We start from the raw sequence: 461,373 nt of genomic DNA, 5'->3' as shown, positions 1-461,373 counted from the left end.
CAGCATAAGGTTCGGCTGGAAGTGGTCTAACCCTTCAATATCGCTGGCGCCTGTACCGCCGCCATCGCGGGCAAGCCCGGCTCCCACAATTGATTGCATTCCAAATGTGGGAGCCAGGCTTGCCCGCGATGGCGATGGAACGGGCACGCCACGCCTTTCATGTTCACAAATTTTCTTTTCTCGCCTCTTCGATGAGTTTTTTCAATCGAAGTAGGGTGGCTGTGCGCGCGTTTATCAGCTACCATTTTCGTAAATGAACATTAATGTTCGAATTCCAAGACGAATAAATCGCGAGGCCAGCCGATGAACCCTTCCACCTTGCCTGCTCCACCGCTTGCCGAAGTCTATGACGTTGCCGTAATCGGTGGCGGGATCAATGGCGTCGGCATTGCAGCAGACGCAGCCGGTCGCGGTTTGTCGGTATTCCTTTGCGAAAAGGACGACTTGGCGAGCCACACCTCTTCCGCCAGCAGCAAGCTGATCCACGGCGGCCTGCGTTATCTCGAACATTACGAATTCCGCCTGGTGCGCGAAGCCCTGGCCGAACGTGAAGTGCTGCTGGCCAAAGCGCCACACATCGTCAAGCAGATGCGCTTCGTGCTGCCGCACCGCCCGCACTTGCGTCCAGCGTGGATGATCCGTGCCGGCCTGTTCCTATATGACCACTTGGGCAAGCGCGAAAAACTCGCCGGGTCCAAAAGCCTCAAGTTCGGCCCCGACAGCCCGCTGAAAAGCGAGATTACCAAAGGCTTCGAATACTCCGACTGCTGGGTCGACGACGCCCGTTTGGTAGTCCTCAATGCCATGGCCGCCCGCGAAAAAGGCGCGCATATCCACACCCAGACTCGTTGCGTCAGCGCACACCGCAGCAACGGCATGTGGGAAATGAACATGGAACGCGCCGATGGCAGCCTGTTCTCGATCCGCGCTCGCGCGCTGGTGAACGCCGCCGGCCCATGGGTTGCCAAATTCATCAAGGAAGACCTGAAGCTGGATTCGCCTTACGGCATCCGCCTGATCCAGGGCAGCCACCTGATCGTGCCGAAGCTGTACGAAGGCGCCCACGCGCACATCCTGCAGAACGAAGACCAGCGCATCGTCTTCACCATTCCGTACCTGAACCACCTGACCATCATCGGCACCACCGACCGTGAATACACCGGTGACCCGGCGAAAGTAGCGATCACTGAAGGTGAAACCGACTACATGCTCAACGTAGTGAATGCCCACTTCAAGAAGCAGCTCAGCCGCGACGACATCGTCCACACCTACTCCGGCGTGCGCCCACTGTGCAACGACGAGTCGGATAACCCGTCGGCCATCACCCGCGACTACACGCTGTCGCTGTCTGGCGGCACGGGCGAAGCACCGATTTTGTCGGTGTTCGGCGGCAAGCTCACCACCTACCGCAAACTCGCTGAGTCGGCGATGGCACAACTGGCGCCTTACTTCACGCAGATGCGCCCAAGCTGGACGGCCACCGCCAGCCTGCCTGGCGGCGAAAACATGACCACGCCAGAAGCCCTGGCCGAGGCTATCCGCGCCAAGTTCGACTGGGTGCCAAACGAGATCGCGCGCCGCTGGGCCACCACCTATGGCAGCCGCACCTGGCGCCTGCTGGAAGGCGTGCAATCCTTGGCTGACCTGGGCGACCACCTTGGTGGCGGCCTGTACACCCGCGAAGTCGATTACCTGTGTGCTGAAGAATGGGCGACTCAACCTCAGGACGTCCTGTGGCGCCGTACCAAGCTTGGCCTGTTCACCACTGCGCAAGAACAGGAAAACGTACAGCGTTACCTGTCGAAGGTTGAGCAGAACCGCACGAAGATTGAAGCGGCCTGATCAGCAAGTCGTAAAAAAGCCCCTGCGCCGTATGGCCCAGGGGCTTTTTTATGCCCGCAATGGCATTCGGTTTTCCGAACAGCACACCCCGCACCATTCGGTTTGCCGGACCTTATAGTTACGAATTACTAGTAACACAAAGTTAATCTCCTTATAAATCAATCAGATAACCTTTTGTTTCAGGTATGGCACGACTCATGCTCTACACTCCCTGACGATTGCCTGAGACGCTTCAGGAGCCGTTACGGGCATTCGCTGTACAAGAGAGCCGTTTAGCCGGCTTCATAAAAAAAACAAATGTCGAGGAAGTATTGATGCGCATCGTTCCCCATATCCTGGGCGCAGCTATCGCTGCTGCTCTGATCAGCACTCCAGTTTTCGCCGCCGAACTCACCGGCACACTGAAGAAAATCAACGACTCCGGCACCATCACTCTCGCTCACCGCGACAGCTCCATTCCGTTCTCCTACATCGCAGATGGTTCGGGCAAACCAGTGGGCTACTCCCACGACATTCAGTTGGCTATCGTCGAACAACTGAAAAAAGACCTGAACAAACCCGATCTGAAAACCAAGTACAACCTGGTGACCTCGCAAACCCGTATCCCGTTGATCCAGAACGGCACTGCGGACGTTGAGTGCGGCTCTACCACCAACAACGCCGAACGCGCCCAGCAGGTCGACTTCACCGTCAACATCTTCGAAATCGGCACCCGTCTGCTGGTCAAGAAAGACAAGGACGGCAAGCCGTCCTACGCTGACTTTGCCGACCTCAAAGGCAAAAACGTCGTGACCACCGCCGGCACCACGTCCGAGCGCATCATCAAAGCGATGAACGCCGACAAGCAGATGGGCATGAACGTCATCTCCGCCAAAGACCACGGCGAATCCTTCCAGATGCTGGAAAGCGGCCGCGCCGTAGCCTTCATGATGGACGACGCCCTGCTGGCCGGTGAAGAAGCCAAGGCCAAGAAGCCGGACGACTGGGTCATCACCGGTACGCCACAGTCCTTTGAAGCCTACGCTTGCATGGTGCGTAAAGACGACCCGGCCTTCAAGAAAGCCGTGGATGATGCGATTGTCGCCCTGTACAAATCCGGCGAAATCAACAAGATCTACAGCAAGTGGTTCGAAAGCCCGATCCCACCTAAAGGCCTGAACCTGAACTTCCCGATGAGTGAGAAGGTTAAGGAGCTGATCGCTAACCCAAGCGACAAACCAGCGCCTGACGTAAAAATCTGATTTCTGACTAACCTTATCTCCTGAGGGAGCCAACCCTCCCTCAGGCGTCTGTTACTACCTGCTGGCTTTAATTTGGAACACTCGACCTGGCGGTTTTCGAGCCGATCGCGTGTGCCTGACGTTCAACGTCGGGCGGGAAAGGATCTTCCCCAAGCGGGTGCTTGTACATCGATCGATTTCGAGGGGAGACCCTAATGAATTACAACTGGGACTGGGGCGTGTTCTTCAAGTCCACCGGCGTGGGCAGCGAGACCTATCTCGACTGGTACATCTCCGGTTTGGGCTGGACCATTGCCATCGCCGTCGTGGCGTGGATTATCGCCTTGTTGCTGGGCTCCGTTCTGGGGGTCATGCGCACTGTGCCAAACCGCATCGTATCGGGCATCGCGACCTGCTACGTGGAACTGTTTCGTAACGTGCCGCTGCTGGTTCAGCTGTTTATCTGGTACTTCCTGATACCCGATATGCTGCCGCAAAACCTGCAGGACTGGTACAAACAAGACCTCAACCCGACCACCTCGGCTTACCTGAGCGTTGTCGTGTGCCTGGGCCTGTTCACCGCCGCCCGTGTGTGCGAACAGGTGCGTACCGGCATCCAGGCGCTGCCACGTGGCCAGGAAGCCGCCGCGCGTGCCATGGGCTTCAAGCTGCCGCAGATCTACTGGAACGTGCTGCTGCCACAGGCCTACCGCATCATCATTCCGCCGCTTACCTCGGAATTCCTCAACGTGTTCAAGAACTCCTCCGTGGCGTCCTTGATCGGCCTGATGGAATTGCTGGCGCAAACCAAACAGACCGCCGAGTTCTCGGCCAACCTGTTTGAGGCCTTCACCCTGGCCACGCTGATCTACTTCACCTTGAACATGAGCCTGATGTTGCTGATGCGCCTGGTTGAGAAGAAAGTCGCCGTGCCCGGCCTGATCTCCGTGGGGGGTAAATAATGGACTTTGATTTCAGCGGCATCATCCCCGCTATCCCTGGCCTGTGGAACGGCATGATCATGACCTTGCAGTTGATGGTCATGGGCGTAGTCGGCGGCATCGCATTGGGCACGGTCCTCGCGCTGATGCGCCTGTCGTCCAACAAACTGGCGTCGCGTCTGGCCGGCGCCTATGTGAACTACTTCCGCTCGATCCCGCTGCTGTTGGTCATTACCTGGTTCTACCTGGCAGTGCCGTTCGTGCTGCGCTGGATCACCGGCGAAGACACCCCGATCGGTGCGTTCACCTCCTGCGTCGTGGCCTTCATGATGTTCGAAGCCGCGTACTTCTGTGAAATCGTACGGGCCGGCGTACAGTCGATTCCCAAGGGCCAGATGGGCGCAGCCCAGGCGATGGGCATGACCTACGGCCAGACCATGCGTCTGATCATCCTGCCCCAGGCTTTCCGCAAGATGACGCCGCTGCTGCTGCAACAGTCGATCATTCTGTTCCAGGACACCTCGCTGGTTTACACCGTGGGCCTGGTGGACTTCCTCAACTCCGCCCGCTCCAACGGCGACATCATCGGCCGCTCCAACGAGTTCCTGATCTTCGCCGGTGTCGTCTACTTCATCATCAGCTTTTCCGCCTCGCTGCTGGTCAAGCGTCTGCAAAAAAGGTTTGCCGTATGATCTCTATCAAGAACATCAACAAGTGGTATGGCGACTTCCAGGTGCTGACCGATTGCAGCACCGAGGTTAAAAAAGGCGAAGTGATCGTGGTGTGCGGGCCATCGGGCTCGGGCAAATCCACCCTGATCAAGTGCGTCAACGCACTGGAACCGTTCCAGAAAGGCGACATCGTGGTCGACGGCACCTCTATCGCCGACCCGAAGACCAACCTGCCGAAACTGCGCTCACGCGTCGGCATGGTGTTCCAGCACTTCGAACTGTTCCCGCACCTGACCATCACCGAAAACCTGACCATCGCGCAGATCAAGGTGCTCGGCCGCAGCAAGGAAGAAGCCACCAAGAAAGGCCTGCAACTGCTTGAGCGCGTCGGCCTGTCGGCACACGCCCACAAGCACCCGGGCCAACTGTCCGGCGGCCAGCAACAGCGCGTTGCGATTGCCCGCGCACTGGCCATGGACCCGATCGTCATGCTGTTTGACGAACCGACCTCCGCCCTCGACCCGGAAATGGTCAACGAAGTGCTCGACGTGATGGTGCAACTGGCTCACGAAGGCATGACCATGATGTGCGTGACCCACGAAATGGGCTTCGCCCGCAAAGTGGCCGACCGCGTGATCTTCATGGACGCCGGCAAGATCATCGAAGACTGCCCGAAAGAGGAATTCTTCGGCGACATCAGCGCCCGCTCCGAACGTGCGCAGCACTTCCTTGAGAAAATCCTGCAGCACTAAGCCCTACATAGCTCCCACTGCTGAAACAAGGCCCATGTGGGAGCGGGCTTGCTCGCGAATGTGGTGGATCAGTCGATACATTCAGCGACTGACACACCGCATTCGCGAGCAAGCCCGCTCCCACACTGGACCGAGCAGACCGGCAAGCTCTGGTTGACCCAAGGCATCTGTGATGAAATGCGACCCCAACCAATTTCGCGCCGCACCGCCATCACTTGCCGTGAAACCACGCCTGATCCGCCAACTGTTCCTGCCGCCGTTGATCATCGCCCTGATGATCGGCCTGGGTTATATCGGCTTCTGGGTCAGTGAGTACTATGGCATCCGCACCCTCAGCGACAACGGCGAACGCCAGTTGGAGCTGCACGCCCGCACCGTCGAAAGCGAGCTGAGCAAATACACCTACCTGCCCAGCCTTCTGGAATTGGAGTCCAGCGTCTCCAAGCTGCTGGCCGATCCGAACCAGGAAACCCGCAAAACCGTCAACGATTACCTCGAAGGCCTGAACCGACGCAGTCGCAGTCGGGCCATCTACGTGATGGACACCACCGGCCGCGTATTGGCCACCAGTAACTGGCGCGATGCCGACAGCTACCAAGGTGAAGACCTGTCCTTCCGTGCTTATTTCCAGAATGCCGTTCGCGGCCAGCCCGGCCGTTTCTATGGCATTGGCAGCACGAACGGCGAACCCGGCTACTACCTGGCCCATGGCCTGGAAGAGCACGGCAAGATCATCGGCGTCGCGGTGGTCAAAGTGCGCCTCGAAGCCCTGGAGGAACGCTGGCAGCGCGCGCGCCTCGAAGCGTTTGTGAGCGACGAGAACGGCATCATCATCCTGTCCAGCGACCCGGCCCGCCGCCTCAAGGCCGTGCGACCGCTGAGCGATGACACCAAAGAACGCCTGGCCCACAGCCTGCAATATTACTGGGCGACACTGAACGAGCTGGAGCCCCTGGCCCGCGAGCGCCTTAACGAAGGCACCGAGAAGCTGACCTTCCCCGCCAACAGCGAAGTGGTCAACGACGAGCACGAAGTCAGCTACCTGGCCCAGACCCGTCCGCTGAGTGATACACCGTGGAATTTCACCCTGCTGACCCCGCTCAACGACCTGCGGCGGGCCGCGATCAACCAGGGCATTCTGGTGGCCGTCGCGTTTGGCCTGGTCGCGTTCTTGCTGATTGCCTGGAACGAGCGCCGCAAGGTTATTGCCACCCGCCTCGCCGCGCGGGAAGCCTTGCAGGAAGCCAACAGCCAGCTGGAACGTCGGATTGCCGAACGCACTGCCGACCTGCGCGCCAGCAACGAACGGCTCAAGGGCCAGATTCGCGAACGACGCCAGGCCGAGGAAACCCTGCGCCACGCCCAGGATGAACTGGTGCAGGCCGGTAAACTCGCGGCCATCGGCCAGATGTCGACCAGCATTGCCCATGAGTTGAACCAGCCCCTGGCGGCGCTGCGCACGTTATCGGGCAACACCGTGCGGTTCCTCGAGCGTGGCGCTCTGGATACCGCCAGCGCCAACCTCAAGACCATCAACGAACTGATCGACCGCATGGGCCGCATCACCGCCAGCCTGCGCTCCTTTGCCCGGCGCGGTGATGACCAGGGCGAGGCCAACCTCGGCAAAGCGGTGGACGCCGCGTTCCAGGTGCTGGGCGCCCGCCTGGATGGCCTGCCGTTGACCCTGCACCGCGATTTCAGCAACGCCCAACTGCAGATCGACCAGACGCGCCTGGAACAAATCCTGGTGAACCTGATCGGTAATGCCCTCGATGCGATGCAAGCGCAGCCAACGCCCGAACTGTGGCTGGACGGCCACAGCGCCGACGGCAAGTACCGCTTGCATGTGCGCGACAATGGCCATGGCATCGACCCCGAAACACGTAAACACTTATTCGAACCGTTCTTCACCACCAAACCCGGTGAACAAGGCCTGGGGCTGGGCCTGACGCTTTCCGCCAGCCTCGCGGCGGCCACTGGCGGCACCCTTGCCGTGGAACACCCGGCCACTGGTGGTACGGCCTTTGTCTTGTGCCTGCCGCTGGCAGGCACCCAAAAAGCTGAGTCGACATGAATACAGACGCTACCGCCTCTAAAGACGACCTCACCGTTCTGATCGTCGAAGACGACCCCCATGTGCTGCTCGGCTGCCAGCAAGCCCTGGCGCTGGAGGACATTCCCAGTGTGGGCGTAGGCAGTGCCGAAGAAGCCCTCAAGCGCATCGGCGAAAACTTTGCCGGTATCGTCATCAGCGATATTCGCCTGCCGGGCATCGACGGCCTGGAGCTGTTGACCCGGCTCAAGGCCCTGGACAAAAGCCTGCCGGTGGTACTGATCACCGGCCACGGCGATATCTCTATGGCCGTCGGCGCCATGCGCAATGGCGCCTACGACTTCATGGAGAAACCCTTCTCGCCCGAGCGCCTGGTCGACGTGGCCCGCCGCGCCCTGGAACAACGCGGGCTGGCGCGCGAGGTGTGGTCGCTGCGCCGCCAACTGGCTGAGCGCGACTCCCTGGAAGGTCGCATCATCGGTCGCTCCCCGGCCATGCAGACCCTGCGCGAGCTGATCGCCAACGTCGCCGACACCTCCGCCAACGTGCTGATCGAAGGCGAGACCGGCACCGGCAAGGAATTGGTCGCACGCTGCCTGCATGATTTCAGCCGACGCCATTCCCACCAGTTCGTCGCCTTGAACTGCGGCGGCCTGCCGGAAAACCTGTTCGAAAGCGAGATTTTCGGCCACGAAGCCAATGCTTTTACCGGCGCTGGCAAACGGCGCATCGGCAAGATCGAGCACGCCCACGAAGGCACGCTGTTCCTCGATGAAGTGGAAAGCATGCCGATCAACCTGCAGATCAAATTGCTGCGGGTGTTGCAGGAACGCACCCTGGAACGCCTGGGTTCGAACCAGAGCGTGGCGGTGGATTGTCGGGTGATCGCCGCAACCAAGTCCGACCTCGACGAGCTGAGCCGGGCCAGTCAGTTCCGCAGTGACCTTTACTACCGCCTCAACGTAGTGACCCTGGAGCTGCCGCCGCTGCGCGAACGCCGGGAAGACATCCTGCAATTGTTTGAACACTTCCTGCAGCAGTCGTCGCTGCGCTTTGACCGCAGCGTGCCGGAACTGGATAACCAGACCGTGTCGAGCCTGATGAGCCACGACTGGCCAGGCAACGTGCGTGAACTGCGCAACGTCGCCGAACGCTTCGCCTTGGGCTTGCCTGCCTTCAAGAAAAGCGGCAACGGCAACAGCAACCATGGCCTGGCCTTTACCGAGGCGGTCGAAGCCTTCGAACGCAACTTGCTCAACGACGCCCTGCAACGCAGCGGCGGCAACCTGACCCAGGCCAGCCAGGAACTGGGGATGGCCAAGACCACCCTGTTCGACAAGGTCAAGAAGTATGGCTTGAGCCACTAAGGAGCACGGTGTGGATCTGTTTTTGAAAGCCGCCCTGGGCGCGGCGGTGGTGTTGATCCTGGCAGCGCTGGCCAAGACCAAAAACTATTACATCGCGGGGCTGGTGCCGCTGTTTCCGACCTTTGCGTTGATTGCACATTACATCGTCGGCAAAGGTCGTTCGGTGGACGACTTGAAGACCACGATCCTGTTCGGGATGTGGTCGATCATTCCGTATTTTGTGTATTTGGCGACGTTGTATGTGCTGGTCGACCGAATGCGCCTGGAGGCCTCACTCGCCGTGGCGGCGGTGGCGTGGTTGATGGCGGCGACGGTGTTGGTGACGGTGTGGGTACGCCTCCACACCTGACCCAACTGGGTAAACATGTGGGAGCCGGCTTGCCTGCGATGGCGGTATGTCTGCACCCGATCTGATGACTGATACACCGTAATCGCAGGCAAGCCAGCTCCCACATTTAGAGCAATGATGTGTGCCTGGGAGATCAGCGCACAATCTTGTCGACATGAATCCCCAGCTTCTTCAACCGATACCAGAAGCTCCTCTCGGAAATCCCGATCTTTGAGGCCGCCGCTGCCTGCACGCCGTTGCTTTCATTCAACGCCGCCAGAATATAGGCCTTCTCCACTTCCGCCAGCGCCGCATCCAGATCCTGCGGCACACCCGGTCCGTCGCTGAGCATCGCCGTCACGCCTCCCTCGGCAGGCTTGGAGGCAAACAGGTAAGCCGGCAGGTCGATGTCTTCGATTACCGGCTTAGCTGCCACGATGGTCGCCCGCTCCACACAGTTTTGCAGCTCGCGAATATTGCCCGGCCAGTTGTAAGCGGCCATGGCCTGCAACGCCTCTGGGCTGAAGCCAGTGATGCGTTTACCGGCGGTCGCGCTGAGGGTCTGGGCGAAGTGCCGGGCCAGGGGCACGATATCTTCGGCGCGTTCGCGCAGGGCCGGCAGTGGGATCGGGAACACGTTGAGGCGGTAATACAGGTCCTCACGAAACTCTTTATTGGCCACCGCATCCAGCAAATTTTTGTTGGTGGCGGCGATCACCCGCACGTCCACCTTGCGCTCGCGCGGGTCGCCCACCGGCTCGATCACCCGTTCCTGCAAGGCGCGCAGAATCTTGGCCTGCAACGCCAGGGGCATATCGCCCACTTCGTCCAAAAACAGCGTGCCCTTGTCGGCCTGCATAAAACGCCCGACCCGATCCGCCACGGCGCCGGTAAAGGCGCCCTTGCGATGGCCGAACATTTCGCTTTCGAGCAGGCCTTCCGGAATGGCCGCGCAGTTGACCGCCACGAACGGTTTGTCGGCTCGGCTGCCGTGTTTGTGGATGGCACGGGCAACCATTTCCTTGCCGGTGCCGCTTTCGCCGGTCAGCAGGATGGTTGCGTTGCTGTCACGTACCGAGTCGATGGCATGCAGCACCTGGCGAAACGCCGGGCTGTCGCCCACCAGGCTGTCGAACTGCGCATGATGGTCAAGCTCGGCGCGCAGGCGCGCGTTATCGCGCATGATGTCGCGAAACTGCAGGGCCTTGGCCACGGTGATGTCCAGCTCGTCGATGTCGAACGGCTTGGCGATATAGTCATAGGCGCCATTGCGCATCGACTGCACCGCATTTTTCACCGTGCTGTAGGCGGTCATCACGATCACCGGCAAATCCGGGAAGCGCACCTTTATCTCCGCCAGCAGCGCCGGCCCGTCCATACCCGGCATGCGCCAGTCGCTGATCACCAGGTCAATGTCTTCCTGGTCCAGCACTTTGAGTGCGTGCAGGCCATTACTCGCGGTGAATACCTGAATGCCATTCTGACTCAAGGCCGACGATAGCAAATCACACAGCTTGGGCTCATCGTCGACTACCAATACGTTATGCGTCATGACCTTCCTCATCATCGCCGTCGTCTTCACCATGCGCCGGAATGTACAGGCTGAAGGTGGCGCCGGCATCTTTCTCACTGGCACATTCAATGCTGCCGTCGTGACTTTCCATGATCGAATAGACTTTGGCCAGGCCCAAGCCTGTGCCTGACGCCTTGGTGGTGACAAATGGCGTGAAGATACGCTCAATCATATCCGCCGGGATGCCCTGGCCGGTGTCAGCAATACTGATCACCGTGTTGCCGTCGACGCTGCGAATGCCCAGGGTCAGGCGCCCGCCTTCGGGCATTGCATCGATGGCGTTGAGAATCAGGTTGAGGCACGCCTGCTTGAGCTGCTTGGCATCAGCATAGAGGGTTGCACCGGGCGCCTGATCATCGATTTTCGCATCGATGTTATGGGTGGCGAGTTCCGGGCTGCAGAAACCAAGGATTTCTTCCACCACCGGACGCGCTGCCTGCAACACACGCAGGGGCGGGTTGGGTTTGGCGAAGTCGAGAAACTCGGTGATCAGGTCGTTGATGCGGCTGACTTCGCTGATCACGTATTCCAGGTGGCGCTTGTCGGTTTCCGGCAAGTCGGCACGACGGTGCAGCAGCTGGGTGGCGGTCTTTATAATACCCAACGGGTTGCGAATCTCATGGGCCAGGCCCATCGCGACTTCGCCCAGAGCATGCAGCCGGTCGCGGCGGCGTAACTGGGCTTCGAGGTGGTGCAGCTCGCCCAGGCGCTCGGTCATGTGGTTGAAGGTGCTGCTCAACTGCGCCAGCTCATCGCCGCCGCTGACCAATACGCGATGCTCATAATGGCCCGAGATCACCGCATCCACGCCTTGGGACAAGTCCCGCAGAGGCTTGGTCAGGCGCCGTGACACCAACACGCCGGCGCCCAGGGACAACGCCGAACTCAGCAGGAATATCAGCACGAACAAGTTGCTCTGATTCACCAGCCCAACCAGGCTGGTATGACGCAGCAGGCCGCTGAAGATCACGCCTTGCAAGTCGCCGGCGTCGTTGAAGATGGGCCAATACAGACCGCTGTAGTTATTGGTGAACTGCTCACTCGGCTGCTTGGTGCTGCGCATGGCCGTTTCGACATTCTTCGGGATGCGCGAAGGATGATTTTCGAAACGCTGGGTCGAGAATATCTCGGAAAACCCCGAGGGGTTGGCCAGGTACAGGCGCAGGTCGAGGGAATGCACATCGGCCACGCTGGTGAGGAAGCTGCTGTCCAGGTAAGTCGCCACCAACAGCACGTAGTCGACGCCCTCTTGGGTGGTTTCGAACGTCGATACCACCAGGCCCGTAGTCACGCCGGCCACCTGGATGGTTTGCAGCACCGCGTTGCTGGTCAGGTTGATCTGCTTGACGACATCATCAGGGGCCGTGCTGAACACAATCTTGTGGTCACTGACGCGAATCAGCGAGACCACGTCTATATCGGTGGCCTCGGCGATATCGGCGGTGAGCCGGTCATGCTTGGCGGCTTGCCTGTTCGAGGGCGGAGCGGTGTAGCGCAGGAACAGTTTGGCCATGCGTGCGTTGTCATGAAGGATGTCGCCGATTTCATCCTTGACGATCTTGGTCGACTCTTGCAGCCAGATACGCACGTTGCTGTCGAAAATCTGCGACAGCGTGGTCGCCGCCAATTCGGCAGCGATCATGGTCGGAATGACGCTGACCAGCCAGAACGCCAGCACCAGCTTGCGCTGGACGCTCCAGCGCGAAATGGCAAAGGGGCGGGCTTTTTGGCGGGTCTTGGTGATCATCAGGTTTCGCTTATCGCAGCAGCCATGGCAGGGTCGGATCGATCCGGTCTTATATACATTTTTACGAGTTTGAGCAGGCCATTGACCAGCCGGTTACGGTGGCGGAAGAACATGCTGTTGCCCCGGAACTCGCAACCCAGGCGCAGCTTACTGGCGTACCCCTCCTGACCGCACTCGTACACGGGAATACTGTGCTGGATACAATAGTCAACATTGGTCAGCCAACTTCTGAAATACAAGCTGTACTCACGGCTGAACTCACGGTCATGCCCGAAAAACTTGTCGATCAAACGGTGCTGGTCCAACAGGATCAGGTTGAACGCCACCAGTCGCTCGTCCACCCAATAAAGAGCACAGACCGCACGCCCTTCCAACCGTTCAAGGATGCCGGTGAAGTAACTCGCCGGCAGGCGCTCGAACTGCAAGTCCGCGCGACTGAGCGTGTCTTCGTACAGGCGCATCACCTCAGGTAACACATCATCAATGTTGTGCCGCCACTCTACCCGAGGGCCCGGCGCACGCAGCTTGCGGCGCAAGTCCTTGCGAGTCGCCTTGCACAGCGAGCCCAGGTAGGCGTCCACTGAGCCGTAAGGCACCGTCAACAACCCGCTGGGCAAACTCGGCATGCTCTGAAAACCTGCAAGGCGGCAACTGTCTGCCCAGTACGGGTCTTTGGTCGGCACGTCCTTGACCGCCACCAGGCCAATTCCGAACGCGTTGGCGTCCTGGCGCGCAGCCATCAGCAAGTGCTTGATTAGCAACGGGCGCTGCGCCTCGTCAACATGGCTGGCAATGCCCGCGTCACAACGCTCGGCCACCGGAGAGCCGATGGCATACAACTCCAGGCGTAAAACACCCGGCCACAGTCGCTCCAGGCGCTCGGTAAAGCGCTTGCCTGCACCCGACACCGTGGTGTCGAGGCGATAATAAGTGATGAACGCGGCGGCAACCGCCACCAGCGTTTCATCGTCGTAAACAGCCAGGTAACGCCACTTGAAATCATCGATAGCGGCGTTTTCCACAGCGACGTAAAAGTCCCAATCCTCCAGGGCTCCGGGAAAACAGTCGTTCCAGGCACTGCGCTGGATGGCCCGGATAGTCGAGAAGGCTTGGGCGGTGATCACGTCTTGTCCTTAAGCTTATGCACGCTGTCGGTAGTCTTCGGACACCTGGGTAGTAGCGGCGTGTTGCTCGACAAACTCGGCGCTCAACTCGATCACTCGGCGGTATTGCAGGTCGACGGTAATCATGTGGTAGCAGTTGTCCAGCAGGATCTTGGTGACGGGCCCACCTAGGTGGCGCTCCACGTAATCGGCGTTCCAGCGGCTGGTGATATCGTCCTCGATGGAGTGCAACACCAGTGCCGGCACCTTGACCTCAGGCATGCGTTTCTTGACCACAGCATTCATCCGGTGCAACTCGCGCACCGTGATGCCTTCCATGGTCAGCAAACCGGCCTCGCTGCTTTCCCCTTCCTTCATCTGGCGCTCGACAATTGCCCGCAGGCGCTCGTTCTTGATGCCATAAGGTGGCTTCTCTTCGAAGCGGCAGATGTGCACGCCGAATGGAATCTTCATCAGCAACGGCGTCAGGAACGCCAGCTTGTTAATACTCCAGCCGTCGTACTTCAAGGTCGTGGAATACATCAACAGCCCGGCCACTTGCCCCGGGTGCTCGGCAGCCACGTACATCGACATCACCGCGCCCATGGACAAGCCACCGACAAACACCTGCTCGTGGCGCTGCTTGACCTGTGCAAAGGTCTTGCGCACGCCTTCGTACCAGTCCAGCCAGCCGGTGGCCTGCAGGTCACTGTTATCGCCGCAGTGCCCGGCCAGGGTGGGCACGTACACCGTGCAGTTACCCGCCTTGGCCAACCCTTTGGCGACTTGACGCAATTCCGTCGGGGTGCCGGTCAGGCCGTGGATCAACAGGATCCCGACCGGACCTTCACCGAGAACGAAGCCGGCATCACCTTCACCGAGATCGATCCCGGAGACATTCACCGTTGGGTCGCCCGAACCAGCAGTTGCTCAAGCAGCTTCAGGCCCAGGTCGATTTCCGGGTAGCTGATTTCCAGGGACGGTGCCAGGGTAATCACGTTTTTGTAGTAGCCGCCCACGTCGAGGATCAAGCCGAGTTTCTGGCCATCCACAACCATGTCGCCCTTCATGCCTTCTTCGACCATGTAGTCCAGGGTCGCCTTGTCCGGCGTGAAACCATCCGGGCCGCAGATTTCGCAGCGCAGGGCCAGGCCCAGGCCATCGACGTCGCCGATGATCGGGAAACGTTTCTGCAGGTCTTGCAGGCCTTCCAGGAAGTATTTGCCCTTGGCCATGACCATCGCGCCGTAATCGACTTCGCTGGTCATCTTGAACATTTCCAGGCCTACCGCCGTACCCAGTGGGTTGGAGGCGAAGGTGGAGTGGGTCGAACCCGGTGGGAAGATCTTCGGGTTGATCAACTCTTCACGCGCCCAAATGCCGCCCAGCGGGTTCAGGCCGTTGGTCAGCGCCTTACCGAAGACGATCACGTCCGGCTGCACGTCGAAGTGCTCGATCGACCACAGTTTGCCGGTACGGTAGAAGCCCATCTGGATTTCGTCGGACACCATCAGGATGCCGTGCTGATCCAGCACATGCTTGAGTTCGCGGTAGAAGTTCATCGGCGGAATCACGTAGCCGCCGGTGCCCTGGATCGGCTCGACGTAGAAGGCTGCGTATTCGCACTGGTTGGTTTTCGGGTCCCAGACGCCGTTGTATTCAGTCTCGAACAGACGGGCGAACTGCTGCACGCAATGGCTGCCGTATTCTTCTTTCGTCATGCCTTTCGGGCCACGGAAGTGGTACGGGAACGGAATGAAGTTGGCACGTTCGCCAAAGTGGCCGTAACGGCGACGGTAGCGGAAGCTGGAGGTAATCGACGAGGCACCGAGGGTACGGCCGTGGTAACCGCCTTCAAAGGCGAACATCAGGCTCTTGCCGTTGGACGCGTTACGCACCACTTTCAACGAGTCTTCGATGGATTGCGAACCACCGACGTTGAAGTGCACACGACCGTCGAGGCCGAATTTCTTCTTGGCATCGACCGCGATCATTTCCGACAGCTCGATCTTGCCTTTGTGCAGGTACTGGCTGGCGATTTGCGGCAGGGTGTCGATCTGCTGCTTCAACGCGTTGTTCAGGCGTGGGTTGGCGTAGCCGAAGTTAACGGCCGAGTACCACATTTGCAGGTCGAGGTAAGCCTGGTCTTCGGTGTCCCACACGTAGGAGCCTTCGCAACGGCTGAAAATACGCGGTGGCTCGATGTAGTGAACAGTGTCGCCGTAGGAGCAGTACTTGGCTTCTTTATCCAGAAGAATCTGGTCTTCGGCGGTGGCGATACGGATATCAGACATGGTGGAAGAGTTCCTGATTGTCAGCAGCAGTAAAGGTGGTGGCGTTGGCCGCGATGCCCTGAGGCAGCTTGGCCAGCAATGCGGGCAGTTCGGCGAAGGTGTCGAAGCGCGCATGGGGAATGTTGTTGGCTTCGCAATATTTGGCGAGGCTGCCTTTGGCGAAGACGAAGTCGGCGGTAGAGGCCACGCACATGTCGGACTTGCCATCGCCAATCACCAGCACGCGCTTGTTGCGCGGGGTGGATTTGCACTTGCAGTTGCCGGACGCAGCACGGCAGGCGTCGCTGGAGTACGGGAAGTCGATGCGCCAGCTGTTCTGGTCGACCTGGCGCAGACGGTTGGCGAGGATCGGCAGCAAGGTCACGTAGTTACGCGACAGAATGCGCGCGATGCCTTGTTCGATGCCGTCGCTGACCACTTCGATGGTCGCGCCCAGGCCCATGACGTGATCGACGAAATCCGGGAAGTCCGGGTCGATCTCGACGCTGTCGAAATACGCTAACAGTTCAGCCGGTGTGGCCTTGATCAACGCCAATTGGCGGCTCAGGCATTCGCGGGAACCGATGTGCCCATCCAGCCATTCCTGTTCGATGGTTTCCCACTCAGGGCCGGCGAAGCGCTGGAGGACGTTGTCGATGACGTCGGTAGGGGTGATGGTCCCGTCGAAGTCGCACACGATATGCCACTGGATCATTGCCTGTCCTTGAAGTTGGAGGGCTTGAAGAGAGCGCTCTATGCGCTTGCAACAGGGCTATAGCAGGGACTGTGCCAACTGATTAAAGCCCAGCAGGGCTGGGGTTTTGGTTGAGGTCTATGGTTATATGTGTCGAGCAAGCTACAATTTTTGTAGCTTGCTACAAACAAGATGAGTGCTTGCGCCAGGGATGCCCTTCGCGCGTGAATGCGCGCAAGTTCAGATAAGGAAACGCTCCATGTACAAGGTTACTTCTGCTGTATTCGCCGGTTTGCTCGGGCTGTGGAGTGTGTCCAGCACGGTATTGGCGGACGGCATTACCGGTGAAGTCGGTGCAGGCATCAGTTATCAACCCCACGACCCCACCGGCAGCCGCTACGAAACCCAGGCGATTCCCTATTTCGACCTGGACTGGGGCAGTGTCAGCCTCGGCACCGACGACGGCTTGACCTGGAGCGCGCTCAATACCAATGGCATCACCGCCGGCCCCTACATCAATTACTTGCCTGGCCGTACGGCCAACGGCTCACTGCGCGGCTTGCGCGATGTGTCGGATATGGCTGAAGTCGGTGGCTTCATCCAATACGCCCCGGCCGAGTTCTGGCGCGTCTACGCGCAAGTGGGCCAGGCCGTAGGCGGCGGGCGTGACCAAAGCGGTGTGTTGGGCAAGGTCGGCGGCGAGCTGGGTTACCCGCTGGGTGGCGGCATCATCGGCAGCACGGGCCTGATGGCGCACTTTGCCGATGCCCGCCAGACCCAGACCTTTTTCGGCGTAAGTGACAAGGAGTCCGCGGCCTCAGGCATTCGTGCCTATAACGCCAGTGCCGGTTTCCAGAACCTGACGCTGACCCAGAGCTTCGAATTCCCCCTGGCCGCCCATTGGTCGCTGTTGACCAGCGCCAGCTGGACGCACCTGGTCGGCTCGGCCGCCAACAGCACCATCGTCAAGGAAACCGGCAACGTGAACCAGGGCCAGGTGCAGACCGCGATCAGCTACAAGTTTGACTGACGGGCGACAGGCTGCTCCCCAAGAGCCACATCACAATCAAGGCAGCCCGATCTCAGACGCCAAACTCAGTTCAAATGTGGGAGCCGGGCTTGCCCGCGATAGTGGTGTATCAGCAGCAGATAAGCTGACTGACACACAGCCATCGCAGGCAAGCCAGCTCCCACACTGATCTGTGTCTGACCAGAATTCTGCGCCCGCCACCGTTCAAATGTGGGAGCCGGGCTTGCCCGCGATGGCGGTCGTTCAGCCAGGGATGTATTAACTGACACACCGCATTCGCGAGCAAGCCCCACCTTTGGATCTCCATAGGCCAGGGAGCAAGCACCCTACCCCACGGTTCAGCCCTTCGCTTCGCTGATGATCTGGCGAATCGCACCGACAAAGGCTTCCGCCGGCTGACCACCGCTGACCGCGTACTGGTCGTTGAACACGATGGTCGGCACCGAAGTCACGCCCCGGGAGATCCACAGCTGTTCCTGTTCACGAACTTCGGCGGCGTATTCATCGCAGGCGAGAATCTGCGCCGCACGCTTGATGTCCAGGCCGACGCTTTCGGCGATGATCGCCAGCGTCGCGTGGTCGGACGGGTCCTGACCATCGCTGAAATAGGCCTTGAACAGCGCTTCCTTGAGGTTGTATTGCAGGCCTTCAAGCCCGGCCCAATGCAGCAGCCGATGAGCATCGAACGTGTTGTAGATGCGGCTCTGGCCGTCGGTACGAAAGGCAAAGCCCAACGCCGCGCCCATGTCGCGAATACGCGCACGGTTGGCCTGGGACTCTTCGGCGCTGGAGCCGTATTTTTCAGTGATGTGCTCGACGATGTTCTGCCCGATGGCGGGCATATTCGGGTTCAGTTCGAACGGCTGGAAATGGATCTCGGCCTGCACTTCGCTGCCAAGCTGGTCGAGGGCTTCCGTCAGGCCACGCAGGCCGATGATGCACCAGGGGCAAGACACGTCGCTGACGAAATCGATTTTCAGGGGAGTACTCATGGTAGGCAACCTCGTTGGCATTAGCGCGCCGTAAAGGGTGCACGATACACCAACTTCACAACACCTTCGAAGGCTGGCCCAGGTCAATCTGCGCCCAGTGCGCAGCATCCTCGCGATGGGCTTGCAGGTACGGCAGCACCGCCGTCAGCAGCGGTGCCTTGAAAGCTTCCTGGAAACGATGGGCCATGCCGGGAATCAGCTTCAATTGGCTGCCCTGAATATGCGCGGCCAGGTGCACGCCGTGCATCACCGGCAGTAACGGATCGGCCGTGCCGTGCACCACCAGCGTCGGCACACGCAGTTGGTTGAGCAATGGCACACGGCTAGGCTCGGCGAGGATCGCCATGATCTGGCGCTTGACGCCGTCCGGATTGAAAGCCCGGTCGTAGGACAGCGCCGCCTGGTGCAGCAGCGCCTGGCGATCGTCTTTCACATTCGGGCTGCCCAATGCCGCCAGCAGATCGGCCTGTTGCTCAAGCGCCACCTCACGATTGGGCGCACTGCGCCGGGACAACAACTGCACCAGCGCCGCATTCGGCGCCGGCAAGCCTTCGGCACCGGAGCTGGTCATGATCAACGTCAGGCTCTCGACCCGTTGCGGCGCCATGGCCGCCAGGTGCTGGGCGATCATGCCGCCCATGCTCGCGCCCAGCACATGGAATTGGCGGATCTGCAAAGCATCCATCAAGCCCAGTGCGTCGTCGGCCATGTCGGTCAGCGTGTACGGCGCCGCCACCGGCAGCCCGAGCTTGTAGCGCAGCACTTCAAAGGTCAGGTTGGCACTGGCCGGGGCTTGGCGCCAAGTGGACAAGCCCACATCACGGTTGTCGTAGCGGATGACCCGGAAACCTTGTTCGCACAGGGCCACGACGACTTCATCCGGCCAGTGGATCAACTGCCCGCCCAGGCCCATCACCAGCAGCAACGCAGGGTCGGACGCACGGCCGATGCTCTGGTAGGCAATGCTCACCTGAGCCAGATCGACGGTTTGCGTCGGGACATTGACATCACATCGAGAAGCCGCAAAAGACGGCAGGCCGAACAATAGAGCGGCCAGTAAAAGCAACACGCGCATGAAAAACACCGAAACGCAGAACCCCAGTAGAGCGCGAGTCTGATGAAGTTTGTTCAAGCGCGCTGCCACAGTTCTGTGACAGTTTGATGAAGAGTGCCCAGCGGTCGTGGTCGATGCCTTATCGACAGGCATTGCAACATGAGACAAACTCACGGCAGTTCTGCCCATCACAAATTATTTTCATGGAGCGCCCGTGCTAGAAATTCGTCACCTCAAGACTCTGCACGCACTGCGCGAAGCCGACAGCCTGGTGGAAGCCGCCGAGCGCCTGCACCTGACGCAATCGGCACTCTCCCACCAATTCAAGGAGCTGGAAGAGCGCCTGGGCATGCAGTTGTTCGTGCGCAAGACCAAGCCGCTGCGCTTCACCAGCGCCGGCCTGCGCCTGCTGCAACTGGCCGACGCAACCCTGCCCTTGCTGCGTGGCGCCGAACGCGATATCGCGCGCCTGGCCGGCGGCACCGCCGGGCGTTTGCACATGGCGATCGAATGCCACAGCTGCTTCCAGTGGCTGATGCCGACCATCGACCAGTTTCGCGATGCCTGGCCAGAGGTCGAGCTCGACCTGGCCTCGGGTTTTGCCTTTGCGCCCTTACCGGCCCTGGCCCGTGGTGACCTGGACCTGGTGGTGACCTCCGACCCGCTGGAGCTGCCGGGCATCACCTATGTGCCGCTGTTCACCTACGAAGCCATGCTGGCCGTGGCCAACCAGCACGCGCTGGCGAACAAGTCGTACATCGTGCCCCAAGACCTGCTGACCGAAACCCTGATCACCTACCCGGTGGAGCGCGATCGCCTGGACATCTTCACCCGCTTCCTGGAACCGGCCGATGTGGAGCCAGCCCAGGTGCGCACCTCGGAGCTGACCGTGATGATGATGCAACTGGTGGCCAGCGGCCGGGGCGTGTGCGGCATGCCGCATTGGGCGCTGCATGAATACAGCTCGCGCGGTTACGTGAAGGCCAAGCGTTTGGGCGAGAAAGGGCTGTTTGCCACGCTGTATGCAGGGATTCGCGCCGACATGTTGGACGCGCCGTACATGCGCGACTTTTTACTCACGGCCAAGGACACGTCGTTTTCCACGCTGGACGGTGTCAGCGCCGTTCGCTGAACGGCGCAGATCAAAATACGGGGATGGCTTGCCTGTGATGCAGACGACCGATCTGGCTGCAGCACCGAGGCGAAACCATCGCAGGTAAGCGGGCTCCCACACTGGATCGAGTGTCCCCATGGGATTTCAGGCAACGTTGAGTTCGCGCCACATGTGGATTTTGTCGAAATACTCGACACCCACCCGCACCGCCAGCGGCTCCAGGCCGTACTGAATAAACCCGCAACGCTGGTACAACGCAAAGGCTGCGTCGTTGCCGGCGGTGACGGTCAGTTGAATCACCTTAAGGCGCGGATGCTTGCACGCCTCGACGAGTGCCGCCTCCACTAACCGACGACCCAGGCCCTTCATTTGATAAGCCTGCGTGACGTACATGCCGAACAAGGTCACCTTGTGCCGTGCCTTTTCACGGGGCTCGAAGGCCAGGCCGACAATTCCGACCAGTTCGTCGCCGAGGTACGCGCCGAGCAAGTGATCCAGCGGGCTCTCAATGCGTTTTTCCCACCAACTTAACGGCATGGCCGATCGCTCGGCCACGCTGGACGTGAACGCCTGGGGGTAGGCGTCATACGTCTCAAGCATCAACGTTCGATAAGCCTCGGCGTCATGGGCATCCAGGGTGCGAATCATCATTCGTTGCAGTCCTTTGCGCCTGTGAATCAGGCGGTAGCCGTCAGCGAGGCGCGATAAAACGGCAGGATCAGGTCGCGGGTCAGTGGTGCCAAGTGCAGGCCGCCATCACCGGCCGGGTCGATCCAGCGCACTTCTTCGATTTCAGCCGCGGGCGTCACCGCCACGTCGATGTGCACCTGGAACAGTTCAGCTTCCACAATGAAACCCGGCTCGTTGGCGGCAGGCGCCGAGAAGTGCCCCAAATACACGGCGTCGCTAGGGTCGATGTGCAGGTTGAGCTCCTCGTACAGCTCACGGGCCAAGGCTTCGGCGGGCTGTTCGCCCGCGTCAATCTTGCCGCCTGGCTGCATGAAGGCCTGGGTGCCGCGCTTGCGCACCAGCAGCGTTTGGCCGTCGCTGCCGATCAACAGCGCGGCGGCGATGCGAATAGTCGATGTCATGTAAAAAATGCCTTGAATGCAAAGGTGCAAGGATCACAGAAAGCGTCTTAACCGGGAAGCGCAGCCACATCCGGTTCTTTGATAAACACCGAATACTTGGCCCCTTCCATCGCCTCAAACGCAATCAACTTGTCCACCAGCGGCAGGTTCAACACCTTGCCGGCGTTGAGCAGCAGCATGCCGTTATCGGCGTTGAGATTGCGCGCCAGCACCATGCCCTCGGCGAGTTCGCGGGTGGTCAAGACCTTCACGCTTGAATCCCCCAGCGTCACGTCACTGAGGAACGCGGCGCAGGCCTGCACGAAGTCTTCGACCATATCCGGGTCATAGAGCTTGCCGGCGTATTTACGGATGTAGAGCAGCGCTTCATCGCTGTTCATGTGGCGCTCGAGGATCAGGCCCTTTTGCAGCTCGATAAAATCGACCGCAAGCTTCAATAACCGGGCGCCCGAGGGGATCAACTCGCCTTTGAGGTGGTCGGGAAAACCGCTGCCGTCCCAGCGTTCCTGGTGATGACGAATCAAGCGCGCGGCGTCCTTCATCGGCTCCAGAGTCATCAACAACGACTCGCTCTGGGTCGGGTAGGCCCGATAGCGTTCACGGTCGGTGCTGTGCAGCATGTCCGAGGGCGCGACCATCATGCTGTCGCTCCAGCTCAATTTGCCGATGTTATAGAGCGCGGCGGCCATGGTCAGGTCGCGGGCACTGGCTTCGTCCATCGCCTGGGCCTTGCAATACACCCGAATCAGCTCGATCAGCTGGCGATTGGTCTGCTTCTGCTTGGGCAGGCGCAAGTTGGCCAACAGTGAAAACACTTCGGTGCCGGTCACGTAGCTGCGCTTGAGTTCGTCGTAGGCCAGGTCGAGCATATCGGCGGTTTGCTGCAACTCACTGGTGCGGGCTTCGACGCGCTTTTCCAGGGTCGCGTTAAGGGCCTTCAACTGGTCGTTCTGCTCGCGGGTCAACTGTTCAAGACGCAGCCGTTCGCGCTCGGAATGCTGGTGGTCCAGGGACTGACGCAAGGTCAGCAGCATTTCCTCGTCGTTCCAGGGCTTGCTGATGTAGCGGTGAATCTGACCTTCGTTGATCGCCTTGATCATCATGCTCATGTCGGCATAGCCGGTCAGCAGGATGCGGGTGGTGGACGGGTACAGGCGGTGGGTCTCGGCCAGCAGCATCGCCCCGTCCATGGCCGGCATGCGCGCGTCGGTCATCACCAGGTCGATGGGCTGGGCCGCCATGATTTCCAGGGCTTGGGCACCACTGCCAGCCAACCGCACATCATAGGGTTGGCCACGCAGCAGGCGGCGCAGGCTATTGAGGATCGATTCTTCGTCGTCGACCAGCAAAATGGTGGGGGTGTAGGGGGGAGTCGTAGCAGTTTGTTCATCCATGGCGACACCTCCTGGCAATGACACACAATTGCTTCATTGCGGCCCGACGTGATCCACCGCTGTACTTGCTCACGCATTGAGCGCTAGATGACGGTCGGGGTAGCTGACTTTGATTTGACGCCAACTGGCCGACTTATTCAAGGGAGCCGACTATGCTTGTCGCATGAAGCTGGCGACCGTCCCCATGTACCGAAGCATTCGAGGTAAGGAAGCCCTATGCGCCAGAGCATGTTGTTGCACGCCTCAGGGTATCAATCATGAGTCCGCGCTCGGAACGCGCCAATCGACGCATTCTGATCGTCGATGATACCGCCTCAATCCACGCGGACTTCCGCAAGATCCTGTGCGCCGACGCCAACGGCGGCCAGACCCTGGACAGCATCGAAGAAACCCTGTTCGGCAGCGCCCCGGCCGTGCGCCAGACCTTTGTACTGGATTCCGCCTATCAGGGCCAGGAAGCGCTGGCCCTGGTGAACAAAGCCCTGGCCGACAACGCCCCGTATGCCCTGGTCTTCATCGACATGCGCATGCCGCCGGGCTGGGATGGCCTGGAAACTATCGAACAGCTATGGAACGTTGACCCCAACCTGCAAATCGCCCTTTGCACGGCCTACTCCGACTACTCCTTCGAAGCCATTGAGGCGCGCCTCAAATACGACGACCAGTTGCTGATCCTGAAAAAGCCCTTCGACGACCTGGAAATTCGCCAGATGGCCAGTGCCCTGACTTGGAAATGGCAGTTGGCGCAGGACGCCGCATTCAAGCTGATCGGGCTCGAACGCACGATTGAGGAAAGGGTCCAGGAACTGCTCAAGGTCTCGCACCTGTTGCAATACGACGCCCTGACCGAACTGCCCAACAGCACCCTGCTGGGCGACCGCCTGACCCAAGCCACTGCCGTCTGCAGACGGCATGGCACCCAACTGGCCGTGATCTTTATTGGCCTGGACCGCTTCAAGCGCATCAACAATGCCCTGGGCCATCCGGTCGGCGATGAAATGCTCAAGCTTGTCAGCCAAAGCCTGGTGGCGACGGTGCGCGAGTCGGATTCGGTGTTTCGCTACGGCTCCGACGAATTTGTGCTGATCCTCAACGACATCAAGCATCCCCAGCAAACCCAGTACATTGCCGAAAAACTCCTCGCCGCCGTCAGCACCACCCACTATGTGGCCGGCCACGACCTGAGCGTCACCGCAAGCCTTGGCATCAGTGTTTACCCCGATGACAGCAGCAGCGCCGTGGAATTGATCAAAAAAGCCGAAACCGCGATGCGCGCCATCAAAGACCAAGGCCCCAACGATTTCAGTTTTTTCATCGACGAGATGAACCTGCGCGCGCAGGAACAGCAAAGCCTGGAAAGCGCCATCCGGCAGGCCCTGCAGCGCGATGAATTCACCTTGCACTACCAGCCGAAACTGGACTTGCACAGCGGGAAAATCGTCGGCGCCGAAGCCTTGATTCGCTGGCATCAGCCCGATCATGGCTGGATCTACCCGTCCGCCTTCATTCCCGTGGCCGAAGACAGTGGCCTGATCGTGCCGTTGAGCCAATGGGTATTGCGCCAGGCGTGTGAGCAAGCGCGCGCGTGGCAGGCCGCCGGGCTGCCGCCGACCTGTATCTCGGTGAATATTTCAGCGATTGATTTTCGCCAGCGTAACTTTGTCGTCAACCTGGCGGCGATCCTTGAGCAAACGGGCCTGACGCCGCAGTTGCTGGAGTTGGAAATCACGGAAAGCGTGCTGATGCAAAACGTCGACGACACGCTCACCACCTTGCGCGAGATCAAGACACTGGGCGTGCGGCTGTCCGTCGACGACTTCGGCACCGGGTATTCCAGCCTCAGCTACCTGCGACGCTTTCCGATTGATGTGCTGAAAATCGATCAATCGTTCATTCGCGGTTTGAGCAACAACAGCCAGGACGCGCAATTGATCAGCGCAATCATCAGCCTGGGTAAAAGCCTGGACTTGAACATCGTCGCCGAAGGCGTGGAAACCATTGCACAGCTGCAATTTCTGAAAGCTCACCAGTGTGAAGAGGGCCAGGGTTTCCTGTTCAGCAAGGCCGTAGCCGCCGATGAATTCGCCCAACTGCTGCAAACCGGGCACCCCAGCCTGTTGCCTGCCCACTGATTTTTTGCCGCAAGGAGCGACCGCTTGAGCCGCAGCACACCACGCACTCTTCACCTGTCACCACGGGTTCTGGGCATGACCCTGGCCCTGGGCTATGGCACCTGCCTGCCCGTCTCGGCAGCGCCGTTGGATGAACCGCTCAAACCATTGCCGCCGGTGCCGATGCTGGATGCAGCCACCGTGGAGTTGGGGCGCCAGTTATTCAATGAGACGCAACTGTCCGTCAATAACTCCAAGTCCTGTGCCAGTTGCCATAATCTGGAAGCCGGTGGTGACGATAACAGCGCATTTTCCCTGGGTTTCGATGGCAAGCCGGTCAAGCTCAACACCCCGACGGTGTTCAACGCCAGCCTGAACTTCAAACAATTCTGGAACGCCAGAGTCGACACCCTGCAAGCGCAGGTTGAACAGGTGGTCGTCAGCCCTATGGAAATGGGCAACGACTGGCAGACTGTGGTCCGGACCCTATCGGCACTGCCCACTTACCAGGCCGCGTTCCAGCAGGTGTATCCCGACGGGGTGACGGCAGCCAACGTGCAGGATGCCCTGGCCACCTATGAGCGCACGTTGCTCACACCCAATTCGCGCTTCGACCAGTACCTGCAAGGCAATACCGACATCCTCACCACCGATGAGAAATATGGCTACCAACGCTTCAAGGACTATGGCTGTATCGCCTGCCACCAGGGCGCCAATATCGGCGGCAACATGTACCAGAAGTTCGGGGTGATGGGCGATTACTTCAAGGCCCGTGGCAACCCGACCGAAGCCGACCTGGGCCGCTACCTGCTGACCAAGGACGAGGAAGACCGCAACGTGTTCAAGGTGCCGAGCCTGCGCAACGTTGCCGTCACCGCGCCGTACTTTCACGATGGCTCGGCCAAGACTCTGGAGGAGGCCGTCGACATCATGTTCAAGTACCAACTCGGGCGAATTCCGTCGGCGGAGGACAAGACGCTGATCATCAAATTCCTCAAGACGCTGACCGGCGAATGGGCAGGCAAGCCCCTATGAAATCATCCCGCCTCGCCAGCCTGATCACGCTCAGCGGCATCGCCCTGATACTGGCCTCGGTGCTGATATTTCTGTACCTCAAATCGATCGGCGACCAGTCCACCACCTACACCGAGTCGCGCGACCTGATACGCCAGATCAAGCAACTCAATTCCCAGTGGGACGTCGAGGTGCTCAAGGCCAGGATCGCCCTCACCCACAACTATGACCCGCTGGTGGCCCCCCTCAAGGAAATGAGCCAACTGTGGACCCTGCTGGAAAGTCGCGAAGGGCAACACCACCACGAACACCCAGCCGACTGGCTGGCCGCGCAGGATGCTTATCGCCAGTCGATTCAGGAAAAGGCCCGATTAGTGGAGCAGTTCAAATCGCACAATGCGGTACTGCGCAATTCCCTGGCCTTTTTGCCGACCGCCGAAGACGATATCCAGGCGCATTTCCTGCGACTCAAAGACACCGACAAGCTGGAACAGCAAAGCATCGCCACCGACACTTACGACTTGCTGCTCAGCGCCCTGGAGTTCGCCCAGGTGACAAGCGACGACAAAGCCGCGGACATCCTCGTGGGGCTGAACAAACTGGCGGTGAACAAAGAAAACCTGCCAACCGAATTCCAGGTGCCGGTGGAGATTCTCAGTAACCACATCGCGTTGATTTTGCGCGAGCAACCCATCGTCAACGACCTGCTCGGTCGTATCGCCGCGATTCCCCTTTCAGATCAACTGGATGACCTGACCACCCAACTCAACCAGGACCAGGCCGCCGCCGACCTGATTGACCAGAAATACCACCGCTACCTGCTGGTATTTTCTACGCTGCTGGTCGTGCTCTTGTTGTACCTGGCCATTCGCTTGTTGCGCAGCTTTGCCGAGATCAACCGGGTCAACCGCGCCTTGCACGGGGTCAATGAAAGCCTTGAACAGCGCGTCGAGGCGCGCACGCGGGAACTCAGAGATGCCCAGAGCGAACTGCTGGACAGCGCCCGCCAGGCCGGCATGGCGGAAATCGCGACCAATGTGCTGCACAACGTCGGCAACGTGCTCAACAGCGTAAACATCTCCGCCGAACTGGTCGCACGCAAGCTGCGCACCAGCAAGGCACTGGGGCTGGGTAAGGCCATGCAACTGATCAACGAGCACCCTGACGACCTGGGTACTTACCTGCGCGAGGACGAGAAAGGCAAATTGCTGCCCGGCTACCTCAACCAACTGGTGGAGGCCATCGCCCTCGAGCAACAGGGCCTGACCGATGAACTGGCGCAGTTGAGCAAGAGCGTGGACCACATCAAGGACATCGTCTCCACCCAGCAATCCTACGCCGGCGCTTCCAGCCTGCTGGAGCCCGTGGAGATCGGTGCCTTGATGGACGACGCCCTGCGCATGAACGCCGGGGCGCTGAATCGCCACCATGTGACGGTGGTCAAGGAGTATGCCGAGGTGCCGCAACTGATGGCGGACAAACACCGGTTGCTGCTGATCATGGTCAACCTGATCAGCAACGCCAAGTACGCCATGTCGAACCTGACCGACCGCCCACGGCAGATCACCTTGTCGATCACGACACTGGAGGACAGCCTCTTGCAGATCAGCGTCAAGGACGAAGGCGAAGGCATCCCCGCCGAAAACATGACGCGGATCTTTACCCACGGCTTCACCACACGCAAAGAGGGTCATGGTTTCGGCCTGCACAGCTGCGCCCTGGCGGCCATTGAAATGAACGGCCACCTCACCGCCCATAGCGACGGGCCAGGCAAAGGCGCCGTGTTCACGTTGCAAATCCCACTTAACGATGCAGCAGGCCAAGCATGAACGAACCTTCGAACCGGCGCATTCTGCTGATCGACGACACACCATCGATTCACGAAGACTTCCGCAAAATCCTCATGCCGCCCATGGAACAGAACCAGGCGCTGGACGACATGGAAGCTGCGCTATTCGGTGCCAGCGACACGCCGCATGGCCCCGTGTTCGAACTGGACTCGGCCTACGGTGGCCAAGAGGGGCTGAAGTTGCTTGAGGTCGCCATGGCCGAGCAAAAACCCTATGCCCTGGCCTTTGTCGACATGCGCATGCCCCAAGGCTGGGACGGTGCGCAGACCATTGAAGAACTCTGGAAAGTTGACCCGGACCTGCAAGTGGTGGTGTGTACGGCCTACTCGGATTACTCCTGGGAAGAGCTGCTGTTTCGCCTGCAAGCCCATGACCGCCTGCTGATCCTTAAAAAACCCTTCGACAACATTGAAGTACAGCAGATGGCCAATACCCTGGCCGCAAAATGGAGCATGGCGCGGCGCGCGTCTTTGCAAACCAGCCACCTGGAACACCTGGTTGAGCAACGCACCCAGGCACTGACCCAGGCAAGCCAGGCACTGCAACTGGAGATCGACGAGCGTAAACAGCTGGAAAGCCAGCTGGTGCAGTCGGAAAAACTCGCCTCCCTGGGCCAACTGGCGGCCGGCGTGGCCCACGAAATCAATAACCCGGTGGGGTTTATTTCGTCCAATCTCGGCACTCTGGGGGGTTACTTTGACCAGCTCCAAGAGATGCTCGATGCCTATCGACAGGCCGAAACCGCCACAGACAGTGAGCAGTTCGAAGCCCTGCGCCGGCGTCTGGACCTGGATTTCCTCAAGGAAGACATTCCCACGCTGCTTCGCGAATCGAAAGAGGGTATTGGCCGCGTGGTACAGATCGTCAAGGATTTGAAGGACTTTTCCCGGGTGGATAACGATCAGAACTGGCAGTGGGCGAACCTGCAACAGGGCATCGACTCGACCTTGAACATTGTCGCCAGCGAACTCAAGTACAAGGCCGACGTGGTCAAGCAGTACACGCCGCTGCCGGAAATCGAATGCCTGGCGTCGCAGCTCAACCAAGTGGTGATGAACCTGGTCATCAATGCGGCGCAAGCCATGGGGCCGGAGCGCGGCACTATTACCATCAGCAATGGGGTGGATGGCGAGAACATTTGGTTGGAAGTCGCAGACAACGGCTGCGGGATTGCCCCGGACAGCGTGCAGAAAATCTTCGATCCATTCTTCACTACCAAGCCGGTAGGCGAAGGGACCGGGTTGGGCTTGTCACTCTCCTACGGCATCGTCAAAAAACACCGTGGCGCTATCACCGTCCGTAGCGAATTGGGCAAAGGCACCACCTTTAAAGTGGTGCTGCCCATTCGGCAAACGGCTTAAACGACCTCATGCCTCGGCTTTTTTCGGGCTCGACCCAAACGAAGCGAAACGCTTGTTGAACCCGGCAATCCGGCCTTCGGCCTGGGTCTTGCGCTGTTGGCCGGTGTAGATCGGGTGCGAGGCGCTGGACACGTCCAGCGGGATGTAAGGGTAAGTGTGGCCGTCGCTGTGTTTATGGGTGCGATCACTGTCGGCAGTGGAGCCGATCAGGAAGAACGCGTCGGCGGCGGTGTCGTGGAACAGCACGGTGCGGTAGTCGGGATGGATACCAGCTTTCATAAGGCCTCCGGGGCGTTTGGGTGCATTTGATGTGTTATACAATAACATAAAATACGCACCCAAACGAGAACCGATTGCAATAAGAATAGACCGCAAGCTTCTATGCGGTTTCCTGGAAGTCCATTTCCGGCGGCTGTCGCGAGAAGCCCCGGGTGAGAAAACCCAGGTAAACCAGGCCGATCGCCAACCACACCAGGCCCAGGTAAATCGCCAGGTGGTCGAGGCTGACCATCAGCCACACATCCGCAACCAGGCCGATGGCCGGGAACAGCAGGAACAGGATCAACGCTCGTACTCCACGCGCTTTCGCGCCGATCCAGTAGTGAAAGATCACCGACAGGTTCACCAGGCTGAACGCCAGGAAGGCACCAAAGTTGATGAACGACGTGGAGGTGGTCACATCCAGCTTCAGCGCCAGCAACGCCACAACCGCACACAACAAGATGCTGTTGACCGGCGTGCCGAAGCGCGCATGCAATGTGCCGAAGAATGACTTGGGCAACACACCGTCACGGCCCATGGCATACAACAAGCGCGAACCACTGGCCTGGGCCGACAGCCCCGAGGCGAACTGGCCGACGATCAGACCGATCAGGAAAATCGACACAAACACATCACCGACGATATTGCGCGCAATTTCATACGCGGCCGAATCCACATTGGCGAATTCAAACGACGGATGAGCGATCTGCACAAAGTAGGACACCGCCACAAAAATCAGCCCGCCGATCAAGGTAATCAACATGATCGCCCGTGGGATAGTGCGGCGTGGGTCGCGGGTTTCTTCGGTGAGGGTACTGACCGCGTCAAAGCCCAGGAATGAATAGCAGGCGATGGCCGCGCCGCTCATGATCAGCGGCATTTGCATCTGTCCGTTGAAGAACGGCGTGAGGGTCCACAGGGGTTGGCTGGGGTTGCCGCCGATGTAGTGAATGCACAGCGCAACAAACGCAATCAACACTAAAAACTGCACCAGCATCAGCAAGGCGTTGATGCCGTTGGCGAGCTTGAGGCCGACAATATTGATCGCGCTGGTGATGCCGATAAACGCCAGTACCCAGACCCACTGCGGCACCGAAGGAAACGCCGAATTGAGGTAGGCCGCACCGATCAGCCAGATGGCCATGGGCAAAAACAGGTAGTCGAGCAACACCGCCCAACCGGCGATAAAACCCAGCTTGGGGCTGATCGCCTTGCGCACATAGCTGTAGGCAGAACCGGCGACCGGAAATGCCTGGGCCATACGCCCGTAACTCATGGCGGTAAAGAACATCGCCACCAGGGCGGCCAGGTAGGCCGCGGGGACCATGCCGGCGGTGGATTGTGCGAGGATGCCGAAGGTGCCGAGCACAATGATCGGCGTCATATAGGCGATGCCGAACAGCACCACCGACCCTAACGACAGGGTGCGTTGCAAACGAGCCATGAGCGATTCTCCGCTGATTTATTAGATTTATGGCAGAACTGAAGTGGGTGACTCGGGTGTCATTTTTCTTATGTTCAAACAGCGTTTGTGGCGAGCGGGCTCGCCACCGCAACCTCACTCGTCGAAGACGATCAGGCTTTAGGAATCAACAACTCGCGGGTCCCATCGCTGCGCTCTATCACCTCACCCGGCAATTTCAAGCGCTGGTCATCCAGGTAGCGGTAGTCCTTGCGAGCCGCCACCAGTTGGTCGAGATCCAGCTCGACGGTAAATTGCCCTTCCTCGCGCCCAGCCTCGAACAACAAGGTGCCCAGCGGGTCGACCAGCGCACTGCCACCGGCAAACAACAGGCCGCCATCGCCCTCTTCCACCCGGTTGACCATCAGCGCAAACGCCTGGTTTTCCTGGGCACGGGCCATGATCGCGGTGCGGTGCGTGGGGCCATACGGGTCCATGTTGCCGTTGGTGACGATCAGCAACTCGGCGCCCAACTGCGCCAGGGCGCGGGCGGTTTCCGGGAACTCGATGTCGTAGCAGATCAACAGGCCGACGCGCACGCCGTTCCACAGGCAGGTCGCGTAGCGATCACCCGGGGTGAACACGCCGCGATCCGAGGCCCACAAGTGGGTCTTGCGATAACGCAGGGCGATGCCTTCGGGCGTGATCAGCAACGTGGTGTTGTAGAATTGGCCGCCGTCGTGCTCGGCCATGCCGACGACCACGCCGATATTGCGTGCACGGGCAGCCTGGATAACAGCCTGCACGGTAGGGCCATCCACCGGTTCGGCGATGTCGGCAACGGTCTCGGCCGACGGGAAGCCCATCAGATGGGTTTCCGGGAATACGATCAGTTGCGTATCGGCGGCGCAGGCAGCAATTGCCGCCAAGGCGCGCTCAAGGTTGTAAGCTGTGCCGTTATCACGACCTGCCAACTGGGCAAATTCGACCTTCATGGGTATTCCTTGTTCTCAATCTGTGCCGCAGTATGCGCAGCCACACCCCGTCAGGGAATTACGCGGCAGGGGTAACCCGATAGGGGTAGATCAATGACCATGTCGCTGCAAGACATCGCCTGGCACCGTTCGGTGGGGCAAATGATAGACGCCCTGGATCAGGCCAACTTCTGGACCCAACTGGTCCGGTTGCTCGATGCCTACGTGCCGTTCGACAGTTGGGTGGTGTTGCTGTTCAGCAGCGCGCATCGCCCGTTGGTGTTCGCCGAATGCCCAGGCGCCGATGGCACGCCGGACCATCTGTTCCAGGACTACCTGAACGGCCTGTACCTGCTCGACCCCTTCTACATCGCCAGCCGCGAGCATTCGCGCACCGGCCTGTTTCGCCTCGCTGAAGTGGCGCCGGAGCATTTCGAGCTCACCGAGTATTACCAGCGTTACTTTCGCCTGAACGTGGTGGCCGATGAAATCCAGTTCAATTGCCAACTGGCGGACGGGCGTACCCTGTGCCTGTCACTGGGCTCAAAGCAGCGTTTTGACCCGCAGCAAATCGCCTTGCTGTCGTTGATCCAACCCTGGGTGTTGAGTTTGCTGCGCCAACGCCTGCCCTTCGAGCTTAACCAGGTCAGCACACCGCAGCCGCCCGTCCAGAATGATGAGTGGGGCGCGCAATTGACTGCCCGTGAGCTGGATGTGGGCCGCTTGATGCTCAGCGGTTGCTCCAGCAAGGAAATCGCCCGTAAGCTGGAAATCTCTGTTGAAACCGTGAAAGTCCATAAGAAACACATGTACAGCAAGCTAGGGATCAAATCCCAGTCAGAGCTGTTCTCGATCTTTCTTCAGGCGCAAAACGCCTAGCCGATGAGTCCGAACCAAGGAAAACCGTATGAGCCTGTCGTTACTAAGCCGTTACGCCTTCTTTGCCGTGTGCGTCATTTTCACCCTCGCCAGCCTCCCCTTTATCGAACATGAATGGCTGTGGCCGATCACCGTAGTCACCGGCATTCTCAGCCTGATCGGGATTTTCGACCTGCTGCAAAGCCCCCACGCGGTGCGTCGCAACTACCCGATCCTGGGCAATATCCGTTACCTGGTAGAAGCCATCCGCCCGGAAATCCGCCAGTACCTGTTGGAATCCGACAGCGACGCCCTGCCCTTCTCCCGGGCCCAGCGCTCGCTGGTTTACTCGCGCGCCAAGAACGAAACGGCCGATAAACCCTTCGGCACCTTGATCGACGTATACCAGTCGGGTTTCGAATTTATCGGCCACTCCATGCGCCCCGCGCCGTTGAGTGACCCGAGCGCCTTTCGCGTGATGGTCGGCGGCCCGCAATGCAAGCAGCCGTACTCGGCGTCGGTGTTCAACATCTCGGCCATGAGCTTCGGGTCCCTGAGCGCCAACGCCATTCGCGCGTTGAACCAAGGTGCCAAGCTCGGCAACTTTGCCCATGACACCGGCGAAGGCAGCATCAGCCCCTACCACCGTGAAAACGGCGGCGACCTGACCTGGGAACTGGGCAGCGGCTACTTCGGCTGCCGCACCAGCGACGGCCGTTTCGACCCGGAACGCTTCGCCGTGCAAGCGCAAAACCCGCAAGTGCGCATGATCGAAATCAAGATGAGCCAGGGCGCCAAACCCGGCCATGGCGGGATCCTGCCCAAGCACAAGGTCACCCAGGAAATCGCCGACACCCGCGGCATCATGATGGGTGAAGACTGCGTCTCGCCGTCGCGCCACAGTGCCTTCTCCACGCCGATTGAAATGATGCAGTTCATCGCCCAATTGCGCGAACTGTCCGGCGGCAAGCCGGTGGGTTTCAAGTTCTGCCTGGGCCACCCGTGGGAGTTCATGGGCATTGCCAAGGCCATGCTGGAAACCGGCATTCTCCCGGACTTTATCGTGGTCGACGGCAAGGAAGGCGGCACCGGCGCCGCGCCCGTGGAGTTCACCGACCATATCGGCGTGCCGCTGCGTGAAGGCCTGCTGTTTGTGCACAACACCCTGGTCGGCCTGAACCTGCGCGACAAGATCAAACTCGGCGCCAGCGGCAAGATCGTCAGTGCGTTCGATATCGCCAGCGTCCTGGCCATCGGCGCCGACTGGGCCAACTCGGCACGCGGTTTCATGTTCGCCATCGGCTGTATCCAGTCACAAAGCTGCCACACCAACAAATGCCCGACCGGCGTCGCCACCCAGGACCCGTTGCGCCAGCGGGCCCTGGTGGTGCCGGACAAGGCCCAGCGCGTATTCAACTTCCACCGCAACACCCTCAAGGCGTTGGCGGAAATGCTTGCGGCAGCCGGCCTGGATCATCCAGCGCAGCTGTCGGCCAAGCATTTGGTGCGGCGTATGTCCGCAACTGAAATCAAGCTGTTCTCGCAGTTGCATGTGTTCCTCAAGCCCGGTGAATTGCTCACGGGCGAGGTGAACGGCGAGTTCTATTCGCGCATGTGGCAGATGGCGCGGGCGGACAGTTTTGAGCCCAATGAAATCGCTGCTGCCTGATAGCTAAACAAACACCTGCCCGCTGAACCGGACCACCGACGGCATCGTTGAAACAAGGAGATTCATCATGCCGTTATTGGACTTCGCCGCCATCGCCGAGCAACTGCCTGACAGCTGGAAATCCACCCGCCTCGGCCAGGTAGGCCCGGCGCGGATCAAAGTGTTGCGAATGGATGAACAGGCCTACGAAGAAGAAACCCACACTTACAACGAAGGGCTGCTGGTGGTCAGCGGCCAGTTGCGCCTGAGCATCGGCAATCACGAAATACGCGTGGGTGCCGGCCAGATGTACCTGGTGGAAGCCGGCACCGCGCATGCCGTACTTGCCGGTAGCCACGGCACCTTGGTGATCATTGATGTCTAGAGACATTCAGTAATACCCCGCCTTTGCAATTGCTTACAAATACCGCCAACCTGCGCCCGCCCGACGTGCGGCGTACGACAACACGCGCATTCGCCTGTCATTACTAAACTTATTTGTTCAAGAGCCCGCTGCCATGCTGAACGGACGCGACCCGCGCATCGATTTTTTTCGGGGCCTGGCGTTGATCTTCATTTTCTGGGATCACGTCCCCCACAATCCCCTCGGCCAGATTACCCTGCGCAATATCGGCTTCAGTGATGCTGCCGAAGTGTTCGTGTTTCTTGCCGGCTACGCCTCGGTGCTGGCCTACGGCAAGGTTCTGCAGCGCGAAGGTTACGGGATGGCCTGCCTGAAGATCCTGCGGCGCACATGGGTGTTGTACGTGGTGCATATCTTCCTGTTGGCGATGTTGATGGGCATTGTGTTCTTCGCCAACAGCCATGTGGAAACCCGCGACCTGGTCGAGGAGATGGGCCTGACGCACTTCGTTACGCACCCGCAGCAAGCGTTGGTGGATGAATTGCTGCTGCGCTTCAAGCCGAACCTGATGGACCCGTTGCCGCTGTATATCGTGTTGCTCGCCGGCCTGCCGCTGGTGCTGCCGTCGCTCTTGCGTCACACCTGGGCGGTGGTCGCGGTGTCGCTGGCGGTCTATCTGCTGGCGCCGCATCTGGGCTGGAACCTGGCAGCGATTGCCGACGGTGTGTGGTACTTCAACCCCGTCACCTGGCAGTTGCTGTTTGTACTGGGCGGGGCGGCGGCGATTCACGGGCAACGCCCAAGGCCACAGGACAATCGGCCGCTGCTGCGGCAGCCGTTGTTTGTGACGGCGGCGGCCTATGTGCTGGTCGCGGGTGTCATCACGATCGGCTGGCGCTGGCCCGACATACACGACGCGCTGATGCCGTCAGCCTTGAGCGACCTGCTGTATCCGATCAGCAAGACCGACCTGTCGCCCGTGCGTCTGCTGCACTTCCTGGCCCTGGCCTACGTCACCGCCAAACTGTTGCCGGGGCGTGCCTGGACGCAAAACTGGCTGGCACAGCAGACCTGCCGGATGGGGCGTTACTCGCTGGAAGTGTTCTGCCTGGGCGTGCTGTTGGCACCGTTGGCGGACATGATCAACGCCCTGGCTGGCGATGCCTTTGCCGTGCAGATTTTCACCGCGCTGGTGGGGGCTGCACTGATGGCCGCGCTGGGGGCCTGGCTGGAGTTCAACAAACGCCTGAGCCAATCGCCCCACGTGGCTACCGCCTGAAAAACAAAAAGCCCCGATCAAGGGGCTTTTTGCTAAGTGGCTATTTGTTGAGTGCTGAGAGGTCAGGCTTGAGCACGCACCCCGGCATTGCTCGGCTGCAACTTGAACACGTAGAACAGCACCGTCAGCAGCACCAGGAATACCGGGCCCACGTACAGCGCGATACGCGTGTCCGGGAAGTACGCCATCAGCCCCACCACCAGCACCAGGAATGCCAGCGCCAGATACGAACTGACCGGGTACAGCCACATGCGATATTTCAGCGCCTTCTGTTCGGCGGGGCTCAGGCTCTTACGGAATTTGAGCTGGGCCAGCAGGATCATCAGCCAGGTCCAGATCGCGCCGAAGGTGGCGATGGAGGTCACCCACACAAAGACTTTTTCCGGAACCATGTAGTTGAGCAGCACGCCCAGCAACAGCACGAAGATCGACAACAGCAGCGCCTTGCGGGGTACGCCGTTGCTTGAGGTGGTGCCGAAGGTGGCCGGGGCCTGGCCGTTCTGCGCCAGGCTGTAGAGCATGCGCCCAGTGCTGAAAATACCGCCGTTGCACGACGACAGTGCCGCCGTAATCACCACGAAGTTGATGATGCCGGCGGCGGTCTTGATGCCCAGGCGCTCGAAGGTCATCACGAACGGGCTGCCCTGGGTGCCGATTTCGTTCCACGGGTAGATCGACAGAATTACGAACAGCGCGCCCACATAGAACAGCAGGATGCGCCAGAACACCGAGCCGATGGCACTGGGGATGGTCTTCTGCGGGTTCTTCGCTTCACCGGCGGTGAGGCCGATCATTTCCACGCCGAGATAGGCGAACATCACCATTTGCAGCGACATCAACACGCCTTGCACGCCGTTGGGCATAAAGCCGCCGTGGGCCCACAGGTTGGAGATACCCAGTGCCACGCCGTCATTGCCGAAGCCGAACGCGATGATGCCGATGCCACCGATGACCATGGCAATGATCGTGACGATCTTGATCAGCGCGAACCAGAATTCGAACTCACCGAACGCCTTGACCGCAATCAGGTTGATCGTGCCCATGCTGATCAGCGCCGCCAGGGCCCAGATCCAGCGCGGGGTGTCGGGGAACCACACGCCCATGTACACGGCGACGGCGGTAATTTCCGCCACGCAGGTTACCAGCCACAGGAACCAGTAGTTCCAGCCGGTGAGGAAACCCGCCAACGGGCCGAGGTAATCCTGGGCATAGCGGCTGAACGAGCCGGCGACGGGGTTGTGCACCGCCATTTCGCCGAGCGCGCGCATGATCACCAGGATCGCCAGGCCGCCAATGATGTAAGACAGCATGATCGCCGGGCCAGCCATTTCAATGGCCTTGGCCGAGCCCAGGAACAGGCCGACACCGATACAGGCGCCAAGGGCCATCAGGCGAATATGCCGTTCACCGAGTTCACGTTTGAGCGGGCCGCCTTGAGCGGTCTCGCCATGGGGCAGTGGGTTGCCGACTGGCATAAGGGTACAACCTCATTTTGTTATTGGAGTGTCCGTCGAGTTTCCAGGGGCCGGCCGGTAAGCCTGCGCCCTTGTCGAAACCGGGCCGCCTCATGGACGGGCCCTTCTTGCCGGGCAAGATCAGCGGGGCATGCAGTATAAAAAGCTGAGAGCAGGTTCTTTCACTATAAAAACGATCCAACTTAGGGGATGCGTCGGCCAAAATGCCATTTTACAGGAGCATTTAACCTGGATAGGGCGACAAAACGTCGCGGTGCGCGCCCCTGAAAAATGGCTTTCTGTGGCGAGCTTGCCCCGCGTTGGGTGGCGAAGCCGCCCTAAAACCTGCCACCGCGATATGCCTGACACACAAATCCCTCACACCCCGCCCTCAGCGACTAAGCTTCAGGCAAGTCCGATCAATCTGCGTTAAGGATCAATCGACTATGGGCGCACTGTGGCAAACCGAATCGAGCAAAGCTGCGAAACTACAAGGCAGTTCGGACCCAGCGCCTTTACCTAAAAATAAACCCAGGCCCTGCTATGTACGGCGCCTCTTCGGGTTGATTGTGTTGATGGCGCTGATTGCCCTGGGGTTTGCCGCCGCCAAAGAGATGCGCACCTCCCGTCTGCAGGCCCAGGAACTCAGCCGCCTGGCGCGCGACCTCACCTATCAGGTGAAGCCCGGCCCCAGTCAGGCCATTACCTATCCGGGAGCCGGTCCCTTCGACCGACGCCTGGGTTACAGCGACCTCGGCACGTTCCTGCCGCGCCTGCTCAAGCGCGGTTATGTGATTGAGGCCCAGGCACGCTTTTCACCCGCACTGATGGACTACAGCGCCAAGGGCCTGTTTGTGCCCTATGCGGAAAAGATCCAGGCCGGGCTGTCCATTACCGACTGCCGCGCCGTGCCGCTGTACCAGTACAACTACCCGCAACAGCTGTACCAAAGCTTCGCGGCGATCCCGCCCGTGGTGGTCAACAGCCTGCTCTTTATCGAAAACCGCGACCTGCTCGACCCCACCCAGCCCCAGGCCAACCCTGCCGTGGACTGGCCGCGCTTTGCCAAGGCCGCCTGGTCACAAGTCGCCAAGGTGCTGCACCTGCCGGGCCAGAGTGCCGGCGGCAGTACCTTGGCGACCCAGCTGGAAAAGTACCGTCATTCCCCGGATGGCCTGACCGTATCGGGCGAGGAAAAACTGCGGCAGATGTTTTCCGCCGCCGTGCGCGCCTATCGCGATGGGCCGGACACCTTACCGGCACGGCAGAATATCCTGCGTGACTACCTCAACAGCGTGCCGCTGTCGGCGGTGCCCGGCCACGGCGAAGTGCATGGCCTGGCCGAGGGTTTGCGGGTGTGGTACGGCGCCGATTTCAACCAGGTCAACCAGGCGCTGGTCGGCCCGGTGAGCGCCGAGCAAGGCCTGGCCTTGCGTGAAGTGCTGTCGTTGATCATCGCCCAGCGCCGTCCTTCGCACTATCTGGCCAAAGGCCGCGAAGAACTGGCCCAACTCACCGACAGCCATCTACGGCTGCTGGCGCAGAACAGCGTGATTACTCCGGCACTGCTGCAAGCCGCACTGGCGACCAACGTCAGCTACCGCGACTGGTTACAACAACCGACGGTGCAGCCCGTGGAGACCAACAAAGGCATCAGCATGGCCCGTGCACGCCTGGCTGCCCTGCTCGACCGACCGCTGTACGACCTCGACCGCCTCGACCTCTCGGCCACCACCACCCTGCAAGCCCCATTGCAGGGCCAGGTCAGCGATTACCTCAAGCACCTCGCCGATCCCGACTTTGCGCGCCAGATCGGCCTGCTTGGCGAGCGCCTCCTGACCCCGGCCAACACCGCGCAAGTGCGCTACAGCTTCACGTTGTTCGAGCTGACGCCAGATGGCTCACGGGTACGCGTACAAACTGACAACACCGACCAGCCTTTCGATATCAACGAAGGCAGCAAACTGGAACTGGGCTCCACCGCCAAGTTGCGGGTGCTGACCACTTACCTGCAAATCATCACCGAGCTGCACGACAAGTACGCCGCCCAAGCCCCCGCCGCGCTGAAAAAAGTCGCCGTCGACGACCAGGACCGCCTGAGCCGCTGGGCCCTCGACTACCTGATCCAGACACCGGACAAATCCCTGGCCAAAATGCTCGACAGCGCCCTTGATCGCACCTACTCGGCCAGCCCCAACGAAGGCTTTTTCACCGGCGGCGGCCTGCATCACTTCCATAATTTTCGCAACGAAGACAACGGCCGCAGCCCGACCTTGCGCGACGCCCTGCGCGAGTCGATCAACCTGCCGTTCATTCGTCTGATGCGTGATGTGGTGCGCTACACCACCTATTCCGGCGCCAACAACAGCGCCGAGTTGCTCAAGGACGACAATGACCCGCGCCGCCAGGAATACCTCGCCGATTTTGCCGACCGCGAGGGTACGACCTTCCTGCGCAAGTTCTGGAAGAAGTACCAGAAGAAAGACACCCAGGCGCGCCTCGATACCTTTCTCGACGGCCTGCGCCCCACGCCGATTCGCCTGGCCGCCGTACACCGCTACCTGCTGCCCAATGCCAACCAGGACAGTTTCAACCTGTTCGTGCGCGCGCACCTGACCGGCGTTAAAACCAGTGAGAAGCTCACCGACGAGCGCCTGCAAAAACTCTACAAGGCCTATGGCCCCGGCACCTATGACCTGCCCGACCAGGGCTATATCGCCAAGGTCCACCCACTGGACCTGTGGTTGATCGGCTACTTGCTCAACCATCCCGAGGCGACCTTCAGCGAAGTGGTCAAGGCCAGTCGATTCGAACGCCAGGAGGTCTATAGCTGGTTGTTCAAAAGCCGCCATCAGAGCGCACGCGACAGTCGCATCCGTACCATGCTCGAGGTGGAAGCCTTCCTCGATATTCACCAGCGCTGGCAGGCGGTCGGTTATCCGTTCGACCACCTGGTGCCGTCACTGGCCACCGCGATTGGCAGCTCCGGCGATCGCCCGGCGGCGCTGGCAGAACTGATGGGGATCATCCTTAACGAGGGTGTGCGCGCGAGGGTGGTGCGCATCGACAGCCTGCACTTTGCTGCCGGTACGCCCTATGAAACCCAGGTGATCAACGACCCCGCCACCGGCAAACGGGTGATGCCGGTGGAGGTGGCGCGGGCGTTGCGCGGGGCCTTGTCCCAAGTAGTAGACGCCGGCACCGCCAAGCGTGTGGCCGGCAGTTTCAAGTTGGACGACGGCACGCCGCTGGCCATGGGCGGCAAGACCGGCACCGGCGACAACCGCATTGAAGCCATCGGCGCCGGCGGGCGGGTGCTCAGTTCCAAGTCGATCAACCGCACCGCCACCTTTGTGTTCTATATCGGCGACCGCCACTTCGGCACCCTCACCGCGTTTGTGCCCGGCAGTTCAGCGCAAGGTTTCAAGTTCACCTCGGCGCTGCCCGTGCAGGTGCTCAAGGGCATGGCGCCGATTCTTATGCCGTACTTGAAGCCAGGTGAGCAGACCCTGTGTCTGTCGGTAGCGGGTCAGCACTGAAAAACAGCCGCCTGGCAAACGGCCGGGTAATCTTCGCCCGGTCGATTTCCAGGGTCGGGCGCACTCGCCCGGTCTGGCCGGTGCGAATACGCGCAAACGCCTGTGCCTCAACCTGCCCGCGTCATGGCACCCCCATCACGAGAACACCACTTCCACTTGTGGCACCCGTAATCGGTAGGGACCCTGCTCGCCGAACGAGCGAAAACGTCACATCGTCCCCCCCCACGCTGTTGGTAATGCGGGTCAGGAACGAACTGCCGACTTGCACCGCTGCCCCCCCATGGACAAGGGCTGTGCCCAAGTCCGGATTGGTCATCATCAGCAGGCGCGTATTGAACGACGAGGGGCTGCCTTTGTAAGTAATGGTGATCGGCGTGGTAATCCCAGGGTCCGGGCAGGTGTAGGTGAGCCTACGGTCGCTGCGGATGGTGGTTGTCAGCGGATCGGTGCCAATTGCTCTCTGGTGCACTTCACCGAAGTTGATCTCGATCGCGTTGTTATTGTTGATCGTGCAGGTTGATGGGGAGACGGTGAAGTTGTTGGCGGCGCGGTAAGTGACGGTGAGACTCGCCGTGGCTGCGCCGTAGTTGTTCGTGGAAGTAAGGCGCAGGAGCCCGAGTGAATCGCCTATTCGTACATCAATCGGATTGGACGGGTTGTTACGCATCAGAATGTAGGGCGTGATATCGATCGGGTAACCCACAAAGTTGTCAGGCATCGTGGCTGCGCGTATGCCAACCGGAACAGGCGTATTGCGGTACGTTCCATTTATTCGCAAACCAGTCCCTTCGCTGGTGAATTTGGGGCCAGGCGTCCAGGGGGTGCCCGCCGAGTTCCCCGTAGACCAGTAGTCCTGCCGGGAAGACGGACTTTGTGAACCCGGGGAGAATTTACATTCAAGCTGTGCACCCTCCATCAAGATCCTCGTACGATCTTCGGTCAAGCGAACGGTAACGGGCACACTTAAATTGGGATTGCCCGTTTGCCAGGCTCCGCCATTAACCCGACAGTCGACAGCCTGCGCGGTGGTAGCAGCGCCGAGAAGCAAAACAGTTGCAATGAGTCGTTTCATTTATGGCACTCCCATCACGAGTACACCGCTGCCGGTTATGGCACCGGTGGCAGGGAGTGAGCCCGTTCGTCGAACCAGCGTAAACGTCACATCGTCGCCCCCCACGCTGTTGGTAATCCGGGTCAGGAACGAACCGTTGACTTGAACCGCAGAACCCGCACGAACAAGGGCCGTACCCAGGTCAGGATTGGTCATCACCAGCAGGCGTGTATCGAACGACGATGGGCTGCCTTTGTAGGTGATAGTTATTGGTGTGGTGATACCGGCGTCCGGGCAGGAGTAGGTGAGTGTGCGATCGCTGCGCACGGTCGTTGTCAACGGATCGGTGCCTATGGCCCTCTGGTGGACTTCACCGAAGTTGATCTCGATCGGGTTGTTATTGTTGATCGTGCAGGTTGACGGGGAGACGGTGAAGTTATTCGCGGCAAGGTACGTCACGATGAGCTGCGAAGAGCCCGTATTCCCATTGTTTGTCTGGGTCATGCGTAATAGCCCCAGGTTGTCCCCAACACGAATGTCGATAGGGTTGCCCGGAGCATTACGCATCAAAATATAAGGCGTTACATCGATCGGGTACCCTGTACTGTTATCAGGCATGGTGGCCACCCGGATTCCAACGGGGACCGGGGTGTTGCGGTTCGTCCCATTTATTCGCAGGCCGGTGCCTTCCGAAGCGAATTTGGGGCCGGGGGTCCAAGGGGACCCTGCGAGACTGCCCGTTGCCCAGTAGTCCTCGGCCGGTGATGGCGACCACCAGGCAGGCGTATATCGGCATTCGAGCCTCGCCCCTTCAAGAAAAATGCGGTTTTGGCTTGTATCCAGTCGGACAGTCACGGGAACCTGCAGGTTTATATTCTGGCCTCCTCCGACCGTAATCCACCCGCCGCCATTAATACGACAATCAACTGCTTTCGCAGTCGTCGTCACACTCAGCAAGACGAGAAGCGCCATGGCGCCGTAGAGTCGTTTCATATTGATCTCTCATTTCAAATCTACCCAGGCACAACCCAACCAACCTGCGGTGCGTGCCTAATGGCCGCCCAGGGGATAGTTGAAGTTAGTCACGGTCGTTTTCAGTCTATGGATGACGGTTCACAGCACTACAAACAGTCCAGCGATCTACCACGCCACGTGGCGTCGTCCTTTGCCTTGTGAATATTTCATGGCACCCCCATCACCAGCACACCGCTGCCGCTTATGGCACCGGTGGCAGGGAGTGAGCCCGTTCGTCGAACCAGCGTAAACGTGACATCGTCGCCTCCCACGCTGTTGGTAATCCGAGTCAGGAACGAACCGTTGACTTGAACCGCAGAACCCGCACGAACAAGGGCCGCGCCTACGTCGGAGTTGCTCATCCTCAAGAGACGCGTGTCGAACGACGATGGGCTACCTTGGTAGGTGATGGTGATCGGCGTGGTAATCCCGGCATCCGGGCATGCGTAGGAAAGTCTGCGGTCGCTGCGAATGGAGGTGGTTAAAGGATCGGTGCCTATGGCCCGTTGATGTACGTCGCCGAAGTTTATCTCGATCGGGTTGTTATTATTGATCGAGCACGTTGAGGGGGAGACGGTGAAGTTGTTGTTGGCGGTGTAAGTAACGGTCAGTTGCACTGAACCGCTATTATCACTGTTTGTCTGGACCATACGTAATACCCCGAGGGTATCCCCGATTCGAATGTCGATCGGGCTCCCCGGACTATTACGCATCAGTATATAAGGCGTTATATCAATCGGGTATGCGACCGTGTTATCCGGCATGGTGGCCGCCCGAATTCCAACGGGAACCGGGGTATTTCGGTACGTTCCGTTTATTCGTAAGCCGGTGCCTTCTTGAGCGAACTTCGGGCCGGGAGCCCAGGGTGTACCGTTGCCGGTTGCCCAGTAGTCCTCCGCTCTAGATGGGGTCTGAGGGCCGATTGTGTATCGGCATTCGAGCCTCGCCCCTTCGAGTAGGATACGGTTTTGTGCCGTGTCCAGTCGGACGTTTACGGGGACCCGCAAGTTTATATTGCCCCCGCCGACAATTGTCCACACGCCTCCATTGACACGGCAATCAACGGCTCTTGCGGTGGTGGTAAACCCTGTCAAGACGAGAAGCACAATGGCTCCATCGAGTCGTTTCATTTTGATCTCTCGTTGTTTATCTACCCAGCCCCCACAACGAACATGCAGTCCGTGACTTAAGGCAGCCCAGAAGAGAATTGAGGTTTGCGTGAGGCTGTTTTCAGCCTATGAATGATGTTTCACACCTATGGGTAGTCCAACGTAAACGTAGAACTCACGGTGTACGCACCATGCTCTATAGTCTGATCCCTGATGGCATTCGGCTCGCCCTGCACATAGGCTTTGAGCTCAATACTGTTGCTGCCATCACTCAACACCTGTTCGTCGCTGACGGCATTCAAGGGCAACGGCTTGTCGCTCAGGGTCTCGATACCAACCCCAATGCCTGAGGCGCCGCTGCCTCCATCCAGTGCGAGTAACCCGGGCAGCGCCGGGTTTTCTGTACCGCCGAACGTGATGGTGACCGTCTTGCCAACCGTAGTGTCACAGTCCTCCAGGTGCAGCTTGAAACCGCGACCCTGTGAACGCGTGTTGATATAGAGGTGCTTGCTGGTGATGTCCCAGAGTTCCAGCGTGATGGCCTCGTCGCCCGGCCGAATAGTGCAGGCCTCTTCAACCAGGTTGCCCTTGAAACTCAAGTTGTCGGCCGCATGGCCGTTGGAGGCGAGGCCCACGGTAAGCAGTAATGCCAGACCGCCACATGACCAACCCTTATAAACCCTTTCATGTCGCATAGACTCGACTCCTACTCGTATTCGGCCAACAGCGTGGCCACCGCTGTAAACCTTGCGGGGGTCAGTACGGCCCCTAGCCGTTTGACAGGTACAACTTCCAATGTCGGCGGGGACGACAGGCTGATGTCCAGTGGCGTATTGAGTAGAAACGGCACGTTATTTTGAAACAGCCGGATGCCCAGGTCAGGCACACTGGTCTGCACCGCCGAGCCATCAAACGCCGTGGCTGTGCCGTTAACACTCAACTTCAACTCCCACGGCAGCGTGTCGTTGCCGCAACTGATGATGTAACCGACCCCCTTACGGTATTTCTCACCATCGACGCGCTTTACACCGACGTCCCCAAAGTCGACTTCAATGGTGTTTCCAGCATCAATCGTGCAGGGCGGAGGCTCGTTCAGTGTTCCGCTGAACGTCAGGTTGGCCGACGCACCATTGCAAAGGCCGATGGAACACAAGGCGAGCAACGCTCGCTGCTGCCAAAATGTCATGGGTCGTTTCTCTTGATGGGTAATCGATTTCATTGGTAATCGACCACGAGGGTGGCGGCGGCATCAAATGCGCCTCCCGTGAGGCTGCTGCCCGCGCGCTTGACAGGCACCGCCTGCACGACCGGAAAGTTTGGATGGGTAAAATTCACGGCCGTATTCAATGGCCAGTCAGCGCCATTGACGAACAGCTTTACCCCAAGGTCTGTCTTGCGGGTCAAGAGCACGCGACTGTCGAACGAAGCGCCTGTGCCCTTGAGTTCCAGCTTCATCGCGTTGTTGAAGGGGGAATCACAGGTGACGGTATAAGGCACGTCCCGACGGTAATTGACCCCGTCAACCCGTGACGTCAGAAGATCATTGCCGAACGGCACATCCAGCGTACCGCCGCTGTTAATCACACACGGCGGGGGCGCGATGATCACCGCGCGGATGGTCAGACTCGTATCGGCCTGCGCGCTTTGGCTGACGGCCAAAAGCAGGCCGCCACCGATAAGAAGGGCCCGCGAGCCGCTTGACTTAGCCATTGTTCTGCCCTCACTCATAATTGAGCCTGAAATCCACCACAGCCTTGAATGCCCCGCTGCTTAACGGTGCAGAGGTGCGCGTGGGTTGAACATTCCAGGTCTGGGTATCGCTGCCCAAGGTCAAAAACAAAGGTTCGCCTCTTGAGCCGAGCTGTACATTGCGTCCCATGGCGTCGGTCAAATACAGGCCCATCCCGGTGATGCCTTGCACTTTGACCAACCGTGGATCATCGGCATCGGCGGGCGCCATGAACGCTACCGACAGCACGGGTTGAAAAGCACTCCATGCCAGGTTCCCCGTTCGCTCACTGCGGATGCTGCCTGCGGTGCGGTGGCAATCGCTGAAGCGCAACTGAAAGGCCACCGATGTCGCCTGATCACCCGGCCGCTGCAATTGGCTGGTGGACACGGCGCCCAGGTCAATCGTCTGATGAACCGACGTCATCTCCAGGCTGCAAGGGGACTCATGCATGGTCCCGAGAACATTCAGCATGCCGCTCATGCCCTCGATATCCTCGCCGTCCTCGACGGCGCATGCACTCCCCATAAAGGCCAGCAACAGGCCGCCCAGGACCATCACATTGTGCGAATTCATGACTTTCTCCGGCCGCTGGCATTACTTGTTAGGCGCTGAGGCTTGCACATTGACCTTGCACGTTTGGCCGCTGCAGGTGAACGCCAGCAGCGGACGGCCGCCGTAATCATTCACGTAGGCCAAATAGGGCGCTGTGCCGAGGGCCGTGGCAGTCGGGCCCAGTTGAAGCGTGCCTTTGGGCGGGACCATCACTGGCACAAACCCCGGCACGGTTTTGCCGTCCTTGCTGTCGCGCGCATCCACCAGGGTCACGTAGTAAGGCGTAGGGTTGCTTACCTGGTAGTGGTCGCCTTCGCGGGTCAGGGTCAGTTTTTCCTGCCAAGGGTTGGACAGGTCTTGCTGGCTTGGCGTAATCGCTTGCGGCCGGTAGAACAATTTGATCCGGGTTTGCAGCGCAATTTGCAGGGTGTTGGACTTGTCACTGCGCGGCGGGATTTCCCTCAAGTTGAAGTAGTAGACCGTCTCCCGGTCCTGCGGTAACGATTTCGCCGCCGGCAGCGCCTGAACTTTCACCTGGCTTTGCTTCCCAGGCTCCAAGCGTTGAACCGGCGGTAGCACGATCAGGGGCGTGGTGATTTTTTTGCCCTCTTCATCCTCGATCCAGCCCTGGGCCAAATACGGCAATTGGGTATTGTTATTGGTGATATTCACGCTGGTGGCATCTTTGCCACCATCAAAAATCACGCGGGTACGGTCCAGGCCGACAGCTGCGTTAGCACTCTGGCTCAAGCCCAGCGCCAGCAGCACAAGAGCCTGAGGTGTGAAACGTGTAGTTAGCATCATGAGGATGGGTTCTCCATATCGGTACGCTTGCCGGTCAGCGCTGCGGGCTCGGGCAAGGAAGGGTCATTGGCTACCAGTTGGCAGCGCAGTTGCAGGGCATGGGTCAAACCATCGGTTGGCAAAATGACAGGCAGCGTGAAGATGCATCGCGCATCCCCTCCCCAACTGACGCTCATCTGCTCCCCAGGCTGAATGCCACTCAGGTAGACGTTGCCGCCGTCATTCATAATCCCGGTGTCCTGCTGTTTGAGGTTTTTCACCGTCGCACCGAAGGGCGGCGAACTGCCGTCCGGCAGGCGCAGAACAGCCATGGCTTTCTCACCGGCGATCACGTCCAGCGATCGATAACCGATAGCGCCTTCGGTGAGCGTCAGTTGCGTCATTGATTGAGTGGCTTCGACATTGCTCGGCAACTTCTCCAGATCAACACTGGCCGCCGTACGCTGGTAGCTGCTGATGTCGGAAATAACCGCCTTGCCGAAAGCGTTGCTGCGGGTCGGTGTGCCATAACCGCGCACAGGCACATCGGCGACACCTGCGGTATCGACCATCAGACGGGTACCGCCGGTGCTATTGGTACGGTGCAGCGCCGCGCCGTAAGGTGTGAGCGTGCCACCGCCGCGAGCGGATACACCGAGGCTGCTGTAACTGCCTTTTTGCGTGCTGGCGCTTACATCAATGTCGGCCTGGTCACCGATATGACTCAGATAACCACCGGCGGAGTTGTTGCTTGCACTGAGCTGGTAACTATTACGCTCATTGAGGCGATCGCTGTAGCGCGTTGAAAACGTGTTGTCGCCTGCGGACCGATTGGCATCCAGCGACAGTGTGCCGGTGGGCCCCAACGGCAAACTCACCGTCAGCGACATGCCGTTGTCTTTGTAGTTGTATTCCAGCGTGCGGTACGCGTTCAGCGACAGGCTCATGTTTTTGACCGAGCCCACATTAAAGTAGCGGGACAACGACAGGTTCCAACGCTGGGTGTCCGGCCGGTCCCAATACGTTTGCTTGTTGTAACTGGCGTAAACGGTGGCGCCCAGGTCACGAAATTGTTTATTCACCGTCACCGTATAAAGGGCCTTGCTGCCACCTATCGGCCTCCAGTCCTCGCTGTATTCACCGTTCTCGTTGTAGCGCCCGCGCCCGCCGAGTTCGCCGTTCAACCCGTAATGACGGGCATCCAGGTATTCGGCCATACTCAAAAAGTTCTTATCGGAAAACCGGTAACCGGCGAAGGTCACCTGGCTGTCGTACTGTTCAAAGTTCTTGGAATATTGAAGCCGATAGGATTTACCCGAGAGCGACTCGTTCCACACGCTTGCGTGGGATTGCGTGACATCCACCGAGACCGCCCCGAATGCCAGCAGGTCACGCCCCGCCCCGACAGACAGCGCACGGTAGTTGTTGTCCGACATACCGCCGCCAAACAGCGACCAGCCGTTGCTGATCCCCCAAGAGAACTCGCCGGTGCCAAAAACGTCACCTTCGGCGCCGTACTGAAGATTGGTCGGTCGACCGGTCGCCACCTTGTAACGAACTTGCCCCGGTCGCGTCAGGTAGGGAACGCCTGCCGTGTCCATCTGGAAAGAGTGCACCGAGCCGTCCTGCTCTTCCACCCGCACATCCAGCTTGCCGGTCACAGCGTCATTAAGGTCCTGAATGCGAAAAGGCCCCGCCGCGACCAGGGTTTCATGCAGCACACGCCCCTGTTGGCTGATAACGACTTTCGCATTGGTCTTGGCCACCCCGACGACTTCCGGGGCGTAACCACGCAAGTTGGGTGGCAGCTGGCTTTCATCCGAATTGAGCGCAGCACCCGTGAAGCGGAAGCTGTCGAACAGGTCGGAATACAGGTAGTTCTCGCCCACCACCAAGCGCGCCTTCAACGCAGGAATTGCGCGATACGCGTAGTAACGGCTCCACTCCAGTTGGCGATTCCCGGCCGGCCCTTCACGGCCTTTTTCGACACGCCCCTGCCAATCCGCCCTCAGGCGCCAGGCCCCGGCATTGGCCCCCACGGTTCCGTTACCACTGAGGTTATTGCGGGCCCGCTCATTCCTTTGGTAGTTCGATTGCGCCGTCAGGTTGTAGTCAACCAACAACCCGGGCACCCCATCATCCCAACGGGAGGGCGGGTCCCAGTTAATAGCGCTGTACTCAAGGTAGGCCTGTGGGACGTTAATGTTCAGTGTGGCGGTGGCCAAATCACCACTGACCTCCATACCTGGCAAACTTTGAGTATCCAGGCACTGCCCGCCTTTCCACCACGCACGTGTGGCGGCGCCGGACTCTTTCAAGCCCAATTGTTCCACCAGCGCCGGTGACAAACAGGCCTGACTGCCTTTGGGATCATTATCGGGAGGGTAGAACGCCACCGACTGCTCAGCCATCACTTGGTTATTGATCTGTACAACCATCGCGTAAGTGCCCGGCAGAATAAAGCCGCTGCGCGCAAAACGAGACAAGTCGATATTAGTGCGATCAATTAGATCAAGAACATCGGTATTAAACTCGATATCCCCGGCACCCAGTGCAGTGCCTGCCAGTGACATTAACCCGCCAAATATAGTGGGACGGAGCGTAGTTTTGACCTTGGACGTATTCAACATTAAAACAACCCGTCAATGTTCAAAAGTATTCCAGCTTGAACCGCACTGCGGCCGTGTGAGCACCTGTCACCAGCGGCAGTCCATTGCCGACCAAGCGAAGGGTGTAGTGAAGTGTCATGTCGCCATTGACCAACGGCACCAAAGCCATCGGCTCACCCGGAACACTCTCCTGACCCGCAGCGTCCTCAATGTGCAGCGCGACCCCTTGCGAGCCGCCAAAGACGGCAAAGGAACGCCCTGCTCTGTCGTGAGGACCGTCAAAGGTCACGCGCAGATGCTCCCAATCGGGAAGGTTTACACCGGGCCGCGATGGGTCGGGACGAGTCAATGAGCAATTGACCAGGCGCAACTGGAAGGGCTGTCGTACGCCCGTCGCATTGCGCAACAGCCGGCCTATCGGTTCAGGAGGCATCTCGATGGTTTGATCGGCACTGACTGCTTCCAGCCCGCAGGCGGAGTCAACGATCTCTCCTCCCAGCGTGACAATCCCATCGCCTTGCGCAGTGTCCTGCGCGCAAACATCGGGGGCGATAAGCATCATCAATGAAGAGGCAATAGCGAAACTTATGAATGTCCTCACCTATCTATCTCCCGTCAGCGTCCCCCCGTCACCGTTGGGTGACGGGGGGGAAACTTACTGATAAGCCAAGGTGAAGTTGGTGACCGCGCTGAAATCACCCGGGACGATGTCGCCGGTAGCGGCGCCTTGCACATAGGCACCGAACTCCAACGTGTTGTCGCCGGTGGTGATGGCCTGCGGGGTGGTAGGGGTGCCCAGGTCAATCACTTGGCCGCCATGGGTCATCATGATGCCGATGTTGCCGGCCCCCCCGACGGTGCCGATCGCACCCGGTACAGCGCTCGACGGTGACGCGGTGAAAGTGGTGGTGACGGTGTTGTCGGTGAGGCCCGTCAGGTCGCAGCCTTCAAGCTCGATCCGCACACTGCGGGCTTCAGACTTGCCGCCTGCTTGCAGCTGATGCTTCGCGATAGCCCCCAGGCGAACGGTCTGATCTACAGAGTCAGGTTTAATAGAGCAGGCACCCGAGTGGACAGACCCCAAAAATGTAACCGTTCCATCCGCCGCTTGAGCCACGGACATCGACCCCAGCAGCAGCCCGATAGACAACAGTGCAGTTTTCATTTTGGTTTTCATTTGCAAGTACTCACACAGTCATTAAGTGTCATAGAAAAACCCTGTCGCAGTGGTGCGCAAGGCTGGTTAAGCACGCAACGAAGAGGGTGTAACGCCTGATTAAAGCTCGGCAAAAAGTTCGAATCACACTGTGCCGTGTGAAAAGTTTTTCCAACTATTTGCATTGCAAATCATGACCCGTTCGAAGCCAGGTAAGTTTCTATTTCAGACTTGAAAATGTAAGCCGGGAGATTCGCTTAATGACGTAGCCTTGACACATCAATACACATAGGAAAGTTATGGCTATTTGCCAAAACTTTCAAAACAGCCGTAGGAAGTAGACTACGAGGAGGTTAATGAGAATATTTTATTGTCGGATAGGTATGTAAGAACAGGATTACATAGTTTAAAAAACAATGTACTTACTCAAGTAAAGCAACTAGCGAATTGGAGAGTGCCACGAGGCGTGGAGGACCGTCTGTCGGGAGCCATTGCACAGCCTGTAAGATATATCTTAAGTTATATCTTAAGTTATATCTAGACACACACAGAGGCTCCTACCATGCGAGACCATCCTCACCAGCGCGACGGCTTTGACCCCCGCGCAGGTCGCGGTCGCGGCCCCCGGGTGTTTGCACCCGGTGATTTGAAACTGTTGCTGCCGGCCCTGATCGCCGAACAGCCCTGCCATGGCTACGACCTGATCCGCCAGATCGAAAGCCTGTTCGACGGCGCCTATACCCCAAGTCCCGGCGTGATTTACCCCACCCTGACCTTTCTTGAAGAGAGCGATCTGATCCAGGGCGACGCCGACGGCGGAAAAAAACGCTACACAATTACCGATGCCGGTCGTCTCTTCCTAAGCGAACAAGCCGTTGCGCTGGAGGGTGTGCGCATGCGCATCGACGTCAGCAAACGCTCATTACGCGGCCACGACCGCCCACCGGAAATTCACGAGGCGGTACACAACCTGCGTCACGCCTTGCATTCGCACCACGGGCGCTGGAGCCCGGAAGAAATCGTTCGTGTCGCGGCGCTGCTCAATCGCACCGCTCAAGCCATTGCCGACGGGAAAGACCAATGAATACGCAAGCTATCCACCGCGTCACCCACGAAATCAAACGTCGTCGCCTGCAAGTGCTGCGGGTAGTCGATATCACCCCACGCATGCGCCGCGTCACCTTCGGCGGGCCGGAACTGGCGGGGTTTATCAGCCTGGGCAGCGACGACCACATCAAACTGCTGTTCCCGCAGAACGCCGCCGAACAGGCCGCACTCGAAAGCCCGACCTTCAACATCAAGGGTGAAGGACCGCAACCGGCCATGCGTGACTACACGCCGCGTCGCTTTGACCTGAGCATCGGCGAGCTGGATATCGACTTCGTGCTGCACGGCGACGGCCCTGCCTCCACATGGGCCGAGCAAGTGCAGGTAGGCCAACACCTGTACATCGGCGGGCCACGCGGTTCGATGATCGTGCCGGATATCTTCGACAGCTACCTGCTGATCGGCGATGAAACCGCACTGCCCGCCATCGCGCGCCGCCTGGAAGAATTGCCGGCGGGCCGCAAGGTACTGGCCGTGATTGAAATCGCCAATGTGGCGGAACAGCAAGCCCTGCAAAGTGCCGCCGATGTGGACGTGATGTGGGTGGTGCGCGGCCAGGATGACCTGCTCGACACCGTACGCACACTGACGCTGCCGAGCGGCGCGCTATACAGCTTCGTCGCGACTGAAACCAAGCTGTCGCGCCAGGTGCGGCGCGTGCTGCTGGACACGCACAAGGTCAATGAAGAGTTCCTCAAGGCCGTGGGTTACTGGCGCGCCGAAGGCAGCGAAGAAGACTAGAACCTCAAGCACGCTGAAGACTCAATGTGGGAGCTGGCTTGTCGGACCGCCGAACCGCTGCGATGGCATCAGCTGGGTATGCCTGATGTACCGAGGTGCCTGCATCGCAGGCAAGCCAGCTCCCACAGAAAAGCAGTTCTGCTCCTGATCTGTTTTTGCCCTGCTTTTGCTTCAACCACTCAGGTCGGCTACCAGGCCGCCGTGCTCTGCTCTTGATCTGCTGTTGATCTTGATCTGACAGGCCCCGTTAACCACGATGGCCGAACGCAGGCTTGAATCCGTGGGTAACCCGGCAGGACGCCGGGTTAGCCGCACTGGGCCAGGGATGGCCCATTGCGGCGGCCCACGGATTCAAGCCGGAGTGCGGGCATGCCGAGCCTGGGCGAGGCACCGAGTGGTGGGGCAAAGCGTTTTTTGGTTACTTTTTTAGACGTTTTGTAAAAAAGTGACCCGCCGTAAGGGCGGAACCCTAAGCAGCCGTTACCGCAGCAACGGATATGTACTCAATCTACCCCCCCACAGACTTAAAGCGACACAAAGAGTTGCGTAGATACCTATGCTGCGCGACGGCAATGAATGGCGGTGACGGATGGTGGGTGAAGACAGTTGCTCCCACATTAGTTCGTCGGCGACTTCAGGCATTTATCCAACCCCACCACCGCCACTGCAATCACGATGAACCCCGCCAGAATCCCCCCGGCATTCGCAAACACTTGTGGATAACCGAGGCTGTCCACATCAATGAACGGGTACTGATATTGCCCGAGCAGATGCCCGCGCAATAGCACATAAGCGAAGTACACCAGCGGGTAGATCACCCACCCGGCAATGTGTTTGAGGCGCAACGTGCCCTTGGGCACATATCGCCACCAGTAGATTAAAAACAGCACCGGCATCACGTCGTGCAGCAATTCGTCGGCGATAAATTGAAAGCCTGCGGGGCTCCACAAATGCCGCAGCAGCAGGTTGTACGCCAGGCTCACCACGACGATGCTCGCAGCAATCCCACTACTGACGTTGGGTGCCAGGAAAAACCGCTTCGCGGCTGAATCCCGACTGACCAGCGCATAGCTCAACACCACCACGACCAAGGTGTTGGTGAGCACGGTGAAGAAACTGAAAAAGTTGATCAGCCCGCCCAACAGGCTGGCGCCGGCGTCCCAGCGTGAATAGAAAATAAGGTATTGCTGAATCGCCAGCCCCGCCCAACCAGCCAGCGCCGCAACCGCGGCAAAGCGCTTCATCGGCTCAGTCCAGCGGGCGTTTGGTGCGCATCAGCTTGACGTACAAGCTTTCGACTTTCTCCCGCGCCCACGGAGTTTTGCGCAGGAACGTCAGGCTCGACTTGATGCTCGGGTCGCTCTTGAAGCAGCGGATATCAATACGTTCGGCCAGGCCGCTCCATTCGTAATGTTCCACCAGGGTGGTGAGGACGTGCTGCAGAGTCACGCCGTGGAGCGGGTCGTTGCTTGTCGCGGTCATGCCGGGCCTTTTGCAAAAAGAGGAAACACAGCCGCGCACCTTAGCCGACGGGGCGTACAGGTGGAAGCACCGCATTGAATATAGACCCTGAGGAAAAGTTCCCCTTTTCAGCCAAAAAAGAGATGTTATATTGTAACCATAGTTATCAAAAGTAACGCTTTCGATACCGTTTTAAGCCTTCTCTTTTTTGTGCCGTTTTACCAAGGAATGTTCGATGTCCCTCTCCTCTCTCTGGCGCTTGACCCCGCTTGCCGCCGCCCTGCTGATCTGCTCTGAAGCCCACGCCCTTGAGCTGCAACCCCAAGTCATTACCGGCAACCCGCTGGGCAGCGAACAACTCGCCTCGCCCACCACCGTGCTGGAAGGCGATGACCTGACACTGCAACAAAAAGGCAGCCTCGGCGAGACCCTGAACAAGCAGCCGGGTGTGTCGTCGTCGTACTTTGGCCCAGGTGCCAGCCGGCCGATCATTCGAGGCCAGGATGGCGACCGCATTCGCATTCTGCGCAACGGCGTGGGCGCGTTGGATGCGTCGTCGCTGTCCTACGACCATGCGGTGCCGTTGGACCCGGTCAACGTCGAGCGTATTGAAATCGTGCGTGGCCCGGCCGCGCTGTTGTATGGCGGCAGCGCGATTGGCGGCGTGGTCAACACGTTCGATAACCGCATCCCCACCGAAGCCATCGAAGGCATTCACGGTGCGGGTGAATTGCGCTATGGCGGCGCCGACACTACCCGCAGCAGCGCCGGCAAACTGGAAGCCGGCAACGGCACCTTCGCCCTGCATCTGGACGCCAATGCGCGGGCATTCAACGACCTCAAGATCCCAGGTTTTGCCCGCAGCCGCCATGCCCCGGAAACCGAAGCCGGCCCCGGCAAGAATGGCCGCCTGGGCAACAGCGACGGGCGCCAGGACGGCGGCGCCGTGGGCGGTTCCTACACCTGGGACGACGGTTATGCCGGGCTGTCCTACAGCAACTACGACGCCAACTACGGCTCACCCGCCGAACAGGACGTGCGCATCCGCATGAAGCAGGATCACTACGCCTTTGCGTCCGAGATCCGCAACCTGCAAGGTCCGTTTACCTCGGTAAAACTCGACGCGGGCTACACCGACTACGAGCACCGCGAAATCGAAGGCGGCGAAACCGGCACGATCTTCAAGAACAAGGGTTATGAGGCGCGCGTTGAAGCCCGCCACCAACCGCTGGGCCCATTCGATGGCGTGGTGGGCGCACAAGTGACCCGTAACGAGTTTTCGGCACTCGGCGAAGAAGCCTTTGTGCCACAGACCGATACCAACGCCGGCGCGTTGTTTATCCTCGAAGAAATGCAGGCCACCGAGCGCCTCAAACTCAGCCTCGGCGGGCGCCTGGAACATACGAACATCGACCCGAACGCCAAGGGCAATGCGCGCTTTGCAGGCGCCGACAAATCCAAGGACTTCACCGCCGGCAGCCTGTCCTCCGGCGCGGTCTACACCCTCACGCCGATCTGGTCGCTGGCCGCAACCTTGGGCTACACCGAACGCGCGCCGACCTTCTACGAGCTGTATGCCAACGGCGCCCACGTCGCTACCGGCACTTACGAGTTGGGCGACGCCAACCTGAAGAAAGAAAAAGCCGTGTCCAGCGACCTCGCGCTGCGCTTTGACAACGGCACCCACAAGGGCAGCTTTGGCGTGTTTTATAGCCGCTTCTCCAATTACATCGGTTTGTTGGGCACAGGTCGTACGCTCAACGATGAAGGTGAAGAAGACGCAGGTGGTATTCCTGAGTACACATACTCCGGCGTACGGGCACGTTTCGCCGGCTTCGAGGCCCAGGATCACTGGAAACTTGGCGAAGGTGTCTACGGCAAATTCGCCTTGGAGCTGTCGGGGGATTACACCCGCGCCACCAACCTCGATACGGGTGAAGCCTTGCCACGCATCGCGCCCCTGCGCTTGAACAGCGGTTTGCTGTGGGAACTGGACCGCTGGCAAGCGCGGATCGACGTGGAACACGCGGCGGGCCAAGGGCGTGTGCCGAATAACGAAAGCGGCACCGATGGCTACACCACGCTGGGCGCAAGCGCGGGTTATCGCTTCAATGTCGGTGACAGCCAGTGGCTGGCGTTCGTCAATGGCGAAAACCTGACCAACCAGACCGTGCGCTACGCCAGCTCGATCCTGCGCGATATCGCGCCGGCGCCGGGACGCAGTGTGCAGTTTGGTATACGCACCACCTTCTAAAAAACACCGAAAATCCCCTGTGGGAGGGGGCTTGCTCCCGATGACAGTGTGTCAGTCGACCTATTCATGGCTGACCCACTGCTATCGGGAGCAAGCCCCTTCCCACATTTGTTTTGCAGCGACACTTAGTCACTGTTACCAAATCTGAAATGATGCATCTTGCGTTTTGCGCTTTCTCTTGGCGCATCCGCGCTTTATCCTTGTCGACAATAAACTGAAACGTTTCACTTCTGCGGTCGACCCCATCTTGCCGAAATCTTCCTTCTTCCAAGACAGCGCTGTCTTAAACCGACCTGCGCCTGGGGATAAATCGTCCGCCTGTGGATAAGCCCCCTGTCCCCAGAAATACCAAAAATAACGCTGAACCAAGCCCGCGCCGAATCGTCATCTACAGTGAAGCACGGGGTTACATAATTCCAACGTCACGGAGAAACACACTATGAGCACTGATGGTGCTTCAAGCCCAAGCCGCCTGCTGCCCAGGTTGCTAGGCGTCTTGCTGCTGATCATGGGGCTGGCCTTGCTGGCCGGCGGCGTCAAGCTGAGCATGCTCGGCGGGTCGCTGTACTACCTGCTGGCCGGTATCGGCATCGCCCTCACCGGCGTTTTGCTGCTGGCTACCCGCCGCGCTGCGCTGGGCCTGTACGCACTGGTGCTGTTCGCCAGTACCGTGTGGGCACTGTGGGAAGTCGGCCTGGATTGGTGGCAGCTGGTGCCGCGTCTGGCCCTGCTGTTCGCGCTGGGCATCGTCTTGCTGCTGCCGTGGTTTCGCCGTCCGTTGCTGCGTGGTCAACCCGCGCCACTGGGCACTGGCGCACTGAGCGTGGCCGTGGTGCTGGCCGGCGCTGCCGCCCTCGCCAGCCAATTCACCAACCCGGGTGAAATGGTCAAGACCGGTCAACTGGACCGTGACGCCGTGCCTGGCATGGCCAGCGCCGCACCGACCCAGGCCGATGGCGACTGGAACTCCTATGGCCGTTCCGCTTTCGGTGATCGCTACTCGCCCCTGGCGCAGATCACCCCGGAAAACGCCCACAAGCTCGTACCGGCGTGGACCTATCGCACCGGCGACATCCCTGGCCCAGGCGATCCCGGTGAAACCACCGCAGAAAACACCCCGCTGAAAGTCAACGGCATGCTCTACGTGTGTACGCCGCACAGCCAGGTGATTGCCCTGGACCCGGACACCGGCAAGGAAATCTGGCGTTTCGACCCGAAGATCAGCACCGAAGGTGCCGCGAACTTCAAAGGTTGGGCGCACATGACCTGCCGTGGCGTGTCGTATCACGATGACGCTGTCTACGCCTCCGAGCAGAGCCCTACCGGCAGCGCCAGCGCCGCGCCTGTCAGCGCCGTCTGCCCGAAACGCATTTTCGTACCGACTGCCGATACTCGTCTGATCGCCCTGAACGCCGACACCGGCAAGATGTGCGAAGACTTCGGTGACAAAGGCCAGGTCGACCTGCGTGCCAATATCGGCAGCTTCGCTCCAGGCGGTTACTACTCCACTTCGCCACCGGCCGTGACCAAGAACCTGGTCGTGATCGGCGGTCACGTGACCGACAACGTTTCCACCGACGAGCCTAGCGGCGTAATCCGCGCGTTCGACGTACACACCGGCAAGCTGGTGTGGAACTGGGACAGCGGCAACCCGGACGACACCACCCCGTTGGCCGAGGGCAAGACCTACACGCGCAACTCGCCGAACATGTGGTCCATGTTCAGCGTCGATGAAAAACTCGGCATGCTGTACCTGCCGATGGGCAACCAGATGCCCGACCAATATGGCGGCGACCGTACTGCGGACTCCGAGAAATACAGCGCTGGCCTGACCGCTCTGGACATCGACAGCGGCCATGTGAAGTGGACCTTCCAGTTCACTCACCACGACCTGTGGGACATGGACGTGGGCGGCCAGCCTAGCCTGATCGACATCAAGACCGCTGACGGCGTCAAGCAAGCAGTCATGGCTTCGACCAAGCAAGGCAGCATCTACGTGCTGGACCGCAGCAACGGCAAACCCGTGGTGCCGATCAATGAAGTCCCTGTACCGCAAGGCGCAGTGGCCGGCGATCACACCTCCCCGACCCAACCGAAGTCCGACCTGAACTTCATGCCGCCGCCGTTGAAAGAACGCGACATGTGGGGCGTGACCCCGTTTGACCAGATGCTGTGCCGGATCGATTTCAAATCCATGCGCTACGACGGCCCGTTCACGCCGCCATCGCTGCAAGGTTCGATCGTTTACCCGGGTAACTTCGGCGTGTTCGACTGGGGCGGCATTTCGGTTGACCCGGTACGTCAGATTGCTTTCGTGAACCCGAGCTACATGGCGTTCAAATCGAAACTGATCCCGGCTGCCGACATCGCCAAGCAAGGCCCTCGCGTCAGCGAAACCCAAGGTGTACAGCCAAACAAAGGCGCGCCGTACGGCGTGATCCTCGAAGCACTGCTGTCGCCTCTGGGCCTGCCGTGCCAGGCACCGGCGTGGGGTTATGTGGCAGCGGTCGACCTGACCACCCACAAAACCATCTGGATGCACAAGAACGGCACCGTGCGCGACAGCTCGCCGGTTCCAATCCCGCTGACCATGGGCGTGCCTAGCCTGGGCGGTACATTCACCACCGCCGGTGGCGTGTCCTTCCTCAGCGGCACCCTCGACCAGTACCTGCGTGCCTATGACGTGAAAAACGGCAAGCAACTGTGGGAAGGCCGCCTGCCTGCAGGCGCGCAAACCACACCGATGACCTACACCGGCAAGGACGGCAAGCAGTACGTGCTGGTCATGGCTGGCGGTCACGGCTCGCTGGGCACCAAGCAGGGTGACTATGTGATGGCGTTCAAACTGCCGGATTAAGCATTACCGGTGGTAAAACCAAGGCGGCTACCTGATGGGTAGCCGCCTTTTTTGTGCCTGTCGCGAGCGACCTGTGGGAGGGGGCTTGTTCCCGATGGCGGTGTACCCGTTGTCGATGCTTCCACTGACACACCGCTTTCGGGAGCAAGCCCCCTCCCACAGGGTTCAGGTGGTGTTCAGAAGATCGGGTTTACAAGGCAACACGCTCACGCAGCATCCACATTTCAAATGCCATGGCATTCAACGGCCGGCTGATCAGGTAACCCTGTGCGGTGTCGCACTTCCACTGTTTGAGCAGCTTCAGGCTGGGCTCGAACTCCACCCCTTCCGCCACCACCTTGAGCCCCAGGTTGTGGCTCATTTCGATGGTCGATCGCACGATCACGCCATCACCGCTGGTGCTGTCGAGGTTGCGGATGAAGGATTGGTCGATCTTCAACTCCTGCACCGGCAAGCGCTGCAATTGCGCCAGCGACGAATAGCCCGTGCCGAAGTCATCCACCGACAGGCTGATGCCGCAGCCGCGCAGTTGCTCCAGTACGCTGAGGGCCTGTTGCGGGTTGTGCATGATCGCGCTTTCAGTGATTTCGAAAATCAAGTGCTCGGCCGATACGTTGTAGTGCATCAACAAGGCGGTGACGCGAATAGCCAGGTCATCATCCGCCAGGTCATCCACCGAAATATTCACCGACAGCTGCAGGTGCAAACCACGTTGCGCCCATTCGGCCATTTGACGAATAGCCTCCTCGATCGCCCACAGGGTCAAGGCCCCCATGCTGCCGGTGCGCTCGGCCAGGGGAATGAATTCGGTGGGTGACACCTGGCCGAGGGTCGGATGCTGCCAGCGCAGCAGGGCTTCCGCCTGACGCACATGACCATCAACCAGATCGAGTTTGGGCTGATAACAGAGGAACAACTCGCCCTCGACCACTGCGCGGCGCAAGTCGCGAATCAGCGTGATCTGGCGCAGATGAGCCAGGTCGCGGTCCAGTTGGTAGACCTGCAAGTACCCGGGCAAGCTCGCCGCATCATGCCGGGCAATGGCCGCGCGGCTGATCAGTTCTTCCACCTGCTGGCCGTCGGCGGGGTAAGCCGCGATGCCGATGCTCACTTCATGGCGCACTTCATCATTGCCGATACGCTGGGGCTCGGTGAGCAGCCCATAAAGGCGGTCGGCACGCGCCACGGCGCAGTCGATCTCAGTGTTTTCCAGCAACAGCAAAAATTCACTGCCGGCGATGCGCGCCGCGGTGTCGCTGGGCAGCAGGCTCATGGACAGGCATCGGCTGGCTTCGCGCAGCATTTCTTCGACGCCCTGCGGGCCGAAGCCTTCGTTGATCACCCGGTAGTTTTCAATCCCCAGGTACACCAACACCACCGGCCGCCGTGCACTGATCGCGCTGCCCAGGCGCTCCATGGCCAGGGCGCGATTGGGCAATCCAGTGAGCGGGTCATGCAGGGCGTTGTGGGCCAATTGGCGCTCGCGCACGGCGATTCCGCTTTGCATGGCGTTGAATGCACGGGCCAACACGCCGAACTCGTCGTGGCTGCGCACCTGCACCGGCGTGTGGTAGTCACCGGCACCAATCCGTTCCGCCGCTTGCACCAGGGCGTTGAGCGGGCGTGACACACGTCGCGCCAGGAACAACGCGCCCGCCAGCGACACGAGCAACACCGCCAGGGCGATCCCCATAAACTGCTGGTCCAGCGGCGCAAAGGATTCCAGCGCATGGTCCAGCGGGCTTTGCAGCAATACGCGCACCTCGTCGCCATCGCCGGTATTGGCCAGCGGCAGTACCTGGCTGAGCACCCGTTGCCCATAAAACAGATTGATCCGGGCTTCAGGGGTCAGGGGCGCCTCGTGCAGTGTATGGATGATCGCAGCCTGGTAGGCCTCAGGCTGGGTACTGAACAACTGGCCGACGCGGCCGTCCTGCACGCCGAGGAACGACAGCTCTAGGTTGCTCATGGAACGCAGTTCGTTGGCGAACAGCTTGTCCATGGGAAAGCCCATGACCACGCGGGCAATCGGCAGCGGGTCGAGCACTTCGTCCTGCACCAGCAAATAGGGCTGGCCGTCCATGGCAACGATGAGCATTTGCAAGCCACTGCGTCGCGCATGACGCAATGCCTCGACATAAGGAAACGGCTGGCCGCCCGTCAGTTCAGGCAAGGTGCTGACCATCACCGTGCCATCCAGGCCCAACACAAACACTTCCGTTGAGTGAATGCCGGGGCCATGCCGACGCAGCGCAGCCCGAATCGATTCGGCCTTGCCTTCAATCACCGCTTGCTTGAACGGGCCATCGACGGTGAGCCAGTCCAGCCCGTATTGCAGGCGGCGCCCGCGCAGGTCCAGCAAGCGCTCGAACACCTGGATGCCGGCAGTGAGTTGCACTTGGGCCTGGTTTTCCACCGCACGGGTGGTGGCGACCTTGACCGCGAAGTAAGTAGCGGCCACGACCACCAGTAGCAATAGCGCCAACACCCCGGCAATGCGGGTCTGGAATGTGTGGCGCCACTGCATTGCCGTGCCCTCCGGCAGCATTCGCCTCTCTGTGCCACTGCGTTCATTTGTCATACGCATCCCTGGCGGCGGCTGGTTCGGCGTCAAAAAAATATCCATTTTTATTGAATATTTGGTTTAAGCAGATTAGCTGGGACTTGGGATAAGTACACCTAACAAACACTGGAACTGTTGCGTCACATTATTGACAGCCAGGCATTAGCTGAACTAAGCGCTGCGGGCGCGCATGAAGTCCCCCCACCGGCGCACCAGATAGTTATGCTCATCCATCACCGAGTTCCACACCGCGATGTGCCCCATGCGTTGCTCATACGAGCCGCCATCCCGTACTTCACCGATGTCGATCAACGGCAAGCCATCGCTGCCCGGTAACTCTTCGCGCGCGGGCTTGCCGGCGTACCAGTAATCCCACTCGGCACGGCTCAAATGATCGCGCGTGCGCGCGGGGTTGCCGATGTAGTAACCCTGGCGCGCCATTACCGCCCCTGGCCAGCCGGACAACCACCAATTCAGGTAGGCATACGCCGCGTCCAGCACCGGCCCCTGGGCATGGCGCGACAACGACAAGCCACCAAACCAGGCGCGATAGCCTTCGCGAGGCACCGCCAGCCGATACTTCACACCGGCCCGGTGCAGGCGCATCAAGGTCGGCGACCACAGGCTCTGGATATCGATGCTCGGGCTGAGCATCAACTGCGCCGCCTCCTCATCGTCCGACCAGAACGCCGCAAAGTGCCCTTCCTTCTGCTTGCGCACCAGAATATCGGCCAGCACATCGATCTCCTCGATGCTCATATTGCCGACGTCCTTGAACTGCGCCAGCCCCGCGCCCTGCACCGCCAATGCGGCATCCAGCGCGCCGATGGCCGCGTCACTTTGCAGCGCGGTGCGCGCGCGCCAGGCCGGGTCGAGCAGCCAGCCCCAGCTTTCATTGCCGTGGCTGAAGCCTTCAGGCAAACGCTCGGGACGATAGGCAAAGCTGTCAGCATTGTGGGTCAGCGGCAGCATGCTGATGCGCTCGGTCACAGTGCTGCCGAGGCTGCCGTCGTGCTGCACGAACAGGCGTTCACTGGGCACGCTGCCGCTGCCCAGGCGATCATTGGCCGACAACCGACCGCGCTTGGGCAAGTCATTGATCTCGTGCCACAGCGCGATACGCCGCGTGTCGATTGGCTGGATCGCCCGCGCCGGCCACACAAAGTCAACGTTGTGAAACCATTGGTCGTACAGGTCGTAGCTCTCGGGCTGCATCACCGCGATGCGTTGGGCCTGCGCCACATCGTGCACCTGGTAGACCAGGCGAATGCCCAGTTCCTGTTCGGCGCGCACGCGCAGGCATTCGAGCAAGGTCACGGACGTACCGAGGACACGCAAGGTGATCATGCTGCGAACCGCCGCGAGAACACGTCAAAGGAGCGGCGTAGCAGCGCCGGGTCGAGGCCGCGCAGGATAAATACCAGCCGTGATTGGCGGTCGGTGCCTGGCCACGCTGGCAAGTGGACCGGGGCATGCAGGCAGTGCTGCACGCCATGAATGACGATGGGGGCCGAGCCTGCGTTCACGTTAAGCAGTCCTTTGACGCGAAGGATTCGTTCGCCGTGGCATCTTAGCAGCATCGACAACCAGACCCCGAAGCCAACCCAGTCCAGCGGCTGTTCGAAAGTCAGGCAGCACACCTGCGCGGCGCCGTGGGTCGCTGTGGTGGTTTGATGCAATTGCCAGCGGCTGACTTCAACGGCAGGCTCGGCGCTGCGCAAACCTTCGCCAAGCAGCAGTTGGTCGCCGCTGTGAATATCCTGGGTATTGAGGATCGGTGTGCCGGCATTCAGCGCCTGCAAATGCGTGCGCAGTGAATCACAGTCGCCGGCGAGGTCCGTCTTGCTGAGCAACAGCCGATCGGCCGCAGCGACCTGCGCCAGCCATTCCGGGTGCAGGCGCTCCTGTAGCTCGGCGTGGCTGGCGTCGACCAGGGTAATCACCAGGCCAATGTGAAAGCGTCCGCGCAGTTGCACATCGTTGTTCACGGTGGCGAGGATCGGCGCCGGGTCGGCAAGGCCCGTGGTTTCCAGGATCACGCGTTTGAACGCCGGGATTTCACCGCGCTCACGACGTTGCAATAAGCCCAGCAGCGCGTCTTTCAACTCGCCACGAATCGAGCAGCACACGCAGCCGCTGGGCAGCAACACCGTGTCCGGTGCGACCTCCTCCACCAGCAGATGGTCAATGCCGACATCGCCGAACTCGTTGATCAACAGCGCCGTGTCGCCGAGGCTTTCGCCTTGTAACAGTCGCGTGAGCAACGTGGTTTTGCCACTGCCGAGGAAGCCGGTGATGACGTTGAGGGCAATGCTCATGACGACTCCAGGTGATCAAGCAAGCGTGGGTCAAGCGGGTCCAGCGGGCGGCCAAGCATGCTTTCTGCCGCCTGCCAGAGTGGGTCCAGACCACTCGCCAACGCTTGCTTGCCAGTGGCGCCCATCAGCAGGTAAGAAGCGCCCTGAAAGTCTTCGACCTTGAGCCGGAACACCGCCAGCACCTGGTTGATCGCCGCGATGCGGCGCAGGCGTTCACGGCGTCTTGGCAGCTCATCGCCCAAAGGGTCGCTCCAGTGCAGGTCTTCACCGAGCAATCCACAAAGTCCGCACATGGCTACACCTCACTCATGGCATGACATCGCCGGAGTTCGGGCCCAGGGTCTGGCCGACGAACAGATTGCCGCCAGGCTCACTGGCCAGCAGCACGGCGGTGGGCGCGACTTCGTCCGCCAGGCCGAAGCGGCCCAAGGGCAACTCGGCGGCCTTGGCGCGTTTCCAGTCGTCGCTGATGCCGCCCACCAGCGGCGTTTCAATCGGGCCGGGCGCGATAGCGTTGACCAGCACATTGTCCTTGGCCACTTCCAGCGCGAGGGACTTGGTGAAACCAATTACCCCGGCCTTGGCGGCGGCATAGTGGGTCAGTTCGGCACCGCCCTTGATACCCAGTTGCGAGGCGACATTGATGATGCGGCCCCAGCGCTGCGCAAGCATGTGCGGCAATGCGCGCTGGCTGGCGACGAACACGCTGGTGAGGTCGACGCGCAGCATGTCGTTCCACATTTCGATGGACAGGTCGACGCAGCGCGCCTGGGTCAGCATGCCGGCGTTGTTGACCAGGATATCGATGCCGCCGAAGTGTTCGACGCAGCGGTCGACACTGGCCTGGGCACCTTCGACGGTGCCGACGTCAGCCAGGCATTCGAAGACCTCGGCGCCGAGGTTGCGGCAGGTAATGGCGGTTTCGGCGAGGCTGGCGGCGTTGCGGTCGGCCAACAGCAGCCGCGCGCCTTCGGCGGCGTAGGCACGGGCGATGGCGGCACCGATGCCACTGCCGGCGCCGGTAATCACGGCGCGTCGGTGGATGAGTTGGGACATACACAAATCTCCTTAGGTCAATATAGATCCAATGTGGGAGCGGGCTTGCTCGCGAATGCGTCGTGTCAGTCGATGCATCTGTTACTGACCCACCGTCTTCGCGAGCAAGCCCGCTCCCACATTTTCAGACCCAGTCCAGTCAGTCGGGCCAGCGCACGGTCAGGCCGCCGTCGATCACGATGCTCTGCCCGGTCAAATAACTCGATGCCTCACTGGTCAAAAATTGCACCAATGACGCCACTTCATCTGCCCGCCCTACCCGACCCAACGGAATAGCCCGCGCGGCCTTGGCCAACCCCTCAGGCCCCAACGAGTTCTTCGCGTCCAACGACTGCGGCGTCTCGATCAACCCGGGTATCACCGCGTTGCAACGAATCCCCAGCGGCGCCAACTCCACAGCCAGCGAACGGCACAACCCCGGCACGCCCGCCTTCGCCGCCGCGTAATGGCTGTGCTCCTGCCAACCATATACGCCACCGGCAATCGACGAAATCGCCACCAGCGCACCGCCTTCTGTCATGTGCCGGCTCGCCGCACGGAAGGTGCGCATCACCCCCGTCAGGTCGACATTGAGCATCTCGTTCCACAACGCGTCGGTCATCTCCAGCAAGGGCGCGCGGCGCAGCAGGCCGGCATTGGCCACCGCGTAATCCAGACGCCCAAAATGCTGCACGGCTTGCTCGGCCAGGGCGTCCACCGAGGCGGTATCGCCCACGTCCAGCGCCAGCATCAGGCACTCGCCGCCAGCCTGTTGCACCAGCGCTACGGTGGTGTGCGGGTCATGCGGGTCGGCCGGGTAATACCCGCCCACCACCGCTACGCCGTTACGTGCATAGGCCACGGCCAGGGCTTGGCCGATGCCGCTGGCGGCACCGGTAATCAGGGCAACTTTACGGCTCATCTGAAACTCCTTACTGAACGGTTTCCGGACGCACATGGCGTGCGGCAAACATCAGGGCGCCGGACAAGAAGCACGGCAGCGCACCGAACCACAGCGCGGCAGTCTGCCAATCACTGCCGGCGGACAACACCTGGGTGGCGCCAAAGCCTGCGACGACCGCGCCAATCGGGCCCATGGCATGGATGATCGCGCCACCGGTGGCGCGGATGCTGGTGGGGAAACTTTCGCTGATGAAAAACAGCGCCGCCGAGTACGGCCCGATCAGAAAGAACAGGCCCAGGCTGTACAGCCCGACCACCGTCGGCATATTGCTTGGGCCAAACAGCATCCCGGCAAAGGCCAGGCCGCCGAGCATCCAACCCAGGCCGATCACGTTGCGACGGCCGATCTTGTCGCCCATCCAGCCGTGAGTCAGGTAGCCGCAATAACCCACCAGGTTGGAGAGCACGAGGATGATCAGCGAGTTCTCGAACGAGACGTGGTGCACGCTGACGATTACCGATGTGCCGAGCACGCTGAACACCTGGATCGCCGCCCAGTTGAGCAACAGCGCAGCGCCGATTACCAGGGTTGCGCGGCGAGCCGGGCCACGGAACGCAGCTTTGAGGCCGGCTTTACTGTGCTCGTCATAGTCCACACCGTAGGTCACGGCGACGTTTTGCGCTTCGGTCACCGCGCCGCTTTTACGCAGCTCGCTGATGCGTTGGTGAATCTGGAACTGGGGGCTCTCCTTGAGCTTGCGCGCCATGATCGCAATCACGATGGCCGGGATCGCGGCAAAGATGAAGCAACCCTGCCAGCCGATGATCGGCAGCAACAGCGCAGTCAAACCGGCAGCGATCAACGCACCAACCGGCCAGCCGCCCTGCACCAGGCTGTAGATAAAGCCACGGCGCTTGGTCAGTCGCGGATCTTCCGAGGCGCCATACAGCTCGCTCAGATACGTGGCGTTGACGGTTTCCTCGGCATACCCCAGGCCACCCAACGAGCGGATCAGAATCAGCGGCGACTTGCCCCACGCCCCGCCAATCGCGGTCAGTGCCGAGCACAGCGCAGAACCGGCCACGGTGAAAATAATTCCTTTGCGCCGCCCCAACTTATCGACGACGGGGCCAATGGCAAAGGCGACCACCGCCGTGCCCACCGCCACCCAGGTCGCGATTTCAGCTTGCTCCACTTCACCCCAGCCAAAGTGCCGGCCGATTTCCGGCAGCAAGGTGCCGAACAGGATGAAGTCATACACCGCAAACACCCAGGCGAAAAACGCGATCCAGGTGGCGAAGCGCACTTCCCGGGACGTCAATTGCCGGGGTTTCCAGCCAGTCAGGTCAAGCTTGTTATAGATGGACATAAATCGCGCCTCGAGGGTGGGTGGCCGCTTCAGTAGGGGTCAGGAACGGGGTTGACGGCGGATAAAGTCGTCGGCGATTTCGTCGAACGTGACGAAGCGCACGCCGGCATGGCTCTGGATGTGTTCGATCAAGCGCTCGAGCATCAACAGCACTTGCGGGCGACCGGACACGTCGGGGTGGATGGTCATGGTGAACACGGCATGTTCGTGTTCGCGGTAGACCCAGTCGAACTGGTCGCGCCACATTTCTTCGAGATGGCGCGGGTTGACGAAGCCGTGGCTGTTGGGGGCTTTTTTGATGAACATCATCGGCGGCAGGTCGTCGAGGTACCAGTTGGCCGGGATCTCCACCAGGTCGGTTTCTTCGCCGCGCACCAAAGGTTTCATCCAGGTGTCGGGGTGCTGGCTGTAGTCGATCTTGGTCCAGCTGTCGCCCTTGCGCACGTAGTAGGGGTGGAAGTCGTTGTGCATCAGGCTGTGGTCGTACTTGATGCCTTTTTTCAGCAGCAGTTCGTTGGTGACCTTGCTGAATTCCCACCACGGGGCGACGTAGCCGGTGGGGCGTTTGCCGGTGACCTGGGTGATCAGTTCGATGGACTTATCGAGGACGATTTCTTCCTGCTCGGCGGTCATCGCAATCGGGTTTTCGTGGCTGTAGCCATGCACGCCGATTTCGTGACCGGCGTCAGCCACCGCCTTCATCTGCTCCGGGAAAGTTTCCATCGAGTGGCCGGGGATAAACCAGGTGGTGCGCAAACCGTAACGTTCGAACAGTTTCAGTAAACGCGGCGCACCGATTTCGCCGGCGAACAGGCCGCGGGAAATGTCGTCCGGCGAGTCTTCACCGCCGTAGGAACCGAGCCAGCCGGCGACGGCATCAACGTCGACGCCAAATGCACAGAGAATGTCTTTAGCCATGGTATGTCTCCTTAAATTGTCAGTACGGATTCGACGGACAACGCAGCGCGCAGCAGGCGTGCGTCTTCCCCCATCGGGGCGCTGAGCAGCAGCCCGGTGGGCAGGCCCAGGGCATCACGGCCGCTGGGCAAGGTAACGCCGGGCATGTCCAGCAAACTGCCGGGCATGGTCAGGCGCAGGGTGGCGAGGTTGGTGCGCACGAACAGCTCGTCGTCGGCCTCAAGCGGTGCCAACGCCGGCGCGACATGGGCAACGGTCGGGGTTATCAGGAGGGCGCCGTCGAGGTCGTCGATCAGCTGTTGTTGCAGGTGCCGGCGCGCATCGATCAGGTGGATTAATTGGCTGGCCGGCAATGAACGTGCGGCTTCTAAGCGACGGCGCACACGTGGGTCGAGTTGTTCGGCGTCGCGGCTGTCGAGCAGGGTTTGATGCAGGGCGAAGGCTTCGAAGGCGCCGAGCCAGCCGTGGTGCTTGATCAGGTCCAGGGCGGCCTGAAAAGTCGCTGACGGGCGCACCTCGATCAGTGCACCGGCGGCCCTCAATTGGTCCACCGCGCGCAGCAGGTTATTGCGCACAGCAGGTTCAACGTCTTCCAGCGCGCCTTGCTCAAGCACGAAGCGCTGGCCCTTGAGGCTGCGGGCGATATGGGTTTGCCTGCGGCCGTTGAGCAGGTCGTCGATCGCCAGTGCATCGCGCACGCTGCGGGTCAGTGGGCCGAGGCTGTCGAGGGTGTGCGCCAATGGAAATACGCCGTCGCGGCTGTAGCGTCGGCTGCTGCTGCGGTAACCCACCACACCATTGAGTGCCGCGGGAATGCGGATCGAGCCTGCGGTGTCGGTGCCCATGGCGATCGGCACGATCCCGGCGGCCACGGCGACGGCTGAACCCGATGATGAACCGCCTGGGATGCGCGGTTGATCGCTGCCGTTCGGGTTGTAGGGCGTGCCGAAATGCGGGTTCAAGCCCAAGCCCGAATACGCCAGCTCGCTGAGGTTGGTCTTGCCCACGCTGACCATCCCGGCGCGGCACAACAGCCCCACGCTCGGCGCGTCGAGCAAAGCGGCCGGCGCCGCGCGACGATAGGCGGCGCCGGCCGTAGTAATGCTGCCGGCGACGTCGAACAGGTCTTTCCAGGCCAGCGGTACACCGTCGAACACACTCAAAGGCTGGCCGTCACGCCAGCGCGCAGCGGACGCTTCGGCCTCGCGCCGGGCACGCTCGGCAGTCAGTGAGATAAATACCGTGGGGGCCATGCTCGCGTGCAGGAGTACCTGTTCGAGTGCCTGCACCGGGTCGCTGCGACCGCTGGCGAAAGCCTCGGCCATGGAAGTGGCGTCTGACATCAGGATGAACCTCACAAAACGTACATATTAATAAAATGTACGTTTTATAAAGGCAGCTTTCGTGCCAGTCTGCTATCACTGCCGTTTGTGCGATTTAGCTTAATCGCCAAGAGGTACGGGATAGATAGAGTTGTAGTCAGCCAAAATAGTCAGCAAAAGCGTCTGAACAGGTCGCGATTGAAATAATGTATCTTTTATTAATAAGTACATTTTGGTGCAGAAAAGTAACATTTCTATCCGCAAGGCCCCAAAAAAGTGCCACCGACGTGGCGCGGAGTGACAGGCGCAACTATGAGAGAATCCCCGGCCACCGTCCTACACGCCAAAGAGAACGCGATGAAAGCAGTGTCCGCCTCGGCCTCCCGTTACGCGATGATTCACCAGGTATTGCGTGATGCGATCGTCAACGGCACCGCCCGCCACGGGCTGGTCTTGCTCGAAGCGCCGCTGGCCGAACTGTTCGGCACCAGCCGCGTCCCGGTACGCAAGGCGCTCGACCTGCTGCATGCCGAAGGTTTGATCTGCCGCTTCAACGGTCGCGGTTACCTGATCAACCCCGAAGGCCTGGAAATGGAGCCGCTGCGCCTGCCCTTGAGCCATGCGCACCTGGGCCTCAATGGCGACGACGAACTGGTGGATACGCGGCCGCTGGGCGAGCGGATCGTCGAGGAAATCGGCGCGGCGCTGTCCACGTGTATCGCTTTCGGCCATTACCGCCTGGATGAACAAGCCGCCGCCGACCACTATGGCGTCAGCCGCGCGGTGGTGCGTGAAGCGCTGATGCGCCTGCGCGATCGCGGCCTGGTGGAAAAAGAACCCTACTCGCAGTGGCTCGCCGGGCCGCTGACCGCACGGGAAGTCACCGAAGACTACGAACTGCGCGCCTGCCTGGAACCCGAAGCCCTGCGCCAGAGCGCACCGAACCTCGACCGCGAGATGCTCGAAGCCATGCTGCAGCGCGTGGTGGATGCCCAGCAAAGCCCGCAATGCAGCCTGCACGCCATCGAGCAGATCGAAGATGACTTGCACCAGCGTTGCCTGGCCGGCCTGCAAAACCGCAAGATCGCCGCGCTGATCCGCCAGGGCCAGAGCCCGATGATCATCAGCCGGATTTTCTACCGTTTGCTGGGGATCGGCGCCGATCCAGCCATGCTCGCCGAACATCGCTTGATTCTGGAGCTGTTGCTGCACGGTGCGTTTGATGCTGCGGCACTGAATTTGCGCGAGCATTTGCAGCGAGCACGACAGCGCATGTTGCAGCGCCTGAAGGTTCTGTCGGTATTACCGGAACAGCCCCTGCCCGCCTATCTGCACAAAATCAGCTGAGCGCGCGCGGTTAAGCAGGTGGGTCTGCCAGCCCACTCATCAGTGGCTGATGCACCGCCATCGCAGGCAAGCCAGCTCTCACAGGGTCAAGCGGCGTTTCGAAAATATTATGCAATATGTTGCTATCTCACCCCCGCCATTGAAACCACCGCTGCCCCGCCCCATCTAACCTGCATACTTCCTTATGCAGGTGCCCCATGAGCGACCAGCAAGAATTCCCCGATATCGACCTCAACGACTACGCCGATCCCGAAAACGCTGAACACGAAACCTCTTCCAACACCGGCCTGGCCCTGCCGGGGCAAAACCTGCCGGACAAGGTCTACATCATCCCGATCCACAATCGCCCGTTCTTCCCGGCGCAAGTGTTGCCGGTGATCGTCAATGAAGAGCCGTGGGCCGAAACCCTGGAACTGGTGAGCAAATCCGACCACCACTCCCTCGCCCTGTTTTTCATGGAGACGCCGCCGGAAGACCCGCGCCACTTCGACACCTCAGCCCTGCCGCTGTACGGCACGCTGGTGAAGGTGCACCACGCCAGCCGCGAGAACGGCAAGCTGCAATTCGTCGCCCAGGGCCTGACCCGCGTGCGAATCAAAACCTGGCTCAAGCACCACCGCCCACCGTACCTGGTGGAAGTCGAATACCCGCACCAGCCCACCCAGCCGACCGACGAGGTCAAGGCCTACGGCATGGCGCTGATCAATGCGATCAAGGAACTGCTGCCGCTCAACCCGCTGTACAGCGAAGAGTTGAAGAACTACCTCAACCGCTTCAGCCCCAACGACCCGTCGCCGCTCACCGACTTCGCCGCCGCGTTGACTTCGGCCACCGGTAACGAGTTGCAGGAAGTACTGGACTGCGTGCCGATGCTCAAGCGCATGGAAAAAGTGCTGCCGATGCTGCGCAAGGAAGTCGAAGTGGCGCGCCTGCAGAAGGAAATCTCCGCCGAGGTGAACCGCAAGATCGGTGAGCACCAGCGCGAATTCTTCCTCAAGGAACAACTCAAGGTCATCCAGCAAGAGCTGGGCCTGACCAAGGATGACCGCAGCGCGGACGTCGAGCAGTTCGAGCAACGCCTGGTGGGCAAAGTGCTGCCGACCCAGGCGCAAAAGCGCATCAGCGAAGAGATGAACAAACTGTCGATCCTGGAAACGGGCTCGCCGGAATACGCCGTCACGCGCAACTATCTGGATTGGGCGACCTCAGTGCCATGGGGCGTGTATGGCGAGGACAAACTCGACCTCAAACACGCGCGCAAGGTGCTGGATAAACACCACGCGGGCCTGGATGACATCAAAAGTCGCATCCTCGAATTCCTCGCGGTCGGTGCTTACAAAGGCGAAGTCGCCGGCTCCATCGTGCTGCTGGTCGGCCCGCCGGGCGTGGGCAAGACCAGCGTGGGTAAATCCATCGCTGAATCCCTGGGCAGGCCGTTCTATCGGTTCAGCGTCGGCGGCATGCGCGACGAAGCAGAGATCAAGGGGCATCGCCGCACCTACATCGGCGCCATGCCAGGCAAGCTGGTGCAGGCGCTCAAGGATGTAGAGGTGATGAACCCGGTGATCATGCTCGACGAGATCGACAAAATGGGCCAGAGCTACCAGGGCGACCCGGCTTCGGCGCTCCTGGAAACCCTGGACCCGGAGCAGAACGTTGAATTCCTCGACCACTACCTGGACCTGCGCCTGGACCTGTCCAAAGTGCTGTTCGTGTGTACCGCCAACACCCTGGACTCGATCCCGGGTCCGTTGCTGGACCGTATGGAAGTGATTCGCCTGTCGGGCTACATCACCGAAGAAAAAGTCGCCATCGCCAAGCGCCACCTGTGGCCAAAGCAGCTGGAAAAAGCCGGCGTGTCGAAAAACACCCTGACCATCAGCGACGGCGCCTTGCGCGCGTTGATCGACGGGTATGCACGGGAAGCCGGGGTACGCCAGCTGGAGAAACAGCTGGGCAAACTGGTGCGCAAGGCGGTGGTCAAGCTGCTGGATGAGCCGGACGCGGTGATCAAGATCGGTAACAAGGACCTGGAAAGCTCACTGGGCATGCCGGTGTTCCGCAACGAGCAAGTGCTGTCCGGCACCGGCGTGATTACCGGCCTGGCCTGGACCAGCATGGGCGGCGCGACCTTGCCGATCGAGGCGACGCGTATCCATACGCTCAATCGCGGTTTCAAACTCACCGGGCAATTGGGTGAAGTAATGAAGGAGTCCGCCGAGATTGCCTACAGCTACATCAGCGCCAATCTGAAGTCGTTTGGCGGCGATCCGAAGTTCTTCGACGAAGCCTTCGTGCACTTGCACGTGCCGGAAGGTGCCACGCCCAAAGACGGCCCGAGCGCCGGCGTGACCATGGCCAGTGCGCTGCTGTCGCTGGCGCGTAACCAACCGCCGAAAAAAGGCGTGGCCATGACCGGCGAGCTGACGCTGACCGGGCATGTACTGCCGATTGGCGGGGTGCGTGAGAAGGTGATTGCGGCGCGCCGCCAGAAGATTCACGAGTTGATCTTGCCGGAGCCGAATCGCGGCAGCTTTGAGGAGTTGCCGGAGTATCTGAAGGAAGGCATGACGGTGCACTTTGCCAAGCGCTTTGCCGATGTGGCGAAGGTGTTGTTCTGATAGATCTCTAGCGCCTGAGCCGGCCTCTTCGCGAGCAAGCCCGCTCCCACACTTGACCGAGTACATCCTTTGGAACACGGTCAACATGTGGGAGCGGGCTTGCTCGCGAAAGGGCCAGCCCATTCGCCACAAAATCCCCGCTTGTCACACCTTGTCTCATCTTCGGTTATGCTCGCCCTTCGTCGCCAAACAACGGAGCCTCCATGACCGCTGCCCGCCTGCTTCTCCCCTTGAGCCTTGCCCTGCTGGGCGCCTGCGCCAGTGCCCCCAAGCAAAACGTCACAGTGGACAACCAGAGCGCCTGCCCGCTCCAGCTTAAAACCGGGCAAAACCTGATCCTCACCTTGCCGAGCAACCCTACCACCGGCTACCGCTGGGCCATCCAGGATTCCGCCGGCGGTGTGCTGCGCGCCTTGAGCCCGGAGGTCTACAGCAGCACGGAATCCGGCGTGATAGGCGGCGGCGGCCATTCCACCTGGCGCTTCCAGGCCTTCGCGGCCGGCCAGGGCCGTTTGCGCCTGACCTCCCAGCAACCATGGGAGCCGGAAGCCGAGCCTGCCGAAACCTTCGACTGCGCCATCACGGTGAACTGATATGCCATGGCTGATTCTTGCGTTGATGGGCGCCGGTACCTTTATCTACGGGCTGACCACCCATGCGGCGTTGCTGTGCCTGCTGGTCAAACCCCTGCCGGTACTCGCGCTGCTGGGTTGGCTGCATGATGCGCCGCCCACCGACTATCGTCGCTGGATCAGCCTGGGGCTGATTTTTTCCCTGGTGGGCGATGTCTTGCTGGCCTGGCCGGGTGACCTGTTTATCTTCGGCCTTGGTGCCTTCCTGTTCGCACACCTGGCGTATTTGAAAGCCTATTTCAGCGATTGCCGTCGCCTGGCGGTGTTGCCCTTGGTGTTGGCGCTGGGCGTGGGCGCGATCCTGCTGGGCATCCTGATTTCCCATGGCCTTGGCGACTTGCTGATTCCAGTCGTGGTGTATGCCTTGGTGATCAGCGCCATGCTCTGGCGTGCGCTGGCGCGGCTGGGCAGTGACGTGCCAAAACGTTCGGCGCTGCTGGCGGCAGCGGGCGCGGTGTCGTTCGTGTTTTCCGACACGCTGATCGGCATCAATCGGTTTGTGCTGGCGTTCGAAGCGGCACCGTATTTGTTGATCATCACGTATTGGCTGGGCCAGTGGGGCATCACCGCTTCTGCTTTCCATCAGACAACCCGCGCACACGAGGGCCAACTTGGCTAAAATGCCGGCCTTTCCCCCCTCGTCGCCGGACCAACCGTGAGCAAAGAACCCGATCGCCTATTCGCCCAGCCCCTGCCCCAGGTGCCGGACTTCGCCTTTAACGAGGACGTGGTACGGGTGTTCCCGGACATGATCAAGCGTTCGGTGCCGGGTTACCCGACCATCGTCGAGAACCTCGGCGTGCTCGCGGCGCAATTTGCCCAACCCAACAGCGTGCTCTACGACCTGGGCTCGTCGCTCGGCGCGGTGACCCAAGCCTTGCGCCGCCATGTGCGCACCGACGGCTGCCGGGTCATCGCAGTGGATAACTCGGCGGCGATGGTCGAGCGCTGCCGCGAATACCTCAATGGCCAGGACTCGATGTTCCAGGAGTTGCTGCCGGTCGAGGTGGTCGAGGGCGATATCCTCGCGCTGCAGTTCCAGCCGGCCTCGGTGGTGGCGCTGAACTTCACCCTGCAATTTATTGCCCCCGATGAACGCCTGGCCTTGCTCGGTCGTATCCGCCAGTCGCTACTGCCAGGCGGAGCGTTGATCCTCTCGGAAAAGCTGCGCTTCAATGACCCTGAAGAACACACGCTGCTCACCGACCTGCACATCGCGTTCAAACGCGCCAACGGCTACAGCGAACTGGAAATTGCCCAGAAGCGCAGCGCCATCGAAAACGTCATGAAGCCCGACAGCCTCGAAGAACACCGTGAACGCCTGCTGGCGGCCGGGTTCTCGAAAGTCGTGCCGTGGTTCCAGTGTCTTAACTTTGCCTCGTTGATTGCCTTGCCATGATTGATCTGTCCCCTCTCGCCCGCCATTTGGTCGGCACTCCCCTGGCCGTGTGGGCCCAGGGCCTGCAAGCGCAACTCGATAGCAAAATGGAAAAGGGTCATGGCGACCTCGAACGCTGGCAGAGTGCGTTGGATGCGCTACCGCAGATCCAGCCCAGCCAAGTCGATTTGCTCAATGGCCTGACCCTTGATACCGATTGCGACGACGCCACTCGCGCGCAAATGCACACCGCGCTGATGGGCCTGAGCCCGTGGCGCAAAGGCCCGTTCAACCTGTTCGGCGTGCATGTGGACACCGAATGGCGTTCGGACTGGAAGTGGTCGCGGGTTGCACCGCACCTGGATTTGAAGGGCAAGCGCATCCTCGATGTGGGCTGCGGCAACGGCTACTACATGTGGCGCATGCTCGGCGCCGGGGCCGACAGTGTGATAGGCGTCGACCCGAACTGGCTGTTTTTCTGCCAGTTCCAGGCCGTGCAGCGCTACCTGAACGCGCCAAAGGCCTGGCACTTGCCGTTCCCGTTTGAAGACCTGCCGTCGAACCTGGAAGGCTTCGACACGGTGTTTTCCATGGGCGTGTTCTACCATCGTCGTTCGCCCATTGAGCACTTGCTGGCGCTCAAGGACACCTTGGTCAAAGGCGGCGAGTTGGTCCTGGAAACCTTGGTAGTCGAAGGCGATCAGCAGCAGGTGCTGGTGCCGGAAGACCGTTATGCGCAAATGCGCAACGTGTGGTTCCTGCCGTCGGTGCCGGCGCTGATGCTGTGGCTGCGGCGGGCGGGTTTCAGTGATGTGCGCTGCGTGGACGTGAGCGTAACCACGGTCGAGGAGCAGCGTGGGACTGAATGGATGAAATTTCAGTCGCTGAGTGATTTCCTGGATCCGGATGATCACAGCAAGACGATTGAAGGGCTGCCGGCGCCGATGCGCGCGGTGATTATCGCCAGGAAGTAACCCCAATCTCCCTGAAAAAATGGAGATTCAAATGTGGGAGCTGGCTTGCCGGCGATAGCGGTGTATCAGTCACTGATGAATTGACTGAAAGATAGCTATCGCAGGCAAGCCAGCTCCCACATTGGTGTTCAGTGTTCTTTAGAGCGTGGGTTTGGCTCGACGAGCCTTGAAGAACTCACTCAACACCGTCCCGCACTCCTCAGCCAACACCCCGCCTTCAAACAACACCCGATGGTTGAGAAACCCCTGGGTAAAAAACTGGCCCTGGCTTTGCACGATGCCGGCCTTGGGCTCCAGCGCGCCGTACACCACTCGCGCGATGCGTGAATGTACGATCAGGCCCGCGCACATGCTGCACGGCTCCAGGGTCACATACAGCGTACTGCCCACCAGCCGATAGTTGCTGATCGCTTGCGCAGCGGCGCGAATGGCGACCATCTCGGCGTGGGCGCTGGGGTCGTTGCCGCTGATCGGGCAGTTGAAGCCTCGGCCGATGATTTCACCGTCCTGCACCAGCACGGCACCCACCGGCACTTCGCCAAGTGCCGCGCCTTGGGCCGCAAGGGCCAGGGCTTCGCGCATAAAGTCCTGGTCGCGGCTGCGGTCGATAATCGCGGCGGGGCGAATCTGGCGCATCACGCCACCTCGATGGCGGCCATCAGGCCGGTTTCCATGTGGTCGATTACGTGGCAATGGAACATCCACACCCCCGGATTATCGGCCACCAACGCCACGCGGGCACGTTCATTCTTGCCCAGCAGGTAGGTGTCGGTGAAGTACGGAATCACCTTGTGGCGGTTCGACGCGATCACTTTGAAGCTCATGCCATGCAGGTGGATCGGGTGTTGGTATTGGGTCATGTTCTTCAATTCGAAAATGTAGCTCTTGCCCTTCTCCAGTTTGGCGATCGGGCGGTCGGCGCAGGTCTTGTCGGTGATGTCCCAGGCCTTGCCGTTGATCTGCCACAGGCTTGGCGGCTTGCCGTCATCCACCGACACCGTGCCGACCCACTCGAAATTGAAGTTGAGTTTCTCGGCGTTGGCCAGGTCCGGCTCGGCAATCGGGTTGGCGGGCAACGCCGGTGGCCATTCGGTGGGCGCGTCGGTATTGGCCACCGAGCGAAAGGTGCCCAGACGCACGGGGCCGTTGCGGATCGACAACTCCTCACCCGCAGGCGGTGCCTTGATCGCCAGGCAGATGCGCATGCCCGGGCCCAGCCAATATTCCTTGCCCAATGGGCGTGGTTCGATAGGGTTGCCGTCCAGCGCGTAGATTTGTGCTTCGACATCAGGAATGTTGAGGCGGTAGGTCAGGGTGTTGTCGAGGTTGAGCAACCGCACGCGGGTGATCTGCCCCGCCGGCAAATCAATCACCGCCTGGGACACGCCATTGATCGTCGACAGCCGCCCGGCCGTGCCGCCACGTGCTGCCTCGCGAGGCACGCTGAAGGCGACGAAAGCGCCCTCTTCGTCCACGTGCCAGCTTTTCAGGCTCAGGGTGCGTTCGTGCTTGAAACCGGTCGGCTCGCGCTCTTCGATGATCAGCGGGCCAACCAGGCCACGGCCGAGCTCTTCGCTGCTGTTCACGTGGGGGTGATACCAGTAGCTGCCGGCGTCCGGCACGCGGAATTTGTAGTCGAAGTATTCGCCAGGCAACACCGGCAACTGCGAGACGTAAGGCACGCCGTCCATTTCCAGCGGCAGGCGGATGCCATGCCAGTGGATGGTGGTGGCAACCGGCAGGTGGTTGATAAAGCGCACCCGCAGCCATTCGCCCTGGCGCACGCGCAACTCGGTGCCTGGCGCGGAGGGGCCGAATGCCCAGGCCTGGGTTGTGTGCCCTGGCACCAGTTCCACGTCCAGCGGCGCCGCGATCAGCTCGTAATCGTGCCCCGCTTCAGCCTCGGCAACCTTCCCCAGCCAGTAGCGATAGGCGCCACCGGCACCGACGCCCACTACGGCCAGGCCTGCAAGGCCACCCAGGATTTGTCGACGGGAAAAGGATCGGGACACAACAACCTCACGTATCTGCCGCAGGCCAGAGGCCCGCAAAGGGCAGATACGATACACCTGACCCGGCTAAACAGTAAGGCTTCGCATTGCCGCACTGCAGAAACCACCCATGATCAACTGTGGGAGCTGGCTTGCCTGCGATAGCGGTGTGCCAGTTAATACTGCACTGACTGACATAACGCCATCGCGGGCAAGCCAGCTCCAACCGGGGTCATGTGATGTTTTTAATGCTTGGCGGCGGCAAGGATCAGGGCTTTCATCTCGGCGACCGCGCCTTTGAAACCGACGAACAGTGCATGGGCCACCAAGGCGTGGCCGATGTTCAGTTCGTTGATGCCCTTGATCGCGGCCACCGCTTCCACGTTGTGGTAGTGCAGGCCATGGCCCGCATTGACGATCAGACCCTCATTCAGGCCGCACTTTACGCCCTCGATGATGCGCTGCAGCTCGTCAGCGACTTCGGTCGGCGTGGTGGCATCGGCGTAACGGCCGGTGTGCAGTTCAATGGCCGGCGCGCCGACACGACGCGAGGCTTCTATCTGGCGCTCGTCGGCGTCGATGAACAGCGACACTTCGCTGCCGATCTTCGACAGGCGCTCCACCGCAGCCTTGATCCGCGCTTCCTGGCCGGCCACATCGAGGCCGCCTTCGGTGGTCAGTTCCTGGCGGGTTTCCGGTACCAGGCAGATATGCGCCGGGCGAATGCGCTCGGCGAACGCCATCATTTCTTCGGTCACGCCCATCTCGAAGTTCATGCGGGTTTGCAGCACGTCCTTGAGCAGCAGCACGTCGCGCTCCTGGATGTGGCGGCGGTCTTCGCGCAGGTGCACGGTGATGCCATCGGCGCCCGCTTCTTCGGCGTCCAGCGCAGCCTTGACCGGGTCAGGGTAACGGGTGCCCCGGGCCTGGCGCAGGGTAGCGACGTGGTCGATGTTGACGCCAAGAAGAATGCGATTGCTGGTGGTCACGGAAGCGCTCCTGAAAAGGGAAAGAAACGGTGCACAGCATACACGGGGATGTCAGGGCTTTCGAAACAACTCGCGACTGACCAGCGGCCGTCCACCCAAATGCACGGCCAGCGCCTGGCGCATCAAACGCTTGGCGGCGGACAAGGCACCTGGCGCGGTCCAGTCAGCTTCGCTCATGGCCAACAGCTCGGTGCCCTGGAACAGGCCCGGTTGCAGCAGGTAGACGCGTTCAAGGCCGGCATCGACTTGCAGGCGGTACATGCCGTCGGCGGCGATGGGGTCGCCGTGCAGGTCGTTGCTCAGTTCAAAGCCGTAGCCGAGGTCGTCAAGCAGGCGCCATTCGAAGGCGCGCAGCAGCGGTTCGAGGGGGCGGCCTTCGGCCAGGGCTATCAGGGTGGCGGCGTAGTGATCGAAGACCGCCGGATGCGGGTCTTCGGCGGGCAGCAGGCGGATCAGCAGCTCGTTGAGGTAGAGGCCACTGAACAGCGCCTCGCCATTGAGCCAGGCGGAGTTGCCGACGCTTTCCAGCCGGCCAACGTTTTTCAGCTCGCCCTTGCCACGAAACTCCACGTCCAGGGCCACGAACGGCCGAGCCAGCGTACCCGTCTTGCCCCGTGCGCTGCGTAATACCGCGCGCAGGCGACCTTGGGGCGTGATGAAGTCCACCAGGGCGCTGGTCTCGCGGTAGGCGCGGCTATGCAGGACGTAGGCGGGTTGGCTGGGGGGTGGGGATTGGGACATGGGTTCTCACTGCTGGAATGCATTTTTGAAAACTACACAAACCTAATGTGGGAGGGGGCTTGCCCCCGATGGCAGTGTGTCAGTCACTTATTTATTAACTGACCCACCGCTATCGGGGGCAAGCCCCCTCCCACATTTTTTGCCCTGCGGTGTCCTTACAGGTCGCCGTAGCCCAACGAACGCAACGCGCGCTCATCATCAGACCAACCACCTTTAACCTTCACCCACAGGTTAAGCATGATCTTGGAATCGAACAGCAATTCCATGTCCTTGCGCGCTTCGGTGCCGATGCGCTTGATGCGCTCGCCCTTGTCGCCAATGATGATTTTTTTCTGGCCGTCACGTTCGACGAGGATCAGCGCGTGGATATGCAGGGTTTTGCCCTGCTGCTTGAACTCTTCGATTTCAACGGTGATCTGGTACGGCAGCTCGGCGCCCATCTGGCGCATGATTTTCTCGCGTACCAGTTCGGCGGCGAGGAAACGGCTGCTGCGGTCGGTGATCTGGTCTTCCGGGAAGAAGTGCTCGTTCTCCGGCAGGTGCTCGGCGATCACACGTTCCAGGGCGTCGAGGTTGTGGCCGTGCTGGGCCGAGATCGGCATGATCTGGGCGTTCGGCAGTTGTTCCTGCAGCCAGCTCAGGTGCGGCATCAGCTCGGCTTTGTCCTCGATACGGTCGGTCTTGTTCAGCGCGACGATCAAGGGGCCGGTGACGTACTGCACACGTTCCAGAACCATCTGGTCTTCGTCGGTCCACTTGGTGCGGTCGACCACGAATATCACCACGTCGACGTCTTTCAACGCCGCCGAAGCGGTCTTGTTCATGTAACGGTTGAGGGCCTTTTCGCCGCCTTTGTGCATGCCCGGGGTATCGACATACACCGCTTGCACGGTGCCTTCGGTCTTGATGCCCAGCATGTTGTGGCGGGTGGTCTGCGGCTTGCGCGAGGTGATCGCCAGCTTTTGGCCCAGGATGTGGTTCAGCAGCGTGGACTTGCCCACGTTCGGGCGGCCGACGATGGCAACATAGCCACAGCGTGTTGCGGTTGAATCAGTCATGGCCATTCTCCACGCCCAGGGCAATCAGTGCTGCAGCGGCCGCTACCTGTTCGGCAATACGACGGCTCACACCCTGACCTCGGCTTTTTTCATTCAATAAGGTGATCTCACATTCCACGAAAAATACGCGGCAATGCGGCTCACCCTGGATATCCACCACTTCGTAGCGTGGCAGTTCGCAACCGCGCGACTGCAGGTATTCCTGCAGGCGGGTCTTGGGATCTTTATTGGTGTCGACCAGCGTCAGGCTTTCGATCTCCGAAGCCAGCCAGGCAACCACGCGCTCCTTGGCCGTCTCCATACCCGCATCGAGGTAGATCGCACCGATCAACGCTTCAAGGGCATCGGCCAGGATCGACTCGCGACGGAAGCCACCGCTTTTCAGCTCACCCGAGCCCAGGCGCAGGTACTCGCCCAGGCCGAAACCACGGGCCAGCACGGCCAGGGTCTCGCCTTTGACCAGGCGCGCGCGCAGGCGTGACAGCTGACCTTCGCGCGCTTGAGGGAAACGCTCGAACAGCGCCTCACCGGCGGCAAAGTTAAGGATGGCATCACCGAGAAACTCCAGGCGTTCGTTATTACGCCCGGCAAAACTGCGGTGTGTGAGGGCAAGGACCATCAATTCCTGGTCCTTGAAGGTGTAGCCGAGCTGACGCTCGAGACGGCTTAGAGAAACGCTCACGGTTTACCCATATCTGTTTGGTGGCACCGGCGGCCATCGACGATTGACGCAGTGTTCAAATTTAAATCCCGATTGGTGTCGCATGGGGCCGGGCCATGAATTGTCCCAACCCCAGAAAAGCATTCGGCGCTGTGTTCACAGCGCCGCCTGTATTACTTGATCAGCCCGACCCGCGAGAAGTTCGGCAGGTGGCTGAGTTTGGGTTCCGGCCAGCTCATCCATACGGCAAAGGCCTTGCCGACAATGTTCTCGTCGGGAACCATGCCCAGCAGGTCCTTGGGAATGTTGGGGTCATCCCAGTAGCGGCTGTCATTGGAGTTGTCGCGGTTGTCGCCCATCATGAAGTAGTGCCCGGCCGGCACTTTCCATTCGGTGTCAGGCGGCGAACGGTAGCGGCTCATTTCCTTGCGGATCTGGTGCTCTACAGCCCCGAGTTTTTCCTGGTACAACTCGGCACTGCCCAGGGTGTTCGGCTCGGCACCGATCAACTTCTCGGCCACCGATTCCCCGTTGACGAACAGACGCTTGTCGCTGGTGTAGCGAATCACGTCGCCCGGCAGGCCTACTACGCGCTTGATGTAATTGACGTTCGGGTCGCTAGGGTAGCGGAACACCATCACATCGCCGCGCTGCGGATCACCGACCGGGATGACTTTCTTGTCGATGACCGGCAGGCGGATCCCGTAGGAAAACTTGTTCACCAGGATGAAGTCACCGACGTCCAGGGTAGGTTTCATCGACCCCGAAGGGATCTGAAACGGCTCCACCAGAAACGACCGCAGCACCAGTACGATGAACAACACGGGAAAGAACGATTTGCCGTATTCAACCAGCAGAGGCTCTTTGTTCAGCTTCTCGATCACCACGACATCGGGCTGGCTGACGCTGCCCTGATAGGACGCGATAGCCGCCCGCCGACGCGGGGCGAAGAACACCAGATCGAGCAACGCCAGGAGACCGCAAACGGCAACGGCGATGACCAGCAACAGCGGGAAATTTAGTGACATAGGACCTAACTATCCAACCTGAGCACCGCAAGGAAGGCTTCTTGTGGAATTTCCACGTTGCCCACTTGCTTCATGCGTTTTTTACCGGCCTTTTGCTTCTCAAGCAGTTTGCGCTTACGGCTTACGTCACCACCGTAGCATTTGGCCAGTACGTTCTTTCTGAGAGCCTTGACGGAGGTTCGCGCAATGATCTGCCCGCCAATGGCGGCCTGGATCGCGACGTCGAACATCTGGCGCGGAATCAGTTCTTTCATCTTCTCGGTCAGCTGGCGACCTTTGTAGTGCGCGTTGTCCTTGTGCACGATCAGCGCAAGAGCATCAACCTTATCGCCGTTGATCAGCACATCCAGTTTCACCAGATTAGCCGATTGGTAACGATCGAAATGGTAATCCAGCGAAGCATAGCCGCGACTGGTGGATTTGAGACGGTCGAAGAAGTCCAGGACCACTTCGTTCATCGGCAAATCGTAGGTCACTTGCACTTGGGTACCGAGGAACAACATGTCGTGTTGTACGCCACGTTTTTCGATACACAGGGTAATGACGTTGCCCAGGTGTTCCTGCGGGACCAGGATATTGGCCCGCACGATCGGCTCGCGCATGTCTTCAATGGAGGACAGATCTGGAAGCTTGGACGGGTTATCGACGTAAATCGTTTCACCGGTTTTCAGCAACAGTTCAAAAATAACCGTTGGCGCGGTGGTGATCAGGTCCAGGTCGTATTCGCGCTCGAGGCGCTCCTGGATGATCTCCATGTGCAGCATGCCGAGGAACCCGCAACGGAAGCCGAAGCCCAGGGCGTCGGAGCTTTCCGGGGTGTACTGCAACGACGAGTCGTTGAGCGTCAGCTTTTGCAGGGCTTCACGGAAGTCTTCGAAGTCGTCGGAGCTCACCGGGAACAGGCCGGCGTAAACCTGCGGCTGGATGCGCTTGAAGCCCGGCAGCACGTCTACATCAGGGGTAGAGCTCAAGGTCAGGGTGTCACCGACCGGTGCACCGTGAATGTCCTTGATACCGGCGATGATGAAGCCTACTTCACCGGCCTTCAGGTCAGTGGTAGCGGTGTGCTTGGGGTTGAATACGCCGACGCTGTCCACCAGGTGGATCTTGCCGGTGGATTTAACCAGGATCTTGTCGCCCTTCTTCACCCGGCCGTGGCGCACACGTACCAGGGAAACAACCCCCAGGTAGTTGTCGAACCAGGAGTCGATGATCAACGCTTGCAGCGGATCTTCGTAGTTGCCGGTTGGCGCAGGAATGGTCTTGACCAGGCGCTCGAGCACTTCGTCGACGCCCAGGCCGGTCTTGGCGCTGCACTCGACAGCGTCGGTGGCGTCAATGCCGATGATTTTTTCGATTTCTTCTTTAACGCGGTCCGGATCGGCCTGGGGCAGGTCGATCTTGTTCAGCACCGGCATGACCTCAAGGCCCTGCTCGATCGCGGTGTAGCAGTTGGCAACGGACTGGGCTTCAACGCCCTGGCCGGCGTCGACCACCAGCAAGGCGCCTTCACACGCTGCCAGCGAACGGCTGACTTCGTAGGTGAAGTCAACGTGGCCGGGGGTATCAATGAAGTTCAACTGGTACTTGATACCGTCTTTGGCGGTGTAGTACAGGGTAACGCTATGGGCCTTGATGGTGATCCCGCGTTCACGCTCAAGGTCCATGGAATCCAGGACCTGGGCTTCCATTTCACGCTCGGCAAGGCCGCCGCACATCTGGATGAATCGATCGGCCAGCGTCGACTTGCCATGGTCAATGTGGGCGATGATGGAGAAATTGCGGATATGACTCAAATCACTCACGGATCAACACTCAAAAAGGCTGCAGGCAGATTGCCCGCTGAAAAATAGCCGGGAATTGTACCTGATGCTCAGGCCGGGCGTCATCTTTGCTGACCAGAACAAAAATGCCCCGATCCTGGGAGCGGGGCATTTTTTGTTCATAAGCGCAGTATCAACCGGCCCGACGCAACAGCCAGAACCCGGCCAGGGCGCAGATCGCGGTCGGCACCAGCACCGCAAACAGCGGCGAGAAACCGAACACCAGGCTCGACGGGCCCAGCAGGTCCTGGGCGATACGGAAGGTGAAGCCCACCAGCACGCCGGTAAACACCCGCTGGCCAAGGGTCACGGAACGCAGCGGGCCGAAGATGAACGAAATAGCCATCAATACCAGCGCGGCGGTGACCAACGGCTGCAACACCTTGACCCAAAATGCCAGCCAGTAGCGGCCGTTGTTCAGCCCCTGATCCTTGAGGTAGTGGATATAGCCCCACAAACCGGAGATCGGCAGAGCTTCCGGGACCATCACCACGGTATTGAGCAGCTCCGGCTTCAGCGCGATGTCCCACTGCTCGGACGGCACATTGACGACTTCGGTGCTGGCCTTGGTGCCCTGCCCTACATTATGGAAATAAGTCGTGGTGACTTCGTACAGCTCCCACTTCCCTTCATCGTATTGCGCACGCTTGGAGAAACTGGAAGTCAGCATGTGCCGCTCTTTATCGAACGTATAACGCGTCACACCCACCAACAGACCGCCCGGTTGCACGGCGTTGATGTGGATAAACTCGTCACCCTGGCGGTGCCACAGGCCGTGCTTGGCACTCTGCGCATCTCCCGAACCCTGGGCCAGGGCGCGATTGGCCTGGGCCGTGGCTTCGGTCGGTGGCGCCACGTATTCGCCGATCAGCACACTGCACGCCATCAGCAACAGCATCGGCTTCATCACCGCCCAGACGATACGGCCGATGGAAACACCGGCGGCGCGCATGATGGTCAATTCGCTGCTGCTGGCCAGGCTGCCCAGGCCGATCAGGCAGCCGATCAACGCGGCCATCGGCATCATGTCGTAGAGACGGCGCGGCGCGGTCAGCGCCACGTAGCTCAGCACGTCCGTGACTGTGTAGGTGTCGGTGACATTGCCCACTTCATCGATGAAGGCGAACAAGGAGGCCAGGCCAAGGATGATGCCCAATACCGCCAGAATGGCGATCAGTACGCTGCTACCAATGTAGCGATCGAGCTTAGCCACGAGCCAACTCCTTCAGGCCACGACGGCTCTTCATGTTCAAACGGATAGGTTCCCAGTAGAGCAGCCCCAGGCCGATCACCAGGAAAATCCCGTGCACCCACCACAGGCCGAGGGCCGGCGACAGATTGCCCTTCTCCAGGGAGCCACGGGCGGAAATCAGGAGGGTCAGGTAGGCCATGTACAGCAGGATCGCTGGCAACAGCTTGAGGAAACGGCCCTGACGCGGGTTGACGCGCGACAGCGGCACCGCCATCAAGGTCACGATAAATACCAACAGCGGCAGGGAAATTCGCCATTGCAGTTCCGCGACGGAACGCAGTTCCGTATTGCCGAAAAGCGACGACGTCGGAAGTGCGTCGCGGTCGGTGACCTCTTCGCTGATCTCCGGTTTGGCCAGCATTACGCCATACGTGTCGTACTTGATCGCCCGATAATCCGCCAGCCCTGGGCTGCCGTCGTAACGAAAGCCATTTTCCAGGATCAGGTAACGGCTGCCGTCAGGGCGTACTTCCTGGCGCCCGCTGTTGGCCACCAGAATCGAGATCCCACGGTCTTTCTGATTCTGCCCCAGGTTTTTCTGGGAAATAAACACCCCGCCCAGGTTGGAGCGGTCATCCGTCATGGTTTCGGTATAGGTCACCCGCGTGCCGTCGTTGAGCGCCTGAAAGCGCCCGGGCTCGAGGGTGTCGAACTCGGTCATTGCATCCTGCTTGTTCAGCAGCAGCTGGAACTGCATGGCGCCCTGGGGCGCCAGGCTCATGCTCAACCACGCCACCACCAGCGCAACGCCGGTAGCGGGCACCATGGTCATGGCCAGCAGACGCTGCTGGCTCATGCCGGTGGCCGAGAGCACGGTCATTTCACTTTCCAGGTACAACCGGCCATAGGCCAGCAGAATGCCCAGGAACAGGCCGAGCGGCAGGATCAGTTGCAAAAACCCCGGCAGGCGAAAGCCCATGATCAGGAACAACGAGCCTGGGTCCAGAGCGCCCGAGGCGGCCTGGGCGAGGAATTTGACGAAACGACCACTCATGGTGATGACCAGCAATACCGCACTCACGGCACTCAGGGTCAACAGGACTTCGCGGGACAGATAACGGAAGACGATCAAACCAGACACTCCAGGGTTGTCAGGCTAAGGCGGCCAAACAAGCAAGCATACCGAGTCGACCCGTTTGCACGGGCCGGCTAAAAAGATGGCGCATTATCCTGTGATTGACCGCGCCTGTCACGGTGCTTGCTCATACGCGTGCACAAAGCGTGCGGCAAGGGTTGTCAGGCTCCGCCGGCGAGGTTCAAACTGCGGCCTTTGTCGCGGGCGGTTTACACAGCTGCCTCGCTTTAAGCCTGGGTACACAGACTCCAGGCTCACCGACCTTTATAAGGGACCCGAAAATGGAATTGGTTGTAAAAAGCGTTAGCCCCGAAACGTTGAAAACCGCCACCCTCGTGGTCGCCGTCGGCGAAGGGCGCAAGCTCGGCGTCGCCGCCAAGCAACTGGACGAACTGAGCGGCGGCGCTATCAGCGCGGTCCTCAAGCGCGGCGACCTGGCCGGCAAAGTCGGCCAGAGCCTGTTGCTGCAAAGCCTGCCTAACCTTAAAGCCGACCGCGTATTGCTGGTGGGCGTGGGCAAGGACGCCGAACTGGGCGACCGCCCGTTCCGCAAGATCATCAGCACCCTCCTCACCGCCCTTAAAGGCCTGGGCGGCGCCGATGCTGCGCTGGCACTCGATGAAATCGTGGTAAAAGGCCGCGACAGCTACGGCAAGACCCGCCTGCTGGCCGAAAGCCTGGTGGACGGCAGCTACGTCTTCGACCAGTTCAAGAGCCAGAAAGCCGAACCCCGCGCCCTGAAGAAAATCACCCTGCTGACCATCAAGGCTGCCCAAGCTGAGGTCGAGCGCGCTGTGACCCACGCCCAGGCCATCGCCGCCGGCATGTCGTTCACCCGCGACCTGGGCAACCTGCCGCCGAACATCTGCCACCCAACGTACCTGGGCGAACAAGCCAAGGCGCTGGGCAAAGAGTTCAAGGCCTTGAAGGTTGAAGTGCTGGACGAGAAGAAGATCAAGGAACTGGGCATGGGCTCGTTCTACGCCGTGGGCCAGGGCAGCGACCAGCCACCACGCTTGATCGTGATGCAATACAACGGTGGCAAGAAATCCGAGAAGCCGTACGCCCTGGTCGGCAAAGGCATCACCTTCGACACCGGCGGCATCAGCCTCAAGCCGGGCGCCGGCATGGATGAAATGAAGTACGACATGGGCGGCGCCGCCAGCGTGTTCGGCACCCTGCGTGCCGTGCTGGAGCTCAAGCTGCCGATCAACCTGGTGTGCATCCTGGCGTGTGCCGAGAACATGCCGAGCGGCGGCGCGGCCCGTCCGGGCGATATCGTCACCACCATGAGCGGCCAGACCGTCGAGATCCTCAACACCGACGCCGAAGGCCGCCTGGTGCTGTGCGATGCGCTGACCTACGCCGAACGCTTCAAGCCACAGGCCGTGATCGACATCGCCACCCTGACCGGTGCCTGCGTGGTCGCCCTGGGCGCTCACACGTCCGGCCTGCTGGGTAACAACGACGAGTTGATCGAGCAACTGCTCAGCGCCGGCAAGTCTGCCGACGACCGCGCCTGGCAACTGCCGCTGTTCGATGAGTATCAAGAGCAGCTGGACAGCCCGTTCGCCGACATCGCCAACATCGGCGGCCCGAAAGCCGGCACCATCACAGCGGCCTGCTTCCTGTCGCGCTTTGCCAAGAACTTCAACTGGGCGCACCTGGACATCGCCGGCACGGCCTGGACCAGCGGCGGCAAGGACAAGGGCGCCACTGGCCGTCCGGTTCCACTGCTGACCCAGTACCTGCTGGATCGCGCCAAAGCCTGAAACTGAAGATTCCGGGGCGGCCATCCCGCCGCCCCGGTCTCAGGAACCGCAATGACCCAAGTCGACTTCTATATATTGCCCAGCGCCGATCCTTCTGCGCGCCTGGACTTTGCCTGCAAACTCACCGAAAAAGCCTGGCGCATGGGCCACCGCATCTACCTGCATTGCAGCGATGCAGCCCAACGAGACGACCTCGATGCCCGCCTGTGGCGCTTCAAGGGTGAAAGCTTCGTGCCCCACGGCCCCGCCGAGTCCGAACCCGAAGGCCTGATTGTGTTGGGCCTGGGCGACAACTGCGGCAGTCACCATGACCTGCTGGTCAACCTGGACCTGAAAGTACCGACCTTTGCCAAGGCTTTTGCCCGCGTGGCGGAAGTGGTGGTGGAAGACCCGGCTATTCGTCAGGCCGCGCGGGAGAGTTTCCGTTTCTATCGCGAACAGGGCTATCCTCTGCAGGATCACCGGCTACAACGACTTTGAGCACATGATGGACACTCCCAACCCGATTAAAAAAGACGACCACTTGCTGGACGACCTGGAGTCGATCCGTCAATTGCTGGGTGATGATGCCTTGCAACCGCCGCTGCTGACCGACACGGTCGATGGCGAGGTACAGATTCCGCTGCTGTTCGACCTGGTCGGTGGCAAGCCCGCCGCACCGGCGCCAGCTGCTGCAGCCCCGGTTGTAGAACCCGTGCCTGCCGCGGCTGCTGCCGAAAAGGCGCCTGACGCCTTGCTGCTGCACCTGGACAACGAACTGCGCGCCGCCGCACAACTGATCATGCAAGACGTGATCGACGACTTTGCCCCGCATATCGAAACCGAGATCAAGCGCCGGCTGGATGCGCGCATGGAGCGGTTGCTCAGCCAATACCAGTCCTGAGCCACACCTGGATCTACTGTGGGAGGGGGCTTGCCCCCGATAGCGCCGGGTCAGCCAGCTTATCAGTCACTGACCCACTGCTATCGGGGGCAAGCCCCCTCCCACATTTGTACTGCGTACATCTCTAGCCTGTCTTCGCCTCGCCCTGCGCCCTATCCCCCGTTATACTTGTCGGCTTTCCTGAATTAATGCCAACTAGGGTCCCGCCGCGCATGGATAAGACCTACCAGCCGCACGCTATTGAAACTTCCTGGTACAAGACCTGGGAGTCCGAGAATTATTTCGCTCCGCAAGGCGCGGGCGATTCCTACACCATCATGATTCCGCCACCGAACGTCACTGGCAGCCTGCACATGGGCCATGGCTTCAACAATGCGATCATGGATGCGTTGATCCGTTTCCGCCGCATGCAGGGTCGCAACACCCTGTGGCAACCGGGTACCGACCACGCCGGTATCGCCACCCAGATGCTGGTGGAACGTCAACTCGAAGCCACCGGCCAGAACCGTCACGACCTGGGTCGCGAGAAATTCCTGGAAAAGATCTGGGAATGGAAAGACCAGTCCGGCGGCAATATCAGCCGTCAGATCCGTCGCCTGGGTTCGTCCGTCGACTGGAGCCGCGAGCGCTTCACCATGGACGACGGCCTGTCGGAATCCGTGAAAGAAGCCTTCGTACGCCTGCACGAAGACGGTCTGATCTACCGCGGCAAGCGCCTGGTCAACTGGGACACCAAGTTGCACACGGCGATTTCCGACCTTGAAGTGGAAAACCACGACGAGAAAGGCTTCCTGTGGAACCTCAAGTACCCGCTGGCCGATGGCGCCAAGACCGCTGAAGGCAACGACTACCTGATCGTCGCCACTACCCGTCCGGAAACCATGCTCGGCGACGCCGCCGTCGCGGTTAACCCGAACGACGAACGCTACCAGGCGCTGATCGGCAAGTTCGTCGAGCTGCCGTTGGTTGGTCGCCGCATCCCGATTATCGCGGACGACTACTGCGACCCTGAATTCGGCACCGGCTGCGTGAAAATCACCCCGGCCCACGATTTCAACGACTACGAAGTCGGCAAGCGCCATAACCTGCCGCTGCTGAACATCTTCGACAAAAACGCCGCCGTCCTGCCGGCCTGCCAGGTGTTCAACCTGGACGGCACGCTGAACGAAAGCATCGATGGCAAGATCCCGGCTGAGTACGCCGGTCTCGACCGCTTTGAAGCTCGCAAGCAGATCGTTGCTGCCTTTGACGCTGCCGGCCTGCTGGTGAGCGTTGACGACCACGGCCTGAAAGTGCCGAAGGGCGACCGTTCCGGCACCATCATCGAACCGTGGCTGACCGACCAATGGTACGTGTCCACCAAGCCGTTGGCAGAGCCTGCGATTGCTGCCGTCGAAGATGGCCGCATTCAGTTCGTGCCTAAACAGTACGAGAACATGTATTTCTCGTGGATGCGTGACATCCAGGATTGGTGCATCAGCCGTCAACTGTGGTGGGGCCACCGCATTCCGGCCTGGTACGACGAGTCGGGCAAGGTCTATGTCGGCCGTGACGAAGCTGAAGTGCGTGCCAAGCACAACCTCGGCCCGGACGTGGCGCTGCAACAGGACAACGACGTACTGGATACCTGGTTCAGCTCGGGCCTGTGGACCTTCTCCACCCTCGGCTGGCCGCAACAGACCGAATTCCTGAAGAAATTCCACTCCACCGACGTGCTGGTTACCGGCTTCGACATCATTTTCTTCTGGGTTGCCCGGATGATCATGCTCACCATGCACCTGGTGAAGAACGAGGACGGCACCCCGCAGGTACCGTTCAAAACCGTGTACGTGCATGGCCTGGTGCGTGATGGCCAGGGCCAGAAGATGTCCAAGTCCAAGGGCAACGTCCTGGACCCGCTGGACATCATCGACGGCATCGACCTGGAAACCCTGGTGCAAAAACGCACCTCGGGCCTGATGCAGCCGAAACTGGCGAAGAAGATCGAGAAGCAGACCCGTGATGAGTTCGCCGATGGCATCGCCAGCTATGGCACCGACGCCCTGCGCTTCACCTTCTGCTCGCTGGCGTCCACCGGTCGCGACATCAAGTTCGACATGGGCCGCGTCGAAGGCTATCGCAACTTCTGCAACAAGATCTGGAATGCCGCGCGCTACGTGCTGGATAAAGGCGAAGACTGCGGTCAGAACGGCGAAGCCTATGAGCTGAGCCTGGCTGATCGCTGGATCATTTCGCAGCTGCAGCGCACCGAAGCCGAAGTGACCCGCCAGCTCGACCAGTTCCGTTTTGACCTGGCCGCACAGGCCTTGTACGAGTTCATCTGGAACCAGTATTGCGACTGGTACCTGGAACTGTCCAAGCCTGTGCTGTGGGACGAAAACTCGCCGGTCGAACGCCAGCGCGGTACACGTCGCACCCTGGTGCGCGTGCTGGAAGTGGCGCTGCGCCTGGCGCACCCGTTCATGCCGTTCATCACCGAAGAAATCTGGCAGCGCATCGCGCCGCTGGCCGGTGTCGAAGGCAAGACCATCATGCTGCAACCTTGGCCGGTGGCCAATGAAGCGCGCATTGATGAGGCCGCCGAAAGCGACATCGAATGGCTCAAGACCTTGATGATGGGCACGCGCAACATTCGCGCCGAGATGAACATCGGTCCGGGCAAGCCATTGGCCGTATTCGTGAAGAACGCCAGTGCCGAAGACCAGCGTCGCCTCACCGAGAACGACGCATTGCTCAAGAAGCTGGCGAAGCTGGAGTCGATCACGGTATTGGCTGACGGCGCAGAAGCGCCCCTGTCGGCGACCGCACTGGTCGGCGACATGGAAGTGCTGGTGCCGATGGCCGGCCTGATCGACAAGGGCGCCGAACTGGCCCGTCTCGACAAGGAAATTGCACGCCTGCAAGGCGAAGTGCAGCGAGTGGGCGGCAAGCTGTCCAACGCCGCGTTCGTCGACAAGGCGCCGGCTGAAGTGATCGACAAAGAGCGCGCCAAGCTGGCCGAGGCTGAACAGGCCTTGGGCAAACTGGCGGAGCAACATGCGCGGATTTCCAGCCTGTAAGGTGGACTGCGTATAAGAAAGAGGCCTTCGGGCCTCTTTTTTTACCTTGAAAATCCGATCAATGTGGGAGCTGGCTTGCCTGCGATGCAGGCGACTCGGTCTGTCAGCAAAACCGAATTGATGCCATCGCAGGCAAGCCAGCTCCCACATTTGCCCGAGATGGTCTCAGGATGTGTGACAATGCCCACCACTTTGAGCCAACACCAGAATCAACATGACCGCCCCCAGCACACCCAAACCACCGCGCAAGAAGCCTAAAACCGCCGCCACGGCCAAACCCGTCGCGCCGCGTAAAGAGGCCACCTTGCATCCGCGTAACCGCCACACAGGCCGTTACGACTTCCCGGCGCTGATCAAAACGACGCCGGAACTGGCGAAATTCGTGATCATCAACCCCTATGGCAAGGAAAGTATCGACTTTGCCAGCCCTGACGCGGTGCGGGTCTTCAACCGGGCGCTGCTGAAAGCCTTCTATGGCATCCAGCATTGGGATATCCCAGCCGACTACCTGTGCCCGCCAGTGCCGGGGCGTGCCGACTATGTGCATTTCCTCGCCGACCTGCTGGCCAGCGTCAACGACGGCAAGATTCCGCGCGGTTCAATCGTCAAGGTGCTGGACATCGGCATGGGCGCCAACTGTGTCTATCCGTTGATTGGCTACATGGAGTACCGCTGGAACTTCCTCGGCTCCGAGGTCGACCCTATCGCCGTGGCCGCGGCCAGGGCCATCGTGCAGTCCAATGACCTGAGCAAGGTCATCCAGCTGCGCCAGCAAACCAACCCCAAGCAAATCCTGTTGGGCCTGCTGGAGCCGGGCGAGCGCTTTGACCTGACCATGTGCAACCCGCCGTTCCACGCGTCCATGGACGAAGCCACCAAGGGCAGCGAACGCAAGTGGCGCGCGCTGGGCAAGGCCGATCCCAAGCGCAAGTTGCCGGTACTGAACTTCGGCGGGCAATCGGCGGAGTTGTGGTGCGAAGGCGGTGAAGCGCGCTTCGTCACGCAGCTTATCGCTGAGAGTGCGCATTTTGCCCACAAGGTGTTGTGGTTCAGCACATTGGTGTCAAAAGCGTCAAATTTGCCCGCGATTGAGACGGCACTCAAAAAAGCCAACGTGCTGGAAAGTCATGTGGTGGAGATGTCCCAGGGCCAAAAGCAAAGCCGTTTCGTGGCCTGGACTTTCCAGACCAAGAACGAGCAGCAGATCTGGCGCCAGCGCTGGGTTCGCGACTAGCCCTTCATCACAGTCAAACCGCAGGCAACAAAAAACCGTGCCCGGATCGCTCCGAAGCACGGTTTTTTTTGCTGCGTCTTACTTGTTAACAGCGTCGGTCAGGCCTTTGGCCACAACCAGCTTGATAACTTTCTTGGCAGCGATTTCGATGGCGGCGCCAGTCGAAGGGTTACGGCCAGTACGGGCTGGACGCTCGGTCACTTTCAGTTTGCCAACGCCTGGCAGAGTGATTTCGCCGCCGTTTTCCAGCTGATCAGCAACAACTTGGCTCAGTTGGTCCAGCAGAGCGCGCACGGTAGTTTTCGGTGCGTCTACTGCTTCAGCCAGGTCAGCGATCAGTTGGTCTTTAGTAATAGCCATTGTGGTGTTCCTTCCCTATCAAATTCATATGGATTGCAGAGTGCAGTGTCAGCCGTCGAGCCCGACCGTCATGGCCTGGCACCCCCGGCCATAACCACGGAGATCGGGGTTATAGATGCTTGAAACGGGGATTGGTTCGACCTGACAGATGCTGAATGCACGCTTAACGCCGAGACTTGGCGTAAGACGGGGCAAAACTAGCACAGAGACGGGGAAATATCCGCCTCAACATACCCATTTGGTCAGCTTTATCGCTCTAAACCGTGAAAAAAAGGCATATAGGCCGTCGGAGAGCGGCCAAAGCACCCTTGGACACGTGTCTTGGCCAATGGGTGCGGTACACTGGGCAACTTTTCGGGGAGGCCAACCGCTCCCCTCAACCAGCCGAGAAGCCTATGCCGATCCGTCATTGCATCGTCCACCTGATCGACAAAAAACCCGACGGCACCCCCGCAATTCTCCATGCCCGCGACTCCGAGCTTGCCGAGTCGGCCGCCATCGAGAACATGCTTGCCGACCTCAACGAGAGCTACAACGCCAAACAAGGCAAGGCCTGGGGTTTCTTCCATGCCGAGTCCGGCGCGCACCCGTTCAGCGGCTGGTTGAAGGAGTATTTTGACGGCGGCCAGGATTTCACCACCTTCAGCCGCACGGCAGTCGAACATCTGCAAAAGCTGATGGAGGAGTCCAACCTCTCCACCGGCGGCCACGTGCTGTTTGCCCACTACCAACAAGGCATGACCGACTACCTGGCCATCGCCCTGCTCCACCACAGCGAAGGCGTGGCCGTGACCGATCAGCTGGACGTGACCCCCTCACGCCACCTGGACCTGGGCCAATTGCACCTGGCAGCACGGATAAACGTCTCCGAGTGGCAGAACAACAAGCAGTCCAAGCAATACATCTCCTTTATCAAGGGCAAGAACGGCAAGAAGGTCTCGGAGTACTTCCGCGACTTTATCGGCTGCCAGGAAGGCATTGATGGCCCGGGCGAGACCCGCACCCTGCTCAAGGCATTCAGCGACTTCGTCGAAAGCGAAGACCTGCCGGATGAATCGGCCCGCGAGAAAACCAAGACCCTCGTGGACTACGCCAGCAGCCAGGCCAAGCTCGGCGAGCCGATGGGCCTGGAAGAACTGTCGGGTTTGATCGATGAAGATCGGCCTAAGGCGTTCTACGACCATATCCGCAACAAGGATTACGGCCTGTCGCCGGAGATCCCGGCCGACAAACGCACTCTCAACCAGTTCCGTCGTTTCACCGGGCGTGCCGAGGGGCTGTCGATCAGCTTTGAAGCGCACCTGCTGGGCGACAAGATCGAGTACGACGAGGCCGCCGGCACCTTGATCATCAAGGGTCTGCCGACCCAATTGACTGACCAGCTCAAGCGCCGTAACTGATGCTTGGCGGGGTTCTCAAGAAAGTCCTGCTGGTATTGCTGGTCGTGGTAGTCATCCAGAACTGGGGCAAGATCGAGCGGCTGTTCAACCCCTCGCAGGTGGTGTCGGAGCAGGTACGCGCCTCAGCGCGCGTGGTGCTCTATTCCACCGAGTGGTGTGGCTACTGCAAGCAGATCCGGCGCTTTCTGGATCAGAAAGGCATTCCCTACCAGGCGCTGGATATCGAGAAGGACGCCCAGGCGCGCAAGGCCTATGAGGCCTTGGGCGGCGGCGGGATTCCGTTTGTGGACGTGAATGGCACGCTGATTCGCGAGTTCAACCCTGAAGCGATTATGGCCGCGCTGAAGTAACCCAATTTGTAAAACACTGCAGATCAAATGTGGGAGCGGGCTTGCTCGCGAAGGCGGACTGTCAGTCAATGCATCTGGCACTGACCCACCGCTTTCGCGAGCAAGCCCGCTCCCACATTTAGCTCAGCGGCACCTTTAATTAGAAGTTGGCTTCCAGCGACACCATCGCCGTGCGTTCCTCACCCACGTTGTAATACGCCGTGCTCGGCGCCAGGCCGTTTACCGGTGCCGAGTTGAACGACACGGTGCGCGCCGAGCTCAAGTATTCCTTGTCGAACACGTTAAGCATCGAGAACCGCAGGGCCGCGGACTTGATGACTTTCTTGTCCACCGGCAAGTAGATACCGGCGTTGAGGTCAAACACGGTACGGCCGGAGATTTTTTCGTCGTTGGTCAAATCGCCGTAGAAACTGCCGACGTATTTGCCCGCAACGTTGCCGTAGAAACGCGAGTCGTCATAGCCGAACACCAGGTTGAACATGTTTTCCGGCACGTTGGCCAGTTGCTTGCCCGCTGTGGGCAGCAACACATTCTTGCTGAGCACATTGTCTTTCTGCTCAGACTGGGTGTAGGTGTAGGAGGCGTAGTAGTTGAAGTTGTGCGGCAACAGGCCACTCCATTCCAGCTCCAGGCCTTTGTTGTCGACCTTGCCGACGTTGATCACTGCGTAGTCACCGTTCAAGTCGGTGGTGGACAACTGGCGATCCTTGAAGCTGATGTAGAACAAGGTCGCGCTCAGCGCCAGGGTGTCTTCGGTGTAGCGCCAGCCCAGTTCCTGGTTCCAGCTCAACTCAGGCTTCAGGCTGACGGAGTCGCCCTTGTTGTACAGCACGTAGTTCGGCGGCGTACGCATGTTGCGGGTGACGTTGTAGAACGCCTGGTTGCTCTCGTCGACCTGGTACTTGGCGCTGAAGTTCGGCAGGAACTGGTGGTAACGGGTGTTACGTTTTTCCGGCGTGTCGTACAGGCTGCCCAGATTGTTGCCGTCGCGCTCGACGTACTGGTACGCAACGCCACCGACAAAACTCAGGTCCGGCGTGGCTTGCCAGCTGTCCTGAACCCAAAGCTTCTGAGCCGGGGTGATGGTGTAGTAATGACGACCCTGTACGGTCGCGCCGTTCTTGTCGACCACCTGGCCGCCGCTGTTGTAGTCACCCCACACATCATCGGGTGCGCCTTCGCCGTTGATCCCGATAAAGGGCTGGGTCTGGCGCTGGCGAGCACGTTCATACCAATAGCCGTAATCCAGGCTGTGTTCTTCGTTGATGTCCCATTTCATTTTGGCGGTGACGCCAGGGCGCCAGGTTTCGGTCCACGAAGGGCGATAGTAGTTGAGCGATTTCAGGTTGCTCAGGTCGTAGTTGCCGGCCTTGTCGGACTTGGGCCCCAGGTTCGAAGCGGTCTGGCCACTGAAACTGCCACCGTTGGCCCAGTAGTAATAAGGTGTGACCGTCAGCGACAGGTTGTCTTGCAGCTGCCAGCGCTGAGTGAGCGTGGCGTTGACGCTTTCGAACGGGTTGCGGTTGAGCTTGTAGGACGACGACAGCAAACCCGACTTGTAAACCGGGGTTTCCGAGAAGTCCTTGCGTCGCCCTTCTGTCTCGAACTGCGACTTGCTCAGGGTGTTGTAGTTGTAGTTTTCCTGGTTGTTGTATTTCACCGTGGCCAGGGTCGAGTTGCCATTGCCGTCTTCGAACAGGCTGCTCCACTCGACTTTGTCGCTGCGCAATGTGCCTTTGCCGCGCCACTTGTCACCTTCCAGGTGAGACGCCGAGACCCAGGTCTTGAGGCCGCCGAAATCGCCGGTATTCACCCGCACGAACGTCTTGCGCAGGTCGTTGGCACCGACGATCTGTTTGGCGAACAGCCCGGACTCCTTGGTCGGCCGCAGAGTGATCATGCCGATGTTACCGCCGCTGGAGCCGATGTGCGGGCCGTCCGCTTCCGAAGAGCCTTGGGTGGCGAATACTTCGGCGAGGTTTTCCGGGTCGCCCAACTGGTTTGAATAAACGCTGTAGTTGCCCGAGTCGTTGATCGGCACGCCATCGACGGAAACCCCGATCTGGTCGGAGTTCATGCCACGCATGGTGAAGTTGGTGCCGCTGGTGCCGCTGGCGTCATCACTGGAAACGTTGATGCCCGGCGTGTATTTGAGTTTGTCGATGGCGTTGGCGGTCCCCGACATTTCGTCCATGGCTTCCTTGGTCACCGTCGATCGTGCCTTGGCACTTTCTTCGCGAATCATGTGGCCGTTGCCCAGGCTCTGTTTGCCGGCGACGTCCACCGAACCGACATCCTGCGTGGTGTCTGCCAAAACCAGTGGCGCAAAGCTTCCTAGGCCCGAGGCTAACAGCAGGGCAGAGAGTGTGTTGATCTTCACGAGTAGATCCCTTACGTGCATCTATCTGTTGTTATGGAGGGAGGTGCTGGCTGTCAGAACCGGGTGAACGGCGACGCCAATCTTCCTGACCACCTGTTCAGGAATCCGGGGATCATCCTTGGCGCGTGTAACGGTTTGGTGACAGGTTTTGGCAATTGGGATGAAGGTTAAATGAAAGACCTGCAGACAGCGCAATACCTGGCCTACAGCGACATGGAGAAAATAAAAAGAGGAAGATATTTCATACAATCGCCACGCAGAAGGTGGCGACGGAGGGGATTAATGTCTAGCGCAATACAATCATACGGCCCAGCACGGTGTGCTGTTCAAAGCCCAGAACCGCCTGCAAGGCACTCAAAACTGCCACTGGGTCCTTGCTCGGAAAACTCCCGCTGACACGCTTGGCGGCCATCTCGTCGTTGAGCAGAAGGATTCGCCCAGGGTAGTAGCGGCTAAGGTCCTGAACCACCTCGGCCAACGGCGCTTTGTAGTAATTGAGCCAGCCGTCGCGCCAGGCCAGGCGCGATTCGCTGTCGACCGCGTGCAGGGCATCGGCCACACCGCCGGCGTAGGCCACTTGCTGGCCTGCCGTCAGCACCTGCTGCTGCCCTTGCCTGGACGGCGTTACGCCAACCCGGCCGGACAGCACCGTCACCTGGGCCCCGGCCGGTTGCAGGCGCACTTCGAACTGCGTGCCCAAGACCCGCACCTCCCCGCTGCCGGCCTCGACTACAAAGGGCTGGCCGGTGTGAGTCACGCGGAAAAAACCCGCGCCACGGCGCAACTGGATGTGCCGCTCGCCATGGCTGAAATCCACGGCAATGGCGCTGTCGGCATCCAGGGTCACTCGGGTTTGATCCGCCAGGGTTACGGTCTTCACCTCGCCTGGCGCCGTCACGTAATCGGCGCCGAAGTCATCGACCCAGCGCGATGGCTGCCAACCCGCGCCCAGGGACACCATCACCAGCAAACACGCGGCCATGGCCAAGGCACCGGCCCCGCGCACAACACGCGAACGTCTTGAGCTGTTCATTGAGTTGAGGTAGCCCTGCAACGCCACTGCATCTTCGTCCGCCAGTGTGCGTGCCGGCACTTCGCTCAACTCCCACAGCACCTGGGCCCGTGAATAGGCTTCGACGTGCGCGGGGTCAGCCCGTAACCAGCGGCTGAACGTGGCTTGGTCACCACTGCTGGGCTGATCGTGCAGCAGGCTCAACCAGTCGAGTGCGGCCTGTTCCTGGGCGGGCGTGGGGGTAACGTTCACGGTGCTTTCCCTGGCGTGCGTGGGCAAGAGGGTTCGCGAAGGCTGGCCTTGCAGGCTTCGAGGGCACGCATCATATGTTTTTCCACGGCACTTTGGGACAGCCCCATGGCCTTGGCAATTTCCGTGTATTTGCGCCCGTGGATGCGGTTGAGCAGGAAAATCTGCCGGGTACGCTCCGGCAAGCTGCGCAAGGCGGCTTCGACGTGGCGCAGGTCATTGCCCGCTTCGAGGGCTGCCTGGGGTTCGGAGCCCTGGTTGTCCTGTTGTTCCGGCAACCAACCTTCGCTGCTGCGCACGCGCGCGCCTTCACTGCGCAAATGGTCGATGGCGATGTTGCCAGCGCAGCGCAACAGGTAGGTGCTGAGCTCTTCGACCTGCACCAACGGTCGACGCCAAAAGCGCAGGAACAGGTCTTGCACCAGGTCGGCCGCCGTAGCGCGGCAACCCACTCGTCGACTGACCAGCGCCTCCATTTGCGAGCGCTGGGATAAAAACACCTGCAGGAAATGCGCACGCCCACCGGCCGCATCGGTATGCGGGCTGTCCTGGGATTCGGGTGGCGTGCTGATCATCATGGCAGGCTCAAAACAGGGCGAAGGCAGCAACCGGGCTGGCCAGCAGGCCGACACCCGCCAGGCTCAAGGCCAGCCTTGGCCGATAGGGCAACAGCAACACCAGCAACAGTGCGCTGAGCATCAACACAGCGCACCACTCCACCAAACCTTGAGCCCAACCCGAGGCTGCCACCGCTGGCCACGTCGACAGCACCAGCAGCAACCCACCGGCCGTACGTAACGTCAGGCGTCGAGGTGGCGAAGGCTTGCTGTGCAGCAGTTCGCCATGATGACGATCTGTGGACAGGCACAGCGCGGCAAACCCGGCGTAGCACATCAGCAATGCGAGCAGCATTCAGTTCGCCTCCTGCTTGAGCGTCAATGCGGGTGCACGTTCGACCTTGGGCTGCGGCGCCGTGCGGTGCTGCATCTTCCAGGCGGCCCACGCCAGGAACAGACCGCTGGCCAGGCAGGTCAGGTCGAAGCCGGCCATGGCCCAGTCGCCGCTGGCCAGTGACACGCCCAAATGCTGCGAGGTGGTCAGCGCGTTAAGCAGTGGGACCGCCACAAACAGCAGCGCGCCGAGACTCAATTGCTCAACCCAAGCCTGGCGGCCTCGACGCAGCACGGCGTGCAACAGGCTCAGGCCCCAGGCAATAAAAAAGGTATTTATTTCCCAGTCGGAGCGCTCGGCGAAGCTCACCGGCAACAAGCGGTTGGCCCAGAAAAACCCTGCGATGGCGAGCATCAGCCCGGACATGCTGGCGATATTCAGCACTTCCACCAGCCGCAGTTCAAACGGCATCACCGAGGTTTTAGCGTGCTTGAGCTGACGCTTGCCGAGCCATATCACCAAGCCGGTGCCGATCATCGCCGTACCCGCCAGGCCACAGATAAAGTACAGCCAGCGCAGCACCGGGCCAGCGAAATGGCCCATGTGCAGGCCATAGAAACTGCCGCTGATTGCCGCCGGCAGTGACTGCTCGCCACTCACCCGCAACAGCTCGCCAGTGGTGCCGCTGAATGACAGGGTGCTGCCGAAATCCTGCACCACACTGTCGGAGCCCGCGCGGACCACATTGACCGACGCATTCACATCACTCGGGTTATTCACCACCAAACGACCGACATGGCCGCCCGCCCATTGCGTGCGGGCCTGCTCAAACATTGGCAACAACGGCAGCAATTTGCCGGGCTGGCCGAGCGCCGGCGCATTGTTGATCGCGGGGAACACTTCGTTGAAAAACGCGCGGCTGTCGCTGCCGTAGGAGGCAGCGATCGGCGCAGGCATCACCATGTTCATAAATATCACCAGGCTGCTGTAGGTGATCATCAGGTGAAACGGCAACACCAGCACACCTACCGCGTTATGCCCGTCAAGCCAGGAACGCTGGCCTTTGCGTGGGCGAAAGGTGAAGAAGTCCTTGAAGATTTTCTTGTGGGTGATGATGCCGGTGATTAACGCGACGAACATCACCATCGCGGCAATGGTCGACAGCCAACGGCCCCACGGGTAAGGCATTTGCAGCTGGAAGTGGAATCGGTAGAAGAATTCGCCGCCCGTGCTTTCGCGGGCCTGGACGGGTTGGCCGGTGACAGGGTCGAGGACCTTGTGGATGAAGTTGCCCCGCTTGCCGGGGTCGAGTTTGTCTTGCCACATCACCGACAGGCCCGGGTCGCGGCTGTCCGGCAAGGTGATAAACCAGCGCGCGGCGTTGGGCGCCTGTTGCTGCAAATAGGTTTGCGCGGCAGCGAGACTGCGCGCGTCGTCCAGTGGATAGGCCCGCACTTCGGGCTGCATCCAGTGGGTCATTTCGTCCTTGAAATAGGACAAGGTGCCGGTCAGGAAAATCGCAAACAGCAGCCAGCCAAATATCAATCCCGCCCATGTGTGCAACCAGGCCATGGCCTGGCGAAAGCCCTCTTTCATGTGCGCGCCATCCACAAACCCACGCCCGCCAAGGTGGCAAACAGTGCACTCGGCACCATTACACCCGCCCATGCGCGCCATGCCGTGCGGCAGGCGAAACACCAGAGCACCGCCAGCAGGTAAAACACAAATGAACTCATCATCCCGGTGACCACCGCGTCGGCGCGGGAAGTCGGCATCCACAGCGCCAGGCAAATGCTGGCCAGGGACGCCATCAAATAGCCACCCACCACGGCTGCCAGCACGCGCGAGGTGACGGCTAGACGGTAGGTAACAGGCAGTGAGCGTTTGCTTTTCATGCGGGAGGCGCCAGGTTCATCAGCGCGCAATATTAATGATAAATATTCTCATAAGCAAAAGAGAACGGATGATTCATCTGCTCTGGCGGATTGCCGAACCTTGTCACGCCCCCTACAATGCGAACAATTCTTGTTCTCTAGAGCATGCCAATGCTTGTGGAGTGATTGCGTTGCAGCCGTCCAATACCGTCGAAGTTTTGTACAACGACCATCACCACTGGCTCACCGGCTGGTTGCGACGCAAGCTCGGCTGCCCGGAAAGCGCGGCCGACCTGGCGCAGGACACGTTCATCCGCGTGCTCACCGCACGGGAAACCCCAACGCTGATCGAACCCCGCGCCTTCCTCACCACCGTCGCCAAGCGCGTATTGTTCAACTTCTACCGCCGCCAGGACCTGGAACGCGCCTACCTCGAGGCACTGGCGCAGAGCCCTGAACACGTGGCGCCCTCTGAAGAAGAACGCGCCATCATCCTGCAAACCCTGCTGGAGCTGGACCAACTGCTCGACGGCCTGCCCACCCTGGTCAAACGTGCATTCCTGCTGGCCCAGCTTGACGGTCTGACCTACGCACAAATCGGCGCCGAGCTGGGCATTTCCATCGCCACGGTCAAACGCCACCTGAATAAAGCGGCGATGCGCTGCTACTTCGCCCTGTGAACTTTTCGACCCAGGTTGCCGAGCAGGCGGTGCATTGGCTGATGGAAATGCAGCAAGGCGCGCTCAACCCGCGCCAGCAAGCGGCCTGGCAACAATGGCTGAACGCCCACAGCGAACATCAGCGCGCGTGGGACCATATGCAGCGCGTGAACCAGCGCCTGCGCGGCATGCCCTCGCCGCTGGCGCATGCCGCGTTGAGTGCGCCCAAATCCAGCAGCCGGCGCCAGGCCCTGAAGCTGTTGCTGATCCTCGGTGCGGGCTCGGCCGCCGCCTGGGGCCTGCGCCAGCAGCATATTTTGCCGCCATTGACCGCCGACTACCGCAGCCCCGTCGGCCAACGGCGCAATGTGCAATTGGCCGACGGCAGCCGGTTGCAGCTCAACACCGGCAGCGCGGTGGATGTGCATTTTGATGGCAGCCAACGCTTGATCCGCCTGCTTGAGGGCGAAATGCTGCTGACTGCCCGCGCCGGCAATACGCCGCTGCATGTACTCACCGGCCAGGGTTTGCTCAGCAGCCAGGCCGCACGGCTGAATGTGCGCCAGTTCAACGACCATACCCAACTGGCCGTTTTTGACGGCACTGTCGACATAATGCCCAACGGCTACCGCGGCCTGCCGCTGAGCGTCGAGGCCACGCGCCAGGTCAATTTCACCCGTAAAGGCTGGGACACCCCACTGCCCACCGACGCCAACAGCGGCGCCTGGTCCGACGGCATGCTGGTGGCCGCGCACATGCGTCTGGAGGATTTTCTCGCCGAGCTGGGCCGCTATCGCCGTGGCCAGCTTAATTGCGACCCGCAAGTGGCCAACCTGCTGCTGTCCGGCAGCTACCCGCTGGACGACAGCGAGCGCATCCTCGACCTGCTGGAAGTCAGCCTGCCGGTCAAAGTGCGGCGGTTTACCCGCTACTGGGTGACGGTCCAGGCTCGCGCCTGAAATTATTTCAGCACTTTTTTACCCGCAAGTGAGCCGATTTCCACACCTCGCGTGACAGAGAAGGAAAGCCACCTTGATCTTTCCTTCTCAGGACCGCTCTTCATGCCCCAGCAACCGACGCTTCTCGCTCGCACCTTGCGCCAACTCCTACTGGGCGCCAGCCTTAGTCTTACCGTGCTGCCGCAGGTGATGGCCGCCGATGCCAAGCCGTATCACATCGCCCCGGCGACCCTGGAAGCAGCGCTGAATCAATTTGGACGTGAGGCTGGCGTGTTGATTTCTTTCGGTTCCGAGGTCACGGCCGGCATGCAGAGCGGTGGGTTGTCGGGCAATTACGGCGCTGCCGAAGGCCTGCAAAAACTGCTGGAGGGCACGGGCCTGCAAGCCCGCCCCGAAGGTGATAACGCCTACAGCCTGCAACCGGCCAACGGCCCCGCTACCGTCGAACTGCAAACCTCAAGCGTGGTCGGGGACTGGCTCGGCGACGCGGCGCAAACCAACGTGTTCGAACACCCTGGTGCGCGTGATGTGATCCGCCGTGAAGAGTTCGAGCGCCAGGGCGCGACCCAGGCCCGTGACGTGCTCAACCGCATTCCCGGCGTCAACGCCCCGGAAAACAACGGCACCGGCAGCCACGATATGGCGCTGAACTTCGGCATTCGCGGCCTCAACCCGCGCCTGGCATCGCGCTCCACCGTGCTGATGGACGGCATCCCGGTGCCCTTCGCACCGTATGGCCAGCCGCAGCTGTCATTCGCGCCGATCAGCATGGGCAATATGGACGCGGTAGACGTGGTACGCGGCGGCGGCGCAGTGCGCTACGGCCCGCAAAACGTCGGCGGCATCGTCAACTTCGTGACCCGCGCGATCCCGGATGCGCCGACGGTCAAAGGCGGCTTGCAGACCGAAACCAGCCCATCCTCCAGCCACGACGGCTTCAAGACCACCGGCAACCTGCTGGCCGGCGGCACCGCGGACAATGGCCTGGGCGGCGCGATCCTGTACTCCGGCACGCGTGGCGGCGACTGGCGCGAAAACAGCAACACGCGCATCGACGACCTGATCCTCAAGGGCAAATACCAGTTGGACGACGCCAACAGCTTCAATGCCATGGCGCAGTACTACGAAGGCCAGGCCGATATGCCCGGCGGCTTGAACGTCAAGGACTACAAGGCTGATCCGTACCAGTCCACGCGCCCCTACGACAAATTCTGGGGCCGCCGTACGATGTTCAACGCCGGTTACCGCTACCAGGAAGACCGCCGCGAATTCACCGCTAACACCTTCTTCACCACCACGTTGCGTAATGGCTACCTGGACCAGGGCAGCTTCCTCTCGCTGTCACCGCGCGAGTACTGGGTACGCGGCCTGGAAACCCGTTTCGCCCAAGGCTTCGACATAGGCCCGAGCAGCCATGAAGTGGGCGTCGGCTACCGCTACATCAACGAAGCTGGCCACGAATTGCGCTACCGCACGCCGATCAGCGCCAACCAGCAGTTGCCGACCACCAACAGCCGCAATGACCGCGACACCCGCGGCGCCACCGAGGCCAATGCGTTTTTCGTCGATGACCGCATTGATATCGGCAAGTGGACCATCACCCCGGGCGTGCGCTACGAGATGATCGAATCCCAGCAGACCAACAACCTGACCAACGTGAAGTACAAAGGCGACTACAACACCGCACTGCCGGCGTTGAACGTGCTTTACCACCTCACCGAAGACTGGAACCTCTACGCCAACACCGAAGGCTCATTCGGCAGCGTGCAGTACAGCCAAATGCCGAACCGCGTGACCAGCGGCGAAGTGAAACCGGAAAAAGCCCGCACCTGGGAACTCGGCACACGCTATGACAACGGCACCTTGCGTGCGGAAATCGGCGCGTTCCTGATCAACTTCGACAACCAGTACGACAGCAACCAGACCAACGATTCGGTGATCGCGCGCGGTGAAACGCGCCATCAGGGTATCGAGTCGAGCATCAACTACGCGCTCGACGGTTTGAGCCCGGCGCTCGCGGGGTTTGATGTGTACGCCACTTATGCCTTTGTGGACGCGACCATCCGTGAGAACGGCCCGAACAAAGGCCACCGCGTACCCTTTTCGTCCAAGCACAAAGGCACCCTCGGCGTGGGTTACACCGAAGGCCGCTGGAAGCTCAACCTCGACAGCAGCTACCAGAGCAGCCAGTTCGCCGACAACGCCAACACCCAGGCTGAAACCGCCGACGGCGCCAACGGACGCATCCCCGGCTACATGCTGTTCAGCAGCCGCGCGGCGTATGACTTCGGCCCACAACTGTCGGACTTGAACGTAGCAGTCGGTATGAAAAATATCTTCAACAAGCAGTATTTCACCCGCTCGTTCGACGACAACAACAAGGGCAAATACGTGGGCGAGCCGCGCACCGTCTACGTGCAAACCTCCATCGCGTTTTAACTGCCTGAGTCATAGCGCTTCAATTAAGGCGTGGGACCTTACAAACGATGTAAGACCCTGTGGGAGCTGTCGAGCTTTAGCGAGGCTGCGAAAGCGGTGGGTCAGGCAACTAAATTTGCCTGTGCCATCGCCTTCGCAGCCTCGCAGGGGCTCGACAGCTCCCACAGGAGTTCGGCCTTTTCGATTGGGTGCTAGCTGCCCGCCAAGCAACTCGGCGTGCTGGCGACCAACGCGTCGATGGCGCAGCGCGTCTTGGCCGGCATGTGCGCGGCCGTGGGCCAAATCACATGGATCGGCGCAGGCTGGTCGCGGTAGCTCGGCAGTACCGCTTCCAGTTGGCCACGCAGCACATAGTGCGCAATCAACCAGCTCGGCAACCAGGCCAGGCCCACGCCAGCAATGGCGGCATCGGCCACGGCCTGGAGGTCGTCCAGCACCAAAGGTGATATCACCCCCGAGCTATGCGAAGTAGCGCAACGGTAGGCAATGCCTCGATGACCGGCGAGGTCCTCGATACATTCAATCCGCCCGACACGTTGCAAATAGGCCGGTGAAGCGGCCAGGCCCACGGACTGTTCGCCCAGGCGGCGTGCACTCAGGCGGTCTGTATCCGGGAGCGGGCCGATACGCACGGCAACGTCGAAGCCTTCCTGCGCCAGATCCGTCAGCCGGTCAGAGAAGGAAATCTCGATCTCCAATTGCGGGTACCGATCCATCAAGCCCCACAAAGCAGGTGCCGCATAGTGGTGACCGAAGGCCAGCGGCAAGCTTGCCCTTAACCGCCCACGCGGCTGCTGGCGGCCACTCTCCAATACCGATTCGGCGGCCTCCAACTCTGCCAGTGCACGCAGGCAATGCTCGTAATAAGCCTGCCCGTCCTCGGTCCAGACGCTGGCGGCGGGTAGAACGCTGCAACAGGCAGGTGCCCAAACGGGCCTCCAACCGCGCCAACCCCTTGCCCACCGCCGAACGAGTGAGGTTCAGGCGTTCGGCGGCTTCGGTCAGGTTGCCGCTCTCGACGATTTGCAGGAAGAGTTCGACGCCATCAAAACGCGGGGTGGCCATGAGTCTACTGTCGCCTTTAATTCCCTTATTGACGGAAAACTTATCACAAATAAAGAACCCTGTTCCCGCGAGAATACTGCTCTCACCCAATCGAAAGGAACCACCCATGCCGCCCGCCGCCGCTGTATCGGTCGTCAGCGCCCCGCGCACTGCCAGAGATGGCGTTGCCCTTACCGCCGTCTGCCTCGTAGCCCTGATGTTCGGCCTGGAAATCTCCAGCGTGCCGGTCATCCTGCCAACCCTGGAACAGCAGTTGGGCACGGGCTTTCAGGACGCGCAATGGATCATGAATGCCTACACCCTGGCCTGCACCAGCGTCTTGATGGCAGCGGGCACACTGGCCGATCGCTTTGGGCGTCGGCGCATGCTGGTGCTGTGCTTGTGGCTGTTTGGGCTGGCCTCGCTGGCGTGTGGGTTGGCGAACGACGCGTCCACGCTGATCGCTGCACGTTTTGTCCAGGGCGTGGGCGCCGGTGCCATGATGATCTGTCAGTTCGCAATTCTTTCGCACCGGTTTCGTGAACCCGCGGCACGGGCGCGCGCTTTCGCAATATGGGGCGTGATCGCGGGCGTGGGCCTGGGCTTCGGACCGATGGTGGGCGCGTTGATTTTGGCGGTAGCAGACTGGCGCTGGGTGTTCCTCGTGCATGCGCCGCTCACCCTGTTGACCTTGGTGTTGCTGCGCATCAGCGTCGAGGAATCCCGCGACCCAGCCGGCCATCGCCTCGACATTGCCGGCATGCTGACCCTGACGCTGTCGGTATTTGCGCTGGTGTACTTCATCACCCAGGGCAGCGAGAACGGCTTCGGCGCACCGGCCATGCTTGGTTGGGCAGGCTTGTCGCTGGCCGGGCTGCTGCTATTTATCCTGATTGAAAGGCGCAGCGCCCAGCCGATGTTCGATTTCTCGGTGTTCCGCATCCAGCGCTTCAACGGCGCGCTGATGGGCTCGATCGGCATGAATTTCAGCTTCTGGCCATTCATGATCTACCTGCCGCTCTACTTCCAGGCCGGCCTGGGCTACGACACGATGACCACCGGCGGCGCCCTGCTCGCCTACACCCTGCCCACGTTGCTGGTGCCACCGTTGGCCGAACGCCTGGCACTGAGCTATGGCGCAGAACGCATCATTCCCTTGGGACTGGGCTTGATGGGCGCAGGATTTATCACCATGGCAGCGGCCAATGGTGCCGAGCATCCGAGCATTGCCTGGGTGCTTTTCAGCTGCGCGATGGCCGGCGTGGGCTTGGCACTGACCAATTCGCCCACCACCAACACCACCACCGGCTCGGTGTCAGCCGACCGCGCGGGCATGGCCTCGGGCATCGACCTCAGTGCACGGCTGATAACCCTGGCCCTCAATATCGCGCTGATGGGGCTGGTGCTGTTGCTGGGAATCAGCCATCACCTCGCGAGCCTGCTCCCCGAAACCACGTCCATGAATTGGCCAGAAATCAGCCAGCATATTGCGGCGGGCAAGCTGGACGTGTTGGCGCTGGCCCCCACCGATGCCCAGGCCGCGCTGCGCCACGGCGTCGGTTGGGCGATGCTCTTTGCGGGCCTGGGCGCTTGCGGGTTGGCGGTGTTGAGCGGGTATTTTTTCCGACGCGCCAAATAAACGAAAACGGGCCTGCAAATGCAGGCCCGTTTTAGTAGGGATGAAAGAACCGTCAGCTATCAGCTGTTAAACACCGCACGTTCTTTTTCCAGAAACTCCTGTTCAAGCTCATCTTCATTGACTTTGGTGGTCGGCTGGCTTTTCCCGGCAGCGCGTGGCTTGCCTTGCAGTTTGCCGAACAGATGTTCCAGCGCATGCTCCAGCTTGACGGCTGCACCGTCGATCGCCTGTTCCAGGGTATCGGCTTTATGCAATACCGACAGCGGTTGATGGCCCTTTGGCCGTGCTTCCAGACGGCAACTTAAATCGTGGGGACCAGGCTTGTCGCCATTTTCGTCCTTCAGGTAGACCTCTACACGGGTCAGGTGCTCTTCATAATGTTCGAGCGTGCTCTCAATGGTAGTACGTACCCACTCCTCCAGTCGGATGCTGCTTTCAATATGGTTATCGCTATTGACTTGGATTTGCATAGTTCTTCCCTTATTTCAGCTAGCTCGCGAGAGGTCACAAACTGCAACACCGGGGTGGTGAAACCATGACCTCTTGATTACACAATTGAGCACTCAGAAGAACATTTCAAGTCCTTTGCAAAGATAAATCCCACATTACAAATTAAGTCTGACTACGAGCAAAAACGCTGTTAGGGTGGGGAGTTAGTTACATCTTCTTACGCCCAGCGAACCTTACAATTGCCCCTCCCCCAACGGGTGCAATCCGCGAAAAATTCCCGCTTCTTCCACCAGCCAGTCATGCACCGCACGTACGCCCGGATGGCTCAGCGCGCCCGGCGCGTAAAGCAGCACGTAGCGTTTATGGTTGGGCACGGCCAGCCCAAACGGCACGATCAAGGTGCCGCGCTCCAGTTCATCATTGAGCAACGTGCGCCGCGCGATGGCCACGCCCATGCCGGCGATGGCAGCCTCGATGGTCAGGTGATTGCGGTTGAAGGTGTGCCCGCGCCGCACATCGGCTTGGTGATAGCCAATGGCGTTCAGGTAAAACTCCCACTCGGCGTATTCATAACTCCCACGCCAGGCAGTAATGTCATGCAACAGCGGGAAATGCACCAGGTCAGCCGGGCCATGCAAGGGCGGGCGGCCGCGCAGCAGGCTGGGGGCGCACACCGGGAAAATTTGTTCATCGAGCAGGGCTGTGGATAACAGGCCGGGGTAGCTGCCGTCGTTCAAGTCGATGGCCAGGTCGAAGTCACCCTCGTGCAGCGCGATGCTGCTGTCTTCGGCGACCATGCGCAGCTGGATATCCGGAAAACGTTGCTGCAGGCGTGGCAAGCGCGGGGTCAGCCACTTGCCGAGAAACGAGGGGATAGAACGCAACCGCAAGGTGCCGCTGATCATCCCCGCGTCCAACCGCTGCAATTCGGCATCGATGCTGCCGTAGGCCTCCCCCACCGTCGCCGCCAACCGCTGCCCTTCGGCACTCAGTTCCACCCCGCGCGCACGTCGATGAAACAGGCGAAAGCCCAAACGCTCCTCCAACTGGCGGATTTGCTGGCTCACCGCCCCCGGTGTGATGTGCAGTTCTTCGGCGCAGCGGGTGAACGACAGATGCCGCGCAGCACAGGAAAAAACGTGCAGCCAGACATACGTCTGACCATGAAGGGGGCGGGCCATAGAGTTTAGTCCTGCTAAAGGGTGTCTTAGGATAATTCGTTGGTCAGTGCCGATCCAGAGGCTCAGTATCGCGCCAATTCCGCTCGTCCTACAAAACATGGCAGCGATTTCTACTCCATTGCTTGTAAGGCTTTAGCATGGCTATCAGTGTTTTCGATCTATTCAAGGTGGGCATCGGCCCTTCCAGCTCGCATACCGTCGGCCCGATGCGGGCGGCGGCGACCTTTGCCCAAGCCCTCACCGACCAACATTTGCTGAACGACATACGCCGTGTCGAAGTACGTCTGTACGGCTCGTTGTCCGCCACCGGCGTCGGCCATGCCACCGACCGCGCCTGCGTGATGGGCCTGATGGGCGAATGGCCGGACAAGGTCGATCCCACCTCGATCAACGCGCGTATCCAGCGATTGCGCGAGTCCGGCCGTTTATTACTCGCGGGCAAGCAGGACATTGCCTTCAACTGGTACACAGACCTGCTCCTGCTGGACGAAAGCCTGCCCTATCACCCCAACGCCATGTCCCTGCACGCCTACGGCGACAGCGGCCTGCTCAGCGAACAAACCTATTACTCGGTAGGTGGTGGTTTCATCATCGAAGCGGCTGAAGCTGCCTCAGGCATTGCGCCTGCCAGCGATGTGGAATTGCCCTACGACTTTTCCAGCGCCGTCGAACTGCTGGCCCTGTGCAACACGCACGGCCTGCGGGTTTCGGAATTGATGATGGCCAACGAACGCGCATGGCGCAGCGATGAAGACATCCGCAGCGGGCTGCTGCATATCTGGTCAGTGATGCGCGAATGCGTAGAGCAAGGCCTGCGCCATGAAGGCATCTTGCCAGGTGGCCTTGATGTGCCACGCCGTGCGGCGAAATTGCACCGCAGCCTGTTGGAAATCGGCAAACCCAATGTCATCACCTCGACCTTGTCGGCCATGGAATGGGTCAACCTGTTCGCCCTCGCCGTCAACGAAGAAAATGCTGCCGGCGGGCGTATGGTCACTGCGCCAACCAACGGCGCGGCAGGCATCATTCCAGCGGTGCTGCATTACTACATGAAGTTCAACGCGGACGCGTCCGACGATGATGTGGTCAATTTCTTCCTCGCTGCAGCGGCCGTCGGCATCCTGTGCAAAAAGAACGCCTCGATCTCCGGCGCCGAAGTCGGTTGCCAGGGCGAGGTGGGTTCCGCCTGCGCCATGGCCGCCGCCGGCCTGGCTGACATCCTCGGCGCCACCCCGGAACAACTGGAAAACGCCGCCGAAATCGGCCTGGAACACAACCTCGGCCTGACCTGCGACCCGGTCGGTGGCCTGGTGCAAGTGCCGTGCATCGAGCGCAACGCCATCGCTGCCGTCAAAGCCATCAATGCCACACAAATGGCCCTGCGCGGTGACGGCAAACACTTCATTTCCCTCGACCGGGTAATCCGCACCATGCGCGATACCGGCGCCGATATGCATGACAAATACAAAGAAACTTCACGGGGCGGCCTGGCGGTCAGCTGGGTGGAGTGCTGATCGGAGCACTTTTACCCGCCCCATACGTGAGCCCGCGCAAAAATAATAACGAGGCAATACCGATGACCGATGTACGTACACCTGCTGCCGAAAATCCTGCTTCAGAGACCACCGTAACAACTGGCTGGACCAAACACGACACCACCTGGATGCTGGGCCTCTACGGCACCGCCATCGGCGCAGGCACCTTGTTCCTGCCAATCAATGCTGGCGTCGGCGGCTTCTGGCCGCTGATCGTGCTGGCGTTGCTGGCCTTTCCGATGACCTTCTTTGCTCATCGTGGGCTGACGCGTTTTGTATTGTCAGGCAAATCCGGCGACATCACCGACGTGGTCGAAGAACACTTCGGCGTCGGTGCCGGCAAGCTGATCACCCTGCTCTACTTCTTCGCCATCTTCCCGATCCTGCTGGTGTACAGCGTGGCGCTGACCAACACGCTGAGCAGCTTCATGGAACACCAACTGCACATGGCCACGCCGCCGCGGGCGATCCTGTCGCTGGTGTTGATCCTCGGTCTGATGGCCATCGTGCGCTGCGGCCAGGGTGTGATCGTCAAGGCCATGAGTGTGCTGGTGTACCCGTTCGTCGCCGCCCTGCTATTGCTGGCCGTGAGCCTGATCCCCAACTGGAACGGCGCATTTTTCGCCTCGGCCAGCGAAGGCATGCCGTTACCGCTGTTCTTCAAGACCCTGTGGCTGGCGATCCCGGTGATGGTGTTTTCCTTCAACCACTCACCGATCATTTCAGCGTTCGCGGTTGACCAGAAGCGCGTGTATGGCGCCCAGGCCGAGCGCAAAAGCAGCGGCATCCTCGCCACTGCCCACGGCATGATGGTGCTGACGGTGATGTTCTTCTGCTTCAGTTGCGTGCTGGCCCTGTCGCCAGCTGACTTGGCCGCCGCCAAGGCGCAGAACATTTCGATCCTGTCGTACCTGGCCAACCACTTCCAGACCCCGGTGATCGCCTACGCCGCGCCGTTGATCGCGCTGGTGGCCATTACCAAATCCTTCCTCGGCCACTACATCGGCGCCAGCGAAGGCTTCCAGGGGCTGATCGTCAAATCCCTGCGCGGGCGTAACCGCTCGATGTCGTCCAAAGGGCTGGAACGCTGCACCGCACTGTTCATGGTGCTGACCTGCTGGGCCGTGGCCACTTTCAACCCAAGCATCCTGGGCATGATCGAAACCCTGGGCGGGCCGATCATCGCGTGCCTGCTGTTCCTGATGCCGATGTACGCGATTCGCCGCGTGCCGTCTCTGCGCCAGTACTCGGGCCAACTGTCGAATGTGTTTGTGGTGGTGATCGGGCTGATTGCGCTGTCTGCGATCGTTTTCTCGGTATTGCCCTGAAATAGCCCACCGCCCTCAAGAACAACACAAAACAAATGCGGGAGTGGGCTTGCTCCCGATGGCGGTCCTTCAGCCGAGCATTTATTGACTGATACACCGCTATCGGGAGCAAGCCCCCTCCCACATTGGACTATCACTGGGTGATGGATTGCTTTACGGCACGGCCCTTGCTGTACAGCTCATGAGGCAAACGGACTTTGTGAAACCTCAGCGACGGAGTGGCCGATGGTCAGGCAACGCGAACTAATCCTGACACCGGTCGTCAATGACTGCATGTTCCTATCAGGCGGTAACGCACCATGGACAATCCTTTTCAGATCATCACCGACACCTTCACCCCCAACTACCGCGTCAACCTGAGCATCCAACGGCTGGATGGCAGCATCATGCTCACCCTCTCGAATGAGGACGGCGTGGTGGCCAAACGCATGATCAGCGCCGAACAACGCAACGACCCGCAGCGGCTCAAACGGCTGGTGCAAAGTATTCAATTCGGCATCGCCATCGAGCAGGGCCACAGCGCCATGGAAATACTCACGGTGATGACGGACGGCGACAGCCACAAACTCCTGCAGCCACCGCCCGCCCGCACCCTGCCCTTCAGCGTTGGACTTTAAAGCTCGCCCTTCTCGGTTTCCAGGCTCGCTTCGCCCTTGCGGCGCGGGCCTTCAACCTTCACCGACGGGAACGCCGACGAGGCGTAGCGCACCACCAGAATCGAGAACGCCAACAGCAGAATGCCGCCACACAGGTAGATGATGCCGATGTCAGGCGGATTGTGGTGCGACACGTTGGAAATCAGCAGGCGCGTCAGCGCAGTGATCGCCACGTAGATCAGGAAGCGCACCGGCATGTGGTTGGTCTTGAAGTAAATCCCGACCATCGCGCCCAGTTCCAGGTAGATGAACAGCAGCAAGATGTCATCAATCTTGATGTGCCCGGTCTCCAGCATCCCCAGAAACTCCATCACCGCTGCCCAGGCGGTCACCGCACCAATGGCGAACAGCGCCAGGTAATGGAACGTCTCGACGAACAGATTGCCCAGCGACTCGGCCAGCCCATGGACTTGCCGGCGCAGCTTTTCGGCCCAGTTGATTTTCACGATGATGCTTCCTTAGGTCGGCTCGACCGGATAATGCGGGTTGGACGTGACGGTTGTTTTGCATGCAGAAAAAAGGCCAGAGGCACGTATAAGATGATGGCGGGGTGACATGAGACACTTACGAAGATGAGCAGAGTAGATACTTTACTCATCCGAGAAGCGGATCTATGAAGGATATCGCTGGCGTGCGTGTAAAACCGAGAGAACCCGAATGCTGTCGGTCACCTGATAGACGACCAGATAATTCGGATGCACCACCATTTCTCGCGTGCCGACGACACGTCCAGGGCGGTAAAGGTGGGGTCTACGAGATAGCGCCAGCACACAGGCTTCTATTGCCTGGTTCAGCTCAAGCGCTGCCACTGGATTGCGGTCGCTGATGTAATCAGTAATTTGCCGGAGTTGTGCCCGCGCTGCAGGGGCCCACTCAACCAGCATCGCCTTTCTTGCGTTTGGATTCGATTAGCTCACGCATCTCGGCCATCACCTCATCATGAGGAATACCTGGGCTTGGGTCATCGAGAGCAGCTTGCACTTTGGCGCGAAACCAGCGGTCGTAGCTGTCGGCCTGCGCTTCGGTATCTGTTGGGATGCCTGAGGAAAAGGAAGTGTCCATAAATGCCTCCGTTGTCGATGAAGAGGAAGTCTAGTCGTTGACGTTTTTACTGTCGTGTTCGAAGCGATGAAGTGAGTAACAGAAAAAATCCAAGATTACGCAACGACTTTTTGGATCGTTCCCACTCACTCGGGAACGACCGGGTCTAAATCTCAGGCCGGTGCGACGTGCTCCAGGGCTCGGTCGACCAATAAGCCGCCCATTTCCACCAGTTGGTGAATCGCCAAGACCAGGCTTCGCTGCGGGCCTTCAAGGTCGAATGCCAGCGTATTGGCCAATTCACGGGCGCTGCTTAGGGTTTCGCTGGCGTTTGCCAGAAGGGTTTCTGTGTCCACTGTAGGAGTGACGCCAAATAGCGTGACGGGCGGCTCGGAATTCAAAGCATCGGCGGTACGGTGAGTATTGTTTTCCATGGTGCGGCTCCGGTACTAATCAAGAAAGTTCTCCTTTTCATGTTCGAGCCGCCAAGCTCGGCCCCGCGATGCAAGGCCCGGAGAAGGTAAGCCACCGTAGGATTACTCGGCAACCTCAGCGTGTTGTCAGAAACTTCCGTTGTAGCAAACCCCTATTTCCCGGCTACATTAAAAAACTGCTACCCAAACCCCAGGGTTTGGCTTACTCTTTTAGCTGTATATAAATACAGTAGTCGAAAAAGACAACTATCGTGAAGGCATGTGAGGTGGTAAATGGCCGTCGAAGTGGTATACCGCAGCAGCCGAGATCTGGAGCGTTTGTTCATGGATAAAGCCGAAGCTGACCGTCATGACAAAATGCTTGAACTCGCTGAGTTGCTGGCAGAAGTGTTGCAAAAAGCCGTGCCGTCCCTGAGCGAGCAGCAGGTGGAAGAAGCCGGGATCTACATGGCGAAGAACCGCGATGTATTTGCCAAGGCGTTCAAGAGCCAACCGGACGCTTTGTCCGAGTTGCTGAACCCAACGGCGGAATAAAGCCCGAATTGAACAGGCCCTGAATCAATGATTCAGGGCCTTTTTAATGCCTGGACTATTTGTACAGCAGGCGCTCGGCCAGCTCATCCGCCACCCGTGCGGGGGAGCGTTTTTCGGCCTGGGCGTGGGCGAAGATTTCGGTGAGGCGCGTACCGATGTTGGACAGGTGCGCGGTGATGTCCGCCAGCTCGGCGCCGGCGTGTTTGAGGGCGACGTAGATCAGGCCGCCTGAGTTGATCACGTAATCCGGGGCGTAGAGGATGCCGCGCCCTTCCAACTGGTCGGCGATGTCCAGGGTGGTCAGTTGCGCGCTGGCAGAACCGGCTACGGCGGCGCAACGCAGTTGGCCGACGCTGTGCCGATTGAACACCGCACCGAGGCCACAAGGCGCGAGAATGTCGCAAGGCGTGCTGAGCAAGGCGTCGTTGGCGATAGGGTGTGCGCCGAGTTGCTCCATGGCGAGCTGTACCTTGCCGTGGTCGATGTCGCTTACCAGCAATTCAGCGCCCGCGGCATGCAGTTGTTCGGCGAGGGCGTAACCCACATTGCCCAAGCCCTGCACCGCAACGCGCAAGCCTTCGAGGTTGTCACTGCCCAGGCGGGCCATGGCGGCGGCACGGATGCCGGTGAACACGCCCATGGCAGCATGGGGCGCGGGGTCGCCGGCGGCGGTGGTGCTGGTGACGAAGCGCGTGTGCTGGGCGATGCAGTCCATGTCGGCCACTGAAGTGCCGCTGTCGATCGAGGTAACGAAGCGGCCATCGAGTTTTTCAATGCAACGGCCAAACGCTTCAAACAAGGCGGCGCGACTTTCCACGTGCACGGGACGGATGATCACCGCCGTCCCGCCGCCCACCTGCAGGCCGGCCAGGGCGGCTTTGTAGCTCATGCCTTGGGCCAGGCGCGCGGCATCGGCCACGGCACTTTCATCGTCGGGGTAAGCGAGATAACGGCAACCGCCCAAGGCAGGCCCCAAGCGGCTGTTATGAATGGCGATGACCGCCTTCAGCCCGGTGACCGCGTCGACGCTCAGGTGCAGCGACTCAAGGCGGGTGCTGTGCATAAGCGCAAACATCGTCGAGCTCCCGAATCACTTCTGGTAGAGGCCCAAGTATAGGCTTGCGGTAGAAAACTGCCGAAGTGCGCTGGAATAAGCCGCCGGATTTCGTGGGGTCTGCGACATAAGCACGTCGGTTATTGCTTAAGTCACTGGACGAAAATTCACAGCAAGGCTAAAACGGGGGCATCCGCCGGAGAACGCAATGAATCCCCGCAAAGCCTTTTTCGCCTGCCTGGACCGTTCACCCCCTGCGCTGTTTGAAGCTGCGCTGTGGATTGCTGCCGAACACGACCCCGCCGTGCAGCCCTTGCTGATCCTGCAAGAGCTCATTGTGCTGCAGCAACAGGTCAGCGTTGGCATGCCCATGTTGCCGGCGGATGAACTCGGCCAGCCGCTGCTGCGGCGCATGAATGACTTGGGGTTCGCCCAGGATGACTTCACCCCGCTGCGCCCGGCGGCGGCCTTGCTCGACAAGGTATTGCAACGCAAACGCGGGCAACCCCTGGCCATGGGCCTGATCGCGCTTGAGTTGGCGCGGCGCCTGGATATCCCCATGGTGGGCGTGAACTTCCCGGGCCATTTCCTGCTGCGGGTACCCGGCGCCGATCACCTGCTGGACCCCTGCGGCGGGCGACGCCTGTACCCCAATGACTGCCGAGAATTGCTGCATCGCCAGTACGGGCCGAATATCAAGTTACACGCCGACCACCTGCTGACCGCCGACCCGCGCTCGATCCTGCAACGGTTGTCACGCAACCTGCGCCAACTGCACCTCTCCAACGACAACCCGCTGGCCGCGCTGGTCGACGCCGAACGCGTGCTGGAACTGGGCAACGCCAGCGCCGCCGACTACCTGGCGCGGGCCAGTTTGTACCAGCGCCTGGATTGCCCGAGCGCCGAACGTTTTGACCTCGAGCACGCCTTGTTGCTCAGCGAGGACCCGATCCAGCGCCTGCGCCTGACGGAGCGGCTGGGGCACCTGCCGCCCAACTCAGTGGTGCACTGAAATACGTGCTGTGTGGCGAGCCGGCTCGCCACATAAACCGCGTCAACCGGTCAATCAGTGATTGGCCGGCGCCTTGAGAATATCGCTATACAGCGGGCTCTTCGGCGCAGTCGGTACAGGCGAGCGCACCTGGATGATCAACAGCGCCGCAATCACCGCCGGAATCGCACAGAAGAAGAAAATCTGCTCCACCGGAATATGCATCGCCAGCAACATGCTGCCAAAGAGCGGCCCCAGGATTGACCCGAATCGCCCCACGCCCAACGCCCAGCCAGTGCCGGTGGCGCGCACATGCGCCGGGTAGAAGTTACTGGCGAAGGCATTGAGGGTCAGTTGCCCACCGATGATGCAAAATCCGGCGGCGAATACACAGGCCACCAGATAGCGCGGATTATCGTGGTTCAGGCCCAGCAAAATGGTGCATACCGCCGCCGCCGCCAACACGCCGGACAGCAGCCGTACCTTGCTTTTCAGGCGGTCGGCGAACCAGGCCATGCCGATGGCGCCCAACGTGCCGGCGAACAGGAACATCGAGGTCACCAGGTTGGCTTCGTTCAGCGCCAGGCCACTTTCCAGCAACAACGACGGCAGCCAACTGATCATGAAATACAGCAGGATCAGGCTGACGAAAAAGGTCGCCCAGATCAACACGGTCGGGCGCGCGTAACCATTTCGGAACAGCTCGACCACCGTGAGTTTGCTGCCCCGCTCCTGAAGGTTTTCGGCTTCGCTCGCCAACGGCGGTTGCCAGTCGGGCAGCATGCGACCAGTGACTTTGCGCAAGCGCGCATACGGCGGCGCATCCCGCAGCAGGCGCGGCAGGGATTCCGGCAACAGCCAGATCAGAAAAGGAAACAGCAGCAACGGCGTCACGCCGCCGGCGAGGAATACCGCCTGCCAACCGAAGCCATCGATAAACCCTGCGGCCACGAAACCACCCGCCGCGCCGCCGAATGAGAAACCGCACGCGGCCAGGGTCACCATCAAGGTGCGCATCCGGGGCGGCGAATAGTCCGACATCAACGCCATGGCACTCGGCATTGCGCCGCCCATGCCAATACCGCAGATAAACCGTGCGGCCATCAGCGTGGTCAGCGAATTGGCAAACACCATCAACACCGTGAGGCTGGCGTAGATCAGTACGCAGCCGAGCAGGATGCGCCGCACGCCAAAGCGGTCAGCCAGTGGCGTGACCAGCAACGAGCCCAGCGTCAGGCCCAGCAGGTTGGCACTGAATACCGGACCGAATGCCGCTTTTTCCAGGCCCCAATCCTTCGCCAATGCCGGAACCACATAGCCCAGCACCTGCGCGTCGTAGCCATCGGTTACCAGCAGCAACGCCAGCAACAGGAGAATCAACCACTGATAGCGCGACACCGGACGGGCGTCGAGTGCCGCGCGAAAGCTGGCAATCTGATTGTGCATCGCAAGGTACCTGTTATTTTTATGAGGATGTCGCCGATCAAAATGTGGGAGCGGGCTTGCTCGCGAAAGCGATGTGTCAGCGACAAATGTTTCGACTGATCCGACGCATTCGCGAGCAAGCTCCTACATTGATTCAGGGTGCTTCTGGGGTATCCGGTTGATTAGCCGGATGCGCCTGCACAAACGCCGGATGCTGCGCCGCCAACGCCGCCACGCGCCCAATGCGCGGGTACGCCGCCAACGGCACCTTGAAGCGTTCGGCCGCATACAGCTGCGGAATCAGAAACGCATCCGCCATCCCCGGCTGCTCGCCAAAGCAAAAGCCTTTATCGCCAATCAATTGCTCGACTGCACCCAGGCCCTGGCTGATCCAGTGCCCGATCCACTCCAGCAATTGCGCCTCGTCATGCCCCCACTGGCGCAGCAGGTTCTGGGTGCTGGAGTTGTGCAACGGGTGAATATCGCAGCCGATGATCGACGCCACCGCGCGCTCATGGGCACGGGTTGCGAGGTCTTTGGAAAGCAGCGGCGCCTGTGGATAACGTTCGTCCAGGTACTCGATGATCGCTGGCGACTGAATCAACAACTCGCCCTCGTCGGTACGCAGCGCCGGCACCCGGCCTTGCGGGTTGATCGCCAGGTACGCCGGTTGGCGATTGGCCCCGCCGGGCGGCACCAGCAGGTTGACCGGCACGGCGCTGAAGTCCAACCCCTTGAGCGCCAGGGCGATACGCACCCGGTACGCCGACGTAGAACGGTAGTAGGTATAGAGTTCCATCGCCCTGCCCTCTTAGCGCGCCGCGACCACAGTGCCACGGCACTCGCCGAAGCCGATGGAGGCAAACCCTTCGCGGCTGCACCGGGCGCGCAGGATGATTTCGTCGCCGTCTTCGAGGAACTTGCGCACCTCGCCGGAGGCCAGTTCAATCGGCTTTTTGCCGCCTTCGGTGATTTCCAGCAGACTGCCGAATTGCCCCGGTTGCGGGCCGGACAAGGTGCCCGAACCGAACAGGTCACCGGCCTGCAACTGGCAGCCGTTGACGCTGTGGTGTGCAACCATTTGTGCCACGGTCCAGTACATGTGCTGGGTGTTACTCAACGTCAGGCGATGGGCCGGCAGGTTTTGCTCGCGCATCGAGGCGGTGGTCAGCAGCACTTCCAGTTCGATGTCAAAGCCGCCCGCGGCCTGGTCACGCGTGTCCAGCAGGTACGGCAGCGGTTGCGGATCGCCTTCGGGGCGTGCCGGTTGGGCTTTGCGGAACGGCGCCAGCGCTTCGGCCGTCACCACCCACGGCGAGATGCTGGTGATAAAGCTTTTGGACAGGAACGGGCCCAGTGGCTGGTATTCCCAAGCCTGGATATCCCGCGCCGACCAGTCGTTGAGCAGGCAGAAACCGGCGATATGCTCGGCGGCGTCACCAATCGCAATCGAGTCGCCCATGGCATTGCCCTGGCCGATCCAGATGCCCAGCTCCAATTCGTAATCCAGGCGTGCGCAGGGGCCGAAGGTTGGCTCGGTCTGGCCGGCGGGCAGCGTCTGGCCTTTGGGCCGGCGTACATCCGTGCCCGACGGGCGAATGGTCGAGGCGCGGCCGTGATAACCGATTGGCACGTACTTGTAGTTCGGCAGCAATGGGTTGTCGGGACGGAACAGTTTGCCGACGTTTTGCGCGTGTTCAATGCCGACATAGAAGTCGGTGTAATCGCTGATTTTCGCCGGCAGGTGCATCTGGCAATCGGCGGCGCGGTGCAGCACCTGCGCTTCACGGGTTTGCAGCTTGCTGCCTTCGGCGAGCAGCTCCAGCAGCCGCTCGCGCAAGGCCACGCGCGGGCCACGGCCCAGCTCGAAAAAGGCGTTCAACTGGCCACCTACCGTCGCTTCAACTGCGCGACGGGCTTCACCGTCAAATTCGTCCAGCGCGGCATGCAGGTCGAGGATCGCGTCGCCAATTGCCACGCCGCTGCGCGGTGCCGAGCCGTTGATGCTGAACACGCCCAACGGCAGGTTCTGCAACGGGAAATCACGGTGACCGTTGGCGGAGTCCACCCAGCTGCGGGTTAGCGTTGGTTGAGTCATGGGTTATCTCCGGTTCGGGTTGAAGGTGGCGGGCAGCGAGGCCCAGCACGCGTCGTAAGTGTTTTGCAGTTGCGGGCATTCCAGGGCGAACTGTGTGGGGCGCAGCACTTGGCTGGTCTCGAACATGAAGGCCATGGTGTTATCAATCTTGTGCGGCGCCAGTTCCACATTGATGGCCTTGGTGCACGTCTCGCCGTCCGGACCATGGGCACTCATGCAACTGTGCAGCGACGCACCACCGGGCAGGAAGCCTTCGGCCTTGGCGTCGTAGGCGCCCTGGATCAGGCCCATGTATTCGTTCATCAGGTTGCGGTGGAACCACGGCGGCCGGAAGGTGTTCTCGGCCACCATCCAGCGCGGCGGGAAAATCACGAAGTCGAGGTTGGCCAGGCCATGTACGCTGGTGGGCGAGGTCAACACGGTGAAGATCGACGGGTCCGGGTGATCGAAACTGACGGTGCCAATGGTATTGAAGCGGCGCAGGTCGTATTTGTACGGCACGTTATTGCCGTGCCAGGCGACCACGTTCAGGGGCGAATGGTCCAGCTCACAGGCCCACAACTCGCCGAGGAACTTCTGTACCAGCGTGGTCGGTTTTTTGAGGTCTTCGTAGTGCGCGACCGGCGTCAGGAAATCACGCGGGTTGGCCAGGCCGTTGCTGCCGATAGGCCCCAGGTCCGGCAGGCGCAGCGGCGCGCCGTGGTTTTCGGCGACGTAGCCGCGCGCTTGGGCGTCCAGCAGTTCGACACGGAATTTAAGGCCGCGCGGAAGCACGACGATTTCCAGCGGCTCGAGGTCCAGCACGCCCAACTCGGTGGCGATGCGCAGCCGGCCCTGCTCGGGGACGATCAACAGTTCGCCGTCGGCGTTGAAGAACACTCGTTCCATGGAACGGTTGGCGCGGTAGTTATAGATGCTGATGCCAGAGGGGTTTGCAGACCCTGAGTTGGCCGCCATGCCTACGAGCCCGTCGATAAAGTCCGTCGGCTCGCCGGGCATATCCAACGGGTTCCAACGCAGGCGATTCGGCGTCACGGCGCCCAACGGCCCACCAGCCAGCTGCCGTTCGAGCTTCACGAAAGCCGGGTGATTGGCCGATGGCTGTATGCGGTACAGCCACGTGCGCCGGGCTTCGCTGCGCACCATGGTGAAGGCGGTACCGGAAAACAGTTCGGTGTACAGGCCATAGGGCGCTTTTTGCGGGGAATTCTGGCCGACGGGCAGCGCGCCGGGCAGGGCTTCGCTAGCGAATTCATTGCCGAAGCCCGACAGGTATTCGAGGTTCATGGATCATCCTCAGTACGGAAGTTGTTTTTATCGTAATCCAGTTACGCATAACGTAATTTGATCACTATCGACCGTCAAGCTATAAAGACGCCCATTCATCTCTCGGATTCTCGCTCCCCCATGGAAAAGCCCCGCGACACCGGTAAACAGAAAGTCCGCTCGGCCGAAGTGGGCACCGATATCCTCAAGGCCCTCGCCGAACTGTCCCCGGCCACCTCGCTGTCGCGCCTGGCCGAACACGTGCAGATGCCGGCGAGCAAGGTCCATCGCTATTTGCAGGCACTGATCGCCTCGGGGTTTGCCGAACAGAACACCGCCACCAACCACTATGGCCTGGGCCGTGAAGCCTTGCGCGTGGGCCTGGCGGCGCTGGGCAGCATGGATGTGTTGAAAGTCGGCGCCCTGCCCCTGGCGGAGCTGCGCGATGAACTGAATGAGACCTGCTTTTTGGCGGTGTGGGGCAACCAGGGCGCGACCGTGGTGCACATCGAGCCGGCGGTGCGCGCTATCACGGTGGTGACGCAGTTGGGTTCGGTCTTGCCGCTGCTCAGCTCGTCCACCGGGTTGGTGTTCAGCGCTTATTTACCCTCGCGGGAGACCGTCGAATTGCGCGAGCGTGAGATCCAGGCCGGTATCGCCCATGCCCTGGCGGATGATCAGGCCTACGCCAGCGCGTGTGAACAGATCCGCAGCCGTGGCCTGCACTTTGTGCATGGCTTGCTGATGCCCGGCGTCGATGCATTGTCGGCGCCGGTGTTCAACGCAATCGGGCACGTGGCGGCGGTGATGACCGTGGTCGGCCCCACCTCGCTGTTCCACGCCGATGAAGATGGCCCGGCGGCGCAGCGCTTGCTGGCCGCGACCCGGGCCGTGAGTTGGCGGATGGGCTATCAGCCCTGAATCAATCGTCCCAACGTGACAGGGCCACCGCCACGCGGTTCTCCAGGCCCTTCACCTGCGCGCCGGCCACCACGTAGTTATTGGTCAGCATCGAGAACACCAACTGGCGCCCGTGAGCATCGGTGATGTAACCGCTCAACGACGACACGCCGCCCATGGAGCCGGTCTTGGCGTGCAGGTTGTTTTCAGCCGCTGTGCCGCGCAAGCGATAACTCAGGCTGCCACCGCTCATGCGGTCGGTGTTGCCGGCAATCGGCAGCGCGTTGTACCAGGCGCTGAACCACGGCTGTTTGCTCGCAGCCAGCAGCAGGTCGGTGAGATTTTGCGACGACACCAGGTTACGCCGTGACAGGCCGGAACCGTCGACCTGGCTCAGCGTTGCCGTGTCCAGCCCCTGGCGCTTGAGAAACCCGGCCACCGCCACCACACCCGCCGCCGCCGTGCCGCTATTAGCCGTCTTGCGGCCCATGGCCTTGAGCAGGGCTTCGGACATGTTGTTGTTCGAGAGTTTGAGCAGCGGCGTGATCAGTTCCTGCAACGGCGCCGACTGGTGCTCGGCCAGCACCGTCGCCGTGGCCGGGCTGGCGCCGCCCATCACTCGACGTCCCAGCACCGTAATGCCCTGCTGCGCCAACGCCTGTTCAAACAGATTGGCCACCAGTTGCGTCGGCTCCCACACACTGACCAATTGTTCGCTTTGCCGCCCCGGTGCTACGGCGCCACTGAGCTGCAGCAGATTGGTGCCATGGCGGCGGTTGATGCCATAGGTGTTGCCTGGCCCGCTGACGGCGCGGTTGCTCAATTGCAGGTAGTCGGTCGGCGGGAAGATATCGACATTCACCGGCTGGCCCACACGCGCTGGCGCTTTGGCCGTGACCAGTACGCTGCCCGCATCAAAATCTGCGTTAGGTGACACGGTCAGCGCCGAAATCTGCGCGCCGTAGTAGGTGGTTTCGTCATCGTGGGACCAATCGACACCCAGCCGCTCGGCGTCAAACCAGGTGTCGTCGAACACCAGGTCGCCCTGCACCTGGCGCACGCCCTGGCTGGCCAATTGCGCCGCAAGAGCCTGGTAGTCGGCGAACTGAATGGTCGGGTCGCCCAGGCCACGCAGGTACAAGTTGCCGGTCAGGCGATCGCCCTGGCGTATGCCATTGCTCAGCAGTTGCGTCGCGAAGCGGTATTGCGGCCCCAGCACGTCCATGGCAGCAGCGGTGGTCAACAGCTTGAGGTTGGAGGCCGGCACCAGCCGTGTGCGTGGGTTGTGCTCGTAGAGCGTGGTGCCGCTGCGGGCGTCACGCACCATCAGCGAAACCGTGGCGCCGTGCAGCGCCGGGTCGGCCAGCAGTTGATTCAGGGTCGCCGGGGTGGACGTCGGCGAGACACTCGCACAGCCGCCCAGCAAAATACTCAAGCCGACCAGCATCGCGCTGGTGTGTATCCATCTGCCCAACTGCATCAGTACCGTTTTCCCGCAAAGTCTTCAGTGGCGGCAACGCTACCAGCTCCTTAACTTTGTGGCGAGCGGGCTTGCCTCGCGTTGGGGCGCAAAGCGGCCCCTTGTAAGACCTCCACGGTTTCCAGGCCCACCGCAGCGCTTGGTTTTGGCGCTGCTACGCAGCCCAACGCGGGGCAAGCCCTAATGCCGTTCAGTTAAGCGCAGATCCCCTGTGGGAGCGGCGGTGCGACGATTCGACTTGCCCGCGAAAGCGGTGGGGCAGTCAACATCAATGTTTGCTGGGCCGACATCTTCGCGGGCAAGCCCGCTCCCACATTTGATCTTCGCTGCTTTTAGCATTGCGTTCGCTTGACTGAACGGCATTGGGGCAAGCCCGCTCGCCACAACCGCCCCGCTCACTCTGTGAAGCCCGCTTGACCGATTAAAACTGGAGGGTACTGGACACCGACACCTGCCGCGCATCGCCCAGCGAGACAAACACCCGGCTCGCGGCCGATGCGTAGTACGTGCGGTCGAACAGGTTCTTCACATTGAGCTGGAACTTGACCTTCTGCCCTTCGATTTTGGTGTCGTAGGTGGCAAACGCATCCGCGACGGTGTAGCCAGGCAGGTTGAAATCGTTGGCGGCATCGCCAGCGCGCTCACCGACATAACGCGCACCTGCGCCCACCCGCAGTTGATCGCCACCGAAAATATTGCCGAAGTCGTAGACCGCCGAGAGTGAGCCTGTGTGCTTGGCCACGTTTTGCAGGCGGTTGCCCTCAAGGGTCGGGTCTTTGTCCTTGGTGTCCAAGGCGTCGGTGTAGGCATAGCTGCCGATCACGCTCCACTGGTCGGTCAACTGGCCGCTGGCGTCCAACTCCAGGCCACGCGATCTCACTTGGCCGGCAATGCTGTAGACCGTGTTCGCGCCGGAACCCACCGACACCAGCACGTTGCGTTTGTCGATATTGAACAACGCTGCGCTGGCGGTAATACGCCCAGGGATGTCGAGCTTGGCCCCCAGCTCCCAGGACTTGGATTCCTCAGGCGTGAGGTCGCCGGTCAAGGTGCTGCCATCGGCCAAGGCGGCGATGGTGGAGTTGGGTTTGAACGACTCAGTGTAGCTGCCATAGAACGACAACTCATCCGTGTAACGGTACACCAGGCCGGCACGCGGCACCCAGGCCTGGCCATTGCCGTTGGTATTGGCCGTAAACGGCACGCCCTTGCCGGCGTACTGGTCGTACATCTGATAGCGCACACCGCCTACCAGGATCCATTGGTCAGTCAGGTGAATGGCGTCCTGGAAGAACAGCGAGTCGCTGCGCAGCAGGTCGGTCTGGGCGCTGTCCTTGGCGCTGACGGTGGTGCCTTCCACATCTTTGCCGTAGACCGGATTGAGGTAGTTGAAGGCGCTGCGTTGCGCCTGGCGAATCAGGTCGGCGCGATAGATCTTGCGGTACTCATCGTCCAGGCCGAACACCAGGTCATGCTGCATTCCACCGACGTTCACCTTGCCTTCCAGGCTCATCGTGGCGAAACGATCGGTGGTCAACGCGCCCCGCGTGCCGTCCATGCTGCGGGTCAGCGTGCCGTTAGGGTTGACCGACACAATGCGCACTTGGCTGGCGTCATAGGTTTCGCGGTTCCAGCTGTAGCCGAAGTGCGCTTTCCAGTCGTCGTTCAAATCGTGGTCGACTTCCAGGCGGTACAGGTCGGAGCGGCCTTCCATATTATTGAACGGCTCGTCCAGGCGACGCGTCGTGGGGATGTTCAGCGGATGGTTGGTCTTGGGGTCGATGGCGGTGCCACGGTCGAACGGCGAGAGGAATTCGCGGTGTTCATAGGCGAAGACCACCTTCGTTGTGTCGCCGTACCAGGCCAGGGACGGCGCCACCAACGTCTCGCGGTGGGTACCGAAATTGCGCCAGTAATCTTCGTCTTCATGGTCGACGATCAAGCGATAGGCCAGGCCGCTGTCACCGATGGGCCCGGTGGTGTCGAGGCTGCCGCCGCTGCCGTTTTTGCCGTTGCCGAACGTCGAGCCACGCGCGGTCAGGGAGGTGGATTGCACCAACTCGGGCTTTTTGCTGACGATATTCACCACGCCGCCCGGGTCCTGGATGCCGTACAGCAGCGACGACGGGCCCTTGAGCACTTCAACGCGCTCGGCGGTGGCGTTCAACGCGCGGCCCTGCACTACCGGCATGCCGTCCTGCATGATCGAGCCGTTACGGTTGTCGCCGAAACCGCGCAGCATCACCGCGTCCTGGGTGCTGGCCAAGGTGTTGGCCTGGGTGATGCCGCTGATATTGGCGAGGGCGTCATCGAGGTTGCGCGGGGTCTGGTCGCGCAGCACTTGGGCAGGCACCACGTTGACGGTTTGCGGGGTTTCCAACAGCAGGCCATGGGAACGCATCACTGAGCTGGTGGGCGGTGGCTGGTAGCTGGTGCTGTCCTGGGCCGGGCTGGCGCCGCTGATGGTGGTGGCGCCGAGGTTGACCGCGCCGTCAGTGGGCGCGGGCTCGAGGGCCAGGGTGCGGGCGTCGATCTGGCGGAAGGTAAAGCCTGAATGACCGAGCAGGCGTTGCAGGGCCTGGGTCGCGCTCATCTGCCCGCTGACCGCCGGGGCGCTGAGGCCGTAGGGCGCTTCGTCGGTGTAGATCACACTGATGCCGGTCACCCGGCTGAACTCGCTCAGGGCCTGGGGCAGCGGTTTGGCTGCCAGCGCAAAGTTGAACTGGGCGCTTTGCTGTTCCTGCGCCTGCGCCACGGCCAGGGGCAGCAACGCCAGCCCCGACACCGTCAATACCGAGGCTCCCAGCCACTGTTTTACCCAACCGCCCGCCGTCGACTTCATGCTGTGAGAACCCGTGTAGAAAACGCTGTTAATGCGAATTAATCGCAGTTTCAAGCACTACACGGTTGAGCGGTGGATTTACCTCACCTTTGTTTGCAAATATTTTTACTTATTGCGCTTGAATGCGAAAACCCAGGCGCGGGAAATGCACGTGCACGGTGCCCGCGCGCTCGTCGGTACGACGCAGGATCAGCTCTTCACGCCCGGCAAACAGTAGCTCTCCGGCCACCGGATCGGTGCCGTAGTCGGTGGCCGAAATAGTCACCTGTTGCCCGGGCTTGAAGCCGTTCAAGTCCTCGAACCGTTCGTCAGGCAAGACGGCAGGCGTGGCGTTGCGCGCCACTTCCAGGGCGCGTTCGGCAGTCATCTCACTGGCGGTGCCATGGCCAAAGCCCAGCACCCGGTCCAGCCAGGCGGCAACGGCCGGATACGCATCCACCAACGGCGCCGTCACCGAAGAGCCTTTGAGGAACCACAGCGGATGGGCCAGGGCAACGTCGGCAATCGACGGTTCACCGAACAGGAAATCCCCAGCCTGGTGCTGCAATTGCTGATCGATGCGGCTGATGATCGCCGGCCATTGATGCCTGGCCTGGTCCAACTGCAAGCGGGCTGCGGAGCCGCCGCTGAACAACTTGCTGCGGTCGGCCACCAGCACCTGAAGCATTTGCGCGGGTACGTTGGCAAATTTCACGGCCAGGGATTCCGGCTGGAACACCAGCGCCACGGCATGGGAAAACACCACGGAGTCCGCCCAGGCGGCAAACCCTTGGGTGACCAGTTCCAGGCCTTGGGGAAACAGCGCCGGGGCGGCTTTTTCCTGTTCCAGGCGGCGGGCGATCAAGGCAGTGTCACAGTAGATATCGGCGCCGACTTGCAGCACGGGCGTCTTGCGATAGCCGCCGGTCAGGGCCGTCAAGTCGGGTTTAGGCATCACTGGCGAGATGCGTACGGAGTGCCAGGACAAGCCCTTTAACCCAAGCATCAGCCGGGCTTTTTCAGCGAAGGGTGATTGCGGGTAGTGGTGAAGGATCAACTCAGACATGCCAGGCTCCGCCCAATAAGTGAGCCACTAGCTTAGCCTGCAAAAACACGCGCGGGGGCGATGGGAACCCATCAGTCAAATCAATGAGCCGCTCGCCGCCAGGCACTCCTTGGCGCTTTTCTTCAATTTTTTGATCAGCCGTTCCTGGCGCAACGCCTCGCCCTTGCTCGCACATTGCTCGGTGTACACCAGCGCAACCGCCGGGCTGGACAAAAAGAACCGCGCGCCCTTGCCGCTCTGATGAGAAGCAAAACGGCGCACCGGGTCGTTGCTGATGCCGCAATACAGCGAGCCGTTGGCGGCGCGCACCAGGTAGACGAACCAGGGTTTGGGTTCAGGAAGATCAGTCACGGGTCTATTCGGCAAACCAGAAGAGCGCCAATCTTATCAACGACCAGCCTGGAATGCCTTCAAGCCTTTAAGTGCCTGCGCACGCACGGCGTTTTTCAGCGCAGGTGACCAGCCCAGCAACAGCCCCTTGAGGCCCAACGCCTGGCGCGACCAACGCCACAGGTCGAAGTGGTCATGGTGCTCGCAGATCTTGCCGTCGCGGAATACAAAGCGCGCGCCGATATCGTTGACCACCGTGTTGCCGGTGGCGCTGAACAGGTACGTCGCCACCCAATGCGCGCTGCCGGTGGTTTCGTCACTGCGTACATGGTCGAACGTCAGGGAAAAGTCCTTGGCCCGCGTAGTGAGCATGCGCCACATGTCCCCGGCATCACGGCCACGCAGCTCGCCGAAGGCCGGGTCGCTGAACACCACGTCGTCGGTGTAACAGGCGGCCATGGCGTCGGCGTCCAGGCGTTGGAAGGCACTGTAGAACTCGGTGATCAGGGCGTTGTGGGCATCACTCATGGGCAGGTTTCGCACGGTGGTCAGGGGTGCTGAACGATAGTCCGCGCGGCGGTGGAAAGCCATGGCTATTCGCCTTGGGAATGAGTGATGCCCGGTGGGGTCAGAGGTAGACGACGTCGATTGTGGCGCTGCCGTCTATCTGGATTTCTTCGGTAATCGGCAGAGTGTTCTTGTCCATGAGGGTGGTGTAAACCTCCAGATCGACCTTGAGGGTCGTCAACGGCATGGGGTTCCAACCCATGCCCTGGGCAGTGCGCATCCGGCCCACTCCCCAGTACGTATTATCCGCAAACCTCCAGGACTCACCATCATCGGATTCGATAACGGAGCGCGTTATATCGTCAGCGATAGCATTGCGCGTTACCAGCATGTACCAACCGATCTTTTCACCGCCACTCGCCAGGCCCAAACCAAAATATTCCGGATAATCATAAAAGGTAGAGCCCGCCCGGTTATCCGTCGGTTTGACAGCCATCAACATCGCCGCATTACAGCTAACCACCAACTGCAGCGTCACCTTTGGCAGGTGCTTGTTACCTGAATCAGGAAAGTCCTGAGCCGAGATTTTGCCGTGATCCACCACACCGTTATTGGACAAGGTTGGCGTACACGCCGACGGCGTTATCACCCCGACAACACCGAGGTCCACGCTGGACGCGGCCATCACATTGGAAATACCTGCCAGCAAAAAAGCAGCCGTTATAAGTACACGAGAGGGTTGCATAGTCATGCTCACTTTCGGTCGATAATTAACAGGCCAAACAGACGCACAGACGCGCACTGCCGGCCTGTCAGTTCGACGCAACTAATTGGATACCGGCCGGGTTAGAGGTAGACGACGTCCAGCGTGGCGCTGCCGTCTATCTGGATTTCTTCGCTAATTGGCAGAGTGTTTTTGTCCAAGAGGGTTGTCTCTACAGACACATCTGCCTTGAAGGTCGTCAACGGCAACGGCGCCCAGCTCGCGCCTTTGACCGTACGCATCACACCTACCCCCCACCACGTATTCTCTGCATCCATCCACTGGCCTTGAACGAAGTCGATCAAGGCAGCAGGCGTATCGTCAGCGGTAGCATTGGCCACTAGCAGGTGGTACCAACCGATATTTTTATTACCGCTCGCCTGGCCCAAACCAAAAAAGTCCCCATAAGGATTCACATGCACTGAGCCGGCACGGTTATCCGTAGGCTTGACAGCCATCAACATCGGCGCATTGCAGGTCACCACCAACTGCAGCGTGACCGTTGGCAGTTGCTTGTTACCTGAATCTGGAAAGTCCTGAACGGAGATTTTGCCGTGATCCACCACACCGTTATTGGACAAGGTTGGCGTACACGCCGACGGTGTTATCACCCCGACAACACCGAGGTCCACGCTGGACGCGGCCACCACATTGGAAATACCCGCCAATAACAACGCAGCAGTTATAAGTACACGAGAGGGTTGCATAGTCATGCTCACTTTCGGTCGATTATTTACAGGTTAAACAGGCGCACAGGAGCGCGCTGCCGGCCTGTCAGTTCGACGCAACTAATTGGATACCGGCGGGGTTAGAGGTAGACGACGTCCAAGGTGGCGTTGCCGTCTATTTGGATTTCGTCGCTAATTGGCAGATTCTTCTTGTCCGTGAGGGTTGTCTCCACCTCCAGATCTGCCTTGAAGGTTGTCAATGGCAAGGGAGCCAAGCCCGTGCTACTGACAGTTCGCATCACGCCTGCCGCCCAATAAGTATCCTCTGCATTACTCCACCGACCCTCCGCATAGGAGTCGATCACGATACCCGGTACGTCGTCAGCGGAAGCATTGCCCATTACCAGCATGTACATACCGATCTTTTCACCGCCGCGTGCCAGGCCCAAACCAAAATATTCCGGCCAAGGATAAAGTGCTGTACCGGCACGGTTATCTGTGGCCTTGACGGCCATCAACATCGGCGCATTACAGGTCACCACCAACTGCAGCGTCACCGTAGGCAACGCCTTGTTGCCCGACTCGGGAAAGTCCAGAACCGAGACTTTCCCGTGGTCCACCACCCCATTATTGGACAAGGTTGGCGTACACGCCGACGGCGTTATCACTCCCACTACACCGAGGTCCACACTGGACGCGGCCATCACATTGGAAACACCCGCCAACAAAAGCGCAGCCGTTATAAGTACACGAGAGGGTTGCATAGTAATGCTCACTTTCGGTCGATTATTAGCAGGTTAAACACACGCACAGAGGCACGCCGCCAACCTGTAAGTTCGACTCAACTAATAAACCAGGAATGTTATACCCCCCACCACACTCATGGCAGGGCGACCGTGACAAGTTAAAGAATTGTTAGTTCAAACTACATACAAGTAATACGAATCCTGGTCGCTGCGCTTTTACGTGATGAGTCGTCATAAAACTGCAACTTTCTACGGCACCATCCCCGCCGCACGCGCATACGCGAACAAGTCCACATCCGTCGAGATGCACAGCCGTTGCATGGCCGTGCTTTTCTGCTTGCTGATTGTGGAAATACTGCGATTGACCCGTGCCGCGATCTGGCTGACGGTCATGCCGCTGGCCAGCATGCGCACCACCTCGCGCTCCTTACCGGACAACTGCGGCTGTTGCGACTGATCGCCTGCACCCGCTTCCACCAGTTGCTCGCGCAGGCACTCACTGGCAAAGGACTGGCCCGCACACACCGCCTTGATGGCGAGGGGTAACTCCTTGGCCGAGGCTTTTTTAGCCACGATGGCTCGGGCGCCATGAGCAAAAGAAGCGCGCAAGGTGGCGATATTGGCAAACATCGTCACCAGAATCACCGGCAACTCCGGGTACTGGCGATGCAACAGGCTCAGCAACGAGTAACCGTCGGGCTGCTGACCGCCGGGCATGGCGAAGTCAGTCACGAGTACGTCGCAAGGGATCTCAGCCAACAAGCTGAGCAGCTCATCGGGACCGCCGGCCTCACCGACCACTTTGCATTTACCGCCCGCCTCAATCACCACCCTTTGCCCGATACGCACGAGGGGATGATCGTCAGCAATAATTACACGAAGCATAGCTACCCACGGATGATGGCAAATTGAATTCGCGCAAAATACCCCCACCGGCGCTCATCAACAACCGCCCGGCGGAGGCACTTTTCAGCCGCGCCCAATGCCAGATAGCGGACGACTTTAAACTTACAAAATAAAAGGAAACTACCCACATCCAAAAACTACAGTTCAACGGTATTAATTCCTACAGCGCAGCCCACCCAGTGAAGCGTCATAGCGTGCTCACATAAGCGAAGTAACGTTTGAGGTCATGTTCAAACGCCTCCAGCCTGGACAGGTTCGCCCCCACGCCCTGTGTGCGGACCCGCTCAATCAGCACACCCCCCCGCGCCTCCAGATCGTCGCAGCCTAAAAACGCCAGGCTTCCCAACAGACGGTGCAGCCGCTCAGCCGCGACCTGGGTGTCAGATGCAATGCGCGCTTGGGCCAGGGCCGCACAGTCCTTGCGAGCTTCGCGCAGCAGGCTGCCGAGCATCAGGTTCACCACGTGTTCGCTGCCGAAGGTCTGGATCATGTCCGCTCGAGTTGGCCAGCCCCTTGAGCTGCCGGACTCGGGCGGCGACATGTTGCAAGGCGGCCCGGGCAGCCAACACCCAAGCACCTCGTACAGGTGTGCAAATGTCAGAGGTTTGAGCAGCCAGGCGTCCATTCCGGCATCGCGGCAACGCCGGGGATCATCGAGCCGCAGGCTGGCGGTAAGCGCGATGATCGGAACCCGTCGGTGGCCGTTCGCCTGCTCATGAAGGCGTATCGCGCGGGCCAGGGCATAGCCGTCCATGAGCGGCATATGGCAGTCGGTAATCACCAGGTCAAAGCGTGTGCGCGTGATGGCGGCCAAACCTTCACAGCCATCCCCGACCACCTCGTGGCCCAGCCCGAGCTTTTCCAGAAACCAGCCCAACAGCGCCCGATAGGCCGGGTGATCTTCCGCCACCAGTACCGCCATGTGTTTCCAGTGATCCGGGGGGCACAAATGCAAAGGAACGTGCTGCGAAGAGACATCGCTCGAAAGCACTCTCGCTCACCTCGTTGTGGTTGTCGGTGGTGCAGCGCCCGTGGTCCAGGAACATCGCATGGGACGGGGTGAGGAGCGCTGACGCGACAATCAAAGGCAGAGCACTTTTGCAGCGCCCTTCTGACGCACAAATGACCGCCATCGCAAAGAGAACCTATCTCTTCAAATGTGTGCTTGGCGATACAACAACTACGAAACTGACTGTTTACCTACATTTGTCTGTTCATTTATCTGACATAAATCAGTCCTTTTTCCCTCCCCGACACCATTGTCGTAATAGTTGCATGTCACCGGCGCCAGCCCGTCGCTAGATTACCGCCCACTATTGCCAGGGACGGTTCGCCGCCCGCGAGCAGTCCTGAAACATATGAAAGCCGCCTTGCCTGCGTCGACACCTTAAGCGGGTGCCACCACGGCGTGACTCAACAGGCCGGCGCGTACTTGAACGACGGGTAAACCCCCTCTAACCCACAGGATGTGAAGCTATGGTTCGACCCCTCTCTACTCTCGCCGCGACACTGCTGATTATCGGCGCCGGCCCGGTATTGGCCGCCAGTAATACGGACTTGAGCGTCAGCGGGATCATCACCCCCGCGTCCTGCACGCCGACCTTGTCCGACGGCGGCGTCGTCGACCACGGCAAGCTGACGGCCAGGGACCTGAACGCGGACACGCCCACCAGCCTGCCAGTCGCGGAAATGAGCCTGCAGGTGCAGTGCGAAGGGCCGACATTTTTTACCCTGACCACCGTGGACAGCCGCGCCGGCAGCGCAGCGCTCAACCCCGCGCACCAAGGACTGGGCATGGTCAACGATGACCAGAAACTCGGCAATGTGGCGTTCGGGCTGTTCGACCCGGTGGCCGACAGCGTGCCGGTGCAGGCCATTTTGTCGCGCGACGGCGGCGCGAGCTGGTACCCCTCTTCGTACCTGGGCCACACCGCCTTGAGCTCATTCGCCCCCACAAGCGGCCCCTACGCACCGATGGCCCTGCAAACCCTGAGCGCTCGGCTGCGGGCGTTCACCACGATCGTGCCCACCTCCGACCTGACCTTGCTCGACGAGGTGCCCATCGACGGCCTGGCCGTGATGCAACTCAAGTATTGGTAAGCCCTTTTTCTCGTCTCCCTACTCAGGAACCCACACCATGAACACCGCATTCAAATCCGCAATCACCGCCCTGCTGCTGCTCGGCAGTGCCAACGCATTGGCCGCATCCAGTGTCGACCTGACAGTCAAGGGCCTGATTACCCCAAGTGCCTGCACCCCGGCGCTGTCCAACGGCGGGGCCGTGGACTACGGCAAGATTTCAGCCCAGGACCTCAACGTTGACAGGTCGACCGATCTGGCCGCCCAAACGCTGCAATTCACCGTCACCTGTGACGCCGCTACCCTGGTGGCTTTGGAGGCAAAGGACAACCGCGAAGGGTCCGATTTGAACAACGACTACCTGGAGTTCGGTCTGGGCCTGATCAACGACACGGAAAAACTCGGCTATATGAGTTTAAAACTGTTGAGTCCAGTCGCCGATGGTGCACCGGCCATTACCGTCGTTTCTTACGACGATGGCGTCACTTGGAGCAACGGCGGCATCAGCCTGACGAGCAGTTACATCCATGCGCCAGGCGCAGCCGGCGTCAATGCGCCGATCCCGGTCCAGCTATGGACCGCAGACTTATACATCGCGCCCACCATCGCCAAAACCAGCGACCTGACCCTCACCAACGAAGTCGCCATCGACGGCTCGGTGACCCTCACCGTGCGCTACTTGTAACGGCCTCCAGATCGCACAACGGCAGGCCTTCACGCCTGCCCTTGTCAAGTACTCAACACTGAACCAGGCAACCGGTGAACCTCCCCCATGAAGCACTTCTCTTCACGCCTTCTTGCCCTGTTTTACCTGCTCGGCGCCAGCTCGCTGGTATTGGCATCGTCCAGCACCGAGCTGAACGTCAGCGGCCTGATTACCCCCAGTGCCTGCAACACGACCTTGTCGTCCGACGGTGTCGTCGACCACGGCAGGGTGCCGGCGCGCAGCCTCAACCAGTACGAGTTCAGCGTCCTGCCCACTCAAGAACTGGACCTGAATGTGAGCTGCAACGAAGCCGTGCTGTTCGTGTTGGTCGGCGTGGACAATCGCGCCGACTCCTCCCTGGGGCCGGGATTTTATTACGGCCTGGGCACCAATATACATGCGCCCACCGAACGGCTGGGCACTATTGCCCTGGCCTTTCGCGAGGCCATGGGTGACGGCGAGCGCGTACTCGTACTGGCCTCCAGCAACAAAGGCGAGACCTGGTTCCCCGAGTCCAATGCCTTCCCGAACAACTATATGGGGTTCGCCCGCCCAGGCACGCTGGTGCCGGAGCCCCATCGGCTGGTGAACGCCACCCTGCAAATCAATACGTCCATCAATGCCGCCGCCTATTTGACCCTCGGTCAGGAAGTGCCGCTGGACGGTTCCATCGTGCTTGACCTGAGGTATTTGTGACCATGACTGCCCTGCCCTTTTTCACCCGAGCCTTCACCTTCGCTCGCCTTGCAGGTTTGTACTTCGCTGCGCTGGCGCTGGCGATCAGCGCCCCTGAGTGGGTACTCGCCGACGGCATGGTGCCCGACACCTCGGTGGTCATCGTCAACGAGGCCGATGGCGAAGCCTCGGTTACCGTGACCAACACCGACGACAAGCTGGCCCTGCTGCACGTAACGCTGGAAGACATTCCCGAAGACACGGCGACGCTGCTGTTTGTCACCCCGCCTTTGGCCAGGGTCGAACCGGGCAAGAGCCAGCTCATCCGCTTCATCCTGCAATCGCCCGAGCCGTTGACCACCCAACGCTTGAAACGGGCGATATTCGAAGGCATGCCCCAAGGCCGCTCGACGGCCCAGGCCGGGCACGCACAGGTGGGCGTGACGGTGCGCCAGAACCTGCCAGTGATCCTGCACCCCAAGGGCCTGGCGCCCAACCGCACACCCTGGACCGGATTGGAGTGGCGCCTGAACAGCCACCAATTGAGCGTGCACAACCCGACCCCTTATGTGGTTCGCATGGCCCAGGAACTGCGGCTGCTGCCCGGCAGCGGTTCGGCCTTGTTGCCGCGCACCTATGTGCTGCCGGGTGAAACCCTGAACGTGACGGTTACCGGCACGGGCACCGACGCTAACCGCGTGCAGCTGCAACCGGCCACCGTGTATGGCTTTGCCGTGGCGCCTTACGAAGCACCGATCACCCTATAAAAAAGAGTGGCTTGCCAAAGCCACCACACTTGAGTACGACCTTGTGAGCACAGCAATGACTGATCGCGACGGCAGCGCCGCGCCTGGCGTTTCACCCCACCGCGCACGCAAACTACTGACGGGGCTGGCGCTGACCCTGGGTGGCGCACTGCCGTGCGAGGCGGTGCTGGCGGATGAGATGCTGATCGCCGGTTCCTTCGACCCCCAGACGCTGTCCCGGCGCGGCATCGACCCGGAGCTGGCCAACCTGTTGCTGCAAGCCCCGCGTTTTGCAGCAGGACGGCATGCCGTCAACCTGAGTATCAACGGCCAGCGCCGTGGGCGAGTGGATGTGGAGTTCGACCGCCAGGGCGGCCTTTGCTTCAACCGTGCCCTGCTGGATGCGGGCAACCTCACCGTGCCCGATGACGATGGCGCCCCCACCTGCCAGCGTTTTATCGAACGCTACCCGCAAACCGTGATCGAGCAAGACCCTGCAGGCCTGGGCCTGGCCCTGGTGGTGCCGACCGATGCACTGCGCCCCGCCCAGCAGGACATCTCTGGCTACCAGACCGGCGGCAACGCCTTCCTGCTCAATTACGACCTGACCGGCCTCTACAACGAGTTTGGCGACAACAGCAGCCGCTTCGGTTCGGCCAACACCGAGGTCGGCTTTAACGCCGGCGACTGGATCGTGCGCAGTCGGCAGGTGAAGACCTGGCAGGACAGCAGTTCGCGCACCACCCACCTGGACGCCTACGCCCAGCGCACGTTTGCCGAGCAACAGGCGGTGTTGCAGGCAGGGCAAATCAGCCTCTACAACCCGGTACTGGCCGGTACGCAGATCACCGGCGCCCAAGTGCTGACCGAAACCGCGCTGCAAGACCAGAACCAGGGCGCGACCATCACCGGTATCGCCAACAGCCCGGCCCAGGTGGAGATCCGTCAGAACGGCGCGTTGATCCACTCCACCGTGGTGCCGGCCGGGCCATTTGCCCTCACCGATGTACGACGTTTGAACAGCCGCTCCGACGTGGAAGTCACGGTCAAGGAAACCACCGGCGAAGAGCGCCGCTTTACCGTGCCCGCTGCCATGCTCGGCCTGGGCTTGCCGGCGCCGGGCTATTCGGTGGCCGCAGGGCGCGTGCGCCAGATCGGTGACAGCGACGGCCGCGAACCCTGGGTAATCAGTGCGGGTTGGAGCGGCCCGCTGCACCCGCAACTCAGCGTCAGCGCCGGCGGGCTGGTGGCGGATGCCTATCGCTCGGCGGGTGCGAGCCTGGGGTGGTTGCCCTGGCAAGACAGCCAATTGCAGTTCTCGGCGCAGGCGGCACAAGCCAGCCCCAAGCGCGAGGGCACAGAGCGCGGGGTGCAGACCGACCTGTCCTGGTCCCAGCGTTTGAATGACAGCTGGTCGGTTGGCACCGCAGGGTCGTGGCGCTCCCAGGGTTACCGCGACCTTGAGGACTCAACCTACGTCGGCAATAGCCAGGACCAACAACGTACGCGCTACCGCGACCAGCAAAGCCTGACCGCATCCTGGACACATCCGGCGTTGGGTGCGTTCAGCGCCGGCGTCTCGCGCACGGCCTCGTATAACGGTGAAAGCAGCAGCCGCGCGCTGGCGTCCTGGGGCACCAGCTTTGGCCGTGTCTCGGTGTCAGCCAGTGCCGAATGGCAAGTGGGCGGTCGCCAGCAAAATGACGACAGCCTTTACCTGAACATCAGTGTGCCGCTGGGTGAAAGCCGACGCGGTCGTGCCTGGGCACGTAACACCGGCGGTGAACATCGCCTCGGTGCAGGCGTGAGTGAGCAAATCAACGACCAACTGAGCTACCGGGTAGGCGTGGAACGCGACAGCCGTGACCGTGAAGTGGAGTCGTCGTTCGGCGTGTCGGCGCTGCCGTGGTACAGCCAGCTTGATTTCAACTACACCCGCAGCGACGACGAGCGCACCAGTTATCAAGGGGGCGCTCGCGGTGGGATGGTGTTGCATGGCGACGGCGTGACCTTCTCGCCGTATCCGGTGCGCGACACGTTTGCCGTGATGTCGGTGGGCGAGATGGCCGGGATCAAAGTCACCACCCCAAGCGGCCCGGTATGGACCGACTGGCAAGGCCAGGCGGTGGTGCCGCAAGTCAGCCCTTACGGTCGCAGCCCGGTGGAGGTGCAGACGCGTTCGTTGCCGCGCAACGCCGATATCCACAACGGCCTGGCGGTGATCGCCGCCGGGCGCGGGGCGGTCGACAAGGTGCACTTCGGCGTGGCCCTTACCCGTCGTGCGCTGCTGAACGTGACCACCGATAACGGCCAACCGTTGCCACGCGGGGCGACCGTGAGCAGCGCCGACGGCGAGTTCATTACGCTGGTGCAGGAAGGCAGCCAAGTGTTCCTGCCCGACGTGCTTGACCCACGGCCGCTGTGGGTCAAGGCGCCGGGGCAGCCACGTTGCCGCCTGGACTTTGAACTGCCGAAAGACGCTGACCCCGAGGTGTATTTCGAAACCGCACCGGCCCGGTGCCGCCAGCCATGAGGACTTTCACCATGGGCCTGAAACACACGTTGTATCCCTTGGGTTTTGTGCTGCTGAGCAGCGGGGCGTGGGGCGCCGAAGAATGCCAGCTCAACCTGAGCCAGGCGCAGTTGGACTTTGGCCTGATGAACCGCGCCGTGGCGTTGGTCCCCGCGCCCGAACGCTTGCTGGGGGAGCGGCGTATCAGCCTGACGCTGAACTGCCCGCAGCCCACCGACATGAGCGTGTTTTATCGCGGGCTGGGCGCAGGGCCCGAGCGCTTTCGTTTTACCGAACGCGGCAGCTACGGCCTGCGCATCAGCGAAGCGGTGCTGGACGGTCAGGCGGTGGACCTTGGCTTGATTGCGGGCCAGGGCCAGCCGCCCGCCACCGTCAGCGCCCAACTGCCCTGGCAACCGGACCACGGCATCGTGCCGATGCGCGGAGGCGTCGCGGTGATCGGACGCAACTTGTCGGTGCAGATCGACGCCAGCGCCTGGGCCCGCGAGGACGCCGCGCGCGTGCGCGATGCCGTGACGTGGGACACCGCCGGGCTGTTCGACGCCCTCGCTGCGGGCCGCTCGCGGGAACTGCGCCTGCAAGCGCGATTTGCGCCGGCGGCGTGTACGCCCACCCTGTCCAACGGTGGCCATGTGGCGCTGGGCAAGCTGTCGGTCAGCGACCTGAATCTCGACAAGGAAACCGCCCTGGCCTCACGTGCCTTGTCGCTCAGTGTGACCTGCGATGCGCCGACCGCTTTTGCGGTGCGCATGCAGGACAACCGCGAGGGTTCGGCCACCGGCATCGCCGATGAAAGCACTTATGGGCTGGGCCTGGACGCTCGCCAGCAGAAGATCGGCCGCTATCGGTTGTTGTTCGACCCGGCGCGCACCACTGCCGACAGTTTCACCCAGGTTTTTCAAACCGACTCCGCCACCGGCGCACTGCCATGGAGTGGCGCCAGTACGGGCGTCGCTGCCGTCGGCGCCAATCGCTACCTGGGTTTTGGCGTTACGTCCGGTAGCACCAGCGGCCCCAGTGCCATTCAAACGCTCAACACCACGCTGAGCCTGGAAGCGGTCATTGCGCCTCTGGGCTCGCTGGATTTGAGCAATCAGGTGCTGCTGGATGGCTCGGGCACTCTCGAAATTCACTATTTATAGGAGCACACCATGAAACCCTTTCTGATCTCTCTGGCCACCTTTGCCTGCCTGGTCACAGGCTTGCAGGCCCAGGCAGCTTCCAGCGTTGACCTGAACGTTTCGGGCCTGATCACCCCCAATGCCTGTGCACCCAGCCTGTCCAATGGTGGCGTGTATGACCTGGGCAAAATTGCCGCCAGGGACCTGAGCGTCGATGCCCCCACCCAGTTGCCCGCTCACGGCCTGCCACTGGCAATCAACTGCGACGCGCCGACCTTGTTGGCCCTGGAGCCAAGGGATAACCGCCTCGGCTCCAATTACGACGACGTCAATCTGGGAGCTACATTCGGCCTGGGTCTGATCAACGGCAACCAAAAGCTTGGCTCCACAAAATTGGGCATCCATTCGATCGTGGGCGACGGCGTCGAAATGTACCCCCTGGGCTCTACAGACTCCTCCAGTTGGTCGCCGACAAGCATTCTGTCGCCACACTTCCTTACCGCCTTCACGCCCATCAGGGCAGGCAATGCCCCGGCGCCGGTACAACAGCTGAATGCCGTTGTGTCTATCGAGCCAAGCATCGCCCCGGCCAACACACTGCTGCTGACCGAAGAAGTGCCCATCGACGGGTCCGTGACCCTGACCGTGAAGTACCTTTAGGAACTGAACCATGAAAACGCTATTGAGCGCTCTTACGGCCTGTGCGTGGCTGGCCTGCGTATCTGCAGCACACTCCGCCGCCACCGTTGAACTGACCGTGAGCGGAGAAATAACCCCGATGGCCTGCACCCCCGTGCTGTCCGGTGGCGGGATGATCGACTTCGGCAAGATCTCTCAAAAAGACCTCAACCAGGCCACGGGCACGCGCCTGCCACTCAAGTCGCTGACACTGACCGTCAATTGCAACGCCCCCGGCCGCTACGCCCTGCGCATGCGCGATAACCGCGACGGCACCGCTCACGTCAACAGCGAGATCTATTACGGGCTGGGGCTGGACAGCGCGGGCAACAAGCTCGGGGTGTATTCGGTGAAGTTCGATCCCAAGCAGACCGTGGCCGATGCCCTGGCGGTGACCTACGGCACCGAATCCACCACCGGTGGCCTGGCATGGCGCACGTCCAACAGCAACCCCATCGATATCGGCGCCAACAGTTTGCTGGGCTTTACCGATGTGGTCGGCAGCACCGCCGGGCCTTCGGCAATCCAGAACCTGACCAGCACCCTGACCCTGGAGGCGGTGATCAACGCCAAGCAGAACCTGGACCTGAGTGTGGAGACACTCATGGACGGCTCCGCCACGCTGGAAGTGGTGTATCTCTAGCCTTGGAGCTTTTCGCTGGTGACCTGCACATAGCGCGCACGCCCGGCGCCGAGCCCGGCGATGATCGCGCCAATGCCGATCACCGCGAAGATCCAGCCCACAGCGGTCCAGCCGCCGGTCCAGTCATGCACCAGGCCGACCGCGAACGGGCCCATGGAGGCCAGGGTGTAACCAATGCCCTGGGCCATGCTCGACAGGTTGGCCGCCACGTGGGCATCACGCGAGCGCAGCACGATCAAGGTCAGCGCCAGGCTGAAGGTGCCGCCCTGCCCCAGGCCCAGCAGGATCGCCCAACCCCACAGGCCATCGAGTGGCGCATACAGGCAGCCGAATAACCCGCCGAGGGTCAGCAGCATCACCACCACGATCGCCAGGCGCTGGTCCTTGCCCCGCGTAGCCAGCCAGGGCGCCGCGAGGGAGCTGGCCAGTTGCACGATGACCGAACCGGACAGCACCAGCCCCGCCTGTGTCGGTGTGAGGCCGCGCCCGATGAGGATCGACGGCAACCAACCGAACACGATGTACGCCAGGGACGATTGCAGGCCCATGTACAAGGTCACCTGCCAGGCCAGCGGGTCGCGCAGCAAACCTTTCACGCGATAGGCGACTTGATGGGCGCCGTGTTTGTGCCCCACCTGTGGCAACCAGAACAGCGCCGCCACCAATGCCGGCAGAATCCAGAAACCCAGGCCGATGTTCCAGCTGTCACCAAAGTAGCGACTCAACGGCACTGTGGAGCCCGCAGCCAGCGCCGCCCCCAGGCATAGCGCCATGGTATAGACGCCGGTCATGGTGCCCGCCTGTTTGGCGAAGTCGCGCTTGACGATACCCGGCAGCAAGACGCCGATGATGCCGATGCTCGCACCGGCAATCAGGCTGCCGGCGAACAGGCCGACTTCACCGAACGAACTGCGCAGAATGATCCCGCCCGCCAACGTCAGCAGAATCCCCAGTACAACTCGCTCGGCACCGAAGCGCCGCGCCAGGATCGGCGCCATCGGTGCGAACAGGCCCAGGCACAGCACCGGCAAGGTGGTCAGCAGACCGGCCTTGGCGGCCGACAAACCGAGGCTTTGGGAAACCTCGGCCAGCAGCGGCGACAGGCTCGACAGCGCCGGGCGCAGGTTCAGCGCCACCAGGATAAGGCCCAGCAGCAACAGCCACGGCCGCGTGACAATCGGGTGATTGTGCTGCACCACCTCGTCGTCTGCTTCGGCGTCGATCAACAGTTCTTCGAGTTCGGTCGGGCGTTTGGCTTCAAGGTTCATTGATCAACTGCCGGCAGAGGGATTTGGCGCGTTCCGGGTCTTGTTGCTCCACGGCGTCGAGCAGGGCGATATGCAAGTCGAACACGGCCTGGCGACGCGGTGAGATGTTCAGGGTCTGGCGCAACTGGGCACCGACGACGGCGGAAAAATACTGGTACAGCTCGCTCAAGGACGGGTTGTGGGCGGCATCGACCAAGTGTTTGTGGAACACCAGGTCGGCGCTGATATAGGCCTCCAGGTCACCGTGGTACAGCTCGGCGCTGGCCTTGAGTGCTGCGCGCAACGCGCGAAGGTCTGCCTCGGTACGCCGCAGCGCCGCCAGCCCAATGGCCTCCACTTCCAGAATCTGCCGAGTCTCCTGCGCTTGTTCCAGGGTGCAGTGGGACAGCGCGCGCATCGCCCCCAGCGGGTCGCTCATCGAGCGCAAGTAACTGCCGTCGCCCTGGCGGATTTCGATCAAGCCGGAAAACGCCAACACGCGCATGGCTTCGCGCACGGTGTTGCGGCTGATGCCCAGCTCGGCGGACAACTCGGGCTCGGTGGGCAGGCGCTCGCCGATGGCCCATCTGCCTTCGGTGATGCGCCGGCGCAACTGCTCCAGAGCCTGGTCAACCAGCGAGCGTTTGATCAAAGGAGCGATGTCTGTCATGGGTTTTGCGCTTTCGTCCAATCATAGGATGAATTTTCCTACAGCCTATTCGGAGTTGCCTACAAAGGCAACGCACTAGGGTTCTTGGGCAGGCAAAGGAGCAGTATTTTCGACTGGTAAAATTACCCTTATAGGGTAATTATTGGACTCAGGTGTCTTATGGAAAAGTACACACCTCATTACGATCTGGCGGTGGTCAAGGCAGATGTGAGGCGGCTTGGAGCACAGGCATTCACGCGCGCCGCAAGGGATTCTGGAAAGAATCTCGACCTCGATATCAGCGAGATGCAAGCGGTAGTTTTCGAATTACAAAACAGGATGTTGTACAAGTCGATGACCACCTACGCCGATCATCGGGTCTGGCAAGACGTCTACCACATCCATTCACACGGTCTGGAGATTTACATCAAGGTCACTTACTGCTCAGGCAGTAACCCACCGGTAATCTCCTTCAAAGGGATGAACCCATGAAAACCCAACATTGCTTCATCTGCGGGGCACCCGACGCCATGGTGCGTTTCGAGGGCCGCAGTGAAACCCTGCGTGTCAAAGGTATGGAGCGGCACATTGATGATCTTTCGGGCTGGGAATGCCAACTGTGCAAGGACGGCATGTATGACCCCGATTGCTCCGAGCGCCATGCTAAAGCCGGTGATGACTTGCTCCACGCCGCTCGACGGATGATCGGCGCCGAATTGAAGCGTATACGTCGCAAGCTGCACATGACGCAAAAAGAAACCGTGGAACTGCTGTCCGGTGGCGGGCACAACGCATTTTCACGCTACGAGCGGGGCGAGATAACGCCACCCAAGTCGCTGATGGTGCTGATGCGCCTGCTGGATCGCTATCCTCATCTACTCGCTGACGCCAAGGCCTTGTCCGAAGGCGCAGACCTGCGCAACGCGTTCACCTGCACCATCAATAACGAAACACAAGACGCTCTCAAAGCCTCCTAGACAGGCAAAAATAAACCCGGCACCAGGCCGGGTTTATCGTTTCAAACATCGATCAATGCAAAATCTGGCTCAAGAACAACTTGGTCCGATCATTCTGCGGGTTGTCGAAGAAGTCATTCGGCGCCGCCTGTTCGACGATTTCGCCCTTGTCCATGAAGATCACGCGGTTGGCCACGGTGCGGGCGAAGCCCATTTCGTGGGTCACGCACAACATGGTCATGCCGTCTTCGGCCAGGCCGATCATGGTGTCGAGTACTTCCTTCACCATTTCCGGGTCGAGGGCCGAAGTCGGCTCGTCGAACAACATGATTTTCGGCTTCATGCACAGCGCACGGGCAATCGCCACACGCTGTTGCTGGCCGCCGGACAGTTGCCCCGGAAACTTGTGGGCCTGCTCCGGAATGCGCACGCGCTCCAGGTAGTGCATGGCAATTTCTTCGGCCTTGCGCTTGGGCATCTTGCGTACCCACATCGGCGCCAGCGTGCAGTTCTGCAGGATGGTCAGGTGCGGGAACAGGTTGAAGTGCTGGAACACCATGCCCACTTCACGGCGGATCGCTTCGATCTGCTTGAGGTCGTTGGTCAGTTCCACGCCGTCGACCACGATGCGGCCCTGCTGGTGCTCTTCCAGACGGTTGAGGCAGCGGATGGTGGTGGACTTGCCCGAACCCGACGGGCCGCACAGCACGATACGCTCGCCCTGCTTGACGTTGAGGTTGATGTCTTTCAACACATGGAACTGGCCGTACCACTTGTTGACGCCCTGCATCTGGATAATGCCTTCAGGGCTCACAGGCTGTTTGATCGCTTCGCTCATAACAACAACTCCTAACGCTTGTGGCCTGTGTCGAGCTTGTGTTCCAAATGAATGGAATAGCGCGACATACCAAAACAGAAAATCCAGAACACCAGGGCGGCGAACACGTAGCCTTCAGTGGCCATGCCCAACCATTTAGGGTCGGCGGCGGCTTGCTTGACGCTGTTGAGCAGGTCGAACAGGCCAATGATGATCACAAGGCTGGTGTCTTTGAACAACGCAATAAACGTGTTGACGATGCCCGGGATTACCAGCTTCAGGGCTTGCGGCAGAATCACCAGGCCCATGCTGCGCCAGTAACCCAGGCCCATCGCCGCGGCCGCTTCGTACTGCCCCTTGGGAATCGCCTGCAAGCCACCGCGCACCACTTCAGCCACGTAGGCCGACTGGAACAGGATCACGCCGATCAGTGCCCGCAACAGCTTGTCGATGCCCATGCCTTCAGGCAGGAACAACGGCAGCATCACCGAGGACATGAACAGCACCGTGATCAACGGCACGCCGCGCCAGAATTCGATGAAGGTCACGCAGACCACACGAATCGCCGGCATGTTCGAACGTCGCCCCAGCGCCAGCACAATGCCCAGCGGCAAGGCGCCGGCGATGCCGACCGTGGCAATCACCAGGGTCAGCATCAAGCCGCCCCATTGGCTGGTCGCCACGTTGGTCAGGCCGAAGATCCCGCCGTGCAACAGGAAGTAGGCAATGATCGGGTACAACACCAGGAAGCTCAGGCCGTAGATCGCCTTGCGTTGAAAACGCGAGATGAACAACGGCGCCACGCCAACGATGGCCAGCCACACGGTCAGGTCTACGCGCCAGCGCAGGTCGCCGGGGTAGTAGCCGTACATGAACTGCCCGAAGCGCTGTTGGATAAACACCCAGCAGGCGCCCTCCTTGGTGCAGTCAGCGCGCGTAGTACCCACCCAGTTTGCGTCCAGGATGGCCCAGTGCAGGATGGGCGGCACAATCAGGTAAATCAGGTAGAACGCCAACAGCGTCAGCAGGGTGTTGAGCCAGCTGGAAAACAGGTTGGCGCGCATCCAGGCCATCGGTCCGAAGACTTTGCTCGGCGGCGGCATATCAGGTTTGAACGTATGCGAACTCATGTGCGTTTCCTCACCGCTCGATCAGCGCAATGCGCTTGTTGTACCAGTTCATCAGCAGGGAAATGCTGATGCTGATCGCCAGGTACACGCTCATGGTGATGGCAATGACTTCGATGGCCTGGCCGGTCTGGTTGAGCACCGTGCCGGCAAACAGCGAAACCATTTCCGGGTAACCGATACCGGCGGCCAGTGACGAGTTTTTCGCCAGGTTCAGGTATTGGCTGGTCAGCGGCGGAATGATCACCCGCAGGGCTTGCGGGATGATGACCTTGCGCAGCGTCGGCCCAGGGCGCAGGCCCAGGGAGCGCGCGGCTTCGGTCTGGCCGTGGCTGACGGACTTGATGCCCGAACGCACGATCTCGGCAATAAACGCTGCCGTGTAGACGGTAAGTGCCAGGGTCAACGCCAGCAGTTCGGGGATCAATACCCAGCCGCCAACGAAGTTGAAGCCCTGCAACTTGGGCATTTCCCAGTGCAACGGCGCGCCGAAGATCAGGGCGCACAACGCCGGGATCACAATCAACAGCGCCAGGCCCGCCCAGAATTTATGGAAGGGTACGCCGGTCGCTTCAAAGCGCTTGTTGGCCCAGCGGGCCATCAGCACGATTGCCACGATCGCGACGACAACGCTGATCACAAACGGCCAGAACCCGTCGGCGGCAATCGCTGCCGGCATGTTCAGACCACGGCTGCTGACAAAGAAGGTGTCCGCGAAATTATGGCTGTTGCGCGGCCCCGGCATGGTCAGGAACACCGCGAAGTACCAGAACAGGATCTGCAGCAGCGGCGGGATGTTGCGGAACACTTCCACGTACACCGTCGCCAGTTTGTTGATCATCCAGTTCGGCGACAAGCGCGCCACGCCGATGATGAAGCCGAGCAGGGTCGCCAGGACCACACCGATCACGGTCACCAGCAAGGTGTTGAGCAGGCCGATCACAAAGACTCGGGCATAGCTGTCCGATTCGGTGTAGTCGATCAAATGCTGCGCGATGCCGAAGCCGGCACTGCGCTCAAGAAAGTCGAAACCCGAGGTAATGCCACGGTGTTGAAGGTTGGTCTGCGTATTGTTGAAGAGGTACCAGCCCAGCGAGACCACCGCCACAATCGTGATGATCTGAAAGAGCCACGCACGCACTTTGGGATCGCTGAAGCTGAGCTTCTGCTTTGGTGCGCCGATTTGATTTTGCATGAAGTGCCCCGGAAAGAATGGAACAGAACATCACCCGGTGGTTGGCCCACCGGGTGACAGAACCATCAGCTATCAGCGCACAGGGGGTGCGTATTGAATGCCACCGTTGTTCCACAGTGCGTTCATGCCGCGGTCGATTTCCAGTGGTGTGCTCTTGCCGAGGTTTTTCTCGAACACTTCACCGTAGTTACCGACCTGCTTGACGATCTGCACGACCCAATCTTTTTTCACTTTCAAGTCTTTGCCGTATTCGCCGTCAGCACCCAGCAGGCGTGCAACGTCCGGGTTCTTGGTGGACTTGGCTTCAGCTTCAACGTTCTTCGACGTGATACCGGCTTCTTCAGCGTTGAGCATGGCGTAGCCAACCCAGCGCACGATGGCCAGCCACTCGTCGTCGCCATTACGAACGACCGGGCCCAGCGGCTCTTTGGAAATGGTTTCCGGCAGCACCACGTAGTCTTTCGGCGAGGCCAACTTGCTGCGCTGTGCGTAGAGTTGCGACTTGTCGGAAGTCAGCACGTCGCAACGACCGGATTCCAGCGACTTGGCGCTTTCATCGGAGGTGTCGAAGGTGATCGGGGTGTACTTGAGGTTGTTGGCGCGGAAGTAGTCGGAAACGTTCAGCTCGGTGGTGGTACCGGCCTGGATGCAGATGGTTGCACCGTCCAGTTCCTTGGCACTTTTCACGCCCAGCTTGTTGTTAACCAGGAAGCCAACACCGTCGTAGTAGGTGATGAAGCCCGGAAACTTGAGGCCCATGCCCGCATCGCGGGAGCTGGTCATGGTGGTGTTGCGCGACAGGATGTCGACTTCGCCGGACTGAAGCGCGGTGAAACGCTCCTTGGCGTTCAACTGGCTGAATTTGACCTTGGTTGCGTCACCGAAAACGGCGGCAGCCACAGCGCGGCAAACGTCAGCATCGATCCCGAGGATCTTGCCGCTGGCATCCGGTACCGAGAAACCCGGCAGGCCGTCACTCACGCCACATTGCACAAAGCCTTTCTTCTGCACGGCGTCCAGGGTGGCGCCGGCTTGGGCGAAACCACTGACACCCAGTACAGCGGCCGCGGTTACGATGGCCAGGGTGGATTTCAATACCTTCATTCAAACCTCCAGTTGCTCTTGTTGTGTCGGAGCTCCAACCTCAGCGCACCCTTATGAGGCGATATCGACCCGTGTTGGCTTTTTTTGGGGTCAAGCGGCATGAAGTTGTCGCGGTAATTCCAGTTGCTATCCCACAAGCGGCAGTCACTGATAGTGTTACCGTCCTAAGATAGTTCTGACATCGACCTACACATAGCAAGGCGCGTACCAGAGTGGAGGCTGAGTCGTTTCAGCCCATGGTCAATAGAAAAAGATTCAACCTTGCGACATTCTCTTAACAGATCAACCCGTCGCGCACCGTTCCGACGCACCCAATCGGAGCGCACGCACATATATGGAGCAGACATGACCGAACCCTTGATTCTACAGCCCGCCAAGCCCGCAGACGCCTGCGTAATCTGGTTGCATGGCCTGGGTGCCGATCGCTACGACTTCCTGCCGGTGGCCGAGGCGCTGCAGGAAAACTTGCTGTCCACACGCTTTGTATTGCCCCAGGCGCCGACCCGCCCGGTGACCATCAATGGCGGCTACGAGATGCCCAGCTGGTACGACATCAAGGCCATGAGCCCAGCCCGTTCCATCAGCCTGGAAGAGCTGGAAGCGTCGACCAAAATGGTCACGGACTTGATCGAAGATCAAAAAAGAACCGGGATAGACGCCTCGCGGATTTTCCTCGCCGGTTTTTCCCAAGGTGGCGCCGTGGTCTTCCACACCGCCTTTCTTAAATGGCAGGGGCCCTTGGGCGGCGTGATTGCCCTCTCTACTTATGCACCAACCTTTGGTGACGAGCTGGAATTGTCTGCGAGCCAACAGCGCACGCCTGCCCTCTGCCTGCACGGTCAGTACGACGACGTGGTGCAAAACGCCATGGGCCGAAGCGCCTACGAGCACTTGAAGAGCCGTGGTGTCACCGTGACATGGCAGGAATACCCAATGGGTCACGAAGTGTTACCTGAAGAGATACGCGATATCGGTGCCTGGTTGACCGCACGCCTGGGCTGAAACCCAGCGTTTATGTAGCCGTATGACAGACGCACTACGCCGCGCCCGTTTCTTGCATTACACTGGCCGGCGTACATTCCTTAACCAATTAATGAGATCACCGTGCTCAAAGCACTTAAGAAGATGTTCGGCAAAAGCGAGGCTGAGCCGTTCGCGCCTGTTCCCAGTGCTCCTGTCCCCTCCTCCGACAGCCGCAATGACGGTCAACAGCCAGGCCGGACCGCACCTGTCGCCTCGCCGAAGAAACCGCCGGTGACGCCACCTGAACAGGTACTGCCTGCTGAGGCCGCCCCCGCACCGGCGCCGGCGCCGAAAGCACCACGCCGCGAACGCGCACCAAAACCGCCCGTGACCCCGTGGAAACTCGAAGACTTCGCCGTCGAGCCCCAGGAAGGCAAAACCCGCTTCCACGATTTCAAACTGGCCCCGGAACTGATGCACGCCATCCAGGACCTGGGGTTCCCGTACTGCACGCCGATCCAGGCGCAGGTGCTGGGTTTCACCCTCGCCGGCAAAGATGCCATTGGTCGCGCGCAAACCGGCACCGGCAAGACCGCCGCGTTCCTGATTTCGATCATCACCCAGCTGCTGCAAACGCCGCCGCCCAAAGAACGCTACATGGGTGAGCCGCGCGCACTGATCATCGCCCCGACCCGGGAGCTGGTGGTGCAGATCGCCAAGGACGCCGCCGACCTGACCAAGTACACCGGCCTCAACGTCATGACGTTCGTTGGCGGCATGGACTTCGACAAGCAACTCAAGCACCTCGAAGCCCGTCACTGCGACATCCTGGTCGCCACCCCGGGCCGCCTGCTCGACTTCAACCAGCGCGGCGACGTGCATTTGGACATGGTCGAAGTGATGGTGCTGGACGAAGCCGACCGCATGCTCGACATGGGTTTTATCCCGCAAGTACGTCAGATCATTCGCCAGACCCCGCCGAAAAACGAGCGCCAAACCCTGCTGTTCTCCGCGACCTTCACCGAAGACGTGATGAACCTCGCCAAGCAGTGGACCACCGACCCGTCCATCGTCGAGATCGAAGCGCTGAACGTCGCCAGCGAAAACGTCGAACAGCACATCTACGCCGTCGCCGGCGCCGACAAGTACAAGCTGCTCTACAACCTGATCAACGACAATGGTTGGGAACGCGTGATGGTGTTCGCCAACCGCAAGGACGAAGTGCGCCGCATCGAAGAACGCCTGGTACGCGATGGCGTCAACGCTGCGCAACTGTCCGGCGATGTGCCGCAACACAAGCGCATCAAGACCCTGGAAGGCTTTCGCGAAGGCAAGATTCGCGTGCTGGTGGCCACTGACGTTGCCGGGCGCGGAATTCACATTGATGGCATCAGCCATGTGATCAACTTCACCCTGCCGGAAGTGCCGGACGACTACGTGCACCGCATTGGCCGTACCGGCCGTGCAGGCGCTGCGGGTGTATCGATCAGCTTTGCCGGGGAAGATGACTCGTACCAGCTGCCGTCGATCGAGACGTTGCTGGGTCGCAAGATCAGTTGCGAGACGCCGCCGACGCATTTGCTGCGGGCTGTGGAACGCAAACGCCCGTAAGCCGGAATGCGATTAAAAATGTGGGAGCGGGCTTGCTCGCGAATGCGGTCTGTCAGTTAAAGATGTACTGACTGAGACACCGCTTTCGCGAGCAAGCCCGCTCCCACATTTGGATCTCCACACACATTTAGTCAGCTGTTTACTTCCAGCGATCCGCCGCCGCGTGATCGCTGCCCCGCCCTTCCACCCAGCGTGGCCCTTCAGGGGTGTGTTCTTTCTTCCAGAACGGCGCGCGGGTCTTCAGGTAGTCCATCACAAACGCACAGGCATCAAACGCGGCCTGGCGATGCGCACTGGCGGCGGCCACGAACACAATCGGCTCGCCCGGCTCCAGCGCGCCGATGCGGTGCAGCACTTCCAGCTTGAGCAACGGCCAACGTTGTTCGGCTTCCACCGCGATCTTGGCCAGGGCTTTTTCGGTCATGCCGGGATAGTGCTCAAGGAACATGCCCGACACGTCGCGGCCGTCATTGAAATCGCGCACATAGCCGACAAAACTCACCACCGCGCCCACGCCGACATTGGCCGCATGCATCGCGTTGACTTCGAAGCCCGGATCAAACGCCTCAGCCTGCACCCGAATGGCCATGGTCAGCCTCCGGTCACAGGCGGGAAAAACGCGACTTCATCACCATCGTTCAGTGGCTCGTCCAACGAACAAAGTTCTTCGTTACGCGCGCACATCAGGCTGGGTTCGTTGAGCACGGCAAACTCCGGGTCACCGGCCAGCGCAAGACGCACAGCATCGACAGTGGCGAAATCGCCCTCCATCTCCAGTGAATCGAAACCCACCGCCTCGGCGTAGCGCGCAAAAAACAGTACGTTGATGCTCATGCCTGGTCCGCCTTGAAATGCCCGCTTTTACCGCCGAGCTTTTCCAGCAGGCGAATACTTTCGATGGTCATGCCACGGTCCACGGCCTTGCACATGTCGTAGATCGTCAGCGCTGCGACACTGGCAGCGGTCAGCGCTTCCATCTCCACGCCGGTCTGGCCGCTGAGTTTGCAACGCGCGAGGATATGCACGGCGTCGACGCCATCGGCGCTCAACTCGACCTTGACGCCCGTGAGCATCAGCGGGTGGCACAGCGGGATCAGATCACTGGTTTTTTTAGCGGCCTGGATCCCGGCAATACGGGCCACGGCAAACACGTCGCCCTTGGGGTGGGCGCCGTCGACAATCATTTTCAGGGTGTCGGGCAGCATGCGCACCCGCGCTTCGGCCACGGCCTCGCGGAACGTCACGGCTTTGTCGGTGACGTCGACCATATGGGCGCGACCTTGGGAATCGAGATGAGTCAGCACAGGGATACTCCTGATCAGGAGCGGCAATTGTAAACCTGTGAGTCAATTTTGCGCAGGGCTGTTTATCCCATCAAAAAAGGGGCGCACTGATTGCTCAGTGCGCCCCTCATAACCAACAACGCGGGATTAGAAGCGGAACGTAAATCCGGCATTGATCCCGTTGTTGTTACCCCGGTTGGACAGCAAACCGCTGTAGTTCAAGGACACCAGCGTGTCTTTGGTCAACGCCATTTCCGCACTGGCCTTGATCACCGCGCCATCACGGGCCACGGGCACACTGTTAACGGCGAAGGCGGTGTCACTGCCGGTAAACTTCAGCGAGGCATCGCGATCGGTATCGCCGAACTGATGCTCCCAACCCAGCTCCCCGCGCAACGTCACTGCCGACGTCGAGCTGACCGCCAATTGGGTATGCGCGCGCAGGCCCAGGGTCGACAGCGTGGCGTCCTGGCTTTGCTTGCTGGCGTGCAAGGCTGCGGCGCCGCCCTTCTCCTTGAACGAATCGCTCTGGTAATTCAGGTACGTCAGGTTGGCGAAGGGTTCGAACAGGTTCCACTGGGTGTAACCGATCTCGGCAAACACTTGGTCCGTACGGGCGTTGTAGTCGGCTTTGTCATAGTCCGACTGGTTGGCGTAAGCCACACGCCGCGAGGTGTCCAGGCGATGCCAGGTGGTGGCGCCACCCAAGCGCAGGGCGATGGCGTCGAAGCGTTTACCGCCGTAGACCGACAGGTGATAGTTGTCACTGTCCGCCGAAGCCGACTCGCCATTGAGATGACTCTGGGTGTAGCCGGTCGCCGCGCCTACACGCCAGCCGTCGCCGACGTCCGTGTCCAGCCCCAGCAGCACACCGCTGGTGGACGAGGAGTAGCCGCTGGCGTTGTTGTCGCCGCTGACGTTATTGCGCCCCCCCAGCAGTTGCACCCAGCCACCGTTATCGCTGGTCTGGATTTGCGCACTGGAATCCAGCGCCTGGGCCTGTTGCAGACGACCGTTGACCGCTTCGCGAAGGTAACGGCTGTCGGCCATTTGCGCCGCCGCCACATCCGAGTGCAGCTGCCCCGACAGTTGCTTGAACGCGGCCTGCGCCTGGGCGGCGGAGTCCGAGGCCAGGAGGCTTTCATACACAGGGCTGCCGCTGCCCAATGTATCGGCCACGGTTGCCACGGCGCGTTCGTTGCGGGTTTGCGCGACGCTGGCAAAACTCGTCTGGTTGCGTTCCACCGCCAGGCTCAGTTGGTTCGGCTGGTAGTTCAGTTGAGTGCCGATAAACAGGTAGTTGGGCGTAATCGCCGCAAACTGGCCGTTGATGCCCTGGCTGGCGCTGAGGATGTTGAACTGCTGGCCCAGCAGGCTACGGGCTTCGGTGGCGGACAGCAGGTTGGGGCTGTTTTCCAGGGACACAGTGACAACACCGCCATTGAGCGTGGCGACGCCGCTGCTCTGGATCTGGTCGCTCTGCCCGTTCGGGCCGACCTCCACGGCATACACCGAACCCGGGTTGAAGGTGACGTTACCGGTGTGCAGCGTGCCGATCGAATGACCCGGCGCCACGCGGCCGCCATTGTTCACGGTCAAGGCTCCCACGCTGCCGTTACCGGCCAGTGTGCCGCCCAGGGTGGTCGGCACACCGTTATCCGCGTTCACCGTACCCACGGCGCTGCCATCCACCGTCACGGCCGAGGTCAACGAGCCGTCGACCGACAGCTTGCCGCCGCGTACCCACGTGCTGCCCGAATAGGTGTTCTGGCCTTCCAGCACCAATTCGCCGTCCCCAGACTTGGCCAGGCTGCCGACATAGGTCGTGCCGGTGAGCAAATCCTTACCGCGTGCCAGCGTCGCCTGTTCCCGGGCGTGGCCGATTTCGTATTCAAACTGGTCATCCGCCGAGGCATTGGCAGGCAGCCCGTTCAGCCAGCCTTTTTGCTGTTTGGTCGCCGCCCACGTTGCCTGTTCGGTGGCGTCTTCTACACGACGGGCGCGAATCGCTTCATCGGAAATCGGGTTAGCCCAGATATCACGCGTACCGGTGGGCAATGCCACCGCCACCGAACCGAGGAACTGCCCCGGCCCCTGCATGGCTTTTTGCAGATTAGGCAAGCCCCAGCCACTGACCACTCCCGGCACTTGCGGCGTGCCTGGCGCGGCATCGTGCACCGGTTGCAGGTTGTCGTAGGTGCGCCCACCCGTCAGGTTACCGACAGGCGTGTCCGGGCCATCCGGCGCTTGCAGGCTGGAGGTGGTCAGCAACACATCCCGCGCCTGGCTGGCGGTCATGTAAGGGAAGCGCTGAATCACCAGGGCCAACGCCCCGGAAACGCTCGGTGCGGCGGCGGACGTACCGTTGGCATTCGGGATGATTTCGCCTTCCGGCCCGGTGGACGGAATGCCCGAAACCCCCATCACACACCACCACTTCGAAGTACCGCAGCGGTTATACACCTGGGCGCTGGTTTCGTCGTAACCGGTGATCGAGAGGAATTTTGCTTCGATGTCCGGCTTGAAAAACGGCAGGTTGGCGTTGGTGTCCGGGTTGGCACCGTGGCTGTCGTTGCCCGCCGAGATGATCTGGATAAAAGTGTTTTGCCGTGCGGCGTCCGCCATGGCATCCAGCCAGGTTTTCTGCCCGGCGTGGGCCTTGTCCCAGAACGGGCGATAGGCGGCGGTCATGTCGCGCAAGTTGTCGGCCGCACTGTCGCCGACATTACCAAAGTGGTTCTCCACGTCGTTGCGCGAATTTTGCCCCCAGCTCTGGTTGACGATCGACACGTTCTTCGCCGCCAGGGCGTTGTAGCTGGCCATGAACGCGTTGTAGTCGAGGTCGTTGGAGCCCTGGAAACGGTTGTCGTCGGTGCCGCCGGTATTGGCGACAAAAATATTCGCGTCAAAGGCAATGCCATGCATGCCGGTGCCGTTGCGACTGGCCCCCAGTACCCCGGACATTTCCGTGCCGTGACCGTCATTGATGATCGGGTCGTACTCACCGGAAATACTGAAGTGCTCGCCCTTTTGAAACTCGCCGTCCGGGGTGTCGTGGAGGTAGCGCGGGTGGGTGGCGTAATACTCGCCGGTGGACGTCACCGCTTGCACCCGGTCCTGGCCCTGGGCATTTTTGCCCTGGAACTCGAAGTGTTTGGTGAGGATGCCCGAGTCGAGCACACCCACATTCACGCCCTTGCCGGTCATGCCCAGGGCATAGGCGTAATACGCGTTGGTGCGGTCCAGGCCGGAGTTGACCTGGGCTTCCGGGGTCTTCCAGGTTTGGGCGTTGGCGCTCCAGTCACGCGTGGCGCCCGCCCAGGATTGGCCTGCATTCAGTTGCCCATTCAGGTTGCTGCTGACGCCCGGCTCAACATAGGTATAGGGCTTGGCAGCCGGCAGGTTCGCGAGGATGGCCTTGGAGAAATCCAGAATATTGGTGGTATAGCGGCCATTGTTGCTGAACAGTCGGCTGCGGTAGTAATCCAGGCGCGAGGCATAGTCCAGCGGACGCTTGGTATCGCCGAGCATGGCGCCGATGGTCAGGTTTTCCGGCTGCAGTTCGTAGTATTGCTTGAGGGGCGAATCGAACTTGCCCGACTGGGCGGCAAAGTCCTTGGCCGCGAGGTCGACAATGTCTGCGTAAGCAAACCGCAGGTTCTTGTAGACATCCGTGTTGGGGCCGAACGATGCAACGGCTTTCCTGAAGGCCGACTCCAGCACCTGAGCCGTGTAGGGGTTGCTGTCATCCGCCCAGGCCATTGAGCCCTGACCCAGCCATAAGGCCAGCCCGAGTGCGATGGGCGTGAGGGGGATTGATTTGGAACCGGTGCTGCGCTTGCGATGAAACAAAGTGAAGCCATTACCTGCTACGTCCATTATTCCTTTCCCTTTGGATATGTGCGTCGTCAATGAGCGATGTATCGGGCTTTTTGTAATAGGCAGGGTCACGCGGAAAACCCGAAGGGGTTCTCAAAACGTCGTCGAATCAATGAGGTGGTGTTTCGACGGGAGTCACACAGCGTTGTTATTGTTTTTGCGGCGGCAAAAAATGTAACAAAATAATTACAAAGACTACAAGCACCCTGGACGCATTAACGAAGACAAATGTCGCCCACAACAAAAACCCCGGATTTCGTGAGAAATCCGGGGTGGTTCGTGGCATTTAGCCACCAACTACGACATCAGCGTGTTTTACAAATGGGACTCGGCGTATTCAGCCAGAATCGAGCGAGGCACCCCTTGCAGCGCAATGTGCACGCCGTTCGGGAAGTCTTTGAAGCGTTCCGTCAGGTAAGTCAGCCCGGAGCTGGTCGCGGACAGGTAAGGGGTGTCGATCTGTGCCAGGTTGCCCAGGCACACCACTTTGGAACCGGCGCCGGCACGGGTGATGATGGTTTTCATCTGGTGCGGCGTCAGGTTCTGGCATTCATCGATCAAAATCAGGCTTTGCTGGAAGCTGCGACCTCGGATGTAGTTGAGGGATTTGAACTGCAACGGCACTTTGCTGAGGATGTAATCGACGCTGCCATGGGTGTTTTCGTCATCCATGTGCAAGGCTTCGAGGTTGTCGGTGATCGCCCCCAGCCACGGCTCCATTTTTTCCGCCTCGGTGCCGGGCAGGAAACCGATTTCCTGGTCCAGGCCCTGCACGCTGCGGGTGGCAATGATGCGGCGATAGCGCTTGGTCACCATGGTCTGTTCGATGGCGGCCGCCAGGGCGAGGATGGTTTTACCCGAGCCTGCAGCCCCGGTCAGGTTGACCAGGTGGATATCCGGGTCGAGCAGCGCATACAGCGCCAGGCTCTGGTAGATGTCACGCGGTTTCAGGCCCCAGGCTTCCTGGTGCAACAGGGGTTCCTGATGCAGGTCGAGGATCAGCAGCTTGTCGACCTGGATCTCTTTGATCCAGCCCACAAAACCCTGTTCGTCGATGATGAACTCATTGATATGCACGGCAGGCAGGTTGTCGGTCAGCTGTACCTGGTGCCAGGTGCGGCCATGGTCCTGACGGGTTTCGACTTTGCTGACGCGGTCCCAGAACGAGCCGGTCATCGTGTGATAACCGCGGGACAGCATCGACACGTCGTCGACCAGTTGGTCGGTACTGTAGTCCTCGGCAGCGATCCCACACGCTCGTGCCTTGAGGCGCATATTGATGTCTTTGGTCACCAGCACCAGGCGCAAGTCCTTGTCACGCGCGTGCAGGTCGATCAATTGGTTGATGATTTTGTTGTCGTTCAGATTCTCCGGCAGCAGGCTGTTGGGCTCGCTGCGCTTGTTCATCAGAATCGACAGCAAGCCCTTGGGCCCGCTTTTTCCGCGCTGGATAGGCACGCCGACTTCAACGTCCTCGGGTGAGGCTTCACCCAGGGTCTTGTCGATCAGGCGAATGGCCTGGCGGCACTCGGCGGCAACGCTGTGGTGCCCGCTTTTGAGTTTGTCGAGCTCCTCAAGCACGATCATCGGGATAGCGACGTGGTGTTCTTCGAAGTTAAGCAGTGCGTTTGGATCGTGAATCAGTACGTTGGTATCAAGCACATAAAGGATTGGCTGGTCGGAAGAAGGGTTACGTCCATGATCATCCATACTCGGTCACCTTTGTGGGAGCCAGTCGACGCAATACCACAACAGTGCTGCGCCTCGATTCGACCACCGACTGCACCGCAGTGACGTCAAGTGCAGTGCCCACATGAGGAGTCTTGGAAGACGCCACCTGTGTTGCAGGTTTCGGCGATCTGACTTCGTAATACCGCAAAAACGATGACAGGAAAAAGCACTTTGACACTTTTCTGAAGTTTATTTTTCAGGATGACGAATAGCACTAGCCGAGTGCCATGGGCCCCGTTAAAGTCGGAAGTCCGCCTGCATCGAAATGTCGCACAAAATCACCCCGAAAAAGCCTTATCCCCAACAGGGCCGGGCACTTCATCTTTTTCAGCGAAACGCCTCCCGGCAGTCCTGCCAACCCAACCCGCTTTGCGCCGTGGCCTGTAGCAACATCGGTAATGCGACCCGCGCCTTGTCCTGAGTGTCGTGAAACACAATCACCCCTTTGCGCCACAGCAACATCAACGTCAATACGCGTTGCGCCGCCTCATCGGCCTTGAGTTTGCCCGGCTCGTCCTGGGAATCGATATCCCACAGTGCCACCTGCAAACCCTGGGACTGGAAGAAGCCCTGACTGTCGGCGCGCCGCTGGCCGTAAGGCGGACGAAACAGCGGCACGTAGTTCTCCGGCATCAGATTCTGCGCCAGCGATGCACTGCGCGTGATCGAGCCTTGCCACTCGACCCAATGACTGTGGGAGCGATACTGCCAGCCCTGGGTGCCCACGCACTGTCCCTGGTACAGCGCTTGTACGTCAGCGGCCGAACTGCGCTCCACGCGGGTTTGCAAACTGCTGCCGAGGACGAAGAAGGTGGCGTTGAGCTTCTGCTTGCGCAGGTAGTCAGTGAGCCAGTCAGTATTGCCGCTGACGGGTGCCGGGCCGCCGTCGAAGGTCAAAAGGAACATGCGGTCGTTGAATTCGTCGCCATTGCGTTCGTGGTCGCCAAAACGCGCGACTTCACTGCTGATCTGCGGGAACAACGCGGCTTTGCGCAGCAGTTCGTCCAGGTAGCGCTCGTGGAAATTGTGGCTGGGGTTGGCCCAGCCTATATAGAAAGAGTTGTCACTGACCTGGAACTTGCCGGCCTGTTCGCGCAGGTCGTCCATGCTTTCCACCAGGTAGCAGAACGAGGCATCTTCTTCGCAGCTTTGCTCGGCAAAGGTGTAGTTCTCCAGCAGGCGCTGCCAGAGTTGCCGGCGCAGGTCGTCAATGGCGGCCAGGTTGATGATCTTCAGGCCCAAGCGCTGTTTGAGCACGGCTTCATCCTGGGCTTCGCTGGCGATCAAACTATGGGCGAACATCAGGATTTCGGCGCGTGAGGCGACGTCGAACAGCGCGGGGCTGCTTAGCTTCTCCGGCCAGACACCACGGTCCAGGCTTGCCACATCCACCGGCGCCGCCTGGGCGCCCAAGCACAGCAAACAAGCCGACAGTAAAAACGCAATTCGCACACAGGGTCTCCCTTTCCAGAGTTGTCGGGCACTATAGCCGATCACCTGGGGGAGCTACTGGGTTGGTGTGTATATCCGTTGTTTGGGTAACGGCCACTCAGGGTTCCGGGCTTACAACGGGTCACGTTTGAAAGAGCCTGTACGGATCGGGCCGCCTAAGATCAAAAGCAGTGCACGGCGCCCCGGTTGCCGACCTGAGTGGTGTAGATCAAAAGCAACGCCGAGGATGCCTGACAGCCGACCTGATCCTGGAAGCTGAACGCGGTTAAATGTGGGAAGGGGCTCGCTCCCGATAGCAGCGTGTCAGTTGATGCATCTGGTGACTGACCCAGCGCATTCGCGAGCAAGTCGAATCGTCGCACCGCCGCACCCACATTTGGAACTCGGTACATCGGGCAGAGGGTGTGAGGCTCTTCAGGCTGTACTCGGTCAATGTGGGAGCTGGCTTGTCGGACCGCCGAACCGCTGCGATGGCATCAACTCGGTGTACTTGGTGGACCGAGGTGTCTGCATCGCAGGCAAGCCAGCTCCCACAGAAAAGCAGTTCTGCTTCTGATCTGCCTCTGCTGTGTTTTTGCCCTGCTTTCGCTTCTACCACTCAGGTCGGCTACCAGGCCGCCGTGCTCTGCTGTTGATCTGCTGTCGATCTTGATCTGACAGGCCCCGTTAACCACGATGGCCGAACGCAGGCTTGAATCCGTGGGTAACCCGGCAGGACGCCGGGTTAGCCGCGCTGGGCCAAGGATGGCCCATCGCGGCGGCCCACGGATTCAAGCCGGAGTTCGGGCATGCCGAGCCCAGGCGAGGCACCGAGTGGTGGGGCAAAGCGTTTTTTGGTTACTTTTTTAGGCGCTTTGTAAAAAAGTGACCCGCCGTAAGGGCGGAACCCTAAGCCGCCGTTACCGCAGCAACGGATATGTACACCAACGACAAAGCAGCGCCCTATCACCATCATAGGTGGAGTCTAACCCCCCAACCCCCTAGAATCCCGCCCACGCGACACGCCACGATTAAAGGAGACGATTTCATGCTGATGGTGATTTCCCCCGCCAAAACCCTCGATTTCGAGTCAAAGCCGGTCACCCCGCGCTTCACCCAGCCGCAGTACCTCGACCACTCCCAGGAGCTGATCGAACAACTGCGCGAACTCAGCCCGGCGCAAATCAGCGAGTTGATGCACGTCTCCGATAAAATCGGCGGCCTCAACGCCGCCCGCTTCGGCAGCTGGACGCCCGCCTTCACCCCGGCCAATGCCAAACAGGCCCTGCTGGCATTCAAGGGCGACGTCTACACCGGCCTCAACGCCGAAACCTTCAGCGATGCCGACTTCAGCTACGCCCAGGACCACCTGCGCATGCTCTCGGGCCTGTACGGCCTGCTGCGCCCGCTGGACCTGATGATGCCGTACCGCCTGGAGATGGGCACCAAACTGGCCAACGCCCGTGGCAAGGACCTCTACGCGTTCTGGGGCACGCGCATCAGCGAGTGGTTGAATGAAGCACTGGCCGAACAAAGCGATGATTTGCTGCTCAACCTGGCCTCCAACGAATACTTCTCGGCCGTCAAGCGCACGGCTCTGAACGCGCGGATCATCAACACCGAATTCAAGGACCTGAAGAACGGTCAGTACAAGATCATCAGCTTCTACGCCAAGAAAGCGCGGGGCATGATGAGCCGCTTTGTGATCGAAGAGCGCATCAACGACCCGGCCAAGCTCAAGCAGTTTGATGTGCAGGGTTATCGCTTCAACGCAGAGCAGTCCAAGCCGGACAATTTGGTGTTTTTGCGCGATCACGCACCGGAATAAGGCCTTGCTCAGCCCTCACAAACGCTAACACTCTAATGTGGGAGCTGGCTTGCCTGCGATAGCGGAGTATCAGTCGACTGTTCTCTGACTGAAATTGCGCCATCGCAGGCAAGCCAGCTCCCACATTTTTGTTTACATTCCAAGCCCGAAATCGTCATTTATTTGACGTCAAAAAACACAAAGACACATCCCTAACAAATCTTTCACTCGACATTTCAAATTTTTTTTCGTAGTGGCACCGCTTTTTTCAAACGGTAGTGGCACAAAACTATCCTGCCTCACCAACTCCCTATTACGACTCGCCCAAGTAGCAAGTGCTATCACTGTAATGCCAGTGCCATCTTTTCTAATATTTCAAGAAATTTCTGGAAACAGGATGAGCGGCCAGGAACTTCATCCTGATGCACCGCTCATACCACCGGTAACGAAATTCTCTGTTGCTGTAAGAGATGACTTACATGGCGACCAACGGAAGTAGCAAAGTTGTCATATTTAACTTTGACTCAGGGGTCATATTACCAACCGATTAGTTAATAGCGGCGACAAGGAAGAATTGCCACGAACTATAAGGCCAAGGCTCAACCTCCCCTAATGGGTCAGTGATACAACCCAAGGCATTGATAATTAAAGGCTTAAAGCCTCTATCAAGGCTCTGCGGCACTGGCGCCAGGCCCTTCTCCCAAGAAGGCTGGCTGCATTTCAGGGCAGGCTCCAATAACAAGGCCACGTTTCGCACAACTTGAGTGCAATGATGAGTCACTCGTTATTTAACATGCCTATACACGGCAAGTCGGCGTCTATTCGCCCAACTTTCGTGGCATCAGTGACGCTTGCAAACATGAACTCCGGCCATCTAATTGGCATGATTAATATCGTCTTCAATGACAAAGAGGTAAATGCGATGCGCATCAGCATATTTGGTCTAGGTTACGTCGGCGCAGTCTGTGCCGGTTGCCTGTCTGCCCGTGGCCATGAAGTGGTCGGTGTAGACATCTCCAAGGATAAGATCGACCTGATCAATGCCGGCAAATCGCCCATCGTTGAACCGGGTCTGGGCGAACTGTTGAGCCAAGGCATCGCAAACGGTCGACTGCGCGGCACGACCAACTTCGCCGACGCCATCCGCGATACCGACCTCTCGATGATTTGCGTCGGCACGCCGAGCAAGAAAAACGGCGATCTGGAACTCAACTACATCGAATCGGTATGCCGCGAGATCGGTTTTGTCCTGCGTGACAAGACCACCCGCCACACCATCGTGGTGCGCAGTACCGTATTGCCGGGCACTGTGGCCAACGTTGTCATCCCGATCCTCGAAGACTGCTCCGGCAAAAAAGCCGGCGTCGACTTCGGTGTCGCGGTCAACCCGGAATTCCTGCGCGAATCCACTGCCATCGCCGACTACGACCTGCCGCCGATGACGGTCATCGGCGAGTTCGACAAAGCCTCCGGCGATGTCCTGCAGTCGCTGTACGAAGAACTCGACGCGCCGATCATCCGCAAGGACATCGCCGTCGCCGAAATGATCAAGTACACCTGCAACGTGTGGCACGCCACCAAAGTCACCTTCGCCAACGAGATCGGCAACATCGCCAAGGCCGTTGGCGTCGATGGCCGTGAAGTGATGGAAGTGGTGTGCCAGGACAAGACCCTCAACCTGTCCCAGTACTACATGCGCCCTGGCTTCGCGTTCGGCGGCTCGTGCCTGCCAAAAGACGTGCGTGCCCTGACCTACCGCGCCGGTGCCCTGGACGTGGAAGCGCCGCTGCTGAACTCGCTGATGCGCAGCAACGAGTCCCAGGTACAGAACGCCTTCGACATCGTCGCCGGCCATGACAAACGCAAAGTCGCGCTGCTGGGCCTGAGCTTCAAGGCCGGCACTGACGACCTGCGCGAAAGCCCACTGGTAGAGCTCGCGGAAATGCTGATCGGCAAGGGCTTCGACCTGAGCATCTACGACAGCAACGTCGAATACGCCCGTGTGCACGGTGCGAACAAGGACTACATCGAAGGCAAGATCCCGCACGTGTCGTCCCTGCTCAACTCGGACTTCGATGAGGTGATCAACAACTCCGACGTGATCATCCTCGGCAACCGTGACGAGAAATTCCGTGCCCTGGCGCATAACGCACCGCACGGCAAGCAAGTGGTCGACCTGGTGGGCTTCATGTCCAAGGCCACCAGCGTAAGTGGCCGTACCGAAGGTATTTGTTGGTGAGGAGCAGCGGCTAGTTTCAAGCGGCAAGCTGCAAGTTAGAAGCGATCTTTTTTCAGCTTGTAGCTTGCAGCTTGAAGCCCTACTCCTCCGTGACGGACATGAATATGCAACGGTTAAACCAAGCGACTGGCTGGCTATTATTTCTGGGGCTTTTAGCGCTTCTAGCTCTGGCTTTGCCAGCCAGCACCTTCGACTCCGAGTCGAAGAATTTTATTTTCCTGATTGGCGCCGTCGGTATCTGGCGCTACTCGATGGGTGCTACGCATTTCTTTCGCGGCATGCTGTTCCTGTATGTGGTCTACCCACACCTGCGGCGCAAGGTGCGCAAGCTGGGCAAGGCGGCAGACCCATCCCATGTCTTCCTGATGGTCACCAGCTTCCGTATCGATGCACTGACCACCGCCCAGGTCTACAGCTCGGTGATTCGCGAGGCCATCGAATGCGGCTTCCCCACCACCGTGGTCTGCTCGCTGGTGGAAATGTCCGATGAGCTGCTGGTGAAAAGCCTGTGGGAGCGCATGAACCCGCCGGACCACGTGAAGCTCGACTTCGTCCGCATCGCCGGCACCGGCAAACGTGACGGCCTGGCCTACGGCTTCCGCGCCATCTCCCGCCACCTGCCGGATGACCGTGCAGTGGTCGCAGTGATCGATGGCGACACCGTGCTCGCCGAAGGCGTAGTACGCAAGACCGTGCCGTGGTTCCAGCTGTTCGGCAATGTCGGCGGCCTGACCACCAACGAGTTCTGCGAAGTGCGCGGCGGCTACATCATGAGCGAGTGGCACAAACTGCGCTTCGCCCAGCGCCACATCAACATGTGTTCCATGGCCCTGTCCAAGCGCGTGCTGACCATGACCGGGCGCATGTCGGTGTTCCGTGCCAGCGTCGTCACCGACCCGGGCTTTATCGCCGACGTGGAAAGCGACTCGCTGCAACACTGGCGCCTGGGCCGCTTCAAGTTTTTGACCGGGGATGACAAGTCCAGCTGGTTCAGCCTGATGCGCCTCGGTTACGACACCTTCTACGTGCCGGACGCCGCGATCAACACCGTGGAACACCCGCCGGAAAAGAGCTTCATCAAGGCCAGCCGCAAGCTGATGTTCCGCTGGTACGGCAACAACCTGCGCCAGAACTCCCGCGCGCTCGGCCTGGGCGTACGGCGCCTGGGCCTGTTCACCAGCGTGGTGCTGTTCGACCAGCGCGTGTCGATGTGGACGTCCCTGCTCGGCCTGACCGTGGCCGTCATCGCCACCTTCAAGTACGGCGGCGCGTTCATCCTCGCGTACCTGCTGTGGATCGGCATCACCCGCTTGATCCTGACCCTGCTGCTGTCGTGCTCCGGCCACACCATCGGCCCGGCGTACCCGGTGATTCTCTATTACAACCAGATCATGGGCGCGCTGGTGAAGATCTACGTGTTCTTCCGCCTTGATCAACAGTCCTGGACCCGCCAGGACACCAAACTGACCCGCGATTTGGCCAGCTTTCAACGTTGGTTCAACACCTGGTCGTCTCGGACCATGACCTTCTCCGCCGGCAGCATATTCGTCGCCGTGTTGCTGATGATGGTCTGACAGCCAAGCCTGAATTAACTCTAGGAAATTGCCCTGATGAACAGCCCCGTAAACGCCAATGTTGTCCACGAATCCGAAGCCCAGCGCCAACATGCCCGGGTCAAAATCCCGGCCAAGCTCCGCTTTTTCAACACCGACCGCACCCAGACCGAAGCACGGGTAATCGACCTGTCCGCCGGCGGCCTGGCGTTCACCGCCACGCAGCCGCTGACCGTGGGTGAAGTGCACAAGGGCCGCCTGCAATTCGTCATCGACAACCTCGGCCTGGCCATGGATGTAGAGCTGCAGATTCGCTCCTACGATCGCCAGAGCGGCCGCACCGGTTGCCAGTTCCAGAACCTCGATGCCCAGGATATTTCCACCCTGCGCCACTTGATCACCTCGCACTTGTCGGGCGACATCGTGACCATGGGCGACGTGTTGGCGACCCTGCAACGGGACAACTTCACCAAGGCGCGCAAGGTCAAGGATGGCGGCAGCGGCATGACCGCGTTCGGTCGCCTGCGCGCCGTGGTGTTCAGCGCCGGGATCTTCATTGTCGGCCTCGCCGCGTTCGGTTTTGTCTTCAAGTCGGTCTACGGCATGTACTTCGTCAGCCACGCCCAGGCCGGCCTCGTCAGCGTGCCCGGCATGAACGTAACCATGCCGCGCGACGGTACCGTACAAAGCCTGCTCAAAGGTGACGCGGTAGCGGCCAAAGGCGCGCCATTGGCGACGTTCAGCACCAGCATGCTCGATGTGCTCAAGGGCCATCTGGACGAAGAGCAGTTGCAACCGGCCAAGGTCGAAGAACTGTTCGGCAAGCAAATGACCGGCACCCTGACCTCCCCGTGTGATTGCGTCGTCGCCCAGCAACTGGTCGCCGACGGTCAGTACGCCAGCAAGGGCGACGTGATCTTCCGACTGGTGCCACGCGGCAGCCTGGCCAATGTAGAAGCGCGCTTCACCTATCGCCAGTTCGCCGACGTGCGCCCAGGTACCGCCGTGAGCTTCCAGGTGGCCGACGAAGAACAGGTCCGCACCGGCACCATCGTCAGCAGCGCCAGCCTGAACAGCGACGACCTGTCCTCGGACATCCGCGTACAGATCAAGCCGGATGCGCCGCTGGACAGCACCTACGCCGGCCGCCCGGTTGAAGTAACCAGCGACCGTGGCCCTTCGCTGAACTGGCTGATCGATAAAGCCATGGCTCACGGTCTGTAAGCGAGGGCATGCCTGTGAACCCTATTTCAAGCACAACACAGAGCACTGTGGGAGCCGGGCTTGCCCGCGATGGGATCGACTCGGTGCACCTGAAAGATCGAGTTGCCCGCATCGCAGGCAAGCCAGCTCCCACACAGAGCGGGTCGCACTTCGCCTCTGCATTCTGCACATTGGCACTGGCGGTCAGCCTCGCCGGTTGCGCCGGCCTGCCCGACCAGCGCCTGGCCAACGAAGCCCTCAAACGTGGCGACACGGTCACCGCCCAACAGAATTATCAGCAGCTGGCAAACCTGGGTTACAGCGAGGCCCAAGTCGGCCTGGCGGATATCCAGGTGACCACCCGCGACCCCGAGCAAATCCGCCAGGCCGAGGCCACCTACCGCGCCGCCGCCGATACCTCGCCGCGAGCCCAGGCCCGCCTGGGTCGCCTGCTGGTGGCCAAGCCGGGCGCCACCGAGGCCGAGCAGCACGAAGCCGAAGGGCTGCTGAAAAAAGCCTTTGCCAATGGCGAAGGCAACACCCTGATCCCGCTGGCGATGCTCTACCTGCAATACCCGCACAGCTTCCCCAACGTGAATGCCCAGCAACAGATCAGCAAGTGGCAGGCGGCGGGTTACCCGGAAGCAGGTTTGGCCCAGGTGCTGCTGTATCGCACCCAGGACACCTACGACCAGCATCTGGATGATGTGGAGCGCATCTGCAAGGCCGCGTTGAACACCACCGACATCTGCTACGTCGAGTTGGCCACGGTCTACCAGAAAAGAGCCGAACCGGAAAAACAGGCCGAACTCCTCAAGCAGATGGAAGCCGCTTACAGCCGTGGCACCGTCACTGCCCAGCGCGTCGACAGCGTTGCACGTGTATTGGGCGACGCGACCCTCGGCAAGCCTGACGAAAAAACCGCCCAGGCCCTGCTGGAAAAAATCGCCCCCGGCTACCCCGCCTCCTGGGTCAGCCTGGCGCAACTGCTCTACGACTTCCCCGAACTGGGCGATGTCGACCAGATGATGAAGTACCTGGACAACGGTCGCGCCGCCGACCAGCCGCGCGCCGAACTGTTGCTGGGCAAGCTCTACTACGAAGGCAAGTGGGTGCCGGCGGACGCCAAGGCCGCCGAAGCGCACTTCGAAAAAGCCGTGGGCAAGGAAGTCGCCGCCGATTACTACCTCGGCCAGATCTACCGCCGTGGCTACCTGGGCAAGGTTTACTCGCAAAAAGCCCTCGACCACTTGCTGACCGCTGCGCGCAATGGCCAGAACAGCGCCGACTTCGCCATCGCCCAATTGTTTTCCCAAGGCAAGGGCACCCAGCCCAACCCATTGAACGCCTACGTCTTCAGCCAGTTGGCTAAAGCCCAGGACACGCCAGAGGCCAACGACTTGGCCACGCAGCTCGAAGCCCCACTGACGCCAGAGCAACGCGCCGAAGGCCAACGCCTGGTGCAACAGGAGCTGGCCACGCGCGGCACCCTGGCCCAGAGCACGCTGCAACTGCACGCCCTGCAAGAAGAAGACGGCGAGGAATCCCTATGAAGCTCAACCCATTCGTCAAGGCCGGCATCGGCCTGACCTGCGCCCTGCTGTGGTCATGCCCGACCCTGGCCGCGCTGACCGAAGCCAAGAACTTCGGCCTGGAAGTGAAAATCACCGGCCAGTCCGAAGACGACCGCGACCTGGGCACCAAGCCCGGCGGCGACGTCAACGGCATCGGCCTCGACCTGCGCCCATGGGTCTATGGCGAAAGCGGCGCGTGGAGCGCCTATGCCATGGGTCAGGCCGTGACGTCGAGCGACATCATCGAGACCGACACCCTGCAACAGTCCTCCGATGACAGCGCCTCACAATCGAGCAACAACGACCGCAAGACCAAGAAAAACTACCTGGCCATGCGCGAGTTCTGGGTCGGCTACAGCGGCTTCACGCCCTACCCTGGCGAGCTCCTCAAGTTCGGTCGCCAGCGCCTGAACAATGACGACGGCCAATGGCGCGATACCAATATCGAAGCGCTGAACTGGACCTTCGACACCACCTTGCTCAAGGCCAATGTCGGCGCCGCCGAACGCTTCAGCGAATACCGCACCGACCTGAAAGAACTGTCGCCTAAAGACAAAGACCGCAAGCACTTCTACGCCGACGCCGCCTACCAGTGGACGCCAGGGCAGTGGATCGGCCTGCGTGGCCACCACACCCATGACGACGGCAAGCTCGACTATGCCGAACCGGGTGTGGCCAGCGACCCGTTGGACAAGCGCGAAAACGGCGACATGACCTGGCTCGGTATCGAAGCCAACAGCGACGCCTACAACTGGCGCAACACCAACACCGTCAACTACTGGGCCAGCGTCACTGGCATGAAAGGCAACCGCGACACGGTCAACGCCTTGAACGCCGACGGCTCCCGCCCGACAGAAGCCAAGCGCAGCGATGACGTGAGCGGCTGGGCCACCGACCTGGGTATCCGTCTGCGCCTCGACCCGCAGTGGCAAGTCGGCGCGGCTTACTCGCGCGCCAGTGCCAATTACGAGCAGAACGGTCTGCAAAGCAACCGTTCGAACTGGACCGGCACCCAATCGCGCGTGCACCGCTTCGGCGAGGCGTTTCGCGGCGAGATGAACAACATGCAGTCCATGAGCCTGTTCGGTTCCTGGCAGCTGCGCGAGGACTATGACGCCAGCCTGGTCTACCACAAGTTCTGGCGCGTAGACGGTAACAAGCCGGTGGGCAGCAACGGCATCGATGCCGTGCAGAACAACACCGATGACGTGACCGGCGCAATCCTCTCCAGCACCTCGTTGCCGCTTGAAGACGGCAAGAAGGACCTGGGCCAGGAGATGGACGTCGTGGTCACCAAATACTTCAAGAAAGGCTTGCTGCCGGCCGCGCTGAGCCAGTCGATCAACGAACCGTCGGCCCTGGTGCGCTTGCGGGCGGGCGTGTTCAAGCCGGGCGACGCCTATGGCAGCGGCGTCGACTCGTACATGCACCGCGCCTTTGTCGACGTGATCTGGAAATTCTGATGGGAGCCTGCGCGATGAACCCTCAAGCCCTCAAAGGCTCGGTCAGCCTGCTGGTCGCAGCCATGCTGCTGGCCAGCACTTCGGCCTTTGCCGACGGTGCGGCGGTGAAAGCGCCGACCATCGCCAAAGAACTGCAACAGGCCAAAACCTACACCATCTCCAGCCCGCCAACCGCGCCACTGGAAATGGCCAAACCGGCCCTGCCGGACCTGTCGGGCTACACCGCTGCGGCGATGGAAAAGAAGATCGTGCGCAGCAAACCCGGCAAAGTCAGCATCCGCCGCATGATGCAAGAAGACGCCCTCAAGGACTTTATCGGCGGCGACAACAAGATGGCCGAATGGGTGGTGCGCCAACACGGTATTCCCCAGGCGATCTTTGTCGACGACGGCTACATGAACCTCAAGGACCTGCTCGGCAAAGTACCCAAGCAGTACCTCAGCGAAACGTCGCCGGGTGTGTTCCTGGCCAAGCTGCCGATCGTGGTCGGGCGCAAGGGCATCCTCGAAATCGACAAGAAGACTCAGGAACTGCGCCTGTCCCAGCAGGCCGGTTCGTTCCTGATCAACGACGGCCAGCTGTTTGTGCGCGACACCCGGATTACCGGCTGGAACGAAAAGGCCAACGGACCGGCGGCCTTCCAGTCGCCCAAGGAATTCCGCCCGTTCCTGTTGGCCTGGGGCGGCACCGAGACCTACATCGCCAACAGCAAGATGGCCAGTTTCGGTTACGCCAACAGTAAGTCGTACGGGGTGAGTATTTCCCAGTACACGCCGAACATGGCCAAGGTGCTCAAGCGCTCCGAGCCGACCGGCTGGATCATCGATTCCGAATTCTCGGACATGTGGTACGGCTTCTACTGCTACGAGACCACCGGCTTCGTGATCAAGGGCAACACCTACAAAGACAACATCGTCTACGGGATTGACCCGCACGACCGTTCCCACGGCCTGATCATCGCGGACAACACCGTCTACGGCACCAAGAAGAAGCACGGCATCATCATTTCGCGGGAAGTGAACGACAGCTTCATCTTCAATAACCGCAGCTATGACAACAAGCTTTCAGGCCTGGTGATCGACCGTAACAGCGTGAACAACCTGATCGCCGACAACGAGATCTACCGCAACCACACCGACGGCATCACCCTCTATGAGAGCGGCGACAACCTGCTGTGGGGCAACAAGGTGATTGCCAATCGTCGCCACGGTATCCGCATCCGTAACAGCGTGAACATTCGCCTGTACGAGAACAGCGCCATGGCCAACGGCCTGACCGGCGTGTACGGCCACATCAAGGATTTGACCGACACCGACCGCGACATCGCCCTCGACCCGTTCGACACCAAGGTCTCGCTGATTGTGGTCGGCGGTGAACTCGCGGGTAACGGCAGCGGGCCGCTGTCCATCGACTCGCCGTTGAGCGTCGAGCTGTACCGCGTAGCGATGCTGGCGCCGACCAAATCCAGCGGCATCAGCTTCAACGGCGTGCTGGGTGACCGGCAGGAAGAAATTCTCGACCTGCTGGTGCGCCAGCAGAAAGCCGTGCTGATCGATCCTGTCGAACGCCAGACCCAAATGCAGGACTGAGGATGACCCTTATGCACCCACACATGATCAAACTGCTGAGCCTCTCGGGTCTGACCCTCGGCCTGCTGGCGGCCAGCCAGGGCGTGCGCGCCGATGAAGTGAAAGCGCCTACGTTCAGCGCCGAGCCGTGCTGCAGCCTGTGCCCGGCCGCCCATGACGCGAAGAACTACACCACGCGCTACCAGCAGAACTTCACCACCCTGGTGCAAGCCCAGGGCGACTGGCTGTTCCGTACCCAGGAAGATTTGCGCACTGAATTCGACACCAGCCCCGCCGGCTACAAGCGCATGCAACAACTGCACGATGCGTTCAAGGCCAAAGGCGTGGAACTGGTGGTGGTCTACCAGCCGACCCGTGGCCTGGTGAACCGCAACAAGCTCAACCCCGCAGAGAAAGCCAGTTTCGATTTCGACAAAGCGCTGGGCAATTACAAAACCATGCTCGGGCGTTTTGCCAAGATGGGTTACGTGGTGCCGGACTTGTCGCCGCTTACCAACGAGCAACTGCCGGATGAGTTGCCCGCCCACGATTTCTACTTCCGTGGCGACCAACACTGGACCCCGTACGGTGCCCAGCGCACGGCGAAAATCGTCGGTGCCAAAGTGCGTGCAATGCCGGAGTTTGCCGGCATCCCCCAGCGTGAGTTCGAAACCAAGCGTTCCGGGCGCATGGGCAAGACCGGCACCCTGCACAACATGGCCGGGCAGCTGTGCGGCACCAGCTACGCGATCCAGTACATGGACCAATTCACCACCGAGCCCAAAGGCGAAGCGGGCGACGGCGACCTGTTCAGCGATGCCGGCAACCCGCAGATCACCCTGGTGGGCACCAGCCACAGCGGCAAGAACTACAACTTCGCCGGCTTCCTTGAACAGGAGATCGGTGCCGACATCCTCAACGTCGCCTTCCCCGGCGGTGGCCTGGAAGGGTCGATGATCCAGTACCTGGGCAGCGATGAATTCCAGAAAACCCCGCCGAAAATTCTGATCTGGGAATTCTCGCCACTGTATCGCCTCGACCAGGAGACCATCTACCGCCAGATGATGTCGCTGCTCGACAACGGCTGCGAAGGCAAGACCGCGCAGATGAGCGCCAGCACCACGTTGAAACCCGGCAAGAACGAATTAATGGTCAACAGTTCGAACAAAGACCTGCGCAACAGCAGCCATCAGGTCGACATCCGCTTCGCCGACCCGTCGGTGAAAACCCTGCAAGCCACCCTCTGGTACATGAACGGGCGCCACGAGGACATCAAGATCGACAAACCCGAAACATCCGATACAGACGGGCGTTTCGCCTTTGAACTGCGCACCGACGAAGACTGGGCCTCGCAAAACTTGCTGGCCGTGGAAGTGCAGGGCCCAGAAAAGGGCGCTGCCGCGCAGAAAGTCGAAGCGAAAATTTGCACACGCAACGTATTCCCCGCCGGTGGTCAACAGACCGCCTCAACCGGGCAATGAGGTTACCTATGCAGAAGTTATTGATCCCAACATTACTGGGCCTGGCGATGTTCGCCGGCTCCGTGAATGCCGCCGCGCCACTGCGTCCACCCCAGGGTTATTTCGCCCCGGTGGAAGCGTTCAAGACCGGCGATTTCAAGAATGACTGCGACGCCATGCCGGCGCCGTACACCGGCTCGCTGCAATTTCGCAGCAAGTACGAAGGTTCGGACAAAGCCCGTTCCACCCTGAATGTGCAATCCGAAAAAGCCTTTCGCGACAGCACCGCCGACATCACCAAGCTGGAAAAAGACACCAGCAAGCGCGTGATGCAATTCATGCGCGACGGTCGTCCGCAGCAGCTGGAATGCACCTTGAACTGGCTCACGAGCTGGGCCAAGGCGGATGCGTTGATGTCCAAGGACTTCAACCACACCGGCAAGTCCATGCGCAAATGGGCGCTGGGCAGCATGGCTTCGGCCTATGTACGCCTGAAGTTCTCCGACTCGCACCCGCTGGCCAACCACCAGCAAGAGTCGCAGTTGATCGAAGCCTGGTTCAGCAAAATGGCCGATCAGGTCGTCAGCGACTGGGACAACCTGCCGCTGGAAAAAACCAACAACCACTCCTACTGGGCGGCCTGGTCGGTGATGGCCACGTCCGTCGCTGTGAACCGCCGCGACCTGTTTGATTGGGCGGTGAAGGAATACAAGGTCGGCGCCAACCAGGTCGATGACCAGGGCTTCCTGCCGAATGAATTGAAGCGCCAGCAACGTGCCCTGTCGTACCACAACTACGCGCTGCCGCCGCTGTCGATGATCGCCAGCTTCGCCCTGGTCAACGGCGTGGACCTGCGCCAGGAAAACAACGGTGCATTGAAACGCCTGGGTGACAAGGTGCTCGCCGGGGTCAAAGACCCGGAAATCTTCGAGAAGCAGAACGGCAAAGAGCAGGACATGAAGGACCTCAAGGAGGACATGAAATTTGCCTGGCTTGAACCCTTCTGCACCCTCTACACCTGCGCCCCGGATGTGCTCGAGCGCAAGCATGGCATGCAGCCGTTCAAGACTTTCCGATTGGGCGGTGACCTGACCAAGGTCTACGACCCGACGCATGAAAAAGGCAACAAAGCTAACTGAAGAAACCGGCTCCAAATGTGGGAGCGGGCTTGCTCGCGAATGCAGTGTGTCAGTCGACACATCCGTTACTGAGCCACCGCATTCGCGAGCAAGCCCGCTCCCACACTGACCCGGTTCCTTCAGTGAGAGTGCAATACAACCTCCCCCGAAATCGTGGGGGGGGTTTGGGGGGGCCGTTGGCCCTTGACTGTTGGTTAAACATGGAGAGATCGGGATGGTTTTCTCGTCCAATGTGTTCCTGTTTCTGTTCTTGCCGATTTTCCTCGGCTTGTACTATTTGAGCGGGCAACGCTATCGCAACCTGCTGCTGCTGATTGCCAGCTATGTGTTCTACGCCTGGTGGCGAGTGGACTTCCTGGCGCTGTTCGCCGCCGTCACGCTGTGGAATTACTGGATCGGCCTCAAGGTCGGTGCGGCAGGCGTGCGCACCAAGCCGGCTCAACGCTGGCTACTGTTGGGCGTGGCGGTCGACCTGTGCATTCTCGGCTACTTCAAATACGCCAACTTCGGTGTCGACAGCATCAACGTGATGATGAAGTCGGCGGGCCTGGAGCCGTTCATTCTCACCCACGTGCTGTTGCCGATCGGGATCTCGTTCTACATCTTCGAGTCCATCAGCTACATCATCGACGTGTACCGCGGCGACACCCCGGCCACCCGCAACCTCATCGACTTTGCGGCGTTCGTAGCGATCTTCCCGCACTTGATTGCCGGCCCGGTGCTGCGCTTTCGCGACCTGGCCGACCAGTTCAACAACCGCACACACACCCTCGACAAGTTCTCCGAGGGCTGCACGCGGTTCATGCAGGGTTTCATCAAGAAAGTCTTCATCGCCGACACCCTGGCGGTGGTGGCCGACCATTGCTTCGCCCTGCAAAACCCCACCACCGGCGATGCCTGGCTCGGCGCGCTGGCCTACACCGCGCAGCTGTACTTCGACTTCTCCGGCTACAGCGACATGGCCATCGGCCTGGGCTTGATGATGGGTTTCCGCTTCATGGAAAACTTCAAACAGCCGTACATCAGCCAGTCGATCACCGAGTTCTGGCGCCGCTGGCACATCAGCCTGTCCACCTGGCTGCGCGATTACCTGTACATCACCCTGGGTGGCAACCGTAAAGGCACGCTGACCACCTACCGCAACCTGTTCCTGACCATGCTGCTCGGTGGCCTGTGGCACGGTGCGAACATCACCTACATCGCGTGGGGCGCCTGGCACGGCATGTGGCTGGCGATTGAAAAAGCCATCGGCCTCAACACCGCGCCGCGCAGTTTCAACGTGGTGCGCTGGGCCTTCACCTTCCTGCTGGTGGTGATGGGCTGGGTAATCTTCCGCTCGGAGAACCTGCACGTCGCCGGCCGTATGTACGGTGCGATGTTCAGCTTTGGCGAGTGGTCGCTGTCGGAACTCAACCGCGCCAACCTCACCGGCCTGCAAGTGGCAACCCTGGTAGTGGCCTACGCAACACTGGCGTTCTTTGGCCTGCGCGATTTCTACAGCAACCGCCCTGCCGAGAAAGCCAAGCCAGCCGACCCGAGCCTGATCAAGGCCGTGCCGGGCGACAACCCGGGCAGCATCCATCAGCCAGGTTTCACCGTCGGCCAGGACGCCGCCGTGCAACCGGCCTACTGGACCGCTGACTGGCCACGCTACGCCATGCGCGCCGCAGTGCTGCTGCTGTTCGTGGCGTCGATCCTGAAATTGTCGGCGCAGAGTTTCTCGCCGTTCCTTTACTTCCAATTCTGAGGGAGCCGACCATGACCCGTTCATTCCGCGTCCTCTATATCGCGCTGTTCCTGCTGGTGCTGCTGGCCCTGGGCGCCTGGTCGATGCGCAGTTTCTTCGGCTTCAGCACCAATCCCGACGCGACGGTGCTCAATGGTCGCTGGACCAAAGCCGTCGAAACGCATTACGACGACCAGTTCCCGATCAAGCGTATTGGCACCAACCTGTGGGCTGCGCTGGACTACAAGCTGTTCAACGAAGGCCGCCCTGGCGTGGTGCTGGGCCGCGATCACTGGTTGTACAGCGACGAGGAGTTCAACCCCGCCGTCAATGAAGACCAGAACCTGGAGGGCAACTACGCGCTGGTCGAAGGCGTACGCCAGAAGCTCAAAGCCCAAGGCATTCAATTGGTCATGGCGATTGTGCCGGCCAAGGTGCGCCTGTACCCGGAACACCTGGGTGACGTGAAACCGGCGAGCATCCACGCCAACCTGTACCAGGACTTCCACGCCCGCGTGGCTGCCGACAAGATTATCGCCCCGGACCTGCTAGGCCCGCTGCAACAGGCCAAGCTTGGCGGCAAGCAAGTGTTCCTGCGCACCGACACCCACTGGACGCCGGACGGCGCCGAAATCGCCGCCAAACAGCTGGCCAAGGTGATTAGCGAAAAGACGCCGCTCAGCGGTGAACGACAACGCTTTGTGACCGAGGCCGAGAAGACGGAGCCGCACAAAGGCGACCTGCGTCTGTTCCTGCCGCTGGACCCGTTGTTTGAAAACCTGATGCCGCCCAAGGAGCCGCTGCAAAAACGCGTGACGCACCTGGCTGAAAACCAAGGCGACGACGCGCTGTTCAGCAACAGCGAAACCCCAGTGGCACTGGTCGGCACCAGCTACAGCGCCAACCCCAACTGGAACTTCGTCGGCGCGCTCAAGCAAGCCTTGCACAGCGACGTCATCAACTACTCCGAAGACGGCCACGGCCCGATTCTGCCGATGCTCAGCTACCTGAAAAGCGACGACTTCAAGAACAGCCCGCCACAGGTGCTGATCTGGGAATTTCCTGAACGTTATCTGCCCGTCAACAACGAAATCGGTGACGCCGACCCGCAGTGGGTTGCGCAGCTTAAACAAGCCGGTTCGCGCCAACAAAACATGGCACTGAACACCCCAGTTAAACACCAAAAATCCGAGACGCCCGACCGGGCGCAAAACTGAAAGAGAGGTAACTCACATGACTTTCACTACTACTCCGCGTCGTCTCGCCAAGACCCTGGCTATTGCTGCCGGCTTGAGCTTCGTATCGATGTCCGCTTTCGCCGGGGGCGACGCCGCCCTCTACGGCCCAACCGCGCCAAAAGGCTCAAGCTTCGTGCGGGTCTACAACGCCAGTAACCAGGAAGTCAGCGCCACCGTCGGCGCCACCAACCTGAACGACGTTGCACCGCTGGCCAGCAGCGACTTCAGCTTCATGCCGGGCGGCGACTACAGCGCCAAGGTCGGCAGCCAGACCGTGCCGGTCAAACTCGCCGCCGACCACTACTACACCCTGGTTAACAGCGGCAGCGGCCAGCCACAACTGATCGAAGAACCGCCGTTCAAGAACAAGCAGAAATCCCTGGTACGCGTGCAGAACCTCAGCGACAAGGCCCTGACCCTGAAGACCGCCGACGGCAAGACCGACGTGGTCAAGTCGGTGGCCGCCAAAAGCCGTGGCGAGCGCGAAATCAACCCGGTGAAAGTCAGCCTGGCGCTGTATGACGGTGACAAAAAGGTCGGCGACGTGAAGCCGGTAGCCCTGGAGCGCGGTGAAGCGGCGGTGCTGTATGTGACCGGTTCCGGTTCGAGCATCTCGCCAGTCTGGGTAAAACGCCCGGTGTCGACCCGCTAATAATTTCCCTGTGGGTGCCGGGCTTGCCCGCGATGGCATCACCTCGGTGTCACTGACAGACCGAGTCGCCTGCATCGCAGGCAAGCCAGCTCCCACAGAGACCGAGACAAAAACAAGAGTGAAACGACAAACCTTCGTAGCTCTGACCCAAATCGATTCAAGGAGAAACATCCATGATCCCAGTAATCCTTTCCGGTGGTAGCGGCTCACGTCTTTGGCCGCTTTCCCGCAAACAGTTCCCTAAGCAATTCCTGGCCCTGACCGGCGAGCACACGCTGTTCCAGCAAACCCTGGAGCGCCTGGTGTTTGAAGGCATGGACTCCCCAATCGTGGTCTGCAACAAGGACCACCGCTTTATCGTCAACGAGCAACTGAGCACGCGTAAGCTCGAATGCCAGCGCATCCTGATGGAACCGTTCGGGCGCAACACCGCGCCGGCCGTGGCCCTGACCGCGATGATGCTGGTCAACGAAGGCCGCGACGAACTGATGCTGGTGCTGCCGGCCGACCACGTGATCGACGACCAGAAAGCCCTGCAACGTGCGCTGGCCCTGGCTACCGTGGCCGCCGAGCGTGGCGAGATGGTGCTGTTCGGCGTGCCGGCGACCCGTCCGGAAACCGGTTATGGCTACATCAAGTCCACCAACGATTCGCTGCTGCCCGAAGGCGTGAGCCGCGTGCAGCAGTTCGTGGAGAAACCCGATGAAAAACGTGCTGTTGAGTTCGTCAAAAGCGGCGGTTATTTCTGGAACAGCGGCATGTTCCTGTTCCGCGCCAGCCGCTTCCTTGAAGAGCTGAAAAAACATGATCCGGACATCTACGACACCTGCGTACTCACCCTGGAACGCAGCGAGCAGGATGCCGACACCGTAACGCTCGACGAAGCCACCTTCGCCTGCTGCCCGGACAATTCCATCGACTACGCCGTGATGGAAAAAACCCAGCGCGCCTGCGTGGTGCCGCTGAGTGCCGGCTGGAGCGACGTAGGTTGCTGGGCCTCGTTATGGGCGGTCAATGACAAAGACGTCAACGGCAACGTCAGCAAAGGCGACGTGGTCATCCAGGACAGCCGCAACTGCATGATCCATGGCAACGGCAAGCTGGTGTCGGTGATCGGCCTGGACAATATCGTGGTGGTGGAAACCAAGGACGCGATGATGATTGCCCACAAGGACAAGGTCCAGGGCGTCAAGCAGATGGTCTCGACCCTCAACGAACAGGGCCGCAGCGAAACCCAGAACCACTGCGAAGTCTATCGCCCGTGGGGCTCCTACGACTCGGTGGACATGGGCGGGCGTTTCCAGGTCAAGCACATCTCGGTCAAGCCGGGGGCTTGCCTGTCGCTGCAAATGCACCACCACCGCGCCGAACACTGGATCGTGGTCAGCGGCACGGCCGAAGTCACCTGTGACGAGAACGTGTTCCTGCTCTGCGAAAACCAGTCCACCTACATTCCCATCGCTTCGGTGCACCGCCTGCGCAACCCGGGCAAGATCCCGTTGGAGATCATCGAGGTGCAATCGGGCAGCTATTTGGGCGAAGACGATATCGAGCGGTTTGAAGATATCTACGGGCGCTCCACGCCGATTGAACGTGGTGTGTCGGTGAAAACTATCGCGCAGTAAAACGGTCGTAGAAGAAGCCCTCGCCCAGCCCATTGCGTCCCCTATCCGCAGTGGGCCGGGTGGGGGCTTTTTGTTTGGGCGTTGTGGTGCCTGTAAAGGCCTCATCGCAGGCAAGCCAGCTCCCACAGGGGAATGCATTCCAACGGATGTACCCGGTCAACTGTGGGAGCTGGCTTGCCTGCGATGGCGCCCGAAAGCACAACCGCCATCATTGACCCCTGCCCCCATCCTGCCTATCCTCGCGCCTGTCACGACGCATTCGTGATGAGGTTTGACGGCCTCGGAAACTCATAGGATCCCGTTTTCATCAGGAGATCCATCATGTCCAAACAAACCACCCGCCCCACCCCGTTCGGCCCTAGCGAGCGCAGTGAAGAACCGTTGTTTTGCGTACAACCCGGCATTCCCATCGAACATGCACTGGAACATGCCAGTTATGTTTTGGGCACTGCGCGCGTGCTCACCCTGGCGGCTCAAGACTTATGCACAGAACACCAGAGCTACCTGAATTGGGCCAGCCTGCAATTGGCCGAAACCGGCTTGGCTTTGGTTGAGGCTTCCATCGAAGGCTTGCAGGCGGATTCTTCTGCGCAGTAAGCAAGTCATCGTGAGCAAGCCCCCCTCCCGCGGTTGGCCGTATCTCAAAGGCGGTACGCGGTTAAATGCGGGAGGGGCCGTAGAGGCTACGCGGTGAATGGCGTTTGACCGTGGGTAATGATTCGACTCACCTGCTCACCCTCGACTCTGTACTTCAAGGGCAGGGCAAATTTCGTCTCCACATAAAAAATATGCGGGTTATCGGTTTTCATGACCGTCAGCCCCGAGGTATTGACCTCGTAGTAATGCGTCATCTTGTCCAATTGGTTGCCATGTCGACGGCGCCCAAAAATAGTCGTGGAGATCTCTTTGGTTGCCGCATCATCAGGCGCCAGATCCGTGAAGTAATGCCTGGCTCGCCCACCCGGTAACGGCTTGCCATCCACGTTAAGCACCGAGGACTGCAGATGCCAATCGCTGTTGATTGCGGCATGAGACTTTGCCCCGGTGTAATGGTAGAAACGGTTCTCGCCTGTGACGGGCGGATCCATCAGCGCCTTTTCACCAGGGAAAGCTTCAGGCACCTTGGGTCGTTTAAAGGCCGGCTGACTGCCGGATACCCCCACGCCTGCAGATGAACCAGAGCTGCCTTGCCCGGCAGGACGTTTTTGCGGCTGAGGCCTGATCCCACTCATGCGTTGCAGTGTTTCGGGCTTGACGCCTCCCAGCATGCTGTTCAGTCGCCATTCGCCGGTGCCCGTTGGCTGCAGGAACATCACCGTTTTCTGGGTGACAGGATCAATAACCCGAACCTGGCCGCCCGCAACTTTATAGTTCCGGCTGATTTCAAATACTCGGCTGGTGGCCGTGCCATCGGTGAAACGAACATAGTGCTGATCACCGACTTGGTAAGTGCCATCCCCTTTTATATTACGGCCCTCAAGCAGGCTATCAGGCAGTGAGTGAGCACTGTAGTCGGGCAGCTGGCGACCGGTGCCGGCGATGTCGGATACCGCGTTCGATACCTTCCCAGAGACGCCAACACTGACAGACTGCTCCTGCAATAGTTGCTTCAGCTCCCTGTAACTACTTTTCAACACGGTCTTCCCGCCCCTTGCCAGTCCCACTGCCAGGTCTCCCAGACCATCGGTGGGGTTCAGGCCACTGGCAACTGAGCGCAAAACACCATCGGACACCTTGAACGCCCGTGTTCCGAGCTTTTCACCCAACTTGCCCAACGCCTTGCTCGCCTGCCCCAGCCCTTTGCCGAATGGAAGGATGAAGCCAAAGATATCCAGCGCAAAGTCCTTGATGGCCGCGCCGGTATTGCCCTTGACTGCGTTTTCGATGGCATTTTTGAACGGAATCAGTCCGGTCACAAAATCATGCCCGGCCTGGATGCCGGCCTCTTCCTTTTCCACCTCGGTCACGTCTTTGGCGCCTGCCTTTATGGCATCGCGATCATGTAACAGGTGGTCGGCGATCACCTTGGCGATCGTGTTGAACCGAGCATTCACGGAAACCGTGGAACTGGCGTCCTGCCCTTGCCTGGGCTCAGGCAAATAAGGTGCGTTGAGCTGCTGAGTCAGCAGGCCCGTCGAAACCTTGCCGGCCTGTGACGGGGTGCCGTTTTCATAGGCCTCATAATCGACCGGAACACTGACCCCTTTAGCCTGAGTCGTGGCGTAGGTTTGAGCGTTGGCCACTCGTGGAGGCGGGTTAGGCAGATACCGGGGCAGGTCGTCGCGACGGCGGATGACGCCTTGCAAGGGGAACACTTCGTAGTACACATGGCGCAGGTTTTTATCGTCCCGGTCACTGCCGTTTTTGTCGATTTTGGTCAGCACCCGCATCAACAATCCGTAACGCGCCTTGGCCGCTTGTGCCTGCTCCGGGGTCTGCGCCCCCTCAGCCTGCGCAACACCGGCTTTGCGTAGAGAAAAAAACTCGACCTTACCCGACGCAATGGTGTGTTTGTCTTGCGCAGACAGCTGCAATAGTTGGTGTCTGGAGGTGGTTGTCACACCCTCCTTCAAGTTGTTGAAGTAGCTATCGAACTGGCTGTCGAATGTCTGGTTAACATCAGGAAGCGGCTTGACCCGGGGGAAACGGTTACCTAATTGAAAATCGTACCGCTCCCCTCTTGGGATACGGTCCATCTTTCCAGACATGTAGATATCCAGTAACGAGTGGTGCTGGCTTTCGCTGGCATCGATGTTGGCAATGCTGATATTACGCACATCAAATGGGTGATCGGCGCCGTAGGCAGCCTTCAGGTTTTCAAGTGCGATGTTCTTGCGGACAGGCATGGCAGCGCTTATCTGCTCCTGGGCTTTTTTCAGTGAGGAGAGCTCCTCATTGAAAGCGTCGCGTAACCCGGCCACGTCTTCCGACGTATAGGCTTCATCGTCCTTTCCTGCAATTTTGTCCTGGGCAACGCCCCACTGAATCAACGCATTGGACTGAGCCTTGGCCTCGACAACCACCTCGGCCTCCGAGACTGGACTGTGGTTGGCCAGCCCCATGAACGTTTGAAAATCGGTGTATGTCGCGATGCCCGGCGCCCAAAACTCTTGCGCCTGCACAACCGCCGACAGCTTGGCAAAAGCCGCCGACTTGACCACCAGGTTGCTGGGCATATCTTCGGCAATGAAGGCAGGGTCAGCGCCTGCAAGCAACAAGCGCGCGGCGGCCGATGCCAGCTCGGCAGGTACCTTGCCCTGGTCCACCAGATGTTTCTCCAGGCGCGAGACCACCACCGAAGGATGGACGTCCCGATTGGCTGGCTGGTAAAGGTCATACCCGGCCACGACGCCACGCTTGCTGCCGGCCTGTGGATCCAGCGCCAGCACCATTGCCGCCAACGCCCAATTTGCATCTCTGCTGGTCAGTGACGCGTCACTGTTGAAGGCCGTTTCCAGCGCTTGGCCCAAGTGTCTGATCTGAGCACTGCCCAGCATACTTTCAAGCATCTGCGCGGCGCTCATGCCTTGAAGCGAAGCCCCATGCGTCTCATAAAAAGCAGCGAAGATACCTTTGCCAGGCGATAGCTTGGCCATTTCGGCGGCCGCCATTTCGCTTAACCGGGTGCGCTGGCCGCTGTCCAATGTGGCGGGCTGGGATAACAGCCCCCAGTAATTGCCGTGCTCAACCGGCTCAGGCAACGGCTCCTTGCACACGGCGATGAGGTTGGCCAGTTGCCCGAGGTCCTTGGGGACCAGCAATTGATTTTCCCGCAGGAACCACGCCAGCGGCACATCCTCGCCCGGCGCGATTTTATAGGCGCGCCCAAAGGTTGAAACGTAATGAGCGGAAAACGTCTTCGCTTCGAGCAACGCTGCAACATCCAGACTCGGATCCTCGGCGATGGCCGCCTGAATCTCTTCCAACGCCACCGTCAGGCAATAATTGTTATGAATGTTCCCTGCCAATTCTTGGCGCTGACTGAGCGTCAGCGCCGAAGGCTTAGAGGTGTCGCGGGCCGGAGGGTTTTCCAATGGGGCTCTGCGCAACCGAGGCAACGTGGGCGTTTGGGGAGCCGAAGGCGCTTGTGACGTTTCATAGCCCACCGCCGCCGCAGGTGGTTCAACCGGCAATGAAGAGGGTGGCGTTATAGCCAAAAGCGGTTGCAGATTGCCTGGACTGAGGGGGAGGTTAATCATCGACTCTTTCTCACATAAAAGGACTGGAAATAGGACCTGTTGAAGCGCTCTGTTCCGACAGGCTTCGGTACTTCCTGAGTGTCGATTCGTACAAAAACCGCTAAAAAAACTTGTTTGATCATGTGTTCAATGCAGCGCACATACCCTGTCTGTGCCCGCAGATAGTCAACCCAGCCCAGCCACAGGTACGATGGTCTATCCCTTCGCGAGGTCATCATCATGTTCTTCGGCGTTCTACTGATCATCACCTGGCTGATCCTGCTCCTGCGCTACCCGGCCAAGGCATTGCCGGTGTCGCTGGCCGCTGCCGTCGGCCTGGGCTTTGTGGCCATTTGGGTGGTGTGGCTGGACAACCGCGAAGCCTCGCAACTGTCGCGCCTGGAATTGCGCATCAGCTATGCACCACAGGAATGCCCAGCCGACCGCCCCTTGAAACTGGTGCTGAACAACGGCAACGACGTGCCCCTCACCGAGCTGCGCTGGCGGCTCGCCGCTTATGCACCGGGCGACACCGTCAACCTGGCCGACAACGTCTATGCGGCGCCACGTTATCGCGGCCCCGGCGAACTGCAGGCTGGCGCTACCTGGGACGATTGCCTGCCCACACCTCCATTGCGCCCAGGCTACCGCCCGCAAACCCTGGAATTTCGCGCCGAGCACCTGCAAGGCAGCTTCTCGGACTGACAAAGGACTGATCCATGCCCAACGTACTCATCACCGGTTGCTCCAGCGGCATCGGCCGCGCCCTGGCCGACGCGTTCAAATCTGCAGGCTTTGAGGTCTGGGCCAGTGCCCGCCGCGAGGCAGACGTCGCCGCCCTCGCTGCAGCTGGCTTCAACACGGTGCAACTGGACGTCAACGACAACGCCGCCTTGCAGCACCTCGCCGAACAGTGGGGCGAGCTGGATGTGTTGATTAACAACGCCGGCTACGGCGCTATGGGCCCGCTGCTCGACGGCGGCACCGCAGCGATGCAGCGTCAATTCGAGACCAACGTGTTTTCCATCGTCGGCGTGACCCAGGCGCTGTTCCCCGCGCTGCGTCGCGGTAAAGGCCTGGTGGTCAATATCGGCAGCGTTTCCGGGGTGCTGGTTACACCGTTTGCCGGGGCTTACTGCGCGTCGAAAGCCGCGGTGCATGCCCTGAGCGATGCATTGCGCATGGAACTGGCACCGTTTGGTGTAAGGGTCATGGAAGTACAGCCGGGGGCTATCGACACGAGCTTTGCGAAAAATGCAGGCGCCCAGGCCGAACTGTTGATCAACGAAAAGTCGCCGTGGTGGCCGTTGCGCGACGGTATTCGTGCGCGCACCCAGGCCTCGCAAGACAACCCGACCTCAGCCGAGCACTTTGCTGCTCAAGTGCTGAAAGCGGTGCAACAGTCAAAACCGCCACGGTTGTTGCGCGCGGGCAATGGCAGCCGGGCGTTGCCGTTGATGGCGGCCTTATTGCCCAAGGCGTTGCTGGAGGCGGTGTTGAAAAAGCGCTTCGGCCTGACGGGTTCACTCTAACCTTTCATAAAATCAATAAACGCCCGCACCTTCAGCGGTAAATGCCGAGTATCCGGGTACATCGCATAAACCCCTTGCGGGGCGAAGCGATGGTCGGCCAATAACCGCACCAGCCGCCCCGTCTCCAGATCCTCCTGCACCAGCCATTGCGGCAGCACTGCCACGCCGTGTCCACGCACGGCGAACGCCTGGAGGACGGCAGCACTGTCGGCCACCAGCGCCGTTTGACCGGCGCGGTATTGATGCGCGGCACCTGCCGGGTCGGTCACGCTCAGTTCCGTCAAACGGCCATGGCCCAACCTAGGCACGCGTTCCAACTCATCCAACGTCTGAACGCCGGAAAACTCGGGGGCGGCCACCGCAAATACCTCGAACGTCGACAGCTGCACCGCGCGGTGGGTGGAGTCCAGCAGGCGGCCTAGCCGAATCGCCACGTCAAAGCGTTCCGAGATCAAATCGGCATGGGTGGAGGATGTGGATAAGTGAATGTTCAGGTCCGGGTGCGCGCGGCGAAAGGCTTCCACCGCCGGGGCGACTACCGCCAGCGCATATTCCACGGTGGTGGTGATGCGCAACGTGCCTTTGAGCTGGGCATGTTCGGAGCGCGCCTCTTCCACCGCCAGACGCGCTTCTTCAAGCATGCGTGTGCAACGCAGGTAGAAGCGTTCGCCGGCATCGGTCAGCGCCAGTTGCCGGGTGTTGCGGGTCAGCAGGGTGACGCCCAATTCTGCTTCCAGGCGCTTGAGGTTGAAGCTGACCACGGCACGGGTCTGGCCCAACAGGTCCGCCGCCGCGGTCAGCGAGCCGGCCTCGACCACGGCCTTGAAGGTGTCGAAACGGTCCAGGCTGACCATCGGCCACGCCCTCCTTTGTCAAAATATTTTTGACAAACTAACAGGCAAACCGGCGTATCCCAAACCCTGCATCGCGCCTACCCTGCCCGCTTCACTCGCAGGATCGCGTTCATGACCTACCGCTCGAAAGTCGCCTGGATCTTTTTACTGGGCTTCGCACTGGACCTGGTGAACATGTTTGTCGCCACAGTCGCCTACCCGGATATCGCCCGCGAACTGCACGCCTCGGTCACGCAATTGGCGTGGATCAGCAACGCGTACATGCTCGGGCTGACCGTGATTATTCCCTTGAGCGTCTGGCTGGCGGCGATCCTGGGCGAGCGAACACTGATCGCCGTGAGCCTGCTGGTGTTTGCCGGCGCGTCGGTAATGGTCGGCCAGGCCGGCTCCATCGAAACACTGATTGGCTGGCGTGCGTTGCAAGGGCTGGGCGGCGGCTTGCTGATTCCCGTGGGCCAGGCCATGGCTTATCGGCACTTTCCACCGGCAGAACGCAGCCAACTGACGGCACGCGTGATGTCGGTCGCCCTGCTGGTTCCGGCGCTGTCACCGGCGTTGGGTGGGTTGATTGTCGACACCATGGCCTGGCGCTGGATCTTTTACGCCAACCTGCCACTGGCACTGATGACCCTGCTGCTGGCGTTGCTGTGGATAAAACCTGATAGCCCGACAACCGTTCGACCGGGCCTGGAGCTGGGCAGCATTTTCAAACAAATCCGCAGCCCGCTGTTGCGGGTGGCGATGCTGATCTATCTGTTCATCCCCGGCGTATTCATCGGCACCAGCCTGATCGCCATCCTCTACCTGCGCGGCCTGGGCTATGACGCGACACACACCGGCGCACTGATGTTGCCGTGGGCGCTGGCCTCGGCGCTGGCGATTTTCCTCAGCAAAAAGCTGTTCAACCGCTGCGGCCCGAAACCGTTGCTGCTGGCAGGTATGGTGTTGCAATGCATCGGAATCCTCCTGCTGACCAAACCCGAGCCCGCCGTGATTATTGCGGCCTACGCCTTGATGGGCCTGGGTGGCAGCCTGTGCAGCAGCACCGCGCAGACGCTGGCGTTTCTCGACATTCCCGATACACACATGGGCCACGCCAGCGCCCTGTGGAATATCAATCGGCAAGTGAGTTTCTGCCTCGGCGCCGCCGCACTCAGTGCGTTGTTGTCGGCCTTGGATTCCTTCGCCATAACCTTCACGATAGCGGCAGCCCTGACACTGCTGCCCCTCTTGGCAGTGTTGCGCCTGGATGCGTCCAGAGTCCGCACACTGCTTCACCCTGCCAGCGAGCCACAGCCATGATTGATTACCGCGATTTTTTTGAGGAAGTGACCCAGACCCACGTCGAGATCGAACAGTGGTTTGCCGGGGTTGCGCCAGAAGGCACGTTGCAGAGTTTGCTGGCGCGCTTCTCGCCTGAATTCAGCATGGTTGCCCCCGCCACCGGCGCGAGGGTAAATGCAGCCGGATTGAATGCCTTGTTCACGCGCCTGGGCGGCATGCGCCCGGGGCTGAAAATCACCTTGAGTGAAATGGTCGGGATTGACCGGCATGCGCGCGGTGCCATCGTGACCTATCGCGAACATCAGGTTGACGACAGCGGCACCCAGACCGATCGCCGCGCCACCGTGGTGTTCGAAAAGCAGGCCAGCGGCGCGCTGCTGTGGCGCCACCTGCATGAAACCTTCATCAAGGCTTAACACGATCAAGTGTGGGAGCGGGCTTGCTCGCGAATGCGGTGGATCAGTCAATACTTGCGTTAACTGACACACCGCATTCGCGAGCAAGCCCGCTCCCACACAAGCCAGCGCCACCTTTCAGTGTTGTGCTGGGTCAACGATAACGGTGCAGGTGATACCCGCCGCCAGCAACACGCCGTCCGGCACTTCATCAATGTGAATCCGCACCGGCACCCGCTGGGCCAGGCGCACCCAGTTGAAGGTCGGGTTCACATCCGCCACCAGCTCGCGGCTCTCGGGGTTGTCGCGGTCGTAGATACCGCGCGAGATGCTTTCCACATGGCCCTTTAGCGTCTCGCCGCTCATCAGTTGCATATCGGCCTTGTCGCCGATTTTGACGTGGGGCAGCTTGGTTTCTTCGAAGAAGCCATACACCCAGAACGAGTTCATATCGACCACAGCCATCTTCGCTTCACCGATGCGCGCGTAGTCGCCACGGTGCACGTTGAGGTTAGTGACGTAGCCGTCCACCGCCGCCACGACTTGCGTTCGCTTCAAGTTAAGTTCAGCGGCTTCCAGCTGCGCCAGCGCGTGTTGATAGTCGGCCAGGGCGGAGTCAGCAATGTTGCTGGCGTCGTCGCGGTTTTCCCTGGAGATCACCAACGCGTCGAGGTCGGCGCGGCGGTGGGCGTTGACCTTGCGCATTTCCCAGGTGGCTTTACGGGACGCTACCAGGGACTGGGCTTGCTTGACCGCGATGCGGTAGTGCTCGGGGTCGATCTGCATCAGCAGGTCGCCCTTTTTCACCAACTGGTTGTCCCGCACCGGCACGTCGACCACTTCCCCGGTAACGTCGGCGGCGACGTTGATGATGTCGGCGCGCACGCGGCCATCGCGGGTCCACGGCGTTTCCATGTAGTGCACCCACAATGTGCGGCCAATCCAGATCGCCAAAGCCAGTACCAGCAAGGTCGCAAGCAGGCTGAAAAACTTTTTCATCGGGGCATTCTCAACGGTAGACGGTCAGCGCCAGCGCGCCGAACAGGCAAACGAACAGGCTCAGGCGCAGCAACGCCGGGTGCCAGAAAAAACGGTACAGGTCGAACCCGGCCAGGAAGCGATCCAGGGCCCAGGCAAGCGCGGCCGCGATCAAGAACATCAGGGTCATGGTCGGCATGTAGAGGCCGTGAAAGGCTATTTCACGCGGCATGTGGAGATCCTTTGAGGGCAGCCAGCGGCGATTGCGGGTCAAGCAACGAGGTGCGAATAAAGTGCAGGTAGCTTTTCACCCGGCGCAGGGCCGAGGTGTCGAAGTGCGGGGCGAAAGGTTCGTCGGTGGCCTGCACGCGGCTGATCGCATGGTCGACGGCAATTAGCCCGCGCTCCAGGTTGCTCGCGCTGGGCTGCAGGAACAGCCGCACCAGCGAGCGGCCCATCACGCGGATTGCCTGGCGCCATGGCTGGGATTCGGCATAGGCCGGGTGCACCGGCAAAATCGCCTGCTCCTTACGCAGTTCGATGATCGCGTGGCCGACTTCCAGCACCACGAACATCCAGCGCAGCAGGTCGCGCTGCACTTGCGGCTGGCCGACGGCGAGGCCGTAAGCCTGGTGCAGCAGGTCGCGGGTGCGGCTTTCGAAACTCGACGCCAGGCCCTTGAGCTTGCCACTGATCGCATACACCACTTGCTCACGCAGGTCCTGCTCGAGGCGGCGCCACAGCCAACGGCTGTTGGGCGGCAGGATGATCGCCCCCGCCGCCGCGCACACCAGCATGCCGATGACCATGGCGATGTAGTCGTTGATAAAGGTGTAGGGGTTGTAGACCGTGAGGTTGTCCGGCACCGAGCCGGTGCTGAAGAAAATCAGCAGGCCCACACCGACGCCCGCATATTTTGGCCGTGAGGCGAGGAAGGCGCCGAAGATGATCACCGGCGCAAGCATCACGCACAGCAGCGGGAAACCGTCGATCCAGGGGAACACGAAGAACATTTCGACGAAGCCCACCAATGCGCCGATCAAGGTGCCGCAGGCCATCTGGAACGCCATGCGTTTGGGGTTGGGTGTGGCGGCGGACAGGCCAACGGTGGCGGCGGCGATCAGGGTCATGGTCGCGCCACTCGGCCAGGCGGTGGCCACCCAGTAGCTGCCGAGCACGATCAGGATGAACGACGCGCGAATCCCCGAAGCGGCGCAGGCCAGCCAGTTGGTTTTGGGGATAAAGGTTTCATCCCACTGCTCGCGTGCATGGCTGTGATCAGCCAGGGAGGCGTGGGTCTGCGCGTAGTTGTGCAGGTCGTCGACGAAGCGGTACAGCAGCTCGTAGGCCGTATGAAAATCCAGCTGCTCGGCTTCGCTCGGGTTGCCTTCCTGGAAGGTGGCACGCAGGCTGCGCACTTTGGCGGGCAGGCCGTCCTTGTAGGCGCTCAGTTGGTTGACCAGGCGCGCGGCGTCGGGGCTGGTGAGGGCACGGCCGGAGAAGCCGTCGAGCACTTCGGCAAGGTCCTGCAGGCCGGGCTTGATCGCCGCGACCACATGATCGGCTTCAACCGTGCGCAGCCGTTCCAACAGCTGGTGCAGCGCATTGAAACGCGTAGTAATGCTCATGAACTCGCTGTTGAGGCGGCTGAGCCGACCGTTGCGCCGACGCATATGCGGGTCTTCAAACACGGTGACGCTGCGCAAGCCTTCCAGGCCCACGGCTTCGGCGATAAAGCGCACGTTGCTGGCCTCAAAACCTTCGCGCTGGCTGCGCCCACGCAGGCCGTCGGTGACGAACAGCGCGAACACGCCAAAGCGCTGATACAGGGCGTTGCGCATGGCTGCGCTGCTGGTCTGCGGCAGGATCGCGGCGCTGACCAGCGTGGAACAGAGAATCCCCAGGGAAATTTCCAGCACCCGCCACACCGCCGCCATGAACGCGCCGTCCGGGTGCGCCAGGGCCGGCAAACCCACCATCGCCGCCGTGTAGCCAGCCAGCACAAAACCATAGGCGCGGAAGTTGCGGTTACGCGTTGCGCCAGCGGTGCAAATGCCGACCCAGATCGCCAATGCGCCGAGGAACAATTCGGTGTTCTGCGCAAACAAGGCAATCAAAAAGACCATCACCGCCGAACCCGCCAGGGTGCCGAGGAAGCGGTAAAAGCTCTTGGCGAACACCTGGCCGCTCTGCGGTTGCATCACGATAAACACGGTGATCATCGCGGTACGCGGTTGCGGCAGCTCCAGGCGCATGGCCAACCACAGCGTGAGGAACGCAGCGATCAGCACCTTGAAGATATAGACCCAGGTCACGCCATCACTGCGTGCCCAGTCGAAAAAGCCACGGCGCCACTCAAGGGAGTGCAACCAGCGCAGCGGTGCAGGCAAGGAAGTCATGAACGCCTACTCAGTGATCAAACACGGCAAGCGCCGCCGGGGTTTTGCCGGGGAGACTCTTGGCATCTTGTGGCATATCGTTACCGGCGCCGAGCCCGCCACCCAGGGCGGTCACCAGTTCGGCATGGGCACTCAGGCGCGCGGCCTGCACCTGTTGCTCCACCTGTTGCTGGCGGAACAGCAGGGTCTGGGCGTTCAGCACATTGAGGTAGTCGGTAAGGCCGCGCTGATAGGCGATCATCGCGATGTCGTAGGTTTTCTGTGCCGAGGCCACCGACTGCGCGGCAAAGGCCGACTGCTTGTCCATGGATTCGCGGCGGATCAACTGGTCGCTGATGCCCTTGAGCGCATTGACCAGAGTCTGGTTGTACTTGGCCACGGCGATGTCATAACCGGCGCTGGCCTCGCCCAACTGCGCGCGCAAACGGCCGCCGTCGAAGATCGGCAAGGTGATCGCCGGGCCGACGTTGTAGTTGAATTTCTGACCGCTGAGAAAGCCCAGCATGGTGCCGCCGGTAGCGACGAAACCCAGGCTACCGACCAGGTCGACATTGGGGTAGAAACCGGCATGGGCCACATCAATGCCTCGGGCCTGGGCGGCGACTTGCCAACGGCTGGCGACCACGTCCGGGCGCTGACCAAGCAATTGCGCCGGCAAGCTCGATGGCAATTTCAGCGGCGCGGCGAGGGCCAGGCTCGGCCGTTGCAGTTGCGCGCCTTCACCCGGACCTTTGCCCGCCAACGCCGCCAGCTGGTTATGGCTCAGGGCGATTTCTTCGTCCAAGGCATCGAGTTGGCGATGGGTTTCCGGCAACGGCGTTTCAGCCTGGCTGACATCAAAATGGGTGCCGATCCCGGCATTCAGGCGTTTGTTGGCCAGGTCGAGAATTTGCTGTTGCTGGGCCAACGTGGCGGCAACGATGTCGCGGTTGGCATAGTGCAACGACAGCTGGATATAGGCGCGCACCACGTTGTTTTGCAATTCGAGCTGGGCCTGGCGCGCTTCGGCAGCGCTCATATGGGCCAGGTCGACGGCGCGTTCGGTGCTGTTACTTTCGCGGCCCCACAGGTCGAGGGCGTAACTCAGGCCCAGGGACGAATTGTTGTCCCAGGTGTTGGCGCCGCTCAATTCGCCCGGACCGTAAAACTGATCCTTCGGCCAATTGTGGCGCTTGAGGGTAGTGTCACTGTTGATCTGCAACGACTCGGCCGACTCGGCAATCCCGGCCATGGCCCGCGCTTCACGCACCCGCGCGGCGGCCATGGCCATGCTCGGGCTGTTTTGCGTGGCAAGTTCCACCCAGCGGTTCAATTGCGGATCGCCGTAGGCTTGCCACCAGTGGGTGGTGGGCCAGTGGGCGTCTCGGGCGGCGCTCTGGATCGCTTCGTCGGTGACCAGGTTATTGGCGTTGAGGGCCTGGCCTTGAGGGGCGATTCCTCCGGTTCCGATGCAGCCGCTGATTGCTAACGATAAGGCCCAGACACTGAGAGCCTTCAGCTCTCTGTTGATGCGACGCGGCACGGCAAGCGTATTCCTGAGGTGGTGTTGCGGGGAAGGTGGCGCAATTCTAGGGGGCGCGATGGAGGACGATAAGCTGGCATTCCTGTGAATCTTTGTTACCGTTCAGGCGATAATCCGTTGGTAGGGATCACTGGACGGCGTAACTTTCTGTCACAATTTGTTATCTCCCCTGAGAACACTCCATGGACACTTTGCAAAACATGCGCGCTTTCAGTTGCGTGGCCGAAGCCGGCAGCTTCACCGCCGCCGCCGTGCAACTGGACACCACCACCGCCAACGTCTCGCGCGCGGTCTCCAACCTTGAGGCCCATCTGCAAACCCGCTTGCTCAACCGCACCACCCGTCGCATTGCACTGACCGAAGCCGGTAAACGTTACTTGCTGCGCTGCGAACAGATCCTCGCCTATGTCGAGGAGGCCGAGGCCGAAGCCAGCGACGCCCACGCGCGCCCTGCCGGGCAGTTGAAAGTGCACACCATGACCGGTATCGGCCAGCATTTCGTGATTGACGCAATTGCCCGCTACCGCCGCACCCACCCCGACGTGACCTTCGACCTGACCCTGGCCAACCGCGTGCCGGACCTGCTCGACGAGGGCTACGACGTGTCCATCGTGCTGGCCAGCGAGCTGCCGGATTCGGGCTTCGTGTCCCAGCGCCTGGGCATCACCTACAGCATCGCGTGCGCCTCGCCGGACTACGTCAAGGCCAAAGGCTGCGCGCAACGGCCGCAGGATTTGCTCAACCACGCCTGCCTGCGCCTGGTAAGCCCGGTTATCCAGCTGGATAAATGGACCTTCAATGGCCCCGAAGGCCAGGAAAGCGTGGCGATCAACACCTCGCCGTTTCTGGTCAACTCGGCCGATGCGATGAAAACCGCGATCACCAGCGGCATGGGCGTTGGCCTGTTGCCGGTGTATGCGGCCATTGAAGGCCTGCGCAACGGCACACTGGTGCGCGTGATGCCCACCTATCGCTCGCAAGAGCTGAACCTGTACGCCATCTACCCGTCACGCCAGTACCTGGATGCGAAGATCAAGACCTGGGTGGAATACCTGCGCGGTTCGTTGCCGGAGATTCTGGCGGCGCATCAGGCGGAGTTGGTGGCGTATGAATTGAGTGGCAGCCTCAGCGGCGCTCGCCTGGCGAACTGATTTCTGCTCGTCGATATAACTCAAATGTGGGAGCGGTCCGACAAGCCAGCTCCCACAGAAAGCAGAGCACAGCGGTGCTGGCAGTTGAACTCGGTCAAATTGTGGGAGCGGGCTTGCTCGCGAAGGCGGTGTATCAGTTACAGATAAGCTGGCTGACCCATCGCATTCGCGAGCAAGCCCGCTCCCACATTTGGATCTCGATACATCAGACAGAGAGTGTGCCGCTGTGCTTCTGCACTGCTTTTGCTTCAACCACTCAGTTCGGCTACCAGGCCGCCGTGCTCTTGCTTTTGATCTGACAGGCCCCGTTAACCACGGATTCAAGCCTAAGCGAGGCCCCGAGTGGTGGGGTAAAGCCAGCTCCCACTGTTAAAGAGTCGTCCTGACAATCGTCGACAGGAATGTTAGCGTGCTTGGTATTCTTCCGTAGTCGATGAGCCCGCCTGCAATGAAAAAGACTGTCCTCGCCTTCAGCCGCGTCACCCCGCACATGATCGAACGCCTGCAACAGGACTTCGAGGTGATCGCGCCCGACCCCAAGCGCGGGGACATCAATGCTCAATTCAATGAAGCCCTGCCCCACGCCCACGGTTTGATCGGCGTGGGCCGCAAACTCGGGCGCGCGCAGCTTGAGGGCGCCAGCAAACTGGAAGTGGTCTCCAGCGTCTCGGTGGGCTACGACAATTACGACGTGCCGTACTTCAACGAGCGCGGGATCATGCTCACCAATACCCCCGACGTACTCACCGAAAGCACCGCCGACCTGGCCTTCGCCTTGCTGATGAGCAGCGCGCGCCGTGTGGCCGAACTGGACGCCTGGACCAAGGCCGGCCAGTGGAAAGCCAGCGTCGGCGCGCCGCTGTTCGGCTGCGACGTGCATGGCAAGACCCTCGGTATCGTCGGCATGGGCAATATCGGCGCGGCTGTCGCCCGACGTGGACGCCTGGGTTTCAATATGCCGATTCTGTACAGCGGGAACAGCCGCAAGACCGAGCTGGAACAGCAGCTGGGGGCGCAATTTCGCAGCCTGGACCAGTTGCTGGCCGAGTCGGACTTCGTTTGCCTGGTAGTGCCGTTAAGCGAAAAGACCCGCCACCTGATCAGCACCCGCGAGTTGGGGCTGATGAAGCCCAGCGCGATCCTGATCAATATTTCCCGTGGCCCGGTGGTGGATGAGCCGGCGCTGATCGAAGCGCTGCAAACCCAGAAAATCCGTGGCGCCGGGCTGGATGTGTATGAACAGGAGCCGCTGGCTGAATCGCCGCTGTTCCAGCTGAGCAATGCCGTGACCCTGCCGCACATCGGCTCGGCCACGAATGAAACCCGTGAGGCCATGGCCAACCGCGCCCTGGACAACCTGCGCAGCGCCCTGCTCGGCCAGCGTCCGCAGGATCTGGTGAACCCGCAGGTGTGGAAGGGCTGACACCTGACCAATGCAGGAGCGGCCCCATGTGGGAGCCGGGCTTGCCCGCGATGCAGGCGCCTCGGTGTATCAGTGATACCGAGGTGACGCTATCGCAGGCGAGCCAGTTCCCACACACGCCTGTTCATCTCAACCAGCTGCATTCCATAAATCCGGTTAAAGCCTGGCGCGCCCAAGTCGATAACCCTCTATAGATCGTCATTCCTGATCCTCAGAAGGTTTTTATGTCCACCACCAAAGCCCGCGCAGATTCACTCTCGCTTCTGCTCTTTACCTTGCGCAGCGGCAAGTTGATGGCCATTAACCTGCTTAAAGTCAGTGAAATCATCCCGTGCCCGCCGCTGACCAAGCTGCCGGAGTCACACCCCCACGTCAAAGGCATCGCCACGCTGCGCGGTGCCTCGCTCTCAGTGATCGACCTGAGCCGCGCCCTCGGCGAAATGCCCCTGCAAGACCCGAACGGCGGCTGCCTGATTGTGACCGACGTCAGCCGCTCCAAGCAGGGCCTGCACGTACAGGCGGTGAGCAAGATCGTGCACTGCCTGACCACCGACATCCGCCCGCCGCCCTATGGTTCCGGCGGTAATCGCTCGTTTATCACTGGGGTGACCCAGGTCGAAGGCGGGCTGGTGCAGGTGTTGGATATCGAAAAGGTCATCCACGCCATCGCTCCGGCGCCGATTGAAGTAGCGCCGACCGACTTGACCATGGAAGAGGCCGAAGTGCTCGGCAACGCGCGGATTCTGGTGGTGGACGACAGCCAGGTCGCCCTGCAGCAATCGGTGCACACCCTGCGCAACCTCGGCCTGACGTGCCATACCGCACGCAGCGCCAAGGAAGCCATCGATGTACTGCTGGAGCTGCAAGGCACGGTCGAGCAGATCAACGTGGTGGTGTCGGACATCGAAATGTCCGAAATGGACGGGTACGCCCTCACCCGCACCCTGCGCGAAACCCCGGATTTCCAGGAGTTGTACGTGTTGCTGCACACCTCCCTGGACAGCGCGATGAACAGCGAAAAAGCCCGCCTGGCCGGCGCCGACGCGGTGCTGACCAAGTTTTCGTCGCCCGAGCTGACCAAGTGCCTGGTTATCGCTGCCAAGGCTGTGGCGCAAAAGGGCCTGTAACCGGTGGCGGAATACTTCCAACTGCTGCGCCGCGACCTTACCGCCAGCCTGCCTGCGCCGCAGTGGCCAGCGGAGACCCGGCTGGAGCATTACCGCGACGAGCTGGCCCCGGCGATTCATGCGGTGTTGCGCATGACCCAGGATCAAGGCGGTGGTCGTGTCGCCAGCCTGGAACACTGGCGGCAGCAGTTCGTCACCGATGCCGAGTTCGACCCGACGCTGTGCCTGGTGGCCAGTCACCGTGACGGTATTCTCGGCGTGGCTCAATGCTGGACCAGCGCGTTTATCAAGAACCTCTCCATACACCCCTGCGCCCAAGGCCAGGGGCTGGGTCGCGCGTTGCTGCTGCACACCTTTCAGGTGTTCAAGCAGCGCGGCGAACCCTACGTAGACCTCAAAGTGCGCGAGAGCAACCTGCGCGCCCGGCAACTGTATGAAAGTGCAGGCATGGTCTTTGTGCTGCGCGACCTGGTCCCCGCAGACTGACAGGCACTGGCGCATAACTTGCTTCCACAGTGCCTGAACAGTGAATAGAGGCAAAATCCCGCCACTGTTCAAGAGTGCCCTCTGACCTTGCCTGGTGACAGATCCTCCATGAACACTCATTTTTCCTGCGTGGGTTGCGGCAAATGCTGCACCGACCATCATGTGCCCCTGACCCTCGAAGAGGCCCGGAGTTGGGCGGCTGACGGCGGTAACGTTATTGTTCTGGTAGAGGGTTTTCTCGGCAATGGCCTGGGCTTGCCCGTGCTACAACGCGAACACGCCGAGCGCCGTTCGGTGGTGGTGCCCAGTGGCAATACCGAGGCGTTTGTGGCCATCACGTTTGCCGCCTACAACGCCGGGCGCTGCCGGAATCTTGACGAAGACAACCGCTGCGGCATTTATGAGCGCCGCCCGTTGGTGTGCCGTATCTACCCGATGGAAATCAACCCGCACATCCCGCTGAACCCTGCCGCCAAGGACTGCCCGCCGGAATCCTGGGAACAGGGCCCGGCGCTGATCGTGGGAGGCGAGTTGGTGGACCAGCAGCTGGCAGAACTGATCCGCCGCTCCCGGCAGGCAGACCGTGACGACGTACACACCAAAGAGGCTGTGTGTGCGCTGCTGGGCATTCGCACCACCGCGCTAAAGGGCGATGGGTTTACCGCGTACCTTCCCGACATGCACGCCTTTGCCCAGGCCATCGAGCTGGCGGTTGACCAGCCATCCGTGGCCAGTGAGTGGGTGTTTCATGTGTCCGGCCTGGACATCGCCGAGCAGTTGCTGGATGCCGGCGCACAGATTGCTACCGAGGTGCCGGCCAACTACGCGTTTATTTCCTTGCGCACGGCTTGAGCACACAGGTTGCAAGGCGTCAGAGGCTGGCTATGAACCTGTCCTGCGCCAGCGCGCGCAATTAATGAACCGTCACGGCGCTTCCAAGTGGTAGGGCGCGAGGATCCGTTGGTATTGGCCGTTTTGCATCAGCTCTTCAAGGGCACGGTTGAGTTGATTGCGTAACGCCGTATCGGGCTTGCGCACCGCGATCGCCACGCCGTCGCCCAACAGTTCGGCCGAAATGGCAGGGCCCAGGAAGTTGAAATCCTGGCCGGCGTCGGTGTCGAGCAGCGCACCCCGAATTTCCACGGTGCCCTGCAGGGTCGCATCGATATCGCCGGCCACCAGGCTGCGGACCAGTTCGTCATTGAGCCAGAAACTCTCGATGATCACGCCCTCGGGCGCCCACTTCGAGCGGGTAAAGGCTTCGCGGTTGCTGCCCAGCAATACACCCACTCGCTTGCCCTTGAGCGAACTGATGGTCGGCATCAGGCCTGAGGACCTGCGGGCGACCAAACGCGTAGTGAAGGGATAAAGGTTATCGGTGAAGCCCACCCATCGCCGCCGCTCAGACGTGGGAGCCATCCCCATGATCGCATCGAATTGCCGGGCATCAAGCGCGGGGATGTTTTCGACAAGCACCTGATCGACCCAGGTGCAGCGCACCTTCAGTTGCTGGCACAGGGCGTTACCCAGGTCGATATTCAGGCCGACCAGTTGGCCTTGCAGGTTGCGGCTTTGGAAAGGCGGGAATTGCGCGGCAACAGCGAAGCGGATTTCGCGCCGAGGCGGTTCAATAACCGCAACGGCATCAATCGAGAACAACAGGGCAAGCAGTGCAAAGCGCTGTATCAGTGCCACGGGAAACGTCCTTTTCCTGAAAGACCAGCCTCACTGCACCCAGCTCCGTTCAATTAATGGGGGCGGTGCAGCGGCTGTGCAAACTTTCAAGAAACGGTCGCGGACCTACAATCAGAAATATAAGCAGAACCTGTAGGCAAACGCCGCTATAGCGCTCGCTGACTTATTCTTAGCGTTTACCCATGGAGCGACGAGTGCCCGGCGGGGCCATGCCTGGCGACTTGGTGTGGCCGTTTTTGGCGCCATTTTTATACCAAGGCTGGGCGGCATTCTTGGCCCCGGCCAGTTCACCCGGCTTGAACGGAAACTTGAACGCCGGGATCTCGGCTTTCTCAACGCTTTCAGCGCTGGCCGGATCGACGAGGTCGGCCGCTTCAACAGGGGGTTGTGTCGGGGAAGTCATGAAAGCTCCGGGGCGTGCAAAAAAATGAGGCAGGGCCAACTTGCGGGCCACGCTGGCGCGCAGTATACCTGCGCGCCTGGGATCTTTAACCACCGCTGGTACGAATGGTCGGAGTTTACTGACAGCCCTGTCAGTTAGCAGTCACCGTGCTGACCGGGTCGGCAGGCTATAAATGACCTTCACTCTCCCACCCCTTTGCCTCGGCGCCCCACCCCATGCACATTCAACGAAAAACCGCCCTGATCGTGGGTGCCCTCGTGGTCGTGGCAATTACAGCTTGGGCATTCAACCGACCGGCCAAGAGCAAACTGGCGGCGTCGACCGCTATTCCGGTGCGGGTGGTGAGTGTCACGCAACAGGACATTCCCCGGTTTGTCAGCGGGATCGGCTCGGTGCTGTCGTTGCACAGCGTGGTGATCCGCCCGCAAATCGACGGCATCCTCACCAAGCTGCTGGTCAAAGAGGGCCAGTTGGTCAAGGCCGGTGACTTGCTGGCGACCATCGATGACCGCTCGATCCGCGCCAGCCTCGACCAGGCCAAGGCGCAACTGGGGGAAAGCCAGGCGCAGCTGCAAGTGGCATTGGTCAACCTCAAACGCTACAAAGAACTGAGCATCGACGACGGCGTCTCGAAGCAGACCTATGACCAGCAACAAGCCTTGGTCAACCAGCTCAAGGCCACGGCGCAAGGTAATCAGGCCGCGATTGATTCGGCCCAAGTACAACTCTCCTACACCCAGATTCGCTCGCCGGTCACTGGCCGCGTCGGTATTCGCACGGTAGATGAGGGCAACTTCCTGCGCATGAGTGACACCCAGGGCCTGTTCTCCGTGACGCAAATAGACCCGATTGCCGTCGAATTTTCCTTACCGCAACAAATGCTACCAACCCTGCAAGGCTTGATCGCGGCGCCGACCCAAGCCAGCGTCGATGCCTACATGGGGGCCGACACCGACGGCCAGACCGGCGACCTGCTCGGCGAAGGCCACTTGAGCCTGATCGACAACCAGATCAGTTCCACCACCGGCACCTTGCGCGCCAAGGCTGAATTCCAGAACGCCTCGCAGCGCCTGTGGCCGGGGCAACTGGTGACCATCAAGATCCAGACCGCCCTCGACAAAAATGCCCTGGTGGTACCGCCGACCGTGGTGCAACGAGGCCTGGACTCGCATTTCGTGTACCGCATCAACGGTGACAAGGTGGAGGTTGTGCCGGTGCAGATCACCTATCAGAACAGCGATGTGAACATCATCAAGGGCGTGCAGGCCGGCGATGTGCTGGTCAGCGACGGCCAGTCGCGACTCAAGGCCGGCGCCCAGGTGGAAGTGCTCAAAGAACCGCCTCAAGTCATCCGTACCGTCGACGCCAAGGTGCAGCCATGAGTGGCAGCCGTTCGCCGTCCGCCTGGTGCGTTGACCACCCGGTTGCCACCCTGCTGCTGACCTTTGCTTTGGTGCTGCTGGGGCTGATTGCCTTCCCGCGACTGGCCATCGCCCCACTGCCGGAAGCGGAATTTCCGACCATCCAGGTGACCGCAACCCTGCCCGGCGCCAGCCCGGACACCATGGCGTCGTCGGTTGCTACGCCGCTGGAGGTGCAATTCAGCGCCATCCCCGGCATGACCCAAATGACCTCCAGCAGTGCCTTGGGCTCAAGCCTCCTGACCCTGCAATTCACCCTGAACAAGAGCATCGACACCGCTGCCCAGGAAGTGCAGGCGGCGATCAACACCGCGTCCGGCAAACTGCCCAGCGATATGCCGAGCCTGCCGACCTGGAAGAAGGTCAACCCGGCGGACAGCCCGGTGCTGATCCTCAGCGTCAGCTCCGACAACATGCCCAGCACCGAACTGAGCGACTATGTAGAAACCCTGTTGGCCCGTCAGATCAGCCAGATCGACGGTGTCGGCCAGATCAACATCACCGGCCAGCAGCGCCCGGCGATTCGTGTACAAGCCTCGCCGGATAAACTTGCGGCGATCGGCCTGACCCTCGCCGACGTGCGCCTGGCTATTCAACAGTCCAGTTTGAACCTGGCCAAAGGCGCGATTTACGGCGAGAACAGTGTGTCGACCCTGTCGACCAACGACCAATTGTTTCAGCCGGAGGAATACGGCCAGTTAATCGTTTCCTACAAAAATGGCGCGCCGGTTCAACTGCGTGATGTCGCCAAAGTCATCAATGGTTCGGAAAACGCCTACGTTCAGGCCTGGTCCGGCGATACACCGGGGGTCAACCTGGTCATTTCGCGCCAGCCCGGCGCCAACATTGTCGAGACCGTCGACCGCATTCAAGCCGAGCTGCCGCGCCTGGAGGGCATGTTGCCGGCGTCGGTGCAGGTCAGCGTGTTGACCGACCGCACCAAGACCATCCGCGCCTCCCTGCATGAAGTGGAAGTCACCTTGCTGATCGCCATCTTGCTGGTGGTGGCCGTGATGGCACTGTTCCTGCGCCAGTTATCCGCGACGATGATTGTGTCCAGCGTGCTGGGTGTGTCGCTGATCGCCAGTTTCGCCTTGATGTACCTGATGGGCTTCAGCCTGAACAACCTGACGCTGGTGGCGATCGTGATCGCCGTGGGCTTTGTGGTGGACGATGCCATCGTGGTGGTGGAGAACATTCACCGCCACCTGGAAGCAGGGCTCGACAAGCGCGAAGCCGCGATCAAGGGTTCCGGCGAGATTGGCTTTACCGTGGTGTCCATCAGCTTCTCGCTGGTGGCGGCGTTTATTCCGCTGCTGTTCATGGGCGGCGTGGTCGGAAGGCTGTTCAAGGAGTTTGCGCTGACGGCCACGTCGACCATCCTGATTTCGGTGGTGGTCTCGCTGACACTGGCGCCTACCCTGGCCGCGTTGTTCATGCGCGCGCCGACGCATCACGCCCATGACAAACCCGGCTTCAGCGAACGCCTGCTCGCCGGCTACGCGCGTAACCTGCGCCGTGCATTGGCCCATCAACGTACGATGGCGGCCATTTTCATGGTGACCCTGGCCTTGGCCGTGGTCGGCTACGTGTTTATCCCCAAGGGTTTCTTCCCGGTACAGGACACCGGCTTTGTACTCGGCACCAGCGAAGCGGCGGCCGACGTGTCGTACCCGGACATGGTCGCCAAGCACAAGGCCCTGGCCGAAATCATCAAGGCTGACCCGGCGGTGGAAGCCTTCTCCCACTCGGTGGGCGTCACCGGCAGCAACCAGACCATCGCCAACGGCCGCTTCTGGATCGCCTTGAAAGACCGCGGTGATCGCGATGTATCCGCCAGCCAGTTCATCGACCGCATCCGCCCAAAACTGGCGAAGGTGCCGGGTATCGTGCTTTACCTTCGCGCCGGCCAGGACATCAACCTCAGCTCCGGCCCCAGCCGCGCCCAGTATCAGTATGTGCTCAAGAGCAACGACGGCCCGACGCTGAACACCTGGACCCAACGCCTGACCGAAAAACTGCGCGCCAACCCGGCCTTCCGCGACCTGTCCAACGACCTGCAACTGGGCGGCAGCATCACCCACATCAGCATCGACCGCCAGGCCGCTGCACGCTTTGGCCTGACCGCTACCGATGTCGACCAGGCGCTCTATGACGCGTTCGGCCAGCGTCAGATCAATGAGTTCCAGACCGAGATCAACCAGTATCAAGTGGTGCTCGAACTGGACAGCCAGCAACGCGGCAAGGCCGAAAGCCTGAACTACTTCTACCTGCGTTCACCCCTGACCAACGAGATGGTGCCGCTGTCGGCGCTGGCCAAGGTCGACCCGCCGACCGTGGGGCCGTTGTCCATCAGCCATGACGGCATGTTCCCCGCCGCCAACCTGTCCTTCAACCTCGCCCCCGGCGTGGCGTTGGGTGATGCGGTGATCATGCTCAACCAGGCCAAGAATGAAATCGGCATGCCGGCCACCATGATCGGCACGTTCCAGGGTGCGGCCCAGGCGTTCCAGAGTTCGCTGGCCAGCCAGCCGTGGCTGATCCTCGCCGCGCTGGTGGCGGTCTACATTATTCTGGGTGTGCTGTATGAGAGCTTTGTGCACCCGTTGACGATCATCTCCACCTTGCCCTCGGCGGGCCTGGGTGCACTGATCATGCTGTGGCTGCTGGGCCAGGACTTTTCGATCATGGCCTTGATCGGCCTGGTGTTGCTGATCGGGATTGTGAAGAAAAACGGCATCCTGATGATCGACTTTGCCCTGGAAGCCCAGCGCGTACGCGGGCTGGCGCCTGAGGAGGCGATTTACGAAGCGTGCGTCACCCGGTTCCGACCGATCATCATGACCACCCTCGCCGCCTTGCTCGGCGCGGTGCCGTTGATGCTCGGTTCCGGGCCTGGTGCGGAACTGCGTCAGCCACTGGGTATCGCAGTGGTTGGCGGCTTGCTGGTGAGCCAGGCGCTGACCCTGTTCACCACACCGGTCATATACTTGTACCTTGAACGGTTTTTCCACCGGCCCAAACCAGCCCCTGAGCTGGCGACCACACACTGAGGCTCAGGCCCCGTCCTGGAGCAAAAGGCTCATGCGCGTCCTGATTATTGAAGATGAAGAAAAAACCGCGGACTACCTGCACCGCGGCCTGACGGAGCAAGGCTACACCGTCGATGTGGCGCGCGAAGGCGTCGAGGGTTTGCACCTGGCGCTGGAGAACGATTACGCGGTGATCGTGCTCGACGTGATGCTGCCCGGCCTCGATGGCTTCGGCGTATTGCGAGCACTGCGTGCGCGCAAGCAAACGCCGGTGATCATGCTCACCGCCCGCGAGCGCGTAGAAGACCGCATTCGCGGCCTGCGCGAAGGCGCCGACGACTATTTGGGCAAACCGTTTTCGTTCCTGGAGCTGGTGGCGCGCCTGCAAGCCCTGACCCGTCGCAGCGGCGGCCATGAGCCGGTGCAGGTCACCGTCGCCGACCTGTGGATCGATTTGATCAGCCGCAAGGCCAGTCGCAACGGCCTGCGCCTGGACCTGACCGCCAAGGAGTTCTCACTGCTCAGCGTCTTGGCCCGGCGCCAGGGTGAGATCCTATCCAAGACCGCCATTGCGGAGATGGTCTGGGACATCAATTTCGACAGCGACGCCAATGTGGTCGAAGTGGCAATCAAGCGCCTGCGCGCCAAGCTCGACGGGCCGTTCGAGCAGAAGCTGCTGCACACCATTCGCGGCATGGGCTACGTGCTGGAGAACCGCAGTGTCGGCTAACTCCATCGCCCTGCGCCTGAGCGGCATGTTCACCCTGGTGGCGCTGCTGATCTTCGTGTTGATCGGCGGCGCGCTGTACCAGCAAGTGGATCGGGGCCTGGGGTTGTTGCCGGAGGCCGAACTGGAGGCGCGCTACAGCGTGCTGGAATCGTCGGTGAACCGCTTCGGCACGCCGGACCACTGGGCGAAAATCACCGCCAAACTGAAATTGCTCGGCGAGGAAGACAAGCGCATCCGCTTCTGGGTGGTGAGCAGCGACCCGAACTACGAGTACGGCAACCCCGACGCGCAGATCCGCGCCTTCGCCCAAGGGCCGACCGGCAAACGCGACTTGCGCCTGCCTGGGCATAAATACCCGTTCAAGGTGTTGCTGAGCCAATTCCCAGCCAAAGAACAACGCCCGCCGCTGCGCTTTATGATCGCCATCGACACCGAAAACTTCCGCGCCACCCAGCACCACCTGTTGATGGCCTTGATCGGCCTGGCGTTCGTCGGCGTGGTCCTGGCGGCGCTGCTGGGGTTCTGGGTCTCGCGTATCGGCCTCAAGCCGCTGGGCAAACTCTCGGATGAAGCGCAAAAACTCGCACCGCCCAAACTCTCCGGGCGCCTGCACTTGTCGCCGTTGCCGCCGGAGCTGAGCCAGTTCGTCAACTCGTTCAACTCAACGCTGGATCGAGTTGAACAGGCCTACTCGCGCCTGGAGTCATTCAACGCCGACGTCGCCCACGAACTGCGCTCGCCGCTGACCAACCTGATCGGCCAGACCCAAGTAGCGCTGACGCGCGGCCGTTCCGCCGAGCATTACTTCGAGGTGTTGCAATCGAACCTCGAAGAGCTGGAACGCCTGCGCTCGATCATCAATGACATGCTGTTCCTCGCCAGCGCCGACCAGGGCAGCAAGGCCACCAAGCTGATTGAAAGCTCCCTGGCCGATGAAGTCGCCACCACCCTCGACTACCTGGACTTCATCCTCGAAGACGCCCAAGTCAAGGTTCGGGTGCGCGGCGATGCCGTGGTGCAGATCGAAAAAGCCCACCTGCGCCGCGCGCTGATCAACCTGCTGAGTAATGCGGTACAGCACACCGCGCCAGGGCAGATCATCGAAGTGAACATCGAAGTGCAGGCGCATCAGGTGGCCATCGGGGTGACCAACCCGGGTGATGAAATTGCCAGCGAGCATTTGCCACGGCTGTTCGAACGCTTCTATCGGGTGGACGCGTCGCGCAGCAACAGCGGGGCCAATCACGGGTTGGGGCTGGCCATCGTCAAGGCAATTGCGTTGATGCATGGCGGGGATGTGTTTGTGCGCAGTGACGGTGGCGGCAATACGTTTGGCATTACGTTGCCGGTTTAGATCTTTAGAACACCTCAGTCCAATGTGGGAGCTGGCTTGCCGGCGATGCAGGCACCTCGGTACACCTCTTCGCACCGCGGCGATGCTATCGCAGGCAAGCCAGCTCCCACACACGCCAATCCCACCTTGAACCTCCCGACGTCCTGACTGTTGCGGTTTGGGCAACAGTCATTATCTTGTTACACTCTGTATCGCACCGCTTGCCTGCGTTACTTTGACGCACCGATGAGCGCGACGGCAAAGACAGCTTCCCCGCTCACCCGAATTTCCCTCGACTTATTTCCAGGGCTCTACACTGGGAATCTGTTTAAAGCCGCTGACTTCAGCGGCTTTTTTTTGTCGTTAAAAAAGGCCAGGCATACCCCCACGACATTGGCCGTTTTCGATTGACCAAAGGAGCTCCACCGGTGAAGAACTCGCTGACGTTCACCCCGTTATTCCTCGCGATTGCAGCAACGATCATCCCCCTTGCCCACGCGGCAGACACGCCTAAAGCTGACGGCTTTGTCGAATGTTCAAGCTTCAAAATCAACACTCGCAACTACTACATGAACCGCGACCGTCGCGACATTCACACCGATGACAGCAAGGAATGGGGCCAGGGCTTTATCGGCACCTTCGAGTCCGGCTTCACCGAGGGCACCGTCGGCTTTGGCCTCGACCTCAACGCCATGCTCGGCCTCAAGCTTGACGGCGGTGGCGGCACCGATGGCTCCAGCATCCTGCCCGTAGGCTCCGGCAACGGCAAAGCCCCAGGCTCGTTCTCCACCGCTGGCGGCACCTTGAAAATGCGTGCCTTCGACACCGAACTGAAGGCCGGTGACCTGTTCCTCAACAACCCGGTCATCGCCGGCGGCATGACCCGCATGTTGCCGCAGGACTTCCGTGGCGTAAGCCTGACCAACCACAGCTTCGACGGCTGGATGCTCGAAGGCGGCCAGGCCAGTTTCACCAAGCTCTACAACCAGAGCGGCCACCGTCGCATCGGCACCAGCTACGGCACGCTGCCGGACCACGCCGACAGCCAGCACCTGAACTGGGCCGGCGTGTCGTTCAGCGGTGTTCCCGGCCTGACCAGCAACCTGTATGCCTCCGAACTCAAGGATGTATGGCATCAGTATTACTACGACCTGGACTACACCTACGCGCTGAATGATCTGGTCAGCCTCAACCCCGGCCTGCACTACTACCACACCGAGGACACCGGCCAGTCGCTGCTGGGCACTATCGACAACAACACCTACAGCCTGCATTTCACCGTCGGCGTGGGTAACCACAGCGTCACCGCTGCCTACCAGCGGGTCAACGGCAACACGCCGTTCGACTACATCAGCCAGGGCGACAGCATTTACCTGGACAACTCCCAGCAATACTCGGACTTCAACGGCCCCAACGAGCGCTCGTGGAAACTCAAGTATGCCTACGACTTCGCCGGCCTCGGCATGCCCGGGCTGACGTCCGCCGTGTCCTATATCAGCGGCAAGACCGACCTGACCAAAGTCGACCCGAACAGCCGTGGCTACAGCGCCTGGTACAGCGCCGATGGCAAGGACGCGAAACACTGGGAACGGGATATCGACTTGAAGTACGTGGTGCAAGGCGGCAAAGCCAAGGATTTGGCCGTGCGGCTGCAGTGGGCGACCAACCGCGGCGGCAACGGCTACTCGGCAGTGGACCGGGATGTGGATGAATACCGGGTGATCGTGGACTACCCGATCAACGTGTTCTAAGGCACTGATCTTTCTTTTTCACCCATGATTTAATTTTCATCGCGTAGAACTAAACTGCCAGCATCTTCCCTGCTGAAGCCTGCGCGATGAGTCCACCCCGCACTCCTACAATGCCTGCACGCCCAGAGCTTTTGCTGATTCTGGGCAGTAGTCTCACCGTCACTCTGATTGTGGTTATCGTCGCCGCGTTGCTGACCCGCGAACACGCCAGCACCGTGCAGGCGGCCAAGCGCGCCACCACCAACATTACCCAACTGATCAACGCCGATGTGCTGCGTAACGTCGAACTCTATGACTTGGCGCTGCAGGGCCTGATCTCGGCCACCGAGCTCAAGGACCTGTCGCAGGCGTCCCCGGACATCCGCCACATGGTGCAGTTTGATCAATCCACCGCGGCGCCCTTCAAAGGTGAAGTGCTGTTGCTGGATGCCGATGGAAACGTGATCGCCGACTCCTCGACCCTCTGGCCGACGCCGCGCAATTTCGCCAACCGTGATTATTTCCAGACCCATAAACAAAACGCGCAGGCGGGGCTGTTTATCAGCCGCCCGTTCAAGATCCGCTGCGCCTGCGATCAGGTATGGCGCATCGCGTTCAGTCGCAGGGTAACGGGCCCGGACGGCGAATTTGCTGGCGTGGCCGTGGCGACGATGCGCCTGGCGTATTTCGATCAATTGTTCAACCGCCTGACCATCGGCAATGGCAGCTCCGTCAACCTGCTGAACAATCAGGGCATTCTCCTGGCCCAGCAGCCGTTGCTGGAGCGCGACATGATTGATAAGGACCTGAGCGATCGGCCCAATTTCAAACGTATATTGCGCGAAGGCGAAGGCAGCTTCCGGGCGATCTCGACCCTCAGCGGTACTGAGCGTTTGTACACGTTCACCAATGTCGGCGAGTTGCCACTGATTGTGGTGGTGGCGCTGGCCAGCGAGGACGTGTTCGCGCCCTGGAAGCGCGCCGCACTGCTGACCAGTGGCGCCACCGGCGTGCTGTGTATTGGCCTGCTATGGCTGACCTGGATGCTGCGCCACGAACTGCGCCGCCGCTATCGTGCCGAACAGGAACTGTCTGAACTGGCAGCCACCGATGCACTGACCGGGCTTGCCAACCGCCGCACCCTGGACCAGCGCCTGCGTCAGGAATGGGACCGTGCGCAACGCTCGACCGAACCGCTGACGCTGCTGATGATCGACGTTGACCACTTCAAGGCCTTCAACGACCGCCATGGCCACCGCGGTGGCGACGAGGCATTGCGCACGGTCGCCCAAGTCATCGGCAGTAACATCCGTCGCCCGGCCGACTTGGCCGCACGTTATGGCGGAGAAGAATTTGCAGTGGTGCTGCCCGACACGGATGCCAAGGGCGCCTGGGTGATCGCCGAACATATCCGCAGCAGTGTCGAACACTTGCCACGGGTAGCCGGCGCCGAGCATCCGATTACCGTGAGTATCGGCATGAGTACCTGGGACAAACACAGCCGCTTGCCTCTGGAAGCGTTGTTGCTGCGGGCGGATCAGGCGTTGTATGAGGCCAAGCACAGTGGGCGCAACCGGGTTGTGGAGGCTGCCGCGCGCTGAACTGACCCTGCACAGCCATACAAGGACTACGCTATTGGCATCCTCGAAGCAGAAGTAAGCCCGATGAGCCCACGCCTTTCCCGCCCCACACGTCGCCCGGAACGCTTGTTGATCCTGGGCAGCGTCCTCACGGCCCTGTTGATCGTGGGGATGGTGGCGGCGCTGTTGATTCGCGAACACGCCAATACCCTGCAGACCGCCCAACGCACCGCGAACAACATCACCCAACTGATCGACACCGATGTGCTGCGCAACATCGAGCTCTACGACATGGCACTCAAGGGGCTGATCGCCGCCACCGAACGCAGTGACCTGCAAGACGTCTCAGCCAGTATTCGCCACCTCATACTGTTCGACCGCTCCGCTGCCGCGCCATACAAGGGCGATACCCTGCTGCTGGATGCCAATGGCGAGGTCATCGCAGACGCTTCCTTACTCACGCCAAAGAAAGAAAATTTTGCTGATCGTGACTACTTCCAGGCTCAACGGAACAATCCGGACCTCGGGCTGTATATCAGCCGCCCGTTCATGGCGCGCTGCGTGTGCGACGATAAGTGGCGTATTGCATTCAGCCGCCGCTTATCCGGGCCGGACGGGCGCTTCCAGGGCGTCGCGGTGGCCACCATGCGCCTGTCGTACTTCCATCAGTTGTTCAGCAGCCTGAATATCGGCAGCAACAGCACCATCAACCTGATCAACCACGAAGGCATTGTGCTGGCACAGCACCCCCTGCTGGCTCAGGACCTGATCAATAAGGACTTCAGCCAGCGTCCCAACGTGACGCGGATGCTCAAGGAACGTGAGGGCAACTTTCGAGGCATTTCCAGCGTTGACCGGCAGGAGCGGCTTTATACCTTCTCCAGCGTCGGCAACTTGCCGCTGATCGTGGCGGTGGCCCTGTCCAGCGACGAAGTTTTCGCCCAATGGAAGCGAGCCGCCCTGCTGATCAGCTTCGCGACAGGCGTGCTGTGCATTGGCCTATTGTGGTTGACCTGGATGCTGAGCAAAGAACTGCGCCGCCGCCATCGCGCCGAACAGGTGCTGTCAGAACTGGCAGCCACCGACGCGCTGACCGGCCTGGCCAACCGCCGCACCCTGGACCAGCGTCTGCACCTGGAATGGGACCGTGCGCAACGCTCGACCGAGCCGCTGACACTGCTGATGATCGACGTTGACCACTTCAAGGCCTTCAACGATCGCCATGGCCATCACGGTGGTGACGAGGCATTGCGCGCGGTGGCTCACGTCATCGAAGACAACATCCGCCGGCCAGCCGATCTGGCGGCACGATTTGGCGGGGAGGAGTTTGCGGTGGTGCTGCCGCACACCGACGCCAAGGGCGCGTGGGTGATTGCCGAGCACATCCGCAGCAGTGTCGAGCACTTGCCACGGGTGGCCGGCGCCGAGCGGCCGATTACCGTGAGTATCGGCATGAGTACCTGGGATAAACGCAGCCGCACTACATTGGAGGCATTGTTGCTGAGTGCCGATCAGGCGCTGTATGAGGCCAAGCACACAGGACGCAATCGGATTGTGGATGCTGCAACGCTTTGAGATTCGTGAGTGCGCAGCCAATCGATGTGGGCGCTGTCGAGCTTCAGCGAGGCTGCGAGGCAGGCGCCTCGGTATTACTTAGACACCGCGGTGATGCTATCGCAGGCAAGTCAGCTCCCACATGGAATGGCTGCGCTCTCAGAAAAGGCGGGCATAAAAAAAGGCCACCCGAAGGCAGCCTTTCAAAACTAAAGAAGAGAGTTGTTACTTACACCGCCGCAACGGGACGCATGTAAGAGATCGGTGCGGTGCTGGCATCTTCGAAGGTCACGACTTCCCAAGCATCTGTCTGTGCAATCAACTTGCGCAGCAGCTGGTTGTTCAGGGCGTGGCCCGACTTGAAGCCTTTGAACTCGCCTATCAGGCTATTGCCCAGCAGGTAGAGGTCACCGATTGCATCGAGGATCTTGTGCTTCACGAATTCGTCTTCATAGCGAAGGCCGTCTTCGTTCAGTACACCATCCGCGTCGACCACAATGGCGTTTTCAACGCTGCCGCCGAGTGCGAGGTTGTGCTTGCGCAGGTACTCGATGTCACTCATGAAACCAAAGGTACGGGCGCGGCTGACTTCTTTTACGAACGAAGTGCTGGAAAAATCCACGCTTGCACTTTGGGTGCGGTCACGGAATACCGGGTGATCGAAATCGATCTCAAAGCTCACTTTAAAGCCTTCGAACGGGACGAAGGTGGCGCGCTTGTCGCCGTCTTCTACTGTCACTTCCCGCAGAATGCGTATGAACTTCTTGGCTGCGTCCTGTTCTTCCAGGCCGGCAGATTGAATCAAGAATACGAAGGGACCAGCGCTGCCATCCATGATGGGGACTTCGGACGCGGAGAGCTCGACGTAGGCGTTATCGATGCCCAGGCCAGCCATGGCCGAGAGCAAGTGCTCCACCGTGTCCACTTTGACGTCACCGTTGACCAATGTGGTCGACATAGTGGTTTCGCCAACGTTTTCCGCGCGAGCAGGAATCTGCACCACAGGGTCCAGGTCGGCACGCACAAACACGATGCCGGTGTCGACAGGTGCAGGCTTGAGGGTCAGGTATACCTTCTCCCCGGAGTGCAGACCTACACCTGTGGCACGAATAATATTCTTCAGGGTGCGTTGTTTAATCATGGCTTGGACCGCTTCAGCGCAAATTGCGAACTGGTATCAACAAAGGCTGGCGATAATAGCAGACCAGACCTTTGCTGAACACCAATCACCTTCATAGCCCTGATACATTCCATTAATCGGCCTGACGACGCAAGAATGCCGGGATGTCCAGGTAATCCAGATCATCCTGCGGATTCAGGCTACGGGACGCCGCAGCACCGGCCTGAGCCTGGTTGCGCATCACGGTCGGACGGTCCAGATCACGGTAGTTCACCGACGGCAGTTCCTGGCGCGCAGGCGCTGGAGCGGCAGCCGCTTGGCTGGCGTGACTGTTGTGGCCGGTGTGAACGGTATTGTCGATGACCTTTACAGGCTTCTCGATTTTTGCGCCCAGGCCGGTAGCAACCACGGTTACATGCAGTTCATCACGCATGTCCGGATCGATAACGGTACCGACTTTGACCATCGCGTGCTCGGAAGCGAAGGCTTCGATGATGCTACCCACGTCGGAGTACTCACCCAGGGACAGGTCAGGACCGGCGGTGATATTCACCAGGATGCCGCGTGCGCCTTGCAGGTTCACGTCTTCCAGCAACGGGTTGCGGATGGCCGCTTCAGTGGCTTCACGTGCACGGTTCGGACCGCTGGCGCAGCCAGTGCCCATCATCGCCATGCCCATTTCGCTCATGACGGTACGTACGTCGGCGAAGTCGACGTTGATCATGCCCGGGCGCTTGATGATGTCGGAGATACCGCGAACGGCACCGGCCAGCACATCGTCAGCCTTGGCGAACGCGGACAGCAGGCTTGCGTCCTTGCCCAGGATGGTCAGCAGCTTCTCGTTGGGAATGGTGATCAACGAGTCGACGCTTTCAGACAGCAGACGGATGCCTTCGTCGGCAATCTGCATGCGCTTGCGACCTTCGAACGGGAACGGACGGGTCACGACAGCAACCGTCAGAATGCCCATTTCCTTGGCCACTTCGGCAATGATCGGCGCTGCACCGGTACCGGTACCGCCGCCCATGCCGGTGGTGATGAACACCATGTTGGTGCCTTGCAGCACTTCAGCAATACGCTCGCGGTCTTCCAGCGCGGCTTGACGGCCGACTTCCGGGTTGGCGCCAGCGCCAAGGCCTTTGGTCACGGCTGTGCCCAATTGCAGGATGGTCCGCGCGCCGATGCTTTTCAGCGCCTGGGCATCAGTGTTGGCGCAGATGAATTCAACGCCTTCAATGTTGCTCTTGACCATATGGTTGACAGCGTTGCCGCCGCCACCGCCGACACCGATTACTTTGATAACCGGGCTTGCGGGGATGTTGTCTACGAGTTCGAACATGTTCCCTCTCCTTTCGTTTTCTCTAGTTTTTTCGCCTACTGCTTTACATCAGCTCCAAGTTGCAAGCTATTAGCTGCAAGCTTGAAGCGTGTTACTTGAAGCTTAAAACTTGTCGCTTGAAGCTAACTTCATCAGAAGTTTCCTTTTACCCAAGCCTGCAGCCGCTCGAACAACGGCGCTTTGGCCTCGTCGTCGCTGCGGTAGCTGTCACGAATGCTCGGACCCGACAGGGAAATGCCGTCGGTCTGCTTTTGCAGCCCGTACAACAGCAAGCCCACACCGGTGGAATAAATCGGGTTGCGCACCACGTCGCCCAGGCCTTTGACGCCATGGGGCACGCCCAGACGGACCGGCATGTGGAAGATTTCCTCGGCCAGTTCGACCGCGCCTTCCATCTTCGAGGTGCCACCGGTCAGCACGATGCCGGCCGGGATCAAATCTTCGTAGCCGCTGCGGCGCAGTTCAGCCTGGATAAGGGTGAACAGCTCGTCATAACGCGGCTCGACCACTTCGGCCAGGGCCTGGCGCGACAGCTCGCGCGGAGGACGGTCGCCCACGCTTGGCACCTTGATGGTTTCACCGGCACCGGCCAGTTTGGCCAGGGCGCAGGCGTAACGGATCTTGATTTCTTCGGCGTACTGGGTCGGCGTGCGCAACGCCATCGCGATGTCGTTGGTGACTTGGTCACCGGCAATCGGGATCACGGCGGTGTGACGGATCGCACCCTCGGTGAAAATCGCGATGTCGGTGGTGCCGCCGCCGATGTCCACCAGGCACACGCCCAGTTCTTTTTCGTCGTCGGTCAGTACCGAATAGGCCGAAGCCAGCTGCTCGAGAATGATGTCGTCGATTTCCAGGCCGCAGCGGCGCACGCATTTTTCAATGTTCTGTGCGGCGTTGACGGCGCAAGTCACCACGTGAACCTTGGCTTCCAGACGTACGCCCGACATGCCCAGAGGCTCGCGAACGCCTTCCTGGTTGTCGATCACGTAGTCCTGCGGCAGTGTGTGCAGCACACGCTGGTCAGCTGGAATCGCCACGGCCTGGGCAGCGTCGAGTACGCGCTCAAGGTCGGCCGCGCTGACTTCGCGGTCGCGAATCGCCACGATGCCGTGGGAGTTCAGGCTGCGGATGTGGTTGCCGGCCACGCCGACGAACGCCGAGTGAATCCGGCAACCGGCCATCAGCTGCGCTTCTTCGATGGCGCGCTGGATCGATTGCACGGTGGACTCGATGTTCACCACCACGCCCTTCTTCAGGCCCCGGGACGGATGCGTGCCAATACCGACGATTTCGATAACGCCGTCTTCCCCGACCTCGCCCACCAGCGCCACCACTTTGGAGGTGCCGATATCGAGACCGACGATCATTTTGCCGCTTTGCACGTTTGCCATGGGTCCTGCCTCTTCTTAATTCTTCGCGACAGCGGGTTTGGCTGTCGTCGGCGCAGCCGGTTCACGCCAGCCGACGGCCAGGCCGTTGGCGTAACGCAGGTCGACGCTCGCAATGTTCGTAATCTGTTCTTTCAAAGTCTTGTCATAGATGGCAATAAAGCGGCGCATCTTTTCTACCAAGCGGTCGCGTCCCAGCAACAACTCGATACCGGGGCCGGAACTGCCTGCACCGGTGGTCAAAAACCAGCTGCCCCGCTCACGCAATTCCAGGCGTGCGATGGAGAAGCCCAGTGGCCGCAGCATCTGGCTCAAGGCCTGGTACTGCTGCATCACTTGCTGTTGCGCCCGCTGCGGCCCGAACAACTGCGGCAGGTGCTCGTAGTTGGCCAGTTCACGCGGGGTAAACGCCTGACCCTGGTTGTTCAACAGCGCGCCATCGCCCCAACGGGCAACAGGCAATTGCTCTTCCAGGCGGATCGTCACCTGGTCCGGCCATACGCGGCGGACTTCGGCATGCGCGATCCATGGCATCTGTTCCAACTCCGAGCGCATACCGGCCAGGTCGATGGTGAAGAAGCTCGCCGCCAGGTACGGGCCGATGCGCTGCTGTACCGCTTGCTGGCTGATGTAGCTCAAGTCGCCCTGCACGCTGATCTTGGTGATCGGCCGGTCGGCATACGGCAACAGACGCTGTGCGCCTTCGTAAGTGCCGAAGCCCAACGCCACCAGCAGCACCGGCCAGAACAGCGCTTTGATAAAACCAAAGTTGGCTTTCGGCAGGCGCGCCGACATCGGTTCTTTAGCCACCATCCGGCTGGCACCCCGCGGCACCGGCTTGCGGCCGGGAGCTTGTGGGGGCTGATGACGAAGCGATGCGCCGTTCATGTGCTTAGCCTCTTGGCTCAATGCTTGCGGCCAGGATCGCCAGCACCAACTGCTGGAAATCCAAACCGGCGGCACGGGCTGCCATAGGTACCAGGCTGTGATCGGTCATGCCGGGAGCAGTGTTGACTTCAAGGAACCAGAAATTCCCTTGGTCATCCTGCATCACGTCTGCCCGCGCCCAACCGGCGATACCCAGCGCCTCACAGGCTTTCGCCGTGAGGTCCATCAATTCCTGTTCCTTGATTGCGTCGAGGCCACATGGGATCCGGTACTGAGTATCGGAGGCCAGGTATTTGGCGTCGTAGTCATAAAAGGTGTGGGGCGTGCCCAATGCGATAGGCGGCAATACCTGGCCACGCAGGGTGGCGATGGTGTACTCGGGACCCTGGATCCACTGTTCCACCAACACTTGCGAATCGTAGGTACTTGCCGCTTTCCATGCGTCGATCAATTCGGCGGCCGAGTTCACTTTGGCCATGCCGATACTGGAGCCTTCATGGGCAGGTTTGACGATCAAAGGCAGGCCCAGTTCCTTGGCTGCAGAAATACAATCGTCTTCGCTGCACAGCACGCTGTGACGCGGGGTTGGAATACCCAGGCTGTGCCACACCTGCTTGGTGCGCAACTTGTCCATCGCCAGTGCCGAAGCAAGGATGCCGCTGCCGGTGTAAGGGATGCCGGCGCACTCGAGCAGGCCTTGCATGCTGCCGTCTTCACCGCCACGGCCGTGCAGGATGATAAAGGCGCGATCAATCTTCTCGGCTTGCAGGCGGGCGAGGAAATCATCGCCCACGTCGATACCGAACGCGTTCACGCCGGCGCTTTGCAGCGCCTCAAGCACGGCATTGCCGGACTTGAGCGACACTTCGCGCTCAGCGCTCTTGCCGCCAAACAGCACGGCCACGCGGCCGAAGTCGGCAGGCGTGATGGTGGAAAACAGGGCGTCGTAGTTCGTGGTCATTTCGACGTCCCCTGCACGGCTGCAAACAGCGGGCTCGCGAGCAATTTAGGTGCAAGGCCACCGATGTCGCCGGCGCCCTGGCACAGCAGGATGTCGCCGGCACGCAGCAGCGGCTTGACGATTGGCGCCAGGTCCACACCGCGCTCGATGTAGATCGGGTCCAACTGGCCACGCTGGCGGATGCTGTTGCACAGCTTGCGGCTGTCGGCGCCCGGAATCGGCTCTTCACCGGCCGGGTAAACTTCCATCAGCAGCAGCACGTTGGCATCGGCCAATACATTGACGAAGTCGTCGTACAGATCGCGGGTGCGGCTGTAGCGGTGCGGCTGGTAAACCATCACCAGGCGGCGCTCCGGCCAGCCACCGCGTACGGCTTTGATGACCGCTGCGACTTCAGTCGGGTGGTGACCGTAGTCGTCCACCAGCATCACGTCGCCGCCGTCTACCGGCAGTTGGCCGTAGACCTGGAAGCGACGGCCGACACCGGCAAAGCGCGACAGGCCTTCGACGATGGCTTCATCGCTGACGCCCTCATCGGACGCGATGCAAATGGTCGCCAGGGAGTTGAGCACATTGTGGTTGCCCGGCATGTTCACCGACACATCCAGCGGCTCGCGATCCGGGCGCAATACGGTAAAGAAGGTTTGCATGCCTTCCTGGCGCACATTGATCGCGCGCACGTCAGCGTCTTCGCTGAAGCCATAGGTCACGGTCGGACGCTTGACCTGCGGCAGGATTTCGCGAACCACCGGATCGTCCAGGCACACCACGGCCAAACCGTAGAACGGCAGGTTGTGCAGGAACTCGACGAAGGTTTTCTTCAACTTGTTGAAGTCACCGTCGTAGGTCGCCATGTGGTCTTCGTCGATGTTGGTGACGACAGCGACCAGCGGTTGCAGGTGCAGGAAGCTTGCGTCGCTTTCATCGGCTTCGGCGATCAGGTAACGGCTGGTGCCGAGCTGGGCATTGGTACCCGCTGCATTCAGACGGCCACCGATCACGAACGTCGGGTCCAGGCCACCGGCCGCGAACACCGAAGCGATCAGGCTGGTGGTGGTGGTTTTGCCGTGGGTACCGGCGACGGCGATGCCGTGGCGATAGCGCATCAGCTCGGCGAGCATCTCGGCACGCGGCACGACCGGAATACGACGTTCAAGGGCAGTGGCCACTTCCGGGTTGGACGTGTTCACGGCGCTGGATACCACCAGCACGTCAGCCTCGGCGGCGTTCTCGGCACGGTGGCCGATAAAGATCTGTGCACCAAAACTCTTCAGGCGATCAGTCACCGGCGACTCTTTCAAGTCGGAGCCGGACACCTGATAACCCAGGTTCAGCAGCACTTCGGCAATCCCGCACATGCCCACGCCGCCGATGCCAACGAAGTGAATGCGACGGATGCGGCGCATCTCGGGTTGCGGCATGGCTTTCTGATTCTCAACCATGGGCCACCTCCAGGCAGATATCGACCACGGTGCGGGTTGCGTCAGGTTTAGCCAGGCGGCTTGCGGTGCTCGCCATGCTGTTGAGTCGTTCCGGTTGCATCAAAACCTCGGTCAGGCGTGCGGCCAAATCGGCGGCGCCAGTCGTTCTTTGCGGCAGCAGGAAGGCAGCGCCCTCCCCGGCCAAATATTCGGCGTTGCGGGTCTGGTGATCGTCGATGGCGTGGGGCAAAGGCACCAGCAAGGACGGCAGACCGGCCGCAGCCAGTTCACTGACGGTCAACGCGCCTGCGCGACAGACCACCAGGTCGGCCCAGCCATAGGCGTGGGCCATGTCTTTGATGAAGGGCTGTACATCAGCCTCCACACCCGCCTCGCGATAGCGTTGGGCAGTGACTTCATCATGATTTTTGCCAGCCTGGTGAAACACCTCTGGCCGCAATTCCACAGGCAGCTGCGAGAGTGCCTCAGGCAGCAACTTGTTCAGCGGCTCAGCCCCCAGGCTCCCGCCAAGGATCAGCAAGTGCGGCTTACGGCCTGTCAGCGCTTGGCGGGCAATATCCATGAACAGCTCGGTACGCACCGGGTTGCCTGTGGTGCGAAGCTTGTCCGAGCCAGCAAAGGTTTTCGGGAAGGCCTCACACACTCGCGCGGCCAACGGCACCAGCAAACGGTTCGCGGTACCGGCGACGGCGTTCTGTTCGTGCACAATCACCGGCACACCGGCGAGCTTGGCGGCGACACCGCCAGGGCCGGTCACATAACCGCCAAAACCCAGCACACACACCGGCTTCAATTCTTGGATGATTTTGCGCGCCTGCCAGACGGCCTTGAGCAACACGAACGGCGCCTTGAGCAGGGACAGTTTGCCCTTGCCACGCAGGCCGGTGACGTTGATCAAATGCAGCGGCAAGCCGGCGTTCGGCACCAATTCATTTTCAATGCCGCGCGGCGTACCGAGCCAATGCACGGTGTAGCCACGGTTCTGGAATTCACGCGCGCAAGCCAGGGCCGGGAACACATGGCCCCCGGTGCCGCCCGCCATGATCAGCACGTTAGCGCCCATGGTTCGGCTCCTCGGCAAAATCGCTCTCGCTGAATTCCATCTCTTCGCTGCCCAGGTGGGTTCGACTCTCCCACTCGATGCGCAGCAATAACCCGAGACACGCGCAGCAAATCACCAACGAACTGCCGCCATAACTGAGGAACGGCAAGGTCAGGCCCTTGGTCGGCAGCAGGCCGACGTTCACACCGATGTTGATCAGGAACTGGCCGATCCACAGGAACGACAAACCGTAGGCCACGTACGCGGCGAAATACTGTTTGGCCTTCTCGGCCCACAAGCCGATGTACATGCCGCGTACACACACGAACACGAACAGCGCAACAGTGCACAGCGAACCGACCACGCCGAGCTCTTCGGCGAGTACCGAGAACACGAAGTCGGTGTGCGCTTCCGGCAGGTAGAACTGCTTCTGCACGCTGTTGCCCAGGCCCACGCCCAGCCACTCGCCGCGACCAAAGGCGATCAACGCCTGGGTCAACTGGTAACCGGAGCCGAACTGGTCGGACCAGGGGTCGGTGAAGGTAATCAGACGGGCCATCCGGTAGGGTTGCGCCTGCACAAGAACGGTTACTGCGGCCACGGCCAGCACCACCATCAAGGTGAAACGGAACAGGCCCACGCCCCCAAGGAACAGCATGGCTGCAGCCGCGCCCATCATGACGACGGTGGCGCCGAAGTCGGGCTCCATCAGCAACAGGCCGGCCATTGGCAGCAACACGATGAATGGCTTGAAGAAGCCCATCCAACTTTCGCGCACTTCTTTCTGGCGACGGACGAGGTAGCCGGCGAGGTAAATCACCACGAAAACCTTGGCGATTTCAGACGGCTGCACGTTGAACGCACCGAAGCCGATCCAGCGCATCGAACCGTTCACCTCGCGGCCGATGCCGGGGAGGATCACCATGACCAGCAAACCAAACGCACCGATCAGCATCAGCCAACCCAGTCGCTGCCAGGTAGCAATCGGAATCATCATGGTGACGATGCAAGCGCCCAAGCCGATCACCAGGTACACCAGGTGGCGGATCATCATGTACAGCGTGTTGCCCGACTGCACGGCGGCCACTTCGGAGGACGCCGACGTAATCATCACCAGGCCCAGGCCCAGCAACGCGAGGCAACCGGCAAGCATCGGGAAGTCGAGGTCGATACCACGCCCGGTGATGATCGGTGACGGATACGGCTTGATGATATTTCTGAAATTCATGCCAAGGCCTCCACGCCGCGGGCGAACAGCTGGCCGCGCTCTTCGTAGTTCTTGAACATGTCGAAGCTGGCGCACGCCGGCGACAGCAGCACGGCATCACCCGGCTGAGCCATGGCTTTGCACTGGGCAATGGCGTCGTCCAGGGACGTGGCGCGCACTTGCGGCACAGCGTCACCCAGGGCGGCGGCGATCAGGTCGGCATCACGCCCCATCAGCACCACGGCGCGACAATGCGCAGCCACCGGCCCTTTAAGGTCCTTGAAGTCGGCACCCTTGCCATCGCCACCGGCGATCAGCACCAGCTTGCCTTCGATGTCAGCACCGAGGCCTTCGATGGCCGCCAGGGCAGCACCGACGTTGGTGGCCTTGGAATCGTTGTAATAGCTGACGCCATTGAGATCGCGCACCCACTGGCAGCGGTGCTCAAGGCCGGCGAATGTGCGCAGGCTGGACAACATGGCATCAAACGGCAGGCCCACAGCATGGCCCAGCGCCAGGGCCGCCAGGGCATTGGACTGGTTATGTGCGCCACGGATTTTCAGTTCGCGCACCGGCATCAGGTTCTGGAATTCGAAGGCCAGGTACTTTTCGCCGTTCTCTTCGCGAATGCCGAAAGCTTTGAAATCAGGTTTACCCAGGCCGAAGGTCCAGCATGGCAGGCCCTCGCCCATCAGCGGACGGCTCAGGGCATCCTGGCGGTTGACCACCACTTGCCGGGCACCGCGGAAGATCCGGTGCTTGGCCAGGTGATACGCCGGCAGGCCGCTGTAACGGTCCATGTGGTCTTCGCTGACGTTCAGCACGGTGGCCACTTCGGCACCCAGGTCGTGCGTGGTTTCCAGCTGGAAGCTCGACAGCTCCATCACGTACAGCTCGACGTCGTCGCTGAGCAGGTCCAGCGCCGGCGTGCCGAGGTTGCCGCCCACAGCCACGCGCTTGCCGGCCGCAACCGCCATCTCGCCGACCAGGGTCGTCACGGTGCTTTTTGCGTTGGAGCCGCTGATGGCCACGATCGGCGCCTTGGCGTTACGTGCGAACAGGTCGATGTCGCCGGACAGCTTCACACCACGCGCCGCTGCCGCTTGCAGGGCCGGTGTCGAAAGAGCCAGGCCGGGGCTCACGTAGAGCTCATCGGCGCGGCACAGAAACTCGACATCCAACTCGCCACAACGCACTTCCACGTGCGGGTAGTCACGGCGCAGCGTGACCAGCTCCGGTGGATTTTCCCGCGTGTCGGCCACGGCAAACGACGTGCCCCGGTTCGCGAGGAAGCGAACCAGGGACATGCCGCTCTTGCCGAGGCCGACAACGATGCGGAAGTGGTCTGAAGCGATCAGGGACACTCGTTTCTACCTCAGTTTCAGGGTGGCAAGGCCGACCAGTACCAGAATCACGGTGATGATCCAGAAACGGACAATCACACGCGGCTCGGGCCAGCCCTTGAGTTCAAAGTGGTGGTGAATCGGCGCCATACGGAACACGCGGCGCCCGGTCAATTTGAAGGAGGCCACCTGGATGACCACCGACAGGGTTTCCATCACGAACACACCGCCCATGATGAACAGCACGATTTCCTGGCGAACGATCACGGCGATGGTGCCCAAGGCTGCGCCCAGCGCCAGTGCGCCGACGTCGCCCATGAAGACTTGTGCGGGATAAGTGTTGAACCACAGGAAGCCCAGGCCGGCACCGATCAGCGCGCCGCAGAACACGATCAACTCACCCGCGCCCGGCACATAAGGGATCAGCAGGTATTCAGCGAACTTCACGTTACCCGACAGGTAGCAGAAGATGCCGAGCGCGCCGCCCACCATCACCGTCGGCATGATCGCCAGGCCATCGAGGCCGTCAGTCAGGTTCACGGCGTTGCTGGAGCCGACGATGACGAAGTAGGTCAGCACCACGAAGCCAATGCCCAGTGGAATGCTCGCATCCTTGAGCATCGGGATGATCAAGGTGGTTTCCACGGCGCTCGGCGCGGTGGTGTAAAGGAAGATCGCCGCCGCAAGGCCGAACACCGACTGCCAGAAATACTTCCAGCGGCTCGGCAGCCCCTTGGAGTTCTTTTCGATCACTTTGCGGTAGTCATCGACCCAGCCAATGGCGCCGAACAACAGGGTCACCAGCAGCACCGTCCACACGTAGCGGTTATGCAGGTCGGCCCACAGCAAGGTGCTGATGCCGATGGACGAGAGGATCAACGCGCCGCCCATGGTCGGGGTGCCGGACTTGGACAGGTGCGACTGCGGGCCGTCATTGCGAACCGATTGACCAATTTGCAGGTTCTGCAGGGTGCGGATCATCCACGGCCCCAGGAACAGCGACAGAGACAGCGCGGTCAGCACACCCAGAATCCCGCGCAGGGTCAGGTACTGAAAGACCGCGAAGCCTTTGTGGAACTGTTGCAGATACTCAGCCAGCAGCAGCAGCATTAATGTTTCTCCGTACTTGAGCCACACAAGGCCGCGACGACGTTTTCCATCACCGCGCTGCGCGATCCCTTGATCAAAATGGTTGTGTGTTTGTCTTGTTCAGCCACGCCCAGCGCCTGGATCAGCTCGGCCTGGGTTGCAAAATGCCGCGCGCCGAGACCGAAGGCGTTTACCGCGTGAGCCATGTTCGGGCCGACGGCGTAGAGCGCATCGACTTTGCCTGTGGCGTAGGCGCCGACTTCGCGATGGGACTGTTCGGCCCAGTCGCCCAGTTCGGCGATATCGCCCAGCACCAATACCTTGCGCCCCTCGAAGCCTTTGAGCAGGTCAATGGCGGCACAGACCGAGGATTGGTTGGCGTTGTAAGTGTCATCAATCACGCGCATGCCGTTGGTAGCCAACTGTGCGACCGTGCGGCCTTTAACCGGCTGCACCGCGCCCAGGCCAGTGGCAATTCCGAACAGCGACACACCCAGGGCATGGGCGGCAGCGGCGGCGGCCAAGGCATTGGCGACGTTATGGTTGCCCAGCAGATTCAGTTGCACATGCTCACTGCCTTGCGGGGTATGCAAGGTGAAGGACGGGCAGCCACGGGCGTCGACGGTGATCGTGGAGGCATGGAAATCAGCCGCCGCGTTCAGCACGGCAAACGTCAGCACCTTGCGACCGGCGGCGCGTACACGCCAGGTCTCGAAAGCCTTGTCGTCGAGGTTCAATACAGCGGTGCCCGAAGCATCGAGGCCTTCAAGGATTTCGCCCTTGGCTTCGACGATTTTTTCCGGGCCGCCGAACTCGCCAACGTGGGCGGTACCGGCGTTATTGAGAATCGCAACGTGGGGCTTGGTCAGCGCCACGGTGTAGGCAATTTCGCCGATACGCGAAGCGCCCAGCTCGATCACCGCCGCCGTGTGTTCCGGGGCCAGTTCGAGCAAGGTCAGCGGAGCGCCGAAATCATTGTTCAGGTTGCCACGGGTAGCGAGGACCGGCCCGCGCGTGCGCAGGACGCCAGCGAGCAGTTCCTTGACCGTGGTTTTGCCGCTGGAGCCGGTGATGGCTGCAACCGGCTTGTTAAAGGCAGCGCGGTTCAGAGCCCCAAGTTGGCCCAAAGCCAGGCGGGTATCAGCGACCAACAACTGCGGCAAAGTGGAATCCGCCACTTCGCGCTGTACCAAGGCGCCTACGGCACCTTTGGCGGCGACCTCGTTCAGGTAATCGTGGCCATCGAAACGCGGGCCCGCCAATGCGACAAACAGTTGCCCCGGTTTGATGTTGCGACTGTCGATACTGACACCGTCGAAGCTGCAATCGCTCGACAGTACGCGGGCCGACAAGGCCTGGGTCAGTTCGCTGAACTTCATCGCCTTAAGCATGGGCGATCTCCCAGGCCGTCAGCGCGTGATCGGCCTCGACCAGGTCAGAGAAGGCATGGCGTTGGCCGTTGATTTCCTGATAGTCCTCGTGACCTTTACCGGCCAGCACCACGACATCGTCAGCGCTGGCGCTGGCGATCAATTGCGCAATGGCTGCGCCGCGACCGGCAACGAAGCTCGCCTTGGAGGCGTCTTTAAAGCCGACACGGATGTCATCGAAAATCTGGCTCGGGGCTTCGCTGCGCGGGTTGTCGTCAGTCACGACCACACCATCGGCCAGGCGCTCGACGATCTCGGCCATCAACGGACGTTTGCCGCGATCGCGATCACCGCCGCAGCCGAACAGGCACAGCAGTTTGCCCTTGGCGTGTGGGCGCAGGGCTTCGAGCACTTTTTCCAGGGCGTCCGGGGTATGGGCGTAATCGACCACGACCAGCGGTTGTGTACCGCCACCCAGGCGCTGCATACGACCGGCCGGGCCTTCCAGCTTCGGCAGCACACGCAGGATTTCATCCAGCGCGTAATCCAGGCCGAGCAGTGCGCCGATGGCGGCAAGCACGTTGCTCAGGTTGAAACGGCCGAGAAGTGCGCTGCGCAAGTGGTGCTCGCCCTGCGGCGTGACCAAGGTGGCGAGCACGCCTTCATCATTAAATTGGGCTTCACGGCAATACAGGTACGCGCTGGAATCTTCCAGGCTGTAGGTGATCAAGCGCGCTTCGCTGTCTTCGGCAGCCAACTGACGACCGAATGCATCATCCAGGTTGACCACCCGGCACTTCAGGTCATTCCAGGCAAACAGCTTGGCCTTGGCGGCGGCATACGCCTCCATGGTGCCGTGGTAATCGAGATGATCGCGGGACAGGTTGGTCATCACCGCCACGTCAAACGCCAGGGCAGCCACGCGCCCCTGGTCCAGACCGTGTGAGGAGACTTCCATGGCAACGGCCTTGGCACCGGCCTTTTTCAGGTCGGCCAGGGTGGCTTGCACAGCAATCGGGTTCGGTGTGGTGTGCATGCCGCTTTGCAGCGCGCCATAAAAACCGGTGCCCAGGGTGCCGACAATGCCGCAGTGCTGACCCAGCAGGTCAAGGGCTTGCGCGACCAATTGGGTCACGCTGGTCTTGCCGTTGGTGCCCGTCACGCCCACCAGGTTCAATTGACGGCTCGGGTCGCCATAGAAACGCCCGGCAATGTCCGACAGCTGCGCAGCCAGACCCTTGACCGGAATCAACGGCACATCGGTGATCGGCAGCACGGTGGCGCCTTCCACTTCATAAGCGACGGCGGCCGCACCGCGTTGCAAGGCATCCGCAATGTGCGCACGGCCATCGAACTTGCCGCCAGGCACTGCCAGGAACAAGTCACCGGCGCGTACATTACGACTGTCCAGGCTCAACTCGCGAATCAGCAGATCGCGACCGGCGTGGGCAAAAATCTTGTTCAGACTAAGAGACATCAGCCGCGCCCTCCATTGGCTTTGGCAGCAGCGGCCGGTGGCCCCGCGTTCGCTTGTTGAGTCGGCGGCAAGTTGTCCGGCGTGATGTTCATCAGGCGCAGGGTGCCGGACATCACTTTGCTGAACACGGGCGCCGATACCAGGCCACCGAAGTAGCCGGCCTTACTCGGTTCATCAATCACGACAACAATGGCGTAGCGCGGGTCGCTCATCGGGCCAAAGCCGGCGAACAGCGAACGGTATGAGTTTTCGGCGTAACCCTTGGTGCCCACCGACGTTTTACGGGCGGTACCCGACTTGCCTGCCACGTGATACGCCGGCACCTGGGCACGGAATACGCCGCGCGGTGCTTCGATCACTTGTTGCAGCATGCCTTGCATGGTCTTGGCGACGTTTTCCGGGATCACCTGGGTGGCTTTCGGCGCTTCGTCGACATGGATCAGGCTCAAGGGAACCATGCGGCCATTATTGGCCAATACAGAGAAGGCATGGGCCAACTGGATCGCGGTCACCGACAGGCCGTAGCCGTAGGACAGCGTGGCGGTCTCGGCCTTTTTCCAGTCGCGGTAGTTCGGCAGGTTGCCCACGCGCTCACCCGGGAAATCCAGGCCTGTGGGTTGACCCAAGCCGATTTTTTGCGCCAGGTGATAGATGGTTTCGCCGCCGATATCGAAGGCGACCTTACTCATGCCCACGTTACTGGAGTTGATCAGAATACCGGTCAAATCCAGCACTGGGCCTTCGGTACGGGATACGTCACGAATGGTGTATTTGCCCAGTTGCAGGGTGCCCGGGTAAACCTCGACTTTGTCGCTCGGCTTCCAGCGCCCGGTTTCCAGGGCGGCACTCATGGAGATGGCTTTCATGGTCGAACCAGGTTCGAACACATCGATCATCGCGCGGTTACGCATCATCGCCGGTTGCAGGTTGCGACGGTTGTTCGGGTTGTAGGTCGGCTGGTTGACCATGGCGAGGATCTCGCCGGTCTTCACGTCCATGATCACCAGGCTGCCGGCCTTGGCGCCGTTTTCGATGATCGCGTTACGCAGTTCGCGGTTGGCCAGGTATTGCAGGCGCAGGTCAATCGACAACGCCAAGGGCTTACCAGCCTTGGCGTTTTTGGTGACCTGGACATCCTTGATCAGTCTGCCGCGCCGATCCTTGATGACCTGCCGCTTACCGGGAACGCCGGCCAGCCATTCATCGTAGGCCAGCTCTACGCCTTCACGGCCATGGTCATCGATGTCGGTAAAACCAACCATATGCGCGGTGGTTTCACCGGCCGGGTAGAAACGACGAAACTCCTCGATGCCGTAGACACCGGGGACTTTAAGGTCGAGCACTTGCTGGCCTTGCTCGGGGGTGAGCCCGCGAACAAGGTAGATGAATTCTTTATTAGCCTGGGCCTCCAGGCGTTCGGCCAGGGCTTTCGGGTCTTGACCCAGGGCGGCAGCAAGCTCTGGCCACTTTTCCTTGGCGGTTTGCAGTTCCTTGGCGTTGGCCCACAGAGTGGTCACCGGCGTACTGACGGCCAGAGGCTCGCCGTTACGGTCGGTGATCAGGCCGCGGTGCGCAGGAATCGGGATATGCCGCAGGCTACGGGCATTGCCCTCGCCGATCAGGAAGTCACGGTCGACCACTTGCAGGTCGATGATCCGCCAGGCAATCGCGCCCACCATGAGTGCCAGCAAGCCCAGCATCAGACGGAAGCGCCATGGGTAGAGTGCGCCTTCAAGTTTCATCATGGCGCCACCATGCGAACTTCAGCCGCGCCCGGAATATGCATTTTAAGCTGTTCGGTGGCCAATACTTCGATGCGGCTATGGGCCGTCCAGGTACTTTGCTCAAGGATCAACCGGCCCCATTCCGCCTGCGCTTTGTCACGCACACTCAATTCCCCATAAAGGGTATTGAGCAATTGGCGGTTGTAGTGGGCGCTGTAGGACACCGCAATCGCGGACACCAGCACGCCGACAAACAGCAGCAACATAAAGAAGCTGCCGCCCGGGAGGGGCTTGGCGAAAAGCTTGCTCACCGCAGCTTCTCCGCGACGCGCATGACGGCGCTACGGGAACGTGGGTTGGCCTTGAGTTCGGCTTCGGAAGCGAACTGCGCTTTGCCATGAATTTTGATTTTCGGCACAAAGGCTTCAAAACGTACCGGCAGGTTGCGCGGCAGGTTATCGGACTCGCCCTTGACCAGACGACGCATGAACAGCTTGACGATGCGGTCTTCCAGGGAGTGGAAGCTGATCACCACCAGGCGACCGCCCACTTCCAGGGCTTCCAGTGCGGCTTCGAGGCCGGCTTCCAGATCGCCCAGTTCGTTATTGACGTGAATGCGCAGGCCCTGGAATGCGCGGGTCGCAGGGTTCTTGCCCTTTTCCCACGCCGGGTTGGCGACTTTCAGCACTTCAGCCAGGTCGGCGGTGCGTTCAAACGGCTGGATTTCGCGGCGCTCGACAACCGCGCGCGCCATACGGCCAGCGAAGCGCTCTTCGCCGTATTCCTTGAATACACGGGTAATTTCTTCGTGGGGTGCGGTGGCGATGAACTGCGCAGCGCTGATGCCGCGAGTAGGGTCCATGCGCATATCGAGCGGGCCGTCGTTCATGAAACTGAAGCCGCGCTCCGGGTCGTCAAGCTGTGGCGAAGACACGCCCAGGTCGAGCAGAACCCCGGCCACCTTGCCTGCCATGCCGCGCTCGGCCACTTCGGCACCCAGCTCGGCAAAGCTACGCTGCACAACGACAAAGCGGCCGTCTTCGGCCGCTAGCGCTTGCCCGGTGGCAATCGCTTGAGGGTCTTTGTCAAACCCGAGGAGTTTGCCGTCAGGCCCGAGCTGGCTGAGTATCAACCGGCTGTGCCCGCCCCTGCCGAAGGTGCCATCCAAATAGCAGCCATCCGCGCGTACGGCGAGAGCCTCAACGGCTTCGTCAAGCAGTACGGTGATGTGGTTAAAGCCGCTATCAATAGTCACAGGATCAAATCACGCAGTTCATCAGGCATAGCGCCCGGTTGTTGAATAGCAGCCAGGTCAGCTGCAGAAACAGCATCCCAGGCATCTTCGTCCCACAATTGGAACTTGTTCAGTTGGCCGACCAGCATTGCGCGCTTATCCAGCTTGGCGTACTCGCGCAAACGCGGAGGCACCAGGAAACGACCGCTGCCATCGAGCTCTAGGTCGACGGCATTACCGATCAGCAGACGCTGCAGGCGGCGGTTTTCTTCACGCAATGAAGGCAGAGCGCGCAACTTGGTTTCGATCAACTCCCACTCATCGAGCGGGTAAACACACAAACAAGGGTCAACGGCGTCAATCGTGATGATTAACTGGCCTGAACTTCGCGAAACGAGCTCGTCACGATACCGGCTCGGCATAGCGAGACGGCCTTTTGCATCGAGACTGATAGCGTTAGCTCCGCGAAACACAGATGCGTTTCTCCAAATTTTAGCGTTTTACGTTCAAAAAACCCACTTTGTGCCACTTTCCGCCACTTGCGCACACTATAGGAATGCGCCCACCACACCGTCAAGGCGCGGATTCAAGGAAAAGCCTTACAGAACGGAGATTTAGGAACGTAAAAGGAGGAGAAACGAGAGTTTGGCGATGTTTTTGACTCAACAACCGCAGATAGCTCATAGAGCTATAGCTTAAAGTTAAAGTAATTTATTAAGAGTAAGATTTTTTTGGTATTACGAAGATGCATCTGCCAATGATTTGGCAGGGAGGGATTCTTGCGTTACTACCGGGTTTCTGCACGAGATTCGAACAGAAGGAAAAAAGGTGGAGAGTCGATCTGTAAGCCGGGTTCTGTCTTGAACAGTCATTCGTCTACGATGGCCATCACTGGACATCTTTAGCAACCTACCCGGTCCCAGCGCGGGCCACGCCTTGGGACCCTATTTGGTCTTGCTCCAAGTGGGGTTTACCTAGCCACGAACTGTTGCCAGTCGTGCGGTGCGCTCTTACCGCACCTTTTCACCCTTACCGGCACCGAAGTGCTTAGGCGGTTATTTTCTGTGGCACTTTCCGTAGGCTCACGCCTCCCAGGCATTACCTGGCACTTCGCCCTATGGAGCCCGGACTTTCCTCCCCCCCCTAATTTTCATAGAGGGCAGCGACTGTCCAATCGACTCTCCGCCGCGCAGGTTAACGGCACGGCGGGCTCAGGACAAGTATTAAAGTGCAGCAATGCCATCACGTTCAGACGGAATACAGGTTTAACCCCGGAACTATTCGGCTTTCTGTTTATCCAGTGCGACCTGATAAAGCACATTCTTACGCACACCGGTAATTTCAGCCGCCAGGGCTGCTGCACGCTTGAGCGGCATCTCCTTGAGCAACAAATCCAGCACACGCATGGCTTCGCTGCTCACGGCATCTTCACTTTCCGGGGCAGTCCAACCGGCCACCAGCACCACACATTCGCCGCGCTGCTGATTGCTGTCACCCTCGACGAAGGCTCGCAGCTCTTCGAGGGGCAAGCCCTTGAGGGTTTCGAAGGTCTTGGTCAGCTCCCGGGCCAGCAGCGCCAGGCGCTCACCGCCGAACACCAGTTCCATATCCTGCAGGCATTCAAGAATGCGGTGCGGGGCTTCGTAGAAGATCAAGGTACGCGGTTCTTCCTTTAAGGCTTGCAGACGCGCCCGACGCCCAACCGCCTTGGCCGGCAGGAAACCTTCGAAGATAAAACGGTCTGAGGGCAACCCGGCCGCCGATAATGCAGCAATCAGCGCGCAAGCCCCCGGAACAGGCACTACATTGATACCTGCGGCACGGGCCTGGCGGACCAGGTGGTAGCCGGGATCGGAAATCAACGGGGTTCCGGCATCCGAGATTAACGCCACATCATCACCGGCCAACAAGCGGGTGATAAAACGGCTGCCTTCTTCGCGCTCGTTATGTTCATGGCACGCGGCTAATGGCGTGCTGATACCAAAATGCTGCATCAAACGCTGGGAGTGCCGTGTGTCTTCCGCCGCGATCAGTTTTACGTCGCGCAACACTTTCAGCGCCCGGGCACTGATGTCGTCCAGGTTGCCAATGGGCGTCGCCACGACAAAAAGCGAGCCTGCAGTGGAATTCAAAGGACCTGGAGCAGTCAAAACGCACACCTCGATGGTTGGCAAAAGCCGCATTGTAACGCGTAGGCGCTTCGAAAATATGCCATCAGCGCTGATGCCTTTTCAGCCGCCGATGACGAATAGCAACATTTACATGACCTAAATCGACGGTTTCACACCAGTAACATCGCGCCTGGGCCAGTGCTTGGGTACAATTCCACGCTAATTTGATCGGTATCAGGAACACTTACATGATCGCTTGCCTGCGGCTGCTCTCCGCCCTCTGCCTCGCTGCCTTATTGGCCGCTTGCGCCAGCTCGCCCTCGTCCAGCCTTGGCGACCTCCCCCGGACCCCGGACGCCAGTATCGAGCAACTGCTCGAACAGGCCACTTCCGCCAAGACGCCAGAAAAGGCCGCGTTGTTGCGCCTGAGTGCGGCAGACCTGGCCTACCACCAGAACAACCCTGGCCGTTCGTCGCAGATTCTTGCGCAGGTGCCCCTGGATGTCCTGAAGCCGGCCGCGCAAGTATTTGCCAGCACCCTGGCTGCCGAATTGGCCATGGCGCGCAACCAGCCCAAGGCTGCGCTGGCGGCCCTGAACCACCCCAGCCTGCAAAGCCTGAAGGAGCTGCCGACAGACCAGCAGGTCCGCACCGGCACCGTGCATGCGCGCGCCTATGAAGCGGATGGCCAGACCCTGGCAGCCGCTCGCGAGCGTGTCGCCATGGCCCCGCTGCTGACAGGTGACGCCGCCAAGAGCAACCACGAAGCCATCTGGGCGTTGATTGCCGCGCTGCCGGCCGAACAACTGCAAGCCAGCGGCAACCCGACACTCGACGGCTGGATCAGCCTGGCCAAGGCCGTCAAAGGCGCCGGGACCCTGGAGCAGCAGCAAGCCGCTATCGATACCTGGCGCGCTCAGAACCCAGGCCACCCAGCGGCGGTGGATCTGCCAACCCCGCTGACCAAGCTCAAGGAACTGGCCAGCCAGCCCCTGAGCAAAATCGCCCTGCTGCTGCCGCAGGAAGGTCCGCTGGCCTCGGTCGGCAAGGCACTGCGCGAAGGCTTCATGGCCGCGCACTACCAGGCTGAACAAGCCGGACAGAAGCCGCCAGTCATCGAGTTCTATGACAGTTCGCGCTTGAGCTCCATCGACGACTTCTACGCCAAGGCCCAGGCCGCCGGCGTACAACTGGTGGTCGGCCCGCTGGAAAAACCGCTGGTCAAACAACTGGCCGCGCGCCCGCAACTGCCGATTACCACCCTGGCGTTGAACTACAGCGAAGTCGATCAAAACCCGCCGCAACTGTTCCAGTTCGGCCTGGCAGCTGAAGACGAAGCCCGCGAAGTCTCGCGCCGCGCCCGCGCCGACGGCTTGCATCGCGCCGCCGCCATGGTGCCCCGTGGCGAATGGGGTGAACGTGTCTACAAGGCCTTCCGTCAGGACTGGGAAGCCAATGGCGGCACCGTCGTCGGCGTCGAGTATGTCGATCAGCCGGTCGCCCTCGCCCAACAGATTGCCGACCTGTTCCAACTGCGTAAAAGCGAAGGCCGCGCCAAGAGCCTGCAAAGCACCGTCGGCACCGACGTAGCGGCGCAGCCTTCGCGCCGTCAGGACATCGAGTTCATCTTCCTGGCCGTGACACCGCAACTGGCCCAGCAGATCAAGCCAACCCTGAACTTCCAGTACGCCGGTGATGTGCCGGTGTATGCGACGTCCCACGTGTTCAGCGCCAGTGGCGACAAAAACCAGTACCTGGACATGACTAACGTGATGTTCTGCGAAACCCCTTGGTTGCTCAACACCACTGACCCACTGCGCAACCAGGTTGCCGCGCAATGGCCACAGGCCAATGGCAGCCTCGGCCGCCTGTATGCGATGGGCGTGGACGCCTACCGCCTGGCACCGCGCCTGGGCCAACTCAAGGCACTGCCGGACACGCGCGTTGACGGTCTCTCGGGCAACCTGGGCATCAGCGCCAACCAGCGCGTTGACCGCCAGATGCCGTGGGCGAAGTTCGTCGGCGGCGATATCCAGCGCCTGCCGGACACCCCGCGCTGATGCCCGAGCGGTCCAGCGCACAAAGCGGCAAGGACGCCGAACTGCAAGCTCTCGAGTATCTTCAACAACGGGGTCTGCGCCTTCTGGCGCAGAACTGGTTGTGTAAACGCGGTGAGCTTGATCTGGTCATGCTTGACGGCGATACAGTAGTATTCGTCGAAGTCCGCTACAGAAAACACGCACAATGGGGTGGCGCGCTCGCCAGTATCGACGGGCGCAAGCGTCAGAAGCTGATACTCGCTGCGCAGTTTTTCCTGCAAAAAGAGCATCGCTGGGCTGACTATCCCTGCCGTTTCGATGTGGTTGCCATAGAAAGCACACCGTCTGGTCCTGCTGATCCGAACTGGCTCAAAGATGCCTTCGACAGCTGATTCACCGGACATCTTCACCACACACTTTTGCTCTTTGCTTTGCGGGCTGCACATTCCTGTGCCACACAGCCGCGCTACTTAAGGTCACACAGATGGACATGCAATCCCGAATTCGCCAGCTTTTCCAGGCCAGCATCGACACCAAGCAACAGGCGATGGACGTACTTGCACCGCACATCGAGCAAGCCAGTCAGGTCATGGTCAATGCCTTGCTCAACGAGGGCAAAATGCTTTCGTGCGGCAACGGCGGTTCGGCCGGTGATGCCCAGCATTTTTCCTCCGAGCTGCTCAACCGCTTCGAGCGCGAGCGCCCGAGCCTGCCGGCCATTGCCTTGACGACCGACACCTCGACGATCACCTCGATCGCCAATGACTACAGCTACAACGAAATCTTCTCCAAGCAGATCCGTGCCCTTGGCCAGCCGGGTGATGTGTTGCTGGCGATTTCCACCAGCGGCAACTCGGCAAACATTATTCAAGCGATCCAGGCCGCACATGATCGCGAAATGATTGTCGTAGCATTGACCGGACGCGATGGCGGCGGCATGGCCTCGCTGCTGTTGCCTGAAGACGTGGAGATCCGCGTCCCGGCCAATGTCACTGCACGCATTCAAGAAGTCCACCTGCTGGCGATCCACTGCCTGTGCGATTTGATCGACAGCCAACTGTTCGGGAGTGAAGAATGACCGTTAACCGCATCAGCCTTTTGGCCATTACGCTGTGCCTCGCCATCAGCGGCTGCAGCACGGCAATCACTGCGACACGTGACACACCCATCCAGGACGACAAGGGCACACGCACCTTCGGCAGCAAGATTGACGACTCGTTGATCGAAACCAAAGTTGAAGTGAACGTCGCCAAGGCCGCCACCGACCTGGGCAATGGTGCGTCGCGCATTGTCGTGACCAGCTTCAACGGCGTGGTGTTGCTCGCCGGCCAAACCCCGCGTGCCGACCTCAAGGCGCAGGCTGAACAAGCGGCCTCCAGCGTGCAACGGGTGAAAAAGGTTCACAACGAACTGCAAGTCATGGACCCGATCACGCTGCTGGCCATCAGCAACGATGCCCTGCTGACCACCAAGATCAAGGCGCAGATGCTGACCGACAACGCGATCCCTGGCTCGCGCATCAAGATCGTCACCGACAACGGCATCGTCTACATGATGGGCCTGCTCACCCAGGCGGAAGCCACCCGTGCGGCCAACCTGGTACAGGGTGTGTCCGGCGTGCAGAAAATCGTGAAAGTGTTCGAATACATCGACTGATGTAAACGACAGCCACAAAAAAAGGGCGCCGTGCATTGATTGCACGGCGCCCTTTTTTGTGGCCGGTGTTTACTGGTACTGCTGGTATGGGTTGCCCTGGAACTGGTTGTTCTGCTGTGGCGCCTGTTGCTGTTGCTGCTGTTGCCCAGGCTGACCGTATTGCTGACCCGGAATCGGGCCGAGGTTGACCTCTACGCGACGGTTCTGGGCACGGCCATTCACATCGGCGTTGCTGGCAATCGGGTTATCCGGGCCGGCACCGCGTGCACTCAGGTTGGTCGGGCTGACACCTTGGGAGGTCAGGTAGTTGGCCACGCTTTGCGCACGACGCTGGGACAGGTCCATGTTCAACTGGCGGCTGCCGGTGCTGTCGGTGTAGCCGACGATCTGGATAGTGTTCTGGTTGAACTGCTTGAGCGAGTTGGCCAGGTTGTTCAGCGGCGTGTAGAAACTGCCGGCAATATCCGCCGAGTTGGTAGCAAAGGTGATGTTACCCGGCATGATCAGCTTGATCTGGTCGCCCTGGCGCTGAACTTCAACCCCGGTATTGGCCATGCTGGCCCGCAGTTTCTTTTCCTGCTGGTCGGCGTAGTAGCCATAGCCCGCACCACCCAGGCCCGCAACGGCAGCACCAATCAGGGCGCCCTTGCCACGGTTATTGTGGTCGATCGCAGCACCGGCCAGACCACCGGCCAATGCAGCCAGGCCACCGTACTTGGCCGTGTTGCTGATGCCCGATGAGCCGTTTGCCTGTCCTTGGCTTCCATCATAAGGGTTAGGAGACGCACAGCCGGACAACAAGGCAACAGCCGTGGCAACGACAAGCAGACGACGCGAAGTGAACATGAAGAAAGCTCCTACTTTTGCATTCTGTGATGCAGAGGACATTGGCAATAGACCTGTGCCGAGTTTGGAACACGACAAACGGTAAAAATTCCATGCCCGGCAGGCCCGCGCTCTACAACCGATGAGCACTCTAAAACCCTAGCAGAGACTTCCTGAACGGGAATTGTCATTTTCTTTATAGGGATCGTCGAACGGTTGCCACTTGGTATCCGCGAAGATACCTAAGCCCTTACGAACGGGTTCTCACGCATTTCATCCCCAAGACGCGTGTCCGGCCCATGCCCCGTCACGACGGTTGCGCCCTCATCCAGGGTATACAAACGCTGCTTGATCGAACGCACGATGGTCGCCTGGTCCCCGCCCCACAGATCCGTACGCCCCACGCCGCGCTTGAACAAGGTGTCTCCGGCAATCAATAACCTGGCATCGGCAAACCAAAAGCTCATCGAGCCCGGTGTGTGACCCGGCGTATGCAGCGCCACCCCGCAACCGCAGGCCAACTCCTCGTCATCTTCCAGCCAGCGATCCGGCGGCGGCACCGGCGTGTAGGGCACGCGGAACATCTGGCACTGCATTTCCAGGTTGTCCCAGAGGAATTGGTCCTCCTTGTGCAAATGCAGGGTCGCACCGGTTTTCTCTTTCAACTGGCCGGACGCCAGGAAGTGATCGAGGTGCGCATGGGTATGGATGATGCTCACCACCTTCAAGCCCAGCGCGTCGAGGCGTGCCAGGATCAGCTCGTGATTACCGCCCGGGTCGACCACGATGGCTTTTTTGGTGATCGGGTCGCCGATAATGGTGCAGTTGCACTGCAACGGGCCAACGGGGAAGGTTTCGCGGATCAGTGCGGCTTTTTCGATATTCATGGGCGTTCCTGCAAACTCTATGGCACATTCCAGTCGCAGTATGGTTGACCTTGCCCTTGATCAGGAAGGGATCAAGCTTGGGATGCTTCAGCTGCTAATCTACTCAGGCGCCATCAAACCCGTAGCACGTCCAACACCGCAGCGTCGCGTCTGGAGCGAGACTTATGGCGAATCACCGGGTCATCTGCGAACACTGCGACTGTGTGTATGAAAAGGTCACGCTCGCCAAACATCAAAAAGCCCTGTGCACACGCTGCGCCGGCGTATTGCAGCGCTACAACGGGTTGTCAGTGCAACAGCGACTCGCGCTGACCGTCACGGCGGCAGTATTGTGGACCTTCGCCAACTTTTACCCGGTGATGAGCATCAGCCTGCAAGGCTTGAAAAACAGCGCGACCCTGTGGGATTCGGTGGTTGCATTGAGCCTGGGGCCGATCACCTTTATTGCGTTGGTGGCGGCGATCTCCATGATCATCGCGCCGGTTTTTCAACTGCTGTTGCTGATCTGGGTCTTGAGTTTCGCCTTGTCCGGCAAGCGCTCACCGGCGTTCAAATTGTGCATGCGCTGGCTGGAAGCGCTCAGGCCGTGGAGCATGCTGGAAGTCTGCTTGCTGGGCTCGATGGTGGCCGTGTTCAAACTGGCCGGGATGCTCGACGTGATACCCGGCACCGGCCTGTTTGCCCTTGCCGCCCTGGCCCTGTTGCTGATCCGCATCGCCGGGCGCGATGTGCGCGACTTGTGGGACACCGTATGAATTCGCCACCGACCGCCCGCGAGCTGAACCTGTGCCTATGCCACACCTGCGGCCAGTCGTGCGACATGCGCGACGAGCCCAGCGAGTGCGAGCGCTGCGGCGCGCCCCTGCACCGGCGCAAGATTCACTCACTGACGCGCACCTGGGCCTATATGCTCACGGCACTCGCGTTTTATATCCCGGCGAATTTGTTACCGGTGATGAACACGACGATGCTCGGCTCGGGGGCGGATAGCACCATCATGAGTGGCGTACTGGAGTTCTGGCAGCACGGCGCCTGGGACATTGCTCTGATCATTTTCATCGCCAGCATTGCAGTGCCGGGGATCAAGTTCGTGTCGTTGACGCTGCTGCTGGTCACCGTGCAGCGCAACAGCCTGTGGGCGCGCAAGGAACGCTCGAAGCTGTTTCGGTTTGTCGAGCTGATCGGCTACTGGTCGATGCTCGATGTGATTGTGGTTGCACTGGTGGCCGCACTGGTGAAGTTCCAGGCGTTGGGCACCATCGAGCCGCGCCTGGGCATCCTGTTCTTTGGCCTGGTGGTAGTCTTCACGATGCTGGCAGCCATGAGTTTTGATCCACGGCTGATCTGGGAAAACCCACACAATGAGGAGACCTCGGATGAGCTCACCCAACACTGACACGCCGGCCGGCTCACCCGCGATCAAGACACGACGTTTCAGCGTTTCGCTGGTGTGGATCGTGCCGATAGTGGCGGTGCTGGTGGGGATTTCGCTGGTGGTTCACAGCGTGCTGCAACAGGGACCGACCATCGTCCTCAATTTCAAGACCGGCAGCGGCTTGGTCGCCAACAAAACTGACGTCAAATATCGCAATGTGGTGATCGGCCAGGTCTCTGACGTGGCCTTGAGTGACGACCAGAAAAGCGTCAACGCCACGATCAAGCTGGCCAAGCAGGCGGAAAGCTTCACCCGAGAAGACTCAAAATTCTGGGTTGTCCGCCCGCGCATCGGCGCCGGTGGCGTGTCCGGCATCGACACCTTGCTGTCCGGCGACTACATCGGTGCCGATATCGGCCAGTCCGACACCCGCGCAAAACAGTTCAAAGGCCTGGAAAACCCGCCGCCCATCACCTATGGCGAACCGGGCAAACGTTTTACCCTGCATACCCAGGGCCTGGGTTCGCTGGATATCGGCTCGCCAGTGTATTACCGCAAAATTCCGGTCGGCCAGGTGGTGGCCTATGAGCTGGATGACGACGGCAAAGGCGTGAATATCGAAGTCTTCGTGCATGCGCCCAATGATGTGTATGTCACCGAAAACACGCGATTCTGGAACGCCAGTGGTATTGACCTGAGCGTCGGCGCCAATGGCTTCGCGCTTAAAACCGAGTCGCTGTCGTCAATGCTGGCTGGAGGCATCGCTTTCCAGGCGCCGCCCTACAGCCCCAACGACAAGCCGGCCGCTGAAGATCACGCCTATGAGCTGTTCGACGACCAGCAAAGCGCCCTCGCCCCGCCCAATGGCAAAGGGCAATATATGGCCTTGCGGTTTGATCAGGCCCTGCGCGGCCTGAAAGTCGGTGCACCGGTGGAGTTCCTCGGCGTCGAGTTCGGCAAAGTGGTGTCGATCAACCTGGATTACGATGCGAAGAAACGCAGCTTTCCGATCAATGTCGGCATCGTGATTTATCCGCAATTGCTCGGGGAAGCCAATACCAAGCTGCTCAAGGCCACCAATCATGACCCCAACGACGAAGCGGGCGGCGTTCGCTTGATCGGCACGTTTATCGAAAACGGCCTGCGTGCCCAGGCTCGCAGCGGCAACCTGCTGACTGGCCAGCTGTACATCGCCCTGGATTTCTTCCCGAAAGCCGAAAAAGTTGCGTTTGACCCGAACCTGCGCCCAATCAACATTCCGACCATTCCCGGCAACCTGGAACAACTGCAGGAAAAACTCGAAGGCATCGTCAACAAGCTCAACCAACTGCCCGTCGAGCGCATTGCGGGTAACCTCGACAGCAGCCTGGTCGAACTGCGCAAAGGGCTCGCCCAGTTCAACGCCAAAACCCTGCCCGGTGTACAGGCCACGCTGGGCGACGTGAGCAAGACGCTGCAATCGGCCAACTCGACCCTGGCCGACGACTCGCCGCAACGCGAACAACTGACCCAGACCCTGGATGAACTGGCGCGCATGTCGCGCTCCTTGCGCGAACTGTCGGACTACCTCGGCCGACATCCGGAGTCGCTGATTCGCGGTCGCCCCGACAACGCCGCGCCCCTGGACCTGCAAGGGCCACCGCGCAAATGAGCAATGGAGCCGCCATGACCCGTCCCTTGAAAATCACTCTGGTTACCGCGCTGGTGCTACTCGCGGCGTGTCGCAGTGAGCCGATTGCATTCCACACCCTGACGCCGGCGCACTGGAATAACGCCACTCAAGCGCAGGCGAGCGATATCCGCATTGAAAGCATCAGCGTGCCGCCACAGGTTGACCGGCCGCAGATCGTGATTCGTCAGGGTGACAGTGGCGTGGCGATTCTGGAAACCCAGTGGTGGGCCGCCAGCCTGGCCGATGAGCTGAAAAGTGCGCTGGTGGATCAACTGGCGAACAGTCATTCCCGGCAAGCCGTGTCGTTGCGCCTTGAGGTTCAACGTTTTGACTCGGTGCCCGGGCAGTACGCGTTGCTCGACGTGCGCTGGCGCCTGAGGCCAACCAGCGGCGGTGACCGCCCGCCGTTGAACTGCCGCACCACCTTGCAAACGCCCGCAGGCCCGAGCATCGACGACCTCGTGGCGGCGCACCAAAACAACGTCAAGCGCTTCGCCGCCCTGGTCAGCCAAGCGGTCGACACGTCACTGAAAGAGTGCCCGACCGTGCGGTAGTTTCAGGCCAGCAAGCCCATCGACTTGGCCCGCGCTACCGCTTGGGTGCGGCGCTCCACGCCCAACTTGCTGTTGATATGGCTGGCGTGGGTCTTCACCGTGTGCAGGGAGATGAACAACTGATTGCTGATTTCCTGGTTCGAGCAGCCCTGGGCAATCAGTTGCAGCACCGCCAGTTCGCGGGTGCTCAGCGTTTCGTGGTTGGGCGCCGCCGGCGCGTCAGCGACTGCCGGCAGCAGCGCCAACAGACTCTGGTTCAGCAAGCCATGGGGGTCTTTGCCCAGTTGCTCACGCATCCAGTCCGGGTAACGTTCCAGCAGGCGCTGGAACGGCTGCAACGCACCACCGGCGGCGGCTTCAAGGGCCTGAACCACTATGGCCCGCGCCTTGGCTTCCTGGCCGCATTCCAGCAGTAAATACGCCTGCTGGGTCAGGGCCATCAGGGCAATCATCTGGCGCCCACTGTTATGCGCCTGTTGCGCCAGGTCTTCGAGGCGTTCCAATGCGGCGGCGGGCTGATGCCGAGTAGCGTCCAGCGCGGCCTGTTGCAGCCCGATGTGTTGCGGCAGGTGTGGGTGAAACTCCGGGGCGGCGGCGGCGTGCTCGCCATTGTAGGTTTGGCCCAGCCGAGCCAGCCAGGCGTCGGCCAGGTCAGTGCGCCCCTGGGCCAGCCACAGCTCGCATTTGATCAGGGTGATCATCGCCAGGTAGTAGATCGGCGGCACGTCCCAGATATGCATCAAGCGCTCGGCTTCGGCGAGTTCGGCGAAGGCTTTCGGGAAATCGCCACGCCGCCCTTCAAAGCTGGCGATGACGCAATGCCCGATTAACACACTGATATCCCGGCAGGCGCGGGCTTCGCTCAAGCCGGCACGTAAGCGTGCAAGGCCGGCCTCGGGCTGGTAGCGCACCAGCAGCAAATAACCTTCGTAGAGCGATAACCGCGCACGCACGGCGTACAGGCGCTGGGGCGCCAGGCCATGCAAGCGCTGCAAGCCTTGGCGAACCTCATCCAGAGAACGCAGGATTTCGCCGCGCGCTTGTAAGACACGCGCCCGGTCGTAGTGGGCCAGGGCTTCAAACAGCGGGTTGCCGACGCGCTGGGCCAACTCCAGGGATTCGCGATTCAGGCCACGGGCGCGCCACAGATCAGCGTCGACGATGGCCAGGTTGGACAGGGTCGACAAACACATCAGGCGCTGGCCGTAACGCTTGTGCGGCAGGCTTTCCAACGCCTCGCTGCAATAGCGCTGGGTCAACTCGCGATCGCCTCGGCCGCGAGCGATGATCCCGCTCAGCGCCAACCATTGCGCCAGCATCGATTTTTGCGCAGTGGCCGACGGTGCCGGCAGGAACCGACTGAGATAGCCGGACAATTCTTCCGCCGCATCCAACTGACAGGCCAGCCCCAACGCCCAGCTGTAGAGCACGATCAACCGCGGCGTGCTGATCAGCAGGCTGTCGGGCAAGTCCATCTTCCAGCGCAGCAGCATGCCGACATTCTGTTCAGCCAGCAGTTGCTCCTCCGACAGGTTTTGCACCAGGTTCGCCGCCACATCCAGGTGGCCGGCGCGCAACGCCTGCTCCACCGCCTCATCAATCAAACCCTGGGCGTTGAACCAGCGGCAGGCCCGCAGGTGCAGGCTGGCAATCGGCAACGTGGCATTGCTGGCACGGCGGGTGCGCAGCAAGTCGGAAAACAGATGGTGATAACGATACCAGTGGCCCTGCTCGTCCAGCGGCACCAGAAACACTTGGTGGGCCTGCAAATACCCGAGGATTTCTGCGCTGTCATGGGCCTCACGCACGGCGTCGCACAACTCACTGCAGAAACGATCCTGAGGGGCGGTGTCGTACAAAAACGCTTGCACTTCAACCGGCAGACAGTCGATGACCTCTTCCAGCAAGTAATCGCGAATCAGCCCTTCGCCGCCGTGCAAGTGTTGCGGCAACACGGCCTCATTGCCGGCTTCGGAAATGGCCAGCAACCAGAAACGCAGGCCGGCCACCCAGCCCTCACTGCGACGAATCAAGTTATCCAGGGCCTCGCCGCGCAACGAGCTGCTGTGCCGATCCAACACAGCCAGCGACTCGTCATGGGTCAGGCGCAGGTCTTGTTCATGCAGTTCCAGCAGGTGCCGCGACAACCGCAGTCGCGCCAGATGCCAGTCCGGACGTTGGCGGCTGGTGACCATGACCAGCAGCCCATCGGGCAAATGGTTGAGGAAAAATTGCAGGCAGCGATCCAGCACCGGGCCCTGGGCCAGGTGGTAGTCATCCAGCACCAGCAATATCGGCGCGCGCGTGGAGAGGTGCAGCGTCAGCTCATCGAGCAAGCCATCGAGCCATTCTTCAAAGGCAAAGGGTTGGTGACGCTGGCGCATTTTCAGCAGGCCCAGGGACTGGGCGCCGAGCTGTGGGAAGTATTGTTGTAAACCGTCGAGCAGGCGCTCGAGGAAGCGGCCGGGGTCGTTATCCCGAGGGCTCAGGCCCAGCCACAGGCTTTGCCAATGGGCGGGCAGGCTCTGGCAGAACTCCACCGCTAACGAACTCTTGCCGAACCCGGCCGGGGCGCTGACCAGTAACAGTCGCCCTTCCAGCCCCGCGCTCAGCCGCTCGCACAGGCGCGGGCGCAGCACATAGCCGTCAGGCAACGGTGGCCTGTAGAAGCGCGCTTCCAGCGTCGGAATCACAGCGCTTGCAGGCCCTTGGATTCGGGACAGATCAGTCATCGCCGGGCTCTTGTAGAAGGCTGTTGTCGGCATTGCAGATGTCCGCAGACTAGCGGTAAAAGCGGCAGGTTTGTAGATCTTTGCAACATTTGCCTGAAAAAGAACTGCGACAAAAAATATCCCAGTCAGAACACCACGAACAAAAGTGGGAGGGGGCTTGCTCCCGATAAGGGTGTGTCAGTCACTCAATACATCGACTGATCCACCGCTATCGGGAGCAAGCCCCCTCCCACATTGTCGAGCGAGTGCGGCTTAGCGAACACCGTCCTGGCGCAAGGCCGCGGGGGTGAAGTCGCTGGTGGTGGCGGTGAAGCCGAAGTCATACGCCTGCTTCTCTTCGTTCTTCATGCCCAGCGCCAGGTAGCGGCCGGACTGCAGGTCGTAGAGGGTTTCCAGGGCGTACCACGGCACTTGCTTGTCGTAGTAGTTCTCGGCATGGGCTTCGGCGACGCGCCACAGTTGGCCACGGCCGTCGTAGTGGTCGATGACCGCTGCTTGCCAGGTGTCTTCGTCGATGAAGAAGTCACGTTTGGCGTAAATGTGGCGCTGGCCTTCCTTCAACGTCGCGACCACGTGCCAGACGCGACGCAGCTCGTAGCGAGCCAGGTCCTGGTTGATGTGGCCGGCCTTGATGATGTCGACATACTTGAGTTTCGGATCGTCGATCTTGTAGCTGTTGGAGGCGATGTAGATTTCTTTTTTGCCTTCCAGCTTCCAGTCGTAGCGGTCGGGTGCGCCGTTGTACATGTCGAGATTGTCCGAGGTACGCAGGCCATCGGCAGCGGTACCCGGCCCGTCATAGGACACTTGCGGTGCCCGGCGCACGCGGCGCTGGCCGGCGTTATAGACCCATGCCGAACGCGGTTCTTTCACCTGGTCGAGGGTTTCGTGCACCAGCAGCACACCACCGGCCAGACGCGCCGGTGCGGTCACTTGCTGCTTGAAGTAAAACAGCACGTTGCCCGGGTTTTTCGGGTCGTAGTCCTTCATCTTGTCGCGGAACACGAACTGATCGCGGAAGTACACCAGACTGAACGAACCGTTGGTTTGCGGGGTGGCCTGGGTGACCAGACGGGTCACGCTGCCGCCGCGATAACGGGTGATGTGGTTCCAGATAACCTCGACGCCGCTCTTGGGAATCGGGAACGGTACAGCGGTTTCGAAGTTTTCCAGGCCGTTGCCGCCCGACACCAGGTTGGTGTGGGTGGCGTTCTTCTTGATGGCGGCAAACACATCAGCCGGCACGGTAGCGCCGCGATGCGTCGGGTAGACCGGCATCTTGAAGGTGTCCGGGTAACGCTTGAACATCGCGTACTGCCCAGGCGCCAGCTTGTCTTTGTACTGCTCGACGTTCTGCGCGGTGATGGTGAACTGCGGTTGTTCGCTGGCATACGGGTTGGCCAGGAAACCACGGGCATCCACAGCGCCGGCATTGGTCGGCAGTGGCGACCATTTCGGAATGGTGCCGGCCGCGTTGCCGGCCATTTCGGCGCCCATCGGCGTCAGGGTCGTGCCCAGTTTGGCCGCCTCATCCGCCGAGACTGCCGCCATGACGCTACCCGCCATGATCGACAGCCCGAGCACACCCACCTGCAACAGACTTTTAGTTATTTTCATGTTCTGGTTCTTCCTGAATTACATGCATCTGAAAAGAGTGTGCTTAGAAGTTCACGCCGGCGCTCAGAGCGATGAAATCGCGATCATCCACCGTGGTGAATTTGCCACCAAAGAAGTTGGTGTAGTTCAGGCTGACGGTGTAGGTGTTCTGGTACTCGGCATCGACACCCAGGCTGACGGCCTTGCGACCCTCTTCAAAGTTGCCGCCAGGGCCTGGCGAGTAACCTTTGACGTCATGGGACCAGGCCACGTTGGGCTTGAGGTTCACACCGGCAAACACATCCGGGTATTCCCAGATTGCCCGGGCGCGGTAACCCCAGGACGTCGCAGTGGTGTAGCCGTCATTGTTGCAGTTGGTGTTCAGGCCGGACGCATTGGGCAGGCCGGCACCTTGAGCCGTCGAATTGTCGAGTGCGGTGCAGAAACCGCCAGGCAGGGTGCCGGGACCAAAGACTGGATCACGGCCATAACGTGCAACGTTTTTGCTCTCAAGGCCGCCCACATGGGTCACGCCGATTTCGCCCACGGTTGTCAGGCGGGTGGCGCCCATCACCTGGTCGAAGAAGTGCGTAAAGGTGGTCTGGAACTGGGTCACTTCCTTGCGGTTGTAACCGTGCAGGTCCTGGCCCGGCGTGCCCTTGAGCACCGAAGCATTGCCAAAGCCCGGAATCGGCGTGACGCCCGCATACAGAATATCGGTGGTGCTCAGCTGTACCGGCGCGTTTGGCCGGTAGCTCAATTCACCACTCCAGGCGGTGCCGGTAGGCAGCGTGGTGGAGAAGCTCAAGCCATAGAGGCGGATATCTTCCGGGTACTCAACGAAGTAATTCGAACTGCCCGCCACGATCAACGGACGCAATGCCGCCAATGGCCCCAGCGGACGGGTGTAGGCCGAGTTTGGCGCACCTGTCGCGCTGAAGATCGGCGCACGGCTGTGGTAGTTCATGAAATACGCGCCGAACTCAGTGTCCAGCGGCTCGAAGTTGTAGTGCATGGCCACGCCGAACTGGCCGCTGTCGCGTGCATCACGGTCACCGCCGCGACGCACCAGCACGCCTTCGTTGTTCACATCGACGCCAAGCGCGTTAAGGGTTGGCAAGGCCGCGCCAGGGATGGTGGAACGCTTGTTCAAGACCCGCAGGTTATTGCTGCAACCATCGGCAATCACGTCCGGCTGGGAGAAGAACGTACCGCAGTTATCCACCACGGTCTGGTCCCACTCCAACTGGTAGAACGCCTCTGCGGAGAGGTTGTCGGTCAGGGTCTGGGACACGTAGAACATGTTGACCGGAATCAGGCCTTCCTTGATCTCGGCGCCCGGACGGCGGAATGCAGAGACGTCGATCGGGTTGATCGAGTTGATACCGCCACCAATGAACGTACTTTCGCCCCAGCTCACGACCTGCTTGCCAAGACGCACGTTACCCGGCTGATCGGCGATGGTGTAGTTGTGGTAGACGAAGGCATCGAGAATCTGCCCGCCAGAGGACTTGGCGCCCTCTTTACGGTTGTCGTTGCTGACGTTCTTGAAGTCGAGGTCTTCGTTTTGCAGCGCGAAGTCGTACCAGTATTTGCCACGCACAAAGATGCCGGTATCGCCGTATTTCAACTCAAGGTCATGGATGCCCTTGAAGATCTTCGAGAAGGCATCACCCTTGTTGAAGTTCAGGTGGCCGTCATCGGAGGTTTGCGATAACCCCCTGCCACCGTTGTTGGCACCGATCAGGTCCTTGTTTCGACCTGCAGTCGACCAGCTTGCCCCCACCGACAGGGATGAGTCAAAGCTACCTTCGATTTCACCGATGTTGAAACTGACGCCGAATGCGGGCCCGGCGAGCGTAGAAGCGAGACTGACGGCCAGGGGCAGTCTTGCCCGGCGCCAGAACTGGTTTACTGAGGTCATCGACGCTACTCCATGTGCATTATTGTTATGGCAGTGAGTTCTTTCTTCTGGATGCTTGTAACGGCCGGAATACAACGATTCCAATGCCACACGGCAACCGGGCCCCCATGGCTCGAAGCACAACATCCTTGAAAAACTCTGGAAGGGACTATAGCCAGCGGGGGGTATCGCTTGATCCCTCTAAAGTGTGATTTGCATCACCGACCCGTCTGCCACAACCCTTTCGCCACGCCGACGAAGGCCGGCGAGGCAAGGATGGCTGAAAATCGATAAATCACAAGTGAAGGCGCGAGATAGAGCATTGCCGCGCCCGAACGGGCGCGGCGAGAGGCGTCAGAGAGTGGACAGGAACGTGCTGTTGTTGGCCTGCCATTCAATGATGTCGATGCGGATACGTTTTTTGTCGAGTTTCCCGACGCTGGTCTTGGGAATTTCAGTAACAACGGCGATCTGGCTAGGAATGGCCCACTTGCTCAAATGGCCCAGCTCGACGAAAGGCTTGAGGTGTTCCTTGAGCTCGCGGGCACCTATCACATGGCCATCACGCACCACCAGCAAGGCAAACGGACGCTCGCCCCATTGCGGGTCGGCGATGCCCACCACCGCTACTTCGCGTACCGCCGGGTGACGGCTGACCAGGTCTTCGAGGGCCAGGGACGAGATCCACTCGCCACCGGTCTTGATCACGTCCTTGATGCGGTCGCGAATATCGATCACGCCAAACGCATCCAGAGTGGCCACATCGCCAGTGTGCATCCAGCCGCCTTCCCACAGCTCGGCGCCCTTTTGCGGCTCGTTGTAATAGCCTTCGGTCAGCCAGGGCGCCCGCAGCACCAACTCGCCCTGGGACTCGCCATCGGCGGGCAGGAAGTTGCCGTCGCCGTCGATGATCGCCGCTTCTACCAACGGCCCGGGCACGCCGGCCTTGATGCGGTAGGTGGTGCGTTCGTCTTCGCTGCCGGCCATCAGCTCTTCGTTGAGATGGGCGCAAGACACCAGCGGCCCGGTTTCGGACATGCCGTACGCGGCGGTCAGTTGAATGCCTCGCGCTTTGGACGCTTCATACAGCGTGCGATTAAGCGCGCTGCCGCCGATGACAATTTTCCAACCGCCAAAGTCCACGTCCTGGGCAGCCTTGGCGTTAAGCACCATTTGCAGGATGGTCGGCACGCAGTGGGAGAAGGTGACCTTTTCCTTGCGCCACAACTCCACCAGGTATTCCGGGTCGTAGCGGCCGGGGTACACCTGCTTCAAGCCGAGCATGGTTGCCACATACGGCAAGCCCCAGGCGTGGACGTGGAACATCGGTGTGATCGGCATGTACACATCGTTGGTGCCCAGCAGGCGCACGCTGTCGACACTGCCCATGATGGTCGCCACGCCCATGGTGTGCAGCACCAACTGGCGGTGGGTGAAGTACACGCCCTTGGGGTTGCCGGTGGTGCCTGTGGTGTAGAAGGTGGTGGCGACCGAATTTTCGTCGAAGTCCTGGAAGTCGTACTTGGGGCTCGCGGCCGCCAGCAGGGTTTCGTACTCGCCGACCAAATGGGGCAACTCGGCGGTTTTGGAATCGCCGTCGGTGAGCAGCAGGGTCTTGTCGACCGTGGTCAACTGGCCGGCAATGGCCTGGTAGAGCCCGACAAACTCACTGTTGACCAGCACAAAGCGGTCTTCGGCGTGGTTCATGGTGTAGAGGATTTGTTCCGGCGACAGGCGCACGTTGATCGTGTGGATCACCGCGCCGATCATCGGGATCGCGAACATGCATTCCAGGTAACGGTGGCTGTCCCAGTCCATCACGGCGACGGTGTCACCGGCCTTGACCCCGGCTTCGGTCAACACATTGGCCAGGCGGGCAACGCGTTCGATCAGGGTTGGGTAGGTGTAGCGCAGTTTGTCGCGGTAGATGATTTCCCGGGTCTTCTCGTAGCGCGCCCCGGACATCAACAGGCGTTTGATCAACAGCGGGTATTGGTAAGCGCCTTCGGCGGGCGGGATAACACGGGTCTGCAACATACGAATCCCTTATCTGACTGCACGGTCTTGGCTTGAAGACCTGCACTTTAGAGCGCTTATGTTTCAGCTAAATCAGCCAAAGGAATGATTTGCAGCGCTCAATGAATGCTAGCTTTACGCCATTAGTGGAGCATTGCTGAGATGAAATGTGGGCACTATCGGGGGATAACTATCTGCAAGCCTTATGGTTGTCACCGGGCTACGGAGTACATATCCGTTATAAGCGTCATGGCAGCTATGGGTTTCGCCCTTACGGCGACTCACTTTGGAAAAGCCCCAAAGTAAGCAAAGGGCTCTTGCCCCACCACTCGGCACCTCGCCTAGGCTCGGTGTGCCCTCACGCAGGCTTTGGACCGTGGGCCGCCGCCATGGGCCATCCTTGGCCCATCGCGGCTAACCCGGCGTCCTGCCGGGTCAGCCACGCTCCAAAGCCTGCGTTCGGCCAGCGTGGTTAACGGGGCGCCTAAGATCAACAGCAGATCAAGATCAAAAGCAGAGCACGGCGGCCTAGTAGCCGACCTGAGTGGTTAGATCAAAAGCAAAGCTGAGGCGGCCTTACAGCCGAGCTGATCTTGGAAACTGAACTCGGATAAATGTGGGAAGGGGCTCGCTCCCGATAGCAGTGTGTCAGTTGATGCATCTGGTGACTGACCCGCCGCATTCGCGAGCAAGCCCGCTCCCACATTTTGACCTCGGTGCATCAGGCAGAGGGTGTGCTGCTCTTCAGGCTGTACACCGTCAATGTGGGAGCTGGCTTGCCTGCGATGGCATCAACTGGATATGCCTGATGTACCGATGTGTCTGCATCGCAGCGGTTCGGCGGTCCGACAAGCCAGCTCCCACAGAAAAGCAGTTCTGCTTCTGATCTGCCTCTGCTGTGTTTTTGCCCTGCTTTCGCTTCTACCACTCAGGTCGGCTACCAGGCCGCCGTGCTCTGCTGTTGATCTGCTGTCGATCTTGATCTGACAGGCCCCGTTAACCACGATGGCCGAACGCAGGCTTGAATCCGTGGGTAACCCGGCAGGACGCCGGGTTAGCCGCGATGGGCCAGGGATGGCCCATGGCGGCGGCCCACGGATTCAAGCCGGAGTGCGGGCATACCGAGCCTGGGCGAGGTACCGAGTGGTGGGGCAAAGCGTTTTTTGGTTACTTTTTTAGGCGCTCGTTTGTAAAAAAGTGACCCGCCGTAAGGGCGGAACCAATAGCAGCCGTTACCGCAGCAACGGACATGCCCCCCATCTACCCCACCCGAAAAAAAACCCCACCTCATTTCATGCTGGTAAACGCAAGCTTCACACCAATAGCAATCAACACCGCCCCCATGGTCCGATCAAACCAGTGCCCCATACGCGCAAACCCAGCCCGCACGCGCTGCTGGCTGAACAACATGGCCACCAGGCAGAACCACACAGCCGTCGCCACGGCCAGGTACACCCCATAACCCGCCTGAATCGCCAGCGGCGTATGCGGATTAATCACCACGGTAAACAGCGACAGAAAGAACAGCGTGGCCTTGGGGTTCAAGCCATTGGTCACAAAACCTGCAGTAAACGCCCCACGCGCAGTGCGTTCGCCCACTTCACGGTGCAACTCGCCCTCGGCCACGGGCTTGGCCGGTTGCGCGCGCAACGCCTTGAAGCCGATGTACAGCAAGTACGCCGCCGCCGCCCATTTCAGCGCATTGAACAGCACGATCGACTGGGACACGATCAAGCCAATCCCGAGCAACGAGTAACCCACGTGCAGGAAAATCGCCGAACCAACACCCAGCGCGGTCCAGGTTCCGGCGCGACGGCCATGGGTCACACTCTCGCGCACCACCACGGCGAAATCCGGACCGGGACTGGCCACCGCCAACAAGTGAATCAAGGCTACGGTCAAAAACTCGGCGGCGTACATACTCACTCCAGTAAGTAACTGATTATTTCATCTGATAGGCTCGGGAGATTACGCCTTCGAACCCTGTCGCAAAAGGTACAGTTGATGACGAACAATCGCCGCGCCGTCTTCCTTGATCACCCGTCCCTGGACCTGGGGGACCTGGACCTCAGCGAATTGCGCAACAGCTTCAGCGACCTGCAGCTATACGCACACACCACGCCGCAAAACGTAGTCGAACGCTTGCAAGGCGCCCAGGTAGTCATCAGCAACAAGATCGCCCTGAACACCGAAACCCTGGAGGCCTGCCCCGAGCTAAAGCTGATCCTTGTATCGGCCACCGGCACTAACAACGTCGACCTCGCCGCCGCCCGCGCCCATGGCATTACCGTGAGCAACTGCCAGGGCTACGGCACGCCGTCGGTGGCGCAACACACGATCATGCTGTTGCTCAACCTGGCGACACGCTTGAACGACTACCAACGGGATGTCGCCGCAGGCAAGTGGCAAGAGGCCAAGCAGTTCTGTCTGCTGGACTACCCGATTGTCGAGTTGGAGGGCAAAACCCTTGGCCTGCTCGGCCATGGCGAACTGGGCAGCGCCGTGGCGCGACTGGCCGAGGCCTTTGGCATGCGCGTGGTGCTGGGCGCAATTCCCGGGCGCCCTGCCCGCGCCGACCGCGTGCCGCTGGATGAATTGCTCACGCAGGTCGATGCGCTCACGCTGCACTGCCCGCTCAATGAACACACCCGCGACTTTATCGGCGCCCGCGAACTGGCGCTGCTCAAACCCGGCGCGTTTATCGTCAATACGGCGCGCGGCGGCTTGATCAACGAACAGGCGCTGGCGGACGCTTTGCGCAGTGGCCATCTGGGTGGCGCGGCGACCGACGTACTGAGCGTGGAGCCACCGGTGCAGGGCAACCCGCTGCTGGCTGGCGACATTCCTCGGCTGATCGTCACCCCCCACAACGCCTGGGGCAGCCGCGAAGCGCGGCAACGAATCGTCGGCCAATTGGCCGAAAACGCTCGAGGCTTTTTCAGCGGCACCCCGCTGCGTGTCGTCAGTTGATAAACTGCGCCCCTTTTCAAGGAGCAGACCATGGATCCGCGCAGTGAAGTACTGCTTCGTCAGGCCGAACTTTTTCAAGGCAACCTGCTGCTGGTAGGGTTGCCCGCCGACGATTTGCTCGGCCGCCTGCCCAATGCTCACGGCTGGTGCTGGCATGCCGGTGACCAGGCCGCGCTCGACGCACGCTTCCCCGAGCGCAGCCTGTTCGGCGTGAACGTGCCCGAGCGCGCGTTTGATGCGGCGGTGATTTTCCTGCCCAAGTCCAAGGACCTCACCGACTACCTGCTCAACGCCGTGGCCGCGCGCCTGCCCGGCGCCGAGCTGTTTCTGGTCGGGGAGAAAAAAGGCGGTATCGAAAGCGCCGCCAAACAGATGACCCCTTTCGGCAAGCCACGCAAGCTCGATAACGCGCGGCATTGCCAGCTGTGGCAAGTCACCGTGGCCAACGCGCCCCAAGCGGTCGAGCTGGAAAGCCTGGCACAGGTGTTCGAGGTGCCACTGGCCGAGGGGCCGCTCAAGGTGGTGAGCCTGCCGGGCGTGTTCAGCCACGGTCGCCTGGATCGCGGCACCGAACTGTTGCTCGAGCATTTGGACAAACTGCCCAGCGGGCATTTGCTGGACTTCGGTTGCGGCGCGGGCGTGCTGGGGGCGGCGGTCAAACGTCGCTACCCGCACAACACCGTGACGATGCTGGACGTGGATGCATTCGCCGCTGCCAGCAGTCGCCTGACCCTGGCGGCCAATAGCCTGGAAGCCGAGGTGCTGACCGGTGACGGCATCGACGCCGCGCCGATGGGTTTGAACGCGATTTTGAGCAACCCACCGTTCCATGTCGGGGTGCACACGGATTATTTCGCCACCGAAAATCTGCTGCGAAAAGCCGCGAAACACCTGGCAAAAGGCGGCGAACTTCGCCTGGTGGCCAACAGCTTCCTCAAGTACCAACCGTTGATCGAAGAGCACTTGGGCATCTGTGCGATCAAGGCCGAGGGCAATGGTTTCCGCATCTACCGTGCCAAACGCGGCTGATGGCTTTTTGAAAAAGAAGGCTTGCCGAATGGGTTTTGCCTAGGCAGAATCCGCTCCGTCCTAGGGGAGTAGTCTCCCACGAGCGCCACGCTCGTCCGGCATACGTCAACATACTTGGTCAGCAGACCATGGCGTATGCGACCCAGGAGTCCGCACAGACGGACCGGGGTTTGACAAGACCTATGACACGCACACCTTACCCGGGGCGGGAAGGCTGTACGTGTCATAGCCGTGTCGACCCGCCCCTGGAAACCTACCTGATGCTGGATTCATTACTCGTTCCTACCGCAATCGTTGCCTTGGCCGAAATCGGCGACAAGACGCAGCTGCTCGCACTCATCCTGGCCGCACGCTTTCGCAAACCCTGGCCGATCATCGCCGGCATTGTCGCCGCGACCCTGGCCAACCATGCGGCCGCCGGTGCCGTGGGGGCCTGGTTCGGCAGTTTCTTCTCGGATGCGGTGTTGCACTGGATTCTCGCGGCGAGTTTCTGTGCCACCGCGCTGTGGACCCTGGTGCCGGACAAACTCGACGATGACGAAGCCAGTACCACACGCAAGTTCGGGCCGTTCCTGACCACGCTGATTGCGTTCTTCCTTGCGGAAATCGGTGACAAGACGCAGATCGCCACGGTGATGCTGGCGGCGCAGTATCCGGAGTTGTGGCTGGTGATTATCGGCACCACCCTGGGCATGCTGATTGCGAACGTGCCGGTGGTCTTGGCGGGGAATTTTGCGGCGGAGAAACTGCCGCTGACGTTGATTCGTCGACTGGCGGCTACGGCGTTTTTCGTCCTGGCGGTGGTGGCGGTTTACAAGGCCATGCAAAGCAGCGGCTGGTTGTAAACCCAATCAAATGTGGGAGCGGGCTTGCTCGCGAAGGCGGCGGTCCAGTCAAAGATTTACCGACTGATACTGCGCATTCGCGAGCAAGCCCGCTCCCACATTTAGATCTTCACAAGCCTTGAAATATCAGGTTTTTTTGGCCTGTTGATAGAGCGGCATCACCTTCGGAATCGCCGCCTGCAACGAAGCGATCCGACTGTCGGAAGCCGGGTGCGTGCTCATGAACTCCGGTGGCGCGCCTTCCGAAGCCTTGGCCATCTTGTTCCACAACGTGATGGCCGCGTTTGGGTTGTAGCCAGCCCGGGCCGAAAGCTCCAGCCCGATCAGGTCCGCTTCGTTTTCGTTGGCGCGGCTGTTCGGCAAGGTCATGCCGTAGTTTGCAACCGTATCGGCTAAAGCCAGGCTGTCCTGGCCCAACCCGAACAAGGCACCAGCGCCCTGCTTGGCCATTTGGATGCCGTAGGCCTTGGACATGGCTTCACGCCCGTGTTCGCGCAACGCGTGGGCGATTTCATGGCCCATCACCGCAGCCAACTCGTCATCGGTAAGCTTGAGGTTGTCGATCAACGCGCTGTACACAAAAATCTTGCCGCCAGGCCCGCAGTTGGCGTTCATCTCATCGCTTTTGATCAGGTTCACTTCCCACTTCCACTGCGCCGCATCCGGGCGGAAGGTCGGTGCCTGGGCGATCAGACGATTGGCAATCGCCTGCACGCGCTTGGCGTTGGCGCTGGTTTTGTCCAGCATGCCTTTACCACTCGCCTCCCCCAGCGTCTGCTGATAGGACTGGGCGTACATCTGGTCGACTTCCTGGCTCGATAGCATGCTGAACATGTACTGCTTGCGCTCTACCCCGACGGCACCGCCGTTGGTGGTGTTTACCGACTGGCAACCAGCCAGCAGCATCGCTGCACTGAGTACGCTTACCGCCAATGACTTCTTCATCAACACTCTCCCTGGAAACCTGGCGCGTATCGTAGGCGGTCGTGTGTATCTGCGCCAGATACACAAGACGTGTAACCACCAACTTTCAGATACATCCCACACGCCTACAGCGGAGGCGGGTCATCCCGTTCAAGGTTTAGCGGTTTGCGGTGGTGTTGAGGCCGGTGAATCCAACCTGCAACCACAAGGCTTAAGCCGGCGTCAGGCACTCGGGCCCATTCAACTTCGGGTCATTCACCATGTTGGCCAGGACCCGCTCGCGCAATGCGACGGGCTCGCAGGCCAGCAAGCCTTGCAACACATGCAAGGGGGTCTCTGGATTCAACCAGGCCTCCTGCCCCGCCGCGTCGAGAATCAACGGCCGCCGCTGACTCTGCGCGGCCTGGGTGACCACTGCCGTGCTCAGCCACACCTGCTCCTGCACCGGATACGCCTCCCAGATGGCCGCAAAAAACAGCGTCGAGCCTTCACCCGGCGTCAGCCAGTAAGGACGCTTGCGTTGGGTGCCACGCCATTCGTAAAAACCATTGGCCGGCAGCAGGCAACGGCGCTGGCGAAAGGCTTCGCGAAACATCGGTTGCTCCGCCAGGGTTTCGGCGCGGGCATGGGCCGGAGTGCGGGAAAGGTCGGTCAGCCACGGCGGCGTGAGCCCCCAGCGGGCACGCGCAAGGGTGCGCTGGCCTTCGCTCTGGCGCTGGATCAGCACCGAATCATTCGGGGAGATATTCCACTGGGCCTTTTGATCCGAGGGGAATCCCGGTAAGGCAGCGAAGGCAGGGTTCCAGCGAAACAGGGCATAACGTCCACACATGGGGTAACACGACTCTTGGGTAAACCGACCGACAGCCTAACAGACCAATACGTCGGGGAAGCTGTCGGGTTCATCGCCGGGCAAGGGCTGCGCACCGATGTAAGCGGTAATCAGCTCGCGGGCGTAGGCGGCCTGGTCGTTATCTACTTCCAGACCCAGCAGGCCGAAAATCGGCAGTTCGCCGGTACCGCCGAGCAAATGGCGCCCCACCAGGTGCGCCTCGATGCCCTCGCTGGCGAGCATTTGTTGCAGCAGCTCGCCTTCCATCAGGTTTTCCGGCTCATAAATTCGCTGCATGGGCGTACCTGTTATTCGTTTTCGCTGCGCACGTTCAGCATCCACTCGTCACCGTGTACCTGGAGCTCGAACGTAATCGGCCGGCAGCACACAGGGCAGTCTTCTATATATTCCTGATCGCCCGCCGACAGGTCCAGCAACGCTGTGACCACCTCTCCACAATAAGGACATTCGTACGACTCCTCTTCCATCGCGGTCTCCCAGGTGACTTGTGCGTATAATCGCCGGTCTATTTACAGGGCTATTCACGGCAGAGCCAATATTGCGGCCGCACCCTGATATTTCCTTTACTAACACTAGCCGTTTCTAACAAGAGAGCATGATGGGCGAATTCGATACCATCCGACCTTACAACGACAGCGAAGTCCCGGCAGTGCTGGCACGTCTGTTCAGTGACAAGGCCTTTCTGGACATCCTGACCCACTTCCGCTTCCCGCGCTTTGCCGGCGCCCTGGGCTGGCTGCTCAAGCCGATGATCGCCCGCAAGCTGCGCCGTGAATTCGCCGGCGTCACCACCGTGGCCACGCTGCAGGACAAAGTCGAGTATTACGTCGATCACACCATTGATCGCGCGACCGACGGCGTAACCTACACCGGCGTCGAGCAACTCAAGTCGGGCACCGCTTATCTGTTTTTGGCCAACCACCGCGATATCGTGATGGACCCGGCCTTCGTCAACTATGCCGTGTACCACGCCGGCCTGCCAACGCCACGCATCGCCATCGGCGACAACCTGCTGCAAAAGCCGTTTGTCAGCGACCTGATGCGCCTGAACAAGAGTTTTATCGTGCACCGCTCGATCACCGGGCGAAAGGAAAAGATGGCGGCCTACCAACTGCTGTCGGCCTACATCAACCATTCGATCCGCAACGACTGCCAGTCGATCTGGATCGCCCAGGCCGAAGGCCGTGCCAAGGATGGGGATGATCGCACCGAGTCAGCGATCCTCAAGATGTTCCATGTCAGCCGCAAAGACGAGCCGTTTGCCGAGGTGATCCAGTCGTTGAACCTGACGCCGGTGTCCATCAGCTATGAATACGACCCGTGTGACAGCGCCAAGGCGCGCGAGCTGTATATCCGCGCCACCACCGGCACCTACAGCAAGGCGCCGGGCGAAGACGACGTAAGCATTGCCCTCGGTATCACCGGCTACAAGGGTCGCGTGCACGTGAACTTTGCACCGCCTATCACCGAACGTTTTGAAGACACCAAGCTGCTGGCCGTGGAGATGGACCGGCAGATTCTTGGGGGTTATCGCTTGTTCCCGGTGCATTACCTGGCGTACGCACAGTGGAGCGATGCCGACCCGCAATTGCAGGTGCCAACCGCGGCCGAGGTATTCCCGGCCGATGAATTGGCGAAGGCGAAAGCGGAGTGGGAGCGACGCTTGAATGAATGCCCGGCTGAACACCGGCCGTTTCTGGTGGTGCAATATGCAACGCCGGTGCGCAACCAGTATCGGGTAAAGGCCGGTATTCCCCTGTAAACACCGAATCAAGAATGTGGGAGCCGGTTTGCTTGCGAATGCGCTGATTCAGTCAACGATGTATCGACTGACACGCCGCTTTCGCGGGCAAGCCCGCTCCCACATTTGGTTGTGCGGTGTTCTTAGAGGTGGGTGCTGAGCCAGGAAATGGCCAGCGCCAGCCCAAGGCAGGCGAACCCGACACGGTAGGCCAGACGATGCGCCCGTTCGGTGCGCACATCCAGAAACAACATCGGCAGGTCGATCGCGCGGTCTTCGCTTTTCGCGGTCAGGTCGGCCAGGGCGCGCTGCTCACGCAAGCGGGTAATGAACAGCAGCGCTGCACCCGGGCAGGCCACCAATAAAGCCACAGCATTGATCAGTAGTGCGGGCAGCGCCATCGCAAACCTCGGTCGACCAGTATCTTGGTATCTATTCAGATACAAACCTGAACGATAGTGGCCTCCTGCCCGAGTAATGCTCCGTCCCCATGTACCAGTAATGTATCCAGTAATTTACAGCGTCACCTGAACGTCACCTTAACAAGCCACTCTGTTGCCCTTCGACGCTTAGGAGCTTGTCATGCTGCATGCGCAAAACCAGGATCGGCTGTACCTGATCGCCCCAAACGAAGAGCAAGAAGCCCTGGTCGGCGGCTTGGCATTCAACGTCCAGGATCGCCACTGGCTGGTGTATTGCGCCCTCGGCGGGCACCAGCACGCCGACCTGCCGGAACTGGATCTGCTGACTGGCGTAAGTGTGTTGGACTTTTATGTCGAAACGGCTGCATAAAAGCGACAGGCGTAAAAAAACCGGGCTCATCGCTGAGCCCGGTTTTTTGTGAGGCGCTTGTCGGCGGTTACTGCGCGCTGAGCAATTGGCCGATGCTTGGGTCTTTAAACAAACGCGTCAGCGCGTCGCTCAACACGTCGCTGACCAGCTTGGTGTTGGTTTCCTGGTTCGGCGACATACCGAAGCGCTGATTCAGGGAAGCGCCGTAGCGGCCACTGTAGCGACGCGTACCGGCACTGACATCAGATTTGAACGTCGCGCCGATGGAGGCTTCCGTCACATACAGGCCTTCTTTAGGCGACTGGTATTTCAGCTCCGCCAAGGTAATGGTCAGTTGAGGAGCGCCCGGCGAGTTGGCCGGGGTGAAACCCAGCAGGCGCACGGCGGCTTCGGCCTGGGCTTGCAGCTTGGGCAGCACGTCCTGGCCGGTTACCGAAATAAGCGCAGTCTCAGGGTACAGGCCGCCACGGGAGCCCAGGGTTGGCGACGGACGACCATCCACTACACGCACCGACACCGGTTGGCCATGGCCTACAGGGGCCAGCTGCGCAGTGACTTTAGGTTGCGGGCTGAGTTGTTGCGGGCTGTTGGCGCAGCCAACCAGGGTCAAACTGGTCACAGTGATCAAACCGAACAGCAGGCGTTGCAACATACTCATTTCTCCAGGACTAGGTGCAAACAGACCGCCAGTATAACGGTGCACGCAGGTCACCCACCAGCCATCCTGAACGGCAGCTGAAGGCTTGCCGAAATTACAATTTCACATAAATTCGTCACTCCACTGTCATGGCACACTGGCAACCTTCGAGCATGTAACGTAACAGGTACAAAGCCATGCGCCTTCTCAAGTCATTGTTCATGTCACACCCCCGTCATCGCCACTATGCCCTGCTCGATGCCCACGGGCATTGCCTGGCGTTCAAGCAGTGCAGCCTGCCGCCTGTTGGCGAAGGTTGGGTGGAAGTGTCGGAGACGCATCTGGGCTGGATGCACCGCCCGCTACCGACAAGTGCCCGGGTCAGCCCACACGTTATGCACGCGCAACCCCAGCATGCGTTGGCCTCCTGACCGAGACACTAATAAAAGTCATAAAACACGCCCATTTCCTTGGCGTTCTTCGCTACAATCTCCCCCCGATTATAAGGACGTCTCCTGATCGGGCCTCGCAGCATCGTTAATGCCTCGGTATTAACCCCCAAATCGCCCACAGAGAGCCGCCCACACAGATCGAGTGAAGCTGGCGCGCTTGCTGTTTTCTTTGCAAACCACCCCTCTTTGCCGAATCTGCCAGAGCTGCCATTGCGCTCGGCCACTTGAGTTGTTTGCCCGTTTTGCCGCCTGTCGGCAGAGGTTTGCGGGCCAGGTGCCAGGCTGGGGCAGCCCTTTTTTGAGGTTCACGTCTTCAAAAGAGCGTGAAAAAACGGGTTTTCACAACTTCACAAGAGTGTGGCGAGCAAATGAATAGTTTGGCGTTTGTACAAGCACCATCAGCGTCTGGAACAGCCCAACCACACAGGACCGAGCACTCCTCAAACACCGGAGCTTGAGCCTGTCCGCTACGGATTGGTTGCACAAATCGCACGCTTTGACCATAAGTCGAATTGCCACAGGCGCCCATGAATGCGTTCATAGGCAGATTAGCCCGGCAGGAAGCGTGTGCTGAAGATGCAAAGAATTGCGAATCGGACATGGCGATCCTGGCCATGGGTAACCTGGGGCAACACGTGAACCGCCCCGTCACTCCTGGCAGCCATGCCGTCAATTTGGTGCTGCAGATTTTGGAGACGCGTTAAATGGCGCATAACGAAGCAGTCGACGTAGTACTGGTAGGGGCCGGCATCATGAGTGCCACCCTGGCCGTATTGCTCAAAGAGCTCGACCCCGGCCTCAAGCTGGAAGTCGTTGAGCTGATGGATTCGGGTGCCGCGGAGAGTTCCAACCCGTGGAACAACGCCGGTACCGGCCACGCTGGTCTGTGCGAGCTGAACTACACGCCGCAGGCAACCGACGGCTCTATCGATATCAAGAAAGCCGTGCACATCAACACCCAGTTCGAGGTGTCGAAGCAGTTCTGGGCGTACCTGACCAAAAAGGGCACCTTTGGCTCGTCCAAATCCTTTATCAGCCCAGTGCCGCACCTGAGCTTCGTGCAGGGTGAAAAAGGCGTTTCCTTCCTCAAGAAGCGCTTTGAAACCCTCAGCCAGCACCACGCGTTCTCGGACATGCACTACACCGAAGATCGCAATGAGATGGCCGAGTGGATGCCTTTGATGATGCCGGGCCGCCCACTCGACGAAAAAATCGCTGCCACCCGCGTCATGAATGGCACCGACGTCAACTTCGGCGCCCTGACCAACCAGTTGCTCAGCCACCTGAGCAGCTCGGCCGACGCCCAGGTCAAGTACAGCAAGCGCGTTACCGGCCTCAAGCGTAATGGCGCGGGCTGGACCGTCAGCATCAAGGACGTCAACAGCGGCAACAGCCGTGAAGTGGACGCCAAGTTCGTGTTCCTCGGCGCCGGTGGCGCGGCCCTGCCGCTGCTGCAAGCCTCTGGCATCGAAGAAAGCAAAGGCTTCGGTGGTTTCCCGGTCAGCGGTCAGTGGCTACGTTGCGACAACCCGGAAGTGGTCAAGCACCACCAGGCCAAGGTCTACAGCCAGGCCGCCGTGGGTTCGCCGCCAATGTCCGTGCCGCACCTGGACACCCGCGTGGTCGATGGCAAGAAATCCCTGCTGTTCGGACCCTACGCCGGTTTCACCACCAAGTTCCTCAAGCACGGCTCGTTCCTTGACCTGCCACTGTCGGTTCGCGCCGGCAACATCGGCCCGATGCTGGCCGTGGCCCGCGATAACATGGACCTGACCAAGTACCTGGTCAGCGAAGTCATGCAGTCCATGGAGCAACGCCTGGAATCCTTGCGCCGCTTCTACCCTGAGGCAAAAGCCGAAGACTGGCGCCTGGAAGTGGCCGGCCAACGGGTACAGATCATCAAGAAAGACCCGAAAAAAGGCGGCGTGCTGCAATTCGGCACCGAGCTGGTGGCGGCCAAAGACGGCTCGCTGGCAGCCCTGCTGGGCGCGTCCCCGGGCGCTTCGGTGACGGTGTCGATCATGCTCGAACTGATCGAGCGCTGCTTCCCGGCCAAGACTGCTGGTGAGTGGGCCGCCAAGCTGCACGAGATCTTCCCGGCCCGGGAAAAAGTGCTGGAGACGGATGCCGAGCTGTATCGCAAGATCAACACGCAGAACAACATCAGCCTGGAACTGGTTGAGCAAAGCAATGAGGCCGAAAGCTACGCTTGAGGCTTTAACGCAATAAAAAACGCCCCGCTCTGTGCATGAGAACGGGGCGTTTTTTTATGTCTCGGATAATCAGCCGCGAGCGTTTTCGATCAGCTCGATGTACTCGGCGGCGTTACGCTGATCCTTGATCAGGTCAACGAAGGTCTGGCCATGCTCATCCTTGCCGTCGAGGTCCAGGCCTGCTTCCTTGAAAAAGCCCAGGAACCGCGCAAAGTCATCGATACGCAGGCCACGGTAGGCCTTGATCAGTTTGTGCAGGGACGGTGAAGTCGCATCGACCGGTTCGAAGTCCAGGAACAACTTGATCTGGTCGTCGCCGATCTCGTCACCAATCACCTGTTTCTTATCTTTACGCATTACCGACTCCAGCCTGCAGACATTACACGGGAGAGGAAGTCTACCTGCCAGACACCCCCTTCGAAAACAACCAAGCACACCTGTGGGAACTGGCTTGCCTGCGATAGTGTTGCATCAGTGACAGTTGGGCCAACTGGCTCACCGCTATCGCAGGCAAGCCAGCTCCCACATTGATTGCATTCACATGACTGAACGCGTGTCGGCTGAATCATTTAGCGCGAACAGCGCCGGTGTGCAGGTCCGCCCAGATATGCCCGTTGGCGTAACTGAGGAACTGCACGTACACCGTGTCATTGCGCAGCAAGTCGACAATCACCCGGTACTGCGCCATCGGGTATGACAACGTCAGGGTTTTGCTGGTGTTATCGAACACTGGCTTTTTCAGGCTTTTGCTTTCGGCGTCAAAATTGAGCACCACCTGGCTGATGGTCGCGCCTTTGTTCAGGGACTTGCCCTTGAGGCGAATCATCAACGGCGAGGTCACCGGGATGGGCTGCTGCGTGGATTGCCGCTGGTTACCCACCACCACCGCGTACTCGGTGACTTGCAGCAGTTGCTGCTGGTCGGGGGTGTTGGCGCGCAGGGTAAGGTCATCCGGCGGCAGGAATTGGCTGTGCATCGGCGCGGGCGCCGCCGCCAGGGGCAGGCTGAGGGTCAACGCCAGGGCGGCGCAGGTGCGTATCAACAGGCTCATGGGCCGCTCCGTGAGAGATGGCCGAGCACTGTAGCTCAATCGAACTGGGCAAGCATCCAGCGTTGATACACGGCGACGCCGGCATCGCCTTCGCGCGGGGCCCAGTCAGCCGCCTCGCCCTCGCCCAGCGCTCGATACGGCCCGGCCTTGCATTCGAACATCACCGTATCGGGCTCCAGCACCACCAAGCCATGAAAGACGCCCGGTGGCAGGTCGACACCCGCACATTCGCCACCCGCCTGCATCACGCGCTTGGCGATCACCTCGCCGGTATCACTGAACACCAACAGGCCCAGGCTGCCCTTGAGCACCAGCAGGGTTTCCGCCTTGTCCGCGCTCAAGTGCCGATGAGGCGGCACATACGTCTCAGGTTGCAAGCCGACGGCCAGGCGATGACACGGCTCTTCCATCTGATGGAAGTTGTGGTGGTGCCGACCACGGGGGCTGGCGGCCGCTTTCTCGGCCAATTCGGTGAACAGCGTCTGATCAAGAAAGCGGACCACGGATTACATCCCTTTAACGGCGAAGATCCCATTGGCGTTACGCCAGTAGCCTTTGTAGTCCATGCCGTAACCGAAAATGTAGCGGTCGATGCACGGCAGGCCGACGTAATCGGCTTTCAGGTCCGGACGGGCCTTACGGTCGTGGTCTTTGTCGATCAGCACGGCGGTGTGCACTTTGCGTGCGCCGGCGTGTTTGCAGAAGTCGATGATTGCGCCCAGGGTGTGACCTTCATCGAGGATGTCGTCGATGATCAGCACGTCGCGATCAATGAACGAGACTTCCGGCTTGGCTTTCCAGAACAGGTCGCCGCCGGTGGTTTCGTTGCGATAACGGGTAGCGTGCAGGTAGGAAGCTTCCAACGGGAATTGCAGGTGGGTGAGCAATTTGCCGGCGAAGATCAGGCCGCCGTTCATCACACAGAACACCACCGGGTTGGTCTCGGCCATTTCGCGGGTGATGTGTGCGCCAACCTTGGCGATCGCTTCTTCGACTTGCGCTTCGGTGTACAGGCAGTCAGCCTCGCGCATGATTTGACGGATATGCTCGAGATCAGCGGACATGGCGCTCTCCAAGGGGGTGCTGTGGCAAGAAAAGCGGGCAAAGGTACGCATGTGAGGCGCAACGATCAAGCCTTAATGGACTAACGTACTAGATGTCTATAGGACAACACCCTCGGATAGATTAATCTAGGCCGGTTTTTTTGCCCGCCGCCGGAGCCTTTCCCATGCCCACTCGCGAGATCCGCCACCCGCTGATCCGACACAAACTCGGCCTTATGCGCCGCGCCGACATTAGCACGAAGAACTTCCGTGAGCTTGCTCAGGAAGTCGGAGCGCTGCTCACTTACGAAGCTACCAAAGATTTGCCTCTGGAAACCTACGAGATCCCCGGTTGGGCCGGTCCCGTCCAGGTCGAGAAAATCGCTGGTAAGAAAATCACCGTGGTGCCGATCCTGCGCGCCGGTATCGGCATGCTCGAAGGCGTACTCAGCCTGATCCCGGGCGCCAAAGTCAGCGCCGTCGGCGTGGCGCGTAATGAAGAAACCTTGCAGGCCCACACCTACCTGGAAAAACTCGTACCGGAAATCAACGAGCGCCTGGCGATGATCATCGACCCGATGCTCGCCACCGGCAGTTCCATGGTTGCCACCATCGACTTGCTGAAAAAAGCCGGTTGCAAGGACATCCGCGCCATGGTGCTGGTCGCCGCCCCCGAAGGCATCGCCGCCGTCGAGAAGGCCCACCCGGACGTGCAGATTTATACCGCGTCCATTGATGAGCGCCTGAACGAACACGGCTACATCATCCCAGGCCTGGGCGATGCCGGTGACAAGATCTTCGGCACCAAGCAGAAGGACGCTTGAGCATGCAGGATGAATTCAACGACCCGCTTTGGCGCCAGATCCTGTCTGGCGCACAAATGCTCTTCGTAGCATTTGGCGCGCTGGTGTTGATGCCGCTGATCACAGGTCTTGATCCAAACGTTGCACTGTTTACCGCCGGCCTTGGCACCTTGCTGTTTCAGGTAGTCACAGGGCGGCAGGTGCCCGTGTTCCTGGCGTCGAGCTTTGCGTTCATCACCCCGATCATTCTCGCCAAAGGCCAGTTCGGCCTCGCGGCGACCATGGGCGGCGTGATGGCGGCTGGTTTCGTTTATACGTTCCTGGGGCTGGCCGTGAAGGTCAAAGGCACCGGTTTTATCGACCGCCTGCTACCGCCCGTGGTGATCGGCCCGGTGATTATTTCCATCGGCCTGGCCATGGCGCCGATTGCCGCCAATATGGCGATGGGTAAAGCCGGTGATGGCAGTGAGCTGATCCATTACCAGACAGCGATGCTGATTTCGATGCCGGCGCTGCTCACCACCTTGATCGTGGCGGTATTCGGCAAAGGCATTTTCCGCCTGGTGCCGATCATCTCCGGTGTGCTGGTAGGTTTTGCCATGGCCTTCTACTTTGGCGTGGTCGACACGGCGAAAATCGCTGCTGCGCCGTGGTTCGCCCTGCCCCACTTCACCGCGCCGGAGTTCAACTGGCAGGCGATCCTGTTTATCGTCCCGGTGGCCCTGGCGCCGGCGATCGAACATATCGGTGGTGTGATTGCAGTGGGCAGCGTGACCGGTCGCGACTACCTGAAGAAGCCCGGCCTGCATCGCACCTTGCTCGGTGACGGCATTGCCACCACGGCTGCCGGGCTGTTTGGCGGCCCGCCGAACACCACGTACGCCGAAGTGACCGGCGCAGTGATGCTGACCAAGAACTACAACCCGAAAATCATGACCTGGGCGGCGGTGTTTGCCATCAGCCTGGCATTTATCGGCAAGTTCGGCGCACTGCTGCAGAGCATTCCAATACCGGTAATGGGCGGGATTCTGTGCCTGCTGTTCGGCTCGATTGCCGCGGTAGGCATGAACACGCTGATCCGCCACAAGATCGACCTTGGGGAAGCGCGCAATCTGGTGATTGTGTCGGTGACCCTGGTGTTCGGGATTGGCGGTGTGCTGGTCGGCACCGGCACCGGTCCGGATGATTTCGGCCTCAAGGGCATTGCCCTGTGTGCGGTGGTAGCCATTGCACTGAACCTGCTGCTGCCGGGCAATGATGGCTGGAAGAACAAGAAGCCGGATGAGCCGTTGCTGTAACCAACGCCGCAAAAACAATGTGGGAGGGGGCTTGCTCCCGATGACGGTAAATCAGTCAATTAGATGTCGACTGACACTCCGCCATCGGGAGCAAGCCCCCTCCCACATTTGCTTTCAGCGGATGTTAAAGCTCGCCAAGGCCATCAATCAGCGCCTGGTTCTGCTCCGGCGTACCGATGCTGATCCGCAGGAACTGGGCAATCCGCTCCTGCTTGAAGTGCCGCACAATCACGCCCTGCTCACGCAACTTCGCGGCCAAACCAGCGGCGTCGTGCCGTGAGTGGCGAGCAAAGATGAAATTGGCCGCCGACGGCAACACTTCAAAGCCTTTGGCTTGCAGTTGCGCGACCACCTGGTTACGGCTCTCGATCACCTGCTGGCAGGTCTTCTCGAAGTATTCACGGTCCTCGAATGCCGCCGCCGCACCAACAATCGCCAGCCGATCCAACGGATAGGAGTTGAAGCTGTTCTTGACCCGCTCCAGCGCCTCGATCAGGTCCGGGTGGCCCACCGCCAGGCCCACGCGCAAACCGGCCAGTGAGCGCGATTTGGACAGGGTCTGGGTCACCAGCAGGTTCGGATAGCGATCCACCAGGCTGATGGCCGTTTCGCCACCGAAGTCGATATAGGCCTCATCGACCACCACCACCGAATCCGGGCTGGCCTTGAGGATCTGTTCCACCGCATCCAGTGCCAGCACGCAGCCAGTCGGCGCGTTCGGGTTGGGGAAGATGATCCCGCCGTTAGGCCTGGCGTAGTCGGCAACACGAATCTGGAACTGCTCATCCAACGGGATCGGGTCAGACTTGATGCCATAAAGACCGCAGTAAACCGGATAAAAGCTGTAGCTGATATCCGGAAACAGCAGCGGCAGGTCGTGCTGGAACAGACCGTGGAAAATGTGCGCCAGGACTTCGTCGGAACCGTTACCGAGGAACACCTTGCCGGCATCAATCCCGTAATACTTGGCCACCGCCTGCTTGAGCAGGTCGCTGTTGGGGTCCGGGTACAGGCGCAAGTTGTCGTTCAACTCGGCCTGCATGGCTGCCAACGCCTTGGGGGACGGGCCGTACGGGTTTTCATTGGTATTGAGCTTGACCAGCTTGGTCAGCTTCGGCTGCTCGCCAGGTACGTAAGGCACGAGGTCCTTGACGAAAGGGCTCCAGAATTTGCTCATGTCTTAGTTCCCTTCTTCAAGGATGCGGTATTCGGCGCTGCGGGCGTGAGCGCTGAGGGATTCACCACGGGCCAGCACCGAGGCGGTCTTGCCCAGCTCGGATGCACCTTGTGGCGAGCAGAAGATGATCGACGAGCGCTTCTGGAAGTCATAGACCCCCAGCGGCGACGAGAAGCGCGCAGTGCCGGAAGTCGGCAGCACGTGGTTCGGGCCTGCACAGTAGTCGCCCAGGGCTTCGCTGGTGTGGCGCCCCATGAAGATCGCACCGGCGTGGCGAATCGACGGCAGCCAGGCTTGTGGGTCAGCCACGGACAACTCCAAGTGCTCCGGCGCAATGCGGTTGGCCACTTCGATGGCCTGCTCCATGTCACGCACCAGGATCAGCGCGCCACGCCCATTGATCGACTTCTCGATGATCTCGGCGCGTTCCATGGTCGGCAGCAGCTTGTTGATGCTGGCGGCGACCTTGTCGAGGAACTCGGCGTCGGGGCTGACCAGGATCGCCTGGGCGTCTTCATCGTGCTCGGCCTGAGAAAACAGGTCCATGGCGATCCAGTCCGGGTCGGTCTGGCCGTCACACACCACCAGGATTTCCGAGGGGCCTGCGATCATGTCGATACCGACCTGGCCAAATACGTGGCGCTTGGCGGTGGCCACGTAGATGTTGCCGGGACCGACCACTTTGTCGACCTTCGGCACGCTTTCGGTACCGTAGGCCAGCGCCGCAACGGCTTGAGCACCACCGATGGTGAACACGCGGTCAACGCCGGCGATGCAGGCTGCCGCCAGTACCAGCTCGTTGATTTCACCGCGCGGGGTCGGCACGACCATGACCACTTCGGTCACGCCCGCCACTTTGGCCGGGATTGCGTTCATCAGTACCGACGACGGGTACGAGGCTTTACCGCCCGGCACGTACAGGCCGGCGCGGTCCAGAGGCGTGACCTTTTGGCCCAGCACGGTGCCATCGGCCTCGGTGTAGCTCCAGGAATCCTGCTTCTGTTTTTCGTGGTAACTGCGCACCCGCGCCGCCGCGACTTCCAATGCTTCGCGCTGAGGCACAGTGATACGCGTCAGGGCCAGCTCGAGGCGTTCGCGGGGCAGGATCAGGTCCGACATCGACGCGACGTCGAGGCCGTCGAACTGGCGAGTGAAGTCCACCAGCGCCGCATCACCGCGCTCGCGCACGGCCTTGATGATGTCGAGCACTCGCACGTTGACCGAGTCGTCGGACACGCTTTCCCAGCTCAGCAGATGATCCAGATGATAGGCGAAATCCGGGTCGGCAGCGTTGAGTCGGGCAATTGCAGTGGACGTGGTCATAGCGAGGGCCTCATAGGATTGGCAAAAACTCAGGCGCCCGAAGGTGCGCTGACGTTCAATAACGAAGCGCGTTGGTACTGTGGTTGTGCCAGGCAAGGCGCGGGCGCTGGTAAGGGTTGTTTCCTTACCAAGTCCCGCAACGCAGCATGGCGCAACCACAGTGCCAACCCGCAGGGCCTTACCTCAAAAGGCTGACTGCTACGCGTCGCTAATTATTGAAAAAGAATCTTCTACTAACATAAGTTGCCTTTTGGGGTAAGGCGCGATTCGTTATTGAACGTCAGCGCGCCTTCCCAGCAGTCGATCCGCTTGGGCACCTGAGAATTCTGGCTATGAGGCGGATAGACGGGCGCGACCCAAGGCCGCGCAGGTGAGTCAACCGCGGTGTCGAGACTCCACTGCCTTGCGCAGGGTGTCGATCAACGCCTGGATACGGGCGTGTTGCATTTTCATCGAAGCTTTGTTGACGATCAGGCGAGAGCTGATGTCGGCAATGAAATCCTGAGGCTCAAGACCGTTGGCACGCAGCGTGTTGCCGGTGTCGACCACGTCGATAATCTTGTCGGCCAGGCCGATCAGCGGCGCCAGCTCCATCGAGCCGTAGAGCTTGATGATGTCGACCTGACGGCCTTGTTCTGCGTAGTAGCGCTTGGCGACGTTGACGAACTTGGTCGCCACGCGCAGGCGGCCCTTGGGCTCGACGTCACCGACACGGCCGGCGGTCATCAGCTTGCACAGGGCAATACGCAGGTCCAGCGGCTCGTAAAGGCCCTGGCCGCCGTATTCCATCAGCACGTCTTTGCCGGCGACGCCGAGGTCGGCCGCGCCATGTTCAACGTAGGTCGGCACGTCGGTAGCCCGCACGATCAGCAGGCGAACGTCGTCCTGGGTCGTGGGGATGATCAGCTTGCGGCTCTTGTCCGGATTCTCGGTCGGCACGATGCCGGCTTCAGCCAGAAGCGGCAAAGTGTCGTCAAGGATGCGGCCCTTGGACAGTGCGATGGTCAACATGGGAAACGTCAGTCCTTCATCAGGCTATTGCTGTCCGGTCGCAAACGGCGCCAGACACAGATCGAGGCCATTACAGCCTCGATTTGAAACAAATTCGGCCGGGATGCGCAAGCGTTAATGCGCGTACACACCCCGGGCGGGCGCTTCCCTGCGCCCGTGCAGCGGGAACTAGCCCGGTACGCGGCGGATCTTGGCGCCGAGCATCTGCAGCTTTTCTTCGATGCACTCGTAACCACGGTCTATGTGGTAGATGCGGTCGATGAGGGTGTCGCCGTCAGCGCACAACGCCGAGATCACCAGGCTGGCGGAAGCACGCAGGTCGGTCGCCATGACTGGCGCACCCTTGAGCTTCTCGATGCCAGTGACGATGGCGGTGTTGCCTTCGACCTGGATCTTGGCGCCCATGCGATGCAGTTCATACACGTGCATGAAGCGGTTTTCGAAGATGGTCTCGATCACGGCACCGGTGCCTTCGGCAATCGCGTTCAAGGAAATGAACTGCGCCTGCATGTCGGTCGGGAACGCCGGGTACGGAGCGGTACGCACGTTGACCGCTTTGGGCCGCTTGCCGTGCATGTTCAGCTCGATCCAGTCTTCGCCGGTGGTGATTTCTGCTCCGGCCTCACGCAGCTTTTCCAGGACCGCTTCCAGGATGGTCGGATCAGTGTCCTTGACCTTGACGCGACCACCGGTAACGGCAGCGGCAACCAGGTAGGTACCGGTCTCGATGCGATCAGGCATCACTTTGTAGGTGGCCGGATGCAGGCGTTTAACACCGTCGATGGTGATGGTGTCGGTGCCGGCGCCAGTGATGTTGGCACCCATGGCGATCAGGAAGTTGGCCAGGTCGACCACTTCCGGCTCGCGCGCGGCGTTTTGCAGCACGCTGCGGCCGTTGGCCAGGGCTGCCGCCATCATGATGTTCTCGGTACCGGTCACACTGACGGTATCAAAGAAGAAGTTGGCACCGCGCAGGCCGCCTTCCGGCGCCTTGGCCTTGATGTAGCCGCCTTCAACGTCGATGGTTGCACCCATGGCCTCAAGGCCACGAATGTGCAGGTCGACCGGACGCGAACCGATGGCGCAACCGCCAGGCAGTGCCACTTCAGCTTCACCGAAGCGCGCAACCATCGGGCCCAGTACCAGGATCGACGCACGCATGGTTTTCACCAATTCGTACGGAGCGATCAGGGTTTTGATGGTGCGCGGGTCGATTTCGACGCTGAGTTTCTCGTCAATCACAGGCTCAATGCCCATGCGACCGAACAGCTCGATCATGGTGGTGATGTCGTGCAGGTGCGGCAGGTTGGCCACAGTCACCGGGCCGTCGCACAGCAGGGTTGCTGCCAAAATCGGCAAGGCGGAGTTTTTCGCACCGGAAATGCGGATCTCGCCGTCAAGGCGGGCACCGCCGGTAATAATCAATTTATCCATAAGAATCTCGACGCCTTGGGGGCTCAGGTGCGCTCGGCCCAGGCCGCGCGGCTGAAAAATTTCATAGTGACCGCGTGAATGCTGCCATCGGTGATCCACGGGTTTAAATGGGCATAGATCTGCTGTTGACGCTTGACCGGGCTCAGTGCCGCCAGTTCATCGCTAATCACGTTCAGCTGGAAATTGCAGCCTTCGCCTTCAACTTCTACGTTCGTTTCCGGCAGCTTTCCTTCAAGGAAGCTTTTAACTTCTAGGGCCTGCATGCTCAACCTCTATCGGCGCCCAGTGCGCACGGGTCGCACATCATACAAAAAAGCCCCGCGCCTGCGAACCCCGCATAGCAGGACTCTGACGGGGGGCTTCTTTAATAATGTGTATTAAGGATGCGCCAACAGCTCGGTCAGACCGGAAACCTGCGCAATTTCACGCATGTCGTCGGGCAAGGCACGAATGCTGACCGGCTTCCTGGCCGCTTCGGCATCACGAATGAAACACAGCAACAACGACAGGCCGACGCTGCTGGACTTGGTCACCGCCGAGCAATCAAGCACCAGCGCAGGCGCCGCACTGGACTTGATCAGCGCCTGACCCTGCTTGCGCAGGTCAGGCCCGGAGCGGTAATCCAGCACGCCACTGAGGAACAACTCGCCGGCGTCGCCAAGACGAACAGCCGACTCGGTCATTGCGCAGGCTTCCCGGCAGCTTGTTTGTCGGTTTCTTCTTTAGCCTTGGCGACTTCACCGGCCCAACCATTGATGGTCTTGTCCAGGTTGTTGCCATTGCGCTGCATGGCGTCGGCGAACTGATCGCGGAACAGCTTGCCGATGTTGATACCGTTGATGATCACGTTACGCAGCTTCCACTCGCCGTTGACCTTCTCCAGCGTGTACTGCACAGGGTAGATGGCGCCGTTGTTGCCTTTGACGCTCATGTTAACGCTGGTGCGATCACCCGACTCATCCCCGGCTGGGGCGACGGTAATACCTTGATTGTTGTACTCCAGCAGGGCGTTGCCATAAAACTGGAACAGGCCCTTCTTGAAGTTTTCCTGGAATGTCTGCATTTGCGCAGGGGTAGCCTTGCGCGAATACTTGACCGTCATGATGCTGCGGGAAATGCCTTCGGCATCGACCACCGGACCAACAATGGTATTCAGCGCATCGTAAAACTTGGTCGGGTCTTGCTTGTACTGCTCTTTGTTGGCAGTCAGGTCAGCCAACATCTTGTTGGTCGTGTCCTGCACCAGATCGTGCGCAGAACCCGCCGCGTTGGCCATCAGCGGCAGCGCTGCAAGCAGCACCAGCAGGCCACGTCGCAAGGTAGAGATCATGAACAGATTCCTCATTTGGCGTCTTTATTGACCGTATTGAGCAGGAATTTACCGATCAGGTCTTCAAGCACCAACGACGACTGTGTGTCGTGGATTGTCGAACCATCCTTGAGCAGGGCTGTTTCCCCGCCCACGCTGACACCGATGTACTTCTCGCCCAGCAGACCCGCAGTGAGAATAGATGCAGTCGAGTCAGTCGGCAGATTATCTACCTTCTTGTCGACTTGCATGGTCACTCGGCCGGTGAAGCTGTCGCGATCCAGATCGATTGCCGTGACCTTGCCGATGGTTACACCGGCCATGGTCACTTTAGCTCTGACAGTCAAACCGGCAATATTATCGAAGTACGCGTAAAGTTTATAAGTGTCGGCGGTGGGGCTGGCCGAAAGACCGCTGACTCGCAGGGCCAGTAACAGTAAAGCCAGGATGCCAGCCAGCAAGAAAAGGCCGACACCGATTTCCACAGTGCGGTTTTGCATCAGAAATCTCCAAACATCAAGGCGGTCAAAATGAAGTCAAGGCCCAGTACCGCCAGCGAGGCGTACACAACGGTCTTGGTGGTGGCGCGACTGATCCCTTCTGAAGTGGGCTCACAGTCATAGCCTTGGAATACGGCGATCCAGGTCACTACAAAGGCGAAGACGATGCTCTTTATGATGCCGTTGAGCACGTCGCCGCTGAAGGTCACGCTGTTTTGCATGTTGCCCCAGTAAGAGCCGTCATAGACGCCCAACCAGTCAACCGCCACCCACGAACCGCCCCAGATGCCCACCACGCTGAAAATCATCGCCAGCAGTGGCAGGGAAATGAAGCCGGCCCACAGGCGCGGGGCAACAATGTACTTGAGCGGGTCCACGCCGATCATTTCCAGGCTGGACAACTGCTCGGTGGACTTCATGTTGCCGATTTCGGCAGTCAACGCGGAACCCGCGCGACCGGCAAACAGCAAGGCGGTGACCACCGGGCCCAGTTCGCGCAACAGCGTCAGGGCGACCATCTGCCCCACAGCTTGCTCCGAACCGTAGCTGGAGAGGATATTGAACCCCTGCAGTGCCAGCACCATGCCGATGAAAATCCCGGAAACCACGATGATCACCAGGGACATCACGCCTACTGAGTGCAGTTGCTTTAGCAGCAGGCCAAAGCCGCCACCAATGCCGCCGCGACCGAGCAACGCATGAAACAGGAAAATCGTCGAACGCCCCAGCACCTCGACCAAGTCGATACCGGAGCGACCGAAAAGGCGAACCTTCTCGATTAAAGATGTCTTGCGCATCAGCGCTTCCCCAGAAGATCTGAGCGGTAGTCCGCTGCCGGAAAATGAAAAGGCACCGGGCCATCGGGATCGCCGGTCATGAATTGGCGAATGCGCGGGTTGTCAGCGTTCATCAGTTCTTCAGGCGTGCCCTGCCCCAGCACCTGACCATCGCCGACTACATAAAGGTAGTCGGCGATGCTCGCGGTTTCGGCCAAGTCGTGCGATACCACGATACTGGTAATCCCCAACGCATCGTTGAGCAGGCGAATCAGGCGCACCAGCACGCCCATGGCGATCGGGTCCTGGCCCACGAAAGGCTCGTCATACATAAGGATCTGCGGATCGAGGGCGATGGCTCGCGCCAGCGCGACACGGCGCTTCATGCCACCGGACAACTCGTCAGGCATCAGGTCGATGGCACCGCGAAGGCCAACGGCCTGCAGTTTCAGCAACACGATGTCACGAATCATCTCTTCGGACAGCTGAGTGTGGACCCGCAGCGGAAACGCCACGTTTTCGAACACGTCGAGGTCGGTGAACAGTGCGCCGCTCTGGAACAGCACCCCCATGTGCTTGCGCGCATCGAACAGATCACTGCGCGACAATGTCGGCAGGTTCTGGCCGTTGACCCACACTTCGCCGGCGCTGGGACGCAATTGCATGCCCATCAGGCGCAACAGTGTGGTCTTGCCGCAACCGGAAGGCCCCATGATGCCCGTGACCTTGCCGCGGGGAATGCGAATATCGACGTTATTGAAGATGCTGCGCGTCCCGCGCTTGAAGGTAAGGCCCTTCAGCTCGACCGCGTAGGCGTTATCGGCACTCATCTAATCTCCTTGGGATGCAGCCTTTCACTCAGACACCATGCTTGCGACTTTCGTTTACAACGAATGCGCAATAATTAGGCAAATTGGCTGGGCGGACCGAACTGGCGGCGAACTATATCACTGCTGGTACAGAGCCCCCAAGGCCGGAACAGCGCTCGTTCAGATTCGGGACAGGGAAAAAACGCTGCTGAGCATGAAACTCAGGCACCTGCCGAATAAAGCCTGACGAACTAACGTGAGGGAATTGATCATTACCGCTATAATCGCCGCCTTTTCGTCAGGCTATACGATTTAAGACATGAGCCAATCCAGCGAGCTTATTCAATCCGCACAACGCACCATCCGCCTCGAGCTTGAAGCCGTAGAAGGTTTATTGGCCCATATCGACGCAGATTTCGTACGTGCATGCGAGATGATTCTGGCCAGCAAGGGCCGCGTTGTCGTGGTCGGCATGGGCAAATCCGGCCACGTCGGCAACAAAATCGCCGCCACCCTGGCAAGTACCGGGACCACGGCTTTTTTTGTGCACCCGGCCGAAGCCAGCCACGGCGACATGGGCATGATCACCAAGGATGACATCATCCTGGCACTGTCTAACTCCGGCACCACCAACGAAATCGTGACCCTGCTGCCGCTGATCAAGCGTCTGGGCATCAAAATGATCAGTCTCACCGGTAATCCGGAGTCAACGCTGGCCAAGGCTGCCGAAGTGAACCTGAATGTTCACGTGGCCCACGAGGCCTGCCCGCTGAACCTGGCGCCGACCTCCTCCACCACAGCCGCGTTGGTCATGGGCGATGCCCTGGCCGTGGCCCTGCTGGAAGCTCGCGGCTTTACCGCTGAGGACTTCGCGTTTTCGCACCCGGGCGGCGCCTTGGGTCGTCGACTGCTGCTTAAAGTGGAAAACGTCATGCATTCAGGCGACGAGTTGCCTCACGTGCAGCGCGGCACCTTGCTGAAGGACGCACTGATGGAAATGACCCGCAAAGGCCTGGGCATGACCGTGATCCTGGAGGCTGACGGGCGTTTGGCCGGGGTATTCACCGACGGTGACCTGCGCCGCACCCTGGACCGCACGATCGATATACACACCGCCACCATTGATGCAGTCATGACGCCACACGGCAAGACTGCACGCCCCGAGATGCTTGCAGCCGAAGCGCTGAAGATCATGGAAGACCACAAGATTGGCGCGCTGGTGGTGGTCAATAGCGACGACCGCCCGATTGGCGCCCTGAACATGCACGACTTGCTGCGTGCGGGAGTGATGTAAATGACCAGCAACCTGTTAGAACGCGGCAAAAACATCAAATTGGCGATTTTCGACGTTGATGGCGTACTGACCGATGGCCGCCTGTACTTTCTCGAAGATGGCAGCGAATTCAAGACCTTCAACACCCTCGACGGCCAGGGCATCAAAATGTTGATGGCTGCCGGTGTGCAAACAGCCATTATCAGTGGTCGAAAAACACCGGTTGTGGAACGCCGCGCACAAAACCTGGGGATTCCTTACCTGTATCAGGGCCGCGAGGATAAACTGGTGGTTCTGGACGAGCTTCTTGGCCAACTCAACCTAAGCTATGAGCAGGTTGCCTATCTGGGCGACGATCTGCCTGACCTGCCGGTCATTCGCCGGGTGGGCCTGGGCATGGCCGTCGCCAATGCGGCGGCGTTTGTTCGCGAACATGCCCATGGCATCACTACCGCACGTGGCGGTGAGGGTGCCGCCCGCGAGTTCTGCGAATTGATCCTGCGTGCCCAAGGCAGTCTTGAAGCGGCCCACGCCGCCTACCTATAGAGCGTTTTATGCTGAGCAAAAAGATTCGCAACTTCCTGCTATTCGGGGTCATCGCCGCGCTGTTCCTGGCGGTGGGCTACTGGAATATCAGCCCGGAGCGCTTTCTCGACAAGCCTGTAGCACAGGTTGACGAAGGCGCTGTCGACTATTACGCGACCAATGCCTACTCCGTGCAATTCCTGCCTGACGGCAAGGTGCAGTATGAGATGACTTCGGACAAGGTCGAGCATTTGAAGGCTTCGGAGGTCAGTTTGCTGACCAACCCGGACATGAACCTTTACCGCGGCACCGAGTTTCCGTGGCACGTCACCAGCAAGCGTGGCGAGGTCAACCCGGACGGTACCCAGGTGGAACTGATCGACTCGGTACGTGTTGCACGTACTGACGAGAAGAAGCGCGACACCATTATTACCAGCAGTCGCATGACCGTTTTCCCACAACAGCAATATGCGCAGACCGAGCAAGACGTTAGAATCGACGGCGCTGGCGGTGTATCGACTGGCAAGGGAATGAAAGCGTATTTGAAAGAAAGCAGGATACACCTGCTATCGAACGTAAGAGGACAGTATGAGGCTCGTTAAAACCCTCCCTATTTTGCTCGGTCTGGGCGCAGCACTGGGAAGCGTGAGCGCCTGGGCTCTGCCGAACGATAGCCAGCAACCGATCCACATCCAGGCTGACGACGCTCAGCTGGATGACAAGCAAGGTGTTGCGACCTACACAGGCGCCGTGATCATCACCCAAGGCTCGATGAAAATCACCGGCAACACGGTGACGCTCACGCGTACGCCGGCTGGCGACATTGATGTGGTGACGTCGGTGGGCAACCTGGCTTACTTCGAACAGAAGCAGGCGGCTACGGACCCGGCTCCGATCAAGGGCTATGGCAAGACCATCCAGTATCACGCCCAGCAGAATCGCATCATCCTGATCGACCAGGCCAGGGTTGTCAGCAGCGATGGCAACACCACCGACGGTGAAAAAATCACCTATGACACGGTGAAGCAGATCGCCCAGGCGGGTCGCGCTACCGGCTCGAAGATCGGCACTCCGAAGCCGCGCATCGACATGGTTATCCAGCCGAAGCAGAAAGAAGGCGCCGCCCAGCCTGCGCCCAAACCCGCTGCGAAGAAGGCGAACTAATGGCAACCCTGAAAGCCCAGCATCTGGCCAAGGCTTATAAAAGCCGTCAGGTCGTACGCGACGTCAGTTTATCGATAGACAGCGGCCAGATCGTTGGCTTGCTCGGCCCCAACGGCGCCGGCAAGACCACGTGCTTCTACATGATTGTTGGCCTGGTCCAGGCGGATCAGGGCCGTGTATTGATCGATGACCTGGACGTCAGCAACCAGCCGATGCACGGTCGTGCGCGCGCAGGTATCGGCTATCTTCCCCAAGAGGCGTCGATCTTCCGCAAACTGTCGGTAGCAGACAACATCATGGCGATCCTGGAGACCCGCAAGGAACTCGACCGTGACGGCCGCCGCAAAGAGCTGGAAAGCCTGCTGCAGGAATTCCACATCAACCACATTCGCGACAACCTTGGCATGAGCTTGTCCGGTGGTGAGCGTCGCCGTGTGGAAATCGCCCGTGCCCTGGCCACTGCGCCGAAATTCATCCTGCTGGATGAACCCTTCGCCGGCGTCGACCCGATCTCGGTCGGCGACATCAAGCAGATCATCCATCATCTCAAGGCCAAGGGTATCGGTGTATTGATCACCGACCACAACGTCCGTGAGACCCTCGATATCTGTGAAACGGCTTATATCGTCAACGATGGTCAGCTGATCGCCGAAGGCGACTCCGCCACCATCCTGGCCAACGAACTGGTCAAGGAAGTATACCTGGGCCACGAGTTCCGCCTGTAAGCACTGTGGTGTCTGGCCGTTCGCCAAAGCGCGCGGGAGTCAATAAAAACCTCCGGTTTTTTATTGTTACCGCGCTCTAGGCAAAGCCCCCGACATCAGGCATATAATTTGCTTATGTTTGGCGCTCACGCGCCCTGTCGTGGATGGCGCATTGCGCCGGCGAATAAGGTGTTAAGCCCCTGCCATGAAACCATCGCTAGTCCTGAGAATGGGCCAGCAGCTGACGATGACACCGCAGCTGCAACAGGCCATCCGCCTGCTCCAATTGTCGACCCTGGACCTGCAACAGGAAATCCAGGAGGCCCTGGAGTCCAATCCGATGCTCGAACGCCAGGAAGAAGGCGACGACTTCGATAATGCAGACCCGCTGGCCGACAACATCGAGCAAAAACCCAATTCCGACGTGCAGGAACCTTCCTATCAGGAAACCGCCCCTACGGTGGACAACCTTGAGGAAGGCGAATGGAACGAACGCATTCCCAACGAGCTTCCGGTAGACACCGCCTGGGAAGACGTTTACCAGACCAGCGCCAGCAGCCTGCCCAGCAATGATGATGACGAGTGGGATTTCACCACCCGCACCTCCGTCGGCGAGAGCTTGCAGAGCCATTTGCTGTGGCAATTGAACCTGGCGCCGATGTCCGACACCGATCGCCTGATCGCCGTGACCCTGATCGACTGCATCAATAACCAGGGTTATCTGGACGAGACTCTCGAAGAGATCCTTGAGGCTTTCGATCCGGAACTGGACATCGAACTGGACGAAATCGAAGCCGTCCTGCACCGCATCCAGCAGTTCGAGCCCGCCGGTATCGGCGCGCGCACGCTGAGTGAGTGCCTGTTGCTGCAACTGCGCCAACTGCCTGCCAAGACCCCGTGGCTCGCCGAAGCCCAGCGCCTGGTCACCGACTACATCGACCTGCTGGGCAGCCGCGACTACAGCCAGCTGATGCGCCGTATGAAGCTCAAGGAAGACGACCTGCGCCAGGTCATCGAGCTGGTGCAGAGCCTTAACCCTCGCCCGGGCTCGCAGATCGAGTCCAGCGAAGCCGAATATGTCGTTCCCGATGTGATCGTGCGCAAAGACAACGAACGTTGGCTGGTGGAGCTGAACCAGGAGTCGGTGCCTCGTCTGCGGGTCAACCCGCAATACGCAGGTTTTGTGCGCCGTGCCGATACCAGCGCCGATAACACCTTCATGCGCAACCAGTTGCAGGAAGCGCGCTGGTTCATCAAGAGCCTGCAAAGCCGCAACGAAACCCTGATGAAAGTGGCCACTCAGATCGTCGAGCATCAACGCGGCTTCCTGGAATACGGCGACGAGGCCATGAAACCCCTGGTCCTGCACGATATCGCCGAAGCGGTAGGCATGCATGAATCGACAATTTCCAGGGTGACCACACAGAAATTCATGCATACCCCACGGGGTATTTATGAGCTGAAATACTTTTTCTCCAGCCACGTAAGCACCTCCGAAGGCGGCGAATGCTCGTCCACGGCGATCCGCGCGATCATCAAAAAACTGGTTGCCGCGGAAAATCAGAAAAAGCCGTTGAGTGACAGCAAGATCGCTGGTTTACTGGAGGCACAAGGCATTCAGGTCGCCCGTCGAACCGTCGCCAAGTACCGCGAGTCCCTCGGGATCGCGCCTTCCAGCGAGCGTAAGCGTTTGATGTGACGGGCGGGCCATAGCGTTCCAGTGGCAGGCGCTTTTGCCTGTCGCTTTATGCACTGGCAACGAAGGAGAAGCTGTATGCAAGTCAACATCAGTGGACACCATGTAGAAGTCACCCCTCCATTGCGCGAATATGTCGAGCAGAAGCTGAAACGACTCGAGGGTCATTTCGACAAGATCACCAATGTGCAGGTCATCATGAAGGTCGATAAGCTTCAGCAGAAAATTGAAGCGACCTTGCAGATACCCGGTGGCGAAGTGGTCGCCAATGCCGAGCATGAAGACATGTATGCATCGATCGATGCCTTGACTGACAAGCTTGACCGCCAACTTAAAAAGCATAAGGAAAAGCAGCAGAGCCTTCTTCAAGGCACTGGCCGCTAACACTCCCCACCCATGATTCGACTTGAAACCATCCTGACCCCCGGCCGTTCCCTCGTGAACGTGCCGGGCGGCAGCAAAAAGAAAGCACTCGAACAAATTGCCAAGCTGATCAGCCACGAAGTGCCTGAACTGGATGAGCAAGTTGTCTATGAGGCGCTGATTGCCCGTGAAAAACTCGGTTCAACCGGTTTTGGTAACGGCATCGCCATTCCCCATTGCCGCCTGCAAGGCTGTGAGTCTCCAGTCAGCGCCCTGCTGCACATGGAAAAACCTATTGATTTCGACGCCATCGACGGTGCCCCGGTCGACCTGCTGTTCGTCCTGCTGGTCCCGCAAGCCGCCACCGATGCGCACCTGGAACTGCTCCGGCAGATCGCCAGCATGCTCGACCGCAAGGAAGTACGCGACAAACTGCGCAGTGCCAACAGCAATGAGGCGCTCTATCAGGTTGTCCTGGATGAACAAAACGGGCAGTAATCATGCGTTTGATCATCGTCAGCGGCCGCTCCGGCTCGGGTAAAAGCACCGCCCTCAACGTCCTTGAGGACAACGGATTTTATTGCATCGACAACCTGCCCGCCGGTTTGCTGCCGGAGTTGGCGGAACGTGCACTGATCCACACCGAACTGGCGCAGCCTCTGGTTGCCGTCTCGATTGACGCCCGAAACCTGCCCAGCCATCTTCAGCGCTTCCCGCAATTGCTTGAGGAAGTACGCGCCAAGCATATTAATTGCGATGTGCTCTACCTGGACGCCGATGAGGAGACGCTGCTCAAGCGCTTCTCCGAAACCCGTCGACGCCACCCCCTCAGCAGCCCTCACCGCTCGCTGGCCGAAGCCATCGAGGACGAGACCACGCTGCTGGGACCGATCATTGACCTCGCCGATCTCAAGATCAACACCACCGGCCTGAACCTGTATCAATTGCGTGATGCGATCAAGCTGCGCTTGTTGAATCAGCCGGAGCCTGGCACCGCATTTCTGGTCGAGTCATTTGGCTTCAAGCGTGGGATGCCGGTGGATGCAGACCTGGTGTTTGATGTGCGCTGCCTGCCCAATCCTTACTGGAAGCCGGAGTTGCGTGATCAGTCAGGCCTTGATCAACCGGTGGCCGAGTACCTGGCTGCACAGCCGGATGTCGAGGAGATGTTCCAGGACATCTCCAGCTACCTGCTCAAATGGTTGCCGCGCTTTGCGGCAAGCAATCGGGCCTATGTCACCATTGCCATCGGCTGCACCGGCGGCCACCATCGCTCGGTCTACCTGACCGAACGCCTGGGCCAGGTGCTGCAACAAACCCTCAAGAACGTTCAGGTTCGCCACCGCGACCTTAGCTGAAAGGAACACCCCCGCGATGCCCGCTCTGGAAATTGAAATCATCAACAAGCTGGGCCTGCACGCCCGCGCTTCAGCTAAATTTGTCGGTGTTGCCGGGCAGTTTCCTTGCCAGATCCGCGCCGGGCGCACTCCGGAATCCATGGTCGACGGTAAAAGTATTATGGCCATGATGATGCTGGCCGCCGGCAAGGGCACCAAGATTCATTTAAAGACGGAAGGCGAACAAGAGCAGGAAGCGATGGACGCGCTGGTGAAGCTGATCAATAACTTCTTTGATGAGGGTGAGTAAACTCACCCTTTGAGGCGGGTGTGAGGCTGCAATGGCCTCACCCTAAAGCAGTATCCATCACCATCATCAAACAGAACCCGACGCACAACCCCAGGCTGGCAAGCTTTTCGTGACCATTACGGCGCGACTCGGGGATCACTTCGTGCGTCACCACCAGCAACATCGCCCCAGCCGCCAGCGCGAGCCCCAGCGGCAACAAAACCTCCGCCAGGCTCACCAACCACGCACACAGCACAGCAAATACCGGTTCAACCAGGCCCGACGCCGCGCCGATCAGGAACGCTTTGACTCGCGACATCCCCGCCCCGGCCAAGACCAGTGCGATCACTAAACCTTCCGGTACGTCCTGCAGGGCAATCCCCATGGCCAAGCTGTCGGCATCCGGCATTCCTCCACCTGCCGAAACGCCTACCGCCATGCCTTCCGGAATGTTGTGCGCAATAATGGCAAATACGAATAGCCAGATGCGTGGGGGAATCACCGGTTTATCCGGCGTGCCCACCAGCATCTCCGGGTTAGCGCCTGATACCTTGCGGTCGACCAGATAAAGACCGAACGCCCCGAGCATGATCCCGAAGCTGATCAAACCACTCGCGCCCCAAGGCGAAAGCCCAAGGCTTTGGGCTGCTGCAATGCCCGGCACGATCAGCGAAAAGGCCGTCGCCGCCAACATTACCCCGGCACCAAAGCCCAGCAAGGTATCGCTCAGCGCCACCGGCATCCGGCGAATCACCAACACCGGCACCGCGCCCAGTGCCGTGCCGAGCGCGCAGATCGCGCCGCCCTGCAAGGCACGCAAGATACGCGGTTCAAGGTCCAGCCAGGTCAGCCCGTGTGCCACCAGCAACGCAGTCCCTGCCAATAGCAGCAGCGAGCCAAACGCGTAACGAAACATTCGCCCACTGCTGATCGCCAGTGTTTCAGTGCCCATAGTCGGCCTTAGATCTTGTTATAAATAAATGTCAGGCCACGGCGGCCTGGTAGCGTGCAGCGACTTCCGGCCAATGGATGACGCTATAGAAGGCATTGATGTATTCCGGGCGACGGTTCTGGTAGCGCAGGTAGTAAGCGTGCTCCCACACGTCCAGACCCAGGATCGGCGTGTTGCCGCTCATCAGCGGGCTGTCCTGGTTACCGCTGCTTTCCACCACCAGGGTCTTTTGCGGGGTAACGCTCAGCCAGGCCCAGCCGCTGCCAAACCGGGTCAAGGCCGCTTTGGTAAAGGCCTCCTTGAAACTGTCGAAGCCACCCAATTGCTCGTCGATGGCTTTGGCTAACGCACCTTCTGGCTTGCCACCGCCCTTCGGCGACATCACCGCCCAGAACAACGAGTGATTAGCATGACCGCCGCCCTGGTTGATGACTGCAGCACGCAATTTTTCCGGCAATTGCTGAACGCTGGACACCAGTTTCTCAACCGGCCAGCCGGCGAACTCGGTGCCTTCGACCGCTGCATTCAGGTTATTGATGTAGGTCTGGTGATGCTTGGTGTAGTGAATTTCCATGGTTTGCGCATCGATATGCGGCTCCAGGGCATCGTAGGCATAAGGCAAGGCCGGCAAGGTGTAGGACATATCAATGTGCTCCGTAATAGGGGCTGCTGGGGGTCGACGTACCCGGTTGCGCAGCAGTGCCACCCAGCAAGCGATGGGTACGCGGGTACTCGCCGTGATCGCTGATGAAATTCAACAGCTCGACATAAGTTTTGCTGCTCTGGCGCAGCGCCGCCTCGCGTAATTGCGGGCTCATGCGCGGGTCTTGCAGGGTCTGCAGCAGGCGCTGGTGGATAGCACAAAGGTATTCCGCGCTTTCTTCAGGCTGGTTCAGGCGCAGGTGCAGGTCCGCCAGGTTGTGATGGGAAATGACGCAGGCCGCCACTGCTTCGTCGGCATCCGCCCAACGCTCGAATAACACTTGAGCCAGGGCCAGGGCTTGCAAATAGGCTTCGCGAGCGTCGACCAGCTCGCCTTGCATAAAGCAGCGATTGGCCCGTTCGATCGTGCGTTTCCAATGCTCCATGGTGAACCTCCAAAGCAGAGTCGGTGATTACACGCCGCCGGCTGTGAGCTTTTCCGGATCCAACAGGATTTCCAGTTGGCTACGTGGCAAGTCGGTGTGCTCGAGGGCGACATCAATCACCGGGCGGCCTTGCTGATAAGCCTTCTTGGCAATTTCAGCGGCTTTTTGGTAACCAATGATCGGGTTGAGTGCAGTGACCAGGATCGGGTTACGCGACAGCGCTTCCTTGAGCTTGGCCTCATTGACCTTGAAGCTGGCGATCGCCTTGTCGGCCAGCAGCCGGCTGGAGTTGGCCAGTAGTTCAAGGCTGCTGAGCAGGTTCTGGGCAATGATCGGCAACATCACGTTCAGTTCGAAGTTACCGGACTGGCCGGCGACGGTAATGACCGTGTCATTGCCAATAACTTGGGCGGCGACCATGGCGGTCGCTTCCGGGATCACCGGATTGACCTTGCCCGGCATGATCGAAGAGCCTGGCTGCAGGCCTTCCAGCTCGATTTCACCCAACCCGGCCAATGGGCCGGAGTTCATCCAGCGCAGGTCGTTGGCGATTTTCATCAGCGACACGGCGGTGGCTTTCAGTTGGCCGGAGACAGCGACGGCGGTGTCCTGTGAGCCGATCAATGCGAACAGGTTTTTGCCCGGCGTGAATTTCACGCCGGTGAGGCTGCTCAGTTGCTGGCTGAAACGGGCCGCAAATTCCGGGTGTGCGTTGACCCCGGTGCCGACCGCCGTGCCGCCCTGGGCCAACGCCTGCAAGCTCGGCAGCAGGTCCTGCAAGTGACCGATATTGGCCTTGAGCTGTTGCGCCCAGCCATTGAGCACCTGGCTCATGCGCACGGGCATCGCGTCCATCAGGTGCGTGCGGCCGGTCTTGATGAAGGGGTGGACTTGTTCAGCCTTGTGTTCAATCACCTGAACCAAGTGCAGCAGGGCCGGCAAGGTTTGCTCATGCAGGACCAGCGCTGCGCTGACGTGAATGGTGGTGGGAATGATGTCGTTGCTGCTTTGGCCGCAGTTCACGTGGTCATTGGGGTTGACCGGCTCGCCCAGCAGGCGTGTGGCCAGGGTCGCAATGACTTCGTTGGCGTTCATATTGGAACTGGTGCCGGAGCCGGTCTGGAAGATATCCACCGGGAAGTGCGGCATGAAATCGCCTTCGAGCAAGCCTTGGGCAGCGTCGACAATGGCCTTGCCCTGCCCTTCGCTGATTTGCTTAAGGTCGACGTTAGCCTTGGCAGCGGCAGCTTTGGCCAGGATCAGTGCGCGAATGAATTGCGCCGGCATGCGTTGGTTGCTGATCGGGAAATTATTCACCGCGCGCTGGGTTTGCGCACCATACAAGGCCTCGGCAGGTACTTGCAGTTCGCCCATGCTGTCGCGTTCGATACGGGTGTTACTCATCGGAAGATCCTTGCACCAGGTCAGAAACAGAAAGGGAAGGCAGCAATTCACAGGTCGCCAATTGCCAGGCAAAGGTCTGCCAGCGCTTGAGGCGGCAGGCGCAGTGGGAAAGTTTTTCCATGTCGCGTAATGGACGCCACGCCTGGTCCAGACACATGGATCGCCAGTGCCAGGGCAAGGCAATATCGCTGGCGGTGTCGATCAGCAGGTGGAAGGAGGTTTCAGCGATCGTCCACGGATGGGTCGCGGTGCAGCACGCCAGGTATCGACCTTCATTGAGGTAATGTTCAATCAGGCGAGGTTCGTTTGGATCGAGGCCGCAGCGAATCTGACGACTCATCCAGCGCCAGCTCTCCAGGTAAGGATCCTCATGCAGGACAGAACTCATGGTCCACACTCACTCGATAATGAGATTTATTATTAAATGATATTAAGAATCAAAACAAGAGCGGCACGTCAATCCGCTAATGGCTCAGCCACAAAAAAGGCGCGCCATCGATAAGATGGCGCGCCTTTTTCGTTAACCTCCTAGGGGTTAGCTGCCAGCGACAGTCATCCGCTCGATCAATACAGAACCCGTGCGAATGTTACTGCGCAGTTCCAGGTCATTACCCACTGCGACGATCTGCTTGAACATATCGCGCATGTTGCCAGCGATGGTCACTTCCTGAACGGCGAATTGAATTTCACCGTTTTCCACCCAGAAACCTGCCGCGCCGCGTGAATAATCACCGGTAACCATATTCAGGCCACTGCCCATCAATTCGGTCACCAGCAAGCCGCGACCCATGCGACGCAACAGCGCCGCCTGATCTTCGTCGCCATGGGTGACGAACAGGTTGTGCACGCCACCGGAGTTGGCTGTGCTTGGCAGGCCAAGCTTGCGGCCGGCGTAAGTGCCCAGTACGTACGACACCAACTCACCCTTCTCGACAAACGGCTTGGCATAAGTGGCCAGGCCATCACCGTCGAACGCTGAGCTGCCCATGGCACGCATCAGGTGCGGGCGTTCATCGATGGTCAACCACTCAGGGAACAGTTTCTGGCCGATAGCGCCTTCAAGAAACGAAGACTTGCGGTACAGGTTGCCGCCGGAAATCGCGCCCAGGAAACTGCCGAACAAGCCACCGGCCAGTTCAGCCGAAAACAGCACCGGCACTTCGCAAGTCGGTACCGGGCGGGCGCCCAGACGGCTTGCTGCACGTTGCGCCGCGCGCTGGCCGATGCTGGCTGGGTCGGCCAACAATTCGCCCTGGCGGCTTACGTCATACCAATAGTCGCGCTGCATCTGGCCGTTGGCTTCGGCGATCATCACACAGCTCAAGCTATGGCGAGTGGAGGCGTAACCGCCGATAAAGCCATGGCTGTTGCCATATACGCGACAGCCTTGATGCGTGCTCAACGTAGTGCCGTCAGCGTTTTTAATGCGGGGATCGGCATCAAATGCCGCCGCTTCGCAAGTCAACGCCAGTTCGATTGCCTGTTCGGGCGTGATATCCCAGGCGTGAAAAAGATCGAAATCCTTTAAGTCCTTGGCCATCAGCGCCTTATCTGCCAGGCCCGAGCTTTCATCTTCGGAGGTGTGCTTGGCAATTGCCAACGCCGCGGCGACAGTCTCGCGAATCGCTTCCGGCCCACTGGCCGAGGTACTGGCCGACCCTTTGCGCTGCCCCACATACAATGTGATGCCAAACCCCTGGTCGCGGTTGAATTCGACGGTTTCCACTTCCCGCTGGCGTACCGACGTCGACAGCCCCTGCTCCAGCGAGACCGCCACTTCACAGGCACTGGCCCCCTGGCGCTTGGCCTCGGCAAGGATCTGCTCGACTTGTTCCTGCAGTGCCGGTAACGCTTGCGGACCGACGCTTTGGGCTGCACTCATGGTTTTCTCCACTCAAATTCTGCTTTCGGTTAAGGCCATCGAGCGACCGGGCCGGACAAGCGGCCCCCGACTGGTTATCATGGCGGCGTTTCTTTGCGGACTGCCACCATGGTTGATTCTTACGACGACTCCCTCGATGGGGAGAAAAGCAAAACCCAGGTCAAACGCGAGCTGCATGCTCTGGTTGATCTTGGCGAGCGCCTTACAACGCTCAAGCCTGACTTGGTTGCAAAACTGCCACTGACCGACGAAATGCGCCGGGCCCTGGCTGATGCGCCTAAGCACACCGCGAATATCGCGCGTAAACGGCACATCATGTTTATCGGCAAACTGATGCGCGATCAGGACACTGACGCCATTCTGACCTTGCTCGATCAACTCGATGCCTCCACTCGCCAGTACAACGAACGCTTCCACAACCTGGAACGTTGGCGTGACCGCCTGATTTCGGGCGATGACGCTGTGCTGGAGAAGTTCGTGTTGGACTACCCGGACGCGGACCGCCAGCAACTGCGCTCCCTGATCCGTCAGGCCCAGCACGAACTGGCGCAAAACAAGGCTCCGGCCACCAGCCGTAAAATTTTCAAATACATCCGTGAGCTGGACGAGACTCAACGCGGCCTGCGTTGATCCTCTTCCCCGGGTGGCGTTCTGCGCCACCCGAAGCTCCGGCTCTTACGAGCCCGTGCCACCCACGGTGATCGCATCAATCTTCAAGGTTGGCTGGCCAACGCCGACTGGCACTGATTGCCCATCTTTGCCGCATGTGCCCACGCCACTGTCCAGCGACAGGTCGTTACCGACCATCGACACCTTGCTCATGGCTTCCGGCCCGTTACCAATCAACGTTGCCCCTTTGACGGGCGCGGTAATCTTGCCGTCTTCGATCAGGTACGCTTCGCTGGTGGAGAACACGAACTTACCGCTGGTGATGTCCACCTGACCACCGCCGAGGTTGGCGCAGTAGATCCCGCGTTTTACCGAAGCGATGATTTCCGCCGGATCGCTTTCGCCACCGAGCATGTAGGTGTTGGTCATACGCGGCATCGGCAGGTGCGCGTAGGACTCGCGGCGGCCGTTACCGGTACGCGCCACGCCCATCAGGCGAGCGTTGAGCTTGTCTTGCATGTAACCCTTGAGCACGCCGTTTTCAATCAGCGTGGTGCACTCGGTCGGTGTACCTTCGTCGTCGACGCTCAGCGAGCCACGGCGACCGGCCAGGGTGCCATCATCGACAATGGTGCACAGCTTGGATGCGACCATCTCGCCCATGCGCCCACTGTAGGCCGAACTGCCCTTGCGGTTGAAGTCGCCTTCCAGGCCATGGCCAACGGCTTCGTGGAGCAACACACCGGACCAGCCCGAGCCCAACACCACCGGCAATGTACCGGCCGGCGCCGGAATCGCTTCAAGGTTGACCAGTGCCTGACGCAGCGCTTCACGGGCATAGCCCATGGCACGGTCTTCAGCGAGGAAATAACGGTAGTCGGTGCGCCCACCACCACCATGACCACCACGCTCACGGCGACCGTTCTGCTCGACGATCACACTGACATTGAAACGCACCAGCGGCCGTACATCCGCCGCCAAGCCGCCGTCAGTGGACGCCACAAGGATGCGCTCCCACACACCGGCCATGCTCACGGTGACTTGCTGGATACGCGGGTCGAGGGCACGGGTGGCCGCGTCGATACGCTTGAGCAAGTCGACCTTCTCCGCACGGCTGATCACTTCCAGGGGGTTATCCGGAGCGTACAGCTGGGCCACGTCCTGGGTGCTGAACGCCTGCACCGTGCCGTTCTGGCCTGCACGGGAAATCGAGCGCGCCGCACGGGCAGCCAGGCCAAGGGCTTCAAGGGTGATAGCGTTGCTGTAGGCAAAGCCGGTCTTTTCACCGGATTGCGCCCGCACGCCCACGCCTTGATCAAGGTTGAAACTGCCTTCCTTGACAATGCCGTCTTCGAGAGCCCATGACTCCGAAATCTGGCCTTGGAAATACAGATCAGCCGCGTCGATGCCCGGCCCGGCCAGATCACCGAGCACGGTTTGCAAACTTTCGATGGTCACGCCACCGGGTGCCAGGAGGTGTTCACTGACTGAGGACAACAACTCGCTCATAGGTTTGGCCTTAAATTCATCGTTCCGAAGCAGGTCGCTGCGCGCCCTGCGAGAAAAAGCGCCGATGGTTGACCACCGGCATGCGCGCCCGTATCGACGCCTGTTCACTGCTGTCGCGTTCGGCCAACAACACCGCCTCGCCTTGATCCTGTTGGGTCAGCACTCGCCCCCAAGGGTCGACAATTGCCGCGTGGCCAAAGGTTTCCCGTGGGCCTGGATGCACACCGCCTTGAGCGGCCGCCAGCAGGTAGCACTGGGTTTCAATGGCGCGCGCGCGGATCAGTACATCCCAATGCGCGGCACCGGTCACCGCCGTGAAGGCCGAAGGCGCGGTAATCAATTCCGCCCCCGCCGCGCGCAATTCGCTATACAGCTCCGGGAACCGCAAGTCATAACACACCGTCAGGCCCAAGCGGCCCACCGGCGTATCCGCCACCACCACATTGCTCCCGAAAGCATAGTCGTCGGATTCACGATAACGACCTCGCGCGTCCGCTACGTCCACATCGAACAGGTGCAGCTTGTCGTAACGGGCAACGATTTCACCCCGATCATCGATCAGCAGCGAACAGGCGTTGGACTTGGCGTCAGGTTGGTCCTTGGGCGGCAGCGGCAAAGTGCCGGCCACTATCCATAAGGTGAGGTCGCGGGCGGTCTGTTTCAACCATGGGAGGATCGGGCCTTCGCCCAACGCTTCAGCGCGGCCAATATCGGCCACGTCACGACGCCCCATGGCAGCGAAGTTCTCAGGCAGAACTGCCAGCTTCGCACCACCTGCCGCCGCCTGCTCCAGCAAGCGCCGGGCCTGTGCCAGGTTGGCCAGCACATCACTCTGGCTGACCATTTGAATTACCGCAAAGGACATAGGCCGACACTCCGTAAAAGGCATGCGTCCATGCTACTCCACAGGCTCTCAGTTTGGCTTTTCAAATGGCTTGTCGAAGGTGATTTTGGGATCCTTCCAAGGGCCTTCCACTTTGTATTGCACACTGGCGAAGCGCGAAACACGATCACCGATCAGCTTGTCGATCAGGAACAATGCGCCACCAATGGCCGGCGCACCCACGATCAGCGCGGCAATCGGCAGGTTATTGGTGACCGGTAATGTGACCAGCAACTTGGCGTCGACACGGTCAGCCACCAGATCCAAGGTGCCATTGAGCTCCAGGTTGGTAGAGGGCCCCGTCATGGTGATCGGCTCACGGGTCACAAACACACCATTACTGGCGGCCAGCAAACCTTTGACCCGGTCATAACTCAAGCCTTTGCCGAGCAAGTCGGAAAAGTCCAGGCGTAAACGGCGGCCAATGGAGTTGAAGTTCAACAACCCAAACACCCGCAAGGCCTGGGCGCCACCATCCACCTCAACAAACTGACCTTTGCGGAATGCGGCATCCAGACTACCGGAGAAACGCTTGGGCCCGACCCACGCCGGCGAACCCGGCCAACGACCATCCACGTCCAGGTGGAATTCATCGCTGGTTACCGTCGGCGCAAAGCCCCAGCCCTTGAGCACATCAGCGATATTCTTGCCATCCAGGCGGCCCTTGTACCAACTGCTGCTGGCACCGGGTGCACCTTCCCAGCCACCGGCGCCTTTGAGCTGCATCCCCTTGAGGCCCAAGTCCAGGTTGTTGAAGGCCAGGCCTTTGGCGGTCGGTCGAATCTTCAGCGACCAGGCGCCCACCAAGTCAGGCCCCTGGAACAGTTGGTTGATAGCGATATCCAGTGCAGGGATGTCTTTGGGGTCGATATCCGCCAACGGATCCGGCGCATTTTCGTCCGCCTGAACGGTAGGGTCTACGGCCGGTAATTTCACATACTGCAGGTTGATCGCAATGGGTGCGCCCTTGGCGTCCGGCAAATTTACCGCGCCTTTGGCCTGCTGACTGTCCAGCTGCAAGCCCCAGGCTGCCGGCTTACGATCAAGCTGCAAGTTGACCTGGTCAAACTGAGTACCAAAGCCGGTCAGCTTGCCCACCTTGAAGTCCGCACCACTGAGCAACTGCTTGGCACTCCCGCCGGGGTCATTACCCGCGTAGCGGTCGACCAGTTTTTTCCACGGGTCGATGTCCAGTTCAGAAAGCACACCGCGAATACGCAAGCCTTTGGCGGCAGGCAGCACGGCGTCACCATTGCCAAGGAACAGCTCCCCGCGACCGTCATTGAATTTATCCGCCGGCGCAGCAAAGGTAAAACTCGCCAGCTCGCCGTAACTGAACCAGTAACGCCGCTCGGCACCCTGCAAGGTCATGCGGAATACGCTGTCGCGGCCCTGGCTGGCGGGCATACCGAAAGGCGCCGGCAGGTCCACCGCTACGCCTTTCATATTGGAGCTGACCATCAGTTGGCTGTCCGCGCCGTCCAGGGTCAGTTGCAATTGGTAAGGAATATCGCCGGACACCGGCAACGGTTGGCTGATTTTCAACCAATCCGTCAGCCGCTTGACCGTGACCTGGCCCTTGGCAGTGACTCGCGTACTGATACTGCCCGGCTTGCCATCGGCAAGGATCTGCGCCGTGATGGGGCGATCGAACGCCTTGGCCGAGATGTTCTGGCCGCTCAGGCCTTTGGCGCTGTCGAAGCGGAAATCGCCCTTGAGCTGGGTCAGATCCAGAGTCGGCTCCGCCAATTGCAGGCGAGCCTTGTCAGTCTGAAAGTCCACGACAATATTGGGCTCGGTGCCCTTGGCCAAAGGAATGTCCAGATCCAGCTTGCCTTGCAGGTCACCTTCGCCTTTCCAACCGACGAAAGTCGAGCCAGTGCCTATTGGCGCGTCCTGGAGGATTTTCAGGCCATCGCCCAAACCACCCGCAAACCCGCCGGTGATCAGCAGATGGCTGTCCTTGCCGGCCGGCGCGTGAGGGATGTTGACATAGACGTCCTTGACCTTGGTGTCGAGCAATTGGCCCTTGCTGGCCAGGATGCGCACACCGCTCTCCTCGACAAACACTTCGCCATTAACCTTGCTCACATGGGGCCAACCCGGCTGGAACGCCAGTTCGGCGTCATGCACCTTGAAGAACAGGCTGATATTGCGCGCAGCGGGCAACGCGTCGTGGTTCAACGACCCCTGGTACTGGAAGAAACCTTGGTCCACCGCACCTTTGAGAATCGCCGTGCGCAACCATTCATCCAGTGAAGGGCTCAATACCGCCGGCAGATATTTGGGTGTGAAACGCCCATCGCCATCGACCATGCCGACCCGCAGGTCCATATAGTCTTCTTGGGCATGGTCGAAATGCAGGCGAATCAAAAAGTCTGCGGCGACCTTGCCCTCTTCGCCCAGCACCTTGATATACGGGGCGATCAGGGTGAAGCCTTCCTTATCCAGCGTCCATGTCAGGCGCGCGTTGGCCTGCATGTACTGCCAGGGCTTGGCGAAGATCGGGTACAAGTGCAAGGAAAAATCCTTGCTGTCCATGCGCAACTCGCCATGGCCAAGGTCGCCGCTGATGCTGCCGGACACATTACGCGCGGCCGGCGCGCCGAAGTACGCATCAAAGCCGATGCGCTCAAGGTTGGCGGCGAAGCTGACTTTCTGATCGGTCGTGTCCTGCGGGCGGAAATCCACCAGCACATTGCGCAGCAGGCCCGTGGCTTTCAGGTGTTCGACCGCTTTGGCAAACCCTTCCGGCAACGGCGCCAGGGCATTCAGCAGCGGGGTAATCGGGGTCAGGTCCAAACGATCGGCCTGAAGCTTCCAGGTTTCCTGTTCTTTATCGGTGGCCAGGCTTTGCTGCAATTGCAGCTGCGACTCCCAACGGGTCTCGCCGATGTTCATCGCCAGCGAATCGAACAGCACCTTCAGGCCGCTATCACTGCGCTGCAGGTAAGCGGTGAGGGCGAGGTTTTCGATATGTACCGGCTTACGGTCCGCGTAGTTGCCCTTCACCTGGGGTGAATTGAGGTGCACCACGGCGCTTTGCACGTTGCCCTTGGCCCACGTCAGCCAGAACTCCCCGCCCGCCTTCAACTGCGTGAGCTTCCATTGCTGGGTCAGCTCTGCGGGAATCCATTTGGCCCAGTCGCTTTGAGGCAGGCTGAGGTAGGCCTCGACTTCGCCCTCCTTCCATTGGCTTGCGCGAATTCGGCTACGCAGGCTCAAGGCAAGCGGCTGGCCGTCGGGCAGGGTCAAGCGTGCGTCCAGGCGTTGGCGCGAATCACCGGTGTGCAGGCTCAGGCCCACGTAGGTCAGGGTCAGCGGCGCCTCGCCGAACGGTTGCAAGGTGACTTGGCTATCCAGCAACGACACGCGCTTGACGATCTGCATGCGTGTCAGCAGTTGCTCCGGGTCCAACGGCTGGTCGTCCTGCACCGGCAGACCTTGCAGTGCCCAGTGGCCGTACTTGTCTTCCTTGACGCTCAACTGCAACCCGCTGACTTCCAGGTGAGCAATACGCACTTCACGGGCCATGAGGCTGGCCCAGATATCCGGCACCACCTCGACCTGATCCAGGCGCAAGGCGCTGTTGCCTTCGCCGACCATCACGTCGTGGGCCAGCAATACTGGCGCAAAGCCGCTCCAGCGCCCTTCCAGGCTGCCGATTTGCAGGGGCACATCCACCGCAGCCTGGGCCTTGGCTTGGATTTCGGCGCGATATTCGGCCACCAGCGGGACCAACTCACGACCCAGGCTCACGTACACCGCCGCCAACACCAGCAGTAAGGCGCACACGCCCAGGCTCCAACGGGTCAAAGCGGCAAAAAAGCGTTTCAGACGCTCCATGTCAGGCGACCCTCAAGGCAATTAGCGGACGGAAGATCAAGGTCTGCCGGTCTCGAAGAAAGAAAGCGATTGGGGATCAGAGCAGCACCACGTCGTATTGTTCCTGGGAATACATGGTTTCGACCTGGAAGCGAATCGTGCGCCCGATAAACCCCTCCAGTTCAGCAACGTTGCCCGACTCCTCATCCAGCAATCGATCGACCACTTTCTGGTTGGCGAGCACTCTATAACCTTCGGCCTGGTAAGCACGCGCCTCCCGTAAGATTTCCCGGAAAATCTCGTAGCAAACGGTTTCCGGGGTCTTCAACTTGCCGCGCCCCTGGCAACTGCTGCAAGGTTCGCACAGCACTTGCTCAAGGCTTTCGCGGGTGCGTTTGCGGGTCATCTGCACCAGGCCCAACTCGGTAATACCGATGATATTGGTCTTGGCGTGATCGCGCTCAAGCTGCTTCTCGAGCGTGCGCAGCACCTGGCGCTGGTGTTCTTCGTCTTCCATGTCGATGAAGTCGATGATGATGATGCCGCCCAGGTTGCGCAGGCGCATCTGACGCGCGATAGCGGTGGCTGCTTCGAGGTTGGTCTTGAAAATGGTTTCTTCGAGGTTGCGATGGCCAACAAATGCACCGGTGTTGACGTCGATGGTGGTCATGGCTTCCGCCGGGTCCACCACCAGGTAGCCGCCGGACTTGAGTGGCACTTTGCGTTCCAGGGCTTTCTGGATTTCGTCTTCAACGCCATACAGGTCGAAGATCGGCCGCTCACCTGGATAGTGCTCCAGGCGGTCGGCAATTTCCGGCATCAGTTCGGCAACAAACTGCGTGGTGCGCTGGAAGGTTTCCCGCGAGTCGATGCGGATTTTCTCAATCTTCGGGCTGACCAGGTCACGCAGCGTGCGCAGGGCCAGGCCCAGGTCTTCATAGATGACGCTCGGAGCACCGATGGTTTTGATCTGTGCACCGATCTGGTCCCACAAGCGCCGCAGGTAGCGAATGTCCATCAGGATTTCATCGGCGCCGGCGCCTTCTGCGGCGGTGCGCAAGATAAAACCGCCGGCTTCCTTGATGCCCTCAGCGGCCACGCAGTCGCTGACCACCTTTTTCAGGCGTTCACGCTCGGCTTCGTCTTCGATTTTCAAGGAAATGCCGACGTGGGCAGTCCGCGGCATGTACACCAGATAACGCGACGGAATTGACAGTTGCGTCGTCAAGCGAGCGCCTTTGGAGCCGATAGGGTCCTTGGTGACTTGCACCACCAGGCTCTGCCCTTCATGCACCAATGCGCTGATGCTCTCGACCGCAGGGCCTTCGCGCAGGGAGATTTCCGAAGCGTGGATAAACGCGGCACGGTCCAGGCCGATGTCAACGAACGCGGCCTGCATCCCTGGCAGTACGCGCACAACCTTGCCTTTATAGATGTTGCCAACGATCCCGCGCTTCTGGGTGCGCTCGACGTGCACTTCTTGCAGAACACCGTTTTCTACCACCGCCACGCGCGATTCCATCGGCGTGATATTGATCAGAATCTCTTCACTCATGGCTGGGTCTCGTTCAGGCGTTTTCACAATAGTGACCGATCGCTTAAGGCTTGGCGCGCAAGTAAGGCGTTCAGCGCGCGGTAAGGTTTTGCCAACAGGGTATGCCGAATTGGCCAAGCAGTTGCGCGGTTTCGCACACCGGCAGGCCTACCACAGCGGAATAGCTGCCATTGAGTCCGGCAACGAACACAGACCCAAGCCCTTGGATAGCATAGCCGCCAGCTTTGTCCTGTGGCTCACCACTGTGCCAGTAGGTTGTAGCCTCCTCGACAGAAATCCCACGAAACCGTACGCGGCTGCTTACACACCGAGTATCGCAGCGCTGGCCGTCGGTGACGGCGATGGCAGTGAGCACTTCATGTTCTCGATCGGAAAGAGCCAGCAACATCGCCAGGGCATCAGCCTGGTCCACGGGCTTGCCCAAAATCTGACCATCAACGATTACGGCCGTGTCGGCGCCCAGTACACAGACGCCGGAGGTTTGTTCAAGCGCAGAAAACCCCGCCGACGCCTTACCCCGAGCAAGGCGCTCGACGTAGGCAACGGCGGATTCGTTTGTAAGAGGAGTTTCGTCAATAGCGGCGCTGACCACGGTAAATGGCACACCGATCTGGGTCAGCAGTTCACGCCGCCTTGGGGAGCCCGAGGCCAGATAAAGCGAATTCATTCCAGACTCTCCCTGTAGGGTTCGATAACCAGGCAGAGCCTCGCAATCCATTCAATTGATTTTATAGCGACGACGTAACCCACGCAGACCGAAACTGACCCAAGGCCACAGCAGTGCGCTGACCAGGGCAGGCAAGACCAACGCCAAGGTTGGCTGACGGTTACCGGTCAAGGCGCTGAGCCACAGTTGCACCAACTGCGCCAGGCCGAAGATCACCAGGATCACCAGGCACTGCTGCCACATCGGGAACATCCGCAGGCGCTGTTGCAGTGACAGCACCAGGAACGTAATCAAGGTGAGGATCAACGCGTTCTGGCCCAGCAAGGTGCCATAGAGCACGTCTTCCGCCAAGCCCAGGCACATCGCCGTGACCATCCCGACTTTATGCGGCAAGGTCAGCGACCAGAAGGCGAGCAACAACGCGAGCCAGAGCGGTCGCAGGATTTCCATGAATTGCGGCAGCGGCGAAACGCTTAGCAGCAAGCCGATGGCGAAGGTCAGCCAGACGATCCAGCCATTACGCGAATGAGTACCGGCCATTATTCCTCCCTCTGCCGCGTGGTTGCCGGGGCGGCGGCCGGTGACCGGGTTGCCGGGGTAGCAGCCGCAGGCGGTTTAGCCGCCGGGGTTGTGGCGGCGGGCGCCGACACAGGTGGTTTGGTTGCAACCGGCTTGGCCGCGCGCGCGCTGTGAGCCGCTGGCTTGACCGGCGTCGCCACGGGGGCTGCCGGGGTTGCTGCGGGCGCAGGCGGCCCCACGAACGCCGGTTTCGGCACCGTGGCAGGAATGACCGGCGCAGTACCGTTCTGTTTGTCTTCCGCTTCCTGGGCCTGGGCGGCGTCGTTGGCGCGCTCTTCCGGGGTACGGTTGTCGCTGAATACCAGCAGCAGGTAGCGGCTGCGGTTCAGGGCGGCAGTCGGTACGGCGCGGACGATCGCAAACGGCTGACCGGAATCGTGGATCACTTCCTTGACCGTCGCGACCGGGTAACCCGCCGGGAAACGCTGACCCAGGCCGGAGCTGACCAGCAGGTCGCCTTCCTTGATGTCGGCAGTGTCCGCCACATGACGCAACTCAAGACGCTCCGGGTTGCCTGTACCGCTGGCAATCGCACGCAAGCCGTTACGGTTGACCTGCACTGGAATGCTGTGGGTTGTGTCCGTGAGCAGCAACACCCGTGAGGTGTAAGGCATCAGCTCAACCACCTGGCCCATCAGGCCACGGGCGTCGAGCACCGGCTGACCGAGGACCACACCGTCGCGTTCACCCTTGTTGATGATGATGCGATGGGTAAACGGATTGGGGTCCATGCCGATCAACTCGGCCACCTCGACCTTTTCGTTGACCAGCGCGGAAGAATTGAGCAACTCGCGCAGCCGAACGTTCTGCTCGGTGAGGGCCGCCAGCTTTTGCATGCGCCCCTGCAACAGCAGGTTTTCAGTCTTGAGTTTTTCGTTCTCGGCGACCAGCTCGGTGCGGCTGCCGAATTGGCTGGCCACGCCCTGGTAGAGACGTTGCGGCAGGTCGGTGATCCAGTAAGTCTGCATCAACACCAGCGACATCTGGCTACGCACGGGCTTGAGCAGTGCAAAGCGGGCATCGACCACCATCAGCGCGACCGAAAGCACGACCAGCACCAATAAGCGCACGCCCAATGAGGGGCCTTTGGCGAAAAGCGGTTTAATAAGCCGCTCCTCCCAGGCAAATGTTCTCTTTATTCATACGGCATCAAACCGGCCTGGATGCAGATTGAAGAAGATAAACGCCAACAGGCAGCACTGCAAAGTGCTGCCTGCGGGCGAAGCATGAACTACCCAAGCAATCTTATTCGCTGGAGAGCAGGTCCATGGTGTGTTTATCCATCATTTCCAGTGCACGGCCACCGCCACGGGCGACGCAGGTCAGCGGGTCTTCGGCAACGATCACCGGCAGGCCGGTTTCCTGGGCCAGCAGCTTGTCGAGGTCGCGCAACAAGGCACCACCACCAGTCAGCACCAGGCCACGCTCGGCGATGTCGGAAGCCAGTTCCGGCGGCGATTGCTCCAGGGCGCTCTTCACAGCCTGAACGATAGTGGCCAGGGACTCTTGCAGAGCTTCCAGCACTTCGTTGGAATTCAGGGTGAAGGCACGTGGAACGCCTTCGGCCAGGTTGCGACCGCGAACATCGACTTCGCGAACTTCGCCGCCCGGGTAAGCGGTGCCGATTTCCTGCTTGATGCGCTCAGCAGTGGATTCACCGATCAGGCTGCCGTAGTTACGACGCACATAAGTGATGATCGCTTCGTCGAAGCGGTCGCCGCCTACACGGACGGATTCGGCATACACCACACCGTTCAGGGAAATCAGGGCGATTTCAGTGGTACCACCACCGATATCGACCACCATCGAACCGCGCGCTTCCTCAACCGGCAAACCAGCGCCGATAGCGGCAGCCATGGGTTCTTCGATCAGGAACACTTCGCGAGCACCGGCACCAAGGGCCGATTCACGGATGGCACGACGCTCCACCTGGGTGGACTTGCATGGAACGCAGATCAGCACACGAGGGCTGGGCTGCAGAAAACTGTTTTCGTGAACTTTATTGATGAAGTACTGCAGCATCTTCTCGCAGACGCTGAAGTCGGCGATCACGCCGTCTTTCATCGGACGAATGGCAGCGATGTTGCCTGGTGTTCGGCCGAGCATGCGCTTGGCCTCGGTGCCAACGGCAACGACACTTTTCTGATTACCATGGGTCCGAATGGCCACAACCGATGGCTCATTCAGAACGATACCGCGCTCGCGCACGTAAATAAGGGTGTTGGCAGTGCCCAGGTCAATGGAAAGATCGCTGGAAAACATGCCACGCAGTTTCTTGAACATGGGGAAAGGACCCTAGGCAACGCGTGGGTAAAAAAGTGCGGCAAACTCTAACAACGACAGGGATTTTGGGCAAGGCGCCAATGTGCTAAATTGGCCGACTTTCTGTGCACCAACCCCCACAATCGCGGCCTTATGACCGTAGAAATGCGGTAGTGTTCCGACAATCTAACACACGGACGCCCTCCGTTCTGTTTTCCACTGGAGAATCCCATGGCGCTTGAACGCTCCGACGTGGAAAAAATCGCTCATCTGGCCTCGCTTGGCCTGAATGAAGCCGATCTTCCACAGACCACCGCAGCCTTGAACAGCATTCTCGGGCTGGCTGACCAAATGCAGGCCGTCAATACCGACGGCATCGAGCCCCTGGCTCACCCACTAGAAGCCAGCCAGCGCCTGCGTGCAGACGTTGTGACCGAGCGAAATAATCGCGAGGCCTACCAGTCCATCGCGCCAGCGGTCGAAAACGGCCTGTACCTGGTTCCGAAAGTCATCGACTAAAGGGAAAGAGCCTGCAATGCATCACATGACTCTGGCCGAGATCGCCCGCGGTCTCGCCGACAAAAAGTTTTCTTCCGAAGAGCTGACCAAGACCCTGCTTGCGCGTATCGCCGAGCTCGACACGAAGGTCAACAGCTTCATCAGCCTCACCGAAGAGCTGGCCCTGAGCCAGGCCAAGGCCGCCGACGTGCGTCGCGCCAACGGTGAAAACGGCGCACTGCTGGGCACACCGATCGCCCACAAAGACCTGTTCTGCACCCATGGCATTCGCACCAGCTGCGGCTCGAAGATGCTCGACAACTTCAAGGCGCCCTACGACGCCACCGTGGTGTCCAAGCTGGCTACCGCCGGGGCCGTGACCCTGGGCAAGACCAACATGGACGAATTCGCCATGGGTTCGGCCAACGAGTCGAGCTACTACGGCGCGGTAAAAAACCCGTGGAACCTGGAACATGTGCCCGGCGGTTCGTCGGGTGGTTCGGCTGCCGCCGTTGCCGCGCGCTTCCTGCCGGCCGCCACGGCAACCGACACCGGCGGCTCGATCCGTCAACCTGCTGCGTTCACCAACCTCACCGGCCTGAAGCCGACCTACGGTCGCGTTTCCCGTTGGGGCATGATCGCCTACGCCTCCAGCCTGGATCAGGGCGGCCCGTTGGCACGCACTGCCGAAGACTGCGCAATATTGTTACAAGGTATGGCCGGGTTCGATAAACAGGACTCCACCAGCATCGATGAGCCAGTGCCGGACTACAGCGCCAGCCTGAATACCTCGATCAAAGGCCTGCGTATCGGCGTGCCGAAAGAGTATTTCAGCGCCGGCCTCGACCCGCGTATCGCCGAACTGGTGCACAACAGCGTCAAAGAGCTGGAAAAGCTCGGCGCCGTGATCAAGGAAGTCAGCCTGCCGAACAACCAGCACGCGATTCCTGCGTACTACGTGATCGCGCCGGCAGAAGCCTCCTCCAACCTGTCGCGTTTCGACGGCGTACGTTTCGGCTACCGCTGTGAAAACCCGAAAGACCTGACCGACCTGTACAAACGCTCCCGGGGCGAAGGCTTCGGTGCCGAAGTACAACGCCGCATTATGGTCGGTGCCTACGCACTGTCGGCCGGCTACTACGACGCGTACTACCTCAAGGCGCAAAAAATCCGTCGCCTGATCAAGAACGACTTCATGGCTGCTTTTGAAGAAGTCGATGTGATCCTCGGCCCAACCACGCCGAACCCGGCCTGGAAGATTGGCGCCAAGACCGGCGACCCAATCGCCGAGTACCTGGAAGACCTGTACACCATCACCGCCAACCTCGCGGGCTTGCCGGGCTTGTCCATGCCAGCCGGTTTCGTCGATGGCCTGCCGGTCGGCGTGCAATTGCTCGCCCCGTATTTCCAGGAAGGCCGCCTGCTCAATGTGGCGCACCAGTACCAGTTGAACACCGACTGGCACACTCGCACCCCTACCGGCTTCTGAGGAGAACACTATGCAATGGGAAGTTGTGATCGGGCTGGAGATTCATACCCAGCTCGCCACCCAATCGAAGATTTTCTCCGGTAGCGCCACCACGTTCGGCGCAGAGCCCAACACCCAGGCCAGCCTGGTCGACCTGGGCATGCCCGGCGTACTGCCGGTGTTGAACCAGGAAGCGGTGCGCATGGCGGTGATGTTCGGCCTGGCGATTGACGCCGAGATCGGCCAGCACAACGTGTTCGCGCGCAAGAACTACTTCTACCCGGACCTGCCCAAGGGCTACCAGATCAGCCAGATGGAATTGCCGATCGTCGGCAAAGGCTACCTGGACATCCCGCTGGAAGACGGCACCATCAAGCGTGTTGGCGTCACCCGCGCGCACCTGGAAGAAGATGCCGGCAAGAGCCTGCATGAAGAATTCCCGGGCGCTACCGGCATCGACCTGAACCGTGCCGGCACGCCGTTACTGGAAATCGTCTCCGAGCCGGACATGCGCAGCGCCAAGGAAGCCGTGGCTTACGTCAAGACGATCCACGCGCTGGTGCGCTACCTGGGCATCTGCGACGGCAACATGGCCGAAGGCTCGCTGCGTTGCGACTGTAACGTGTCGATCCGTCCAAAGGGCCAGGTCGAGTTCGGCACCCGCTGCGAGATCAAGAACGTCAACTCGTTCCGTTTTATCGAGAAGGCGATCAACAGCGAAGTGCGTCGCCAGATCGAACTGATCGAAGACGGCGGCAAGGTGATCCAGCAAACCCGCCTGTACGATCCGAACAAAGATGAAACCCGCGCCATGCGCAGCAAAGAGGAAGCCAACGACTACCGTTACTTCCCCGACCCGGACCTGTTGCCGGTGGTCCTTGAGGATTCGTTCCTCAATGACATCCGTGCCACCCTGCCGGAATTGCCGCAGCAAAAACGCGAGCGTTTCCAGGCGCAGTTCGGCCTGTCGGTCTACGATGCCAGCGTATTGGCGTCCAGCCGTGAGCAAGCCAACTACTTCGAAAAAGTCGTGAGCATTGCCGGCGACGCCAAACTGGCGGCCAACTGGGTAATGGTTGAGCTGGGCAGCCTGTTGAACAAGCAGGGCCTGGAAATCGACGAAGCACCGGTTACCGCCGAACAACTGGGCGGCATGCTGCTGCGCATCAAGGACAACACCATCTCCGGCAAAATCGCCAAGACCGTGTTTGAAGCGATGGCGGCAGGCGAAGGCAATGCGGACGAAATCATCGACAAGCGTGGCCTGAAGCAAGTCACCGACAGCGGTGCGATCTCGGCCGTACTCGATGAGATGCTGGCGGCCAACGCCGAACAGGTCGAGCAATACCGCGCCGCAGACGAAGCCAAGCGCGGCAAGATGTTCGGCTTCTTTGTCGGTCAGGCGATGAAAGCCTCCAAAGGCAAGGCCAACCCGCAACAGGTGAACGAACTGCTGAAAAGCAAGCTCGAAGGCTGATTCGCGGTGAAATGGTCCGGGCGGGATTTCATGCCCAACTCGGACCCCATGTGGGAGCTGGCTTGCCTGCGATAGCAGCGCCTCGGTGCAACTGCGACACCGAGGTGCCTGTATCGCAGGCAAGCCAGCTCCCACATTTACAATGGGGACTTACTTAACGTGAAGCGTCTACTCGGCCTACTGGCCCTGTTCTCTCTGCTGGCCGGTTGCGCCAGCGGCCTCATCGACCCCAACGGCTACGACGAAGCCGGCACCGCCTCGTATTACGGCGCCAAGCACCATGGCAATAGAACCGCCAGCGGTGAACCCTTCAGCCAGAACGCCCTGACCGCCGCTCATCGGCGCCTGCCTTTCGGCACCCGGGTCAAGGTGACTAATCTCGACAACAACAAATCCGTGGTCCTGCGCATCAATGATCGCGGCCCGCACACCCGTGGCCGCCTGATTGATGTTTCACGCAAGGCTGCCGAACAGCTCGGTATGCTGGGCAGCGGAACCGCACGGGTTCGCGTGCAAGCGCTGAACAACTGACAGGAGCCCTGGCCATCTTCGGACTAACCGCCCTCTCCCCCTTCAGCCTGCTCGAATTGATCAGTGGCCTGGTGTTGCTGATTATCGGCGCCGAAATCCTGGTGCGGGCCGCCGTGCGCCTGGCGGCCAGCCTCAAGGTGCGGCCGCTGATCATCGGTTTGAGCATCGTCGCCTTCGGCAGCAGTGCGCCGCAGATGACCGTCAGTTTGCAAGCCACCCTGGCCGGCAATACTGACATTGCCGTGGGCAGCGTGATCGGCAGCAGCATCTTCAACATCCTCGTCACCTTGGGCCTGTCCGCGCTGATCATCCCCCTGCGAGTGTCGCGGCAACTGGTGCGCCTGGACATCCCGGTGATGATTTTCGCCGCCCTGCTGGTGTTTACCCTGTCGGCCAATGAAGAACTGACGCCGGTTGACGGCCTGTTACTGCTCGCGGCCCTGATGGCCTACCTCGGCGTATTGCATTACCAGACCCGCCATTCCCGCCGGCCTCGCACATTGGACACCGTCGCCAGGGCGCCATGGCTGAGCAGCGTATTGCTGATGCTGGGCGGGCTGTTGATCCTGGTGCTGGCCGGGCATTTGCTGCTGGGCGCGGCGGTGGATGTGGCGAGCGACTTGGGCCTCTCGGAGCGCATCATCGGCCTGACGCTCATCGGTGTCGGCACCTCGCTGCCGTGCCTGGCCACCTCGCTGATTGCCGCCCTGCGCGGCCAACGCGAGATTGCCGTGGGCAATGTGATCGGCAGCAGCCTGTTCAATCTGCTGGGCGTGCTGGGGTTTACGGCCCTGGTGGCGCCCTCTCCGCTGTCGGTGTCGCCCAACGCCCTGGACTTCGACCTGCCGGTGATGCTCGGCGTGGTGGTGCTGTGCCTGCCGGTGTTCTACACCGGCTACCGGGTCACTCGCGCCGAAGGCCTGGTGTTTCTGGGTCTGTACCTGGTGTATGGGCTGCACGTAGTGTCGTTCACGTTCGGCACGCCCCTGGCCAACAAACTTGAACACTTGATGCTGTATTACATCCTGCCGGCGCTGGTGGCTTTTCTGATATTCAGCACGCTGCGAGCCTGGCGCCGCCAACGCAAGAGGGAATCGCAATGACCGATCAGAAAAAGCCCGGGGTTGAAGTGCGTCGCCAGGTGATGGGCGATGTGTTCGTCGATCGCGCCCTGGGCAATGCCACCGAGTTCACCCAGCCGCTGCAGGATTTCGTCAACGAACATGCCTGGGGCAGCGTGTGGAACCGCGAAGGTCTGCCATTGAAGACCCGCAGCCTGATCACCCTCGCCGCCCTCACGGCGCTCAAATGCCCGCAGGAACTCAAGGGCCACGTACGTGGCGCGTTGAACAATGGCTGTACCGTGGAAGAGATTCGCGAGGCGCTGCTGCATTGCGCGGTGTATGCGGGTGTGCCAGCGGCGATTGACGCGTTTCGGGCGGCGCAGGAAGTGATTGAGGCGTATCAGGCAGATAAGCAGTGACTGTCAGATAGTCATCGCAGGCAGGCCAGCTCCCAAAGTTTGAACTGTGAATACATTCAAATGTGGGAGCTGGCTTGCCTGCTATTGGCCCTCAACCACACCGAAAAATTCAGATCCAGCCCCCCGCCTGCAACACGAAGATCCCGATATTGGTGGTCACCGCCGCCATCAACGTGGTGATCACGATAATCGCCGCCGCCAGTTCATGATTACCCTCCGCCGCCCTGGCCATGACGAAACTCGCCGCCGCAGTCGGCGCGCCGAAATACAGAAACAGAATCCCCAGTTCCGGCCCCCGAAAGCCCAGCAGCCAGGCGCCAAGTGTCGCCGCCAGCGGCAAGCCGATCATCTTCACCAGGCTGGCACTCAAGGCCATGCTCCCGCTTTTGCGCAAGGCCGCCAGTGACAAGGTGCCGCCGATGCAGATCAGTGCCAGCGGCAAGGTCATGTCCGCCAGATACTGGCCGGACGACTCCAGCCAGGCAGGCAGGCCGAGATTGAAAATAGCGAACGGCGCGGCCGCAATCACGCTGATGATCAGCGGGTTGGCTATCACACTTTTGAAGATGCTCCAGGGGTCGGACTTGATCACCGGGCTGTACACCGCCAGCACGATGGTCGACAGCGTGTTGTAGAACAGGATCACCAGCGCCGCGAGGATCGCGCCGAGGGAAATGCCGTAGTCGCCGTACATGCTGGCCGCCAGCGCCAGGCCGATCACGCCGTTATTGCCGCGAAACGCGCCCTGGGTGTAGATGCCACGGTCCTCACGCGGGCAACGGAAGATCGCCCAACCCCAGGCCAGGGCAAAGCTCAGCAGCGTGGCGACGGCAAAGTAGATCAGCAACCCCGGCTTGAGCGCCGAGTGCAGGTCGGCATGCAGGATGCCCAGGAACAACAGCGCCGGCATGGTGACGTTGAATACCAGGGACGAGGCGGTGTGGATAAAGTTGTCGTTGATCCAGTGGATGCGCTTGAGCAGCACACCGAGGAACAGCATGGCAAACACCGGCGCGGTGATGGTGAGGGTGGTGAGGAAGATAGCCAGCATGCCGGGGAGAACCTTGGTGAGCGTTATCAGGGGGCTAATGATAAGCCATGCGGCCCGGCTCGTCTGGGTAAGCCCCATCAAATGTGGGAGCTGGCTTGCCTGCGATGGCAGAGTGTCAGTCGATACATCCGTTACTGATACATCCCCATCGCAGGCAAGCCAGCTCCCACAGGGTTCGACGCGGTCTCAGGTAATGGGCGCCGGGTTGAACAGCGTAATGTCGTTATGCAGCTTGTGCCGCTCCGCCCACGTCTGCTTCTTGCCGCTGGCCACGTCCAGGTAGAAGTGGAACAACTCCCACCCCAACTCCTCGATCGTCGCACGCCCGGTGGCAATGCGCCCGGCGTCAATATCGATCAGGTCCGGCCAGCGCTGAGCCAATTCCGTACGCGTCGAGACCTTCACCACCGGCGCCATCGCCAGCCCGTAAGGCGTACCGCGCCCGGTGGTGAACACATGCAGGTTCATCCCGGCCGCCAGTTGCAAAGTGCCGCACACAAAGTCGCTGGCCGGCGTCGCGCAGAAGATCAGGCCTTTGCTCTTGATGCGCTCGCCCGGGCCGAGCACGCCATTGATCGCGCTGCTGCCGGATTTGACGATGGAGCCCAGGGACTTCTCGACAATATTCGACAGCCCGCCCTTTTTGTTGCCCGGTGTGGTGTTGGCACTGCGGTCCGCCTCGCCTTTGGCCAGGTAACGGTCGTACCAGTCCATTTCCCTGACCAGCTCTTCGGCAATTTCCTTGGTCTGCGCCCGAGAAGTCAGCAGATAGATGGCATCGCGGACCTCAGTCACTTCGGAAAACATCACCGTCGCCCCGGCCCGCAGCAGCAAGTCCGAGGCATAGCCCAGCGCCGGGTTGGCAGTGATGCCGGAAAATGCATCGCTGCCGCCACATTGCATGCCCAGGATCAGTTCCGACGCCGGCACGGTTTCACGGCGGCGCTGGTCGAGTTTTTTCAAACGGACCTCGGCCAGCGCCATGATCTGCTCGATCATCTCGGTAAAACCGTGGCTGGAATCCTGCAGCCGATACAGCCATGGCTCGCTCAGGTCGACGGAGCTGTCGTTGTCGTGCATCACCTGCCCGGCCTGCAATTTCTCGCAGCCCAGGCTGATCACCAGCGCTTCGCCACCCAGGTTCGGGTTGCGCGCCAGATTGCGCACGGTGCGGATCGGGATGTAGGCATCCGTCGCGGTGATCGCCACGCCGCAGCCGTAACTGTGGGTCAGCGCCACCACGTCATCGACGTGAGGGTACTTGGGCAGCAACTCATCCTTGATGCGCTTGACCGCATGGTCCAGCACGCCGGTGACGCACTGCACCGTGGTGGTAATACCGAGGATATTGCGCGTGCCCACGGTGCCGTCGGCATTGCGATAACCCTCGAAGGTGAAGCCTTCCAATGGCGCCTGGGTGTCGGGCACTTCGGTGGACAGCGGCAAGCTGTCCAGCGGTGGCGCGGTGGGCATGCGCAGTTGGTCTTCCTGCACCCAACTGCCACGCGGAATCGGCGCCAGGGCGTAACCGATGGTCTGGCCATAGCGAATAATCTGACCGCCTTCGGGGATGTCTTCCAGGGTCACCTTGTGGCTCTGCGGGATGAAATCCACGGTCACCAGGCCGTCCGGAAACTCGGTCCCGGCCGGTACGCCTTGGTCGTTGACCACGATCACCACGTTGTCACGCTCGTGCAAACGGATCGAGCGCGGCGAGTCAGCATGTTCAATCAACTGCATTACATCGCCCCTCAAGAGTGCGCTTCGGTAAATTTAGTCAGCTCAGGCCCTTTGCTGGGTGGATCTTTGAGCACCACGCGCTTGATCGGGCCGACAATCACCAGGTAACTGAACACCGCCACCAGCGCGTTGGCGCCGACGAACACCAATGCCCACTTGAACGAGCCGGTGGTGCTGATGATGTAACCGATCACGATAGGCGTACTGATAGACGCCAGGTTGCCAAACATATTGAACAAGCCACCACTGAGGCCGGCGATTTGTTTCGGCGAGGTGTCGGACACCACCGCCCAACCCAGTGCGCCAACGCCTTTACCGAAGAAGGCCAGGGCCATGAAGCCCACCACCATCCATTCGATGTCGACATAGTTGCACGCCACGATGCTGCTGGAGATCAGCAACCCACCGATGATCGGCGCCTTGCGCGCAAACGTCAGCGAATGGCCCTTGCGCAGCAGGTAGTCGGAAATCACGCCGCCCAACACCCCACCTATAAACCCGCAGATCGCCGGCAAAGACGCAATGAAACCGGCCTTGAGAATGGTCATGCCACGATCCTGCACCAGGTACACCGGGAACCAGGTCAGGAAGAAGTAGGTAATGCCGTTGATGCAGTATTGGCCCAGGTACACGCCGAGCATCATGCGGTTGGTCAGCAGTTGGCGAATGTAATCCCACTTAGGCCCATCGGTTTTCTGCCCTTTGGTCTTGTCCTGGTCCATGTCGACCATCGCGCCATTTTCAGCGATGTGCTTGAGCTCAGCCTCGTTGATCATCGGGTGCTGGCGCGGGCTGTGGATAACTTTCAGCCAGATCAGCGAGAACAGCACGCCGATCCCCCCCATGACGATAAACACATGCTGCCAGCCAAAGGTGTAGACGATCCAACCCATCAGCGGTGCAAACAACACCGTGGCGAAGTATTGCGCGGAGTTGAAGATCGCCGACGCCGTGCCGCGCTCAGCGGTAGGAAACCATGCCGCAACAATACGGGCATTTCCGGGAAACGAGGGCGCCTCAGCCAGGCCCACCAAAAAGCGCAGCATGAACAGCGCCACAATAGCGGTGGAAACCCCAAATTCACCGACATAGCCTTGCAGCACGGTGAACAGTGACCAGGTGAAGATACTCAGGGCATAGACTTTTTTCGAGCCGAACCGGTCCAGCAGCCAGCCACCGGGAATTTGCCCGGCCACGTAGGCCCAACCGAATGCGGAGAAGATGTAACCGAGGGTGACCGCGTCGATGCCGAGGTCTTTTTGCAGGCTGGAGCCGGCGATCGCGATAGTAGCCCGGTCGGCGTAGTTGATCGTGGTCACCAGAAACAGCATGAGCAGGATCAAATAGCGGACGTGGGTCGGCTTGGTCGCTTGCATGAAGATGTACTCCCACTAATTATTTTTTTTGCGGGTAATCATTTTTTGTGTGCGGGACCCGCTTTATGTGGGAGCTGGCGTGCCTGCGATGCAGACACCTCGGTCTCATTGACGCACCGAGGTGTCTGCATCGCAGGCAAGCCAGCTCCCACACAAGCCGCTGCCCACGGGTGCTGCGTGTTACGAACCGATGTAGCTGGTTTTCACCACGGTGTAGAACTCTTGCGCATAGCGACCTTGCTCACGCGAACCATAGGACGAGCCCTTACGCCCACCGAACGGCACGTGATAGTCCACACCGGCGGTCGGCAGGTTGACCATCACCATCCCGGCCTGGGAGTGGCGCTTGAAGTGGTTGGCGTACTTCAGCGACGTGGTGGCAATACCCGCCGACAAACCGAACTCGGTGTCATTGGCCATGGCCAGCGCCGCCTCGTAATCCGCCACGCGCACCACGTTGGCCACCGGGCCGAAGATCTCTTCACGGCTGATCCGCATCGCGGCTTCGCTGTCGGCAAACAGCGTTGGCGCCAGGTAGTAGCCCTCGGTGTCGCAGGTCACCAGGCCGCCACCGCTGACCAGCCGCGCGCCTTCGCTTTGGCCGATGTCGATGTATTTCAAGTCCTGATCCAGTTGGGCCTGGGAGACCACTGGGCCGATATCGGTGCCGCTTTTCAGGGCGTGGCCGACTTTGATCGACTTCATGCGCTCGGCCATGGCCGCGACGAACTGGTCGTGAATACCCGCCGTGACAATCAAGCGGCTTGAGGCAGTGCAGCGCTGGCCGGTTGAGTAGAACGCGCTCTGTACCGACAGCTCGACGGCCTGCTTGAGGTCGGCGTCATCGAGGATGATCTGCGGGTTTTTGCCACCCATTTCCAACTGCACTTTGGCCTGGCGCGACACACAGCTGACGGCGATCTGACGACCTACGCCGACCGAACCGGTAAAGCTGATGCCGTCGACTTTCGGGCTGTTGACCAATACATCGCCGACCACACGGCCACTGCCCATCACCAGGTTGAACACACCGGCGGGGAAGCCGGCGCGGGAGATGATTTCGGCCAGGGCCCAGGCGCAACCCGGAACCAATTCAGCCGGCTTGATCACCACGCAGTTGCCATAGGCCAGGGCTGGGGCGATTTTCCAGGCGGGAATCGCAATCGGGAAGTTCCACGGGGTAATCAAGCCGACCACACCGAGGGCTTCGCGGGTGACTTCAACGTTGACGCCCGGGCGCACCGACGGCACGTAGTCACCGGACAGGCGCAGGCATTCACCGGCGAAAAACTTGAAGATGTTACCGGCGCGCGTCACTTCGCCAATGGCTTCGGGCAGGGTCTTGCCTTCTTCCCGAGCCAGCAGGGTGCCGAGTTCTTCACGGCGGGCGAGGATTTCGCTGCCGACTTTGTCGAGGGCGTCGTGACGAGCCTGGATGCCGGACGTCGACCAGGCCGGAAAGGCGGCACGGGCCGCGTCGATGGCGGCGTTGACTTGAGCTACGTCAGCCTTGGCGTATTCGCCGATGACATCGGACAACTCCGACGGGTTGATGTTGGTGCAGTAGTCGGAACCGGCCACCCACTCGCCGTTGATGTAGTTTTCAAAACGTTTGGCTTGGGACACAAATCTTCTCCTGACGCAAAAGGCCGCTGATTGCTCAGCGGCCTTGTTGATAAGTTACTGCGGACCTTGCTTGTCGATCAGCGCGGCCAGGGCTTCGTACTCTTCCGGCAGCAAATCGGTGAGCGGCGTGCGCACCGGGCCTGCGTCGTAGCCGGCGATTTTTGCGCCAGCCTTGACGATGCTTACGGCATAACCGGCTTTACGGTTACGGATATCGAGGTAAGGCAGGAAGAAGTTGTCGATGATCTTGCCGACGGTAGCGTGATCGTCCTTGGCAATCGCGTGGTAGAAGTCCATCGCGGTTTTCGGGATGAAGTTGAACACCGCCGAGGAGTAAACCGGCACCCCCAGGGCCTTGTAGGCAGCAGCGTAAACCTCTGCAGTCGGCAGGCCGCCGAGGTAACTGAAACGGTCGCCAAGACGACGACGAATCGACACCATCAACTCGATATCACCCAGACCGTCCTTGTAGCCGATCAGGTTCGGGCAGCGCTCAGCCAGGCGTTCCAGCAATGGCGCGGTCAGGCGGCAGACGTTGCGGTTGTAGACCACCACGCCGATCTTGACCGACTTGCACACCGCTTCCACGTGGGCGGCAACACCATCCTGGCTGGCTTCGGTCAGGTAGTGCGGCAACAGCAGCAAGCCCTTGGCGCCAAGGCGTTCGGCTTCCTGGGCGTACTCGATAGCCTGGCGAGTCGAACCGCCGACACCGGCGAGGATTGGCACGCTGGTGGCGCAGGTATCAACAGCGGTCTTCACCACTTGGGAATATTCACTCGCGGCCAGGGAGAAAAACTCACCGGTGCCGCCGGCGGCGAACAAGGCGGTAGCGCCGTAAGGGGCCAGCCACTCCAGACGCTTGATGTAGCCCGCCTGGTGGAAATCACCCTGCGCATTGAAATCGGTCACGGGGAAAGACAGCAGACCGTGGGAGAGGATGGACTTCAGTTCTTGTGGATTCATTATTCGAACACCCTGGGCAAAGACTTTCTGTCGAAAGGTTGTTGTTGGTTTTGATGATGTCGTACGTCATCGTACAACTATAAAAGGATTCGTCAACTGCAATTCATCGGCGGCTGCGACAGCTTCATGTTTAGACATGCCTTCTTGACGTAGGAAATTATTCCTCTATGCTCCGAGTAACTGTATATACATACAGTTATTAAGGAAGATTCCTACGACATAGCAAGGAGCTAACATGTCAGGTCTTGAACTAGCAGCACCGGAAAAGAAACCACCTACCCTGCGCTTCGAAGGGGGTGAACACACCGCTATTGGCGACGACACCCTGTTGCGATTCGCCAAGGACGCTCCCGCGATTCCCGCGCGACAAGTCGAATTGCACCTGCCCAATGGCCTGGCCCTGACTTACGGCCAAGTGATCGCGCTGGGCGGTGACTTCTATGGCATTCCTGGCCAGCCGATCAGCGATGGCGCCTCCCCTGCGGATCGCGTGCAACGCTTCACGGCGGCGTTCAACTCATTGGCCGTGCTGCCGGCCTCCCGAGAAGAAGCACAGAAGATCCTCGCGGTGATGCAAAAGGAGATCAACGCAGTCAACCAGGCGATCAAGGACGGCAAACAACCCCACGAAGCCTATGACGCATTGGGCGATACGTTGTCTGAGGAGTGGAACCGAATCACCGGCGGCGGCAGTGCCGTTTCGGCACTCCTCCCTCTGGGTCGCTACCTGAAACTGGCAGCCGACAACGCTGACCACTTTGGCGAATGGGCATTGTCCGCCTACCTGGCCGGCCACACGGCGGCACTGCAACAGGCGGTCGTGGCCCATCAGACCGGCACCGACCAGGCACTGGAATTGGCCTATGCGATGAACAGCTTCGCTGATCACTTTTTGACTGACCTGTTTTCCGCCGGCCACCTGCGGGTACCGCGCAAACAATTGGCGGCGGTGGTCACGCCAGGAGAACTGGGCTCGCTGATCAGCCGCTTCATGCACGATGAAGACAGCAAGTTCGGGCTCAAGGTGCGCAATGCCATGGGTGATCAATGGCATGCCTATGGTGACAAGCGTTATTTCGATGCCATCGACGCGGACAATCGGACGATGGTCAAACGTGCGGTGCAGGCCTCGGCCGATGAGATCTTCGAGACCTTCATCAGCGGTGTCGCGCCCTCTCCAGCCGTCTTCAAGGCGCCACTGCATGTGCCGGACCTGAATGCCGCGCAGAACCCGGCGAACAACTTCTCGCCGCTGTTCAAGATGGAAGGAGACAAGGTGCTGCGCCGCAAGGACGTGAATGACCTGAACGACAAGCACTGGACCAATGACTGGTGGGGTTGGAGCACCTACCTGTTGCTCAAGGACTACAAGCCCAATCAGCCGGCCAGCTAAGTAGACGCAAAACTCCAGGCCAAGGAGATCAAAATGTGGGAGCGGGCTTGCCCGCGATAGCGGTGTATCAGCCAGTAATGGTTGACTGACACTCCGTCATCGCAGGCAAGCCAGCTCCCACACTAAACCCCCGTGACCTTTAACCGCGCTGCGCTTCTGCCTCTTCGTGGGCATGGCGCAGCCGCTCACGGCTGTTGGTCAGATGCAAGCGCATGGCCGCTCGCGCCGCGTCCGAATCCTGGCGGGCAATCGCCTCATAAATCTCTTCGTGTTCGCGGCTCAGGCGGCCCATGTAGTGCTGCTGGTCATCATGGGCCAGGCGCGCCGAATTCAGGCGGGTACGCGGAATGATGCTGGTGCCCAGGTGGGTCATGATGTCGGTGAAATAGCGGTTGCCGGTGGACAACGCAATTTCCAGGTGGAACGCAAAATCTGATGCCACTGCATCGCCTGCGTGGGCCGCGCTTTCATTCAGGGCGTCGAGTGCCGCACGCATGGCCGCCAGTTGCGCATCGCTGCGACGTAATGCAGCAAGACCGGCGGACTCCACTTCCAGGCTGATACGCAGCTCCAGAATCGCCAGCACATCACGCAAGGTCACCACCGTGGCCGGATCAATCCGGAAGCCGCTCGGGCTTGGCGTGTCCAACACAAAGGTGCCGATACCGTGACGGGTTTCCACCTGCCCCGCCGCCTGCAAGCGCGAGATGGCTTCACGCACCACGGTACGGCTGACCCCATGAGCGTCCATGATCGCCGACTCGGTAGGCAACTTATCGCCACGCTTGAGTTGGCCATCGCGGATTTGCTCGGACAACACCGTGACCAATTCCTGGGCAAGGCTGCGACGCTTGCGGGGAAGACGAGGAGCGGTACTGGCGTTTTCCATGATGAACCATCTTTCTCGGCGAACTTGAGCCCGCATCATAGCCCATGGCGGTTGTACGATCACCGTTCTGTCACGACTTTCATCCCTATCCTGCGCGCAAAAAAATGCCCCGACACAGGTCGAGGCATTTTTAAGGCTCACCCGAGGGTGAAAGCCGCTTACTTCACCACTTTCAAGCTCGGCCGGCCGCTTGGACGCGGAGGCTCGGCGTCCGGTGGAGGCAGATCGTCGCCGTCTTCACCTTCGATCGCTTCGTCCTCCTCGAAAGGCGACTCCAGATCGAACACCATGCCTTGGCCATTCTCACGGGCATAGATCCCGAGGATAGCGCCAATCGGCACGAACAGCGTATGCGGCACGCCGCCAAAACGCCCTTCGAAGCTGACCGCTTCGTTGTCCATGTGCAAGTGGCGCACAGCACTGGGTGATACGTTCAGCACAATCTGCCCGTCACTGGCAAAACCCTGCGGCACGTCAACCTTGGGAAATTCAGAGTTGACCAGCATGTGCGGGGTGCAATCGTTGTCCACAATCCACTCATAGAGCGCGCGGACCAAATAGGGTCGACTGGAGTTCATCAGCGGCTCCTTAAGCCTTAGCGCATATCGCGTTCGACACCAGACAGACTTGCCTGGAAAGCCTCACGCGCAAACTGGCGCTCCATGTAATCAAGCAACGGCTTGGCCGGCCGTGGCAGTTCAATGCCCAGGATCGGCAAGCGCCAGAGTATGGGTAATAGGCAGCAATCCACCAAGCTTTGTTCCTCGCTGAGGAAAAAAGGTTTGTCGGCGAACAGCGGCGAAACACCCGTCAGGCTCTCGCGCAATTCCTTACGCGCCTGCACCCGAACGGCCTCTTTACTGCGTGTATCCAGAATCACATCCACCAGCCCACACCAGTCACGCTGGATCCGATGGATCAGCAGGCGACTGTTGGCACGCGCCACCGGATACACCGGCAACAAAGGTGGATGCGGGTAACGCTCATCCAGGTATTCCATCACCACGGTTGACTCCCACAACGCCAGGTCACGATCGACCAGGGTGGGCAAGCTGCCGTAAGGGTTCACTTCGATCAGTTTCGGCGGATGACGTCCTGCCTCCACACTGATGATCTCGGCGCTGACACCCTTCTCTGCGAGCACGATGCGTACTCGGTGGGAATAGTGGTCGGCGGGGTCGGAGTAACAGGCCAACCGATTGGTCACGCCCATGGCGGTCCTCCTCGCTTGTTGAAATTATCGAAAGCTCAAAAACGAGCGCGCCCAGAGAGCATCTCTGCAGTGCCTGGTTCAACCAGAGCGCTACGTATTCAGAGATGCCGCTGGGCGCGCAAGATTAACAGCAATTGCTTACGGTTGGATCAATGCACATCCTTCCAGTATTCGCGTTTGAGCAGATAGGCGAACACAAAGAAGAAGGCCAGGTACAGCAATACATAAGTACCAATGCGCTGATGTTGCAGTTTGACCGGGTTGGCCGAGTAGGCCAGGAAGGTCACCAGATTCTTGACCTTCTCGTCAAACTGCTCTTCGTTCAGCGTACCGGTCTTGGGCACGATGGTCAGTTGGTCACACGCTTCATGCGTCAGAGGCGTGCCAGTCAACGGATCATATTGCTTCTTGCCGTCTTCAACGACCTGAACCTGCTTGCATCCTACCACTTGGCGACCCTGCAGGCCGACCAGAACGTTAGGCATGCCGACGTTCGGGAAGACTTTGTTGTTTACGCCATAAGGACGCGCCGGGTCTTCGTAGAAGGATTTCAGGTAACCGTAGAGCCAATCGGTACCGCGCACACGCGCCACCAGGGTCAGGTCGGGCGGTGCTGCGCCGAACCAGACCTTGGCGTCGGCGGGTTGCATACCGATGCTCATGTGGTCGCCGATTTTCGCGCCCGTGAACACCGAGTGGCTGAGCATCACGTCATGTGGGATGCCCAGGTCATCGGCAACACGTTCGTAACGCTGGAACTTGGCGCTGTGGCAGCCCATGCAGTAGTTGGTGAAGGTACGCAGCCCATCCTGCATGGCGGCCTTGTCGGACACGTCGATATCGACTTTTTCCAGTTCCGGGCCGTGCTCGGCCGCGAAGGACATTAGCGGCAGCGCCGCAAGCATCAAAGCAACAAATAACTTTTTCATCAGCCAGTCACCCTTTCCGGAACCGGTTTGGTCTTCTCGAGCCGGGTATAGAACGGCATCAGAATGAAGTAGGCGAAGTACAGGAAGGTGCAGACCTGCGACAGCAACGTACGCTCAGGCGTTGGCGCCAATACGCCCAGTACCCCCAGGATCACGAACGCAATGCAGAACACCCACAGCCAGATCTTGCTCAGCCAGCCCTTGTAGCGCATGGACTTGACCGGGCTCCGGTCGAGCCACGGCAAGACGAAGAGCATCGCGATCGATGCACCCATGGCCATCACGCCCATGAGCTTGTCAGGGATCGCGCGCAAAATCGCGTAGAACGGCGTGAAGTACCAGACCGGGGCAATGTGCTCAGGTGTCTTGAAGGCGTTGGCCTGTTCAAAGTTCGGCTTCTCCAGGAAATAACCACCCATTTCCGGGAAAAAGAACACGATCGAGCAGAAGATAAACAGGAAGACGACTACGCCGACAATGTCTTTCACCGTGTAGTACGGGTGGAAAGGAATGCCATCCAGCGGGATGCCGTTTTCGTCTTTATGCTTCTTGATGTCCACGCCGTCCGGGTTGTTCGAACCCACTTCGTGCAGTGCCAGGATGTGCAACACCACCAGGCCCAGAATCACAATCGGCAGGGCTACGACGTGCAAGGCAAAGAAGCGGTTCAGGGTGATGCCGGAGATCAGGTAGTCACCCCGGATCCACTGGGTAAGGTCGTTGCCGATCACCGGAATCGCACCAAACAGCGAGATGATCACCTGGGCGCCCCAATACGACATCTGCCCCCACGGCAACAGGTAGCCCATGAAGGCCTCGGCCATCAGCGCCAGGTAGATCAACATGCCGAAGACCCACACCAGCTCGCGAGGCTTCTGGTAAGAGCCGTAGAGCAGGCCGCGGAACATGTGCATATAGACGACGATGAAGAACGCCGAAGCGCCGGTGGAGTGCAGCAGGCGCAGGATCGAGCCGTACTCGACATCACGCATGATGTACTCGACGGAGGCGAACGCCTCTTCCGCCGACGGGGTGTAGCTCATCGTCAGCCAGACACCCGTGACAATCTGGTTAACCAGCACCAACAGTGCCAGCGAGCCGAAGAAGTAGAAGAAGTTGAAGTTTTTTGGCGCGTAATATTTGCTGAGATGGTCTTCCCACATTTTAGTCGCGGGGAAGCGCGCATCCACCCAATCCATGAACTTGCTCATCAGGCTTTCTCCCCCTCGTCGACACCAATGACAATGACACTGTCAGTCTCGTAGTGATGTGGCGGAACTGGCAGGTTCAGCGGTGCGGGTTGTGACTTGTAGACGCGGCCAGCCAGATCGTAGTGGGAACCGTGGCAAGGGCAGAAGTAGCCACCCACCCAGTCTTTGCCCAGGTCGGCAGGAGCAACTTCAGGACGGAAAGTAGGCGAGCAACCCAGGTGGGTGCAAATACCGATCAGCAGCAGAATCTCTGGCTTGATCGAACGAATTTCCTTATCGACGTAGGCGGGTTGGTCGGAATTCTTCGAGTCGGGATCAGACAGCTGACCTTCGATTTTCTTCAGATTCCCAAGGATTTCCTCTGTACGACGAACGATGAAGACCGGCTGACCGCGCCATTCAGCAATCATTTGCTGGCCTGGGTCGATCTTGCTGACATTCACCTTCACCGGTGCACCTGCGGCTTTCGCCTTGGCACTGGGAAACCATGACCCCACGAACGGGACCGCAGCCCCCACCGCTCCTGCAGCACCCACCACGGACGTGGCTGCTACCAAGAAGCGACGCCGGCCTGCATTCACGCCGTCATTGCTCATTCAGTCCTCTCCCATCAGCTTTTTGGCCTGTTAAATCAGGCGTCTACTAAGTGTTGTATCTTTACTTATAAAAATTTTGCCGAATGGTAATGAAAAGCCCCACGTATGACAAGGGAATTGCCCGGGCCTCCCTCTCCAGGCCTTGTAGTATAGGGGGTCTACGGATGTGGCAAGTTGTCACGGCGAAATTTATGCATAAATCGCAGGCAATAAAAAACGCCCAGCTCCGTGAGGAGTTGGGCGTTTTTGTGGAACGTAAAGCGAATTAACGCTTCGAGTACTGCGGACGCTTACGCGCTTTACGCAGACCGACTTTCTTACGTTCAACTTCACGAGCATCGCGAGTTACGAAGCCAGCTTTGCGCAGAGCGCCACGCAGGGTTTCGTCGTACTGCATCAGAGCGCGAGTGATACCGTGGCGGATTGCGCCAGCTTGACCACTTACACCGCCACCGATAACGGTGACGTAGATGTCGAACTTTTCAACTGTCTCGGTCAATTCCAGCGGCTGACGAACTACCATGCGGGCAGTTTCGCGACCGAAGAAGTTTTCCAGAGTGCGGTTGTTGATCGAGATGTTACCAGTGCCCGGACGCAGGAAAACGCGTGCGGTTGCGGTTTTGCGACGGCCAGTGCCGTAATTTTGAGTCGCCGACATAATGAACTATTCCGTTAAAACTTCAGTTCTTGGGGCTGCTGAGCAGCATGAGGGTGTACAGCGCCCGCATAGACTTTCAGCTTGCGAAACATATCGCGACCCAGTGGGCCCTTCGGCAGCATGCCTTTGACCGCGATTTCGATCGGGGCTTCAGGCTTCTTGGAAATCAGACCTTCGAAGTTCGAAGACTTGATACCGCCTGGGAAACCGGAGTGACGGTAGTACATTTTGTCTTGCGCTTTGTTGCCGGTAACACGTACCTGCTCAGCGTTGATGATCACGATGTAGTCACCGGTGTCAACGTGAGGGGTGTACTCAGGCTTGTGCTTGCCACGCAGACGGCTGGCGACTTCAGTGGCCAGACGACCCAGGGTCTGACCAGCGGCGTCGACGACAAACCAGTCGCGCTGAACTGTTTCCGGTTTTGCAGTAAAAGTTGTCATTCTTTAATAGCCTCAGGGGCCGCCCTGTAAATTAGACGGCGGATCTTACTGAATAGTGCGTACTTTGACAAGTCAAAGGCAGCCGGATACAGACGCTATCGGGGGCTCGGGTCGGCGCGTCCGTTCAACGGCAAGATTCTTCGGCAGGCGGCGCATCACTTCCACTGCAGAAAGAGGTGGGCAATTATGCAGATTGCGAAAAAAAATTCAACCTGCTTTTATGATTGTTTTCCCCGAAGGAGTACCCGATGGATTATCGACAGCTGGGCCGCACCGATCTGAATGTAAGCGCGATAGCCTTGGGCACCATGACCTGGGGCGAGCAAAACAGCGAGGCAGAGGCCTTTGCACAGATCGAACGGGCCAAGGCCGCGGGGATCAACTTCCTCGACACAGCAGAAATGTACCCGGTGCCGCCGAAGGCCGACACCTATGCCACCACCGAGCGCTATATCGGTAATTACTTCAAAAGCCGTGGCGACCGGGCCGACTGGATCCTCGCCAGCAAGATCGCCGGCCCCGGCAACACCATTGATTACATCCGTGACGGCCACTTGCGCCACAACCGCAAGCACATCGTCGACGCCCTGGATGCCAGCCTCAAGCGCCTGCAAACCGACTGGATCGACCTCTACCAGTTGCACTGGCCCGAGCGCAGCACCAACTTTTTCGGCCAACTGAGCTACAAGCACAAGGACGAAGACGACCTGACCCCGCTGGAGGAAACCCTCGAAGCACTGGACGAACAGGTGAAGGCCGGCAAGATCCGCCACATCGGCCTGTCCAACGAAACCCCGTGGGGCACCATGAAGTTCCTGGCCCTGGCCGAAGCCCGTGGCTGGACCCGCGCGGTGTCGATCCAGAACCCCTACAACCTGCTCAACCGCAGCTTTGAAGTGGGCCTGGCGGAAGTCGCCATTCGTGAGCAATGCGGCCTGCTGGCCTACTCGCCGCTGGCTTTCGGCATGCTCAGCGGCAAATACGAAGGCGGCGCCCGCCCGGCAAAAGCCCGCCTGACCGAATACAGCCGCTTCAGTCGTTACTTCAACCCGCAGTCAGAAGCAGCCTGCAGCCGTTATGTGGCACTGGCGCGGGAACATGGCCTGGACCCTGCGCAGATGGCGCTGGCGTTCGTGACGCAACAGCCGTTCGTGACCAGCAACATTATTGGCGCCACGAGCCTGGAGCAACTGGACAGCAACATTGCCAGTGCCGACCTGAAGCTGTCGAAAGAGGTTTTGGAAGGGATTGAGGCGATTCAGAAGGACCATCCGAATCCAGCGCCTTGATTGATCCTTAAGCCGCTATCGCGGGCAAGCCAGCTCCCACACATTGAACTGTGAACACATTCAATGTGGGAGCCGGGCTTGCCCGCGATGTGGCCCGGAGCAGCACTACCAATCCATCAAAGCGCCCGCGCAATAATCTCTTTCATGATCTCATTGGTCCCCGCATAAATCCGCTGCACCCGCGAATCGGCCCAGGCCCGGGCAATCGGGTATTCCCACATAAAGCCGTAGCCACCGTGCAGCTGCACGCACTCGTCGAGCACCTTGCATTGAAGGTCCGTGGCCCAATACTTGGCCATCGCCGCCGTGGGCACATCGAGCTTGCCCTCCAGATGCAGCGCCATGCATTTATCCACAAACACGCGGCCGATCTGAATCTCGGTGGCCATCTCCGCCAGCTTGAACCGGGTGTTCTGGAAGTCGGCAATTGCCTTGCCGAACGCTTTGCGCTCACGGGTGTATTCAAGGGTCCATTGCAACGCCGCCTCGGCTGACGACAGCGCGCCAATCGCCACGGTCAGGCGCTCCTGGGGCAACTCCTGCATCAAATACGCGAAGCCCATGCCGGCCTGGCCCAACAGGTTTTGCTTGGGCACGCGCACGTCCTGGAAAAACAGCTCAGAGGTGTCCTGGGCCTTCATACCCACCTTCTCCAGGCGCTTGCCCTTGTCGAAGCCCGGCGTATCAGCCTCCACCAGAAACAGGCTGGTGCCCTTTGCACCGGCCTTGGGGTCGGTCTTGGCCACGACGATCACCAGCTCAGCGAGAAAGCCGTTGGTGATAAAGGTCTTGGAACCGTTGATCACATACTCATCACCGTCCAATACCGCAGTGGTCTTGACGCCTTGCAGATCGGAACCCGCGCCTGGCTCAGTCATGGCGATGGCCGTGACCATCTCGCCGGAGATCAATTTGGGCAAGTACTTCTGTTTCAGCGCTTCACTGCCGTAATGCAGGATGTAGGGCGCCACAATGTCCGAATGCAGGGAAAACCCGATGCCGGTCAGCCCCAGTCGGCTGATTTCCTCAATCACCACTGCACTGTAGAGAAAGTCCGCACCCAGGCCGCCATATTCCTCCGGCAGATGAGAACACAGCATCCCCGCCTCCCCCGCCTTGCTCCACAGACTACGGTCGATATAGCCCTGCTTCTCCCATTGCCCATGGAACGGCGCGGCGTGTTTTTCGAGGAAGGTGCGCACGCTCTCGCGGAAGAGTTCGTGCTCCGAGCTGAACAAGGTTCTGGGGATCATGGGTCACCTGCGTGGATTGTCGGACAAGGACGAGCCCACAGAGACTAAGCCGCGAAGGCGTCACGGGACACTGGACACATGCGACAAAAAATAAGACGATCCAGCCGTCTGGTGACCACTTTCCCCTATAAGAATAAATGAAATTATGTCTAACCAAATCTCCACGCCCCTACGGCGCGTCAGCATTTTGGCCATTGATCGGGTATTCGCTTCAACCCTCATGCAAGCCAAGGATTTCTTCCATCTCGCCAGCCTGCGTTATGGCAAACAGCAAGGCCTGGGCCTGACCCCAGCGTTTGAAACACGCCTGGTCAGCCCCGACGGGCAATCGGTACGCAGCTTCAGCGATGTGATCATGCCGGTGGACGGCGGCCTGGAAAACGCCGACATCATCGTGTTGCCGGCCTTCTGGGATGACTTCGACGCGCTGTGCACCCGTTACCCCCAAGTGCTGCCCTGGCTGCGCGAGCAACACGCCCGCGGCGCGGTGCTTTGCGGCGAGGCCACCGGCGTGTTCTGGCTGGCCGAAGCCGGCCTGCTCGATGGCAAGGAAGCGACCACCTACTGGCGTTTCTTCAATGCTTTCAGCGAACGCTTCCCCCAGGTGCAGCTCAACCAGGACAAGCACCTCACCGATGCCGACAACCTGTATTGCGCCGGCGGCACGACCTCGGCGTGCGACCTCTACATCTACCTGATCGAACGTTTCTGTGGCGCCAACATCGCGCAGGCCGTGGCCCGCGACATCCTCTACGAAGTGCAGCGCAGCTACGCGCCTGGGCGTATCGGCTTTGGTGGGCAGAAGCTGCACCAGGACGTGATCATCCTGCAGATCCAGCACTGGCTCGAAGAGCATTTCGCCGACAAGTTCCGCTTCGAAGACGTCGCCCGGGAACACGGCATGAGCATCCGTAACTTCATGCGCCGTTTTCAGACTGCCACCGGCGACAAGCCGCTGCATTACCTGCAACGGCTGCGTATCGAGACGGCCAAAGGCCTGCTCTCGGGAAGCCGCAAGAGCATCAAGACCATCAGTTATGAGGTGGGTTACGACGATGCGAGCTTCTTTGCGCGGCTGTTTCGTCAACACACGGAGTTGTCGCCGAACCAATACCGGCAGCAATTTCAGCAAGCCGCGTAGGTACGGCACCTGACGATGCAAGCGACCCTGTCATACCGCAATGGTGCAGGGTCGAACTGAAAGCCCTATGTAGCCTTACCAGGGCCTTAAGCAATACCTGCCTGCAAGACCTCCAATTCCTACAGCTAGACAGGACGAAGACGACCCGCTGCACCCTGGGCGTCTGGCATTTTAAGCGAGGTAAAAGTCGTCTATTTCTGCCGGACTTCTCTCCGGATCATAAAGGGCTTTTCTAAATCCACTGGCTCAAACTAGGACGGAGACTCAATCATGTCATCCATAGGAAGCATCTCTTTCAGCCCGGCGGTACAGCCGAACGAGACAGGCGCAAGTCAATCAAAAGAGAAACAGACTGAACTGTTGAATAAAAAAATGGAGGAGTTGAAGAAAAAGAAGAAGGACGAGGAAGAGGAGGATTCAACGTTAGTCAAGGGTCCGGACGGCGCGATCTACAAGATAGAGGGTAGCAAAAAGATCCTCGTACAACCGGCGCCGCCCTCTGAAGACCAGATCACTTTTTAACCAGCACCAAAAAATACAAAAGGCCCGCAATCGCAGCGGGCCTTTTATATGGATCACATCGGCTTACGGCTTATGCCCACGCGACAGGAACTCGTGGGATTGCATTTCGAGCAAGCGGCTCAGCGTCCGCTGGAATTCGAAGTTCAAGCGACCGCCGGTGTAGAGGTCCTTGAGTTCGACCTCGGCCGAGATGATCAGCTTGACGTTACGGTCGTAGAATTCGTCGACCATGTTGATAAACCGGCGCGCGATGTCGTCGGTGGTGACGCTCATCTGTTCCACGCCGCTCAGGATCACCGCGTGGAAGATTTTGCCCAGCTCGATGTAATCGTTCTGGCTACGCGGCCCGTCGCACAATTGGCGGAATTCGAACCAGGCCACGTCGTCGCAGGTACGCAGCGCGATGATTTCGCGGTTTTCGATCATCAACTTGTCGTTTTCCACCGCCTGGGTGCATTCCGGCGTCAGCGCGCGGAAGCTTTTTTTCAGGCTTTCGTGCGCCGCTTCGTTCAGCGGGAAGTGGAACAGCTCCGCTTGCTCAAGATGGCGCAGGCGGTAATCAACGCCACTGTCGACGTTGACGATCTCGGTGTTCTGCTTGATCAGCGCGATGGCCGGCAGGAAGCGCGCACGTTGCAGGCCGTCCTTGTACAAGCCGTCAGGCACGATGTTCGACGTAGCGACCAGGGTCACGCCGTTCTTGAACAGTTCTTCCATCAGCGTGCCAAGGATCATGGCGTCGGTGATGTCGGAAACGAAGAACTCATCGAAGCAGATGACCCGCGCTTCGTCGGAGAAACGCTTGGCGATGATGGTCAGCGGGTTTTTCTCACCCGGCAGGGTCTTCATTTCTTCGTGCACACGCTTCATGAAGCGGTGAAAGTGCGTACGCACCTTTTCCTTGAACGGCAGCGCTTCAAAGAAGGTGTCGACCAGGTACGTCTTGCCCCGGCCCACGCCACCCCAGAAATACAGGCCTTTGACCGGCGTGTGGTCTTTCTTGCCAAACAGCTTGCTGAACATCCCTGGCTTGCTTTGCGAGGCCGCGACCAGGTCGTCGTACAGGCGCTGCAAATGACGCACCGCCGTTTCCTGGGCCGCGTCATGGAAGAATTCAGGGCGTTTCAGATCAGCTTGATATCGTTCTAGGGGCGTCATAATTTCGTTAGCAAGGCAACAAAAACGGGCCGTCACTGTAACGACGGCCCTGGATAATGGCAATCACGCACTCATGAAAGGCTATCGTTTAACTTCAACTGCCTTATCGATTTTAGGGCTTTTTCAAACGCGTCTTCGAGTTCGTTGAAGCTGGAATATTTTCGACTATATGCAACTGGTTTGTTGTTCACATGAAGAACCACCTCGTCGATACCCCGAGATAAATCAATAAAACTCTGGGAGAGCAAAGACTTGGTAACAAAACCAACCTCTTTTCCGTCTGCGAACGGGTTCGACACAAGCAACTCGGTACCATCTTCCGCCAAGAGTCTGAATTTGAACCCATCCAGATCACGAAAGCTCACAAAGCGCGCAGCTTTTGGCGCCTTCTTTTTCGTATTGGTAGGAGCAGTAGACTGCGTGATGAACGAACGTAAGCCCACTGCTTCACGCAGCTCTTCAAGAAACGGCGCCGCTACGGCGCGCGCTTTCTTCGCGCCAATCAACAGTAAGTCTTCCATTTCTGAAGGGCGCGACATCAACTTATGATAGCGCTCGCGGGCGTCGCCCAACTGATCATCAAGGAGCAAAAACAGACGCTTCTTAGCCTCCCCCCAGCCTAGGCCGCCGAGGAGGTCAAGGCGCATTTCTTCTGCTTTGTTCTTACCGGCAAACGCCTGATACAGAGTAAATAGGTGCGATTTGCTCGGATCTTTCGACTCGCCGGGCGCGCGGGAGTCGGTGACGATCCGCGAGATCGCGTCTTTCATGTCCTTGGCGCTGGTGAACAACGGGATAGTGTTGTCGTAGCTCTTGGACATCTTGCGGCCATCGAGGCCTGGCAAGGTGGCGACGCTTTCTTCGATCAACGCCTCGGGCATGGTGAAGAATTCTTTACCGTTGCCGAACAGGTGGTTGAAACGCTGGCCGATGTCGCGGGCCATTTCCACGTGCTGGATCTGGTCACGGCCGACCGGCACCTTGTGCGCGTTGAACATCAGGATGTCCGCCGCCATCAGCACCGGGTAGCTGTACAAGCCCATGGTGATGCCCGCATCCGGGTCTTCGCCGCTTTCGACGTTCTTGTCCACCGACGCTTTATAGGCGTGGGCACGGTTGAGCAGGCCCTTGGCGGCAACACAGGTCAGCAGCCAGGTCAGCTCGGGGATTTCCGGGATGTCGGACTGGCGGTAGAAGGTCACCCGGTTCACATCCAGGCCACCGGCCAGCCAGGTCGCGGCAATTTCCATACGCGAGCGCTGGATGCGCTGCGGGTCATCGCATTTGATCAGGGCGTGGTAATCGGCCAGGAAGTAGAAAGAGTCGGCATTGGCGTCCTGGCTGGCGAGAATCGCCGGGCGGATCGCACCGGCGTAGTTGCCCAGGTGTGGCGTGCCGGTGGTGGTGATGCCGGTGAGGATACGGGTACGAGTCGTCATGGGTAATCGCTTATCAGACTGCTATCAATTCGAGAGGCGCGGCAGCACCAGATCCTTGAGATCGGTGAGCTTGCCATGAAAAAAGTGCCCGCATTCTGCCACTTTCAGCAGCTCATGGGGGCGTTTCAAGGCAGCGGACCACTCGTAGACGACCTGCGGGTCGACCACTTCGTCGGTTTCCGGCTGGATCAGGGTCAATGGGCAGCCTTGGGGCAGCACGTCGGTATCGCGCAGGCGCATCACGGCAGCGGCGACCATGAACAGGTGCGCGAGTTTTTCGCCCTTGGCTTCCAGGCGCCCGCCGAGGCTGGCGGCCACATAACCGCCAAACGAGAAACCGAGCAAGGTGATCGGCAGTTCGGGGTGCTTTTCCCGCAGCCAGTTGGCAGCAGCTTCGGCATCGTCCACTTCACCGGTGGCCATATCGTGGGTACCGGCGCTGGCACCGACACCGCGGTAATTGAAACGTAAAGTAATCAAACCGGCGTCGCGGGCGGTGCGTTGCAGGGTCGATACGACTTTATTGAGCATGGTCCCGCCCTGCACCGGGTTAGGGTGGCAGATCAGCGCCAGGCCACGTGGCTCGGGGTGATCAAGGTACAGGGCTTCCAATTGGCCAACCGGGCCATCGATCAAAACGGGGGTTTCACGCATGAGCAAGGAATGAACTCCGTGACCTCTCAAAGGGTCGACTCGTCTAGCTAAAAGTCTGTGCATGGCATGATTGCGAGCTTAATCGCGGTATACAGCGCAGGTCCGAGCCGTTAACGTAAAGCAAAGCCGTTTATAGAGGAAGGACTCGTGGAACACTCGCTCTTAGTTTGGTTGTTGCCGACTCTCGCCTTGGTTGCCGGTGTCGCCATTGGATTCCTGGTTGCCCGCCTGCTGCCGAATGCCGCGCCTAACCGCACGCAGCGTCAGTTGGATGACATTCAGGAACGTTTTGACAGTTATCAGAACGAGGTTGTTACCCACTTCAACAGCACCGCGACCCTGGTCAAGAAGCTCACTCAGAGCTACCAGGAAGTACAGGATCACCTCGCCGATGGCGCTAACCGCCTGGCCCTCGACGACATCACCCGTCAGCGTCTGCTGGCCGCGTTGCATTCCGATGCACCGCAAACACCGCGGGAACGCCTGACCCCTCCGCGGGAAAACCAGGAGCCACCACGGGACTACGCGCCAAAAACGCCAAACGCCCCTGGCATGCTGGATGAGCAGTACGGCTTGAAGAAGTAAGTCATGTTCAAGCATTAAAAAAGCCCGGTTGATCGATGATCAACCGGGCTTTTTTGTGGGCTTCACTCGCCAGGACAATGGAGATCCACTGTGGGAGCGGGCTTGCTCGCGAAAGCGGTGGGTCAGTCTGAACATCTGTAACTGACAGACCGTATTCGCGAGCAAGCCCGCTCCCACATTGACCGCGTAAGACCTTAAGCCGATTGCTGCTCCTGCAACAACCCACTCTCGATCCGCACATGCCGCCCATGGAAGCGCTTGAGGCTGCTGCGATGACCGACGCTGACGATGCTCAGCCCCGGCAATTCATCGATCAGCGCTTGATACAACGTCGCCTCATCCTCTTCATCCATCGCCGAGGTGGCTTCGTCCATGTACAGCCACTGCGGCGCGAACAACAACGCGCGGGCAAAGGCCAAACGCTGCTGCTCACCGGGCGAGAGCATACGTTGCCAGTGGTTGGCCTCGTCCAGGCGCGCGACCAGGTGCGGCAAGCGGCAGGTTTCCAGGACCTGTGCATAACGTTGCGCCGGGTAGACGCTGTCGTCCTGTGGATAACTCAATACGGCCTTCAAGGTCCCAATCGGCAGGTAGGGTTTCTGCGGCAGGAACAGGTAACGCGCAGCCGGCAGGCGAATGCTGCCATGCCCCGCTGGCCACAAGTGCCCCATCGCACGCAGCAGCGTACTTTTACCACTGCCGGAACGCCCACTGAGCATCACACGCTGGCCCGGCTCTACGGTCATGTCGGCGTCGGTGAGCAAGTGGCGGCCGTCGGCCAGGTCCATGCCCAGATCCTGCACCACCAACCGCTCGCCCTCAGGGCGCACATCGATGGCTGGAGTACGCTGTTCGTTTTCACTCATAGCCTGGTGGAAGCTGAGCAGACGGTCACTGGTCGCACGCCAGCTGGCCAGGTCGGCATAGGCACTGATGAACCAACTGAAGTTGCCCTGCACATTGCCAAACGCGGAGTTGATTTGCATCAGCTCGCCCAGTTCGATCTTGCCGGCGAAATAGCGCGGCGCCGCAACCATGAAAGGGAAGATGATTGCGATCTGTTCGTAGCCGGCGGTGAAGAAGGTCAGGCGCTTGGACACTTTCATGATGTCCCAGAAGTTGTGCCAGACTTTACTGAAGCGTGTGCTCAAGCGCTGTCTTTCATTCGGCTCGCCGTTGTACAGGGCGATGCTCTCCGCGTTTTCACGCACACGCACCATGGAGAAACGCAGGTCTGCTTCGAAGCGTTGTTGTTGGTTGCTCAGGCCAATCAAGCGACGACCGATCAGGTGAGTCAACCAGCTGCCGACACCGGCGTAGACCAATGCGCACCAGAACATATAACCCGGGATGGTGAAGCCAAACACCTCGATACTGCCGGAAACACCCCACAAAATAATCGAGAACGACACGAGGCTGACGACATTGCGCAGCAGCCCGAGGCCCAGGCTCAACGTGTTCGAGGTGAAGTTATTGAGGTCTTCGGAAATCCGCTGGTCCGGGTTATCGGTGTACCCACCCTGCTCCAGCTGGTAGTAGTTCTTGTCGGCGAGCCAACGTGCAAAATGCTTTTCGGTGAGCCAGGCACGCCAGCGGATGGTCAGCATCTGGGTCAGGTAGAGGCGGTAGACAGCACCCAGAATGGCCACGGCCGCGATACCGCCGAAATAGCCGATCAGTTGCCAGAAAGCAGCCGTGTCCTTGTGCTCCAGAGCGTTGTAGAAATCCTTGTACCAGTGGTTGATCCACACGGAGATCGCCACGCTGAACAGCGACAAGCCAATCACCGCGCCCAGCAACAACCAGGCCTTGCCTTTCTCTTCACTGCGCCAATACGGCGTGATCATCGCCCAGGTTCGGCGAAAGAATTGCCCACGCACCGCGTCGTTGACCGCGGAATACTCAGCGTTCTGATTCATCGTTCAGGCTCGGTAGGGGAAAATGACAGGCGTTTGAACCGATCATAGACGATCGGTTCAGCGCTCCGTGCTGCCTGAAGCAGATTGTTCAGACTTTGTTCAGCGCCGTACCGGACGCTTCTGCAGCTTGCGTTGCAGGGTGCGGCGGTGCATGCCCAGGGCACGGGCAGTGGCGGAGATGTTGCCCTCATGTTCGGTCAGCACACGCTGGATGTGTTCCCACTGCAAGCGGTCCACCGACATCGGGTTTTCCGGCACCAGGGTATCGAGGTCGGCGTGTTCGGACAGCAAGGCTGCCAGCACGTCGTCGGCGTCCGCCGGTTTGCACAGGTAGTTGCAGGCGCCGCGCTTGATGGCCTCGACAGCGGTGGCAATGCTGGAATAACCGGTGAGGATCACCACGCGCATTTCCGGGTCGAGTTCCAGCAGCTTGGGCAGCAGCACCAGGCCGGAGTCGCCGTCCATTTTCAGGTCGAGCGCGGCGTAGTCCGGCAAGTCAGCCTGAGCGATGGTCAGGCCTTCTTCGGCGGAGCCTGCGGTGCTCACGCGAAAACCACGACGGCTCATGGCGCGCGCCATGACGCGGGTAAAGGTGGCGTCGTCATCTACCAGCAACAGGTGCGGCAGTTCTTCGCCTTCGACTTGGATCTCGTCACTCATCGATATCTCCTCGTGCGACACGGGGCAGGCGCAGCTCGGTGAGCGTGCCACCTTCCTCATGACTATAGAGCTTCACTGAGCCGCCCGCGCGGGTCACGCTGGCCTTGCTCAAAAACAGGCCCAGGCCGAAGCCTTTGCCCTTGGTGGTAAAGAACGGTTTGCCGATCTGCTCGGCAATGGCCAGCGGCACGCCCGCGCCGTGGTCACGAATGCTGATGGTCACGTTTTCCGCATCCCAGTCCAGCTGTACGCCCAGGCCTTCGGGGCAGGCGTCAGCAGCGTTGTTCAACAGGTTGAGCAGCGCCTGGGTCAGGTCCGGTGGTGGCGCCATGCGGGGCACGCTGCCCTGGCCCAGCAGGTTGAAACGGTAACTGGCTTCGGGGCGCATCAGGTGCCAACGGTTCAGGGCTTCGTCGAGCCACTGGGTCACGTCCTGCATCTCCACGGCCAGGCGGCGATTGGCTTCAGCGGCACGCACCAGTTGCTGCAAGGTCTGTTTACATTGCTTGACCTGTTCCTGCAGCACGCTCAGGTCATCCTGCAGGGCTGGGTCGTGATGGTCCTGGACCATTTCATTGAGCAGCACGCTCATGGTCGCCAGCGGCGTACCCAATTCATGGGCGGCGCCGGCAGCCTGAGTGGCGACGGCCAGCAATTGCTGGTCGCGCAGGCCTTCTTCGCGGCGAATGGCGCGCAACTCTTCCTGGCGACGCAGTTCTTCGGCCATGCGTGCAGCGAAGAAGGTAATCACTGCAGCGGACAGGGCGAAACTCAGCCACATCCCGTAGATCTGCAGGTTTTCCCGCGCGATGGGGAAGGTCTGCAATGGATAAAACTGTGCCAGCAACAAGGTGTACAGGGTCAGCGCAATACCCGACAGCACCACCGAGTAGCGCCACGGCAAAGTCACCGCGGCGATGGTCAGTGGCACCAGGTAATAAGAAACAAACGGGTTGGTGGAACCACCGGAGAAATACAGCAACACACTGTGGATAAACAGGTCGCAGGCCAATTGCAGGGCGTATTCCAGCTCAGTCACCGGCCACGTGGTGCGCAGGCGGATGGCCGTAAACACACACAGCACGATGGAGAAGCCGAGGGTCACGGCCAGTTGCAGCCAGGGCAACGGCAGCAGGTCGAACCAATACGCGAGCCCGACGGAGCCAGCCTGTGCGGCCAGTACCAGGGTGCGAATGAACGTCAGGCGCCAGAGGTTCTGGCGTGTGGCGGAAGTCAGTTTTACGGCGGCGAGCATGAGCTCTCCCGGTGAGCGCTGCAGGCGGATCGGCAGGAGTATAAACGAAGCAGGCCGCCTGGCATGACGTGTGTGGCTCTTTGACGCAGGCCGCGCAAACGACCGTTCGTCGGCATCCCCACAACTTGTAGCGAATGTGTAAACCCGAAGAACCCGACATCACCGTCTACAGTCATACCGAACACGAATATCCCAAGGAGCTTCCATGTCTCGTTTCACTCGCAGTGCAGCCGTTATCACCCTCAGCGCCAGCGCCCTGGCCAGCCTTCCCGCCATGGCCGCCGATGCGCTGAATTACAACCAGATTTCCCTGCGTGCCGAGGTCAGCCAGGAAGTTGCCCGCGACAAGATGATCGTCACCCTCTACACCGAATCGCAAAACGCCGACCCGGCCAAGCTTGCCGCTGAAATCACCACGACCATGAACAAGGCCCTGGGCGAGGCTCGTGAAGTCAAAGGCGTGACCCTGCGTCAGGGCAGCCGCAACAGCTACCCGATCTACGACAACAAGAACCAGAAGATCACCGGCTGGCGTGAGCGCGCTGAACTGCGCCTGGAAAGCGCCGACTTCCCGGCGCTGTCCAAGCTCACCGGCGATCTGCTGAACACCCTGAAAATGGAAAACATGGACTTCGCCATCGCCGACACCACGCGTAAGGCCAGCGAAGATGCGTTGCTCAAAGACGCGGTTGCCGCCTTCAAGGCACGCGCCCAATTGGCCACCGACGCACTGGGCGGCAAGGGTTACAAGATCGTCAACTTGAACTTCAACACCAACGGTTATCCACAACCGTACGCCCGAAACGGCGGGATGATGATGAAAGCGGCCATGATGGATTCGGCGCCGACGCCGGAAGTGGAGGCTGGGACCAGTCAGGTGAACATGAGCGCCGACGGCGTGATTGAAGTCCTGCAGTAAGGCTTTTCGAAACAGAAAAACGGCGCGGCCTTGAGGGTTAGCGCCGTTTTTTTTGTAAGACCCAGCGACACCGTCTGTAGTCCCTCATATCCAGCCACAGACCCATATGGAATCAAATGCCAGGTTCTCACTACAGAGTTAATGCAACGGCGCACGCCGACATCCTCTTACTTCACGAGAACCGAATTCATGACCGTATATCTCAATCGGACACCTCCTCAGTTACAGGAAAACCTACCTGTCTATGCGCCGCCGAAAACCGAAGCGCAAACCACGCAAGCGCCCCAACGCTCAGCCGAAAAAACGGTTAACCCTCATGAAACACAGCTGCTCAAAGCTTACCTTGAGCAGGTGAATCGCCTGGCGCTGCACACCTCGCCCAGACTGGTCAGTGTTCCGAGACAGAGTACCTTGGGCCAATGGCTTGAATTATATGATGCGCACGTGCGACAACCCGCTCTCAATGGATGGCTGTTTAGACAAGGAATCCACGACATCGGCCAGTTTTCGGTCGCCCCCTCAACAGGCACCTTGTCCGCTGAAGTGGAGGGAAAAAAGAAAACTTTCAGCCTTACGGACACGTCGGGCTGGGGACAAATCTCAGCGGCATTGCTGGCGACCGCCAGCGTGATCGCACCCGGAAAAAGTGGTGATTTGCGGGTGGAACAACATGATGGCTTCCTTCAAGTCCATCCAAAGGTAGTGGCACACTTCCAAGGTGTTCCATTCCCGCAATCCGCCGCCTTTGCTCGGGCGCAATTCAACCAACTGGCCCCCAAAGATGCGTTCGACCCTATCCCGCCTGATGACCGATTACGCCCTGCCAGCCGCCGCTCAGAAGACGCGATGCAAGCGCAAATACAGAGTGCCGGCAAGTTCTACAGCACCGCCCCCGCGGCACTGGATTACAAGCTTTTGGCGGTCGACGTCGCCAACAACCTGCCCGATACGCGGGCAGAAGCCAAGAAGTGGGCAGAAGCGCTGATTCTCAAGTTGACGGGCAACGTGGTCGATGCTGACACGATCTATTTGAACCGTTTCAGGAGCGCGAGCAGCGCGAACACCGTAACAGGCTGGGAGCACACTTTTGAGGAGCCCTACTCCTCATTACGCCTGCCGGATGCCCTGCTGAAAAACTTCTCCGAACACGACTGGATTCCCGGCACTCTGGATCAGGAAACGGGTTTATACACGGTCGGCGCCGGTCAAAGCACACAGGGCGGGTACGGCGCCCACAACCAATTCGCCCTCGCCCCCTCCGCGGTGATGCATGAGAGTTGGAAGACCGACTTCCAAACCGGGATGACCCAGAAAATCGATCATTTCTGGCGCGCTCATACCAGTGGCTATGAGACGGCGATCAAGGGCGAGTTCGTTTACCAGGCCCGCAAGCAATTGAAGGCGGCGGAAGCCCGTTCACCGGCTGAGCGCAAGCTGCAACCGCCCGAGCAACAATTCACGCGTGACGACTACCGCCTGGTGATGGGGGCAGTCTCCAACCTTTCCCTCGACGAAAATGCACCGCTCAGCGTCGAACAACTCATGGCCATGGCGCCGGTGAAGGGCATCGTTCAGGCCAATGCCCTTAGCATCCATGGCTTTACGTCCAACGATATTGTGCGCTTCAGCGCTGCCGATGGCCGGCAGGTGGTTTCCATACCTGGAAACGTGCCGGCCTATCTGAGGTTCGACTCCCTGGCAAAGCTGGAGAAATGGGTGATTGACCAAAGCAAGCATCCTAAAAAGCGGGAAGCCTTGCTCTCACATTTTCCGTTGATCTACCGTCAGGACCATGAAGCCAGTTTTGGCACACGGGCAGCATCCGGAGTGGTGCCATTTCTGTGGCTCACGCATATAGCCGACAAGAAAGAGGGCCTGAATACCCTTTTCGATAAAATGGCCACCGGGGCACTGAAAGATACTGTGATCAATGACAGCCACTCGAACATTGAGGGGGATGTGTTCGCCGCGCTGGCATTCGCCACCAAAGAGCGCATGCAGAGTGATGCTGACGTTGTCATCAAGTCCAACAGCGAAGTGATCCGCGACACTTGGCTGAACGACATCACCGTGGCCGCCGGCTTGTTGGCCAAACTTGCCCCCATCGCTGCACCGGTTGCCGCTGCGGCCGTGCTCGCAGGGTTAACCGAACTGGCGTTAGGAGCAGAAAAAGCCTCGTCCGGCGACACGCAGGCGGAACGCAAGGACGGTGCCTCCAAGGCATTCGATGGTTTGTTGAATACCCTGTTCTCAGTCGGGGCGAGCGCAGTCCCTGAAGACCCGTTTGCCCTGCCTCCCGAGACAAAATTACCGCCCGCGGAGCCGCTGATTCCACCGACCGCCAATGAAATCCAGGAGCCACGGCCAGGACCGTCCTCCGGTAACAGTTCTGTCGTCAACGCGCCTGTGCCGCAACCCTTGCCGAGATCCGAGTCACTTATCCGCGTGGCGCAACATGCAGTCCCTGACGGTGAGGCATTGATAAAGAATGCTACTCGAGACGCACTCGGTGTTTATCGAATGACTGACAGTAAGGGGACATTCCGCCAATTCGTGCGCTTTACCGATGAAACAGAAACGAGCCGTATATTTGAAATATCGGGTCGTTACCGGTCCGGCGACGCCTTTGCCAGAATCATTAATCCGGATAACGGCGCGGGGCTGATGGTGATAACACCGGGTCGCGATGCTCAATGGGAGCGCGCACCTGCCGATGGAGGCCTTCGACTGTGGCCATGGACAGGTACGCCTTCGCCAACGCCGAGTGAAAACCTGACGCCGAAATTCTCTGACTTGTTCGCAGACTTCGATGAGCCGGCGGTAAAGCAATCGGAGAGATTTGACGCACTGCTAAAAGTTGATGAAGCAAAACCCTTCTTGCCGTCGACAAAAGGATATGAAGAAAATGGCGAACTCAAAAGAAAGTTGGTGCTTACCTGGAGCGCCCCCAAACAGGAATTCACACTGCTTGAATCTGAGAAGGCTATCGCTACGCCTTACAGCGACAGCAACTATTCGCACAACTTCATTCTTGACCTTAACCGCTCTGACTACTCAGTCACTAAACTGACAGAACACGGCGAGCTTCACTTCAGTCTGGATGCCCACGGCGACTCTGCAGAAACGATCCGACTCAATAGGCTTAAACAGTTCGAGAGTGCGATTCCCGATGCGGCTATGCGCTCGCGAATTTCCGAGGTCGCCCATCAAGGCTCGGTCGAGCCCGCCACTATCGAGTTGATCAGTACTTTAAAAGACGGCTATAGCCCGAAAGTGAGCACCGCTACTTACTCGGTAGAATATGACCCCGTCAAAAACGAAGCCCGCGTCAAAGTCGCCGCCCAATGGGATGTGAATGATTTGAGCGGTGACGAGATGAAGCCTGTTTCAGATATGAAAATGACCAGCAGCCGAACCTTTCTCGTCAGCTTGGGCAACGAAGTATCAGACAACCCCTACATCATCCAGGAGATGGCCCCGACTCAGCTCGAGGCAACGCTACCAGGAGGCCCGGCCCAATAAGCTACTCACAGCAATTGAGACGCTAATCTCTACCTGAGTCACAAGAACGGCGGTAACCTCGGTGACCGCCGTTTTCGTTTGGGCAGTTTTATACGCCTGCCACTTCAGGGGTCTCCATGGAAAGAATCGCCTTAAAACCGCTCCTCCTCGCTGCTGGCCTCTTGGCCTTCATGCCGCTGGCCCAGGCGGCCAGCACCCTGGTCTACTGCTCCGAAGCCAGCCCCGCCGGCTTCGACCCCAGCCAGTACACCAGCGGTACCGACTTTGATGCCTCCGCCGAAACCGTGTTCAACCGCCTGACCCAGTTCAAGCGTGGCGGCACCGAAGTCGAACCTGGCCTGGCAACCAGCTGGGATGTGTCCAACGATGGCCTGAGCTACACCTTCCACCTGCGCGATGGCGTCAAGTTCCACACCACCGACTACTTCACCCCTACCCGCGACTTCAACGCGGATGATGTGCTGTTCACCTTCAACCGGCTTTTGGATGCCCAAAGCCCATTCCGCAAGGCTTACCCGTCCGAGTCGCCCTACTTCACAGATATGGGCTTGAACACCACGATCAAAAGCGTCGACAAACTCGACGAGCACACCGTGCGTTTCAGCCTGAACAATGTCGATGCCTCGTTTGTGCAGAACCTGGCCATGAGCTTTGCCTCGGTGCAATCGGCCGAATATGCGGCCCAACTGTTGAAAGAAGGCAAGGCAGAGGACATCAACCAAAAACCGGTGGGCACCGGGCCATTTGTGTTCAAGCGCTACCAGAAGGACTCGCAGATCCGCTACGTCGCCAATAAACAGTATTGGAAGCCCGAGGACGTGAAGCTCGACAACCTGGTGTTCGCGATCACCCCGGACGCGGCGTCGCGGTTGCAGAAACTCAAGGCCGGCGAATGCCAGGTCAGCGGTTACCCACGGCCTGCCGACATTGAAGTGATGAAACAGGACCCGAACCTGCGCGTGCTGCAACAAGCCGGTTTCAACCTGGGCTTCCTGGCCTACAACGTGACTCACCCGCCGCTGGACCAGCTCAAAGTGCGCCAGGCCCTCGACATGGCCATCGACAAGCCAGCAATCATCAAGGCTGTTTACCAAAGCGCCGGACAATTGGCGCAGAACGCACTGCCACCGGCGCAGTGGTCTTACGACCCAAATATCAAGGACGCGCCCTACGACCCGACCAAGGCTCGGGCGCTACTAAAAGAAGCAGGGGTTGCACCAGGTACCACCATCAATTTGTGGGCGATGACTGTGCAGCGCGCCTCCAACCCCAACGCGCGAATGTCAGCACAAATGATCCAGCAGGATTGGGAGAAGGTCGGTATCAAAGCCAACATAATCAGCTACGAATGGGGCGAATACATCAAACGCGCCAAAAATGGCGAGCACGACGCGATGATTTATGGCTGGACCGGCGACAACGGCGATCCGGATAACTGGCTCGGCGTGCTCTACAGTTGTGCTGCGGTCAAGGGCAGCAATTATGCGAAATGGTGTAACCCGGCCTACGACAAACTTGTGCAGCAGGCCAAGCTCAGCAGCGACCGCGAGCAGCGCATCAAGTGGTATCAACAGGCGCAGAAAATCCTTAAGGAACAAGTACCTATAACACCTATCGCTAACTCGACGGTTTTCCAGCCTATTCGAAAAGAAGTGCAGGACTTCAAGATCAGTCCTTTTGGCCTGACGCCGTTTTATGGTGTCAGTCTAGATAAGTAACAGCTGCGCCCCAACCGAGTGCGCCAGACGCTTCGGTTGGGCTTTTTTGGTGCGACGAATGCACCGAAAAAACCCTCTATATATATGCATTTATGTACAAACTTTCATAAATGCGACATTCCTGTACGTTCGTACCACACTTTGCCTCTTGCAACGGTTCAGCATCTTGCAATGGGTATGGCCCCTGCATAAGTATCCGCAGGCCGACTCACGAGGTCGCCCTCACCACCAAAAATGACAACAAATCATGAGGCCAACATGCTTAAACACGCAGTCATTCCGCTTTTAGTTAGTGCTGGCCTTATGGCCGCAGCCCCTTTCGCCCAAGCGGCGACTAACCTGGTGTTCTGCTCCGAAGGGAGCCCGGCCGGTTTTGATCCAGGCCAGTACACCACCGGAACAGACTTCGATGCTTCGGCCGAAACCATGTTCAACCGTCTGACCCAGTTCGAACGCGGCGGCACCGCTGTGGTTCCTGGGCTGGCCACCACCTGGGACGTGTCCCCGGATGGCCTGACGTACACCTTCCACTTGCGCGACGGTGTCAAGTTCCACACCACCTCGTACTTCAAGCCGACCCGTACCTTCAATGCCGATGACGTGCTGTTCACGTTCAACCGCATGATCAACAAGGACGACCCGTTCCGCAAAGCCTACCCCACCGAGTTCCCGTACTTCACGGACATGGGGATGGACACCAACATCAAGAACATCGAAAAAGTCGATGACCACACCGTCAAGTTCACCCTTGGCACCGTGGACGCGGCTTTCATCCAGAACCTGGCGATGAGCTTCGCTTCGATCCAGTCGGCTGAATACGCAGCCCAGCTGTTGAAAGAAGGCAAGGCACAGGACATCAACCAGAAGCCAATCGGCACTGGCCCGTTCGTGTTCAAGAGCTACCAGAAAGACTCGAACATCCGTTACACCGGCAACAAGGATTACTGGAAACCTGAAGACGTGAAGATCGACAACCTGATCTTCGCTATCACCACCGACCCGTCGGTGCGTATCCAGAAACTCAAGAAAAACGAATGCCAGGTGACCCTGTTCCCACGTCCGGCCGACCTCAAGGCGCTGGGTGAAGACAAGGATCTGAAACTGCCGCACCAGGCCGGTTTCAACCTGGGCTACATCGCTTACAACGTAATGCCGGTTCTCAAAGGCCAGACCGCTGCCAACCCGCTCTCCGACCTGCGTGTGCGTGAAGCGCTGGACATGTCGGTGAACAAGCAGCAGATCATCGACTCCGTGTATCAGGGCGCAGGCCAACTGGCCGTCAACGCCATGCCGCCGACCCAGTGGTCCTACGACACCACCATCAAGGACGCCCCGTACGATGTGACCAAAGCCAAGGCTTTGCTCAAGGAAGCAGGCGTCAAGGAAGGCACCGAAATCACCCTGTGGGCGATGCCGGTTCAACGTCCATACAACCCGAACGCCAAGCTGATGGCCGAGATGCTGCAGAACGACTGGAAACAGATCGGCCTGAAGGTCAACATCGTCAGCTACGAGTGGGGCGAGTACATCAAGCGCTCCAAGGGCGGCGAGAACCAGGCCATGATCATTGGCTGGAGCGGCGACAATGGTGACCCGGACAACTGGCTGAACGTGCTGTTCGGCTGCGATTCGCTGGCCGGTAACAACTTCTCCAAATGGTGTGACAAGAAATTCGACGGCATCGTGAAAGAAGCCAAGGCCACTTCGGATGTCACCAAACGCACCGAGCTGTACAAGCAGGCGCAACATATCCTCAAAGATGCAGTCCCGATGACACCTATCGCGCACTCGACGGTGTATCAACCCATGCGCAACACCGTGCAGGACTTCAAGATCAGCCCGTTTGGCTTGAACTCCTTCTATGGCGTGAGCGTAAGCGGCAAGTAAGGATTAATAACGGCGACGCTTCATAACGTCGCCGTTATTGCATCCGCCTGGACCGTAGGAAACAGACCACGACAAAACTCATTGCGTCTTACAGCAATGAGCCGCGACGTAGAGCTCCGTTACCTACAAGGTCAATCCGTTTTGGCGCATTTACTGCGAAGTCCGCGGCCCATACCGTCGTAGGACAGCAGAGTCTCCAATCTCGGAAAGGCACTTGCTGTGTGTGGGATCAGTGATGTCTCCCTGGCTGAACGCCAGGGTGATTGCTCACTGATGACAACAACAAACAAGGATCGGGATCGTCATGCGCCATACCACCGTTCTATCCGCAATTTTTGGCACCAGCCTGCTGGCTGTGGCCACGATGGGCCAAGCCGCCGACAAGAAGAGCCTGGTGTTCTGCTCTGAAGGCAGCCCGGCCGGGTTTGACACCGCGCAGTACACCACCGCCACGGACAACGACGCAGCGGAGCCGCTGTACAACCGCCTGGTTGAGTTCGAAAAAGGCGAGACCAATGTGGTACCTGCGCTGGCAACCAAGTGGGATATTTCGCCAGACGGCCTGACCTACACCTTTCACCTGCGTGAAGGGGTGAAATTCCACAGCAACAAGGAATTCAAGCCGACGCGCGACTTCAACGCCGACGACGTGCTGTTCACGTTCAACCGCATGCTTGACCCCGACCACCCGTTTCGCAAGGCCTACCCCACCGAGTTTCCGTACTTCAACGGGATGAGCCTGAACAAGAACATTGCCAAGGTCGAGAAAACCGACCCGCACACCGTGGTGATGACATTGAACACGGTCGACGCCGCGTTCGTGCAAAACATCGCCATGAGCTTTGCCGCGATTCTGTCAGCCGAATACGCCGAGCAGTTGCTTAAGGAAGGCAAACCCAGCGACATCAACCAGAAGCCGATCGGCACTGGCCCGTATGTGTTCCAGCGCTATCAGAAAGACTCGCAGATCCGTTATGTGGCCAACAAACAGTACTGGGACCCGAGCCGGGTCAAGCTGGATCAATTGATCTTCGCCATCAACACTGACGCGTCGGTGCGGGTGCAGAAGCTCAAGGCCGGCGAATGCCAGGTGACCCTGCATCCGCGCCCGGCCGACGTCGACGCCCTCAAGGCCGACCCCAACCTGCAACTGCTGACCAAGCCCGGTTTCAACCTCGGCTATATCGCCTACAACGTGCGCCACAAACCCTTCGACCAGCTCGAAGTGCGGCAGGCGCTGGACATGGCGGTGAACAAGCAAAGCATCCTGAATGCCGTGTATCAGGGCGCAGGCCAACTGGCCGTCAACGCTATGCCGCCGACGCAGTGGTCTTACGACGACACCATCAAGGACGCCGCCTACAACCCGGAAAAAGCCAAGCAACTGCTCAAGGCCGCCGGCGTTAAGGAAGGCACCGAGATCACCCTGTGGGCGATGCCGGTACAACGGCCCTACAACCCCAACGCCAAGCTGATGGCCGAAATGCTGCAAAGCGATTGGGCCAAGATCGGCCTCAAGGTCAAGATCGTCAGCTACGAATGGGGCGAATACATCAAGCGCACCAAGAACGGTGAGCACGATGTCAGCCTGATCGGCTGGACCGGTGACAACGGTGACCCGGACAACTGGCTGGGTACTCTTTATAGCTGCGACGCCATCGGCGGGAACAACTACTCCATGTGGTGTGACCCGGCGTACGACAAGCTGATCAAGCAAGCCAAGGTCGTGACCGACCGCGAACAAAGGACTGTTCTGTACAAACAGGCGCAGCAACTGCTCAAGCAGCAGGTGCCGATCACGCCAGTCGCCCACTCGACGGTCAACCAGCCGTTAAGCGCCAAAGTCGAAGGTTTCAAAGTCAGCCCCTTCGGCCGCAACGTGTTCTCGGGCGTCAGTATTAACCCATAAGAAAATAACCGGATGGCGGGGAGCGAAATTCGCTCTCCGGCAAACGTGCAGCCTTTTGTTGGGAATTTTCCTACGGCAAACGTTTGCAAGAGCTTGAACGAGTTACACACCCAATAGCCGGTTCACCTAAAAAGACCGGCATTAAAAAGAGAACCAAAGGAGCTTCACCCATGAAACTGAGTAGCAAAGCGCTTCTGGCCCTGGCCATCAGCAGCATCACGGCAACCGCCTTCGCTGAAACCCAGAGCCAGGACTTCGTTCCAACCACATTGGCCGGCACCAGTGCCCAAAGCGAGGCCAAGGGCTTTGTCGATGGATTCAGCCTGGGCGGTACTACCCGTAACTGGTTTGCCAACGAACAGAAATTCCGTGGTGGCAAGTTCACTTACCAAAAACACGGCGAAGCCCGCACCGACGCGTACCGTACCAACTGGGTGCAAGGCACCATCCTCAACGCTACCTCGGGCTTCACCCAAGGCACCGTTGGCGTGAGCACCGAAGTGGCGGTCTACAACGCTCTGGTTCTGGACCGTAGCAAGCGCGACATCAAGGGTGGTTCCAACCGTACCCTGGCCGACTCCAACGGTGACGCAGTCGACCAGTGGAGCAAACTGGGCCTGGCCAACGTCAAGTTCCGCGTCTCGAACACCACATTGACCGCCGGTCGCCAGAACTTCAGCAGCGGTATCGTCGACACCATCGGCAACCGTGCCCTGCCTTCGAGCTTTGAAGGTGTGAGCTTCAACAGTGAAGAATTCAGCAACCTGTCGTTCCAGGGTGGCGTGTTTGACCGCGTTTCGCCACGTACCGAGCAGAGCCTGTCGAAATTCCGCTCCGAGTACGGCAATGGTCAGGAAACCGACAAGGTCAACACCTTGGGCGTCAACTACCAGCCATTCAAGAGCCTGAAAACCAGCCTGTTCGCCGCCAATGTCGAAGACTTCTGGAACCAGTACTACTTCGGCGCCACCCACGAACTGGGTGATGCACAGACCCTGGCACTGACCACCGGCCTGAACTACTACAAAACCGTCGATACCGGCAAAAAGCTGATGGGTAAAATCGACAACGATACCTACTCGCTGTCGCTGGGCCTGACTCACCAAGCCCACAGCCTGACCTTCTCATACCAGGAAGTGAACGGTAACGAGTACTTCGACTACCTGCACGAAACCAACGGCATCTACCTGGCCAACTCCCTGACGTCCGACTTTAACGGCCCGAACGAGAAATCCTTCCAGGTTGCCTACGGTATCAACATGGCCGAATACGGCGTGCCAGGCTTGAAGTTCAATATCTACTCGGCTCGCGGCTGGGGCATTGACGGCACTCACTACACCGCCAACGGTGGCATCGCCGGCCGTGGGTATGACGGCATTCAGTCCCAGGACGGCGAGAAACACCAGGAATACGGCATCGGCACTTCCTACGCCTTGCAGAGCGGCCCACTCAAGGCCACCACGATTCGTGGTACCTACGTGACTCACCGCGCCAGTGCCAACCAGGCTGACGGCAACATCCGTGAGTTCCGCCTGGTCACCACCATCCCGTTCAACATTCTTTAATTAGCGCCAGGTAGTCGGCGGGCTCATTACGAGCCCGCCGACTACGCTTGTCTGGTTTAATCGATTGCAGAGGGCTCTGAATGAAAATGCTCCCGCTACAAGCTGCCATTGCCGCTGCGCTGTTGAGCGTTGCGATCGGCGTTTCGGCCAAACCGCTGGTGGTCTGCACCGAAGCCAGCCCGGAAGGTTTTGACCCGGTCCTGTACACCACCGCCGTGACGGCTGACGCCGCCGCCGAAACCATGTTCAACCGCCTGGTGGACTTCAAGCCCGGCACCACCGAAGTGATCCCCGCGCTGGCCAAGGCCTTGCCGGAAATCAGCGCCGATGGCCTGACCTACACGTTCCACCTGCGTGACGACATCAAGTTCCACACCACCGACTACTTCAAACCCACGCGCAACATGAATGCCGACGATGTACTTTGGAGCTTCCAGCGCCAGCTGGACCCGAATCACCCTTGGCACAACAAGTCCAACGTGGGCTACCCGTACTTTGAAAGCATGGGCTTCAAGGAACTGCTCAAGAGCGTAACGAAGACCGACGACCACACCGTCGTATTTACCCTGACCCGCCCTGAAGCACCGTTTCTGTCCGACCTGGCCATGGCGTTTTCCTCGATTCACTCCGCCGAATACGCCGACCAGTTGCTCAAGTCCGGCAAGACCGATGACCTGAACGCCAAGCCGATCGGCACCGGGCCGTTCATCTTCACCCGCTACGCCAAAGACGCCCAGGTGCGCTTCAAGGCCAACCCGGATTACTTCCGTGGCAAGCCGCCGGCGGACCCGCTGATCCTGGCGATCACCACCGACAACAATGTGCGCCTGCAAAAGCTCAAGGCCAACGAATGCCAGATCGCGCTGTATCCGAAGCCGGATGACGTGCCGAGCATGAAAGCCGACCCGAACCTGAAGGTGGCGGAACTGGCGGCGATGACCACCAGCTACACCGCGCTGAACACCACCCACAAGTACATGAGCGACGCGCGGGTGCGTCACGCGATCAACATCGCGTTCGACAAAAAAGGCTACAACGAATCCCTGTACGGCAAAGGCAACGCCATCGACGCCACCGGCCCGTATCCACCGACCCTGCTGGGTTTCAGCGACAAACTGAAAAACCCGCCGCGTGACCTGGACAAGGCCCGCGCCCTGCTCAAGGAAGCCGGCGTACCGGAAGGCACCGAGTTCACCTTGTTCACCCGTAACGGCGGTGGCCCGACCAACCCTAACCCAATGCTCGGCGCCCAGCGCATGCAGGCGGATTTGGCTCAGATTGGCCTGAAGGTCAATATCAAAGTCATGGAATGGGGCGAGATGCTCAAGCGTGCTAAAAACGGCGAGCACGACATGGTATCGGCTGGCTGGGCAGGGGATAACGGGGACCCGGATAACTTCCTCACCCCTAACCTGAGTTGCGATGCAGCGAAAAACGGCGAAAACTACGCCCGCTGGTGTAACAAAGAGTTTCAAGACTTGATCGATAAGGCACGCGCCATTGAGGAACCCTCGAAACGGGCTGCACTCTACGAACAAGCCATGGACGTTTTCGAGAAGGACCAACCGTGGATTCCCATGGCTTACCCGAAAATGTTCACCGCCATGCGTAAAAACGTCGAAGGCTTTACCCAAAGCCCTCTGACGACAAATAACTTCGCCACCACCCAGGTGAAGTAATAAGAGAAGACGCTCGGCACCGTCGCCATTGACGGTGCCGAACCTGCCTAACCGGCTGATTGAGGTACACAACAAGATGTTTAGTTTTATTGCCCGCCGATTGGGGTTATTGATCCCCACGTTTTTCGGCATCACGTTGCTGACGTTTGCGTTGATTCGCATGATCCCCGGCGACCCCGTCGAAGTCATGATGGGCGAACGACGAGTCGACCCCGAGATGCACGCACAGGCAATGGAACGCCTTGGTCTTAACAAGCCGCTGTACGCGCAATACCTGGACTATGTTGGCAAGCTCGCCCACGGCGACCTTGGCGAATCGCTGCGCACGCGCACCAGCGTGTGGACCGAATTCACCGCCCTCTTCCCGGCGACCCTGGAACTGTCCATGGCCGCCCTGTTGTTCGCCGGTATCCTGGGCCTGTTGGCCGGGGTGATCGCGGCCTTGAAACGAGGATCCCTGTTCGACCATGGGGTGATGGGCATCTCCCTCGCGGGATATTCGATGCCGATCTTCTGGTGGGGCCTGATCCTGATCATGTTCTTCTCGGTAAGCCTGGGCTGGACCCCGGTTTCCGGGCGTATCGACCTGCTCTACGACATCGAGCCGCGCACCGGCTTCATGCTGATCGACACCCTGCTGGCTGACGAGCCGGACGCATTCTTCGACGCCCTGCACCACCTGATCCTGCCGGCCATCGTGCTCGGCACCATCCCGCTGGCGGTGATTGCGCGGATGACCCGTTCGTCGATGCTCGAAGTATTGCGTGAAGACTACATCCGTACCGCCAAGGCCAAAGGCCTGTCGCCGGCGCGCGTGGTATTCGTACACGGCCTGCGTAATGCGCTGATCCCGGTACTCACCGTGGTGGGCCTGCAAGTCGGCACCCTGCTGGCCGGTGCGGTCCTCACCGAAACCATCTTCTCGTGGCCTGGCATCGGCAAATGGCTGATCGAAGCCATTGGCGCGCGGGACTACCCGGTGGTGCAAAACGGCATCCTGCTGATCGCCTGCCTGGTGATCCTGGTGAACTTCGTGGTGGATATCCTCTACGGCTTCGCCAACCCACGCATCCGTCACCAGCGCTGAGATCATGACCATGACCACACCTACTCAAGTGTCAGCAGTCGATCAAAGCCTGCTGTATCCGTCCCCGTACAAAGAATTCTGGCAAGCCTTCTCCAAGAACAAAGGCGCCGTTGCCGGCCTGCTGTTCATGTTGCTGATCGTGTTTTGCGCGCTCTTCGCCCCTTGGGTTGCGCCGCATAACCCGAGCGAGCAATACCGCGACTTCCTGCTCACCCCACCGGCCTGGCTGGAAGGCGGGCAGATGCAATTCCTGCTGGGTACCGACGAACTGGGCCGTGACCTGCTCTCGCGCCTGATTCAGGGCTCGCGCCTCTCATTGCTGATCGGCTTGTCGTCGGTGGTGATGTCGCTGATCCCGGGCATCCTGCTGGGTCTGTTCGCCGGGTTCTTCCCGCGCATGCTTGGCCCAACCATCATGCGTTTGATGGACATCATGCTGGCCCTGCCGTCGCTGCTGCTGGCCGTGGCCATTGTCGCGATCCTCGGCCCTGGCCTGATCAACACCGTGATTGCGATTGCCATCGTGTCCTTGCCGTCCTATGTCCGTCTGACCCGCGCTGCGGTGATGGGCGAACTGAACCGCGACTACGTGACGGCCGCCCGCCTCGCCGGCGCCGGCCTGCCACGCCTGATGTTCATCACCGTGCTGCCTAACTGCATGGCGCCGCTGATCGTACAGGCCACCTTGAGCTTCTCTTCGGCGATTCTCGATGCTGCGGCCCTGGGCTTCCTTGGCCTTGGCGTACAACCGCCAACCCCGGAGTGGGGCACCATGCTGGCTTCGGCCCGTGACTACATCGAACGCGCCTGGTGGGTAGTGAGCTTGCCTGGCTTGACCATTTTGCTCAGCGTGCTGGCAATCAACTTGATGGGTGACGGCCTGCGCGATGCGCTGGACCCGAAACTCAAGAACGCCGCCTGAGGAGATTCCCATGTCACTGTTAGAAATCAAGAATCTCAACGTGCGCTTCGGCGACAAGACCGCCGTACCGGTGGTCGATGGCCTCGACATTTCCGTCGACAAAGGCGAAGTGCTGGCGATCGTTGGCGAGTCGGGTTCGGGTAAATCCGTGACCATGATGGCGCTGATGGGCCTGATCGAGCACCCCGGCATCGTCACCGCCGATGCCCTGAACTTCGACGGCAAGGACATGCTCAAGCTGAGCAACCGCCAGCGCCGCCAGATCGTCGGCAAAGACCTGGCAATGGTGTTCCAGGACCCGATGACCGCGCTGAACCCCAGCTACACCGTGGGTTTCCAGATTGAAGAAGTGCTGCGCCTGCACCTGAAAATGTCCGGCAAGCAAGCGCGCAAGCGTGCCATCGAACTGTTGGAAAAGGTCGAAATCCCAGGCGCTGCCAGCCGTATGGACGCCTACCCGCACCAACTGTCCGGCGGTATGAGCCAGCGTGTTGCAATCGCCATGGCGATTGCCGGTGAGCCGAAACTGCTGATTGCTGACGAACCGACCACCGCGTTGGACGTGACCATCCAGGCGCAGATCATGGAGCTGCTGCTGGCCCTGCAGAAAGAGCAGAACATGGGCCTGGTGCTGATCACTCACGACTTGGCCGTCGTGGCCGAAACCGCCCAGCGCGTGTGCGTGATGTACGCAGGCCAGGCCGTTGAAGTCGGTCAGGTGCCGCAGTTGTTCGACATTCCGGCGCATCCGTACAGCGAAGCGCTGCTCAAGGCGATCCCCGAGCACAGCCTTGGCGCCACGCGCCTGGCCACGCTGCCGGGTATCGTTCCCGGCCGTTATGACCGCCCACAGGGTTGCCTGCTGTCACCGCGCTGCCCGTACGTGCAGGAATCCTGCCGTGCCCAGCGGCCCGGGCTTGATCCGAAAAGCAACAGCCTTGCGCGCTGCTTCTACCCCTTGAACCAGGAGGTGGCGTAATGGCCGTCGTTCTTACCGCCCGCGACCTCACCCGTCACTACGAAGTGTCCCGTGGCCTGTTCAAGGGCCACGCCCTGGTGCGCGCGCTTAATGGCGTGTCGTTCGAGCTGGAAGCTGGCAAGACCCTCGCGGTCGTTGGCGAATCCGGTTGCGGCAAATCCACCCTGGCCCGTGCGCTGACACTGATTGAAGAGCCGTCTTCGGGTTCCTTGAAGATCGCCGGTCAGGAAGTGGCCGGCGCCGACAAGGCCCAGCGCAAGCAATTGCGCAAAGACGTGCAGATGGTGTTCCAGAGCCCGTATGCCTCGTTGAACCCACGCCAGAAAGTCGGTGATCAACTCGGCGAGCCGCTGTTGATCAACACCAACCTATCCGCCGCCGAGCGCCGCGAGAAAGTGCAGGCGATGATGAAGCAAGTGGGACTGCGCCCTGAGCATTATCAGCGCTACCCGCACATGTTCTCCGGCGGCCAGCGCCAGCGGATCGCATTGGCCCGCGCCATGATGCTGCAACCTAAAGTGCTGGTGGCGGATGAGCCGACGTCGGCACTCGACGTGTCGATCCAGGCCCAGGTGCTCAACCTGTTCATGGATTTGCAGCAGGAATTCAACACCGCCTATGTGTTCATCTCCCACAACCTGGCGGTGGTGCAACACGTTGCCGATGACGTGATGGTGATGTACCTCGGCCGCCCGGTGGAAGTGGGCCCCAAGGACGACATCTACGCCCGTCCCCTGCACCCGTACACCCAGGCGTTGCTGTCGGCTACCCCGACCATCCACCCGGACCCGAACAAGCCGAAAATCAAGATCGTCGGCGAACTGCCTAACCCACTGAACCCGCCGCCGGGTTGCGCCTTCCACAAGCGCTGCCCGTATGCGACCGCGCGGTGCAGCAGCGAGGAACCGCAATTGCGCGCCCTGGATAACCGCCAGGTGGCTTGCCACTACGCGGAGCAATTTGTGGCCTGACCGCAACAAAAATGCCCTGGGTGATTAAGCCCAGGGCATTACACAAGTTCTACCGCCCCACCCGTCGGATTGCGCATCAGTCCGGCCGGTGGGGCTTTTTTTCACGCTGACTTACGTATCACTGTCGCTGTCATCGTCGTCTGGCGGGGCCTGTTGGTCATCATCATCCTTGGAGCCGCCCTGGTCCTTATCACCGGGCTCTGACTCGTCCGCAGCCAGTTGCAAACCACCCGCTGTCACCGACTTCGCCGCTACAACCGCCGGGGCCTGGCTCTGCACGGCCGTATTGGCCCACGCAGATGAAGCACCCAGCGACAACATCACCAACACCTTTAGCAACAGCACCACACGTTGAAAGATAGTCATGGTCGATTTCCGTCCAGTCAGTGAAACACGCGCGCCGGCGTTCGACCGTCGCTGTGAATTAAGCTAGTTCCGTTCTCGGGTTTACGCCACTCGCTCATCAGGTATCGCCGTCATCGTAGGTTTCGCTGTCCTCCCCCTCGTTGTAAGGATTTTCCGCGTCTTCCTTGGGCGCAGGTTGGGCCTGTGGCTGCCAGCCGCCGGAGTTGACCTCTTTTTGCTTTTTTTTGCTGACCGGGCCGGTGTCTTTCCATTGGGCCGTACCTGTATCCGCCAGCGCCGAGGTGTACGCCAAAGCAGTGGACAGGCCCAAGGCCCCCAGCAGCACCATATGAATGGCGCGTTGAGTTATACGCAAGGTCGCCTCCTGATCCGTCGGTAAGTGGATGTAATAATTCAAACGCTAGACGGGATGCGGGCTTCTCGCCAATTCATCGCCACGTGGAGATCAGAATGTGGGAGCAGCTTGCTCGCGAATGCGGTGTATCAGTGAACCTATCCATGACTGACACTGCGCATTCGCGAGCAAGCCCGCTCCCACACTTGGATTATCGGCGCCCACAAAAAAGGGCGAAGCCATCACGGCTTCGCCCTTTCGTGTACCGCTCAGACCTTAATGGTGCTCGCGGGTCGCACGGAATTTCACGTCCGGCCAGCGCTCTTCCATCAGCGCCAGGTTGACCCGGGTCGGCGCCAGGTAGGTCAGGTGACCACCGCCGTCGATCGCCAGGTTTTCTACGGCCTTGTTGGAGAACTCTTCCAACTTCTTCTTATCGCTGCAATCGATCCAGCGCGCGGAGTACACGGTGATCGGCTCGTAGGAGCATTCGACCTTGTATTCCTCTTTCAAGCGGCTGGCGACCACATCGAACTGCAGCACACCGACGGCGCCGAGGATGATGTCGTTGCTGCGCTCGGGGAAGAACACCTGGGTCGCGCCCTCTTCCGCCAATTGCTGCAAACCTTGGCGCAGTTGCTTGGATTTGAGCGGGTCACGCAGGCGCACGCGGCGGAACAGTTCCGGAGCGAAATGCGGGATACCGGTGAAGCCCAGCGCTTCGCCTTCGGTGAAGGTGTCACCGATCTGGATAGTGCCGTGGTTGTGCAAGCCGATGATGTCGCCGGCGAAGGCCTCTTCCAGCTGTTCACGCTCCGAGGAGAAGAACGTCAGGGCGTCGCCGATGCGCACGTCCTTGCCGGTACGCACGTGGCGCATCTTCATGCCTTTTTCGTATTTGCCGGAGCAAATGCGCATAAAGGCGATACGGTCGCGGTGCTTGGGGTCCATGTTCGCCTGGATCTTGAACACGAAGCCGGTGAATTTCTCTTCAACCGGTTCCACGGTGCGCTCGTTGGCAACACGGGCCAGAGGCTCTGGCGCCCAGTTCACCACGGCGTCGAGCACGTGGTCGACGCCGAAGTTGCCCAAGGCGGTACCGAAGAACACCGGCGTCAGTTGGCCATCGAGGAACTCCTGCTGGTTGAACGCGTGGCAGGCGCCCTGCACCAGTTCCAACTGATCGACAAAGCGGTCGTACTCGTCACCCAGGTGGGCGCGGGCTTCGTCGGAGTCGAGTTTCTCGATGATTTTTACATCGGTGCGTTCGTGGCCGTGGCCAGCGGTGTAGACAATGATGTAGTCGTCAGCCAGGTGGTAAACGCCCTTGAAGTCGCGGTAGCAACCAATCGGCCAGGTGATCGGCGCGGCCTTGATCTTCAGGACCGCTTCGATTTCATCGAGCAACTCGATCGGGTCGCGGATATCGCGGTCGAGTTTGTTGATGAAGCTGACGATGGGCGTATCACGCAGACGGCAGACGTCCATCAGCGCGATGGTCCGTGGCTCAACGCCTTTACCGCCGTCGAGGACCATCAGTGCCGAGTCCACTGCCGTCAATGTGCGGTAGGTGTCTTCGGAGAAGTCTTCGTGGCCCGGGGTGTCGAGCAGGTTGACCATGTGGTCGCGATACGGAAACTGCATGACCGACGTGGTAATGGAAATACCCCGTTGTTTTTCCATTTCCATCCAGTCGGAGGTGGCATGGCGGTCGGATTTGCGGGATTTCACCGTGCCGGCCACCGCGATTGCCTTGCCCATCAGCAGGAGCTTCTCGGTGATGGTGGTTTTACCGGCATCGGGGTGGGAAATAATAGCGAAAGTGCGGCGTTTCGCGACTTCGGCGGCCTGGTGGGTCATGGGAAATCGCCTGGCGGGTGAGTCAAAAAAGGGCGGCGAGTATAGCGCAAACCCAGGGTTAAGGACCACCGTTCAACCCATTGGGGGTGGCTAAATGCTGCCAAGTGTGGAACCTTTTAAAAGGTAGAGACGTCCACTCCCCTGCTACCGCACTCGTAACAGGGGCTGAAAAATCAGCAAGTTAGCCTGACGAGGCTGCGCTCATGGCTTGATCGCGTACCGCATTGCCGGTACCGGCGAGCTGCTTTTCGCGAACATATTCGCCGACAGCCAGGAATGGCATTGCCGCTCGGAAATGTGTTCGCCGACAAAAGAAAAAAAGGAGTCCGCCTGTGGCTATTCGCTATGGCAAAGGGCTGATAGGAGGAGCGGTTGTCGTCGCTCTCCTGGCCCTGCTGGTCCACTGGATCGGCATCAACACGATCGAACTGTACCGCGACGATTTGTTGTTTTACCTGCAAGCACACCTGATCCTCGTTCTTGTCTCCATGCTGGCCGCCCTCGTTGTAGGGATCCCCGCCGGTATCCTGCTTAGCCGACCGAACATGGTCGGGCGCGCAGAACGTTTCATGCAAATCTTCAACATCGGCAACACCGTCCCTCCCCTGGCCGTACTGGCCATCGCCCTCGGCGTCCTTGGCATCGGCAGTGGCCCGGCCATCTTCGCGCTGTTCCTCGCCTCCCTGTTGCCCATTGTGCGCAACACCTACGAAGGCCTGAAAAACGTACAGGGCTCCCTGAAAGAAGCCGCCACCGGCATCGGCATGACGCCGCGCCAGGTGCTGTTTCGCGTGGAATTGCCCAACGCCGTGCCGATCATCATCGGCGGTGTGCGTGTGGCTCTGGCGATCAACGTGGGTACAGCGCCGCTGGCCTTCCTGATTGGCGCCAACAGCCTGGGCAGCCTGATTTTCCCCGGCATCGCCCTGAACAATCAGCCGCAATTGCTGCTCGGCGCCGCGTGCACCGCGCTGCTGGCGTTGCTGCTCGACGGTCTGGTGACCATGGCCAGCCGCCTCTGGCTGGAACGCGGGTTGCGTCCGTCTTAAGGCTTGGCAAAGGAAATCACATGAAAAAACTGACATTGATACTGAGCTGCGTCCTGCTGTTTGCAGGTTTTGCGCAAGCCGCAGAAAAACCAGTGATCCGTATCGGCGCCCGGGTGTTCACCGAACAGACCTTGCTCGCCGAAATCACCTCCCAATACCTGCGCACCAAGGGCTACGACACCCGCGTGACCGGCGGCCTGGGCAGTAACCTGGCGCGCAGTGCCCAGGAAAGTGGGCAACTGGACCTTATCTGGGAATACACCGGCGTGTCGCTGGTGGCCTACAACCATGTGGACGAGAAGCTCGACAGCGAGCAGTCCTACGCCCGAGTGAAAGAACTCGATGCGAAAAAAGGCTTGGTCTGGCTGTCGCCATCGAAATTCAGCAACACCTACGCGCTGGCACTGCCGGACAACGTGGCCCAGGAATTCCCGCAGATCAACAGCATCAGCGACCTGACCCAAGCACTCGCAGAGAAAACCAAAGGCACACGCCTGGTGGCCCTGGACACCGAGTTCGCCAACCGTTCTGACGGCATGGCCGGCATGGTCAAGCTGTATGACATGAACCTGACCCGCAAAAACACACGGCAGATGGACGCCGGGCTGGTCTACACCGCGCTGCGTAATGGCCAGGTGTTTGCCGGGTTGGTCTACACCACCGACGGTCGCTTGAATGCCTTCAAATTGAAGCTGCTGGAAGACGACAAGCATTACTTCCCGGACTACACCGCCGCGCCCGTGGTGCGTCAGGTTTATCTGGACGCGCACCCTGAATTGGCCGCTGACCTCAAGCCGCTGGCCGCGCTGTTCGACGATGCAACCATGCGCCAGCTGAATGCGCGGGTCGACGTCGACCATGAAAGCCCGTCCGCCGTGGCCGCAGACTTCCTGCGCCAACATCCGATCAACCCATAAGAGGAGAAGACATGGAATTCCTGAACGCCTTTTCCCATCTTGATTGGGCCCAAGTCCTGCACCTGACCTGGCAGCACATCACCCTGGTCGGCATTGCGGTGATCCTGGCGATTGTCGTCGGCGTGCCCCTCGGCGTGCTGATGACCCGCTTCCCGACGTTGGCCGGTCCGCTGCAAGCCAGCGCTACGGTGCTGTTGACCGTGCCGTCCATCGCCTTGTTTGGCCTGCTGCTGCCGTTCTACTCCAAGTTCGGCCAGGGCCTGGGGCCGATGCCGGCGATTACCGCCGTGTTCCTCTACTCCCTGCTGCCGATCATGCGTAACACCTACCTCGCCCTCACCGGCGTGGAACCTGGTATCCGCGAAGCCGCCAAAGGCATCGGCATGACCTTCGGCCAGCGCCTGCGCATGGTCGAACTGCCCATCGCCGTGCCGGTGATCCTCGCCGGCGTGCGCACCGCCGTGGTGATGAACATCGGTGTGATGACCATTGCCGCCACCATCGGCGCCGGCGGCCTGGGTGTACTTATTCTGGCTTCCATCAGCCGCAGCGATATGTCGATGCTGATCGTTGGCGCCGTGCTGGTCAGTCTCCTGGCCATCTTCGCCGACCTGCTTCTGCAATGGCTGCAACGCTCGCTGACTCCAAAAGGACTGCTCAAATGATCGAACTTCAAAACCTGACCAAGACTTTTCAAAGCAACGGCAAAACCGTGTCCGCCGTGAACGACGTAAGCCTGACCGTCAATGAAGGCGAGATTTGCGTATTCCTCGGCCCGTCGGGCTGCGGCAAGAGCACCACGCTGAAAATGATCAACCGCCTGATCAAGCCCACCTCGGGCAAGATCCTGATCAATGGCGAAGACACCACCGACCTCGACGAAGTGACCCTGCGTCGCAACATCGGCTACGTGATCCAGCAGATCGGCCTATTCCCGAACATGACCATCGAGGAAAACATCGTGGTCGTGCCCAAGCTGCTCGGCTGGGACAAGCAGAAATGCCACGACCGCGCCCGCGAATTGATGAGCATGATCAAGCTGGAACCCAAGCAGTACCTGCACAGGTACCCGCGTGAGCTGTCGGGTGGCCAGCAGCAGCGGATCGGTGTGATCCGTGCGTTGGCGGCCGATGCACCGTTGCTGCTGATGGACGAGCCGTTCGGTGCGGTCGACCCGATCAACCGCGAGATGATCCAGAACGAGTTCTTCGAGATGCAACGCGCGCTGAACAAGACCGTGATCATGGTCAGCCACGACATCGACGAGGCCATCAAGCTGGGCGACAAGATCGCGATCTTCCGCGCCGGCAAGCTGCTGCAGATCGACCATCCGGACACCTTGCTGGCGCATCCGGCTGACGAGTTCGTCAGCAACTTCGTGGGCCAGGACAGCACCCTCAAGCGCCTGCTGCTGGTTAAAGCCGAAGATGCGGCCGACAACGCCCCATCGGTGAGCCCGGAAACCCCGGTGGCGGATGCGCTGGAGCTGATGGATGAAACTGACCGTCGTTATGTGGTGGTCACCTGCGCCGAGAACAAGGCGCTGGGTTATGTACGACGTCGCGACCTGCACCGTCAGACCGGTACCTGTGGGCAATACCTGCGGGAATTCAACGCCACGGCGGCGTACGACGAGCATTTGCGCATCCTGTTGTCGCGCATGTACGAGTTCAACCGCTCGTGGTTGCCGGTGATGGATGCCGAGCGGGTGTTCCTGGGGGAGGTGACTCAGGAGTCGATTGCCGAGTACCTGAGTTCCGGTAAGTCGCGTGGCGGTAAGACCAGTATTGTGTCGCCTGCCGAGACAGCGTTGGCCTGATCTGACGCCACTCAGTTCAAAAATGTGGGAGCGGGCTTGCTCGCGAATACGGAGTGTCAGTCACTGAATAGAGTGACTGATGCACCGCTTTCGCGAGCAAGCCCGCTCCCACATTTGGTCTGTGGTGTGTCAGGGAAATCCCACCGATTTGCCCCATTCGGGGAACATCAATCCGTCACACCTGTCGGTTACATAAGTAGCTGCACCGGGTCCCGCGACGAACGCGTGCAAAAACGCGACATTTTTAGTTGATCTATGGCCCCTCACGTCCTAAAGTTCGCGCCGAACGTCCATGCTGGAAACGATCCATCCGGCTCAAGTACTGACGACGAGACAGCAAGGCCAAGGGACTCGGTTATCCCATGGCCTTTTTGCTTTCGGCGACATGCCTTGGGAAGTAGGCGAACCAAAGTGGGGATACGGAGGACGTTCATTTGCACCCATTGATCAAATTAGTTTGCCCTTAGGAGTTCCCAGCATGTCGATTAACGTCGAAGATTATTTCGCGCGCGCCACCTTTGACAAAATGAAGGCGTTCGCCGACAAGCAAGAAACCCCGTTCGTGGTGATCGACACCGCGATGATCAGCCAGGCCTACGATGACCTGCGCGCCGGTTTCGAATTCGCCAAAGTCTATTACGCGGTCAAGGCCAACCCGGCTGTCGAGATCATCGACCTGCTGAAAGACAAGGGCTCGAGCTTCGACATCGCCTCGATCTACGAGCTGGATAAAGTGATGGACCGTGGCGTCAGCCCCGACCGTATCAGCTACGGGAACACCATCAAGAAATCCAAGGACATCCGCTACTTCTACGAGAAAGGCGTGCGCCTGTTCTCCACCGACTCCGAAGCCGACCTGCGCAACATCGCCAAGGCCGCGCCGGGCTCGAAAGTGTACGTGCGTATCCTCACCGAAGGCTCGACCACGGCTGACTGGCCTTTGTCGCGCAAATTCGGCTGCCAGACCGACATGGCCATGGACCTGCTGATCCTCGCCCGCGACCTCGGCCTGGTGCCTTACGGCATCTCCTTCCACGTCGGCTCGCAACAGCGCGACATCAGCGTGTGGGACGCAGCGATCGCCAAGGTCAAAGTGATCTTCGAACGCCTGAAAGAAGAAGACGGTATCCACCTCAAGCTGATCAACATGGGCGGCGGCTTCCCGGCCAACTACATCACCCGCACCAACAGCCTGGAAACCTACGCTCAGGAAATCATCCGCTTCCTCAAGGAAGATTTCGGCGACGACCTGCCGGAAATCATCCTGGAACCGGGCCGTTCGCTGATCGCCAACGCCGGTATCCTGGTCAGTGAAGTGGTACTGGTGGCGCGTAAATCGCGTACCGCCGTCGAGCGCTGGGTGTACACGGATGTGGGCAAGTTCTCCGGCCTGATCGAAACCATGGACGAAGCCATCAAGTTCCCGATCTGGACCGAGAAGAAAGGCGAGATGGAAGAAGTGGTCATCGCCGGTCCTACCTGCGACAGCGCCGACATCATGTACGAAAACTACAAATACGGCCTGCCACTGAACCTGGCGATTGGCGATCGTTTATACTGGTTGTCGACCGGTGCCTACACCACCAGCTACAGCGCGGTTGAGTTCAATGGCTTTCCGCCGTTGAAGTCGTACTACGTGTAAGCACGCCGCACACAAAAAACCCATGACATGTCATGGGTTTTTTTATGGGTCAGGAAAGGGTCGCAGCACGTTGCTGGTAAGCGTCGGCCATGGCCCGGATCTGCGGATTCTCGGCCGCCGCCAACGCCTTGTGGGCCGTTCGCAGAAACTTGAGATTACCGCCGGCCAGTGCCTGGCGTAACCACTCCAACGCGCTTTCGACTTGACCTCTATCGGCCAGCACCGCCGCATAACTGAACTGCCCGCGAAAATCCCCGCCTTCGGCTGAGCGTCGATACCAGGCCACGGCAGCCTCAAGATCCTGTGGGCAACACCGGCCATCTTCCAGATAACGCCCCAGCAAGTTCATCGACTTGGCATGGCCTTGCTCGGCCGCCTGGCGATAAAACCCCAGCGCTTGCGCTTGATCTTCCGCCACGCCACGGCCGGTGGCCAGCAGGTTGGCGTAGTTGTACTGGCCCCAATCCAGCCCGGCCTCTGCCGCCAGGCGATATGCCCTTGCGGCCGCCGCCTCGTCGACGGCGCAGCCCCAGCCATGTTCCCGGCAACGCCCGGTCATATTGCGGGCCATCAAATGCCCGCCCTGCGCCGCGATCTGGAACCAGCGCAGTGCCAGCGCTTCATCCCGTGCAATGCCGCGCCCTTCCAGCAGGATTTGCCCAAGCAAGGCCTGGGCATCGACAACGCCCTCCTTCGCCGCCATCAAGATGGCCTGAGCGGCGCGCACCGGGGAGTCGTCGAGCATGCTTTGCAACTGCTCGACGTTGAGGACTTCTTCACGGCGCAATAAAAACCCCATGTCAGACCTCTACCCAGCGGCGCAACAGGTTGTGGTAAGTGCCGGTCAGCTGGATCAGCGCCGGATGGTCGGGGACATCGCGGGTCAGTTGCTGGATCGCACCGTCCATCTCGAACAGCAACGTGCGCTGGCTGTCTTCGCGCACCAGGCTTTGGGTCCAGAAGAACGCGGCATACCGCGCCCCGCGCGTCACCGCGTTGACTTTGTGCAGGCTGGAGCCGGGGTACAGCAGCATATCGCCGGCCGCCAGTTTTACCCGCTGCAGGCCGAAGGTGTCCTGAATCTCCAACTCACCGCCGTCGTATTCATCCGGGTCGCTGAAAAACAGCGTGGACGACAGGTCGGTACGTACCCGCTCATGGCTGCCCCTGGGCTGACGCACGGCGTTGTCGATATGAAAGTCGAAACTGCCACCCGCCGTATAGCAATTGAGCAGCGGCGGAAAGACTTTGTGCGGTAATGCCGCCGACATAAACAGCGGGTTTTTCCACAAGCGCTCAAGCATTGCCGCGCCGATTTCCTTGGCCAACGGGTGGCCTTCGGGCAATTGCAGGTTGTGCTTGGCTTTGGCGGACTGGTGCCCGGCGGTGATTTTACCGTCGGCCCACTCGGTGTTTTCCAGGGCTTGGCGAATGCGCAGCACCTCCTCGCGAGAGAACAGGCCGGGAATGTGCAGCAGCATGGGGCAATACCTGAATTCAGAGAGATGCCAATGGTATTGATTCTTATCCGCCCTGTAAAACGCGAGGACGAACGAGTGGGTAAAAACCGTAAGCAAAAAGTGTAAAGAATGTAAATTCAATGCGAATAGCAATGTATCGCAATTGATAGAAAGTCTTGTTAGCCCTATATTCCGCGGCCTCACCTCCTTGGGGAAGGACAACTCATGTCGCGCACCACGCTAAAAATATCTGCCGGTTCACCACGCGTACTGGCTTCGGCCATCGGCGTTGCACTCAGCGCCGGCGCTGCCGCCCACATGGCGCAAGCGGCCGAAAGCACCGAACAAAAAGGCGAGCGCAACAGCATCTCCCTCGGTGCCACCAGCATTACCGGCCAGGAACAGGACACCACGTCCTACCAGGTGGAAAAAGCGTCTTCGCAGAAGTACACCGCGCCACTGGTGGACACTCCGCGCTCAGTCACCGTAGTGCCGCAACAAGTCCTCAAGGACACCGCCGCCACCTCGTTGCAGGATGCCTTGCGCACCGTACCGGGCATTACCTTCGGCGCCGGTGAAGGTGGCAACCCTCAGGGCGATCGCCCGTTCATTCGTGGTTTTGACGCACAGGGCGACACCTACCTCGATGGCGTGCGCGACACCGGCGGCCAGAGCCGCGAGATCTTCGACATCGAGTCGATTGAAGTCAGCAAGGGCCCCAACTCCTCGTTCGGCGGTCGGGGCTCGGCCGGCGGCAGCATCAACCTGGTCAGCAAAACGCCACAAGCGCGGGATTTCACCAACGGCGGTTTCACCTACGGCTCCGACCAAACCCGCCGCTACGTGCTCGACGTAAACCGTCAGTTCCTCGACAACGCCGCGTTCCGCCTGAACCTGATGAGCCATGAGCAGAACGTGGCCGGTCGTGATGTGATCGACTACGACCGTTGGGGCGTCGCACCGTCGCTGACCTTCGGCCTGGGCACGCCGACCCGCGTCAACTTCAGCTACTACCACATGGAAAGCAACGACCTGCCGGACTCGGGGATTCCATACGGCTACAGCAATAGCGGCGCCAAAGCCGTTCATGTGCATGACAAACCGACCGACGGCGGCGACAGCAACAACTTCTACGGTTTGAAGGACCGCGACTTCCGCAAGACCCGCGCCGACATCAGTACGTTCTCCATCGAGCATGACCTGAACGACAACATGACGCTGAAAAACACCCTGCGCCATGGCAGCACCGGTCAGGACTACATCCTCACCCAGCCGGACGACAGCCAGCACAACGTCAATCAGTTCGGCACTGTGTGGCGTCGCGCCAACACCCGCGTGTCCACGACTGACACCACCACCAACCAGACCGATCTGTTCGGCAATTTCCAACTGGCGGGCATGAAGCACTCGTACTCCACCGGCCTGGAATTCACCGGTGAAGAAACCCGCATCAGCGGCTACACCGTCAGCCCAAATACCAACCCCACCTGCACCGTAGCCAAAGGCAGCCTGGGCGGCCAGTGCACATCCTTGAGCAACCCGACACCGGACGACGCCTGGACGGGCAGCACCACACGCAATTACCTGGGCGCCAACACCAAGGCCACCAGCCGCGCGGCCTATGTGTTCGACACCATCGAACTGGACCCGAAATGGCTGCTGAACGTCGGCCTGCGCTACGACACTTTCGACACAGTGGCCAACACCAATGCCGCCGCCGGGCGCACTAAAATCAAGGACGACAGCCAGTTCTTCAACTGGCAGGCAGGCCTGGTCTGGAAGCCGCTGGAGAACGGCAGCATCTACACGTCCTACGCCACCTCGGCCTCCCCGCCCGGTGGCCTGGTCGGCGAAGGCGCCGATGGCAACCCACTGTCTGCCGGTGCCGCCACCAGCGACTTGAAACCGGAAGAAACCGTCAACTATGAGCTGGGCACCAAGTGGGACCTGTTCCATAGCCGCCTGTCCCTGACCGCTGCGGTCTTTCGCACCGAGAAGAAAAACACCCGAATCCTGGTGGACGCGATGACCTACCAGAACGGCGGCGAGTCCCGCGTCGACGGCCTCGAACTGTCAGCCAGCGGCAAACTCACCGATCAATGGCAAGTGTTTGCCGGCTACAGCTACCTGAAAAGCGAGCTGGTGGATGCCGGTCTCAATGGCCGCAATGGCGTGATCAGCGCTGGCTCCAACAAAGGCAATGCAATGCCCAACACGCCGAAGAACACCTTCAGCCTGTGGACGACGTATGACATCACACCCAAGCTGACCATCGGCGGGGGCGCGTTCTATGTCGACCAGGTTTACGGCGACGCCGCCAACACGGTTTACGTGCCGGCCTACACCCGCTACGACGCCATGGCCAGCTACAAGCTGACCAAGAATGTCGACCTGCAATTGAACGTGCAGAACCTGACCGACAAAACCTACTACGACAAAGCCTACGCGGCGCACTTTGCCAACCAGGCGGCCGGTCGTACGGCGCTGTTGACCACCAGTTTCCACTTCTAAACCCGGTCAACGTTAAGCCAGAAGCCCCACGCATCGGATGCGTGGGGCTTTTGCGTGTAAAACAGAATGTTTCTCGACAACTCACGGCATAATGCGCGCCGTGACAACTACATCCAGATGAGCGAGGCCGTCAGACGTGTTGAAGAAAACCCTGTTTCAATTGCACTGGTTCTTCGGCATTACTGCCGGGCTGGTGCTGGCGTTGATGGGGATCACCGGGGCTGCGGTCTCGTTTCAGGATGAAATCCTGCGGGCGCTCAACCCCTCGGTATTGCACGTCGAAAAACGCGAAGCGGGCGTACTGCCGCCTGCCGAACTGGTGCGCAAACTCGAAACCACCGAAGGCAAGACCGTGTCGATGCTGTGGGTAGAAAGCGACAGCGGCAACGCCGCGCGCGTGTTCTTCACCCCGCCGCCCGGTGAGCGCCGCGGCCAGATGCGCTACTTCGATCCCTACACGGGCGACTACATGGGCGACGCCGTCGGCCAGGACGTATTCGGCTTTATCCTGCAGTTGCACCGTTTTCTGGCCATGGGCGACACCGGCCGGCAAATCACCGGCGCCTGCACGCTGATATTGCTGTTCTTCTGCCTCTCGGGCCTGTACCTGCGCTGGCCACGCCAAGTGGCGAACTGGCGTGCGTGGCTGACCTTGGACTGGCGCAAAAAAGGCCGCAGCTTCAACTGGGATTTGCACTCGGTGTTCGGCACCTGGTGCCTGCTGTTCTATCTGTTGGCGGCGCTGACCGGCCTGTCCTGGTCCTACGATTGGTACAACCAGGGCCTGACCAAACTGCTCTCCGACGCCCCGAACAACGAACGCATGCGCAAGCGCGGCCCGCCGCCCGAGGGCCCGGCGCCAGTGGCCAACTACGATGCGATCTGGAGCAGCATCTACGCCAACGCCGGCCCCGGTTTGAGTGCCTATAACATCCGTATGCCGGCCGTCGCCGGACAACCGGCCATCGTGTATTACCTGCTCAAATCATCGCCCCATGACCGAGCGCTGAACCAGATCAACCTCGACCCGGCCACCGGCGACGTCAAATTCCACGATCAGTACGCGAGCAAAACCCTCAAGTCGCAATGGCTGACCAGTATTTACGCGCTGCACACCGGCAGCTACTTCGGCTTGCTCGGTCGCATTATCCTGACCGTCAGTGCGCTGTGCATGCCGCTGTTCTTCATTACCGGCTGGCTGCTGTACCTCGACCGTCGCCGCAAAAAGCGCCAGGTTCGCGATGCCCGCAAAGGCCTCGGCGCCAACCACAGCGACGCCCCGGCCTGGCTGATCGGCTTTGCCAGCCAAAGTGGCTTTGCCGAGCAACTGGCCTGGCAAACTGCCGGGCAATTGCAGGCAGCCGGCATGCCGGTGAACGTGCAGCCCCTGGGCAACGTCAGCCAGGACGACCTGACCCAATCGGAAAATGCACTGTTCGTGGTCAGCACCTTCGGTGACGGTGAAGCGCCCGACAGCGCACGCGGTTTTGAGCGCGGCGTGCTCGGCCAGGACCTGTCGCTAAAAGGCCTGAATTACTCAGTGCTGGCCCTGGGTGATCGCCAGTACGAGCACTTTTGCGGCTTTGCCCGGCGCCTGCACTTTTGGCTGACCCACCAGGGCGGCACCCCCTTGTTTGCCCCGGTGGAAGTCGACAGCGGCGACACCGAGGCCTTGCTGACCTGGCAGCAGCAACTGGGCCAACTCACCGGTCACGCGCCGGCAGCTGCCTGGCAAACCGCCCAATACGACAACTGGACCCTGACTTATCGCACCCTGCTCAACCGCGGCAGCGTCGGCTCGAACATCTACCTGCTGGGCCTCACGCCGCCGTCGCCGCAAAACTGGCTGGCGGGTGACCTGGTGGAAATCCTGCCGCGCAATGGCCCCAAGGCCATTGAACACTTCCTCGCCGGCCTGGGCCTGACCGGCAACGATAGCGTGCTGATCGACGGCCTGGCGCAACCCCTTGACCAGGCACTGGCGACGCGCCAACTGCCGGACAACCGCACGCACCTGGTCGGCTTGCATGCCCAGGCACTGGTGAACGCATTGGTGCCGCTGGGCATGCGCGAATACTCCATCGCCTCGATTGCCAGCGACGGCGTGCTGGAGTTGATCGTGCGTCAGGAACGTCACCCCGACGGCAGCCTGGGCCTGGGCTCCGGCTGGCTGACGGAACACGCCGCCATCGGGACCGGCATCAGCCTGCGCCTGCGCCGCAACAGTGGTTTTCACTTGCCGCAGGCACCGGCGCCGCTGATCCTGCTGGGCAACGGCACCGGCCTCGCCGGCCTGCGCAGCTTGCTCAAGGCGCGCATTGCCGATGGCCAGCAGCGCAACTGGCTGCTGTTTGGCGAGCGCAATATCGCACACGACTACCTGTGCCGCGACGAGCTGCAAGGCTGGCTGGCCAGCGGTGACCTGGCCCTGCTGGACCTGGCGTTTTCCCGTGACCAGAAGGAAAAAATCTACGTGCAGGACCGCCTGCGCGAGTCGGCGGATGTATTGCGTCGATGGCTGGCCGATGGCGCGGCGATTTATGTCTGCGGCAGCTTGCAGGGCATGGCGACGGGCGTGGATCAGGTGCTGCACGACGTGCTGGGCCGCGAGGCGGTTGAGCGCTTGATTGAACAAGGCCGCTATCGCCGGGATGTGTACTAATCCCTGAAAAGACACCGTTCAAAATGTGGGAGCGGGCTTGCTCGCGAATACGGTGGTTCAGTCAATAGATTCGGTGACTGACACTCCGCTTTCGCGAGCAAGCCCGCTCCCACATTTGATTGCATTTCAAATCAGACCGGTTGCAGCTTTTGCTCGAACACTGACACCCCATCCAAATCCCGCAAAATGACGGTCAACTCCGCCGTCTGCCCATCAATCTGCACCTCACCAAAAAACTGAAACCCGGCAAACGGCGAAGTGTTTTGCGCGGGTGGCGCCTTCTCGAACACCACCTCCGGGCCAAAGGTTTTATCCAATGGGTTCGGCCCGAAACTCCCCGCATTCAACGGCCCTGCCACAAACTCCCAGAACGGCTCGAAATCCTGGAACGCCGCACGATCAGGGTGGTAGTGATGCGCCGCGCAGTAGTGCACATCCGCCGTCAGCCATACATGGTTACGCACCTGCTGAGCGCGCAGAAAGCCCAACAGCTCGGCAATCTCCAGCTCGCGACCTTGGGCCGGGCCAGGGTCGCCGTTGGCGATCGCCTCCCAGCGCGGCACGCCGGGGCTGACCTCGCCATCAGGCACGCCCAGCCCGATGGGCATGTCGGCGGCGATGACTTTCCACTGCGCCCGGGAAGCCTTGAGCTCGCGCTTGAGCCAGTCCAGTTGCTCGCGGCCCATGAAGGGTTTTTCGCCGCCCAGGTTGTCATCGTTGGGGCCGCGATAGCTGCGCATGTCCAGCACGAACACATCCAGCAAGGGGCCGTAGCTGAGCTTGCGATAGATCCGCCCGCCACCGTCGGCGCTTTGCCGGCGCATCGGTGAATACTCCAGCCAGGCCTGGCGCGCGCGGCCGACCAGGGTGTTGATGTCCTTGGTCTGGTAACGCTCATCCAACTGCTTGCTCGGCGACCAGTTGTTGACTACCTCGTGATCGTCCCACTGCCAGATCTGCGGCACCTCGGCATTGAAGCGGCGCACGTTTTCGTCGAGCAGGTTGTAGCGGTAGTTGCCGCGATATTCATCGAGGGTTTCCGCGACTTTGCTCTTGGCCTCGGTGGTGATATTGCGCCAGATGCGGCCGTCTTCAACGGTCAGCTGCGCCGGCACCGGGCCATCGGCGTAGATGGTGTCGCCGCTGTGAATAAAGAAGTCCGGCAGGCGCAGGCGCATGGCTTCGTAGATGCGCATGCCGCCGATGTCCGGGTTGATGCCAAAGCCCTGGCCGACGGTATCGCCGCTCCACACGAAACGAATGTCGCGGCGCTGTTGCGGCACGCTGCGCAAGTGACCGAACCACGGCTCGCTGGCGACGCCGGTCTGGGCGTCCTCAAAGTGCACGCGATAGAAAATCGCCTGATCGACCGGCAGCCCGGTGAGTTCGACGCGGGCGGTGAAGTCGGTGCGGTTGTCGGCCAGCGGCGAGATGAATTTACGCGGGTTGCTGAACACACTGCGGGTGTCCCACTCCACCACCATCTTCGCGGGGCGGTCGCTGCGGCTCCAGATCATCGCGCGGTCGCCCATCAGGTCGCCGGACTGCACACCATCGGTGAGTTGCGGCCGGTCTTTGACCGAGGCGATCACCGCCGGGGCCAGGCCCGGCAGCAACAGACCGGCGCCAACGGCTTGCATCACACGGCGACGGCCGAGATCGAAGTGGCTCATGCAGGTGCCCTCTTGAGTATCAAAAGGGCCACTTAAACATGGCGTGATGAAGCCGGTGTGACACCGACCTACAGACCAATGCAGATCAACTGTGGGAGCTGGCTTGCCTGCGATAGCATCACCCGGGTCTAACTGATACACCCAGGTGCCTGCATCGCAGGCAAGCCTGCTCCCACAGTTTACATTGCGTCAGGCCTTGGCTGAGGAGACCGCCAGCTCAACCGCATCCGGCCGCTTGATCAGCGCATAGACCAAACCGGTCAACAGGCTGCCGGCAACAATCGCCAGCAAGTACAGCAGCGCATGGTTCATCGCATTCGGAATCACCAACACAAACAGGCCACCGTGAGGCGCGGCGAGTTTGCAGCCGAAGTACATCGACAGCGCGCCGGTCAAGGCGCCCCCGGCGATGCTGGCCGGAATCACGCGCAGCGGGTCTTTGGCCGCAAACGGGATCGCCCCTTCGGAGATAAAGCACAGTCCCAGAATCATCGCGGCCTTGCCTGCCTCGCGTTCGGTCTGGGCGAATTTGCGCCGCGCCAGGAACGTGGCGATACCCATGCCAATTGGCGGCACCATACCGGCGGCCATGGTCGCGGCCATGGGTGCGCCGCTCGAGGCCGCCAGCAAGCCGACCGAAAACGCGTACGCCGCCTTGTTGATCGGCCCACCCAAATCCACACACATCATGCCGCCCAACAGGATGCCCAGCAGCACCGCGTTGGTGGTGCCCATGGTGCTGAGGAAGTCAGTCAGGCCAGTGAGCAGCCGCGCGACCGGCGGGCCGACGAGATAGATCATCGCCAGGCCCGTGAACAAACTCGCCAGCAACGGGATGATCAAAATCGGTTTGAGCGCCTCCAGGCTCTGCGGCAATTTCACCGCGCGGGTGATCAGCTTGACGCAATAACCCGCGAGAAAACCGGCGAGGATGCCTCCGATAAATCCGGCGCCCAATGTGCCCGCCAACAGCCCGCCGATCATGCCGGGCGCGAGGCCGGGACGGTCGGCAATCGAGTAGGCGATGTAGCCCGCCAGCAACGGCACCATCAGCATAAAGGCCTGGTCGCCGACGGTTTTGAGCGCTGCCGCCAAGGTGCCTTTTTCTTCAAAGGCATGAATGCCGAACACGAACGACAGGGCGATCAACAAGCCGCCCGCCACGACCATCGGCAACATGAACGACACGCCGGTGAGCAGGTGTTTGTACACACCGGTTTTTTCTTTTTTGGCCACCGCACCGTTGGCTGCACTTTCCACCGCGCCTTCGGCCAATGCCTGGTTGAGCGTGGCTTCGGATTGCTTGAGGGCGATGCCGGTACCGCAGCGGTAAATCTTCTTACCGGCGAAGCGCTCGGTGGCGACTTCGATATCCGCCGCCAGCAACACCACGTCGGCGTCAGCGATCGCTTGCGCGCTCAACGGCGTGCGCGCGCCCACCGAGCCCTGGGTTTCGACTTGCACGTCATAACCCAGGCGCTTGGCTGTTTGCTGTAAAGCTTCGGCGGCCATAAAGGTGTGCGCCACGCCCGTCGGGCAGGCCGTAATAGCGACGATACGTGGAGCACGCTTTGCCGCCGCCGGTGCTGCGCTGGCGACATAGACCTGGGCCTCTTCGGCGCCACGGCGCAATACCGCCTCGACATCCGCCAACGCCTGGGCAGGCGTGCTTTGGAACACACGCTTGCCGACAAACCGCTGCATATCCACCGGCGTGCTGCTGACCAGCAATACCCATTCGGCTTCGTCGAGTGTGGCCTGGGACAACTGGCGCTCCGGGTGCTGCACGTCCACCACTTCGACGCTGGTGTGCAAGCCCATGCGCTGCGCGGCAGCGTCCAACAAGCGGGCGCACAGCACACTGGTGACCATGCCGTTCGGGCAGGCAGTAACAATGGCTAACTTCATCACAAACCCTCTTATTGTTCTGTCAGCGTACGCACGTGGACGCCGCTTTCGAGACGCGCCAACTGCGCGTCATCGCTGATGCCAAAGCCGATCTGCGTGACGGCCATGGCGGCAATCGCCGTGGCCCGGCGCAGGGTGCTTTCCGGCAGATCAAAACTGAGCAAACCGTGAAGCATCCCGGCCAGCAGCGAGTCACCCGCACCGACCGTGCTGGCGACGCTGACCTTGGGCGGCGTGGCATGCAGCGCCGTGCCCGGGCTGAACCAGTTCACGCCGTCGGCGCCGTGGGAAACCACCACATGCTCGACGCCTTGGGCATGCAAGCGCTCGGCAGCCTGGGCCTGTTGTGCGATGGAATCGGTGGGGCAATCCAGGGCTTCGGCGAGCTCTTCAGTGTTGGGTTTGATCAACCACGGGCCCGCCTGCAAACCGGCGCGCAAGGCTTCGCCGCTGGTGTCGAGGGCGACTTTCAAACCGAGGCTTTTCAGATGTTCCAGCAAACCTTTGAACCACTGCGCAGTGACGCCACCCGGCAAGCTGCCGGCGACCACCACGGCGTCGTGCCCAGGCGCAATCAGCGTCAGTTGATTGAGCAACGCCGCTTGCGCCTGCTCACTGACCTGCGGCCCTGGTGCGTTGATGTCGGTGACCCGGCCATCCTGTTCGGCGATCTTGATATTGCTACGGGTTTCGCCCGGCACACGGATAAACGCGTCGGCAAAGCCACGCCGCGCGATCAACGCCTCAAACGCCTGGGGGTTGTCTTCACCGAGAAAGCCGCCCACGGTGACTTCATGGCCCAGGTCCGCCAGCACCTGGGCGACATTGACCCCCTTGCCGGCGGCATGGGTCAGCAGGGTTTCGCTGCGGTTGACTTCACCCGGTTCCAGGCGCGCCAGGCGTACCGTCAGGTCCAACGCCGGGTTCAGCGTCAGGGTCAGAATCTTCGCCATTTACACGGCCTCCACGAGGGCTCGCACTTCGGCGGGCGAACCCACCGCAAGGGCTTTTTGCGCCAGGCCCTGGGCCTCGCTCAGACTGAATTCGCGCACCCGCGCCTTCACTTCAGGAATGCTGCGGGCCGACACGCTCAACTCATCCACACCCAGGCCAATCAGCACCGGCACCGCCAACGGGTCCGCCGCCAACTCGCCGCACACGCCGACCCATTTGCCATGGGCATGGGCGGCGCGCACGGTGATGTCGATCAACTGCAACACCGCCGGGTGCAGGCCATCCGCCTGAGCGGACAGGGTCGGGTGGCCACGGTCGATGGCCAGGGTGTATTGGGTCAGGTCGTTGGTGCCGACACTGAAGAAGTCGACTTCCTTGGCGAGTACCGGCGCCAGCAAGGCAGCGGACGGCACTTCGATCATGATCCCCAGTTGCAAGTCGGCCACCGGGATCTCCAGGCGCAGGCGCTCGGTCATATCGCGGGCGGCGCGCCACTCATCGACGCTGCCGACCATGGGAAACATGATGCGCAGCGGCCGGTTATCGGCGGAACGTAATAGCGCACGCAGTTGCGCTTCCATGATCTGCGGGCGCTGCAAGGTGAGCCGAATACCGCGCACCCCAAGGAAGGGATTTTCCTCTTGGGCAATCGGCCAATACGGCAGCGGTTTGTCGCCGCCCACATCCAGGGTGCGCACGACCAGCGGGCGACCGTCGAGGCCGTCGAGTACGCGGCGGTATTCGGCTTCCTGCGTGGCTTCATCCGGCGCTTGCGGGTGGGCCATGAAAATCAGCTCGGTGCGCAGCAGGCCGATACCTTCGGCGCCTTGCTCCACCGCAGCGGCAACGCCGGCGCTTTCGCCGATATTGGCGAACACTTCAACGGCGTGGCCGTCGCGGGTCAGGGCCGGTTCATGGCGCTGGGCCGAGGCGGCTTGCAGGCGTTGTTCGCGAGTGTCGCGCTCAACGGTGGCCCGCTGCAGGGTGGTCGCATCGGGGTCGACATGCAGGCGACCGCGCTGGCCGTCCAGCAACAAAGGCGTACCGGAGGCCAGCAACAACACCGTAGGACCTGCGCCCACCAAGGCCGGAATGCCCAGGGCTCGCGCGACGATGGCGCTGTGGGCCGTGGCGCCGCCACGGGCGGTGAGGATGCCGGCGACGCGCGTCGGGTCCAGACGCGCGACGTCGGAGGGCCCGACTTCTTCCATCACCAGAATGTAGGGTTCGCTCGGCTCCTGGGCGGTTTCAATGCCGCACAGTTGCGCCAGCACACGGCGGCCGATGTCGCGCAGGTCGGCGGCGCGCTCGGCGAGCAAGGCATCCTGCAACGACTCCTGCTGCCTGGCGGCGGCTTCGATCACGCTCATCCACGCGGCTTCGGCGCTCTCGCCTTGCTTGAGGCGGGTGCCGACTTCGTCGGTCAGTTCCGGGTCGTCGAGCATTTCCTGGTGAGTGATGAAAATCTCGCGGATGGCTTTGGCCTGGCTGCGTTCGATCAGGCCCTGAATATCGCGGCGCACGTCGGTCAAGGCGTTATGCAGGCGCTCGCGTTCAATGGCCGAGGATTCACCGCGCAGTGGGTAATCGACTACTTGCTGCGTCTGGATATGCGCAGGGCCGATGGCGACACCGGGCGCGGCGGCAATAGCCTGGAGCTGGCTGCCGGACACGGGCGCGCTGAGCACCGGTTCGATATCAAGCGTTGCAGGTTGCGCACTGGCGGCCGGCAGCGGCTCAACGTCTTCGCCGAGGCCTTCCTCTACGGCCGCCAGCAAGGCGGGTAACGCGTCACCGGCAATCGCTGGTTCGGCCACAAACTCCAACACCTGGCCGCGACGGGCGCCGAGGCTGAGCAACTTGCTGAGGCTTTTTACCGACACGGCGCCGACCGGGCCATCGACGATACGCACGCGGATATCGCCGTCAAAACTTTTCGCCAGTTGCGCAAGGATCTTCGCCGGCCGCGCGTGCAGGCCATGGGCATTGGCCAGGGCAATGCGCACACTCGGCCAATCGGGTGGCAGTTCGCCGCCGAGCACTTCAAGCACCGCACGGCTGCTGGTGGCACGCCCCAGTTCCTGGCCGCGACCTTCAATCAACAACGCGCACAGGCGTTCCAACAAGGTCTGATGGGCTTCGCCGAGGCTGGCCAGGCAGAACAAACCGTTGAGTGGCTGACCGAGGTAACGCATGGGTTTGTCCGGCGTGACGAAGGCCAGGCCCGGACGCTTGACCGTCTGCTCGCTGTGCAACCACCACAGGCCATCGCCCAGGGGCAGTGCGTCGACTTGCTGCAACACGGCGGCAAAGCCGTTGCTCACACAGTCAGCCTGGCGCAACAAGCGTGCGCCGCGCCACACCAGCTCTTCGAAGTCATCGGCGGACACGCCAAGGCTGATCATCTGCGCATCCAGCGCCAGTTCCTGCGGCGCGCCTTGCAGCAGCTTCAGCAACGCGTTGGCATTGCCGGCACGGCGCAGCGCCTCGCCCAGGTCGGTTTCACCGAGGGCGCGGGTCAGCAGTTGCAGCAGGCGCAGGTGTTCATCGGATTTGGCGGCAATGCCGATGGCCAGGTAGACGATCTGGCCGTCCCCCCAGTCCACCCCGTCGGGGAATTGCAGCAGGCGCACGCCGGTAGAAAAGACCTGGTCGCGGGTTTCCGGGGTGCCGTGAGGGATGGCAATACCTTGGCCGAGAAAGGTCGAGCCTTGGGCTTCACGGGCTTGCAAGCCACTGAGATAACCCTCGGCGACCAGGCCATCGGCCACCAGTTTTTCAGCGAGCAGGTGCAAGGCAGCAGATTTATCCACAGCCACCTGGCCCATGGATATCTGCTCTACAGTGAGCTCAAGCATGCCGTTCTCCTAGTTAGTGCGGTGTGCGCACTAGGTATTGTTTTGAATAAATCAGCGAGGCTGTGTTCAAAAATAACTGACTGAGCGGTCAATTGGCAGTAGCCATTCAGTCGCGAACGTCGTAAAAATACGCTGGCTGAAACGTTTAATCTAGAATTTATGGCAGATTACGCGCTAATTATGCAAGCTTGAAGGACCACTTGGCGCTTGAGCTCAGACAATAGTCGTACGCAGGAATCGGTTACGATTGGACAAAATGTCGGGGCAAGCTCTAAAAAACAAGGAAATCCCGGTTTGAAACTCAGTGATATCGCACGTCTGGCCGGTGTGTCCGTCACCACCGCAAGCTATGTCATCAATGGCAAGGCCGCACAGCAACGCATCAGCTCCGCGACCGTCGAGCGGGTGCGGGCGGTGGTCGAAGCCCATGGTTTTACCCCCAACCCTCAGGCGGCCGGGCTGCGCAGCCGGCATACGCGCACCTTGGGTTTTATCCTGCCAGACCTGGAAAACCCCAGTTACGCACGGATTGCCAAGTTGTTGGAGCAAGGTGCGCGAGCACGAGGCTATCAGTTGCTGATCGCCAGCTCCGACGATGATGCGGACAGCGAACGCCAGTTGCTGCAACTGTTTCGTGCACGACGCTGCGATGCGCTGTTCGTCGCCAGTTGCCTGCCGGCCAGTGATGACAGCTATCGCGAGTTGCAAGCCAAGGGCCTGCCGGTGATTGCCATCGACCGGGTGATGGAACCGGCGCAGTTTTGCTCGGTGGTCAGCGACGACCGCCAGGCCTGCCAGCAACTGACCAGCAGCCTGCTGCAACCGCTGCCCAAGCAGATCGCACTGATCGGTGCACGGCCGGAGCTGAGTATCAGTCAGGAGCGCGCCGCCGGTTTCCGTGAAGCGCTGCAAGGGTTCACCGGTGAAGTCATCATCGAACAGGGTGAAGCCTTCAGCCGTGACTGCGGCCGACAGTTGATGGAGCAACTTCTACATCAACTGGGGCATTTGCCTGACGCGTTGGTGACCACTTCCTACGTGCTGCTGCAAGGCGTGTTCGACGCGCTGCATGACTTCCCGCTCAAATCACGGCCGTTGCGCCTGGGCACGTTCGGTGACACCCAACTGCTGGACTTCCTGCCGCTGCCGGTCAACGCCATGGCCCAGCAACACCAATTGATCGCCGACACGGCCCTGCGCCTGGCCCTGGCCGTCATCGAGGAAGAGCAATACCAACCGGGCGTGCACGCCATTGGCCGGACCTTCAAGCAGCGTATTCACGAGGCTTGAGCATGGAGCTGATCGACACCCACACCCACCTGGACTTCCCGGACTTCGATCATGATCGCCGGGAAGTCCTCGCCCACAGCCGCCAACTTGGGGTGCAGCGCATGGTGGTGTTAGGCGTCTATCAGCAGAATTGGCAACGGCTGTGGGACCTGGTGCAGGAAGATGAAGGCTTGTTTGCCGCTTTCGGCCTGCACCCGGTGTACCTCGACGCGCATCGCCCCGCTGACCTGACCGAACTGGGCGACTGGCTGACCCGCCTGCACGGCCATCGACAGTTGTGCGCCGTCGGCGAAATCGGCCTGGACTACTTCCTCGAACAGCTGGATCGCGAACGTCAGCAAAGCCTGTTTGACGCCCAGTTGAAACTGGCGGTGGACTTCCAGCTCCCGGCCCTGTTGCATGTACGTCGCAGCCACGCGGCGGTGATCGCCACCCTCAAGCGCATCCGCCTGCCACGGGGCGGGATCATCCATGCATTCGCCGGCAGCGTTGAGGAGGCTCGCGAGTACATCAAGCTCGGCTTCAAGCTGGGCCTGGGCGGCGCGGCCACCTGGCCTCAAGCCCTGCGCATGCACAAGGTGCTCGCTCAACTGCCCCTTGAGGCCGTGGTGCTGGAAACCGACTCACCGGATATGGCCCCCGCGATGTACCCCGGCCTGCGCAACAGCCCGCAACACTTGCCGGACATCTGCAGCGCGTTGGCTGAGCGCATGGGCATTAGCCCCTTACTGCTGGCCGAAACGAGCACACGCAATGCGCGCGAGTTGTTCCGTTGGTAGCACGCTGACCGCTTGCAAATCCAACGTCAGCCGCTGCCGGTAGCGGATATAGCGCAGCACCAGGAAGTGGGCCAGCAGCATCACCAGTGAAATATTGAGTTGCCCGATCACGCTGACCACCCCCACCCATTCCGCCAACAACGCCACGATCAACACCGCGCAGGTGAGTACCAGCATGCTTGGGCGCACCATCGCCCAATGGTCCAGCGACTTGAACTGGCGCAGTTGCCGGGGGCAGTTCAACTGCACGATCCGCTGGCAATACGTGCAATCAAAAGGCTCATGAATGGCAATGGCGTTCAATTGCCAGGGCTTGAGCGCAAACGTAATGCCGCAATGGGCGCAGTGCCCTTTGATACCGGTAGCAGCAGGCATCGCCGTGCCTCCCTTGGACCGTGATGGGTTGAAACAAATTCTCACCCATCCAGGCGCTCAAAGAAGATACACACACAAATCAGGACCGGAGCCACGCTATACAAAACCAAAATCCTACACGCTCGCCCTACACACGAAACGCCCCGATCAATGGCTTCAACTCGATCACCCGCATCGACAGCTGCCGGCTGGCCGCCTCTGTCTGATAGGCGCCCTGAGCCGCATGCTCGCCAGCTCGATTGAGCTCGGCAATGTTCTGGTCGATATCGTGTGCAACGGCAGTTTGCTGCTGCACGGCCGCAGCGATCTGCTGATTCTGGTCGACGATCATGCCCACGGCACCGAGGATATGAATGGAAAGAGCACACCGCCTAAACTGGCTGCGGCTATTTCCCAAGGTGGTTACACGGCGCACAGCGGTGGGAGCGTTGCTGTCTTTGGAAAGGATGGACGGATAAAGACCGTTAAGACAGTTGCTCCCACATTTTTGACCGCGCTCACTCGATCAAGGCAACACGGTCCAGATGGCGAACCCGGCATACCACAGCACCGCCGCACGCAGCAGCAGTTCCCACAGGCGATCCAGACTGTTGATGCCGTCAGCCCCCACCACCGGCGGTGGAATTTCAGCCGCTACCAGGCCGACTTTTTCTACCAACTGCGCGGCACTGATATCCCAGCTCAGCAGTTCATGGAGCATCACCCGGCTGACTGCAACAAAGTTACCCACCAGGGCAAAACTCGCCGCCAGCAAGCGCACCGGCAACCAATCAAACGCGTGGCGCAATTGGCCGGCACGTTCGGCGACCAGAGGGTTCTGGCTGTGCTCACTGGCCAACGCCAGCAGGCGATAGGCCAGGGCCGCGACCGGGCCCAACAGGAAATACCAGAAAATCACCGCGAAAAAGCTTTGGTAAGCCTGCCATAGCAAATGGCCTTGAACGCGCTCCAGCAGCTGCTCGCCATTGTCGGCCGCTACTTTCAGGTCCCGCTCGGCCACGTGTTCGGCGGCTTGCAAGTCACCGCGCCGCCACGCATCGCGAAACGGCCCGAGCCCAGCCAGTAGATCGCCACGCCCCAGGCTATAGATCACCACCAGTAAGTGCACCGGCAATGCCAACAAGCCATAAGCCACGGGTTCCAGCACCAATAGCAACAGGGCCAGCAAGGCCACCGGCAACAACACCAGCAGTACCAGAATCAGCCAAGGCCGCTTGCCCATGCGCGGGCTCGACTCCAGTTTGGCCAGCTCACGCAACCATCCGCCGTCGCACTGTAACCGCCGACGCAAGGCCGAGAACTTTTCGATCCAGACCGCCAGCACCAACACCAGGAAACTCATCGTGCGTGTCCTCCATCCTGCAGGGCGCTGCGAAAGCGCGCCCAATCAAAAGCCGGGCCCGGGTCAGTCTTGCGCCCTGGCGCAATATCACTGTGACCACGAATACGCTGACGGGTAATGCCTGGGTAGGCTGCCAGCAGTTGACGTGTCAGGTCGATCAGCGACGCGTATTGGGCATCGGTAAACGGTAGCTCATCCGTACCCTCCAGCTCGATACCCAGGGAAAAGTCATTGCAGACTTCACGCCCCTCAAAGCTCGAGACCCCTGCATGCCAGGCCCGGTCCAGACACGATACAAATTGCGTCACGGTGCCGTCGCGCTCAATCAGAAAATGCGCAGACACCCGTAGGTCGGCAATGCTTTCAAAGTAAGGATGCTCTGTGACATCCAGGCGGTTCTGGAAAAACGCCTGCACCTTGCCGGTGGCGAACTGCGCCGGAGGCAGGCTGATGTTATGCACCACCAACAGTGAGATCTCGCCTGCGGGGCGCTCGTTGAAGTTGGGTGAAGGGCAATGGCGAATACCCTGGCACCAACCGCTGGTGGGGTCCAACTGCATACTGGTTCCTTGAATGGGACGAGGTATTACCAGTATGCCGCGTTCAGCCCTGCGGTTGCGATGACTTGCCGCGATTGAGTTGACGCAGGTTACCCATCACTGACGTCAACGCGCGGTCAAACAGCAGCCCCTCGTCCAAACTGCGTACCGCCCCCTGCTTGAAGGCCAAGGCCAATTGGACGGCACTCTTCTCCAGGACCTTGAGCCCCGTGCGGCTGACAAAAATATAGGCGTTGGCCGGTGCCATGATCGCCTTCAGCTTACAGCGCAGACGGTGGGTTTCATCTTGCTGGAACTCAAACCAGCCTCCGATCCGCAATTGTTGAGCCTTGATCAAGTGCGGGTCATCACTGGGCAGGCTTGCGATTGGCTCAGGCAACCCGCTACTGAGTGAAAATGGCTCACGCACCTCGATCAGCGTGTCCTGCCTCCCACTCTCGAATGACTGCACATGCATGGCTTGCAATCGGACAAAGAACTCACGGGTGCTGAAGGGATCGAACGCCACGCCGGTCAAGCCGTTGCGCAAGGCCTTGAGCAGCCCGGGCAATTGCTCCAGCAGATGCCGACCGGCCTCGGTGTCTTTCTGCAGGCTCACGCTCCAGATCAACTCGTCCATGGTGCGCACCGCCCCCTGGCATTGCACCGATTGCTCGCCATGCTTGAGGCTGGCCGACAACAGCACCTGGCTCCAGGCCTGCTGGAGAAACTGCACCACCGCCTGCGGTAACACCCGGCCTACCAAACGTCGATTGAGCAGCTCGGCCACGCGCTGACGGGCGGCCTCAGTACGCACACGGCCCTCTTCGACCTCATAGGTGTGCTGCTCCAGCAATTCGCTGCGCCGCTGCTCATCCGCAGTAAAGGCCGTGAACTGCGCCAATAACCGGGGGAAAATCGCCAGGTCTTCAACGAACTCATTCAGCAAACATTGCACCACCTGCTCGGTTCGCAGGTACAGGCTGTCGCGCGGAGAGTCATCGCGCGGGCTCCAACCCATGGCGGCGGCGGCGATTTCATTGAGTAAGCGCCGCGCCGGATGGCTGCTGCGACTGAAAAAACTCTTGTCCAGTATCGCCACTTTCAATATCGGAATCTGCAAACGCGCGATCAAGGCCTTGAAAACATCAGGCACGGTGCTGTCATTGAGGATGAACTCGAATAACAGGGCGACCAGGTTGATCACATCCTCATCGGCGTCTTCCACCACACGAGACTTGCCACTTTTGACGCTGACACGGGTGAGCAACTGTTCAAGCTGGTTACGCAGGTCGAAGTCGTCTTCGGCCTCGGGTTCCGGCACGTATTGCTGCAAATGAGAGAGCAGGCGCAACAGGTCGCGGGTGGCAATGGGCTGGGGTTCGGCGCTGGCTTCCAGGGTAGGCGCCACGCTGCCACGCACGGCCGCCAGCAATTTCTGCAAGGCAGCGAAGGCTTCCTGGCCGTTTTCATCCACTGGCGGGTCGACGGTCGGCAAGCTGCCTTCACGCTGCTGTTCAAGCGCCGCACGCCCACCGGGGCGACGTGATGGCACTGCCTTGAGCTCAGGCAAAACCCCGGTAGCGACGAGTATCTGGTTGGCTTCAGCGAACAGTTGGTCGGCGTCACTGAGCACGTATTTTTCAAACAGCTTGAGAATGATCAATTTGACGCGGATCTCTACCCCCAAGCTGCGCCCCGCCCGCAAAAAGAACTCACAAAGCAGTGCCGGGCCCAACGGGTTATCGCGCTCATCCAGGGGGTTGCCGAGCAATGTACTCAGGCGCGCGGTCAGTTGCGCCAGTGCCAGGCCATCACGATGCCGCACTCGACCGAGCATGGCCGCCAACGCGACCGCTTTTTCCAGTTCATCACTGGACGTGCCGGTCGCCGTGTCATAGGACACCACCGGCAGCCAGTGCGACTCGCCCCGCCCAACATGGCCCAGATTGGCGAACGCGGCGAACAACTGCGCCATGAACACGCGCTCGAAATTCTTGCGCTTGAGGCGCAAGTCGCGCATGGCTTCAAAGAAGATGTGATGGTCAGCGTTACTACGGGCCTTGTCGGCCATTTCGAACAGGGTGTCGTCGGCGTTATCGAACAGTTCCTGCAAACCTTGTTGCAACTGCTGAGCGGCCTTGTCGCGAACCTGCAGCAACACCACCGGCAGGCGCGCAAGCGGCGATGGCGTGGCGTGTGCCTTGTTGATGGGCACCACCTTTCCGTCATTGTGCATCCTGGCCTCCTGAAACGGCGGTGTTGGTTGGGGAAAGATCGGGGGCAGGCCCAATTGGACGCTGTAAAAAAACCCGTTATCACCAGGACGTCAAAGCTATGACGCCAATTGCAAGGCGCGAGATTATCTTGCAAATGAGGGTAGTTGCGCCAGCAAACTCTGCCTTTGCCCTGTAAATGAATAGGAGTCTGGGTTCAAACGCGCACTGCCCCTATAATCGAGGCACTTTGTTTGTGGAGCCTGTTATGCCGAATCTCCGTCTTGCCGACCTCACCGCCGAAATTGAAGCCAACGTGCGCCGTGCACTGCTGGAAGACATCGGCAGCGGCGACATCACTGCACAATTGATCCCGGCCGAACGGCTGGCCAAGGCCACAATCATTACTCGCGATGCGGCCGTTATCGCCGGCACGGCTTGGGTGGACGCGGTATTCCGCCAGCTCGACCCTCGGGTCGCGGTGCATTGGCAGGTGGCCGATGGTGAACGCGTCAGCCCCAATCAAGTGCTGTTCCACTTGGAAGGCCCGGCCCGCTCATTGCTCAGCGGTGAGCGCTGCGCACTGAATTTCCTGCAGATGCTGTCAGGGGTGGCCACACGTGCGCAGTATCTGGCGGACTTTGTCGCCACCACCCAGGTCAAGCTGCTGGACACCCGCAAAACCCTGCCCGGTCTGCGATTGGCGCAAAAGTACGCGGTGACTTGCGGTGGCTGCCATAACCATCGCATCGGTCTGTATGACGCGTTCCTGATCAAGGAAAACCATATCGCTGCGTGTGGCGGTATTGCCCAGGCAATTACGGCCGCCCACAAAATCGCACCGGGCAAGCCGGTGGAAATCGAAGTGGAAAGCCTGGATGAACTGCGCGAAGCACTGGCGGCGGGTGCCGATATCATCATGCTCGACGAATTGAGCCTGGATGACATGCGCGAGGCCGTGCGCCTGAACGCAGGCAAGGCCAAGCTGGAAGCCAGCGGCGGGATCAATGAAACTACCCTGCTGCCCATCGCTGAAACCGGGGTGGACTACATCTCCATCGGTGCGATGACCAAGGATGTTAAAGCCGTGGATTTGTCGATGCGGCTCAGTATCTGAGGCCCTCTGTAGGAGCGAGCACGCACTGGGCGGACCACTCGCTCCTACACAGAAAGCGACTTAGATTGCGAGATTATTCATCCCACAATACTCATTCCAGTCGACGCCCAGTACCTCGGCAGCCTCCTTGTGCAAGGCCAGGCGCGCCGCCTCGAATTCTTCGGGGGTGGAGGTGTACTTGAGGCTCAGTTCCCATGGCTGCAGGCCCTGGGCCTCGGCCTCATCCTCAAATGCCCATTGGATCTGGTCCCTTTGATCTTCGGCACTCAGGTCCTTGATCTCATCCAGCAGTTCCGGCGACTCCTCCACGTATTTCTTGAGGGCGGCTTCGTGACGCGCTTCCTGGGTCATCTCTTGTGTGGTCATGTTGTTCTCTTAGATCAAGGAATGGGGATGCATCTGGGTCATCAAGGTTGCGCAGATACAAAAGAGTGGGCATGAATGCCGGCTCGTCTGGCCTTCAGAACCATTCTGGGATCATCTGAAAACAGTGTTGCCTTTGAAAACAGTGTTGCCTTTGTGCCCGAGACAGGAATCGAACCTGCGACCTTCGCGTTACGAGTGCGCTGCTCTACCGGCTGAGCTACACGGGCGGTGGGCTAAAGCTAGCACCGCATTGGGCATGCAGCAACTAACTCGCCTGCCGCCCAGCAACCGTTATGCTCCGTCGGCGCCGCAGCCCTTGGCAACGTATTGAGCGTCAGCCGTGGTTGCACACTTCCAGCCGGTGGTGGCACTGCGCGTCAACGTGATGGTCTTGCCCAGCACGGGAGCGGGCGCATCGAGAATTTCACAACGGATGGAACCGGTGCCGGTGGCCACATCGCCTGCCACCTCGATCGTGCAGTTGGCGGTTGGGCTGGTGCCACCGATCAAGGCCAGTGTCGGCACGGTGCCCTGGTTAAGGGTGTCTTCGAAACCGGCCTTCAACGCGGAGACTTCAGCCAACCCCGCCGTAAACTTGGCCTTGGCCTGGTACTTGGTATACATGGGCAAACCGATCGTGGCCAAAATGCCGATGATTGCCACGACGATCAACAGCTCGATCAAGGTGAAGCCTTTCTGACGCATCACATTCACTCTCCAGAATAGAAACCATATCAAGGCGCGTCCTGCGCCCCGCATTTTGCAGCGGCGCCAGTGTACTCATCCGCGAGCGGCCAAACGCGCACAAGACGCACATTCTGACATTTTATCCTTCACTGCCGACCTGCCGGAATCCATCACCTGACTAAGCTGTAAATCTACGACTACCGGTGTGCGGACACATGACATGAATGAAGCTGCAACGATCTACGCCTGGGAAGGCATCAACCGCAAAGGGCGCAGGGTCTCAGGGCAAACCGCAGGCCATAACCTTGCGCTGATCAAGGCGCAACTGCGCCAGCAAGGAATCTGCCCCGGCCGCGTGCGCAAAAAAACCTCGCACCTGCCAAGCTTTGCGCCGCCAGTAAAACCGGCAGATATTGCCCTGTTCACCCGCCAACTGGCGACATTGCTGAAGGCCGGCATACCGCTGCTGCAAGCCTTCGACATCATCAGCGAAGGCTTCGAACACCGACAGATGCGCGAGCTGATAAAGGGCTTGAAACAGGAGATCGCCGCCGGGAACAACCTGGCGGCAGCACTGCGCAAACAACCGCGCTACTTCGATGAACTGTATTGCAACCTGATCGCTGCGGGCGAACAGGCCGGTGCCCTGGAAACCTTGCTGGAGCGGGTGGCGGTACACCTGGAAAAAAGCCAGCAGCTCAAGGCGCGAATCAAAAAGGCCATGACCTACCCCTGCGCAGTCATCGTGGTCGCCTGCGTGGTCAGTGCAATCCTGCTCATCCACGTGGTACCGCAGTTTCAGAGCCTTTTTAGCGGGGTCGACGGCGAGCTGCCAGGCTTTACCTTGAAGGTCATTGCCCTGTCCGAATTCCTGCAACACGCCTGGTGGATGGTCGCGCTGGGCCTGGGCGCTACCATTGCCGGGCTGCGCCAGGCTTATCGGGCTTCCCCCGGTTTTCGTCACGGCCTCGATAGCGGTTTGTTGAAGGTGCCCCTGGCAGGCACACTGCTGAGAAAATCCGCCGTTGCCCGCTACGCCCGTACACTTTCAACGACTTTTGCAGCGGGCGTGCCGTTGGTGCAGGCCCTGGACTCCGTGGCGGGTGCGACAGGCAATGGTTTGTTCAAAAAGGCGATCGAACAGATGCGTCAAGACGTATCCACAGGCATGCAGTTGAATCACTCCATGGCGCATAGCGGCCTGTTCCCCGGCATGGCGATCCAGATGACAGCGATCGGTGAAGAATCGGGCACCCTGGACCGCATGCTGGAAAAAGTTGCCCAGCATTTTGAGGCCGACGTGGAGAATCTGGTCGACAACCTCACCAGCCTGATGGAGCCGCTCATCATGGTGATATTGGGGGGCATTGTCGGTGCATTGGTGATCGCCATGTACCTGCCGGTCTTCCAGCTGGGGTCGGCATTTTGAGCCTGCTGCCCAGCGAACAATCATGGGTCTTTATCGGGATGGCGCTCGCTCTGGGCCTGATCGTCGGCAGCTTCATCAACGTGCTGGTGTGGCGTCTGCCAAAGATGCTCGAGCGCGAATGGCGTGCCCAAGCCCAGGAAGTGCTGGGCTTGCCTGCCGATCGCGCGAACCCCACTTACAACCTGATACACCCCAACTCCTGCTGCCCGCATTGCGACCAGCCGATTCGTGCCTGGGAAAATATCCCGCTGCTCAGCTACCTGATACTCAGGGGCCGTTGCGCCCATTGTCGTGAACCTATCAGTAGCCGCTACCCCATCACCGAACTGGCCTGCGCGCTGGGCTCAGCTCTGGTTGCCTGGCATTTTGGTTTCGGTTGGCAAGCTGGCGCGGTGATGGTGTTGAGCTGGGGGTTGCTGGCCATGAGCCTGATCGACGTGGATCATCAACTGTTGCCGGACGTTCTGGTGTTGCCGCTGCTATGGCTCGGGCTGATCCTCAATAGCTTCGACGTGTTGACGACGCTGCCCAATGCGCTGTGGGGCGCAGTCATAGGCTATATGAGCCTGTGGACGGTGTTCTGGCTGTTCAAGCTGATCACCGGCAAGGACGGCATGGGCTATGGCGACTTCAAGTTATTGGCCCTGCTCGGTGCCTGGGGTGGTTGGCAGATTCTGCCGATGACGCTACTGATCTCATCGCTGCTAGGCGTGCTCGCCGGCTTGATCCTGATGCGCTTGCGCAGGTCCCAGGCTTCGATACCGATGCCGTTTGGCCCGTGCCTGGCAATTGCCGGCTGGATTGCATTGCTCTGGGGTGGTCAAATAACCGACTTCTATTTGCAGTCTGTCGGTTTCAGATGACCACTTCTGTCGCAACACCCTGGATTCTTGGCCTTACTGGCGGTATCGGCAGCGGCAAAAGCGCAGCCGCCCAGCACTTTATCGACCTGGGCATTGATTCGGTCGACGCCGACCATGCCGCACGCTGGGTGGTCGAGCCCGGCCGGCCGGCACTGGCGCGGATCGCCGAGCATTTCGGTGCCGGCGTGCTTCTGCCCGACGGCCAACTCGACCGCGCCGCGTTGCGTAAGCTGATCTTTGAATCACCTGAGGAGCGCCGCTGGCTGGAAGCCTTGCTGCACCCGTTGATTGGCGAGGAGATTCGCAGCCATCTGGCGCGCGCGCGTTCGCCTTACGCGATTCTGGTGTCGCCGCTGCTGATCGAGTCCGGCCAGTACAGCATGACCCAGCGCATCCTGGTGATAGACGTGCCGCAATCACTGCAGATTCAGCGTACCCTGCAGCGCGACGGCATCAGCGAACATCAGGTGCAGGCGATCCTCAAGGCCCAGTCCAGCCGCGAAGACCGCCTGAACCATGCCGATGACGTGCTGGTCAATGACCAGGACCTCGCCTGGCTGCACAGCGAGGTCGAGCGACTGCACCACTTTTACCTTACTTTGCGTGGAGGCCGATCATGAGCCAACCCCTGACCGTCGAATGCCCAACCTGCGGTGCCCCCGTAGAATGGACAGCGACCAACCCCAACCGGCCGTTCTGCTCGGACCGTTGCAAACTTATCGACCTCGGTGCCTGGGCGTCGGAAGAACACAAGATTCCGGTCAGCCCGGATGCAGAGGACGAACTGTTCTCCGAAGATCTGCCGCTGCGCCATTAAGGCCGCATAAAGGCATATTCCTGCTGGTCGTCGAGATTCTCTGCAAGGTATTGCAGCTCGTCGGCCAAGTCTTCAAAACTGCGTACGCCCTTGCTCTGCTGCACCACGGCGCTGAGCATGGCGCGTAGGGTCAAGCCGGGGTCAAAACCGACTTCCTGTGCTGCGTCCTGGCTTCTGCGCAATTCCTGCCGTGCCCACTCGTACACACTCATGATCGTTGCTCCCGGAAATTTTGCAAAGAATGAGCCTGTGCGCCTGCATGGGATTTGATCTGGGTCAACGCCGCGAATCGTCGTCCTTCCACGGTGCCGAGAGGTAGCGCGTGCGATTGAATGTCTCCAGCCACTCAGGGCAAAACACCACCAGGGCACTAATGACCATGCCGTTGATAAACGCTTCGGGGAAAATGATCAGCCACAGGTAACCGACGAAGTCTTCCAGCCATTCCGGCATTGCAAAACGGCCGTCGAACCACAGCAGACCCAATGCGGCCAACAGGCAGAGCAGTGCCGACAGCGCGGCGGCAAAAAAGCCGGAGCAGAAGATATAGACGAAGGGGTTGCGTGGCTGCGCGCGTTCTACCAGCCATGCACAGCCTTCCGTGACCAGCACCGGCAACACGATCAACAATAGGCCGTTAATACCCACGGCGGCCAAGTCCTGGCGCCCCAGCAACACCAACCCCAACTGAGCCGCTAACCCACCAACGATTGCCAAAGGCCAGTCGAGTAGCAGGGTCACGGCGGTCATGCCGATAAAGTGGTAGGAAACACCGGTATCGAAATCCCGGCGCACCAGCCACAACATGAACAACGCGAACACCGTCCCAAACAGCAGATGCTGGCGCCTGCGGTCTGCAAACAGCTCAACCCACGGCGATCGCAAAATCGCCCACATCACCAGCGGCGCGTACAAAAGCCAGCCGATGCCAAGGGTTTCCGGCGCCAGTACGGCGGCGCTGATCACGGCTTCACCTGCTCCAGTGCCTCATGCAGTTCGGCGGCCTGGGCCAAAACGGGCAACAGACTTAGCAACAACACCGCAAAAAACTTCACAGCACACTCTCCCTGCTCGGCATAACGGTCGAGTAGCCAGTCTACACCGCCGTTTTAAAGCAAGACTTCCTGTGGTCATCATTTGAACGCTAAGCTGCAAATATGGATGACTCAGATTATCTGCGCCTGCTCACCGTAGCGGCCGAACAAGCCAACGCGTTCCTGTCCAATGCCCGCAAATGGGAGCGTGAGCGTTGGGTCTGCCAGCGCCTGCTGCAAGGCTTGAATGTGCCCTACCGCGCCGAGGAATTTCACCCCGCGGGGCAAGAGCCGCCTGACGTGTTGTTTCGCGACGCCAGCTTCGAGGTGTTTTTCGTGCTGGATGAGGGCCGCCGCCTGAACGACGAATGGCGCGATGAGTTGCTGCGCCGACGCAGTGCGTTTTCCCTGAGCCAACTGGTGCGTCGCGAGGCCAAGCCGCGTCGCATCCCCGCCCATGAGTTCTTGCTGCGCCTGGCGCCGACGCTGCGCAAAAAAGCCCATAACTATAAGGAACGCGGGATGGACCTGGGCGAGCTGGATCTCATTGCCTTCACCAGCCTCAAACGTGAAGTGCTGGACCTCAACAGCCATTTCCCGCCGCCCACCGAATACCTGCGCCAGGGTTGGCGCTCGCTGTCACTGGTAGGCCCCACCTTTGCCCGCGTGCTGTTCGCCCACCCGGACGCACCGGACTTCTTGCGCAACAACCTGGGGCGCAGCATAGTATTCGACGTAGGCATCAGCCTGTGACGCGGGCACAGGCTACGCTTGTGGCGAGACCGCCAATCCCCTGACTGTAACGTGGCGCCCTTTTGCAACGTCTACCTGACGAGGCCTTTATGACCAGCCGCCTGAACCCCGATGACCAACAGCATGTCGAAGAGTACCTGCAACTCTCCCAAAACCGAGTCGAGCGCAAGCCTTTCCGGCCTTGGCTGCTCCTTGGTGTGGTGCTGGTGGCGGTGATCGGCCTTGGTCTGCTGAGCCGCCTTTTGAGTTACCTGACGCTATGAGCTGCCTGGCGCTCGCGAGGGTAACTGCTCCGATTTCTTTTAGCCTTGCGAGATATCCCCATGACCCATCGTATTATTATCGTCGGCGGCGGCGCCGGCGGCCTGGAGTTGGCTACCCGCCTGGGTAAGACTCTGGGCAAGCGCGGCACCGCCAGCGTCACGCTGGTGGACACTAACCTGACCCATATCTGGAAGCCCCTGCTGCACGAGGTGGCTGCCGGTTCGCTGAACTCTTCGGAAGACGAACTCAATTATGTCGCCCAGGCCAAATGGAACCACTTCGAGTTCCAGCTGGGGCGCATGAGCGGCCTTGACCGTGAACAGAAGAAAATCCAGCTGGCCGCCACCCTTGATGAAGAAGGCCGTGAGTTGGTGCCCGCGCGCGTACTGGGCTATGACAGCCTGGTGATCGCGGTCGGTAGCACCACCAACGATTTCGGCACCGAGGGCGCAGCGCAGCACTGCCTGTTCCTCGACACCCGCAAACAGGCCGAGCGGTTCCACCAGCAGTTGCTCAACCACTATCTGCGCGCCCACGCCGGCCAGACCGATGTGGAAGAAAAAATCAGCGTAGCTATCGTTGGCGCCGGGGCAACGGGCGTTGAGCTCGCCGCTGAACTGCACAATGCCGCTCACGAACTGGCGGCCTATGGCCTGGACCGGATCAAACCGGAAAACATGCACATCACCCTCATCGAAGCCGGCCCGCGGGTATTGCCTGCGCTGCCCGAGCGGATTGGCGGCCCTGTGCATAAAACCCTGGAGAAACTCGGGGTGACGGTATTGACCAACTCGGCGGTCAGCGAAGTGACGGCCGATGCCTTGATCACCAGCAGCGGCCAGGTCATTCCTGCCAGCCTGAAGGTGTGGGCTGCCGGCATTCGCGCCCCGGCCTTCCTCAAGGACATTGATGGGCTGGAAACCAATCGCATCAACCAATTGCAGGTGTTGCCGACGCTGCAGACCACCCGCGACGAAAACATCTTCGCCTTTGGGGACTGCGCTGCCTGCCCACAAACGGGCACCGACCGTAATGTGCCACCACGCGCTCAGGCGGCTCACCAGCAGGCGTCATTGCTGGCCAAATCGCTGAAATTGCGGATCGACGGCAAGGACCTGCCGTCCTACAAGTACACCGACTACGGCTCGCTGATCTCGCTGTCGAGATTCTCGGCTGTGGGTAACTTGATGGGCAACCTGACCGGCAGTGTGATGCTCGAAGGTTGGCTGGCGCGGATGTTCTATGTGTCGCTGTACCGCATGCACCAGGTCGCGCTGTACGGTTTTTTCCGCACCGCGATGCTGATGCTGGGCAGCAAGATTGGGCGCGGGACTGAGCCTAGGCTCAAATTGCACTAATAACACGCAGCAGTGTGGGAGCGGGCTTGCCCGCGATGGCAGTAGATCAGCACAAGATATACAAGCTGATAAGACGCCATCGCAGGCAAGCCCGCTCCCACATTTTTTTGCGTGCTGCCTTAGCTTTTCAGCAGACAAAAAAAATCCCCGTATCTTTCGATACGAGGATTTTTAATATGGTCGGGGTAAGGGGATTCGAACTCCTGACATCCTGCTCCCAAAGCAGGCGCGCTACCGGACTGCGCTATACCCCGGAAAAAAAGGCGACCTTTCAGTCGCCTTCTTCGATCAGCGCTTTTGGCCTCTGATCTTAAGATTCGATTCCAGCGTTAACTGGTCTCAAAAATGGTGGGTCGTGTGGGATTCGAACCTACGACCAATTGGTTAAAAGCCAACTGCTCTACCAACTGAGCTAACGACCCAAAAATGGTCGGGGTAAGGGGATTCGAACTCCTGACATCCTGCTCCCAAAGCAGGCGCGCTACCGGACTGCGCTATACCCCGGTTTTGAAATTGGCTCCGTGACCAGGACTCGAACCTGGGACCCAATGATTAACAGTCATTTGCTCTACCGACTGAGCTATCACGGAACTACATATTTCAAATTTACAACTTTTACTACTTTGTAACCTTCTCTTCGGCTTGTCCGTATCGCTACGTTCATGTCTCTGAGGCGCGCTATTCTACAATCTTAAAAACCCCTGTCAACCCTTTAAATTGCTTTTAAGACAATGATTTGCGCTTCTTTCTGATTTCTCCTTGGGGAGAAGAAACCCGTGGGCTGACGTTGCTGCGGGGCGCACTTTACAAGCCTTTGCCTTACAGTTCAACGCCCTATCGAAAAAAAAGGCCCCGCAATGCGAGGCCGTCTCTAATAACCCTACAGGCCGGGCTTAGTGGAAGACGATTTCGTCGTTTTCCACCGTGGCCGTCACGCGGGTGCCTGGCATGAAGCTGCCCGAGAGGATCAACTGTGCCAGTGGGTTTTCGATCCAGCGCTGGATCGCACGTTTAAGTGGCCGTGCGCCATACACCGGGTCGTAACCGACCGCGATCAGCTTGTCCAACGCCTCGCTGCTCAGTTCCAGGTCAAGCTCACGCTCGGCCAGGCGACTACGCAGACGACCCAACTGGATCTCGGTGATGCCCGCGATCTGATCCCGCGCCAGAGGCTCGAAGATCACCACTTCATCCACGCGGTTGATAAATTCCGGACGGAAGTGCGAGGTCAGCGCATCCATCACGGCCGCACGCTGGCCTTCACGATCCCCCACCAATTCCTGGATCTGCGCCGAGCCCAGGTTGGAGGTCATCACGATCACCGTATTGCGGAAGTCCACGGTACGCCCGTGACTGTCCGTCAGACGGCCATCTTCCAACACCTGCAAGAGGATGTTGAACACATCCGGGTGGGCCTTCTCGACCTCGTCCAGCAGGATCACCGAGTAAGGCTTGCGCCGCACAGCCTCGGTCAGGTAACCGCCCTCCTCGTAGCCCACGTAGCCTGGTGGTGCGCCTATCAGGCGAGCCACCGAATGTTTCTCCATGAACTCGGACATATCGATCCGCACCATGGCCTCTTCAGTATCGAAGAGAAACTCGGCCAAGGCTTTGCACAGCTCGGTCTTACCCACGCCGGTCGGGCCGAGGAACATGAACGAGCCGCTCGGACGGTTCGGGTCGGACAAGCCGGCACGGGAACGTCGCACCGCGTTGGACACCGCTACCACCGCCTCTTCCTGCCCGATGACGCGCTGGTGCAACAGGCTTTCCATCTTCAGTAACTTGTCGCGCTCGCCTTCAAGCATTTTCGACACGGGAATGCCGGTCCACTTGGAGACCACTTCGGCAATTTCTTCCTCGGTCACCTTGCTGCGCAGCAACTGGTTCTCGCTCTTGCCATGCTGGTCGACCATCTGCAGGCTGCGTTCCAGATCCGGGATCACCCCGTACTGCAATTCGGCCATGCGGTTCAGGTCGCCTTTACGGCGTGCGGCTTCCAGCTCCTGACGGGACTGCTCGATCTTTTGCTGGATCTGCGCAGAACCCTGCACTTCGGCTTTTTCCGAGGTCCAGATTTCCTCGAGATCCGAATACTCGCGCTCCAGACGGACGATTTCTTCCTGAAGTTTCTCCAGGCGTTTTTTCGCTGCCTCGTCCTCTTCCTTCTTAAGCGCCTGGGATTCGACTTTCAGTTGAATCAGGCGACGATCAAGGCGGTCGAGCACTTCCGGCTTGGAGTCAATCTCCATGCGAATACGGCTGGCCGCTTCGTCGATGAGGTCGATAGCCTTGTCCGGTAACTGGCGATCAGTGATATAGCGATGGCTCAACTTGGCCGCCGCAATGATCGCGCCGTCAGTAATCGCCACCTTATGGTGAACCTCATAGCGTTCTTTGAGGCCACGCAGGATGGCGATGGTGTCTTCTTCGCTCGGTTCTTCCACCAGCACTTTCTGGAAGCGACGCTCAAGTGCCGCGTCCTTCTCAATGTATTGGCGGTACTCGTTGAGCGTGGTTGCGCCAACGCAGTGCAACTCGCCCCGCGCCAAGGCCGGCTTGAGCATGTTACCGGCGTCCATTGAACCTTCGCCTTTACCGGCGCCGACCATGGTGTGCAGTTCGTCGATAAAGAGAATGATCTGCCCTTCCTGCTTCGACAGCTCGTTCAGCAAGGATTTCAGGCGCTCTTCGAACTCGCCACGGAACTTGGCGCCGGCGATCAACGATCCCATGTCCAGGGACAGCAGGCGCTTGCCTTTCAGGCCGTCCGGCACCTCACCATTAATGATGCGCTGGGCCAGGCCCTCAGCAATCGCGGTTTTACCCACACCAGGTTCGCCGATCAGCACCGGGTTGTTCTTGGTACGACGTTGCAGCACCTGGATGGTGCGCCGAATTTCGTCGTCACGGCCGATCACCGGGTCAAGCTTGCCTTCTTCGGCGCGCTTGGTCAGGTCGACGGTGTATTTGTCCAGAGCCTGGCGCGACTCTTCATGATTGGGGTCATTGACTGCCTCGCCGCCACGCAGATTATTGATGGCGTTTTCCAGGGCTTTCTTGCTCACGCCCTGCCCCAGCAACAATTTGCCGAGCTTACTGTTGTCGTCCATTGCGGCGAGCAGCACCAGTTCGCTGGAGATGAACTGATCACCTTTCTGCTGGGCCAGGCGATCAGCCTGGTTGAGCAGGCGCGCCAAGTCCTGCGACATGTTCACGTCGCCGGTAGGATTTTGGATTTTCGGCAGTTGGTCGAGCTCTTTGCTCAACTCCTTGCGCAGGCTGTTGATGTCAAAGCCCACCTGCATCAGCAAGGGCTTGATAGAACCACCTTGCTGTTCAAGGAGCGCCTGCATCAAGTGCGCAGGCTCGATGGCCGGGTGGTCGAGGCCCACCGCCAAGGATTGGGAATCCGATAAGGCCAACTGCAATTTGCTGGTTAAACGATCAATACGCATTAGTCACCTTCCTTTTGAGCAGGCCGGAGCTGTAAACACATCCTGAATGAAGAAACCTGCCAGATACCCTTATAGATGGGGTGGATTCTGGCGGATTCAAGCGAGCAATGTTTGATATGGATCAGCAATGACCCGGATCAGGAGAGTCTAGCGCTCAAGCCAGATCAGGGAGGCAAACCGACCGGTGCGAGGGCTGCGCCGGTAAGAAAAGAAGCGGGGGTCGGTCACGGTGCAAAAACCGCCGCCATACACAGCCGTGACACCGCGTGCGGCCAGGCGCAGGCGCGCCAGTTGGTAGATGTCAGCCATGTACTTGCCGGGATTGTGGCTTGGAACAAAGGCTTCGGCAGTGACCGGCAGTTGCTGCATAAAAGCTTCACGCACTTCCGGGCCGACTTCAAAGGCCTGCGGGCCGATGGCAGGGCCCAGCCAGACCAACACTTCGCCGGGTTCAGCCGCCAGGCTTTCGAAGGCGGCTTCGAGCACACCCGCCGCCAAGCCACGCCAACCCGCATGAGCGGCGGCCACACGCGTGCCGGCTCGGTTGCAGAACAACACGGGCAAACAATCGGCGGTCATGGATGTGCAGGCGATACCCGGCGTGCTGGTCCAACTGCCATCGGCCTCTGCGATGCGCGATGGGTCAGCCTCAACCACGGCTATCCCGTGGACTTGGCGCAGCCAGGCAGGCTGAATGTGGAATGCGTCGGTAAGACGGCGACGGTTTTCAAGAACAGCCTCAAGGCTGTCCTCGACATGATCACCCAGATTAAGGCTGTCGAACGGCGCCAAGCTGACGCCGCCCGCACGGGTAGTGACGCAGGCTTTAACCTGAGCCGGCGCAGGCCAGTCAGGAATCAGCCAGTCACTCATCCGATAAACGCCTCACGATCCTGCTTGAGCAGCGACAACAACCAGACCAGATCGTCCGGCAGAGGCGATTCCCAGCTCATCCGCTTACCACTCGTCGGATGATCCAGCTCCAGGAAGCGTGCGTGCAAGGCCTGGCGCGGGAAGGATTTCAGCGATTCAACCATGGTCACACTGGCCGCCGGCGGAATACGGAAGCGACCACCGTAGGCCGGATCTCCGACCAACGGGAAATTAATGTGCGCCATGTGCACGCGAATCTGGTGCGTACGACCGGTTTCCAGCTTGACCCGCACGTGAGTGTGGGACCGGAAACGCTCCAGCACACGGTAGTGGCTGACGGCCTGCTTGCCACCTTCCATCACCGCCATACGCTGGCGCTGCTGGCCGTGACGGCCGATGGGGGCGTTGATCTTGCCACCCGCCACCACCACGCCGATCACGATGCACTCGTAGATTCGGCTGACGCTGCGGCTCTGCAATTGTGTGACCAGCTGCGTCTGGGCCTGGATAGTCTTGGCCACCACCATCAAGCCGGTGGTGTCCTTATCCAGGCGGTGCACGATGCCGCAGCGCGGGACATTGATGATGTCCGGCACGTGGTGCAACAAGGCATTGAGCAAGGTGCCATCAGCGTGCCCGGCTGCCGGGTGAACCACCAGGCCTGCAGGTTTGTTGATGACCAGGATGTCGTCATCTTCATAGACGATGTCCAGCTCGATGTCCTGAGCGACCCATTCTCCCTGGGCTTCCTGCTCGGCAGTCAGCTCAAGAATCGCACCGCCATGGACTATGTCTCGCGGGCGGATAACCGCTCCATCCACAGTCAGGCGGCCGTCTTTGATCCAGGCGGAAAGGCGCGAGCGCGAGTGCTCAGCGAATAATTGTGCGGCGACTTGATCGAGGCGTTGGCCGCCCAATTCGGACGGCACCTCTGCGCGAAGTTCAATTTTATCGGACATGCTCAGACTAGGCGTGGCACAGCCTTTGGTTTCGGCTGCGCGCTTGTGGTTAAATACGGCGTCTTTTGCCCCGATGCTTTCAACGGGGCGCTCATCATAACAGGACGGCCCCGCCCAAGACAGCGGCCGTCATAGGGACGCAAGCCGCCATGCAAGTGAAACACCTGCTGCTGATCGCCATCCTCGCCATGACTGCTGCTTGCTCGTCAACAAAGGAAGTCGTCGACGAAAACCTGAGCGAAGTCGAGCTGTATCAATTAGCTCAAAAAGACTTGGACAATAATAGCTACACCAGCGCCACAGCCAAGCTGAAGGCCCTGGAGTCGCGCTATCCGTTCGGGCGCTATGCCGACCAGGCCCAGCTTGAGCTGATCTACGCCAACTACAAGAACGCCGAGCCGGAGGCTGCCAAGTCTGCTGCCGAGCGTTTTATCCGTCTGCACCCGCAGCACCCGAACGTGGACTACGCCTACTACATGAAGGGCCTGACCTCGTTCGACCAGGACGTTGGCCTGCTGGCGCGCTTCCTGCCGCTGGACATGACCAAGCGTGACCCGGGTGCTGCCCGCGACTCCTACAACGAGTTCGCCCAGCTGACCAGCCGCTTCCCCAACAGCCGCTACGCGCCGGACGCCAAGCAGCGCATGATCTACCTGCGCAACCTGCTGGCCTCCTACGAAATTCACGTTGCCCATTACTACCTGACCCGTCAGGCGTATGTAGCTGCCGCCAACCGTGGCCGCTATGTAGTGGAGAACTTCCAGGAAACCCCATCCGTGGGTGACGGCCTGGCCGTGATGACCGAGGCTTACCAGCGCCTGCACCTGGACGCCCTGGCGGCCACCAGCCTGGAAACCCTGAAGCTCAACTACCCGGACCACCCAAGCCTCAAGGACGGTCAGTTCGTGCCTCAGGTTGCCGAAGTGGACAACCGTTCGTGGCTGAGCAAGTACACCCTGGGCCTCATCGAGTCCCGTCCACCGTTGCCGCCGGGCGAAACCCGCGCCAACCAGGACGTGATGAAGCAGTTCCAGGATGCCAAGGAAGCTATTCCTTCGGACCTCAAGCCGCATGACGCAAACGGCGACGTGATCGAAGAAGAAGCGCCACAGGCCCTTGGCAACAACGAAGATCGTTCGTGGTTCAGCTACATGACCTTCGGCGTCTTCGACTGACAGGTCGACGCGATACAAAAAGGGAGCCCATTGGGCTCCCTTTTTTGTGGGCAAGCATTATTGCGCTGTGCGCTTGCCATGCGCTTGGCTAAACTGGCGCATTCCCTGTCGAGAAACTGCACATCATGGTTCGTCTACTGTTCTGGATTGCCGTCATTGCTGCCGCGGTATGGTTCTGGCGCAAATTCAAAAGCCCGGCGGCTAAACAGCAACGCTCCGCCGAGCCTGACGCCGCCTTGATGGTGCGCTGTGCCCACTGCGGCGTGCATCTGCCGCAGGATCGCGCGCTCAGTTCACGCCAAGCGTGGTACTGCACCCAAGCGCACCTGGAACAAGGGCCAAAGTCTATCCAGCGTTGATCCGACCTGCTGGCGCATAAGGCGCCGGATCAATGATCGGTGCGCGCCCCAGCAGCAGGTCCGCGAACAACTGGCAGGAGGCTGGCGCGAGTACCAGCCCATTGCGGTAATGCCCGCAATTGAGCCATAGCCCTTTGAAACCCGGAACCTCGCCGATGTAAGGGATACCTTCCGGCGACCCGGGACGCAAACCGGCCCAGTGACCCACGACCTCGGCGTCCGCCAACGCGGGAATCAATTCCACAGCCGAAGCCTTGAGGCTTTCCAGCGCAGACTCGGTCGGGGTTTTATCGAACCCCTCATGCTCCAACGTACTGCCGATCAGAATGTGCCCATCACGCCGCGGTATTGCGTAGCGTCCTTTGGCCAGGACCATGCTCGACAAGAAATCCGACGCACATTTGTACAAAATCATTTGCCCCTTGACCGGCTCCACGGGTAGCGACAAGCCCAACTTGCCCAGCAACTCCCCGCTCCAGGCACCGGCGGCCAGCACCACCTGATCGCCAAGAATCTGCCCGGCGGCCGTATTCACACCCACTACGTCGTCACCTTCAAGAACAAACCCGTGCACTTCGCACTGCTCATGAACGGTCACGCCGGGTAGCGCCAATAACGCCGCCTTGAGGGATTTGACCAGGCGCGGGTTGCGCACATTGGCCACATCCGCCATGTAGACCGCCTGGGAGTAACCACCACCGAGCACCGGCACAGCATCATGGGCGGCAGACACATCCACTTTGCTCAGCGGCCGGCCTTCTCGGGCAGCCCAGGCCAGTGCTTCGGCTTCATCCTCCAGGTCCAGCCAGTACAAGCCCGTGGTGTGAACCTCTGGATCAACACCCGTAGCGGCGAATAAGCGCTGCGCCAGTTGTGGATAAAAATCCTGGGACCAGTGGGCCAGAGCGGTGACTGCCGGGCTGTAGCGCCATGGATAAAGCGGTGAAACGATGCCGCCGCCCGCCCAGGAAGACTCCTGGCCAAGCCCGGAGCGCTCCAGCAGCACGACTGCCCGCCCTTGGGTGGCCAGGTTGAAGGCCGTCAACAACCCGATTACTCCACCCCCGACAATCACCACTTTCTGTTGCTTAGCCATCATTTGATCCAGCCGATAAAAAGGGAAAAGCGCACCCGGCGCCCAATCATCCAGCACTCTCATTATTGCCCCCAGCACGCCTTGCGCGACATTTCAGGTGCCGCACCCGGATTGCTGCGCACACCGGAGCTGGTCAGGCTGAATGCACCGCAAGGGTCTCCCGCCATCATTGAGCCGACGGCAGGCGTGGCCACCAGACTGAATGCCTGAGGGTTTAATGCAGCGCTGATTCTATAGTGATCATTGCCCGCACTGACGTTGCCTGCATCAAGAAAAGTACCGTTACGCGTGTAAAAGCGTTCCAGGTAGTGGACTTGCTCGGCCAACAACGCAACGACTTCTGCGCGATAGGCTTTTTTTACATGGCCGGTATACCCGGGGTAAGCGATACCGGCCAGAAACGCGATGATCGCTACAGCGATCAGTAACTCGATCAGGGTGAAACCTTGGCAATCCTTGCCCATTGATACGCTCCTTATTGAAGTTGCCGCCATAAAACCCGACGAAATCCTGGGCCTCCTCCTTGGTTTACCCGTGCATATACCGTCTCCAGAACCGTGCGCGATTGCCCGCTGAGCCCAACCGCCGTCACTCGGTACAAAGCGGCGACTGTTTCAGGCGGTAGACCCACCAGCCCTGCGCCCACCCCCAGCGATTGAATGCCATACACCCCGCCCTTCAAGGCTACCCAACTGACTGCTGAAACAGGATTTTCCCCGGCGCCCACCACCGAAAACGACTCCTGCGGCGGTACACAGCGGCTGATCGACCGGCACAACGGCAGCATCGCACCTGTGTGCCGGACGACCGACTCACCCAGCCGCAAGCCGCTTTCAGCGCTTTGAAATGATTGATTTCGATGCCAGACGCCGCTGGCGATCTTTTGCTGGGACATGGCCCCTTGCATCGAGGCCAGGCCGATCAGTGACAAGACCAATAGAAATACCAGGCTGATCATTAGAACCATGCCCGTCTGCCGCCGATAAAAGCCGCGATAACTCAACATAATCGCCCTACCCCACCCGATTACGCAGCGCCGCCACGACGCTGTAAGCCTGATCCTTCACTCGCCCGGTCGGGTCTCGAAGCGTCATTTGAATGCGCACACTGCGTATCAGCGATTCATCAGCCGGGCTGGCGTCATAGCGCACGACTTGAGTCGAGCCGGGTTTGGCCGCTACACCAAAACTGATGTCGAACGCCTGTACGTTATCCACCAACACAATCCTGGCCGGCGCTGCCGGCGTACTGACCTTCAGCTGCCCCGCCTCAAAGGTGTAGGTGAGCTGGCGTATCGCAAATCGAGTCTGCCCGGGAGCAGGCAATGGTGAGCTACCCGCATAGGCTTGGGCTGTGCCGGTGCAATCGGACAGTATCGTCCAGTCAGGCTTGCCGCCGTCACCTGTCGCATCGGCAGTGACCAGCGTCAGTGACTTTGAGCTGCTCGCCGCACTCCAGCCAACGGGGCGATCAAACGCTGGCGGTGCGTTATCGATATAGGCCGTGGCCAGGCAGCCCAGCATGCCCGCCTGGCGAATATCCTGGATCATCTTGCCCAGCACAAACCGTGCATCATCCTGCAGCAACATGGCGGCCTGCTGGCTGGCGTGGGTGGATCGAGCGCTGATGACGACCTGACTGACCCCGAGTACCAGCACCAACCCGACAGCCAGCGCCAGCAACAGCTCCATCAAGCTGAAACCCCGCGCCAAGCGAATCATTGCGCCACCCCCGGCTCGCTGGCAGCGCGACTGGTGAGGATGAACGTTTCCCGTGCGCCGCTGCTGTTCGCTGCCCTGGCGTCGTCCCAACTGATACTAACGGTCACCTCGCTGCCGCTGACCACGACAGAACCTTTTGCGCTCGCTCCGGCAAACCCGATGATATTGGCTTCAAAATCATGCAGGTCCAGGTCGCGTACGCTGGAGGTCACTGTACTGGAGGGTGCACCTTCGCTCAGACCCCATGAGTAATCGGCGCCCGAGTTGGCGCGGACCCGGTCCAGCATGTCGTAGGCAATGAAACTGGCCTGGCTGATCATCCTGGAGCTGTCGGTGTGCTTGAGTGCATTGAGCTGGATCACGGCGGCGCCGAGCAGGCCAACCGCAAGAATCAGCACCGCCACCAGCACCTCGATCAGCGTCATGCCGGATTGGTGCCTGCGCAAAAAGGGGGCAGCGTTTGTGTTCGGGCGAACAAGCATTACCGTCGTCATCCCTGTCGAAGGCTGAAAAAACAGCAAAACAGCTGCTGTGCGGCCCAAGACTAGCGCCGGTTTTTGGCTGGCGCTGCTATCGGAACAAAGGGAAATACTTTGGACATGAATGCCATCATTCAGCGCGAGGAGCCGGGGGCTATACCTATGCCTATCAATTGAAAGACTAAACACGTCCACGGAGGGACGGCCTATGAGACAACACGGCTTCACGCTGATCGAACTGCTGCTCGGCTTGGTGCTGAGCGGCATCCTGACAAACCTCGCAGTACCCAGCTTCAGGGGGTTTCTTGAATCGCAGCAACGACAAACGGCTGTCAACGCCCTGGCAGCCGGGTTGCGTTATGCACGCACCGAGGCCATTACCCGCAATCGTGCGGTGGTGATTCATGCAAGGGATGAGAACTGGAGCCTGGGATGGCGAGTGATTCTGGACGTCAGCGGACGCGGCGTCCTGGACGACAACAACCCGGTACTGCTGGAACGTCAGGACGGAGGGAAAATACCGATCGTAGGCAATGGGCCGGTCAAGAGCCAGGTGCGATTCAGCGGGTTGGGCGAACCGGTGTTTTCAGCAGGAGGCTTTCGCGCTGGTACTGTGCATGTATGCGACGCGGACCAGGCGCAAAGCCTGTTTCAGCTGGTGCTGGCCCCCAGCGGGCGCATCAGCCTGCGCAGTGAACCCACCGAGCAGGCATTGTGCCGAAATCATTCCGGCAACCTGGCATTTAAAGCAACGAGCGGACTCGCAGCTCCTTGGGCATGGAGAACGTGATGTTCTCTTCACGACCGGCCAACTCATCGGCACCGGTGGCACCCCAAGCCTGCAGTTGCTGGATCACGCCACGCACCAGGACTTCAGGGGCCGAGGCACCCGCAGTGATGCCGATACGTTCAACACCGTCGAACCAGCTGCGCTGCATGTCTTCAGCGCCGTCGATCAAGTACGCCGGGGTAGCCATGCGCTCAGCCAGTTCGCGCAAGCGGTTGGAGTTGGAGCTGTTAGGGCTGCCGACCACGAGCACGACATCACATTCATCGGCCAGTTGCTTGACCGCGTCTTGACGGTTTTGCGTGGCGTAGCAGATGTCGTCCTTACGCGGACCACCGATGGCCGGGAACCGTGTGCGCAGGGCATCGATCACTCGGCTGGTGTCGTCCATCGACAAGGTGGTTTGCGTCACAAAGGCCAGCCGCTCGGGGTTTTGTACCTGCAAGTTGGCGACGTCTTTTTCATCTTCCACGAGGTAGATAGCGCCGCCAGTGCTGGCGTCGTACTGGCCCATGGTGCCTTCGACCTCCGGGTGGCCAGCGTGGCCAATCAGGATGCATTCACGACCGTCACGGCTGTAACGCGCGACTTCGATGTGCACCTTGGTCACCAGCGGGCAGGTGGCGTCGAATACTTTCAGGCCACGGCCGGCCGCTTCGGTACGTACCGCCTGGGACACACCGTGGGCGCTGAAGATGACAATAACGTCGTCCGGCACCTGGTCGAGTTCTTCGACAAAGATAGCGCCGCGTGCTCGCAGGTCTTCGACCACGAATTTGTTGTGGACGACTTCATGGCGCACGTAAATCGGCGGCCCGAAGACTTCCAGGGCGCGATTAACGATTTCGATCGCCCGGTCCACACCAGCGCAGAAGCCACGGGGGTTGGCGAGTTTGATTTGCATGCTGTGCCTCGTGTCTTGCAGGGCAAGAAATTGGATCAACTCAACTCTGTAAGAGTAAGCCTCTGTGGAAGCCGGGTCTGCCCGCGGTACAAACGACTCGGTGTATCAGGTACACCGAGGTGATGCTATCGCAGGCAAGCCAGCTCCCACAGGAACCGGTTTAGTCAATCAGAGCGCTTTAACGTCGATGATTTCGACGTCAAACGTCAAGGTTTTACCGGCCAACGGGTGGTTGAAGTCGATGGTCACTTGCGCGTCATCGAAGGTTTTCACCACACCGGGCAGCTCGGTATTCGCCGCGTCGTTGAAGATCACCAACAGACCTTCCGACAGGTCCATGTCCTGGAACTGCGAACGCGGGATGATCTGTACGTTTTGCGGGTTAGGCTGGCCAAAGGCGTTTTCCGGCAAAATCTGCAGGGTGCGCTTGTCGCCGGCCTTGAAACCGAACAGAGCGGCTTCAAAACCCGGAAGCAGGTTGCCATCACCGACCTTGAAGGTCGCCGGGGCTTTGTCGAACGTACTGTCGACCGTGTCGCCATTCTCCAGGCGCAATGCGAAATGCAAAGTGACTTCCGTGTTCTGGCCGATGCGTTGCTCAGCCAATACCTGATCAGTCATTGACGGTCTCTCCGGTTTTCTTACTTTTGAACATGTCCAACGCCAGCATGATTGCACCGACGGTGATGGCGCTGTCGGCAAAGTTGAACGCCGGGAAGTACCAGCGGTTCTGCCAATGCACCAGGATAAAGTCGATCACATGACCCAGGGCAATGCGGTCGTACAGGTTGCCCAGCGCGCCGCCCAGCACCAACGCCAGGGCAATCGCCAGCCAGGTGTCATCACGGCCCAGGCGTTTGAGCCAGACCACCAGCACCGCACTGACCACCACGGCGATCAGGGCGAACAGCCAGCGCTGCCAGCCGCCGCCATCAGCGAGGAAGCTGAAGGCGGCGCCGGTGTTGTAGGCCAGGGTCCAGCTGAAGTAATCAGGAATGACCACAATCTGCTGGTACATCTGTAAGGCGCCTTCGAAGTGAGCCTTGCTGAGCTGGTCAATGACCAGCACCAGCACGCTCAGTACGAGCCAGCCCAGACGTCCGAAACGGCTGGAAGCGTTAGGCATAGTGGCGAACCTCGCCATCACCGGAAATGTTATCGACGCAGCGACCGCAGATTTCCGGATGCTCAGGGTTCACGCCAACGTCTTCACGGCAGTGCCAGCAACGGGCGCACTTAGGGAAGGCCGACTTGACCACTTTGAGCTTGAGGCCCGGCACTTCAGTCGCCACTGCGTCCGCTGGCGCCTGGGCAAACGGTGCCAGGCTGGCGGTGGAGGTGATCAGCACGAAGCGCAGTTCGTTGCTCAGCTTGGACAGGTCGGCGGTCAAGCCTTCCTCGGCAAACAAGGTGACTTCGGCTTGCAGGTTGCCACCGACGGCCTTGGCCGCACGCTGAACTTCCAGCTCCTTGTTCACCGCAACTTTGACGGCCATCACGCCTTCCCAGTACTCGCGGCCCAGTTCGAAGTCGGCCGGCAGTTCGGTCAGGCCTTCGTACCAGGTGTTGAGCATCACGGACTCATTACGCTCGCCCGGCAGGTATTCCCACAGTTCGTCGGCGGTGAAGGCCAGGATCGGTGCGATCCAGCGCACCAGCGCTTCAGAGATGTGATACAGCGCGGTCTGCGCCGAACGGCGGGCCTTGCTGTTGGCGCCGGTGGTGTACTGGCGGTCCTTGATGATGTCGAGGTAGAAACCACCCAGCTCCTGCACGCAGAAGTTGTGGATCTTCGAGTAGACGTTCCAGAAACGGTACTCACCGTAGTGCTCCTGCAACTCGCGTTGCAGCAACAGGGTACGGTCCACGGCCCAGCGGTCCAGGGCGAGCATTTCCTCGGCCGGCAGGATGTCGGTGGCCGGGTTGAAACCGGTCAGGTTCGACAGCAGGAAGCGTGCGGTATTACGGATACGGCGGTAGGCATCGGCGCTACGGGCCAGGATCTGGTCCGACACGGCGATTTCGCCCGAGTAATCGGTCGAGGCCACCCACAGACGCATGATGTCGGCGCCCAGGGTGTCGTTGATCTTTTTCGGCTCGATCACGTTCTTCAGCGACTTGGACATCTTGCGACCCGTCTCGTCGACGGTGAAGCCATGGGTCAGCAGTTCGCGGTACGGCGCGTGATTGTCGATGGCGCAACCGGTCAGCAACGACGAGTGGAACCAGCCACGGTGTTGGTCCGAGCCTTCCAGGTACAGGTCGGCCCGCGGGCCGGTCTCGTGGCCCATCGGGTGCGAACCACGCAGCACGTGCCAGTGAGTGGTACCCGAGTCGAACCACACGTCGAGGGTGTCGCTGATCTTGTCGTACAGCGGCGCTTCGTCGCCCAGCAACTCAGCGGCATCCAGCTTGAACCAGGCTTCGATGCCTTCCTGTTCAACGCGCAGGGCCACGGCTTCCATCAGCTCGACGGTGCGTGGGTGCAGTTCGCCGCTTTCCTTGTTCAGGAAGAACGGAATCGGCACGCCCCAGTTGCGTTGGCGGGAGATGCACCAGTCCGGACGGTTGGCGATCATCGAGTGCAGGCGCGCCTGGCCCCAGGCCGGGACGAACTGGGTGTCTTCGATGGCTTTGAGCGAGCGCACACGCAGGGTGTCGCCGCTGACCGGCTCTTTGTCCATACCGATGAACCACTGCGCGGTGGCGCGGTAGATCAGCGGGCTCTTGTGACGCCAGCAGTGCATGTAGCTGTGCTTGATGGTTTCGGTTTGCATCAGCGCACCGACTTCACGCAGCTTGTCGATGATCGGCTGGTCGGCCTTGAAGATGAACTGGCCGCCGAAGAACTCCAGCGAAGGCGCGTATACGCCGTTGCTTTGCACCGGGTTGATGATGTCATCGTTGACCATGCCGTACTTCTTGCAGATCACGAAGTCGTCCACGCCATAGGCGGGCGAGCAGTGAACCACGCCAGTACCCGAGCCCAGCTCAACGTAGTCGGCCAGGTACACCGGCGACAGACGGTCGTAGAACGGGTGACGGAAGTTGATCAGTTCCAGCGCGGTGCCGGTGGTGGTGGCGATCACCGAACCTTGCAGCTCGTAGCGAGCCAGGCAGGCCTCGACCATTTCCTCGGCCAGCACCAGCAGGCGATCACCCACATCCACCAGGGCGTAGGTGAATTCCGGGTGCACGTTCAGCGCCTGGTTGGCCGGGATGGTCCACGGGGTGGTGGTCCAGATCACGATGGCAGCCGGTTTGCTCAGGCTCGCCAGGCCAAAGGCCTCGGCCAGCTTGGCGTCGTCGGCGATCGGGAAGGCCACGTCGATGGTCGAGGACTTTTTGTCTTCGTACTCGACTTCCGCTTCGGCCAGGGCCGAACCGCAGTCGAAACACCAGTTCACGGGCTTGAGGCCCTTGAACACGAAACCGCCCTTGACGATTTCGGCCAAGGCGCGGATTTCACCGGCCTCGTTCTTGAAGTTCATGGTTTTGTACGGGTTGTCCCACTCGCCCAACACGCCCAGGCGGATGAATTCGGACTTCTGCCCTTCGATCTGCTCGGTGGCGTAGGCACGGCACAGTTCGCGGGTCTTATCCGCGCCCAGGTTCTTGCCGTAGGTCACTTCGACTTTGTGTTCGATCGGCAGGCCGTGGCAGTCCCAGCCCGGAACATACGGCGCGTCGAAACCCGACAGGGTTTTCGAGCGCAGGATCATGTCCTTGAGAATTTTATTCAGCGCATGACCGATGTGAATCGTGCCGTTGGCATAAGGAGGGCCGTCGTGCAGGACGAACTTCGGACGATCCTTGCCAATTTCGCGCAACTTTCCGTACAGGCCAATACTGTCCCAGCGCTGCAGGATCTGCGGTTCGCGCTGTGGCAGGCCGGCCTTCATTGGGAAGGCGGTGTCCGGAAGGTTTAGCGTGGCTTTATAGTCGGTCATTTAAGGCTCTTCGGTTAGCGATGGGCGCTAGGTGCGGCTAGTGCACGGGCGGCGGCGACATCCGCATTGATCGCCGTTTTCAACGCCTCCAGGGAGGCGAAACGCTGCTCTTCACGCAGCTTCTGGTGGAAAACCACCGTCAAACGCCGGTCATACAAATCACCGGCAAAATCCAAAAGGTGAACTTCCAGGTGGGCCTTGCCATCACCTGCAACCGTGGGCCTGACGCCTATGTTGGCGACTCCCGGCCACGATTGACCATCAATGTCGACACTCACCAGGTAAACCCCGGTGAGTGGCACACGACGGCGCTTGAGTTGCACGTTGGCGGTTGGCGTGCCCAGTTGGCGCGCCAGCTTCTGGCCGTGCAGGACCCGCCCGGCAATGCGGAACGGGCGACCGAGCAAGCGCTCGGCCAAGGCGAAGTCGGCAGCGGCCAGGGCGTTACGCACCTGGGTACTGCTCACGCGCAGGCCATCCAGTTCGACGGTTTGCGCGGCTTCGACGGTAAAACCTTGATTAACGCCGGCGTGCTGCAGGAAGTCGAAATCCCCGACGCGGTCGCAACCGAAACGGAAGTCGTCGCCGACCTCCAGGTGCTGTACGCCCAGGCCATCCACCAGAATACGGTCGACGAACTCGGCGGCGCTGAGGCTTTGCAAGCGCTGGTTGAAGGCCAGGCAAAGGACACGGTCCACACCCTCTTCAGCCAGCAGTTGCAGCTTGTCCCGCAGGCGGGCCAGACGTGCTGGCGCCGTTTCGGGGGTAAAGAATTCCCGCGGCTGTGGTTCAAAAATCACCACGCAGCTGGGCACGCCCAACTCAACCGCACGTTCACGCAGCCGGCCCAGGATAGCCTGGTGGCCACGGTGAACACCGTCAAAGTTGCCAATAGTGGCGACGCAGCCCCGATGCTCGGGGCGCAGGTTGTGGAGACCTCGAACCAGCTGCATAACGCGCTTCTTGCTCATAAAGTGGTCGATTATAACCACACCCGGCCCCGGACGACAGGCAACAGAACAGGCCAAAGGGGTCGAATCGATAAAACAACCGTTTTATCGCGGCAAACTCTCTATCCCAGCGACTTGCGATTGAAATCCCGCAGGCGAAAGCCTTGCAGCAGCAACATCCCGAAGTACACCACCACACCGGCGACCACCAACACGCCAAGGCGCATGAAGCGCTCCAGCATATGGCCTTGATCCCAGGCAGGCATGAAGTGCATCAGGCCCAGCAATACCGCCGACATCGCCGCCACGGCCACCAGCAGCTTGAGGGCGAACATCCCCCAGCCCGGCTGCGGCTGATACATCTGCTGCTTGCGCAGTTGATAAAACAGCAGGCCGGCGTTGATGCAGGCACCGATGCTGATGGCCAGGGCCAGGCCGGCATGGGCCAACGGGCCGATAAACACCAGATTGAGCAACTGGGTAACGATCAGCGTGAAAATCGCGATTTTGACCGGAGTGCGGATGTTTTGCTGTGCGTAGAAGCCTGGGGCCAGCACCTTGATCACAATAATGCCGAGCAAACCGACGGAGTAGGCGACCAACGCGCGCTGGGTCATCGACGCGTCAAACGCACTGAACTGGCCATACTGGAACAACGACACAGTCAGCGGCTCAGCCAGGATTCCCAACGCCAGGGAACATGGCAGCACCAGCATGAAGCACAGGCGCAGGCCCCAGTCGAGGATGCGTGAATACTCCTGGCGGTCCTTGCTGGCATAGGTGCGCGACAAGGTTGGCAGCAAAATCGTGCCCAGAGCCACGCCAAGCACACCGGACGGCAGTTCCATCAGGCGATCGGCGTAGTACATCCACGACACCGAACCGGAGACCAGCAGCGAGGCAAACGCGGTGTTGATGATCAGGGAGATCTGACTGACCGACACACCCAGAATCGCCGGCAGCATATTGCGCATTACGCGCCACACACCGGTGTCCTTGAGGTTAAGACGCGGCAGTACGAGCATGCCGATCTTTTTCAGGTGCGGCAGTTGATAGAGCAACTGCGCCAGGCCACCCGCCAGTACCGCCCAGCCCAGAGCCATTACCGGCGGGTCGAAGTACGGCGTGAGGAACAGCGCGAAAATAATCATGCTGACGTTCAACAGGGTCGGCACAAAGGCCGGCACCGAGAAGCGGTTCCAGGTATTGAGGATCGCCCCAGCCAGGGACGACAGAGAAATCAGCAATATATAGGGGAAGGTCACCCGCAGCAGATCAGTGGTCAGCGCGAATTTTTCCGGTGTGTTGGCAAAACCAGGCGCCGTGGCCCAGATCACCCAGGGTGCAGCCAGCATGCCGGCGATGGTCACCAACATCAGTACCAGGGTCAGCAGGCCCGACACATAGGCAATAAACGTGCGGGTCGCCTCTTCACCCTGCTGGGTCTTGTACTCGGCCAGGATCGGCACGAAAGCTTGAGAAAAAGCGCCCTCCGCGAAGATCCGCCGCAGCAGATTGGGCAGTTTAAAGGCAATAAAGAATGCATCCGTGGCCATGCTGGCGCCAAAAATGCGCGCCAGCAGGGTGTCACGCACGAACCCCAAAACCCGGGAAATCATGGTGATAGAGCTCACGGCAGCCAACGATTTGAGCAGATTCATTGAAAGAGTTTGCGCCTATAGATAAAGAGCAGGCGAACAAAGCGCCCACTTATGCGATACTGCGCGCCTGCAACAGCACAGAGCCAAAGCTCGCGAGTTTACAGGTCAAGCGCCGGAAATAAATCACCCGCCTCTTCAGATCGACCACTCAGCAGTTCGCATCAGCCGCCCTTGACAACCCATCAAGTCATCGGCATGATTCGCGGCCTATTTTGTTTGCTATTTCCTAAAAAGTCTTTCGAGGAGCTCGACGGTGGCCAACACACCTTCCGCCAAAAAACGTGCAAAACAGGCTGAGAAGCGTCGCAGCCACAACGCCAGCCTGCGTTCCATGGTTCGTACCTACATCAAGAATGTAGTTAAAGCCATCGACACCAAAGACGCTGAAAAAGCCCAAGCTGCTTACGTTCTGGCCGTGCCAGTTATCGACCGTATGGCTGATAAAGGCATCATCCACAAGAACAAGGCCGCTCGTCATAAGAGCCGCCTGAATGGCCACATCAAGGCTCTGAACGTCGCTGCAGCAGCCTAAGTGGTAAAAACTGCAACGTAGCCCAGGTTACGTCACAGTTAAGAAATGCCCCGTACCGAAAGGTCCGGGGCATTTTTGTTTGTGCCTGATATAGGGCGTGCGCAGTTCAAAATGTGGGAGGACTTGCCCGCGATAGCGGTGGATCAATCACTTATAAGGTGGCTGACACGCCCCCATCGCGGGCAAGCCCGCTCCCACATTTGGACTGCGGGGTGTGAGATAGATATTTTCAAGCAAAAAAAACGCCCCGAACCAGTCGGGGCGTTTTTGTTACCAGCTGATTAAACCATCAATCAGTGCTGGTGACCGCCTTCACCATGGACGTGGCCGTGAGCCACTTCTTCCTGGGAAGCGTCGCGGATGGCAACGATCTTCACTTGGAAGTTCAGGCGCTGGCCAGCCAGAGGGTGGTTGCCGTCGACAGTCACGTCGTCGCCGTCCAGATCGCGGATGGTGACGATCTGCATTTGGCCATCCGGCGCGGAAGCGTGGAACTGCATGCCCACTTCCAGCTCGTCGACGCCTTCGAACATGCTGCGGCTCAGGGTGCTGACCAGTTCGGCGGAGTATTCGCCGTAAGCATCTTCAGGTTCTACGGCGACAGTCAGTTCGTCACCGACGTTCTTGCCTTCCAGAGCCTTCTCCAGGCCCGGGATGATGTTACCTGCGCCTTGCAGGTAGACCAGCGGCGCGCCGCCGGCGGAGCTGTCGATGACCTCACCAGCGTCGTTGGTCAGGGTATAGTCGATGGAGACAGCCTTGTTAGCGGCGATCGTCATGGGGCGAGACCTTTTGCATAAGAATGAAGAACGGACAAGTCTAAACAAGGATTTGCCCGAAAGCGAACAGAACCCGGACAGACGGGACCGATCAACGGCATCCTTCATCATTGGTTTCCACCAGGACGACGACCGGCACTGGGTCGCCGACCTGTCCTGCGGCCACACCCAACACCTGCGCCACCAGCCGCCATGGCAGTCCCGCGCCTGGGTGCTCGACCCTGCGCAGCGCCTTGAAAAAATAGGCCTGCCCTTTGCGTGCGGCTGGTGTGCGCAAAAGCGCGAATAACGATAACCTTGGTACCTGATTCCCGGTAGGCGCTCAACCATAGAACGCCACCGAAGCCATGCACCTCCAGAGAATTCGCATGCAGACTTTTTTTATCGCGCCCACCGATTTTGGTGTGGGTCTGACCTCCATCAGCCTTGGGCTGGTGCGTACCCTTGAGCGGGCCGGGCTGAAAGTCGGCTTCTTCAAACCCATTGCCCAGCCACACCCGGGCGACACCGGCCCCGAACGCTCCACCGAGCTGGTGGCCCGCACCCACGGCCTGAAGCCACCACAACCCCTGGGCCTGGCCCATGTGGAGCGGATGCTCGGCGACGGCCAGCTCGACGAACTGCTCGAAGAAATCATCACCCTTTATCAGCAAGCCGCTGTGGGCAAGGACGTGCTGATCGTTGAGGGCATGGTGCCGACCCGCAGCGCCAGCTATGCGGCGCGGGTCAACCTGCACCTGGCCAAGAGCCTCGACGCAGAAGTGATCCTGGTCTCGGCGCCGGAAAACGAAGTGCTCACCGAACTCTCCGGCCGCGTGGAACTGCAGGCCCAACTGTTCGGCGGCCCTAAAGACCCGAAAATGCTCGGTGTGATTCTCAATAAAGTGCGCACCGATGAAACCATGGAAGCGTTCTCGGCGCGCCTCAAAGAGCATTCGCCGCTGTTGCGCAGCGGGGATTTCCGCCTGCTTGGCTGCATTCCCTACCAGCCCGAACTCAATGCGCCGCGCACCCGCGACGTAGCCGACCTGATGGGCGCGCAGATTCTCAACGCCGGCGACTATGAAAGCCGGCGCATGACCAAGATCATCATCTGCGCCCGCACCATGCGTAACACCGTTGAACTGCTCAAGCCCGGCGTATTGGTGGTTACCCCCGGAGACCGCGACGACATCATCCTCGCCGTCAGCCTGGCCGCGATCAACGGTGTGCCCCTGGCCGGCTTGCTGCTGACCAGCGACACCCTGCCCGACCCACGCATCATGGATCTGTGCCGCGGCGCTTTCCAGGCCGGGCTGCCGGTGTTGTCGGTGAGCACCGGCTCCTACGACACCGCCAACCAGCTCAACAGCCTGAACAAGGAAATCCCGATTGATGACCGCGAACGTGCGGAGATCATCACCGATTTCGTCGCCAGCCACCTGGATGCGCGCTGGCTGCACCAACGCTGCGGTACGCCTCGGGAGATGCGCCTGTCGCCAGCGGTGTTCCGCTATCAGTTGATCCAGCGCGCCCAGGCGGCCAACAAACGCATCGTGCTGCCCGAAGGCAGCGAGCCGTTGACCGTACAAGCCGCCGCCATCTGCCAGGCCCGGGGCATTGCCCGTTGCGTGCTGCTGGCCAAGCCGGCCGATGTGGAAGCGGTTGCCCGCGCCCACGGCATTGAGTTGCCCGAAGGCCTGGAGATTCTCGACCCGGACCTGATTCGCCAGCGGTATGTCGAACCGATGGTCGCGCTACGCAAGAGCAAGAGCCTCAATGCGCCGATGGCCGAGCAGCAACTGGAAGACACGGTGGTGATCGCCACGATGATGCTTGCGCTGGATGAAGTGGACGGCCTGGTCTCCGGCGTTATCCACTCCACCGCCAACACCATCCGCCCTGCCCTGCAGCTGATTAAAACGGCGCCGGGCTGCACCTTGGTGTCGTCGGTGTTCTTCATGTTGTTCCCCGAGCAGGTGCTGGTGTATGGCGACTGCGTGATGAACCCACACCCGAGCGCCGCCGAACTGGCAGAAATCGCCCTGCAAAGCGCTGACTCGGCCGCGGCTTTCGGTATCACCCCGCGCGTGGCAATGATCAGCTATTCCAGCGGCGACTCGGCCAGTGGCGAGGAAGTGGAGAAAGTCCGCGAAGCCACCCTGCTCGCCCATGAGCAGCAAAGCTCACTGCTGATCGACGGGCCCTTGCAATACGACGCCGCCGCCAACGAAACCGTCGCCCGGCAGTTGGCGCCCAACAGCCAGGTCGCCGGCAAAGCCACGGTGTTTGTGTTCCCCGACCTGAACACCGGCAATACCACGCACAAAGCCGTGCAACGCAGTGCCGATTGCGTGAGCCTGGGGCCCATGCTGCAAGGCCTGCGCAAGCCGGTAAACGACCTGCCGCGCGGCGCCCAGGTCGACGACATCGTGTACACCATCGCCCTGACTGCGATTCAAGCCGCCAACCGACCTATGGATATCTAAATGCTGGATTTTCTACCTGCCGCCGTGCGCGGGGTAATTGCTTCGCTGCTGCTGGCGCTGAACACGATCCTGCTGTGCTCGTTCCTGTTTATTGTCGCGCTGTTCAAGGCACTGCCGTTTGCCAAACGCTTTAGCGAATGGCTGATGAACCACACCCATGAAGCCTGGGTGACCAACAACAAGGGCTGGATGAACCTGGTGCGGCGCACCCGCTGGCACCTGACAGGCCTTGAGGGCCTTGATTACCAGCACTCATACCTGGTGACCAGTAACCACCAGAGCTGGGTTGACATCATGGTCCTGCAATACGTGCTCAATCGACGGATTCGCCCACTGAAGTTCTTCCTCAAGCAGGAACTGATCTGGGTGCCGGTGATTGGCCTGGCGTGGTGGGCGTTGGGCTTTCCGTTCATGAAGCGCTATACCAAGGCCTATTTGGAAAAGCATCCGGAGAAGAAAGGCAAAGACCTGGAAACCACCCGCAAGACATGTGCGAAATTTCGCAACAACCCAGTGGGGATTTTCAACTTTGCCGAAGGCACTCGGTTTACGCCGGGCAAGCATGCCCAGCAGAAATCGCCGTTTCGCTACCTGCTCAAGCCCAAGGCTGGCGGTATCGCGTTTGTGCTGGATGCCATGGGCGAGCAGTTGAAGTCACTGGTGAACGTGACGATTCACTACCCTGCCGGGCGCCCGGGTTACTGGGATTTGCTGTGCGGGAATGTGAAGGACGTGGTCGTGCAGTTTGCAGAAGTGCAGATCCCTGCCGAGTTCATTGGCAAGAATTATGAGCAGGACGGGGAGTATCGGTTGGCGTTCCAGGGCTGGATCAACCGGCTGTGGGAAGACAAGGATGCGCTTCTAGACAAGCTTCACACAGATTATCCAGGCAGTCGCTGATCAACGTGTGAATGCAATTTAATGTGGGAGCTGGCTTGCCTGCGATAGCGGTGGGTCAGCCGAGGAAACATAAACGGACAGTCCGCCATCGCAGGCAAGCCAGCTCCCACATTGACCGAGTCCACTTTTGAGACGATGTAAAAAAGCCCGCCACCGAGTGCTCGGTGGCGGGCTTTTGTGTGGCGGCGAGGTTTAGATCGCGCCGCGCTGACGCAACAGCTCCAGCACTTGCTTGACGCTGTCTTCCAGCGACAGTGCCTGGGTGTCGATGACCAGGTCGGCATTCAACGGCACGTCATACGGGAAGGACTCGCCAGGGATGTTATCCCCACCGGCAGCGTACAGGCCTTGCGGATCACGCTCGGCGCACACCAACGGCGAGGCCTGCACGTAAACCGTCAGCAGGCGATCGGCACCAATCAGCGCCTTGGCCTGTTCGCGGCCCTCGGCATCCGGGGCAACGAATGCGGCCAGGGTCAGCAGGCCGGCCTCGTTGAACTGGCGCGCCACGTGAGCGGCACGCCGCCAATTTTCGGTGCGCCCGGTACGGTCCTGCGGCAACCCTTTGTTCAGGTCGTGGCGCAGGTTCTGGCCATCCAGTACGAACACTGCACGGCCCATGTCGAACAGCTTGCGCTCAACCGCATAGGCCAAGGTGCTCTTGCCCGCGCCCGACAGGCCGCTGAACAGCACGGTAGCCGGCTGCTGGCCGAAGCGCTGGGCGCGCTCTTCGGTAGCCACATGGGCCAACTTGCCGTGATGCGTGGCCGAGCCATGGTTGACCGGCGGCGCGATGATCATGCCCGCGGCCACCGTGCCGTTGGTCAAGCGGTCGATGACAATAAACGCACCGGTGGTGCGGTTGCTGTCGTAGCCGTCCAGCGCGATGGCGGCGTCGAGGCTGAACTTGACGCGACCAATCTCGTTCAACTGCAGCGAACTCGCCGGGCCTTCGGCCAGGGTGTTCACGTCTACGCGATGCACGATGCTGGTGATAGAACCCGGCACGTAGCTGGTGGCGCGCTTGATGTCGTACTTCTTGCCCGGCAGCATCGGTTCTTCGGCCATCCACACCAGCATGGCGTCGAAGGCGTCGGTCACTTGCGGCACGTTGTCGGCATGAACCAGCAGGTCGCCACGGGAGATGTCGATTTCGTCTTCCATGGTCAGGGTCACGGCCTGGCCTGGGCCGGCGTGTTCCAACTCACCGTCGAAGGTGACGATGGATTTGACGCGGCTGCTCTTGCCCGACGGCAGCACCACGACTTCGTCACCCTTGTGCACGATGCCGCTGGCCAGGGTGCCGGCGAAACCACGGAAGTTCAGGTTCGGACGGTTGACGTACTGCACCGGGAAACGCAGGTCGGTGTAGTTGCGGTCGTTGGCGATCTCGACGGTTTCGAGAATCTCCATCAGCGACTGGCCGGTGTACCAGGGCGACCGCTCACTCTTGTTCACCACGTTATCGCCTTTGAGCGCGGACATCGGCACGAATGCCATGGTGCTCGGCTTGAATGCGATGCCGTCGGCGAACTTCAGGTAATCAGCCTTGATCTGCTCGAAGATGCTTTGGTCAAAACCATTGATGTCCATCTTGTTGACGGCCACCACGATGTGCTTGATACCCAGCAACGAGGCAATAAAGCTGTGGCGACGGGTCTGGGTCTGCACACCGTAGCGGGCATCAATCAGGATGATCGCCAGGTCACAGGTGGAGGCACCAGTGGCCATGTTGCGGGTGTACTGCTCATGGCCGGGGGTGTCGGCGATGATGAATTTGCGCTTTGCGGTGGAGAAGTAGCGGTAGGCAACATCAATGGTGATGCCCTGTTCACGCTCGGCCTGCAGGCCATCGACCAGCAAAGCCAGGTCGATATCGTCACCGGTGGTGCCGGACTTCTTCGAGTCGCGGGTGATGGCTTCCAGGTGATCTTCGTAGATCATCTTGGAGTCGTGCAGCAGGCGCCCGATCAGGGTGCTCTTGCCGTCGTCGACGTTGCCGCAGGTCAGGAAGCGCAACATTTCCTTGCGCTCGTGCTGGCCCAGGTAGGCGAGAATGTCCTCGCTGATCAAATCAGATTGATGCGACATTGGTGACAGCCCCTTAGAAATAACCCTGCCGTTTTTTATCTTCCATCGAGCCTGCGCCATCGTGGTCGATGACCCGGCCCTGGCGCTCGGAAGTTCGCGTCAGGAGCATTTCCTGAATGATGTCGGTCAGCGTCTCGGCTTCGGACTCCACCGCGCCCGTCAACGGGTAGCAGCCAAGGGTACGGAAACGTACTTTCTTTTTGACGATTCGGGCTTTGTCTTCGTCGGACAGGTGCTCGAGGATGCGGTCGTCGTCGATCATGATCAACGTGCCGTTTTTCTCGATCACGTCGCGCTCGGCGGCAAAGTACAGCGGCACAATCGGGATGCCTTCCAGGTAGATGTACTGCCAGATGTCCAGCTCGGTCCAGTTGGACAGCGGGAACACACGGATCGACTCACCCTTGTTGACGTTGCCGTTGTAAACGTTCCACAGCTCCGGGCGCTGGTTTTTCGGGTCCCAGCGGTGTTTGCTGTCGCGGAACGAGTACACGCGCTCTTTGGCGCGGGATTTCTCTTCATCACGACGGGCACCGCCGAAAGCTGCGTCGAAACCATGCTTGTCCAACGCCTGCTTGAGGCCTTCGGTTTTCATGATATCGGTGTGCTTGGCGCTGCCGTGGGTGAACGGGTTGATGCCCTGCGCAACCCCATCCGGGTTGATGTGGGTGATCAGGTCCAGGCCCAGCTCTTCGACCATCTTGTCGCGGAACTTGTACATCTCCTGGAATTTCCAGCGGGTGTCGACGTGCATCACCGGGAACGGCAGTTTGCCCGGAAAGAAGGCCTTGCGTGCCAGATGCAGCATCACGGCGGAGTCTTTACCGATCGAGTAAAGCATCACCGGGTTGTCGAACTCGGCGGCGACCTCGCGGATGATGTGGATGCTTTCCGCCTCCAGCTGTTTCAGATGCGTCAGTTTGTCGACCATGGCTACTCACGGAAAAACGATCTTATGGACGGCCAGCGGGCCGTGTTCGAGCGGGGCATGCTAGCACAGCACCTTCTTCTATTCAGGGCGCCAGCTAGATCGAAACGGTATATGAATATGCCACTGAGTTAGGCCTGCCTCGGTCGAATGTGGGAGCGGGCTTGCTCCCACACAAGCCCGCACCACATTCCTTCTGTGGAGTTCGTTAGATCGGATTGGGGCAATCGATGAACAAATGCTCCAGGGCAAAACGCCGGGCCAGGTAATCACCCAACGCCTGCACCCCGTAGCGCTCAGTGGCGTGGTGCCCGGCTGCAATAAAGCTGATGTCGTTTTCCCGCGCACTGTGGAAAGTTTGCTCGGACGCTTCGCCGCTCAGGTACAGATCGACACCCGCCGCAATCGCCTGGTCGATATAGCCCTGGCCACCCCCCGTGCACCAGCCGACACGGCGGATCATCTCGCTGCCTTCGATCAGCAGCGGCTCGCGGCCCATCACATCCTGCACACGACGGGCGAAGTCGCGCGGCGACAACGGTTCGGCGAGAGAACCGACCAGGCCGACGATTTTGGGGTTGCTCGGGTCCAGCGGGCCTTCGACGGTGATGTCCAGGTGGCGGGCCAGTTGCACGTTATTACCAACATCCGCGTGCAGATCCAGCGGCAGGTGATAGGCCAACAGGCTGATGTCATGCTTGAGCAGGGTTTTGAGGCGGCACTGCTTCATGCCGGTAATGCACGGGTTTTCGCCCTTCCAGAAGTAACCGTGGTGCACCAGCACCAAGTCGGCCTTGGCTTCGACGGCGGCGTCCAGCAGGGCTTGGCTTGCGGTTACGCCGCTGACAATGCGCATCACCTGCGGACGACCCTCGACCTGCAGGCCATTGGGGCAATAATCGGCAATTTTTGCGCTGCCGAGATAGCGGTCCGCTTCCTCGACCAGGGTGCTAAGGGGCACGGCCATAAAAGACTCCTAAATATCCCGTTCCGAGGCGCTCGCAGCCTCGTATAATGCGCGACATTATGGGCGCTCTCCCGCCCCCTGCAACCTGTCAGGACTTACTTGATGCTCAAGGCACTGCGTTTTTTTGGATGGCCATTGTTGGCTGGCGTGCTGATCGCGATGCTGATTATTCAGCGTTATCCCCAGTGGGTGGGCTTACCCAGCCTTGACGTGAACCTGCAACAGGCCCCGCAAAGCAATTCGGTGGTGCAAGGCCCGGTGACCTATGCAGACGCTGTCGTCATCGCCGCGCCCGCCGTGGTCAACCTGTACACCACCAAGGTCATCAACAAACCTGCACACCCGTTGTTTGAAGACCCGCAATTTCGCCGCTACTTCGGGGACAACGGGCCCAAGCAACGCCGTATGGAATCCAGCCTCGGTTCCGGCGTGATCATGAGCCCGGAAGGCTACATCCTCACCAACAACCACGTGACCACCGGCGCCGACCAGATTGTCGTGGCCCTGCGCGACGGCCGCGAAACCCTGGCCCGCGTGGTCGGCAGCGACCCGGAAACCGACCTCGCCGTGCTGAAGATCGACCTCAAAAGCCTGCCTTCGATCACTATCGGCCGCTCTGAAGGGCTGCGCGTGGGTGATGTGGCCCTGGCCATCGGCAATCCGTTCGGTGTCGGCCAGACAGTCACCATGGGCATCATCAGCGCCACCGGGCGTAACCAGTTGGGGCTTAACAGCTACGAAGACTTTATCCAGACCGACGCAGCCATCAACCCGGGCAACTCCGGCGGCGCACTGGTAGATGCCAATGGCAACCTGACCGGCATCAACACCGCGATCTTCTCGAAATCGGGTGGCTCCCAAGGCATCGGTTTTGCGATCCCGGTGAAGCTGGCAATGGAAGTGATGAAGTCGATCATCGAACACGGCCAGGTGATTCGCGGTTGGCTGGGGATCGAAGTGCAGCCGTTGACCAAGGAATTGGCCGAGTCGTTTGGCTTGACCGGGCGCCCTGGCATCGTGGTCGCGGGGATCTTCCGAGACGGCCCGGCGCAGAAAGCCGGCCTGCAATTGGGCGATGTGATCCTGAGCATTGACGGCGAACCAGCCGGTGACGGCCGCAAGTCGATGAACCAGGTGGCGCGGATCAAACCAACCGACAAGGTGGCGATCCAGGTGATGCGCAACGGCAAAGAGATCAAGCTGCTGGCGGAAATCGGCTTGCGCCCACCACCTGCCCCGGTGAAAGAAGAGGAATAAGGGCTTTGGGAGCCCGTTCACGGGCTCCTGTATCCTAATATTTCAAAAGAAATCCATTCTCATTCGGCATGTTATATTGTTTCAATATAGACATTGGAACGCTCTATCATGCCGTCTCAAAGATTTGCTCCCATGGCGGGCCTGGCCTTGGGTTTATTGCTCGACCCCGCTTACGCCGAAGACAACGCCGTTGAACTGGACACCATCAGCGTCACCAGCGACGACTATGAATCCGCCACCAGCCCCGTCAAAGGCTATCGCGCCACCCGCTCCGCCAGCGCGACAAAAACTGACACGGCCCTTCGCGACATCCCACAATCGATCAGCGTGATTCCCGCGACGGTGCTCAAAGACCTGGGCAGCACCGATGTGGAACGCGCCCTGGAATTTGCCGGCGGTGTGTCCAAGCAAAACAACTTTGGCGGCCTGACGCTCTACGAATACAGCGTGCGCGGCTTCACCACGTCGGAGTTCTATCAGGACGGTTTCAGCGCTAACCGTGGCTACCCGAGCACACCAGATGCGGCCAATATCGAACGCATTGAAGTGCTCAAAGGCCCCGCTGCCAGCCTGTATGGCCGCGGCGATCCCGGCGGCACCGTGAATATCGTCACCAAGAAACCGCAGCCGCAAGCCTTCACCACCGTGCAAACCAGCGCCGGCAGTTGGGACCGTTATCGCACAGCACTGGATGTGAACACCCCGCTCGACAGCGAAGGTCGCGTGCTGTCGCGCGTGAACCTGGCCGTGGAAGACGGCCACAGCTTCCGCGATCACGTAGACGCCAGGCGCGTGTTCGTCGCGCCCTCTTTCAGCTGGCAGTTGGACCCGGATACCAGCCTGCTGGTGGAAAGCGAATTCGTGCGCCACAGCTCTACCTTCGACCGAGGCATTGTCGCCAACCACGGCATGTCCCGCTCGACCTTCCTCGGCGAACCCAACGACGGCAACATCCGCAACCACAACAACCGCCTGCAAGCCACCCTGGAACATCACCTCAACGACGCCTGGAAACTGCGCCTCGCCAGCCACTACAAACAAGGCAGCCTGTGGGGCGACGCGTCGGAAAGCCGCGCGCTGAACGCCGATGGGCACACCGTCAACCGCCGCTACCGCGAACGCTCCACCGGGTGGCACGACAGCATCACCCAGCTGGAACTGCGCGGCCTTTTCGACATCGGCAGTTGGCAGCACGAACTGCTGATCGGCACCGAATACGAGGACTACCGCAAGAAGGAACGCGTGACGGCTATCGGCGGCAGCCTCTACCCCATCGATATCTATAAGCCGATCTATGGCCAACCCAAACCCGACGGCGCACGCTCCGGCACCGACTTATTCGAACAGGTGAAGAGCCAGGCGCTGAACCTGCAAGACCAGATCGTGTTCACCGACCGCCTGCGCGGCATGGTTGGCATGCGCTTTGAGCACTTTGAACAAAGCATCGACGACTTCACCCGCCACCCTGCCAAAAGCCGACAAACCCACAATGCCCTGACCCAACGCGCAGGATTGCTTTACCAACTCACACCGCACATCGGTGTATTCGCCAACGCCTCAACCTCGTTCAAACCGAACAATGGCCTGGATGCCGGCGGCAAATCCTTCAAGCCTGAAGAAGGTCTGGGTTATGAAGTCGGCATCAAGAGCGAGCTGTTCGACGACCGCCTGAGTGCCACCCTCGCCGCGTTCCATATCGAAAAGGAAAACGTCCTCGCACTCGACCCGGCCACCGACCTTAACCGCGCCATGGGCAAGGCCCGCAGCCAGGGTTTCGACCTGCAACTGACCGGGCAAGTGACTGATGCCGTCAGACTCATCGGCGCCTTTGCCTACATCGACGCCGAAGTAACCAAGGGCGACAAAGCCATCCCCACGGGTAGCCGAATTCTCGGCGTGGCCAAACGCAGCGGCAGCCTGTTGGGGGTGTATGAGTTCCAGAATGGTGCGTTGCGCGGCTCAGACGTGGGCGCGGCCTTCACCTATGTCGGCGATCGCTCCGGCGAGGCAGGCAGTCGCTTCAAACTGCCCGCCTACCACACCGTCGACCTGCTCGCCCATTACAAGGCCAGTGACAACGTCACCGTGGGCCTGAACCTCAACAACCTATTCGACGAAAAGTACTACGAGCGCTCCTACAGCAATTACTGGGTCAACCCCGGCGAGCCGCGCAACGTCAACGTCAGCCTGACCCTCAACCTGTAAAAGGACGTCTCCATGCAAGCCTTCAAATCCCTGGCCGTACTCGGCTTGTTGTTTGCCAGCCAGGTCTCGGCCCACGGCCTGTGGACCGAACAACGACGCGGCAACATCGAGGTTATCTATGGCCACGGCGCGGAAGATAACGCCTTCAAGGCGCAGAAAATCAGCGGCGCCTGGGCCTATGACGCCAGCGGCAAGATGATCCCGGTGACCGTGGAGCGCCTGGCCGACCACGCGCGCCTGCAGCCGCTGAAATCGCCCGCCGTTTTAGCCGTCGCATTGGATAACGGGATGTGGTCGCAGACGGCGGACAAGAAGTGGATCAACCAGGGCCGCAGCAAAGTGCCCGGGGCGATTGAGTCGACCCAGACCTTCAAGTACAGCCTGGCGATTTACCAGCCGGGGGCGAAGTTGCCGAAGCTGGATCAGATCAAGCTGTTGATCCTGCCGGAAGTTGATCCGCTGACGGTAGGACCTGGCAGGTCACTGCCCGTGCGGGTGCTGCTGGATGGCAAGCCAGCGGCGGGGATCAAGCTGGTGGGCGACTATCGCAATGCGCCGAACACCCTGAGCACCGAGACCGACAAAGACGGGCGGGCCCAAGTGCTGGTGCGTAATGAAGGTTTGAATGTGATTGCCGCGCAAGTGGAGCTGCCGCTAAAAGACAATGCTGATGTGGCTACACGGGGGCTGTTCACTTCGCTGACCTTCCTCGGCGAACCCCACCACGAGTAAACACTACAAAACAATGTGGGAGCCGGGCTTGCCCGCGATGGCGATTTGTCAGTCGATACTTCCAGTGGCTGATGCATCGCTATCGCGGGCAAGCCCTAATGCCAGTCAGTTGAGCGAACGAAATGCTCAATGCAGCGAAGATCAAATGTGGGAGCGGGCTTGCTCGCGAAGGCGGCCCAGCAAACATTGATGTTGATTGACCCACCGCTTTCGCGAGCAAGCCCGCTCCTACAGGGGATCTGCGCATAACTGGCTGGCATTAGGGCAAGCCCGACTCCCACATTTGATTTCTATCGTTTCGACAATCTGATTACAGTGCCAACGGCGCTCTTTCACACAGTGTATTGAGCGCCGCTGCCCACTGCGGGTCATCATTGAGGCACGGCACCAACACCAACTCCTCGCCGCCCGCTTCGCGGAACTGCTCCAGGCCGCGGTCACCAATCTCTTCCAGCGTCTCAATGCAGTCCGCCACAAATGCCGGGCACATCACCAGCAACTTTTTCACGCCTTGTTGGGCCAGCGCTTCCAGACGTGCTTCGGTGTACGGTTCAATCCACTTCGCCCGGCCCAGGCGCGACTGGAAGGCCACCGACCACTTGCCCTCCGGCAGCCCCATGCGCGCGGCAAAGTTACGCGCAACGCTGAAGCATTGCGCGCGATAACAAGTGGCAAGCACCTCGGGCGAGGCGTTCTTGCAGCAATCGGCATCCTTAAAGCAATGCCCGCCGGTAGGGTCGAGCTTTGTGAGATGACGCTCGGGCAGGCCGTGAAAACTCAGCAGTAAATGATCGTAATCCTGTTCCACATACGGCCGGACGCTCGTAACCAGCGCGTCGAGGTATTCCGGCTGATCGTAGAACGGTTGCAGGATCGAGAACTGCACCTTGAGCTTTTTATCGCGCACGACACGTTTGGCTTCTTCAATCACCGTGGTCACGGTGCTGTCGGCAAACTGCGGGTACAGCGGCGCCAGGGTGACTTTTTCGATGCCCTGGGCAGCCAGGCGCATCAAGGTGGTTTCAAGGGACGGCTCGCCGTAACGCATCGCCAGTTCCACCGGGCCCTGGGTCCACTGCGCCGTCATTTGCTGCTGCAGGCGACGGCTCAAGACAACCAGCGGCGAGCCCTCGTCCCACCAGATCGAGGCATAAGCATGCGCGGACTGCTCCGGACGCTTGATCAGGATCAGCGACACCAGCAAACGCCGCACCGGCCACGGCAGGTCGATCACGTAAGGGTCCATCAGGAACTGATTGAGGTAGCTGCGCACATCGGCCACCGAAGTGGACGCCGGTGAACCCAGGTTGACCAGTAACAACGCGTGATCCGTCATGCAACATCCTATCTCTAGAGGCGGCTGGACAAGTCTTCCAGGGCCGCGTGCAACTCAGTGAACTGAAAAGTGAAACCGGCAGCCAGCAGCCGTTCGGGAACTGCCTTCTGCCCGCCCAGCAATAACCCGGACAGCTCGCCCAGCCCGACCTTCAATGCAAACGCCGGCATCGGCATGAACGCCGGGCGGTGCAACACCCGGCCCAGGGTCTTGGCGAACTCGCGGTTACGCACCGGGTGCGGAGCGCAAGCATTATAAGGACCGCTGGCGTCACCCTTGTGCAGAAGAAAATCAATCAGGGCGATTTGATCTTTGATATGTACCCACGGCATCCACTGCCGACCATCGCCGATCGGCCCGCCCAGCGCCAGTTTGAAAGGCAGCAGCAGCCGTGACAAAAAGCCGCCCTGCGCCGCCAATACCAGGCCGGTGCGCACCAGCACCACGCGAACGCCCAGGGATTCGGCGCGCAACGCGGTTTCTTCCCAGGCGATACACAGCTGGCTGGGGAAGTCGTCCAGCACCGGGCCACTGGCTTCGGTCAATTCGCGCTCGCCGCCGTCGCCATACCAGCCCACGGCTGAACCGGAAATCAGCACCGCCGGCTTTTGCGCCAAGCCTTCCATCCACGCCAGCAGCGTTTCGGTGAGACTGATGCGACTGCTCCACAACAAGGCCTTGCGCTTTTTCGTCCACGGACGATCAGCGATGGGCGCGCCGGCCAGATTGACCACCGCATCTACGGGACCTGTCACGTCCTGCAGGTGGCCTACACCCAACACCTCATCACCGCACCATTTGGCCACGGTGTCCGGTTCACGGCTCCAAACAGTCAGGCGATGCCCTTGGGCAAGCCAGTGCTGGCAGAGTTGGCGACCAATCAAGCCAGTACCGCCGGTCAGCAAAATATGCATGGGTTCCTCCTCATGTAACGTTTGCCGCCCATCGCTAGTCTATTTTATAAGCAGGGATTTTATGTAAGGGGGCGTTACGTTGGTTTAAGCCTCAGCTTTAACCATAGGTCACGCCACAAGAACAGGTACGCCAAAACTTATACCAAAAAACAATATTGTACAGCTATTGGTGTCGGCGTAGTCTGTACCCAACGGTAAAACGAGGCCTCCCATGACTGTTCCCATCGCGATCATCGGCACCGGCATCGCCGGTCTCTCCGCCGCCCGAGCGTTAAGAGACGCGGGGCACGCTGTACAACTCTTCGATAAAAGCCGTGGCAGTGGCGGCCGCATGTCCAGCAAGCGCAGCGATGCCGGCGCGCTGGACATGGGCGCGCAATATTTCACCGCCCGCGACCGGCGCTTCGTCAACGAGGTGCAACGCTGGCAAAGCAACGGCTGGGCCGAACAGTGGAAACCGCAGCTGTACAACTTCAAGTCCGGCCAACTCACGCCCTCCCCCGATGAACAGATCCGCTGGGTCGGCACGCCGCGCATGAGCGCCATCACCCGCGCGCTGCTCGACGATTTGCCGGTGGAGTTCGGTTGCCGCATCACCGAAGTGTTCCAAGGCAAACAGCATTGGAACCTGCTGGACGCGGACGGTGGCAATCACGGCCCATTCAGCCATGTGGTGATCGCCACCCCGGCACCACAAGCCACCGCGCTGCTGGCCGCTGCGCCCAAGCTGGCGAGTGCTGCCGCCGGGGTGAAGATGGACCCGACCTGGGCGATTGCGCTGGCCTTCGACAAACCTTTGGATACACCGATGGAAGGCTGCTTCGTGCAAGACAGCCCCCTCGACTGGCTGGCGCGAAACCGCAGTAAACCTGGGCGCGACACCACCCTCGACACGTGGGTACTGCACGCCACCAGTGCCTGGAGCAAGGCGCACCTGGACCTGCCCAAGGAAGCGGTGATCGAACAACTGCACGGTGCCTTCGCCGAATTACTGCACAGCGCCATGCCCGCACCGTCCTTCAGCCTGGCCCATCGCTGGCTCTACGCACGCCCTTCTAGCAGCCATGAGTTCGGTGTACTGGCCGATGCTGACCTGGGCTTGTATGTGTGCGGCGACTGGTGCCTGTCCGGCCGGGTCGAGGGTGCGTGGCTCAGCGGCCAGGAAGCCGCGCGACGTTTGATCGAGCACTTGCAATGAATCGCATCAACCCAGCCAAATTGCTGCTGTCGAAATGGACAGCAGCGCATCCACGCAACAAGGAGAAACACTTCTTGGTCACCGAACTGTTTCGTGATGAAGAAGGCACCGTGCTCGACATCGAACTGCAAGCCGTCATGACCCAGCGCACCGAACGCCTGGCCTGGCAAACCCTGCAAAATGCTGAAGTGTGGCGAATCGGCTGGAAATAGCCTGCCCGCAAATACTTGTACAAAATAATTGACTTGTACAGCATCAAACCTATGATGAGATCCAGTTGTACAGGCTTAACTGTGTGTACAGGAATCTCGGAGAGGTTTGAACATGTCCAGCACTGGAAAACCGAAGATCGCCATCAGCGCCTGCCTGTTAGGCGAGAACGTGCGCTTCAACGGCGGACACAAACAATCCCTGCTGTGCAGCCAAACCCTGGCCGACTACTTCGAGTTTGTGCCGCTGTGCCCCGAAGTCGCAATCGGCCTGGGCATCCCCCGCGAACCGATCCGCCTGGTGGGCGACCCTGACCACCCGCAAGCCGTCGGCAGCGTGCGCCGTGAGCTCAATGTGACGCAGCCGTTGGACGATTACGGCCAGCAAATGGCTGCGGAACATACCGACCTGTGCGGCTACATCTTCATGCAAAAATCGCCCTCGTGCGGCCTGGAACGGGTCAAGGTCTACCGCGATAACGGTACGCCAGTAGAGGGCGGCGGGCGTGGCATTTACGCCCAGGCATTTTGTTTACGCCACCCCAACCTGCCGGTGGAAGAAGACGGTCGGCTGAATGACCCGGTATTGCGGGAAAACTTCCTGACCCGCGTATTCGTATATGCCAGCTGGCAACAGCTGCTGGCCGAAGGCCTGACGCGTCACCGCCTGCTGGCTTTTCACTCGCGCTACAAATACCTGCTGATGGCCCACAGCCCCGTGCATTACAAAAGCCTTGGCCACTTGCTGGGCAGCATGGGCAAGGGCATCAACCTTGATGAGTTGGCCGCCGGTTACTTCAGCGAACTGATGATCGGCCTGAAAAAATGCGCCACCCGGGGCACCCACTCCAATGTGCTGCAACACATCAGCGGCTACCTCAAGCAGGCCATCAGCGCCGACGACAAGCAGGAAATGCAAACGGTCATCGGCCAGTACCGCCACGGCATCGTGCCGCTGGTGGTGCCCCTTACTCTGCTCAAACACCACTTTCGCCAACACCCGGACCGCTACATCGCGCAGCAGGCCTACCTGCAACCGCACCCGGAAAACCTCAGCCTACGCAATGCGATCTAACCCATGAAAAGCACCTCATGAACGCTGCCCCGCAAGACGAACCAGGCGAAGACATCACCCAAGCCCTCGAAGACGGCTGGCTGCCGATTCGTGAAGTGGCACGCCAGACCGGCGTCAACGCTGTGACGCTGCGCGCCTGGGAACGCCGCTACGGCTTGATCGTGCCCCAGCGCACGCCCAAAGGTCATCGGCTGTTCAGCGCCGAGCACGTGCAACGCATCCACACCATCCTCACCTGGCTCAACCGCGGCGTACCGGTCAGCCAGGTAAAAAACCTTATCGACACCGCCCAAATCAGCCCCGACACCGTCGAAAACGAATGGCACGCGTTGCGCCAGAACCTGGTGACCGCGATCAGCGACTTGGCCGAGCGCCGGGTCGACGACGCGTTCAACCAGGCCATGGCGCTCTACCCGCCACGTACCTTGTGCGAGCAATTGATGCTGCCGCTGCTGCAAGAGCTCGAACAACGCTGGCAGGGCCAATTCGGCGCGCAGATGGAACGGGTGTTTTTCCTGTCATGGCTGCGCAGCAAGTTCGGCGCGCGGATCTACCACAACAATCGCCAACTGCAAGGCGCCCCGCTGCTGCTGGTCAACCACTCCGACCTGCCCCTGGAGCCGCACCTGTGGCTCAGCGCGTGGCTCGCCAGCAGCGCCGATTGCCCCGTGGAAGTGTTCGATTGGCCTTTGCCGTCCGGTGAATTGGCATTGGCCGTGGAACACCTGCAACCGCGTGCCGTGCTGCTGTATTCGAGCAAGGCCCTGCACCTGCCCTCGCTCCCGAAATTGCTGGGCGGCGTCAGTTGCCCAACATTGATTGCCGGACCAACGGTATGCATCCACCAGGCCGAGTTAGCCGTATTAACCCGTGACACCCCTGAATTGTTCGTGGCCGAAGACCCGTTGTCGGCCCATCAGATACTGATCCAGCGTGGACTTCTTTAAATGCATTTGATCTGGCTGCGCACCGACCTGCGCCTGAACGACAACAACGCCCTGGCCGCCGCGAGCCAGCGAGGCCCGGTCGTTGCCGTGTACCTGATCAGCCCCGAACAATGGCTGGCCCACGATGACGCGCCCTGCAAAGTCGACTTTTGGCTGCGCAACCTGCAGCACCTGAGCCAGGCGCTCGGCGCATTGAACATTCCCTTGCTGATCCGCACCGCCGCGACCTGGGACCAGGCCCCCGCCGTGCTGAGCACGCTGTGCCGGGAACTGTCGATTGAGTCGGTGCACGTCAACGAGGAATACGGCATCCACGAGAGCCGCCGCGATGCCGCCGTCGCCAAAGCTCTGGAAGCCGACGGCGTGACGTTCCACCCTTATCTGGACCAGCTGTTTTTCCAACCCGGCAGTGTGTTGACCAAAACCGGCACCTACTTCCAGGTCTTCAGCCAGTTCCGCAAAGTCTGCTACAACCGCCTGCACAGCGCCCTCCCGCGCCTGGTAGCAACACCAAAAGCCCAAGCCAAAACGTACGTGAAAAGCGACCCCGTCCCCACACAGGTTGAAGGGTTCCAGCCGCCCAGCGAAACCTTGCGCGCGCTCTGGCCCGCCGGTGAGGACGAAGCCAGACGCCGTCTCGACGCTTTCGCCGACCAGCAGATCAGCTACTATAAGGACGAACGCGACTTTCCGGCCAAACCCGGCACCAGCCAGCTTTCCGCCTACCTCGCTGCCGGTGTGGTTTCACCGCGACAGTGCCTGCATGCCGCCTTGCAGACCAACCAGGGCGAGTTCGAAAGTGGCGATGTGGGCACGATCACCTGGATCAACGAGCTGCTATGGCGCGAGTTCTACAAACATATCCTGGTCGGCTATCCAAGGGTCTCGCGCCATCGCGCCTTCCGCCCCGAAACCGAAGCAGTGGCCTGGCGCGATGCGCCCAAAGACCTCGCCGCCTGGCAGGAAGCGCGCACCGGCCTGCCGATCATCGACGCGGCCATGCGCCAATTGCTGGAAACCGGCTGGATGCACAACCGCCTGCGCATGGTGGTAGCGATGTTCCTGACCAAGAACCTGCTGATCGACTGGCGCGAGGGCGAGCGTTTTTTCATGCGCCACCTGATCGACGGCGACCTGGCGGCCAACAACGGCGGCTGGCAGTGGAGCTCATCCACCGGCACCGACTCGGCGCCCTATTTCCGAATTTTCAGCCCGCTGAGCCAGTCCGAAAAATTCGACAGTGAAGGCGTGTTCATCAAGCACTGGCTACCCGAACTGGCCGCGCTGAATAAAAAGGAAGTGCACAACCCCGAGGCCGTCGGCGGCCTGTTCGGTGTGGCGCACTACCCGCGCGCGATTGTAGACCTGAAGCAATCCCGTGAACGGGCCTTGGCCGCTTTCCGCAGCCTGCCCTCGCGCGAAGCGGTCGGAGGTTTACATGAGTGACTTCCTGCCCCGGTTCGCCCAGGCCTTTGCGACGCTGGACAAGCACAACCTGCACCTGCTCGACGGCCTGTACAGCAAGGACATCGCCTTTACCGACCCGCTGCATGAAGTGCATGGCTTACCGGCGATGCACCGCTACTTCGCCGAGCTGTACAGCAATGTCAGCCAGCTGCGTTTCGACTTTCACGGCTTCGACCAAGTGGCCGAAGGCGAAGGCTACTTGCGCTGGAAAATGAGTTTTTGCCACCCGCGGCTGAACCGCGGAAAAGTGATACGCGTGGAAGGCTGCTCACACCTGATGTGGCGCGACAAGGTGTACCGCCATCGTGACTATTTCGATGCCGGTGCCTTGCTCTATGAACACCTGCCAATACTCGGCCCTGCAGTCCGTTGGCTGAAAAGGAGAATGGGATGAGCCTGACACCGCCCCGCCGATATTGGCTGACCGGCGCCAGCAGTGGCATCGGTGCCTCGCTGGCCGTGGAGTTGCTCAACAGCGGCGCCCACGTAGCCCTCAGCTCGCGCACAAAAGGCCCGCTGGAAGCACTCGCCCAACGTTATCCAGGACAAGTGCTGGTGGTGGCCGGCGACCTGACCAACAGCCAGACCGTGCGCGAGATTGGCGAGCACATCAGCGTGGTTTGGGGCTCACTGGACACGGTGATCCTCAACGCCGGCACCTGTGAATACGTGGACGCCCGGCAGTTTGACGCCTCCATCGTCGAGCACGTGGTGCGCACCAACCTGCTGGCAAGCGCTTATTGCATTGAAGCCGCGCTGCCACTGTTACGCGCCGGGCAATCACCGCACCTGGTGGGCGTGGCCAGCGCCGTGACTTACCTGCCGATGCCACGTGCCGAAGCCTATGGCGCGTCCAAAGCCGGGCTGCGCTACCTGTTCGAATCCCTGCGCATCAGCCTGTCGTCCGAGAACATCGACGTCACGGTCATCAGCCCGGGTTTTGTCGACACGCCGCTGACCGAGCGCAACGATTTCCCGATGCCCTTGAGCTGGTCAGCCGACAAGGCCGCGAAACATATCTTTGCCAAGCTGGGCAAACGCCCGCTGGAAATCGCCTTTCCCGCGCTGTTTATCGCCACCCTGTGGCCGCTGTCGAAGCTGCCCAACCGCGTCCAACTGATCATCGGCAAACGCATGCTGCGCAGCCCTCCGCCGCAGAAGGACAGACTGTGAAGATCGCCATTATCGGCAGCGGCATCGCCGGGCTGACCAGCGCGTACCTGCTCAGCCGCCGCCATGACATCAGCCTGTTCGAAGCGGGCGAGCGGATCGGCGGGCATACCCACACGGTCAACGTCACCGTCGAGGGCAAAAGCTATGCGGTGGACACCGGCTTTATCGTGTTCAACGACTGGACCTACCCCAACTTCATCCGCCTGCTTGGGCAGATCGGTGTGAAGTTCAAGCCCACCGAGATGAGCTTTTCGGTGTGTGACCAGAATGCCGGGTTCGAGTACAACGGCAACAACCTCAACAGCCTGTTTGCGCAACGGCGCAATATTCTGTCGCCTGGGTTCTGGGGCATGTTGCGCGACATTTTGCGCTTCAACCGCCAAGCGCCGCTGGACCTGCAAGAGCAGCGGATCAGCGCGCAGATGACCCTCGGCGACTACCTCGAAGCCGGCGGTTACGGCCCGCGGTTTATCCGGCATTACATCGTGCCGATGGGCGCAGCGATCTGGTCGATGTCCCTGGCCGACATGCTGGGGTTTCCGCTGCAATTCTTTGTGCGTTTCTTCAAGAACCACGGCTTGCTGTCGATCAGCAACCGGCCACAGTGGTGCGTGATCGAAGGGGGCTCCAGCAGCTACATCGAGCCGCTGACACGCAGTTTTCGCGAGCAGATCCGCCTCAATTGCCCTGTGCATAAAGTAGAACGCACAGACGACGGCGTGGTTATCCACAGCCCTGCCGGCAGCGAAACATTTGATCGCGTGGTGTTCGCCTGTCACAGCGATCAGGCCCTGGCCATGCTGGCCGACCCGAGCCAGGCCGAACAAGAGATCCTCGGCGCATTGCCCTACGCCGACAATGATGTGGTGCTGCACACCGACACGCGCCTGTTGCCGGACCGCAAACTGGCCTGGGCCAGCTGGAATTACCGGCTGACCGGCACTGCGCAAACCCAGGCCGCCGTCACCTACGACATGAACATCCTGCAAGGTATCGACAGCGCCACCACCTTCTGCGTCAGCCTGAACCAGACGCCGATGATCAACCCGCTGAAAATCCTCGCGCGCTACACCTACGCCCACCCGCAATACAGCCTTGCCGCTGTGGACGCCCAAGGGCGTTGGGAAGAATTGCTCGGTGCGCGCAATACGTTTTATTGCGGCGCTTACTGGGCCAACGGTTTCCATGAAGATGGCGTGGTCAGCGCATTGCGCGTGGCCCAAGCCTTTGGAGAAACCCTGTGAACAGCGCCCTGTACAGCGGCTGGATCGCCCATCGCCGGTTTGCGCCCAAGGCCCATGCCTTTCGCTACCGCATCGGCCTGCTGTACCTGGATTTGAGCGAACAAGACGAAGTGCTCGGCTTGTCGCCGCTGGCCGGCACGAGCTGGCTGGCGCCCTTCGGCTTTCGCCAGCAGGATTACCTGCGTGAATTTACCCGCCACGGCATGAGCTTGAGCGATGCCGTGCGCCAGGAAGTCGGCAAGGCCTTGGGGCGTACACCCCAGGGCGTTATCTGCCTGCTGACCCAGGCCCGCAGTTGGGGCCTGGCTTTTAACCCGGTGAGTTTCTTCTACTGTTTCGAGGCCGATGGCCAACTGGCCGCGATCCTGTGTGAAGTGACCAACACCCCATGGCGCGAGCGCTATCACTACGTGCTGCCGGCCCAGGCCCTCGGCGCGGATGAGCATCAGCACTTCGCCGTGGCCAAGGCCTTCCATGTCTCGCCGTTTTTGCCGCGCGACCTGGAATACCGCATGAGCTTCAGCCCGCCCGCCGCCAAGCTCGGCGTGCACATGGCCGATTGGCAAGGCGAGTTGAAAGTCTTCGACGCCACCTTGAGCCTGCACAAAGAAGCGCTCAACCGCGCCAGCCTGCATCGCTACCTGTGGCGCTTTCCGTGGATGACCGCCAAAACCTGCCTCGCCATTTACTGGCAGGCCATGCGCCTATTGCTCAAACGAACACCGATTTTTCCCCATCAGGCCGCCGATGGCGCCTCTCGCACCGCAGTCGGGTATACCAAGGATCGCCGCCATGAAATCCCCTAGCTTATCGGTCAAAACCAACCGCCTGAACGTCAACGGCATGACCAGCGCGCTGCTGCGCAAGGCGGTGCTGCGTCAACTCAGCCAGCTGCGCCACGGCCAGTTGGTGGTGATCGAGGACGGCGAACGCCAAGTGTTCGGCGCACGCGAAGCGCACCTGCTGGGGGAAATCCAGATCCTCGACTCAGCGGTATGGGGCCTGGTGGCGGCCAACGGTTCGATAGGCGCCGGCGAGGCGTTTATCCACGGTTACTGGACCACGCCGGACCTGACTTCGGTGGTGCGCGTGATGGTGAGTAACCTGGAGGTGCTCGACGCCATGGAAGGCGGGCTGGCGCGCCTGGCACGGCCGTTCACCCAAGGCCTGCACTGGCTCAACCGCAATACACGCAAAGGCTCACAGAAAAACATCGCCGCCCACTACGACCTGGGCAACGACCTGTTCGAAGAATTCCTCGACCCGACCATGATGTATTCGGCCGCGCAATTTCTGACGCCCGACGACACCCTGGAACAGGCGCAACTGAACAAGCTGGAACGCATCTGCCAGAAGCTTGCGCTCAAACCCACTGACCATTTGCTGGAAATCGGCACCGGCTGGGGCAGCATGGCGTTGTACGCGGCGCAGCATTATGGCTGCAAAGTCACCACCACAACCTTGTCCAAAGAACAGTTTGCCTACACCGAAAAACGCATCGAGGCCTTGGGGCTCAAGGACCAGGTGACCCTGTTGTTGCAGGACTACCGCGACCTGACCGGCCAGTACGACAAGCTGGTGTCCATCGAGATGATCGAAGCGGTGGGCCATCGCTTCCTGCCGACCTACTTCAAGCAGTGCGCGCACTTGCTCAAGAGCGACGGGTTGATGTTGCTGCAAGCCATCACTATTCGTGAACAGCGCTTCGAGCAGGCCAAGAACAGCGTCGACTTCATCCAGCGCTATATTTTCCCCGGTGGCGCCCTGCCCTGTGTGCAGAACATGCTGCACATCGTCAGCCGCGACACCGACATGAACCTGCTGCACATGGAGGACTTCGGCCTGCACTACGCGAAAACCTTGCGCCTGTGGCATGAGAACTTTCGTCGCGCCCATGGCCGCCTCGCAGAGCTGGGCTACGATGAGTACTTCCTGCGCTTGTGGGAATTCTATTTGTGCTATTGCGAAGGCGGATTCATGGAACGAACAATTGGCACCGCGCAACTGCTGCTGGCCAAGCCGGCGGCCATCAACCCGCCGTTGCTCGGGCGTTTCAGTGCTTAAACCGCTGGCGAATGCCGTGCTGTTCCAGTGCGGCTGGTTTGCCTGCGTACTGGGCGGTGACAGCCGATGGCTGCTGGTAGCGGGCGCAGTGCTGGCCATCCACCTGCTGTGGATAAGTGCATGGTCTGCGGAGGGGCAAGTGATCCTCGCCGTGACCCTGCTGGGCACCGTCATCGACACCTCGCTGCGCACCTTTGGCGTCTTTCACTTCAGCTTTCCGGGGCCACTGATACCTTTCTGGCTGGTGCTGCTGTGGGCATTGCTGGCGACCACGCTGCGCCATTGCCTGGCCTGGAGCGCGCAGCCCTGGTGGCGCGCCAGCTTATTAGGTGCGATGGGCGGGCCGTTGTCTTATTACGCTGGCAGCCAATTGGCCGGTGTGAGTTTCGGGTACGGCACTGTGCCGACCATGATCGGCCTGGGCCTGCTTTGGGCGATCCTGTTCCCGGTGATGCACTGGATCGCACGGCAACTCGGGCACTGACGTCCGTCAGTGCAATCACACGCTGTTGATGCGCTTGCCTTACACTGCGCGCCTATGACTAACATCCCGCACACTCAAATCACCGAACCCGCCGTCACCTGCTCGACGTGCGCGGCCTGTTGCTGCCAGCTGGAAGTCATGCTGATCACCGACACGGGCGTGCCGGAGCGTTATATCGATACCGACGATTGGGGCGGCGAAGTGATGCTGCGCCTGGATGACGGCTGGTGCGCGGCGCTGGATCGGGACACGATGATGTGCACGATTTACGAGCGACGCCCGCTGATCTGTCGGGAATTCGAGATGGGCGCACCGGAGTGCTTGACCGAGCGCGAAGGGATTGCGACGGCTTACCGCTGAACCTGAGACCGATGAAAATCAAAATGTGGGAGCGGGCTTGCTCGCGAAGGCAGAGTGTCAGTCACCGAAGAGTTGACTGATACACCGCTTTCGCGAGCAAGCCCGCTCCCACATTTAATTTTGCGCCGGTCTGAAAAGTCGTCTCTAACGCATTACAACGCCAACGTGTAGTGCAACGAATAGCTCTCTACCCCGTCGTTATTGCTGCTGATACCCGCGTTGGAATAATGCGTGGCGCGGATGCCCACTTCATGCCCACCGGCAAAGCGCAAACCAAAGCCCAGGCGGTCTTCGAACTGAAAAGCCTGGCCGATGTTGTTGTCTTCGACCCGCGTACGTGAGAACACGGCCACGCCGATCCCCGCCTCGATATAGGGTTTGACCGACTGACCGGCAAACTCGTACACAAATACCGGCGAGAATGACAGGCTGCTCACACTGGCGCGCTTGTCGCCATCCCAATACGTGTAGGCGCCGCTCCAATAGCCCGTCAGTCGGCCGGTATCGCTCTGCCACCAGCTCTTATCCCAATCCGACGTCAGCCCAAGTCGATAGGTCATGGTCGACTCACTGGTGCTCCCCACACCCAATTCCAGGCCGGCAGCCTGCGCCGAAACCGAGTGCCCTACCACCACGGCCGCAATCGCAGCCAAACAGAACAAGCGCTTCATAAGAAACAGTCCTTTGAGAACGAAGTTGTATGGTTTTGTACAAGCTAACTCGTTATAGAAGCTGGCGAGGTGTCAGAAGTTCAGCTTCTAACGCCGACGTTTCACGAATTTTTCACGAACCAAAACTACGCACAACTCCAGGAGATTTCCATAGTGTCGGTAGGATATTTCTTAGGTGATCGACATCACCGCTGGTCCAGAACTGTGCAGCCTCAGGGTTTGCGCCAGCCAGGAGGTTGCGCTCACCCAGCAGCCGCTTGAGCTGACGCGCCACGGCGGCGCCGGTGTCGATCAGGATGATGCTTGGGGGAAGCATCTGCGCCAGGAGCGGCTTGAGGAAGGGGTAATGGGTGCAGCCGAGAATGATGGTGTCGCAACCGGCGCTGAGCAGCGGTTCGACATAACCCTGCAACATCTGGCGCAGGGCGGCACTCTTGAGGTCACCGGTTTCAATCAACTCCACCAGGCCTGGGCACGGTTGGGTAATGACCCGCACATCGGTGGCAAAGCGGTCGAGCAAGGCGGCAAATTTGGCGCTTTGCAGGGTGCCGGTGGTGGCGAGTACACCGACCACGCCACTGCGGGTGGCGGCAGCCGCCGGCTTGACCGCGGGCTCCATGCCCACCAGGGGCCAGTCGGGATAGTCCTGGCGCAAATCGGCCACGGCGGCGACGGTCGCAGTGTTGCAGGCAATCACAAAGGCTTTGGCACCCTGCTCGCGGAAAAACTTCGCGACGGTACGGGAGCGCTCGAGAATGAACGCCGGAGATTTCTCGCCATACGGGATATTCCCGCCGTCAGCCACGTACAGCAGCGACTCATGGGGCAGCAACTGCTGGATTTCATCCAGCACCGACAGGCCGCCGACGCCGGAATCGAACACACCAATTGGCGCATCCTTAACCATGTTGGGTCCCACACACGCTGCAACCCGGGTCGCGTTTGACGCGCAATTCGCGAAAACGCGTGGTCAGGGCATCAATCAGCAACAGCCGCCCCACCAACGGCTCACCGAAGCCGGCCAGCAATTTCAAGGCTTCCAGTGCTTGCAGGCTGCCGACCACGCCCACCAACGGGCCGACGACGCCGGCCTCGCTGCACGTCAGTTCAGTGTCGCTGCCGTGCCCATACAAACAGTGGTAGCAAGGGCTTTCGGCGCGGCGTGGATCAAACACCGACAGTTGCCCCTCCAGGCGAATCGCCGCGCCGCTGATCAATGGCTTGCCGGCAGCGACGCAGGCGGCGTTGACGGCTTCGCGGGTCGAGAAGTTGTCGCTGCAGTCGAGCACCACATCGACGCCCCCCACCGCCGCCGCCAGTGAATCGGCATCCAGCGCTGTGCGATGGGCGAGCAGTGTGACGTCCGGGTTGATCGCCGTGAGACGACGCATGGCCGAATCGACCTTGGTCTGCCCGACGCTGTCCGTGTCGTGGATGATCTGGCGTTGCAGGTTGGTCAGGTCGACGCTGTCGAAGTCGGCCAGGTGCAACTCGCCCACACCGGCGGCGGCCAGATACAACGCAACTGGCGCGCCCAACCCACCAAGGCCGACGATCAGCGCGCGGCCATTTTTCAGGCGCAACTGGCCTTCGATGTCGACATGCTGCAACAGAATCTGTCGGCTATAGCGCAACAGCTCCTGATCGCTCAGCACAGGCGGCGCCCCAGGGTGATGCGTTCGTGGCCGCCGAGGTCGATACGGCTGTGTACGTCTTCAAAGCCTTCGCCCAGTAACAAGTCACGCACGGCAGCGGCTTGATCATAGCCATGCTCAAGCAACAGCCAACCACCGGCGTTCAGGTGGGCCGGGGATTGGGCGATGATCAACCGCAAATCGTCCAGGCCGTCATGGCCGGCCACCAGGGCACTGGCGGGCTCAAAACGCACGTCACCGGCCACCAGATGGGGATCGTTATCGGCAATGTACGGCGGGTTGCTGATGATCAGATCGAAGGTTTGGCCTTGCAGGGCGCTGAACCAATGGCTGTTCAACACCGTGGCGTTCTTCAGGTGCAGGCGCTGGCGATTGCGCTCGGCCAGGGCCACGGCTTCCAGCACGCGGTCTACCGCCGTGACCTGCCAGGCCGGGCGTTCGCTGGCCAGGGCCAGGGCGATGGCGCCGCTGCCGGTGCCCAGGTCGAGAACCCTGGCAGGGTTGGCAGGCAACAGTTCCAGCGCGGCTTCCACCAGCAGCTCGGTTTCCGGACGCGGGATGAGCGTATGAGGCGCAACCTCCAGGTCCAGCTTCCAGAAGCCTTGTTGGCCGAGGATATACGCCACTGGCTCACCGCCACGACGACGTTGCAGGTAGTCGGCAAAGGTCAGCGCATCTTCGCTGCTGACGATCTTTTCCGGCCAGGTGTGCAGGTAGCTGCGCGACTTGCCCAGGGCAGCGGCCAGCAACAACTCCACATCCAGGCGCGCGGTGGGCGAGTCAGGCAGGTCGGCGGCGCGCAGAAGGCTGGCAATGATGGTCATTTATTCACCTATCGCCGCCAATTGATCGGCCTGGTATTCGGCGAGCAAGGGCTCGATCACCGCATCTACGCCACCGGCGAGAATCTCGTCGAGGGAGTAAAGGGTGAGGTTGACCCGGTGGTCGGTGACCCGGCCCTGGGCAAAGTTGTAGGTGCGGATGCGCTCGGAGCGGTCGCCCGAACCCACCAGCGACTTACGCTCGCTGGCAATCGCGTTGGCGGCGGCGCTGGTCTGCTGGTCGTTGAGCTTGGCCGACAGCCAGGACATGGCCCGCGCACGGTTCTTGTGCTGGGAACGTTCTTCCTGGCACTCCACCACGATGCCCGACGGCAAGTGAGTGATACGGATCGCCGAGTCGGTCTTGTTGACGTGCTGACCACCGGCGCCCGAAGAGCGGTACGTGTCGACGCGCAAGTCCGCCGGGTTGATCTCGATGGCTTCCTGCTCGTCCGGCTCGGGCAACACGGCCACGGTGCACGCCGAGGTGTGGATACGGCCCTGGGATTCGGTCGCCGGAACCCGCTGCACGCGGTGCGCGCCGGATTCGAATTTCAGCTTGCCGTAGACATTGTCGCCTTCAACCCGGGCGATCACTTCTTTATAGCCGCCGTGTTCGCCTTCGTTCTCGGACAGAATCTCGACGCGCCAGCCACGGCGCTCGGCATAGCGCGAGTACATACGGAACAGGTCGCCGGAGAAAATCGCCGCCTCGTCGCCACCGGTGCCGGCGCGGATTTCGAGGAACACGTTGCGCCCGTCGTTGGGGTCTTTGGGCAGCAACATGCGCTGCAGGTCGCCTTCCAGCTCGGCCAGTTTGTCCTTGGCTTCACGGACTTCTTCCACGGCCATTTCGCGCATGTCCGGGTCGCTGTCCTTGAGCAGCGCCTGGGCGCCTTCGAGGTCGGCCTGCACCTTCGTCAGGTTTTTGTAGGTAGCCACAATCGGCTCAACTTCGGCGTATTCCTTGGAATAGGCGCGGAACTTGGTCTGATCGGAGATGACCTCGCCATCGCCGAGCAAGGCGGTCAGTTCTTCGAAACGGTCCTGGAGCACGTCCAGTTTATTGAGCAGTGACGCTTTCATTGCGGTTTTTTATCCGAAGAGCTATCTGACGCGCCCTCACCGAGGGCAAAGAGTTCCTGGGCCATGGCCAGCGCATCAAGGCGGCCTTCGGCAGTAAGCTTTTTCAACTGAACGCTGGGGGCGTGGAGCAACTTGTTGGTCAAGCCACGGGCCAGTTGCATCAACACCTCTTCGGCGCTGCTGCCGTTGGCCAGCAAACGCTGGGCCTTGACCAACTCCTCATCGCGCAGGCGTTCACCTTGCTGACGATAAGCCTTGAGCACGTCCACTGCCGCCAGCTCACGCAGGCGCACCATGAAGTCTTCGGCGCCGGTACTGACCATTTCCTCCGCAGCCTGGGCAGCACCCTGGCGACTCTTGAGGTTTTCGGCGACCACTTCGTGCAAATCGTCGACGCTATAGAGGTAAACGTCGTCCAACTCGCCGACTTCTGGCTCGATATCCCGGGGAACGGCAATATCCACCATGAAAATCGGCTTGTGCTTGCGCAGCTTCAATGCGCTCTCGACCGCACCTTTGCCAAGGATCGGCAACTGGCTGGCGGTGGAGCTGATGACGATATCGCTGCGCACCAGTTCGGCCGGGATCTCCGAGAGCAGCACGGCATGCGCACCGAACTGTTCGGCGAGAATGCTCGCGCGCTCCAGGGTGCGGTTGGCGACCACAATACGCTTCACGCCCAAGTCGTGCAGGTGGCGGGCGACCAAAGTGATGGTTTCACCGGCGCCGATCAGCAGGGCCTGGCTGCGCTGCAAGTCGCTGAAAATCTGTTTGGCCAGGCTGACAGCGGCAAACGCTACGGACACCGGGTTTTCACCGATGGCGGTGTCGGTGCGCACTTGCTTGGCCGAATTGAACGTGGCCTGGAACAGGCGACCCAGCAGCGGGCCCACGGTTCCGGCCTCGCGGGCCACGGCGTAGGCGGATTTCATCTGGCCGAGGATCTGCGGCTCGCCCAACACCAGCGAGTCGAGCCCTGAGGCAACGCGCATCATGTGACGAACTGCCGCATCCTCTTCGTGCACATACGCGCTGGCGCGCAGGTCCTCGAGATCCAAATGGTGATAATCGGCCAGCCAGCGCAGCACCACATCCGCTGAAAGATGTTCCTGCTCTATATAAAGCTCACTGCGATTGCAGGTCGAAAGGATCGCAGCTTCGCGGCTGTCGGTGAGCCGGCAGAGCTGCTGCAAGGCCTCAACCAACTGCTCGGGCGTAAACGCCACGCGCTCGCGCACGTCTACGGAAGCAGTCTTGTGGTTAATACCGAGTGCAAGGAAGGCCATTCAATATCGCTGATGATGTCGGGAAGCCGACAATTGTCCTACTTCGAATGATTCAGAACAACCACCGTAGGCTATTGTCCTAATGCCTTGTGTCTATAAAGGCACCCACTGAGACTCGGTTATGTTTGGCCGAAGGCTTGTGTCATGATGATCCGACCGCAGGTTAGTCGTCCTCTTCCTATATGAATAGATCTTCCGCGTTGCTCCTTGCTTTTGTCTTCCTCAGCGGCTGCCAGGCCTTGGCCCCCGTGTCGCCGGACGGTACGCCGCCGGTGGAAGACAGCACCCCCGCCCCTGAAAAGCCCAAGGTTTATTCCTCGTTCAATGAAGAAACGATCTACAGCCTGCTGACGGCGGAACTCGCCGGCCAGCGCAATCGTTTCGATATTGCCCTGGATAACTACGTGACCCAGGCCATCAATACCCAGGACCCAGGCATTTCGGAGCGTGCATTTCGCATCGCCGAATACCTGGGCGCTGACCAGGCCGCGCTGGACACATCGCTGATCTGGGCGAAAAACGCACCGGACGATCTGGAAGCGCAGCGCGCAGCCGCCGTTCAACTGGCGCGCGCCGGGCGTTATGACGACTCCATGGTCTATATGGAGAAAGTCCTGCAGGGCAAGGGCGACACGCATTTCGACTTCCTCGCGCTGTCGGCTGCCGACACCGACCAGGACACTCGCAATGGCCTGATGAAGAGTTTCGACCGCCTGCTGCAAAAACATCCGAAGAACAGCCAGTTGATTTTCGGCAAGGCGCTGCTGTTGCAACAGGATGACGAAGCCGACGCCGCGCTGAAGCTGCTGGAGCAGAACCCGCCCGAAGACGGCGAGATCGCCCCGATTTTGCTGCGCGCACGCCTGCTGCAGAACCTCAATCGCGGCAAGGAAGCGATTCCACTGCTGGAAAAAAGCATCAAAAAGTACCCGGACGACAAGCGCCTGCGCCTGACATATGCGCGCACGCTGGTTGAGCAGGACCGCATGGAGGACGCCAAAGTGCAGTTCGCCAACCTGGTCCAGCAATACCCGGACGACGATGAATTGCGCTACTCGCTGGCACTGGTATGCCTGGAAGCCAAGGCCTGGGACGAGGCCAAGGGTTACCTTGAGGAGCTGATCCAGCGCGAAAGCCATGTGGACTCCGCGCATCTTAATCTCGGCCGTATCGCTGAAGAGCGCAACGACCCACAGGCGGCCCTGCTCGAATACGCCCAGGTCGGCCCTGGCAATGACTACCTGCCGGCCCAACTGCGCCAGGCCGACATTCTGATGAGCAACGGTCGCACCGACGAGGCGGAAAAACGCCTGGCGGCAGCACGCGACGCCGAACCTGACTACGCCATCCAGTTGTACCTGATTCAGGCCGAAACCCTGTCAGCCAACAAACAGGGCGAACGCGCCTGGAAGTTGCTGCAACAAGCGTTGCTGCAATACCCGGACGACTTGAACCTGCTGTACACCCGTGCCATGCAGGCGGAAAAACGCAATGACCTGGCGCAAATGGAGAAAGACCTGCGCCTGATCATCAAGCGCGACCCGGACAACGCCATGGCGCTGAACGCCTTGGGTTACACCCTGTCTGACCGTACTACGCGATACGCCGAAGCCAAGGCGCTGATCGAGCACGCCCACAAGCTCAACCCGGAAGACCCGGCCGTGCTCGACAGCCTGGGCTGGGTCAATTACCGACTGGGCAACCTGGACGAGGCCGAGCGTTTGTTACGCCAGGCACTCGAGCGCTTCCCCGATCAGGAAGTCGCCGCTCACCTGGGCGAAGTGCTCTGGGCCAATGGCAAACAACGCGAAGCGCGACAAATCTGGGAAAAATTCCTCAAGGAACAACCCGAAAGCCCCATCCTGCGCGGCACCATCAAGCGCCTGACCGGATCTGAGACCCTTTAAATTTATGTTTTTGCGCCACGTCATTGTTTTCAGTTTGATCGCCTTGCTCGCCGGTTGCGCGGGCATTGGCAGCCGTGAATCCGTTGAAGGCCAGGGCAACCAGGCGCAATGGAAACAGCACAAAGAGCAGCTCAGCAGCATCGACGGCTGGCAGATCGACGGCAAGGTCGGCGTTCGCGCGCCGAAAGATTCCGGCAGCGGCACGTTGTTCTGGCTGCAGCGCCAGGACTATTACGACATTCGCCTGTCAGGGCCACTTGGCCGTGGCGCGGCGCGCCTGACCGGCCGACCGGGGCAAGTGAGCCTTGAAGTGGCGAACCAGGGTCGCTATGAAGCAACGACGCCGGAAGCCTTGCTGGAAGAACAGATGGGCTGGAAATTGCCGGTGTCCCACCTGGTCTGGTGGGTGCGCGGCTTGCCCGCGCCGGATAGCAAGAGCCGCCTTAGCCTCAACGGCGACAGTCGCCTGGCCACTCTGGAGCAGGATGGCTGGCAGGTTGAGTACCTCAGCTACGTGCAACAGGGCGCTTACTGGCTGCCCGAACGCATCAAACTGCATGGCACCGACCTTGACGTCACGTTGGTGATCAAGGAATGGCAACCGCGCAAGCTGGGGCAATAACGTGACCGTCGCCACATTGACCCTGCCCTCCCCAGCCAAACTCAATTTGATGCTGCACATTCTGGGGCGCCGTGAAGACGGCTACCACGAGTTGCAGACGCTGTTTCAATTTCTCGACTACGGCGATGAGCTGACCTTCGCCGTACGCGACGATGGCGTGATCCAGCTGCATACCGAATTTGAAGGCGTGCCCCACGACAGCAATCTGATCGTGAGAGCCGCGAAAAAAATCCAAGAGCAATCCGGCTGCCCGCTCGGCATCGACATCTGGATCGATAAAATTTTGCCTATGGGCGGTGGCATCGGTGGCGGCAGCTCAAATGCCGCGACCACGCTGCTCGGCCTGAATCACTTGTGGCAACTGGGTTGGGGCCTCGATCGCCTGGCCACGCTGGGCCTGACACTGGGCGCCGACGTCCCGGTTTTCGTGCATGGGCACGCGGCTTTTGCCGAGGGCGTGGGCGAGAAACTCACCCCGGAATACCCCGAAGAGCCGTGGTATGTCGTGCTTGTTCCGCAAGTATCTGTAAGTACAGCAGAAATTTTTTCAGATCCACTGTTGACACGTAACTCTCCTCCCATTAAAGTGCGCCCCGTTCCCAAGGGAAACAGTCGAAATGACTGCTTACCGGTTGTAGCAAGGCGTTATCCAGATGTACGTAACGCTTTGAATTTGTTAGGTAAATTTACCGAAGCAAAATTAACCGGAACTGGAAGTTGTGTGTTTGGGGGCTTCCCAAACAAAGCTGAAGCTGATAAAGTCTCGGCCCTTCTTACAGAGACCCTTACAGGGTTTGTAGCAAAGGGAAGCAACGTTTCGATGTTGCATCGCAAGCTGCAAAGTCTGCTCTAAAGGAACCGAGTACTGGGTACTCGTTGCAACAAATACAGGGGCGTCGCCAAGCGGTAAGGCAGCAGGTTTTGATCCTGCCATGCGTTGGTTCGAATCCAGCCGCCCCTGCCATTTTCTAATACTCATCCAGGTTACCCTCAGCCTCTAGGTACTGCGCGTGTCCAAGATGATGGTCTTTACGGGGAACGCTAACCCCGATCTGGCTCGACGTGTCGTACGTCAGCTGCATATCCCTCTCGGTGACATCTCTGTCGGTAAGTTCTCCGACGGCGAAATTACAGCCGAGATCAATGAAAACGTCCGCGGTAAAGACGTCTTCATTATTCAGCCGACTTGCGCTCCGACCAACGATAACCTGATGGAACTCGTCGTGATGGCTGATGCCTTCCGCCGCTCCTCAGCGACTCGAATCACAGCTGTAATCCCTTACTTTGGTTATGCCCGTCAGGATCGCCGTCCGCGTTCCGCACGTGTGGCTATCAGCGCGAAAGTCGTCGCTGACATGCTGACCGTGGTAGGCATCGACCGTGTTCTCACGGTTGACCTGCACGCTGACCAAATCCAGGGGTTCTTCGATATTCCGGTAGATAACATCTACGGCTCCCCAGTATTGGTGGATGACATCGAAGATCAGCGCTTTGAAAACCTGATGATCGTGTCCCCGGACATTGGTGGCGTCGTGCGTGCACGGGCTGTTGCCAAATCCTTGGGCGTGGATCTCGGGATCATCGACAAACGCCGTGAAAAAGCTAATCACTCCGAAGTGATGCATATCATCGGTGATGTCGAAGGGCGTACCTGTATTCTGGTTGATGACATGGTCGACACCGCCGGCACTCTGTGCCACGCGGCCAAAGCCTTGAAAGAGCACGGTGCTGCAAAAGTCTTCGCCTACTGCACACACCCTGTGCTGTCGGGCCGAGCGATCGAGAACATCGAGAACTCCATGCTGGACGAACTGGTGGTGACTAACACCATCCCGTTGTCCGCAGCAGCTCAAGCCTGTTCGCGTATCCGTCAATTGGATATCGCACCGGTAGTTGCCGAAGCGGTTCGCCGCATCAGCAACGAAGAATCGATCAGCGCGATGTTCCGTTAAGGGTCAGCCCTTACGAAACATCCACTGACGAAAAGCGCCCCGCCCCAGCATTCTGTTGGGGCGGGGCTTTTTTGCCCATATCGCCTTTAGCGCTGGTCGCAAACGCTGGGGCGAATGTGGTTATTTTGGAGATACAACATGAACGATTTTACTTTGAATGCTGAACTGCGTTCCGACCTGGGGAAAGGTGCGAGCCGCCGCCTGCGTCGTCTCGCAAGCCTGGTTCCAGCTGTAGTTTACGGTGGCGAAAAAGCCCCTGAATCCATCAGCATGCTGGCTAAAGAAGTTGCCAAACTGCTCGAAAACGATGCGGCCTACAGCCACATCATCGAGCTGAACGTTGGTGGCAAGAAGCAGAACGTCATCATCAAGGCACTGCAACGTCACCCAGCTAAAGGCCACGTGCTGCACGCTGACTTCGTACGCGTAGTAGCCGGTCAGAAACTGACCGCTATCGTGCCTGTACACTTTGTTGGTGAAGAAGCCCCGGTCAAGAAAGGCGGCGAAGTTTCGCACGTTGTTGCCGAGATCGAAGTGACCTGCCTGCCGAAAGACCTGCCTGAGTTCATCGAAGTCGACCTGTCGGCTCTGGAAATCGGCGACATCGTTCACCTGTCCGACCTCAAAGCCCCTAAAGGCGTTGAGTTTGTTGCACTGGCTCACGGTGATGACAAAGCTGTTGCAAACGTTCACGCTCCACGCGTTGCACCAGAAGCTGAAGAAGGCGCTGCAGAGTAATTCACTCTGTATTGCCGGAGCTTGAGGAAACATCGCGGACCGGAACGTAGCGAGAAAGCGGGCGACAACGCGAAGTTTATCTCTGGATAAGTTAGCTCCTGCCGTCCACTTTCGCCGCACTTAGGTCTGGCGATGTTATCCACAACTCCAAAGGAAGGGCCCCTGTCGTGACTGCCATTAAACTGATCGTTGGCCTGGGAAATCCAGGCGCCGAATACGAACAGACCCGGCATAACGCGGGGGCCCTTTTTGTTGAGCGTATCGCCCACGCCCAAGGTGTGAGCCTTACGGCTGATCGCAAATATTTTGGCCTGACCGGGCGCTTCTCGCACCAGGGTCAGGATGTTCGTCTGCTGATTCCCACCACCTACATGAACCGCAGCGGCCAGGCTGTCGCGGCGCTTGCGGGCTTCTTCCGGATAAAACCCGAAGAAATCCTGGTGGCCCATGACGAACTGGACTTGCCACCCGGCGTTGCCAAACTCAAGTTGGGCGGCGGGCATGGCGGCCACAATGGCCTGCGCGACATCATTGCGCAGTTGGGCAATCAGAATAATTTTTACCGTCTGCGGCTCGGCATTGGCCACCCAGGCGTTGCCAGTATGGTTTCAAATTTCGTCCTGGGTCGTGCGCCACGCGCCGAACAGGAAAAACTCGATGCCAGCATCGACTTTGCCCTCGGCGTGCTGCCGGATATCTTCGCCGGTGAATGGAACCGTGCGATGAAAAACCTGCACAGCCAGAAGGCCTGACTCTTACCGAGGGGAAACACCATGGGATTCAATTGCGGCATCGTCGGCCTGCCCAACGTCGGCAAATCCACCCTGTTCAACGCCTTGACCAAGTCCGGTATTGCGGCGGAGAACTTCCCCTTCTGCACCATCGAACCCAACAGCGGCATCGTGGCCATGCCGGACCCGCGCCTGCAAGCGCTGGCGGCCATCGTCAATCCCAAGCGCATCCTGCCGACCACCATGGAATTCGTCGACATCGCGGGCCTGGTGGCCGGCGCGTCGAAAGGTGAGGGTCTGGGCAACAAGTTCCTGGCCAACATCCGGGAAACCGATGCCATCGCCCACGTGGTCCGCTGCTTTGAAGACGAGAACGTGATTCACGTCTCCAACAGTGTCGACCCGAAACGCGACATCGAGATCATCGACCTGGAACTGATCTTCGCCGACCTCGACAGCTGCGAAAAGCAACTGCAGAAAGTCGCGCGTAACGCCAAGGGCGGCGACAAGGACGCAGTGGTCCAGAAAGGCCTGCTGGAGCAACTGATCGCTCACTTCACCTTGGGCAAACCAGCGCGCAGCCTGATGAAGAGCATGAATGCCGACGAAAAAGCGGTGATCAAAGGCTTCCATCTGCTGACCACCAAGCCGGTGATGTACATCGCCAACGTTGCTGAAGACGGCTTCGAGAACAACCCGCTGCTCGACGTGGTCAAGGCTATTGCCGACGAAGAAGGCGCCATCGTTGTTCCGGTGTGCAACAAGATCGAAGCAGAAATTGCCGAGCTGGATGACGGCGAAGAGAAAGACATGTTCCTCGAGGCCCTCGGCCTGGAAGAACCTGGCTTGAACCGTGTAATCCGTGCGGGCTACGAAATGCTGCACCTGCAGACTTACTTCACTGCCGGTGTCGAAGAAGTCCGCGCGTGGACCGTCAAAGTCGGTGCCACTGCACCACAGGCCGCTGGCGTGATCCACACCGACTTCGAAAAAGGCTTCATCCGCGCCGAAGTCATCGCCTATAACGACTTCATCCAGTACAAGGGTGAAGCCGGTACCAAGGAAGCCGGTAAATGGCGCCTGGAAGGCAAGGAATACATCGTCAAGGATGGCGACGTGATGCACTTCCGTTTCAACGTGTAAGCGTTACCTGCGGCGTTCGTCGCAAACAAAAAGCCGATGCACTGCATCGGCTTTTTTGTGGCTGCTGTTTGGCACCGCCGTAACGTGATATAGGCCTTCACGTCTTTAACCCAGCAAAACAACCTCATCTAATCTACCGAACTTTAAGTTTAATCCTACGAATAAACCTGGCACTTTCCGACTCCGACACTTGAACTAACCTTTTTGCAGTGTCCGCCTCAAAACCTCAATACAACCCGAGACGTTTTCCTACTTAAAGAACAGTGACACCCCGGATAAATTACGGTTTACTGCGCCCCCCGTTGAATACCGCTCTACTCATAGTGAAGTGATAGCAAAATGTCGGCCGCCTACCAAAAGGAAAGTGAACTAGACGCCCCATTCATTGAGGACGTAGATATTGAAAGCACACTCAATACGACTGCCGCACTCAATGTTGACATCTTGTTACTGGGGGAAACCGGTACCGGTAAAGATACCTTGGCGCAACGGATACATCGCCTGTCCGGCCGACGCGGCAACTTCGTTGCCGTCAACTGCGCCGCCATCCCGGAAAGCCTCGCGGAGAGCCAGCTCTTCGGTGTCAACAGCGGCGCCTATACCGGTGCAGTGCAGTCACGGGCCGGTTTTATCGAGACCGCACACCTGGGCACGCTGTACCTGGATGAAATCGACAGCATGCCGCTCTCGCTGCAAGCCAAACTGCTGCGTGTGCTGGAAGCCCGCGGTGTGGAGCGCCTGGGGTCAACCCGCTTCATCCCTGTGAACATGCGCGTCATCGCCTCCGCCCAGCAGTCACTGCATGAGATGGTCGAACAAGGCACATTCAGGCGTGACCTGTACTTCCGCCTGAATGTCGTCAACATCAAGCTCTCCCCCCTGCGAGAACGGCACGAGCGGATTGTGCCCTTGTTCCTCGACATGGTTCGACAGGAGGCCGATAACTTCAACTACGCCGCCCCTCTCGCCTCCAATGAATTGCTTCAACAACTGCTATGTCACACCTGGCTGGGCAACGTGCGCGAACTGCGCTCTACGGCCAAACGCTTTGTACTGGGGCTGCCACCGCTCACAGTGCCGGCGGTGGAAGCCCAGGAAACACCACTGAACTTGAAAGACCGCTTACAACAAATAGAGAAAATACTGATTGAAGAGTCGCTGCGCCGTCATGCGCATAACGTAGAGGAGGTGGCGGTTGAACTGCGCATCGCCAAACGCACGCTCTACTACAGGATGAAACAATTGGATATATCACTGAATTGATGTCAGTCGCTGCCACAGCAAAGAAATACAACTTTAAATATCCACAGATGAAATATTTGGAACGCTTTTGTTGGTAGGGGCCACACAGTTAAAGTGCCAAGAGTTCTCAGTGTCTGCATTCTGCGCAGAGAAAAGCTTGGCTGAACATTAATCTCTCATACACCAACAACGGAGTCATCAACATGGATATCAGCAGTATTTCCTCACTTCTCCAGTCTCTCAGCGGCTCGCTTATCGGCGGTAACGGGAAGAACGAGGACTTGGAAGAGCAGCGCGACCAAATGCAACGTAAATCCTTCGAGCGAAGCAACAAGGTTTACGAAACGAACGAGGCCAAAAAGAACGCTGAAGCAGTGCGATAACTCGCTAACCTCTCCTGCCTGTCGGCAGGAGAGGCTTCTTCCATCACTCGTGAAGGCCCTCTATGCGTGTAGAACGTAACCTCATGTCGGGTAACAACGGCGCCCTGAACCCCTCCAACACTCAAGAGTCGACACTCCCCCGGGAAGACGTGAGTTTTTTCAGCTCACAGCTGGAAGGTTCGGCACGCCCCGTCACCGCTTCATCAGCCTCCCCGTCCTCGAACCTACTGATCGACGCATCCAATCAACTGGTCAAGTCGACCACCGGCTTGACCAAGGGCCTGCGTGCCTACAGTACCGGTAACAAGGAAAAGGACAGCGCCAACTATGCCGGCAACCTTTCAGACACCCTGCTGCTCACCCAGGTGCTGACCAAGAGCGTCGGTAAAACCGCCCAATTCCTCGAAAAAATCAGCAACCTGCAGTAGGTAAAAATGATCCGTCTCCTGACCCCGGGCTTCATGTTATCGCTGGTACTCATGCTGAGCGGCTGCGGTGAAAGTGTTGAATTGCACCGTCAACTGTCCGAACAGGAAGCCAATGAGGTCATTGCGGAACTGGCGGACAAACACATACGCGCACAAAAAATCCCGGCCAAAGAGGGGGTGACTGTTCGTGTCAGCGCCTCGGACATCAGCCGAGCGGTTCGTACGCTGGAAGCCGCCGGGCTGCCCAAGGTTGCACGTGTCACGATGGGGCAAACTTTTCGCAAGGAGGGCGTCATTTCCACCCCTCTGGAGGAACGCGCTCGTTACATCTATGCCTTGTCCCAGGAGCTCGAAGCCACCCTGTCGAACATCGACGGCGTTATCGTCGCACGCGTTCACGTCGTGCTGCCCGAACGTGTCGCGCCAGGGGAACCGGTACAGCCCGCCTCCGCATCGGTGTTTATCAAGCATGATCCAAGGCTTGAGCCCGACAATATTCGCGCCCGTGTACGCCGTATGGTCGCCAGCAGCATCCCCGGCATGTCGACTGCGGTGGATAACTCACAAAAACTGACAGTGGTTTTTGTGCCGTCCACAGCCTATACGGAGCAACAACGACTGGGCTATTTCGGGCCTTTCCTTCTCCCGGAAAGCGACGTCGCGTTCTTGCGCGCCTGCGTAGCGTTTTTAGTGGTCGGTAGCGTGCTGGCGGTGGCCGGCGGAATGTTCTGGCGTAACCGAAAGCGCGCGCAAGCGACACCCAATGGGGCAACGTTGCCCGATGAGTGAACAACGGGCCTGGGCCCAATGGTGGGCCCTTCCCTGGGAGGCCTCGCACGCAGATTGGCGTGTACTTGACCAGGAAAGCGTGGACGCACTTTGTCGTGCCCAGCACACGCGGATCAGCAAGCTCCTGGGCATCGAGCCCTGCCTGCCGCCGCCGCCTCACACCACCGTACTTCGGCTGGCCCTCGCCTCAACCGAACAACTCAACCAGATGCTGGCTCTGCTGGGCAACACCTGTCATCGCCCTCTCGACGGAACGGTAAGCGACATCCATCACCTGTGGTGCCTGCGTCTCTCCAAAGCGTTAAGCCCTGAAGCGTTGTTGCAGCCCGAGGACGATCCACTGCAGCTCCTGCGTGCCTGGGTCCCGCCTGCCATCTGGCAACGGCTTCGCTTACGTTTTTCACGCCCACGGGTGCAGCAAATGGAAGCAACATCTCACTCACTCGAAGACGCACACAGCCGGCTCGACACGCTCTGGCAAGCCATCGTCTGGCGGGTGACGACCACGCGCGACGAAGACTTCCTAAACTGAAAGAGCTGCCCCACGATGCTATGCCGACGTAAAATTGACTTATACGACAGCTCTGCCGGCCAGGCACCTGTCTTGATTACCCAGGAAATGCTCAGGGAAAGCGCTCAAGCCAGCCAAATGCTCGAGCGTGCCAAAGCCCAGGCAGATGAGGTGTTGAGCCAGGCAGCAGAACAGCGCGACGCCCTGCTTGAGCAAGCGCACCAGGCGTTCTGGCAACGGGCCAACGCCCAGCTCGAAGAGTGGGAACACCAACGCCAGGTCCTGTGCGACAACCTGGAGCGATACGCCACGTCGATCGCCGACCAGGCGCTGTGTTGCCTGCTGGACGACATTCCTCCCGCGCAACGCCTCAGCGCCCTGATCAAACGATTGATGGCCACACAGCTTCCTAACGTCACCGCAACCCTCCTGTGTCACCCGCAGGAAGTGGAGAGTCTGAAGCAATCGCTCGCCATGCTGGACATCACCCACTGGGTACTTCGCGCGGATGACCGGGTTAGGCCGCAGACACTGGTACTGGAAACAGACGAAGGCGACTTTCGTATCGATTGGGCCTCGATGCGCAAGATATTGCTGGTCACCGAAGCCGCATTTTCAAGTGAGCGTCCTGGGTGAAACGTGGCAATCCTTAGGGTTAAAAAACGTTAATCCGCATGGAACTGGTGGCGATCTGCACGCCACATAGTTCATACACATCACGAGTAAATGTTTATGGAACTCTACGCAAACCTGAAGAGCCAACTGTTGCGACGAAGCGACCTTGAAAAAAATCGGGCGGAAACGGCGATGGCGGATCCGGACATAGACGACGCCGATGTCGACCTTTTCGAACTAGGCCTGCAGCAACGTAACGCCAAGTGGGCTTTTCACGAACAGATCCGTGCCAAACACATGCTGCTCAAAACTGCGCTCGACGGCGTGCAGTAAGTTGAACGCCCTGATCATCCACTGGGCGCGGGGTCGTGAAGACTCACTCACCCTGTTTGAAGACGGCCACGCAATTACCCTGCAACGCCTGTCGGGCACACTGCGATTAGGTGTCCAACTGACGCTGCACAGGCCCGATAACGCGCAACTGGAAACCTGGATGCGGCCAGGTGAACCCAGCCTGAACCACTTCCAGGGCGCCCTGGCGCAAGCGCCGGACAGTGGCGCGCTGTGGCTGGTCCAGTGCCTGCCCCTACCGGATGATCTGGATGACAAGCACGTCTTGAGCGGCGTCGAAAACCTTCTCAACCAACGTGACGCCTGGCGCGCGATGATCGCGCGCCAACTTCGGCCGGCACTCCCGCGCCCCTCTTTGTCGCTACGCTCGCTGGCGCATTAATCAGAGAACCCTCCATGTACAACAAGCCCCACAAACGCATTGGTTTGTGCGCCGACTCGTCTGCGTGCGCGACCAAAAGTAGTCACTGGCGCAGCCTGATGCTGCTGCCCTGGTTGCTGGCGCCGTTGGAAAGCACCCTGGCCGCCATTCCGCCCGAATGGAAAAACACGGCCTACGCCTATGAGGCGCAGCACAAGCCCCTGCGGGAAGTGCTGGAAGATTTCGCGCAAACCTTTGGCATTCAGCTACAGGTCGAAGGCCTGCTGGAAGGCATCGTCAATGGCAAGATACGCGCCAACACTCCCCAGTCATTGCTCGACAGGCTGGGCGTTGAGCACCGCTTCCAGTGGTACATGTACAACAACACCCTGTACATCAGCACGCTGGACCAGCAAGAGTCGGCGCGACTGGAAGTTTCCTCCGAGACCCTCTCCGATCTCAAGCAAGCCCTGACCGATATCGGCCTGCTCGATAGCCGCTTCGGCTGGGGCGAGCTGCCAGAAGACGGCGTGGTGCTGGTCTCGGGCCCCAAGCGCTATATCGAGCAGATCAAACAATTCAGCAGCCAGCGCCGCACACCGGATGAAAAACAGAGCGTACTGAGTTATCCGCTGAAGTTCGCCAACGCGACCGACCGCGTGGTGGATTATCGCGGTGAAAAACTGACCATCCCGGGCATCGCCACCATGCTGCGCGGGTTGCTGGAACCGCGCACGCCCTCCGCACTCTCAAGCGCGAGCCAGCCCCCCGGCGCCCAGTCGCAAAACGCCATGGTGACGCCGAACGTCCCCCGGCTGAGTAACCCGCTATTGGAGCAAATGCTCGGCACGTCAGCGAACAGCGGGGAGTTGGCGACCGGCGCATCGCTCACCCCGCGCGCCTCACGGGCAACCAGTCGCATCCGTGTCGAGGCCGACGTGCGTAACAACGCGGTACTGATTTACGACCTGCCGGAGCGCCAGGCGATGTACCGCGAGTTGATCACCCAACTCGACGTCGCGCGCAAACTGGTGGAGATCGACGCAATCATCCTTGATATCGAGCGCACGCAACTGAACGAATTCGGGGTCACCTGGGGCTTTCAAAACAGCCGTTTCCGTGGCGGCGCCAGCGTAGCGCCCGGCACCACCTCACAGTTGGCCATTGCCAACCGTGACAGTTTCATCGCAGCCGTACGCGCCTTGGAGGTCCGAGGCCTGGCAACCCTGGTCTCCAACCCCTCGGTACTCACCCTGGAAAACCAGCCGGCGGTCATCGACTTCAACCGCACGCGATTCCTGGAGGCGGGTACAGAGAACGCAACCATTTTGCCGGTCACCGTCGGTACCAGTTTTCAGGTAGTACCCCGGGTCATCACCAGCCGCGGCAGCCATCAGATCCACTTGGTGGTGGATATTGAAGACGGCAATTTCGATGAGTCCAACCCCTCGATCAAAGACCTCGATGTACGCCGAGGCAAGGTCAGCACCCAAGCGGTGATGGCGGAAAAACGCTCGTTGGTGGTCGGTGGGTTCCACGTCACGAACAACACAGACAAGCGCAGCAAGGTGCCACTGCTGGGAGATATCCCGTTGCTGGGCAAGGCGTTGTTCTCCTCGACTGAGCGCCTGAATAATCGTCGCGAACGCCTGTTCATCCTGACCCCACGGGTCATCGGCGATCAGGCCGACCCTTCACGCTACTTGCCCCAAGAGGACCAGGCTGAATTGCAAGCCGCCCTCAAACCCTTGGCCCGCCGCCTTTCTCCCCACCAGCCAGAGATCAAGCGCAGCGAGATCACCGGTACCCTGGCGCGTCTCGTCAGCGGGCAAGTGCCTGATGGCTTCAAGGCCGGGCCGATGCCCCTGGGTTTGAACACCTTGTGCACCACTCGCGATGTGTTGGCACTCAACACTGAACGCAGCCAATGGTACGCCGGCCCACAATTCAACGTGGCGGTGGTGGTGCTGCGCAACCAGATCAAACGCAATGTGCGTATCGATGAAAATGAATGCAGCAACTCGCAGACCCTGGCGGTCAGTGTCTGGCCGCGCGCCTGGCTCAAACCGGGTGAGGAAGCCGAAGTGTTCATCGCCATGCGTCCCGTCGTGAAGGATGAACACATTGGCGTGACCCGCCCTTCCCTCCTCACCCCAACCCAGAAGACTACGCCATGAAACACGGACTCTTGTACGCCACCCTGATCGGTGTGGCACTGCTCGTCGCCGGCTGTACGCCCACCTGCAAAGGCGATTCCTGCACACGCCCGCAATCGAGTGCTGACACGCTGGTAGTCTGGTGGCCGCCGCAGATGCGTGTGGCCCCTGGCCCGTCAGGCGAACGCGCGGACTATCAGACAGTGTCACTGGAACGATGAGTGCAATGGGGCTACCTGGCAATGACTTGAACCGCCAAGCGTTCCTGGACAGCCTGGAGAGCGGCGATGCCGCTCTCCTGCAGCTCTGCCCGGGAATCAAGCTGTGCACCCTGCAGGTCGGCGCACGCCAGGGGCTGAGCCTGCAAATAGCCGGCGAGGCGTTGCAGGCCGGGCAGTTGCAACGCGTCTTGGAGCGCCGCTTCGAACAGGCCATCGCGTTCGAGGGCTGCTTCGCTTATCTCGATGGCAAACGTGCCCTGGTGATCTGGCATGCCCTGCCTGCGCAACGCACGGCACTTGAGCCAACGCTCAGCCGGATGCTCTCGCTGGCCAACCTTGAAGCCTTGGACGGCGGCATGGCTCGCTGATCAGCGCTGTTCAAGCTCCGGCAACTCCAGGGTTTCACGCTTGGCGTCATCATCCAGCTCGCGCAGGGTCCGGTAGATAAGTGCCACGGCCTGCAACGTATCGCGAGGAATGCTCGCCCCCAGCTTTTTCTCATACAGCGTACGCGCCAACCACACACATTGGATGACCGGCACATCGGCGGCCTTGGCGCGGGCGATCAATTGTCGCGCCTCGGCATCGGTGCCCTTGTCCACCAACAGCGGCAGTGGGGTTTTACCGGGCCGGTAGTACAAGGCAACGGCAAAGTGCGTGGGGTTGATCACCAGCATGTCAGCCTCTTCGAGCTTGGGCAGCTTGACCTTCGGCTCCTCCTGAGCCAGTTGCTGTGCGAGCTGGCGCCGTTGGCCCTTGACGTGGGGGTCGCCCTCCATGTCCTTGTACTCCTTGACCACCTCAACCTGAGTCATGCGCATGCGCTGGGCAAAGAAATACTTCTGCAATGTCAGGTCAATCAGCGCCAGCACCAACAACAGGCCCAGGCACGCATGCAGCAAATGGCGAAACAGGGTGATAAGCGCCAGGATGTAACTTTGCAGGTCGCTGTTGGCGAGGTTGATCAATGCGTTCAATGACGGGCCGATCACCACGTACAGAATCAGGCCCAGCAGCACCGCCTTGACGATGCCCATCAACACATTCATCAGCGACTGCTTGGAGACCATTTGCTTGGCTTGTTTGAGCGGGTTGAGGCGATTGAAATCCAGCTTCAAGGTTTCCGGTGCAAACAGCAGCCCGAACTGCATCCAACTGCTGATCAACTTCACTGCAATCGCCACCCCGACCATCAACAGGGCGAACGAGAAGAACACCACCAGGGCGTCCAACAGCACTTCCTCCAGGGCGTGAACAAAAGGCTGGCCGATTCGTGACAGGGGCAACACCATCAGTTGCTGAAAGCGCTGCAGACTGGTTTCGGCCGTGAATAACGCGATTTCACTGATGGCGGTCAACACCAGCAATTTGCCGACATCCTGGCTTTGGGCGACCTGGCCTTTCTTGCGTTGGTCGCGCAGCTTTTTGGCACTGGCCGGGTGCTTTTTCTCGCCCGAATCGCTCATGGCGTCGGTACCTTGAACATCAAGCCCAGAGAGTGTTTGAGGTCGCCCAGCAGCACCATGCGCCCGACGATCAAGTCCTGCAGCAACGCAAAGTACAGGATCAAAATACCAATGCCCGCCAGGCATTTGACCGGTGGGGCCAGCGTACTCACTTGCAGCTGGGGGCTGTAAAGCCCAAGCAAAGCGATGCCGAATTCAAGCAACAGCAACACCGCGATAAAAGGCGCCGCGTAGAGCATCATGTGCGTGAAGGTATCGCCCAGCAGCGCGATAAAAGTACCGAACCCATTAGGCCCCACCACCGGAAACCAGGCGGTCGGCGGCCAGATCTGGTAGCTGTCCCAAATCACCTGGGTCAGCGCCCCCAGGCCCAGGGTGGCCATCAAAAGAAAAATCGCCAGCTCCTTGAACAGGTGGCCGATGGGCGTGGCGTCCGGGCCGAGCGAGGGATTCAACTGGCCACCGGCCAAGGCACCCCGCTGGTTATCCAACAGCGCCCCTACTGCCTCAAACATCCAGAACGGCATCGACAGCAACACGCCCAGCAAAAAACCCAGCATGGCCTCCTTGAGCACTAACCCGGTGAGCATCAGCGCCGAGTAGTCGCTACCCGCCAACGCTGCGTGGATGCCGGGTGCGGGGAGCAGCGCCATGACCATCACGATCGTGTGCCTGGGCATACCGCGTATGTGCTGAAAACAAAACGCCGCCACCAGGAACGCGCAGGGGTAAATACGCGCCATGCCAATCAGCAGGCTGGGCAGGAACTCAAGGTATAGCAACACAGGCAATGCCTCAGTTCAGCGCCGAGCGGGCGATCATGTCGAAAGTCAGGTTGATCAACTGGATCAATTCCACGCCAATCCAACGGCCCGTCACAGCCAGCGTGATACCCACCGCCACCAGTTTGATACCAAACGGCAACGTCTGGTCCTGAATCTGCATCAGGGCCTGCACCAGCGAGGTCAGTACACCAACGACCACCGCCACGATCAGCGGCGGAGCCGACAACACGACCACCAGCAGCATGCCCTGCTTGAACAGCACGATCGGTTCCATAGAGGGCTCAGAGGTAAGAAAGGAAAAGGCTGTCGAGCAACCGCGACCATCCGGAGACGAGCACAAACAACAGCAACTTGAGCGGCAGGGAAATGGTCATGGGCGAGACCATTTGCATGCCCAATGCCAGGAGCAGGTTGGAGACAATCAGGTCGATCACGATGAAGGGGATATAGATTAAAAACCCGATCTCGAACCCCGCCTGCAACTGCGACAGCACAAATGCCGGCACCAGCAGGATCAGGTCCTCGCGCAGGACTTCCTGCGCCATCTGCGCCGGCCACATGCGCGCGGTGTTTTCCAGCAAGTGCGTCAGCACATCCGGGTCAACGTTGCGCAGCATGAATGCCCGCAACGGCTTAATTGCTTCAAGCCCGGTCTGCTGGAGCGTCTGCACGTTGGTCAGGTTCAACGGCGTGACCTTGACGGCCTCGGCGATCTCGTACCCCACCGGGGCCATGATAAAAAGCGTCGCGGCCAACGCGATGCCGTTGATAGCCATGCTCGGCGGCACTTGCTGCACACCGATGGCATTGCGCGTAATCATCAGCACAATCACGATCTTCAAGAACGCCGTGCACACGATCAACAACATCGGCATCAACGACAATGCCGCAAGAAACAGCGCGAGAACGAGAGGGTCTACCCCCTGAAAGCTCATCGGGAAACCATCACTCGCGTTAATTGCAGACCGAGCCGTCCGTCCACTTCGACCAACTGCCCCTGGCCGATAGGCCGGTCGCCGTAATAGAGCCCGGCCATGCCCGGCGCATACCCGCCGAGCCCCAACACCGCGCCGGGAGCAAGATTGCGCAACTCGCCGAGGGTCAGGTTCAGCGTCCCGCAGCGCACGTTGAGGGCCATGCTCAATTCATCGAACGGCTCGTTGCCGAATACATCCGCTACCGGCGTATCGTCCTCCTGCCCAAGGTAGTGCTGCTGCGCTGCAAAATCCTCATCCACAAACATGTCCTCAATAGAAGTTAGGGTCAGGCATAACGGCCCGGACTCATCATCAATACGCCCATGCAGGCGTTGCCTGCCGACCTGCACATAGCCGTCGCCCTGCGCTTGAAAAAAACTCTGCTCAAGCAACAACACGTCGCCCGCGCGCAGGCTGCTCACTTGCGTAATGGGCAACTGCAGGCGACCCAGTGGCACGGCAACCGTCACTTGAAACAACGCGGGTAGCGGCCGGGCGACAGGCTGCCAGGGCCCCGCTTCGCACAAGGCGAGAAAACTCTCGGGGGCCAGCCACAGATAACCCACGACCCTGGACGTGCCCAAGGTCACAGTGAGGCTGCAACCGAAGTCCGAAGGGTGCTCAGTCACCCGCAAGCGCAGGTAACCCAACAACCCGCGCACCTGAGTGCTGAGGTGGTGCTGGAACAGCTCCCAAAACCAGGAGTCCGGATCGTTGCCCGACTGCGCCAGCGTCACCGGGCACTCGCCCATCAGGCTGAACAACGGCCCGGGCTCACCGAACGCCAGCACCCCGCAGGCTGTCTCGAAGCACAACGGCTGGATGCCCACCGGGGCAGGCCCGGGCTCAAGCAGCAGCTCACCGCCCTGCTCGGCAACCTGAAACGGCATACGCAAGCCATGCCCTATCCGACGCCGTGCAGCCACCGCGTCAGCCCTGACCGTAGGCAGGTTCAGCAACGACGCCATCATGCCGGGCCCACACTGGCCAGGCTCAAGCTCACCGGCACGCCCACGCTCTGTTCAAGACCTTCCTGAAAGCGTTGCCGTACGCCGCCAAGCCAGTGCGCGGTGGACGCGTCCTCCGCCGCCAGTTCAATGCTCCACGCGCCCGGCTCACGGCGCACAGTCGCGTTGATCCGCCCCAGGCGCGGCAAGTACAGGACCGCCACCAGCGGCCACTGCGAGGCGCCCAGCACACGCGGCGCCAATTGCTCGGTCAACGCTTCGATCATGGCCACCTGGGTGGAGGCCTTGCGCCCGGCCAGAGAAGCGCCGCCACCGCGCCTGTCACCACCATCGTCAAACAGCTGGGTAAACAGGCGGACGTGTTCCCACGGCACCGCAAGCGCATTGCCCTGAGCGAGGTCGTTGCGGGGTGCTCGCGGGCGCGGGCGTTTGGGCGGGCTGGTAGACACCTTGGTCATGTCGGCTCCTGAGCCAGCAAAATGGACAATTCCTGAAGTTTTTCGACTTGACGCAGGCTTAAGGTGACCTGCTTCTGGGCACTGCCGATTTCAATTTCCTGCTGCTCCCGCTGGCCTTGCAGCTCATGCAATTGGCCTTCCTCGCGCCGGGTGCAGGCGGACAATGTCTGCTCCTGGGCACTCCAGGCTTTGAGCGCCTGAAAGGTCAACACTTGCCCTTGGTGTTCGCTGAGCATTTGCGCACTTTGCTCGGCCTCATCCAGCCGGGTTTGTTCAAGGGTGTCCTTTGCCTCGCGGATGTTCGCCAACAAGGCCTGCTGGGTTCTTTTGGCCTCACGCAGCGCGCGTTCGGCACGGTCTGCACGGTGCCTGCGCAAGCGTCGCAGGGTCTCTATTTCGCCAAGTATCGGGTCCGCAGGAGGCGACTCAGAATGGGACATAAGCGGTCAGCTCCGTCAGTTGCTCAAGGGTCATCGCGACCGGCGTGGGCTCACGCAAGTCCTGACGCAAAAAACCATCGACTGCCTGGCGGCTGTCCACCGCCATATCGGTCAGTGCATCGCTGCCTGGCTGGTATTCACCCAACTTGAGCATCAGTTCGATCTGTTGATAAGCCGACAGCAGGCGCCGCAACGCCGTACCGGCCTGAATATGCCCAGGCTCTGCGACGTTGCTGAGTATTCGTGAAAGGCTGGCCAGCACATCGACCGCCGGATAATGGCCGCGCTCAGCCAGCTTGCGTGACAGCACGATATGCCCGTCCAGCAGCGAACGAACTTCGTCCGCCACCGGATCGCTCATCGAATCCTGCTCGATCAGCACCGTGTAGATCGCCGTGATCACGCCGTCACGGGTCAGCCCGGCGCGCTCGACCAGACGCGGCAGCAGGCTGTAGACCGACGGGGGCAAACCGCCACGGCCCAACGGCTCGCCCGCGGCCAAACCGATTTCGCGCTGGGCCCTGGCAAAACGCGTCAAGGAGTCAATCAACAGCAGCACCCGCTTGCCCTTGCGCCGAAAACCTTCGGCCAGCGCCGTCGCCGTAAAGGCGGCCCGGGCGCGCTCCATGCTGGAACGGTCGGACGTGGCGCAGACCAGCACCGCCTTGGCCCGTAGCGCGTCGTCCAACTCATGATCGAGAAACTCGCGCAGCTCGCGGCCCCGTTCGCCGATCAAACCGAACACAATCACATCGCAATCAACGTTGCGCGCGATTTCGGCCAACAAGGTCGTCTTGCCGCACCCCGCGCCCGCAAACAAACCGACGCGCTGGCCCTCGCCCAAGGTCAACAGCCCATCGATCGAGCGCACGCCGGTGGCCAACGCCCGGTTGATGCGTGGGCGCTCCGTGGGTAAAGGGGCCTCGCACAACACCGGGCTTGCGTCACCGCTGGCGATTTCGACAAACGCACTGGGCCCGTCGCCCGCAATCGGTCGGCCAAAACCATCCAGCACCTGGCCCAGCAAGTCATCACCGACGCGTACTCGGTGCGGCACGCCCAGACGCTCCACGCCGGCACCCACCCGCACGCCTTCGAGATTGCCCAGGGCACTGAGCACCGCATCCTGCTGATCAAAACCGATGATTTCGGCGAGCATGTCGTCACCCGGTGACTTCTCCACCCGGCACAAATCCCCGATGCGCGCCTCGGGCAACCGGCATTGCAACAGCATGCCGTTGACGCGTTGGATGCGGCCACGTTGGATGACGGGCGCAAAGCGCGTCAATGCCTGGGACTGACGCTGCTGCCAGGCTTCCAGACGCTCTTGCAGGTTATCGTTCACCAGCGCACCTCATAACGTTGTGGCCCATCGAAAACCACCTTGTTGTTATCGATAAGTACCAAGCGCAAACCGTCCACTTCGTCGCCCACAAAGAGGCGATCGCCTTGCTCCAGGACCACGTGGCCGTTCGGCCCGCCGACGATTTGAAGAATTTTGAAAGGCAGCGTCCCGTCGCTGACCCGCACACGACTCAACACCGGCACGGCGGTATCAAACTGCTCGCCAAACCGGCCGAGCATGCGTGCCACCAATTCCACGTCGTCCTGGGGGACTTCGCCGTCCAACACAATCTGGCCATTGATCACCAGCAAGCTGACCTTCGGGCCCAATTCGCGCTCGCCGAGCATTTTCAGCAGTTGCTGACGCACCTCGAAAGGCGAGGCCAGCTCACGCTTGTGCTCCAGCGCCGGCATCAATGACGCCTGCGCGTCGCGGTCTCCGGTGGAGGCGATACCGACCGCCACGAAGATGACGGCAAACACCAGCACCAGGCTGATCAAGTGCTTCTGCCGCGACGGTGAGAGGGAAGACAACGTCAGGGTCAACGGTGCCTCTGGATCGGGCGCCAAGGGCGCGGGCTGGGCGGCAGGCGCCTGGGGCCAGGGATGGTCGGCCGGGGTGACGCACAGACGAATGGCGCCAACCGAAAAAGGGGTACCGAGCGCCAGATTGGCGATCTGCGCCAGGATCAGGCCATCGGGCCCCTGAAGCAGCCCCGCCTCTGCCTGGACCGACCAGCACGAACCGATGTACCGCAACCGTGCGTGATGCTCGGCAATCCCGGTGTCGTTGAGCAACAGGTCGGCGTCGGCATGCGCACCGATACTCCATTGTTCACCGAACAAGGGCAGCGCGGCGCCCTGATGCAAACCATCCAATACACGCAGCTCGAACATCATCGTGCCCTTCCCGGCACCGGCAGCAATAACGTATTCATGCCAACGCCCCGCGCATCAACGCGTCCTGGGCAAGGTCGAAACGCCCCAGCACTTTTACCTTGGAGGTGCTGCCCAATTCGGCGAAGGACAGCACCGGCACATGGTTGAATTCTTCGAGCAACAGAGTGCGCAAGGGGCTGCGCAGATCCTGCGCCACCAGCATCACGCTTTTAGTCTTGGGTCGCAGGGTAAAGGCCTGGTTGAGCAAGCTGACCAGCGCCGCGCTGCTGTCATTGTCGAGCGCAAAAAACACTCCGGTCTGCGTCTGGCGCAACGCCTCACGCAGGATGTTCTCGGTCTGCGGCGCCAGCAGCCAGGCGTGCAAGCCGTCTGTCTCGCTGTACTGGTGAAAGATCTGCGACTTGAGCGCAATGCGCGCGTAATCGGCCAAGGCCTCCGGCTCACGCTCGTGCTGGCCATACTCGATCAACGATTCGACAATCAGCCGCACGGCGCGCAGCGGCACACCTTCGCTGGCCAGGCGCTGCAACACCGCCGAAAAGCGCGACAACGGCATGATGCGCTGCAGCTCCTGAACCAGCTCGGGTTGATTGCTTTCAAGCCAGCCGAGGATCGACTTGCTCTCCTGGATCCCGAGAAACTGCGGCCCGCTGAGCATCATCGATTGGGTCATGCGCTCAACGATCAAGCTCAAGGCGCTGAAGCGCTCAAGCTGCGGATCGTCGAGCAGCGGATGATCGGCGGCCAGCCACACCCAATCCTGTTCCTCACGCTCGGGCAGCCCCGGCACGCCGCTGTCCGGTTCGTCTTTCAAGGTCGAGCGCGCGACCGCCACTCGATGGCCTTGGGTGGCCTTGACCATTGGCACTTCATGCACGCAAAAACGCATTTCATCGTCGGCCAGGGAGGCGTCGAACTCGACCTCAAACGGCGGAAGGGTCAAGCCAATCCTGGCGACGATGCCGTTACGCGCTTTGCGAATCTCGTGCATGAGCTCTACCACCACGTCTGTGCCACGCAGCACGGGCGGAAACTGCAAGAGGTAGGGCCGCGAGGGATCAAACCCTCGCAAGTCCACAAACCCGTTCTCTTCCGGCGCCATCTCGACGGTGGCGCCGGCCTCTTCCTGTTCCTGGCGTTGACGCTGGCGCACCAGGTAAAAACCCAGGCAGCCGGTGATCAGCGCAATCAGGATGAACACCAGCGTGGGCATACCGGGCAACGCAGCAAACGCGAGCATCCCGACCGAAGCGATCATCCAGCTCTTGGGTTCGCTGGTCATCTGGCGGGCAATTTCGGTGCCCATGTTGGTGATGCCCTTGCGTCCATCGGGTGCCACGCGGGTGATGATCATGCCGGCCGTCAACGAGATCAGCAGCGCGGGAATCTGCGCAATCAGACCGTCGCCGATGGTCAGCACCGAATACAAGGCGATGGAGTCGGCGGCGCTCATGCCGTGCTGGAACATGCCGGTGGAGAAGCCGCCCAGCAGGTTGATCAACACGATCACCAAGCCGGCGATGGCATCGCCCTTGACGAACTTCATGGCCCCGTCCATGGCCCCGAACAGCTGGCTCTCACGGGACAACTGGTCACGCTTGTCGCGCGCCTGCACGCCGTCGATCAAGCCTGCACGCAAGTCGCTGTCGATGGACATCTGTTTGCCGGGCATCGCGTCCAGGCTGAAGCGCGCCGCCACTTCGGCAACCCGCTCCGAACCCTTGGTAATCACCAGGAAGTTGACCAGGGTGAGGATCATGAAGATCACCAACCCTACCGCCAGGTTGCCGCCCACCACGAAATTGCCGAATGCCTCGACGATATCGCCAGCGTCCTGTTCCAGCAGGATCAGGCGCGTGGTCGCAATCGACAGCGCCAGGCGAAACATCGTGGTCAACAGCAGGATCGACGGAAACGAAGAAAACGCCAACGGCCCCGGCAGGTAGAGCGCCAGCACAATCAACAGGCAGGAAATGCAGATGTTGAGTGCGATGAGGATATCCACCAGCCAGGTGGGCAACGGCACGATAAAAATGAACACGATGGCCAACACCACCACCGCACCAAGGACTTCGGCACGTTGTGCAGCCTTGAGCATCCAGCGGTTGAGGGTCGCCAGGACGATCACGCCAATGCCCTCGGATCACTGCCAAGGCGCGCCTGGCCGTTCTCCAGGCGGGTGAACTCATCCATCACCAGCAAAAAGTTGTGCAGGCCCTCCTGGCGCCCCCGCGTGTCACGCCACAACGCCATGGGCAATGTTTTGAGCACCGGGTAGACCGCATTGAGCGAGGCCAATTGGCTGGCCGATTCGACGCCCGCCAACTCATCCGCCAGCCGCTGGACCTCGGATGGGGCGACGCCATTACCGGCGTACCCCAACAGACGCTGCAACAGGATAACGGCGTCGTGTTCAACCTTCAGACGCTGGATCAGCGTGCGACAACTGGACAACACGCCACCCAATTGACTGCAGCTTTGCAGGCCCAACAGCAGCGTGCGCAACTTGGCTGTCGGAAGGGACGAGGCACAGGCCGCAATATCATCTGCCAAGGCCCGGCGCATGATGTTGAGCCCGCCAGAAAACTGCTCACCGCCGTACAGGCCCAACAGCGCCTGCATCATGCTGGCCAGCGACTGGCGCACGACCACATTGGCGTAGTACAGCGCACGCACCGCCTGGCGCTCCTGCGGATCATCACTATTGGCCTGCAACGCCATCGCGATATTGAGGCCCGCCTGGATTTCCCGCTTGTAGCGAATTTCCAGCTTGGCCAGTGCATCACGTGCCAGCGCGGCTTCCGTCTTGCGCACCTCCGCTTCTGCCTGGGCCGTAATCTGGCGCAGCACTACATACGTACGCGCCGGGTCGCCCCCCGTGAGGTCCAACAACTTTTCCACACTCGGCTGCTGCTGCAAGTGCTGCCTGACTTGGCGAGTGATGGCTGCCAGGCTCGCCTGAGCGGGGTGCCCCAACTGATCATAGAGTTGCGCAAGCTGTTCGGTTGGGGTCACACGCACGCCCATCGCACGCTGGTTCAGTGCCTTGCTGGTGAGCGCCACTTCCTGGCTGAAAATGCTCGCGAGCTCGTCGATACCCGGTGCGGCGACTTGCGCTCGGGCTTGGGCGGCCTTCTCAGGTGCAGGCTGTTCCAGGCTCTGGACTTTGTGCAGATCATGGTTGAATTCGACTTTCATGGGCGTGCCAGGACAGGAAGTTTGTGTCCCTATGTGGCAAGCCGGTGCCATACGGTTCCATCGAAATCCCTCCATCGCGGTTTTCTGAAAAAACCGGCACGAAGCGAGCAAGCCTTTTGCAAAAAACTGCGCAAAAACGCCTTATTTCAAAATATTTATATAATTAAATCAGCAAGTTGCATGATTTTTTCGCTTGGCACAGCCAGTGCTAAAGGGGTTCCCGTCGAAATTATTTCGATAGCGTCTACCCTGAGGAAAAAATCGTGAATATCCCTATTGAAGCTTTAGCGCAGCTCGTTGGCGGCTCGCCTCAATTCATGCTCGAACTGACGGACGACCAGCAGAAGAAACTCCGACGTTTTATTCATAAACGCGTACTCAACCCCGAAGATGCAGACGACATCCTGCAACTGACGTACCTGGAAGCCTGGCGTAACCGGGAGCGGTTCAGTGGCCAGGCCACCCTCAGCACCTGGATGTGCGGCATTGCGCAAAACCTGATCCGCAACCATTTTCGGCGCATGTATGCCAAACCGGTGCATTGCGAATTCGATGAGTCGCTGTGGCACGGCCAAGAGGAAAACAACAACCTGGATTGGGAATTCGAGGTCAACCGCCGGCTGGAGAAAACCCTGAGCGCCATCGACCACCTGCCGACAGAAATGCGCAGGACGTTGTACGCCTCGCTGGAAACCGACGGCAGCTATCAGGACACTGCCGACGTGCTGGACATCCCCATCGGCACCGTTCGCTCACGCCTGTCACGGGCGCGTGAACACCTCAAACGCGTCACGCACAACCCGCTGCACCCGTAAACAGCCCTGAGGGCAAGCGTTGGGCGGCAGGGATATCTGCCCAACCGACTTCAGACCTTTTGCGTACGTAACAACCAGACCACCAGCGGCCCGCGCCGCGCCGCAATGATCCCGCCAACATAAAGCCTCTGCCCGGTGCCTGCTCCGCCAGCTCTACCTTTCCCACCTGATCCACAGCGTCAGCGCCACTGTCCTCGACTGCGGCGACGACCTGCCACCCCACGACCGCGCCAAGATCCACGCCGTATGGCACTTGCTGGAAATGGCCAAGGCCGTGATCGACCGCTCGATTGAAAGCCTGCACCCGCGCACAGCCTGTCCGGCGCACGAATGACAAGCCACTCGTCGCCAGAACCGGCAATTTTGGTTAAACAGTTGAAAGCGTAGAAAAATTTTCAACAAAAGTGCTTGACGCATTCCCGTTCTACGCGAATAATGCGCGCCACTTGGCTACATAGCTCAGTTGGTTAGAGCATAGCATTCATAATGCTGGGGTCCGGGGTTCAAGTCCCTGTGTAGCCACCAAGTACCTGTTTCGTGATGCTTCCATATGATCCTGAAACAACCCAAGAAGCCCGCCTAGTGCGGGCTTTCTTGCGTCTGCACGTCCCTAAATGTTCCCGTATAGCATTGCGCTTCGTGTATCCCTGTGTGTATCCTTTGACAATAATTGAACCGAGGGGATACACAGAATATGAAGCGATCAGAGATAAAACGCCGCCCTCTGTCCGACACCACATTGGCCGGCCTTGAGCCAGACGCCAAGGAATACAGGGAGTTAGACGCAAACGGCCTGTACTTCCGTGTGAAGCCTGATGGTCAGAAGTCCTGGCAGCTCCGGTACAAGAAGCCCGACGGCAAGTGGTCGTGGCTTGGCCTTGGCGGTTATCCAGAAGTCAGCGGGTTGTTGGCCAGGCAGAAAGCGAGTGAGCTTCGGTCTGATGCAGCCGAAGGCAAGAACCCTATCGTCACCAAGCAAGCGCGCAAAGCCATAGACCAGGCAGCAGCCAACAACACTTTCGAGCCTCTTGCCCGCGAGTGGTACGCCTCACGCCTCACTAACTGGGATGCTGGGACAGCCAAGCGCATCATCGGCGCCCTGGATCGGCACGTCTTTCCCGTGTTCGGAAAGCGCGTGTATGCAGACATCACCCCATTGGAGTGGATGGAGTTCCTTCGCGGCATGGAACAGCAGGGAATCCTTGAGCAGATGAGCCGGGTTCGCTCCTACTGCAAGGACGTATATGACCTGGCCCGCGTGACTGGCCGAGCCGTTCACAATCCGCTTGAGGGCCTGCACAAGTACCTCCAGTCAGGCAAGGCCGAGAACTATGCCCATGTATCCCCTGATGAGTTGCCCGCCCTACTCCGTGCCATCCAGGCATATCCCCACGCTACCGACGTTCGTATCGGTCTGCGCCTTCTGAGCCTGTTTGCAGTGCGTCCAAGCGAGTTGCGAGAGGCAGAGTGGTCGGAGTTCGACTTTGACAAAAAGCTGTGGACGATCCCGGTACACCGCAAAGGCCGCAAGAAGGGTTTGGAGCACCTGGTGCCGCTCTCTGCCCAGGCCATCGAAGCGCTGGAGGAACTGCGCCAGTACACCGGCAGCTATGCCCTTCTGTTCCCCGGTCGGAGTGACCACACCAAGCCGCGGAGCGACACCGTGTTTCTCATGGCGCTGCGCCGGATGGGCTACGAAGGCCGGCAAACCGGGCACGGCTTCCGCCATATCGCGTCTACGGTGCTCAATGAAAAAGGGTTCGACGAAAACCACGTTGAGGCCCAGCTTTCACACAAAAAACCGGGCGTTGCAGGCGTGTACAACAAGGCGCTGTATCTGAGCCAACGCACGACGATGATGCAGTGGTATGCCGACCACCTAGACGAGCTGATCGCCGGAAATGTGGTGGAGTTCAAGCAGGCGTAAATGTGGGCCAGAGTCACAATGAACCAAACCACTGTGTTTTTTTACAGTAGAGGGCTTGCGTATGCACTCAGATGCATCCTAGAATTCCCACATCGGTAGCGAGACGCTATCGATCGACAGCTGGAATCGGTAGCGAGACGCTATCGGCGGGGTACTGCATCTAGGCCACAAGGTGGCGGCTGGATTGCCTATGCAGATCACAATTCCTAAGTTCCCAAGGGGGAAGCGGTTGAGCCTAAACGCTCACGCTTCCCTTTTTCGTTTCTGAAGCGTGGGCCTTGAAAACTCTTTCGAGGAACTCCGCGCATGACTACCGCGCCGAACAAAGCTCTAATCCGCCAGCCTGCCCTGTGTGCCTGGCTCGATCTGTCCCGCTCCGGCTTGGACAAACTCCGCAAAAAAGACCCGTCATTCCCCAAGCCGATCAAGGATGGTGAGAGCCGCCAAGCTGCCGCGTTCTACGTTGTGGCCGAGGTTGATTCGTGGCTGCAATCCAAGATCGAAGCGAGGGACGCAGCATGACTGACGACCTCCGCTCCTACGATCCCGAAGTCCACGCTGAGTACATCCACGACAAGCTCTTGCCGCTGGTGGTGAATCACGCCAAGGACAACAGTCACCCAGTCGATGCCGCTGTCCTGGTGTCATTCATGGCGCTTGCAACGATCCTTCAATCACGCGGTTACGAGCGTGACGAATTGATGATCGCCATCGACGCATCCCGCGCCCCCACCCACGCCGCGCCGGAGGTGCTGCAATGACTTTGGCTATCGAATACACCCCACGCACCACCATTTTTCTCGGCGGCTCCCTCGGCAAGAAGTACGGCAGGAAGCACACCTTTCTACTCGGCCCGGGCGACACCCGGGAGGCAATGAGGGCTATCGATGTTAACCACCCTGGTTTCTTCAAGGATTTGATGGACGCTCGCTCCAAAGGCTTGGAATTCGCAGTCTTCCGC

Annotated in this window: 429 protein-coding genes, 7 tRNA genes, 1 other RNA gene, 2 pseudogenes and 1 riboswitch (2 of these 440 running past the window's edge); of the genes and pseudogenes, 204 read left to right on the top strand and 235 right to left on the bottom strand. The window is 60.1% G+C overall.

The features are described 5' to 3' along the window. The 9 genes from A7J50_RS05740 to A7J50_RS05700 all read left to right on the top strand — a co-directional run. Nucleotides 1–30 carry the 3' portion of a DeoR/GlpR family transcriptional regulator gene (locus A7J50_RS05740; protein ID WP_010212755.1) on the top strand. 726 nt of this gene lie to the left of the window's left edge, so only the last 30 of its 756 coding nucleotides appear in the window; its start codon lies beyond the left edge, outside the window; it ends in the stop codon at nt 28–30. Nucleotides 31–303: 273 nt separating this feature from the next. Next, a complete protein-coding gene (gene glpD / locus A7J50_RS05735; RefSeq protein WP_064450923.1) occupies nt 304–1,842 on the top strand; it encodes a glycerol-3-phosphate dehydrogenase in 1,539 nt (512 codons plus the stop codon). 314 nt (nt 1,843–2,156) lie between these two features. Continuing rightward, the gene (locus A7J50_RS05730) at nt 2,157–3,083 is read left to right on the top strand and encodes a glutamate/aspartate ABC transporter substrate-binding protein (protein WP_053254639.1); all 927 of its coding nucleotides are present in this window, start codon (nt 2,157–2,159) and stop codon (nt 3,081–3,083) included. A gap of 194 nt (nt 3,084–3,277) precedes the next feature. Further along, entirely contained in the window at nt 3,278–4,024 is a 747-nt protein-coding gene (locus A7J50_RS05725; RefSeq protein WP_064450922.1) for an amino acid ABC transporter permease, read from the top strand. Next, nucleotides 4,024–4,695 carry an amino acid ABC transporter permease gene (locus tag A7J50_RS05720; RefSeq protein ID WP_064450921.1) on the top strand — a complete coding sequence of 224 codons (672 nt, stop codon included), beginning with the start codon at nt 4,024–4,026 and terminating at the stop codon, nt 4,693–4,695. Before A7J50_RS05725 ends, A7J50_RS05720 begins: the two co-directional genes overlap by 1 nt. Further along, a complete protein-coding gene (locus A7J50_RS05715; protein ID WP_007916729.1) occupies nt 4,692–5,426 on the top strand; it encodes an amino acid ABC transporter ATP-binding protein in 735 nt (244 codons plus the stop codon). Before A7J50_RS05720 ends, A7J50_RS05715 begins: the two co-directional genes overlap by 4 nt. Before the next feature lie 172 nt (nt 5,427–5,598). Continuing rightward, nucleotides 5,599–7,500: a sensor histidine kinase gene (locus tag A7J50_RS05710; protein WP_053254636.1), complete on the top strand. Its 1,902-nt coding sequence runs from the start codon at nt 5,599–5,601 to the stop codon at nt 7,498–7,500. Beyond that, on the top strand, nt 7,497–8,846 hold the full coding sequence (locus A7J50_RS05705; RefSeq protein WP_064450920.1) for a sigma-54-dependent transcriptional regulator: 1,350 nt from the start codon (nt 7,497–7,499) through the stop codon (nt 8,844–8,846). Before A7J50_RS05710 ends, A7J50_RS05705 begins: the two co-directional genes overlap by 4 nt. Before the next feature lie 10 nt (nt 8,847–8,856). Beyond that, nucleotides 8,857–9,195, top strand: coding sequence for a GlpM family protein (locus tag A7J50_RS05700; RefSeq protein ID WP_064450919.1), 339 nt, complete (start codon nt 8,857–8,859; stop codon nt 9,193–9,195). A gap of 133 nt (nt 9,196–9,328) precedes the next feature. Here A7J50_RS05700 and A7J50_RS05695 read toward each other — a convergent pair whose 3' ends face one another. The 6 genes from A7J50_RS05695 to A7J50_RS05670 are packed head-to-tail and all read right to left on the bottom strand — an operon-like array spanning nt 9,329 to nt 16,585. Beyond that, nucleotides 9,329–10,726, bottom strand: coding sequence for a sigma-54-dependent transcriptional regulator (locus tag A7J50_RS05695; protein WP_064450918.1), 1,398 nt, complete (start codon nt 10,724–10,726; stop codon nt 9,329–9,331). Beyond that, on the bottom strand, nt 10,716–12,494 hold the full coding sequence (locus tag A7J50_RS05690; protein ID WP_064450917.1) for a sensor histidine kinase: 1,779 nt from the start codon (nt 12,492–12,494) through the stop codon (nt 10,716–10,718). The genes A7J50_RS05695 and A7J50_RS05690 overlap by 11 nt, the downstream gene beginning before the upstream one ends. Further along, nucleotides 12,494–13,618: a GNAT family N-acetyltransferase gene (locus A7J50_RS05685; RefSeq protein ID WP_064450916.1), complete on the bottom strand. Its 1,125-nt coding sequence runs from the start codon at nt 13,616–13,618 to the stop codon at nt 12,494–12,496. Before A7J50_RS05685 ends, A7J50_RS05690 begins: the two co-directional genes overlap by 1 nt. Before the next feature lie 15 nt (nt 13,619–13,633). Then, nucleotides 13,634–14,500 carry an alpha/beta hydrolase gene (locus A7J50_RS05680; RefSeq protein ID WP_064450915.1) on the bottom strand — a complete coding sequence of 289 codons (867 nt, stop codon included), beginning with the start codon at nt 14,498–14,500 and terminating at the stop codon, nt 13,634–13,636. Next, nucleotides 14,497–15,891: an aspartate aminotransferase family protein gene (locus A7J50_RS05675; RefSeq protein WP_064450914.1), complete on the bottom strand. Its 1,395-nt coding sequence runs from the start codon at nt 15,889–15,891 to the stop codon at nt 14,497–14,499. The genes A7J50_RS05680 and A7J50_RS05675 overlap by 4 nt, the downstream gene beginning before the upstream one ends. After that, entirely contained in the window at nt 15,884–16,585 is a 702-nt protein-coding gene (locus A7J50_RS05670) for an MtnX-like HAD-IB family phosphatase (RefSeq protein WP_064450913.1), read from the bottom strand. The genes A7J50_RS05675 and A7J50_RS05670 overlap by 8 nt, the downstream gene beginning before the upstream one ends. A gap of 238 nt (nt 16,586–16,823) precedes the next feature. On the opposite strand from A7J50_RS05670, the gene A7J50_RS05665 reads away from it, so the two are divergent. Continuing rightward, nucleotides 16,824–17,594, top strand: a complete 771-nt coding sequence (locus A7J50_RS05665) for a MipA/OmpV family protein (protein ID WP_064450912.1) — start codon at nt 16,824–16,826, stop codon at nt 17,592–17,594. 338 nt (nt 17,595–17,932) lie between these two features. On the opposite strand, the gene A7J50_RS05660 is transcribed toward A7J50_RS05665, so the two are convergent. Further along, complete coding sequence (locus A7J50_RS05660) at nt 17,933–18,586, bottom strand: DsbA family oxidoreductase (protein ID WP_064450911.1); 654 nt, start codon at nt 18,584–18,586, stop codon at nt 17,933–17,935. A 55-nt stretch (nt 18,587–18,641) separates the two neighbouring features. Continuing rightward, nucleotides 18,642–19,661, bottom strand: a complete 1,020-nt coding sequence (locus A7J50_RS05655; RefSeq protein ID WP_053254625.1) for an alpha/beta fold hydrolase — start codon at nt 19,659–19,661, stop codon at nt 18,642–18,644. Between the two features lie 193 nt (nt 19,662–19,854). Here A7J50_RS05655 and metR point away from each other — a divergent pair, with 193 nt between their 5' ends. Next, entirely contained in the window at nt 19,855–20,772 is a 918-nt protein-coding gene (gene metR / locus A7J50_RS05650) for a transcriptional regulator MetR (protein WP_064450910.1), read from the top strand. Nucleotides 20,773–20,898: 126 nt separating this feature from the next. Here the strand turns inward: metR and A7J50_RS05645 are convergent, their stop codons facing one another. Genes A7J50_RS05645 through A7J50_RS05635 form a run of 3 tightly spaced genes read right to left on the bottom strand, consistent with a single transcriptional unit; the run spans nt 20,899 to nt 23,239 of the window. Continuing rightward, a complete protein-coding gene (locus A7J50_RS05645; protein WP_064450909.1) occupies nt 20,899–21,405 on the bottom strand; it encodes a GNAT family N-acetyltransferase in 507 nt (168 codons plus the stop codon). A 26-nt stretch (nt 21,406–21,431) separates the two neighbouring features. Next, nucleotides 21,432–21,845 (bottom strand): NUDIX hydrolase, encoded by a 414-nt coding sequence (locus A7J50_RS05640; RefSeq protein WP_064450908.1) that lies wholly within the window; start codon nt 21,843–21,845, stop codon nt 21,432–21,434. 47 nt (nt 21,846–21,892) lie between these two features. After that, entirely contained in the window at nt 21,893–23,239 is a 1,347-nt protein-coding gene (locus A7J50_RS05635; RefSeq protein ID WP_064450907.1) for an HD domain-containing phosphohydrolase, read from the bottom strand. Nucleotides 23,240–23,496: 257 nt separating this feature from the next. Between A7J50_RS05635 and A7J50_RS05630 the strand changes: the two genes are divergently transcribed. The 4 genes from A7J50_RS05630 (at nt 23,497) to A7J50_RS05615 (ending at nt 29,575) form a co-directional block, all read left to right on the top strand. Beyond that, the gene (locus tag A7J50_RS05630; RefSeq protein ID WP_064450906.1) at nt 23,497–25,371 is read left to right on the top strand and encodes a putative bifunctional diguanylate cyclase/phosphodiesterase; all 1,875 of its coding nucleotides are present in this window, start codon (nt 23,497–23,499) and stop codon (nt 25,369–25,371) included. A gap of 75 nt (nt 25,372–25,446) precedes the next feature. Beyond that, entirely contained in the window at nt 25,447–26,385 is a 939-nt protein-coding gene (locus tag A7J50_RS05625; protein ID WP_064450905.1) for a cytochrome-c peroxidase, read from the top strand. Further along, nucleotides 26,382–28,193 carry a DAHL domain-containing protein gene (locus A7J50_RS05620; protein ID WP_064450904.1) on the top strand — a complete coding sequence of 604 codons (1,812 nt, stop codon included), beginning with the start codon at nt 26,382–26,384 and terminating at the stop codon, nt 28,191–28,193. Before A7J50_RS05625 ends, A7J50_RS05620 begins: the two co-directional genes overlap by 4 nt. Continuing rightward, entirely contained in the window at nt 28,190–29,575 is a 1,386-nt protein-coding gene (locus A7J50_RS05615) for an ATP-binding protein (protein ID WP_064450903.1), read from the top strand. Before A7J50_RS05620 ends, A7J50_RS05615 begins: the two co-directional genes overlap by 4 nt. Nucleotides 29,576–29,581: 6 nt before the next feature. Here A7J50_RS05615 and A7J50_RS05610 read toward each other — a convergent pair whose 3' ends face one another. The 3 genes from A7J50_RS05610 to A7J50_RS05600 form a co-directional block, all read right to left on the bottom strand. Further along, the gene (locus A7J50_RS05610; RefSeq protein ID WP_064450902.1) at nt 29,582–29,854 is read right to left on the bottom strand and encodes a type B 50S ribosomal protein L31; all 273 of its coding nucleotides are present in this window, start codon (nt 29,852–29,854) and stop codon (nt 29,582–29,584) included. Nucleotides 29,855–29,954: 100 nt separating this feature from the next. Further along, nucleotides 29,955–31,280 carry an APC family permease gene (locus tag A7J50_RS05605; RefSeq protein ID WP_064450901.1) on the bottom strand — a complete coding sequence of 442 codons (1,326 nt, stop codon included), beginning with the start codon at nt 31,278–31,280 and terminating at the stop codon, nt 29,955–29,957. Between the two features lie 131 nt (nt 31,281–31,411). Further along, nucleotides 31,412–32,233 carry a carbon-nitrogen hydrolase family protein gene (locus A7J50_RS05600; protein WP_064450900.1) on the bottom strand — a complete coding sequence of 274 codons (822 nt, stop codon included), beginning with the start codon at nt 32,231–32,233 and terminating at the stop codon, nt 31,412–31,414. 93 nt (nt 32,234–32,326) lie between these two features. On the opposite strand from A7J50_RS05600, the gene A7J50_RS05595 reads away from it, so the two are divergent. The 4 genes from A7J50_RS05595 to A7J50_RS05580 all read left to right on the top strand — a co-directional run bounded on the left by A7J50_RS05595 (nt 32,327) and on the right by A7J50_RS05580 (nt 36,361). Next, entirely contained in the window at nt 32,327–33,091 is a 765-nt protein-coding gene (locus A7J50_RS05595) for a helix-turn-helix transcriptional regulator (protein WP_064450899.1), read from the top strand. Between the two features lie 28 nt (nt 33,092–33,119). Beyond that, complete coding sequence (locus tag A7J50_RS05590; protein ID WP_064450898.1) at nt 33,120–34,739, top strand: FMN-binding glutamate synthase family protein; 1,620 nt, start codon at nt 33,120–33,122, stop codon at nt 34,737–34,739. 67 nt (nt 34,740–34,806) lie between these two features. Next, nucleotides 34,807–35,103 carry a cupin domain-containing protein gene (locus tag A7J50_RS05585; RefSeq protein ID WP_064450897.1) on the top strand — a complete coding sequence of 99 codons (297 nt, stop codon included), beginning with the start codon at nt 34,807–34,809 and terminating at the stop codon, nt 35,101–35,103. Nucleotides 35,104–35,236: 133 nt separating this feature from the next. Further along, complete coding sequence (locus A7J50_RS05580) at nt 35,237–36,361, top strand: OpgC family protein (RefSeq protein ID WP_064450896.1); 1,125 nt, start codon at nt 35,237–35,239, stop codon at nt 36,359–36,361. Nucleotides 36,362–36,423: 62 nt separating this feature from the next. Here the strand turns inward: A7J50_RS05580 and A7J50_RS05575 are convergent, their stop codons facing one another. Further along, the gene (locus A7J50_RS05575; RefSeq protein ID WP_064450895.1) at nt 36,424–37,836 is read right to left on the bottom strand and encodes an amino acid permease; all 1,413 of its coding nucleotides are present in this window, start codon (nt 37,834–37,836) and stop codon (nt 36,424–36,426) included. A gap of 425 nt (nt 37,837–38,261) precedes the next feature. Between A7J50_RS05575 and A7J50_RS05570 the strand changes: the two genes are divergently transcribed. Further along, on the top strand, nt 38,262–41,354 hold the full coding sequence (locus tag A7J50_RS05570; RefSeq protein ID WP_064450894.1) for a transglycosylase domain-containing protein: 3,093 nt from the start codon (nt 38,262–38,264) through the stop codon (nt 41,352–41,354). Nucleotides 41,355–41,475: 121 nt separating this feature from the next. On the opposite strand, the gene A7J50_RS05565 is transcribed toward A7J50_RS05570, so the two are convergent. The 11 genes from A7J50_RS05565 to A7J50_RS05515 all read right to left on the bottom strand — a co-directional run bounded on the left by A7J50_RS05565 (nt 41,476) and on the right by A7J50_RS05515 (nt 51,369). Beyond that, complete coding sequence (locus A7J50_RS05565; protein ID WP_064450893.1) at nt 41,476–42,426, bottom strand: fimbrial protein; 951 nt, start codon at nt 42,424–42,426, stop codon at nt 41,476–41,478. Then, nucleotides 42,427–43,398 (bottom strand): fimbrial protein, encoded by a 972-nt coding sequence (locus tag A7J50_RS05560; protein WP_064450892.1) that lies wholly within the window; start codon nt 43,396–43,398, stop codon nt 42,427–42,429. Between the two features lie 188 nt (nt 43,399–43,586). Next, on the bottom strand, nt 43,587–44,549 hold the full coding sequence (locus A7J50_RS05555; protein ID WP_064450891.1) for a fimbrial protein: 963 nt from the start codon (nt 44,547–44,549) through the stop codon (nt 43,587–43,589). Nucleotides 44,550–44,674: 125 nt separating this feature from the next. Then, nucleotides 44,675–45,223, bottom strand: coding sequence for a fimbrial protein (locus A7J50_RS05550; RefSeq protein ID WP_064450890.1), 549 nt, complete (start codon nt 45,221–45,223; stop codon nt 44,675–44,677). A gap of 11 nt (nt 45,224–45,234) precedes the next feature. Further along, on the bottom strand, nt 45,235–45,714 hold the full coding sequence (locus A7J50_RS05545; protein ID WP_064450889.1) for a fimbrial protein: 480 nt from the start codon (nt 45,712–45,714) through the stop codon (nt 45,235–45,237). 29 nt (nt 45,715–45,743) lie between these two features. Then, a complete protein-coding gene (locus A7J50_RS05540; protein WP_064450888.1) occupies nt 45,744–46,238 on the bottom strand; it encodes a fimbrial protein in 495 nt (164 codons plus the stop codon). Nucleotides 46,239–46,248: 10 nt separating this feature from the next. Continuing rightward, nucleotides 46,249–46,833, bottom strand: a complete 585-nt coding sequence (locus A7J50_RS05535; RefSeq protein ID WP_064450887.1) for a fimbrial protein — start codon at nt 46,831–46,833, stop codon at nt 46,249–46,251. A gap of 21 nt (nt 46,834–46,854) precedes the next feature. Further along, nucleotides 46,855–47,616 (bottom strand): fimbria/pilus periplasmic chaperone, encoded by a 762-nt coding sequence (locus A7J50_RS05530; protein ID WP_064450886.1) that lies wholly within the window; start codon nt 47,614–47,616, stop codon nt 46,855–46,857. Beyond that, nucleotides 47,613–50,225, bottom strand: a complete 2,613-nt coding sequence (locus A7J50_RS05525; protein WP_156526252.1) for an outer membrane usher protein — start codon at nt 50,223–50,225, stop codon at nt 47,613–47,615. Before A7J50_RS05525 ends, A7J50_RS05530 begins: the two co-directional genes overlap by 4 nt. A gap of 19 nt (nt 50,226–50,244) precedes the next feature. Further along, a complete protein-coding gene (locus A7J50_RS05520; protein ID WP_407017926.1) occupies nt 50,245–50,766 on the bottom strand; it encodes a fimbrial protein in 522 nt (173 codons plus the stop codon). Between the two features lie 93 nt (nt 50,767–50,859). Then, a complete protein-coding gene (locus tag A7J50_RS05515; protein WP_064450884.1) occupies nt 50,860–51,369 on the bottom strand; it encodes a fimbrial protein in 510 nt (169 codons plus the stop codon). Nucleotides 51,370–51,922: 553 nt separating this feature from the next. Here A7J50_RS05515 and A7J50_RS05510 point away from each other — a divergent pair. Both A7J50_RS05510 and A7J50_RS05505 read left to right on the top strand, forming a co-directional pair. Next, nucleotides 51,923–52,444: a PadR family transcriptional regulator gene (locus A7J50_RS05510; RefSeq protein ID WP_064450883.1), complete on the top strand. Its 522-nt coding sequence runs from the start codon at nt 51,923–51,925 to the stop codon at nt 52,442–52,444. After that, complete coding sequence (locus tag A7J50_RS05505) at nt 52,441–53,208, top strand: siderophore-interacting protein (RefSeq protein WP_064450882.1); 768 nt, start codon at nt 52,441–52,443, stop codon at nt 53,206–53,208. Before A7J50_RS05510 ends, A7J50_RS05505 begins: the two co-directional genes overlap by 4 nt. Before the next feature lie 617 nt (nt 53,209–53,825). On the opposite strand, the gene A7J50_RS05500 is transcribed toward A7J50_RS05505, so the two are convergent. Next, complete coding sequence (locus tag A7J50_RS05500) at nt 53,826–54,452, bottom strand: Pr6Pr family membrane protein (protein WP_064450881.1); 627 nt, start codon at nt 54,450–54,452, stop codon at nt 53,826–53,828. Between the two features lie 4 nt (nt 54,453–54,456). Continuing rightward, a complete protein-coding gene (locus A7J50_RS05495; RefSeq protein WP_043048686.1) occupies nt 54,457–54,690 on the bottom strand; it encodes a VF530 family DNA-binding protein in 234 nt (77 codons plus the stop codon). A gap of 214 nt (nt 54,691–54,904) precedes the next feature. Here A7J50_RS05495 and A7J50_RS05490 point away from each other — a divergent pair, with 214 nt between their 5' ends. Next, entirely contained in the window at nt 54,905–56,923 is a 2,019-nt protein-coding gene (locus A7J50_RS05490; RefSeq protein WP_064450880.1) for a TonB-dependent receptor, read from the top strand. A gap of 439 nt (nt 56,924–57,362) precedes the next feature. Further along, nucleotides 57,363–59,780, top strand: coding sequence for a glucose/quinate/shikimate family membrane-bound PQQ-dependent dehydrogenase (locus tag A7J50_RS05485; RefSeq protein WP_064450879.1), 2,418 nt, complete (start codon nt 57,363–57,365; stop codon nt 59,778–59,780). A gap of 190 nt (nt 59,781–59,970) precedes the next feature. On the opposite strand, the gene A7J50_RS05480 is transcribed toward A7J50_RS05485, so the two are convergent. From A7J50_RS05480 to A7J50_RS05440, 9 genes are all read right to left on the bottom strand, one after another. Then, on the bottom strand, nt 59,971–62,307 hold the full coding sequence (locus tag A7J50_RS05480; RefSeq protein WP_064454861.1) for a putative bifunctional diguanylate cyclase/phosphodiesterase: 2,337 nt from the start codon (nt 62,305–62,307) through the stop codon (nt 59,971–59,973). A gap of 207 nt (nt 62,308–62,514) precedes the next feature. Further along, the gene (locus tag A7J50_RS05475) at nt 62,515–63,690 is read right to left on the bottom strand and encodes an ABC transporter substrate-binding protein (protein WP_064450878.1); all 1,176 of its coding nucleotides are present in this window, start codon (nt 63,688–63,690) and stop codon (nt 62,515–62,517) included. After that, entirely contained in the window at nt 63,687–64,661 is a 975-nt protein-coding gene (locus tag A7J50_RS05470; RefSeq protein ID WP_064450877.1) for a CobW family GTP-binding protein, read from the bottom strand. The genes A7J50_RS05475 and A7J50_RS05470 overlap by 4 nt, the downstream gene beginning before the upstream one ends. Further along, entirely contained in the window at nt 64,658–64,954 is a 297-nt protein-coding gene (locus A7J50_RS05465) for a hypothetical protein (RefSeq protein ID WP_064450876.1), read from the bottom strand. Before A7J50_RS05465 ends, A7J50_RS05470 begins: the two co-directional genes overlap by 4 nt. 13 nt (nt 64,955–64,967) lie before the next feature. After that, nucleotides 64,968–65,717 carry an SDR family NAD(P)-dependent oxidoreductase gene (locus tag A7J50_RS05460; RefSeq protein ID WP_064450875.1) on the bottom strand — a complete coding sequence of 250 codons (750 nt, stop codon included), beginning with the start codon at nt 65,715–65,717 and terminating at the stop codon, nt 64,968–64,970. Nucleotides 65,718–65,856: 139 nt separating this feature from the next. Next, complete coding sequence (locus A7J50_RS05455) at nt 65,857–66,618, bottom strand: SDR family NAD(P)-dependent oxidoreductase (RefSeq protein ID WP_064450874.1); 762 nt, start codon at nt 66,616–66,618, stop codon at nt 65,857–65,859. A gap of 10 nt (nt 66,619–66,628) precedes the next feature. Continuing rightward, nucleotides 66,629–67,969, bottom strand: coding sequence for an MFS transporter (locus A7J50_RS05450; RefSeq protein WP_064450873.1), 1,341 nt, complete (start codon nt 67,967–67,969; stop codon nt 66,629–66,631). A 39-nt stretch (nt 67,970–68,008) separates the two neighbouring features. Next, nucleotides 68,009–68,887 carry a polysaccharide deacetylase family protein gene (locus tag A7J50_RS05445; protein ID WP_053254585.1) on the bottom strand — a complete coding sequence of 293 codons (879 nt, stop codon included), beginning with the start codon at nt 68,885–68,887 and terminating at the stop codon, nt 68,009–68,011. Nucleotides 68,888–68,898: 11 nt separating this feature from the next. Beyond that, nucleotides 68,899–70,230: an amidase gene (locus tag A7J50_RS05440; protein WP_064450872.1), complete on the bottom strand. Its 1,332-nt coding sequence runs from the start codon at nt 70,228–70,230 to the stop codon at nt 68,899–68,901. A 336-nt stretch (nt 70,231–70,566) separates the two neighbouring features. Between A7J50_RS05440 and A7J50_RS05435 the strand changes: the two genes are divergently transcribed. The 6 genes from A7J50_RS05435 (at nt 70,567) to cmoB (ending at nt 77,161) form a co-directional block, all read left to right on the top strand. Further along, nucleotides 70,567–71,556 carry a GntR family transcriptional regulator gene (locus A7J50_RS05435; RefSeq protein WP_064450871.1) on the top strand — a complete coding sequence of 330 codons (990 nt, stop codon included), beginning with the start codon at nt 70,567–70,569 and terminating at the stop codon, nt 71,554–71,556. A gap of 197 nt (nt 71,557–71,753) precedes the next feature. Next, on the top strand, nt 71,754–74,177 hold the full coding sequence (gene lon / locus A7J50_RS05430) for an endopeptidase La (RefSeq protein ID WP_064450870.1): 2,424 nt from the start codon (nt 71,754–71,756) through the stop codon (nt 74,175–74,177). Between the two features lie 203 nt (nt 74,178–74,380). Next, nucleotides 74,381–74,770, top strand: coding sequence for a protease inhibitor I42 family protein (locus A7J50_RS05425; protein ID WP_064450869.1), 390 nt, complete (start codon nt 74,381–74,383; stop codon nt 74,768–74,770). A 1-nt stretch (nt 74,771) separates the two neighbouring features. Beyond that, nucleotides 74,772–75,428, top strand: a complete 657-nt coding sequence (locus tag A7J50_RS05420; RefSeq protein WP_064450868.1) for a lysoplasmalogenase — start codon at nt 74,772–74,774, stop codon at nt 75,426–75,428. A gap of 36 nt (nt 75,429–75,464) precedes the next feature. Next, nucleotides 75,465–76,208: a carboxy-S-adenosyl-L-methionine synthase CmoA gene (gene cmoA, locus A7J50_RS05415; protein ID WP_064450867.1), complete on the top strand. Its 744-nt coding sequence runs from the start codon at nt 75,465–75,467 to the stop codon at nt 76,206–76,208. Then, complete coding sequence (gene cmoB, locus A7J50_RS05410) at nt 76,205–77,161, top strand: tRNA 5-methoxyuridine(34)/uridine 5-oxyacetic acid(34) synthase CmoB (protein ID WP_064450866.1); 957 nt, start codon at nt 76,205–76,207, stop codon at nt 77,159–77,161. The genes cmoA and cmoB overlap by 4 nt, the downstream gene beginning before the upstream one ends. 138 nt (nt 77,162–77,299) lie before the next feature. On the opposite strand, the gene tadA is transcribed toward cmoB, so the two are convergent. The 10 genes from tadA to lptF all read right to left on the bottom strand — a co-directional run bounded on the left by tadA (nt 77,300) and on the right by lptF (nt 87,776). Next, nucleotides 77,300–77,797 carry a tRNA adenosine(34) deaminase TadA gene (gene tadA, locus A7J50_RS05405; RefSeq protein WP_064450865.1) on the bottom strand — a complete coding sequence of 166 codons (498 nt, stop codon included), beginning with the start codon at nt 77,795–77,797 and terminating at the stop codon, nt 77,300–77,302. Further along, nucleotides 77,797–79,173: a multicopper oxidase family protein gene (locus A7J50_RS05400; protein ID WP_156526251.1), complete on the bottom strand. Its 1,377-nt coding sequence runs from the start codon at nt 79,171–79,173 to the stop codon at nt 77,797–77,799. The genes tadA and A7J50_RS05400 overlap by 1 nt, the downstream gene beginning before the upstream one ends. A gap of 224 nt (nt 79,174–79,397) precedes the next feature. Next, the gene (gene pdxJ, locus A7J50_RS05395) at nt 79,398–80,141 is read right to left on the bottom strand and encodes a pyridoxine 5'-phosphate synthase (RefSeq protein ID WP_064450863.1); all 744 of its coding nucleotides are present in this window, start codon (nt 80,139–80,141) and stop codon (nt 79,398–79,400) included. Nucleotides 80,142–80,192: 51 nt separating this feature from the next. Continuing rightward, complete coding sequence (recO, locus tag A7J50_RS05390; RefSeq protein ID WP_064450862.1) at nt 80,193–80,882, bottom strand: DNA repair protein RecO; 690 nt, start codon at nt 80,880–80,882, stop codon at nt 80,193–80,195. A gap of 155 nt (nt 80,883–81,037) precedes the next feature. Continuing rightward, nucleotides 81,038–81,940, bottom strand: coding sequence for a GTPase Era (gene era / locus A7J50_RS05385; protein WP_034102340.1), 903 nt, complete (start codon nt 81,938–81,940; stop codon nt 81,038–81,040). Next, complete coding sequence (gene rnc / locus A7J50_RS05380) at nt 81,933–82,622, bottom strand: ribonuclease III (RefSeq protein WP_017136295.1); 690 nt, start codon at nt 82,620–82,622, stop codon at nt 81,933–81,935. Before rnc ends, era begins: the two co-directional genes overlap by 8 nt. A gap of 152 nt (nt 82,623–82,774) precedes the next feature. Then, complete coding sequence (gene lepB, locus A7J50_RS05375) at nt 82,775–83,629, bottom strand: signal peptidase I (protein WP_064450861.1); 855 nt, start codon at nt 83,627–83,629, stop codon at nt 82,775–82,777. Nucleotides 83,630–83,634: 5 nt separating this feature from the next. Then, entirely contained in the window at nt 83,635–85,434 is a 1,800-nt protein-coding gene (gene lepA, locus A7J50_RS05370) for a translation elongation factor 4 (RefSeq protein ID WP_032859966.1), read from the bottom strand. 151 nt (nt 85,435–85,585) lie between these two features. Continuing rightward, nucleotides 85,586–86,665, bottom strand: a complete 1,080-nt coding sequence (lptG, locus tag A7J50_RS05365) for an LPS export ABC transporter permease LptG (protein ID WP_064450860.1) — start codon at nt 86,663–86,665, stop codon at nt 85,586–85,588. Next, nucleotides 86,658–87,776 carry an LPS export ABC transporter permease LptF gene (gene lptF / locus A7J50_RS05360; RefSeq protein ID WP_064450859.1) on the bottom strand — a complete coding sequence of 373 codons (1,119 nt, stop codon included), beginning with the start codon at nt 87,774–87,776 and terminating at the stop codon, nt 86,658–86,660. The genes lptG and lptF overlap by 8 nt, the downstream gene beginning before the upstream one ends. A gap of 284 nt (nt 87,777–88,060) precedes the next feature. Here lptF and A7J50_RS05355 point away from each other — a divergent pair, with 284 nt between their 5' ends. The 5 genes from A7J50_RS05355 (at nt 88,061) to rlmF (ending at nt 94,727) form a co-directional block, all read left to right on the top strand. After that, nucleotides 88,061–89,551: a leucyl aminopeptidase gene (locus A7J50_RS05355; RefSeq protein ID WP_064450858.1), complete on the top strand. Its 1,491-nt coding sequence runs from the start codon at nt 88,061–88,063 to the stop codon at nt 89,549–89,551. 51 nt (nt 89,552–89,602) lie between these two features. Beyond that, a complete protein-coding gene (locus tag A7J50_RS05350; protein WP_064450857.1) occupies nt 89,603–90,031 on the top strand; it encodes a DNA polymerase III subunit chi in 429 nt (142 codons plus the stop codon). Between the two features lie 7 nt (nt 90,032–90,038). Beyond that, a complete protein-coding gene (locus A7J50_RS05345) occupies nt 90,039–90,434 on the top strand; it encodes a hypothetical protein (RefSeq protein ID WP_064450856.1) in 396 nt (131 codons plus the stop codon). A 212-nt stretch (nt 90,435–90,646) separates the two neighbouring features. Continuing rightward, the gene (locus A7J50_RS05340) at nt 90,647–93,493 is read left to right on the top strand and encodes a valine--tRNA ligase (RefSeq protein WP_064450855.1); all 2,847 of its coding nucleotides are present in this window, start codon (nt 90,647–90,649) and stop codon (nt 93,491–93,493) included. 214 nt (nt 93,494–93,707) lie between these two features. Further along, complete coding sequence (gene rlmF / locus A7J50_RS05335; protein ID WP_064450854.1) at nt 93,708–94,727, top strand: 23S rRNA (adenine(1618)-N(6))-methyltransferase RlmF; 1,020 nt, start codon at nt 93,708–93,710, stop codon at nt 94,725–94,727. Nucleotides 94,728–94,805: 78 nt separating this feature from the next. Here the strand turns inward: rlmF and A7J50_RS05330 are convergent, their stop codons facing one another. Then, the gene (locus A7J50_RS05330; RefSeq protein ID WP_003188840.1) at nt 94,806–95,087 is read right to left on the bottom strand and encodes an HU family DNA-binding protein; all 282 of its coding nucleotides are present in this window, start codon (nt 95,085–95,087) and stop codon (nt 94,806–94,808) included. Nucleotides 95,088–95,482: 395 nt separating this feature from the next. Here A7J50_RS05330 and yejK point away from each other — a divergent pair, with 395 nt between their 5' ends. Further along, complete coding sequence (gene yejK / locus A7J50_RS05325; protein WP_064450853.1) at nt 95,483–96,487, top strand: nucleoid-associated protein YejK; 1,005 nt, start codon at nt 95,483–95,485, stop codon at nt 96,485–96,487. Further along, nucleotides 96,487–96,837 carry a glutaredoxin family protein gene (locus A7J50_RS05320; protein WP_064450852.1) on the top strand — a complete coding sequence of 117 codons (351 nt, stop codon included), beginning with the start codon at nt 96,487–96,489 and terminating at the stop codon, nt 96,835–96,837. Before yejK ends, A7J50_RS05320 begins: the two co-directional genes overlap by 1 nt. Before the next feature lie 139 nt (nt 96,838–96,976). Here the strand turns inward: A7J50_RS05320 and A7J50_RS05315 are convergent, their stop codons facing one another. The 6 genes from A7J50_RS05315 to A7J50_RS05290 all read right to left on the bottom strand — a co-directional run bounded on the left by A7J50_RS05315 (nt 96,977) and on the right by A7J50_RS05290 (nt 103,264). Then, on the bottom strand, nt 96,977–99,217 hold the full coding sequence (locus A7J50_RS05315) for a TonB-dependent receptor (RefSeq protein ID WP_064450851.1): 2,241 nt from the start codon (nt 99,215–99,217) through the stop codon (nt 96,977–96,979). A gap of 286 nt (nt 99,218–99,503) precedes the next feature. Further along, the gene (locus tag A7J50_RS05310) at nt 99,504–100,481 is read right to left on the bottom strand and encodes a FecR family protein (protein ID WP_064450850.1); all 978 of its coding nucleotides are present in this window, start codon (nt 100,479–100,481) and stop codon (nt 99,504–99,506) included. Next, nucleotides 100,478–101,056, bottom strand: a complete 579-nt coding sequence (locus A7J50_RS05305; protein WP_064450849.1) for an RNA polymerase sigma factor — start codon at nt 101,054–101,056, stop codon at nt 100,478–100,480. Before A7J50_RS05305 ends, A7J50_RS05310 begins: the two co-directional genes overlap by 4 nt. Nucleotides 101,057–101,063: 7 nt before the next feature. Beyond that, the gene (locus A7J50_RS05300; protein WP_064450848.1) at nt 101,064–101,390 is read right to left on the bottom strand and encodes a DUF3325 domain-containing protein; all 327 of its coding nucleotides are present in this window, start codon (nt 101,388–101,390) and stop codon (nt 101,064–101,066) included. After that, nucleotides 101,391–102,965, bottom strand: a complete 1,575-nt coding sequence (locus A7J50_RS05295; RefSeq protein ID WP_064450847.1) for a PepSY-associated TM helix domain-containing protein — start codon at nt 102,963–102,965, stop codon at nt 101,391–101,393. It lies immediately after the preceding gene. Further along, nucleotides 102,962–103,264 (bottom strand): DUF3649 domain-containing protein, encoded by a 303-nt coding sequence (locus A7J50_RS05290; protein ID WP_064450846.1) that lies wholly within the window; start codon nt 103,262–103,264, stop codon nt 102,962–102,964. The genes A7J50_RS05295 and A7J50_RS05290 overlap by 4 nt, the downstream gene beginning before the upstream one ends. Before the next feature lie 170 nt (nt 103,265–103,434). Here A7J50_RS05290 and A7J50_RS05285 point away from each other — a divergent pair, with 170 nt between their 5' ends. The 3 genes from A7J50_RS05285 (at nt 103,435) to fecA (ending at nt 107,300) form a co-directional block, all read left to right on the top strand. After that, entirely contained in the window at nt 103,435–103,923 is a 489-nt protein-coding gene (locus A7J50_RS05285; RefSeq protein WP_064454860.1) for a sigma-70 family RNA polymerase sigma factor, read from the top strand. Continuing rightward, the gene (locus A7J50_RS05280) at nt 103,920–104,861 is read left to right on the top strand and encodes a FecR domain-containing protein (protein WP_064450845.1); all 942 of its coding nucleotides are present in this window, start codon (nt 103,920–103,922) and stop codon (nt 104,859–104,861) included. Before A7J50_RS05285 ends, A7J50_RS05280 begins: the two co-directional genes overlap by 4 nt. Nucleotides 104,862–104,963: 102 nt before the next feature. Continuing rightward, on the top strand, nt 104,964–107,300 hold the full coding sequence (gene fecA / locus A7J50_RS05275; protein WP_064450844.1) for a TonB-dependent Fe(3+) dicitrate receptor FecA: 2,337 nt from the start codon (nt 104,964–104,966) through the stop codon (nt 107,298–107,300). A gap of 191 nt (nt 107,301–107,491) precedes the next feature. On the opposite strand, the pseudogene A7J50_RS05270 reads toward fecA, so the two are convergent. After that, nucleotides 107,492–108,365 (bottom strand): annotated as a pseudogene (locus tag A7J50_RS05270) (LysR family transcriptional regulator). A 106-nt stretch (nt 108,366–108,471) separates the two neighbouring features. On the opposite strand from A7J50_RS05270, the gene A7J50_RS05265 reads away from it, so the two are divergent. Continuing rightward, nucleotides 108,472–109,983, top strand: a complete 1,512-nt coding sequence (locus tag A7J50_RS05265) for an MFS transporter (RefSeq protein ID WP_064450843.1) — start codon at nt 108,472–108,474, stop codon at nt 109,981–109,983. A gap of 59 nt (nt 109,984–110,042) precedes the next feature. Here the strand turns inward: A7J50_RS05265 and A7J50_RS05260 are convergent, their stop codons facing one another. Together A7J50_RS05260 and A7J50_RS05255 are read right to left on the bottom strand one after the other, a co-directional pair. Next, nucleotides 110,043–110,453: an HPF/RaiA family ribosome-associated protein gene (locus tag A7J50_RS05260; RefSeq protein WP_064450842.1), complete on the bottom strand. Its 411-nt coding sequence runs from the start codon at nt 110,451–110,453 to the stop codon at nt 110,043–110,045. Between the two features lie 213 nt (nt 110,454–110,666). Next, the gene (locus A7J50_RS05255; RefSeq protein WP_053254551.1) at nt 110,667–111,614 is read right to left on the bottom strand and encodes a LysR substrate-binding domain-containing protein; all 948 of its coding nucleotides are present in this window, start codon (nt 111,612–111,614) and stop codon (nt 110,667–110,669) included. Nucleotides 111,615–111,751: 137 nt separating this feature from the next. On the opposite strand from A7J50_RS05255, the gene A7J50_RS05250 reads away from it, so the two are divergent. The 3 genes from A7J50_RS05250 (at nt 111,752) to A7J50_RS05240 (ending at nt 115,094) form a co-directional block, all read left to right on the top strand. Beyond that, nucleotides 111,752–113,128 (top strand): L-serine ammonia-lyase, encoded by a 1,377-nt coding sequence (locus A7J50_RS05250; RefSeq protein WP_064450841.1) that lies wholly within the window; start codon nt 111,752–111,754, stop codon nt 113,126–113,128. Between the two features lie 62 nt (nt 113,129–113,190). Continuing rightward, nucleotides 113,191–114,477, top strand: coding sequence for a serine/threonine transporter (locus A7J50_RS05245; RefSeq protein ID WP_064450840.1), 1,287 nt, complete (start codon nt 113,191–113,193; stop codon nt 114,475–114,477). Nucleotides 114,478–114,776: 299 nt separating this feature from the next. After that, nucleotides 114,777–115,094 (top strand): DUF3509 domain-containing protein, encoded by a 318-nt coding sequence (locus A7J50_RS05240; RefSeq protein WP_064450839.1) that lies wholly within the window; start codon nt 114,777–114,779, stop codon nt 115,092–115,094. On the opposite strand, the gene A7J50_RS05235 is transcribed toward A7J50_RS05240, so the two are convergent. The 4 genes from A7J50_RS05235 to A7J50_RS05225 form a co-directional block, all read right to left on the bottom strand. Then, nucleotides 115,091–115,579, bottom strand: a complete 489-nt coding sequence (locus A7J50_RS05235; protein ID WP_064450838.1) for a phosphate-starvation-inducible protein PsiE — start codon at nt 115,577–115,579, stop codon at nt 115,091–115,093. The genes A7J50_RS05240 and A7J50_RS05235 overlap by 4 nt on opposite strands. Nucleotides 115,580–115,744: 165 nt before the next feature. Beyond that, nucleotides 115,745–116,017: a type II toxin-antitoxin system RelE/ParE family toxin gene (locus A7J50_RS30400; protein WP_082895828.1), complete on the bottom strand. Its 273-nt coding sequence runs from the start codon at nt 116,015–116,017 to the stop codon at nt 115,745–115,747. Beyond that, nucleotides 116,007–116,195: a hypothetical protein gene (locus A7J50_RS05230; protein WP_064450837.1), complete on the bottom strand. Its 189-nt coding sequence runs from the start codon at nt 116,193–116,195 to the stop codon at nt 116,007–116,009. The genes A7J50_RS30400 and A7J50_RS05230 overlap by 11 nt, the downstream gene beginning before the upstream one ends. 152 nt (nt 116,196–116,347) lie before the next feature. After that, complete coding sequence (locus A7J50_RS05225; protein ID WP_064450836.1) at nt 116,348–116,608, bottom strand: DUF6124 family protein; 261 nt, start codon at nt 116,606–116,608, stop codon at nt 116,348–116,350. A gap of 273 nt (nt 116,609–116,881) precedes the next feature. Here A7J50_RS05225 and A7J50_RS05220 point away from each other — a divergent pair, with 273 nt between their 5' ends. Continuing rightward, nucleotides 116,882–117,142 carry a YebG family protein gene (locus tag A7J50_RS05220; protein WP_016974596.1) on the top strand — a complete coding sequence of 87 codons (261 nt, stop codon included), beginning with the start codon at nt 116,882–116,884 and terminating at the stop codon, nt 117,140–117,142. 55 nt (nt 117,143–117,197) lie between these two features. Here the strand turns inward: A7J50_RS05220 and A7J50_RS05215 are convergent, their stop codons facing one another. After that, nucleotides 117,198–118,217, bottom strand: a complete 1,020-nt coding sequence (locus A7J50_RS05215) for a Glu/Leu/Phe/Val dehydrogenase family protein (RefSeq protein ID WP_064450835.1) — start codon at nt 118,215–118,217, stop codon at nt 117,198–117,200. Nucleotides 118,218–118,404: 187 nt separating this feature from the next. Here A7J50_RS05215 and A7J50_RS05210 point away from each other — a divergent pair, with 187 nt between their 5' ends. Next, entirely contained in the window at nt 118,405–119,208 is an 804-nt protein-coding gene (locus tag A7J50_RS05210; RefSeq protein ID WP_064450834.1) for a SirB1 family protein, read from the top strand. A gap of 54 nt (nt 119,209–119,262) precedes the next feature. Here the strand turns inward: A7J50_RS05210 and A7J50_RS05205 are convergent, their stop codons facing one another. The 4 genes from A7J50_RS05205 to hmgA form a co-directional block, all read right to left on the bottom strand. Then, complete coding sequence (locus A7J50_RS05205) at nt 119,263–120,633, bottom strand: MFS transporter (RefSeq protein ID WP_064450833.1); 1,371 nt, start codon at nt 120,631–120,633, stop codon at nt 119,263–119,265. A gap of 133 nt (nt 120,634–120,766) precedes the next feature. Next, nucleotides 120,767–121,411, bottom strand: coding sequence for a maleylacetoacetate isomerase (gene maiA, locus A7J50_RS05200; protein ID WP_064450832.1), 645 nt, complete (start codon nt 121,409–121,411; stop codon nt 120,767–120,769). A gap of 12 nt (nt 121,412–121,423) precedes the next feature. Beyond that, nucleotides 121,424–122,710, bottom strand: a complete 1,287-nt coding sequence (fahA, locus tag A7J50_RS05195) for a fumarylacetoacetase (RefSeq protein ID WP_064450831.1) — start codon at nt 122,708–122,710, stop codon at nt 121,424–121,426. 3 nt (nt 122,711–122,713) lie between these two features. Continuing rightward, nucleotides 122,714–123,997: a homogentisate 1,2-dioxygenase gene (gene hmgA / locus A7J50_RS05190; RefSeq protein WP_064450830.1), complete on the bottom strand. Its 1,284-nt coding sequence runs from the start codon at nt 123,995–123,997 to the stop codon at nt 122,714–122,716. Between the two features lie 120 nt (nt 123,998–124,117). On the opposite strand from hmgA, the gene A7J50_RS05185 reads away from it, so the two are divergent. Further along, nucleotides 124,118–124,897 (top strand): IclR family transcriptional regulator, encoded by a 780-nt coding sequence (locus A7J50_RS05185; RefSeq protein ID WP_064450829.1) that lies wholly within the window; start codon nt 124,118–124,120, stop codon nt 124,895–124,897. Between the two features lies 1 nt (nt 124,898). Here A7J50_RS05185 and dacB read toward each other — a convergent pair whose 3' ends face one another. From dacB to A7J50_RS05135, 10 genes are all read right to left on the bottom strand, one after another. After that, nucleotides 124,899–126,356 carry a D-alanyl-D-alanine carboxypeptidase/D-alanyl-D-alanine-endopeptidase gene (dacB, locus tag A7J50_RS05180; RefSeq protein ID WP_064450828.1) on the bottom strand — a complete coding sequence of 486 codons (1,458 nt, stop codon included), beginning with the start codon at nt 126,354–126,356 and terminating at the stop codon, nt 124,899–124,901. Nucleotides 126,357–126,777: 421 nt separating this feature from the next. Continuing rightward, nucleotides 126,778–129,198, bottom strand: coding sequence for a TonB-dependent siderophore receptor (locus tag A7J50_RS05175; RefSeq protein ID WP_064450827.1), 2,421 nt, complete (start codon nt 129,196–129,198; stop codon nt 126,778–126,780). Nucleotides 129,199–129,307: 109 nt separating this feature from the next. Beyond that, entirely contained in the window at nt 129,308–130,243 is a 936-nt protein-coding gene (locus A7J50_RS05170) for a glutathione S-transferase family protein (protein WP_064450826.1), read from the bottom strand. A gap of 75 nt (nt 130,244–130,318) precedes the next feature. Beyond that, on the bottom strand, nt 130,319–130,594 hold the full coding sequence (locus A7J50_RS05165; protein WP_025855645.1) for a GIY-YIG nuclease family protein: 276 nt from the start codon (nt 130,592–130,594) through the stop codon (nt 130,319–130,321). A 36-nt stretch (nt 130,595–130,630) separates the two neighbouring features. After that, complete coding sequence (locus A7J50_RS05160) at nt 130,631–131,101, bottom strand: nuclear transport factor 2 family protein (RefSeq protein WP_064454859.1); 471 nt, start codon at nt 131,099–131,101, stop codon at nt 130,631–130,633. Nucleotides 131,102–131,201: 100 nt separating this feature from the next. Further along, nucleotides 131,202–131,831, bottom strand: a complete 630-nt coding sequence (locus tag A7J50_RS05155; RefSeq protein ID WP_237140890.1) for a DUF1120 domain-containing protein — start codon at nt 131,829–131,831, stop codon at nt 131,202–131,204. A gap of 95 nt (nt 131,832–131,926) precedes the next feature. Beyond that, nucleotides 131,927–132,556 (bottom strand): DUF1120 domain-containing protein, encoded by a 630-nt coding sequence (locus A7J50_RS05150; RefSeq protein ID WP_237140889.1) that lies wholly within the window; start codon nt 132,554–132,556, stop codon nt 131,927–131,929. Between the two features lie 95 nt (nt 132,557–132,651). Beyond that, complete coding sequence (locus A7J50_RS05145; RefSeq protein ID WP_064450823.1) at nt 132,652–133,275, bottom strand: DUF1120 domain-containing protein; 624 nt, start codon at nt 133,273–133,275, stop codon at nt 132,652–132,654. A gap of 231 nt (nt 133,276–133,506) precedes the next feature. Further along, entirely contained in the window at nt 133,507–134,142 is a 636-nt protein-coding gene (locus tag A7J50_RS05140) for a response regulator transcription factor (protein WP_064450822.1), read from the bottom strand. A 208-nt stretch (nt 134,143–134,350) separates the two neighbouring features. Next, nucleotides 134,351–135,085, bottom strand: a complete 735-nt coding sequence (locus tag A7J50_RS05135) for a response regulator (RefSeq protein WP_082895827.1) — start codon at nt 135,083–135,085, stop codon at nt 134,351–134,353. 554 nt (nt 135,086–135,639) lie between these two features. Here A7J50_RS05135 and A7J50_RS05130 point away from each other — a divergent pair. From A7J50_RS05130 to A7J50_RS05095, 8 genes are all read left to right on the top strand, one after another. After that, nucleotides 135,640–136,263, top strand: coding sequence for a DUF1120 domain-containing protein (locus A7J50_RS05130; protein ID WP_064450820.1), 624 nt, complete (start codon nt 135,640–135,642; stop codon nt 136,261–136,263). Nucleotides 136,264–136,300: 37 nt separating this feature from the next. After that, on the top strand, nt 136,301–136,927 hold the full coding sequence (locus tag A7J50_RS05125) for a DUF1120 domain-containing protein (RefSeq protein ID WP_064450819.1): 627 nt from the start codon (nt 136,301–136,303) through the stop codon (nt 136,925–136,927). A gap of 87 nt (nt 136,928–137,014) precedes the next feature. Then, a complete protein-coding gene (locus tag A7J50_RS05120; protein ID WP_064450818.1) occupies nt 137,015–137,644 on the top strand; it encodes a DUF1120 domain-containing protein in 630 nt (209 codons plus the stop codon). Between the two features lie 2 nt (nt 137,645–137,646). After that, nucleotides 137,647–138,390, top strand: a complete 744-nt coding sequence (locus A7J50_RS05115; protein WP_082895826.1) for a fimbria/pilus chaperone family protein — start codon at nt 137,647–137,649, stop codon at nt 138,388–138,390. A gap of 55 nt (nt 138,391–138,445) precedes the next feature. Further along, on the top strand, nt 138,446–140,902 hold the full coding sequence (locus A7J50_RS05110) for a fimbria/pilus outer membrane usher protein (RefSeq protein WP_082895825.1): 2,457 nt from the start codon (nt 138,446–138,448) through the stop codon (nt 140,900–140,902). Between the two features lie 11 nt (nt 140,903–140,913). Beyond that, nucleotides 140,914–142,044, top strand: coding sequence for a DUF1120 domain-containing protein (locus A7J50_RS05105; protein WP_064450816.1), 1,131 nt, complete (start codon nt 140,914–140,916; stop codon nt 142,042–142,044). A gap of 9 nt (nt 142,045–142,053) precedes the next feature. Next, nucleotides 142,054–142,683 carry a DUF1120 domain-containing protein gene (locus tag A7J50_RS05100; protein WP_064450815.1) on the top strand — a complete coding sequence of 210 codons (630 nt, stop codon included), beginning with the start codon at nt 142,054–142,056 and terminating at the stop codon, nt 142,681–142,683. Between the two features lie 10 nt (nt 142,684–142,693). Continuing rightward, on the top strand, nt 142,694–143,344 hold the full coding sequence (locus A7J50_RS05095; protein WP_064450814.1) for a DUF1120 domain-containing protein: 651 nt from the start codon (nt 142,694–142,696) through the stop codon (nt 143,342–143,344). On the opposite strand, the gene A7J50_RS05090 is transcribed toward A7J50_RS05095, so the two are convergent. Further along, on the bottom strand, nt 143,341–144,612 hold the full coding sequence (locus tag A7J50_RS05090) for a CynX/NimT family MFS transporter (RefSeq protein ID WP_064450813.1): 1,272 nt from the start codon (nt 144,610–144,612) through the stop codon (nt 143,341–143,343). The genes A7J50_RS05095 and A7J50_RS05090 overlap by 4 nt on opposite strands. After that, nucleotides 144,602–145,261 carry a FadR/GntR family transcriptional regulator gene (locus tag A7J50_RS05085; RefSeq protein WP_064450812.1) on the bottom strand — a complete coding sequence of 220 codons (660 nt, stop codon included), beginning with the start codon at nt 145,259–145,261 and terminating at the stop codon, nt 144,602–144,604. Before A7J50_RS05085 ends, A7J50_RS05090 begins: the two co-directional genes overlap by 11 nt. Nucleotides 145,262–145,420: 159 nt before the next feature. On the opposite strand from A7J50_RS05085, the gene A7J50_RS05080 reads away from it, so the two are divergent. Both A7J50_RS05080 and A7J50_RS05075 read left to right on the top strand, forming a co-directional pair. Then, on the top strand, nt 145,421–145,732 hold the full coding sequence (locus tag A7J50_RS05080; RefSeq protein ID WP_064450811.1) for a type II toxin-antitoxin system MqsR family toxin: 312 nt from the start codon (nt 145,421–145,423) through the stop codon (nt 145,730–145,732). Continuing rightward, entirely contained in the window at nt 145,729–146,217 is a 489-nt protein-coding gene (locus tag A7J50_RS05075; protein ID WP_064450810.1) for a type II toxin-antitoxin system MqsA family antitoxin, read from the top strand. Before A7J50_RS05080 ends, A7J50_RS05075 begins: the two co-directional genes overlap by 4 nt. A 52-nt stretch (nt 146,218–146,269) precedes the next feature. On the opposite strand, the gene A7J50_RS05070 is transcribed toward A7J50_RS05075, so the two are convergent. The 4 genes from A7J50_RS05070 to A7J50_RS05055 all read right to left on the bottom strand — a co-directional run bounded on the left by A7J50_RS05070 (nt 146,270) and on the right by A7J50_RS05055 (nt 150,439). Next, the gene (locus A7J50_RS05070; RefSeq protein ID WP_003171943.1) at nt 146,270–147,034 is read right to left on the bottom strand and encodes an amino acid ABC transporter ATP-binding protein; all 765 of its coding nucleotides are present in this window, start codon (nt 147,032–147,034) and stop codon (nt 146,270–146,272) included. A gap of 11 nt (nt 147,035–147,045) precedes the next feature. Beyond that, the gene (locus A7J50_RS05065) at nt 147,046–148,143 is read right to left on the bottom strand and encodes an amino acid ABC transporter permease (RefSeq protein ID WP_064450809.1); all 1,098 of its coding nucleotides are present in this window, start codon (nt 148,141–148,143) and stop codon (nt 147,046–147,048) included. A 10-nt stretch (nt 148,144–148,153) separates the two neighbouring features. Next, nucleotides 148,154–149,335, bottom strand: a complete 1,182-nt coding sequence (locus A7J50_RS05060; protein WP_064450808.1) for an amino acid ABC transporter permease — start codon at nt 149,333–149,335, stop codon at nt 148,154–148,156. A 72-nt stretch (nt 149,336–149,407) separates the two neighbouring features. After that, nucleotides 149,408–150,439 (bottom strand): amino acid ABC transporter substrate-binding protein, encoded by a 1,032-nt coding sequence (locus tag A7J50_RS05055; RefSeq protein ID WP_064450807.1) that lies wholly within the window; start codon nt 150,437–150,439, stop codon nt 149,408–149,410. Nucleotides 150,440–150,784: 345 nt separating this feature from the next. Between A7J50_RS05055 and A7J50_RS05050 the strand changes: the two genes are divergently transcribed. Then, on the top strand, nt 150,785–151,441 hold the full coding sequence (locus tag A7J50_RS05050) for an alpha/beta hydrolase (RefSeq protein WP_064450806.1): 657 nt from the start codon (nt 150,785–150,787) through the stop codon (nt 151,439–151,441). A 96-nt stretch (nt 151,442–151,537) separates the two neighbouring features. Continuing rightward, nucleotides 151,538–153,013 (top strand): ATP-dependent RNA helicase RhlB, encoded by a 1,476-nt coding sequence (gene rhlB / locus A7J50_RS05045; protein WP_064450805.1) that lies wholly within the window; start codon nt 151,538–151,540, stop codon nt 153,011–153,013. A gap of 139 nt (nt 153,014–153,152) precedes the next feature. Here rhlB and moaE read toward each other — a convergent pair whose 3' ends face one another. From moaE to A7J50_RS05015, 6 genes are all read right to left on the bottom strand, one after another. Then, the gene (moaE, locus tag A7J50_RS05040; RefSeq protein ID WP_064450804.1) at nt 153,153–153,602 is read right to left on the bottom strand and encodes a molybdopterin synthase catalytic subunit MoaE; all 450 of its coding nucleotides are present in this window, start codon (nt 153,600–153,602) and stop codon (nt 153,153–153,155) included. A gap of 2 nt (nt 153,603–153,604) precedes the next feature. Beyond that, complete coding sequence (gene moaD, locus A7J50_RS05035; protein WP_064450803.1) at nt 153,605–153,847, bottom strand: molybdopterin converting factor subunit 1; 243 nt, start codon at nt 153,845–153,847, stop codon at nt 153,605–153,607. Then, nucleotides 153,844–154,317, bottom strand: a complete 474-nt coding sequence (moaC, locus tag A7J50_RS05030) for a cyclic pyranopterin monophosphate synthase MoaC (protein WP_064450802.1) — start codon at nt 154,315–154,317, stop codon at nt 153,844–153,846. The genes moaD and moaC overlap by 4 nt, the downstream gene beginning before the upstream one ends. A 126-nt stretch (nt 154,318–154,443) precedes the next feature. Next, the gene (locus A7J50_RS05025; RefSeq protein WP_064450801.1) at nt 154,444–158,175 is read right to left on the bottom strand and encodes an autotransporter domain-containing protein; all 3,732 of its coding nucleotides are present in this window, start codon (nt 158,173–158,175) and stop codon (nt 154,444–154,446) included. Between the two features lie 315 nt (nt 158,176–158,490). After that, complete coding sequence (locus tag A7J50_RS05020; RefSeq protein WP_053254513.1) at nt 158,491–159,885, bottom strand: PhoH family protein; 1,395 nt, start codon at nt 159,883–159,885, stop codon at nt 158,491–158,493. A 348-nt stretch (nt 159,886–160,233) separates the two neighbouring features. Continuing rightward, entirely contained in the window at nt 160,234–161,358 is a 1,125-nt protein-coding gene (locus A7J50_RS05015; RefSeq protein ID WP_064450800.1) for a polysaccharide deacetylase family protein, read from the bottom strand. A gap of 1,027 nt (nt 161,359–162,385) precedes the next feature. On the opposite strand from A7J50_RS05015, the gene yaaA reads away from it, so the two are divergent. The 14 genes from yaaA (at nt 162,386) to A7J50_RS04945 (ending at nt 181,181) form a co-directional block, all read left to right on the top strand. Beyond that, on the top strand, nt 162,386–163,165 hold the full coding sequence (yaaA, locus tag A7J50_RS05010) for a peroxide stress protein YaaA (protein WP_064450799.1): 780 nt from the start codon (nt 162,386–162,388) through the stop codon (nt 163,163–163,165). Between the two features lie 901 nt (nt 163,166–164,066). Then, nucleotides 164,067–165,383: a nucleotide sugar dehydrogenase gene (locus A7J50_RS05005; RefSeq protein WP_064454857.1), complete on the top strand. Its 1,317-nt coding sequence runs from the start codon at nt 164,067–164,069 to the stop codon at nt 165,381–165,383. 98 nt (nt 165,384–165,481) lie between these two features. Then, nucleotides 165,482–166,957, top strand: coding sequence for a mannuronan synthase (gene alg8 / locus A7J50_RS05000; protein WP_156526250.1), 1,476 nt, complete (start codon nt 165,482–165,484; stop codon nt 166,955–166,957). Nucleotides 166,958–166,993: 36 nt separating this feature from the next. Next, nucleotides 166,994–168,160: an alginate biosynthesis protein Alg44 gene (locus A7J50_RS04995; RefSeq protein ID WP_064450797.1), complete on the top strand. Its 1,167-nt coding sequence runs from the start codon at nt 166,994–166,996 to the stop codon at nt 168,158–168,160. Between the two features lie 8 nt (nt 168,161–168,168). Continuing rightward, on the top strand, nt 168,169–169,692 hold the full coding sequence (algK, locus tag A7J50_RS04990; protein WP_237140888.1) for an alginate biosynthesis TPR repeat lipoprotein AlgK: 1,524 nt from the start codon (nt 168,169–168,171) through the stop codon (nt 169,690–169,692). Next, nucleotides 169,689–171,176 carry an alginate export family protein gene (locus A7J50_RS04985; protein ID WP_064450795.1) on the top strand — a complete coding sequence of 496 codons (1,488 nt, stop codon included), beginning with the start codon at nt 169,689–169,691 and terminating at the stop codon, nt 171,174–171,176. Before algK ends, A7J50_RS04985 begins: the two co-directional genes overlap by 4 nt. Further along, the gene (gene algG, locus A7J50_RS04980; RefSeq protein WP_064450794.1) at nt 171,176–172,765 is read left to right on the top strand and encodes a mannuronan 5-epimerase AlgG; all 1,590 of its coding nucleotides are present in this window, start codon (nt 171,176–171,178) and stop codon (nt 172,763–172,765) included. Before A7J50_RS04985 ends, algG begins: the two co-directional genes overlap by 1 nt. An 11-nt stretch (nt 172,766–172,776) precedes the next feature. Next, nucleotides 172,777–174,225: an alginate O-acetyltransferase gene (locus A7J50_RS04975; protein ID WP_064454856.1), complete on the top strand. Its 1,449-nt coding sequence runs from the start codon at nt 172,777–172,779 to the stop codon at nt 174,223–174,225. An 8-nt stretch (nt 174,226–174,233) separates the two neighbouring features. Next, nucleotides 174,234–175,343 carry a mannuronate-specific alginate lyase gene (locus tag A7J50_RS04970; protein WP_156526249.1) on the top strand — a complete coding sequence of 370 codons (1,110 nt, stop codon included), beginning with the start codon at nt 174,234–174,236 and terminating at the stop codon, nt 175,341–175,343. Nucleotides 175,344–175,557: 214 nt separating this feature from the next. Further along, nucleotides 175,558–177,090, top strand: a complete 1,533-nt coding sequence (locus A7J50_RS04965; RefSeq protein ID WP_064450792.1) for an MBOAT family O-acyltransferase — start codon at nt 175,558–175,560, stop codon at nt 177,088–177,090. Nucleotides 177,091–177,101: 11 nt separating this feature from the next. After that, nucleotides 177,102–178,286: an alginate O-acetyltransferase gene (locus tag A7J50_RS04960; RefSeq protein ID WP_064450791.1), complete on the top strand. Its 1,185-nt coding sequence runs from the start codon at nt 177,102–177,104 to the stop codon at nt 178,284–178,286. A gap of 16 nt (nt 178,287–178,302) precedes the next feature. Continuing rightward, nucleotides 178,303–178,959, top strand: coding sequence for an alginate O-acetyltransferase AlgF (locus A7J50_RS04955; RefSeq protein WP_064450790.1), 657 nt, complete (start codon nt 178,303–178,305; stop codon nt 178,957–178,959). Nucleotides 178,960–179,132: 173 nt separating this feature from the next. Then, nucleotides 179,133–180,584, top strand: a complete 1,452-nt coding sequence (locus A7J50_RS04950) for a mannose-1-phosphate guanylyltransferase/mannose-6-phosphate isomerase (protein WP_064450789.1) — start codon at nt 179,133–179,135, stop codon at nt 180,582–180,584. Nucleotides 180,585–180,905: 321 nt separating this feature from the next. After that, complete coding sequence (locus A7J50_RS04945; protein WP_064450788.1) at nt 180,906–181,181, top strand: DUF3077 domain-containing protein; 276 nt, start codon at nt 180,906–180,908, stop codon at nt 181,179–181,181. Between the two features lie 86 nt (nt 181,182–181,267). Here A7J50_RS04945 and A7J50_RS04940 read toward each other — a convergent pair whose 3' ends face one another. After that, nucleotides 181,268–184,783, bottom strand: coding sequence for a hypothetical protein (locus tag A7J50_RS04940; protein ID WP_237140887.1), 3,516 nt, complete (start codon nt 184,781–184,783; stop codon nt 181,268–181,270). A 219-nt stretch (nt 184,784–185,002) separates the two neighbouring features. On the opposite strand from A7J50_RS04940, the gene A7J50_RS04935 reads away from it, so the two are divergent. Both A7J50_RS04935 and A7J50_RS04930 read left to right on the top strand, forming a co-directional pair. Continuing rightward, entirely contained in the window at nt 185,003–185,467 is a 465-nt protein-coding gene (locus tag A7J50_RS04935) for a hypothetical protein (RefSeq protein ID WP_064450787.1), read from the top strand. 14 nt (nt 185,468–185,481) lie between these two features. Next, nucleotides 185,482–186,294 (top strand): SDR family oxidoreductase, encoded by an 813-nt coding sequence (locus A7J50_RS04930; RefSeq protein WP_064450786.1) that lies wholly within the window; start codon nt 185,482–185,484, stop codon nt 186,292–186,294. On the opposite strand, the gene A7J50_RS04925 is transcribed toward A7J50_RS04930, so the two are convergent. Then, complete coding sequence (locus A7J50_RS04925; protein WP_064450785.1) at nt 186,291–187,148, bottom strand: LysR family transcriptional regulator; 858 nt, start codon at nt 187,146–187,148, stop codon at nt 186,291–186,293. The genes A7J50_RS04930 and A7J50_RS04925 overlap by 4 nt on opposite strands. 111 nt (nt 187,149–187,259) lie before the next feature. Here A7J50_RS04925 and A7J50_RS04920 point away from each other — a divergent pair, with 111 nt between their 5' ends. Further along, nucleotides 187,260–188,450, top strand: a complete 1,191-nt coding sequence (locus A7J50_RS04920; protein WP_064450784.1) for an MFS transporter — start codon at nt 187,260–187,262, stop codon at nt 188,448–188,450. Then, a complete protein-coding gene (locus tag A7J50_RS04915) occupies nt 188,447–188,848 on the top strand; it encodes a hypothetical protein (protein ID WP_064450783.1) in 402 nt (133 codons plus the stop codon). The genes A7J50_RS04920 and A7J50_RS04915 overlap by 4 nt, the downstream gene beginning before the upstream one ends. A 117-nt stretch (nt 188,849–188,965) precedes the next feature. Here the strand turns inward: A7J50_RS04915 and A7J50_RS04910 are convergent, their stop codons facing one another. The 4 genes from A7J50_RS04910 to A7J50_RS04895 are packed head-to-tail and all read right to left on the bottom strand — an operon-like array spanning nt 188,966 to nt 193,726. Further along, nucleotides 188,966–189,826: an HlyD family secretion protein gene (locus A7J50_RS04910; RefSeq protein WP_064450782.1), complete on the bottom strand. Its 861-nt coding sequence runs from the start codon at nt 189,824–189,826 to the stop codon at nt 188,966–188,968. Nucleotides 189,827–189,836: 10 nt separating this feature from the next. After that, nucleotides 189,837–190,037 (bottom strand): DUF1656 domain-containing protein, encoded by a 201-nt coding sequence (locus A7J50_RS04905; RefSeq protein WP_053254492.1) that lies wholly within the window; start codon nt 190,035–190,037, stop codon nt 189,837–189,839. Beyond that, the gene (locus A7J50_RS04900; protein WP_064450781.1) at nt 190,027–192,204 is read right to left on the bottom strand and encodes an FUSC family protein; all 2,178 of its coding nucleotides are present in this window, start codon (nt 192,202–192,204) and stop codon (nt 190,027–190,029) included. The genes A7J50_RS04905 and A7J50_RS04900 overlap by 11 nt, the downstream gene beginning before the upstream one ends. A 10-nt stretch (nt 192,205–192,214) precedes the next feature. Then, nucleotides 192,215–193,726: an efflux transporter outer membrane subunit gene (locus A7J50_RS04895; protein WP_064450780.1), complete on the bottom strand. Its 1,512-nt coding sequence runs from the start codon at nt 193,724–193,726 to the stop codon at nt 192,215–192,217. A gap of 182 nt (nt 193,727–193,908) precedes the next feature. Here A7J50_RS04895 and A7J50_RS04890 point away from each other — a divergent pair, with 182 nt between their 5' ends. From A7J50_RS04890 to A7J50_RS04865, 6 genes are all read left to right on the top strand, one after another. Next, a complete protein-coding gene (locus A7J50_RS04890; protein WP_053254489.1) occupies nt 193,909–194,877 on the top strand; it encodes a LysR family transcriptional regulator in 969 nt (322 codons plus the stop codon). A gap of 74 nt (nt 194,878–194,951) precedes the next feature. Next, nucleotides 194,952–195,176: a hypothetical protein gene (locus A7J50_RS04885; RefSeq protein ID WP_064450779.1), complete on the top strand. Its 225-nt coding sequence runs from the start codon at nt 194,952–194,954 to the stop codon at nt 195,174–195,176. 149 nt (nt 195,177–195,325) lie between these two features. Then, entirely contained in the window at nt 195,326–196,300 is a 975-nt protein-coding gene (locus A7J50_RS04880) for a 2-hydroxyacid dehydrogenase (protein ID WP_064450778.1), read from the top strand. Between the two features lie 224 nt (nt 196,301–196,524). Continuing rightward, entirely contained in the window at nt 196,525–197,427 is a 903-nt protein-coding gene (locus A7J50_RS04875) for a chemotaxis protein CheV (RefSeq protein ID WP_064450777.1), read from the top strand. A 3-nt stretch (nt 197,428–197,430) separates the two neighbouring features. Then, nucleotides 197,431–197,913, top strand: a complete 483-nt coding sequence (locus A7J50_RS04870) for a GNAT family N-acetyltransferase (RefSeq protein ID WP_064450776.1) — start codon at nt 197,431–197,433, stop codon at nt 197,911–197,913. Nucleotides 197,914–198,021: 108 nt separating this feature from the next. Next, nucleotides 198,022–198,765 carry a YkgJ family cysteine cluster protein gene (locus tag A7J50_RS04865; RefSeq protein ID WP_064450775.1) on the top strand — a complete coding sequence of 248 codons (744 nt, stop codon included), beginning with the start codon at nt 198,022–198,024 and terminating at the stop codon, nt 198,763–198,765. A 72-nt stretch (nt 198,766–198,837) separates the two neighbouring features. On the opposite strand, the gene A7J50_RS04860 is transcribed toward A7J50_RS04865, so the two are convergent. Further along, nucleotides 198,838–199,602, bottom strand: coding sequence for a transporter substrate-binding domain-containing protein (locus A7J50_RS04860; protein ID WP_410524792.1), 765 nt, complete (start codon nt 199,600–199,602; stop codon nt 198,838–198,840). A 175-nt stretch (nt 199,603–199,777) separates the two neighbouring features. Beyond that, nucleotides 199,778–200,011, bottom strand: coding sequence for a hypothetical protein (locus A7J50_RS04855; protein ID WP_053254483.1), 234 nt, complete (start codon nt 200,009–200,011; stop codon nt 199,778–199,780). 215 nt (nt 200,012–200,226) lie between these two features. On the opposite strand from A7J50_RS04855, the gene A7J50_RS04850 reads away from it, so the two are divergent. From A7J50_RS04850 to A7J50_RS04820, 7 genes are all read left to right on the top strand, one after another. Next, on the top strand, nt 200,227–201,393 hold the full coding sequence (locus A7J50_RS04850; protein WP_064450773.1) for an efflux RND transporter periplasmic adaptor subunit: 1,167 nt from the start codon (nt 200,227–200,229) through the stop codon (nt 201,391–201,393). After that, a complete protein-coding gene (locus tag A7J50_RS04845) occupies nt 201,390–204,485 on the top strand; it encodes a multidrug efflux RND transporter permease subunit (RefSeq protein ID WP_064450772.1) in 3,096 nt (1,031 codons plus the stop codon). Before A7J50_RS04850 ends, A7J50_RS04845 begins: the two co-directional genes overlap by 4 nt. Before the next feature lie 31 nt (nt 204,486–204,516). Beyond that, nucleotides 204,517–205,194, top strand: coding sequence for a heavy metal response regulator transcription factor (locus A7J50_RS04840; protein ID WP_064450771.1), 678 nt, complete (start codon nt 204,517–204,519; stop codon nt 205,192–205,194). Further along, nucleotides 205,184–206,548, top strand: a complete 1,365-nt coding sequence (locus A7J50_RS04835; RefSeq protein ID WP_064450770.1) for a heavy metal sensor histidine kinase — start codon at nt 205,184–205,186, stop codon at nt 206,546–206,548. Before A7J50_RS04840 ends, A7J50_RS04835 begins: the two co-directional genes overlap by 11 nt. A gap of 407 nt (nt 206,549–206,955) precedes the next feature. Beyond that, nucleotides 206,956–208,278 carry an OprD family porin gene (locus A7J50_RS04830; RefSeq protein ID WP_064450769.1) on the top strand — a complete coding sequence of 441 codons (1,323 nt, stop codon included), beginning with the start codon at nt 206,956–206,958 and terminating at the stop codon, nt 208,276–208,278. Nucleotides 208,279–208,364: 86 nt separating this feature from the next. Then, nucleotides 208,365–209,858 (top strand): sensor domain-containing diguanylate cyclase, encoded by a 1,494-nt coding sequence (locus tag A7J50_RS04825; protein WP_064450768.1) that lies wholly within the window; start codon nt 208,365–208,367, stop codon nt 209,856–209,858. A 63-nt stretch (nt 209,859–209,921) separates the two neighbouring features. Further along, nucleotides 209,922–211,412: a sensor domain-containing diguanylate cyclase gene (locus tag A7J50_RS04820; RefSeq protein ID WP_064450767.1), complete on the top strand. Its 1,491-nt coding sequence runs from the start codon at nt 209,922–209,924 to the stop codon at nt 211,410–211,412. A 208-nt stretch (nt 211,413–211,620) separates the two neighbouring features. On the opposite strand, the gene lpxC is transcribed toward A7J50_RS04820, so the two are convergent. The 18 genes from lpxC to rsmI all read right to left on the bottom strand — a co-directional run bounded on the left by lpxC (nt 211,621) and on the right by rsmI (nt 231,201). Continuing rightward, nucleotides 211,621–212,532, bottom strand: coding sequence for a UDP-3-O-acyl-N-acetylglucosamine deacetylase (lpxC, locus tag A7J50_RS04815; protein ID WP_003216227.1), 912 nt, complete (start codon nt 212,530–212,532; stop codon nt 211,621–211,623). Nucleotides 212,533–212,644: 112 nt separating this feature from the next. Next, nucleotides 212,645–213,850, bottom strand: coding sequence for a cell division protein FtsZ (ftsZ, locus tag A7J50_RS04810; protein WP_053254475.1), 1,206 nt, complete (start codon nt 213,848–213,850; stop codon nt 212,645–212,647). 131 nt (nt 213,851–213,981) lie between these two features. Further along, nucleotides 213,982–215,244 carry a cell division protein FtsA gene (gene ftsA / locus A7J50_RS04805; RefSeq protein ID WP_017738691.1) on the bottom strand — a complete coding sequence of 421 codons (1,263 nt, stop codon included), beginning with the start codon at nt 215,242–215,244 and terminating at the stop codon, nt 213,982–213,984. A gap of 15 nt (nt 215,245–215,259) precedes the next feature. Further along, nucleotides 215,260–216,129: a cell division protein FtsQ/DivIB gene (locus A7J50_RS04800; RefSeq protein WP_064450766.1), complete on the bottom strand. Its 870-nt coding sequence runs from the start codon at nt 216,127–216,129 to the stop codon at nt 215,260–215,262. Nucleotides 216,130–216,133: 4 nt separating this feature from the next. Continuing rightward, complete coding sequence (locus A7J50_RS04795; protein WP_064450765.1) at nt 216,134–217,090, bottom strand: D-alanine--D-alanine ligase; 957 nt, start codon at nt 217,088–217,090, stop codon at nt 216,134–216,136. Next, nucleotides 217,087–218,532, bottom strand: a complete 1,446-nt coding sequence (gene murC / locus A7J50_RS04790; protein ID WP_064450764.1) for a UDP-N-acetylmuramate--L-alanine ligase — start codon at nt 218,530–218,532, stop codon at nt 217,087–217,089. Before murC ends, A7J50_RS04795 begins: the two co-directional genes overlap by 4 nt. Next, nucleotides 218,525–219,595 (bottom strand): undecaprenyldiphospho-muramoylpentapeptide beta-N-acetylglucosaminyltransferase, encoded by a 1,071-nt coding sequence (murG, locus tag A7J50_RS04785; protein ID WP_064450763.1) that lies wholly within the window; start codon nt 219,593–219,595, stop codon nt 218,525–218,527. The genes murC and murG overlap by 8 nt, the downstream gene beginning before the upstream one ends. Further along, nucleotides 219,585–220,802, bottom strand: a complete 1,218-nt coding sequence (gene ftsW / locus A7J50_RS04780; RefSeq protein WP_064450762.1) for a putative lipid II flippase FtsW — start codon at nt 220,800–220,802, stop codon at nt 219,585–219,587. The genes murG and ftsW overlap by 11 nt, the downstream gene beginning before the upstream one ends. Beyond that, nucleotides 220,799–222,145, bottom strand: coding sequence for a UDP-N-acetylmuramoyl-L-alanine--D-glutamate ligase (murD, locus tag A7J50_RS04775; RefSeq protein ID WP_064450761.1), 1,347 nt, complete (start codon nt 222,143–222,145; stop codon nt 220,799–220,801). Before murD ends, ftsW begins: the two co-directional genes overlap by 4 nt. 6 nt (nt 222,146–222,151) lie before the next feature. Further along, nucleotides 222,152–223,234, bottom strand: a complete 1,083-nt coding sequence (mraY, locus tag A7J50_RS04770) for a phospho-N-acetylmuramoyl-pentapeptide-transferase (protein WP_058414269.1) — start codon at nt 223,232–223,234, stop codon at nt 222,152–222,154. Next, a complete protein-coding gene (locus A7J50_RS04765) occupies nt 223,234–224,604 on the bottom strand; it encodes a UDP-N-acetylmuramoyl-tripeptide--D-alanyl-D-alanine ligase (protein ID WP_064450760.1) in 1,371 nt (456 codons plus the stop codon). The genes mraY and A7J50_RS04765 overlap by 1 nt, the downstream gene beginning before the upstream one ends. After that, the gene (locus A7J50_RS04760) at nt 224,597–226,060 is read right to left on the bottom strand and encodes a UDP-N-acetylmuramoyl-L-alanyl-D-glutamate--2,6-diaminopimelate ligase (protein WP_064450759.1); all 1,464 of its coding nucleotides are present in this window, start codon (nt 226,058–226,060) and stop codon (nt 224,597–224,599) included. Before A7J50_RS04760 ends, A7J50_RS04765 begins: the two co-directional genes overlap by 8 nt. Continuing rightward, complete coding sequence (locus tag A7J50_RS04755; protein ID WP_167353720.1) at nt 226,060–227,802, bottom strand: peptidoglycan D,D-transpeptidase FtsI family protein; 1,743 nt, start codon at nt 227,800–227,802, stop codon at nt 226,060–226,062. Before A7J50_RS04755 ends, A7J50_RS04760 begins: the two co-directional genes overlap by 1 nt. After that, nucleotides 227,802–228,095: a cell division protein FtsL gene (gene ftsL / locus A7J50_RS04750; protein ID WP_003216203.1), complete on the bottom strand. Its 294-nt coding sequence runs from the start codon at nt 228,093–228,095 to the stop codon at nt 227,802–227,804. The genes A7J50_RS04755 and ftsL overlap by 1 nt, the downstream gene beginning before the upstream one ends. Next, the gene (gene rsmH, locus A7J50_RS04745) at nt 228,092–229,039 is read right to left on the bottom strand and encodes a 16S rRNA (cytosine(1402)-N(4))-methyltransferase RsmH (protein ID WP_064450757.1); all 948 of its coding nucleotides are present in this window, start codon (nt 229,037–229,039) and stop codon (nt 228,092–228,094) included. Before rsmH ends, ftsL begins: the two co-directional genes overlap by 4 nt. After that, nucleotides 229,036–229,491 carry a division/cell wall cluster transcriptional repressor MraZ gene (gene mraZ / locus A7J50_RS04740; protein ID WP_064450756.1) on the bottom strand — a complete coding sequence of 152 codons (456 nt, stop codon included), beginning with the start codon at nt 229,489–229,491 and terminating at the stop codon, nt 229,036–229,038. Before mraZ ends, rsmH begins: the two co-directional genes overlap by 4 nt. Nucleotides 229,492–229,846: 355 nt before the next feature. Further along, nucleotides 229,847–230,200, bottom strand: an RNA gene (rnpB, locus tag A7J50_RS04735) — RNase P RNA component class A. Nucleotides 230,201–230,295: 95 nt separating this feature from the next. After that, complete coding sequence (gene rsmI / locus A7J50_RS04730) at nt 230,296–231,201, bottom strand: 16S rRNA (cytidine(1402)-2'-O)-methyltransferase (protein WP_167353675.1); 906 nt, start codon at nt 231,199–231,201, stop codon at nt 230,296–230,298. 176 nt (nt 231,202–231,377) lie between these two features. Here rsmI and A7J50_RS04725 point away from each other — a divergent pair, with 176 nt between their 5' ends. The 4 genes from A7J50_RS04725 (at nt 231,378) to A7J50_RS04710 (ending at nt 234,824) form a co-directional block, all read left to right on the top strand. Beyond that, the gene (locus A7J50_RS04725; protein WP_064450755.1) at nt 231,378–233,189 is read left to right on the top strand and encodes a penicillin-binding protein activator; all 1,812 of its coding nucleotides are present in this window, start codon (nt 231,378–231,380) and stop codon (nt 233,187–233,189) included. Then, the gene (locus tag A7J50_RS04720) at nt 233,189–233,560 is read left to right on the top strand and encodes a YraN family protein (protein ID WP_064450754.1); all 372 of its coding nucleotides are present in this window, start codon (nt 233,189–233,191) and stop codon (nt 233,558–233,560) included. Before A7J50_RS04725 ends, A7J50_RS04720 begins: the two co-directional genes overlap by 1 nt. A 92-nt stretch (nt 233,561–233,652) precedes the next feature. Next, a complete protein-coding gene (locus A7J50_RS04715) occupies nt 233,653–234,246 on the top strand; it encodes a phosphoheptose isomerase (protein WP_003216190.1) in 594 nt (197 codons plus the stop codon). Further along, a complete protein-coding gene (locus A7J50_RS04710; RefSeq protein ID WP_064450753.1) occupies nt 234,243–234,824 on the top strand; it encodes a BON domain-containing protein in 582 nt (193 codons plus the stop codon). Before A7J50_RS04715 ends, A7J50_RS04710 begins: the two co-directional genes overlap by 4 nt. Nucleotides 234,825–234,893: 69 nt before the next feature. On the opposite strand, the gene A7J50_RS04705 is transcribed toward A7J50_RS04710, so the two are convergent. Further along, nucleotides 234,894–235,670 carry an OmpA family protein gene (locus tag A7J50_RS04705; protein ID WP_053254460.1) on the bottom strand — a complete coding sequence of 259 codons (777 nt, stop codon included), beginning with the start codon at nt 235,668–235,670 and terminating at the stop codon, nt 234,894–234,896. A 221-nt stretch (nt 235,671–235,891) separates the two neighbouring features. Continuing rightward, nucleotides 235,892–236,536, bottom strand: coding sequence for an MBL fold metallo-hydrolase (locus A7J50_RS04700; protein WP_064450752.1), 645 nt, complete (start codon nt 236,534–236,536; stop codon nt 235,892–235,894). Nucleotides 236,537–236,700: 164 nt separating this feature from the next. On the opposite strand from A7J50_RS04700, the gene A7J50_RS04695 reads away from it, so the two are divergent. Genes A7J50_RS04695 through A7J50_RS04680 form a run of 4 tightly spaced genes read left to right on the top strand, consistent with a single transcriptional unit; the run spans nt 236,701 to nt 240,137 of the window. Further along, nucleotides 236,701–237,291 carry a paraquat-inducible protein A gene (locus A7J50_RS04695; RefSeq protein ID WP_064450751.1) on the top strand — a complete coding sequence of 197 codons (591 nt, stop codon included), beginning with the start codon at nt 236,701–236,703 and terminating at the stop codon, nt 237,289–237,291. Then, nucleotides 237,288–237,932 carry a paraquat-inducible protein A gene (locus A7J50_RS04690; RefSeq protein WP_064450750.1) on the top strand — a complete coding sequence of 215 codons (645 nt, stop codon included), beginning with the start codon at nt 237,288–237,290 and terminating at the stop codon, nt 237,930–237,932. The genes A7J50_RS04695 and A7J50_RS04690 overlap by 4 nt, the downstream gene beginning before the upstream one ends. After that, complete coding sequence (locus tag A7J50_RS04685) at nt 237,913–239,562, top strand: intermembrane transport protein PqiB (RefSeq protein ID WP_064450749.1); 1,650 nt, start codon at nt 237,913–237,915, stop codon at nt 239,560–239,562. The genes A7J50_RS04690 and A7J50_RS04685 overlap by 20 nt, the downstream gene beginning before the upstream one ends. A gap of 14 nt (nt 239,563–239,576) precedes the next feature. After that, a complete protein-coding gene (locus tag A7J50_RS04680) occupies nt 239,577–240,137 on the top strand; it encodes a PqiC family protein (protein ID WP_064450748.1) in 561 nt (186 codons plus the stop codon). 2 nt (nt 240,138–240,139) lie between these two features. Here the strand turns inward: A7J50_RS04680 and A7J50_RS04675 are convergent, their stop codons facing one another. From A7J50_RS04675 to A7J50_RS04655, 5 genes are all read right to left on the bottom strand, one after another. Continuing rightward, entirely contained in the window at nt 240,140–242,869 is a 2,730-nt protein-coding gene (locus tag A7J50_RS04675; RefSeq protein WP_064450747.1) for a LuxR C-terminal-related transcriptional regulator, read from the bottom strand. 252 nt (nt 242,870–243,121) lie between these two features. After that, nucleotides 243,122–244,486, bottom strand: coding sequence for a DUF1329 domain-containing protein (locus tag A7J50_RS04670; protein WP_064450746.1), 1,365 nt, complete (start codon nt 244,484–244,486; stop codon nt 243,122–243,124). A 43-nt stretch (nt 244,487–244,529) separates the two neighbouring features. Then, nucleotides 244,530–246,389, bottom strand: coding sequence for a DUF1302 domain-containing protein (locus A7J50_RS04665; RefSeq protein ID WP_064450745.1), 1,860 nt, complete (start codon nt 246,387–246,389; stop codon nt 244,530–244,532). Nucleotides 246,390–246,722: 333 nt separating this feature from the next. Then, nucleotides 246,723–248,405: a fatty acid--CoA ligase gene (locus A7J50_RS04660; protein ID WP_064450744.1), complete on the bottom strand. Its 1,683-nt coding sequence runs from the start codon at nt 248,403–248,405 to the stop codon at nt 246,723–246,725. Between the two features lie 1,266 nt (nt 248,406–249,671). Further along, nucleotides 249,672–250,304, bottom strand: coding sequence for a LysE family translocator (locus A7J50_RS04655; RefSeq protein WP_053254450.1), 633 nt, complete (start codon nt 250,302–250,304; stop codon nt 249,672–249,674). 84 nt (nt 250,305–250,388) lie between these two features. On the opposite strand from A7J50_RS04655, the gene A7J50_RS04650 reads away from it, so the two are divergent. From A7J50_RS04650 to A7J50_RS04640, 3 genes are all read left to right on the top strand, one after another. Continuing rightward, a complete protein-coding gene (locus A7J50_RS04650; RefSeq protein WP_064450743.1) occupies nt 250,389–251,354 on the top strand; it encodes a 2-hydroxyacid dehydrogenase in 966 nt (321 codons plus the stop codon). 30 nt (nt 251,355–251,384) lie between these two features. Continuing rightward, complete coding sequence (locus A7J50_RS04645; protein WP_064450742.1) at nt 251,385–252,383, top strand: class I SAM-dependent methyltransferase; 999 nt, start codon at nt 251,385–251,387, stop codon at nt 252,381–252,383. A gap of 51 nt (nt 252,384–252,434) precedes the next feature. Continuing rightward, a riboswitch (yybP-ykoY riboswitch) is annotated at nt 252,435–252,554 on the top strand. An 89-nt stretch (nt 252,555–252,643) separates the two neighbouring features. Next, nucleotides 252,644–253,228: a TMEM165/GDT1 family protein gene (locus tag A7J50_RS04640; RefSeq protein WP_053254447.1), complete on the top strand. Its 585-nt coding sequence runs from the start codon at nt 252,644–252,646 to the stop codon at nt 253,226–253,228. A 126-nt stretch (nt 253,229–253,354) separates the two neighbouring features. On the opposite strand, the gene A7J50_RS04635 is transcribed toward A7J50_RS04640, so the two are convergent. From A7J50_RS04635 to A7J50_RS04620, 4 genes are all read right to left on the bottom strand, one after another. Then, nucleotides 253,355–254,173 (bottom strand): M48 family metallopeptidase, encoded by an 819-nt coding sequence (locus A7J50_RS04635; RefSeq protein ID WP_064450741.1) that lies wholly within the window; start codon nt 254,171–254,173, stop codon nt 253,355–253,357. 190 nt (nt 254,174–254,363) lie between these two features. Then, entirely contained in the window at nt 254,364–254,984 is a 621-nt protein-coding gene (locus tag A7J50_RS04630) for an SOS response-associated peptidase (protein ID WP_064450740.1), read from the bottom strand. A 36-nt stretch (nt 254,985–255,020) separates the two neighbouring features. Beyond that, a complete protein-coding gene (locus A7J50_RS04625; RefSeq protein ID WP_064450739.1) occupies nt 255,021–255,281 on the bottom strand; it encodes a putative signal transducing protein in 261 nt (86 codons plus the stop codon). Between the two features lie 11 nt (nt 255,282–255,292). Beyond that, complete coding sequence (locus tag A7J50_RS04620; protein ID WP_053254444.1) at nt 255,293–255,472, bottom strand: CPXCG motif-containing cysteine-rich protein; 180 nt, start codon at nt 255,470–255,472, stop codon at nt 255,293–255,295. Between the two features lie 131 nt (nt 255,473–255,603). Here A7J50_RS04620 and A7J50_RS04615 point away from each other — a divergent pair, with 131 nt between their 5' ends. Continuing rightward, nucleotides 255,604–256,767, top strand: coding sequence for a 1-acyl-sn-glycerol-3-phosphate acyltransferase (locus tag A7J50_RS04615; protein WP_208604450.1), 1,164 nt, complete (start codon nt 255,604–255,606; stop codon nt 256,765–256,767). 122 nt (nt 256,768–256,889) lie between these two features. On the opposite strand, the gene A7J50_RS04610 is transcribed toward A7J50_RS04615, so the two are convergent. Further along, nucleotides 256,890–257,147, bottom strand: a complete 258-nt coding sequence (locus A7J50_RS04610) for a hypothetical protein (protein ID WP_064450737.1) — start codon at nt 257,145–257,147, stop codon at nt 256,890–256,892. A 181-nt stretch (nt 257,148–257,328) separates the two neighbouring features. Here A7J50_RS04610 and A7J50_RS04605 point away from each other — a divergent pair, with 181 nt between their 5' ends. After that, a complete protein-coding gene (locus A7J50_RS04605; protein WP_053254441.1) occupies nt 257,329–257,538 on the top strand; it encodes a hypothetical protein in 210 nt (69 codons plus the stop codon). Nucleotides 257,539–257,605: 67 nt separating this feature from the next. On the opposite strand, the gene A7J50_RS04600 is transcribed toward A7J50_RS04605, so the two are convergent. Beyond that, on the bottom strand, nt 257,606–258,190 hold the full coding sequence (locus tag A7J50_RS04600; RefSeq protein WP_064450736.1) for a YajG family lipoprotein: 585 nt from the start codon (nt 258,188–258,190) through the stop codon (nt 257,606–257,608). A 182-nt stretch (nt 258,191–258,372) separates the two neighbouring features. Between A7J50_RS04600 and A7J50_RS04595 the strand changes: the two genes are divergently transcribed. Continuing rightward, nucleotides 258,373–258,606, top strand: coding sequence for a hypothetical protein (locus tag A7J50_RS04595; protein WP_064450735.1), 234 nt, complete (start codon nt 258,373–258,375; stop codon nt 258,604–258,606). A 725-nt stretch (nt 258,607–259,331) separates the two neighbouring features. Next, nucleotides 259,332–260,840 carry a malate dehydrogenase (quinone) gene (gene mqo / locus A7J50_RS04590; protein WP_064450734.1) on the top strand — a complete coding sequence of 503 codons (1,509 nt, stop codon included), beginning with the start codon at nt 259,332–259,334 and terminating at the stop codon, nt 260,838–260,840. Between the two features lie 69 nt (nt 260,841–260,909). On the opposite strand, the gene A7J50_RS04585 is transcribed toward mqo, so the two are convergent. From A7J50_RS04585 to A7J50_RS04570, 4 genes are all read right to left on the bottom strand, one after another. Further along, complete coding sequence (locus A7J50_RS04585; protein WP_064450733.1) at nt 260,910–261,197, bottom strand: PA4642 family protein; 288 nt, start codon at nt 261,195–261,197, stop codon at nt 260,910–260,912. A 208-nt stretch (nt 261,198–261,405) separates the two neighbouring features. Then, complete coding sequence (locus A7J50_RS04580; RefSeq protein WP_064450732.1) at nt 261,406–261,891, bottom strand: hypothetical protein; 486 nt, start codon at nt 261,889–261,891, stop codon at nt 261,406–261,408. A 35-nt stretch (nt 261,892–261,926) separates the two neighbouring features. Next, complete coding sequence (locus tag A7J50_RS04575; RefSeq protein ID WP_064450731.1) at nt 261,927–262,394, bottom strand: WbuC family cupin fold metalloprotein; 468 nt, start codon at nt 262,392–262,394, stop codon at nt 261,927–261,929. A 3-nt stretch (nt 262,395–262,397) separates the two neighbouring features. Continuing rightward, nucleotides 262,398–262,955: a hypoxanthine-guanine phosphoribosyltransferase gene (locus tag A7J50_RS04570; protein WP_053254434.1), complete on the bottom strand. Its 558-nt coding sequence runs from the start codon at nt 262,953–262,955 to the stop codon at nt 262,398–262,400. A 164-nt stretch (nt 262,956–263,119) separates the two neighbouring features. Between A7J50_RS04570 and upp the strand changes: the two genes are divergently transcribed. Both upp and A7J50_RS04560 read left to right on the top strand, forming a co-directional pair. Then, a complete protein-coding gene (gene upp / locus A7J50_RS04565) occupies nt 263,120–263,758 on the top strand; it encodes a uracil phosphoribosyltransferase (protein WP_017138223.1) in 639 nt (212 codons plus the stop codon). Between the two features lie 2 nt (nt 263,759–263,760). Next, nucleotides 263,761–265,035 carry a uracil-xanthine permease family protein gene (locus A7J50_RS04560; RefSeq protein ID WP_064450730.1) on the top strand — a complete coding sequence of 425 codons (1,275 nt, stop codon included), beginning with the start codon at nt 263,761–263,763 and terminating at the stop codon, nt 265,033–265,035. Nucleotides 265,036–265,159: 124 nt separating this feature from the next. Here A7J50_RS04560 and hisC read toward each other — a convergent pair whose 3' ends face one another. The 10 genes from hisC to A7J50_RS04510 all read right to left on the bottom strand — a co-directional run bounded on the left by hisC (nt 265,160) and on the right by A7J50_RS04510 (nt 273,395). After that, entirely contained in the window at nt 265,160–266,212 is a 1,053-nt protein-coding gene (gene hisC, locus A7J50_RS04555; RefSeq protein WP_064450729.1) for a histidinol-phosphate transaminase, read from the bottom strand. A gap of 3 nt (nt 266,213–266,215) precedes the next feature. Further along, on the bottom strand, nt 266,216–267,535 hold the full coding sequence (hisD, locus tag A7J50_RS04550) for a histidinol dehydrogenase (protein WP_064450728.1): 1,320 nt from the start codon (nt 267,533–267,535) through the stop codon (nt 266,216–266,218). Nucleotides 267,536–267,910: 375 nt separating this feature from the next. Continuing rightward, nucleotides 267,911–268,546 (bottom strand): ATP phosphoribosyltransferase, encoded by a 636-nt coding sequence (gene hisG / locus A7J50_RS04545; RefSeq protein WP_003188599.1) that lies wholly within the window; start codon nt 268,544–268,546, stop codon nt 267,911–267,913. Nucleotides 268,547–268,714: 168 nt separating this feature from the next. Continuing rightward, a complete protein-coding gene (murA, locus tag A7J50_RS04540; protein ID WP_053254430.1) occupies nt 268,715–269,980 on the bottom strand; it encodes a UDP-N-acetylglucosamine 1-carboxyvinyltransferase in 1,266 nt (421 codons plus the stop codon). 23 nt (nt 269,981–270,003) lie between these two features. Next, nucleotides 270,004–270,243: a BolA family protein gene (locus tag A7J50_RS04535; protein WP_008434291.1), complete on the bottom strand. Its 240-nt coding sequence runs from the start codon at nt 270,241–270,243 to the stop codon at nt 270,004–270,006. 114 nt (nt 270,244–270,357) lie between these two features. Continuing rightward, nucleotides 270,358–270,663 carry an STAS domain-containing protein gene (locus A7J50_RS04530; protein WP_064450727.1) on the bottom strand — a complete coding sequence of 102 codons (306 nt, stop codon included), beginning with the start codon at nt 270,661–270,663 and terminating at the stop codon, nt 270,358–270,360. Continuing rightward, entirely contained in the window at nt 270,660–271,310 is a 651-nt protein-coding gene (locus tag A7J50_RS04525) for an MlaC/ttg2D family ABC transporter substrate-binding protein (protein WP_064450726.1), read from the bottom strand. The genes A7J50_RS04530 and A7J50_RS04525 overlap by 4 nt, the downstream gene beginning before the upstream one ends. An 11-nt stretch (nt 271,311–271,321) precedes the next feature. Continuing rightward, entirely contained in the window at nt 271,322–271,789 is a 468-nt protein-coding gene (mlaD, locus tag A7J50_RS04520; protein ID WP_005784855.1) for an outer membrane lipid asymmetry maintenance protein MlaD, read from the bottom strand. Next, nucleotides 271,789–272,586: a lipid asymmetry maintenance ABC transporter permease subunit MlaE gene (gene mlaE / locus A7J50_RS04515; RefSeq protein ID WP_053254427.1), complete on the bottom strand. Its 798-nt coding sequence runs from the start codon at nt 272,584–272,586 to the stop codon at nt 271,789–271,791. The genes mlaD and mlaE overlap by 1 nt, the downstream gene beginning before the upstream one ends. Then, complete coding sequence (locus A7J50_RS04510; RefSeq protein WP_064450725.1) at nt 272,586–273,395, bottom strand: ATP-binding cassette domain-containing protein; 810 nt, start codon at nt 273,393–273,395, stop codon at nt 272,586–272,588. The genes mlaE and A7J50_RS04510 overlap by 1 nt, the downstream gene beginning before the upstream one ends. A gap of 298 nt (nt 273,396–273,693) precedes the next feature. Here A7J50_RS04510 and A7J50_RS04505 point away from each other — a divergent pair, with 298 nt between their 5' ends. The 10 genes from A7J50_RS04505 (at nt 273,694) to A7J50_RS04460 (ending at nt 280,746) form a co-directional block, all read left to right on the top strand. Further along, nucleotides 273,694–274,668 (top strand): KpsF/GutQ family sugar-phosphate isomerase, encoded by a 975-nt coding sequence (locus A7J50_RS04505; protein WP_053254425.1) that lies wholly within the window; start codon nt 273,694–273,696, stop codon nt 274,666–274,668. After that, nucleotides 274,669–275,193: a KdsC family phosphatase gene (locus A7J50_RS04500; RefSeq protein ID WP_064450724.1), complete on the top strand. Its 525-nt coding sequence runs from the start codon at nt 274,669–274,671 to the stop codon at nt 275,191–275,193. It begins immediately after the preceding gene. 8 nt (nt 275,194–275,201) lie between these two features. Then, nucleotides 275,202–275,774 (top strand): LPS export ABC transporter periplasmic protein LptC, encoded by a 573-nt coding sequence (gene lptC / locus A7J50_RS04495; RefSeq protein WP_064450723.1) that lies wholly within the window; start codon nt 275,202–275,204, stop codon nt 275,772–275,774. After that, nucleotides 275,761–276,336, top strand: a complete 576-nt coding sequence (gene lptA / locus A7J50_RS04490; protein WP_064450722.1) for a lipopolysaccharide transport periplasmic protein LptA — start codon at nt 275,761–275,763, stop codon at nt 276,334–276,336. The genes lptC and lptA overlap by 14 nt, the downstream gene beginning before the upstream one ends. Continuing rightward, the gene (gene lptB / locus A7J50_RS04485; RefSeq protein WP_053254421.1) at nt 276,336–277,061 is read left to right on the top strand and encodes an LPS export ABC transporter ATP-binding protein; all 726 of its coding nucleotides are present in this window, start codon (nt 276,336–276,338) and stop codon (nt 277,059–277,061) included. Before lptA ends, lptB begins: the two co-directional genes overlap by 1 nt. 184 nt (nt 277,062–277,245) lie before the next feature. Next, nucleotides 277,246–278,739, top strand: coding sequence for an RNA polymerase factor sigma-54 (locus A7J50_RS04480; protein ID WP_064450721.1), 1,494 nt, complete (start codon nt 277,246–277,248; stop codon nt 278,737–278,739). Between the two features lie 75 nt (nt 278,740–278,814). Continuing rightward, nucleotides 278,815–279,120, top strand: coding sequence for a ribosome hibernation-promoting factor, HPF/YfiA family (gene hpf / locus A7J50_RS04475; RefSeq protein WP_017138237.1), 306 nt, complete (start codon nt 278,815–278,817; stop codon nt 279,118–279,120). A gap of 12 nt (nt 279,121–279,132) precedes the next feature. Next, a complete protein-coding gene (gene ptsN, locus A7J50_RS04470) occupies nt 279,133–279,597 on the top strand; it encodes a PTS IIA-like nitrogen regulatory protein PtsN (RefSeq protein WP_064450720.1) in 465 nt (154 codons plus the stop codon). Between the two features lie 2 nt (nt 279,598–279,599). Then, the gene (gene rapZ / locus A7J50_RS04465; protein WP_053254418.1) at nt 279,600–280,457 is read left to right on the top strand and encodes an RNase adapter RapZ; all 858 of its coding nucleotides are present in this window, start codon (nt 279,600–279,602) and stop codon (nt 280,455–280,457) included. A gap of 16 nt (nt 280,458–280,473) precedes the next feature. Continuing rightward, nucleotides 280,474–280,746: an HPr family phosphocarrier protein gene (locus A7J50_RS04460; RefSeq protein ID WP_049709983.1), complete on the top strand. Its 273-nt coding sequence runs from the start codon at nt 280,474–280,476 to the stop codon at nt 280,744–280,746. A gap of 37 nt (nt 280,747–280,783) precedes the next feature. On the opposite strand, the gene A7J50_RS04455 is transcribed toward A7J50_RS04460, so the two are convergent. The 6 genes from A7J50_RS04455 to pmbA form a co-directional block, all read right to left on the bottom strand. After that, entirely contained in the window at nt 280,784–281,677 is an 894-nt protein-coding gene (locus tag A7J50_RS04455) for a ZIP family metal transporter (protein WP_064450719.1), read from the bottom strand. A gap of 31 nt (nt 281,678–281,708) precedes the next feature. After that, nucleotides 281,709–282,320, bottom strand: a complete 612-nt coding sequence (locus A7J50_RS04450; RefSeq protein ID WP_064450718.1) for a superoxide dismutase — start codon at nt 282,318–282,320, stop codon at nt 281,709–281,711. A 1-nt stretch (nt 282,321) separates the two neighbouring features. After that, on the bottom strand, nt 282,322–282,765 hold the full coding sequence (locus A7J50_RS04445; protein ID WP_064450717.1) for a hypothetical protein: 444 nt from the start codon (nt 282,763–282,765) through the stop codon (nt 282,322–282,324). Nucleotides 282,766–282,792: 27 nt separating this feature from the next. Next, nucleotides 282,793–284,169 (bottom strand): class II fumarate hydratase, encoded by a 1,377-nt coding sequence (locus A7J50_RS04440; RefSeq protein WP_064450716.1) that lies wholly within the window; start codon nt 284,167–284,169, stop codon nt 282,793–282,795. Further along, nucleotides 284,162–284,557 carry a hypothetical protein gene (locus tag A7J50_RS04435; RefSeq protein WP_064450715.1) on the bottom strand — a complete coding sequence of 132 codons (396 nt, stop codon included), beginning with the start codon at nt 284,555–284,557 and terminating at the stop codon, nt 284,162–284,164. Before A7J50_RS04435 ends, A7J50_RS04440 begins: the two co-directional genes overlap by 8 nt. A gap of 147 nt (nt 284,558–284,704) precedes the next feature. Then, nucleotides 284,705–286,051, bottom strand: a complete 1,347-nt coding sequence (gene pmbA / locus A7J50_RS04430) for a metalloprotease PmbA (protein WP_064450714.1) — start codon at nt 286,049–286,051, stop codon at nt 284,705–284,707. A 108-nt stretch (nt 286,052–286,159) separates the two neighbouring features. Between pmbA and yjgA the strand changes: the two genes are divergently transcribed. Continuing rightward, nucleotides 286,160–286,681 carry a ribosome biogenesis factor YjgA gene (gene yjgA, locus A7J50_RS04425; protein WP_064450713.1) on the top strand — a complete coding sequence of 174 codons (522 nt, stop codon included), beginning with the start codon at nt 286,160–286,162 and terminating at the stop codon, nt 286,679–286,681. Between the two features lie 45 nt (nt 286,682–286,726). Here yjgA and tldD read toward each other — a convergent pair whose 3' ends face one another. The 8 genes from tldD to mreB form a co-directional block, all read right to left on the bottom strand. After that, entirely contained in the window at nt 286,727–288,169 is a 1,443-nt protein-coding gene (gene tldD, locus A7J50_RS04420) for a metalloprotease TldD (RefSeq protein ID WP_064450712.1), read from the bottom strand. A 16-nt stretch (nt 288,170–288,185) separates the two neighbouring features. Continuing rightward, nucleotides 288,186–289,034: a carbon-nitrogen hydrolase family protein gene (locus tag A7J50_RS04415; protein ID WP_064450711.1), complete on the bottom strand. Its 849-nt coding sequence runs from the start codon at nt 289,032–289,034 to the stop codon at nt 288,186–288,188. Between the two features lie 48 nt (nt 289,035–289,082). After that, nucleotides 289,083–292,898 carry a YhdP family protein gene (locus A7J50_RS04410; protein ID WP_064450710.1) on the bottom strand — a complete coding sequence of 1,272 codons (3,816 nt, stop codon included), beginning with the start codon at nt 292,896–292,898 and terminating at the stop codon, nt 289,083–289,085. 76 nt (nt 292,899–292,974) lie between these two features. Next, nucleotides 292,975–294,432 (bottom strand): ribonuclease G, encoded by a 1,458-nt coding sequence (gene rng / locus A7J50_RS04405; RefSeq protein WP_053254407.1) that lies wholly within the window; start codon nt 294,430–294,432, stop codon nt 292,975–292,977. 70 nt (nt 294,433–294,502) lie between these two features. Further along, nucleotides 294,503–295,099: a Maf family protein gene (locus A7J50_RS04400; protein WP_064450709.1), complete on the bottom strand. Its 597-nt coding sequence runs from the start codon at nt 295,097–295,099 to the stop codon at nt 294,503–294,505. Between the two features lie 51 nt (nt 295,100–295,150). Continuing rightward, nucleotides 295,151–295,639: a rod shape-determining protein MreD gene (gene mreD / locus A7J50_RS04395; protein ID WP_017138250.1), complete on the bottom strand. Its 489-nt coding sequence runs from the start codon at nt 295,637–295,639 to the stop codon at nt 295,151–295,153. Beyond that, complete coding sequence (gene mreC, locus A7J50_RS04390) at nt 295,639–296,784, bottom strand: rod shape-determining protein MreC (protein WP_082895824.1); 1,146 nt, start codon at nt 296,782–296,784, stop codon at nt 295,639–295,641. The genes mreD and mreC overlap by 1 nt, the downstream gene beginning before the upstream one ends. A gap of 139 nt (nt 296,785–296,923) precedes the next feature. After that, a complete protein-coding gene (gene mreB / locus A7J50_RS04385) occupies nt 296,924–297,961 on the bottom strand; it encodes a rod shape-determining protein MreB (protein ID WP_002555108.1) in 1,038 nt (345 codons plus the stop codon). Between the two features lie 210 nt (nt 297,962–298,171). On the opposite strand from mreB, the gene gatC reads away from it, so the two are divergent. The 6 genes from gatC (at nt 298,172) to A7J50_RS04355 (ending at nt 303,397) form a co-directional block, all read left to right on the top strand. Beyond that, nucleotides 298,172–298,459: an Asp-tRNA(Asn)/Glu-tRNA(Gln) amidotransferase subunit GatC gene (gene gatC, locus A7J50_RS04380; RefSeq protein ID WP_053254404.1), complete on the top strand. Its 288-nt coding sequence runs from the start codon at nt 298,172–298,174 to the stop codon at nt 298,457–298,459. A 16-nt stretch (nt 298,460–298,475) separates the two neighbouring features. After that, the gene (gene gatA, locus A7J50_RS04375; RefSeq protein WP_064450707.1) at nt 298,476–299,927 is read left to right on the top strand and encodes an Asp-tRNA(Asn)/Glu-tRNA(Gln) amidotransferase subunit GatA; all 1,452 of its coding nucleotides are present in this window, start codon (nt 298,476–298,478) and stop codon (nt 299,925–299,927) included. Nucleotides 299,928–299,937: 10 nt separating this feature from the next. Continuing rightward, a complete protein-coding gene (gene gatB, locus A7J50_RS04370) occupies nt 299,938–301,383 on the top strand; it encodes an Asp-tRNA(Asn)/Glu-tRNA(Gln) amidotransferase subunit GatB (protein ID WP_064450706.1) in 1,446 nt (481 codons plus the stop codon). A gap of 159 nt (nt 301,384–301,542) precedes the next feature. Continuing rightward, entirely contained in the window at nt 301,543–301,914 is a 372-nt protein-coding gene (locus tag A7J50_RS04365; RefSeq protein WP_064450705.1) for a septal ring lytic transglycosylase RlpA family protein, read from the top strand. A gap of 56 nt (nt 301,915–301,970) precedes the next feature. Further along, nucleotides 301,971–303,017: a calcium/sodium antiporter gene (locus A7J50_RS04360; RefSeq protein WP_082895823.1), complete on the top strand. Its 1,047-nt coding sequence runs from the start codon at nt 301,971–301,973 to the stop codon at nt 303,015–303,017. Further along, entirely contained in the window at nt 303,014–303,397 is a 384-nt protein-coding gene (locus tag A7J50_RS04355; RefSeq protein ID WP_064450704.1) for a carboxymuconolactone decarboxylase family protein, read from the top strand. Before A7J50_RS04360 ends, A7J50_RS04355 begins: the two co-directional genes overlap by 4 nt. Before the next feature lie 109 nt (nt 303,398–303,506). Here A7J50_RS04355 and A7J50_RS04350 read toward each other — a convergent pair whose 3' ends face one another. The 5 genes from A7J50_RS04350 to kdgD all read right to left on the bottom strand — a co-directional run bounded on the left by A7J50_RS04350 (nt 303,507) and on the right by kdgD (nt 310,156). Beyond that, nucleotides 303,507–304,448: an AEC family transporter gene (locus A7J50_RS04350; RefSeq protein WP_064450703.1), complete on the bottom strand. Its 942-nt coding sequence runs from the start codon at nt 304,446–304,448 to the stop codon at nt 303,507–303,509. 186 nt (nt 304,449–304,634) lie between these two features. Then, on the bottom strand, nt 304,635–306,188 hold the full coding sequence (gene garD / locus A7J50_RS04345; protein ID WP_064450702.1) for a galactarate dehydratase: 1,554 nt from the start codon (nt 306,186–306,188) through the stop codon (nt 304,635–304,637). A gap of 11 nt (nt 306,189–306,199) precedes the next feature. Next, nucleotides 306,200–307,564, bottom strand: coding sequence for an MFS transporter (locus A7J50_RS04340; protein WP_064450701.1), 1,365 nt, complete (start codon nt 307,562–307,564; stop codon nt 306,200–306,202). A 180-nt stretch (nt 307,565–307,744) separates the two neighbouring features. Next, nucleotides 307,745–309,190 (bottom strand): aldehyde dehydrogenase family protein, encoded by a 1,446-nt coding sequence (locus A7J50_RS04335; protein ID WP_064450700.1) that lies wholly within the window; start codon nt 309,188–309,190, stop codon nt 307,745–307,747. A gap of 54 nt (nt 309,191–309,244) precedes the next feature. After that, complete coding sequence (kdgD, locus tag A7J50_RS04330; RefSeq protein WP_064450699.1) at nt 309,245–310,156, bottom strand: 5-dehydro-4-deoxyglucarate dehydratase; 912 nt, start codon at nt 310,154–310,156, stop codon at nt 309,245–309,247. A gap of 235 nt (nt 310,157–310,391) precedes the next feature. On the opposite strand from kdgD, the gene A7J50_RS04325 reads away from it, so the two are divergent. Further along, on the top strand, nt 310,392–311,549 hold the full coding sequence (locus tag A7J50_RS04325; protein WP_064450698.1) for a hypothetical protein: 1,158 nt from the start codon (nt 310,392–310,394) through the stop codon (nt 311,547–311,549). Between the two features lie 139 nt (nt 311,550–311,688). On the opposite strand, the gene A7J50_RS04320 is transcribed toward A7J50_RS04325, so the two are convergent. The 8 genes from A7J50_RS04320 to rplM form a co-directional block, all read right to left on the bottom strand. Then, entirely contained in the window at nt 311,689–312,438 is a 750-nt protein-coding gene (locus A7J50_RS04320; RefSeq protein ID WP_064450697.1) for a FadR/GntR family transcriptional regulator, read from the bottom strand. A gap of 158 nt (nt 312,439–312,596) precedes the next feature. Continuing rightward, nucleotides 312,597–313,016, bottom strand: a complete 420-nt coding sequence (locus tag A7J50_RS04315) for a ClpXP protease specificity-enhancing factor (RefSeq protein ID WP_064450696.1) — start codon at nt 313,014–313,016, stop codon at nt 312,597–312,599. A 17-nt stretch (nt 313,017–313,033) separates the two neighbouring features. Next, entirely contained in the window at nt 313,034–313,651 is a 618-nt protein-coding gene (locus tag A7J50_RS04310; RefSeq protein ID WP_017138266.1) for a glutathione S-transferase N-terminal domain-containing protein, read from the bottom strand. A gap of 149 nt (nt 313,652–313,800) precedes the next feature. After that, on the bottom strand, nt 313,801–314,580 hold the full coding sequence (locus tag A7J50_RS04305) for a cytochrome c1 (RefSeq protein WP_064450695.1): 780 nt from the start codon (nt 314,578–314,580) through the stop codon (nt 313,801–313,803). Further along, nucleotides 314,580–315,791, bottom strand: a complete 1,212-nt coding sequence (locus A7J50_RS04300; RefSeq protein ID WP_053254390.1) for a cytochrome b — start codon at nt 315,789–315,791, stop codon at nt 314,580–314,582. Before A7J50_RS04300 ends, A7J50_RS04305 begins: the two co-directional genes overlap by 1 nt. Further along, the gene (petA, locus tag A7J50_RS04295) at nt 315,791–316,387 is read right to left on the bottom strand and encodes a ubiquinol-cytochrome c reductase iron-sulfur subunit (RefSeq protein WP_003216040.1); all 597 of its coding nucleotides are present in this window, start codon (nt 316,385–316,387) and stop codon (nt 315,791–315,793) included. Before petA ends, A7J50_RS04300 begins: the two co-directional genes overlap by 1 nt. 265 nt (nt 316,388–316,652) lie before the next feature. Beyond that, the gene (gene rpsI, locus A7J50_RS04290) at nt 316,653–317,045 is read right to left on the bottom strand and encodes a 30S ribosomal protein S9 (RefSeq protein WP_003216038.1); all 393 of its coding nucleotides are present in this window, start codon (nt 317,043–317,045) and stop codon (nt 316,653–316,655) included. A 14-nt stretch (nt 317,046–317,059) separates the two neighbouring features. Then, complete coding sequence (gene rplM / locus A7J50_RS04285; RefSeq protein WP_003171742.1) at nt 317,060–317,488, bottom strand: 50S ribosomal protein L13; 429 nt, start codon at nt 317,486–317,488, stop codon at nt 317,060–317,062. Between the two features lie 248 nt (nt 317,489–317,736). Between rplM and A7J50_RS04280 the strand changes: the two genes are divergently transcribed. Beyond that, nucleotides 317,737–318,777, top strand: coding sequence for an NADP(H)-dependent aldo-keto reductase (locus A7J50_RS04280; RefSeq protein WP_064450694.1), 1,041 nt, complete (start codon nt 317,737–317,739; stop codon nt 318,775–318,777). A gap of 116 nt (nt 318,778–318,893) precedes the next feature. On the opposite strand, the gene A7J50_RS04275 is transcribed toward A7J50_RS04280, so the two are convergent. Next, entirely contained in the window at nt 318,894–320,030 is a 1,137-nt protein-coding gene (locus A7J50_RS04275; RefSeq protein WP_064450693.1) for an acyl-CoA dehydrogenase family protein, read from the bottom strand. 220 nt (nt 320,031–320,250) lie between these two features. Between A7J50_RS04275 and A7J50_RS04270 the strand changes: the two genes are divergently transcribed. After that, the gene (locus A7J50_RS04270) at nt 320,251–321,171 is read left to right on the top strand and encodes a GlxA family transcriptional regulator (RefSeq protein WP_208604459.1); all 921 of its coding nucleotides are present in this window, start codon (nt 320,251–320,253) and stop codon (nt 321,169–321,171) included. Between the two features lie 270 nt (nt 321,172–321,441). Next, nucleotides 321,442–321,693: a hypothetical protein gene (locus tag A7J50_RS04265; protein ID WP_064450691.1), complete on the top strand. Its 252-nt coding sequence runs from the start codon at nt 321,442–321,444 to the stop codon at nt 321,691–321,693. Between the two features lie 63 nt (nt 321,694–321,756). On the opposite strand, the gene zapE is transcribed toward A7J50_RS04265, so the two are convergent. From zapE to A7J50_RS04250, 3 genes are all read right to left on the bottom strand, one after another. Further along, nucleotides 321,757–322,851 (bottom strand): cell division protein ZapE, encoded by a 1,095-nt coding sequence (zapE, locus tag A7J50_RS04260; protein ID WP_012722199.1) that lies wholly within the window; start codon nt 322,849–322,851, stop codon nt 321,757–321,759. Nucleotides 322,852–322,922: 71 nt separating this feature from the next. After that, the gene (locus tag A7J50_RS04255; protein WP_064450690.1) at nt 322,923–324,290 is read right to left on the bottom strand and encodes a tryptophan--tRNA ligase; all 1,368 of its coding nucleotides are present in this window, start codon (nt 324,288–324,290) and stop codon (nt 322,923–322,925) included. A 24-nt stretch (nt 324,291–324,314) separates the two neighbouring features. Continuing rightward, entirely contained in the window at nt 324,315–324,944 is a 630-nt protein-coding gene (locus tag A7J50_RS04250; protein WP_064450689.1) for an alpha/beta hydrolase, read from the bottom strand. 147 nt (nt 324,945–325,091) lie between these two features. Between A7J50_RS04250 and A7J50_RS04245 the strand changes: the two genes are divergently transcribed. Continuing rightward, entirely contained in the window at nt 325,092–325,529 is a 438-nt protein-coding gene (locus A7J50_RS04245) for a YhcB family protein (RefSeq protein ID WP_064450688.1), read from the top strand. 194 nt (nt 325,530–325,723) lie between these two features. On the opposite strand, the gene A7J50_RS04240 is transcribed toward A7J50_RS04245, so the two are convergent. The 3 genes from A7J50_RS04240 to A7J50_RS04230 all read right to left on the bottom strand — a co-directional run bounded on the left by A7J50_RS04240 (nt 325,724) and on the right by A7J50_RS04230 (nt 329,363). Further along, a complete protein-coding gene (locus tag A7J50_RS04240) occupies nt 325,724–327,448 on the bottom strand; it encodes an ABC transporter ATP-binding protein/permease (protein ID WP_064450687.1) in 1,725 nt (574 codons plus the stop codon). 99 nt (nt 327,449–327,547) lie between these two features. Further along, nucleotides 327,548–328,108 carry a response regulator transcription factor gene (locus tag A7J50_RS04235; RefSeq protein WP_003171731.1) on the bottom strand — a complete coding sequence of 187 codons (561 nt, stop codon included), beginning with the start codon at nt 328,106–328,108 and terminating at the stop codon, nt 327,548–327,550. Further along, nucleotides 328,101–329,363, bottom strand: coding sequence for an ATP-binding protein (locus A7J50_RS04230; protein ID WP_064450686.1), 1,263 nt, complete (start codon nt 329,361–329,363; stop codon nt 328,101–328,103). Before A7J50_RS04230 ends, A7J50_RS04235 begins: the two co-directional genes overlap by 8 nt. Nucleotides 329,364–329,568: 205 nt before the next feature. On the opposite strand from A7J50_RS04230, the gene A7J50_RS04225 reads away from it, so the two are divergent. The 11 genes from A7J50_RS04225 to A7J50_RS04175 all read left to right on the top strand — a co-directional run bounded on the left by A7J50_RS04225 (nt 329,569) and on the right by A7J50_RS04175 (nt 346,521). Further along, nucleotides 329,569–330,282, top strand: a complete 714-nt coding sequence (locus A7J50_RS04225; protein ID WP_064450685.1) for an SIMPL domain-containing protein — start codon at nt 329,569–329,571, stop codon at nt 330,280–330,282. A gap of 189 nt (nt 330,283–330,471) precedes the next feature. Beyond that, nucleotides 330,472–333,804 (top strand): dermonecrotic toxin domain-containing protein, encoded by a 3,333-nt coding sequence (locus tag A7J50_RS04220; protein WP_064454852.1) that lies wholly within the window; start codon nt 330,472–330,474, stop codon nt 333,802–333,804. Between the two features lie 116 nt (nt 333,805–333,920). After that, a complete protein-coding gene (locus tag A7J50_RS04215) occupies nt 333,921–335,522 on the top strand; it encodes an ABC transporter substrate-binding protein (protein WP_064450684.1) in 1,602 nt (533 codons plus the stop codon). 258 nt (nt 335,523–335,780) lie between these two features. Next, nucleotides 335,781–337,409, top strand: coding sequence for an ABC transporter substrate-binding protein (locus A7J50_RS04210; protein ID WP_064450683.1), 1,629 nt, complete (start codon nt 335,781–335,783; stop codon nt 337,407–337,409). 364 nt (nt 337,410–337,773) lie between these two features. Continuing rightward, nucleotides 337,774–339,318, top strand: coding sequence for an ABC transporter substrate-binding protein (locus A7J50_RS04205; RefSeq protein ID WP_407016639.1), 1,545 nt, complete (start codon nt 337,774–337,776; stop codon nt 339,316–339,318). Between the two features lie 170 nt (nt 339,319–339,488). Further along, nucleotides 339,489–340,883, top strand: coding sequence for an OprD family porin (locus tag A7J50_RS04200; protein ID WP_064450681.1), 1,395 nt, complete (start codon nt 339,489–339,491; stop codon nt 340,881–340,883). An 80-nt stretch (nt 340,884–340,963) separates the two neighbouring features. Further along, nucleotides 340,964–342,562: an ABC transporter substrate-binding protein gene (locus tag A7J50_RS04195; protein ID WP_064450680.1), complete on the top strand. Its 1,599-nt coding sequence runs from the start codon at nt 340,964–340,966 to the stop codon at nt 342,560–342,562. A 76-nt stretch (nt 342,563–342,638) separates the two neighbouring features. Further along, nucleotides 342,639–343,649 (top strand): ABC transporter permease subunit, encoded by a 1,011-nt coding sequence (locus tag A7J50_RS04190; RefSeq protein ID WP_010565541.1) that lies wholly within the window; start codon nt 342,639–342,641, stop codon nt 343,647–343,649. 10 nt (nt 343,650–343,659) lie between these two features. Continuing rightward, on the top strand, nt 343,660–344,571 hold the full coding sequence (locus A7J50_RS04185) for an ABC transporter permease subunit (protein ID WP_064450679.1): 912 nt from the start codon (nt 343,660–343,662) through the stop codon (nt 344,569–344,571). A gap of 10 nt (nt 344,572–344,581) precedes the next feature. After that, a complete protein-coding gene (locus tag A7J50_RS04180; protein WP_017138287.1) occupies nt 344,582–345,550 on the top strand; it encodes an ABC transporter ATP-binding protein in 969 nt (322 codons plus the stop codon). Then, on the top strand, nt 345,550–346,521 hold the full coding sequence (locus tag A7J50_RS04175) for a peptide ABC transporter ATP-binding protein (protein ID WP_064450678.1): 972 nt from the start codon (nt 345,550–345,552) through the stop codon (nt 346,519–346,521). Before A7J50_RS04180 ends, A7J50_RS04175 begins: the two co-directional genes overlap by 1 nt. 111 nt (nt 346,522–346,632) lie before the next feature. Here A7J50_RS04175 and A7J50_RS04170 read toward each other — a convergent pair whose 3' ends face one another. From A7J50_RS04170 to A7J50_RS04160, 3 genes are all read right to left on the bottom strand, one after another. Then, nucleotides 346,633–346,887 carry a hypothetical protein gene (locus A7J50_RS04170; protein ID WP_064450677.1) on the bottom strand — a complete coding sequence of 85 codons (255 nt, stop codon included), beginning with the start codon at nt 346,885–346,887 and terminating at the stop codon, nt 346,633–346,635. Nucleotides 346,888–346,984: 97 nt separating this feature from the next. Beyond that, nucleotides 346,985–347,242: a hypothetical protein gene (locus A7J50_RS04165; RefSeq protein WP_064450676.1), complete on the bottom strand. Its 258-nt coding sequence runs from the start codon at nt 347,240–347,242 to the stop codon at nt 346,985–346,987. Between the two features lie 255 nt (nt 347,243–347,497). Beyond that, nucleotides 347,498–349,081 carry a peptide chain release factor 3 gene (locus tag A7J50_RS04160; protein WP_064450675.1) on the bottom strand — a complete coding sequence of 528 codons (1,584 nt, stop codon included), beginning with the start codon at nt 349,079–349,081 and terminating at the stop codon, nt 347,498–347,500. Nucleotides 349,082–349,413: 332 nt separating this feature from the next. On the opposite strand from A7J50_RS04160, the gene A7J50_RS04155 reads away from it, so the two are divergent. The 5 genes from A7J50_RS04155 (at nt 349,414) to A7J50_RS04135 (ending at nt 354,508) form a co-directional block, all read left to right on the top strand. After that, nucleotides 349,414–350,130, top strand: a complete 717-nt coding sequence (locus A7J50_RS04155; RefSeq protein WP_025856261.1) for an ABC transporter permease — start codon at nt 349,414–349,416, stop codon at nt 350,128–350,130. Between the two features lie 20 nt (nt 350,131–350,150). Then, the gene (locus A7J50_RS04150) at nt 350,151–351,047 is read left to right on the top strand and encodes a glycine betaine ABC transporter substrate-binding protein (RefSeq protein WP_064450674.1); all 897 of its coding nucleotides are present in this window, start codon (nt 350,151–350,153) and stop codon (nt 351,045–351,047) included. An 11-nt stretch (nt 351,048–351,058) separates the two neighbouring features. Continuing rightward, nucleotides 351,059–351,712, top strand: coding sequence for an ABC transporter permease (locus A7J50_RS04145; RefSeq protein WP_027604864.1), 654 nt, complete (start codon nt 351,059–351,061; stop codon nt 351,710–351,712). Continuing rightward, a complete protein-coding gene (locus A7J50_RS04140) occupies nt 351,709–352,866 on the top strand; it encodes a betaine/proline/choline family ABC transporter ATP-binding protein (protein WP_017138294.1) in 1,158 nt (385 codons plus the stop codon). The genes A7J50_RS04145 and A7J50_RS04140 overlap by 4 nt, the downstream gene beginning before the upstream one ends. Before the next feature lie 478 nt (nt 352,867–353,344). Next, nucleotides 353,345–354,508 carry a type III PLP-dependent enzyme gene (locus A7J50_RS04135; RefSeq protein WP_064450673.1) on the top strand — a complete coding sequence of 388 codons (1,164 nt, stop codon included), beginning with the start codon at nt 353,345–353,347 and terminating at the stop codon, nt 354,506–354,508. Nucleotides 354,509–354,557: 49 nt separating this feature from the next. On the opposite strand, the gene A7J50_RS04130 is transcribed toward A7J50_RS04135, so the two are convergent. After that, a complete protein-coding gene (locus A7J50_RS04130) occupies nt 354,558–355,307 on the bottom strand; it encodes a tetratricopeptide repeat protein (protein ID WP_064450672.1) in 750 nt (249 codons plus the stop codon). 1 nt (nt 355,308) lies between these two features. After that, nucleotides 355,309–355,989, bottom strand: a complete 681-nt coding sequence (locus tag A7J50_RS04125; protein ID WP_064450671.1) for a Fe2+-dependent dioxygenase — start codon at nt 355,987–355,989, stop codon at nt 355,309–355,311. Nucleotides 355,990–356,193: 204 nt separating this feature from the next. On the opposite strand from A7J50_RS04125, the gene A7J50_RS04120 reads away from it, so the two are divergent. Together A7J50_RS04120 and A7J50_RS04115 are read left to right on the top strand one after the other, a co-directional pair. Continuing rightward, the gene (locus A7J50_RS04120; RefSeq protein ID WP_064450670.1) at nt 356,194–358,479 is read left to right on the top strand and encodes a TonB-dependent receptor; all 2,286 of its coding nucleotides are present in this window, start codon (nt 356,194–356,196) and stop codon (nt 358,477–358,479) included. Nucleotides 358,480–358,615: 136 nt separating this feature from the next. Then, nucleotides 358,616–361,141, top strand: coding sequence for a PepSY domain-containing protein (locus A7J50_RS04115; RefSeq protein ID WP_064450669.1), 2,526 nt, complete (start codon nt 358,616–358,618; stop codon nt 361,139–361,141). Between the two features lie 131 nt (nt 361,142–361,272). On the opposite strand, the gene A7J50_RS04110 is transcribed toward A7J50_RS04115, so the two are convergent. The 4 genes from A7J50_RS04110 to ptsP form a co-directional block, all read right to left on the bottom strand. Next, nucleotides 361,273–362,814, bottom strand: coding sequence for an alkaline phosphatase D family protein (locus A7J50_RS04110; protein ID WP_064450668.1), 1,542 nt, complete (start codon nt 362,812–362,814; stop codon nt 361,273–361,275). A gap of 189 nt (nt 362,815–363,003) precedes the next feature. Next, complete coding sequence (locus tag A7J50_RS04105; protein WP_064450667.1) at nt 363,004–364,722, bottom strand: PTS fructose-like transporter subunit IIB; 1,719 nt, start codon at nt 364,720–364,722, stop codon at nt 363,004–363,006. Between the two features lie 11 nt (nt 364,723–364,733). Next, the gene (pfkB, locus tag A7J50_RS04100) at nt 364,734–365,675 is read right to left on the bottom strand and encodes a 1-phosphofructokinase (protein WP_064450666.1); all 942 of its coding nucleotides are present in this window, start codon (nt 365,673–365,675) and stop codon (nt 364,734–364,736) included. Further along, nucleotides 365,676–368,534, bottom strand: coding sequence for a phosphoenolpyruvate--protein phosphotransferase (ptsP, locus tag A7J50_RS04095; RefSeq protein ID WP_064450665.1), 2,859 nt, complete (start codon nt 368,532–368,534; stop codon nt 365,676–365,678). It abuts the gene before it with no gap. Between the two features lie 294 nt (nt 368,535–368,828). Here ptsP and cra point away from each other — a divergent pair, with 294 nt between their 5' ends. Beyond that, on the top strand, nt 368,829–369,824 hold the full coding sequence (gene cra, locus A7J50_RS04090; RefSeq protein WP_064450664.1) for a catabolite repressor/activator: 996 nt from the start codon (nt 368,829–368,831) through the stop codon (nt 369,822–369,824). A 2-nt stretch (nt 369,825–369,826) separates the two neighbouring features. Further along, entirely contained in the window at nt 369,827–370,603 is a 777-nt protein-coding gene (locus A7J50_RS04085) for a TatD family hydrolase (protein WP_064450663.1), read from the top strand. Here A7J50_RS04085 and A7J50_RS04080 read toward each other — a convergent pair. From A7J50_RS04080 to A7J50_RS04060, 5 genes and pseudogenes are all read right to left on the bottom strand, one after another. Next, complete coding sequence (locus tag A7J50_RS04080; protein WP_064450662.1) at nt 370,550–370,978, bottom strand: hypothetical protein; 429 nt, start codon at nt 370,976–370,978, stop codon at nt 370,550–370,552. The genes A7J50_RS04085 and A7J50_RS04080 overlap by 54 nt on opposite strands. A gap of 127 nt (nt 370,979–371,105) precedes the next feature. Further along, nucleotides 371,106–371,330: pseudogene (locus A7J50_RS04075) on the bottom strand (methyl-accepting chemotaxis protein); the annotation flags it as partial. Nucleotides 371,331–371,483: 153 nt separating this feature from the next. Then, entirely contained in the window at nt 371,484–372,320 is an 837-nt protein-coding gene (ampE, locus tag A7J50_RS04070) for a regulatory signaling modulator protein AmpE (RefSeq protein WP_064450660.1), read from the bottom strand. Further along, nucleotides 372,317–372,880 (bottom strand): 1,6-anhydro-N-acetylmuramyl-L-alanine amidase AmpD, encoded by a 564-nt coding sequence (ampD, locus tag A7J50_RS04065; RefSeq protein WP_064450659.1) that lies wholly within the window; start codon nt 372,878–372,880, stop codon nt 372,317–372,319. Before ampD ends, ampE begins: the two co-directional genes overlap by 4 nt. Before the next feature lie 43 nt (nt 372,881–372,923). Then, nucleotides 372,924–375,098 (bottom strand): DUF1631 domain-containing protein, encoded by a 2,175-nt coding sequence (locus A7J50_RS04060; RefSeq protein WP_064450658.1) that lies wholly within the window; start codon nt 375,096–375,098, stop codon nt 372,924–372,926. A gap of 245 nt (nt 375,099–375,343) precedes the next feature. Here A7J50_RS04060 and nadC point away from each other — a divergent pair, with 245 nt between their 5' ends. Next, on the top strand, nt 375,344–376,192 hold the full coding sequence (nadC, locus tag A7J50_RS04055; protein ID WP_064450657.1) for a carboxylating nicotinate-nucleotide diphosphorylase: 849 nt from the start codon (nt 375,344–375,346) through the stop codon (nt 376,190–376,192). Nucleotides 376,193–376,252: 60 nt separating this feature from the next. Here nadC and A7J50_RS04050 read toward each other — a convergent pair whose 3' ends face one another. The 3 genes from A7J50_RS04050 to A7J50_RS04040 all read right to left on the bottom strand — a co-directional run bounded on the left by A7J50_RS04050 (nt 376,253) and on the right by A7J50_RS04040 (nt 377,263). Next, nucleotides 376,253–376,558 carry a DUF6388 family protein gene (locus A7J50_RS04050; RefSeq protein WP_064450656.1) on the bottom strand — a complete coding sequence of 102 codons (306 nt, stop codon included), beginning with the start codon at nt 376,556–376,558 and terminating at the stop codon, nt 376,253–376,255. A 154-nt stretch (nt 376,559–376,712) separates the two neighbouring features. Further along, nucleotides 376,713–376,785, bottom strand: a tRNA-Thr gene (locus A7J50_RS04045). A 64-nt stretch (nt 376,786–376,849) separates the two neighbouring features. Beyond that, nucleotides 376,850–377,263 carry a pilin gene (locus A7J50_RS04040; protein WP_064450655.1) on the bottom strand — a complete coding sequence of 138 codons (414 nt, stop codon included), beginning with the start codon at nt 377,261–377,263 and terminating at the stop codon, nt 376,850–376,852. 202 nt (nt 377,264–377,465) lie between these two features. Here A7J50_RS04040 and A7J50_RS04035 point away from each other — a divergent pair, with 202 nt between their 5' ends. The 4 genes from A7J50_RS04035 to yacG are packed head-to-tail and all read left to right on the top strand — an operon-like array spanning nt 377,466 to nt 380,354. Further along, on the top strand, nt 377,466–378,674 hold the full coding sequence (locus A7J50_RS04035) for a type II secretion system F family protein (protein ID WP_064450654.1): 1,209 nt from the start codon (nt 377,466–377,468) through the stop codon (nt 378,672–378,674). Then, complete coding sequence (locus tag A7J50_RS04030) at nt 378,671–379,537, top strand: prepilin peptidase (RefSeq protein WP_064450653.1); 867 nt, start codon at nt 378,671–378,673, stop codon at nt 379,535–379,537. The genes A7J50_RS04035 and A7J50_RS04030 overlap by 4 nt, the downstream gene beginning before the upstream one ends. Then, complete coding sequence (coaE, locus tag A7J50_RS04025) at nt 379,534–380,157, top strand: dephospho-CoA kinase (RefSeq protein ID WP_064450652.1); 624 nt, start codon at nt 379,534–379,536, stop codon at nt 380,155–380,157. The genes A7J50_RS04030 and coaE overlap by 4 nt, the downstream gene beginning before the upstream one ends. Next, complete coding sequence (gene yacG, locus A7J50_RS04020; protein ID WP_064450651.1) at nt 380,154–380,354, top strand: DNA gyrase inhibitor YacG; 201 nt, start codon at nt 380,154–380,156, stop codon at nt 380,352–380,354. The genes coaE and yacG overlap by 4 nt, the downstream gene beginning before the upstream one ends. Here yacG and A7J50_RS04015 read toward each other — a convergent pair. Then, on the bottom strand, nt 380,351–380,566 hold the full coding sequence (locus tag A7J50_RS04015; protein ID WP_064450650.1) for a hypothetical protein: 216 nt from the start codon (nt 380,564–380,566) through the stop codon (nt 380,351–380,353). The two genes, yacG and A7J50_RS04015, sit on opposite strands and share 4 nt — an antisense overlap. A 64-nt stretch (nt 380,567–380,630) precedes the next feature. Continuing rightward, nucleotides 380,631–381,320 (bottom strand): energy-coupling factor ABC transporter permease, encoded by a 690-nt coding sequence (locus tag A7J50_RS04010; RefSeq protein ID WP_064450649.1) that lies wholly within the window; start codon nt 381,318–381,320, stop codon nt 380,631–380,633. Nucleotides 381,321–381,511: 191 nt separating this feature from the next. Between A7J50_RS04010 and A7J50_RS04005 the strand changes: the two genes are divergently transcribed. The 3 genes from A7J50_RS04005 (at nt 381,512) to A7J50_RS03995 (ending at nt 383,763) form a co-directional block, all read left to right on the top strand. Beyond that, complete coding sequence (locus tag A7J50_RS04005) at nt 381,512–382,141, top strand: DUF1780 domain-containing protein (protein WP_053254334.1); 630 nt, start codon at nt 381,512–381,514, stop codon at nt 382,139–382,141. An 89-nt stretch (nt 382,142–382,230) separates the two neighbouring features. Beyond that, nucleotides 382,231–382,404: a DUF3094 family protein gene (locus A7J50_RS04000; RefSeq protein ID WP_064450648.1), complete on the top strand. Its 174-nt coding sequence runs from the start codon at nt 382,231–382,233 to the stop codon at nt 382,402–382,404. Between the two features lie 60 nt (nt 382,405–382,464). Further along, nucleotides 382,465–383,763, top strand: coding sequence for an NAD(P)/FAD-dependent oxidoreductase (locus A7J50_RS03995; RefSeq protein ID WP_064450647.1), 1,299 nt, complete (start codon nt 382,465–382,467; stop codon nt 383,761–383,763). Between the two features lie 177 nt (nt 383,764–383,940). Here A7J50_RS03995 and A7J50_RS03990 read toward each other — a convergent pair. The 7 genes from A7J50_RS03990 to rluD all read right to left on the bottom strand — a co-directional run bounded on the left by A7J50_RS03990 (nt 383,941) and on the right by rluD (nt 389,053). Continuing rightward, nucleotides 383,941–384,017 (bottom strand) — tRNA-Pro (locus tag A7J50_RS03990). 92 nt (nt 384,018–384,109) lie between these two features. Beyond that, nucleotides 384,110–384,185 (bottom strand) — tRNA-Lys (locus A7J50_RS03985). Between the two features lie 5 nt (nt 384,186–384,190). Next, a tRNA-Pro gene (locus A7J50_RS03980) sits at nt 384,191–384,267 on the bottom strand. A 10-nt stretch (nt 384,268–384,277) separates the two neighbouring features. Then, nucleotides 384,278–384,353: transfer RNA gene (locus A7J50_RS03975), tRNA-Asn, on the bottom strand. A 303-nt stretch (nt 384,354–384,656) separates the two neighbouring features. Then, entirely contained in the window at nt 384,657–387,221 is a 2,565-nt protein-coding gene (gene clpB, locus A7J50_RS03970; protein ID WP_053254304.1) for an ATP-dependent chaperone ClpB, read from the bottom strand. Nucleotides 387,222–387,368: 147 nt separating this feature from the next. Next, nucleotides 387,369–388,094 carry a peptidoglycan editing factor PgeF gene (gene pgeF, locus A7J50_RS03965; protein ID WP_064450646.1) on the bottom strand — a complete coding sequence of 242 codons (726 nt, stop codon included), beginning with the start codon at nt 388,092–388,094 and terminating at the stop codon, nt 387,369–387,371. Beyond that, entirely contained in the window at nt 388,091–389,053 is a 963-nt protein-coding gene (gene rluD, locus A7J50_RS03960) for a 23S rRNA pseudouridine(1911/1915/1917) synthase RluD (protein WP_053254302.1), read from the bottom strand. The genes pgeF and rluD overlap by 4 nt, the downstream gene beginning before the upstream one ends. A 149-nt stretch (nt 389,054–389,202) precedes the next feature. On the opposite strand from rluD, the gene A7J50_RS03955 reads away from it, so the two are divergent. Continuing rightward, nucleotides 389,203–390,228, top strand: coding sequence for an outer membrane protein assembly factor BamD (locus tag A7J50_RS03955; RefSeq protein WP_064450645.1), 1,026 nt, complete (start codon nt 389,203–389,205; stop codon nt 390,226–390,228). A gap of 125 nt (nt 390,229–390,353) precedes the next feature. Continuing rightward, nucleotides 390,354–390,587 carry a PP0621 family protein gene (locus A7J50_RS03950; RefSeq protein ID WP_064450644.1) on the top strand — a complete coding sequence of 78 codons (234 nt, stop codon included), beginning with the start codon at nt 390,354–390,356 and terminating at the stop codon, nt 390,585–390,587. On the opposite strand, the gene thiO is transcribed toward A7J50_RS03950, so the two are convergent. The 5 genes from thiO to pilV form a co-directional block, all read right to left on the bottom strand. Next, nucleotides 390,574–391,683 carry a glycine oxidase ThiO gene (thiO, locus tag A7J50_RS03945; RefSeq protein ID WP_064454851.1) on the bottom strand — a complete coding sequence of 370 codons (1,110 nt, stop codon included), beginning with the start codon at nt 391,681–391,683 and terminating at the stop codon, nt 390,574–390,576. The genes A7J50_RS03950 and thiO overlap by 14 nt on opposite strands. Nucleotides 391,684–391,745: 62 nt before the next feature. Then, nucleotides 391,746–392,147 carry a type IV pilin protein gene (locus A7J50_RS03940; RefSeq protein ID WP_064450643.1) on the bottom strand — a complete coding sequence of 134 codons (402 nt, stop codon included), beginning with the start codon at nt 392,145–392,147 and terminating at the stop codon, nt 391,746–391,748. An 11-nt stretch (nt 392,148–392,158) separates the two neighbouring features. Beyond that, entirely contained in the window at nt 392,159–392,689 is a 531-nt protein-coding gene (locus tag A7J50_RS03935; protein WP_064450642.1) for a pilus assembly PilX family protein, read from the bottom strand. Nucleotides 392,690–392,696: 7 nt separating this feature from the next. After that, entirely contained in the window at nt 392,697–393,404 is a 708-nt protein-coding gene (locus tag A7J50_RS03930) for a PilW family protein (protein WP_064450641.1), read from the bottom strand. Further along, on the bottom strand, nt 393,401–393,886 hold the full coding sequence (gene pilV / locus A7J50_RS03925; protein ID WP_064450640.1) for a type IV pilus modification protein PilV: 486 nt from the start codon (nt 393,884–393,886) through the stop codon (nt 393,401–393,403). The genes A7J50_RS03930 and pilV overlap by 4 nt, the downstream gene beginning before the upstream one ends. Before the next feature lie 205 nt (nt 393,887–394,091). Between pilV and A7J50_RS03920 the strand changes: the two genes are divergently transcribed. Beyond that, nucleotides 394,092–394,673, top strand: coding sequence for a GspH/FimT family pseudopilin (locus tag A7J50_RS03920; RefSeq protein ID WP_064450639.1), 582 nt, complete (start codon nt 394,092–394,094; stop codon nt 394,671–394,673). Here A7J50_RS03920 and ispH read toward each other — a convergent pair. The 6 genes from ispH to murJ form a co-directional block, all read right to left on the bottom strand. Next, complete coding sequence (gene ispH / locus A7J50_RS03915; protein ID WP_064450638.1) at nt 394,627–395,574, bottom strand: 4-hydroxy-3-methylbut-2-enyl diphosphate reductase; 948 nt, start codon at nt 395,572–395,574, stop codon at nt 394,627–394,629. The two genes, A7J50_RS03920 and ispH, sit on opposite strands and share 47 nt — an antisense overlap. Before the next feature lie 168 nt (nt 395,575–395,742). Beyond that, on the bottom strand, nt 395,743–396,180 hold the full coding sequence (fkpB, locus tag A7J50_RS03910; RefSeq protein WP_010213263.1) for an FKBP-type peptidyl-prolyl cis-trans isomerase: 438 nt from the start codon (nt 396,178–396,180) through the stop codon (nt 395,743–395,745). Between the two features lie 7 nt (nt 396,181–396,187). Beyond that, nucleotides 396,188–396,700 carry a signal peptidase II gene (gene lspA / locus A7J50_RS03905; protein WP_064450637.1) on the bottom strand — a complete coding sequence of 171 codons (513 nt, stop codon included), beginning with the start codon at nt 396,698–396,700 and terminating at the stop codon, nt 396,188–396,190. After that, a complete protein-coding gene (ileS, locus tag A7J50_RS03900; RefSeq protein WP_064450636.1) occupies nt 396,693–399,524 on the bottom strand; it encodes an isoleucine--tRNA ligase in 2,832 nt (943 codons plus the stop codon). Before ileS ends, lspA begins: the two co-directional genes overlap by 8 nt. Nucleotides 399,525–399,538: 14 nt before the next feature. Then, nucleotides 399,539–400,477, bottom strand: coding sequence for a bifunctional riboflavin kinase/FAD synthetase (gene ribF / locus A7J50_RS03895; protein ID WP_064450635.1), 939 nt, complete (start codon nt 400,475–400,477; stop codon nt 399,539–399,541). 119 nt (nt 400,478–400,596) lie between these two features. Continuing rightward, the gene (gene murJ / locus A7J50_RS03890; RefSeq protein WP_064450634.1) at nt 400,597–402,135 is read right to left on the bottom strand and encodes a murein biosynthesis integral membrane protein MurJ; all 1,539 of its coding nucleotides are present in this window, start codon (nt 402,133–402,135) and stop codon (nt 400,597–400,599) included. Nucleotides 402,136–402,388: 253 nt separating this feature from the next. On the opposite strand from murJ, the gene rpsT reads away from it, so the two are divergent. Next, nucleotides 402,389–402,667 carry a 30S ribosomal protein S20 gene (rpsT, locus tag A7J50_RS03885; RefSeq protein WP_003171647.1) on the top strand — a complete coding sequence of 93 codons (279 nt, stop codon included), beginning with the start codon at nt 402,389–402,391 and terminating at the stop codon, nt 402,665–402,667. A 293-nt stretch (nt 402,668–402,960) separates the two neighbouring features. Here the strand turns inward: rpsT and A7J50_RS03880 are convergent, their stop codons facing one another. Beyond that, a complete protein-coding gene (locus tag A7J50_RS03880; protein WP_016976314.1) occupies nt 402,961–403,446 on the bottom strand; it encodes an FKBP-type peptidyl-prolyl cis-trans isomerase in 486 nt (161 codons plus the stop codon). On the opposite strand from A7J50_RS03880, the gene A7J50_RS03875 reads away from it, so the two are divergent. From A7J50_RS03875 to A7J50_RS03865, 3 genes are all read left to right on the top strand, one after another. Next, nucleotides 403,445–403,735 carry a DUF3565 domain-containing protein gene (locus tag A7J50_RS03875; RefSeq protein ID WP_064450633.1) on the top strand — a complete coding sequence of 97 codons (291 nt, stop codon included), beginning with the start codon at nt 403,445–403,447 and terminating at the stop codon, nt 403,733–403,735. The genes A7J50_RS03880 and A7J50_RS03875 overlap by 2 nt on opposite strands. A gap of 79 nt (nt 403,736–403,814) precedes the next feature. Next, the gene (pta, locus tag A7J50_RS03870; protein ID WP_064450632.1) at nt 403,815–405,914 is read left to right on the top strand and encodes a phosphate acetyltransferase; all 2,100 of its coding nucleotides are present in this window, start codon (nt 403,815–403,817) and stop codon (nt 405,912–405,914) included. Further along, the gene (locus tag A7J50_RS03865) at nt 405,915–406,814 is read left to right on the top strand and encodes an acyltransferase (protein WP_064450631.1); all 900 of its coding nucleotides are present in this window, start codon (nt 405,915–405,917) and stop codon (nt 406,812–406,814) included. It begins immediately after the preceding gene. Nucleotides 406,815–407,006: 192 nt separating this feature from the next. Here the strand turns inward: A7J50_RS03865 and cysN are convergent, their stop codons facing one another. From cysN to A7J50_RS03850, 3 genes are all read right to left on the bottom strand, one after another. Continuing rightward, complete coding sequence (cysN, locus tag A7J50_RS03860) at nt 407,007–408,905, bottom strand: sulfate adenylyltransferase subunit CysN (RefSeq protein WP_064450630.1); 1,899 nt, start codon at nt 408,903–408,905, stop codon at nt 407,007–407,009. A gap of 13 nt (nt 408,906–408,918) precedes the next feature. After that, nucleotides 408,919–409,836, bottom strand: coding sequence for a sulfate adenylyltransferase subunit CysD (gene cysD, locus A7J50_RS03855; RefSeq protein WP_049710083.1), 918 nt, complete (start codon nt 409,834–409,836; stop codon nt 408,919–408,921). Nucleotides 409,837–410,041: 205 nt separating this feature from the next. Continuing rightward, nucleotides 410,042–410,800, bottom strand: coding sequence for a Nif3-like dinuclear metal center hexameric protein (locus tag A7J50_RS03850; protein ID WP_064450629.1), 759 nt, complete (start codon nt 410,798–410,800; stop codon nt 410,042–410,044). 102 nt (nt 410,801–410,902) lie between these two features. On the opposite strand from A7J50_RS03850, the gene algW reads away from it, so the two are divergent. The 3 genes from algW to A7J50_RS03835 all read left to right on the top strand — a co-directional run bounded on the left by algW (nt 410,903) and on the right by A7J50_RS03835 (nt 414,994). Further along, nucleotides 410,903–412,057 (top strand): Do family serine endopeptidase AlgW, encoded by a 1,155-nt coding sequence (gene algW, locus A7J50_RS03845; RefSeq protein ID WP_064450628.1) that lies wholly within the window; start codon nt 410,903–410,905, stop codon nt 412,055–412,057. Between the two features lie 108 nt (nt 412,058–412,165). Continuing rightward, on the top strand, nt 412,166–414,262 hold the full coding sequence (locus A7J50_RS03840) for a TonB-dependent siderophore receptor (protein ID WP_064450627.1): 2,097 nt from the start codon (nt 412,166–412,168) through the stop codon (nt 414,260–414,262). A 12-nt stretch (nt 414,263–414,274) separates the two neighbouring features. After that, nucleotides 414,275–414,994: a DUF4198 domain-containing protein gene (locus A7J50_RS03835; RefSeq protein WP_064450626.1), complete on the top strand. Its 720-nt coding sequence runs from the start codon at nt 414,275–414,277 to the stop codon at nt 414,992–414,994. A gap of 310 nt (nt 414,995–415,304) precedes the next feature. Here A7J50_RS03835 and hemH read toward each other — a convergent pair whose 3' ends face one another. Together hemH and A7J50_RS03825 are read right to left on the bottom strand one after the other, a co-directional pair. Then, nucleotides 415,305–416,330, bottom strand: coding sequence for a ferrochelatase (hemH, locus tag A7J50_RS03830; RefSeq protein ID WP_064450625.1), 1,026 nt, complete (start codon nt 416,328–416,330; stop codon nt 415,305–415,307). Between the two features lie 14 nt (nt 416,331–416,344). After that, nucleotides 416,345–417,244 (bottom strand): TIGR01777 family oxidoreductase, encoded by a 900-nt coding sequence (locus A7J50_RS03825; protein ID WP_064450624.1) that lies wholly within the window; start codon nt 417,242–417,244, stop codon nt 416,345–416,347. 211 nt (nt 417,245–417,455) lie between these two features. Between A7J50_RS03825 and A7J50_RS03820 the strand changes: the two genes are divergently transcribed. The 12 genes from A7J50_RS03820 to A7J50_RS03765 all read left to right on the top strand — a co-directional run bounded on the left by A7J50_RS03820 (nt 417,456) and on the right by A7J50_RS03765 (nt 427,465). After that, nucleotides 417,456–418,442: an NAD(P)/FAD-dependent oxidoreductase gene (locus A7J50_RS03820; RefSeq protein WP_064450623.1), complete on the top strand. Its 987-nt coding sequence runs from the start codon at nt 417,456–417,458 to the stop codon at nt 418,440–418,442. Continuing rightward, the gene (locus A7J50_RS03815) at nt 418,439–418,654 is read left to right on the top strand and encodes a TIGR02450 family Trp-rich protein (protein ID WP_064450622.1); all 216 of its coding nucleotides are present in this window, start codon (nt 418,439–418,441) and stop codon (nt 418,652–418,654) included. Before A7J50_RS03820 ends, A7J50_RS03815 begins: the two co-directional genes overlap by 4 nt. Nucleotides 418,655–418,766: 112 nt before the next feature. Beyond that, nucleotides 418,767–419,726, top strand: a complete 960-nt coding sequence (locus tag A7J50_RS03810; RefSeq protein WP_064450621.1) for a YbgA family protein — start codon at nt 418,767–418,769, stop codon at nt 419,724–419,726. Nucleotides 419,727–419,743: 17 nt separating this feature from the next. Then, nucleotides 419,744–420,673, top strand: a complete 930-nt coding sequence (locus A7J50_RS03805) for a MerR family transcriptional regulator (RefSeq protein WP_064450620.1) — start codon at nt 419,744–419,746, stop codon at nt 420,671–420,673. Further along, the gene (gene phrB, locus A7J50_RS03800; protein WP_064450619.1) at nt 420,674–422,119 is read left to right on the top strand and encodes a deoxyribodipyrimidine photo-lyase; all 1,446 of its coding nucleotides are present in this window, start codon (nt 420,674–420,676) and stop codon (nt 422,117–422,119) included. It abuts the gene before it with no gap. Beyond that, nucleotides 422,112–422,534 carry a nuclear transport factor 2 family protein gene (locus A7J50_RS03795; RefSeq protein WP_064450618.1) on the top strand — a complete coding sequence of 141 codons (423 nt, stop codon included), beginning with the start codon at nt 422,112–422,114 and terminating at the stop codon, nt 422,532–422,534. Before phrB ends, A7J50_RS03795 begins: the two co-directional genes overlap by 8 nt. Next, nucleotides 422,531–423,313 carry an SDR family NAD(P)-dependent oxidoreductase gene (locus tag A7J50_RS03790; RefSeq protein ID WP_064450617.1) on the top strand — a complete coding sequence of 261 codons (783 nt, stop codon included), beginning with the start codon at nt 422,531–422,533 and terminating at the stop codon, nt 423,311–423,313. Before A7J50_RS03795 ends, A7J50_RS03790 begins: the two co-directional genes overlap by 4 nt. Beyond that, nucleotides 423,310–424,557, top strand: coding sequence for an NAD(P)/FAD-dependent oxidoreductase (locus tag A7J50_RS03785; RefSeq protein ID WP_064450616.1), 1,248 nt, complete (start codon nt 423,310–423,312; stop codon nt 424,555–424,557). The genes A7J50_RS03790 and A7J50_RS03785 overlap by 4 nt, the downstream gene beginning before the upstream one ends. Next, nucleotides 424,554–425,363, top strand: coding sequence for a DUF1365 domain-containing protein (locus A7J50_RS03780; protein ID WP_064450615.1), 810 nt, complete (start codon nt 424,554–424,556; stop codon nt 425,361–425,363). Before A7J50_RS03785 ends, A7J50_RS03780 begins: the two co-directional genes overlap by 4 nt. Further along, the gene (locus A7J50_RS03775) at nt 425,350–426,621 is read left to right on the top strand and encodes an SAM-dependent methyltransferase (RefSeq protein WP_064450614.1); all 1,272 of its coding nucleotides are present in this window, start codon (nt 425,350–425,352) and stop codon (nt 426,619–426,621) included. The genes A7J50_RS03780 and A7J50_RS03775 overlap by 14 nt, the downstream gene beginning before the upstream one ends. Then, entirely contained in the window at nt 426,614–427,105 is a 492-nt protein-coding gene (locus A7J50_RS03770) for a DUF2878 domain-containing protein (protein WP_064450613.1), read from the top strand. Before A7J50_RS03775 ends, A7J50_RS03770 begins: the two co-directional genes overlap by 8 nt. 54 nt (nt 427,106–427,159) lie before the next feature. Further along, complete coding sequence (locus A7J50_RS03765; RefSeq protein WP_016977069.1) at nt 427,160–427,465, top strand: YkgJ family cysteine cluster protein; 306 nt, start codon at nt 427,160–427,162, stop codon at nt 427,463–427,465. A 152-nt stretch (nt 427,466–427,617) separates the two neighbouring features. On the opposite strand, the gene A7J50_RS03760 is transcribed toward A7J50_RS03765, so the two are convergent. The 6 genes from A7J50_RS03760 to hemA all read right to left on the bottom strand — a co-directional run bounded on the left by A7J50_RS03760 (nt 427,618) and on the right by hemA (nt 432,984). Further along, on the bottom strand, nt 427,618–428,136 hold the full coding sequence (locus A7J50_RS03760; protein ID WP_064450612.1) for an acyloxyacyl hydrolase: 519 nt from the start codon (nt 428,134–428,136) through the stop codon (nt 427,618–427,620). 112 nt (nt 428,137–428,248) lie between these two features. Then, on the bottom strand, nt 428,249–429,043 hold the full coding sequence (gene murI, locus A7J50_RS03755) for a glutamate racemase (RefSeq protein ID WP_064450611.1): 795 nt from the start codon (nt 429,041–429,043) through the stop codon (nt 428,249–428,251). Then, on the bottom strand, nt 429,036–429,791 hold the full coding sequence (locus A7J50_RS03750; RefSeq protein WP_064450610.1) for a molybdopterin-synthase adenylyltransferase MoeB: 756 nt from the start codon (nt 429,789–429,791) through the stop codon (nt 429,036–429,038). The genes murI and A7J50_RS03750 overlap by 8 nt, the downstream gene beginning before the upstream one ends. Then, nucleotides 429,785–430,615: a peptide chain release factor N(5)-glutamine methyltransferase gene (prmC, locus tag A7J50_RS03745; protein WP_064450609.1), complete on the bottom strand. Its 831-nt coding sequence runs from the start codon at nt 430,613–430,615 to the stop codon at nt 429,785–429,787. The genes A7J50_RS03750 and prmC overlap by 7 nt, the downstream gene beginning before the upstream one ends. After that, the gene (gene prfA / locus A7J50_RS03740) at nt 430,616–431,698 is read right to left on the bottom strand and encodes a peptide chain release factor 1 (protein WP_064450608.1); all 1,083 of its coding nucleotides are present in this window, start codon (nt 431,696–431,698) and stop codon (nt 430,616–430,618) included. It lies immediately after the preceding gene. Further along, the gene (hemA, locus tag A7J50_RS03735) at nt 431,695–432,984 is read right to left on the bottom strand and encodes a glutamyl-tRNA reductase (protein WP_064450607.1); all 1,290 of its coding nucleotides are present in this window, start codon (nt 432,982–432,984) and stop codon (nt 431,695–431,697) included. Before hemA ends, prfA begins: the two co-directional genes overlap by 4 nt. A 182-nt stretch (nt 432,985–433,166) precedes the next feature. Here hemA and A7J50_RS03730 point away from each other — a divergent pair, with 182 nt between their 5' ends. From A7J50_RS03730 to A7J50_RS03640, 19 genes are all read left to right on the top strand, one after another. Beyond that, nucleotides 433,167–434,891 carry a tetratricopeptide repeat protein gene (locus tag A7J50_RS03730; RefSeq protein ID WP_064450606.1) on the top strand — a complete coding sequence of 575 codons (1,725 nt, stop codon included), beginning with the start codon at nt 433,167–433,169 and terminating at the stop codon, nt 434,889–434,891. 4 nt (nt 434,892–434,895) lie between these two features. Beyond that, nucleotides 434,896–435,513: a lipoprotein insertase outer membrane protein LolB gene (gene lolB / locus A7J50_RS03725; RefSeq protein ID WP_064450605.1), complete on the top strand. Its 618-nt coding sequence runs from the start codon at nt 434,896–434,898 to the stop codon at nt 435,511–435,513. 49 nt (nt 435,514–435,562) lie between these two features. Next, the gene (ispE, locus tag A7J50_RS03720) at nt 435,563–436,366 is read left to right on the top strand and encodes a 4-(cytidine 5'-diphospho)-2-C-methyl-D-erythritol kinase (protein WP_237140909.1); all 804 of its coding nucleotides are present in this window, start codon (nt 435,563–435,565) and stop codon (nt 436,364–436,366) included. Nucleotides 436,367–436,402: 36 nt separating this feature from the next. Then, nucleotides 436,403–436,477 (top strand) — tRNA-Gln (locus A7J50_RS03715). A 46-nt stretch (nt 436,478–436,523) separates the two neighbouring features. After that, nucleotides 436,524–437,465 carry a ribose-phosphate pyrophosphokinase gene (locus A7J50_RS03710; protein ID WP_003208392.1) on the top strand — a complete coding sequence of 314 codons (942 nt, stop codon included), beginning with the start codon at nt 436,524–436,526 and terminating at the stop codon, nt 437,463–437,465. Between the two features lie 138 nt (nt 437,466–437,603). Continuing rightward, a complete protein-coding gene (locus A7J50_RS03705) occupies nt 437,604–438,203 on the top strand; it encodes a 50S ribosomal protein L25/general stress protein Ctc (protein WP_064450603.1) in 600 nt (199 codons plus the stop codon). Between the two features lie 167 nt (nt 438,204–438,370). Beyond that, nucleotides 438,371–438,955: an aminoacyl-tRNA hydrolase gene (pth, locus tag A7J50_RS03700; protein WP_053254257.1), complete on the top strand. Its 585-nt coding sequence runs from the start codon at nt 438,371–438,373 to the stop codon at nt 438,953–438,955. Nucleotides 438,956–438,976: 21 nt separating this feature from the next. Beyond that, nucleotides 438,977–440,077 (top strand): redox-regulated ATPase YchF, encoded by a 1,101-nt coding sequence (gene ychF, locus A7J50_RS03695; RefSeq protein WP_064450602.1) that lies wholly within the window; start codon nt 438,977–438,979, stop codon nt 440,075–440,077. 339 nt (nt 440,078–440,416) lie between these two features. After that, nucleotides 440,417–441,340: a sigma 54-interacting transcriptional regulator gene (locus A7J50_RS03690; protein ID WP_064450601.1), complete on the top strand. Its 924-nt coding sequence runs from the start codon at nt 440,417–440,419 to the stop codon at nt 441,338–441,340. A gap of 182 nt (nt 441,341–441,522) precedes the next feature. Next, nucleotides 441,523–441,702 (top strand): hypothetical protein, encoded by a 180-nt coding sequence (locus tag A7J50_RS03685; RefSeq protein WP_064450600.1) that lies wholly within the window; start codon nt 441,523–441,525, stop codon nt 441,700–441,702. A gap of 62 nt (nt 441,703–441,764) precedes the next feature. Further along, complete coding sequence (locus A7J50_RS31815) at nt 441,765–442,130, top strand: hypothetical protein (protein ID WP_237140883.1); 366 nt, start codon at nt 441,765–441,767, stop codon at nt 442,128–442,130. A 6-nt stretch (nt 442,131–442,136) separates the two neighbouring features. Beyond that, nucleotides 442,137–442,919: a type III secretion system inner membrane ring lipoprotein SctJ gene (gene sctJ / locus A7J50_RS03675; RefSeq protein WP_064450599.1), complete on the top strand. Its 783-nt coding sequence runs from the start codon at nt 442,137–442,139 to the stop codon at nt 442,917–442,919. Further along, on the top strand, nt 442,912–443,451 hold the full coding sequence (locus A7J50_RS03670; RefSeq protein WP_064450598.1) for a hypothetical protein: 540 nt from the start codon (nt 442,912–442,914) through the stop codon (nt 443,449–443,451). The genes sctJ and A7J50_RS03670 overlap by 8 nt, the downstream gene beginning before the upstream one ends. 15 nt (nt 443,452–443,466) lie before the next feature. After that, entirely contained in the window at nt 443,467–444,066 is a 600-nt protein-coding gene (gene sctL / locus A7J50_RS03665) for a type III secretion system stator protein SctL (protein ID WP_064450597.1), read from the top strand. A gap of 96 nt (nt 444,067–444,162) precedes the next feature. Next, complete coding sequence (locus A7J50_RS03660) at nt 444,163–444,378, top strand: hypothetical protein (RefSeq protein WP_064450596.1); 216 nt, start codon at nt 444,163–444,165, stop codon at nt 444,376–444,378. 1 nt (nt 444,379) lies between these two features. Continuing rightward, complete coding sequence (locus A7J50_RS03655) at nt 444,380–444,778, top strand: hypothetical protein (RefSeq protein ID WP_064450595.1); 399 nt, start codon at nt 444,380–444,382, stop codon at nt 444,776–444,778. A gap of 14 nt (nt 444,779–444,792) precedes the next feature. Further along, nucleotides 444,793–446,934: a type III secretion system outer membrane ring subunit SctC gene (gene sctC / locus A7J50_RS03650; protein ID WP_064450594.1), complete on the top strand. Its 2,142-nt coding sequence runs from the start codon at nt 444,793–444,795 to the stop codon at nt 446,932–446,934. Beyond that, nucleotides 446,931–447,134: an HrpT family type III secretion system protein gene (hrpT, locus tag A7J50_RS03645; RefSeq protein ID WP_064450593.1), complete on the top strand. Its 204-nt coding sequence runs from the start codon at nt 446,931–446,933 to the stop codon at nt 447,132–447,134. The genes sctC and hrpT overlap by 4 nt, the downstream gene beginning before the upstream one ends. Beyond that, a complete protein-coding gene (locus A7J50_RS03640; RefSeq protein ID WP_064450592.1) occupies nt 447,131–447,502 on the top strand; it encodes a hypothetical protein in 372 nt (123 codons plus the stop codon). The genes hrpT and A7J50_RS03640 overlap by 4 nt, the downstream gene beginning before the upstream one ends. On the opposite strand, the gene sctU is transcribed toward A7J50_RS03640, so the two are convergent. From sctU to sctW, 11 genes are read right to left on the bottom strand one after another with little or no spacing between them, the layout of a single operon-like run. Continuing rightward, nucleotides 447,503–448,600 (bottom strand): type III secretion system export apparatus subunit SctU, encoded by a 1,098-nt coding sequence (sctU, locus tag A7J50_RS03635; RefSeq protein WP_064450591.1) that lies wholly within the window; start codon nt 448,598–448,600, stop codon nt 447,503–447,505. Beyond that, nucleotides 448,597–449,385 (bottom strand): type III secretion system export apparatus subunit SctT, encoded by a 789-nt coding sequence (sctT, locus tag A7J50_RS03630; RefSeq protein WP_064450590.1) that lies wholly within the window; start codon nt 449,383–449,385, stop codon nt 448,597–448,599. Before sctT ends, sctU begins: the two co-directional genes overlap by 4 nt. A gap of 10 nt (nt 449,386–449,395) precedes the next feature. After that, nucleotides 449,396–449,659 (bottom strand): type III secretion system export apparatus subunit SctS, encoded by a 264-nt coding sequence (gene sctS / locus A7J50_RS03625; protein ID WP_053254244.1) that lies wholly within the window; start codon nt 449,657–449,659, stop codon nt 449,396–449,398. 7 nt (nt 449,660–449,666) lie between these two features. Further along, entirely contained in the window at nt 449,667–450,320 is a 654-nt protein-coding gene (gene sctR / locus A7J50_RS03620) for a type III secretion system export apparatus subunit SctR (RefSeq protein WP_064450589.1), read from the bottom strand. Beyond that, nucleotides 450,317–451,333, bottom strand: coding sequence for a FliM/FliN family flagellar motor switch protein (locus A7J50_RS03615; RefSeq protein WP_064450588.1), 1,017 nt, complete (start codon nt 451,331–451,333; stop codon nt 450,317–450,319). Before A7J50_RS03615 ends, sctR begins: the two co-directional genes overlap by 4 nt. Further along, nucleotides 451,330–451,788: a type III secretion system HrpP C-terminal domain-containing protein gene (locus A7J50_RS03610; protein WP_064450587.1), complete on the bottom strand. Its 459-nt coding sequence runs from the start codon at nt 451,786–451,788 to the stop codon at nt 451,330–451,332. The genes A7J50_RS03615 and A7J50_RS03610 overlap by 4 nt, the downstream gene beginning before the upstream one ends. Next, nucleotides 451,785–452,228 (bottom strand): type III secretion system stalk subunit SctO, encoded by a 444-nt coding sequence (gene sctO, locus A7J50_RS03605; protein ID WP_064450586.1) that lies wholly within the window; start codon nt 452,226–452,228, stop codon nt 451,785–451,787. The genes A7J50_RS03610 and sctO overlap by 4 nt, the downstream gene beginning before the upstream one ends. Further along, complete coding sequence (locus tag A7J50_RS03600; RefSeq protein ID WP_064450585.1) at nt 452,215–453,573, bottom strand: FliI/YscN family ATPase; 1,359 nt, start codon at nt 453,571–453,573, stop codon at nt 452,215–452,217. Before A7J50_RS03600 ends, sctO begins: the two co-directional genes overlap by 14 nt. Then, nucleotides 453,570–454,469 (bottom strand): FHA domain-containing protein, encoded by a 900-nt coding sequence (locus tag A7J50_RS03595; RefSeq protein WP_167353718.1) that lies wholly within the window; start codon nt 454,467–454,469, stop codon nt 453,570–453,572. Before A7J50_RS03595 ends, A7J50_RS03600 begins: the two co-directional genes overlap by 4 nt. Nucleotides 454,470–454,506: 37 nt before the next feature. Beyond that, nucleotides 454,507–456,570 carry a type III secretion system export apparatus subunit SctV gene (sctV, locus tag A7J50_RS03590; RefSeq protein ID WP_259746787.1) on the bottom strand — a complete coding sequence of 688 codons (2,064 nt, stop codon included), beginning with the start codon at nt 456,568–456,570 and terminating at the stop codon, nt 454,507–454,509. Between the two features lie 26 nt (nt 456,571–456,596). Next, nucleotides 456,597–457,670 carry a type III secretion system gatekeeper subunit SctW gene (gene sctW, locus A7J50_RS03585; RefSeq protein ID WP_064450582.1) on the bottom strand — a complete coding sequence of 358 codons (1,074 nt, stop codon included), beginning with the start codon at nt 457,668–457,670 and terminating at the stop codon, nt 456,597–456,599. A gap of 263 nt (nt 457,671–457,933) precedes the next feature. On the opposite strand from sctW, the gene A7J50_RS03580 reads away from it, so the two are divergent. The 6 genes from A7J50_RS03580 to A7J50_RS03550 all read left to right on the top strand — a co-directional run. Continuing rightward, complete coding sequence (locus A7J50_RS03580; RefSeq protein WP_064450581.1) at nt 457,934–458,485, top strand: RNA polymerase sigma factor; 552 nt, start codon at nt 457,934–457,936, stop codon at nt 458,483–458,485. 448 nt (nt 458,486–458,933) lie between these two features. Continuing rightward, a tRNA-Met gene (locus A7J50_RS03570) sits at nt 458,934–459,010 on the top strand. Between the two features lie 169 nt (nt 459,011–459,179). Further along, complete coding sequence (locus A7J50_RS03565) at nt 459,180–460,412, top strand: tyrosine-type recombinase/integrase (RefSeq protein WP_064450579.1); 1,233 nt, start codon at nt 459,180–459,182, stop codon at nt 460,410–460,412. A gap of 306 nt (nt 460,413–460,718) precedes the next feature. Continuing rightward, the gene (locus A7J50_RS03560; protein WP_064450578.1) at nt 460,719–460,934 is read left to right on the top strand and encodes a helix-turn-helix transcriptional regulator; all 216 of its coding nucleotides are present in this window, start codon (nt 460,719–460,721) and stop codon (nt 460,932–460,934) included. Continuing rightward, the gene (locus tag A7J50_RS03555; protein ID WP_064450577.1) at nt 460,931–461,173 is read left to right on the top strand and encodes a hypothetical protein; all 243 of its coding nucleotides are present in this window, start codon (nt 460,931–460,933) and stop codon (nt 461,171–461,173) included. Before A7J50_RS03560 ends, A7J50_RS03555 begins: the two co-directional genes overlap by 4 nt. Beyond that, nucleotides 461,170–461,373, top strand: partial view of a tail assembly protein gene (locus A7J50_RS03550; RefSeq protein WP_064450576.1) — the beginning only. The gene runs 414 nt beyond the window's last position; 204 of the gene's 618 nt are visible here — the first part of the coding sequence; the start codon lies at nt 461,170–461,172; the stop codon falls past the right edge of the window. Before A7J50_RS03555 ends, A7J50_RS03550 begins: the two co-directional genes overlap by 4 nt.

Origin of the sequence: Pseudomonas antarctica (assembly GCF_001647715.1) — a bacterium.
In the GTDB taxonomy this organism is placed as follows: Bacteria; Pseudomonadota; Gammaproteobacteria; order Pseudomonadales; family Pseudomonadaceae; genus Aquipseudomonas; species Aquipseudomonas antarctica_A.
The sequence above is the reverse complement of the archived record's forward strand: the minus strand, read 5'-3'. Positions and strand labels throughout refer to the sequence as shown.

Bases quoted from the DNA above. Each gene is read 5' to 3' on its own strand.
- glpD (WP_064450923.1), top strand. From the start codon at position 304: ATGAACCCTTCCACCTTGCCTGCTCCACCGCTTGCCGAAGTCTATGAC.
- A7J50_RS05730 (WP_053254639.1), top strand. From the start codon at position 2,157: ATGCGCATCGTTCCCCATATCCTGGGCGCAGCTATCGCTGCTGCTCTG.
- A7J50_RS05725 (WP_064450922.1), top strand. From the start codon at position 3,278: ATGAATTACAACTGGGACTGGGGCGTGTTCTTCAAGTCCACCGGCGTG.
- A7J50_RS05720 (WP_064450921.1), top strand. From the start codon at position 4,024: ATGGACTTTGATTTCAGCGGCATCATCCCCGCTATCCCTGGCCTGTGG.
- A7J50_RS05715 (WP_007916729.1), top strand. From the start codon at position 4,692: ATGATCTCTATCAAGAACATCAACAAGTGGTATGGCGACTTCCAGGTG.
- A7J50_RS05710 (WP_053254636.1), top strand. From the start codon at position 5,599: ATGAAATGCGACCCCAACCAATTTCGCGCCGCACCGCCATCACTTGCC.
- A7J50_RS05705 (WP_064450920.1), top strand. From the start codon at position 7,497: ATGAATACAGACGCTACCGCCTCTAAAGACGACCTCACCGTTCTGATC.
- A7J50_RS05695 (WP_064450918.1), bottom strand. From the start codon at position 10,726: ATGACGCATAACGTATTGGTAGTCGACGATGAGCCCAAGCTGTGTGAT.
- A7J50_RS05690 (WP_064450917.1), bottom strand. From the start codon at position 12,494: ATGATCACCAAGACCCGCCAAAAAGCCCGCCCCTTTGCCATTTCGCGC.
- A7J50_RS05675 (WP_064450914.1), bottom strand. From the start codon at position 15,891: ATGTCTGATATCCGTATCGCCACCGCCGAAGACCAGATTCTTCTGGAT.
- A7J50_RS05670 (WP_064450913.1), bottom strand. From the start codon at position 16,585: ATGATCCAGTGGCATATCGTGTGCGACTTCGACGGGACCATCACCCCT.
- A7J50_RS05665 (WP_064450912.1), top strand. From the start codon at position 16,824: ATGTACAAGGTTACTTCTGCTGTATTCGCCGGTTTGCTCGGGCTGTGG.
- A7J50_RS05660 (WP_064450911.1), bottom strand. From the start codon at position 18,586: ATGAGTACTCCCCTGAAAATCGATTTCGTCAGCGACGTGTCTTGCCCC.
- A7J50_RS05655 (WP_053254625.1), bottom strand. From the start codon at position 19,661: ATGCGCGTGTTGCTTTTACTGGCCGCTCTATTGTTCGGCCTGCCGTCT.
- A7J50_RS05645 (WP_064450909.1), bottom strand. From the start codon at position 21,405: ATGATGATTCGCACCCTGGATGCCCATGACGCCGAGGCTTATCGAACG.
- A7J50_RS05640 (WP_064450908.1), bottom strand. From the start codon at position 21,845: ATGACATCGACTATTCGCATCGCCGCCGCGCTGTTGATCGGCAGCGAC.
- A7J50_RS05635 (WP_064450907.1), bottom strand. From the start codon at position 23,239: ATGGATGAACAAACTGCTACGACTCCCCCCTACACCCCCACCATTTTG.
- A7J50_RS05630 (WP_064450906.1), top strand. From the start codon at position 23,497: ATGAGTCCGCGCTCGGAACGCGCCAATCGACGCATTCTGATCGTCGAT.
- A7J50_RS05625 (WP_064450905.1), top strand. From the start codon at position 25,447: ATGACCCTGGCCCTGGGCTATGGCACCTGCCTGCCCGTCTCGGCAGCG.
- A7J50_RS05620 (WP_064450904.1), top strand. From the start codon at position 26,382: ATGAAATCATCCCGCCTCGCCAGCCTGATCACGCTCAGCGGCATCGCC.
- A7J50_RS05615 (WP_064450903.1), top strand. From the start codon at position 28,190: ATGAACGAACCTTCGAACCGGCGCATTCTGCTGATCGACGACACACCA.
- A7J50_RS05610 (WP_064450902.1), bottom strand. From the start codon at position 29,854: ATGAAAGCTGGTATCCATCCCGACTACCGCACCGTGCTGTTCCACGAC.
- A7J50_RS05605 (WP_064450901.1), bottom strand. From the start codon at position 31,280: ATGGCTCGTTTGCAACGCACCCTGTCGTTAGGGTCGGTGGTGCTGTTC.
- A7J50_RS05600 (WP_064450900.1), bottom strand. From the start codon at position 32,233: ATGAAGGTCGAATTTGCCCAGTTGGCAGGTCGTGATAACGGCACAGCT.
- A7J50_RS05595 (WP_064450899.1), top strand. From the start codon at position 32,327: ATGACCATGTCGCTGCAAGACATCGCCTGGCACCGTTCGGTGGGGCAA.
- A7J50_RS05590 (WP_064450898.1), top strand. From the start codon at position 33,120: ATGAGCCTGTCGTTACTAAGCCGTTACGCCTTCTTTGCCGTGTGCGTC.
- A7J50_RS05585 (WP_064450897.1), top strand. From the start codon at position 34,807: ATGCCGTTATTGGACTTCGCCGCCATCGCCGAGCAACTGCCTGACAGC.
- A7J50_RS05580 (WP_064450896.1), top strand. From the start codon at position 35,237: ATGCTGAACGGACGCGACCCGCGCATCGATTTTTTTCGGGGCCTGGCG.
- A7J50_RS05575 (WP_064450895.1), bottom strand. From the start codon at position 37,836: ATGCCAGTCGGCAACCCACTGCCCCATGGCGAGACCGCTCAAGGCGGC.
- A7J50_RS05570 (WP_064450894.1), top strand. From the start codon at position 38,262: ATGGGCGCACTGTGGCAAACCGAATCGAGCAAAGCTGCGAAACTACAA.
- A7J50_RS05565 (WP_064450893.1), bottom strand. From the start codon at position 42,426: ATGAAACGACTCATTGCAACTGTTTTGCTTCTCGGCGCTGCTACCACC.
- A7J50_RS05560 (WP_064450892.1), bottom strand. From the start codon at position 43,398: ATGAAACGACTCTACGGCGCCATGGCGCTTCTCGTCTTGCTGAGTGTG.
- A7J50_RS05555 (WP_064450891.1), bottom strand. From the start codon at position 44,549: ATGAAACGACTCGATGGAGCCATTGTGCTTCTCGTCTTGACAGGGTTT.
- A7J50_RS05550 (WP_064450890.1), bottom strand. From the start codon at position 45,223: ATGCGACATGAAAGGGTTTATAAGGGTTGGTCATGTGGCGGTCTGGCA.
- A7J50_RS05545 (WP_064450889.1), bottom strand. From the start codon at position 45,714: ATGACATTTTGGCAGCAGCGAGCGTTGCTCGCCTTGTGTTCCATCGGC.
- A7J50_RS05540 (WP_064450888.1), bottom strand. From the start codon at position 46,238: ATGGCTAAGTCAAGCGGCTCGCGGGCCCTTCTTATCGGTGGCGGCCTG.
- A7J50_RS05535 (WP_064450887.1), bottom strand. From the start codon at position 46,833: ATGAATTCGCACAATGTGATGGTCCTGGGCGGCCTGTTGCTGGCCTTT.
- A7J50_RS05530 (WP_064450886.1), bottom strand. From the start codon at position 47,616: ATGATGCTAACTACACGTTTCACACCTCAGGCTCTTGTGCTGCTGGCG.
- A7J50_RS05525 (WP_156526252.1), bottom strand. From the start codon at position 50,225: ATGTTGAATACGTCCAAGGTCAAAACTACGCTCCGTCCCACTATATTT.
- A7J50_RS05520 (WP_407017926.1), bottom strand. From the start codon at position 50,766: ATGATGCTTATCGCCCCCGATGTTTGCGCGCAGGACACTGCGCAAGGC.
- A7J50_RS05515 (WP_064450884.1), bottom strand. From the start codon at position 51,369: ATGAAAACTGCACTGTTGTCTATCGGGCTGCTGCTGGGGTCGATGTCC.
- A7J50_RS05510 (WP_064450883.1), top strand. From the start codon at position 51,923: ATGCGAGACCATCCTCACCAGCGCGACGGCTTTGACCCCCGCGCAGGT.
- A7J50_RS05505 (WP_064450882.1), top strand. From the start codon at position 52,441: ATGAATACGCAAGCTATCCACCGCGTCACCCACGAAATCAAACGTCGT.
- A7J50_RS05500 (WP_064450881.1), bottom strand. From the start codon at position 54,452: ATGAAGCGCTTTGCCGCGGTTGCGGCGCTGGCTGGTTGGGCGGGGCTG.
- A7J50_RS05495 (WP_043048686.1), bottom strand. From the start codon at position 54,690: ATGACCGCGACAAGCAACGACCCGCTCCACGGCGTGACTCTGCAGCAC.
- A7J50_RS05490 (WP_064450880.1), top strand. From the start codon at position 54,905: ATGTCCCTCTCCTCTCTCTGGCGCTTGACCCCGCTTGCCGCCGCCCTG.
- A7J50_RS05485 (WP_064450879.1), top strand. From the start codon at position 57,363: ATGAGCACTGATGGTGCTTCAAGCCCAAGCCGCCTGCTGCCCAGGTTG.
- A7J50_RS05480 (WP_064454861.1), bottom strand. From the start codon at position 62,307: ATGCAGTGGCGCCACACATTCCAGACCCGCATTGCCGGGGTGTTGGCG.
- A7J50_RS05475 (WP_064450878.1), bottom strand. From the start codon at position 63,690: ATGATCACCTTGCGTGTCCTCGGTACGTCCGTGACCTTGCTCGAATGC.
- A7J50_RS05470 (WP_064450877.1), bottom strand. From the start codon at position 64,661: ATGAGCATTGCCCTCAACGTCATCACCGGCTTCCTCGGCAGTGGCAAA.
- A7J50_RS05465 (WP_064450876.1), bottom strand. From the start codon at position 64,954: ATGTGCGGACTTTGTGGATTGCTCGGTGAAGACCTGCACTGGAGCGAC.
- A7J50_RS05460 (WP_064450875.1), bottom strand. From the start codon at position 65,717: ATGTCCCAACTCATCCACCGACGCGCCGTGATTACCGGCGCCGGCAGT.
- A7J50_RS05455 (WP_064450874.1), bottom strand. From the start codon at position 66,618: ATGAGCCGTAAAGTTGCCCTGATTACCGGTGCCGCCAGCGGCATCGGC.
- A7J50_RS05450 (WP_064450873.1), bottom strand. From the start codon at position 67,969: ATGTCCATCTATAACAAGCTTGACCTGACTGGCTGGAAACCCCGGCAA.
- A7J50_RS05445 (WP_053254585.1), bottom strand. From the start codon at position 68,887: ATGGCTAAAGACATTCTCTGTGCATTTGGCGTCGACGTTGATGCCGTC.
- A7J50_RS05440 (WP_064450872.1), bottom strand. From the start codon at position 70,230: ATGTCAGACGCCACTTCCATGGCCGAGGCTTTCGCCAGCGGTCGCAGC.
- A7J50_RS05435 (WP_064450871.1), top strand. From the start codon at position 70,567: ATGAAAGCAGTGTCCGCCTCGGCCTCCCGTTACGCGATGATTCACCAG.
- lon (WP_064450870.1), top strand. From the start codon at position 71,754: ATGAGCGACCAGCAAGAATTCCCCGATATCGACCTCAACGACTACGCC.
- A7J50_RS05425 (WP_064450869.1), top strand. From the start codon at position 74,381: ATGACCGCTGCCCGCCTGCTTCTCCCCTTGAGCCTTGCCCTGCTGGGC.
- A7J50_RS05420 (WP_064450868.1), top strand. From the start codon at position 74,772: ATGCCATGGCTGATTCTTGCGTTGATGGGCGCCGGTACCTTTATCTAC.
- cmoB (WP_064450866.1), top strand. From the start codon at position 76,205: ATGATTGATCTGTCCCCTCTCGCCCGCCATTTGGTCGGCACTCCCCTG.
- tadA (WP_064450865.1), bottom strand. From the start codon at position 77,797: ATGCGCCAGATTCGCCCCGCCGCGATTATCGACCGCAGCCGCGACCAG.
- recO (WP_064450862.1), bottom strand. From the start codon at position 80,882: ATGTCCCAATCCCCACCCCCCAGCCAACCCGCCTACGTCCTGCATAGC.
- era (WP_034102340.1), bottom strand. From the start codon at position 81,940: ATGACTGATTCAACCGCAACACGCTGTGGCTATGTTGCCATCGTCGGC.
- lepB (WP_064450861.1), bottom strand. From the start codon at position 83,629: ATGTCACTAAATTTCCCGCTGTTGCTGGTCATCGCCGTTGCCGTTTGC.
- A7J50_RS05355 (WP_064450858.1), top strand. From the start codon at position 88,061: ATGGAATTGGTTGTAAAAAGCGTTAGCCCCGAAACGTTGAAAACCGCC.
- A7J50_RS05350 (WP_064450857.1), top strand. From the start codon at position 89,603: ATGACCCAAGTCGACTTCTATATATTGCCCAGCGCCGATCCTTCTGCG.
- A7J50_RS05345 (WP_064450856.1), top strand. From the start codon at position 90,039: ATGGACACTCCCAACCCGATTAAAAAAGACGACCACTTGCTGGACGAC.
- A7J50_RS05340 (WP_064450855.1), top strand. From the start codon at position 90,647: ATGGATAAGACCTACCAGCCGCACGCTATTGAAACTTCCTGGTACAAG.
- rlmF (WP_064450854.1), top strand. From the start codon at position 93,708: ATGACCGCCCCCAGCACACCCAAACCACCGCGCAAGAAGCCTAAAACC.
- A7J50_RS05330 (WP_003188840.1), bottom strand. From the start codon at position 95,087: ATGGCTATTACTAAAGACCAACTGATCGCTGACCTGGCTGAAGCAGTA.
- yejK (WP_064450853.1), top strand. From the start codon at position 95,483: ATGCCGATCCGTCATTGCATCGTCCACCTGATCGACAAAAAACCCGAC.
- A7J50_RS05320 (WP_064450852.1), top strand. From the start codon at position 96,487: ATGCTTGGCGGGGTTCTCAAGAAAGTCCTGCTGGTATTGCTGGTCGTG.
- A7J50_RS05305 (WP_064450849.1), bottom strand. From the start codon at position 101,056: ATGATGATCAGCACGCCACCCGAATCCCAGGACAGCCCGCATACCGAT.
- A7J50_RS05300 (WP_064450848.1), bottom strand. From the start codon at position 101,390: ATGCTGCTCGCATTGCTGATGTGCTACGCCGGGTTTGCCGCGCTGTGC.
- A7J50_RS05295 (WP_064450847.1), bottom strand. From the start codon at position 102,965: ATGAAAGAGGGCTTTCGCCAGGCCATGGCCTGGTTGCACACATGGGCG.
- A7J50_RS05290 (WP_064450846.1), bottom strand. From the start codon at position 103,264: ATGAAAAGCAAACGCTCACTGCCTGTTACCTACCGTCTAGCCGTCACC.
- fecA (WP_064450844.1), top strand. From the start codon at position 104,964: ATGCCCCAGCAACCGACGCTTCTCGCTCGCACCTTGCGCCAACTCCTA.
- A7J50_RS05265 (WP_064450843.1), top strand. From the start codon at position 108,472: ATGCCGCCCGCCGCCGCTGTATCGGTCGTCAGCGCCCCGCGCACTGCC.
- A7J50_RS05260 (WP_064450842.1), bottom strand. From the start codon at position 110,453: ATGCAAATCCAAGTCAATAGCGATAACCATATTGAAAGCAGCATCCGA.
- A7J50_RS05255 (WP_053254551.1), bottom strand. From the start codon at position 111,614: ATGGCCCGCCCCCTTCATGGTCAGACGTATGTCTGGCTGCACGTTTTT.
- A7J50_RS05250 (WP_064450841.1), top strand. From the start codon at position 111,752: ATGGCTATCAGTGTTTTCGATCTATTCAAGGTGGGCATCGGCCCTTCC.
- A7J50_RS05245 (WP_064450840.1), top strand. From the start codon at position 113,191: ATGACCGATGTACGTACACCTGCTGCCGAAAATCCTGCTTCAGAGACC.
- A7J50_RS05240 (WP_064450839.1), top strand. From the start codon at position 114,777: ATGGACAATCCTTTTCAGATCATCACCGACACCTTCACCCCCAACTAC.
- A7J50_RS30400 (WP_082895828.1), bottom strand. From the start codon at position 116,017: ATGCTGGTTGAGTGGGCCCCTGCAGCGCGGGCACAACTCCGGCAAATT.
- A7J50_RS05230 (WP_064450837.1), bottom strand. From the start codon at position 116,195: ATGGACACTTCCTTTTCCTCAGGCATCCCAACAGATACCGAAGCGCAG.
- A7J50_RS05225 (WP_064450836.1), bottom strand. From the start codon at position 116,608: ATGGAAAACAATACTCACCGTACCGCCGATGCTTTGAATTCCGAGCCG.
- A7J50_RS05220 (WP_016974596.1), top strand. From the start codon at position 116,882: ATGGCCGTCGAAGTGGTATACCGCAGCAGCCGAGATCTGGAGCGTTTG.
- A7J50_RS05215 (WP_064450835.1), bottom strand. From the start codon at position 118,217: ATGTTTGCGCTTATGCACAGCACCCGCCTTGAGTCGCTGCACCTGAGC.
- A7J50_RS05210 (WP_064450834.1), top strand. From the start codon at position 118,405: ATGAATCCCCGCAAAGCCTTTTTCGCCTGCCTGGACCGTTCACCCCCT.
- A7J50_RS05205 (WP_064450833.1), bottom strand. From the start codon at position 120,633: ATGCACAATCAGATTGCCAGCTTTCGCGCGGCACTCGACGCCCGTCCG.
- maiA (WP_064450832.1), bottom strand. From the start codon at position 121,411: ATGGAACTCTATACCTACTACCGTTCTACGTCGGCGTACCGGGTGCGT.
- fahA (WP_064450831.1), bottom strand. From the start codon at position 122,710: ATGACTCAACCAACGCTAACCCGCAGCTGGGTGGACTCCGCCAACGGT.
- hmgA (WP_064450830.1), bottom strand. From the start codon at position 123,997: ATGAACCTCGAATACCTGTCGGGCTTCGGCAATGAATTCGCTAGCGAA.
- A7J50_RS05185 (WP_064450829.1), top strand. From the start codon at position 124,118: ATGGAAAAGCCCCGCGACACCGGTAAACAGAAAGTCCGCTCGGCCGAA.
- dacB (WP_064450828.1), bottom strand. From the start codon at position 126,356: ATGCAGTTGGGCAGATGGATACACACCAGCGCGATGCTGGTCGGCTTG.
- A7J50_RS05175 (WP_064450827.1), bottom strand. From the start codon at position 129,198: ATGAAGTCGACGGCGGGCGGTTGGGTAAAACAGTGGCTGGGAGCCTCG.
- A7J50_RS05170 (WP_064450826.1), bottom strand. From the start codon at position 130,243: ATGTCTGAGTTGATCCTTCACCACTACCCGCAATCACCCTTCGCTGAA.
- A7J50_RS05160 (WP_064454859.1), bottom strand. From the start codon at position 131,101: ATGAGTGATGCCCACAACGCCCTGATCACCGAGTTCTACAGTGCCTTC.
- A7J50_RS05155 (WP_237140890.1), bottom strand. From the start codon at position 131,831: ATGACTATGCAACCCTCTCGTGTACTTATAACGGCTGCTTTTTTGCTG.
- A7J50_RS05150 (WP_237140889.1), bottom strand. From the start codon at position 132,556: ATGACTATGCAACCCTCTCGTGTACTTATAACTGCTGCGTTGTTATTG.
- A7J50_RS05145 (WP_064450823.1), bottom strand. From the start codon at position 133,275: ATGCAACCCTCTCGTGTACTTATAACGGCTGCGCTTTTGTTGGCGGGT.
- A7J50_RS05140 (WP_064450822.1), bottom strand. From the start codon at position 134,142: ATGCTTCGTGTAATTATTGCTGACGATCATCCCCTCGTGCGTATCGGG.
- A7J50_RS05135 (WP_082895827.1), bottom strand. From the start codon at position 135,085: ATGGCGGTACTGGTGGCGGAAGATCACCCGGCCTATCGGGCGCTGTTG.
- A7J50_RS05130 (WP_064450820.1), top strand. From the start codon at position 135,640: ATGGTTCGACCCCTCTCTACTCTCGCCGCGACACTGCTGATTATCGGC.
- A7J50_RS05125 (WP_064450819.1), top strand. From the start codon at position 136,301: ATGAACACCGCATTCAAATCCGCAATCACCGCCCTGCTGCTGCTCGGC.
- A7J50_RS05120 (WP_064450818.1), top strand. From the start codon at position 137,015: ATGAAGCACTTCTCTTCACGCCTTCTTGCCCTGTTTTACCTGCTCGGC.
- A7J50_RS05115 (WP_082895826.1), top strand. From the start codon at position 137,647: ATGACTGCCCTGCCCTTTTTCACCCGAGCCTTCACCTTCGCTCGCCTT.
- A7J50_RS05110 (WP_082895825.1), top strand. From the start codon at position 138,446: ATGACTGATCGCGACGGCAGCGCCGCGCCTGGCGTTTCACCCCACCGC.
- A7J50_RS05105 (WP_064450816.1), top strand. From the start codon at position 140,914: ATGGGCCTGAAACACACGTTGTATCCCTTGGGTTTTGTGCTGCTGAGC.
- A7J50_RS05100 (WP_064450815.1), top strand. From the start codon at position 142,054: ATGAAACCCTTTCTGATCTCTCTGGCCACCTTTGCCTGCCTGGTCACA.
- A7J50_RS05095 (WP_064450814.1), top strand. From the start codon at position 142,694: ATGAAAACGCTATTGAGCGCTCTTACGGCCTGTGCGTGGCTGGCCTGC.
- A7J50_RS05090 (WP_064450813.1), bottom strand. From the start codon at position 144,612: ATGAACCTTGAAGCCAAACGCCCGACCGAACTCGAAGAACTGTTGATC.
- A7J50_RS05085 (WP_064450812.1), bottom strand. From the start codon at position 145,261: ATGACAGACATCGCTCCTTTGATCAAACGCTCGCTGGTTGACCAGGCT.
- A7J50_RS05080 (WP_064450811.1), top strand. From the start codon at position 145,421: ATGGAAAAGTACACACCTCATTACGATCTGGCGGTGGTCAAGGCAGAT.
- A7J50_RS05075 (WP_064450810.1), top strand. From the start codon at position 145,729: ATGAAAACCCAACATTGCTTCATCTGCGGGGCACCCGACGCCATGGTG.
- A7J50_RS05070 (WP_003171943.1), bottom strand. From the start codon at position 147,034: ATGAGCGAAGCGATCAAACAGCCTGTGAGCCCTGAAGGCATTATCCAG.
- A7J50_RS05065 (WP_064450809.1), bottom strand. From the start codon at position 148,143: ATGAGTTCGCATACGTTCAAACCTGATATGCCGCCGCCGAGCAAAGTC.
- A7J50_RS05060 (WP_064450808.1), bottom strand. From the start codon at position 149,335: ATGCAAAATCAAATCGGCGCACCAAAGCAGAAGCTCAGCTTCAGCGAT.
- A7J50_RS05055 (WP_064450807.1), bottom strand. From the start codon at position 150,439: ATGAAGGTATTGAAATCCACCCTGGCCATCGTAACCGCGGCCGCTGTA.
- A7J50_RS05050 (WP_064450806.1), top strand. From the start codon at position 150,785: ATGACCGAACCCTTGATTCTACAGCCCGCCAAGCCCGCAGACGCCTGC.
- moaE (WP_064450804.1), bottom strand. From the start codon at position 153,602: ATGGCCATTCGGGTGCAGGCTGAGGCGTTTGATCCGGGCTTCGAAGTC.
- moaD (WP_064450803.1), bottom strand. From the start codon at position 153,847: ATGAGCATCAACGTACTGTTTTTTGCGCGCTACGCCGAGGCGGTGGGT.
- A7J50_RS05025 (WP_064450801.1), bottom strand. From the start codon at position 158,175: ATGGACGTAGCAGGTAATGGCTTCACTTTGTTTCATCGCAAGCGCAGC.
- A7J50_RS05020 (WP_053254513.1), bottom strand. From the start codon at position 159,885: ATGGATGATCATGGACGTAACCCTTCTTCCGACCAGCCAATCCTTTAT.
- yaaA (WP_064450799.1), top strand. From the start codon at position 162,386: ATGCTGATGGTGATTTCCCCCGCCAAAACCCTCGATTTCGAGTCAAAG.
- A7J50_RS05005 (WP_064454857.1), top strand. From the start codon at position 164,067: ATGCGCATCAGCATATTTGGTCTAGGTTACGTCGGCGCAGTCTGTGCC.
- alg8 (WP_156526250.1), top strand. From the start codon at position 165,482: ATGAATATGCAACGGTTAAACCAAGCGACTGGCTGGCTATTATTTCTG.
- A7J50_RS04995 (WP_064450797.1), top strand. From the start codon at position 166,994: ATGAACAGCCCCGTAAACGCCAATGTTGTCCACGAATCCGAAGCCCAG.
- algK (WP_237140888.1), top strand. From the start codon at position 168,169: ATGCCTGTGAACCCTATTTCAAGCACAACACAGAGCACTGTGGGAGCC.
- A7J50_RS04985 (WP_064450795.1), top strand. From the start codon at position 169,689: ATGAAGCTCAACCCATTCGTCAAGGCCGGCATCGGCCTGACCTGCGCC.
- algG (WP_064450794.1), top strand. From the start codon at position 171,176: ATGGGAGCCTGCGCGATGAACCCTCAAGCCCTCAAAGGCTCGGTCAGC.
- A7J50_RS04975 (WP_064454856.1), top strand. From the start codon at position 172,777: ATGCACCCACACATGATCAAACTGCTGAGCCTCTCGGGTCTGACCCTC.
- A7J50_RS04970 (WP_156526249.1), top strand. From the start codon at position 174,234: ATGCAGAAGTTATTGATCCCAACATTACTGGGCCTGGCGATGTTCGCC.
- A7J50_RS04965 (WP_064450792.1), top strand. From the start codon at position 175,558: ATGGTTTTCTCGTCCAATGTGTTCCTGTTTCTGTTCTTGCCGATTTTC.
- A7J50_RS04960 (WP_064450791.1), top strand. From the start codon at position 177,102: ATGACCCGTTCATTCCGCGTCCTCTATATCGCGCTGTTCCTGCTGGTG.
- A7J50_RS04955 (WP_064450790.1), top strand. From the start codon at position 178,303: ATGACTTTCACTACTACTCCGCGTCGTCTCGCCAAGACCCTGGCTATT.
- A7J50_RS04950 (WP_064450789.1), top strand. From the start codon at position 179,133: ATGATCCCAGTAATCCTTTCCGGTGGTAGCGGCTCACGTCTTTGGCCG.
- A7J50_RS04945 (WP_064450788.1), top strand. From the start codon at position 180,906: ATGTCCAAACAAACCACCCGCCCCACCCCGTTCGGCCCTAGCGAGCGC.
- A7J50_RS04940 (WP_237140887.1), bottom strand. From the start codon at position 184,783: ATGATTAACCTCCCCCTCAGTCCAGGCAATCTGCAACCGCTTTTGGCT.
- A7J50_RS04935 (WP_064450787.1), top strand. From the start codon at position 185,003: ATGTTCTTCGGCGTTCTACTGATCATCACCTGGCTGATCCTGCTCCTG.
- A7J50_RS04930 (WP_064450786.1), top strand. From the start codon at position 185,482: ATGCCCAACGTACTCATCACCGGTTGCTCCAGCGGCATCGGCCGCGCC.
- A7J50_RS04925 (WP_064450785.1), bottom strand. From the start codon at position 187,148: ATGGTCAGCCTGGACCGTTTCGACACCTTCAAGGCCGTGGTCGAGGCC.
- A7J50_RS04920 (WP_064450784.1), top strand. From the start codon at position 187,260: ATGACCTACCGCTCGAAAGTCGCCTGGATCTTTTTACTGGGCTTCGCA.
- A7J50_RS04915 (WP_064450783.1), top strand. From the start codon at position 188,447: ATGATTGATTACCGCGATTTTTTTGAGGAAGTGACCCAGACCCACGTC.
- A7J50_RS04910 (WP_064450782.1), bottom strand. From the start codon at position 189,826: ATGAAAAAGTTTTTCAGCCTGCTTGCGACCTTGCTGGTACTGGCTTTG.
- A7J50_RS04905 (WP_053254492.1), bottom strand. From the start codon at position 190,037: ATGCCGCGTGAAATAGCCTTTCACGGCCTCTACATGCCGACCATGACC.
- A7J50_RS04900 (WP_064450781.1), bottom strand. From the start codon at position 192,204: ATGACTTCCTTGCCTGCACCGCTGCGCTGGTTGCACTCCCTTGAGTGG.
- A7J50_RS04890 (WP_053254489.1), top strand. From the start codon at position 193,909: ATGGACACTTTGCAAAACATGCGCGCTTTCAGTTGCGTGGCCGAAGCC.
- A7J50_RS04880 (WP_064450778.1), top strand. From the start codon at position 195,326: ATGAAAAAGACTGTCCTCGCCTTCAGCCGCGTCACCCCGCACATGATC.
- A7J50_RS04875 (WP_064450777.1), top strand. From the start codon at position 196,525: ATGTCCACCACCAAAGCCCGCGCAGATTCACTCTCGCTTCTGCTCTTT.
- A7J50_RS04865 (WP_064450775.1), top strand. From the start codon at position 198,022: ATGAACACTCATTTTTCCTGCGTGGGTTGCGGCAAATGCTGCACCGAC.
- A7J50_RS04855 (WP_053254483.1), bottom strand. From the start codon at position 200,011: ATGACTTCCCCGACACAACCCCCTGTTGAAGCGGCCGACCTCGTCGAT.
- A7J50_RS04850 (WP_064450773.1), top strand. From the start codon at position 200,227: ATGCACATTCAACGAAAAACCGCCCTGATCGTGGGTGCCCTCGTGGTC.
- A7J50_RS04845 (WP_064450772.1), top strand. From the start codon at position 201,390: ATGAGTGGCAGCCGTTCGCCGTCCGCCTGGTGCGTTGACCACCCGGTT.
- A7J50_RS04840 (WP_064450771.1), top strand. From the start codon at position 204,517: ATGCGCGTCCTGATTATTGAAGATGAAGAAAAAACCGCGGACTACCTG.
- A7J50_RS04825 (WP_064450768.1), top strand. From the start codon at position 208,365: ATGAGTCCACCCCGCACTCCTACAATGCCTGCACGCCCAGAGCTTTTG.
- A7J50_RS04820 (WP_064450767.1), top strand. From the start codon at position 209,922: ATGAGCCCACGCCTTTCCCGCCCCACACGTCGCCCGGAACGCTTGTTG.
- lpxC (WP_003216227.1), bottom strand. From the start codon at position 212,532: ATGATTAAACAACGCACCCTGAAGAATATTATTCGTGCCACAGGTGTA.
- ftsZ (WP_053254475.1), bottom strand. From the start codon at position 213,850: ATGTTCGAACTCGTAGACAACATCCCCGCAAGCCCGGTTATCAAAGTA.
- ftsA (WP_017738691.1), bottom strand. From the start codon at position 215,244: ATGGCAAACGTGCAAAGCGGCAAAATGATCGTCGGTCTCGATATCGGC.
- A7J50_RS04800 (WP_064450766.1), bottom strand. From the start codon at position 216,129: ATGAACGGCGCATCGCTTCGTCATCAGCCCCCACAAGCTCCCGGCCGC.
- A7J50_RS04795 (WP_064450765.1), bottom strand. From the start codon at position 217,090: ATGACCACGAACTACGACGCCCTGTTTTCCACCATCACGCCTGCCGAC.
- murC (WP_064450764.1), bottom strand. From the start codon at position 218,532: ATGGTTGAGAATCAGAAAGCCATGCCGCAACCCGAGATGCGCCGCATC.
- murG (WP_064450763.1), bottom strand. From the start codon at position 219,595: ATGGGCGCTAACGTGCTGATCATGGCGGGCGGCACCGGGGGCCATGTG.
- ftsW (WP_064450762.1), bottom strand. From the start codon at position 220,802: ATGAATTTCAGAAATATCATCAAGCCGTATCCGTCACCGATCATCACC.
- mraY (WP_058414269.1), bottom strand. From the start codon at position 223,234: ATGCTGCTGCTGCTGGCTGAGTATCTGCAACAGTTCCACAAAGGCTTC.
- A7J50_RS04765 (WP_064450760.1), bottom strand. From the start codon at position 224,604: ATGCTTAAGGCGATGAAGTTCAGCGAACTGACCCAGGCCTTGTCGGCC.
- A7J50_RS04760 (WP_064450759.1), bottom strand. From the start codon at position 226,060: ATGTCTCTTAGTCTGAACAAGATTTTTGCCCACGCCGGTCGCGATCTG.
- A7J50_RS04755 (WP_167353720.1), bottom strand. From the start codon at position 227,802: ATGAAACTTGAAGGCGCACTCTACCCATGGCGCTTCCGTCTGATGCTG.
- rsmI (WP_167353675.1), bottom strand. From the start codon at position 231,201: ATGCGGCTTTTGCCAACCATCGAGGTGTGCGTTTTGACTGCTCCAGGT.
- A7J50_RS04725 (WP_064450755.1), top strand. From the start codon at position 231,378: ATGATCGCTTGCCTGCGGCTGCTCTCCGCCCTCTGCCTCGCTGCCTTA.
- A7J50_RS04720 (WP_064450754.1), top strand. From the start codon at position 233,189: ATGCCCGAGCGGTCCAGCGCACAAAGCGGCAAGGACGCCGAACTGCAA.
- A7J50_RS04715 (WP_003216190.1), top strand. From the start codon at position 233,653: ATGGACATGCAATCCCGAATTCGCCAGCTTTTCCAGGCCAGCATCGAC.
- A7J50_RS04710 (WP_064450753.1), top strand. From the start codon at position 234,243: ATGACCGTTAACCGCATCAGCCTTTTGGCCATTACGCTGTGCCTCGCC.
- A7J50_RS04705 (WP_053254460.1), bottom strand. From the start codon at position 235,670: ATGTTCACTTCGCGTCGTCTGCTTGTCGTTGCCACGGCTGTTGCCTTG.
- A7J50_RS04700 (WP_064450752.1), bottom strand. From the start codon at position 236,536: ATGAATATCGAAAAAGCCGCACTGATCCGCGAAACCTTCCCCGTTGGC.
- A7J50_RS04695 (WP_064450751.1), top strand. From the start codon at position 236,701: ATGGCGAATCACCGGGTCATCTGCGAACACTGCGACTGTGTGTATGAA.
- A7J50_RS04690 (WP_064450750.1), top strand. From the start codon at position 237,288: ATGAATTCGCCACCGACCGCCCGCGAGCTGAACCTGTGCCTATGCCAC.
- A7J50_RS04685 (WP_064450749.1), top strand. From the start codon at position 237,913: ATGAGCTCACCCAACACTGACACGCCGGCCGGCTCACCCGCGATCAAG.
- A7J50_RS04680 (WP_064450748.1), top strand. From the start codon at position 239,577: ATGACCCGTCCCTTGAAAATCACTCTGGTTACCGCGCTGGTGCTACTC.
- A7J50_RS04675 (WP_064450747.1), bottom strand. From the start codon at position 242,869: ATGACTGATCTGTCCCGAATCCAAGGGCCTGCAAGCGCTGTGATTCCG.
- A7J50_RS04670 (WP_064450746.1), bottom strand. From the start codon at position 244,486: ATGAAAATAACTAAAAGTCTGTTGCAGGTGGGTGTGCTCGGGCTGTCG.
- A7J50_RS04665 (WP_064450745.1), bottom strand. From the start codon at position 246,389: ATGACCTCAGTAAACCAGTTCTGGCGCCGGGCAAGACTGCCCCTGGCC.
- A7J50_RS04660 (WP_064450744.1), bottom strand. From the start codon at position 248,405: ATGTTGCAGACCCGTGTTATCCCGCCCGCCGAAGGCGCTTACCAATAC.
- A7J50_RS04655 (WP_053254450.1), bottom strand. From the start codon at position 250,304: ATGTACGCCGCCGAGTTTTTGACCGTAGCCTTGATTCACTTGTTGGCG.
- A7J50_RS04650 (WP_064450743.1), top strand. From the start codon at position 250,389: ATGACGAACAATCGCCGCGCCGTCTTCCTTGATCACCCGTCCCTGGAC.
- A7J50_RS04645 (WP_064450742.1), top strand. From the start codon at position 251,385: ATGGATCCGCGCAGTGAAGTACTGCTTCGTCAGGCCGAACTTTTTCAA.
- A7J50_RS04640 (WP_053254447.1), top strand. From the start codon at position 252,644: ATGCTGGATTCATTACTCGTTCCTACCGCAATCGTTGCCTTGGCCGAA.
- A7J50_RS04635 (WP_064450741.1), bottom strand. From the start codon at position 254,173: ATGAAGAAGTCATTGGCGGTAAGCGTACTCAGTGCAGCGATGCTGCTG.
- A7J50_RS04630 (WP_064450740.1), bottom strand. From the start codon at position 254,984: ATGTGTGGACGTTATGCCCTGTTTCGCTGGAACCCTGCCTTCGCTGCC.
- A7J50_RS04625 (WP_064450739.1), bottom strand. From the start codon at position 255,281: ATGCAGCGAATTTATGAGCCGGAAAACCTGATGGAAGGCGAGCTGCTG.
- A7J50_RS04620 (WP_053254444.1), bottom strand. From the start codon at position 255,472: ATGGAAGAGGAGTCGTACGAATGTCCTTATTGTGGAGAGGTGGTCACA.
- A7J50_RS04615 (WP_208604450.1), top strand. From the start codon at position 255,604: ATGGGCGAATTCGATACCATCCGACCTTACAACGACAGCGAAGTCCCG.
- A7J50_RS04610 (WP_064450737.1), bottom strand. From the start codon at position 257,147: ATGGCGCTGCCCGCACTACTGATCAATGCTGTGGCTTTATTGGTGGCC.
- A7J50_RS04605 (WP_053254441.1), top strand. From the start codon at position 257,329: ATGCTGCATGCGCAAAACCAGGATCGGCTGTACCTGATCGCCCCAAAC.
- A7J50_RS04600 (WP_064450736.1), bottom strand. From the start codon at position 258,190: ATGTTGCAACGCCTGCTGTTCGGTTTGATCACTGTGACCAGTTTGACC.
- A7J50_RS04595 (WP_064450735.1), top strand. From the start codon at position 258,373: ATGCGCCTTCTCAAGTCATTGTTCATGTCACACCCCCGTCATCGCCAC.
- mqo (WP_064450734.1), top strand. From the start codon at position 259,332: ATGGCGCATAACGAAGCAGTCGACGTAGTACTGGTAGGGGCCGGCATC.
- A7J50_RS04585 (WP_064450733.1), bottom strand. From the start codon at position 261,197: ATGCGTAAAGATAAGAAACAGGTGATTGGTGACGAGATCGGCGACGAC.
- A7J50_RS04580 (WP_064450732.1), bottom strand. From the start codon at position 261,891: ATGAGCCTGTTGATACGCACCTGCGCCGCCCTGGCGTTGACCCTCAGC.
- A7J50_RS04570 (WP_053254434.1), bottom strand. From the start codon at position 262,955: ATGTCCGCTGATCTCGAGCATATCCGTCAAATCATGCGCGAGGCTGAC.
- upp (WP_017138223.1), top strand. From the start codon at position 263,120: ATGCCCACTCGCGAGATCCGCCACCCGCTGATCCGACACAAACTCGGC.
- A7J50_RS04560 (WP_064450730.1), top strand. From the start codon at position 263,761: ATGCAGGATGAATTCAACGACCCGCTTTGGCGCCAGATCCTGTCTGGC.
- hisC (WP_064450729.1), bottom strand. From the start codon at position 266,212: ATGAGCAAATTCTGGAGCCCTTTCGTCAAGGACCTCGTGCCTTACGTA.
- hisD (WP_064450728.1), bottom strand. From the start codon at position 267,535: ATGACCACGTCCACTGCAATTGCCCGACTCAACGCTGCCGACCCGGAT.
- hisG (WP_003188599.1), bottom strand. From the start codon at position 268,546: ATGTTGACCATCGCACTGTCCAAGGGCCGCATCCTTGACGACACTTTG.
- murA (WP_053254430.1), bottom strand. From the start codon at position 269,980: ATGGATAAATTGATTATTACCGGCGGTGCCCGCCTTGACGGCGAGATC.
- A7J50_RS04535 (WP_008434291.1), bottom strand. From the start codon at position 270,243: ATGCAGGCCCTAGAAGTTAAAAGCTTCCTTGAAGGAAAGCTGCCGGAA.
- A7J50_RS04530 (WP_064450727.1), bottom strand. From the start codon at position 270,663: ATGACCGAGTCGGCTGTTCGTCTTGGCGACGCCGGCGAGTTGTTCCTC.
- A7J50_RS04525 (WP_064450726.1), bottom strand. From the start codon at position 271,310: ATGATCTCTACCTTGCGACGTGGCCTGCTGGTGCTGCTTGCAGCGCTG.
- mlaD (WP_005784855.1), bottom strand. From the start codon at position 271,789: ATGCAAAACCGCACTGTGGAAATCGGTGTCGGCCTTTTCTTGCTGGCT.
- mlaE (WP_053254427.1), bottom strand. From the start codon at position 272,586: ATGCGCAAGACATCTTTAATCGAGAAGGTTCGCCTTTTCGGTCGCTCC.
- A7J50_RS04510 (WP_064450725.1), bottom strand. From the start codon at position 273,395: ATGAGTGCCGATAACGCCTACGCGGTCGAGCTGAAGGGCCTTACCTTC.
- A7J50_RS04505 (WP_053254425.1), top strand. From the start codon at position 273,694: ATGAGCCAATCCAGCGAGCTTATTCAATCCGCACAACGCACCATCCGC.
- A7J50_RS04500 (WP_064450724.1), top strand. From the start codon at position 274,669: ATGACCAGCAACCTGTTAGAACGCGGCAAAAACATCAAATTGGCGATT.
- lptC (WP_064450723.1), top strand. From the start codon at position 275,202: ATGCTGAGCAAAAAGATTCGCAACTTCCTGCTATTCGGGGTCATCGCC.
- lptA (WP_064450722.1), top strand. From the start codon at position 275,761: ATGAGGCTCGTTAAAACCCTCCCTATTTTGCTCGGTCTGGGCGCAGCA.
- lptB (WP_053254421.1), top strand. From the start codon at position 276,336: ATGGCAACCCTGAAAGCCCAGCATCTGGCCAAGGCTTATAAAAGCCGT.
- A7J50_RS04480 (WP_064450721.1), top strand. From the start codon at position 277,246: ATGAAACCATCGCTAGTCCTGAGAATGGGCCAGCAGCTGACGATGACA.
- hpf (WP_017138237.1), top strand. From the start codon at position 278,815: ATGCAAGTCAACATCAGTGGACACCATGTAGAAGTCACCCCTCCATTG.
- ptsN (WP_064450720.1), top strand. From the start codon at position 279,133: ATGATTCGACTTGAAACCATCCTGACCCCCGGCCGTTCCCTCGTGAAC.
- rapZ (WP_053254418.1), top strand. From the start codon at position 279,600: ATGCGTTTGATCATCGTCAGCGGCCGCTCCGGCTCGGGTAAAAGCACC.
- A7J50_RS04460 (WP_049709983.1), top strand. From the start codon at position 280,474: ATGCCCGCTCTGGAAATTGAAATCATCAACAAGCTGGGCCTGCACGCC.
- A7J50_RS04455 (WP_064450719.1), bottom strand. From the start codon at position 281,677: ATGGGCACTGAAACACTGGCGATCAGCAGTGGGCGAATGTTTCGTTAC.
- A7J50_RS04450 (WP_064450718.1), bottom strand. From the start codon at position 282,320: ATGTCCTACACCTTGCCGGCCTTGCCTTATGCCTACGATGCCCTGGAG.
- A7J50_RS04445 (WP_064450717.1), bottom strand. From the start codon at position 282,765: ATGGAGCATTGGAAACGCACGATCGAACGGGCCAATCGCTGCTTTATG.
- A7J50_RS04440 (WP_064450716.1), bottom strand. From the start codon at position 284,169: ATGAGTAACACCCGTATCGAACGCGACAGCATGGGCGAACTGCAAGTA.
- A7J50_RS04435 (WP_064450715.1), bottom strand. From the start codon at position 284,557: ATGAGTTCTGTCCTGCATGAGGATCCTTACCTGGAGAGCTGGCGCTGG.
- pmbA (WP_064450714.1), bottom strand. From the start codon at position 286,051: ATGAGTGCAGCCCAAAGCGTCGGTCCGCAAGCGTTACCGGCACTGCAG.
- yjgA (WP_064450713.1), top strand. From the start codon at position 286,160: ATGGTTGATTCTTACGACGACTCCCTCGATGGGGAGAAAAGCAAAACC.
- tldD (WP_064450712.1), bottom strand. From the start codon at position 288,169: ATGAGCGAGTTGTTGTCCTCAGTCAGTGAACACCTCCTGGCACCCGGT.
- A7J50_RS04415 (WP_064450711.1), bottom strand. From the start codon at position 289,034: ATGTCCTTTGCGGTAATTCAAATGGTCAGCCAGAGTGATGTGCTGGCC.
- A7J50_RS04410 (WP_064450710.1), bottom strand. From the start codon at position 292,898: ATGGAGCGTCTGAAACGCTTTTTTGCCGCTTTGACCCGTTGGAGCCTG.
- rng (WP_053254407.1), bottom strand. From the start codon at position 294,432: ATGAGTGAAGAGATTCTGATCAATATCACGCCGATGGAATCGCGCGTG.
- A7J50_RS04400 (WP_064450709.1), bottom strand. From the start codon at position 295,099: ATGAATTCGCTTTATCTGGCCTCGGGCTCCCCAAGGCGGCGTGAACTG.
- mreD (WP_017138250.1), bottom strand. From the start codon at position 295,639: ATGGCCGGTACTCATTCGCGTAATGGCTGGATCGTCTGGCTGACCTTC.
- mreB (WP_002555108.1), bottom strand. From the start codon at position 297,961: ATGTTCAAGAAACTGCGTGGCATGTTTTCCAGCGATCTTTCCATTGAC.
- gatC (WP_053254404.1), top strand. From the start codon at position 298,172: ATGGCGCTTGAACGCTCCGACGTGGAAAAAATCGCTCATCTGGCCTCG.
- gatA (WP_064450707.1), top strand. From the start codon at position 298,476: ATGCATCACATGACTCTGGCCGAGATCGCCCGCGGTCTCGCCGACAAA.
- gatB (WP_064450706.1), top strand. From the start codon at position 299,938: ATGCAATGGGAAGTTGTGATCGGGCTGGAGATTCATACCCAGCTCGCC.
- A7J50_RS04355 (WP_064450704.1), top strand. From the start codon at position 303,014: ATGACCGATCAGAAAAAGCCCGGGGTTGAAGTGCGTCGCCAGGTGATG.
- A7J50_RS04350 (WP_064450703.1), bottom strand. From the start codon at position 304,448: ATGCTGGCTATCTTCCTCACCACCCTCACCATCACCGCGCCGGTGTTT.
- garD (WP_064450702.1), bottom strand. From the start codon at position 306,188: ATGCAGTTGATTGAACATGCTGACTCGCCGCGCTCGATCCGTTTGCAC.
- A7J50_RS04340 (WP_064450701.1), bottom strand. From the start codon at position 307,564: ATGCAAGCGACCAAGCCGACCCACGTCCGCTATTTGATCCTGCTCATG.
- kdgD (WP_064450699.1), bottom strand. From the start codon at position 310,156: ATGAATCCACAAGAACTGAAGTCCATCCTCTCCCACGGTCTGCTGTCT.
- A7J50_RS04325 (WP_064450698.1), top strand. From the start codon at position 310,392: ATGTCAGGTCTTGAACTAGCAGCACCGGAAAAGAAACCACCTACCCTG.
- A7J50_RS04320 (WP_064450697.1), bottom strand. From the start codon at position 312,438: ATGGAAAACGCCAGTACCGCTCCTCGTCTTCCCCGCAAGCGTCGCAGC.
- A7J50_RS04315 (WP_064450696.1), bottom strand. From the start codon at position 313,016: ATGAACTCCAGTCGACCCTATTTGGTCCGCGCGCTCTATGAGTGGATT.
- A7J50_RS04310 (WP_017138266.1), bottom strand. From the start codon at position 313,651: ATGGGCGTGACCAATCGGTTGGCCTGTTACTCCGACCCCGCCGACCAC.
- A7J50_RS04305 (WP_064450695.1), bottom strand. From the start codon at position 314,580: ATGAAAAAGTTATTTGTTGCTTTGATGCTTGCGGCGCTGCCGCTAATG.
- A7J50_RS04300 (WP_053254390.1), bottom strand. From the start codon at position 315,791: ATGAGCAAGTTCATGGATTGGGTGGATGCGCGCTTCCCCGCGACTAAA.
- petA (WP_003216040.1), bottom strand. From the start codon at position 316,387: ATGAGCAATGACGGCGTGAATGCAGGCCGGCGTCGCTTCTTGGTAGCA.
- rpsI (WP_003216038.1), bottom strand. From the start codon at position 317,045: ATGTCGGCGACTCAAAATTACGGCACTGGCCGTCGCAAAACCGCAACC.
- rplM (WP_003171742.1), bottom strand. From the start codon at position 317,488: ATGACAACTTTTACTGCAAAACCGGAAACAGTTCAGCGCGACTGGTTT.
- A7J50_RS04280 (WP_064450694.1), top strand. From the start codon at position 317,737: ATGGATTATCGACAGCTGGGCCGCACCGATCTGAATGTAAGCGCGATA.
- A7J50_RS04275 (WP_064450693.1), bottom strand. From the start codon at position 320,030: ATGATCCCCAGAACCTTGTTCAGCTCGGAGCACGAACTCTTCCGCGAG.
- A7J50_RS04270 (WP_208604459.1), top strand. From the start codon at position 320,251: ATGCAAGCCAAGGATTTCTTCCATCTCGCCAGCCTGCGTTATGGCAAA.
- A7J50_RS04265 (WP_064450691.1), top strand. From the start codon at position 321,442: ATGTCATCCATAGGAAGCATCTCTTTCAGCCCGGCGGTACAGCCGAAC.
- zapE (WP_012722199.1), bottom strand. From the start codon at position 322,851: ATGACGCCCCTAGAACGATATCAAGCTGATCTGAAACGCCCTGAATTC.
- A7J50_RS04255 (WP_064450690.1), bottom strand. From the start codon at position 324,290: ATGACGACTCGTACCCGTATCCTCACCGGCATCACCACCACCGGCACG.
- A7J50_RS04250 (WP_064450689.1), bottom strand. From the start codon at position 324,944: ATGCGTGAAACCCCCGTTTTGATCGATGGCCCGGTTGGCCAATTGGAA.
- A7J50_RS04240 (WP_064450687.1), bottom strand. From the start codon at position 327,448: ATGAATCAGAACGCTGAGTATTCCGCGGTCAACGACGCGGTGCGTGGG.
- A7J50_RS04235 (WP_003171731.1), bottom strand. From the start codon at position 328,108: ATGAGTGACGAGATCCAAGTCGAAGGCGAAGAACTGCCGCACCTGTTG.
- A7J50_RS04230 (WP_064450686.1), bottom strand. From the start codon at position 329,363: ATGCTCGCCGCCGTAAAACTGACTTCCGCCACACGCCAGAACCTCTGG.
- A7J50_RS04225 (WP_064450685.1), top strand. From the start codon at position 329,569: ATGTCTCGTTTCACTCGCAGTGCAGCCGTTATCACCCTCAGCGCCAGC.
- A7J50_RS04220 (WP_064454852.1), top strand. From the start codon at position 330,472: ATGACCGTATATCTCAATCGGACACCTCCTCAGTTACAGGAAAACCTA.
- A7J50_RS04215 (WP_064450684.1), top strand. From the start codon at position 333,921: ATGGAAAGAATCGCCTTAAAACCGCTCCTCCTCGCTGCTGGCCTCTTG.
- A7J50_RS04210 (WP_064450683.1), top strand. From the start codon at position 335,781: ATGCTTAAACACGCAGTCATTCCGCTTTTAGTTAGTGCTGGCCTTATG.
- A7J50_RS04205 (WP_407016639.1), top strand. From the start codon at position 337,774: ATGGGCCAAGCCGCCGACAAGAAGAGCCTGGTGTTCTGCTCTGAAGGC.
- A7J50_RS04200 (WP_064450681.1), top strand. From the start codon at position 339,489: ATGAAACTGAGTAGCAAAGCGCTTCTGGCCCTGGCCATCAGCAGCATC.
- A7J50_RS04195 (WP_064450680.1), top strand. From the start codon at position 340,964: ATGAAAATGCTCCCGCTACAAGCTGCCATTGCCGCTGCGCTGTTGAGC.
- A7J50_RS04190 (WP_010565541.1), top strand. From the start codon at position 342,639: ATGTTTAGTTTTATTGCCCGCCGATTGGGGTTATTGATCCCCACGTTT.
- A7J50_RS04185 (WP_064450679.1), top strand. From the start codon at position 343,660: ATGACCACACCTACTCAAGTGTCAGCAGTCGATCAAAGCCTGCTGTAT.
- A7J50_RS04180 (WP_017138287.1), top strand. From the start codon at position 344,582: ATGTCACTGTTAGAAATCAAGAATCTCAACGTGCGCTTCGGCGACAAG.
- A7J50_RS04175 (WP_064450678.1), top strand. From the start codon at position 345,550: ATGGCCGTCGTTCTTACCGCCCGCGACCTCACCCGTCACTACGAAGTG.
- A7J50_RS04170 (WP_064450677.1), bottom strand. From the start codon at position 346,887: ATGACTATCTTTCAACGTGTGGTGCTGTTGCTAAAGGTGTTGGTGATG.
- A7J50_RS04160 (WP_064450675.1), bottom strand. From the start codon at position 349,081: ATGACCCACCAGGCCGCCGAAGTCGCGAAACGCCGCACTTTCGCTATT.
- A7J50_RS04150 (WP_064450674.1), top strand. From the start codon at position 350,151: ATGAAAAAACTGACATTGATACTGAGCTGCGTCCTGCTGTTTGCAGGT.
- A7J50_RS04145 (WP_027604864.1), top strand. From the start codon at position 351,059: ATGGAATTCCTGAACGCCTTTTCCCATCTTGATTGGGCCCAAGTCCTG.
- A7J50_RS04140 (WP_017138294.1), top strand. From the start codon at position 351,709: ATGATCGAACTTCAAAACCTGACCAAGACTTTTCAAAGCAACGGCAAA.
- A7J50_RS04135 (WP_064450673.1), top strand. From the start codon at position 353,345: ATGTCGATTAACGTCGAAGATTATTTCGCGCGCGCCACCTTTGACAAA.
- A7J50_RS04130 (WP_064450672.1), bottom strand. From the start codon at position 355,307: ATGGGGTTTTTATTGCGCCGTGAAGAAGTCCTCAACGTCGAGCAGTTG.
- A7J50_RS04125 (WP_064450671.1), bottom strand. From the start codon at position 355,989: ATGCTGCTGCACATTCCCGGCCTGTTCTCTCGCGAGGAGGTGCTGCGC.
- A7J50_RS04120 (WP_064450670.1), top strand. From the start codon at position 356,194: ATGTCGCGCACCACGCTAAAAATATCTGCCGGTTCACCACGCGTACTG.
- A7J50_RS04110 (WP_064450668.1), bottom strand. From the start codon at position 362,814: ATGAGCCACTTCGATCTCGGCCGTCGCCGTGTGATGCAAGCCGTTGGC.
- A7J50_RS04105 (WP_064450667.1), bottom strand. From the start codon at position 364,722: ATGAAGTTAGCCATTGTTACTGCCTGCCCGAACGGCATGGTCACCAGT.
- pfkB (WP_064450666.1), bottom strand. From the start codon at position 365,675: ATGGCGAAGATTCTGACCCTGACGCTGAACCCGGCGTTGGACCTGACG.
- ptsP (WP_064450665.1), bottom strand. From the start codon at position 368,534: ATGCTTGAGCTCACTGTAGAGCAGATATCCATGGGCCAGGTGGCTGTG.
- A7J50_RS04085 (WP_064450663.1), top strand. From the start codon at position 369,827: ATGGAGCTGATCGACACCCACACCCACCTGGACTTCCCGGACTTCGAT.
- A7J50_RS04080 (WP_064450662.1), bottom strand. From the start codon at position 370,978: ATGCCTGCTGCTACCGGTATCAAAGGGCACTGCGCCCATTGCGGCATT.
- ampE (WP_064450660.1), bottom strand. From the start codon at position 372,320: ATGAGTTTCCTGGTGTTGGTGCTGGCGGTCTGGATCGAAAAGTTCTCG.
- ampD (WP_064450659.1), bottom strand. From the start codon at position 372,880: ATGCAGTTGGACCCCACCAGCGGTTGGTGCCAGGGTATTCGCCATTGC.
- A7J50_RS04060 (WP_064450658.1), bottom strand. From the start codon at position 375,098: ATGCACAATGACGGAAAGGTGGTGCCCATCAACAAGGCACACGCCACG.
- nadC (WP_064450657.1), top strand. From the start codon at position 375,344: ATGCCGAATCTCCGTCTTGCCGACCTCACCGCCGAAATTGAAGCCAAC.
- A7J50_RS04050 (WP_064450656.1), bottom strand. From the start codon at position 376,558: ATGACCACACAAGAGATGACCCAGGAAGCGCGTCACGAAGCCGCCCTC.
- A7J50_RS04040 (WP_064450655.1), bottom strand. From the start codon at position 377,263: ATGCGTCAGAAAGGCTTCACCTTGATCGAGCTGTTGATCGTCGTGGCA.
- A7J50_RS04035 (WP_064450654.1), top strand. From the start codon at position 377,466: ATGAATGAAGCTGCAACGATCTACGCCTGGGAAGGCATCAACCGCAAA.
- coaE (WP_064450652.1), top strand. From the start codon at position 379,534: ATGACCACTTCTGTCGCAACACCCTGGATTCTTGGCCTTACTGGCGGT.
- yacG (WP_064450651.1), top strand. From the start codon at position 380,154: ATGAGCCAACCCCTGACCGTCGAATGCCCAACCTGCGGTGCCCCCGTA.
- A7J50_RS04015 (WP_064450650.1), bottom strand. From the start codon at position 380,566: ATGAGTGTGTACGAGTGGGCACGGCAGGAATTGCGCAGAAGCCAGGAC.
- A7J50_RS04005 (WP_053254334.1), top strand. From the start codon at position 381,512: ATGGATGACTCAGATTATCTGCGCCTGCTCACCGTAGCGGCCGAACAA.
- A7J50_RS04000 (WP_064450648.1), top strand. From the start codon at position 382,231: ATGACCAGCCGCCTGAACCCCGATGACCAACAGCATGTCGAAGAGTAC.
- A7J50_RS03995 (WP_064450647.1), top strand. From the start codon at position 382,465: ATGACCCATCGTATTATTATCGTCGGCGGCGGCGCCGGCGGCCTGGAG.
- clpB (WP_053254304.1), bottom strand. From the start codon at position 387,221: ATGCGTATTGATCGTTTAACCAGCAAATTGCAGTTGGCCTTATCGGAT.
- pgeF (WP_064450646.1), bottom strand. From the start codon at position 388,094: ATGAGTGACTGGCTGATTCCTGACTGGCCTGCGCCGGCTCAGGTTAAA.
- rluD (WP_053254302.1), bottom strand. From the start codon at position 389,053: ATGTCCGATAAAATTGAACTTCGCGCAGAGGTGCCGTCCGAATTGGGC.
- A7J50_RS03955 (WP_064450645.1), top strand. From the start codon at position 389,203: ATGCAAGTGAAACACCTGCTGCTGATCGCCATCCTCGCCATGACTGCT.
- A7J50_RS03950 (WP_064450644.1), top strand. From the start codon at position 390,354: ATGGTTCGTCTACTGTTCTGGATTGCCGTCATTGCTGCCGCGGTATGG.
- thiO (WP_064454851.1), bottom strand. From the start codon at position 391,683: ATGGCTAAGCAACAGAAAGTGGTGATTGTCGGGGGTGGAGTAATCGGG.
- A7J50_RS03940 (WP_064450643.1), bottom strand. From the start codon at position 392,147: ATGGGCAAGGATTGCCAAGGTTTCACCCTGATCGAGTTACTGATCGCT.
- A7J50_RS03935 (WP_064450642.1), bottom strand. From the start codon at position 392,689: ATGTTGAGTTATCGCGGCTTTTATCGGCGGCAGACGGGCATGGTTCTA.
- A7J50_RS03930 (WP_064450641.1), bottom strand. From the start codon at position 393,404: ATGATTCGCTTGGCGCGGGGTTTCAGCTTGATGGAGCTGTTGCTGGCG.
- pilV (WP_064450640.1), bottom strand. From the start codon at position 393,886: ATGCTTGTTCGCCCGAACACAAACGCTGCCCCCTTTTTGCGCAGGCAC.
- A7J50_RS03920 (WP_064450639.1), top strand. From the start codon at position 394,092: ATGAGACAACACGGCTTCACGCTGATCGAACTGCTGCTCGGCTTGGTG.
- ispH (WP_064450638.1), bottom strand. From the start codon at position 395,574: ATGCAAATCAAACTCGCCAACCCCCGTGGCTTCTGCGCTGGTGTGGAC.
- lspA (WP_064450637.1), bottom strand. From the start codon at position 396,700: ATGCCTAACGCTTCCAGCCGTTTCGGACGTCTGGGCTGGCTCGTACTG.
- ileS (WP_064450636.1), bottom strand. From the start codon at position 399,524: ATGACCGACTATAAAGCCACGCTAAACCTTCCGGACACCGCCTTCCCA.
- ribF (WP_064450635.1), bottom strand. From the start codon at position 400,477: ATGCAGCTGGTTCGAGGTCTCCACAACCTGCGCCCCGAGCATCGGGGC.
- murJ (WP_064450634.1), bottom strand. From the start codon at position 402,135: ATGAATCTGCTCAAATCGTTGGCTGCCGTGAGCTCTATCACCATGATT.
- A7J50_RS03875 (WP_064450633.1), top strand. From the start codon at position 403,445: ATGGGGCGAGACCTTTTGCATAAGAATGAAGAACGGACAAGTCTAAAC.
- A7J50_RS03880 (WP_016976314.1), bottom strand. From the start codon at position 403,446: ATGACGATCGCCGCTAACAAGGCTGTCTCCATCGACTATACCCTGACC.
- pta (WP_064450632.1), top strand. From the start codon at position 403,815: ATGCAGACTTTTTTTATCGCGCCCACCGATTTTGGTGTGGGTCTGACC.
- A7J50_RS03865 (WP_064450631.1), top strand. From the start codon at position 405,915: ATGCTGGATTTTCTACCTGCCGCCGTGCGCGGGGTAATTGCTTCGCTG.
- cysN (WP_064450630.1), bottom strand. From the start codon at position 408,905: ATGTCGCATCAATCTGATTTGATCAGCGAGGACATTCTCGCCTACCTG.
- cysD (WP_049710083.1), bottom strand. From the start codon at position 409,836: ATGGTCGACAAACTGACGCATCTGAAACAGCTGGAGGCGGAAAGCATC.
- A7J50_RS03850 (WP_064450629.1), bottom strand. From the start codon at position 410,800: ATGGCCGTGCCCCTTAGCACCCTGGTCGAGGAAGCGGACCGCTATCTC.
- algW (WP_064450628.1), top strand. From the start codon at position 410,903: ATGCTCAAGGCACTGCGTTTTTTTGGATGGCCATTGTTGGCTGGCGTG.
- A7J50_RS03840 (WP_064450627.1), top strand. From the start codon at position 412,166: ATGCCGTCTCAAAGATTTGCTCCCATGGCGGGCCTGGCCTTGGGTTTA.
- A7J50_RS03835 (WP_064450626.1), top strand. From the start codon at position 414,275: ATGCAAGCCTTCAAATCCCTGGCCGTACTCGGCTTGTTGTTTGCCAGC.
- hemH (WP_064450625.1), bottom strand. From the start codon at position 416,330: ATGACGGATCACGCGTTGTTACTGGTCAACCTGGGTTCACCGGCGTCC.
- A7J50_RS03825 (WP_064450624.1), bottom strand. From the start codon at position 417,244: ATGCATATTTTGCTGACCGGCGGTACTGGCTTGATTGGTCGCCAACTC.
- A7J50_RS03820 (WP_064450623.1), top strand. From the start codon at position 417,456: ATGACTGTTCCCATCGCGATCATCGGCACCGGCATCGCCGGTCTCTCC.
- A7J50_RS03815 (WP_064450622.1), top strand. From the start codon at position 418,439: ATGAATCGCATCAACCCAGCCAAATTGCTGCTGTCGAAATGGACAGCA.
- A7J50_RS03810 (WP_064450621.1), top strand. From the start codon at position 418,767: ATGTCCAGCACTGGAAAACCGAAGATCGCCATCAGCGCCTGCCTGTTA.
- A7J50_RS03805 (WP_064450620.1), top strand. From the start codon at position 419,744: ATGAACGCTGCCCCGCAAGACGAACCAGGCGAAGACATCACCCAAGCC.
- phrB (WP_064450619.1), top strand. From the start codon at position 420,674: ATGCATTTGATCTGGCTGCGCACCGACCTGCGCCTGAACGACAACAAC.
- A7J50_RS03795 (WP_064450618.1), top strand. From the start codon at position 422,112: ATGAGTGACTTCCTGCCCCGGTTCGCCCAGGCCTTTGCGACGCTGGAC.
- A7J50_RS03790 (WP_064450617.1), top strand. From the start codon at position 422,531: ATGAGCCTGACACCGCCCCGCCGATATTGGCTGACCGGCGCCAGCAGT.
- A7J50_RS03775 (WP_064450614.1), top strand. From the start codon at position 425,350: ATGAAATCCCCTAGCTTATCGGTCAAAACCAACCGCCTGAACGTCAAC.
- A7J50_RS03765 (WP_016977069.1), top strand. From the start codon at position 427,160: ATGACTAACATCCCGCACACTCAAATCACCGAACCCGCCGTCACCTGC.
- A7J50_RS03760 (WP_064450612.1), bottom strand. From the start codon at position 428,136: ATGAAGCGCTTGTTCTGTTTGGCTGCGATTGCGGCCGTGGTGGTAGGG.
- murI (WP_064450611.1), bottom strand. From the start codon at position 429,043: ATGGTTAAGGATGCGCCAATTGGTGTGTTCGATTCCGGCGTCGGCGGC.
- prmC (WP_064450609.1), bottom strand. From the start codon at position 430,615: ATGACCATCATTGCCAGCCTTCTGCGCGCCGCCGACCTGCCTGACTCG.
- prfA (WP_064450608.1), bottom strand. From the start codon at position 431,698: ATGAAAGCGTCACTGCTCAATAAACTGGACGTGCTCCAGGACCGTTTC.
- hemA (WP_064450607.1), bottom strand. From the start codon at position 432,984: ATGGCCTTCCTTGCACTCGGTATTAACCACAAGACTGCTTCCGTAGAC.
- A7J50_RS03730 (WP_064450606.1), top strand. From the start codon at position 433,167: ATGAATAGATCTTCCGCGTTGCTCCTTGCTTTTGTCTTCCTCAGCGGC.
- lolB (WP_064450605.1), top strand. From the start codon at position 434,896: ATGTTTTTGCGCCACGTCATTGTTTTCAGTTTGATCGCCTTGCTCGCC.
- ispE (WP_237140909.1), top strand. From the start codon at position 435,563: ATGCTGCACATTCTGGGGCGCCGTGAAGACGGCTACCACGAGTTGCAG.
- A7J50_RS03705 (WP_064450603.1), top strand. From the start codon at position 437,604: ATGAACGATTTTACTTTGAATGCTGAACTGCGTTCCGACCTGGGGAAA.
- ychF (WP_064450602.1), top strand. From the start codon at position 438,977: ATGGGATTCAATTGCGGCATCGTCGGCCTGCCCAACGTCGGCAAATCC.
- A7J50_RS03690 (WP_064450601.1), top strand. From the start codon at position 440,417: ATGTCGGCCGCCTACCAAAAGGAAAGTGAACTAGACGCCCCATTCATT.
- A7J50_RS03685 (WP_064450600.1), top strand. From the start codon at position 441,523: ATGGATATCAGCAGTATTTCCTCACTTCTCCAGTCTCTCAGCGGCTCG.
- A7J50_RS31815 (WP_237140883.1), top strand. From the start codon at position 441,765: ATGCGTGTAGAACGTAACCTCATGTCGGGTAACAACGGCGCCCTGAAC.
- sctJ (WP_064450599.1), top strand. From the start codon at position 442,137: ATGATCCGTCTCCTGACCCCGGGCTTCATGTTATCGCTGGTACTCATG.
- A7J50_RS03670 (WP_064450598.1), top strand. From the start codon at position 442,912: ATGAGTGAACAACGGGCCTGGGCCCAATGGTGGGCCCTTCCCTGGGAG.
- sctL (WP_064450597.1), top strand. From the start codon at position 443,467: ATGCTATGCCGACGTAAAATTGACTTATACGACAGCTCTGCCGGCCAG.
- A7J50_RS03660 (WP_064450596.1), top strand. From the start codon at position 444,163: ATGGAACTCTACGCAAACCTGAAGAGCCAACTGTTGCGACGAAGCGAC.
- sctC (WP_064450594.1), top strand. From the start codon at position 444,793: ATGTACAACAAGCCCCACAAACGCATTGGTTTGTGCGCCGACTCGTCT.
- hrpT (WP_064450593.1), top strand. From the start codon at position 446,931: ATGAAACACGGACTCTTGTACGCCACCCTGATCGGTGTGGCACTGCTC.
- A7J50_RS03640 (WP_064450592.1), top strand. From the start codon at position 447,131: ATGAGTGCAATGGGGCTACCTGGCAATGACTTGAACCGCCAAGCGTTC.
- sctU (WP_064450591.1), bottom strand. From the start codon at position 448,600: ATGAGCGATTCGGGCGAGAAAAAGCACCCGGCCAGTGCCAAAAAGCTG.
- sctS (WP_053254244.1), bottom strand. From the start codon at position 449,659: ATGGAACCGATCGTGCTGTTCAAGCAGGGCATGCTGCTGGTGGTCGTG.
- sctR (WP_064450589.1), bottom strand. From the start codon at position 450,320: ATGAGCTTTCAGGGGGTAGACCCTCTCGTTCTCGCGCTGTTTCTTGCG.
- A7J50_RS03615 (WP_064450588.1), bottom strand. From the start codon at position 451,333: ATGATGGCGTCGTTGCTGAACCTGCCTACGGTCAGGGCTGACGCGGTG.
- A7J50_RS03610 (WP_064450587.1), bottom strand. From the start codon at position 451,788: ATGACCAAGGTGTCTACCAGCCCGCCCAAACGCCCGCGCCCGCGAGCA.
- sctO (WP_064450586.1), bottom strand. From the start codon at position 452,228: ATGTCCCATTCTGAGTCGCCTCCTGCGGACCCGATACTTGGCGAAATA.
- A7J50_RS03595 (WP_167353718.1), bottom strand. From the start codon at position 454,469: ATGTTCGAGCTGCGTGTATTGGATGGTTTGCATCAGGGCGCCGCGCTG.
- sctV (WP_259746787.1), bottom strand. From the start codon at position 456,570: ATGCTCAAGGCTGCACAACGTGCCGAAGTCCTTGGTGCGGTGGTGGTG.
- sctW (WP_064450582.1), bottom strand. From the start codon at position 457,670: ATGAAAGTCGAATTCAACCATGATCTGCACAAAGTCCAGAGCCTGGAA.
- A7J50_RS03565 (WP_064450579.1), top strand. From the start codon at position 459,180: ATGAAGCGATCAGAGATAAAACGCCGCCCTCTGTCCGACACCACATTG.
- A7J50_RS03560 (WP_064450578.1), top strand. From the start codon at position 460,719: ATGACTACCGCGCCGAACAAAGCTCTAATCCGCCAGCCTGCCCTGTGT.
- A7J50_RS03555 (WP_064450577.1), top strand. From the start codon at position 460,931: ATGACTGACGACCTCCGCTCCTACGATCCCGAAGTCCACGCTGAGTAC.